The sequence below is a fragment of the Rhodococcus sp. G6(2025) genome (genome assembly GCF_058628105.1).
This window is the reverse complement of record NZ_CP179750.1, coordinates 2955048-3409984: the sequence shown is the minus strand read 5'-3', so window position 1 is coordinate 3409984 and position 454937 is coordinate 2955048. Positions and strand designations below refer to the sequence as shown.

At 68.1% G+C, this 454937-nt stretch carries 434 protein-coding genes, 4 tRNA genes, 1 other RNA gene and 4 pseudogenes (1 of these 443 only partly in view); 149 read left to right on the top strand and 294 right to left on the bottom strand.

Features of this window, described 5'->3' with window-relative positions:
- Positions 1-13 precede the first annotated feature (13 nt).
- Entirely contained in the window at positions 14-1684 is a 1671-nt protein-coding gene (gene ptsP, locus ACLIVD_RS15590; protein ID WP_491932664.1) for a phosphoenolpyruvate--protein phosphotransferase, read from the bottom strand.
- Between the two features lie 197 nt (positions 1685-1881).
- On the opposite strand from ptsP, the gene ACLIVD_RS15585 reads away from it, so the two are divergent.
- The 4 genes from ACLIVD_RS15585 to ACLIVD_RS15570 are packed head-to-tail and all read left to right on the top strand — an operon-like array spanning position 1882 to position 6058.
- A complete protein-coding gene (locus ACLIVD_RS15585; RefSeq protein WP_105414635.1) occupies positions 1882-2649 on the top strand; it encodes a DeoR/GlpR family DNA-binding transcription regulator in 768 nt (255 codons plus the stop codon).
- On the top strand, positions 2646-3626 hold the full coding sequence (gene pfkB / locus ACLIVD_RS15580) for a 1-phosphofructokinase (protein WP_491932663.1): 981 nt from the start codon (positions 2646-2648) through the stop codon (positions 3624-3626). The genes ACLIVD_RS15585 and pfkB overlap by 4 nt, the downstream gene beginning before the upstream one ends.
- A 16-nt stretch (positions 3627-3642) precedes the next feature.
- Positions 3643-5751, top strand: a complete 2109-nt coding sequence (locus tag ACLIVD_RS15575) for a PTS fructose transporter subunit IIABC (protein WP_317567488.1) — start codon at positions 3643-3645, stop codon at positions 5749-5751.
- Between the two features lie 49 nt (positions 5752-5800).
- Entirely contained in the window at positions 5801-6058 is a 258-nt protein-coding gene (locus ACLIVD_RS15570) for an HPr family phosphocarrier protein (protein ID WP_005261132.1), read from the top strand.
- Between the two features lie 14 nt (positions 6059-6072).
- Here the strand turns inward: ACLIVD_RS15570 and ACLIVD_RS15565 are convergent, their stop codons facing one another.
- The 7 genes from ACLIVD_RS15565 to ACLIVD_RS15535 all read right to left on the bottom strand — a co-directional run bounded on the left by ACLIVD_RS15565 (position 6073) and on the right by ACLIVD_RS15535 (position 13568).
- On the bottom strand, positions 6073-7395 hold the full coding sequence (locus ACLIVD_RS15565) for an alpha/beta hydrolase (protein WP_317567528.1): 1323 nt from the start codon (positions 7393-7395) through the stop codon (positions 6073-6075).
- Positions 7396-7463: 68 nt separating this feature from the next.
- Entirely contained in the window at positions 7464-8594 is a 1131-nt protein-coding gene (locus tag ACLIVD_RS15560) for a hypothetical protein (RefSeq protein WP_317567489.1), read from the bottom strand.
- Positions 8587-10041: a GTPase HflX gene (gene hflX, locus ACLIVD_RS15555; protein WP_011598570.1), complete on the bottom strand. Its 1455-nt coding sequence runs from the start codon at positions 10039-10041 to the stop codon at positions 8587-8589. The genes ACLIVD_RS15560 and hflX overlap by 8 nt, the downstream gene beginning before the upstream one ends.
- Positions 10042-10099: 58 nt before the next feature.
- The gene (dapF, locus tag ACLIVD_RS15550; RefSeq protein ID WP_317567490.1) at positions 10100-10969 is read right to left on the bottom strand and encodes a diaminopimelate epimerase; all 870 of its coding nucleotides are present in this window, start codon (positions 10967-10969) and stop codon (positions 10100-10102) included.
- A 108-nt stretch (positions 10970-11077) separates the two neighbouring features.
- Complete coding sequence (locus ACLIVD_RS15545; RefSeq protein WP_317567491.1) at positions 11078-11929, bottom strand: TrmH family RNA methyltransferase; 852 nt, start codon at positions 11927-11929, stop codon at positions 11078-11080.
- On the bottom strand, positions 11926-12855 hold the full coding sequence (miaA, locus tag ACLIVD_RS15540; RefSeq protein ID WP_317567492.1) for a tRNA (adenosine(37)-N6)-dimethylallyltransferase MiaA: 930 nt from the start codon (positions 12853-12855) through the stop codon (positions 11926-11928). The genes ACLIVD_RS15545 and miaA overlap by 4 nt, the downstream gene beginning before the upstream one ends.
- Complete coding sequence (locus tag ACLIVD_RS15535) at positions 12852-13568, bottom strand: class III extradiol dioxygenase subunit B-like domain-containing protein (RefSeq protein ID WP_283353127.1); 717 nt, start codon at positions 13566-13568, stop codon at positions 12852-12854. Before ACLIVD_RS15535 ends, miaA begins: the two co-directional genes overlap by 4 nt.
- Positions 13569-13771: 203 nt before the next feature.
- Between ACLIVD_RS15535 and ACLIVD_RS15530 the strand changes: the two genes are divergently transcribed.
- A complete protein-coding gene (locus ACLIVD_RS15530; protein WP_283353126.1) occupies positions 13772-15157 on the top strand; it encodes a DUF349 domain-containing protein in 1386 nt (461 codons plus the stop codon).
- A 6-nt stretch (positions 15158-15163) separates the two neighbouring features.
- Here the strand turns inward: ACLIVD_RS15530 and ACLIVD_RS15525 are convergent, their stop codons facing one another.
- Positions 15164-15784 (bottom strand): Rv2732c family membrane protein, encoded by a 621-nt coding sequence (locus tag ACLIVD_RS15525; RefSeq protein ID WP_105414551.1) that lies wholly within the window; start codon positions 15782-15784, stop codon positions 15164-15166.
- Positions 15781-17298 carry a tRNA (N6-isopentenyl adenosine(37)-C2)-methylthiotransferase MiaB gene (gene miaB, locus ACLIVD_RS15520; protein WP_317567493.1) on the bottom strand — a complete coding sequence of 506 codons (1518 nt, stop codon included), beginning with the start codon at positions 17296-17298 and terminating at the stop codon, positions 15781-15783. The genes ACLIVD_RS15525 and miaB overlap by 4 nt, the downstream gene beginning before the upstream one ends.
- Before the next feature lie 210 nt (positions 17299-17508).
- On the opposite strand from miaB, the gene ACLIVD_RS15515 reads away from it, so the two are divergent.
- The 4 genes from ACLIVD_RS15515 (at position 17509) to ACLIVD_RS15500 (ending at position 20821) form a co-directional block, all read left to right on the top strand.
- On the top strand, positions 17509-18237 hold the full coding sequence (locus tag ACLIVD_RS15515) for an amino acid ABC transporter ATP-binding protein (protein ID WP_011598564.1): 729 nt from the start codon (positions 17509-17511) through the stop codon (positions 18235-18237).
- Between the two features lie 81 nt (positions 18238-18318).
- Positions 18319-19152, top strand: coding sequence for a glutamate ABC transporter substrate-binding protein (locus tag ACLIVD_RS15510; protein WP_105414549.1), 834 nt, complete (start codon positions 18319-18321; stop codon positions 19150-19152).
- A 92-nt stretch (positions 19153-19244) separates the two neighbouring features.
- On the top strand, positions 19245-19925 hold the full coding sequence (locus tag ACLIVD_RS15505; protein WP_005261143.1) for an amino acid ABC transporter permease: 681 nt from the start codon (positions 19245-19247) through the stop codon (positions 19923-19925).
- Complete coding sequence (locus ACLIVD_RS15500) at positions 19922-20821, top strand: amino acid ABC transporter permease (RefSeq protein ID WP_009480022.1); 900 nt, start codon at positions 19922-19924, stop codon at positions 20819-20821. Before ACLIVD_RS15505 ends, ACLIVD_RS15500 begins: the two co-directional genes overlap by 4 nt.
- A gap of 151 nt (positions 20822-20972) precedes the next feature.
- On the opposite strand, the gene recX is transcribed toward ACLIVD_RS15500, so the two are convergent.
- The 13 genes from recX to pgsA all read right to left on the bottom strand — a co-directional run bounded on the left by recX (position 20973) and on the right by pgsA (position 31090).
- Positions 20973-21488 carry a recombination regulator RecX gene (gene recX / locus ACLIVD_RS15495; protein ID WP_317567494.1) on the bottom strand — a complete coding sequence of 172 codons (516 nt, stop codon included), beginning with the start codon at positions 21486-21488 and terminating at the stop codon, positions 20973-20975.
- 9 nt (positions 21489-21497) lie between these two features.
- A complete protein-coding gene (recA, locus tag ACLIVD_RS15490) occupies positions 21498-22541 on the bottom strand; it encodes a recombinase RecA (protein ID WP_005240749.1) in 1044 nt (347 codons plus the stop codon).
- Between the two features lie 145 nt (positions 22542-22686).
- Positions 22687-22881 carry a DUF3046 domain-containing protein gene (locus tag ACLIVD_RS15485; protein WP_005240748.1) on the bottom strand — a complete coding sequence of 65 codons (195 nt, stop codon included), beginning with the start codon at positions 22879-22881 and terminating at the stop codon, positions 22687-22689.
- A gap of 33 nt (positions 22882-22914) precedes the next feature.
- Positions 22915-24063: a glycosyltransferase gene (locus ACLIVD_RS15480; protein WP_283331939.1), complete on the bottom strand. Its 1149-nt coding sequence runs from the start codon at positions 24061-24063 to the stop codon at positions 22915-22917.
- A gap of 27 nt (positions 24064-24090) precedes the next feature.
- The gene (locus ACLIVD_RS15475; protein WP_280783275.1) at positions 24091-25635 is read right to left on the bottom strand and encodes a glycerol-3-phosphate dehydrogenase/oxidase; all 1545 of its coding nucleotides are present in this window, start codon (positions 25633-25635) and stop codon (positions 24091-24093) included.
- Positions 25632-26264, bottom strand: coding sequence for a TetR/AcrR family transcriptional regulator (locus ACLIVD_RS15470; protein ID WP_317567495.1), 633 nt, complete (start codon positions 26262-26264; stop codon positions 25632-25634). Before ACLIVD_RS15470 ends, ACLIVD_RS15475 begins: the two co-directional genes overlap by 4 nt.
- 270 nt (positions 26265-26534) lie before the next feature.
- On the bottom strand, positions 26535-27251 hold the full coding sequence (locus ACLIVD_RS15465) for a PIG-L deacetylase family protein (protein ID WP_317567496.1): 717 nt from the start codon (positions 27249-27251) through the stop codon (positions 26535-26537).
- Between the two features lie 16 nt (positions 27252-27267).
- Positions 27268-27444 (bottom strand): hypothetical protein, encoded by a 177-nt coding sequence (locus ACLIVD_RS15460; RefSeq protein ID WP_007296377.1) that lies wholly within the window; start codon positions 27442-27444, stop codon positions 27268-27270.
- A 198-nt stretch (positions 27445-27642) separates the two neighbouring features.
- Complete coding sequence (gene pspM, locus ACLIVD_RS15455) at positions 27643-28473, bottom strand: phage shock envelope stress response protein PspM (protein ID WP_241961905.1); 831 nt, start codon at positions 28471-28473, stop codon at positions 27643-27645.
- A 15-nt stretch (positions 28474-28488) separates the two neighbouring features.
- Positions 28489-29316: a PspA/IM30 family protein gene (locus tag ACLIVD_RS15450; RefSeq protein ID WP_105414541.1), complete on the bottom strand. Its 828-nt coding sequence runs from the start codon at positions 29314-29316 to the stop codon at positions 28489-28491.
- Positions 29317-29472: 156 nt separating this feature from the next.
- Positions 29473-29859: a helix-turn-helix domain-containing protein gene (locus ACLIVD_RS15445; RefSeq protein ID WP_005240740.1), complete on the bottom strand. Its 387-nt coding sequence runs from the start codon at positions 29857-29859 to the stop codon at positions 29473-29475.
- A gap of 71 nt (positions 29860-29930) precedes the next feature.
- On the bottom strand, positions 29931-30431 hold the full coding sequence (locus tag ACLIVD_RS15440) for a CinA family protein (protein ID WP_105414540.1): 501 nt from the start codon (positions 30429-30431) through the stop codon (positions 29931-29933).
- Complete coding sequence (pgsA, locus tag ACLIVD_RS15435) at positions 30428-31090, bottom strand: CDP-diacylglycerol--glycerol-3-phosphate 3-phosphatidyltransferase (RefSeq protein ID WP_283353119.1); 663 nt, start codon at positions 31088-31090, stop codon at positions 30428-30430. Before pgsA ends, ACLIVD_RS15440 begins: the two co-directional genes overlap by 4 nt.
- Before the next feature lie 117 nt (positions 31091-31207).
- Between pgsA and ACLIVD_RS15430 the strand changes: the two genes are divergently transcribed.
- Positions 31208-31732 carry an amino-acid N-acetyltransferase gene (locus ACLIVD_RS15430; protein WP_005240737.1) on the top strand — a complete coding sequence of 175 codons (525 nt, stop codon included), beginning with the start codon at positions 31208-31210 and terminating at the stop codon, positions 31730-31732.
- A gap of 73 nt (positions 31733-31805) precedes the next feature.
- Positions 31806-32090 (top strand): YciI family protein, encoded by a 285-nt coding sequence (locus ACLIVD_RS15425; RefSeq protein WP_105414538.1) that lies wholly within the window; start codon positions 31806-31808, stop codon positions 32088-32090.
- A gap of 42 nt (positions 32091-32132) precedes the next feature.
- Here the strand turns inward: ACLIVD_RS15425 and ACLIVD_RS15420 are convergent, their stop codons facing one another.
- From ACLIVD_RS15420 to thyX, 6 genes are all read right to left on the bottom strand, one after another.
- Positions 32133-33116 carry a TerC family protein gene (locus ACLIVD_RS15420; RefSeq protein WP_283331944.1) on the bottom strand — a complete coding sequence of 328 codons (984 nt, stop codon included), beginning with the start codon at positions 33114-33116 and terminating at the stop codon, positions 32133-32135.
- Positions 33117-33324: 208 nt separating this feature from the next.
- Positions 33325-35955, bottom strand: a complete 2631-nt coding sequence (locus tag ACLIVD_RS15415) for a DNA translocase FtsK (RefSeq protein WP_283331945.1) — start codon at positions 35953-35955, stop codon at positions 33325-33327.
- 80 nt (positions 35956-36035) lie between these two features.
- Positions 36036-36659: a TIGR03085 family metal-binding protein gene (locus ACLIVD_RS15410; RefSeq protein WP_283331946.1), complete on the bottom strand. Its 624-nt coding sequence runs from the start codon at positions 36657-36659 to the stop codon at positions 36036-36038.
- 25 nt (positions 36660-36684) lie between these two features.
- On the bottom strand, positions 36685-38697 hold the full coding sequence (locus tag ACLIVD_RS15405) for a ribonuclease J (RefSeq protein WP_491932659.1): 2013 nt from the start codon (positions 38695-38697) through the stop codon (positions 36685-36687).
- On the bottom strand, positions 38694-39602 hold the full coding sequence (gene dapA, locus ACLIVD_RS15400) for a 4-hydroxy-tetrahydrodipicolinate synthase (protein ID WP_005261164.1): 909 nt from the start codon (positions 39600-39602) through the stop codon (positions 38694-38696). Before dapA ends, ACLIVD_RS15405 begins: the two co-directional genes overlap by 4 nt.
- A gap of 43 nt (positions 39603-39645) precedes the next feature.
- Positions 39646-40398, bottom strand: coding sequence for an FAD-dependent thymidylate synthase (gene thyX, locus ACLIVD_RS15395; protein ID WP_283331948.1), 753 nt, complete (start codon positions 40396-40398; stop codon positions 39646-39648).
- A 193-nt stretch (positions 40399-40591) separates the two neighbouring features.
- On the opposite strand from thyX, the gene ACLIVD_RS15390 reads away from it, so the two are divergent.
- The 3 genes from ACLIVD_RS15390 to ACLIVD_RS15380 all read left to right on the top strand — a co-directional run bounded on the left by ACLIVD_RS15390 (position 40592) and on the right by ACLIVD_RS15380 (position 42445).
- Entirely contained in the window at positions 40592-41404 is an 813-nt protein-coding gene (locus ACLIVD_RS15390; RefSeq protein WP_491932658.1) for a tyrosine-protein phosphatase, read from the top strand.
- Between the two features lie 27 nt (positions 41405-41431).
- Positions 41432-41908 carry a toxin-antitoxin system HicB family antitoxin gene (locus tag ACLIVD_RS15385; protein ID WP_283331949.1) on the top strand — a complete coding sequence of 159 codons (477 nt, stop codon included), beginning with the start codon at positions 41432-41434 and terminating at the stop codon, positions 41906-41908.
- 102 nt (positions 41909-42010) lie between these two features.
- Positions 42011-42445 (top strand): SRPBCC family protein, encoded by a 435-nt coding sequence (locus ACLIVD_RS15380; RefSeq protein WP_005240727.1) that lies wholly within the window; start codon positions 42011-42013, stop codon positions 42443-42445.
- A 4-nt stretch (positions 42446-42449) separates the two neighbouring features.
- Here ACLIVD_RS15380 and ACLIVD_RS15375 read toward each other — a convergent pair whose 3' ends face one another.
- From ACLIVD_RS15375 to ACLIVD_RS15355, 5 genes are all read right to left on the bottom strand, one after another.
- Entirely contained in the window at positions 42450-43682 is a 1233-nt protein-coding gene (locus ACLIVD_RS15375; RefSeq protein WP_283331950.1) for a winged helix-turn-helix domain-containing protein, read from the bottom strand.
- Positions 43683-43728: 46 nt separating this feature from the next.
- The gene (locus ACLIVD_RS15370; protein WP_009479998.1) at positions 43729-44187 is read right to left on the bottom strand and encodes a flavodoxin family protein; all 459 of its coding nucleotides are present in this window, start codon (positions 44185-44187) and stop codon (positions 43729-43731) included.
- A gap of 29 nt (positions 44188-44216) precedes the next feature.
- Positions 44217-44696 (bottom strand): hypothetical protein, encoded by a 480-nt coding sequence (locus tag ACLIVD_RS15365; RefSeq protein ID WP_280783263.1) that lies wholly within the window; start codon positions 44694-44696, stop codon positions 44217-44219.
- Positions 44693-45451, bottom strand: a complete 759-nt coding sequence (gene dapB, locus ACLIVD_RS15360) for a 4-hydroxy-tetrahydrodipicolinate reductase (RefSeq protein WP_061701336.1) — start codon at positions 45449-45451, stop codon at positions 44693-44695. The genes ACLIVD_RS15365 and dapB overlap by 4 nt, the downstream gene beginning before the upstream one ends.
- A gap of 103 nt (positions 45452-45554) precedes the next feature.
- Positions 45555-46172, bottom strand: a complete 618-nt coding sequence (locus ACLIVD_RS15355) for a TIGR03086 family metal-binding protein (protein ID WP_280783261.1) — start codon at positions 46170-46172, stop codon at positions 45555-45557.
- Positions 46173-46261: 89 nt separating this feature from the next.
- Here ACLIVD_RS15355 and ACLIVD_RS15350 point away from each other — a divergent pair, with 89 nt between their 5' ends.
- Positions 46262-46747, top strand: coding sequence for a MarR family winged helix-turn-helix transcriptional regulator (locus ACLIVD_RS15350; RefSeq protein ID WP_280783260.1), 486 nt, complete (start codon positions 46262-46264; stop codon positions 46745-46747).
- 22 nt (positions 46748-46769) lie between these two features.
- On the opposite strand, the gene ACLIVD_RS15345 is transcribed toward ACLIVD_RS15350, so the two are convergent.
- From ACLIVD_RS15345 to ACLIVD_RS15330, 4 genes are all read right to left on the bottom strand, one after another.
- Positions 46770-47210: a YdeI/OmpD-associated family protein gene (locus ACLIVD_RS15345; protein WP_317567501.1), complete on the bottom strand. Its 441-nt coding sequence runs from the start codon at positions 47208-47210 to the stop codon at positions 46770-46772.
- A 33-nt stretch (positions 47211-47243) separates the two neighbouring features.
- Positions 47244-48350 carry a zinc-binding dehydrogenase gene (locus ACLIVD_RS15340; RefSeq protein WP_491932656.1) on the bottom strand — a complete coding sequence of 369 codons (1107 nt, stop codon included), beginning with the start codon at positions 48348-48350 and terminating at the stop codon, positions 47244-47246.
- Positions 48351-48384: 34 nt separating this feature from the next.
- A complete protein-coding gene (locus ACLIVD_RS15335) occupies positions 48385-49731 on the bottom strand; it encodes a M16 family metallopeptidase (RefSeq protein ID WP_283331952.1) in 1347 nt (448 codons plus the stop codon).
- Between the two features lie 229 nt (positions 49732-49960).
- Positions 49961-50644 (bottom strand): HemK2/MTQ2 family protein methyltransferase, encoded by a 684-nt coding sequence (locus tag ACLIVD_RS15330; protein WP_491932655.1) that lies wholly within the window; start codon positions 50642-50644, stop codon positions 49961-49963.
- Between the two features lie 156 nt (positions 50645-50800).
- Between ACLIVD_RS15330 and ACLIVD_RS15325 the strand changes: the two genes are divergently transcribed.
- Positions 50801-51196 carry an SRPBCC family protein gene (locus tag ACLIVD_RS15325; RefSeq protein WP_280783255.1) on the top strand — a complete coding sequence of 132 codons (396 nt, stop codon included), beginning with the start codon at positions 50801-50803 and terminating at the stop codon, positions 51194-51196.
- Here ACLIVD_RS15325 and ACLIVD_RS15320 read toward each other — a convergent pair.
- From ACLIVD_RS15320 to ACLIVD_RS15305, 4 genes are all read right to left on the bottom strand, one after another.
- A complete protein-coding gene (locus ACLIVD_RS15320; protein WP_283353111.1) occupies positions 51193-52449 on the bottom strand; it encodes a serine hydrolase domain-containing protein in 1257 nt (418 codons plus the stop codon). The two genes, ACLIVD_RS15325 and ACLIVD_RS15320, sit on opposite strands and share 4 nt — an antisense overlap.
- A 64-nt stretch (positions 52450-52513) precedes the next feature.
- A complete protein-coding gene (locus ACLIVD_RS15315; RefSeq protein ID WP_105414522.1) occupies positions 52514-53071 on the bottom strand; it encodes a DinB family protein in 558 nt (185 codons plus the stop codon).
- A 67-nt stretch (positions 53072-53138) separates the two neighbouring features.
- On the bottom strand, positions 53139-53744 hold the full coding sequence (locus ACLIVD_RS15310; RefSeq protein ID WP_283331972.1) for a YdeI/OmpD-associated family protein: 606 nt from the start codon (positions 53742-53744) through the stop codon (positions 53139-53141).
- Positions 53744-54160: a VOC family protein gene (locus ACLIVD_RS15305; RefSeq protein WP_491932654.1), complete on the bottom strand. Its 417-nt coding sequence runs from the start codon at positions 54158-54160 to the stop codon at positions 53744-53746. The genes ACLIVD_RS15310 and ACLIVD_RS15305 overlap by 1 nt, the downstream gene beginning before the upstream one ends.
- 89 nt (positions 54161-54249) lie before the next feature.
- On the opposite strand from ACLIVD_RS15305, the gene ACLIVD_RS15300 reads away from it, so the two are divergent.
- Positions 54250-55212: a helix-turn-helix transcriptional regulator gene (locus tag ACLIVD_RS15300; RefSeq protein WP_271209931.1), complete on the top strand. Its 963-nt coding sequence runs from the start codon at positions 54250-54252 to the stop codon at positions 55210-55212.
- A 7-nt stretch (positions 55213-55219) separates the two neighbouring features.
- Here the strand turns inward: ACLIVD_RS15300 and ACLIVD_RS15295 are convergent, their stop codons facing one another.
- From ACLIVD_RS15295 to ACLIVD_RS15280, 4 genes are all read right to left on the bottom strand, one after another.
- Positions 55220-55516 (bottom strand): MTH1187 family thiamine-binding protein, encoded by a 297-nt coding sequence (locus ACLIVD_RS15295; RefSeq protein ID WP_009479982.1) that lies wholly within the window; start codon positions 55514-55516, stop codon positions 55220-55222.
- 892 nt (positions 55517-56408) lie between these two features.
- Positions 56409-57497, bottom strand: coding sequence for a DUF2332 domain-containing protein (locus ACLIVD_RS15290; RefSeq protein WP_491932653.1), 1089 nt, complete (start codon positions 57495-57497; stop codon positions 56409-56411).
- A gap of 49 nt (positions 57498-57546) precedes the next feature.
- Positions 57547-58740, bottom strand: coding sequence for a hemerythrin domain-containing protein (locus tag ACLIVD_RS15285; RefSeq protein ID WP_491932652.1), 1194 nt, complete (start codon positions 58738-58740; stop codon positions 57547-57549).
- 29 nt (positions 58741-58769) lie between these two features.
- Positions 58770-59429, bottom strand: coding sequence for a TetR/AcrR family transcriptional regulator (locus tag ACLIVD_RS15280; protein ID WP_105414516.1), 660 nt, complete (start codon positions 59427-59429; stop codon positions 58770-58772).
- A gap of 35 nt (positions 59430-59464) precedes the next feature.
- On the opposite strand from ACLIVD_RS15280, the pseudogene ACLIVD_RS15275 reads away from it, so the two are divergent.
- Positions 59465-60357 (top strand): annotated as a pseudogene (locus ACLIVD_RS15275) (class I SAM-dependent methyltransferase).
- On the opposite strand, the gene ACLIVD_RS15270 reads toward ACLIVD_RS15275, so the two are convergent.
- On the bottom strand, positions 60323-60529 hold the full coding sequence (locus tag ACLIVD_RS15270) for a hypothetical protein (RefSeq protein WP_105414514.1): 207 nt from the start codon (positions 60527-60529) through the stop codon (positions 60323-60325). The pseudogene ACLIVD_RS15275 and the gene ACLIVD_RS15270 sit on opposite strands and share 35 nt — an antisense overlap.
- Before the next feature lie 1852 nt (positions 60530-62381).
- Between ACLIVD_RS15270 and pabB the strand changes: the two genes are divergently transcribed.
- The 3 genes from pabB to ACLIVD_RS15255 all read left to right on the top strand — a co-directional run bounded on the left by pabB (position 62382) and on the right by ACLIVD_RS15255 (position 74302).
- Complete coding sequence (gene pabB / locus ACLIVD_RS15265; RefSeq protein WP_491932651.1) at positions 62382-65264, top strand: aminodeoxychorismate synthase component I; 2883 nt, start codon at positions 62382-62384, stop codon at positions 65262-65264.
- Position 65265: 1 nt separating this feature from the next.
- Entirely contained in the window at positions 65266-73905 is an 8640-nt protein-coding gene (locus ACLIVD_RS15260; protein ID WP_491932650.1) for an amino acid adenylation domain-containing protein, read from the top strand.
- A gap of 217 nt (positions 73906-74122) precedes the next feature.
- Positions 74123-74302: a hypothetical protein gene (locus ACLIVD_RS15255; RefSeq protein ID WP_491932982.1), complete on the top strand. Its 180-nt coding sequence runs from the start codon at positions 74123-74125 to the stop codon at positions 74300-74302.
- A gap of 69 nt (positions 74303-74371) precedes the next feature.
- On the opposite strand, the gene ACLIVD_RS15250 is transcribed toward ACLIVD_RS15255, so the two are convergent.
- Complete coding sequence (locus ACLIVD_RS15250) at positions 74372-74995, bottom strand: maleylpyruvate isomerase family mycothiol-dependent enzyme (protein WP_491932649.1); 624 nt, start codon at positions 74993-74995, stop codon at positions 74372-74374.
- Between the two features lie 105 nt (positions 74996-75100).
- Positions 75101-75420, bottom strand: a pseudogene (locus ACLIVD_RS15245) (SRPBCC family protein); the annotation flags it as partial.
- Positions 75421-75647: 227 nt separating this feature from the next.
- Between ACLIVD_RS15245 and ACLIVD_RS15240 the strand changes: the two are divergent.
- Positions 75648-76409, top strand: coding sequence for a class I SAM-dependent methyltransferase (locus ACLIVD_RS15240; RefSeq protein WP_491932648.1), 762 nt, complete (start codon positions 75648-75650; stop codon positions 76407-76409).
- Between the two features lie 291 nt (positions 76410-76700).
- Here ACLIVD_RS15240 and ACLIVD_RS15235 read toward each other — a convergent pair whose 3' ends face one another.
- Complete coding sequence (locus ACLIVD_RS15235; protein ID WP_491932647.1) at positions 76701-78002, bottom strand: MFS transporter; 1302 nt, start codon at positions 78000-78002, stop codon at positions 76701-76703.
- Positions 78003-78013: 11 nt separating this feature from the next.
- Here ACLIVD_RS15235 and ACLIVD_RS15230 point away from each other — a divergent pair, with 11 nt between their 5' ends.
- Genes ACLIVD_RS15230 through ACLIVD_RS15220 form a run of 3 tightly spaced genes read left to right on the top strand, consistent with a single transcriptional unit; the run spans position 78014 to position 80140 of the window.
- The gene (locus ACLIVD_RS15230; RefSeq protein ID WP_491932645.1) at positions 78014-78928 is read left to right on the top strand and encodes a LysR family transcriptional regulator; all 915 of its coding nucleotides are present in this window, start codon (positions 78014-78016) and stop codon (positions 78926-78928) included.
- Positions 78925-79686, top strand: a complete 762-nt coding sequence (locus ACLIVD_RS15225) for a 2-phosphosulfolactate phosphatase (RefSeq protein WP_283334744.1) — start codon at positions 78925-78927, stop codon at positions 79684-79686. Before ACLIVD_RS15230 ends, ACLIVD_RS15225 begins: the two co-directional genes overlap by 4 nt.
- A 10-nt stretch (positions 79687-79696) precedes the next feature.
- Complete coding sequence (locus ACLIVD_RS15220) at positions 79697-80140, top strand: protein phosphatase (protein ID WP_280784650.1); 444 nt, start codon at positions 79697-79699, stop codon at positions 80138-80140.
- A 75-nt stretch (positions 80141-80215) separates the two neighbouring features.
- Here the strand turns inward: ACLIVD_RS15220 and ACLIVD_RS15215 are convergent, their stop codons facing one another.
- From ACLIVD_RS15215 to ACLIVD_RS15205, 3 genes are all read right to left on the bottom strand, one after another.
- Entirely contained in the window at positions 80216-82489 is a 2274-nt protein-coding gene (locus ACLIVD_RS15215) for a polyribonucleotide nucleotidyltransferase (protein ID WP_005240683.1), read from the bottom strand.
- A gap of 312 nt (positions 82490-82801) precedes the next feature.
- The gene (gene rpsO / locus ACLIVD_RS15210) at positions 82802-83071 is read right to left on the bottom strand and encodes a 30S ribosomal protein S15 (protein WP_005240682.1); all 270 of its coding nucleotides are present in this window, start codon (positions 83069-83071) and stop codon (positions 82802-82804) included.
- A 110-nt stretch (positions 83072-83181) separates the two neighbouring features.
- Positions 83182-84156, bottom strand: coding sequence for a bifunctional riboflavin kinase/FAD synthetase (locus ACLIVD_RS15205; protein ID WP_025432373.1), 975 nt, complete (start codon positions 84154-84156; stop codon positions 83182-83184).
- 176 nt (positions 84157-84332) lie between these two features.
- Here ACLIVD_RS15205 and ACLIVD_RS15200 point away from each other — a divergent pair, with 176 nt between their 5' ends.
- A complete protein-coding gene (locus ACLIVD_RS15200; RefSeq protein WP_280784649.1) occupies positions 84333-85046 on the top strand; it encodes a metal-dependent transcriptional regulator in 714 nt (237 codons plus the stop codon).
- A gap of 4 nt (positions 85047-85050) precedes the next feature.
- On the opposite strand, the gene truB is transcribed toward ACLIVD_RS15200, so the two are convergent.
- The 11 genes from truB to rimP form a co-directional block, all read right to left on the bottom strand.
- Positions 85051-85968, bottom strand: coding sequence for a tRNA pseudouridine(55) synthase TruB (gene truB / locus ACLIVD_RS15195; RefSeq protein WP_133986559.1), 918 nt, complete (start codon positions 85966-85968; stop codon positions 85051-85053).
- 62 nt (positions 85969-86030) lie between these two features.
- Positions 86031-86714 (bottom strand): 4'-phosphopantetheinyl transferase Npt, encoded by a 684-nt coding sequence (gene npt / locus ACLIVD_RS15190; RefSeq protein WP_283334745.1) that lies wholly within the window; start codon positions 86712-86714, stop codon positions 86031-86033.
- Entirely contained in the window at positions 86711-87640 is a 930-nt protein-coding gene (locus ACLIVD_RS15185) for a metallophosphoesterase family protein (protein ID WP_280784646.1), read from the bottom strand. Before ACLIVD_RS15185 ends, npt begins: the two co-directional genes overlap by 4 nt.
- Position 87641: 1 nt before the next feature.
- Complete coding sequence (locus ACLIVD_RS15180) at positions 87642-89030, bottom strand: MATE family efflux transporter (protein ID WP_283334746.1); 1389 nt, start codon at positions 89028-89030, stop codon at positions 87642-87644.
- 12 nt (positions 89031-89042) lie between these two features.
- Positions 89043-90044, bottom strand: coding sequence for a DHH family phosphoesterase (locus tag ACLIVD_RS15175; RefSeq protein WP_280784644.1), 1002 nt, complete (start codon positions 90042-90044; stop codon positions 89043-89045).
- Positions 90045-90055: 11 nt separating this feature from the next.
- Entirely contained in the window at positions 90056-90544 is a 489-nt protein-coding gene (rbfA, locus tag ACLIVD_RS15170; protein WP_105419283.1) for a 30S ribosome-binding factor RbfA, read from the bottom strand.
- Positions 90545-90658: 114 nt separating this feature from the next.
- Positions 90659-90949 carry a DUF503 domain-containing protein gene (locus tag ACLIVD_RS15165; protein WP_005240674.1) on the bottom strand — a complete coding sequence of 97 codons (291 nt, stop codon included), beginning with the start codon at positions 90947-90949 and terminating at the stop codon, positions 90659-90661.
- Positions 90950-91050: 101 nt separating this feature from the next.
- Positions 91051-93984 (bottom strand): translation initiation factor IF-2, encoded by a 2934-nt coding sequence (infB, locus tag ACLIVD_RS15160; protein WP_283334747.1) that lies wholly within the window; start codon positions 93982-93984, stop codon positions 91051-91053.
- 105 nt (positions 93985-94089) lie between these two features.
- Positions 94090-94443 carry a YlxR family protein gene (locus ACLIVD_RS15155; RefSeq protein ID WP_280784643.1) on the bottom strand — a complete coding sequence of 118 codons (354 nt, stop codon included), beginning with the start codon at positions 94441-94443 and terminating at the stop codon, positions 94090-94092.
- A gap of 44 nt (positions 94444-94487) precedes the next feature.
- Complete coding sequence (nusA, locus tag ACLIVD_RS15150; protein ID WP_105419289.1) at positions 94488-95519, bottom strand: transcription termination factor NusA; 1032 nt, start codon at positions 95517-95519, stop codon at positions 94488-94490.
- On the bottom strand, positions 95516-96088 hold the full coding sequence (gene rimP / locus ACLIVD_RS15145) for a ribosome maturation factor RimP (RefSeq protein WP_105419291.1): 573 nt from the start codon (positions 96086-96088) through the stop codon (positions 95516-95518). The genes nusA and rimP overlap by 4 nt, the downstream gene beginning before the upstream one ends.
- 196 nt (positions 96089-96284) lie before the next feature.
- Between rimP and ACLIVD_RS15140 the strand changes: the two genes are divergently transcribed.
- From ACLIVD_RS15140 to ACLIVD_RS15125, 4 genes are all read left to right on the top strand, one after another.
- A complete protein-coding gene (locus ACLIVD_RS15140; RefSeq protein ID WP_105419410.1) occupies positions 96285-96812 on the top strand; it encodes a hypothetical protein in 528 nt (175 codons plus the stop codon).
- Positions 96809-97252: a ferritin-like domain-containing protein gene (locus tag ACLIVD_RS15135; protein ID WP_317571350.1), complete on the top strand. Its 444-nt coding sequence runs from the start codon at positions 96809-96811 to the stop codon at positions 97250-97252. Before ACLIVD_RS15140 ends, ACLIVD_RS15135 begins: the two co-directional genes overlap by 4 nt.
- 101 nt (positions 97253-97353) lie before the next feature.
- On the top strand, positions 97354-97839 hold the full coding sequence (locus ACLIVD_RS15130; RefSeq protein ID WP_283334750.1) for a nuclear transport factor 2 family protein: 486 nt from the start codon (positions 97354-97356) through the stop codon (positions 97837-97839).
- Positions 97836-98663 (top strand): SDR family NAD(P)-dependent oxidoreductase, encoded by an 828-nt coding sequence (locus tag ACLIVD_RS15125; protein ID WP_283334751.1) that lies wholly within the window; start codon positions 97836-97838, stop codon positions 98661-98663. The genes ACLIVD_RS15130 and ACLIVD_RS15125 overlap by 4 nt, the downstream gene beginning before the upstream one ends.
- A 17-nt stretch (positions 98664-98680) precedes the next feature.
- On the opposite strand, the gene ACLIVD_RS15120 is transcribed toward ACLIVD_RS15125, so the two are convergent.
- Complete coding sequence (locus ACLIVD_RS15120; protein WP_317571351.1) at positions 98681-99529, bottom strand: ABC-2 transporter permease; 849 nt, start codon at positions 99527-99529, stop codon at positions 98681-98683.
- On the bottom strand, positions 99526-100461 hold the full coding sequence (locus ACLIVD_RS15115; RefSeq protein WP_283334753.1) for an ABC transporter ATP-binding protein: 936 nt from the start codon (positions 100459-100461) through the stop codon (positions 99526-99528). Before ACLIVD_RS15115 ends, ACLIVD_RS15120 begins: the two co-directional genes overlap by 4 nt.
- 109 nt (positions 100462-100570) lie before the next feature.
- Between ACLIVD_RS15115 and ACLIVD_RS15110 the strand changes: the two genes are divergently transcribed.
- On the top strand, positions 100571-101752 hold the full coding sequence (locus ACLIVD_RS15110; protein WP_283334754.1) for a sensor histidine kinase: 1182 nt from the start codon (positions 100571-100573) through the stop codon (positions 101750-101752).
- Positions 101749-102417 (top strand): response regulator transcription factor, encoded by a 669-nt coding sequence (locus ACLIVD_RS15105; protein ID WP_280784636.1) that lies wholly within the window; start codon positions 101749-101751, stop codon positions 102415-102417. The genes ACLIVD_RS15110 and ACLIVD_RS15105 overlap by 4 nt, the downstream gene beginning before the upstream one ends.
- Positions 102418-102429: 12 nt before the next feature.
- Here ACLIVD_RS15105 and ACLIVD_RS15100 read toward each other — a convergent pair whose 3' ends face one another.
- Positions 102430-103875, bottom strand: coding sequence for a DHA2 family efflux MFS transporter permease subunit (locus tag ACLIVD_RS15100; RefSeq protein ID WP_283334755.1), 1446 nt, complete (start codon positions 103873-103875; stop codon positions 102430-102432).
- A 103-nt stretch (positions 103876-103978) separates the two neighbouring features.
- Here ACLIVD_RS15100 and ACLIVD_RS15095 point away from each other — a divergent pair, with 103 nt between their 5' ends.
- Positions 103979-104578, top strand: a complete 600-nt coding sequence (locus ACLIVD_RS15095) for a TetR/AcrR family transcriptional regulator (RefSeq protein WP_283334756.1) — start codon at positions 103979-103981, stop codon at positions 104576-104578.
- A gap of 57 nt (positions 104579-104635) precedes the next feature.
- A complete protein-coding gene (locus tag ACLIVD_RS15090; RefSeq protein WP_011598466.1) occupies positions 104636-105283 on the top strand; it encodes an FHA domain-containing protein in 648 nt (215 codons plus the stop codon).
- Here ACLIVD_RS15090 and ACLIVD_RS15085 read toward each other — a convergent pair whose 3' ends face one another.
- The 6 genes from ACLIVD_RS15085 to ACLIVD_RS15060 form a co-directional block, all read right to left on the bottom strand.
- Positions 105284-106246: an alpha/beta fold hydrolase gene (locus tag ACLIVD_RS15085; RefSeq protein ID WP_280784633.1), complete on the bottom strand. Its 963-nt coding sequence runs from the start codon at positions 106244-106246 to the stop codon at positions 105284-105286. It lies immediately after the preceding gene.
- A gap of 218 nt (positions 106247-106464) precedes the next feature.
- Positions 106465-106923 (bottom strand): Hsp20/alpha crystallin family protein, encoded by a 459-nt coding sequence (locus ACLIVD_RS15080; RefSeq protein ID WP_280784632.1) that lies wholly within the window; start codon positions 106921-106923, stop codon positions 106465-106467.
- Between the two features lie 267 nt (positions 106924-107190).
- The gene (locus tag ACLIVD_RS15075) at positions 107191-107484 is read right to left on the bottom strand and encodes a hypothetical protein (protein ID WP_105419310.1); all 294 of its coding nucleotides are present in this window, start codon (positions 107482-107484) and stop codon (positions 107191-107193) included.
- A 129-nt stretch (positions 107485-107613) separates the two neighbouring features.
- Complete coding sequence (locus ACLIVD_RS15070; RefSeq protein ID WP_105419312.1) at positions 107614-108027, bottom strand: hypothetical protein; 414 nt, start codon at positions 108025-108027, stop codon at positions 107614-107616.
- A gap of 136 nt (positions 108028-108163) precedes the next feature.
- Positions 108164-109894, bottom strand: coding sequence for an acyl-CoA dehydrogenase family protein (locus tag ACLIVD_RS15065; RefSeq protein ID WP_491932643.1), 1731 nt, complete (start codon positions 109892-109894; stop codon positions 108164-108166).
- 68 nt (positions 109895-109962) lie between these two features.
- Positions 109963-111708 (bottom strand): proline--tRNA ligase, encoded by a 1746-nt coding sequence (locus tag ACLIVD_RS15060; protein ID WP_491932641.1) that lies wholly within the window; start codon positions 111706-111708, stop codon positions 109963-109965.
- Between the two features lie 56 nt (positions 111709-111764).
- On the opposite strand from ACLIVD_RS15060, the gene yaaA reads away from it, so the two are divergent.
- Positions 111765-112508, top strand: a complete 744-nt coding sequence (gene yaaA, locus ACLIVD_RS15055; protein WP_283334759.1) for a peroxide stress protein YaaA — start codon at positions 111765-111767, stop codon at positions 112506-112508.
- A gap of 50 nt (positions 112509-112558) precedes the next feature.
- On the opposite strand, the gene ACLIVD_RS15050 is transcribed toward yaaA, so the two are convergent.
- The 4 genes from ACLIVD_RS15050 to ACLIVD_RS15035 are packed head-to-tail and all read right to left on the bottom strand — an operon-like array spanning position 112559 to position 116028.
- Positions 112559-112945, bottom strand: a complete 387-nt coding sequence (locus tag ACLIVD_RS15050; protein WP_037245669.1) for a universal stress protein — start codon at positions 112943-112945, stop codon at positions 112559-112561.
- Positions 112942-114501 carry a tripartite tricarboxylate transporter permease gene (locus ACLIVD_RS15045; protein WP_280784628.1) on the bottom strand — a complete coding sequence of 520 codons (1560 nt, stop codon included), beginning with the start codon at positions 114499-114501 and terminating at the stop codon, positions 112942-112944. The genes ACLIVD_RS15050 and ACLIVD_RS15045 overlap by 4 nt, the downstream gene beginning before the upstream one ends.
- A 1-nt stretch (position 114502) precedes the next feature.
- Entirely contained in the window at positions 114503-115042 is a 540-nt protein-coding gene (locus tag ACLIVD_RS15040) for a tripartite tricarboxylate transporter TctB family protein (RefSeq protein WP_280784627.1), read from the bottom strand.
- Positions 115039-116028 carry a Bug family tripartite tricarboxylate transporter substrate binding protein gene (locus ACLIVD_RS15035; RefSeq protein WP_491932640.1) on the bottom strand — a complete coding sequence of 330 codons (990 nt, stop codon included), beginning with the start codon at positions 116026-116028 and terminating at the stop codon, positions 115039-115041. The genes ACLIVD_RS15040 and ACLIVD_RS15035 overlap by 4 nt, the downstream gene beginning before the upstream one ends.
- Positions 116029-116095: 67 nt before the next feature.
- Between ACLIVD_RS15035 and ACLIVD_RS15030 the strand changes: the two genes are divergently transcribed.
- Positions 116096-117712: a sensor histidine kinase gene (locus ACLIVD_RS15030; RefSeq protein ID WP_491932639.1), complete on the top strand. Its 1617-nt coding sequence runs from the start codon at positions 116096-116098 to the stop codon at positions 117710-117712.
- 30 nt (positions 117713-117742) lie between these two features.
- A complete protein-coding gene (locus ACLIVD_RS15025) occupies positions 117743-118417 on the top strand; it encodes a response regulator (protein WP_025432363.1) in 675 nt (224 codons plus the stop codon).
- A 9-nt stretch (positions 118418-118426) separates the two neighbouring features.
- Here the strand turns inward: ACLIVD_RS15025 and ACLIVD_RS15020 are convergent, their stop codons facing one another.
- The 10 genes from ACLIVD_RS15020 to mqo all read right to left on the bottom strand — a co-directional run bounded on the left by ACLIVD_RS15020 (position 118427) and on the right by mqo (position 129144).
- Positions 118427-119194: a trypsin-like serine peptidase gene (locus tag ACLIVD_RS15020; protein WP_280784624.1), complete on the bottom strand. Its 768-nt coding sequence runs from the start codon at positions 119192-119194 to the stop codon at positions 118427-118429.
- 60 nt (positions 119195-119254) lie between these two features.
- On the bottom strand, positions 119255-119626 hold the full coding sequence (locus ACLIVD_RS15015) for a glyoxalase superfamily protein (RefSeq protein WP_105419330.1): 372 nt from the start codon (positions 119624-119626) through the stop codon (positions 119255-119257).
- A 56-nt stretch (positions 119627-119682) separates the two neighbouring features.
- Entirely contained in the window at positions 119683-121116 is a 1434-nt protein-coding gene (locus ACLIVD_RS15010) for an MFS transporter (protein ID WP_491932882.1), read from the bottom strand.
- A gap of 101 nt (positions 121117-121217) precedes the next feature.
- Positions 121218-122444: a uroporphyrinogen-III C-methyltransferase gene (gene cobA, locus ACLIVD_RS15005; RefSeq protein WP_491932637.1), complete on the bottom strand. Its 1227-nt coding sequence runs from the start codon at positions 122442-122444 to the stop codon at positions 121218-121220.
- Between the two features lie 47 nt (positions 122445-122491).
- On the bottom strand, positions 122492-122872 hold the full coding sequence (locus tag ACLIVD_RS15000; RefSeq protein WP_477954266.1) for a cobalamin biosynthesis protein: 381 nt from the start codon (positions 122870-122872) through the stop codon (positions 122492-122494).
- The gene (locus ACLIVD_RS14995; RefSeq protein WP_491932636.1) at positions 122865-124265 is read right to left on the bottom strand and encodes a cobyrinic acid a,c-diamide synthase CobB; all 1401 of its coding nucleotides are present in this window, start codon (positions 124263-124265) and stop codon (positions 122865-122867) included. Before ACLIVD_RS14995 ends, ACLIVD_RS15000 begins: the two co-directional genes overlap by 8 nt.
- Positions 124259-124873, bottom strand: a complete 615-nt coding sequence (cobO, locus tag ACLIVD_RS14990) for a cob(I)yrinic acid a,c-diamide adenosyltransferase (RefSeq protein ID WP_009479778.1) — start codon at positions 124871-124873, stop codon at positions 124259-124261. The genes ACLIVD_RS14995 and cobO overlap by 7 nt, the downstream gene beginning before the upstream one ends.
- 36 nt (positions 124874-124909) lie before the next feature.
- Positions 124910-126823, bottom strand: a complete 1914-nt coding sequence (locus tag ACLIVD_RS14985; protein WP_491932635.1) for a magnesium chelatase subunit D family protein — start codon at positions 126821-126823, stop codon at positions 124910-124912.
- A 211-nt stretch (positions 126824-127034) separates the two neighbouring features.
- Positions 127035-127535 (bottom strand): GNAT family N-acetyltransferase, encoded by a 501-nt coding sequence (locus tag ACLIVD_RS14980; RefSeq protein ID WP_491932634.1) that lies wholly within the window; start codon positions 127533-127535, stop codon positions 127035-127037.
- A gap of 64 nt (positions 127536-127599) precedes the next feature.
- A complete protein-coding gene (gene mqo, locus ACLIVD_RS14975) occupies positions 127600-129144 on the bottom strand; it encodes a malate dehydrogenase (quinone) (protein WP_491932632.1) in 1545 nt (514 codons plus the stop codon).
- 121 nt (positions 129145-129265) lie between these two features.
- Here mqo and ACLIVD_RS14970 point away from each other — a divergent pair, with 121 nt between their 5' ends.
- Genes ACLIVD_RS14970 through ACLIVD_RS14960 form a run of 3 tightly spaced genes read left to right on the top strand, consistent with a single transcriptional unit; the run spans position 129266 to position 131984 of the window.
- Positions 129266-130276, top strand: a complete 1011-nt coding sequence (locus ACLIVD_RS14970; protein WP_491932631.1) for an alpha/beta hydrolase — start codon at positions 129266-129268, stop codon at positions 130274-130276.
- Positions 130273-131658, top strand: coding sequence for a mycothione reductase (mtr, locus tag ACLIVD_RS14965; protein ID WP_491932630.1), 1386 nt, complete (start codon positions 130273-130275; stop codon positions 131656-131658). The genes ACLIVD_RS14970 and mtr overlap by 4 nt, the downstream gene beginning before the upstream one ends.
- The gene (locus tag ACLIVD_RS14960; RefSeq protein WP_280784616.1) at positions 131655-131984 is read left to right on the top strand and encodes a YnfA family protein; all 330 of its coding nucleotides are present in this window, start codon (positions 131655-131657) and stop codon (positions 131982-131984) included. Before mtr ends, ACLIVD_RS14960 begins: the two co-directional genes overlap by 4 nt.
- A gap of 30 nt (positions 131985-132014) precedes the next feature.
- Here the strand turns inward: ACLIVD_RS14960 and ACLIVD_RS14955 are convergent, their stop codons facing one another.
- Positions 132015-132581, bottom strand: a complete 567-nt coding sequence (locus tag ACLIVD_RS14955) for an alpha/beta fold hydrolase (protein ID WP_011598449.1) — start codon at positions 132579-132581, stop codon at positions 132015-132017.
- A 103-nt stretch (positions 132582-132684) separates the two neighbouring features.
- Here ACLIVD_RS14955 and ACLIVD_RS14950 point away from each other — a divergent pair, with 103 nt between their 5' ends.
- Genes ACLIVD_RS14950 through ACLIVD_RS14940 form a run of 3 tightly spaced genes read left to right on the top strand, consistent with a single transcriptional unit; the run spans position 132685 to position 134644 of the window.
- On the top strand, positions 132685-133047 hold the full coding sequence (locus ACLIVD_RS14950; RefSeq protein ID WP_005259287.1) for a GntR family transcriptional regulator: 363 nt from the start codon (positions 132685-132687) through the stop codon (positions 133045-133047).
- Positions 133044-133949: an ABC transporter ATP-binding protein gene (locus tag ACLIVD_RS14945; RefSeq protein ID WP_491932629.1), complete on the top strand. Its 906-nt coding sequence runs from the start codon at positions 133044-133046 to the stop codon at positions 133947-133949. The genes ACLIVD_RS14950 and ACLIVD_RS14945 overlap by 4 nt, the downstream gene beginning before the upstream one ends.
- Positions 133946-134644: an ABC transporter permease gene (locus ACLIVD_RS14940; protein WP_283334773.1), complete on the top strand. Its 699-nt coding sequence runs from the start codon at positions 133946-133948 to the stop codon at positions 134642-134644. Before ACLIVD_RS14945 ends, ACLIVD_RS14940 begins: the two co-directional genes overlap by 4 nt.
- Here ACLIVD_RS14940 and ACLIVD_RS14935 read toward each other — a convergent pair.
- The 4 genes from ACLIVD_RS14935 to ACLIVD_RS14920 all read right to left on the bottom strand — a co-directional run bounded on the left by ACLIVD_RS14935 (position 134641) and on the right by ACLIVD_RS14920 (position 137980).
- Positions 134641-136179: a cobyric acid synthase gene (locus ACLIVD_RS14935; RefSeq protein ID WP_283334774.1), complete on the bottom strand. Its 1539-nt coding sequence runs from the start codon at positions 136177-136179 to the stop codon at positions 134641-134643. The genes ACLIVD_RS14940 and ACLIVD_RS14935 overlap by 4 nt on opposite strands.
- Positions 136176-137033, bottom strand: a complete 858-nt coding sequence (gene map / locus ACLIVD_RS14930; RefSeq protein WP_283353839.1) for a type I methionyl aminopeptidase — start codon at positions 137031-137033, stop codon at positions 136176-136178. Before map ends, ACLIVD_RS14935 begins: the two co-directional genes overlap by 4 nt.
- Before the next feature lie 61 nt (positions 137034-137094).
- Complete coding sequence (locus ACLIVD_RS14925) at positions 137095-137802, bottom strand: GntR family transcriptional regulator (protein WP_105419360.1); 708 nt, start codon at positions 137800-137802, stop codon at positions 137095-137097.
- Between the two features lie 43 nt (positions 137803-137845).
- Positions 137846-137980 carry a hypothetical protein gene (locus tag ACLIVD_RS14920; protein ID WP_283353838.1) on the bottom strand — a complete coding sequence of 45 codons (135 nt, stop codon included), beginning with the start codon at positions 137978-137980 and terminating at the stop codon, positions 137846-137848.
- Between the two features lie 128 nt (positions 137981-138108).
- Between ACLIVD_RS14920 and ACLIVD_RS14915 the strand changes: the two genes are divergently transcribed.
- Genes ACLIVD_RS14915 through ACLIVD_RS14900 form a run of 4 tightly spaced genes read left to right on the top strand, consistent with a single transcriptional unit; the run spans position 138109 to position 141980 of the window.
- Complete coding sequence (locus tag ACLIVD_RS14915) at positions 138109-139146, top strand: 2-aminoethylphosphonate ABC transporter substrate-binding protein (protein ID WP_477954283.1); 1038 nt, start codon at positions 138109-138111, stop codon at positions 139144-139146.
- Between the two features lie 2 nt (positions 139147-139148).
- Complete coding sequence (locus tag ACLIVD_RS14910) at positions 139149-140318, top strand: ABC transporter ATP-binding protein (RefSeq protein ID WP_317571365.1); 1170 nt, start codon at positions 139149-139151, stop codon at positions 140316-140318.
- Complete coding sequence (locus ACLIVD_RS14905; protein ID WP_317571366.1) at positions 140315-141220, top strand: 2-aminoethylphosphonate ABC transporter permease subunit; 906 nt, start codon at positions 140315-140317, stop codon at positions 141218-141220. The genes ACLIVD_RS14910 and ACLIVD_RS14905 overlap by 4 nt, the downstream gene beginning before the upstream one ends.
- Positions 141195-141980 (top strand): ABC transporter permease, encoded by a 786-nt coding sequence (locus tag ACLIVD_RS14900; RefSeq protein WP_491932628.1) that lies wholly within the window; start codon positions 141195-141197, stop codon positions 141978-141980. Before ACLIVD_RS14905 ends, ACLIVD_RS14900 begins: the two co-directional genes overlap by 26 nt.
- 62 nt (positions 141981-142042) lie before the next feature.
- Here ACLIVD_RS14900 and ACLIVD_RS14895 read toward each other — a convergent pair whose 3' ends face one another.
- Entirely contained in the window at positions 142043-143665 is a 1623-nt protein-coding gene (locus ACLIVD_RS14895) for an AMP-binding protein (RefSeq protein WP_491932627.1), read from the bottom strand.
- 109 nt (positions 143666-143774) lie between these two features.
- Here ACLIVD_RS14895 and ACLIVD_RS14890 point away from each other — a divergent pair, with 109 nt between their 5' ends.
- Both ACLIVD_RS14890 and ACLIVD_RS14885 read left to right on the top strand, forming a co-directional pair.
- Entirely contained in the window at positions 143775-144650 is an 876-nt protein-coding gene (locus ACLIVD_RS14890) for a helix-turn-helix transcriptional regulator (protein ID WP_418340933.1), read from the top strand.
- 54 nt (positions 144651-144704) lie between these two features.
- Complete coding sequence (locus ACLIVD_RS14885; RefSeq protein ID WP_280781767.1) at positions 144705-146126, top strand: APC family permease; 1422 nt, start codon at positions 144705-144707, stop codon at positions 146124-146126.
- A gap of 16 nt (positions 146127-146142) precedes the next feature.
- Here the strand turns inward: ACLIVD_RS14885 and ACLIVD_RS14880 are convergent, their stop codons facing one another.
- From ACLIVD_RS14880 to dxr, 8 genes are all read right to left on the bottom strand, one after another.
- Entirely contained in the window at positions 146143-146571 is a 429-nt protein-coding gene (locus tag ACLIVD_RS14880) for an AraC family transcriptional regulator (protein WP_280781766.1), read from the bottom strand.
- Positions 146568-147065: a GyrI-like domain-containing protein gene (locus ACLIVD_RS14875; protein ID WP_491932626.1), complete on the bottom strand. Its 498-nt coding sequence runs from the start codon at positions 147063-147065 to the stop codon at positions 146568-146570. The genes ACLIVD_RS14880 and ACLIVD_RS14875 overlap by 4 nt, the downstream gene beginning before the upstream one ends.
- A 1-nt stretch (position 147066) precedes the next feature.
- A complete protein-coding gene (locus tag ACLIVD_RS14870) occupies positions 147067-147372 on the bottom strand; it encodes a hypothetical protein (protein WP_105419381.1) in 306 nt (101 codons plus the stop codon).
- A 157-nt stretch (positions 147373-147529) separates the two neighbouring features.
- On the bottom strand, positions 147530-149344 hold the full coding sequence (locus ACLIVD_RS14865) for a penicillin-binding transpeptidase domain-containing protein (RefSeq protein ID WP_491932881.1): 1815 nt from the start codon (positions 149342-149344) through the stop codon (positions 147530-147532).
- Positions 149345-149397: 53 nt separating this feature from the next.
- Positions 149398-150234, bottom strand: coding sequence for a GNAT family N-acetyltransferase (locus ACLIVD_RS14860; RefSeq protein WP_491932625.1), 837 nt, complete (start codon positions 150232-150234; stop codon positions 149398-149400).
- 94 nt (positions 150235-150328) lie between these two features.
- The gene (ispG, locus tag ACLIVD_RS14855) at positions 150329-151486 is read right to left on the bottom strand and encodes a flavodoxin-dependent (E)-4-hydroxy-3-methylbut-2-enyl-diphosphate synthase (RefSeq protein ID WP_491932624.1); all 1158 of its coding nucleotides are present in this window, start codon (positions 151484-151486) and stop codon (positions 150329-150331) included.
- A 41-nt stretch (positions 151487-151527) separates the two neighbouring features.
- Positions 151528-152748 (bottom strand): M50 family metallopeptidase, encoded by a 1221-nt coding sequence (locus tag ACLIVD_RS14850; RefSeq protein ID WP_105419387.1) that lies wholly within the window; start codon positions 152746-152748, stop codon positions 151528-151530.
- Positions 152749-152754: 6 nt separating this feature from the next.
- Positions 152755-153951, bottom strand: a complete 1197-nt coding sequence (gene dxr, locus ACLIVD_RS14845; RefSeq protein ID WP_491932623.1) for a 1-deoxy-D-xylulose-5-phosphate reductoisomerase — start codon at positions 153949-153951, stop codon at positions 152755-152757.
- An 81-nt stretch (positions 153952-154032) separates the two neighbouring features.
- Between dxr and ACLIVD_RS14840 the strand changes: the two genes are divergently transcribed.
- Complete coding sequence (locus ACLIVD_RS14840) at positions 154033-154302, top strand: DUF2631 domain-containing protein (protein ID WP_491932622.1); 270 nt, start codon at positions 154033-154035, stop codon at positions 154300-154302.
- An 80-nt stretch (positions 154303-154382) separates the two neighbouring features.
- On the opposite strand, the gene rlmN is transcribed toward ACLIVD_RS14840, so the two are convergent.
- Complete coding sequence (gene rlmN / locus ACLIVD_RS14835) at positions 154383-155492, bottom strand: dual-specificity RNA methyltransferase RlmN (RefSeq protein WP_005240549.1); 1110 nt, start codon at positions 155490-155492, stop codon at positions 154383-154385.
- A 114-nt stretch (positions 155493-155606) separates the two neighbouring features.
- Here rlmN and ACLIVD_RS14830 point away from each other — a divergent pair, with 114 nt between their 5' ends.
- The gene (locus ACLIVD_RS14830; protein WP_317568920.1) at positions 155607-156020 is read left to right on the top strand and encodes a LapA family protein; all 414 of its coding nucleotides are present in this window, start codon (positions 155607-155609) and stop codon (positions 156018-156020) included.
- 83 nt (positions 156021-156103) lie between these two features.
- A complete protein-coding gene (locus ACLIVD_RS14825; protein WP_280781761.1) occupies positions 156104-156955 on the top strand; it encodes an HpcH/HpaI aldolase/citrate lyase family protein in 852 nt (283 codons plus the stop codon).
- 10 nt (positions 156956-156965) lie between these two features.
- Here ACLIVD_RS14825 and ACLIVD_RS14820 read toward each other — a convergent pair whose 3' ends face one another.
- The 6 genes from ACLIVD_RS14820 to rpsB form a co-directional block, all read right to left on the bottom strand.
- Entirely contained in the window at positions 156966-157667 is a 702-nt protein-coding gene (locus tag ACLIVD_RS14820; protein ID WP_280781760.1) for a class I SAM-dependent methyltransferase, read from the bottom strand.
- Between the two features lie 10 nt (positions 157668-157677).
- Positions 157678-158604, bottom strand: a complete 927-nt coding sequence (locus ACLIVD_RS14815; RefSeq protein WP_283334786.1) for a phosphatidate cytidylyltransferase — start codon at positions 158602-158604, stop codon at positions 157678-157680.
- Positions 158605-158632: 28 nt separating this feature from the next.
- Complete coding sequence (frr, locus tag ACLIVD_RS14810; RefSeq protein ID WP_005240537.1) at positions 158633-159190, bottom strand: ribosome recycling factor; 558 nt, start codon at positions 159188-159190, stop codon at positions 158633-158635.
- An 81-nt stretch (positions 159191-159271) separates the two neighbouring features.
- Positions 159272-160000, bottom strand: coding sequence for a UMP kinase (pyrH, locus tag ACLIVD_RS14805; RefSeq protein ID WP_005240535.1), 729 nt, complete (start codon positions 159998-160000; stop codon positions 159272-159274).
- A 174-nt stretch (positions 160001-160174) separates the two neighbouring features.
- Complete coding sequence (gene tsf / locus ACLIVD_RS14800; RefSeq protein WP_105419397.1) at positions 160175-161002, bottom strand: translation elongation factor Ts; 828 nt, start codon at positions 161000-161002, stop codon at positions 160175-160177.
- A 112-nt stretch (positions 161003-161114) separates the two neighbouring features.
- Positions 161115-161999, bottom strand: coding sequence for a 30S ribosomal protein S2 (gene rpsB / locus ACLIVD_RS14795; protein WP_005259344.1), 885 nt, complete (start codon positions 161997-161999; stop codon positions 161115-161117).
- A gap of 319 nt (positions 162000-162318) precedes the next feature.
- On the opposite strand from rpsB, the gene ACLIVD_RS14790 reads away from it, so the two are divergent.
- Positions 162319-162861, top strand: a complete 543-nt coding sequence (locus ACLIVD_RS14790) for a murein hydrolase activator EnvC family protein (RefSeq protein WP_283334788.1) — start codon at positions 162319-162321, stop codon at positions 162859-162861.
- Here the strand turns inward: ACLIVD_RS14790 and ACLIVD_RS14785 are convergent.
- Positions 162858-163883, bottom strand: coding sequence for a MinD/ParA family ATP-binding protein (locus tag ACLIVD_RS14785; RefSeq protein ID WP_283334841.1), 1026 nt, complete (start codon positions 163881-163883; stop codon positions 162858-162860). The genes ACLIVD_RS14790 and ACLIVD_RS14785 overlap by 4 nt on opposite strands.
- 125 nt (positions 163884-164008) lie before the next feature.
- A complete protein-coding gene (locus ACLIVD_RS14780; RefSeq protein ID WP_317568922.1) occupies positions 164009-164935 on the bottom strand; it encodes a tyrosine recombinase XerC in 927 nt (308 codons plus the stop codon).
- Positions 164936-165020: 85 nt separating this feature from the next.
- Here ACLIVD_RS14780 and ACLIVD_RS14775 point away from each other — a divergent pair, with 85 nt between their 5' ends.
- The gene (locus ACLIVD_RS14775) at positions 165021-166190 is read left to right on the top strand and encodes a multidrug effflux MFS transporter (RefSeq protein ID WP_317568989.1); all 1170 of its coding nucleotides are present in this window, start codon (positions 165021-165023) and stop codon (positions 166188-166190) included.
- A gap of 18 nt (positions 166191-166208) precedes the next feature.
- Here the strand turns inward: ACLIVD_RS14775 and ACLIVD_RS14770 are convergent, their stop codons facing one another.
- From ACLIVD_RS14770 to ACLIVD_RS14740, 7 genes are all read right to left on the bottom strand, one after another.
- Positions 166209-166988 carry a siderophore-interacting protein gene (locus tag ACLIVD_RS14770; protein ID WP_317568923.1) on the bottom strand — a complete coding sequence of 260 codons (780 nt, stop codon included), beginning with the start codon at positions 166986-166988 and terminating at the stop codon, positions 166209-166211.
- A 72-nt stretch (positions 166989-167060) separates the two neighbouring features.
- A complete protein-coding gene (locus tag ACLIVD_RS14765; RefSeq protein WP_317568924.1) occupies positions 167061-168608 on the bottom strand; it encodes an acyl-CoA carboxylase subunit beta in 1548 nt (515 codons plus the stop codon).
- A gap of 488 nt (positions 168609-169096) precedes the next feature.
- A complete protein-coding gene (gene dprA / locus ACLIVD_RS14760) occupies positions 169097-170191 on the bottom strand; it encodes a DNA-processing protein DprA (RefSeq protein ID WP_283334792.1) in 1095 nt (364 codons plus the stop codon).
- A 56-nt stretch (positions 170192-170247) separates the two neighbouring features.
- Positions 170248-171756, bottom strand: a complete 1509-nt coding sequence (locus ACLIVD_RS14755) for a YifB family Mg chelatase-like AAA ATPase (RefSeq protein ID WP_283334793.1) — start codon at positions 171754-171756, stop codon at positions 170248-170250.
- A complete protein-coding gene (locus ACLIVD_RS14750; protein WP_005259362.1) occupies positions 171756-172112 on the bottom strand; it encodes a YraN family protein in 357 nt (118 codons plus the stop codon). The genes ACLIVD_RS14755 and ACLIVD_RS14750 overlap by 1 nt, the downstream gene beginning before the upstream one ends.
- A gap of 210 nt (positions 172113-172322) precedes the next feature.
- Complete coding sequence (locus tag ACLIVD_RS14745; protein ID WP_317568925.1) at positions 172323-173195, bottom strand: LLM class F420-dependent oxidoreductase; 873 nt, start codon at positions 173193-173195, stop codon at positions 172323-172325.
- 53 nt (positions 173196-173248) lie between these two features.
- Entirely contained in the window at positions 173249-174151 is a 903-nt protein-coding gene (locus ACLIVD_RS14740; RefSeq protein ID WP_283334795.1) for an Lrp/AsnC family transcriptional regulator, read from the bottom strand.
- A gap of 223 nt (positions 174152-174374) precedes the next feature.
- Between ACLIVD_RS14740 and ACLIVD_RS14735 the strand changes: the two genes are divergently transcribed.
- Positions 174375-176093 (top strand): amidohydrolase, encoded by a 1719-nt coding sequence (locus ACLIVD_RS14735; protein WP_491932621.1) that lies wholly within the window; start codon positions 174375-174377, stop codon positions 176091-176093.
- Positions 176090-177433 carry an MFS transporter gene (locus tag ACLIVD_RS14730; RefSeq protein WP_317568927.1) on the top strand — a complete coding sequence of 448 codons (1344 nt, stop codon included), beginning with the start codon at positions 176090-176092 and terminating at the stop codon, positions 177431-177433. The genes ACLIVD_RS14735 and ACLIVD_RS14730 overlap by 4 nt, the downstream gene beginning before the upstream one ends.
- 56 nt (positions 177434-177489) lie before the next feature.
- Here ACLIVD_RS14730 and ACLIVD_RS14725 read toward each other — a convergent pair whose 3' ends face one another.
- From ACLIVD_RS14725 to ACLIVD_RS14695, 7 genes are all read right to left on the bottom strand, one after another.
- A complete protein-coding gene (locus ACLIVD_RS14725; protein ID WP_283354793.1) occupies positions 177490-178533 on the bottom strand; it encodes a patatin-like phospholipase family protein in 1044 nt (347 codons plus the stop codon).
- Positions 178534-178567: 34 nt separating this feature from the next.
- Positions 178568-178885 carry a DUF2469 domain-containing protein gene (locus tag ACLIVD_RS14720; protein ID WP_005240496.1) on the bottom strand — a complete coding sequence of 106 codons (318 nt, stop codon included), beginning with the start codon at positions 178883-178885 and terminating at the stop codon, positions 178568-178570.
- A 37-nt stretch (positions 178886-178922) separates the two neighbouring features.
- Entirely contained in the window at positions 178923-179603 is a 681-nt protein-coding gene (locus ACLIVD_RS14715; RefSeq protein WP_317568929.1) for a ribonuclease HII, read from the bottom strand.
- Positions 179600-180382 (bottom strand): signal peptidase I, encoded by a 783-nt coding sequence (gene lepB / locus ACLIVD_RS14710; protein WP_280781782.1) that lies wholly within the window; start codon positions 180380-180382, stop codon positions 179600-179602. The genes ACLIVD_RS14715 and lepB overlap by 4 nt, the downstream gene beginning before the upstream one ends.
- 81 nt (positions 180383-180463) lie before the next feature.
- On the bottom strand, positions 180464-180805 hold the full coding sequence (rplS, locus tag ACLIVD_RS14705; RefSeq protein WP_005240490.1) for a 50S ribosomal protein L19: 342 nt from the start codon (positions 180803-180805) through the stop codon (positions 180464-180466).
- 94 nt (positions 180806-180899) lie between these two features.
- Complete coding sequence (locus ACLIVD_RS14700) at positions 180900-181805, bottom strand: hypothetical protein (RefSeq protein WP_280781781.1); 906 nt, start codon at positions 181803-181805, stop codon at positions 180900-180902.
- A gap of 74 nt (positions 181806-181879) precedes the next feature.
- Positions 181880-184216 (bottom strand): Tex family protein, encoded by a 2337-nt coding sequence (locus tag ACLIVD_RS14695; protein WP_317568930.1) that lies wholly within the window; start codon positions 184214-184216, stop codon positions 181880-181882.
- Positions 184217-184291: 75 nt separating this feature from the next.
- Here ACLIVD_RS14695 and ACLIVD_RS14690 point away from each other — a divergent pair, with 75 nt between their 5' ends.
- A complete protein-coding gene (locus ACLIVD_RS14690) occupies positions 184292-185326 on the top strand; it encodes a serine hydrolase (protein ID WP_317568931.1) in 1035 nt (344 codons plus the stop codon).
- A gap of 25 nt (positions 185327-185351) precedes the next feature.
- Here the strand turns inward: ACLIVD_RS14690 and trmD are convergent, their stop codons facing one another.
- From trmD to ACLIVD_RS14620, 14 genes are all read right to left on the bottom strand, one after another.
- Positions 185352-186044 carry a tRNA (guanosine(37)-N1)-methyltransferase TrmD gene (trmD, locus tag ACLIVD_RS14685; protein ID WP_317568932.1) on the bottom strand — a complete coding sequence of 231 codons (693 nt, stop codon included), beginning with the start codon at positions 186042-186044 and terminating at the stop codon, positions 185352-185354.
- Positions 186045-186054: 10 nt separating this feature from the next.
- The gene (gene rimM, locus ACLIVD_RS14680) at positions 186055-186606 is read right to left on the bottom strand and encodes a ribosome maturation factor RimM (protein WP_317568933.1); all 552 of its coding nucleotides are present in this window, start codon (positions 186604-186606) and stop codon (positions 186055-186057) included.
- Between the two features lie 13 nt (positions 186607-186619).
- Positions 186620-186862, bottom strand: coding sequence for an RNA-binding protein (locus ACLIVD_RS14675; protein ID WP_005240479.1), 243 nt, complete (start codon positions 186860-186862; stop codon positions 186620-186622).
- Positions 186859-187320 carry a 30S ribosomal protein S16 gene (gene rpsP / locus ACLIVD_RS14670; protein WP_005240477.1) on the bottom strand — a complete coding sequence of 154 codons (462 nt, stop codon included), beginning with the start codon at positions 187318-187320 and terminating at the stop codon, positions 186859-186861. The genes ACLIVD_RS14675 and rpsP overlap by 4 nt, the downstream gene beginning before the upstream one ends.
- 179 nt (positions 187321-187499) lie before the next feature.
- On the bottom strand, positions 187500-188585 hold the full coding sequence (locus ACLIVD_RS14665; protein WP_283334802.1) for an amidohydrolase family protein: 1086 nt from the start codon (positions 188583-188585) through the stop codon (positions 187500-187502).
- A 3-nt stretch (positions 188586-188588) separates the two neighbouring features.
- Positions 188589-190175 carry a signal recognition particle protein gene (gene ffh, locus ACLIVD_RS14660; RefSeq protein WP_005564859.1) on the bottom strand — a complete coding sequence of 529 codons (1587 nt, stop codon included), beginning with the start codon at positions 190173-190175 and terminating at the stop codon, positions 188589-188591.
- Positions 190176-190251: 76 nt separating this feature from the next.
- Positions 190252-192804, bottom strand: a complete 2553-nt coding sequence (locus ACLIVD_RS14655; protein WP_283334804.1) for a [protein-PII] uridylyltransferase — start codon at positions 192802-192804, stop codon at positions 190252-190254.
- Positions 192794-193132: a P-II family nitrogen regulator gene (locus ACLIVD_RS14650; RefSeq protein WP_005240467.1), complete on the bottom strand. Its 339-nt coding sequence runs from the start codon at positions 193130-193132 to the stop codon at positions 192794-192796. The genes ACLIVD_RS14655 and ACLIVD_RS14650 overlap by 11 nt, the downstream gene beginning before the upstream one ends.
- Positions 193133-193136: 4 nt before the next feature.
- The gene (locus ACLIVD_RS14645; protein ID WP_371113085.1) at positions 193137-194456 is read right to left on the bottom strand and encodes an ammonium transporter; all 1320 of its coding nucleotides are present in this window, start codon (positions 194454-194456) and stop codon (positions 193137-193139) included.
- A 258-nt stretch (positions 194457-194714) separates the two neighbouring features.
- Positions 194715-196124 (bottom strand): signal recognition particle-docking protein FtsY, encoded by a 1410-nt coding sequence (ftsY, locus tag ACLIVD_RS14640; protein ID WP_280781741.1) that lies wholly within the window; start codon positions 196122-196124, stop codon positions 194715-194717.
- Positions 196125-196190: 66 nt separating this feature from the next.
- Positions 196191-199796, bottom strand: coding sequence for a chromosome segregation protein SMC (smc, locus tag ACLIVD_RS14635; protein ID WP_491932620.1), 3606 nt, complete (start codon positions 199794-199796; stop codon positions 196191-196193).
- Positions 199797-199818: 22 nt separating this feature from the next.
- Positions 199819-200088, bottom strand: a complete 270-nt coding sequence (locus ACLIVD_RS14630) for an acylphosphatase (RefSeq protein WP_011598391.1) — start codon at positions 200086-200088, stop codon at positions 199819-199821.
- A 5-nt stretch (positions 200089-200093) separates the two neighbouring features.
- Positions 200094-201023: an NHL repeat-containing protein gene (locus ACLIVD_RS14625; protein WP_491932880.1), complete on the bottom strand. Its 930-nt coding sequence runs from the start codon at positions 201021-201023 to the stop codon at positions 200094-200096.
- Positions 201023-201463 carry an OsmC family protein gene (locus ACLIVD_RS14620; RefSeq protein WP_491932619.1) on the bottom strand — a complete coding sequence of 147 codons (441 nt, stop codon included), beginning with the start codon at positions 201461-201463 and terminating at the stop codon, positions 201023-201025. Before ACLIVD_RS14620 ends, ACLIVD_RS14625 begins: the two co-directional genes overlap by 1 nt.
- Before the next feature lie 146 nt (positions 201464-201609).
- On the opposite strand from ACLIVD_RS14620, the gene ACLIVD_RS14615 reads away from it, so the two are divergent.
- The gene (locus ACLIVD_RS14615; protein ID WP_280781739.1) at positions 201610-202314 is read left to right on the top strand and encodes a pyridoxamine 5'-phosphate oxidase family protein; all 705 of its coding nucleotides are present in this window, start codon (positions 201610-201612) and stop codon (positions 202312-202314) included.
- On the opposite strand, the gene mutM is transcribed toward ACLIVD_RS14615, so the two are convergent.
- From mutM to ACLIVD_RS14565, 10 genes are all read right to left on the bottom strand, one after another.
- Positions 202256-203134 carry a bifunctional DNA-formamidopyrimidine glycosylase/DNA-(apurinic or apyrimidinic site) lyase gene (mutM, locus tag ACLIVD_RS14610; RefSeq protein ID WP_283334807.1) on the bottom strand — a complete coding sequence of 293 codons (879 nt, stop codon included), beginning with the start codon at positions 203132-203134 and terminating at the stop codon, positions 202256-202258. The two genes, ACLIVD_RS14615 and mutM, sit on opposite strands and share 59 nt — an antisense overlap.
- The gene (gene rnc / locus ACLIVD_RS14605) at positions 203127-203885 is read right to left on the bottom strand and encodes a ribonuclease III (RefSeq protein ID WP_491932618.1); all 759 of its coding nucleotides are present in this window, start codon (positions 203883-203885) and stop codon (positions 203127-203129) included. The genes mutM and rnc overlap by 8 nt, the downstream gene beginning before the upstream one ends.
- Before the next feature lie 19 nt (positions 203886-203904).
- Positions 203905-204087 carry a 50S ribosomal protein L32 gene (rpmF, locus tag ACLIVD_RS14600; RefSeq protein ID WP_005240446.1) on the bottom strand — a complete coding sequence of 61 codons (183 nt, stop codon included), beginning with the start codon at positions 204085-204087 and terminating at the stop codon, positions 203905-203907.
- A gap of 2 nt (positions 204088-204089) precedes the next feature.
- Positions 204090-204650: a YceD family protein gene (locus ACLIVD_RS14595; protein WP_491932617.1), complete on the bottom strand. Its 561-nt coding sequence runs from the start codon at positions 204648-204650 to the stop codon at positions 204090-204092.
- 158 nt (positions 204651-204808) lie between these two features.
- Positions 204809-205582 carry a DivIVA domain-containing protein gene (locus tag ACLIVD_RS14590; protein ID WP_105413040.1) on the bottom strand — a complete coding sequence of 258 codons (774 nt, stop codon included), beginning with the start codon at positions 205580-205582 and terminating at the stop codon, positions 204809-204811.
- Positions 205583-205690: 108 nt separating this feature from the next.
- Positions 205691-206185, bottom strand: coding sequence for a pantetheine-phosphate adenylyltransferase (coaD, locus tag ACLIVD_RS14585; RefSeq protein ID WP_005240440.1), 495 nt, complete (start codon positions 206183-206185; stop codon positions 205691-205693).
- Positions 206182-206748: a 16S rRNA (guanine(966)-N(2))-methyltransferase RsmD gene (gene rsmD, locus ACLIVD_RS14580; RefSeq protein ID WP_491932616.1), complete on the bottom strand. Its 567-nt coding sequence runs from the start codon at positions 206746-206748 to the stop codon at positions 206182-206184. The genes coaD and rsmD overlap by 4 nt, the downstream gene beginning before the upstream one ends.
- Positions 206745-210149, bottom strand: coding sequence for a pyruvate carboxylase (locus ACLIVD_RS14575; protein WP_280781737.1), 3405 nt, complete (start codon positions 210147-210149; stop codon positions 206745-206747). Before ACLIVD_RS14575 ends, rsmD begins: the two co-directional genes overlap by 4 nt.
- A gap of 155 nt (positions 210150-210304) precedes the next feature.
- Positions 210305-212563, bottom strand: a complete 2259-nt coding sequence (gene recG / locus ACLIVD_RS14570; protein ID WP_283334810.1) for an ATP-dependent DNA helicase RecG — start codon at positions 212561-212563, stop codon at positions 210305-210307.
- Positions 212564-212571: 8 nt separating this feature from the next.
- Positions 212572-214260, bottom strand: a complete 1689-nt coding sequence (locus ACLIVD_RS14565) for a DAK2 domain-containing protein (protein WP_283334845.1) — start codon at positions 214258-214260, stop codon at positions 212572-212574.
- 235 nt (positions 214261-214495) lie between these two features.
- On the opposite strand from ACLIVD_RS14565, the gene rpmB reads away from it, so the two are divergent.
- Complete coding sequence (gene rpmB, locus ACLIVD_RS14560) at positions 214496-214687, top strand: 50S ribosomal protein L28 (RefSeq protein ID WP_005240429.1); 192 nt, start codon at positions 214496-214498, stop codon at positions 214685-214687.
- 148 nt (positions 214688-214835) lie between these two features.
- A complete protein-coding gene (locus ACLIVD_RS14555) occupies positions 214836-215624 on the top strand; it encodes an enoyl-CoA hydratase/isomerase family protein (protein ID WP_280781735.1) in 789 nt (262 codons plus the stop codon).
- A gap of 45 nt (positions 215625-215669) precedes the next feature.
- Here the strand turns inward: ACLIVD_RS14555 and ACLIVD_RS14550 are convergent, their stop codons facing one another.
- Genes ACLIVD_RS14550 through ACLIVD_RS14540 form a run of 3 tightly spaced genes read right to left on the bottom strand, consistent with a single transcriptional unit; the run spans position 215670 to position 217786 of the window.
- On the bottom strand, positions 215670-216344 hold the full coding sequence (locus ACLIVD_RS14550) for a uracil-DNA glycosylase (protein ID WP_317568936.1): 675 nt from the start codon (positions 216342-216344) through the stop codon (positions 215670-215672).
- Complete coding sequence (locus ACLIVD_RS14545; RefSeq protein ID WP_037245490.1) at positions 216344-216865, bottom strand: gamma carbonic anhydrase family protein; 522 nt, start codon at positions 216863-216865, stop codon at positions 216344-216346. The genes ACLIVD_RS14550 and ACLIVD_RS14545 overlap by 1 nt, the downstream gene beginning before the upstream one ends.
- A gap of 9 nt (positions 216866-216874) precedes the next feature.
- Positions 216875-217786 (bottom strand): thiamine-phosphate kinase, encoded by a 912-nt coding sequence (locus tag ACLIVD_RS14540; protein WP_411194597.1) that lies wholly within the window; start codon positions 217784-217786, stop codon positions 216875-216877.
- 246 nt (positions 217787-218032) lie between these two features.
- Here ACLIVD_RS14540 and ACLIVD_RS14535 point away from each other — a divergent pair, with 246 nt between their 5' ends.
- Both ACLIVD_RS14535 and ACLIVD_RS14530 read left to right on the top strand, forming a co-directional pair.
- Positions 218033-218266 (top strand): Lrp/AsnC ligand binding domain-containing protein, encoded by a 234-nt coding sequence (locus tag ACLIVD_RS14535; protein ID WP_105413047.1) that lies wholly within the window; start codon positions 218033-218035, stop codon positions 218264-218266.
- 2 nt (positions 218267-218268) lie between these two features.
- The gene (locus ACLIVD_RS14530; RefSeq protein WP_491932615.1) at positions 218269-218865 is read left to right on the top strand and encodes a DUF3515 domain-containing protein; all 597 of its coding nucleotides are present in this window, start codon (positions 218269-218271) and stop codon (positions 218863-218865) included.
- A gap of 19 nt (positions 218866-218884) precedes the next feature.
- Here ACLIVD_RS14530 and ACLIVD_RS14525 read toward each other — a convergent pair whose 3' ends face one another.
- From ACLIVD_RS14525 to ACLIVD_RS14515, 3 genes are all read right to left on the bottom strand, one after another.
- Positions 218885-219991, bottom strand: coding sequence for a D-alanine--D-alanine ligase family protein (locus ACLIVD_RS14525; protein ID WP_105413049.1), 1107 nt, complete (start codon positions 219989-219991; stop codon positions 218885-218887).
- A 95-nt stretch (positions 219992-220086) separates the two neighbouring features.
- The gene (locus ACLIVD_RS14520; RefSeq protein ID WP_477954781.1) at positions 220087-221211 is read right to left on the bottom strand and encodes a cystathionine gamma-lyase; all 1125 of its coding nucleotides are present in this window, start codon (positions 221209-221211) and stop codon (positions 220087-220089) included.
- A 4-nt stretch (positions 221212-221215) separates the two neighbouring features.
- On the bottom strand, positions 221216-222214 hold the full coding sequence (locus ACLIVD_RS14515) for an NAD(P)H-dependent glycerol-3-phosphate dehydrogenase (RefSeq protein WP_009479691.1): 999 nt from the start codon (positions 222212-222214) through the stop codon (positions 221216-221218).
- A 149-nt stretch (positions 222215-222363) separates the two neighbouring features.
- On the opposite strand from ACLIVD_RS14515, the gene cofC reads away from it, so the two are divergent.
- The 3 genes from cofC (at position 222364) to ACLIVD_RS14500 (ending at position 226329) form a co-directional block, all read left to right on the top strand.
- A complete protein-coding gene (cofC, locus tag ACLIVD_RS14510) occupies positions 222364-223086 on the top strand; it encodes a 2-phospho-L-lactate guanylyltransferase (protein ID WP_280781732.1) in 723 nt (240 codons plus the stop codon).
- A 68-nt stretch (positions 223087-223154) separates the two neighbouring features.
- The gene (locus ACLIVD_RS14505; protein WP_283334815.1) at positions 223155-225359 is read left to right on the top strand and encodes an RNA degradosome polyphosphate kinase; all 2205 of its coding nucleotides are present in this window, start codon (positions 223155-223157) and stop codon (positions 225357-225359) included.
- A gap of 34 nt (positions 225360-225393) precedes the next feature.
- Positions 225394-226329: an NUDIX hydrolase gene (locus tag ACLIVD_RS14500; RefSeq protein ID WP_283334816.1), complete on the top strand. Its 936-nt coding sequence runs from the start codon at positions 225394-225396 to the stop codon at positions 226327-226329.
- Between the two features lie 102 nt (positions 226330-226431).
- On the opposite strand, the gene ACLIVD_RS14495 is transcribed toward ACLIVD_RS14500, so the two are convergent.
- The 3 genes from ACLIVD_RS14495 to leuC all read right to left on the bottom strand — a co-directional run bounded on the left by ACLIVD_RS14495 (position 226432) and on the right by leuC (position 229342).
- Positions 226432-227127 carry an HU family DNA-binding protein gene (locus tag ACLIVD_RS14495; protein WP_491932614.1) on the bottom strand — a complete coding sequence of 232 codons (696 nt, stop codon included), beginning with the start codon at positions 227125-227127 and terminating at the stop codon, positions 226432-226434.
- A gap of 157 nt (positions 227128-227284) precedes the next feature.
- Positions 227285-227893: a 3-isopropylmalate dehydratase small subunit gene (gene leuD, locus ACLIVD_RS14490; protein ID WP_005240402.1), complete on the bottom strand. Its 609-nt coding sequence runs from the start codon at positions 227891-227893 to the stop codon at positions 227285-227287.
- Between the two features lie 27 nt (positions 227894-227920).
- Positions 227921-229342 carry a 3-isopropylmalate dehydratase large subunit gene (gene leuC / locus ACLIVD_RS14485; protein ID WP_280781728.1) on the bottom strand — a complete coding sequence of 474 codons (1422 nt, stop codon included), beginning with the start codon at positions 229340-229342 and terminating at the stop codon, positions 227921-227923.
- Between the two features lie 138 nt (positions 229343-229480).
- Here leuC and ACLIVD_RS14480 point away from each other — a divergent pair, with 138 nt between their 5' ends.
- From ACLIVD_RS14480 to ACLIVD_RS14470, 3 genes are all read left to right on the top strand, one after another.
- A complete protein-coding gene (locus ACLIVD_RS14480; protein ID WP_005240398.1) occupies positions 229481-230182 on the top strand; it encodes an IclR family transcriptional regulator in 702 nt (233 codons plus the stop codon).
- Positions 230183-230220: 38 nt separating this feature from the next.
- Positions 230221-230739 (top strand): pyridoxamine 5'-phosphate oxidase family protein, encoded by a 519-nt coding sequence (locus tag ACLIVD_RS14475; protein WP_491932613.1) that lies wholly within the window; start codon positions 230221-230223, stop codon positions 230737-230739.
- A gap of 82 nt (positions 230740-230821) precedes the next feature.
- Complete coding sequence (locus ACLIVD_RS14470; RefSeq protein WP_005240394.1) at positions 230822-230989, top strand: DUF5302 domain-containing protein; 168 nt, start codon at positions 230822-230824, stop codon at positions 230987-230989.
- 61 nt (positions 230990-231050) lie between these two features.
- On the opposite strand, the gene ACLIVD_RS14465 is transcribed toward ACLIVD_RS14470, so the two are convergent.
- From ACLIVD_RS14465 to ACLIVD_RS14450, 4 genes are all read right to left on the bottom strand, one after another.
- A tRNA-Glu gene (locus tag ACLIVD_RS14465) sits at positions 231051-231123 on the bottom strand.
- Between the two features lie 76 nt (positions 231124-231199).
- Positions 231200-231271 (bottom strand) — tRNA-Gln (locus tag ACLIVD_RS14460).
- Between the two features lie 142 nt (positions 231272-231413).
- Positions 231414-232889, bottom strand: a complete 1476-nt coding sequence (gltX, locus tag ACLIVD_RS14455; protein WP_491932612.1) for a glutamate--tRNA ligase — start codon at positions 232887-232889, stop codon at positions 231414-231416.
- A 73-nt stretch (positions 232890-232962) separates the two neighbouring features.
- Positions 232963-233736: a fumarylacetoacetate hydrolase family protein gene (locus ACLIVD_RS14450; protein WP_280781725.1), complete on the bottom strand. Its 774-nt coding sequence runs from the start codon at positions 233734-233736 to the stop codon at positions 232963-232965.
- Positions 233737-233851: 115 nt separating this feature from the next.
- Here ACLIVD_RS14450 and ACLIVD_RS14445 point away from each other — a divergent pair, with 115 nt between their 5' ends.
- Positions 233852-235096 carry an MFS transporter gene (locus ACLIVD_RS14445; RefSeq protein ID WP_283354243.1) on the top strand — a complete coding sequence of 415 codons (1245 nt, stop codon included), beginning with the start codon at positions 233852-233854 and terminating at the stop codon, positions 235094-235096.
- Here the strand turns inward: ACLIVD_RS14445 and ACLIVD_RS14440 are convergent.
- From ACLIVD_RS14440 to ACLIVD_RS14420, 5 genes are all read right to left on the bottom strand, one after another.
- On the bottom strand, positions 235093-236103 hold the full coding sequence (locus tag ACLIVD_RS14440; protein ID WP_005573989.1) for a 3-isopropylmalate dehydrogenase: 1011 nt from the start codon (positions 236101-236103) through the stop codon (positions 235093-235095). The two genes, ACLIVD_RS14445 and ACLIVD_RS14440, sit on opposite strands and share 4 nt — an antisense overlap.
- Before the next feature lie 71 nt (positions 236104-236174).
- Positions 236175-237770 (bottom strand): phosphoglycerate dehydrogenase, encoded by a 1596-nt coding sequence (serA, locus tag ACLIVD_RS14435; protein ID WP_005240386.1) that lies wholly within the window; start codon positions 237768-237770, stop codon positions 236175-236177.
- A 224-nt stretch (positions 237771-237994) separates the two neighbouring features.
- Positions 237995-238996: a ketol-acid reductoisomerase gene (gene ilvC, locus ACLIVD_RS14430; RefSeq protein WP_061700158.1), complete on the bottom strand. Its 1002-nt coding sequence runs from the start codon at positions 238994-238996 to the stop codon at positions 237995-237997.
- Between the two features lie 49 nt (positions 238997-239045).
- Positions 239046-239549, bottom strand: coding sequence for an acetolactate synthase small subunit (ilvN, locus tag ACLIVD_RS14425; RefSeq protein ID WP_105413058.1), 504 nt, complete (start codon positions 239547-239549; stop codon positions 239046-239048).
- Positions 239546-241489 (bottom strand): acetolactate synthase large subunit, encoded by a 1944-nt coding sequence (locus tag ACLIVD_RS14420; protein WP_280781723.1) that lies wholly within the window; start codon positions 241487-241489, stop codon positions 239546-239548. Before ACLIVD_RS14420 ends, ilvN begins: the two co-directional genes overlap by 4 nt.
- Before the next feature lie 267 nt (positions 241490-241756).
- Here ACLIVD_RS14420 and ACLIVD_RS14415 point away from each other — a divergent pair, with 267 nt between their 5' ends.
- From ACLIVD_RS14415 to ACLIVD_RS14405, 3 genes are all read left to right on the top strand, one after another.
- A complete protein-coding gene (locus tag ACLIVD_RS14415) occupies positions 241757-242254 on the top strand; it encodes a PH domain-containing protein (protein ID WP_491932879.1) in 498 nt (165 codons plus the stop codon).
- A gap of 52 nt (positions 242255-242306) precedes the next feature.
- Positions 242307-244151 (top strand): dihydroxy-acid dehydratase, encoded by a 1845-nt coding sequence (gene ilvD / locus ACLIVD_RS14410; RefSeq protein WP_283334822.1) that lies wholly within the window; start codon positions 242307-242309, stop codon positions 244149-244151.
- A 323-nt stretch (positions 244152-244474) separates the two neighbouring features.
- On the top strand, positions 244475-246010 hold the full coding sequence (locus ACLIVD_RS14405) for an amino acid permease (protein WP_005240375.1): 1536 nt from the start codon (positions 244475-244477) through the stop codon (positions 246008-246010).
- Between the two features lie 70 nt (positions 246011-246080).
- Here ACLIVD_RS14405 and ACLIVD_RS14400 read toward each other — a convergent pair whose 3' ends face one another.
- Positions 246081-246950, bottom strand: a complete 870-nt coding sequence (locus tag ACLIVD_RS14400; protein ID WP_491932878.1) for a DoxX family protein — start codon at positions 246948-246950, stop codon at positions 246081-246083.
- Positions 246951-247048: 98 nt separating this feature from the next.
- On the opposite strand from ACLIVD_RS14400, the gene ACLIVD_RS14395 reads away from it, so the two are divergent.
- Positions 247049-248197, top strand: coding sequence for a PQQ-dependent sugar dehydrogenase (locus tag ACLIVD_RS14395; RefSeq protein ID WP_491932611.1), 1149 nt, complete (start codon positions 247049-247051; stop codon positions 248195-248197).
- A 75-nt stretch (positions 248198-248272) separates the two neighbouring features.
- On the opposite strand, the gene gatB is transcribed toward ACLIVD_RS14395, so the two are convergent.
- The 4 genes from gatB to ACLIVD_RS14375 form a co-directional block, all read right to left on the bottom strand.
- The gene (gene gatB / locus ACLIVD_RS14390; protein ID WP_283334824.1) at positions 248273-249784 is read right to left on the bottom strand and encodes an Asp-tRNA(Asn)/Glu-tRNA(Gln) amidotransferase subunit GatB; all 1512 of its coding nucleotides are present in this window, start codon (positions 249782-249784) and stop codon (positions 248273-248275) included.
- Positions 249785-249826: 42 nt separating this feature from the next.
- Positions 249827-250858, bottom strand: a complete 1032-nt coding sequence (locus ACLIVD_RS14385; RefSeq protein WP_009479670.1) for an ATP-dependent 6-phosphofructokinase — start codon at positions 250856-250858, stop codon at positions 249827-249829.
- A 96-nt stretch (positions 250859-250954) separates the two neighbouring features.
- A complete protein-coding gene (locus ACLIVD_RS14380) occupies positions 250955-251617 on the bottom strand; it encodes a response regulator (protein ID WP_005240363.1) in 663 nt (220 codons plus the stop codon).
- Positions 251618-251626: 9 nt separating this feature from the next.
- Complete coding sequence (locus ACLIVD_RS14375) at positions 251627-252823, bottom strand: sensor histidine kinase (RefSeq protein WP_491932610.1); 1197 nt, start codon at positions 252821-252823, stop codon at positions 251627-251629.
- Between the two features lie 139 nt (positions 252824-252962).
- Here ACLIVD_RS14375 and ACLIVD_RS14370 point away from each other — a divergent pair, with 139 nt between their 5' ends.
- Together ACLIVD_RS14370 and ACLIVD_RS14365 are read left to right on the top strand one after the other, a co-directional pair.
- On the top strand, positions 252963-253604 hold the full coding sequence (locus ACLIVD_RS14370) for a hypothetical protein (protein ID WP_283334826.1): 642 nt from the start codon (positions 252963-252965) through the stop codon (positions 253602-253604).
- Positions 253601-255052, top strand: coding sequence for an alpha/beta-hydrolase family protein (locus ACLIVD_RS14365; protein ID WP_283334827.1), 1452 nt, complete (start codon positions 253601-253603; stop codon positions 255050-255052). The genes ACLIVD_RS14370 and ACLIVD_RS14365 overlap by 4 nt, the downstream gene beginning before the upstream one ends.
- On the opposite strand, the gene gatA is transcribed toward ACLIVD_RS14365, so the two are convergent.
- From gatA to ACLIVD_RS14350, 3 genes are read right to left on the bottom strand one after another with little or no spacing between them, the layout of a single operon-like run.
- Positions 255049-256530: an Asp-tRNA(Asn)/Glu-tRNA(Gln) amidotransferase subunit GatA gene (gatA, locus tag ACLIVD_RS14360; protein WP_105413070.1), complete on the bottom strand. Its 1482-nt coding sequence runs from the start codon at positions 256528-256530 to the stop codon at positions 255049-255051. The genes ACLIVD_RS14365 and gatA overlap by 4 nt on opposite strands.
- Complete coding sequence (gatC, locus tag ACLIVD_RS14355; protein WP_283334828.1) at positions 256527-256826, bottom strand: Asp-tRNA(Asn)/Glu-tRNA(Gln) amidotransferase subunit GatC; 300 nt, start codon at positions 256824-256826, stop codon at positions 256527-256529. The genes gatA and gatC overlap by 4 nt, the downstream gene beginning before the upstream one ends.
- Positions 256827-256886: 60 nt before the next feature.
- Positions 256887-257444, bottom strand: coding sequence for an antibiotic biosynthesis monooxygenase (locus ACLIVD_RS14350; RefSeq protein ID WP_112299403.1), 558 nt, complete (start codon positions 257442-257444; stop codon positions 256887-256889).
- Between the two features lie 204 nt (positions 257445-257648).
- Between ACLIVD_RS14350 and ACLIVD_RS14345 the strand changes: the two genes are divergently transcribed.
- On the top strand, positions 257649-258299 hold the full coding sequence (locus ACLIVD_RS14345; RefSeq protein WP_025432327.1) for an ACT domain-containing protein: 651 nt from the start codon (positions 257649-257651) through the stop codon (positions 258297-258299).
- A 37-nt stretch (positions 258300-258336) separates the two neighbouring features.
- Here ACLIVD_RS14345 and ACLIVD_RS14340 read toward each other — a convergent pair whose 3' ends face one another.
- The 9 genes from ACLIVD_RS14340 to ACLIVD_RS14300 form a co-directional block, all read right to left on the bottom strand.
- Positions 258337-258825 carry a GNAT family N-acetyltransferase gene (locus ACLIVD_RS14340; RefSeq protein WP_491932609.1) on the bottom strand — a complete coding sequence of 163 codons (489 nt, stop codon included), beginning with the start codon at positions 258823-258825 and terminating at the stop codon, positions 258337-258339.
- Positions 258826-258882: 57 nt separating this feature from the next.
- The gene (ligA, locus tag ACLIVD_RS14335; RefSeq protein WP_283334829.1) at positions 258883-260973 is read right to left on the bottom strand and encodes an NAD-dependent DNA ligase LigA; all 2091 of its coding nucleotides are present in this window, start codon (positions 260971-260973) and stop codon (positions 258883-258885) included.
- Positions 260974-261014: 41 nt separating this feature from the next.
- Positions 261015-262037 carry a methionine synthase gene (locus ACLIVD_RS14330; RefSeq protein ID WP_280781715.1) on the bottom strand — a complete coding sequence of 341 codons (1023 nt, stop codon included), beginning with the start codon at positions 262035-262037 and terminating at the stop codon, positions 261015-261017.
- The gene (mnmA, locus tag ACLIVD_RS14325) at positions 262034-263128 is read right to left on the bottom strand and encodes a tRNA 2-thiouridine(34) synthase MnmA (protein ID WP_016883114.1); all 1095 of its coding nucleotides are present in this window, start codon (positions 263126-263128) and stop codon (positions 262034-262036) included. The genes ACLIVD_RS14330 and mnmA overlap by 4 nt, the downstream gene beginning before the upstream one ends.
- Complete coding sequence (locus ACLIVD_RS14320) at positions 263128-264348, bottom strand: cysteine desulfurase family protein (RefSeq protein ID WP_283334830.1); 1221 nt, start codon at positions 264346-264348, stop codon at positions 263128-263130. The genes mnmA and ACLIVD_RS14320 overlap by 1 nt, the downstream gene beginning before the upstream one ends.
- A gap of 17 nt (positions 264349-264365) precedes the next feature.
- Positions 264366-265289, bottom strand: a complete 924-nt coding sequence (locus ACLIVD_RS14315) for a lysophospholipid acyltransferase family protein (RefSeq protein ID WP_491932608.1) — start codon at positions 265287-265289, stop codon at positions 264366-264368.
- A complete protein-coding gene (locus tag ACLIVD_RS14310) occupies positions 265286-266119 on the bottom strand; it encodes a GNAT family N-acetyltransferase (RefSeq protein ID WP_011598359.1) in 834 nt (277 codons plus the stop codon). The genes ACLIVD_RS14315 and ACLIVD_RS14310 overlap by 4 nt, the downstream gene beginning before the upstream one ends.
- Before the next feature lie 134 nt (positions 266120-266253).
- Positions 266254-267210 carry an electron transfer flavoprotein subunit alpha/FixB family protein gene (locus ACLIVD_RS14305; protein ID WP_491932607.1) on the bottom strand — a complete coding sequence of 319 codons (957 nt, stop codon included), beginning with the start codon at positions 267208-267210 and terminating at the stop codon, positions 266254-266256.
- A gap of 46 nt (positions 267211-267256) precedes the next feature.
- Positions 267257-268057 carry an electron transfer flavoprotein subunit beta/FixA family protein gene (locus ACLIVD_RS14300; RefSeq protein WP_005259535.1) on the bottom strand — a complete coding sequence of 267 codons (801 nt, stop codon included), beginning with the start codon at positions 268055-268057 and terminating at the stop codon, positions 267257-267259.
- 241 nt (positions 268058-268298) lie between these two features.
- Between ACLIVD_RS14300 and ACLIVD_RS14295 the strand changes: the two genes are divergently transcribed.
- Genes ACLIVD_RS14295 through ACLIVD_RS14285 form a run of 3 tightly spaced genes read left to right on the top strand, consistent with a single transcriptional unit; the run spans position 268299 to position 271962 of the window.
- A complete protein-coding gene (locus ACLIVD_RS14295; protein WP_283354671.1) occupies positions 268299-269126 on the top strand; it encodes a class I SAM-dependent methyltransferase in 828 nt (275 codons plus the stop codon).
- Complete coding sequence (locus ACLIVD_RS14290; RefSeq protein ID WP_283334834.1) at positions 269123-270721, top strand: glycoside hydrolase family 57 protein; 1599 nt, start codon at positions 269123-269125, stop codon at positions 270719-270721. Before ACLIVD_RS14295 ends, ACLIVD_RS14290 begins: the two co-directional genes overlap by 4 nt.
- Positions 270718-271962, top strand: a complete 1245-nt coding sequence (locus ACLIVD_RS14285) for a glycosyltransferase family 4 protein (RefSeq protein WP_283334835.1) — start codon at positions 270718-270720, stop codon at positions 271960-271962. Before ACLIVD_RS14290 ends, ACLIVD_RS14285 begins: the two co-directional genes overlap by 4 nt.
- Positions 271963-271970: 8 nt before the next feature.
- Here ACLIVD_RS14285 and ACLIVD_RS14280 read toward each other — a convergent pair whose 3' ends face one another.
- Both ACLIVD_RS14280 and ACLIVD_RS14275 read right to left on the bottom strand, forming a co-directional pair.
- Positions 271971-272228 carry a DUF3253 domain-containing protein gene (locus ACLIVD_RS14280; protein WP_283334836.1) on the bottom strand — a complete coding sequence of 86 codons (258 nt, stop codon included), beginning with the start codon at positions 272226-272228 and terminating at the stop codon, positions 271971-271973.
- Between the two features lie 25 nt (positions 272229-272253).
- The gene (locus tag ACLIVD_RS14275; protein WP_009479650.1) at positions 272254-272997 is read right to left on the bottom strand and encodes an acyltransferase; all 744 of its coding nucleotides are present in this window, start codon (positions 272995-272997) and stop codon (positions 272254-272256) included.
- 139 nt (positions 272998-273136) lie between these two features.
- Here ACLIVD_RS14275 and ACLIVD_RS14270 point away from each other — a divergent pair, with 139 nt between their 5' ends.
- On the top strand, positions 273137-274444 hold the full coding sequence (locus ACLIVD_RS14270; RefSeq protein WP_283334838.1) for an outer membrane protein assembly factor BamB family protein: 1308 nt from the start codon (positions 273137-273139) through the stop codon (positions 274442-274444).
- A 113-nt stretch (positions 274445-274557) separates the two neighbouring features.
- Here ACLIVD_RS14270 and ACLIVD_RS14265 read toward each other — a convergent pair whose 3' ends face one another.
- The 6 genes from ACLIVD_RS14265 to ACLIVD_RS14240 form a co-directional block, all read right to left on the bottom strand.
- Positions 274558-276189, bottom strand: coding sequence for a transposase (locus tag ACLIVD_RS14265; RefSeq protein ID WP_491932876.1), 1632 nt, complete (start codon positions 276187-276189; stop codon positions 274558-274560).
- A 90-nt stretch (positions 276190-276279) separates the two neighbouring features.
- Positions 276280-277437, bottom strand: a complete 1158-nt coding sequence (locus ACLIVD_RS14260; RefSeq protein WP_280781705.1) for a THUMP-like domain-containing protein — start codon at positions 277435-277437, stop codon at positions 276280-276282.
- Position 277438: 1 nt separating this feature from the next.
- Positions 277439-278410: a class I SAM-dependent methyltransferase gene (locus ACLIVD_RS14255; RefSeq protein WP_105413082.1), complete on the bottom strand. Its 972-nt coding sequence runs from the start codon at positions 278408-278410 to the stop codon at positions 277439-277441.
- Positions 278411-278465: 55 nt separating this feature from the next.
- The gene (locus ACLIVD_RS14250) at positions 278466-279245 is read right to left on the bottom strand and encodes an enoyl-CoA hydratase/isomerase family protein (RefSeq protein ID WP_283335268.1); all 780 of its coding nucleotides are present in this window, start codon (positions 279243-279245) and stop codon (positions 278466-278468) included.
- A 57-nt stretch (positions 279246-279302) separates the two neighbouring features.
- Positions 279303-280145 carry an NUDIX hydrolase gene (locus ACLIVD_RS14245; protein ID WP_283354674.1) on the bottom strand — a complete coding sequence of 281 codons (843 nt, stop codon included), beginning with the start codon at positions 280143-280145 and terminating at the stop codon, positions 279303-279305.
- Between the two features lie 65 nt (positions 280146-280210).
- Positions 280211-281035, bottom strand: a complete 825-nt coding sequence (locus ACLIVD_RS14240; RefSeq protein WP_491932606.1) for an ABC transporter ATP-binding protein — start codon at positions 281033-281035, stop codon at positions 280211-280213.
- A gap of 83 nt (positions 281036-281118) precedes the next feature.
- Here ACLIVD_RS14240 and glgX point away from each other — a divergent pair.
- Positions 281119-283083 (top strand): annotated as a pseudogene (gene glgX / locus ACLIVD_RS14235) (glycogen debranching protein GlgX); the annotation flags it as partial.
- A 17-nt stretch (positions 283084-283100) separates the two neighbouring features.
- Here glgX and yczE read toward each other — a convergent pair.
- The 4 genes from yczE to ctaD all read right to left on the bottom strand — a co-directional run bounded on the left by yczE (position 283101) and on the right by ctaD (position 287770).
- Positions 283101-283802, bottom strand: coding sequence for a membrane protein YczE (gene yczE / locus ACLIVD_RS14230; protein WP_283354675.1), 702 nt, complete (start codon positions 283800-283802; stop codon positions 283101-283103).
- Positions 283803-283878: 76 nt separating this feature from the next.
- Positions 283879-284658, bottom strand: coding sequence for an aminoacyl-tRNA hydrolase (locus ACLIVD_RS14225; RefSeq protein ID WP_283354676.1), 780 nt, complete (start codon positions 284656-284658; stop codon positions 283879-283881).
- Positions 284655-285875, bottom strand: a complete 1221-nt coding sequence (gene serB / locus ACLIVD_RS14220; RefSeq protein ID WP_105413087.1) for a phosphoserine phosphatase SerB — start codon at positions 285873-285875, stop codon at positions 284655-284657. The genes ACLIVD_RS14225 and serB overlap by 4 nt, the downstream gene beginning before the upstream one ends.
- A gap of 104 nt (positions 285876-285979) precedes the next feature.
- Positions 285980-287770 (bottom strand): aa3-type cytochrome oxidase subunit I, encoded by a 1791-nt coding sequence (gene ctaD, locus ACLIVD_RS14215; RefSeq protein ID WP_011598346.1) that lies wholly within the window; start codon positions 287768-287770, stop codon positions 285980-285982.
- 304 nt (positions 287771-288074) lie between these two features.
- On the opposite strand from ctaD, the gene ACLIVD_RS14210 reads away from it, so the two are divergent.
- The 3 genes from ACLIVD_RS14210 to ACLIVD_RS14200 are packed head-to-tail and all read left to right on the top strand — an operon-like array spanning position 288075 to position 290667.
- On the top strand, positions 288075-289082 hold the full coding sequence (locus tag ACLIVD_RS14210; RefSeq protein ID WP_105413088.1) for an ABC transporter substrate-binding protein: 1008 nt from the start codon (positions 288075-288077) through the stop codon (positions 289080-289082).
- 35 nt (positions 289083-289117) lie between these two features.
- On the top strand, positions 289118-290185 hold the full coding sequence (locus ACLIVD_RS14205) for an iron-siderophore ABC transporter substrate-binding protein (protein ID WP_491932605.1): 1068 nt from the start codon (positions 289118-289120) through the stop codon (positions 290183-290185).
- Between the two features lie 8 nt (positions 290186-290193).
- A complete protein-coding gene (locus tag ACLIVD_RS14200; RefSeq protein WP_491932604.1) occupies positions 290194-290667 on the top strand; it encodes an NUDIX hydrolase in 474 nt (157 codons plus the stop codon).
- Positions 290668-290742: 75 nt separating this feature from the next.
- On the opposite strand, the gene nrdF is transcribed toward ACLIVD_RS14200, so the two are convergent.
- From nrdF to ACLIVD_RS14180, 4 genes are all read right to left on the bottom strand, one after another.
- Positions 290743-291708 carry a class 1b ribonucleoside-diphosphate reductase subunit beta gene (gene nrdF / locus ACLIVD_RS14195; protein WP_005240291.1) on the bottom strand — a complete coding sequence of 322 codons (966 nt, stop codon included), beginning with the start codon at positions 291706-291708 and terminating at the stop codon, positions 290743-290745.
- A 77-nt stretch (positions 291709-291785) separates the two neighbouring features.
- A complete protein-coding gene (nrdE, locus tag ACLIVD_RS14190) occupies positions 291786-293969 on the bottom strand; it encodes a class 1b ribonucleoside-diphosphate reductase subunit alpha (RefSeq protein ID WP_005240290.1) in 2184 nt (727 codons plus the stop codon).
- A complete protein-coding gene (gene nrdI / locus ACLIVD_RS14185; RefSeq protein WP_005259574.1) occupies positions 293927-294403 on the bottom strand; it encodes a class Ib ribonucleoside-diphosphate reductase assembly flavoprotein NrdI in 477 nt (158 codons plus the stop codon). Before nrdI ends, nrdE begins: the two co-directional genes overlap by 43 nt.
- Positions 294404-294491: 88 nt before the next feature.
- On the bottom strand, positions 294492-294725 hold the full coding sequence (locus ACLIVD_RS14180) for a redoxin NrdH (RefSeq protein WP_005240286.1): 234 nt from the start codon (positions 294723-294725) through the stop codon (positions 294492-294494).
- 1041 nt (positions 294726-295766) lie between these two features.
- On the opposite strand from ACLIVD_RS14180, the gene ACLIVD_RS14175 reads away from it, so the two are divergent.
- Together ACLIVD_RS14175 and ACLIVD_RS14170 are read left to right on the top strand one after the other, a co-directional pair.
- Positions 295767-297572 carry a zinc ribbon domain-containing protein gene (locus ACLIVD_RS14175; protein ID WP_283335262.1) on the top strand — a complete coding sequence of 602 codons (1806 nt, stop codon included), beginning with the start codon at positions 295767-295769 and terminating at the stop codon, positions 297570-297572.
- Positions 297573-297789: 217 nt separating this feature from the next.
- Positions 297790-298623: a siderophore-interacting protein gene (locus ACLIVD_RS14170; protein WP_418340894.1), complete on the top strand. Its 834-nt coding sequence runs from the start codon at positions 297790-297792 to the stop codon at positions 298621-298623.
- A 29-nt stretch (positions 298624-298652) separates the two neighbouring features.
- Here the strand turns inward: ACLIVD_RS14170 and ACLIVD_RS14165 are convergent, their stop codons facing one another.
- Entirely contained in the window at positions 298653-299216 is a 564-nt protein-coding gene (locus ACLIVD_RS14165; RefSeq protein ID WP_280781694.1) for an NAD(P)H-dependent oxidoreductase, read from the bottom strand.
- 101 nt (positions 299217-299317) lie between these two features.
- On the opposite strand from ACLIVD_RS14165, the gene ACLIVD_RS14160 reads away from it, so the two are divergent.
- Positions 299318-299917: a TetR/AcrR family transcriptional regulator gene (locus ACLIVD_RS14160; protein ID WP_280781693.1), complete on the top strand. Its 600-nt coding sequence runs from the start codon at positions 299318-299320 to the stop codon at positions 299915-299917.
- Positions 299918-299951: 34 nt separating this feature from the next.
- Positions 299952-300722, top strand: coding sequence for an META domain-containing protein (locus ACLIVD_RS14155; protein WP_491932603.1), 771 nt, complete (start codon positions 299952-299954; stop codon positions 300720-300722).
- On the opposite strand, the gene ACLIVD_RS14150 is transcribed toward ACLIVD_RS14155, so the two are convergent.
- Positions 300719-301270, bottom strand: coding sequence for a nucleosidase (locus tag ACLIVD_RS14150; RefSeq protein ID WP_491932602.1), 552 nt, complete (start codon positions 301268-301270; stop codon positions 300719-300721). The genes ACLIVD_RS14155 and ACLIVD_RS14150 overlap by 4 nt on opposite strands.
- 50 nt (positions 301271-301320) lie before the next feature.
- Here ACLIVD_RS14150 and nadE point away from each other — a divergent pair, with 50 nt between their 5' ends.
- Together nadE and ACLIVD_RS14140 are read left to right on the top strand one after the other, a co-directional pair.
- Entirely contained in the window at positions 301321-302160 is an 840-nt protein-coding gene (gene nadE, locus ACLIVD_RS14145; protein WP_491932601.1) for an NAD(+) synthase, read from the top strand.
- 4 nt (positions 302161-302164) lie between these two features.
- Positions 302165-302950, top strand: coding sequence for an SDR family oxidoreductase (locus tag ACLIVD_RS14140; protein WP_491932600.1), 786 nt, complete (start codon positions 302165-302167; stop codon positions 302948-302950).
- Here the strand turns inward: ACLIVD_RS14140 and ACLIVD_RS14135 are convergent.
- Both ACLIVD_RS14135 and moaA read right to left on the bottom strand, forming a co-directional pair.
- A complete protein-coding gene (locus ACLIVD_RS14135; RefSeq protein ID WP_280781690.1) occupies positions 302947-303204 on the bottom strand; it encodes a MoaD/ThiS family protein in 258 nt (85 codons plus the stop codon). The genes ACLIVD_RS14140 and ACLIVD_RS14135 overlap by 4 nt on opposite strands.
- Complete coding sequence (gene moaA / locus ACLIVD_RS14130) at positions 303197-304252, bottom strand: GTP 3',8-cyclase MoaA (protein WP_043782234.1); 1056 nt, start codon at positions 304250-304252, stop codon at positions 303197-303199. The genes ACLIVD_RS14135 and moaA overlap by 8 nt, the downstream gene beginning before the upstream one ends.
- 122 nt (positions 304253-304374) lie before the next feature.
- Between moaA and ACLIVD_RS14125 the strand changes: the two genes are divergently transcribed.
- The 4 genes from ACLIVD_RS14125 (at position 304375) to ACLIVD_RS14110 (ending at position 308613) form a co-directional block, all read left to right on the top strand.
- Positions 304375-305559: a molybdopterin molybdotransferase MoeA gene (locus tag ACLIVD_RS14125; RefSeq protein WP_280781689.1), complete on the top strand. Its 1185-nt coding sequence runs from the start codon at positions 304375-304377 to the stop codon at positions 305557-305559.
- Complete coding sequence (gene moaCB, locus ACLIVD_RS14120; RefSeq protein ID WP_280781688.1) at positions 305556-306530, top strand: bifunctional molybdenum cofactor biosynthesis protein MoaC/MoaB; 975 nt, start codon at positions 305556-305558, stop codon at positions 306528-306530. The genes ACLIVD_RS14125 and moaCB overlap by 4 nt, the downstream gene beginning before the upstream one ends.
- Positions 306523-306936: a molybdenum cofactor biosynthesis protein MoaE gene (locus ACLIVD_RS14115; protein WP_280781687.1), complete on the top strand. Its 414-nt coding sequence runs from the start codon at positions 306523-306525 to the stop codon at positions 306934-306936. Before moaCB ends, ACLIVD_RS14115 begins: the two co-directional genes overlap by 8 nt.
- A gap of 252 nt (positions 306937-307188) precedes the next feature.
- A complete protein-coding gene (locus tag ACLIVD_RS14110) occupies positions 307189-308613 on the top strand; it encodes a DEAD/DEAH box helicase (RefSeq protein WP_198601971.1) in 1425 nt (474 codons plus the stop codon).
- Here the strand turns inward: ACLIVD_RS14110 and bluB are convergent.
- The 3 genes from bluB to ACLIVD_RS14095 are packed head-to-tail and all read right to left on the bottom strand — an operon-like array spanning position 308610 to position 311197.
- Positions 308610-309269 (bottom strand): 5,6-dimethylbenzimidazole synthase, encoded by a 660-nt coding sequence (gene bluB, locus ACLIVD_RS14105; protein ID WP_283335253.1) that lies wholly within the window; start codon positions 309267-309269, stop codon positions 308610-308612. The two genes, ACLIVD_RS14110 and bluB, sit on opposite strands and share 4 nt — an antisense overlap.
- The gene (locus tag ACLIVD_RS14100) at positions 309266-310303 is read right to left on the bottom strand and encodes a CobW family GTP-binding protein (RefSeq protein WP_280781685.1); all 1038 of its coding nucleotides are present in this window, start codon (positions 310301-310303) and stop codon (positions 309266-309268) included. Before ACLIVD_RS14100 ends, bluB begins: the two co-directional genes overlap by 4 nt.
- Before the next feature lie 45 nt (positions 310304-310348).
- The gene (locus ACLIVD_RS14095; protein ID WP_283354536.1) at positions 310349-311197 is read right to left on the bottom strand and encodes an alpha/beta fold hydrolase; all 849 of its coding nucleotides are present in this window, start codon (positions 311195-311197) and stop codon (positions 310349-310351) included.
- A gap of 63 nt (positions 311198-311260) precedes the next feature.
- On the opposite strand from ACLIVD_RS14095, the gene ACLIVD_RS14090 reads away from it, so the two are divergent.
- Positions 311261-311785, top strand: coding sequence for a MarR family winged helix-turn-helix transcriptional regulator (locus ACLIVD_RS14090; protein ID WP_280781683.1), 525 nt, complete (start codon positions 311261-311263; stop codon positions 311783-311785).
- Here ACLIVD_RS14090 and ACLIVD_RS14085 read toward each other — a convergent pair.
- Entirely contained in the window at positions 311725-312210 is a 486-nt protein-coding gene (locus ACLIVD_RS14085) for an acyltransferase (RefSeq protein WP_317568964.1), read from the bottom strand. The genes ACLIVD_RS14090 and ACLIVD_RS14085 overlap by 61 nt on opposite strands.
- Positions 312211-312337: 127 nt before the next feature.
- On the opposite strand from ACLIVD_RS14085, the gene ACLIVD_RS14080 reads away from it, so the two are divergent.
- Complete coding sequence (locus ACLIVD_RS14080) at positions 312338-312739, top strand: PAS domain S-box protein (RefSeq protein WP_241961798.1); 402 nt, start codon at positions 312338-312340, stop codon at positions 312737-312739.
- Positions 312740-313018: 279 nt separating this feature from the next.
- Here the strand turns inward: ACLIVD_RS14080 and ACLIVD_RS14075 are convergent, their stop codons facing one another.
- The 16 genes from ACLIVD_RS14075 to prfB form a co-directional block, all read right to left on the bottom strand.
- Positions 313019-313228 (bottom strand): hypothetical protein, encoded by a 210-nt coding sequence (locus tag ACLIVD_RS14075; RefSeq protein ID WP_011598322.1) that lies wholly within the window; start codon positions 313226-313228, stop codon positions 313019-313021.
- Between the two features lie 87 nt (positions 313229-313315).
- A tRNA-Ala gene (locus tag ACLIVD_RS14070) sits at positions 313316-313388 on the bottom strand.
- Positions 313389-313550: 162 nt separating this feature from the next.
- Entirely contained in the window at positions 313551-314282 is a 732-nt protein-coding gene (locus ACLIVD_RS14065) for a DsbA family protein (protein WP_491932599.1), read from the bottom strand.
- Positions 314283-314323: 41 nt separating this feature from the next.
- Positions 314324-314812, bottom strand: coding sequence for a MauE/DoxX family redox-associated membrane protein (locus ACLIVD_RS14060; RefSeq protein ID WP_280781679.1), 489 nt, complete (start codon positions 314810-314812; stop codon positions 314324-314326).
- 26 nt (positions 314813-314838) lie between these two features.
- Positions 314839-316065, bottom strand: a complete 1227-nt coding sequence (locus tag ACLIVD_RS14055) for an MFS transporter (protein WP_491932598.1) — start codon at positions 316063-316065, stop codon at positions 314839-314841.
- A 59-nt stretch (positions 316066-316124) separates the two neighbouring features.
- Positions 316125-317756 (bottom strand): phosphoglucomutase (alpha-D-glucose-1,6-bisphosphate-dependent), encoded by a 1632-nt coding sequence (gene pgm / locus ACLIVD_RS14050; RefSeq protein WP_283335246.1) that lies wholly within the window; start codon positions 317754-317756, stop codon positions 316125-316127.
- 74 nt (positions 317757-317830) lie between these two features.
- Positions 317831-318175: a fluoride efflux transporter CrcB gene (gene crcB, locus ACLIVD_RS14045; protein ID WP_280781676.1), complete on the bottom strand. Its 345-nt coding sequence runs from the start codon at positions 318173-318175 to the stop codon at positions 317831-317833.
- Complete coding sequence (locus ACLIVD_RS14040) at positions 318172-318546, bottom strand: fluoride efflux transporter FluC (protein WP_037245290.1); 375 nt, start codon at positions 318544-318546, stop codon at positions 318172-318174. Before ACLIVD_RS14040 ends, crcB begins: the two co-directional genes overlap by 4 nt.
- 86 nt (positions 318547-318632) lie before the next feature.
- Positions 318633-319004, bottom strand: a transfer-messenger RNA (tmRNA) gene (ssrA, locus tag ACLIVD_RS14035).
- A 95-nt stretch (positions 319005-319099) separates the two neighbouring features.
- Entirely contained in the window at positions 319100-319966 is an 867-nt protein-coding gene (locus tag ACLIVD_RS14030) for an EamA family transporter (RefSeq protein ID WP_489686853.1), read from the bottom strand.
- Positions 319963-320436, bottom strand: a complete 474-nt coding sequence (smpB, locus tag ACLIVD_RS14025) for an SsrA-binding protein SmpB (protein ID WP_005240226.1) — start codon at positions 320434-320436, stop codon at positions 319963-319965. The genes ACLIVD_RS14030 and smpB overlap by 4 nt, the downstream gene beginning before the upstream one ends.
- Positions 320437-320512: 76 nt before the next feature.
- Entirely contained in the window at positions 320513-321418 is a 906-nt protein-coding gene (gene ftsX, locus ACLIVD_RS14020; RefSeq protein ID WP_009479608.1) for a permease-like cell division protein FtsX, read from the bottom strand.
- A 66-nt stretch (positions 321419-321484) separates the two neighbouring features.
- Positions 321485-322174 carry a cell division ATP-binding protein FtsE gene (ftsE, locus tag ACLIVD_RS14015; protein ID WP_005240222.1) on the bottom strand — a complete coding sequence of 230 codons (690 nt, stop codon included), beginning with the start codon at positions 322172-322174 and terminating at the stop codon, positions 321485-321487.
- Between the two features lie 55 nt (positions 322175-322229).
- Complete coding sequence (locus ACLIVD_RS14010) at positions 322230-322691, bottom strand: Rv3103c transmembrane domain-containing protein (RefSeq protein WP_105413116.1); 462 nt, start codon at positions 322689-322691, stop codon at positions 322230-322232.
- Positions 322688-323584, bottom strand: coding sequence for a mechanosensitive ion channel family protein (locus ACLIVD_RS14005; RefSeq protein WP_005240218.1), 897 nt, complete (start codon positions 323582-323584; stop codon positions 322688-322690). The genes ACLIVD_RS14010 and ACLIVD_RS14005 overlap by 4 nt, the downstream gene beginning before the upstream one ends.
- A gap of 5 nt (positions 323585-323589) precedes the next feature.
- Positions 323590-324696 carry a peptide chain release factor 2 gene (gene prfB / locus ACLIVD_RS14000; RefSeq protein ID WP_280781675.1) on the bottom strand — a complete coding sequence of 369 codons (1107 nt, stop codon included), beginning with the start codon at positions 324694-324696 and terminating at the stop codon, positions 323590-323592.
- A gap of 165 nt (positions 324697-324861) precedes the next feature.
- On the opposite strand from prfB, the gene ACLIVD_RS13995 reads away from it, so the two are divergent.
- The 3 genes from ACLIVD_RS13995 (at position 324862) to ACLIVD_RS13985 (ending at position 327875) form a co-directional block, all read left to right on the top strand.
- Positions 324862-325356: a beta-class carbonic anhydrase gene (locus ACLIVD_RS13995; protein WP_037245277.1), complete on the top strand. Its 495-nt coding sequence runs from the start codon at positions 324862-324864 to the stop codon at positions 325354-325356.
- 49 nt (positions 325357-325405) lie between these two features.
- Entirely contained in the window at positions 325406-326194 is a 789-nt protein-coding gene (gene hisN / locus ACLIVD_RS13990) for a histidinol-phosphatase (RefSeq protein ID WP_283335245.1), read from the top strand.
- A gap of 166 nt (positions 326195-326360) precedes the next feature.
- Entirely contained in the window at positions 326361-327875 is a 1515-nt protein-coding gene (locus ACLIVD_RS13985) for a multicopper oxidase family protein (protein WP_283335244.1), read from the top strand.
- Here the strand turns inward: ACLIVD_RS13985 and ACLIVD_RS13980 are convergent.
- Together ACLIVD_RS13980 and ACLIVD_RS13975 are read right to left on the bottom strand one after the other, a co-directional pair.
- The gene (locus ACLIVD_RS13980; RefSeq protein ID WP_283335243.1) at positions 327872-328507 is read right to left on the bottom strand and encodes a response regulator transcription factor; all 636 of its coding nucleotides are present in this window, start codon (positions 328505-328507) and stop codon (positions 327872-327874) included. The genes ACLIVD_RS13985 and ACLIVD_RS13980 overlap by 4 nt on opposite strands.
- Positions 328504-329733 (bottom strand): sensor histidine kinase, encoded by a 1230-nt coding sequence (locus ACLIVD_RS13975; protein ID WP_280781774.1) that lies wholly within the window; start codon positions 329731-329733, stop codon positions 328504-328506. Before ACLIVD_RS13975 ends, ACLIVD_RS13980 begins: the two co-directional genes overlap by 4 nt.
- Positions 329734-329863: 130 nt before the next feature.
- Here ACLIVD_RS13975 and ACLIVD_RS13970 point away from each other — a divergent pair, with 130 nt between their 5' ends.
- From ACLIVD_RS13970 to ACLIVD_RS13960, 3 genes are all read left to right on the top strand, one after another.
- Positions 329864-331276, top strand: a complete 1413-nt coding sequence (locus tag ACLIVD_RS13970) for an acyl-CoA dehydrogenase family protein (RefSeq protein ID WP_037245266.1) — start codon at positions 329864-329866, stop codon at positions 331274-331276.
- 29 nt (positions 331277-331305) lie between these two features.
- The gene (locus ACLIVD_RS13965) at positions 331306-332511 is read left to right on the top strand and encodes an acyl-CoA dehydrogenase family protein (protein WP_283335242.1); all 1206 of its coding nucleotides are present in this window, start codon (positions 331306-331308) and stop codon (positions 332509-332511) included.
- A gap of 164 nt (positions 332512-332675) precedes the next feature.
- Positions 332676-334310, top strand: a complete 1635-nt coding sequence (locus ACLIVD_RS13960; RefSeq protein WP_283335241.1) for an acyl-CoA synthetase — start codon at positions 332676-332678, stop codon at positions 334308-334310.
- Positions 334311-334781: 471 nt separating this feature from the next.
- Here the strand turns inward: ACLIVD_RS13960 and ACLIVD_RS13955 are convergent.
- Positions 334782-334858, bottom strand: a tRNA-Met gene (locus ACLIVD_RS13955).
- 442 nt (positions 334859-335300) lie between these two features.
- On the opposite strand from ACLIVD_RS13955, the pseudogene ACLIVD_RS13950 reads away from it, so the two are divergent.
- Positions 335301-335630, top strand: a pseudogene (locus ACLIVD_RS13950) (transglycosylase family protein); the annotation flags it as partial.
- A 480-nt stretch (positions 335631-336110) separates the two neighbouring features.
- Positions 336111-336665, top strand: a complete 555-nt coding sequence (locus ACLIVD_RS13945) for a transglycosylase family protein (protein ID WP_280781668.1) — start codon at positions 336111-336113, stop codon at positions 336663-336665.
- A 76-nt stretch (positions 336666-336741) separates the two neighbouring features.
- On the opposite strand, the gene ACLIVD_RS13940 is transcribed toward ACLIVD_RS13945, so the two are convergent.
- Complete coding sequence (locus ACLIVD_RS13940; protein ID WP_283335240.1) at positions 336742-339720, bottom strand: UPF0182 family protein; 2979 nt, start codon at positions 339718-339720, stop codon at positions 336742-336744.
- A gap of 154 nt (positions 339721-339874) precedes the next feature.
- Between ACLIVD_RS13940 and ACLIVD_RS13935 the strand changes: the two genes are divergently transcribed.
- A complete protein-coding gene (locus tag ACLIVD_RS13935; protein ID WP_005240184.1) occupies positions 339875-340486 on the top strand; it encodes a PPA1309 family protein in 612 nt (203 codons plus the stop codon).
- A gap of 4 nt (positions 340487-340490) precedes the next feature.
- On the opposite strand, the gene ACLIVD_RS13930 is transcribed toward ACLIVD_RS13935, so the two are convergent.
- Positions 340491-341513: a YlbL family protein gene (locus ACLIVD_RS13930; RefSeq protein ID WP_280781667.1), complete on the bottom strand. Its 1023-nt coding sequence runs from the start codon at positions 341511-341513 to the stop codon at positions 340491-340493.
- A 114-nt stretch (positions 341514-341627) separates the two neighbouring features.
- On the opposite strand from ACLIVD_RS13930, the gene ACLIVD_RS13925 reads away from it, so the two are divergent.
- The 3 genes from ACLIVD_RS13925 (at position 341628) to ACLIVD_RS13915 (ending at position 345420) form a co-directional block, all read left to right on the top strand.
- The gene (locus ACLIVD_RS13925) at positions 341628-343055 is read left to right on the top strand and encodes a zinc-dependent metalloprotease (RefSeq protein WP_491932597.1); all 1428 of its coding nucleotides are present in this window, start codon (positions 341628-341630) and stop codon (positions 343053-343055) included.
- Between the two features lie 119 nt (positions 343056-343174).
- Positions 343175-344068 (top strand): hypothetical protein, encoded by an 894-nt coding sequence (locus ACLIVD_RS13920; RefSeq protein ID WP_491932596.1) that lies wholly within the window; start codon positions 343175-343177, stop codon positions 344066-344068.
- Positions 344065-345420: an ABC1 kinase family protein gene (locus ACLIVD_RS13915; RefSeq protein ID WP_280781664.1), complete on the top strand. Its 1356-nt coding sequence runs from the start codon at positions 344065-344067 to the stop codon at positions 345418-345420. The genes ACLIVD_RS13920 and ACLIVD_RS13915 overlap by 4 nt, the downstream gene beginning before the upstream one ends.
- 87 nt (positions 345421-345507) lie before the next feature.
- Here the strand turns inward: ACLIVD_RS13915 and ACLIVD_RS13910 are convergent, their stop codons facing one another.
- Together ACLIVD_RS13910 and ACLIVD_RS13905 are read right to left on the bottom strand one after the other, a co-directional pair.
- Positions 345508-345849, bottom strand: coding sequence for a WhiB family transcriptional regulator (locus ACLIVD_RS13910; protein WP_016883149.1), 342 nt, complete (start codon positions 345847-345849; stop codon positions 345508-345510).
- Positions 345850-346300: 451 nt separating this feature from the next.
- Complete coding sequence (locus ACLIVD_RS13905) at positions 346301-348439, bottom strand: ATP-dependent DNA helicase UvrD2 (protein WP_105413133.1); 2139 nt, start codon at positions 348437-348439, stop codon at positions 346301-346303.
- An 80-nt stretch (positions 348440-348519) separates the two neighbouring features.
- Here ACLIVD_RS13905 and ACLIVD_RS13900 point away from each other — a divergent pair, with 80 nt between their 5' ends.
- Entirely contained in the window at positions 348520-348774 is a 255-nt protein-coding gene (locus ACLIVD_RS13900; RefSeq protein WP_105413134.1) for a mycoredoxin, read from the top strand.
- On the opposite strand, the gene nudC is transcribed toward ACLIVD_RS13900, so the two are convergent.
- Entirely contained in the window at positions 348771-349682 is a 912-nt protein-coding gene (gene nudC, locus ACLIVD_RS13895; RefSeq protein WP_283335239.1) for an NAD(+) diphosphatase, read from the bottom strand. The two genes, ACLIVD_RS13900 and nudC, sit on opposite strands and share 4 nt — an antisense overlap.
- Before the next feature lie 20 nt (positions 349683-349702).
- Complete coding sequence (locus tag ACLIVD_RS13890) at positions 349703-350770, bottom strand: potassium channel family protein (RefSeq protein WP_009479578.1); 1068 nt, start codon at positions 350768-350770, stop codon at positions 349703-349705.
- Positions 350771-350891: 121 nt separating this feature from the next.
- Between ACLIVD_RS13890 and ACLIVD_RS13885 the strand changes: the two genes are divergently transcribed.
- Complete coding sequence (locus ACLIVD_RS13885; RefSeq protein WP_280781662.1) at positions 350892-351290, top strand: DoxX family protein; 399 nt, start codon at positions 350892-350894, stop codon at positions 351288-351290.
- Here ACLIVD_RS13885 and ACLIVD_RS13880 read toward each other — a convergent pair.
- On the bottom strand, positions 351256-354603 hold the full coding sequence (locus ACLIVD_RS13880; RefSeq protein WP_283353750.1) for an ATP-dependent helicase: 3348 nt from the start codon (positions 354601-354603) through the stop codon (positions 351256-351258). The genes ACLIVD_RS13885 and ACLIVD_RS13880 overlap by 35 nt on opposite strands.
- Positions 354600-357896 (bottom strand): ATP-dependent helicase, encoded by a 3297-nt coding sequence (locus ACLIVD_RS13875; RefSeq protein WP_491932595.1) that lies wholly within the window; start codon positions 357894-357896, stop codon positions 354600-354602. The genes ACLIVD_RS13880 and ACLIVD_RS13875 overlap by 4 nt, the downstream gene beginning before the upstream one ends.
- A 56-nt stretch (positions 357897-357952) precedes the next feature.
- Between ACLIVD_RS13875 and ACLIVD_RS13870 the strand changes: the two genes are divergently transcribed.
- Complete coding sequence (locus ACLIVD_RS13870) at positions 357953-358738, top strand: alpha/beta fold hydrolase (protein ID WP_283335274.1); 786 nt, start codon at positions 357953-357955, stop codon at positions 358736-358738.
- Positions 358738-359046 (top strand): MGMT family protein, encoded by a 309-nt coding sequence (locus tag ACLIVD_RS13865; protein WP_009479577.1) that lies wholly within the window; start codon positions 358738-358740, stop codon positions 359044-359046. The genes ACLIVD_RS13870 and ACLIVD_RS13865 overlap by 1 nt, the downstream gene beginning before the upstream one ends.
- Positions 359047-359059: 13 nt before the next feature.
- Here the strand turns inward: ACLIVD_RS13865 and ACLIVD_RS13860 are convergent, their stop codons facing one another.
- Together ACLIVD_RS13860 and yczR are read right to left on the bottom strand one after the other, a co-directional pair.
- Positions 359060-360325, bottom strand: coding sequence for a lipase family protein (locus tag ACLIVD_RS13860; RefSeq protein ID WP_491932594.1), 1266 nt, complete (start codon positions 360323-360325; stop codon positions 359060-359062).
- Positions 360326-360463: 138 nt separating this feature from the next.
- Positions 360464-361909, bottom strand: a complete 1446-nt coding sequence (yczR, locus tag ACLIVD_RS13855; protein WP_283335233.1) for a MocR-like transcription factor YczR — start codon at positions 361907-361909, stop codon at positions 360464-360466.
- A 61-nt stretch (positions 361910-361970) separates the two neighbouring features.
- Here yczR and ACLIVD_RS13850 point away from each other — a divergent pair, with 61 nt between their 5' ends.
- Both ACLIVD_RS13850 and ACLIVD_RS13845 read left to right on the top strand, forming a co-directional pair.
- Positions 361971-362096, top strand: coding sequence for a hypothetical protein (locus ACLIVD_RS13850; RefSeq protein WP_274542819.1), 126 nt, complete (start codon positions 361971-361973; stop codon positions 362094-362096).
- Between the two features lie 22 nt (positions 362097-362118).
- Positions 362119-363867 (top strand): NTP transferase domain-containing protein, encoded by a 1749-nt coding sequence (locus ACLIVD_RS13845; RefSeq protein WP_491932593.1) that lies wholly within the window; start codon positions 362119-362121, stop codon positions 363865-363867.
- 4 nt (positions 363868-363871) lie between these two features.
- On the opposite strand, the gene ACLIVD_RS13840 is transcribed toward ACLIVD_RS13845, so the two are convergent.
- From ACLIVD_RS13840 to ACLIVD_RS13815, 6 genes are all read right to left on the bottom strand, one after another.
- A complete protein-coding gene (locus ACLIVD_RS13840) occupies positions 363872-364576 on the bottom strand; it encodes a sirohydrochlorin chelatase (protein ID WP_418342076.1) in 705 nt (234 codons plus the stop codon).
- On the bottom strand, positions 364573-365730 hold the full coding sequence (locus tag ACLIVD_RS13835) for a uroporphyrinogen-III synthase (RefSeq protein ID WP_105413145.1): 1158 nt from the start codon (positions 365728-365730) through the stop codon (positions 364573-364575). Before ACLIVD_RS13835 ends, ACLIVD_RS13840 begins: the two co-directional genes overlap by 4 nt.
- Positions 365727-366128: a nitrite reductase small subunit NirD gene (nirD, locus tag ACLIVD_RS13830; protein ID WP_283335228.1), complete on the bottom strand. Its 402-nt coding sequence runs from the start codon at positions 366126-366128 to the stop codon at positions 365727-365729. Before nirD ends, ACLIVD_RS13835 begins: the two co-directional genes overlap by 4 nt.
- Before the next feature lie 81 nt (positions 366129-366209).
- Positions 366210-368720 carry a nitrite reductase large subunit NirB gene (nirB, locus tag ACLIVD_RS13825; protein WP_418342074.1) on the bottom strand — a complete coding sequence of 837 codons (2511 nt, stop codon included), beginning with the start codon at positions 368718-368720 and terminating at the stop codon, positions 366210-366212.
- A 52-nt stretch (positions 368721-368772) separates the two neighbouring features.
- On the bottom strand, positions 368773-370182 hold the full coding sequence (locus ACLIVD_RS13820; RefSeq protein WP_283335227.1) for an MFS transporter: 1410 nt from the start codon (positions 370180-370182) through the stop codon (positions 368773-368775).
- A gap of 131 nt (positions 370183-370313) precedes the next feature.
- Entirely contained in the window at positions 370314-371564 is a 1251-nt protein-coding gene (locus ACLIVD_RS13815; protein ID WP_280781652.1) for a CynX/NimT family MFS transporter, read from the bottom strand.
- 11 nt (positions 371565-371575) lie between these two features.
- On the opposite strand from ACLIVD_RS13815, the gene ACLIVD_RS13810 reads away from it, so the two are divergent.
- A complete protein-coding gene (locus ACLIVD_RS13810) occupies positions 371576-372241 on the top strand; it encodes a FadR/GntR family transcriptional regulator (RefSeq protein ID WP_280781651.1) in 666 nt (221 codons plus the stop codon).
- On the opposite strand, the gene ACLIVD_RS13805 is transcribed toward ACLIVD_RS13810, so the two are convergent.
- From ACLIVD_RS13805 to ACLIVD_RS13795, 3 genes are all read right to left on the bottom strand, one after another.
- Entirely contained in the window at positions 372238-373092 is an 855-nt protein-coding gene (locus tag ACLIVD_RS13805) for a TIGR02569 family protein (RefSeq protein WP_280781650.1), read from the bottom strand. The genes ACLIVD_RS13810 and ACLIVD_RS13805 overlap by 4 nt on opposite strands.
- 82 nt (positions 373093-373174) lie before the next feature.
- Positions 373175-374359: an adenylyltransferase/sulfurtransferase MoeZ gene (gene moeZ, locus ACLIVD_RS13800; RefSeq protein WP_016883159.1), complete on the bottom strand. Its 1185-nt coding sequence runs from the start codon at positions 374357-374359 to the stop codon at positions 373175-373177.
- A 133-nt stretch (positions 374360-374492) separates the two neighbouring features.
- Positions 374493-375626, bottom strand: a complete 1134-nt coding sequence (locus tag ACLIVD_RS13795) for a DUF3152 domain-containing protein (protein WP_280781649.1) — start codon at positions 375624-375626, stop codon at positions 374493-374495.
- Between the two features lie 224 nt (positions 375627-375850).
- Between ACLIVD_RS13795 and fasR the strand changes: the two genes are divergently transcribed.
- Positions 375851-376522 (top strand): HTH-type transcriptional activator FasR, encoded by a 672-nt coding sequence (fasR, locus tag ACLIVD_RS13790; RefSeq protein WP_009479561.1) that lies wholly within the window; start codon positions 375851-375853, stop codon positions 376520-376522.
- Positions 376523-376579: 57 nt separating this feature from the next.
- Here fasR and ACLIVD_RS13785 read toward each other — a convergent pair whose 3' ends face one another.
- Positions 376580-376810 (bottom strand): DUF3107 domain-containing protein, encoded by a 231-nt coding sequence (locus tag ACLIVD_RS13785; RefSeq protein WP_005259708.1) that lies wholly within the window; start codon positions 376808-376810, stop codon positions 376580-376582.
- 112 nt (positions 376811-376922) lie between these two features.
- Positions 376923-377603 carry a ferritin-like fold-containing protein gene (locus ACLIVD_RS13780; RefSeq protein WP_009479559.1) on the bottom strand — a complete coding sequence of 227 codons (681 nt, stop codon included), beginning with the start codon at positions 377601-377603 and terminating at the stop codon, positions 376923-376925.
- A 322-nt stretch (positions 377604-377925) separates the two neighbouring features.
- Here ACLIVD_RS13780 and ACLIVD_RS13775 point away from each other — a divergent pair, with 322 nt between their 5' ends.
- Positions 377926-379569 (top strand): DEAD/DEAH box helicase, encoded by a 1644-nt coding sequence (locus ACLIVD_RS13775; RefSeq protein ID WP_491932875.1) that lies wholly within the window; start codon positions 377926-377928, stop codon positions 379567-379569.
- A 9-nt stretch (positions 379570-379578) separates the two neighbouring features.
- Positions 379579-380793 (top strand): Rv3212 family protein, encoded by a 1215-nt coding sequence (locus ACLIVD_RS13770; protein WP_477953825.1) that lies wholly within the window; start codon positions 379579-379581, stop codon positions 380791-380793.
- A 9-nt stretch (positions 380794-380802) separates the two neighbouring features.
- Here the strand turns inward: ACLIVD_RS13770 and ACLIVD_RS13765 are convergent, their stop codons facing one another.
- Both ACLIVD_RS13765 and ACLIVD_RS13760 read right to left on the bottom strand, forming a co-directional pair.
- A complete protein-coding gene (locus ACLIVD_RS13765; RefSeq protein ID WP_280781646.1) occupies positions 380803-381216 on the bottom strand; it encodes a VOC family protein in 414 nt (137 codons plus the stop codon).
- Positions 381217-381270: 54 nt separating this feature from the next.
- Positions 381271-382257 (bottom strand): GlxA family transcriptional regulator, encoded by a 987-nt coding sequence (locus tag ACLIVD_RS13760; RefSeq protein ID WP_491932592.1) that lies wholly within the window; start codon positions 382255-382257, stop codon positions 381271-381273.
- A gap of 99 nt (positions 382258-382356) precedes the next feature.
- Here ACLIVD_RS13760 and ACLIVD_RS13755 point away from each other — a divergent pair, with 99 nt between their 5' ends.
- Both ACLIVD_RS13755 and ACLIVD_RS13750 read left to right on the top strand, forming a co-directional pair.
- Positions 382357-383187, top strand: a complete 831-nt coding sequence (locus ACLIVD_RS13755) for an NAD(P)H-dependent oxidoreductase (protein ID WP_418342069.1) — start codon at positions 382357-382359, stop codon at positions 383185-383187.
- Between the two features lie 8 nt (positions 383188-383195).
- Complete coding sequence (locus ACLIVD_RS13750) at positions 383196-384026, top strand: SDR family oxidoreductase (protein ID WP_280781643.1); 831 nt, start codon at positions 383196-383198, stop codon at positions 384024-384026.
- On the opposite strand, the gene ACLIVD_RS13745 is transcribed toward ACLIVD_RS13750, so the two are convergent.
- A complete protein-coding gene (locus tag ACLIVD_RS13745) occupies positions 383998-384795 on the bottom strand; it encodes a ParA family protein (RefSeq protein ID WP_105413157.1) in 798 nt (265 codons plus the stop codon). The two genes, ACLIVD_RS13750 and ACLIVD_RS13745, sit on opposite strands and share 29 nt — an antisense overlap.
- 69 nt (positions 384796-384864) lie before the next feature.
- Here ACLIVD_RS13745 and ACLIVD_RS13740 point away from each other — a divergent pair, with 69 nt between their 5' ends.
- Together ACLIVD_RS13740 and ACLIVD_RS13735 are read left to right on the top strand one after the other, a co-directional pair.
- Positions 384865-385479: an acid phosphatase gene (locus ACLIVD_RS13740; RefSeq protein WP_283335223.1), complete on the top strand. Its 615-nt coding sequence runs from the start codon at positions 384865-384867 to the stop codon at positions 385477-385479.
- Positions 385476-385955, top strand: coding sequence for a GNAT family N-acetyltransferase (locus tag ACLIVD_RS13735; protein ID WP_280781641.1), 480 nt, complete (start codon positions 385476-385478; stop codon positions 385953-385955). Before ACLIVD_RS13740 ends, ACLIVD_RS13735 begins: the two co-directional genes overlap by 4 nt.
- Here ACLIVD_RS13735 and ACLIVD_RS13730 read toward each other — a convergent pair.
- Positions 385952-386389: a hypothetical protein gene (locus ACLIVD_RS13730; RefSeq protein WP_005240102.1), complete on the bottom strand. Its 438-nt coding sequence runs from the start codon at positions 386387-386389 to the stop codon at positions 385952-385954. The genes ACLIVD_RS13735 and ACLIVD_RS13730 overlap by 4 nt on opposite strands.
- A 76-nt stretch (positions 386390-386465) precedes the next feature.
- On the opposite strand from ACLIVD_RS13730, the gene ACLIVD_RS13725 reads away from it, so the two are divergent.
- Both ACLIVD_RS13725 and ACLIVD_RS13720 read left to right on the top strand, forming a co-directional pair.
- A complete protein-coding gene (locus tag ACLIVD_RS13725) occupies positions 386466-387422 on the top strand; it encodes a diacylglycerol/lipid kinase family protein (RefSeq protein WP_105413159.1) in 957 nt (318 codons plus the stop codon).
- 239 nt (positions 387423-387661) lie between these two features.
- Complete coding sequence (locus tag ACLIVD_RS13720) at positions 387662-387916, top strand: WhiB family transcriptional regulator (RefSeq protein ID WP_005240099.1); 255 nt, start codon at positions 387662-387664, stop codon at positions 387914-387916.
- Between the two features lie 60 nt (positions 387917-387976).
- Here ACLIVD_RS13720 and ACLIVD_RS13715 read toward each other — a convergent pair whose 3' ends face one another.
- Positions 387977-389479, bottom strand: coding sequence for a sensor histidine kinase (locus ACLIVD_RS13715; protein WP_280781639.1), 1503 nt, complete (start codon positions 389477-389479; stop codon positions 387977-387979).
- A 17-nt stretch (positions 389480-389496) separates the two neighbouring features.
- Positions 389497-389712 (bottom strand): biotin/lipoyl-binding carrier protein, encoded by a 216-nt coding sequence (locus ACLIVD_RS13710; protein ID WP_005240095.1) that lies wholly within the window; start codon positions 389710-389712, stop codon positions 389497-389499.
- Positions 389713-389806: 94 nt separating this feature from the next.
- On the opposite strand from ACLIVD_RS13710, the gene ACLIVD_RS13705 reads away from it, so the two are divergent.
- A complete protein-coding gene (locus tag ACLIVD_RS13705) occupies positions 389807-389881 on the top strand; it encodes a 50S ribosomal protein bL37 (protein WP_022597109.1) in 75 nt (24 codons plus the stop codon).
- Positions 389882-389951: 70 nt separating this feature from the next.
- Here the strand turns inward: ACLIVD_RS13705 and rsrA are convergent, their stop codons facing one another.
- Together rsrA and ACLIVD_RS13695 are read right to left on the bottom strand one after the other, a co-directional pair.
- On the bottom strand, positions 389952-390233 hold the full coding sequence (gene rsrA, locus ACLIVD_RS13700) for a mycothiol system anti-sigma-R factor (protein WP_005240092.1): 282 nt from the start codon (positions 390231-390233) through the stop codon (positions 389952-389954).
- A complete protein-coding gene (locus tag ACLIVD_RS13695; RefSeq protein ID WP_280781772.1) occupies positions 390230-390967 on the bottom strand; it encodes a sigma-70 family RNA polymerase sigma factor in 738 nt (245 codons plus the stop codon). The genes rsrA and ACLIVD_RS13695 overlap by 4 nt, the downstream gene beginning before the upstream one ends.
- Positions 390968-391065: 98 nt before the next feature.
- Between ACLIVD_RS13695 and ybaK the strand changes: the two genes are divergently transcribed.
- Positions 391066-391560 (top strand): Cys-tRNA(Pro) deacylase, encoded by a 495-nt coding sequence (ybaK, locus tag ACLIVD_RS13690; RefSeq protein ID WP_491932591.1) that lies wholly within the window; start codon positions 391066-391068, stop codon positions 391558-391560.
- Here the strand turns inward: ybaK and ACLIVD_RS13685 are convergent.
- The gene (locus ACLIVD_RS13685) at positions 391547-392314 is read right to left on the bottom strand and encodes an SOS response-associated peptidase (RefSeq protein ID WP_283335220.1); all 768 of its coding nucleotides are present in this window, start codon (positions 392312-392314) and stop codon (positions 391547-391549) included. The two genes, ybaK and ACLIVD_RS13685, sit on opposite strands and share 14 nt — an antisense overlap.
- A 78-nt stretch (positions 392315-392392) precedes the next feature.
- Here ACLIVD_RS13685 and aroA point away from each other — a divergent pair, with 78 nt between their 5' ends.
- Both aroA and rsgA read left to right on the top strand, forming a co-directional pair.
- On the top strand, positions 392393-393709 hold the full coding sequence (gene aroA / locus ACLIVD_RS13680) for a 3-phosphoshikimate 1-carboxyvinyltransferase (protein WP_283335219.1): 1317 nt from the start codon (positions 392393-392395) through the stop codon (positions 393707-393709).
- A complete protein-coding gene (gene rsgA, locus ACLIVD_RS13675) occupies positions 393655-394695 on the top strand; it encodes a ribosome small subunit-dependent GTPase A (protein WP_280781635.1) in 1041 nt (346 codons plus the stop codon). Before aroA ends, rsgA begins: the two co-directional genes overlap by 55 nt.
- Before the next feature lie 42 nt (positions 394696-394737).
- Here the strand turns inward: rsgA and ACLIVD_RS13670 are convergent, their stop codons facing one another.
- The 6 genes from ACLIVD_RS13670 to ACLIVD_RS13645 form a co-directional block, all read right to left on the bottom strand.
- The gene (locus ACLIVD_RS13670; protein WP_105413163.1) at positions 394738-395976 is read right to left on the bottom strand and encodes a fatty acid desaturase family protein; all 1239 of its coding nucleotides are present in this window, start codon (positions 395974-395976) and stop codon (positions 394738-394740) included.
- 111 nt (positions 395977-396087) lie between these two features.
- Positions 396088-397344: a fatty acid desaturase family protein gene (locus ACLIVD_RS13665; protein ID WP_491932590.1), complete on the bottom strand. Its 1257-nt coding sequence runs from the start codon at positions 397342-397344 to the stop codon at positions 396088-396090.
- 62 nt (positions 397345-397406) lie between these two features.
- A complete protein-coding gene (locus ACLIVD_RS13660; RefSeq protein ID WP_105413165.1) occupies positions 397407-398522 on the bottom strand; it encodes a ferredoxin reductase in 1116 nt (371 codons plus the stop codon).
- A 91-nt stretch (positions 398523-398613) separates the two neighbouring features.
- Complete coding sequence (locus tag ACLIVD_RS13655; RefSeq protein ID WP_020476818.1) at positions 398614-399126, bottom strand: DUF6912 family protein; 513 nt, start codon at positions 399124-399126, stop codon at positions 398614-398616.
- A gap of 30 nt (positions 399127-399156) precedes the next feature.
- Complete coding sequence (locus tag ACLIVD_RS13650) at positions 399157-400581, bottom strand: WS/DGAT/MGAT family O-acyltransferase (protein ID WP_280781633.1); 1425 nt, start codon at positions 400579-400581, stop codon at positions 399157-399159.
- Positions 400575-401012, bottom strand: a complete 438-nt coding sequence (locus ACLIVD_RS13645) for an HAD-IA family hydrolase (RefSeq protein WP_037204691.1) — start codon at positions 401010-401012, stop codon at positions 400575-400577. The genes ACLIVD_RS13650 and ACLIVD_RS13645 overlap by 7 nt, the downstream gene beginning before the upstream one ends.
- Before the next feature lie 105 nt (positions 401013-401117).
- Between ACLIVD_RS13645 and ACLIVD_RS13640 the strand changes: the two genes are divergently transcribed.
- Entirely contained in the window at positions 401118-401642 is a 525-nt protein-coding gene (locus ACLIVD_RS13640) for an Rv3235 family protein (protein ID WP_491932589.1), read from the top strand.
- Between the two features lie 16 nt (positions 401643-401658).
- On the opposite strand, the gene secA is transcribed toward ACLIVD_RS13640, so the two are convergent.
- The 15 genes from secA to ACLIVD_RS13565 all read right to left on the bottom strand — a co-directional run bounded on the left by secA (position 401659) and on the right by ACLIVD_RS13565 (position 420357).
- Positions 401659-404529, bottom strand: a complete 2871-nt coding sequence (secA, locus tag ACLIVD_RS13635; protein WP_061041175.1) for a preprotein translocase subunit SecA — start codon at positions 404527-404529, stop codon at positions 401659-401661.
- Between the two features lie 151 nt (positions 404530-404680).
- Entirely contained in the window at positions 404681-405358 is a 678-nt protein-coding gene (gene hpf / locus ACLIVD_RS13630) for a ribosome hibernation-promoting factor, HPF/YfiA family (RefSeq protein ID WP_005259747.1), read from the bottom strand.
- Between the two features lie 171 nt (positions 405359-405529).
- Complete coding sequence (locus ACLIVD_RS13625) at positions 405530-406228, bottom strand: ComF family protein (RefSeq protein ID WP_283335215.1); 699 nt, start codon at positions 406226-406228, stop codon at positions 405530-405532.
- Positions 406229-406259: 31 nt separating this feature from the next.
- Entirely contained in the window at positions 406260-408053 is a 1794-nt protein-coding gene (lpqB, locus tag ACLIVD_RS13620; protein WP_283335214.1) for an MtrAB system accessory lipoprotein LpqB, read from the bottom strand.
- A complete protein-coding gene (gene mtrB, locus ACLIVD_RS13615; protein WP_283353761.1) occupies positions 408050-409822 on the bottom strand; it encodes an MtrAB system histidine kinase MtrB in 1773 nt (590 codons plus the stop codon). Before mtrB ends, lpqB begins: the two co-directional genes overlap by 4 nt.
- Positions 409819-410496 (bottom strand): MtrAB system response regulator MtrA, encoded by a 678-nt coding sequence (mtrA, locus tag ACLIVD_RS13610; RefSeq protein ID WP_005240059.1) that lies wholly within the window; start codon positions 410494-410496, stop codon positions 409819-409821. Before mtrA ends, mtrB begins: the two co-directional genes overlap by 4 nt.
- Before the next feature lie 45 nt (positions 410497-410541).
- The gene (locus ACLIVD_RS13605) at positions 410542-411225 is read right to left on the bottom strand and encodes a dTMP kinase (protein ID WP_283335213.1); all 684 of its coding nucleotides are present in this window, start codon (positions 411223-411225) and stop codon (positions 410542-410544) included.
- 56 nt (positions 411226-411281) lie between these two features.
- Entirely contained in the window at positions 411282-412766 is a 1485-nt protein-coding gene (ahcY, locus tag ACLIVD_RS13600) for an adenosylhomocysteinase (RefSeq protein ID WP_105413171.1), read from the bottom strand.
- Between the two features lie 90 nt (positions 412767-412856).
- Entirely contained in the window at positions 412857-413477 is a 621-nt protein-coding gene (locus ACLIVD_RS13595) for a TetR/AcrR family transcriptional regulator (RefSeq protein WP_491932588.1), read from the bottom strand.
- Between the two features lie 84 nt (positions 413478-413561).
- On the bottom strand, positions 413562-415070 hold the full coding sequence (locus ACLIVD_RS13590; RefSeq protein ID WP_105413173.1) for an amino acid permease: 1509 nt from the start codon (positions 415068-415070) through the stop codon (positions 413562-413564).
- 28 nt (positions 415071-415098) lie between these two features.
- Positions 415099-416025: a cation diffusion facilitator family transporter gene (locus ACLIVD_RS13585; RefSeq protein WP_491932587.1), complete on the bottom strand. Its 927-nt coding sequence runs from the start codon at positions 416023-416025 to the stop codon at positions 415099-415101.
- 75 nt (positions 416026-416100) lie between these two features.
- Positions 416101-417333, bottom strand: a complete 1233-nt coding sequence (gene manA, locus ACLIVD_RS13580; RefSeq protein ID WP_491932586.1) for a mannose-6-phosphate isomerase, class I — start codon at positions 417331-417333, stop codon at positions 416101-416103.
- Positions 417333-418412 (bottom strand): tobH protein, encoded by a 1080-nt coding sequence (locus ACLIVD_RS13575; RefSeq protein WP_491932585.1) that lies wholly within the window; start codon positions 418410-418412, stop codon positions 417333-417335. The genes manA and ACLIVD_RS13575 overlap by 1 nt, the downstream gene beginning before the upstream one ends.
- A 77-nt stretch (positions 418413-418489) precedes the next feature.
- Positions 418490-419857, bottom strand: a complete 1368-nt coding sequence (locus ACLIVD_RS13570; RefSeq protein WP_283335208.1) for a phosphomannomutase/phosphoglucomutase — start codon at positions 419855-419857, stop codon at positions 418490-418492.
- 104 nt (positions 419858-419961) lie between these two features.
- The gene (locus ACLIVD_RS13565; protein ID WP_280781622.1) at positions 419962-420357 is read right to left on the bottom strand and encodes a DUF3499 domain-containing protein; all 396 of its coding nucleotides are present in this window, start codon (positions 420355-420357) and stop codon (positions 419962-419964) included.
- Positions 420358-420437: 80 nt separating this feature from the next.
- Between ACLIVD_RS13565 and ACLIVD_RS13560 the strand changes: the two genes are divergently transcribed.
- Positions 420438-420929, top strand: coding sequence for a metallopeptidase family protein (locus tag ACLIVD_RS13560; protein ID WP_029539455.1), 492 nt, complete (start codon positions 420438-420440; stop codon positions 420927-420929).
- A gap of 1 nt (position 420930) precedes the next feature.
- On the opposite strand, the gene ACLIVD_RS13555 is transcribed toward ACLIVD_RS13560, so the two are convergent.
- Complete coding sequence (locus ACLIVD_RS13555) at positions 420931-421191, bottom strand: WhiB family transcriptional regulator (protein ID WP_166680705.1); 261 nt, start codon at positions 421189-421191, stop codon at positions 420931-420933.
- A gap of 467 nt (positions 421192-421658) precedes the next feature.
- Here ACLIVD_RS13555 and cofD point away from each other — a divergent pair, with 467 nt between their 5' ends.
- From cofD to ACLIVD_RS13540, 3 genes are read left to right on the top strand one after another with little or no spacing between them, the layout of a single operon-like run.
- Positions 421659-422624: a 2-phospho-L-lactate transferase gene (cofD, locus tag ACLIVD_RS13550; RefSeq protein WP_283335207.1), complete on the top strand. Its 966-nt coding sequence runs from the start codon at positions 421659-421661 to the stop codon at positions 422622-422624.
- Positions 422621-423985: a coenzyme F420-0:L-glutamate ligase gene (locus tag ACLIVD_RS13545; protein WP_491932584.1), complete on the top strand. Its 1365-nt coding sequence runs from the start codon at positions 422621-422623 to the stop codon at positions 423983-423985. The genes cofD and ACLIVD_RS13545 overlap by 4 nt, the downstream gene beginning before the upstream one ends.
- Positions 423986-423995: 10 nt before the next feature.
- On the top strand, positions 423996-424544 hold the full coding sequence (locus ACLIVD_RS13540; RefSeq protein WP_491932583.1) for an NUDIX hydrolase: 549 nt from the start codon (positions 423996-423998) through the stop codon (positions 424542-424544).
- A 444-nt stretch (positions 424545-424988) separates the two neighbouring features.
- On the opposite strand, the gene manB is transcribed toward ACLIVD_RS13540, so the two are convergent.
- The 3 genes from manB to rfbD are packed head-to-tail and all read right to left on the bottom strand — an operon-like array spanning position 424989 to position 427840.
- Positions 424989-426068 carry a mannose-1-phosphate guanylyltransferase gene (manB, locus tag ACLIVD_RS13535; RefSeq protein ID WP_491932582.1) on the bottom strand — a complete coding sequence of 360 codons (1080 nt, stop codon included), beginning with the start codon at positions 426066-426068 and terminating at the stop codon, positions 424989-424991.
- The gene (locus ACLIVD_RS13530) at positions 426058-426957 is read right to left on the bottom strand and encodes a glycosyltransferase family 2 protein (protein ID WP_491932581.1); all 900 of its coding nucleotides are present in this window, start codon (positions 426955-426957) and stop codon (positions 426058-426060) included. Before ACLIVD_RS13530 ends, manB begins: the two co-directional genes overlap by 11 nt.
- Before the next feature lie 34 nt (positions 426958-426991).
- Positions 426992-427840, bottom strand: a complete 849-nt coding sequence (gene rfbD / locus ACLIVD_RS13525; RefSeq protein ID WP_491932580.1) for a dTDP-4-dehydrorhamnose reductase — start codon at positions 427838-427840, stop codon at positions 426992-426994.
- 68 nt (positions 427841-427908) lie between these two features.
- On the opposite strand from rfbD, the gene ACLIVD_RS13520 reads away from it, so the two are divergent.
- The gene (locus ACLIVD_RS13520) at positions 427909-429438 is read left to right on the top strand and encodes an LCP family protein (protein WP_491932579.1); all 1530 of its coding nucleotides are present in this window, start codon (positions 427909-427911) and stop codon (positions 429436-429438) included.
- Positions 429439-429461: 23 nt separating this feature from the next.
- Positions 429462-430181, top strand: coding sequence for a TIGR03089 family protein (locus tag ACLIVD_RS13515; RefSeq protein ID WP_005563294.1), 720 nt, complete (start codon positions 429462-429464; stop codon positions 430179-430181).
- Here ACLIVD_RS13515 and ACLIVD_RS13510 read toward each other — a convergent pair.
- Genes ACLIVD_RS13510 through ACLIVD_RS13500 form a run of 3 tightly spaced genes read right to left on the bottom strand, consistent with a single transcriptional unit; the run spans position 430166 to position 432330 of the window.
- The gene (locus ACLIVD_RS13510; RefSeq protein WP_280785200.1) at positions 430166-430522 is read right to left on the bottom strand and encodes a hypothetical protein; all 357 of its coding nucleotides are present in this window, start codon (positions 430520-430522) and stop codon (positions 430166-430168) included. The genes ACLIVD_RS13515 and ACLIVD_RS13510 overlap by 16 nt on opposite strands.
- Positions 430523-430559: 37 nt before the next feature.
- Positions 430560-431087, bottom strand: a complete 528-nt coding sequence (gene purE / locus ACLIVD_RS13505; RefSeq protein WP_164065886.1) for a 5-(carboxyamino)imidazole ribonucleotide mutase — start codon at positions 431085-431087, stop codon at positions 430560-430562.
- Complete coding sequence (locus ACLIVD_RS13500; protein ID WP_317568981.1) at positions 431071-432330, bottom strand: 5-(carboxyamino)imidazole ribonucleotide synthase; 1260 nt, start codon at positions 432328-432330, stop codon at positions 431071-431073. Before ACLIVD_RS13500 ends, purE begins: the two co-directional genes overlap by 17 nt.
- 130 nt (positions 432331-432460) lie before the next feature.
- Here ACLIVD_RS13500 and ACLIVD_RS13495 point away from each other — a divergent pair, with 130 nt between their 5' ends.
- Positions 432461-433006, top strand: coding sequence for a GtrA family protein (locus ACLIVD_RS13495; protein WP_164065884.1), 546 nt, complete (start codon positions 432461-432463; stop codon positions 433004-433006).
- A 3-nt stretch (positions 433007-433009) separates the two neighbouring features.
- Here ACLIVD_RS13495 and ACLIVD_RS13490 read toward each other — a convergent pair whose 3' ends face one another.
- The 5 genes from ACLIVD_RS13490 to ACLIVD_RS13470 are packed head-to-tail and all read right to left on the bottom strand — an operon-like array spanning position 433010 to position 437068.
- Complete coding sequence (locus tag ACLIVD_RS13490; RefSeq protein ID WP_317568982.1) at positions 433010-434344, bottom strand: HAMP domain-containing sensor histidine kinase; 1335 nt, start codon at positions 434342-434344, stop codon at positions 433010-433012.
- Positions 434345-434352: 8 nt separating this feature from the next.
- Positions 434353-435033, bottom strand: coding sequence for a response regulator transcription factor (locus tag ACLIVD_RS13485; protein ID WP_025432276.1), 681 nt, complete (start codon positions 435031-435033; stop codon positions 434353-434355).
- 39 nt (positions 435034-435072) lie between these two features.
- Positions 435073-435630 (bottom strand): PH domain-containing protein, encoded by a 558-nt coding sequence (locus ACLIVD_RS13480; protein WP_105413190.1) that lies wholly within the window; start codon positions 435628-435630, stop codon positions 435073-435075.
- A gap of 15 nt (positions 435631-435645) precedes the next feature.
- Positions 435646-436203 (bottom strand): HdeD family acid-resistance protein, encoded by a 558-nt coding sequence (locus tag ACLIVD_RS13475; protein ID WP_280785193.1) that lies wholly within the window; start codon positions 436201-436203, stop codon positions 435646-435648.
- Between the two features lie 16 nt (positions 436204-436219).
- Positions 436220-437068: a biotin--[acetyl-CoA-carboxylase] ligase gene (locus ACLIVD_RS13470; protein WP_317568983.1), complete on the bottom strand. Its 849-nt coding sequence runs from the start codon at positions 437066-437068 to the stop codon at positions 436220-436222.
- 116 nt (positions 437069-437184) lie between these two features.
- On the opposite strand from ACLIVD_RS13470, the gene ACLIVD_RS13465 reads away from it, so the two are divergent.
- Genes ACLIVD_RS13465 through ACLIVD_RS13455 form a run of 3 tightly spaced genes read left to right on the top strand, consistent with a single transcriptional unit; the run spans position 437185 to position 439839 of the window.
- Positions 437185-438825 carry an acyl-CoA carboxylase subunit beta gene (locus tag ACLIVD_RS13465; RefSeq protein ID WP_182623944.1) on the top strand — a complete coding sequence of 547 codons (1641 nt, stop codon included), beginning with the start codon at positions 437185-437187 and terminating at the stop codon, positions 438823-438825.
- Complete coding sequence (locus tag ACLIVD_RS13460; RefSeq protein WP_491932578.1) at positions 438822-439184, top strand: acyl-CoA carboxylase subunit epsilon; 363 nt, start codon at positions 438822-438824, stop codon at positions 439182-439184. The genes ACLIVD_RS13465 and ACLIVD_RS13460 overlap by 4 nt, the downstream gene beginning before the upstream one ends.
- 10 nt (positions 439185-439194) lie before the next feature.
- A complete protein-coding gene (locus tag ACLIVD_RS13455) occupies positions 439195-439839 on the top strand; it encodes a Maf family protein (protein ID WP_280785218.1) in 645 nt (214 codons plus the stop codon).
- On the opposite strand, the gene ACLIVD_RS13450 is transcribed toward ACLIVD_RS13455, so the two are convergent.
- A complete protein-coding gene (locus ACLIVD_RS13450; RefSeq protein ID WP_491932577.1) occupies positions 439822-441540 on the bottom strand; it encodes an MFS transporter in 1719 nt (572 codons plus the stop codon). The genes ACLIVD_RS13455 and ACLIVD_RS13450 overlap by 18 nt on opposite strands.
- A 248-nt stretch (positions 441541-441788) precedes the next feature.
- Here ACLIVD_RS13450 and ACLIVD_RS13445 point away from each other — a divergent pair, with 248 nt between their 5' ends.
- Together ACLIVD_RS13445 and ACLIVD_RS13440 are read left to right on the top strand one after the other, a co-directional pair.
- Positions 441789-443306 carry a condensation domain-containing protein gene (locus tag ACLIVD_RS13445; RefSeq protein WP_283353771.1) on the top strand — a complete coding sequence of 506 codons (1518 nt, stop codon included), beginning with the start codon at positions 441789-441791 and terminating at the stop codon, positions 443304-443306.
- The gene (locus ACLIVD_RS13440) at positions 443306-444748 is read left to right on the top strand and encodes a condensation domain-containing protein (protein ID WP_317568984.1); all 1443 of its coding nucleotides are present in this window, start codon (positions 443306-443308) and stop codon (positions 444746-444748) included. Before ACLIVD_RS13445 ends, ACLIVD_RS13440 begins: the two co-directional genes overlap by 1 nt.
- On the opposite strand, the gene ACLIVD_RS13435 is transcribed toward ACLIVD_RS13440, so the two are convergent.
- Positions 444708-445124 carry a group III truncated hemoglobin gene (locus tag ACLIVD_RS13435; RefSeq protein ID WP_317568985.1) on the bottom strand — a complete coding sequence of 139 codons (417 nt, stop codon included), beginning with the start codon at positions 445122-445124 and terminating at the stop codon, positions 444708-444710. The two genes, ACLIVD_RS13440 and ACLIVD_RS13435, sit on opposite strands and share 41 nt — an antisense overlap.
- A 148-nt stretch (positions 445125-445272) precedes the next feature.
- On the opposite strand from ACLIVD_RS13435, the gene ACLIVD_RS13430 reads away from it, so the two are divergent.
- The 7 genes from ACLIVD_RS13430 to ACLIVD_RS13400 all read left to right on the top strand — a co-directional run bounded on the left by ACLIVD_RS13430 (position 445273) and on the right by ACLIVD_RS13400 (position 451059).
- On the top strand, positions 445273-446172 hold the full coding sequence (locus ACLIVD_RS13430) for a sulfurtransferase (protein ID WP_283353774.1): 900 nt from the start codon (positions 445273-445275) through the stop codon (positions 446170-446172).
- Complete coding sequence (locus ACLIVD_RS13425) at positions 446169-446585, top strand: SufE family protein (RefSeq protein ID WP_009479492.1); 417 nt, start codon at positions 446169-446171, stop codon at positions 446583-446585. The genes ACLIVD_RS13430 and ACLIVD_RS13425 overlap by 4 nt, the downstream gene beginning before the upstream one ends.
- A 21-nt stretch (positions 446586-446606) precedes the next feature.
- Positions 446607-447983 (top strand): condensation domain-containing protein, encoded by a 1377-nt coding sequence (locus ACLIVD_RS13420; protein WP_283335192.1) that lies wholly within the window; start codon positions 446607-446609, stop codon positions 447981-447983.
- Between the two features lie 131 nt (positions 447984-448114).
- A complete protein-coding gene (locus ACLIVD_RS13415) occupies positions 448115-449905 on the top strand; it encodes an acetyl/propionyl/methylcrotonyl-CoA carboxylase subunit alpha (protein WP_491932576.1) in 1791 nt (596 codons plus the stop codon).
- A 68-nt stretch (positions 449906-449973) separates the two neighbouring features.
- Entirely contained in the window at positions 449974-450384 is a 411-nt protein-coding gene (locus ACLIVD_RS13410) for a DUF1707 SHOCT-like domain-containing protein (protein WP_105424003.1), read from the top strand.
- 1 nt (position 450385) lies between these two features.
- Positions 450386-450724 carry a hypothetical protein gene (locus ACLIVD_RS13405; RefSeq protein ID WP_105424002.1) on the top strand — a complete coding sequence of 113 codons (339 nt, stop codon included), beginning with the start codon at positions 450386-450388 and terminating at the stop codon, positions 450722-450724.
- A gap of 2 nt (positions 450725-450726) precedes the next feature.
- Entirely contained in the window at positions 450727-451059 is a 333-nt protein-coding gene (locus tag ACLIVD_RS13400) for a VanZ family protein (protein WP_491932874.1), read from the top strand.
- Here the strand turns inward: ACLIVD_RS13400 and ACLIVD_RS13395 are convergent.
- From ACLIVD_RS13395 to ACLIVD_RS13385, 3 genes are all read right to left on the bottom strand, one after another.
- Positions 451023-451811 carry a tyrosine-protein phosphatase gene (locus tag ACLIVD_RS13395; protein ID WP_491932575.1) on the bottom strand — a complete coding sequence of 263 codons (789 nt, stop codon included), beginning with the start codon at positions 451809-451811 and terminating at the stop codon, positions 451023-451025. The two genes, ACLIVD_RS13400 and ACLIVD_RS13395, sit on opposite strands and share 37 nt — an antisense overlap.
- Positions 451808-453151 (bottom strand): L-lysine 6-transaminase, encoded by a 1344-nt coding sequence (lat, locus tag ACLIVD_RS13390; RefSeq protein ID WP_491932574.1) that lies wholly within the window; start codon positions 453149-453151, stop codon positions 451808-451810. Before lat ends, ACLIVD_RS13395 begins: the two co-directional genes overlap by 4 nt.
- A 65-nt stretch (positions 453152-453216) precedes the next feature.
- Positions 453217-453681 carry an Lrp/AsnC family transcriptional regulator gene (locus ACLIVD_RS13385; protein ID WP_011598229.1) on the bottom strand — a complete coding sequence of 155 codons (465 nt, stop codon included), beginning with the start codon at positions 453679-453681 and terminating at the stop codon, positions 453217-453219.
- Positions 453682-453892: 211 nt separating this feature from the next.
- On the opposite strand from ACLIVD_RS13385, the gene amaB reads away from it, so the two are divergent.
- Positions 453893-454937, top strand: the 5' portion of a protein-coding gene (gene amaB / locus ACLIVD_RS13380; RefSeq protein ID WP_280782723.1) for an L-piperidine-6-carboxylate dehydrogenase. Its footprint extends 473 nt past the window's final position; the window shows 1045 of its 1518 coding nt (coding positions 1-1045); its start codon is at positions 453893-453895; the stop codon falls past the right edge of the window.

Here is a 454937-nt window from a genome sequence, read left to right as displayed (position 1 = left end):
CAGCACACCGGGGCTACGCGCCCAGCACCCGGACCGCCGCGGCACGCGCCTCCGCAGGATCGCTCGTGGCGAGCACGTCTTCGGCGGCACGACGGCAGTCGTCCAGCGAGACCGATCCCACCTTCGCACCCACACCGGACACGGCGGCACCCGCGCAGGACAGCGACGTGACCCCGAGTCCGATCAGCACGCAGGCGAGCAGCGGGTCGGCGGCCGCCTCGCCGCAGACGCCGACCGGTTTGCCTGCCGCGATGCCCGCCGCGGCCGTGCGGGCGACGAGCGCGAGGACCGCCGGCTGCCAGGGATCGGTGAGCGATGCCAGGTCGGAGGACATCCGGTCGGCGGCCATCGTGTACTGCGCGAGGTCGTTCGTGCCGATGGACAGGAAGTCGACGTGGCGCAGAAGACGGTCGGCCAGGAGCGCGGCGGCCGGTACCTCGACCATCACGCCGGGCACGAGTCCGCGAGCCCGGACCTCCGCCGCGAAGGATTCGGCCTCGGCGGGAGTCGAGATCATCGGCGCCATCACCCACGGCTGCGACTGCGTCTGCTTCGCCGCGGCGGCGACGGAGTCGAGTTGCCTGCTGAGGATGCCCGGATTCTGTTCGGCGATCCGGATTCCGCGGACCCCGAGTGCCGGGTTCGCCTCTTCGGCGTGGTTGGCGAAGCGCAGCGGCTTGTCCGAACCCGCGTCGAGCGTCCGGATCACCACTTTCCGGCCGGCGAACGCGTCGAGCACCTCGCCGTAGATCTCGGCCTGCTCGTCGACGCCGGGCTCGGAATCGCGGTCCAGGAAGCACAACTCGGTGCGGAAAAGTCCGACGCCCTCGGCGGCGGTCGTGGCGGCCGACCGCGCACCGGCCCCGTCCTGAACATTGGCCAGAATCGACACGGAATGTCCGTCGCTCGTGCGGCCGGGCCCCTCCCACGACTGGATGCGGATCCGTTCGGCGCGGCCGTGTTCCACGGCGGCGCGGGCCTCCACGGGGTCCGGTTCGACGACGAGTTCGCCGGCCGAGCCGTCGAGGAGGACGGGGGTGCCCGCGACGACGGATTCGAGGTCACGCACCGCGACCACACACGGAATGCCCAGCTGCCGCGAGATGATCGCGGTGTGGCTGGTGGGGCCGCCGAGGACGGTCACGAGTCCGACGATCAGCTCGGGATCGAGACCGGCGGTGTCGGCGGGCGCGAGGTCCTGGGCACACAGGATCGACGGTGTCGTGGGCACGGGGATGCCGGGTTCGGGCAGACCGAGGAGTTCGGACACCACGCGGTCCCGGATGTCGCGCAGGTCGGTCACCCGTTCGGCCATCAGCCCGCCCATCTTGGTGAACAGGGTTGCGAACTGCTCGGTGGCCTCGGCCGCCGCTTCCTCGGCCGGGGTTCCACCGGCGATCAGCTTCTGCGCTGCACCGAGCCAGCCGCGGTCGGCGGCCATCGCCGCGTTCGCCTGCAGCACCTCTGCCGCGGCGCCGGACACGCTCGCCGCGCGGTCGCGGAGTCGTTGCGACACCACGGCGGCCGCTTCCTCGAATCGGACCTTCTCCGCGTCGCGCGACACCTCGTCGATCCGGGCCGAACCGGGCGCGACCTCCGGCCGCGGAGCCGGCCAGATCACCGGCGCGTAGGCAATGCCCGGTACCACCGGTGTACCTCGCACGATTTCACGGTTTTCGGTCATCGGGTCCTCCTGGCCGGTTCGTTCTGTCTTCGCACAGTCGGAAATGCGAATCGACTATGTGACGGAGATTACTCTCAACTCTTGACATGTCAACACACTCGGGCGTAAAACAACATGACACAACATTTCGTGTGATGCAGACCATAACGGATCGCGTCACCGAATACTTCATCGACGAGAACAGGAACGGGGTCACGGTGTATCCGGAAGAACGCCAGCAAGCGGTCACCACGCTGATCTCGCAGCGGGGACGCATGTCGGTCGCGGACCTCTCCGACACGTTCGGCGTCACCACCGAGACCGTGCGACGTGACCTCGCGCTACTCGAGCGTCTCGGCCACGTCCGCCGCGTGCACGGCGGCGCGGTGCCCGCGGGGTCCCTCACCGTCACCGAGCCCGGCATGACGGAGCGCGATCACACCCGCGCCGAGCAGAAGGACCGCATCGCCAAGCGCGCCGCCACCTACCTGCCGCCGTCCGGTGGCAGCGTGCTGTTCGACGCGGGAACCACGACGGGGCGCATCATCCCGGAACTCCCGTCCGATCTGGACCTCACCGTGATCACCAACTCGGTGCCGATCGCCGCCCGGCTCGCGGGACTCAATTCGGTGACGCTCCACATGCTGGGCGGCCGGGTGCGCGGCATCACGCAGGCCGCCGTCGGCGAGGAGGCGCTGCGCATCCTCGATGTCCTCCGCGTCGACGTCGCGTTCATCGGCACCAACGCGCTCAGCGTCGGCCACGGCCTGTCCACACCGGACACCGAGGAGGCCGCGGTCAAGCGCGCGATGGTCCGGTGCGCCAACCACGTCGTCGTGGTCGCCGACTCGTCGAAGGTCGGCCGCGAGCACCTCGTGAGCTTCGCCCCCATCCACAGCGTCGACATCCTCGTCACCGACGCCGACATCAGTTCCGCAGACCGAGCCCACTTCCACGACCAGGGAATCGAGGTGGTGATCGCATGATCGTCACGCTGACCGCCAATCCGAGCATCGACCGCACCGTCAACCTGGTGGGGCGCCTCGAACGAGGAACCGTCCTGCGCGCGGCCGCCACCCACAGCGACCCCGGCGGCAAAGGCGTCAACGTCGCCCGCGCACTCACCTCGGCCGGTGTCGCCGCGGTCGCCGTACTCCCCGGCAACGAGGGCGATCCCCTGCTCACCGCCCTGTCCGAGCACGGGATCGAGCACGTGACCGTGGCGACGTCCGGTCCGGCGCGCACCAACATCACCATCACCGAACCGGACGGCACCACCACCAAGGTCAACGAACCCGGCGTCGCGATGTCGGCCGAGTCCCTCGCCGATCTGCAGTCGGAGATCATCGAGCGCGGGTCCCGGGCCGAATGGGTGGTGCTGTCCGGGTCGCTTCCCCCGGGCATTCCCACCGACTGGTACGCCACGCTCGTCGAGGCTTTGCGCTCGGCGCCGTGCAGGGTCGCCGTCGACACGTCGGACGCCCCGCTGCTCGCGCTCGCGGACCGGTTCCCCGCGGCCGCTCCCGACCTCGTGAAACCGAACAGCGAGGAACTCGCGCAGCTCACGGGCGCCGACGGGCAGCTGCTCGAGGCGTCCGCGCTGCGCGGGGACCCGACGGCCACCGCCCATGCCGGCAGGCAACTCGTGGACCGCGGGGTCGAAGCCGTCCTCGCCACGCTCGGCGCCGCGGGTGCGGTTCTCGTGACCGAGGCCGGCGCCTGGTGGGCCACGCCACCACCGATCGTCGCCCGCAGCACCGTCGGCGCCGGCGACTCGTCGCTGGCGGGTTACCTGTCAGCGCACATGTCCGGTGCAACGCCCGCGGACTGCCTCCGATCCGCCGTCGCCTACGGCAGCGCAGCGGCAGCCCTCCCCGGCACCACCCTGCCGACCCCCGAACACGTCGACATCGACGCCGTCACCGTCACCGCCCTCAGCTCCCCCGCCCCCGATCCGGCCTGAACCAGAAGGAAACACCATGTCTCACTCGACACCCGACCGCGATTCGGGGCCGCAGATCATCAGCGAAGATCTGATCTCCCTGGACACCGACCTCGGAGCCTCCAAGGAGGACGTGATCTCCGCGCTCTCCCGGCGTCTGGCCGACGCCGGTCGCGCCACCGAAGCGGACGCTCTCCGCGACGCCGCACTGGCGCGTGAATCACAGTCGGCTACAGGACTTCCCGGTGGGATCGCGATCCCCCACTGCCGTTCCGAAGCTGTTGTGGCGGCGTCCCTCGGATTCGCCCGGCTCGCCCCGAAGGTCGACTTCGGCGCCCCCGACGGACCCGCAGATCTGGTGTTCCTCATCGCCGCACCCGAAGGTGCGGGCGCGGAGCACATGAAGCTGCTCTCCTCGCTCGCGCGGGCACTGGTGCGTCCCGCCTTCGTCGGCGCCCTGCGTGATGCGAAGACCCCCGCCGAGATCGTCACCCTGGTGAACGACGTCCTGGCACCCGCACCCGCCGCCACACCGGCTGCCGCGGCCCCCGCCACACCGGCTGCCGCTGCGGCAGCCCCCGCGGCGGCTGCCGCGGCCCCGGCTCCGAGGCCCGAACCGGTCACCCCGGAGAAGGAACCCGAGCCCGAAGAGGCACCGAAGCACATCGTCGCGGTCACGGCCTGCCCCACCGGCATCGCCCACACGTACATGGCGGCCGACTCCCTCGTCGCCGCCGGCGAACGCGCAGGCGTCGTCGTCCACGTGGAGACGCAGGGTTCGAGCGGAAGCACACCGCTGGCACCGGGAGTGATCGCGGGCGCGTCCGCCGTCATCTTCGCCACCGATGTCGGGGTGAAGGGCAAGGAACGCTTCGCTGGCAAGCCGGTGGTGGCGTCGGGAGTCAAGCGCGCCATCAACGAGCCCGACACCATGATCACCGAGGCACTGCGCGCGGGCATGAACCCGTCCGCGGCCACCGTGGACGCGGGTAGTGCCGGCAGCGCGGCGGACGAGCCGGCCGGATCGATCGGCTGGGGCACCCACCTGCGTCAGGTGCTGCTCACCGGTGTCAGTTACATGATCCCCTTCGTCGCCGCCGGCGGTCTGCTGATCGCCCTCGGCTTCCTGCTCGGCGGCTACGAGATCTCCGGTCCCGCGGAGGACATCGTCCTCAGCAACTCCCTCGGCCAACTCCCCGACGGTGGCCTGGCGACGTACCTGGGCGCGGTGCTGTTCCAACTGGGTTCGCTGGCATTCAGCTTCCTCGTGCCCGCTCTGGCCGGTTACATCGCCTTCGCCATCGCCGACCGGCCTGGTCTGGCGCCGGGCTTCACCGCGGGTGCCGTCGCGGTCTTCGTCGGCGCCGGATTCATCGGAGGCCTCGTCGGTGGTCTGATCGCCGGTGTGGTCGCGCTGTGGATCAGCCGGATCCCGGTTCCCCAATGGTTGCGCGGCCTGATGCCGGTGGTGATCATTCCGCTGTTCGCGACCCTGATCGTCGGCGCCCTCATGTTCCTGGTCCTGGGCCGTCCGCTCGCCGCGATCACGTCGGGCCTGACGAACTGGCTCAACGGTCTGTCCGGCAGCTCCGTCATCTTCCTCGGCATCATCCTCGGCCTGATGATGTGCTTCGACCTCGGTGGCCCGGTGAACAAGGCGGCGTACGCGTTCGCGGTGGCCGGCCTCAACGTCAACGATCCCGCCTCGCTGCGGATCATGGCTGCCGTCATGGCTGCGGGCATGGTCCCGCCGCTGGCGATGGCTCTCGCGTCGACCGTCCTGCGTCCCAGCCTGTTCAGCGAGGCGGAACGCGAGAACGGCAAGGCGGCCTGGCTTCTCGGCTCGGCGTTCATCTCCGAAGGTGCCATTCCGTTCGCCGCCGCCGACCCGCTGCGCGTCATTCCCTCGATGATGGCCGGCGGCGCCGTCACCGGCGCCCTGATCATGGCGTTCGACGTCACCCTCAGCGCACCGCACGGCGGAATCTTCGTCTTCTTCGCCATCGGCAACCTGCTGTGGTTCCTGGTGGCGCTGGCCGCCGGTGTCGTCGTCGCCGCACTGTGCGTCGTCGGCGCCAAAGAATTCATCAAGCCCGGCGCGTCCGACGCCGAACTCGACCCCGACGTTGCGACCGTCGCAGCGTAAGAGAAACAGATCGCCCCGCATCAACCCCACCGACAGAGGAGAGAGTCCCATGCCCAGCACCACAGTCGCCGTCGGTTCGTCCATCGGCCTGCACGCCCGTCCCGCCGCCGTCATCGCCGAAGCGGTTGCCGCCGCCGGTGTGCCCGTCACGCTGGCCGTGGCGGACGGCGAACCCGTGGACGCCGGCTCCGCACTGCTCATCATGACGCTCGGCGCCACCAAGGGCACCGACGTCACGGTCACCAGCGACGACGCCGACGCCGTCGAGAAGGTGGCCCAGCTGGTGGCGGCCGACCTCGACGCCTGACCGGTATCCGGCCGTCAGCCGGTGACGCCCAGCTGACGGCCGGTCCAGTCCATCTCCCGTTCGAGCGCCGCACTCCAGGTGGCCCCTTCGTGGCCACCGGGGAGGTCGTAGTACCGCACGTGCAGACCGGCCGCCCGCGCGGCAGCGAACATCCGCTGCTGCTGCGGGCGGTATTCGTCGTCCGCCGCCCCGGCGACGAACACCCCGGTCAATTCCGGGAACTGCCGCGTCCTCAGCACGTCGACCGGATTGACCGCCGCGAACGCCCGCTCGTCGCCGGCGAACGTCGCCGCGACCGTCCCCGCGTGATCGCCCAGCGAGGGCTCGTCCTGGCCTAGGAAGTCGAGAAACGTCGGGTAGATCGCCGGATAGTTCACGGCCAGCTGAATCGAACAGGTTCCCCCGTAGGAGAATCCGCCGATCGCCCACTGCGCAGGATCGTGCGACACCTGCAGAGACTTCTCGATCCAGGCGGGGACGTCACGAGCGACGTAGGTGGCGGCGTTCCCCAGCGCCGAATCCAGGCAGAGCGGATTCGCGTCCTGCGACCCCAGTGCGTCGACCACCACGACGACCGGTGCGAGGCCGTCGTGCCGCGCGGCGTACGCATCCACCGTGGACCCCAGTCGTCCGCTGCTGAACCAGTCCTGGGGGCGCCCCGGCTGTCCCGCGATCATGACCATGACGGGGAGCACGGCGCGGGGTGAGGTCAGGTACGCCGGCGGCAGATACAGCACGGCCGGCCGGGCCGGGAATCCGGATTCGGTGCCGGGGATCTCCACTTCCGTCACCACACCGGAGCCGGGTGTGCGCACCGGACGTGTCCACACCGAGTCCACCGGGGTCCCGGACTGCACGGCGCTCTCGAACCCGGGGACGTCTCCGAACGACACCGGCTCGACGACCGTCGGCGGGCGGTGTCCCACCAGCGAACCGACGGTCGGGAAGACGCCGACCTCCGCGTTGACCTGCCCCACCGCCGCGGCCGCGACCACGGCACCTGCCGCCCCGACCGCCGCGGCGCGGAGGACACCGGGTTTCCGGAGCAGGATGGTGGCTGCGAGTACGAGGGTGCCGACTGCGAGCCAGATCCATGCGTAACCCGCCGGCGGTATCTGATTGGGAAGCGGCCGGTACCTCGCCCACACCGCTCCCCCGATCACCGCGGTCACGGGCACCGCGACCGCGGCGGCGCGGAGGATCGGCGCCCTTGCGGAACGCGACGCCGCGAGCATCACGACGACGCCCACCACCACGGCAACGGTCGATGCGGCCTGGGCGCGACCGTGCTCGAGCGACAGGTGGGCGATACGCGACAACAACTCGTGGGCCTGCACCCCGCCAGTATTCACACCGCGTCGGTCATCGAAAGAATCAGGCTCGCAACATTTCTCGCAAAACAGACCTATCGGGCACGGCGGCGGATCACGAAGCCGGCGACGACCACGAGCACGACCGCGCCGCCGGCGACGCCGATTCCCCACACCGTTCCCGGCGACTGCGCCGACGCCTCGTCGGCGGCTGTCTGCGCGCGGGCCTGCTCCTGCACCCTCGACACCGCCCCGGGCAACGCCTGAATCGGCGGAACGGGCCCCTCCCGCGCCTCGGAGGCGATCAGCAGGTCGCCGTTCTCGGTGAACGCGATCGACTCCCCCTGCGGCTGCTGCGGCACGTGTGCGCGCACCACGGGCCCCGCGGCGAACGCGGCGGCCAGGTCGCCGTCCGGGGCCGAGAACAGGAACACGTCGGAGTAGCTGCGGACGGCGGCCACGGTTCCGTCGGCGGACACGGCGCCGCCGGTGAACATCGTCGAATGCAGGGCCGGCGCCGTGGTGCCGCTCCCGGTGGTGGCGTCGTCGGCGCCGTTCGTCTCCGCGACGTCCAGCGTCCCCACCTTCTCGAGCGGGGTCGGGCCGGGGCTCGCGAGGTCACCCACGACGGCGCCCCCGGCAGGCCGGTACACGTTGCCCGCCCCGAACACTTCCTTCGTGACGATCAGCGGGGTGCCGTCGCGCTGGACGAGAACGGTCTCCGCGTCGTGCGGGCCGTCCGGATACGTCAGCCGATGCAGTTCTCCCGCACCGGTGTCGCGGTCCATCGCGATCAGGGCCACCGTGTCGCGGCGGCGTCCGTTGTCGCCGGTGTCGGCGAGCCACAGCCGGCCGTCGGGGCCGGACGCCATGTCCTCGACGTCGTACGGATCGACCGGCAGCGGAAGCCACCGCTGCACGGCGCAGTTCCCGTCCATCACCGCGACCGCGCGGTCGGAACCGCTGTCACCGACCGCATAGAGCAGTCCCCCGGCCGACACGAGCCCCGACAACTCTTCCAGCGAGGCCTCGTCCGGGGTTCCGGCCGCCGAATCGTCGGGAGTGCAGAGCGGAGTGAACTCCGACGCATCGACCGCCGTCTGATCGCGGAAGAACGGCTCGGCCGATCCGGTGCCCGCCGCCGCGAGCGGTGTGCACGCAGCAAGGACTGCAACCGCGACTCGGAGCGACCACCGTGAGCGCGACCACCGTGAACGGTCAGGCACTGCCGTTGTACTGAACCAGTGCCGACGCCAGCGCTTCGGGCACCCGCGCATGGACGCGCGTGCCGTCCTCCTCGTGGGACGAGTCGAGGATCTGTCCGTCCGAGTGGATCCGGGCCATCAGATCTCCCCGGTTGTACGGGAGGAGCACGCTGACCTCGATCTCCGGGCGGATCAGGACGTCGCTGAGATGCGCGCGCAACTCGGCGATGCCTTCCCCGGTCCGGGCGGAGACGAACGATGCGCCGGGCAACAGGCCGCGCAACTGGGTCAACGTGACCGGGTCGGCCGCGTCGATCTTGTTCACCACGATGAGCTCCGGCGGCGCTGCGGCGTCGTTCTCCCGGATCACCTCGGTGATCACCTCGTGGACGGCCCTGATCTGATCCGTGGGCAGCGGATCGGAGCCGTCGACGACGTGCAACAGCAGATCCGCGTCCGTGACTTCCTCCAGCGTCGAGCGGAACGCCTCGATCAGCTGCGTCGGCAGGTGCCGCACGAACCCGACGGTGTCGGTGAGGACGTACTCGCGGCCGTCGTCCAGCGCCGCCCGCCGGGTGGTGGGATCCAGGGTGGCGAACAGCGCGTTCTGCACCAGCACCCCGGACCCGGTCAGCGCGTTGAGCAGGCTCGACTTGCCTGCGTTGGTGTAGCCGACGATCGCGATGGACGGGGTCTCGCTGCGCAGACGCCTGGTGCGTTTGGTGTCGCGGGCGGCCTTCATGCCCTTGATCTCGCGGCGCAGCTTCGCCATCCGCTCCCGGATTCGCCGGCGGTCCGTCTCGATCTTGGTCTCACCGGGACCACGCAGACCCACGCCGCCGTTGCTGCCGGCGCGACCACCCGCCTGCCGGGACATCGATTCACCCCAGCCACGCAGTCGGGGCAGCATGTATTCCATCTGGGCCAGCGCCACCTGAGCCTTGCCCTCCCTGGACGTCGCATGCTGAGCGAAGATGTCGAGGATGAGGGCCGTCCGGTCGATGACCTTGACCTTGACGACCTTCTCCAGCGCGGTCAACTGCGCGGGAGTGAGTTCACCGTCGCAGATGACGGTGTCGGCGCCGGTCGAGAGGACGACCTCACGGAGTTCCTCGGCCTTACCGGAGCCGATGTAGGTGGCAGCGTCGGGTTTGTCCCGCCGCTGGACGAGGCCCTCGAGGACCTCGGACCCGGCGGTCTCGGCCAGCGCCGCGAGCTCGGCCATGCTGGATTCGGCCTGCGCCGCGGTTCCCTGCGTCCAGACACCGACGAGCACCACCCGTTCGAGGCGCAGCTGTCGGTATTCGACCTCGGTGACGTCTGTGAGCTCGGTGGAGAGCCCGGCAACTCGGCGCAGCGCGCTGCGGTCCTCGAGTTGCATCTCGCCGACCGAGGGGCGCCCGTCGTCGTAGGCGAACTCAGTGGAGTCGGAGATCGGCGATTCTTCTGTGCGATGTGTTTTCGTCATACACCCTCATGATCCCACGGAATGTCGAGGGTGTGCACGTGCATTTCGCGCAGGGCGATCAGGCGAGGCCGTTCCACCAGCCGTCGTCGAGGTTCCCGGACGCCACCAGGACGGACGGTCCACGCAACGTCGCCCGACCGCCGGACACCGCGACAGTGACCTGACCACCGGGAATACGGACGTTCACCTCACCGGAGTCGGCCCCCTCGAAGCGCAGCGCGGCGGTGGCCGCGGCCACCGTGCCGGTGCCGCACGACCGGGTTTCGCCGACCCCGCGCTCGTGCACCCGCATGTCCACGGCACCGGAATCGATGCGGGTGAGGATCTCCACGTTGACACCGTGCGGGAAGAAGCCGGGATCGAACCCGGGTGCAGCCGTCAGGTCGAGGGCCGCCAGGGACGCCGCCGTGAGGTGCGCATCGACACACGCCAGGTGCGGGTTGCCGACGTCGATGCCGATCCCGTTGAACACCTTGCCGTCGATGGTCGCGGCACTGGTTCCCAGATCGCGCACCACACCCATGTCGACGGTGACCTCACCGAAGGCGCCGTCGGCCGAGTGCACGATCACCGGTTTGCCGCCGGCCCGGCTGCCCACCACGAACTCGTCGCGGGACTCGAGCCCCGCCGCCCGGAGGTAGTGGGCGAAGACGCGGACGCCGTTGCCACACATCTCCGCGATCGACCCGTCGGCGTTGCGGTAGTCCATGAACCAGTCGTCCTCCGACGTGCCGTCGGGGAGTTCGGCGAGCACACCGGCGCCGGCCAGCGCACCGGCCTTCGCGACGCGCAGGATTCCGTCGGCGCCGAGCCCGCGCCTGCGATCGCACAACGCCGCCACCCGCGGGGCCGACAGGTCGATGCGGACATCGGGATCCGGGAGGACCACGAAGTCGTTCTCGGTGCCGTGCCCCTTGCTGAAATCCATGCGCACCACTCTAACCAACGGTCGAGCAGGTGCTGTTCATCTGTGCGACCGCGGTGCGGTTCATTTACGCGACCGCGGTGCGGTTCATTTACGCGACCGCGGTGCGGTTCATTTGCGCTGCCGGGCGATTTCGTAGAGGGCGACGGCGCCGGCGGAGGGGGCGCCGAGGGAACTCGCGGCGCCTCCGATCGGGATGTTGACCACCGTGTCGCAGGCGTCGCGCCACGCGGCGCTCATCCCGCGGGTCTCGTTGCCGATCACGAGCACGGTGCCGCCGCCGAAGTCGTGGGCGTCGATGGTGACGGAGCCGGTCTCGTCGGTGCCGACGATGTGCAGGTCGGTTCCGGACGCACGCCGGGCGTCGCGGAAGGCGAGGATCTCCTCGACGGACGAGACCGTGACGACGGGCATCGCAAAGAGGGATCCGGTGGAGGCGCGGACACTCCGGGGGTCGAATGGATCTGCGCCGTGGCCGACGACGACGACCGCGTCGGCGCCGAACGCGTTGGCGGAACGGACGAGGGTGCCCAGATTTCCGGGTGAGGCGGGCCGGTCGAACACGACGATCAGGGGGACGGACTGCAGTCGCAGGTCCTTCAGTCGCGGGGTTCGTGTCTTCGCAATGGCGATCAGTTCCGGCGCGGTGGTGGTGGTCTTCTCGCCCAGTTCGGCCATCAGTTCGGCACTGACACCGATCTGTTCGACGGACCGGGTCTCGAGCAGTTCCCGCGCCCAGTCGGACAGTGGCGGGCCGTCGATGCGGTGCAGCAGCGATTCGATCGGCCAGTCGTGTTCCAGCGCCAGGTTGAGGGGGCGGACGCCCTGGATCAGGAAGCGTCCCGCCTTCGTTCGTTTGGCGCGGTTGGTGAGGTAGGACTGCCACTGCTGGAAACGGGCGTTGCGGGTGGTCACCAGCAGGGACGGGGCCGGACGGTTGCGTCCGGACGGTGCGCGGCTCATCGTTCTCCCAGTGTTCGGGTCTCGCCGAGGGTGCGGATCGTGGTGTCCGCGAGGTCGGGGTCGCTTCCGTCGACCCAGTGGATGCGGGTGTCGCGGCGGAACCACGACCGTTGCCTGCGCACGTAGCGCCGGGTGCCGATGAACGTGCGTTCCTGTGCCTCGTCGAGGTCGTATTCGCCGTCGAGCCACGCGAGGACCTGCGCATAGCCGATGGCCCGGGGGGCGGTGACGCCCTCGCGCAGTCCCAGGTCTATGAGCCCGCGGACCTCGTCGACGAGCCCGCGTTCGAACATGAGCCGGGTGCGGAGCCGGATCCGGTCGTCGAGTTCGGCGGTGTCCCGGTCGACACCGACGATGTGTGTGCCCCAGCGCGGCTCGCCGATGCGAGGGGCCGACGCCGCGAACGGTTTCCCGGTGATCTCGACGACTTCGAGGGCACGGACCAGGCGTCTGCCGTCGGTGGGGAGGATCGACGCCGCGGCCTCGGGGTCCACCCGGCCGAGTTCGGCGTGGACGGCCGCGACGCCCTTCTCGGCGAGGACTGCTTCCCACCGCGCCCGCACCGACGCATCGGTGGCGGGGAAGCTCCACTCGTCGAGCAGCGACTGCACGTACATCATCGATCCGCCGACGATGACCGGCACGGCGCCGCGCGCGGCGATCGCCTCCACATCACGGACCGCCGCCTGCTGATAGTTCGCGACGGTGGCCGTCTCCGTCACGTCGAGCACGTCGAGTTGGTGGTGCGGGATTCCGCGGCGCTCGGCCGGGGCGAGTTTCGCGGTGCCGATGTCCATGCCCCGGTACAGCTGCATCGCGTCGATGTTGACGATTTCGCCGCCGAGACGTTCGGCCAGGTCCAGTGCGAGATCCGACTTTCCGGTGGCGGTCGGTCCGACGACGGCGATCGGCACGGGTGACGTCACGGACGCCACTCCCCCACGTGGTAGCCGACTCCGTAGGGTGCTGCGCTGTACAGCGTCCGGCAGGATGCGGGCGGCGCGGCGAACACGCCGGCGAGCACCTGCCACGGGACGCGCCCGCCGATGCCGAGGGACTCGCACTCCGCGGGTTCGAGGGCCAGCAGCGCGTCGCGGTCGCCGGTGTCGAGCGCCGCGTCGATCCTGGCCTGCACGCCTTCCGCGCGCGGGTCGAACGCTCCCGGCGCCTTCGCCGTGAGGGTGTTCGCCCCGTCCGCGACGATCACCAGCCCCCGCGGCTCCGGTTCCCGGTCGAGAAGCGTGCGCAGTTCCGCGCCGTACGCGGCGCACTGTTCCGGGGACAGGTCGGCTGAGAGGATCCGCGCGTCGACGACGGCGTCCGGCGCGCACGTCCCCCGAATCCACCCGGCCGTCAGCGCCGCGAGCGGCAGGTCGGGGTCGGGATCGCCTGCCGGACCGGGCCGCAGCGCGACCCGCACGTCGACGCCGTAGCCGCGATAGGTGCCCTGGGCGTCGGCCCGCACCTCCACCGCGGCCGGTGCCGCTCCGACCGCCACCCACTCGGTGGCGAGCGCGGACAACGCCTTCGCCGCCGTCTGGACCGCGTCCCGCAACGGCGCCGTCTCCGCAGCGGCCGCCCCGGTCAGTTCGGGTACCAGGAGCGGTGGGGACGGCACGAGGATTGCGGCGGTGAACACACAGTCACGCTAGTCGACCGTCCGAGGGGACCCGACATCCGATTCTGGTGCTGCCGTCAATCGGTACCAACGCGGACCGTCCGACCTGATTCAATAGTCCACAGGGCCCGTACCGGGTTGAATGGAGCCAGCACCCGTCCCGGGTCGTATGGAGCCAGTATTGCGTTCAGGCAGCCGTGACGCGCGGCAGAGATGAGGAACCGATGACCGACAGCAGCGACGCGAAGCCCGCCGTGGAGCCTGCCGCTCAGCAGCACGACACACCGAAGTCCAGCGTCCCGAAGCCCGGTGCCGCCGCGAAACCGGGTGCGCCCAAGCCCCACCCCACACCGACACACGCCCTCTCCGCCCCCGCCGTCGCCGCCCCCGCCCACAGTGACCCGAGCAAGTTCGGCCGCGTGGACGACGACGGCACCGCCTGGGTGAAGACCGCGGACGGCGAACGGCAGATCGGGTCGTGGCAGGCCGGAGACGCGGCGGAGGGTCTGGCGCACTTCGGAAGGCGCTTCGACGATCTGGCAACGGAAGTGGCACTCCTCGAGGCCCGGCTCAGCTCCGGTGCGGGCGACGCGAAGAAGACCAAGGCGGCCGCGCTCGCGCTCGCCGAATCCCTCCCGACCGCCGCGGTGATCGGTGACATCGATTCACTCGCGGCGCGGCTCGACGTCATCATCGCCGGATCCGACGAGGCTGCGGCCCACGCCAAGCACGAGAAGGAACTGTCGCGGCAGGCTCACACCGAACGCAAGGAAGCACTGGCCGCCGAGGCGGAACAGATCGGTGCCGAATCCACGCAGTGGAAGGCCGCCGGCGACCGGTTGCGCGAGATCCTGGACGAGTGGAAGACGATCCGCGGGATCGACCGGAAGGTCGACGACGCCCTGTGGAAGCGGTACTCGAAGGCGCGGGAGGCGTTTAACCGTCGCCGCGGCGCCCATTTCGCCGAACTCGATCGCGAGCGCGCCGCCGCCAAGACCAAGAAGGAAGAGCTCGTCATACGGGCCGAGGCGCTGTCCGACTCCACTGACTGGGGCCCCACGGCCGGAGCTTTCCGTGACCTGCTCGCCGAGTGGAAGGCCGCCGGCCGCGCACCGCGGGAAGCCGACGACAACCTGTGGAAGCGCTTCAAGGGCGCTCAGGACGTGTTCTTCGCCGCCCGCAACGCCGCGTCCTCCGAACGCGACGCCGAGTTCGAGGAGAACGCGGTCGCCAAGGAAGAGTTGCTGAAGAACGCCGGCCACATCGATCCGGCCAAGGACATCGACGCGGCGAGGGCGGCGCTCCGCGACCTGCAGGAGAAGTGGGACGCCATCGGGAAGGTGCCCCGCGAGCGGATGCACGACCTCGAGGGCAAGCTGCGGGCCATCGAGAAGCGTGTCCGCGACGCCGCCGACGAGGAATGGCGCCGCACCGACCCGGAGGCCCTCGCCCGGGCCGCGCAGTTCCGGGAGCGGGTCACGCAGTTCGAGGAACAGGCCGCCAAGGCGACCGCGGCGGGCAAGACGAAGGACGCCGAGAGCGCCCTCGCGCAGGCCAAGCAGTGGCGCGAATGGGCCGAGGCGGCGGAGGGCGCCGTCAGCGGGCAGTAGGTCCGATCAGCCGACGTTCCAGTCGCCGCGTCGCTCCGCTTCGGCGGCAGCGGCGCGGCGTTCCTCTTCCGCGGCCAGTTGCAGGGCGGTCCGGCTCCAGACCACCTTCAACCAGTGGAACGTGAGCACGATGACGGTGAGCCAGCCGATGATCAGGCCGATCCCCGGTCCGGCCGCCTCGACCCCGGGCGCCGGTGTCTGCCGCGACCAGATGGCGAGCATGCCGAACACGATGGACACGGCGGTCCCGGCGAGGGCCACCCACGCGAGGGCCCAGCGGCGGGTGACGAGCGCCAGCATCGACACGACGACCCCGAACACCACCTCGAACCACACGAACAGCCGCGACGGCAGGGCGATCGTCTCCGCGCGGGCGTCGTCCCCGTACACCAGTACCTCCCAGCCGTTGGCGATGCCGGAGTGCGGCAACGTCAGCGAGCCGAGGAGCACGACCACCGCAACCGCGACGACGAGCGCACGCGCGCCGGGATCGATCTCGCCGGCCACCTTCTTCTCGGCGGCGTCGAAATCCTTCAGGTAACTCTCGATCGGCTCGTTCTCGGCGCCCGAACCGTTGTCGCCGGTCCGGTTTCCGTCGTGCCGTTTGTCGTCGAACGGGGAGGTCATGCGTTGCATCCCATCTGGGCGGGTAGTGGTGCGGGCGCACCGATCTGCGGCAGTCCGAGTCCAACGCCGATCGGCGGGGTCTTCGGGGTCACGCCCTTCTCGAAGGAGTCGCCCGCGCGGGTGCGGCGGTGGGTCAGGACCGGGGTGTCGGCGACGAGGTGGTGCGGGGCGGCGGCACTGACGACGACGGTGACGACGTCGCCGGGCCGGACGGTCCCGTCGAGGTTGCCCTCGGGCCGGAAGTGGACGAGCCGGCCGTCGCGGGCGCGCCCGCTCATCCGGGCGGTCTCCGCATTCTTGCGACCCTCCCCGGCGGCGACGAGCAGTTCCACCTCGGCGCCGACGAGCTTCTGGTTCTCCTCGAGGGTGATCTGTTCCTGCAACGCGATGAGACGTTCGTACCGTTCCTGGACGACAACCTTGGGCAGCTGCTCGTCCATCTCCGCGGCCGGGGTGCCCGGCCGCTTGGAGTACTGGAACGTGTAGGCGCTGGTGAAGCGCGCCTGCCGGACGACGTCGAGTGTGTCCTGGAAGTCTTCCTCGGTCTCACCCGGGAAGCCCACGATGATGTCGGTGGTGATGGCCGCGTGCGGCATCGCGGTGCGCACCTTGTCGATGATTCCCAGGAACCGCGACTTCCGGTAGGAGCGGCGCATCGCCTTCAGCACGCGGTCCGAGCCGGACTGCAGCGGCATGTGCAGCTGGGGACACACGTTGGGGGTCTCGGCCATCGCCTCGATGACGTCGTCGGTGAACTCGGCCGGGTGCGGAGACGTGAAGCGCACTCGCTCGAGACCGTCGATCTCTCCGCATGCGCGCAGCAGCGCGGCGAACGCGCCGCGGTCGCGGGGCTGGTCCGGATCCGCGAACGACACGCCGTACGCGTTGACGTTCTGCCCGAGCAGGGTGACCTCGACGACGCCCTCGTTCACCAGAGCCTGCACCTCGGCCAGGATGTCGCCGGGGCGCCGGTCGACCTCCTTGCCGCGCAGCGCGGGCACGATGCAGAACGTGCAGGTGTTGTTGCATCCCACCGAGATGGACACCCAGCCGGCGTACGCCGACTCCCGCTTGGCGGGCAGCGTCGACGGGAATGCCTCCAGCGCGTCGAGGATCTCGACCTCGGCCCGCTGGTTGTGGCGGGCCCGGTCCAGCAACGCGGGGAGCGAACCGAGGTTGTGGGTGCCGAACACGACGTCCACCCACGGCGCCTTCTTCACGACGACGTCGCGGTCCTTCTGCGCCAGACACCCGCCGACCGCGATCTGCATGTCGGGGTTCTGTTCCTTCGCAGGCGCGAGGTGGCTCAGGTTGCCGTACAACTTGTTGTCGGCGTTCTCCCGCACCGCGCAGGTGTTGAAGACGACGAGGTCGGGTGCCTGCCCCGCGGCCGCCTTCGTGTAGCCGGCGTCCTCGAGGAGCCCCGACAACCGCTCGGAGTCGTGCACGTTCATCTGGCAGCCGTACGTGCGCACCTCGTAGCTGCGGTGAGGGGTCTGGTCGATCGTGTCCACGTATGCCAGGGTACGGCCCGCGCCAAATCGCCTCGTCGCGGCCGGTGTGCGCCCGGACACACGCCCGAAGCCGGACAGTAAAGTTTCCGTGACATCCCGAGGATTCTCGGAGCAAATGGCAGGTGCTCCCGCTCCCAACACATAGGGTCATCGACTATGACGCAAGCCGACGACGCGACGCCGACACCCTCCACGGGCGCGGCCCCGTCCATGATCTCGATGAAATCGGTGAACAAACACTTCGGCGCCCTCCACGTCCTCCAGGAGATCGACCTCGAAGTCCCTCGCGGACAGGTCGTGATCGTGCTCGGACCGTCCGGCTCGGGTAAGTCGACGCTGTGCCGCACCATCAACCGCCTCGAGCCCATCGACTCCGGTGAGATCGCGGTGGACGGCAAGGTACTTCCGGCCGAGGGCAAGGCTCTGGCGGCGCTGCGCGCCGACGTGGGCATGGTGTTCCAGTCGTTCAACCTGTTCGCCCACAAGACGATCCTCGACAACGTGATGCTCGCACCGGTCAAGGTGCGGAAGAAGAGCAGCGCCGACGCGAAGGCGAAGGCCTACGAACTTCTCGAGCGGGTCGGCATCGCCAACCAGGCGGACAAGTACCCGGCGCAGTTGTCGGGCGGTCAGCAGCAGCGAGTCGCGATCGCACGTGCACTTGCCATGAACCCCAAGGTCATGCTGTTCGACGAGCCGACGTCCGCACTCGACCCGGAAATGGTCAACGAGGTCCTGGACGTCATGACCTCGCTGGCCAAGGAAGGCATGACCATGCTCGTGGTGACCCACGAGATGGGCTTCGCCCGCAAGGTCGGCCACCGGGTTCTCTTCATGGCCGACGGCCAGATCGTCGAGGACGCCGAGCCCGCCACGTTCTTCACCGCTCCCAAATCCGAGCGCGCGAAGGACTTTCTCGGCAAGATTCTCAGCCACTGACTCGAAAGGGCGCCGCTGCGGTGCTCTCTCGGTCGACCGTGCTCGACACGCAACACCCGTCATTTCAATTGGAGGAACTCGATGAGGATCAATCGCTCGATTCGCGTGGGAATCGGCGTCATGGCGCTCGCCGTCGTCGCATCTGCCTGTGGCGGAGGTGAAGAGAAGAGCGCCTCCCAGAGCGCGTCGGAGGGCAAGCTCACGGTCGGAATCAAGTACGACCAGCCCGGCCTCGGATTGCGCAACCCCGACGGGTCCTTCAGCGGCTTCGACGTCGAGGTGGCCGAATACGTGGCCGGCAAGCTGGGTGTCGCGCCCGAGAACATCGAGTTCAAGGAGTCCCCGTCGGCTCAGCGCGAGACGCTGATCGAGAACGGTGAGGTCGACTACATCGTCGCCACCTACTCGATCACCGACGCCCGCAAGGAGAAGGTCGACTTCGCCGGGCCGTACTTCATCGCCGGACAGTCGCTCCTGGTGAAGTCCGACAACACCGACATCACCGGCCCCGATTCGCTCAACGGCGGGAAGAAGCTGTGCTCCGTGACCGGGTCCACCCCGGCGCAGAAGGTCAAGGACACGTACGCGCAGGACGTGCAGCTGCAGGAGTTCGACACGTACTCCGCCTGCGTCGAGGCGCTGCGTAACGGTGCGGTCGACGCCGTCACCACCGACGACATCATCCTCGCCGGCTATGCGGCGCAATACCCGGGCGAGCTGAAGGTGGTCGGCGAGCCGTTCACCGAAGAGCGCTACGGCATCGGACTGGCCAAGGGTGACGACGAGACCCGCGCCAAGATCAACGACGCCATCGACGCGATGATCGCGGACGGCTCGTGGGCGCGCGCGTTCAACGAGACCGTCGGCGCGTCGGGTTACCCGATCCCCGCCCCGCCGACCGTCGATCGGTACTGAGCAACTCACTCATCCGGGTCGGACGACTTCCCATTCGTGGAGTCGTCCGGCCCGGTTCGACACCAACCACCGGTGACCTGGGGAGACGGTAAGTGGACCTACTGAGCAAATACAGCGATCAGCTGATCGACGCATTCTGGACGACGGTGCAACTCACCGCGTTCTCGGCTGTCGGTGCTCTGATACTCGGCACCATCCTCGCGGCGATGCGGGTGTCACCGATCCCGGTCGCGCGTGGCGTCGGCACGGCGTACGTGACGATCTTCCGCAACACTCCCCTGACGCTCATCATCATCTTCTGCTCCTTCGGGCTCTTCCAGACGATGGGCGTCAAGCTCGCCCCCGAGCAGTCGCCGACGTTCTTCGAGGAGAACAACTTCCGGCTCGCCGTGCTCGGCCTCAGCGTCTACACCGCGGCCTTCGTCTGTGAGTCGCTGCGGTCCGGTATCAACACGGTGCACGTCGGCCAGGCGGAGGCGGGCCGGTCACTCGGCCTCACGTTCTCGCAGAATCTGCGGTTGATCGTGTTGCCGCAGGCATTCCGCGCGGTCACCGCCCCACTCGGCAGTGTGCTGATCGCCTTGACCAAGAACACGACGATCGCCTCGGTGATCGGCGTGGCGGAGGCGTCGCTGCTGATGAAGGAAATGATCGAGAACGAGGCCGCCATCTTCGTCGTCGGTGGCATCTTCGCGCTCGGCTTCGTGATCCTGACCCTGCCGATGGGGCTTCTCTTCGGATACCTGAGCAAGCGATTCGAGGTTGCACGATGAGCAATTCCGCCACCGTCCTCTACGACGCACCGGGCCCGAAGGCGAAGAACATCTATCGCCTGATCTCGGTCGTGGTCGCTGTCGCACTGCTGGGAATCGGCTACCTCGTCTACGCTGCGCTCGACGACAAAGGTCAGCTGACAGCGGCGAAATGGGATCCGTTCCTCGAATCGACGTCGTGGACGACGTATCTGATCCCCGGCATCCGCGGCACCCTCGTGGCGGCCGCCGTATCGATCCTGTTAGCACTGATCCTCGGCGCGATCCTCGGCATCGGACGCCTGTCGGACCACCGGCCGGTGCGATGGGTGGCCGGCGGGATCGTCGAATTGTTCCGCGCCATCCCCGTGCTGATCCTGATGATCTTCTCGTACCAGCTGTTCGCCGAGTACGAGGTCTTCAAGTCGAAATACCTTGCACTCGCCGCGGTCATCGTGGGCCTCACGCTGTACAACGGCTCGGTGATCGCCGAAATCGTCAGGGCAGGTATCAACTCGCTCCCCAAGGGGCAGAGCGAGGCCGCCATGGCACTGGGTATGCGCAAGGGCCAGGTCATGCGGACCATCCTGCTTCCGCAGGCCGTCACGGCGATGCTGCCCGCGATCATCTCGCAGATGGTGGTGGCGTTGAAGGACTCCGCGCTCGGTTACCTCATCGGCTACGTCGAAGTGGTGCGGTCCGGCCAGCAGCTCGGTGCGTTCTACGGCAACTACCTGCCCGCCCTGATCGTGGTGGCGATCATCATGATCATCCTCAACTACACGCTCACCGTGGTGGCGACCAAGGTGGAGAAGCGACTACGGGCCAGCAAGAAGGGCGGAGGCCCCGGGGGGGCCGTTCCTGAGCTTCCGGCGGTGTCGGTTCCGGGTATGGACATCACCGACAAGCGGTTGTGATCTGACGCGGGTGTGACGTGACACTGCGGTCGGACGCGAACTCTGTTCCCGTCCGACCGCAGTGTTGTCGTCTCGTCAGTGTTGTCGTCTCGTCAGTGTTGTCGTCTCGTCAGTGTTGTCGACGTCTCGTCAGTGTTGTTGTCGTCTCGGGTCAGGTCTCGTCGAACAGGCCGTCGGTTTCCGCACCGGCGCGATCGAGTTGTTCCTTGACCACCTCGAACGCCAGGCCCTGGGGAAAACCGCGGCGCGCGAGCATCGACACCAGCCGGCGGACCGCCCGGTCCCGATCGTCCGCGGGCACCGTCCGCAGTTTCTTCGCGACCAGTTCGGTGGCTCGCGCTCGTTCGTCTTCGCTGTCGATCTGAGCGAGCGCCTCGGTGGCGTCTTCCTGACCGATGCCCTTGCGGCGCAGTTCCAGTGCGAGCGCACGTTTCCCCTTGCCGGAGTACGTGTGCCGCGAATGCACCCACTGCTGGGCGAAGTCGGCGTCGTTGACGAGTCCGACCTCGGTGAGGCGATCCAGCACACGCTCAGCGATCTCGGCCGAGTAGCCCTTCTTCGCCAGACGCTCCGATAACTCCGCTCGACTCCGGGCACGGTCCGTCAAGAGACGCAGGCACAAATCCTTGGCCTGCGTCTCCGTTCCACCTTCGCCCGTCGGACGCACGGCGGCGCCTTAGAATTCGACCGGGGCGGCGTCATCCGTAGCAGCAGTGACGTCGGCGCCGATTCCGAGCTTTTCCTTGATCTTCTTCTCGATCTCGTCCCGGATGTCGGTGTTCTCCAACAGGAACTTGCGGGCGTTCTCCTTGCCCTGTCCCAGCTGGTCGCCTTCGTAGGTGTACCAGGAGCCCGACTTGCGGATGAACCCGTGTTCGACACCCATGTCGATCAGCGAGCCTTCCTTGCTGATTCCCAGTCCGTAGAGGATGTCGAACTCGGCCTGCTTGAACGGCGGCGCGACCTTGTTCTTGACCACCTTGACGCGGGTACGGTTACCCACTGCGTCGGTGCCGTCCTTCAGGGTCTCGATCCGCCGCACGTCGAGGCGCACCGACGAGTAGAACTTCAATGCCTTACCACCGGTGGTGGTTTCGGGGGAACCGAACATGACGCCGATCTTCTCGCGCAGCTGGTTGATGAAGATCGCGGTGGTGCCGGAATTGCTGAGCGCACCGGTCATCTTACGGAGCGCCTGGCTCATCAGACGGGCCTGCAGACCCACGTGGCTGTCGCCCATCTCACCCTCGATCTCGGCGCGCGGGACCAGAGCGGCCACGGAGTCGACCACGAGGATGTCGAGGGCGCCGGAGCGGATCAGCATGTCTGCGATCTCGAGCGCCTGCTCACCGGTGTCGGGCTGCGACACCAGCAGCGCATCGGTGTCGACGCCGAGCTTCTGGGCGTAGTCGGGGTCGAGCGCGTGCTCGGCGTCGATGAACGCGGCGATGCCGCCCGCCGCCTGTGCGTTGGCGACAGCGTGCAGAGCCACGGTGGTCTTACCCGAGGACTCCGGGCCGTAGATCTCGACGACACGGCCACGGGGCAGCCCGCCGATGCCGAGGGCGACGTCCAGCGCGATGGAGCCGGTCGGGATGACGGCGATGGGCTGACGGACACCTTCGCCCAGGCGCATCACCGAGCCCTTGCCGAAGTTCTTGTCGATCTGCGCCAGCGCGAGGTCGAGCGCCTTGTCTCGATCGTGTGCCTGTGGTGCCATCGTCGTCCCCATTCCTCGAGTCTCATCAGTGATCTGCGGTCAGGTTAGATCCGGGTACCGACAAGAACCGTGACCACCGAACATCTCCAGCATAGGGGAACGTGTGTTCGATATGTGCGGTCGGTCCGTTCGACACGCCGGATTTCTACCGGCGCTGCGGCGGGACGTCGAACTCCACGCAGAGTTCACGCCACACCTCGCGGGGTTCCCGGCCGTCCTCGATGGCTTCGGCGGCGGTCTTGCCCCCGAGACTGAGCAGCACGTGGTCGACGAGTAGTGCGTCGCCGCGCATCTGCCCGAACTCTTCGCGGACGAGTTGGTGAAATTCGGTCAGTCGCACACATCCACGCTAGCCGAACCTCGCGCCGCCCTCTTACCGCAGCGCGTCGCGGCACACCGCCACCGGATCGGCGACGTCCGCGATGCTCCGCGCGGCCCGCCGCGCGGCGTCCGTGTGGGCACCGTTCGAGAGCACCTGTTCGACCGCCGCGCGGAGTGCTTCGGCGCTCGGGGGACGCACCACGACGGCGCTCCCCTGCCGCGCGGCCCGGTTCGCGAGCTCCCACTGATCGCCGCCGCCGGGAACCACCACCGCCGGAACCCCTGCGAGCAGGGCCTTCGCCAGCATTCCGTGTCCGCCACCGCAGACGACGGCCGAGGCCTCGCGCAACATCGCGTCCTGACGGCCGAGACCTGCCCTCGCCCAGGGCGGAACCGTGGCCGGCGATCCGTCCAGTATCGACGCGATCACACGGACACCGGCCCCGTCGAGCCCCGCCAGCGTCGTCTCGAGCATGCCCTCCGCGCCGGTGAACGCGGTCGACGGAGCCACCATGATCAGGGGATCTGTGCCGTCCGGCGCCTCGATCACCTCGTTCGTCGGTTCCCACAGCAGCGGTCCGACCACGTGCGCCTCGGCGGGCCAGTCCGGCCTCGGCACCTCGAGCGCGGGGAGCGTCGCGATCAGCCGGCGCACCGGTCCCGGGTCCTTCGCAGGCAGTCCGACACCGACCCTGGCCTCGGAGCGTTGCCGCACACCCTGCCGGATCGACCGCGCCGTCGCGGTGCGCATGAGCGTGTCACGGAGCCTGCCCCGAATTCCCACGCCCGGAGCCAATCCACTTCCGATGGGCGGCAACCCCTTGGACGCGGCGTACAGCGGATGCGGGGACAGCTCGACCCACGGGATCCCCAGCCGCTCCGCGGCCATACCCCCGCCGGCGGTGAGGATGTCCGAGACGACGAGGTCGGGTCCCATCGCGCGCAGGTCGGGGAGCAACTCGGTGGAGATGTGCGCGGCGCGGGCGTGAATGCGCGCTCCCGCATCGAGGTCGTCGTCCGTCGGGCGGGGCGCGAGACCTTTCAGCAACTCGGCAGGCACACCGGCCGCCCGTGCGGACTCGACCCACCGTGAGCCTGTGAACAGGACGGGATCGTCTCCGGCCTCGATGAAAGCGAGGCACAATGCAAGGGCGGGAAAGGCATGTCCGGGATCAGGCCCGGCGACCACGGCGACTCGCACGAACCACAGGGTGTCACACGGCCGGCGTCACCGTTTCTCGAACACTGCTTCGGCGGCACCGCGAGCCCGGGCACGGTCGGCGGGCACGAGTCCGATCCGGGTGCGCCGGTCGAGCAGGTCGTCGACGTCGAGTGCCCCCTCGTGGGTCACCGCGAACTCGAACTCGGCGCGGCTCACGTCGACACCCTCGGCGATCGGCGCCAGCAGTTCGGGGTCGGCGGCGGCGATCAGCGTCGCCTCCGTTCCGTAGCGGGCGAGCAGCGCCGGTGGGACCGAGACCTTCCGCAGCGCTTCGGGTGTCGCGGCACCGACGAGCGGCAGGGCCCGTGTCCGGCACGGGCCCGCGTCCAGTCCTGCCACCTCGACCGCGGCGTCGACGGCATCCTCCGCCATCTTGCGGTAGGTGGTCAGCTTGCCGCCGACCACACTGACGAGACCCGTGTCCGAGCGCAGGATGGCGTGGTTGCGCGAGAGGTCCGCGGTGGATCCGTCCCCGGTGTCGAGGAGCGGTCGCAGTCCGGCGAAGGTCCCCAGGACGTCCGAGCGCTGCAACGGAACCTCGAGCGCGGTGTTGACCGTGTCGAGAAGGAAGTCGATCTCCTGCTCCGACGCCACCGGAACGTCCGGAACAGGTCCCGGCGCGGCCTCGTCGGTCAAGCCGAGGTACACGCGGCCGAGCTGTGCGGGCAGCGCGAAGACGAAGCGATTGGTCTCACCGGGGATCGGAACCGTGAGCGCCGCGGTCGGGTTCCCGAGCCGCTCGGCCGGGAGCACCAGATGCGTGCCGCGACTGGGCCGCAACGTGATCGCGGGATCGATCTCACCCGACCACACGCCCGCCGCGTTGACCACGGCGCGCGCCCTGATCGATTGTTCCGAGCCGGTCAGCTCGTCGCGCAGGGTCGCGGACGTCCCGGTGACGTCGTACGCGCCCGTCCGGGTGAGCACCTTCGCACCGTGGAGCGCGGCGGTGCGCGCGAGGGACACCACGAGTCTGGCGTCGTCGATGAGCTGGCCGTCGTATGCCATCAGGCCGCCGCGCAGGCCTTCCCGCCGAACCGCGGGGGCGAGTTCGACCACCCGGTCGGCCCGGACCGTCCGTGATCGCGGCAGGACCGACGACGGTGTGCGAGCACTTGCACGCAGCAGGTCGCCGGCCAGGAATCCCGTGCGGACGAGGGACTTGCCGAACAGCGTCGTCGAATCGAGGACGGGCACGAGCTGCGGGAGAGCCCGGACGAGGTGGGGCGCGGTGCGGGTCATGAGGATTCCGCGTTCGACCGCGCTCTCGCGAGCGATACCGACGTTGCCCGATGCCAGGTACCGCAGCCCGCCGTGGGCGAGTTTCGAACTCCACCGGCTGGTCCCGAACGCGAGGTCCCGCTTCTCCACGAGCACGACGTCGAGGCCGCGTGACGCCGCGTCGAGCGCGACACCGACGCCGGTCACTCCGCCGCCGATCACCAGCACGTCGACGACGGCACCGTCCGACAGCTGGTCGAGTTCGCGCGTTCTTCGCGTGGCGTTCAGAGCCGACGAGCGGCTCACGGGCGGCGTGTTCGGGTGGTTCACCGGTCTCCTCGATCTGTCGGGTGGGTGTCGGCGGCGTCCGGTGCCAGATAGGCGCCGACAGCGTGCCGGAGTTGCTCCGTCAGGGCGTCGCCGGGAAGTTCCTCGGCCACCATCACGGCCGACTGGACGGCGGACTGTGCGATGAGCAGCACCATCGTGGCGATCTGACGGCTGTCCCCCGCGCGGATCGAGCCTTGGTCCTGACCCGTCGACACCGCGAACGCGACCTGGTCGATGATCGCCCGCTGGCTCGTACCGAGCCGCTCGAGGACGTAGGTGGTGAACAGTTCCTGATCCGACCGCAGGATCTTCACGAACAGCGGATGGTCGCGAACCTCGGTGGACACGTGGACCACGGCGTCGACCAGCTGGCGGTGGACCGATTCCTCGGCGGAGAATTCGGGCATCACCGCAGCGATCTCACGGGTCATGAGATCGGCGACCACAGCCCTGGTGTCCGACCAGCGGCGATAGACGGTCGGCCTGCTGACGCCGGCGCGCCGGGCGACCTCCGCCAGCGTGGTGCGGCGCAGTCCGAAATCGAGGATGCACGAGCGTGCGGCGTCGAGAATGGAGTCCTCGACGCTCGCGGAGGTGTCGTCACGCGGCGAAGAATTACGAATAGACATTGTGTGTAACACCGTAACGCATGAATCCCCCGCCGGCACCGAACCGGCACTCGAATCACACACGCAGGGCGTTCGCTGCCCCACCTCCCCGACGTCGGGGATTCGCGGGGCGCAGGTGCGACCGGGCGGTGAGGCGGCAGGAAGGGCCGACGCGTCGGACAAAGGCCGAGGTAACCACTCACTGATTCGGGAAATTTTATTGTTCCGTCCGAGTCCGATTCCAGACCGGCAGTGCCAGGGGCACCGGCACGATCGTGCTCGCTCGCGGATTCAGCCGAAGTAATAGAGCTCGAATCCCACGGCGCGCTCGGCGGCGAATCCCGGTCGCGGCCCGGTCACCATCTCGACCTGTGCCCTCGCCTGCCGCCCCACCGGTACGTCGCTCAGCGCCTCGAGGTAGCGGACGTGCTCGGCGAGCGAGAGCACCGCCCGATCCACCGTGTGAGTGACGTCCACCGCGTGCGTGGGTGTCATCGTGTTGACGGCGACCCAGCGGACACCGCGCCACGGCGGCAGCCCCGACTCCCCCAGCTCGGGAAAGATCCACTCGTTCGCGGCATCCGCGGTGGCGTCGAGAACGGAACGGCCGAGTGCGCGGTGGTCCGCACTGTTCAGCTGCCCGGGCCCCCAGGTGTCCGCGAAGTTGGCCGTCACCACGAGATCCGGGCGATGACGACGGATCGCCGTCGCGAGATCGCGGCGGAGTGCGAGACTCTCCACGAGAGTGCCGTCGGGGTACCCGAGGAACTCGACGTCGGTCACTCCCACCACGGCCGCGGAACGTCGCTCCTCCGCCTCCCGCAGCGGGCCCGACTCCGTGGGGTGCAGGCCCGCGATCCCCGCCTCCCCGCTGGTGGCGAGCACGTAGCGGATGTCCTTGCCCTGCTCGGTCCAGCGCGCTACAGCCGCCGCTGCGCCGTATTCGATGTCGTCGGGGTGCGCGACGACGACGAGCCCACGATGCCAGTCCTCGGGTACCGGTTCCATGGGTAGAGCATGCCTGTCAGCTCCGCGTGATGTCCGATTTCTCGCCCGATCCGGACATCGCCTTGATCAACAGGTACACGCCGAACACCACGGCGCTGACCACGAGAATCCAGAACAGACCCTTGACGAGGGCACCGACGACCGCCAATGCAATCCAGATCGCCGCGACCGCCAGAACAATCTTCCAGAACATGATTTCCTCCACTCACGTCTCCCCGATCGATTTCTGCGCCCGACATCTGGTCGACCCCACTTATCGGGTACGCACACCAGCGTGGCACGGCGGAGCGGGTAAATCACCAGGTCAGCGTAAAGATCAGGGAAAGATCAGGGTTCTCCCCCACACGATGTCCCATAAGTCAGAAGTCCTCGGTCGGGTCGATCGACGACATCAGCGGTAGCGGCGAACGATGTCGTCGATCTCGCCGAGAGCCGCCGCGAGGCCGGCGAGCTTTTCCGTCGCCGACACCAGTTCAGCACGCTCGTACGCCAGTTCGCCGACGGCACTCGTCGTTCCGGGAACGGCGACCTCAGCGGCCGCGGCCACCAGTTCTTCGAACTGGTCGACGCCGTCGTCGAGTTGCGCGGCGGCGGAGGCGATCGCCCGGTCAAGCGGTGCGGCCGCGGCCCGGCTCCCCCGCGCGGCGTCCTCCATGGACGTGATGTCGAGGGCGACCGCCTGGAGGGCTGCGGCCGCCGAGCGGGCCGTGGAATGGGTGTCCTCGATGTCCTCGCCGCTGATGCTCCCGGACCGGGACAGCACGCCGAGGATGCCGTGCAGTGCCCGTTCGCTGTGCACGAGTCGCTCCATCGGTTCCCGGGCGGCCGAGGAGGGCCCCGGAAGCACCCGACGGGCAGGCAGGCCCGGTGGCAACGTCACGGCGTCGAGCTTGCGGTAACGGCTGACTGCCAGCACCGCGGGGACCGCGAACACGACTGCGCCGCCACCAGCCATCAGCATCGACCACTCCGGTGCCGCCATCAGGGCGAGACCCGCGGCGCCGGTGGCCGAGGATCCGGACACGATGCCGTAGCGCTTCGCGCGGCGCCGGGCGCGCCGCTTCTTCCGCAGCAGCCGTTCCCGGGGGTCACGCCACCTCTGCGCCGCGTCCGCGACGGACTCACCGGCGTCGCGCAGCGCGCCCTGGATCCCCGCGAGCCCGGACACGACAGTGGCCGACCGGACTGCGCGTCCAGGTCGGCCACGTCGGGTGGAACTCATGCGAATACTGTTCGGCTACTGTGCGGCGCCGGTCTGGCCCGCTGCCGGCGGCTGCTTGTCGAGGTTCGGGCTGGCGGGGGTCGCCGGAGCGTTGGCGGCACCGCCGGACGGCAGGGCGTCGCCCTTCATCGAGGCCCGGATCTGCTCGAGCCTGCTGTGTCCGGCCATCTGGATGCTCGCCTGCTGGACTTCCATCATGCGGCCCGATACCGAGTTCTGTGCCAGCTCCGCGGAACCGAGGGCGTCGGCGTAGCGGCGCTCGATCTTGTCGCGCACGGCGTCGAGGCTGGGCGTGTTGCCCGGAGCCGAGAGGGTGCTGTCCATCGAGCGCAGCGACTCGCTGACGCGTTCCTGCATCTTGGCCTGCTCCAGCTGGCTGAGCAGCTTGGTGCGCTCCGCGACCTTGGCCTGCAAAGCCATCGCGTTCTGCTCCACGGCCTTCTTCGCCTGTGCGGCGGCCTGCAGGGACTGGTCGTGCAGCGCCTTCAGGTCCTCGACCCCCTGCTCGGCGGTGACGAGCTGGGCGGCGAACGCCTCGGCGGCGTTGGTGTACTGGATGGCCTTCTCGGTGTCGCCCGCGGTCTGGGCCTGGTCGGCCAGGTTGACGGCCTGACGGGCGTTGGCGTTGAGCTTCTCCACCTCGTCGAGCTGGCGGCTGAGCTTCATCTCGAGCTGGCGCTGGTTGCCGATGACAGACGCGGCCTGCTGCGACAGAGCCTGGTGCTGACGCTGCGCATCCTCGATCGCCTGCTGAATCTGAACCTTGGGGTCAGCCTTCTCATCGATCTTGGAATTGAAGAGCGCCATCAGGTACTTCCATCCCTTGACGAAAGGATTAGCCATGGGTTGATCCTGCCTCCATCTGTTGCGCCGCGCGATGCGCGACCCGATACGCGACCGTCACGCACCGGAACAAGGGCTGCGCCCCGACTGCCTGTCTGACCAACCGCCCACGAGATCGGCGGTCAACTGAAATCTATCGGTTCGGCACGGGTGTTGCTACGCGGCGGCCAGCGCCTGCGCGGGCGCGGGGATGACCACCCGGGTGTCGCGGGCGATGGTCGTCGAACCCGGTCGTGCGCTCGCGGCGGGAGCCTCGGCGGGCGCGGATTCGACCGCATGCCGCTCGGTGTCCGCACGCTTGGCCGAAGAACCGTCGGACAGCGATTCGCTGACGTCGACGAGCACATCGGAGAGTGGAACCTCCAGCGCGTCGCAGATCGCCGCCAGGAGCTCACTCGAGGCTTCCTTGCGCCCTCGTTCGACCTCGGACAAGTACCCGAGGCTCACACGAGCACTGTTGGAGACCTCACGCAGGGTCCGGCTCTGCGAAACGCGCGTACGCCGAAGACTGTCACCGATTGCCTCACGCAATAGCAGCGCCATCTCGCTCCTCCTTCATCCGTCACCTGTCTCGCCTATCTCAACGCGCGAACAGGACCGATTGGTTCCCGACCTTAGCCTGCGGATGTTTCCTGCACACGATCGAGGAGTCCCGACACGGCGGCGGAAACCGCAGATTTGCGAATCTGCCACCGGTCACCGGTCAATCCGAGCTCGCGGACGGCCGAGCCGGACGCCCCGGAAATGCTCAGGAACACGGTGCCGACCGGGTGTCCGTCCTGCATGTCGGGGCCGGCGACACCGGTCAGGCCGACGCCCCAGTCGGCGCCGCAGCGGGCGCGTGCCCCCTCCGCGAGTGCGCGTGCCGTGGACGCCGCCACGGGCCCGTCCGCCGCCAGTCGGGTGGGATCGACCCCGGCGAGGGTGGCCTTCAAGTCGGTGGCGTAGACGACGAGCCCGCCGCGGAGGACGTTGCTGGCGCCGGGCACTCCCGCGATCGTCGCGGTGAGCAGTCCCGCGGTGAGCGATTCCGCGGTGGCCACCGTCTCACCGCGGGCGGTGAGCACGGCGACCAGGTCACCGGCCCGCGTGCCGTCCACCAGCGGGTCGGTCACGCCCCGGTGCTCGCGTTCGCCTCGACCTTGTGCACCCCGGCCCGCAGACGGACGGCCTGCACGACGTAGTCCAGCCCGGTCACCACCGTCAGCAACACGGCAGCACCCATGAGAATCCAGCCGGCGACCTCGAACCCTTCGGGCAGCGGCAGCAGGTAATAGCCGATCGCGATCGTCTGCACGAGAGTCTTGAGCTTGCCTCCCCTGCCTGCCGGAATGACGGCATGGCGCAGGACCGCGAACCGAAGCAGCGTGATGCCCAGTTCCCGGACGGCGATCACCGCCGTCACCCACCAGGGCAGGTCTCCGAGAATCGACAGGCCCACGAGGGCCGCTCCGATCAGCGCCTTGTCCGCGATGGGATCGGCGAGCTTGCCGAAATCGGTGACGAGGCCGTACTTGCGGGCGAGTTGCCCGTCGATCCGGTCGGTGATGGCCGCGACCGCGAACACACCGGTGGCGATCAGGCGCCACGTCGTCGAGTGTCCGTCGCCGACGAACAGCACAACCAAGAAGACCGGGACCAGCAGGATCCGGAGAATCGTCAGGATGTTCGCGATGTTCAGAAGCGGTACGGTCGTCTCACTCGCGGGTTCCACCGACGGATCCGGGGCCGCCGGTTTGTCGGCGGCCGTCCTACCCTCGCGCTGCGTGCTCATCGCAGCACCGCAGCGTCGAACTGCACCCCGGGACGCAGCGGGGAGTGGGGAGGATTCGTAGGTCGTACCGGCACGTGCCTAAGAATATCGGTACGGCCGTTGGCTAATGTTCACGACATGACTTCTCGGACGCCGGACACCGCCGACAATCAGCTGATCGTGCGGCGAGCACGAACCTCCGACGTACCCGAGATCAAGCGCCTGATCGACATCTACTCCGGCAAGATCCTGCTCGAGAAGAACCTCGTGACCCTGTACGAATCCGTCCAGGAGTTCTGGGTGGCCGAACGCGACGGCAACGTGATCGGTTGTGGCGCAATGCACGTGCTGTGGGCCGACCTCGGCGAGGTACGCACGATCGCGGTCGATCCGTCGGCCAAGGGCCAGGGTGCGGGACACCACGTGGTGGCCAAGTTGATCGAGGTCGCGCGGGAACTCGAACTCGAGCGGCTCTTCGTTCTCACGTTCGAGGTCGACTTCTTCGGCAAGCACGGATTCGTCGAAATCGACGGCACACCCGTGACCGCCGAGGTCTACGCCGAGATGTGCCGCTCGTACGACACCGGTGTCGCCGAATTCCTCGATCTGAGCTACGTCAAGCCGAACACCCTCGGCAATACCCGAATGCTTCTCACCCTCTGAAATCCCAGTGCGTGAGACAGAAGTGCCCTGATCCCATTTTTGTTCGACGAACCCGTCCCGAGAGAGCGAGAACATGTCCCTGTTCGTAGTGGAGTACACATATTCGGCCGACACCGTCGCAGGACGCGACGAGCATCGCCCCGCCCACCGCGAGTGGCTCGGTGAGCTCGCCGAGCGGAAGACCGTCGTGTCGTCCGGCCCGTTCGCCGACGGCAGCGGCGCATTCATCATCGTCGACGCCGCCGACGCGGAGACTGTGGAACTGCTCTTCACCCACGACCCGTTCGCCCGCAACGGACTCGTGGCGGACTCGCGGATCGTGGAATGGGTTCCGGTACTCGGCGAATTCAGTTCCTGACTCGCCGAGCACCGGACACCTCGAGTACGACGCCCGGCGGAACTACTGCGCCGGCGTCGTGTTCCGCGTCTTGAGAAGGCTGGCGACGGTGGTCACTGCCAGCACACCGATGATCACGGCGAGCGAGAACACCGTGGACACCTCCGGTACGGCCACGTGCTCGCCGCCGTTGATGAAGCCCAGCGTGTTCTCGTGCAGGGCGTGCAGCACGAGTTTGACGCCGATGAACGCGAGAATGATCGACAGGCCGTACGACAGGTACACCAGGCGGTCCAGCAGGCCGCCGATGAGGAAGTACAGCTGACGCAGACCCATCAACGCGAACGCGTTGGCCGTGAAGACCAGGTACGGCTCCTGGGTGAGCCCGTAGATCGCGGGAATCGAGTCGAGCGCGAACAGCACGTCGGTGAATCCGATGGCGACCAGCGCGAGCAGTAGCGGCGTCACGACGCGCTTGCCGTTGATCCGCGTGACGAGCTTGTCGCCGTCGTAGGTGTCCGTGGTGGGGAGGATCTTCTTCGCGACGGCGACGATCTTGCTGTCGCGCTCCTCCTCCACCTCTTTCTCGTGCCCGTGATCACGCACCAGCGTGTACGCGGTGTAGATGAGGAACGCACCGAACAGGTAGAACACCCAGCTGTAGGCGTTGATCGCCGCGGCACCGACGCCGATGAAGATGCCGCGCATCACCAGCGCCATCACGATGCCGATCAGCAGTACCTTCTGCTGGTATTCCCGCGGCACCGCGAATGTTCCCATGATGATGACGAACACGAAGAGGTTGTCGACCGACAACGCCTTCTCGGTGACGTAACCGGCGAAATACTCGCCGCCGTACTGACTTCCCCACAACCACATCACGACCAGGCCGAACAGGATCGCGATACCGATGTAGACCGACGACCAGAACGCCGACTCACGGAACGTGGGGGCGTGCGGTGTGCGCACGTGCGCGAAGAAGTCGAAGACGAACAGTCCGAGAATCACCACACAGGTGATGACCCAGACCAGCGGTGACACATGCATGAACACAGACCTCCGGTAGACCTAGCGGGTACCGGAGGTCTCTCCCGCCGCCGGAATCTTGTGTCCGAGCGACTGACAGCCCCGGATCGGCAACGGTGCCGATCGTGTTGACGATGCTGTCACAGAGGTGGGGATACTCCCCTCCAATTCGGTGACCATTCAACCACACTGCGCGAGAATCGCCCATTTCGGACACGCGCACCGCGCCCTACTCCTGATCGGACGGCGCCTCGTTCGGATCGCCGCCGCGGATCGACCACAACAGACCGTCGAGTTCCTCGGGCTTGATGAGCACGTCACGGGCTTTCGAGCCCTCACTGGGGCCCACCACTCCCCTGGTCTCCATCAGGTCCATCAGGCGGCCGGCCTTGGCGAAACCGACACGCAGCTTGCGCTGCAGCATCGACGTGGACCCGAACTGGCTGGAGACGACGAGTTCCACCGCCTGCAGCAGCACGTCCATGTCGTCGCCGATGTCGGGATCGACATCCTTCTTCTCCCCGACCTTGGCGGCGGTGACGCCGTCGGTGTACTCCGGCTCCGCCTGGTTCTTGCTGAAATCGACGACCGCGGAGATCTCTTCGTCGGTGATGAACGCGCCCTGCAGGCGGGTCGGCTTACCTGCGCCCATCGGCAGGAACAGCCCGTCACCCATACCGATCAGCTTCTCGGCGCCGGGCTGGTCCAGGATGACCCGGGAGTCGGTCAGGGACGAGGTCGCGAAGGCGAGTCGTGACGGCACATTGGTCTTGATCAGACCGGTCACGACGTCCACCGACGGCCTCTGTGTGGCCAGCACGAGGTGGATACCGGCGGCGCGCGCCTTCTGGGTGATCCGCACGATCGCGTCCTCGACGTCGCGCGGCGCGGTCATCATGAGGTCCGCGAGTTCGTCGACGATGGCGAGGATGTACGGATACGGCCGGTAGACCCGTTCGCTGCCGAGCGGCGCGGTGATCTCACCCGACTTCACCTTGGAGTTGAAGTCGTCGATGTGGCGGACCCGGTTGGCCTGCATGTCCTGGTAGCGCTGTTCCATCTCCTCCACCAGCCAGGCCAGCGCGGCCGCGGCCTTCTTCGGCTGGGTGATGATGGGCGTGATGAGGTGCGGTATGCCCTCGTAGGGCGTCAACTCCACCATCTTGGGGTCGATGAGGATCATCCGCACTTCGTCGGGTGTCGCACGGGACAGCAGCGACACCAGCATCGAGTTCACGAAGCTCGACTTACCGGAACCCGTGGAACCGGCCACGAGCAGGTGCGGCATCTTCGCGAGGTTGGCGCTGACGAAGTTGCCCTCGATGTCCTTGCCGAGACCGATCACCAGCGGGTGGTGGTCCTTGCGGGTGCTCGGGGCGGTGAGCACGTCGGCGAGGCGCACCATCTCGCGGTCGGAGTTGGGGACCTCGATGCCGACCGCGGACTTGCCGGGGATCGGCGCGAGCAGGCGCACGTTGTCGGTGGCGACGGCGTACGCGATGTTGCGGGCGAGCGCGGTGATCTTCTCGACCTTCACACCCGGTCCGAGCTCCACCTCGTAGCGGGTGACGGTCGGGCCGCGGGTGAATCCGGTGACGGCCGCATCGATCTTGAACTGCTCGAGGACCTCGGTGATCGCCTCGATCATCGCGTCGTTGGCGGAACTGCGCTTCTTCGGCGGATCGCCCTCGATGAGCAGCGACGTCGGGGGCAGCGTGTAATCGCCCTCGACCACCCGGTCGGTCACGAACTTGTCGACGTCGGGCAGCGGCTCCGGTTCGGGCTCCGGCTTGGGGGCGACGACCGGCTTGGCCTTGGCACGCGCCGGTTTCGGCGCCGGCGCAGGCGCCGGGACGGGTTCCGTGGCGGGCTCGGTCTCCCACAGCCCGAGCACCTCCGTCTTCGCGGTATCGCTGACGTCGTACTCGTCGGTGGGGTAGTTGTCGGCCGGGGCACCCCGGCCCCCGGTCTTGTAGTCGTCGACCGGGTAGCCGTCGGCGTCGAAGAGCGTGGGGTCGTATTCGCCGTCTTCGTAGTACTCGCTGTCGTAGTCGGCGTAGTGGTCGCGGCCGAACGACGTGCCGAAGTACGACTGCAGCTTGCCGGGCACCTCGCGGACCGTGGTTCCGGTCAGCAACAGGACACCGAACAGTGCCGCCATCAGCAGTAGCGGAGCGGCGAGCCACACGGTCAGGCCGTCCGTCAGTGGGCCTCCCGCCGCGTACCCGACGAAACCGGCGCCGCGGGCCCTGCCCTCGGCGTCGGTGGGCGAACCGGTCGCGATGTGCCAGAGCCCGAGAGCGGGCAGACCGACCAGCAGCGACCCCAGGACCAGTCTCGGCCGGATCTCGGGTTTCGGCTCGGTCCGCATCAGGATCACCGCGACGGCGACGCCGATCAGGGGCAGGACCCCGGACGCCCCACCAAACACGGCACGGACTCCGGTCTCGATCCACTCGCCCACCGGACCGCCCGCGGAGAACCAGATTCCGCCGGCGACCACGACGCTGATCGCGATCAATCCGAGCGCGATGCCGTCGCGCCGGTGGCCCTGTTCGATCTCGGCAGCCTTGCCGACCGTGCGGGTGGTGGCCCCGACGCCCTTGGCCATCAGCGACCAGCCGGCACCGATCCCCCTGCCCACCGACTTGAGGGGACCGGACGTGGACGGCTTCTTCGCGGCGGGCCTCCGGGCGCCGCCGCGGGAGCCGCCACCCCGCGGCGAGGTGGGTTTGCGCGGAGTGCTGACCGTCCGGGTCGTGCGGGACTTCGGCTTGGACGTGGTCGAGCCGCCTCGCACGCCCGTCCTCGCCGTGGACGTCGTCGTGCTCGAACCGCGGGCGCTCGCCTTACCTGCCATGGCTCCCAGATTAGTCGCTACGGCACCTTCCGGACCATCCGCAACACCCGTAACACAGGGACACCTGCGGCGAAATGCCCTCAGAACCCTCGGTCGAGGGAGGTCACGGCCTCGATGTCGGCAGTCTCACCATCGGCCTCGATCCGTACCTGATCCCGGCCGAACGCGTGCAGGGCGAGTTCCGACGGTTCACCGCGCAGGATCACCCGGCCGGCGCCGGCCTTGCGCACGGTGGCCTGCTCTCCGGACGGCCGCTCGAGCACCACCGTCACCGGGGAGTGCCGGTAGCCGAGCTTTCCGACCTTGCGGGCGAGACCCCACAGCGCGTCCTGGCGCTTGTCCGGCAGGACCCGCGGTTCCCATCCGTCGTGGGCGCGGCGCACGTCCTCGTGATGGACGAACATCTCCCCCAGGTTCACCTGCGCGTCCACCCAGTACATCGGCGACCACATCGGCGGACCCGACCGGACCTCGTCCAGCAGGCGGCTCCACGGACGTTTCGCCGTCTCGTTCTGGACGTGTTCCGTGTAGCCGGCGAGCCGACCCACGACGATGCCGGGGGCAGCGTCGAGGCGTCGTTCGCGCACGATCAGGTGGGCAGCCAGGTCCCGGTTGGTCCACGTCCCGCAGAGGGTCGGGGCGTCGGGACCGAATTCGGCCATCGAGTCGACGAGGGCGAGGCGTTCATCTCGGGCGAAGGTCACCCGACCGAATCTACCTGCCGGAGAACTACTTGCCCTCGGCCGACGGCACCGCGATGACGGTCGGGACGATCATCGGCCGGCGACGGTACTTGTCCGCCACCCATTTGCCGACGACGCGCCGGATCGCCTGGGCGATGCGGTGAGCGTCGTTGATGCCCTCGGTGGCCAATCGCAGGAGTTCCGCCTCGACCAGCTGAGCCGCATCCTTGAGGGCCGTGGGGTCGTCGGAGAATCCGCGCCCGGACACCTCGGGGGTGCTGACCGCACGACCCGTGTGGTCGTCGATGACGACGTTGATGGCGATGAATCCACCCTCACCGAGGACCAGCCGGTCCGACAGCGTGGAGTCGCCGACGTCACCGACGGACAGTCCGTCGACGTAGACGTGCCCGACGGGAACCTGCCCGACGATCTCGGCGAGACCGTCGACCATGTCGACCACCACGCCGTCCTCGGCGAGCACGATCCGGTCCTCCGGCACGCCGGTGGCCTTCGCGAGGGCGGCGTTGGCGCGCAGGTGACGCCATTCGCCGTGAACCGGCATGGCGTTGGTGGGCCGGACCGCGTTGTACAGGTACAGGAGCTCGCCCGCCGACGCGTGACCGGAGACGTGCACCTTCGCGCTCTGCTGGGTGACGACGGTGGCGCCGCGCTTGGCGAGTCCGTTGACGACGGCGAACACGGAGTTCTCGTTGCCCGGGATCAGCGAGGACGCCAGCACGACGAGATCGTTCGCCCGGATGTTGATCTGCCGGTGCTCACCGCGGGCCATCCGCGACAACGCCGACAGCGGTTCACCCTGCGAGCCGGTGGAGATGAGAACGAGCCGATCGTCGGGCAAGTTGGCCGCGGTGTCGATGTCGACCACCAGGCCGTCCGGCACGGTCAGGTATCCGAGATCCTGCGCGATCTGCATGTTGCGGACCATCGACCGGCCCACGAACGCGACCCGCCGGTTGTACCGGTGGGCGACGTCGACCACCTGCTGGATGCGGTGTACGTGGCTGGCGAAGGAGGCCACGATCACGCGCTGTTTAGCCTTGCCGATGACGTTGTCGAGCACTCCCCCGATCTCACGTTCGGGGGTGACGAAGCCTGGCACCTCGGCGTTGGTGGAGTCGACGAGGAACAGGTCGACACCCTCGTCCCCGAGCCGAGAGAAGCCGGCGAGGTCGGTGAGCCTGCCGTCGAGCGGCAGCTGGTCGAGCTTGATGTCACCGGTGTGCAGCACGACTCCGGCGTCGGTCCGGATCGCGACGGCGATGGCGTCGGGGATCGAGTGGTTGACGGCGAAGTACTCACACTCGAACGGACCGTGATCGGTGCGCTGCCCCTCGACGACCTCGACGAGGTTGGGGCGCTGGCGGTGCTCACGGCACTTGGCCGCGACGAGCGCCAGCGTGAACCGCGAACCCACCACGGGCAGATCCGGCCGCAGGCGCAGCAGGAACGGGATGGCGCCGATGTGGTCCTCGTGGCCGTGCGTGAGGACCACGGCCTCGACGTCGTCCATCCGGTCCTCGATGTGCCGGAAGTCCGGGAGGATCAGGTCGACACCCGGCTGCTGGTCTTCCGGGAACAACACACCGCAGTCGACGATGAGCAGCTTGCCCTGGTGCTCGAAGACGGTCATGTTGCGACCGATCTCGCCGATACCGCCGAGCGCCACCACCCGCAGACCCTTGAACGGAGCCTTCGGCGGTGCACCGAGCCGGGCTGTCGGATCGACCGACGCCGGCCGCGTGTCCTGACGCTTGTTGCCGCCGCCGCGCCTGCCGGAGCGGGACGACGACTTGTTGGCGGCGCCGCCCTTCGTGGAGGAGGTCTTCACGGGCGCGGACTTGGCCTGCTCCGACTTCGGAGCCGACGGCTGGTCGGCGACGACGGGCGCCGACTTCGGCGGCTCGGCGACAACCGGCGGCTCGGCGACAACCGGAGGCTCGGTGGCCGGGGGCGCCGACTTCGGCGGCTCGCTTGCGGTGGGGGAAGGGGGACCGGCCTGGCGGCTGGCACTGCGACGACGAGGCGGTCGGGTCACGCGAGCACCCCCGCAGCGTGCAGATCGGCGGCCAACAGGTCGAGCTGATCGTGGGTGGGTGCCACCTGCGGCAACCGGGGTTCGCCGACGTCCAGGCCGATCAGGCGCAGACCCGCCTTCGACGCGCTGACGCCGCCGAGACGCGCCACCGAGCGGATGACCGGGATCAGGCTGAGGTTGATCGCGCGGGCGCGGGCGATGTCACCGGCCGCGAACGCCGTGTGCAGTTCGCGCAACCGGCCGGGCACGAGGTGCCCGATGACGCTGACGAATCCCGTCGCGCCCACCGACAGCCACGGCAGGTTGAGTGGATCGTCACCCGAGTAGAACTGGAGGTCCGTCGTGCCGATCAGCTCGGCGCCTGCGTTGAGGTCGCCCTTGGCGTCCTTGACCGCGACGATGCGCGGGTTCTCGGCGAGGCGCCGGATGGTCTCGGTCTCGATGGGGACCACGGAGCGGGGTGGAATGTCGTAGAGCATGACCGGAAGGTCGGTGGCGTTGGCGACGGCGGTGAAATGGGCGAACAGTCCGGCTTGCGGCGGACGCGAGTAGTAGGGGGTGACGACGAGGAGGCCCTGCGCGCCCGCGCGGGCGGCGTCTCGGGCGAGTTCGACGCTGTGCGCGGTGTCGTTGCTGCCCGCGCCGGCGATGATCTTCGCGCGGTTGCCCACCGCGTCGATCACTGCCCGGAGCAGCTCGAGCTTCTCGTTCTCGGTGGTCGTCGGCGACTCACCGGTCGTCCCGGCGAGGACGAGGGAGTCGCATCCGTTGTCGACGAGGTACGCCGCGAGGCGGACACCGGCGTCGACGTCCAGCTTTCCGTCCGAGGTGAACGGCGTCACCATCGCTGTGGACACGGTGCCGAACGGACGCTCGACGGGAGAAGCGGAATCACCGTAGGTCATGGTCAGAAGGCTACCCGGTGACCCAGGTACTTTTGCACACCCGTCACGCGTCGGCGGAAAACGTGCTCCGTGCCACCTCCGTGCCGTCGCCCCAGACCAGTACCTCGAAGTCGCCGAAGACATTCGGCGCGGCCGCCTGCAGCTGCCTCAGGCACTCGACCGCGACGCGGCGAATCTCCACGTCGGCGTGCTCGGTGGCGCGCATCGAGACGAAGTGCCGCCACGCCCGGTAATTGCCGGTGACCACCACGCGGGTCTCCGTGGCGTTGGGCAGGACGGCCCTCGCGGCCTGCCTCGCCTGCTTGTTGCGCAGCGGCACGCTGGAGGTGTCCGCCAGTTTCGTTTCGAGGGCCGCGAGGAGTTCGCCGTACGCCGCCCGGCTCGCGTCGGTGGCCTTCGCGAACAGCTCCTCGAGTTCCGGGTCGCCCGCGATCGCGGGAGGGACGACGACATTGCCGTCGTTCTCCCGCACGAAGCGCTGCGACAGCTGCGAGTAGGAGAAGTGGCGGTGCCGGATCAACTCGTGGGTGCAGGACCGGGAGATGCCGGTGATGTAGAAGCTGACGGTGCCGTGTTCGAGGACCGACTCGTGCCCGACCTCGAGCAGATGGCGCAGATATCCGGCGTTCGTCGCGGTGCGGGGGTTGGGTTTGGACCAGCTCTGGTAGCACGCCCGTCCCGCGAACTCTGCCAGCGCTTCGCCGCCGTCGGCGTCGGTCTCCCACGGAATGTCCGCCGGCGGAAAGAACTCCGTCTTCGCGACGAGTTGCACCCTGAGCGGCACGGTCTGCGGCACTGCGCTGTTCCTCCTACCGAACTCCCTGGTCGGGAGTCCCTCCTGAATGCATCGACCCTAGTCGCAGCGTTGATCGGGGGCTCGGCGTGCCCCGTTCCGGCAACGGCCCGGTTCCCGTGTGTTCACCCGCGCGTGTCAGTCTCGTCTCGCCCACACTGTCGGTGGTGCCGCAGATTCGCGAGGGAGACTTCCTGTGCAGTACCGGACAGGCCGCGCTCGCCGCGCCGTCGTGATCGCAGTTCTCGGGACAGCGGTTCTCGGGGCCGCTCCCCCGGCGTTCGCCGGACCGCCCGCGACGGGACCGTCGGTTGCCGAGAGTCCGGCACAACACACGGCCGTGCAGCGCTCGCTCGGGCTCGAGGGCGTCCGAAACGCCCGTGACATCGGTGGATACCCGACGGCAGACGGCGCCGTCGTCCGCTCCGGTCTGGTGTTCCGCACGGACGCGCTGGACAGGCTGACCCTGCGCGACCTCGCGCAACTCGAAGCTTCGAACGTCACGATCGCCGACGACCTCCGCACGACGTACGAGCGGACGCTCGCACCGGATCGGCTTCCGGCCGGCGCAGCCGGGAACTGGTACGACGTGCTCGGGCAGTCACCGATCACCACTCTGGTCGACATGCCCGCCGCCTACCGCGCCTTCGTGACGGGACCGGGTGCGAACGAGGCGTTCTCGGCGGTTCTGCACGACATCGCGGCGTCCGACGGCGCCGTGATCTACCACTGCAGCGCTGGCAAGGACCGCACCGGGTGGACGACGGCCGTACTGCTCACCCTCCTCGGGGTCCCGCGCGAGGCTGTGACCGCGGACTATCTGCTCAGCAACACCTACCGCGGAGCCGATCCGGAGCATCCTGGACTGGACGGCGTCGACCAGGCGTGGCTCGACATCGCGTTCGACACGGCCGTCGCCACCTACGGCAGCTTCGACGCCTACGTGTCGGAGGGGCTGAAGTTGTCCGAGGGCGACATCGCCCGGCTGAAGTCACGACTGCTTGACTGACGTCAAGTATGACGCCATGATGGCGTCATGGACCTCGGCAACTACGTCTCCCGGCTGCAAGACGACCTGAACGCGGCAGCCGCACTCGGCGACGAGCAGACGCGGGCGACCGCGTCGGCGCTCGCCGCCGCGATTGAACCCGCCGCCCGGCTCCTTCTGCTCTCGGCGCTCACCGATTTCGCGGGTGAAGTGTCGTCCGAGCTGGGCAATCGCAGCGTCGGTGTGCGTCTGAACGGCAGCGAGGTGGCGGTCGACGTGCATCGCACCCCCACCGCGCCGGGGCCGGACGGGGACGGGACCACGACTGCCGAGGACCTGGGTGCCGCCTTCGATGACGTCACCGGTGACATCAGCCGCGTCACTCTGCGTCTGATGGATCAGATCAAGTCGAAGGCCGAGGAGGCCGCCTCCCAGAACGGGGTGTCGCTCAATTCCTGGGTGTCGCAGGCGGTCCAGGGCGCGCTCAAGGACCAGATGCGCCGCAGCGGGAGAGACAATTTCTGAGCACCGGCGTACTCACTCCACGCGCCCGTCGGCGGCGGTGATGTAATTACGTCGCATCAGCCACACGGTGAGAGTCGCCACGGGCTCGAAGGAGCGAAGAACATGGCCGTTTCCGGCGTCAAGGAATTCGAGATCAAGGCCGATCCGGCCACGGTGATGGCCGCGATCGCTGCGGTGGATCGCCTGCCCGAGTGGTCCTCGGCCCACAAGTCGGTCACCATCGAGAGCACACACGACGACGGCCGCCCCCATCGAGTCCGGATGAGCGTCTCCATCCTCGGGATCAGCGACGAGCAGGTCGTCGACTACACGTTCGAGGGCGACGACACGGTGTCGTGGCACCTCGTCGAGAGCGGCCAGCAGAATGCCCAGGACGGCTCGTACGTCCTCACCGAGTCCGGCGCAGGCACCAAGGTCACATTCGAGTTGACGGTCGACCCGAAGATCCCGCTGCCCGGGTTCCTCGTGAAGAAGGCGCAGAAGACGGCACTCGAGACCGCGAGCAAGGGTCTGACGAAGTTCGTCGAGAGCCTGTAGTTCCTCACTCTCCTCGCGGCCGCACCGCCGCGGCCGCGAGGAGGGCACCGAGGTTGCCGCGATCGTCCACCCGGACGTCGTCCAGACCCAACCACGTTGCCATTCTTCGCAGTTCCGGGAGCAGCGCCTCCACCACATGCCCCGGATTCCGGTCGGGTTCCACGAACGCGGATCGCACCTCGAGCGTTCCCGACGCACGGTCGGCCTTGAGATCGACCCTCGCGACCAGTTCACCGTTCAGCAGGAACGGAAAGACGTAGTACCCGTGGACACGTTTGTGCGCGGGGGTATAGATCTCGAGGCGGTACCGGAAGTCGAATATCCGCTCGGTCCGGGGACGGCAGAAGACCAGCGGATCGAACGGGCACAACAGCGCCGCACCCTCCACCTTCCGGGGAACCCGGACGTCGCGGTGAACGAGTGCCGGCGCATCCCAGCCGCGGACTCCCACCCGTTCCAGGATCCCGTCCTCGACGAGTTCCTCGATGGCCGAGGCGGTCTGCGCCGGCGACAGTCGGTAATAGTCACGGAGGTCGGGTTCGGTGGCCACACCGAGGGCCCGCGCGGACCGCTGCACGAGGCCACGGACGGCATCGTCCTCCGAGACTTCCTCGGCGAGTATCGCTTTCGGCAGCACACGTTCGCTCAGGTCGTAGTGACGGGTGAAGGCGACCCGCTTGTCCACCGCCAGTGCGCCGGACGCGAACAGTTGCTCGCACACCACTTTGGTGTCGCTGCGATCCCACCACGGCCCCTTGCGGTCCGGCTTGTCGACCTCGAGGTGTTTTTCCACGTCGCTCGCGCTGCACGCACCGACGGCGCCGATCACGTCGAGCACGTCGGCGGCGAGCGTGGGATTGCGATCGAGCACGCGAGATTCGCCGGACCAGCGACCGTGCCGGTACCGGTGCATCCGCCAGCGCATCAGCGGCCAGTCCTCGACGGGGATGAACGCTGCCTCGTGGGCCCAGTACTCCGCCAGCATCCGGGGTGCGCGGGCGGAATGCGACCACGCCGCCGAATCGACCAGCCCGCGGTCGTAGACACCGAGACGGCTGAACAGCGGGACGTAGTGGGCGCGCACCGCCACCGACACCGAGTCGATCTGGAACAGCCGCACTCGGTCGAGGACCGAACGGACGTGCCTGCGTGTCGGCGCCCCAGCCGGTTTCCGGTCGGCGAACCCCTGCGCCCAGAGCGCCGATCTCCGGGCCGCGGCTGCGGTCATCTCACGCATGCCCGCAGCCTGCCATCAACCACCGACACGTTGCCGGCCGCGACCGTCAGGCGTCCTCGGCCAGCGTCACCGCGACCGTCGCGCCGAGTTCGTAGCACCGCTCCCGTGCGCTCGCGTCGAGCGATCCGGTCAGTTCCAGGATCTCGGCCACCTGCGTGAGTGCCAACCCGGTCACGATCTTCTGCACCGATGTCACGGCCCCGGCGGTGTCGTTGTTGCCGTGGACCCAGAGCCCGTAGGGGCGGCCGGCGACCGCGTCGAGGCACGGGTAATAGACGGTGTCGAAGAAATGCTTCAGCGCACCGGACATGTACCCGAAGTTGGCGGACGTCCCGAACAGGAACCCGTCTGCTGCCAGGACGTCGGGCACGGTCGCGCCGAGAGCGGGGATCGACTTCACCTCGACGCCGTCGATGTCGGGGTCCCGCGCGCCTTTCAGCACGGCTTCGAGGCACTCACGGGTCACCGGCGACGGCGTGTGGTGGACGACGAGTAGTGACTTCACAGTCGTCAGCGTACGACCGGGCCCGTTTCCTACCGGCCGGGCTCGCCTTCCCGTTCGACGCGTTCGAGTTCCACGGCCCGTTTCATCGTCTCCCGGGCCCTGCCGCGGTCGCCGGCGTAGTCGTAGGCGCGGGCGAGGCGGTACGAGTTCCGCCAATTGTCCGGGTCTGCTTCCCATTCGGATTTGACCTGCTGGAACAGTGCGTCGGCGGCATCCCGGTCGATGCGGCCCGAGGGGCGCTTCGGCAGATCGGTGACATCCAGTTCGAGCCCCTCGTCGGCGATGCGGCGGGACAGATGCTGATGCTGGAATCCGGCGCGCAGCGTGGCGTAGACGATCCAGGCGCCCAGGAACGGCAGGATCAGGACGCCGACACCCAGGCCGATCGCGGCCGCTCCGCCGTCCTGGATCAGCTCGATCCCGCGTTGGCCGAGAAGGACGAAGTAGAACGCCAGCGCCGCGACCAGCAGTCCGATCGTGACGACGGTCTTGGTCGAGCCGTCCTTCACAGGTCGAGAAGGGGGTCGATACCGACGGTCAGGCCGGGACGGGAGCCGATCTCCCGTACCCCGAGCAGGACGCCGGGGGCGAAGGAATTGCGATCGATCGAGTCGTGCCGGATGGTCAGCGTCTCGCCCTGTGTGCCGAGGATGACCTCCTGATGGGCGACGAGACCTGCCAGCCGCACGGAATGCACCCGCACGCCGTCCACGTCGGCGCCGCGGGCACCGTCCAGTTCGGTGGTCGTGGCGTCGGGGCTCGGTCCCACGCCCGCCTTGCGGCGTGCCTCCGAGATGAGCGCGGCGGTCCGGTAGGCGGTGCCGGACGGCGCGTCCGCCTTGTTGGGGTGATGCAACTCGATGACCTCGACGGAATCGAAGAATCGTGCCGCCGCCTCGGCGAAACGCATGGAGAGAACGGCACCGATCGCGAAGTTCGGGGCGATCAGGACCCCGACCTCGGGCCGCTCCGACACCCACGACCGCACCGTGTCGAGCCGGGCGTCGTCGAAGCCCGTCGTGCCCACGACGGCATGAATACCGTTGGACACGAGGAACTTCAGGTTGTCCATCACCACGTCGGGGTGGGTGAAGTCGACGACGACCTGCGTGCCGGCCTCGACGAACGTCTCCAGCCGGTCGCCGTGATCGACCTCCGCGACGAGTTCGAGGTCCGGTGCCTGCTCCACCGCCTCGCAGATCGCTCGGCCGACCTTGCCCTTGGCCCCGAGAACCCCGACCCTGATGGGTGCTGCTGCGCTCACTTCTCCACGCTCCGTCCAGTCACAACGATTCGCCCGAAAGCCTACGCAATCGCCGGGTGCCGGCCGGTGTGCAGGGGCGGGGCGGGAGACCTGCGTCTCGTCGTCAGACGCGGCCGGCCTCGTACTCGGGGTGCCAGTGCGGTGATCGGCCGAGCAGCGACAGCACGGTGTCGAAATCGGCGGAGTCGGGGTCGGTCGGCAGGCCGGGCGCGAACGCGGCTCCCTCGCGCATCCGGTCTGCCCCGTCCGGGACGAGTCGTGCGATCGGGAGAACCGCAGCCACCATGCCGGATTCGGGCGCGAAGTCGAGCCCGAGTGACCGGGCGACGTCCCACGAGTGCACGACGTAGTCGAGGAAGTGGAACCCGACGGCCGTGGATGCGGGGAACGGGAACTCGGTGCTGATCTCCGGTAACCAGAACTGTCGCTCCCCGACGCCATCCCTTGTGAAGGCCTCGATGACGGTGTGGGCCGCCGAGCGGTACGCGCCAACGGGATCCGCCGACGTGTGCGGCTGCCAGTTCGACGGGTCGGGACCGCCGCCCGCGGCCGCTGCGGCGAATCCCAGGTGCTGCACGGTCATATGGGCCAGCAGTTCCCCGAGAGTCCACTGCGCACACGGGGTCGCGCGCTGCAGATCGTCGCGGGTCACCTGCGACACGAACTCCACACTCGATTGCACGGCGCGGACATCCCAGCGCCGGACCTCGTCCACATCCATCGTCGACACCTCGTCCTCGACCCGAATTGATACGCGTCCGCTTATCATCTACCTCAGCCTATGATTGGTCAAGGTGTATTTTCTGCGATATGCCCAGCCTCGACCCGACCAGCGGACAGCACGAACGCACTCGCCCCGACCTCGCGGCGATGACGACCGCTCTGAACCGTTCGCTGGTGGCGGCAGAACTCCCCGTGCTCGCGGAGCACGGACTCACCATGTGGGGATACGTCGTGCTCCTGGCACTCGACGAGCACCCGCTGCGCACCCAGGCCGCGCTCGCGGAAGCAATCGGCGCCGACAAGACCAGGATCATCGGCGTGCTGGACGACCTGCAGGTCCGTGGTCTGATCGACCGTCAGCGCGATCCCGCGGACCGCCGGGCCCGCCTGCTGTCGCTGACCCCGGACGGGCACGACGTGCGCGACTCGGCGCAGGCGGCGATCCGGCGAGGCGAGGAGCGGCTCCTGGCCAGGTTGCCGGAGCGCGACCGCAAGGGATTCGTGTCCGCGCTGATCGCGCTGTCGACTCTGCCGGTCGAGGACATCACCGGGCGCCCGGCCGACTCCGCCTGACGGAAATTGCTGCCGGTTGGCCTCAGCCCTGCCGCAGCGCGTCCACGGCCTTGCCGATCCGGCGTTGCCGGGTCTCGTCCGTCTTGGCACCCTCTATCGAGAGCACGTGGCGCCGCTGGTTGCTGTACGACAGTGCGTCGAACGCCGTTCTCGCGTCCGGTTGCCGGTCGAGCGCGTCGGCGAAGTCGGGCGGAACCGTCACGACCCTGGGTTCGGTGTCGAGTTCGACGTCGACGTCCACCTCGTCGCCTGCCGCGGCGCCCGCACCTGCCCTGTTCTCGGCACTGAGCGGAATCATGAACGCGCCACCCATCGGCGCGACCGTGGTGCGGTAGGTGTGACCGCCGATCGTGACTCGGACCGCGGGACGCCTACCCGATCCCAGTTCCGCGACGACGTCCTCGGGGATCCGGAAACCGGTCGCGGTCTTGCCGCCCAGCTCGATGGTGGTGCGAAACCTCATGGGCAGAATTCTGCCCGCGACCGGCCCGCCGGGTCAGTCGAACACGATGATCTGCCGGATCGCCTTGCCGTCGGCGAGTTCGTCCATGCCGCGGTTGATGTCGTCGAGCGTGATGCGGGAGGAGATGAGCTTCTCCACCGGAAGCTTCCCGGCGCGCCAGAGGTCCTCGTAGATCGGGATGTCCCGCGACGGCACCGCCGACCCGAGGTAGCTGCCGATGATGGTGCGGGCCTCGGCCACCAGGGTGAGCGGGGAGATCGACGACCGCGCGTCGGGGGACGGCAAACCGACGGTGATCGTCTTGCCACCGGGAGCGGTCGCGCGCACAGCCGACTCGAATGCGCGCGCGTTGCCGGCCGCCTCGATGACGATGGGTGCCCGGACACCGGCTTCCTCGAGCTCCGCCGGGGTGTAGACGGCCGTCGCGCCGAGTTCGCGTGCGGTCTGCAGCTTCTCGGGAACGGCATCGACGCCGATGACCTCGCCGGCACCCCGGGAGACCGCCGTCAGGATCGCGGCCATCCCCACTCCACCGAGCCCGACGACCATCACGGCCTGGCCGGGTTGCGGATCGCCCGCGTTGAGGACGGCACCGCCGCCGGTGAGGACGGCGCATCCGAGCACGGCCGCCACATCGGCGGGGACGTCGTCGCCGACGGGAACGACCGAGCGGCGGTTGACGACCGCGTGCGTTGCGAATCCGGACACCCCGAGGTGGTGGTGCACGGTGTCGCCGCCGCGGTGCAGTCGCGCTCCCCCGCCGAGCAGGGTTCCGTCGTTGTTGGCACCGGTGCCGGGCACGCACGGCATCCGGCCGTCGGTGGCGCAGCCCTCGCACTCCCCGCAGCGAGGGAGGAACGTCATCACGACGCGCTGTCCGACCGTGACGTCGTCGACTCCGGCTCCGAGTTGCGTGATCCGCCCCGCAGCCTCGTGCCCGAGCAGCATCGGGACCGGGCGCACCCGGTTGCCGTCGACGACGGACAGGTCGGAATGGCATAGGCCCGCCGCCTCGATCCGGACGAGGATCTCGCCCTCACCGGGCTCGTCGAGGTCGAGTTCGGAGATCGAGATCGGCGCCGACTCGGCGAACGGGCGGGTTCTCCCGATCTCCTCGAGTACCGCTCCACGGATCTTCATCTCGGGCTTCTCCTCTGGTTTCGGCGAATCCTCGTTACCGCACGATGCCGCGCACCGAGGCCGGCAGGTCACGCTTGCGACGATACGGTCCGACGACGGCGGCGCCGAACGGGCGTTGCAGCAGCACTCGCGCGACGTCGCGCACCTCGTCGGTGGTGACTGCGTCGATCTTGCTCAGGGTTTCGGTGATGCTGCGGTGATTGCCGTAGTTGAGCTCACTTCGGCCGATGCGGTGCATCCGGGATCCCGAATCCTCCAGTCCCAGAACAAGTCCGCCCCGCAGCGATCCCTTGGCGCGGGCGCACTCGGCGTCGGTGATGCCCTCGGCGGCCACGTTCGACAGCACCTCCCGGATCACCGTGGTGACCTCGCCGAGGTTCTCGGGCTGGCACCCGGCGTAGATCGAGAACGCACCGGTATCGGAGAACGTGTCGATGCCCGAGTACACCGAATACGCCAGGCCGCGGATCTCCCGCACCTCCTGGAAGAGCCGGGAACTGAGACCGCCACCGACCGCGGCGTTGAGCACCGACAGCGCCCAGCGGTGTGACTCGTGCCGCCCGAACGCGCGCACCCCGAGGGAGAGGTGGACCTGTTCGCTGTCCCTGTTGGTCAGGCTGAGGGTCGGCCCCGTCCGCAGGCGCAGGGTGCCTGCGCGTCGCGGGGCGGGTTCGGACGCCGAGTCGAGGTGCCCGGCGAACGCGCGCCGGACCAGCTCGACCGTCGGTTCGTGCTCCACGTTGCCGGCGACGGCCACCACCATGCGCGGTGGCGTGTAGCGCCGCACGTGGAAGGAGTGGAGTTGGGTGCGGGTCATCGATTCGATGGATTCGACGCTGCCGATGACGGGCCTGCCGACGGGATGGTCGCCGTAGAGCGCGGTCAGGAACGCGTCGCCGAGGAGGTCTTCCGGGTCGTCGTCGCGCATCGAGATCTCTTCGAGGACCACCTGGCGTTCCACGTCGACGTCGGCGGACCGGCAGCGGCCCCGCAGGACGACGTCACTGACGAGGTCGATCGCGAGGGGCAGGTCGTCGTCGAGCACGTGCGCGTAGAAGCAGGTGTGTTCCTTGGACGTGAACGCGTTGAGCTCCCCGCCGACGCCGTCCATCACCTGCGCGATGTCGAGGGCGCTGCGCGACGGCGTGGCCTTGAACAGGAGGTGCTCGAGGAAGTGCGCGGCCCCGGCGACGGTGGGCTGCTCGTCGCGTGATCCGACACCCACCCAGACGCCGACGGACGCGGATCGGACACCGGGAACGTATTCGGTGACCACCCGGAGCCCGCCGGGGAGCACGGTGCGCCGGACGCCGGCATCCGGCTCGTGGAGGGTCGGCGCTTGGGTCAGTGCGGCAGTGCGGCTGCGATCGATCTTGGCCATGTAGTGGTTCAGCAGTCCTCGAAAGCTGGGCGTCGTCGAACGGCAAACTTTACACGCGGCACCCGGCCGTCCCTCACCAGCCTCGGCGATGTGGTTGTGAGCCCGATCAGCTCGCTGTTCCTGAGGACGGCCACGGCGCGAACAACACGATCCTCGGCAATTGTGTCCCGGTTGCGACGAACCACGTGAACCACTCACCAGTGCCGTGGCAAGAACAGTTCGATGCCGGTCAGAGTCCGGGTCGGCGTGGGGGGTCGCAAGACCGGAGGTCGGTCGCCGTGAGCACCGCGATGCGCTCGGTGCGCTGGCCCGGCCGGATCATCTCCCGCGCCTCCAGCATCCTCGTGCGGGACGAGAGGGCGGGACCGAACGGCACGTCCTCCGACGCGACCACGTCCACCCGCAGTCCCCGCTCCTCCAGCATCGCCCGTGTCTTGTCCACCCCGTTGAGCGTCGACTGGACGAGGAGCAGGGTGCCGCCGGGAGCGAGAAGGTCGGGGGTTTCGCTGCAGATCCGATCGAGCACGGCGCGCCCGTCGACGCCCGCATCCCAGGCCCGCGCGAGTACCCGGCCCGGTCTGCCGTCGTTCGTCGCAGGCGCGTAGGGCGGGTTGGCCACGACCACCTCGAAGCGAAGAGTCCGGACGGAGTCCACCAGGTCGCCCCGCACGACGCGGATCGTCCGGCGGTGCAGTTTGGCGTTGAGCCAGGTACTGATCGCGGCCCGGCGCGACACGTCGACCGCCGTCACCCACCCCGCCCCCGCCGCGCAGGCCTCGACGCTCAACACCCCCGTGCCACAGCAGAGATCGAGCACCCGCGAGCCCGGTCCGAGATCCCGGGCCGCCAGCACCTCGGCGAGCAGCCAGGTGTCACGCTGGGGCCCATACACCCCGGGTAGACGAACGAGCATGATCGGCTCCCTCCCTCGCCGTTCCCTCCCAGCGTGGCCAGTACCCCGAGTTACATGCAACTCGACACGGGCCAATTCACCCGGTGTTCACCTCCGACCACTTCCCGAGCCGCATCTGCGGTGTCTGCCGGGGTCGAAACCGGGTATTCCTCCCCCGTGCCGCATTCCTTCTCAGCTGATTCCGACGCCTCGGTGGACGTCGCGTGGGCGCTCGTCTCCCGGCCCTCGCGCTGGCCCGAGTGGGCGCCACACCTCCGCGGCGCGTGGGGTCTCGGGTCCCCCGAGGTTCAGGCCGGCCGGCGCGGAGCGGCGCGACTGCTCTGGATCGTGCCTGTTCCCGCATCGATCTCGGCCAAGACACCGGGACGTTCCTGGACCTGGCGGGTGGGACCGATGACGCTCGATCACGCCGTCGAGCCCCACGGTGCCGGCTCGCGGATCACGATGACGATGTCCGCTCCCGGACCTCTCGACTCCGCACTCGCGGTCACCTACGGCCCGGTGGTGCGTACTCTCGTCCGTCGCCTCGCCCGCGTCGCGGGTGAACGCTAGCCGACCGCCATCGGCGGCGCGTCGGTCGGAGCGAGTTGTGCGCCGATCTTCCGGAACAGCCTGTCGGCCTCGTTCTTGTAGGCCCCCGTGTCGTCGAAGGCGGCCGGCTCGTACGTGACGGCGACGGCGACGGCGATCTTCTGCGAAGGCAGATAGGCCTCGACCGCCGCGGATCCGCTGAACAGCGGGTTCTGCATCAGCCAGTTGCCCACGATCGGCAGTCCGAGCCCGTAGGTGTAGTCCTCCGACTGCGGGAAGCAGGTGGTGCAGCCGGGCAGCGCGGTCGTCTTGCCGCGCAGGTCCGTCGACACCATGGCCTCGTAGGATTCGGCCGACAGTAGTTCACCCGTGCCGATGGCGACGGCCGTGTCGTGGAGGTCGTAGATGTTCGTGGTCTGGACGGCGCCGTGGGTGATGGTCCAGGACGGATTCCAATACGTGGATTCCTCGTAGAACGGTGCACCGGGCGGGATCTGCAGGGCCTCGCGCCGCTCGGACGAGAACGCGTGCAGGACGGGTTCGGGGATCGCCGCCGTCCCCGGATCCGTGGTGTCGTCGAGGCCGAGCGGACCGAGCACCTTGTCCTGCATGAGGTCTGTCATCGGCTGACCGGTGATCTTCTCGAGAGCCAACCCGAGGATGACGTAGTTGGTGTGGGCGTAGTTCCAGTTGGTCCCGGGTTCGTAGAGCAGAGGCTTGGGCGTGGCGAATGCCAGGAGTTCCTCAGGCGTCCAGTTACGGAATGGCGCCGCGTAGAGGGCGCGGTCGAATTCGGTGTTGCCGATGACGTAGTCGACGTAGCCCGAGGTCATCTGGGCGAGCTGGCGGAGGGTCACGCGGTCGGCGTGCGGAATGTCGGGCAGCCACTTCGACACCGTGTCGTCGAGACTCACCTTCTTCTCGTCGACGAGCTGGAGCAGCAGCGTGGACACGTAGGAGATGGCGACCGCGCCGTTGCGGAAGTGCATGTCGGTGGTGGCGGGCACTCCGGTCATCGACTCGCCGAGCGCCTGGGTGACGATCTCCTTGCCGTCGACGGTGACACGCACGATCACCGCCTTCAGGTGACTCTCCGCCATGGTGTCGCGCACGATCTTCATCACGGCGTCGGCCTGCGCCGGATCGGCCGACGAGACGGCAGAACCGTTGCTCGCGTCCGCGGAGGAGGAATCGGGGGACGAGGTGTTCGCAGTGCACGCGGCCAGGAGAGCGAGGACGCACGTCAACAGGAGAACCCGCCGAGTCGGTGGCATACCCGAGCTTGGCAGATCCGGTCGGCCCCGGGAGTGAAACCCGTGGAGCCGGCCGGGATTCCGGTCAGGAAATCGGGCGGCGCAGATAGAGATCGCGCAACAGCGCCACCTCGGCGCCGTGATGGATGACCTCCCGGTTGATGTGCAACACCAACGCCGCCATCGGATAGTCCGCGAACGCTCCCTCGCTGGCGCCGCACGGCCGGGCGAACCCCTCGACGCCGAGGCTCCGGACACCTGCAGACCAGGCCGCATAGTTCTCGTCGAGTTGCGCGAGCGCCTCCGCCGCGGTGCCGGCGTACTCGAACGTCTGATAGTCGACGGGCGGCCCGCCGAAGTGACTGGCGATCCGCATCCCGAAGACGCCGACGACGAGATGCCCGAGCCGCCACGCGATGGTGGTGACCGGTGGCGGGTCCGGTTCGGGAAAGGCGAAGTCGATGGTGAACGCGCCACTTCCGGCCTGGACCGGCGCCTGCGACTGCCCGCGCGGGCGCACACTCCAGCCGTCCGGCGCGGGTTCCCAGAAATACTCCTCGTCGGACAGTCCCTCCAGCCGGGGACGCAACTGCTGCTCCCAGTGCCAGCCGAGCTGGTCGGCGAGTTCGCGCGGCCAGTCCATGTCGTGTCTCCCCTCGTCCTGTCTCCGATTCTCCCTGTCTCCGATCGGGACACCGGTCTCGAGACGGCTACCGCACACCGTCCGGGACCCGGACCCCCGGATGATTGGCCCGGAGGTTCATCGCCGCCAGCGTGACCGTCCGCTCGATCCGCCGCTGCCTCGTGTCCGGCTTCCTGGCTGACGCTATCCACTCCAGGATCAACCGGGTCGAAGACGGCGGAAACTTGTCGAAGTTCGCGCGCGCGGCGTCGTGTCGCCCAAACGCTTCCTGCAGATCGCCAGGGATGGTCGCGCTGTCCCCGTTCGCCGTGTTCTCCCAGGTCCCCTTGGCCTTGGCCAGATCGATGGCGGCGTAACCGTGCTCGGTCATCAGTCCCTGCTCGATCATCTCCGCCGCGCGCTGCCGGTTCACCCGGCTCCAGGTGCTGCGCGGGGTCCGCGGCGTGAAACGCAGTGCAGAACTGTCGGCGTCACGTCTGCGGTGCAGGCCGTCGATCCACCCGAAGCACAGGGCCTGCTCGATCGCCTCGTGGTAGCGCACGCTCGGCGTTCCGCTGTCCTTGTGGTGGATGATCAGCCAGACCTCCGTCTCGGACCGGCAGTTCTCCGAAAGCCAGGCACGCCACTGCGCGGTTGTGCGAGCGACGACGGTGTTCACGTCGTGGGTGTCCATCACGCGCCTGCCTTCGCAGCCAGAATGTCCAGGTAGTGCTGGTTGAACATCACGCCGAGGATGTTTCCGAACGGGTCGGCCACGGATGCGGTGACGAATCGGGGCCCGTGTTCGATCGGCTTTCCGTGCAGGGTGGCACCTAGCGACAGCAGCCGCTCGACGCTCGCGTCCAGATCGTCGACGTGCCAGTAGGTCATCGTGTTCTCGACACCGCGTGACCGGTCGGGCGTCGCGAATCGGCTGTCGATGATGCCGAGTTCGTGCTGGTAGTCGCCGAGCCGGAACTCGATGTAGGCGGGTGCCCCCGCCACCGCGCGCACGAAATACGGCTCGACTCCGAGCAGTTCGGTGTACCAGGCCTGGGCGGCCGTGAGGTCGTCGGCGTAGAAGTTGACGGTGGTGAGTCCTCGCAACATGGGTGATTCCCTTCCTCGGTCGGTGACAACATTCATCCTCCAACCCAAAGTGCTCACCAATTGAGCACTTTCTGCGGGAAACTGAGGACATGCGCGCTGACCGACTCGTCGCCACCCTCCTGCTGATGCAGTCCCGGGGTCGAGTGACCGCCGCCGAGGTGGCGGACGAACTGGAGGTGTCCGTCGCGACTGCTCGCCGCGACCTGGAAGCGCTGTCCGCTGCGGGGATCCCGGTGTACCCGCAGTCCGGGCGTGGCGGCGGGTGGTCGCTCGTGGGTGGCGCTCGCACCGACCTCAGCGGGTTGTCCGCGACGGAGGCGCAGGCGCTGTTCCTTCTGGTCGGCCCCGCGGCCGCCGTCTCGGGCGAGGCCAAGGCCGCGCTGCGCAAACTCGTGCGGGCGCTGCCGCAGACCTTCCGGGCCGATGCCGAGGCCGCCGCCACTGCCTCCATGATCGATCCCACCCGGTGGGGCGAACGCGATCGCCGCAGGCCCGAGATGGTCGACCTGCTGCAGGCCGCCGTGATCCGGCGCCGGAAAGTGCGCCTGACGTACACGAACAGCGCCCGACAACGGTCCGAGCGGCTCGTCGACCCGTGGGGTCTCGTCGACAAGGACGACATCTGGTATCTCCTGGCCGGGACCGAACGGGGACAGCGGACCTTCCGGGTCGACCGGATCGTCCACGCCGAATCGACGGAGCAGCCCGCCGAGCGCCCCGACGACTTCACACTCGCCGCGGCGTGGGAAGAGGTGGTCGGCGAGGTGGAACAGCGGCGTTCGACGACGTGGGCGACCGTGCTCATCGACGCCAGGTTCGTGCCGATCCTGCGCGATCACTTCGGGCGGCACTGCCACCGCGACGGTGAGGACGACGACGGTCGCGCCCGGGTCCGTCTCGCCGCACCGACCCCGTTGGACATCGCCCGGAACCTCGCCGGCTGGGGCTCGATGGTCGAGGTGCTCGAACCTCGATCGGTCCGGGCCGAGCTGGCCCGGATCGGCACGGAACTCGCCCACCACTATGCCGGCGAACATGGTGAGGGCGGATGACCGAGCCTCAGTCGGTCAGGTAGCGCTCCACCGTCTCGACCTTCGCTCGCAGCTGATCGCTTCGACCCGGCCGGATATCCGCTTTGAGAACCAGACTGACCCGCGGAAACTGTTCCAGCAGAACGTCCGTTGCACGCTTCACGACGGCCATTACCTCGTCCCACTCACCCTCGACGGTGGTGAACATCGACGTGGTCTCGTTGGACAGTCCGGATTCGCGGACCACCCGCACGGCCGCGGCGACCGCGGCACCGACGCTGTCGGAGTCCCCGCCCATCGGGCTGACGCTGAATGCCACCAGCATGTGCTCTCCTTCTCCGGGAATAGACGACCATCATCGAATCACCTCGTCCAGGCTTCCGCTGCACCCCGATCGCCCGCCCGAACAGGTCGTACCACAAACACACGTCGGGCGGCGTCCCTGATCAGGGGGCGCCGCCCGCGAGCACGAACGTCTGGTTACCAAGCTGCATGGTTGCGCGGGGTGAAATGTGGCCTCGGCGTCAGACATCCCCCCGCCTGACGCAAGCCCACCGCGCTGAGCCCAGATAGTGGGCTGTGCTTGTGCGTGGGTGCCTACAACTCGTGCTGGGCGCCACGACCGAGAGGTGGAATCTTCTCTTCCGGTCCGACCTTGGTCTGCCGTGGCTCCGTACCTCAGGTCTACCCCGTATGTCCGGATAAGGCAACGAACGTGGGCCAGGGCGCGCCGGCTGATGCTTCCCACTCGCCCGATACCCGAGCTGCACAGGTCACCGACCCGGTCCGCCGGGTACGACAGACCTCACTGCCGAGGCGTACAAAGGAAATACACCCGTGAGGCTCGGCGATGGTGAGACAAGCCGCCATCCGCGTGATCTACGTGACAGGAAGAGCGATCTCCTCCAGCCACCCGCACAGAGAGGACATCGCATGGGAGTTCCGTGGGCATCACGGGCACGATCGGATGCGTACTGGGAGCAACAAGTCTCCGGCGAAGCGCGCAGCTGCGACAGCGGCGAAACCACAAAATCCGCATCCTCCGACACCCGCCCGACCCTGGCCGACCACAGCCTGACTCACCGCAACACTGACGCAACCGACGCCCCACCTGCAGATCACAGCGAGTGAATTCGCCGGCCTCGGGAGAAAACGACCCACACCCGACAATCCCGCACAGCGGCAACATCATTCAGTTTCAAGGGATGTCCGGTTCGTCAGGAGTCTGCCAGCCACGCCAGCACGCGGCCCCGCGACCAACAGCGGCCGATAGCCTCGGCGGGCCGAGCCGACCGGTCGAACACGGCCAGGCCGATGAGGCTGTGCCCAGAGGCGTGGCGATCGCCGAGCGTGGGTATCGTCGGTGCGACTCCGACTCCCTCCACTGACACCCACGCCACCGGCCGGCCGGCTGCCGCTTCGTCGAGGCGGTCCAGGAAGCGCAGGCGACTCTCGCCCCGGAAGCGCGACAGCGCCCACGTCGTGGTGACGACAGGCAGGGCGTCCGCGGGCACCCGGGCGACGGCGTCGGGCATCACCTCGACGGCGTCGCCTTGCAGCAGCAGCGGAGGGGCCGTCGCCGCCAACGCCATCTCCGCGTCGAGCCTCGCGATCCGCTCGGGCTGATCCGGCCCCAGGCAGGCGCGCAACCATCGGGCCTCGTCCGCGTCGGTCACGTCGACGGGATCGAGGTCGACGCCGATCCGGGTGACGACCTCGGGCATCACTCGCGCCGGGACGGGCCGGTCTCCCACGATCGAAGCCGACAGCTGCACGGGAGAGGACGGGTCGCCCAACGACTGTCCGTTGCTGTACGTGATGCCCACACGGTCGACATTGAGGTTGAGCCCAGCCGAACAGCCCACGTCGATCAGCCCCACCGCATTCGCGCCGAACCGGCGCGCCGCCTCGGCAATGGCCGGATACAGCACGGTGGAGCGTCCGGTCTCGTCGGGCCGCGTCTTCCGGCGCACGGCGAGAGCCACGACCGAGTCGGTCATCCGCAGCAGGGTGTCGACCGCCGCGTCGGCAGCAGCGTCGCCGTCCGTAGCGGCATAGGCCGAGGCAAGCCCCGGAGCGCGACCGGCGAGGGCGAGGTCGTGCAGCGCGGCGAGAATCACCGTGGGGTGTCGCTTGCGCGCCGGGGCCGCCTCGATGGCGCGCAGCGCCTCGTCGGACTCACTCAGTGCGACGGCGACGCGCCCGTACAGCGGTGACCTTTCGGCGGCATCGACCTCACCGAAGTGTCGGTACACCTGAGCGAGTGTGCGGGCCCTACCCACGAATGCAGCGCTTCCTGCGGTCACCTGACATCGACGCTGATTCTAATGGCGAGCACTCCAACGTGACAGGAGATCACGCCGTTCGGGGCAGCGGCGACCCGGTAAGCGCACCGGCGCGCGCCTGCCGCCGCAGCGCCTCCAGATTCTCCCGCATCTGCGGCCGCATGTCCCGGTGCTGTGGCTGCAGGCGTGAGTAGAGCGAGAGCAGCGGGCGGTACGGCAGTACGTCGATCCGATACGAATGCGTCACCCGGGTCCCGTCGCCATCCGCTCGGAAGATGTATGACCACGTGGTCGAGTCGTGGTACAGCGGGTTGCGCCGATCCGACACCGTGCGGAATGCGAACATCCTGCCCGGCTCGGCGGCGGTCACCTCGCAGACCCGGGACCAGCGCATGTGATGTGCACGGTTGTGCCCCCGGAATCGGGCGCCCACGGTCCCCGGCGGCCGTCCCGGTAGCCACGCGCAGCTGCGGCACTCGGGGCTGCGTTCGCTGACTCGGGTGACGTCGGCGACCGCGTCGTACAGCTGCCGAGCCGGGGCGTCGATCCACAATTCTGCCGAGCCGTCGGTGCGGGGTGGCTGGTGGAGCCGGGGGCTCACGTCGAGGTCGGCGCCCCACCGGGCGGCGCACGCCCGCCGATATGGTCGTTTGAACGCATGGATCAGCATGAACCGGGTGGCCGGATCGACTTTGCGGACGGTCACGTCGTAGTCTTCCCGGTCGACACCGTCGACGATCCAGTGAGCTTCGATGCCCAGCGCCCGCTTGGTCTTCGAGGCGATGAACACCTGCTGCTCCACGTCGTCCCACTGACGACGGGTCAGGGTGCGGGCGACGATCGGCATCATCTCGTCCTCTTCGCGCTGCAGATGCGGCAGCAGAACCTGTTCGAGAACGGTGAGGGAACGCGAAAGGTCTTCTCGGGCAGCCGGATGCGCACGGTATTCGGCTGCCGCGGCGGCGACCCGCTCCATCTCGGGGCCGATTCGCGCATGGTCGGCGTCCATCACGTCGAGCAGTGCTCCGGCGGCCGGGTTCAACTCGCGGACCAGCGGCCACAGCCCACGGTCCTCGCCGCTGTGGTGCAGGTGCAGGAAATGCATCATCCACACGAGGTGATCGGCGAGTGCGACCCGCTGGGTCCGCGCGGGCGGAGGTGTTGTGCGCAGCACCTGAGAGGCGCGGGCGATATCGCGGCGCAGTGCGCTGTGAACGATGCGCATGATACGAGTGTCGGCAGGAGGCAGAGTGTCGGTTGTCATGACCTACTCCAAACAAAAGCGCCCGTGTGTCACACCGGGCGGTCGAGGATTTCTTCGATGCGGTCGATCAACCATGACTCGTAACGGTCGCGACTCCAACCGCATTCGTCCACGAGCAGGGCGTAGACCTGGTCGCCGGTCTGGACCCACAGTTCGTCGACCTGACCAGCATCGGCGTGATGGCCCGTGATGAGGTGTGCGACGTCGGCGACCGAACGCCTGCGCTGCCCCTCCAGGTCGGCTGCCACCGCTGCGAGCGTGGCATCCGCCGTCGCCCCCTGACGGATCGCCACGGCCAGGCGGTAGATGCGCTCGTTGATCCTGGCGATCATGCGCGATCCCATCTCGATGCGGTCGCCGGTCGTGCGCCCCGTACCGATCGCCGTGTAGACGGGCCGGTCGGCCAACGGCACCTGTGCGTCGTCGCCGACGATGGCGACCTCGAGCGCCGCCTTCAACAGGTGGGCTTTGGATCCGAACGTCGTGTAGACCGTTTCGACGGAGACCGCCGAGGCCCGCGCGACATCCCTCATGCCGGTGCCGACCCAGCCGTGCTCGGCGAACAGCCGGGTGGCGGCCTGCAGTACGACCGCCCGCGTCTGAGCTGCCTGCATCCGACGCAGCGGAGAGCGGTAACGGCGGGTCCCGGATCCGCCCGGCTCCGCCGAGTCGTAGTCGACCGTCGCCATACCCCCAATTCTAGAACGCGCAGGTTTTCAATACAATGCTGTTCCAGCGATTTCCGGGAGGTCCCGCCCGAGTCCGGACACGTTCGCCGAGATGGGACTGGCGAAGTGTCTCAGTCCGCTGGAATTGCGAGATGCCCGGGCGGAACCAGAGTTGCCGCGACGGTGGGGGCGCAGCGGCCACTCCGATCCGCAATGATCAGATCGAGGCAACCTTCAACGACTACGACACGTACGCGTCGGCGTATGACGCCGGTATCGAGAACAACGTGTACAACGCCCTGCACGAACGACCCGCGACATTGGCGCTGGTCGGCGACGTCGGAGGCCGGAAAGTACTGGATGCGGGGTGCGGCAGCGGTGCGCTCTCACGCGCACTCGCCGCCGCTGGTGCTGCCGTCACCGGCGTCGATCTCAGCACGGGTCTGCTCGCGATCGCCCGGACGCGCCTCGGCCCGACGTGCCGTTGATCCGGGCGGACCTCAACCAGCAGTTGCCCATCCGGTCATCGACCTTCGATGTCGTCGTCGCCTCGTTGGTCATGCACTACGTCCACGATTGGTCGAGACCGTTGACCGAGTGTCGCCGGGTACTCGTGCCAGGCGGGTGCGGCGTCATCTCGACCCATCACCCGTTCGTCGACTTCAGGCTTGCCGGGGAGGGCGACTATCTCGGAACGTACGATTTCACCGAAGAATGGGTGAAGTCCGGCGAGACCTTCCACATGAAGTTCTGGCACAGGCCGCTGCACGCCATGTTCGACGCATTCACCGCAGCAGGATTCACCGTCGAACGCGTTTCGGAGCCACGACCCTGTGCGGCGGTGCGCGCTCGCTCCCCCGAGCACTTCGATCGGCTCAGCCGTGAGGCACCGTTCATCTTCTTTACGCTGCGCGTCAGGGAAAGTGCATCAGCTTCCTGGCGAGGGTGAAGAGACGGCGGGCGAGCCTCACCACGGGCAAGCCCAGAGGAAGCAGGATGACCGTCACACAGAGCACCCCACCGACCAGCCACACGACCGCCGCGACAATGCCCAGCACCGTGCCGAGCACAGCCGTGAGAATGCCCAGCACCACGTCGAGCAGGCCCCGCAATAATCGCATGACAACCTCCTGACCTCCTGGTTCCAGTCTGCGCGTCGACGAGCCGAAGCGCACCTCTCGAAGCCGCCCGTCAGGGAAGGGAATGCCGCTGCACCGCGAACGGTTGACACACTCGACGGTGTTCGACCCAATGCCCCGGGTGTCACATTGAAAAATTGTCGCTTCGAGCGACCACTTGCCGAGAGGCGCACTGGCGGGCACCGTCACCCCCCGACCGGGTCAGACCTACATTGCGTAGCGCGCCTGGGAAGGAAGCGAAGCCGCTGACACCGTCAGGTGCCGGCGGCTTCTTGCCTGCGCAGACGAATGTGGGCCACTAGCGTGACTGCATGGCACTCATCGGGATCGAACGGCTGCGCTAGATGTAGTTCCCAGGGAGGTTGTGAACGGCGTGGCAGGTAGGCGAGGGCCTCGGGTATCGGTGTGGTCACCGCCCTCGCCCGACTCGTCGTCGACGAACATCGGCCGCTGCGCCGTGCCTCCGAACGGTTCCAGGGCTCACCGGCAACAGCCAAGAAATGGGCCGACCGCTATCGAGACGCTCGCGCAACGCCGAGAACGGAAGCTGTTGGGACAGTTCACGTTCAGATAGGTAGTTGACGTACCAATCGTTATCGGCAAATTATGGGAGATACTACATCTCGCCTCTCAACGGTCTCGAGAGTTGCACCGGGCGGGCGCCACAACTCGACCGCGCTCGAGGCAGTCCCGGGCTGGTCTCACACGCCTGGACAGGCAACACCCCCCGGTTATCAGTGAGCGTCGCGGAAAGCTTGCTCGATGTCCGCGGGTGCGCGGACTGCGACTTGGCGGTTCTTTTTGCTCGGGCTGCGCGGCCTCCTCACTCTCGTCGGGTCTGGTCTCTCTCCTCGTTCTGCTCCCCTCCCTCGTCCTCGGGTAGCTATGCGTCTTCCCACTCCTGTTCGCCCTCTGCAGGCTCGTCACCTCGAGGGGCGCTTCCTCACCCACTCCCCCACCAGGTCCACGCCGCTCGACTGGAGCGGGCGAAGACCGCGTACACCGTCCGGACCTGAGGGAACTCGATCGGCAGTTGCCGCCAGGCGATACCACCGCGCACGAGGTACAGAAAACTTCATGCCGATGCAATCCCCGGCGCGCCGTCCCCAACCGGCGAAACGGGGAAACGCGCGCCATCGTCGCGGTCGGCCGTTCCATCCTCGTGATCATTACACCCGACACATCAACCCTGAGATCAAGAGACGCAATCACTTTCGTGGGCTAGAGGCTCCAGGCCACACTGTCACACTCCGTGAATAGAACCGACCATTTGCTCTGTGGATTACTACCGGATGGGTGCCCTTGTATCCACAGACTTTCGTGACTTAAGGTGGAGTGCGCGCATCGCGCGGCGTGTCGGGGCCTGGGCGGGTTGCGTTGATAGACAGGCTAAATAGCCCTCCTAAGGATTGATCATGTCCACCAGGCCCACCGTGTCGACGGTACAAGGACCCAGTTGTCCCCCGGCCGGCTCGTCACCAAGAATGCACGAGCGGGCATCGCCGGCACTCAGGCGCAGCTGGTCAGTTTTCCTCAGGTCGGCGGAGCCTCCCAAACGGGGCCGACACGTCGAGAGGACTTGGTGGCAACCATCCGCACCATCGCCGGCACGGGCGGACTTCATGGCTCGGCGCCTCGTCCCACAGCGTCGGCCGATTCGCCGCCCCCAGTCAATGAACCACACCAGCTTTCCCCGTGCTGGAGGAGGACGCCACGGGTGGTGCGCGCTCAGACGAAAGCTCCTGCAATAAGTTCGAGGGACCTCTTCACGTCGATGCACCGGCGAGTGACACCGAAGTGTCGCATCCCTCACACGCCGAGAACCGGGCAAACGATGTTTACCAAGACGTTGTTGATCGACAACTACGACTCCTTCACCTACAACCTCTACAGCTTTCTCAGCGAGGTCAACGGGTGCCCGCCGACGGTGGTGCGCAACGACGTCGACTGGCGTGCGATCGAACTGACCGAGTTCGACAATATCGTGATCTCTCCGGGGCCCGGTCGTCCAGCAAGCGAACGCGACTTCGGCATCAGCTCGCGGGCCATTCTGCAGGGTGGGCTTCCGACACTAGGAGTGTGCCTCGGCCATCAGGGTTTATGCCAACTGTTCGGTGCGCATGTCGTCTTGGCACCAGAGCCGCGGCACGGTCGCAACTCAGAGGTATTCCACGAGGGAAGAGAATTGTTCGCGGGCCTCCCCTCGCCCCTGTCGGTCGTCCGGTACCACTCTCTCGCCGTCGACGATCTCCCTGACGAGCTGGAGCCAACTGCGTGGACATCCGACGGAATTCTCATGGGGGTAAGGCACCGCCAGCGCCCGCTGTGGGGGGTGCAATTTCATCCGGAGTCGGTCTGCACCGACCATGGACATGAACTCCTCGCCAACTTCCGTGACCTCACTCCGACCCGCCGGAAGGGATCCGCCCCGAAGCCTCGACGTCGGCCGCGGACCTTGTCGCCGTACGTGGTGGAAACACGACGGATAGATCGGCGAGTCGACCCACAGACGGTGTATGAGCGCCTGTTCGCAGACGGCCCCAACAGTTTTTGGCTCGACGGCAGCTCCACAGTGGAGTCGGACGCCCGCTTCACCATCATGGGCGACGCCTCTGGCCCACGCGCCGAGTACATCACGTACGACGTCGCGGACGGCACCGTCCTGGTGCACCGTTCCGGCGTTCCGGCCGGCAAACGACGCGTGCGATTCTTCGACTATCTCGACGAACAGTTGCGGGCCCGCGCTGTGCCGCCATCGCCGGACCTGCCGTTCTCGTTCAATCTGGGTTACGTGGGCTACCTGGGCTACGAGTTGAAGGCCGAAGCCGACGGCAATGCGCAACACTCCGCGGACACACCGGACGCTGCCCTGGTCTTCGCCGACCGCGCAGTCGTGATCGACCACGTCGACGGCAGCTGCTACCTGCTGGCGCTCAGCGAGCAGGCCCACGAACCCGAAACCCGCGACTGGATGCGCCGTACGGCCCAGGTAATCAACCGATTGCTCGTCACGACCGACGATGCGCTTCCCGCGCGGCCGCTCATCAGGTCGGCCGCAGACCCGCGCATGACGCTGCGCCACAACCGTGAAACCTACCTCGACAAGATCCGTACCTGTTTGGAGAACATTCGCGTCGGCGAAACGTACGAAGTGTGCTTGACGAACCACGCCCAGATCGATGTCGAGATAGACCCCGTCGAAACCTTCGCCTACCTCCGATCGATCACTCCAGTGCCCTACGCAGCACTCCTGAGGTTCGAGGCAGCGGACATACTCAGCGCCTCCCCCGAGAGGTTTCTGCGCGTGGACGCCGACCGGGTAGTGGAGTCCAAGCCGATCAAGGGCACCCGGCCGCGGGGAACAACCGCTGCGACGGACGACGCGCTCCGCCAGGACCTGCTGACGAGCGAGAAGGACCGGGCCGAGAACCTCATGATCGTCGACCTCGTGCGCAACGATCTCTCACGGGTCTGCATCCCCGGTTCGGTGCACGTACCGCGATTGTTCGACGTCGAAACCTACGCACCGGTCCACCAACTCGTGTCGACGGTGCGGGGGACGCTGCGCAGCGACGCGACTGCAGTCGGGTGCGTGCGCGCCTGCTTCCCGGGTGGCTCGATGACCGGAGCACCGAAGATTCGCACCATGGAAATCATCGATCGGCTGGAGGAGGGGCCGCGAGGCGTGTACTCGGGCGCCCTCGGCTGGCTGTCCATCAACGGCACCGCCGACCTCAGCATCGTCATCCGAACCATGGTGTCCCGGCACGGGACAGTGAGCTTCGGGATCGGGGGCGCCATCGTCGCATTATCCGACCCCGACGAAGAGTTCACCGAGACCCTGGTCAAGGCGGCCGCCATGCGCAGGGCCCTCACGATCAGCGCCGGCAGATCCCCCGCCCTCGCCCACAGCGTCGGTCCGCAGACCTCGAGTGACGCCATCGATCGAGCCAGGCGACGACCCTCGCGGGCCGAACTGGGCGGTGTAGAAGTGTGGGTCTGCCCCGGTGTGCCGGCACCCAGGGCCAACACCGAACTTGTACTTGCCGAGGCCCTCGCCGATATTTCACATGTCACGACTCCAGTGGTCGTGGATCTGTGCACCGGTTCGGGAGCAATCGCCCTGGCAATCGCGCATGCCCGAGCCGATGCCGGTGTACATGCCGTGGATGCGGATCCGACAGCCCTGAACGTGGCGCGACGCAACATCGAACGTCAGATCCGCCTCGGCGAGAGCCCGATCGTGCTTCACGAAACCGCCGTCTCCACGCCCAATCTGCTGTCCGGCCTTGCCGGAACGGCCGATCTGGTCCTCGCCCGTCCACCGTGCATTCCCGACGACGAAGACCTTCCCTCACAGTGCGGCGAGTACCGCCGACGGGCCTTGGTCAGCCGCACAGATGGTCTGAAGCTCGCCCGGCAAACGATTGTTGCGGCGGCACGGCTCCTGCACGCGGGCGGCAGCCTCGTCGTGGAGCACCGCCCCGACCGCTACACGACAGTGCTCGCACTACTCGACGAGAACAAGTTCTTCGCCAACGTGGCAACACACTTCGATCAGGCGGGAGAAGCGGCCTACACCACGTGCGCGCGGACATCCATGCAACTCCAGCACGCCGAGGTCGGGCCCGAGCCCAACCCTTGCACGCCTCCTGGTGCGAAGAGCAGATCGGAGAAGAGTCGTGGACGCCGTCCCGCCACCGATTCCAGGAATTGAAATGCGCTCGGGAGCCCTTCCGTCCGAGGCATGCCGTTTATCGGCCGCACAAAAGGGAATCTGGTTCGCCCAGCAACTGGCCGGCGAGCTCCCGATCACGATCGCGCAATACGTCGAGGTCTTCGGCGAGTTGGATATCGATTTGCTCGAGGCGACCAGTCGCGTGGCGGCCAGGGAGTTCGGTTCCGGGTTCTTACGCCTGGTCGATCACGACGGTGAGCTGTATCAACTGGTCGACGATTCTTCCGACAGCGGAATCCGGCGAATCGACTTTCGCGCGGAGGACGACCCGAGCGTCGCCGCGCAGCAGTGGATGCGCAGCGAGTTCAGCACCCCGATAGACCTCCTCCACGATGCGCTCGCAGTCTCGGCGATCCTCCGAGTCGGCGACCGGCACTACTACTGGTACTCACGCGTTCACCACATCGCCCTCGACGGTTACGGCGCCATGACGCTGATGCAGCGTATTGCCGAGTTGTATACGGCCGCAGTTGCCGGTGGCGAGGCCCCGCCGCTCCGCGTGCTGGACCTCGCACAGATCGTCGAAATCGATGCTGCCTACCGGAACTCGGATCGCTTCGAGGCGGATCGGCGGTACTGGGCGGAACGGACCTCGGGACTGCCGGAACCTGCGAGCCTGGCGGGGCGGTCGGCGCCCGTCGAGGCGCATCCGCGAGTGGCCAGCGCGGCCTTGTCACACGACGTAGCCTCAATGCTCGATTCGGTCGCAACGAAGCACAACTCGAGTGCGGCAACGGTCTTGGTCGCTGCTCTTGCCGGCTTCCTGTGCCGGATGACAGGCAGATCGGACATCGTTCTCAGTCTGCCGGTTTCGGCCCGAACGACCGCACCGCTGCGACGCTCAGGTGGGATGTTGGCCAATGTCGTGCCGCTACAACTCGAGGTGGGCGCGGACGTGACGATCGAGGCGCTGATCCACTCCGCCCAGCTCGAGTTGACCGGGGCGCTGCGGCGGCAGCGGTACCGCCGTGAGGACATCTGCCGTGATCTCGGCAGGGACATCAGCCGCAATCGCTCGTTTGGTCCGACTCTCAACATCATGCCGGCCGACCGAGAGATCCGGCTGGGCCCGCACCTCGGCCGACTGCACGTGTTGACCTCCGGGCTCGTCGACGATCTTTTCGTCAACATCTACCCGAGCGTGGGCGGCACCACGACGCACATCGACTTCCAAGCCAACCCGAGCCTGTACGACGACGACATTCTCAAATGTCATCACGACCGCTTGTTGTCCTTTCTCGACCGCTTCCTTTCTGCCGATGCGGGGAGTCGGGTCGGTGACCTCGACCTCCTCGACGCCGACGAAAAACGGAACCTGCTCGACCGCACCGGCGGCCCCGAACACCCCGCAACGACACTGCCACAACTGCTCACCACCGCCGCAGCACACAACCGCACCGCACCAGCGGTGACATACGAAGACCACCACCTGTCCTACGAACAACTCGACACCGCATCCTCCCAACTGGCACGGATCCTGATCGCCGAAGGCATCGGCACCGAAGACACCGTCGCCATCGCACTCCCCCGCTCCCTCGAAGCGACCCTCGCAATCTGGGCGACCACCAAAACCGGCGCCGCGTTCCTCCCGATCGACCCGAACTACCCGAAAGACCGCATCACCCACATGCTCTCGGACTCCCGAGCCGCACTCGGAGTAACCACCACCGAGCACGCCACCACCCTGCCCAAACCACTGCCCTGGCTCCTCATCGACACCCCCGACCTCGAAACCCGCTGCAACACCATGGATTCAGGTCCGATCACCGACACCGACCGACTCCGACCCCTACACACCACCAACACCGCCTACCTGCTCTACACCTCCGGCTCCACCGGCACCCCCAAAGGCGTCGTCGTCACCCACCAAGGGCTGGCCAACCTCGCCGCCGAACAACGCGAACGATTCACCATCACCCCCGACTCCCGCACCCTGGCCGTGGCATCCCCGAGCTTCGACGCCTCGGTCTTCGAACTACTCCTCGCCACCGGAACCGGCGCCACCATGGTCATCGCCCCACCCACCGTCTTCGGCGGCGACGAACTCACCCACCTCCTCCACACCACCCACGTCACCCACGCCGTGATCACACCGGCCGCACTGGCCACCATCGACCCCACCCACCTCCACACCCTGCACACCGTCCTCTCCGCCGGCGAGGCCTGCACCCCCGACCTGCCCACCCGCTGGGCCACACCCACCGACACCTCCCCCACCCACACACCCCGCCGCTTCTTCAACGGCTACGGCCCCACCGAAACAACCGTGATGAGCAACTGCAGCGGACCACTGCCACCCGGCGGCCCGATCACCATCGGCGGCCCGATCCGCGGCACCCACGCCTACGTCCTCGACGACCGACTCCGCCCCGTCCCCACCGGCGTGACCGCAGAACTGCACCTCGCCGGAATCCAGCTGGCCCGCGGATACCACAACCGGCCCGCACTGACCGCCGAACGGTTCGTCGCCAACCCCTACGGCCCACCCGGCCAACGCATGTACCGCACCGGCGACCTCGTCCGCTGGCACCCCGACGGCAACCTCGAATACCTCGGCCGCCGCGACCTCCAAGTCAAAATCCGCGGCCACCGCATCGAACTCGGCGAAATCGAAGCCACCCTCACCACCCACCCCGACATCACCCACGCCGCAGTGACAGTCCACCACGACCACCACACCGGCGACCAACTCGTCGGCTACGTCGTCCCCCGCAACCACACCCCCCTCGACCCCACCACGATCCACACCTTCGCCGCCGACCACCTCCCCGACTACATGGTGCCCACCCCCATCACCATCCTCGACGCACTACCCCTGACCACCAACGGCAAGATCGACCGGCGAGCACTCCCCGCACCAACACCGTCGAACCGGCAGTTCCGACCACCGGTCACCCCCACCGAACAGACCATCGCCGACGTCTTCGCCGACGTCCTCGGCGTCGACCGCGTCGGGGTTGACGAGTCGTTCTTCGCTCTCGGTGGCGACAGCATCGTCGCGATTCAGTTGGTCTCGCGCGCGAAAGCCCGGGGCGTGGTGTTCTCCTCACGCGATGTATTCGAGCGCAGGACCGTTGGCGGCTTGGCTGCAGTCGCGCAGTGTCCCGAGGACTCCGGACTGCCGGTGGCCCTCGAGGAGTTGCCGGGCGGCGGCATCGGGTGGATGCCGCTGACCCCGGTCGCGGCGGCGCTGATCGAGCGGGGTGGTGGCTTCGGTCGATTCTCGCAACACATGTGGGTGGAGTTGCCGCCCGGAATTGAGCGCGGTGGGTTGGTGGCGACGGTCGAGGCCGTGCTCGAGCACCACGACATTTTCCGCTCTCGACTTGTCGGCGACGAACGCGGGTGGGGTCTGGAAGTCGGTGGGTCGGATGCCGTCGATGTGGACGGCCTTGTTCATTGGGTGGAGGTCACCGCCGATCTCGACGAGCAAGCCGCGGCGGCGTTGGCGGCGGCGCAATTGGATGCGGCGTTGGGGCGGTTGGCGCCGACGACGGGCGTGATGGTGCAGTTCGTGTGGCTCGATTTCCGGTCCGGATGCAGCACCGCGCAGCGGCCGGGCCGGCTGCTGATCGTCGCGCACCACCTGGTGATCGACGGGGTGTCGTGGCGGATACTCCTGCCGGACTTGGCCTCCGCGTGGGCGCAGGTGTCCGCTGGGCACACTCCGGTGTTGGATCCCGTCGGAACGTCGATGCGTCGGTGGGCGCACGCGTTGGTCGAGGAGGCATCGGCCCCGGCGCGGCTGGCGGAGTTACCGATGTGGCAGGCACTGCTGCAAGCCCCCGACCCGGTAGTGGGCCTCCGCCCGTTCAACGCGGCTGTCGATGTGGGATCCACCCTCGACCGGGTCGAGGTGAGAGTACCGGCACCGGTGACGGCATCACTCCTGACGACCTTGCCGACACTGTTCCACGGCGGCGTCGAGGACGGACTGCTGGCGGCATTGGCATTGGCCGTCTGCCGGTGGCGGCGCACGCGACAGGTCTTCGAATCCTCGACGCTGATCCACCTCGAGGGACACGGCCGTCAGGAGCAGATTGCCGCGGGAGCGGATCTGTCTCGAACGGTGGGATGGTTCACCACCGTGTTTCCGGTGCGTCTGGATATCGGGGCCGCCGACCTCGACGACGCCTTCGCCGGTGGCGCCGGCGCCGGTGTGGTGGTCAAGTCGATCAAGGAGCAGCTGAGGTCGCTACCGGACAGGGGAATCGGCTACGGGCTGCTGCGCTACCTGAATCGGGACACAGCCGAGCAGTTGCGGTCACTGCCGGTCGGCCAGATCAGCTTCAACTACCTCGGCCGGGTGTCCGGCGGTGGTGTGCCGAACGAGATGCCGCGGGCGGAGTGGGCACCGTGCGGCCATCTCGGCGACATCGCCGCTCCGGGAGATGCCGACATGCCGGCGAACGGCGTCGTCGACATCAATGCGATCGTCACCGACGGCAGCGAGGGTCCGGTGCTGGGCGCCACGTTCACGTTCCCGACCGGTGCAATCGGGCGGACCGATGTGCAGGACTTGGCGGAGGAATGGTGTGCTGCGCTCGCCGCGCTCGCCACCCATGCGCAGACCCCCGACGCCGGCGGGCTGACACCGTCGGATCTACCGTTGATCACCGCACGCCAACCGGACATCGACCGCTGGGAAGCGGCGTATCCGGCGGTCACGGACGTGTGGCCCCTGACGCCGCTGCAGTCGGGTCTGCTGTTCCACGCGCTGTTGGCCGCGTCGTCGGTCGACGTGTACTCGATGCAGGTCGTGTTCACCCTCACCGGCCGGGTGGACGCCACCCGGCTGCACACGGCGTCACAGGCGGTACTGAATCGGCACCCGAACCTGCGGGTGGCGTTCGTCGAGGGAGCCGACGGCATACCCGTGCAGCTGGTCCTCGACAAGGTGCCGGTGCCATGGTCCGAGGTCGATCTCCGCGAAATCGACGACACCACTCGCCCGGACGCGTTGACGCGACTGCTGGCCGACGATCAGGCCACGCACTTCGACATGACCGCACCACCGTTGATCCGGTTCACACTGGTCACCGTCGCCGAGGACCGGTACGAGCTGGTCGTCGCCAACCACCACATCCTGCTCGACGGCTGGTCGATGCCACTGCTGATGACGGACATGCTCGCACTCTATGCCGCCGGCGACCAGGCATCGGCGTTGCCTCCCGCCCGTCCGTATCGCAATTATCTCGAATGGCGCGCCGAACAGGACCAGGCGACGTCGCGGCAGGTCTGGGCGGCGGCACTCGAGGGTGTCGAGGGCCCGACCCTGCTCGCCCCCGCCGACCCGGGCCGAGAGATCTCCTCGCGGGCGGGTGAAGTAACCACCGATCTCGGCGAACACAAAACACGTGCCCTGTCCGAGTTGGCCGCCCGACTCGATGTCACCGTCAACACGGTCATGCAGGCGGCCTGGGGAATTCTGCTGATGCGGATGACCGGCCGCGACGACACAGTCTTCGGCAGCACCGTGTCAGGACGGCCACCCCAGCTCGCAGGCGTGGAATCGATGATCGGACTGTTCATCAACACGGTACCGATCAGGGTGCGCGCAGACCCGGACCAGTCGATCACCCAACTACTGACGCGGATGCACCGTGAACAGGCCGACCTGCTCGACCACCTCTACCTCGGACTCACCGACATTCAGCACGCCGCCGGAACAACCGACGCCCTCTTCGACACGCTGACGGTGTTCGAGTCGTACCCCGTCGAGCAGACCACACTTACCGAACAGGCCGACGCACTCGACGGCATAACCCTCGCCGGCGTCAGGGCCAACGACAACACCCACTACCCCCTCGCCCTGAAAATCACCGACGACACCCACATCCGACTAACCCTGACCTACCTCCACGACCTGTTCGACGAACCATACGTCCAAGCCCTGCTCAACCGATACCTGCATGTCCTCGAAGCCATCATCGCCGATCCCGACAGCCCGGTCGGCGACCTCGACATCCTCGACCCCGACGAAAAACAGCTGATCCTCGAGGACTGGAACCACACCGATCATGCGACAACCACCGACACACTGGTGTCGATGTTCGGTGCGCAGGTCACGCGCACACCCGACGCGCCCGCGGTGGTGGACGGAAACCGAACACTGTCCTACGCCGAGTTCGATGCACGCGTCAACCGCCTCGCCCGACACCTGATCACCCAGGGCGTGGGCCCGGAAACCATCGTGGCACTACGGATGCGCCGCTCCCTCGACTTCGTCGTCGGCGTCTACGCCACCCTCACCGCCGGTGCAGCTTATCTGCCCATCGACCCCCACCACCCAGCCGAGCGCACACACTTCATACTCGCAGTGGCGCAACCCACCTGCATGCTGACCACCACCCACGACGACCAAGACGATCCGCCCGACCCGGTACCGGTCCTCCACCTCGACACCATCGATCTGTCACCGCTGTCCGCGATGCCGGTGACCGACGCGGACCGCCGCGCACCGCTACGCCCGCAGAACACGGCCTACGTGATGTTCACCTCGGGATCGACCGGCCGCCCGAAGGGGGTGACCGTGGCGCACAGCGCGATCGTCAACGAGGCTCAGTGGGTGGTCGAGGCGTTCGATTACCGTGCCGGTGACCGACTTCTGCAGAGCAACGCGGTGACCTTCGACGCGTCGACCCCCGATCTCTTCGCACCGCTGCAGGTCGGGGGCTGCGTGGTCTTGGCAGGGCCCGACGGCCAACGCGACCCCGACTACCTCGCCGAACTCATCCGGGCACAGAAGGTCACTCACGTGGCGTCGGTGCCGACGGTACTGACCGCCCTGATGGCCGGCCGATCACCCGACGTCCTCCGCGGCGTGCGGGTGGTCTACCTCGGCGGTGAAACGCTGTCCGGGCAGACGGTCGCGCGGTTGGCGGAGTTCGGTCCGGCGACGGTATGGAACCAGTACGGGCCCACCGAAACCACCGTCAGCGTCATCTGCCACCGCTGCACCCAACACGAAGAGTCGGTGGTGCCCATCGGCACACCCCAGATCAACTGCCACGCCTACGTGCTGGACCACCGCTTGCATCCGGTACCGGTGGCGGTGGTGGGCGAGTTGTATGTGGCCGGGATCCAGCTGGCCCGCGGATACCACAACCGACCCGCACTGACCGCCGAACGGTTCGTCGCCAACCCCTACGGCCCACCCGGCCAACGCATGTACCGCACCGGCGACCTCGTCCGCTGGCACCCCGACGGCAACCTCGAATACCTCGGCCGCCGCGACCTCCAAGTCAAAATCCGCGGCCACCGCATCGAACTCGGCGAAATCGAAGCCACCCTCACCACCCACCCCGACATCACCCACGCCGCAGTGACAGTCCACCACGACCACCACACCGGCGACCAACTCGTCGGCTACGTCGTCCCCCGCAACCACACCCCCCTCGACCCCACCACGATCCACACCTTCGCCGCCGACCACCTCCCCGACTACATGGTGCCCACCCCCATCACCATCCTCGACGCACTACCCCTGACCACCAACGGCAAGATCGACCGACGAGCACTCCCCGCACCAACACCGTCGAAGCGGCAGTTCCGACCACCGGTCACCCCCACCGAACACACCATCGCCGACGTCTTCACCGACGTCCTCGGCCACGACCGAATCGGACTCGACGACGACTTCTTCACCCTGGGCGGCAACTCGCTGCTCGCCATCCAGGTCAGTGCGCGGCTGCGAGAGGCTCTCGACGTCGAGATGCCAGTGGCATGGCTCTTCACTGGCGCCACGGTGGAAGCGATCGCCAGTAGAGTCGAGGCGGTCTCCGACGGGTCGACACCTATTGCGCCGACCGGACCTTCGGCATTCGACGTCCTGTTTCCGATCACATCGGCTGGAGATTCCGACCCGATCTTTTGCATACACCCGGCTAGCGGATTGGCCTGGTGCTACGCAGGTTTGGCTCGATACACCGAACCGAGACAGCGAATCTACGGGCTGCAATCCCCCGAACTCGTCGAAGACGACCCGCATCCCCGTTCCATCGAACAGTTGGCGGAGCACTACGTCCGGGAGATCCAGGCCGTGCAACCAGACGGGCCGTATCACCTGCTCGGCTGGTCCTTGGGCGGAGTTATTGCCCACGCCGTAGCCACACGATTTCGCCTTCTCGGGAAGAAGGTCTCGATGCTGGCGATGCTGGACAGCCGGTTCCGCGAAGCGGAATCGACTGCAAACCAGGAATTCACTGTTGAAGACATCCTGGTCGAGCTAGCCGATCTGTTTGGATTCGGTGCCGAAGACTTCGATGCCGCGGGGAAAACCATGTCGGCTGAACAAGCGACCGAACTGATTCATCTGCGAACCGGAGCATTCGAGTTTCTCCAGCCATCACACGTGAAGCGGATCGTCGAATCCTTCAATGACGCGCCACGGTTGGTCGCCGACTACCACCCCGCCGTGTTCGACGGAGACATGGTCTTCTTCGCCGCCGCAGCTGGCGAGATGACCCGAGAGGTTGCCGAAAGTTGCTGGCAACCATACATAACTGGTTCAATCGACTACTATCCCATCGATGCCACGCATATTCGTATGACCACGCCGCGAGCGTTGGCGGACATTGCACGAGTTCTCAACACCTACCTCGTCGACGCTGTCAGTTAGCGGCGCCTCCCTGTGTCAAACGAACTACTCGATGGTGCAACGAACGCATGAAATCGCCATCTCGCGATCCAGCCGGACAAGGCGCAGCTGATTCCGTCCACCGCGACGGCGCGGTTGCTGCCCGAGCGCTATTTAACGCTGTGTCGCTCATCGTTCCCGAGGGCGACACGGCTCCGCCGATCCAGGCCGGCGGGACACGCTGGCGAACACACTCGGCGTGCAGTTCATCAACCCGAAAGGTCGCTACCTGCCCAACCAGGACGAGCCGCGCCTGCTCGACAATCGCGGACCGGCCTGCTGCGACGTCACCGGGGTCCACGATCAGGTCCCGGGATACGGAGCCCAGATCACGCCCGCAAGTTACGCGGGATCGAAGATGCAGGCGCCCCGACCATGAGGGGAACCGAAGTGGCCTGCGAGTGACGACGCTCCTGGGACCGTCGCCCAGTTTCCGGACGGTAGATCGTCAGATCGCCGCCGCGAGGACCTCCACGCCCGGTCCGTCGAGGTCGTCGAGCGCCACCCTCCGACCGGAGACGGCCAGGAGAAGCGAAAGGGCGGTGCCGCTCACCTCGGGGCCGTCGCCGATCGACACGTCGGCGTCCGCTGCCGTCAGCCGGACACGGGACACAAGCTCTTTGGCGCCGCCGAAGGACGCCGGGGTGCGCGTCTGCAGGCGGAGCGATCTGTCGACGGCCTCCGCCGGGTAGGAGCGGGTGAGTCCCAAGGGCCGACGGATGTCCTCACCGTGGACGATCTCCTCGACGAGCCTGCTGTCGAGGGGTGACGGAGGCGTCGACGTGCGCGACGCTGCCCGACGAAGCCGCTCCAATGTCTCCTGCGGTGAGGCGCCACGCTCGCGTTCCACGCCGCGTGCGTTCTGGCGGTCGAAGTCGAATCGCGCCCGGGCGAGGCCGAGCATGAAACCGAGGCGCGTCGTCCGAGCCGTGTCGACCAGGTGGGCGACCACGTCGTGCACCGTCCAGTCGCCGCAGAGCGACGGCTCGTCCCACCGTGCCGCGTCGAGACTCCCGAGGTCGTCGATCAGCGCCGCACGCTCCGCGTGCACCATCGACCAGACATATTCCACAGCTCGCTCCTTCGGTCGGCCACATCGTATGCACGGTAAGACTCGTCGAGACACGGAATCTCATCGCAGCTCGGGGAACGACCGAATGAGAGCCGACCCACATGGTCAGCTGTCGATGGTGAGCACGTCTGCGAGGTTATCCAAACTTGCCCGCACCGTGCGTGAGTACGCCTTCGCGACTATCGGGTCGGCCAGCTTGCCGAAGATTCCTCCGAGGCCACTTTCGCTGTCGGTCCGATAGGTGAACAGGGTGCCGCCGTCGACTTCCTCGAGCCTCGTCGTCGCGGTGAAGCCGACCTTGCTCTCCACCGACGTGGACGTGGCCACCTTCAACGGCTCGTACTCGACGAATTCGGTCACCGGTCGAGCCGCCTACCCAGAATGCGGGTTACCCCGCGCCACCGGGTGCCCACCCCGAGTTGGCCTCGTCACGCTCCTTGCTCGGTCGGGCCACGATGGAGACCGGTCTGTTTGATTCTCCCGCTATACCTGGTCGCTATCACTGATGGTTAGCGCGTCAAAGCGCTGGTAGCGGTGTAGACACGACAAGACCGCGAAGCGCCGGCGAATCCGGGGCTGGATCGATCCGCCGAGGAGCAGAGATGATCGAATCATGACAACGGATCGCCGTACGCTTCGGAACACCTTCGAGTTGGCCGCCGAGAAGTACCACGCCGCTCGGCCCAGCTATCCGTCAGCGCTCTACGACGAACTCGTCCTCACGTCCGGACTGCGCCCAGGTGACTCGCTATTGGAGATCGGAGGAGGTACGGGCAAGGCCACCGTCGAGCTCGCGCGGAGGGGCTTCACCATCACGTCGGTCGAACTCGGGCATGACCTGGCAGCGATCGCACGTGAGAATGTAGCGGCGTTCCCCAACGCCGAGGTGGTCTGCGCCGATTTCGAGCAATGGAGGCCTGCGCCAGGCGTGACCTACGACTTAGTATTCGCGGCAACCTCCTGGCACTGGATCGATCCCTCGACGCGATACATCAAGGCGGCCAGCCTCATTCGCCCCGAAGGACATCTGGCTTTTTGGGGTGCACAACACGTGTTCCCGGAAGGTGGGGACCCGATCTTTCGTGACATTCAGCCCGTCTACGAGGAGATCGGCGAAGGTCTCCCGGATACCGCGACGTGGGCGCGCCCGGGTGAGCTGGCCGATCATCGGGCCGAATTCGAGGAGAGCGGGTTCTTCGACAGCGTCGTGGTGCGTCACTTCGACTGGGAAGTCAGCTACGACGTGGACGGCTATCTCGACCTTCTCGACACCTTCTCCGGACACATCGCCATGGCGAAATGGCAACGGGAACGGCTGCACAGCGAGATTCGTCGTCGAGTTGCCGAGCGGCCCGAACACCGCATCCGGCGGCACTTCGGCGCGGTCCTGCACATTGCCCGCCGTCGCAGCTGATCTTCACGCATTTCGCGCCAGACGGCCGAACGACCCGACCGACTCTCCGGTCAAGCCCGGGGCGCATCACAGGCTTCGGTGTGGCCGTCCAACGCACATAGGCGAAGGCGGCTTGGTTCCGCACCTCCGAACAGTGCGACTGCCAACCCCAGAACACCTCCACTGCCGGCCAACACCGCACCGAGTAGGAACATTCCACTCATCAGACCCTCCCCTCTGTCCTGTCCCCATTACAGCAGGCCCCCACCCGGACAGGGGCTCCGGCCTGCCGGAGAGATCCCAACTCCCGCTTCAGCAGGACTCGACGGCGACGACGCGACGTGCGGTTGTCGATGGGAGGAGCGCGAGGACGAGGGCCAGCACCGTCAGGACGAGGACCAGGACGGCCACGTAAAACCAGTGTCCGTTCGCCCAGGCGATTCCTCCGACCCAGCCGAACAGGCTGGAGCCGGCGTAGTAGGAGACGTTGTACAGCGCCGTCGCCTGTGCGCGACCCGTTGTCGCGTGGGCGCCGACCATGCCGGATGCGACGGCATGGCCGACGAAGAGTCCGCCGGTGATCGCGGCCACGCCGAGGAGGATCAGGACCAGCGATCCGGCGACGCTGAGCATCGTCCCACCTGCCATGAAGGCACAGGCCGACACGAGCACGGTTCGGTGACCGAACCGGCCAACCACCCAGCCGGCGGCGCGAGAGCCCGCCGTGCCCGCCAGATAGGCGAGAAAGATCAGCGACACCACCGTGGGCGCGAGGTGGTACGGAGCGGCCTCGAGGCGGAAGGGGAGGTAGTTGAAGACGGCCACCATGCCGCCGACGAGTAGCGCACCGATGCCGAACAATGCCAGGAGGCGGGTATCCCGCAGGTGGATGGCAAGGATCCCGGTGGACGGGACGGCCACTCGCCGCCCCCGTCCGGCGGGAAGCAACGCGATCAGGATGGTCATCAGGATCGCCAGACCTACGCCGAGGATCGCCAGGGCCGGACGCCACCCGAGGTGATCGGCGACCGGGACGACCAGAAGTCGACCGCTCAAACCACCCAATGATGTTGCTGCCACGTAGGAACCGGCCAATGCCGCGGTCCGCGCCGGCGCGGCGACCTCGTGGAGCAGTGTCATCGCCAGCGCCGGCAGTCCCCCGAGCGCCACCCCTTGGACGAATCGTCCCGCCACCAGCGCGTCGAACGTCGGGAGCCAGGGGACGGCCACGGCGAGCAGTCCCGCGGTTGCCGCCGCGTACCGCATCGCGGTGGGGCGCCCCACCCGATCCGAGAACCGGGCCCACGGCAGAACCGACAACGCCAGCCCGAGCGTGGCCGCCGAGACCAGGAGAGAAGCCTGCGCCGGGCTCACGGACGCGTCGTGCCCGATCTGCGTGAGGAGCCCTTGAGGCGCGTACATCAGGGCAAAGGTCGCCACACCGGCACACCACAGCGCAGCCGAGAGTCGGCGGTCCGGATTGCCCGTCGGCGGCGTGGGCTGCAGGGCAGTCGCTGCGCGGGTCTCCTTCTCCGTGAGGTGTGTGGCGGGCATGGAGTCGACGTTAGATCCGAAGAACTGATGAATCCAATGCAGAACCATCCATCGACTCATACAGTTGAGTCATGAATAGCGAGACCGTCAAGGCGCTGTTGCCGCACCTCCCCGTCCTCGTCGCCCTCGGCGAAGTCGAACATGTGACTGTCGCTGCCGCGATGCTCGGGATGCCCCAGCCCACGGTCAGCCGGATAATCCGCCGACTCGAAAAGCAACTCGACATCTCGCTCCTGGAACCGGACGGCCGCGGCGTGCGCCTGACCGATGCCGGCCGGACACTGGTGCCTTACGCACAGCGCGCACTCGAGGCGGTGGTGGACGGCCTCGACGCCGTGCAGTCCGAAGACCGACAGGCGCGGGCCACCGTTCGCGTCGCCTTTCAGATGTCGCTCGGCGAGCACCTCGTGCCCGAGTTGATTCGCACCGTCCGCGCGACGGATCCGACGATCCGGTTCGTCCTCAGTCAGGGCGCGCGCCGCACGTGCCTGGACACCCTCCTCAACCGTGAGGCCGATATCGCGCTCGTCTCCCGTCTCACCCCACCGCCCGAGGGCCTGACGGTCACGCCGCTGTTCGAACAGCCGCTCGTCGTCCTGGTGCCCTCCGAACACCCGCGGGCCGCATCGACCTCGACGACGATCCGTGACCTCGCCTCCGAGCCGATCGTCACTCTCAAGCCGGGCTACGGACTCCGGGGATCGCTCGACGACCTGTTCGCCCGAGCCGGTGCCCTACCCACGATCGCGTTCGAAGGAGAGGACGTGCACACCGTGCACGGCCTGGTCGCATCCGGCTTGGGCGTGGGCATCGTGCCGGCCACGGATACTCCCCCACCCGGGTGCGCGCAGATTCGCCTCGACGATCCCCGAGCCTTCCGCGACATCGGTGCCGCGCGCCTACCCGGTCCCCCGAGCGTCGCGGTCACCACGGTTATCGCTGCCCTCATAACGCTCACGTCGACGGAGAGCGGGGAGACCCCGTGAACCGCGAACATCTCCAACACGATTACGGCCTCCGTTTCGACTGGGGCCTGCCGGGGGCGAAAGCCGTCGGCGCCGACGCCGACGTCGCGGTCGTAGTGGACGTCCTGTCGTTCACCACCACACTCACCGTTGCGGTCGACGCCGGCATCGACGTCCTGCCCTACCGGTGGAACGACGATTCTTCCGAACGCTACGCCCGTGACTCGGACGCGGTCCTCGCCGTCGGACGCAGCCGGGCGGCGAACGGGCAGATCAGCTTGTCGCCGAATACGATTCGACGGACCGCGGCGCCGCGCAGGTTGGTGCTTCCCTCGCCGAACGGATCGACCATCAGCTTCGAGCTCGGCACCGGAACCGGCGTGTGCGTCGGGGCGTCCCTACGGAATGCGACCGCTGTTGCAGACTGGATCGCCCGGCACTGCACGTCGACGTCGGTGGTGTCGGTGATCGCCGCCGGGGAGAAATGGCCGGGCGGCGAACTCCGGCCGGCGATCGAGGATCTGTGGGGCGCGGGCGCCGTGCTGTCCGCTCTGACGGCGATCGGTCGGGGCGCTGACGCGTCGCCGGAAGCCCTGGCGGCCATGACCGCCTGGCGCGGTGTCGCGGACACCCTCCCGCAGTCCCTCGCGGCGTGTGCGTCGGGACGGGAGTTGCGTGCCTCGGGATACCCGCAGGACGTCGTAATCGCCGCCGAGGTGGACCGGAGCACCGCCGTCCCGGTCCTCGAAGATCGCGTCTTCCGAGCGGCTGCGCAATAGAGTGAGCGCCATGTTCGATACCTGGGACGCCGACGCTCCTGGAGTCCTCCGCCTGCCGTCCGGGCGGCTGGTCCGCGGCCGGGGGCTGAGGCGACCACTCCCCGACGGTCCCCTCCCCGATTTCGCCGTCTACCTGCTGGGGCGGACGCCGCCGCCGGTGCAGTGGGACTCACGGTGGGTCCGCTGGCCCGACTTCGCGTTGCCGCGGGACCGCGACGACACCCTCGATGCGCTGGGTGAGGTGTGGCGCCGCGCCGCGACGGAACGGGTGGAGTTGGCATGCGGGGGCGGTCGCGGCCGGACGGGCACAGCCCTCGCCTGCATCGCCGTGCTCGACGGGGTCCCGGCGCGGGACGCCGTCGCGTACGTCCGGCAGCACTACCACCGTCACGCGGTCGAGACACCGTGGCAGCGGCGGTATGTCGGACGGTTCACCGCGGCACCGTCCTCCTGACGCACCCGACACGAAGACGCCGACGGCCCCGCACGAGATTCGTGCGGGGCCGCCGGCGTGGTGACCGGGAGAAGGCTACTTCTCGGCAGCCGCCTCTTCGCTCTGCTCGGCCGGAGCCGCAGCGCCGTCTTCTTCGACGGGGATAAGCGAGATCTTGCCGCGGTTGTCGATGTCGGCAATCTCGACACGCAACTTCGAGCCGACGCTCACGACGTCCTCGACCTTGGCAATGCGCTTGCCGCTGCCCAGCTTCGAGATGTGCACCAATCCGTCGCGGCCGGGAAGGAGCGACACGAACGCACCGAAGGCGGTGGTCTTGACGACCGTGCCCAGGAAGCGCTCGCCGACCTTCGGCAGCTGCGGGTTGGCGATGGCGTTGATCATGTCGATCGCGGCCTGCGCGGACGGGCCGTCCGTCGCACCGACGAACACGGTGCCGTCATCTTCGATGGAGATGTTGGCGCCGGTCTGCTCGGTGATGGAGTTGATCATCTTGCCCTTGGGGCCGATGACCTCACCAATCTTGTCGACGGGGACCTTGATGGCCGTGACGCGCGGGGCGAACGGGCTCATCTCGTCGGGGGTGTCGATGGCCTCGGCCATGACCTCGAGGATCGTCGCCCGCGCATCCTTGGCCTGCGACAGCGCGCCGGCGAGGACCTTGGACGGGATGCCGTCGAGCTTCGTGTCGAGCTGCAGGGCCGTGACGAAGTCCTTCGTGCCCGCGACCTTGAAGTCCATGTCGCCGAACGCGTCCTCGGCACCGAGGATGTCGGTGAGCGCGACGTAGCGGGTCTCACCGTCGACCTGGTCGGAGACGAGGCCCATGGCGATACCGGCGACCGGAGCCTTCAGAGGCACACCGGCGTTGAGCAGCGCGAGCGTCGACGCGCACACGGAACCCATCGAGGTGGAGCCGTTGGAGCTGAGCGCCTCCGAGACCTGACGGATGGCGTACGGGAATTCCTCGACGCTGGGCAGCACGGGCATGAGTGCCCGCTCCGCCAGCGCGCCGTGACCGATCTCGCGGCGCTTCGGGGAACCGACGCGTCCCGTCTCACCGGTGGAGTACGGCGGGAAGTTGTAGTGGTGCATGTACCGCTTGGTCGTCTCGGGTCCGAGCGAATCGACCTGCTGCGCCATCTTCACCATGTCGAGGGTGGTGACACCCAGGATCTGGGTCTCGCCGCGCTCGAACAGAGCGGAACCGTGGGCACGCGGAACGATGGCGACCTCGGCCGACAGCGAACGGATGTCCGTGATGCCACGGCCGTCGATGCGGAACTGGTCGCGCAGGATGCGCTGACGGACCAGCTTCTTCGTCAGCGAACGGAATGCCGCGCCGAGTTCCTTCTCGCGACCCTCGAAGTTCGGGGCGACCTGCTCGAGGACCTCGACCTTGACCTCGTCGGTCTTGTCGTCGCGCTCCTGCTTGCCCGCGATGGTCAGTGCCGCGCTGAGCTTCTCCGCTGCGGCGGCCTCGACGGCTGCGAACACGTCGTCCTGGTACGCCGGGAAGACGGGGAAGTCACCGGTGGGCTTGGAGGCCTTGGCCGCGAGCTGCTGCTGCGCGGTGCAGAGGCGGGCGATGAACGGCTTGGCGGCCTCGAGGCCCTCGGCCACGATCGCCTCGGTGGGAGCCTGTGCGCCACCGTCGATCAGGGAGATCACGTTGTCGGTGGCTTCGGCCTCGACCATCATGATCGCGACGTCGGCGTCGTCACCGCTGCCGGAGACGATGCGACCCGCGACGACCATGTCGAAGACGGCGTTCTCGAGCTGCTCGACGGTGGGGAATGCGACCCACTGGCCGGCCTTGTTCTCGTCCGAGGTGATGAGCGCGACGCGCACACCGCCGACGGGTCCGGAGAACGGCAGTCCGGCGATCTGGGTGGAAGCAGACGCGGCGTTGATCGCGACCACGTCGTACAGGTCCTGCGGGTTCAGGCTCATCACCGTGACGACGACCTGGATCTCGTTGCGCAGACCGTCGACGAACGACGGGCGCAGCGGGCGGTCGATCAGGCGGCAGGTCAGGATCGCGTCCGTGGAGGGACGGCCCTCACGACGGAAGAACGAGCCGGGGATACGGCCCGCCGCGTACATGCGCTCCTCGACGTCCACCGTCAGGGGGAAGAAGTCGAAGTGCTCCTTGGGGTGCTTGCTGGCGCTCGTCGCGGACAGCAGCATCGTCTCGTCGTCCAGGTAGGCGACGACGGCGCCGGCGGCCTGCTGCGCGAGGCGACCGGTCTCGAAACGAATGGTGCGGGTTCCGAAGGACCCGTTGTCGATCACGGCGGTGGATTCGAACACGCCCTCATCGACCTCTACTGCGGAATTCTCTGTCATCTCTTCTTTTCACTTCCCTCTCGTCTTCGCCGTACCCGCGGGGGCGTTCTCACCCTCCTGGCGAGAACTGCGCACCTGAGGGACATCCCCCTCTCGAGTTCTCGGGATGTCGCTGTGCGGAGGCGGCCGTCGATCGAAGTCCCCCGGACCGTGTCCGGAAGACCACTACCGAAGACCGACACCACATTCTCGGGTGCATACGGTAGTGCTGCCCTCGGCAGCTAACGCCGATAGCCAGCGAGGCCCAGTCTAAGCAAGGCCCCGCCGGCTACCGGAGTGATTTGCGATCGAAATGACCGCTGTGTACGAAACTCAGCGACGCAGGCCGAGACGCTCGATCAGCGAGCGGTAACGCTCGATGTCGACCTTCTGGACGTACTTGAGCAGACGACGACGGCGTCCGACCAGCAGCAGGAGGCCGCGGCGGGAGTGGTGGTCGTGCTTGTGCATCTTGAGGTGTTCGGTGAGATCGACGATGCGCTTGGTGAGCATGGCCACCTGCGCCTCCGGCGAACCGGTGTCGGTCTCGTGCAGGCCGTACTCGCTCAGAACCTGCTTCTTTTCTTCGGTGGTCAATGCCACTGGTTCACTCCTGGTGATGACGTTCGCGTGCAAGGATCGAAACTCGGCGCGGCCACCGCGAACCGCAGCGCACGCCAGCGGTCTACTTTACCAGCTGAAATGGGACGGCTTTACCGCACGTCCTCCGACGCCGCCAGGATCGCACGCGCACGCTCGGCGTCCTTGCCCATCGCGACGATCAGGTCGTCGACCGAATCGAATTTTTCCATCCCGCGGAGCCGCTCCACCAGATCGACGGCCACGTGCTGGCCGTACAGGTCGGCTTCCCGGTCGAGGACGAAGGCCTCCACGGTGCGCGTCCGCCCGGAGAACGTGGGATTGGTGCCCACCGACACGGCGGCCATGTACCGCTCGCCGGAGGTGACCGTGCCCAGGTCGACTCCGTGTCCGAGCACGGTGAACCAGGCGGCGTACACGCCGTCCGCGGGAATCGCGGCATACATGGGCGGCGCGACGTTCGCCGTCGGATAGCCGAGCTGCCGTCCACGGCCGTCGCCGTGGACGACGACACCCTCGACGCGGTGCGGACGGCCGAGGGCCTCCGTCGCGGCGGCCATGTCGCCGGCGTCCACGCACGACCGGATGTAGGTGGACGAGAACGTGACCGCGTGCTCCGCGAGCAACGTCACACCGTCGACGGCGAACCCGAACCGGTCTCCGATCTGACGCAGCAGGTCGACGTTGCCCGCAGCCTTCTTGCCGAACGTGAAGTTCTCACCGACGACGACATCCGCCACGTGCAGGCGCTCCACGAGGATCTCGTGGGCGTACCGCTCCGGCGTCAACTTCATGAATTCGGCGGTGAACGGCATGACGCAGAACACGTCGATCCCCAGCTCCTCCGCGAGCTCCGCCCGGCGGGCGAGCGTCGTGAGCTGGGCGGGATGACTGCCCGGACGAACCACTTCCATCGGATGAGGATCGAAAGTCATGAGCACGCTGGGTATTCCACGCGTGCGGGCAGCCGCCACCGCTCGACTGATCAGTTGGGCGTGACCTCGGTGCACGCCATCGAATACGCCGATCGTGAGAACACAACGACCCCAGTCGGCAGGAACCTCGTCGAGACCACGCCATCTCAGCACGAGTGGCAGCCTACGGTGCCGCGCGCCGATGTTCATCTCCGGACCGGGTGTCCGGCCGCCCCGCGCGCCGGCGAAGCGCCACGACCTCGCGGTTCGTGGTCACCCGGGCCGTCCCCCGGCGACGGATCAGGTGTGTCGATGTGTCTCGCCGGTAAGACTTGCCTAAGCTCGTTGGCGTGGCCGTGAACAAGAATGACCAGAGCGTGACCGAGGACTCGACCTCCGAGACCGGGGCTCTCTCGGCAGTGGCGCAGGACTACCTCAAGGTCATCTGGACCGTTCAGGAGTGGTCGCAGGAGCGGGTGTCCACGAAATTGCTCTCCGAGAAGATCGGGGTGTCGGCGTCCACCGTGTCGGAGGCCATCCGGAAACTGTCCGACCAGGGTCTCGTCGATCACGCCCGATACGGGTCCATCGCCCTCACCGAGGCGGGGCGCGTCGCCGCCGTCGGAATGGTCCGCAGGCACCGCCTCATCGAGACGTACCTGGTGCACGAACTGGGATACGGCTGGGACGAGGTGCACGACGAGGCGGAGGTACTCGAACACGCCGTCTCGGATCTGATGATCTCCCGGATGGACGCCAAGCTCGGCCATCCCGAGCGCGATCCGCACGGCGATCCGATTCCCGCGGTCGACGGCTCGGTGCCCACTCCTCCGGCACGCCAGCTCAGCGACTTCGTCAACGGCGAGAGCGGCCGCATCGCCCGGATCTCGGACTCCGACCCGGCGATGCTGCGGTACTTCGACTCGGTCGGGGTGGCACTGGACGTCACGATCACCGTGCTGGAGCGACGCGACTACGCCGGAACCGTCTCGATCCGGCTCGGCACGCACGACGACTCCATCGAGCTCGGAAACCCCGCCGCCCAGGCCATCTGGCTGGTGTGAACCGCTACCTCAGGGTCGCGGGGCGGACCACCATCACCGAGCTGGCCCGCCGTCCACGTTCCTGGAGCAGCGCGATCGTGTGCCCGCTCGGATCGATGGCAGCGTAGACGCCCTTGATACCGATCGGCTCGAGCCACCGGCCCTGACTGATCGATTCGGCCTCGTCCGCATCGATCTGCCGGTGCGGGAACGCGGTCTGCGCGGCGGCATCGATGTCGAGACTGACCCCCGGCTCCTCGGCCAGCTGTTCCAGCGTGCGCGCGTGCTCGAGCGTGAACGGTCCCACCCGGGTCCGTCGCAGCGAGGTGAGATGTCCGCCTACGCCGATCAGCGCGATCCCCAGATCACGCGCGAGGGCCCGGACGTACGTGCCGGAGGAACATTCCACCTCGACGTCGAGGTCGACGAACGTGCCCTCGGTTCGCCTCGCGACGACCTCGAACCGGGACACCGTGACCGAGCGGGGAGCGAGTTCGAACTCCTCGCCCGCACGGATCAGTGCGTGCGCCCGCCTGCCGTCAACCTTGATGGCGCTGACGCTCGACGGGATCTGCTGGATGTCTCCGGTGAGGGTGTGCACCTGCGCGGCGATCTCCTCGTCCGTCACGCCGGACGCATCGGCCGACGCCACGACCTCGCCCTCGGCGTCGTCGGTCGTGGTGGCCTGACCCAGCCTGATCGTGGCCGTGTACGCCTTGGTGGTCAGTGCGAGGAGCCCCAGCAGCTTCGTTGCCCGCTCCACACCGAGCACCAGCACCCCGGTGGCCATCGGGTCGAGAGTGCCCGCGTGCCCGACCTTCCGGGTGCCGAGCAGCTTGCGGCACCGGGCCACCACGTCGTGGCTGGTGACGCCCGCATCCTTGTCGACGATGAGCAGTCCGGCGCCGACGAGACCGGAAGAGGGCTTTTCACGTGCAGACACGAGGCCCGATTCTGCCAGCCGTCGTCACCGCACCGAAATCAGTGCACCGCACAGTACCGAAATCAGTGCACCGCAATGGCGGTGATGATCAGGCCGTCGGACACCATCCACCGTCCGTCGAACGACGCCAGCGGTGGGCCGTCGACCGTCTCTCCGGAGATCAGGAGATCCGAATGGAACGTGCCCGTGCCGTCCCCGGACGCCTCGAACGTGATGTGCGCGTCCTCGAACCCCAGCCACCGGGCGGTGAGCGGGAACCACGCCTTGTACGTCGCCTCCTTGGCGCAGAACAGCAGCCTGTCCCGGTGCACGGGACCGCCGGTGGCGGAGCGCCACAGCCCGGAGTCCGCCGCGCCCGACAGCCAGTCCCGTTCGGCGGGCAGACTCACCGCGTCCAGCACACCGTCGGGGAGCGCCTCGTGCGGTTCGGCGTCGATCCCCACGGACCGCACCTGCATGGCGTAGCCGAGCACCGCGCCGCGGTAACCGTCGCAGTGGGTGAGGCTTCCGACCACGCCGCGCGGCCACACGGGGGACCCCTTGTCGCCCCGCAGAACAGGGGCCTGGTCCACGCCCAGCTTCGTCATCGCCAGGCGGGCGCAATGACGTGCGGTGGTGAATTCGCGGCGCCGCTTCTCCACCGCCCTGCCGATGAGCGCCTCCTCCTGCGGGTGCGGACGCAGGCCCGGCGGATCGTCGAACAGTTCCGACGACACCACTCCGGCAGGCAGAATTCTCTCGATCACAGGGCCCCCCTCGCCCGCATCTTCTCCACTTCGGCTTCCTGTTCGGGGGTCACCTTGAAGTGGCCGCCCCACTTGTTCAGTGTTCCCGGCGGGTACTCCGGCACCGGGAGGATCTGCCGCAGGAGGCGGTCCGGGAGTCCCCGCCGCTGCCACTCCCGCGGGTAGCCCAGCGACACCTCTTCGAACCGCACCCCGTCGTAATAGGTGGTGCGCGGAATGTGCAGATGCCCGTACACGGCGCAGACTGCGTTGTACCGGGTGTGCCAGTCCGCGGTCAGTTCGGTACCGCACCACAGGGAGAACTCCGGGTACCACAGCACCTGCGTCGGTTGACGCACCAACGGGAAGTGGTTGATCAGCACGGTGCGGGTGCCCGTGGGCAGGGCGTCCAACCGGGCCTTCGTCGCCTCGACGCGGCTGCGACACCAGGCATCCCGGGTTCCGTACGGTTCGCTCGACAGCAGGAACTCGTCCGTGGCCACCACGTTCTTCTCGCGCGCGATCGCGAGACCTTCCTCCTTGGTGGTGGCACCGTCGGGCAGGAACGTGTAGTCGTACAGCAGGAACATCGGGACCAGGGTGATCGGGCCGTCCTCGGCCTCCCACACCGGGAACGGGTCCTCGGGGGTGATGACGCCGATCTCCCGGCACATGGTGACCAGGTAGTCGTAGCGGGCGGCGCCGTGGATCTGCACCGGGTCCTTCGCCGTCGTCCACAGTTCGTGGTTGCCGGGAACCCAGATGACCTCGGCGAAACGACTGCGCAGGAGTTTCAGCGCCCACCGGATGTCGTCGGTCTTCTCCGAGACGTCGCCCGCGACGATCAGCCAGTCCTCGGGCGAGTCGGGATAGATGTCCTCGGTGATCGGGCGGTTTCCCCGGTGCCCCACATGGACGTCGCTCACCGCCATCAGTTTGGGTGCCACGTCAACCACCTTTCCGATCGTGTTCCGCCGCCGGATCGCTGTCCGATCCGTGTCGTGTCTGCAGGTCGGACCCGACCACTGCCCAGCGGCCCGTTCCGACGCGCCACACGACCGCGAGCATCCGAAGAAATATGAACACCGTGAGACCCGTCCAGATTCCCGCCAGGCCCCAGTCGTGCAGCATCGACAGCCAGATCAGTGGGAGGAATCCGACCAACGCGCAGAACAGCGTGGCATTCCGGAGGAAGGCGACGTCACCGGCCCCGAGCAGCACCCCGTCGAGGGCGAACACCACTCCGGCGACCGGCATGATCGCGACGAAGAACCACCACGCCACCGCCATCTCGTCGAGCACGGCCTGATCGGAGGTGAACAGTTCGGGGATCACCCCGTGGCCGAGGGCGAAGATCAGGGCGAGCCCTGTCGCGAAGATCGTGGACCATCGGGTGATGCGCCACGACAGTCGCGTGGCGCCCTTGGCGTGTCCGGCGCCCAGCGCGGCACCGACCAGCGCCTGTGCGGCGATCGCCAGGGAGTCGAGGGTGAGGGCGACGAGGTTCCACAGCTGCAGCACCACCTGGTGCGCGGCGACCGCCGCGGCACCGAACCGGGACGCGACTGCGGCAGCCGAGAGGAAACACGCCTGGAAGGCCAGGCTCCGCAGGATCAGATCCCGGCCGAGCACCATCTGAGCGCGCATGACGTGCCACCGCGGACGCAACGGCACCCGCTCGACCACCAGCGCTCCGACGAACAGGCTCGCGGACACCGCCTGACCGATCACGTTCGCGACCGCCGAACCCTCGAGTTCCAGCCGCGGCGCGCCCCACAATCCGTGCACCAGCACCGGGCAGGCCACGGCCGACACGGCGAGACCGGCGATCACGAAACGGAGGGGCCGCACCGTGTTCTGCACGCCGCGCATCCACCCGTTGCCCGCCATCGCGACGAGAATCAGCGGGGCCCCGAACACCGCGATCCGCAGCCAGCTCTCGGCGGCCGCCGCGATGTCGGAGCCGCCGGCGATCGCCGAGGTGACCGGCCGCGCGAACAGGTGGGCCAGCGCGATCACGAGCGCGCCGATGCCCAGTGCCAGCCACGTGGCCTGCACGCCCTCCCGGACCGCGCCGCGCTCGTCGCCGGCACCGTGCATGCGGGACGCACGCGCCGTCGTGCCGTAGGACAGGAACGTCAGCTGCGTGCTGACCTGGGCGAGGATGAGACCGCCGACGGCGAGGCCCGCGAGCGCCAGGGCGCCCAGCCGACCGACGACGGCGATGTCGAAGAGCAGATAGATCGGTTCGGCAGCGAGGACACCGAGCGCGGGCAGCGCCAGCCCGAACACCGTCCGGGCGGTCGCGTCGCCCGTGACTTCCGAGACGTCAGCCAACGAATTCGGACCTCAGCCGAGCGACTCGACGAGCGAGGTCACGATCTCGTCCGCAGAGCACTCGGCCGTGTAACCGGCGGCGAACCGATGACCGCCGCCGCCGAGATACCCGGCGACGACCGACACGTCCACGTCGGACTTCGATCGCAGCGACACCGACCAGGTGCCGTCCACCGCCTCCTTGAGGACGGCGGCGACCTCGGCCTCGGACGTCGTCCGGACGATATCGATGACGCTTTCGATCTCCTCCGAGCGGAGATCTCCGATGTAGGCCCGCCGGATGACCGCGTACACCAGTCCACGCCCTCCCGCTGCGTCGGGGACGAGCGTCGCCGATCCGAGCACCGAGGACAGCATGGGCAGCCAGCCGAACGGGTGAGTGTCGAGCAGGCGCCGCGCGATGCGGGCTCCGTCGATTCCGGTGGCGAGCAGCCTCTCGGCCAGCGTGTGGGTGCCGGGCTGCACCCAGCGGAACGAACCGGTATCGGTCACGAGTCCCGCATACAGGCAGTGCGCGAGATCGGCGTCGATGTCCACACCCCACAGGTCGAACATCTGTGCCACGACAGCGGTCGTCGACTCCGCGGACTCGTCGATCAGGTTCATGCGACCGAAGCGGGTGTTGGACCGGTGGTGATCGATGACGAGGGTGTCGCCCGCGTTCGCGAGCCGGTCGGCGAGCTTCCCCAGACGCCCGGCACTGCCGCAGTCGACGGTCACGAGCAGGTCGACGTTGCGGCGCACCTGATCCGCCGGCACCAGCAGGTGGGTGCCCGGCAGTTCGCGCATCGACTCCGGTAGTTCGTCGGGCGCGCCGAACGCGACCTGTACCGGAATCCCTTTGCGCTCGAGCACCAACGCCAGGGCGAGCCCACTGCCGATCGTGTCGGCATCGGGTTGGACGTGACACAGAATCGTCACCGACGTCGCGTTCTCGAGAACGGCGACCGCCTGCGGCAGAAACACCTCGTGACGATCGAGATCAGACAGGGACGTCTCCTGAGTGTGGGTCATGTCGGTTCGTGTCAGTCCGCCTGGCGGGAACCGGAGGGCTCGTCGACTTCCGCGTCGTCCGCGTCCTCGGCTCGGGGCTCCTTGTACGGGTCGGGGTCACCGGCCGGGGACGCACCGGCCGCGACACGCGCGACCTCGTCGTCGGCGGCGCGTGCGCGGGCGAGGAGTTCCTCCATGTGCCGCGCGGTGTCGGGGACCGTGTCCGCGACGAACGTCAGCGTCGGAGTGAACCGGACTCCGGTGCCTGCGCCCACCTTCGAGCGCAGAACGCCCTTCGCCTTCTCCAACCCCGCGGCTGCGGCGGCGAGGTCCGGTTCGGACTCGAGGTCGGCACCCATCACGGTGTAGTACACGGTGGCGTCGTGGAGGTCGGCCGTCACCTTGGTATCGGTGATCGTGACGAACGCCAGGCGAGGGTCCTTGATTTCGTGGTCGATCGCCGTCGCGACGATCGTGCCGATGCGCTTGGCGAGTTTGCGTGCCCGGGCGGGATCCACCATGACAATCAGACTCCTCTCCCTGGCCGCTGGATAAGTTGTGAAGTTGCGTGTGTAGCTGTAGTTCATTCTGCACGCCGGGCCGCGGATGCGGCGGGGCGGGCAGGGCACTCCGAGTCAGTCCTCGGGGCCGAAAATCCGTCGCCGGACCGCAAGGAGTTGCAGTTCCGGCAGCTCGGCGACGTGCCGTTCGCACGTGTCGAGTACCTCGTGTACGTGATCGACCGCCGAACTCGCCATCGTGACACCGAGCATCGACCGGCGGTACCGATCCTGTTCCCCGGTCTCCGCCGCCGAGACGCCGTAGCGTCGCAGCTCCGCCAGAACCGGTTTGACCATTGCACGCTTCTCTTTCAGAGATCGCACGTCACCGAGCAAGATGTCGAGCTCGAGCGCACCGACGTACAAACTTTCCTCCTTCGGGGAGACGTGCGCTCCCCCGGCCGAGTCGATCGGCCGGAGAAGCGCACGCCGGATGACGCTGCTGCGTCACCCCAAACGGATGGCGACTAGTCGCGCGGCTTTTCCCGAAGCTCGTAGGCCTCGATGACGTCACCGACCTTGATGTCGGAGTAGGTGAGCGTTAAACCGCACTCGTAACCCTCGCGTACCTCGACAGCGTCCTCCTTCTCCCGCTTCAGCGAGGAGATGGTGACGGTCTCGGCGACAACCGTGTTGTCACGCAGCAGCCGGGCCTTCGCATTGCGACGGATGGTACCCGAGGTGACGAGGCAACCGGCAATGTTGCCGACCTTGGACGAACGGAACATCGCGCGGATCTCCGCCTTGCCCAGCTCGACCTCTTCGTAGATCGGCTTGAGCATGCCCTTGAGAGCCTTCTCGACCTCGTCGATGGCCTGGTAGATCACCGAGTAGTACCGGATGTCGACGCCCTCGCGGTTCGCCAACTCGGTCGCCTTGCCCTCGGCGCGGACGTTGAACCCGATGATGATCGCGTTCGACGCGGCGGCCAGGTTGACGTTGGTCTCGGTGACGCCACCGACACCACGGTCGATGACCCGCAACTGCACCTCGTCGTCGATCTCGATGCCGTGCAGGGCCTCTTCCAAGGCCTCCACGGTTCCCGAGTTGTCGCCCTTGAGGATGAGGTTGAGCTGCGACGTCTCCTTGAGAGCCGAATCCAGGTCCTCGAGGCTGATGCGCTTGCGGCTCTTCGCGGCCAGCGCGTTGCGCTTACGCGCATTGCGCCGGTCGGCGATCTGACGGGCGATGCGGTCCTCGTCGACCACGAGCAGGTTGTCGCCTGCACCGGGGACCGACGTGAAGCCGACCACCTGGACGGGACGCGAGGGCAGGGCCTCGAGCACGTCGTCGCCGTGCTCGTCGACCATGCGGCGCACACGTCCGTATGCGTCGCCGGCCACGATCGAGTCGCCGACCCGCAGCGTTCCGCGCTGGATGAGCACGGTAGCGACGGGGCCGCGTCCACGGTCGAGGTGCGCCTCGATGGCGACACCCTGAGCGTCCATGTCCGGGTTGGCCCGCAGGTCCAGGGCAGCGTCCGCCGTCAATAGCACGGCTTCGAGCAGTGCGTCGATGTTGGTGCCCTGCTTCGCCGAGATGTCGACGAACATGGTGTCTCCGCCGTATTCCTCGGCGACCAGTCCGTACTCGGTGAGCTGCTGCCGGATCTTGTCCGGGTTCGCGCCTTCCTTGTCGATCTTGTTCACCGCGACCACGATCGGCACGTCGGCCGCCTGGGCGTGGTTGATCGCTTCCACCGTCTGCGGCATGACGCCGTCGTCGGCGGCGACGACCAGGATCGCGAGGTCGGTGGCCTTGGCACCACGGGCACGCATGGCCGTGAAGGCCTCGTGACCGGGGGTGTCGATGAACGTCACGAGACGCTCGTTGCCGTCGAGCTCGGTCAGCACCTGGTAGGCACCGATGTGCTGCGTGATGCCGCCGGCCTCGCCCTCACGGACGTTGGCCTTACGGATCGTGTCGAGCAGTCGGGTCTTACCGTGGTCGACGTGGCCCATGACGGTGACCACCGGCGGACGGGACTCGAGGTCCTCTTCGCCACCTTCGTCTTCGCCGTAGGTGAGGTCGAAGCTGTCGAGCAGCTCGCGGTCCTCGTCCTCGGGGCTGACGACCTGGACGACATAGTTCATCTCGCCGCCGAGCAGTTCCAGCGTCTCGTCGTTGACCGACTGGGTCGCCGTCACCATCTCGCCGAGGTTGAACAGTGCCTGCACCAACGCTGCGGGGTTCGCGTCGATCTTCTCAGCGAAGTCCGACAGGGATGCACCGCGGGCGAGGCGAATGGTCTCGCCGTTGCCACGGGGCAACCGCACGCCGCCGACGGCGGGCGCCTGCATCGAATCGTATTCCTGGCGCTTCTGACGCTTCGACTTGCGACCACGACGCGGGGCACCACCGGGGCGACCGAACGCACCTGCTGCCGCACCGCGCTGACCGGGGCGTCCACCGCCGCCGGGACGACCGCGGAAACCACCTGCGGGTGCTCCGCCACCGGGCGCGCCTGCGCCGGCACCGGGGGCTCCGCCACCGCGGTATCCACCGCCGCCGCCACCGGGACGACCGCCGGGGGCTCCGCCGGGACGGCCGGGACGACCGCCGGGAGCGGGACGTGCCGAACGTGCAGGCATCGCGCCCGGGTTCGGGCGAGGAGGCATCGAGCCGGGGCTGGGACGGGGACCGCCCTGACCGGGAGCCGGACGGGGACCGCCCTGACCCGGTGCCGGACGAGGTCCACCCTGACCGGGAGCCGGACGGGGACCGCCCTGACCGGGAGCCGGACGAGGTCCACCCTGTCCGGGAGCCGGACGGGGTGCACCCGGACGCGGTGCGCCGGGAGCGGGGCGGGGTGCCGGACGCTCGGCGGGAGCCGAGGAGTACGGGTTGTTACCGACACGCGGGGGCTTCGGGCCGGGACGGGGTCCGCCGGGCTTGGCGCCCGTGGACGGAGCCGCGGGTGCACTGGCAGCCGGGGCTGCGGGAGCGGCCGGAGCTGCGGGTGCGGCCGGAGCCGGGGTGGGCCGACCGGGCTTGGGAGCATTGGTCGCCGGGGCAGCCGGGGTGGCTGCGCTTGCCGCGGGGGCGGCCGGAGCCGGGGCCTGCGCCTCGGGGGTAGCCGCGGGGGCTGCCGCAGCGGGTGCGGCCGGAGCCGGAGCCGGAGCCGGGGCTGCCGGCTTCGGGCCGGGACGGGGACCGCCCGGCTTCGCTGCGGTCGCCGGGGCGCTCGGCGCGGGTGCGCCGGGCTTGGCAGCCGGACGGGCTGCGGAATCGGCGGACTTCGCCGACGGGAAGGATTCCCGCAGACGCCTGGCGACGGGCGCCTCCACCGTGGAGGACGCCGACTTCACGAACTCGCCCTGCTCCTTGAGCGTTGCGAGTAGTTCTTTACTTGTGACACCGAGTTCTTTAGCCAACTCGTGCACGCGGGCCTTGCCTGCCACTGCTCTCCTCACTGATGAGGTCGAGCAGGAGGCTCCCCTGAGAGGGGCCCGCACGACCTCGGGTTATCTCCGATGGACGATCATCGCTGGTGCTTCACGGTGTGCTCATGAGTGCTTGTGCCTGTTCTGTTCGAGAGGTACTGCTCTGGGTGGGTGCCCTGCTCGTACCCAGTGGTCGACTTCTGACGTGTCGACACTTCCGGACACTCGCAGTGCTCTGCCGAATGCTCGGCGTCGTTCCGCGAGACTCAGGCAAGCCTCGACGGGGTGCAGCCACGCACCTCGACCGGGAAGCCTGCGCCTCGGGTCCGGGGCGAGAACATGACCTTGCGGCCCGCTCTCACTAACCACAACCCTGAGCAGATCGACAGCCAGCGCGCGCTCCCTACATCCTATGCATGTTCGGACCGGTGAACCGGTAGGAACGCGCGCAGAATCGGGATGCTCATGCTGAACCATTGACCACTCTACCGCCGACTCGCCCCGATCTCCGCATTCCCGGCTCAACGACTGGTCGCGGCGGGTCCGCCTGCCGACTCGGGGGCGGGTGCGGCGTCACTGCGGATGTCGATTCGCCACCCGGTCAAGCGCGCAGCAAGACGGGCATTTTGCCCTTCCTTGCCGATGGCGAGGGACAGCTGGAAGTCGGGGACGACGACACGCGCGGCCCGCGCCTCGGGGTCCACGACAGTGACGGAGACCACTTTCGACGGCGAGAGCGCGTTGCCGACGAACCGGGCCGGGTCTTCGTCGAAGTCGATGATGTCGATCTTCTCGCCGGCCAGTTCGCTCATCACGTTGCGCACCCGCTGGCCCATCGGCCCGATGCACGCGCCCTTGGCGTTCAATCCCTGCACCCGCGACTGGACGGCGATCTTCGACCGGTGCCCGGCCTCCCGGGCGACGGCGATGATCTCGACCGAACCGTCCGCGATTTCCGGAACCTCGAGCGCGAACAGCTTGCGGACGAGGTTCGGGTGGGTGCGCGACAGCGTGATCTGAGGTCCGCGCTGCCCACGGGCCACACCGACGACGTAGCACTTGAGCCGCTCGCCGTGCTCGTAGTTCTCGCCGGGCACCTGCTCGGCGGGCGGGATCAGGCCCTCGGCGCCGCTGGCCTCGCTGCCGATCCGCACGACGACCATGCCGCGGGAGTTCGCGCGGGTGTCGCGCTGGATCACGCCGCCGACGATCTCACCCTCGTGGGTGGAGTACTCGCCGAAGCTCCGCTCGTGCTCGGCGTCCCGCAGCCGCTGGAGGATGACCTGGCGGGCGGTGGTCGCGGCGATCCGGCCGAAACCTTCCGGGGTGTCGTCCCATTCCTCGCCGACCATATTGCCGTCGGCGTCGACGTCGTGCGCCATCACCCGCACGATGCCGCTCTTGGTGTCGACGTCGATCCGCGCGTGCTGCTGATGCCCCTCGGTGTGCCGATAGGCGGTGAGCAACGCGGTCTGAATGGTCGAGATGACAGTCTCGATCGAGATGCCCTTGTCGGCCTCGATGGCGCGCAACGCCGCAATGTCGATATTCACTTGTCCAACCCCTCTACTACTTCTTCATCTTCCGACGCGTCTGCGTCCGCGGGTGCCACGCGACCTTCGGGAATCCCGCCGGCGAGTTCCAGCTCCCTCGGGTCGGGTTTCGAGAATTCCACCTGCACAACAGCTTTCTGAATGTCCGGGAGCGCGACGCGCCGAACCTCCGGGCCGGTGCGCGAGCCGATCACCACCGCGACCGAGTCGCCGTCGAGGACGCCGATCCGACCCACGACGGTCTCGTGCGCGAGATCGATACGCGCCTTGCGGCCGCGTGCCCGGCGCCAGTGCCGCTCGTGCGTGAGCGGCCGGCCGATACCGGGAGACGTGACCTCGAGCGTGTACGGCGACTCCCCGAAATCGGACACCGAATCGAAGACCTCGGAGATCTCGTGGCTCAGGTTCGCGACCGCGTCGAGTTCGAGTCCGGCGTCACTGTCCACCATGATCCGGACTGCGCTGTGCCGACCCGCGAGGGTGACTGCAACGTCCTCCAAGTCGTAGCCCTGGCGTTGCACCAGATCGGAGATGAGCTCCGTCACCCTCTCCTTGGATGGAACCGGCATCGGGGAAGCTCCTCGTTTCAGTTGTCGCTCGTCGTGTTCGTGGTCTGGCAGGTCATCGTGCTGCGCACGCAGCACCGCGAACCCGCCGGGACGGGTTCGAGCATCTAAGAGTAACGCCGATTCGAGGCATCCGTGACCAGCCCCGGTGCTCGATTCCCGGGATCGCGGCCCGACCTGGCACCATGGACCGGTGCTCATGCCCACCGTCTCCCGGCCCCCGACATCCGGTCCGGCCGTGTCCCGGCGCACCGCTCTCCGGTTCGCAGCAGCCTCGGCGTTCGGCGTCGCGAGCGTCTCCCTGCTGGCGGGGTGCGCCGACGACGCGGACTCCGACACCGAGGTCGATTCACTCGTCGCACAGTCGCGTCTGGCTCGTCGTGACGCCGCCGGCGCGGCGGCTACGATCGCGCTGCTCCCCGATCGCGGTGCGGCACTCGAACTCGTCCGCGCCCAGCGCACCGCACACGCCGACGCACTGGACGCCGAAATCGCTAGGGCTGCAGGAACTTACCCGGACGGTACCGCACCGACCACGTCCGCTCCCCCGTCGACGACACCGACCGCTCCGGCGCCGCCGCCCGGTCTCGATCAATTGCGGGCCGACCTGGCCGAGTCGCAGCGCAGCGCAGCCGATTCGGCGCGCACACTGACCGCCTACCGGGCGGGGCTCTGCGCGTCGATCAGCGCCGCGTGCGGAACGTATCTGGCGGTGGTGCTGCCGTGACGACACCCACCGAAGCCGAGGGTAAGAGCCTCGCCGACGCGCTGACCGCCGAACATTCCGCGGTGTTCGCCTACGGAGTGGTCGCCGCATTCTCGAATCCCACCCGGGCCACCCAGGTGGCCACCGCCGCCGCGGCCCACCGGGCGCGCCGGGACGGGCTCCTGGACACGCTGACCGCGGCAGGGCTGACGGCCCCGCCCGCCGAGGCGGGCTACACCCTGCCGTTCCCGGTCACCGATCCGATCACGGCCGCGCAGCTGGCGGCCCAGGTCGAGGCCGACACCGCCGTCGCGTGGCGGGCCGTCGTCGAACACGGTGAGACGGAGGACACCCGCACGCTCGGCGTCACCGCGCTGACCGAGGCGGCCGTCCGGGAGGCCACCTGGCGCGTGGCGCTCGGGACCGATCCGGTGACCGACCCGTTCCCCGGCGGATCCTGACGACGCGCAGGTTCCCGCCCACCGGGATTCTGCATCCACGCGGCGCGTTCCCGGCCTAGCGTCTCTCCCGACACGGTGAACGGCAACGGGAGGACGGCGGCGTGGACGAACGCTCGGTGGAGCAGCGTCTGGCGGACCTGGAGCGGATCGACGCGATCAAGGCGCTCAAGTACCGCTACTGGCGAGCGTGCGACGGCAAGGATCCGGACGCGTTCCGTGCCTGCTTCGTCTCGACCGGGGCGTCGATCGACTTCGGTCCGCTCGGCCGGTTCGACGACGCCGACCGGCTCACGGACATCTTCCGCAGGATCGCGCTCCACGAAGTGGACGGCAAGCACGTGATCCTCGACATGCACCACGGCTTCCATCCGGACATCGTGATGCACAGCAACACCGAGGCGTCGGGCGCGTGGACGCTGAAGTTCCGCCAGGTCGATCTGCTGAAGGGGACGGAGACCGTGTCCTCCGGCGAGTACGACGACGCTTACCGTCTCGAGGACGGCGGCTGGCGAATGTCACGATGCCACTTCACCACTCGATGGTCGATCACCCGCCCGCTCACCCAGGACACGGTGGTCGTCCAGTGAGCGCCGGGGTAGCCCTGGTCACCGGGGGGAGCCGCGGCGTCGGCAAGGGTGTGGCGACGGCGCTGGGAGCCGCCGGGTGGACCGTCTACGTCACCGGGCGCGGCCCGGTGACGGACGACAGCCCGCTGTCGGTGTCGGCGCGAACGGTCACCGGTGCCGGTGGGACCGGCATCGCGGTGGCCTGCGATCACCGCGAAGACGCAGATGTGCGTGCGCTGTTCGCCCGGATCTCGGAGGAGCAGGCCGGCCGACTCGACCTGCTGGTCAACAACGTGTGGGCGGCGCCCAAGGGATTCGGCGGGTTCAGCACGCCGTTCTGGGAGCGGCCGCTGGACGACTGGGACTCGCTGATCGGTGTCGGACTGCGCGCCCATTACGTCGCGTCCGTGGAGGCTGCGCGGATGATGGTGCCCCGCCGCTCCGGGTTGATCGCGAACATCTCGTCGTTCGGGACCCGCGGGCATCTGCACTCGGTGCTGTACGGCATGTCCAAGGCCGGGCTGGACAAGATGGCCAGCGACATGGCGGCGGAGCTGGCTCCGCACGACGTGCGCGCGGTCTCGCTGTGGCCGGGCATCGTCCGGACGGAGATGATCGTTGCCAGCGGCCTCGAGACCATCGCCGGCTTTCCCGTCGCGGACGCCGAGTCCCCCGAGTTCATCGGCGAGGTGATCTGCGCCCTGACCGCGGACCCGACCCTTCCTCAGCGCAGCGGCCACACCTTCGTCACGGCGGAGCTGGCCGTCGAATACGGCATCACCGACACCCAGGGCCGGACCCCTCCCTCACACCGGGAACCGTTCGGCGGCGGCCCGCTGTTCTGAGCCGCCGCCTCGCGCGGTCAGTTCACGTCGCGCCGGCGGACGAGCCAGACCGTTCCCAGCGCGGACGCGGCGACGTACCCGGCCAGGAGAACCACGGACGTGCCTCCGTCGAGGATGTTCAGGACACCGGGGGTGGTGTCACCGCCGAAGTCTCGGAGCGATCCGGCGAGCGAGCCCGCGGCGGTGCCGGGCAGGAAGTCCGTCACCACCGACACGGGGTCGAGGACGGCCGCGACCCCGCGGAGGAGGTTTTCGACCACCAGCACCCACACCAGTCCGAGACCGACCGACAACGCCGGCCCCCGTGCGAGAGCGCCGACGAGGACACCGGCGGCGGTCCACATCCCGAGGATGAGCACCCCGGAGGCGAGCGCCTTCAGCATCGCATCCGCGGCAGGAAGACTCGCCGACTCCGATTCGACCACGGCGATGACCGAGGCCACCCCGAGATCGACGGCCGCCACCGTGAGAACGAGTCCGATCACCACGATCAGCAGAGCGAGCAGGGTTCCGGTGAGCGCGGCCGATCGTGGAGGTCCCTGGGTGAATACGGTCTTCCACGTCCCCCACCCGTAGCCGCTGCCGATGGTGAGGGCGCCGAGGATGAGCATCAGTGCGCCCCCGAACATGGCCATGCCCTGGGTGAACACCTGGGGCACCGCCGAGGGCAGCATCTGCGCGAGCAGCACGTCCGGGGGTGCGGACGACGCCATGTCGGTGGTGCCGCCGGTCGCGAACGTAATGTAGTTGAACAGATAGACGAAGACCAGGTTGAGCACGATCCACGCGGCGAGCGGCACCCACATCGACGGCCATTTCCGTAGTCGCAGAAGCTCGGCCCGCGTGCTGGCGATCACTGCGTTCATGACGCTCTCCTCGCATCGTTGCTCGTGTGGTCGCCGGCGGTGACGTCCGACGTCAGGTCGAAGAAGACGTCCTCGAGCGATCGTTCCCGCCGGGCCAGTTCGTGCACGTCGATTCCCGCGTCGACGAGAACACGGGCCACCTTCGGCGCCAGGTCCGGCGACACCGCAAGTGTGAGGGCGTCGCCCACCGTGTCGACGACGTCGTGTCCCAGTAGTTCCGCGAGCACCGCTGCCGCTCGTTCCCTCGGATCGGCTCGCACCAGCAGGCTGGTGTCTCCCCGTAGTTCGGCCACGGTGGACTGTGCGATCAACTCCCCGCGCGAGATCACCCCGACGCGGTCGCAGATCTCCTGGACCTCGCTGAGCATGTGGCTGGAGAGCAGCACCGAATGCCCGGAGTGCGCGAGTTCGACTATCAGTTCCCGCATCTCGGCCATGCCGGCCGGGTCGAGACCGTTGGTGGGTTCGTCGAGGATCAGCAGATCGGGTTCGCCGAGGAGTGCGGCCGCGACACCGAGCCGCTGCTTCATCCCGAGCGAGTAGGTGCGGAAACGGTCGTGTCCCCGCTCGCGCAGCCCCACCCGGTGCAGCGCGGATTCCGCCGCGTCGTCCGGCAGTCGGCGGTATCTGCTCAGCACCCGCAGGTTGTCGCGACCGGACAGGTAGGGGAAGAAGCCGGGTCCCTCGATCAGGACGCCGGTGCGCACCGCCACCGCGCTGTCCCCGGGTGGACGCCCGAAGAGTGTCGCGCTCCCGGAGGTCGGCCGGACCAGACCGGTGAGCATGCGCAGCGTGGTGGTCTTGCCTGCGCCGTTCGGTCCGAGGAACCCGTACACCTCCCCTGCCCGCACGGTCAGGCTGACGGCGTCGACCGCCGTGTGTTCGCCGTAGCGTTTGGTCAACCTGTCGGTGACCACGATGTCGGAAGTCATGCCTCCAGCGTCGGCTCGGCGCGAGTCGCGCACATCCGTCTGCGCGCGTCTTCTCGTGTACGCGTCGCGGACGATGACAGGCTCGCCGGATCGGGTCTACGTTCGGGTGGTGCGCACTGACCGGAGGGACACGTCGATCGCCCCGCGGGACCTCCTGATCGCCCTGGGCGTCGCGATCGTGCAGGTGGTCGGCAGTATCGGCGCCAACCACAACCAGTCGTGGGCGGAGCCGTTGGACGCCGCCGGCTTCGTGTTGCTGGTGTGCGGTCCGGTCGCGCTGGTCTTCCGGCGACGGCGTCCTGTCGCGGTCCTGTTCGTCGTCCTGGCCGTCACGGTCCTCTACGTCGCGCGGGGATACGGGTACGGCCCGGTCTTCCTGTCGCTCGTCGTCGCGTTTCTCGGCGCCGCGACGGCCGGATCCCGATGGCTCACCTATCCGGTTCTCGCGATCGGCTACGCCCTGATCGTCTTCGCCGTGCCCGCCGTGTCGTCTGCCGAGGCGCCGTCACTCGCCGCCCTCACCGGCATCGCCGCGTGGCTGCTGGTGCTCCTCGCCGCCGCCGAGATCATCCGTCAGCGCCGCGGGACGCTCGACGCCCGCAGGCAACGCGCCGAGGCGGCGAGGCGCAGCGTCCTGGACGAGCAGCGTCGACGGGCCAGCGAGGAGCGGCTCGCGATCGCCCGCGAACTGCACGACGTTCTGGCACACAGCCTCTCGATGATCAACGTGCAGGCGTCGGTCGCACTCGAGCTGTGGGACAGCAGACCTGAACAGTCGCAGGAGGCGCTGTCCGCGATCAAGGTCGCGAGCCGCGACGCGATCGGCGACGTCCATGCGCTGCTGGCATCGCTGCGGGGCGGCGAGGACCACCCGCCGATCGCGCCCACCGCCGGGCTCGGGGACCTGGACGGTGTGGTCGAGCGCGCCCGTGCCGCGGGCCTCGCGGTGACGACCGTCGTCGAAGGCGCACCGAGGCCGCTGCCGGCCGTGGTCGACGTGGCTGCGGCGCGGATCGTCCAGGAGTCGCTGACCAACGTGGCCCGCCATTCCGGGAGCTCGTCGGCCGACGTGACCGTGTCGTACGCGCCCACGTTCGTCCGCGTCCGGATCGACGACGACGGCCGGGGTCCCGTCGGCACGGCCACCGGTGGCGGCGGGAACGGCATCCCCGGCATGCGGGAACGCGCACGCGCTCTGGGTGGTGAGCTGACCGCCGGGATCGGACCGGTCGGCGGCTTCCGGGTGCAGGCGACGCTCCCCTTCGGCGGGGACACGGCGGGCCGGACATGACGATTCGCGTGCTCGTCGCCGACGACCAGGCCCTCGTGCGGGCGGGGTTCGCCGCCCTGCTCGACGCGCAGGCCGATGTCACCGTGGCCGGTCAGGCCGAGAACGGTGAGCAGGCGGTGAGCCTGACTCGCTCGCTGGTCCCCGATGTCGTCCTCATGGACATCCGGATGCCGGTGCTCGACGGGCTGGAGGCGACCCGGCGTATCGCCGCCGATCCCGCGCTGTCCGGCGTGCGGGTGGTGGTGCTCACCACGTTCGAACTGGACGAGTACGTGTTCGAGGCGATGCGCGCGGGAGCAACGGGTTTCCTCGTCAAACACACCGAACCCGCCGAACTGGTGCGGGCGGTCCGCGTGGTGGCGGGCGGGGACGCCCTGCTGTCACCGTCGGTGACGCGGAAGCTGGTCGCGGAGTTCGCGACCCACGCCAAACGGCCGCCGCAGCGCACCCGTCTCGACGACCTGACCGACCGCGAACGCGAGGTGATGATCCTGATCGCAGAGGGACTCACCAACGCCGAGATCGGCTCACGGTTGTTCCTGAGCCCCGCCACCGCCCGCACCCACGTCAGCCGAATTCTGTTGAAACTCGGCGCCCGCGACCGCACGCAACTGGTGGTCATGGCGTACGAGTGGGGGCTGGTCCGGCCGGGCTGGCAGGACTGACCCCCACCACGGTCACGTCGACGCCAGGACGGCCTTGGATCGTCCCGGCATGAGGGCCGCGGCGACGACCGCGACCGCCACGAATCCGGCTCCCACGTACAGAGCGGGTGCGAGGGCGTCGACGTATCCCGTCGGTGTCAGGCTGCCGCCCGCACCGAGGAACACCGCGGTCAGCAGAGCGATCCCCAGCGCGACTCCGATCTCACGGAGTGTCGCGTTGGTCGAACTAGCCGTGCCGTGGTCGGCCTCGGGCATGTCGGCGAGGACGGCGGTCGCGTTGGGGGCGAACGTCAGACCCATCCCTGCGCCCGCCATCACGAACGCCGGAATCATGCTGCCGTACGTGGCGCCGGGGACGACGAGCGACGCCATCCACAGCAGCGACAACCCCTGCAGGACCAGTCCGGTGACGAGGAGGGTCCGGACACCCAGCCGTGGCGCAAGCAGGCCTGCGATCGGCGCCACCAGCATGGGTGCGGCGGTCCACGGCAAGGTTCGCAGGCCGGCCTCGAACGGGGAGTACCCCATGACGATCTGGAGGTACTGCGACAGGAGGAAGACGGCGCCCATCATTCCCAGCGTGAACGTCAGCCCGATGACGTTGGCCAGGGAGAACTGCCGGGACCGGAACAGTCGCAGCGGCATCACGGGGAAGGGTGTGCGCAACTCGCGCACCACGAACGCCGCGAGCAACACCGCCGATGCGACGAGAGCACCGAGCACCGTGGCGCTGGTCCAGCCGTCGTCGTTGCCGTGCACGATGCCCCAGACTCCGAGGAACACGGCGGCTCCGGCCAGGACGACGCCGAGCGGATCCAGCGGCTGCCGCTTTCCCTTCGACTCGCCGAGCGCGTACAGCGCCAACGGAATCGCGACCGCTGCGACAGGAACGTTGATCCAGAACACGGCCTGCCACGACACCCCGTCGACGACGGCGCCGCCGACCACGGGGCCGAGGGCGACGCCCAGTCCGGAGACGCCGCCCCAGATCCCGATGGCGAGGGCGCGCTTGGCGAGCGGCACGGCACCGGCCAGCAGGGTGAGGGAGAGCGGCATGATCGCGGCCGCGCCGACGCCCTGGACGGCGCGCGCGGCGATCAGCATCTCGGAGGTGGTCGACAGCGCCGATGCAATCGAGGCCAGCGCGAAGAGCACTATGCCCCAGAGGAATACACGGCGACGGCCGAGGCGGTCCCCCAGCGCCGACAGCGTCAGCATCAACGTCGCGAAGGCGAGTGTGTACGCGTTCATGAACCACTGCAACTGCCCCACCGACGCCCCGAGGTCGCGCTGGATCACCGGCAGGGCGCTGGTCATCACCAGATTGTCGAGTGTGGCCATGAACATCGGTATCGAGGCGGCGACGATCGCCAGCCATACCGGCACCAGCCGGCCGTGGCCCCGTCCCGAGGGAGGCGCCGCCGATTGGTGTTCCAGGCGTTCGGAGAGTGTCGTCATGACGGGTCCTCGTATCCGAGTCGTGAGTACGGGAAGAAGGAAGTTGTAAGCATCAGATGATTACTTATTTCGAAGACTAGTAATCGACTGATAACATGTCAACATGGCATCGCCCGTGAAACAGACCCGCATGAGCGCGACCGAACGTCGCGAACTCGTCCTGGCCGCCGCCTCCCGCGCGTTCGCCAGGGACGGCTATCACGGCACCAGCACCGACGCCGTCGCACGCGAGGCGGGCGTGTCCCAGCCCTACGTGGTGCGCATGTTCGGTTCGAAGTCGCGGCTGTTCGCCGACGTCTTCGACCGCGCGATGCGTCGGATCATGGACACCTTCGAGCCGTACTTCGACGATGTCGCCGCCGCCCCGGAGAACGACGAGCCGTGGCTCCCGATGGGCATCGCGTACGCCGAACTGCTCGAGGACCGCGACCTCCTGCTCGTGATGATGCACGGCTTCACCTCCGGCGCGAACCCGGAGATCGGCGCGCTGGCCCGCGACTGGATGTCCCGGCTCTACACGCAGATCCGCACGCGCACCGGGTGCAGCCCGGAACGGGCGCGCATCTTCATCGCCAACGGAATGCTCCTCAACACCCTGCTCGCCATGCAGGTACCCGAGCATGCCGGGCAGGATCCGGCGCTCGAGGAGCTCGCCGTGTGCGCGTTCGGCAGCACCCTGGACGCCGCGGGCTCCGAGAACTGATCCGTGATCGGCGATTTCCGCTCTTGATCTTGCTCAGAGGACACGCGGCGGGGCACGATGGAAGCGTGCCGAAGGGGTGTCGCCGTGGACCGAGCCGTTGAGTCTCGACTGAGTTATTCCGACCGGGAGGGTCACCACCACACCGTGGACCTCTCCCCCACTTCCGCGCGCGTCACGATCGGACGGTCGCCCGGTTCCGATCTGCTCCTCACCGAGGACGACGAGGTCTCACGTCTCCATGCCGTCCTCGAATGCGTCGGCTCGCACTGGACCATCCTCGACGACGGGCTCTCCCGCAACGGCACCTTCGTCAACGGCGAGCGTCTCGCGGGGCGTCGGCGGCTCCGCCAGGGCGACAGCATCCGCATCGGGGGAACGAAGATCCGGTACCTGGAATTCGGCGGCTCTCTCGACGAGGCCACCCGGATGGGCACCGACATGCCCGATGTCCGGTCCCTCACCGACACCCAGCGGGCGGTCCTCACGGCACTGTGCCGGCCGTACAAGCACGGCGCCGCGTTCGCGAATCCGGCGTCGAATCAGCAGATCGCCCAGGAACTGTTTCTCAGTGTCGACGCTATCAAGACTCACCTCCGGGCGTTGTTCGCGAAGTTCGGCGTCGGCGATCTCCCGCAGAATCAGAAGCGGGTCAGCCTGGCCGAACGGGCCATGCGCAGCGGCATCATCAACGAGCGCGATCTCTGATCAGCCGACGGCCATCAGTTCGCGGTCGAAAGCGGCAGTCTCACCGTGTGCGATTCGCTCGACGAGGCCGATGATCGCGAGTGCGACGTCGGCGGCACGTTCGAGGATCACCGAGTGGCCGGCCCCGTCGACGCTCACGAGTTCCGAGGCGGGGAGCTTCGAGGCCATCGCGACGGAATGCTGGAGCGGGGTGAGCATGTCCACCGAGCCGCACAGGATCAGCGACGGAATGTGAGCCAGCGCGGCGAGGGAATGCCGCTCGTCGAACCCGAGCAGGGATTCGAGGAAGCTCGACATGGTGACGACGGACGTGGTGTTGGCCATGGCCGCGACCAGCGCCGCCAGGCGAGGATCGACGACCCGGTTGCGGGCGCCTGCCGCACGGGCGATCGCCGTGCAGACGGTGCGTCCCACGCGCTTCGATCCGTGCACGACCCGGGGTGCCCGGCGCACCGCGGTGCGGAACAGCGACACCGCGGGGCTCCGCAGGTGCCGTCCGAGACCGGCCTCGGCGAGATCGCACGCCGCGGTGGAGATCAGGGCCATGCCGACGATCCGCGAACCGATCGTGTGCGGGTTCTGCCGGGTGTAGGACAGCGCGGTCATTCCGCCCATCGAGTGCCCGACGAGGACGACCGGGCCATGCGGTGCGACGGCATCGAGCACGGAGCCGAGGTCGCGGCCGAGCTGATCGATCGTGTAGGTGGCTGCCGGCGCCTCCCCGGACTCGCCGTGTCCGCGGTGATCGTAGAAGACCATGCGAACGTCGTTGCGCCAGAAGCGGACCAGCTGCTTGCGCAGCGCCCACCAGGACTCGGTGCGCAGGCAGTGACCGTGAACGAACACCACTGTGGTGGCTGCGTCGGGCGAACCGAACTCGCGAACCGCGAGTGCGATCCCGTCGTCGGTCCTGACCGTGAGGCGCCGGCCCTCGTGCTCGTGTGCAACCGGGGTGTTCGTCATGATGGCCTCCTCGGTTTCTTCGCTCGCGGCTGGTGAAGCGTTACGTTCTTGCTTGTTCTCTCTACTGTGCCGCGCACGGTCCGACCCGACCAGGACCCCCAGTGGTGGCCGGTGCACCCGGAGGTGTTGCCCTTTCCACCCCTGGGGTGGGTGGACGTGGGCACGCCGAAGCCCCCTCGTCGAGGGGGCTTCGACACAGCAGATGTTCCGCTGCAGCGTCAGTCCGTCTCGCTCGCGGGACCCGCCTCGATCGTGCGATGCTCGCCGGTTCCGAGGCTGGAGACCTCGATCCGCCGCGGCTTCGCCCGTTCGGCGAGCGGGATGGTCACGCTCAGGACACCGTTCTCGTAGGACGCCGAGATGCGGTCCGGGTCGACGCCGTCGCCGAGCGACAGCTGGCGCCGGAACGTTCCGCTGAACCGCTCGGACGCGATCCACTGCACGTTCTCCTCGGACGGCGCGCTGCGATGAGCCGTCAGGGTGAGCGTGCCGTTGTCGACACTGACGTCGACGGAACCCGGATCGACGCCCGGCAGGTCGGCGTGCAGGACGTAGTGGTCGTCGACCTTGTACAGATCCATCGGCATGAATCGCGGGACCCGTGCGGTTCCGGTTTCCGTGCCGAGCAGACTCTTGGTCATGGATTCGAGGTCGTTGAAAGGATCGAAGCGAAGCACAGCAACACACCTCCCACATCACTCGAGGCGCCCGCCACCCCGACGGGCAGCCAGATTCACTGTGCATCGCTAATTTAGCACTCGGCACCCGAGAGTGCCAGTTCGAGAGGACCCCGGATTCTTCGCCTCGTGAGTTCCGGTTCCGGGGTCCTCGCCGCGACGAATCGACCTGTCCGGTCCGCTCGCGACTGGAGGGTATTCTCTACTGCCAGTTCAGAATGCGGCGCCCGGGCCGGCGCTACCAGGCACCCTGGGGTGCGAATCCCGTCACCCCCAGAGTTGCCCCTGGCCGCCGCCGAAGTCGTAGCCGCCGACATTCGCTCCGCCTGGGCCGGCCTTGATGCCGTCCACGGCGATCGGCCCGACATGCGGGCCGCCGATGTCGACATTGCCGCCCTGGGCGTTCTGTCCGGGGGCAACGGTACTGACGGAAGGGTCATCGGACGGGACGTCCGGGGCCGCCGACGCGATGCCGGCGCCCGCCGCGAGGACGAAGAACGCGGCCGCGACGGTGGCACCCGTGCGTGTGAGGACAGTGGAGAAGCCGAAGGACGTCGACATGGGAAGAACCTTTCACAGTGCGTGGTGCCGGGGAGGCGGGAAGGCGGTACAGGTGTGGCGCCGAGGGGCCGGCACCTGGCGGTGACGGCCCCTCGGGCTGTTCAGCAAGATCGAGCGATCACGACTCGGTCACCAGCAGAAGACGAATCCGCAGTTCTCGGTGTTTTCCGTGGTCGTCGTGTCGCCCGCACCTGCGCCTCCGTTTGCGGCGCCACCATTCGCATCCCCGGCGTTCCCTCCGTTGGCATCCCCGGCGTTGCCACCGTTGCCACCATTGCCGCCGTTGCCCGCGTTCTGGGGTCCGGTGGTCGTGCCCGGGCTGCCGATAACCGGACCGCCGAGGACGACGTTCCCACCGGAACCGTTGCCGCCGGCGCCGCCGGCGCCGCCCTGAGAGGTGCCACCGTTACCGCCCTGCGAGGTGCCGCCCGGCGCCGTGCCGCCGTTGCCACCCGGATCAGCCGAGGCGATTCCCGCTCCGGCTGTGAGGGCGAAGCCCGCGATGGCGAGAGCGGAAAGGGTGCGCTTGAGGGTGTGTGCCATGTGTGGATCTTTCTGTGGGGGTGGGGTTTTGCTTGCCACATAAGAATGCGCCGATCGCACCCACCGGAACAGGTACCCCAGGGGGCGCAACCGGCACCCCGAGGGATGACGCCACCCCACCCTCGTAGAGCCCTGTCTACGGCCGCATTTCGTAGGCGCCGTCGTAGTTCTCCACCTGTGCCCACACCCGCGCGAACCGCTCCGCGTCCACCACGGGACGGCGAATCGCACCGAGTGCCCACTTCTGCTGCGCCTCGGTGGCGGACGATTTACCGTGCAGCGCAACGGCATACCCGGAGAAATCGCGGATCTGGAAGTCGAAGATCTGGTCGATCAGATCACGGTCGATACCGGCGATCGCGGCCTGCTCGAGAATCAGGTGCCCGTAGACCACGAGCGAGAACAGGTGCCCGAGGTCGAGCAGGAAGTCGAGATCCTTCTGCTGGGCCGCGTCGGGCGGGGCGGTGGTGAGCAGTTCCCTCAGCGCGGTCGCCTGCTCGTGGAACCGGGACACGTTGGGGACGTCCGAGTGCGCCTCGTAGGTCTTCGTCCAGTCGTGGAACTGAATCCTGCCGGCGCCGCGGGTCGGGCCCTGCGCCCAGAAGAAGGCATCGTCGGCGGCGTCGAGCCGGGTGCCGATCTCCGGGTACTCGGCCGGGTTGAGCAGGTAGTTCGGCATGAACTTGAGGATGAGGCCGACGTTGACGTGCACCGTGCCCTCGAGCTTCGGCAGAGTGCCGATCAACTGGGCGGCCTCGCGGAAGTAGGTGTTCTTCTCGTAGCCCTTCGCCGCGATCACGTCGTGCAGGAGCGCGATCACCTTCTCCCCTTCGGAGGTGACCTTCGCCTTCGTCATCGGATTGAACAGCAGGTACCGGCGGTCGTCGAGACTCGCGCTGCGGAAGTAGTCGACGGAGCGCGCGCTGAACAGCTTCATCGCGATCAGCCGGCTGTAGGCGTCGACGAAGTTTCCGCGCACGTGCGCGAAGTCGGTGACGGGGTTGCCGTACAGAATCCTGTTGTGCGCGTGAGTGATCGACTCGTAGAACGCGTGCTCGGAGATCCCGATGGATCCTGTGCACAGGTTGAACTTGCCGACGTTGACCGTGTTGAGCGCCGCCTCGAACGCAGCCACCCCCGTATGGAGAATGTCCTCTTCCCGCACCGGGTAGTCCTTGAGCCGGAACGTGCTGACGTACATCTGGCCGTGCACCACATTACCCTGCAGGTGGTATGCCGGGTGGCGGCTGTCCGCGACGAAGAAGACGTACCCGTCGCTGCCCTCCACATCGGTGCGCCTGCCGAACACCGACACCATGCCCGCTACGTTGCCGTTGCCGATGTAGTACTTGTCGCCGCTCGCGGTGAACGCGAGATCCGGGTCGTTGTCGGCGGGGGTCAGCAGCATGTCCGTCGAGTAGACGTCCGCGCCGTGTTCCTTCTCCGACAGACCGAACGCCAGCACCCCGCCGTCGTCGAGGAGCTCCGCGGCCCGTTCCTTTGCGGCGCGGTTCCCGCTCATCCAGATGGGGCCGAGACCCAGGATGGTCACCTGCCACGCGTACCAGTACGCCAGACCGTAGAAACCGAAGATCTCACTGAGGGCGGCGTTGCGTGCGGCATCCCAGCGCTTGTCCGGATCGCCGCCCGCCAGGTCGGCGGGGGTGAGGAACTTCGCGAACAGCTTCTCCCGTTTCACGAACTCCAGGAAGTCGTCGGGCCACACGGCCTCGAGATCGTCCTCGAGCAGCCGCTTCTTGCCCCGCGACTCGAACCACTCGATCAGCGCCCGCAGCAGTCTGCGCGTCTCCGGATCGAAATGCTCGGGATCGTAGGAGGTCGGATCGAACAGCAGGGAATTCGTCACAGCAGGCCTTTCGTCCGGACGTGTCAGGCCAAGCTAACAGTCCGGACGAAAGGCGTGGGGCGGTTTGATCAGCCCCTGACGGTCTCGACGATCTCGCTCAGCGCGGACTCGGCGGCCACCTCGCGGCTCTCGCCGGTGAAGCGGTCGCGGACCTCCACCTTGCCCTCGCCCCAGCCGCGGCCGACGACCACGACGAGCGGGACACCGAGCAGTTCGGAGTCCTTGAACTTCACGCCGGGCGACGCCTTGCGATCGTCGAGGATCACCTCGAGACCGGCCTTGTCGAGTTCGGCGGCGAGCCCCTCGGCGCCTTCCCGGGCCGTCTCGTCCTTGTTGGCGATCACCACGTGCACGTCGGCGGGCGACACCTCGGCCGGCCAGCGGAGGCCCTTCTCGTCGTGGTGCTGTTCCGCGATCACGGCGACGAGGCGGGAGACGCCCACGCCGTAGGAGCCCATGGTCGGGCGGACGGGCTTGCCGTTCTCGCCGAGCACGTCCACGGAGAACACGTCGGTGTACTTGCGGCCGAGCTGGAAGACGTGACCGATCTCGATGCCGCGGGCCGCGACGAGCGCACCGGCGCCGTCGGGGGACGGGTCGCCGTCGCGGACCTCGGCGGCCTCGATGGTGCCGTCCGGGGTGAAGTCGCGGCCCGCGACGAGCCCCACCACGTGCTTGCCCTTCTCGTCGGCTCCGGTGATCCAGCTGGTGCCGTCGACGATGCGCGGGTCGACGAGGAAACGAACGCCGTTGGCTTGCAGCGCCTTCGGTCCGATATAGCCCTTGACCAGGAAGGGGTTGGCCGCGAAGTCGGCCTCGGTGAGCAGCTCGAACTCCGCGGGCTCGAGGGAGGCACCGAGACGCTTGTCGTCCACCTCACGGTCGCCGGGAACACCGATGCCGAGCAGTTCCCACTTGCCACCGGGCTGCCGGGTCTTGACCAGGATGTTCTTCAGGGTGTCCGCGGCGGTGACGGTCCAGCCCAGGTCGGCGCCGTTGGCCCAGTCGACGAGCGTCGCAATCGTGGGGGTGTCCGGGGTGTCGTGCACCTTCGCGGCGGGCAGACCGTCGAACGGCACCGGCTCGGGAGCCAGCGTCTTCACGGCCTCGACGTTGGCGGCGTAGCCCGACTCGAGGCAGCGGACGTAGGTGTCCTCACCGATCTCGCTCTCGGCGAGGAACTCCTCCGACGCGCTGCCACCCATCGCACCGGACGTCGCCGACACGATCACGTACTTCACGCCGAGCCGGCTGAAGATCCGCTCGTAGGCGTCGCGGTGCGCCCGGTACGACTCGGTGAGTCCTTCGTCGGTGAGGTCGAAGGAGTACGAGTCCTTCATGACGAACTCGCGGCCGCGGAGAATGCCGGCCCGCGGGCGCTCCTCGTCGCGGTACTTGGTCTGCACCTGGTACAGGGTGACCGGGAAATCCTTGTACGAGTTGTACTCGCCCTTGACGGTGAGCGCGAACAGTTCCTCGTGGGTGGGGCCGAGCAGGTAGTCGCCGCCCTTGCGGTCCTTCAGGCGGAACAGTCCGTCGCCGTACTCGGTCCAGCGGTTGGACGCCTCGTACGGTTCGCGCGGCAGGAGCGCGGGCAGGGAGATCTCCTGGGCACCGATGCCGTTCATCTCTTCCCGCACCACCCGCTCGACCTCACGCAGCACGCGCAGACCCAGCGGCAACCACGAGTAGACGCCGGGCGCGATGCGACGCACGTAACCGGCGCGGACGAGCAGCTTGTGGCTGGGGACCTCGGCGTCGGCGGGGTCGTCGCGCAGAGTGCGGAGGAACAGGTGGGACAGGCGGGTAATCACGGGATATCAGAATAGTCGGCTGGGACAGGGCCGGGCGCGTCGGTAGGGTTTCGTGCGTGCTGGTGCTACTTCCTCCCTCCGAAACCAAGTCCGACGGCGGCGCCGACGCGCCCCTCGACCTGGCCGAGCTGTCGATGCCGCAGCTCACCGAAACCCGCGAAGTGCTGGTCCAGGCGCTGGTCGCGCTGGCGGCGGACGGGGAGGCGTCGCAGCTCGCGCTCGGCCTCGGCCCCACCCAGGCCGACGAGATCGAGCGGAACGCCAAACTGTGGGTTTCCCCCACCCGGCCCGCACTCGAGCGCTACACCGGTGTGCTGTTCGACGCGCTCGACGCGAAGTCGTTCACCAAGGCCCAGAAGTCCAAGGCGCTGTCGCGGCTGGCGATGGGGTCCGCGCTGTTCGGTGCGGTGCGCGCGGGTGATCTGATCCCCGCCTACCGGCTGTCGGGCGGATCGAAGCTTCCCGGGATGGGCACTCTCCGGGCATTGTGGAAGCCGGAACTGAGCCGGGCGATCGCCGCGGAAGCGGACGGTCTCGTCGTCGACCTGCGGTCGGGGACGTACCAGCAACTCGGACCGATCCCCGAGGCCGTGATCGCCACCGTCCTCACCGAGAAGCCGGACGGCACCCGCACCGTCGTCAGTCATTTCAACAAGCACCACAAGGGTCTGCTGGCACGTGCGCTCACCGTCTCCCGCGCCGAACCCCAGGACGTGCGCGGGGTGGCACGGGTGGCGGCGAAGGCCGGCCTGCGCGTCGAGGTGGCGTCGGACCGCGAGCTGATCATCCTCACCGACTGACCTGTGAGTACTTATCAACCGCCCGCGGTTGATAAGTACTCACAGGGGCTTTATTCGGGCTTGACGGCCAGGACCGGTTTGCGGCAGGACAGCAGCAGGCGCTGGGCGGTGCTGCCCATCAGGAGCTTCCCGACCGGGGTGCGGTCGCGGATGCCGATCACGAGCAGTTCCGCGCTGGGCGCCGTCATGGCCTCGAGAATCACGTCGACGGTCTCGTCTCCCACGATCTGCCGGACCTCGTGGTCGACCCCGCTCGCGGCCAGCTTGCCTTCGAGTTCCTGGAGGTGCGCGTTGTCGGCGAACGACTGGTCGGCGAGGGAGTCGCCCTTCGAGGTGTTGATCACGAGCAGCGACGTCCCGCGCAGCTGCGCCTCCGCGACGCCGTGTTCGAGGGCGGCCCCTCCGAACTGATCGGGGGTGTATCCGACGACGATCATGCGTGTGCCTTCTCTCTGGTGTCGGTGGAGTCGCCACCGGCCGGTCCGTCGGGGAAATCGGGCGACGCGACGGGGTAGTGCGCGCGGACGACCTTGGCGACGAGGGGTGCGATGAGGAGCACTGCGATCACGATATAGACGATGATCGCGACGGGCTCGGTGAACAGGCTGCCCCAGTCACCGCCACCGAGCTGCAGGCTCTGCCGCAGTTGCCGTTCGATGCGCGGTCCGAGGATGACGCCGATGATCAACGGCAGCACCGGCAGCCCGAACCTCCGCATCATCAGACCCATCAGCCCGAACGTCAGCAGCAGCGCGAGGTCGAGCCACTGGAGGTTGACGGCGAACGCGCCCAGCGCGGCGAAGAACAGGATGCCCGCGTAGAGGTAGGGCCGCGGTGTGCGGAGCAGCTTCGCCCACAGCGGTGCGAGCGGAAGATTGAGCACCAGGAGCAGGAAGTTGCCGATGAACAGGCTCGCGATCAGCGTCCAGATCAGCAGCGGTTCCTTCTCGAACAGTGTCGGGCCCGGCTGGATTCCGTACGACACGAAGGCCGTCAGCATGACCGCGGCCGTGGCGTTGGTCGGCAGACCCAGCGACAGCATCGGCACGAGTGTGCCCGCCGCCGACGCGTTGTTGGCCGCCTCCGGCCCGGCGACACCTTCGATGGCGCCCTTGCCGAATTCGTCCTTGTGCTTCGACAGTTTCTTCTCGGTGATGTAGGAGAGGAAGGTGGGCAGTTCGGCGCCGCCTGCGGGTAGTGCGCCGAACGGGAACCCGTAGGCGGTACCCCGCAACCACGGTTTCCACGAACGCTTCCAGTCCTTCTTGCCCATCCACGGCCTGCCGACGGGAATGACCTCGGCCGGCTTGCGGCGGAGGTGAGCGGCCACCCAGAGCGCCTCACCGAGTGCGAACACGGCGACCGCGACGACGACGATGTCGATCCCGTCGGACAGCTGCGGGATGCCGAACGTGGCACGCGGCTGGCCGGTGAGGAAGTCGATGCCGACCAATCCGATCGCGAGACCGAGCAGCAGCGAGATGCATCCGCGGAGCTTCGAGGTTCCGAGGACGGCCGTGACGGCCACGAGGGCGAGCAGCATGATCGCGAGGTAGGACGGGGCTCCGAGGGTGACCGCGAAACTCGACACCATGGGCGCGAACAGCACCAGGAGCATCGTGCCGATCGACCCGGCGACGAACGACCCGATCGCGGCGGTCGCCAGGGCCTGCGCGGCCCTGCCGGCTTTCGCCATCTTGTTGCCCTCGATCGCCGTGATCACCGACGACGACTCCCCCGGTGTGTTCAGCAGGATCGACGTCGTCGACCCGCCGTACATGCCGCCGTAGTAGATGCCGGCGAACATGATGAACGCGGCGCTCGGGCTGACGTTGTAGGTGACGGGCAGCAGGAGGGCCACGGTCATGGCCGGTCCGATGCCCGGGAGGACGCCGACCGCCGTGCCGAGGAGGACGCCGATGCACGCATACAGCAGATTCATGGGGGTGGCTGCTTGCTCGAACCCCTGCAGCAGCCAGTTCAAATTGTCCATGTCAGAGAATTCCGTCCAGAATGCCTGCGGGCAGCGGTATTCCGAGCCCGACGTAGAACGCGTAGAAGCTGCCGAATCCGAGCACGGCCCCGATCGCGATGTTCCGCACCCAGTGCCGGCTGCCCAGAATGGTTGCGGCCCCGGCGAACAGGACGGTGCCGATGATCGCCCAGCCCAGGAAGTCGACGAGCGCGATGGTCACCACGAACAACCCGACGAGCAGTCCCACCGTCTTCCAGTCACCCGGCGAGTCCGGATCGACGTCCTCGCCGCTGTCGGCTTCCCCGGTGGAGCCCCTCAGGATCGCGACGGCCAGCACCACGGCGAAGACCAGCAGTCCACCGCCGATGACGAGCGGGAACAGTCGCGGGCCCACCGGGTCGACCTTCGCGAAACCTTCGCTCAGCGACAGTGCGTCGACGATGAGGAAGACCCCGACCACGGCCATCACCGCGCAGACGATGAACTGTGCGTAGTCCCGCCGCTTCGGCGCCGGGGCCGTGTCCGCGGAGACGGCGGACGGTTCTGCGGGCGCGGTCATGTCAGCCCCAATTCGGCCAGGGTGGACGAGACCCGCTCGTCCTGGTCCCGGAGGAACTGCTCGAACTCCGGTCCCGTCGTGAAGGCGTCACTCCAACCGTTCTTCACCAGGGCCTCCTTCCATTCCGGTGTGTCGTGCAACTTTTGGAGCGCCTCGACCATGTCGGCCTTGGCGCCGTCGGACAGTCCGGGCGGCGCCAAGATTCCCCGCCAGTTGGTGAAGGTCAGGTCCACGCCGGCCTCCGTGAGCGTCGGCGCGTCGATACCCTCGACCCGCTCGTTCCCCGACACCGCGAGGACCCGGACCTGGCCGGCCTCGATCTGGTCGACGTACTCGCCGAGTCCCGACGTGCCTGCGGTGATCTTCTGGCCGAGAAGGGCCGTCAGCAGGTCGCCGCCGCCGTCGTAGGACACGTAGTTCACCGCGTTCGGGTCCACTCCCACCGCGCGCGCCGTCTCCATCGGAAACAGGTGGTCCGGGCCGCCGGGCGAGGAACCGCCGCCGATGGTGATCGACGCCGGGTCGGCGCGCCATGCGGCCACGAAGTCGTCGATGGTCTGCAGCGGCGAATCCGCGGGCACGAGGATGCCCTCCTGCTCCTCGACCACCTTGGCCAGCGCGGTGGCCTCGGAGACGCGTGCGGTGGATCCGTTGGTGTAGCCGGCGCCGACGACACCCAGGCCCATCATCATCATGAGGTCGTCGTTGCCGGCCTCGTTCATCAGCCTGGCCATTGCGACCGTTCCACCTGCGCCGATCACGTTGAAGACCTCGACGCGGCCGGTGATGCCCTCGTCTTCCATGATCTTCACCGCGGTCCGCGCCGTGAGGTCGTAGCCGCCGCCCGGACTGTTCGGAACCATCATCCGCACTCTGTGCAGGCCCTCGTCCTCGCCGCGGGTGATCCCGCAGCCGGCCACGAGGAGGCCTACGAGCGCGAGCAGGAGCAGCGCGCGTACCCTGCTCCCGCTACCTGTTCTCGACATCGTTCCTCATTTCGCCATGAATGTGATCTTCCGCAATACTGAACCTCAGGGGTGATGTACGTCACCTATGCGAACGAAACGGAACTTAAGTTCATTGTGGTCACCACTTCATCCCCGCGTGCGTAGCCTCGCGGGCCAGGTCCTGCTCCTCCAGCTCGTCGTCGTCGGCGTCGTGCTGCTCGCGGTTGCCGCCGTGTCGGTCCACCAGTCGACCGTGGAGTTCCGCGACCTCCAGGGGCAGCGCATGATCGCGGTGGCCGAGAACGTGGCGTCGACGCCGGTGGTGCGCGACCAGCTGTCGGACCGCTCGGTCGAGCGCGTGCTGGCGCCGGAGGTCGATCGCGCCGTCAACCTGTCGGGCGCCACACTCGCCGAGATCGTCGCGCCGAACGGGGCGGTGACCGTGTCGTCCGATCCGACGCGGCTCGGGGCGCCCGCGGAACTCGGCGCCAGCGATGTGATGACCGGGCGGGCCTGGTCGGGCGACGTGGACGTCGACGGACGCCGCGCCATCGTCGGTCACGTCCCGATCCTGTCCGCCACCGGGGACGTCCTCGCGGTCGTGACCGTCAGCGACGACTACCCGTCCGTCTGGGACCTGCTCAGCAGCGCGGGGGCGCGCCTGCTGTTGTATCTCGGAATCGGCGCCGGTCTCGGGCTTCTCGGCTCGTGGCTGCTGTCCCGCCGGATCAAGACCCACACCCGTGGACTCGAAATCGCCGAGATCGCAAGCCTTGCCGACCATCGCGAGGCCCTCTTGCACAGCATCCGCGAGGGTGTGGTCGCGGTGAACCCCGACGGGGTGATCACCGTGCTCAACGACAGCGCCCAGGAACTGCTCGACCTCACCGACGACGCCGTCGGCCGGCACGTCGACGACGTCGCGCTCGACCCCGCCGTCCGGCAGTACCTCCTCAACGGGGAGGACGGCCGCGACGTGGTGTTGTCGACGTCGTCGCGCATGCTCGCGCTGAGCCGGCGCGCGGCCACCAGCCAGGGGCACAAGATCGGCACCGTCACCACGATGCGCGACAGCACCGAACTGGCATCCATGCAGAGCCAGCTGTCCTCGCACAAGAGTGTCACAGACACCCTGCGGGCGCAGACGCACGAGTTCGCCAACCAGCTGCACACGATCTCGGGTCTGACGCAGCTCGGTGATTACGACGCCGTCACCGACTTCGTCGGCACCCTCACCCGCCGCCGAGCGGAGATCAGTGATGCTGTCACGCAACGCATCTCGGATCCGGCTGTCGCCGCGCTGCTGATCGCGAAGACGTCGCTCGCCGCCGAGACCGGGGTGTCGCTGACATTGGAACCCGACTCGCACCTACACGCCCTCGACCCCGAACTCGCCACCGACGTGATCACCGTCCTCGGCAACCTCATCGACAATGCCGTCGACGTGTCCGAGGGCGGCCGGGACGCGCGGATCTCGATCCGGATCACCGACGACGACGGCATCCTCATCGAGGTCGCCGATTCCGGCCCCGGAGTTCCCGAGACGATGCGGGAGGAGATCTTCTCGCGCGGTGTCACCTCGAAGCCGGGCACCCCCGGTGGCCGCGGAATCGGGCTCGCCCTGGTGCGTCTCGTCAGCTCCCAGCACGGCGGGTCCGCGGCCGTCTCGGACGCACCCGGCACCGGCGGTGCCTTGTTCACCGTCCACGTGCCGCGTAGCTAGACTCTCCGATCATGACGGGACGGCGTGGCGATGTATGAGGTCCTGGTCGTCGACGACGACTTCATGGTCGCGGAGATCCACCGCCGATTCGTCGACAAGACACCGGGGTTCACCACCGTCGGGGTGGCGCGGACCGCCGCCGAGGCCCTCGAATCGGTGCGGACCGCACACCCCGACCTCGTGCTCCTCGACGTGTACCTGCCGGACATGTCCGGCCTCGACGTCCTGCAACGACTGCGTGCGGAGGGCAACGCCGTCGGCGTCATCATGATCACCGCCGCCAGGGAGATCGACACCGTCAGCCGCGCACTGCACGGCGGCGCCTCCGATTATCTGGTCAAACCGTTCGACTACACGCAGCTGCAGGAGAAACTCGAGAACTTCCGCCGCCGTGCCCGGGCCCTCGAATCACAGTCCGGCGCAGACCAATCCCTGATCGACTCCCTGTTCGGCGGCAAGGGCAAGAATCCGGAACCGAGCCGGCTCCCGAAGGGGCTCAGCGCCGAAACCGGGCGCCTGGTGCTCGACATCCTGCGGTCGAAGGGCGAGCTGTCGTCGACCGAATGCGCCGAACTCGCCGGACTGTCCCGGGTCAGTGTGCGCCGTTACCTCGAGCACTACCTGTCCGAGGGACTGCTGGAGGTCCGGCTCGAATACGGGGGCGCCGGCAGGCCCGTCCGCCGGTACCGGCCTGCCCCGCGCTGACCCGGTTCGTCAGGATCGGGTGCAGGCGCCGGCGAGGGCGAACGGTGTCGAGTCGCCGGCATCACGGCGCTCCGCGCGGTCCAGCAGGGCGAGCGTTCCGGAACCGAACGTCGGCGAGTAGGACACCGAGTCGGTGCACCCGCCGTGGTCGAGGCCTCCGACGAGGGCGACGACCCGCGAACCCACGACCCACGGGCCTCCACTCGTTCCCTCGCCGAGACCGTCGCAGACCACCGTCGGATAGCTGTCCGTCGACGTGGTCGCGGCGGTGCACGACACCGGACCGTCCCCGAGGGTCGGATAGCCGGTCACCGCCACGGTGGTCGCGGGTTCCGGCGCGGACGCCAACTCGAATCCCCCACCGACCACCGATTCGACGGCCGCCGGCACGGTGGTTCCGCTCGGGGCCACCCGGAGCACGGCGTAGTCGTGCTCCGGGTCCTGCGACTCCAGCCATGCGGGGTCGACGTAGATCTGGGACACCGTCCACAGTCCGAACGGGGCCACGCCGCGGTCGAATCCGGGTGCGAACGACAGCGCGCCGCCGGACCCCGCGATGCAGTGCGCGGCGGTGAGGACGAGGTCGCCGTCCGCGCTGTCCAGAACCGATCCGGTGCAGACGTGGATGGGCGTGCCGGCCAGGAACAGCGGACCGACGCGAGGATCCGGTGCGTCGGATGCAGGCGCGGCGGCGGCCGATCCCCCGGCTACGCAGGCAGCGAGGAGCAGGCCCACCGCGGCTGCCCCCGTGACGGACGTGCGGGAGGGCGTGACCACAGGACAATCATGCCCCGCTCGTCGCGCGAGGGCAGGCCGATTTCCGCTACCCGCCGCGCGTCAGCTGCGCGGCGGAAGCTGCTGCAGCGCCCACTCGTTGCCGTCGGGGTCGGCAAAGTACACGAAGCGCCCCCACGCCAGGTCCTGTACGTCGCTGACGGGAACGCCGCGGGCGGACAGCTCGGCGTGGGCGGCGTCGGCGTCGTCGATGACGATCTGCAACCCGTGCACCGAGCCGGGCGGCGTGTCGACCAGGCCCTCGCCGACAGCGATCGAGCACGCCGACCCGGGCGGCGTCAGCTGGACGAACCGAACGTTCTCGTTCACGCGGTGGTCGTGGTCGACGACGAAGCCGACCTGGTCGGCGTAGAACGCCTTGGCCCGGTCCACGTCGGACACCGGCAGAATGATCAGCTCGATTTTGTAGTCCATGACCGGATGCTATAGACGGACTCCGACAACCGGGCCGAAACCGGACCGGACCGCGTTCACCCCTGCTGCGCGGCCTTCTCGGCGGCCTGCGCCTGCGCGACCTGTTGCGGGGTGAAGCGGATGAACAGCGCGGCCAGTCCCGCGATGAGGGCGCAGCCGGCACTGCCGACGAGGGCGAACGTGTACCCGTTGCCGAGCGCCTCGAGTTGCGTCGGATTCATGTCGGCGACCTTGCCGGAGATGCCGCCGAGGGACAGCGTGCGTGAGGTGGCCATCGCCCCGATGACGGCGAGGGCGAGGGGTCCGCCGAGGGTCTGCGCCACCTGGGCGATGGCGGCGAGCGGACCGATCTCCGTCTCCGACACACCGGCGATGGCGCACAGCGGGAGCGGGACGACGGCGAGTCCGACACCGAATCCGATACCGATGACCGGCACGAACAGGTTGCCGAGATAGGTGGCGGAACTGTCGAGAGTCGAGCCGTACAGCAGCCCGACCACCATGATCGCGGCGCCGGCGACCACGAGCCACCGGGGCTGGATCCGCACGGCGAGCTTGGACGCCACCGCGGCCGCGCCGCCGAGGCCGAACGCGAACGGGATGAACGCGAGGCCGGCCTCGAGGGGGCTGTAGCCGAGGATGTCCTGGACGAACAACGCGACGAACGCGGCGACCGTGAACATCACGGCACCGGCGAAGAAGATCGCGACGAGCGTCGCCACCCGGTTCTTGTCGCGGAAGAGGGAGAACGGCAGCAGCGGGTTGTCTGCGGTCCGTTCGACGTACAGGAATGCGCAGAACAGCAGCAGACCGGCGACGAGCGCACCGATCACGTACGGGCTCCCCCACCCGAGTTCCGGACCCTCGGTGAGCGCGAACACGACGCCCGTCGCCGCGACCGTGGCGAGGACCGCCCCGGGAACGTCGAGGGCCAGGCGCTCGCCCGCGGTCTCCTTCAATGCGACGAACGCGCACCCCACGATGACGACGCCGATGGGCACGTTGATGAGGAAGATCAGTCGCCACGACACCTCGGTGAGGGCGCCGCCGATGATCAGGCCGGCGATCGACCCGATGCCCGTCATGGCCGCGAAGATCGCGATGGCCTGGTTACGCGCAGGGCCGGCGGCGAACGTGGTCGCGACCAGAGCCAGCGCCGTCGGGGACGCCACCGCGGCGCCGACACCCTGAAGGAACCGGGCGGCGATCAGCATGAACTCGCCCACCGCGAGACCGCACAGCAGCGAGGCGACGGTGAACAGGGCGACACCGCCGACGAACATCTTCTTCCGGCCGAACGCGTCGCCGAGCCGTCCGCCGAGGAGCATGAGGCCACCGAACGCCAGCGCGTACGACGTCAGCACCCAGTTGCGGCCGCTGTCGCTGAGACCGAGATCGGCTTGCAGCGGCGCGAGCGCCAGGTTGGCGACGGTGCCGTCGAGGACCACCATCATCTGCAGCCCGCTGAGCACGATGATCGCAAGCCCCATCACGCGGGTGGCAGCGGGCGGATTCACCGTGGCTCTCGCCGCAGACTTGTTCGACGCCGACGCGCCTTCGGGTACTCGGGATTCAGACACGAGGGTTCACGTTACCCAGCGTCCACAGAAAACCCGGCCACCGGCCCGATGACCACGATGGCAGGCGGCCGGATCTGCTCTTCCTTCACCCGGGCGGCGACGGTCTGGAGATCGGCCCGCACCGTGCGCTGCGTGCGCAGCGTGCCCTCCTGGATGACCGTGACCGGTGTGTCCACCGGACGCCCACCCTCCATGAGGACCGTCGCGAACGCCTCGATGCGCTCGACGGCCATCAGCAACACGATCGTGCCCTTCAACCGGGCGAGTGCCGGCCAGTCGACGAGGGAATCCGGGTGGTCGGGGGCGACGTGACCGCTGACGACGACGAACTCGTGGGTGACGCCTCGATGAGTGACCGGGATGCCGGCGGCCGACGGCACCGAGATGGCACTGGTGATGCCGGGGACGACCGTGACGGGAACACCCGCCGCGGCGCACGCCTCGAGTTCCTCGTAGCCGCGGCCGAACACGTACGGGTCGCCGCCCTTGAGCCGCACCACGAACTTGCCTGCCTTGGCTCCGTCGATGAGGGCGGCGTTGATCGCCTCCTGCGCCATCGCACGGCCGTAGGGGATCTTCGCGGCGTCGATGACCTCGACGTCGGAGCCCAGTTCGGCGAGCAGTTCCGGCGGGGCGAGGCGGTCGGCGACCACGATGTCGGCGCGGGCGAGCAGTCGCCGGCCGCGGACGGTGATGAGGTCGGGGTCGCCCGGGCCGCCGCCCACCAGTGCGACACCGGCCGCCGGGTGGTCGGCGGTGTCGGCGACCGCACCGGATTGCAGGCCCTCGACGAGGGCGGTGCGCACTGCGGCGGAACGGCGGTGGTCGCCGCCCGCCAGCACGCCGATGCTCATCCCGTCGTAGCTTGCGCTCGCGGGTGTGACGGCGGTGCCGTAGCGGGCGTTGTCGGCTCGGACGCAGAAGACACGATTCCGCTCGGCCTCGGCGACGATCGCCGCGTTGGTGTCCGGTTCGTCTGTGCACGCGATGGCGTACCAGGCGTCGGCGAGGTCGCCGTCCCGGTATTCGCGAAGGTCCAGTGTGATCTGTCCCGCGGTGGCCATTCCCTCGACCGCCGGCGTGACCGCGCGGCTGATCAGGTGCACCCGCGCACCCGATGCGATCAGGAGCCCGAGCCTGCGCTGTGCCACTGTTCCGCCACCGACCACGACCACACGACGATCGGCCAAATTGAGTCCGACCAGGTAGTTGGTCTCGTCTCCGGTGGCAGCAGTCACGCGCTCTCCCCGTTTCTCCTGAAAATCCTGCACGTCTCGTCTCGAACCTACGAAACTTTACGGGCTGCCGCGACGACGACGCCATTCGCGGACCACTTGGTCACGATCAAGGGCCCGCCGCCCGCTCCGAGCACCGCCGCCGCTTCTGCGACGCTCGGCGATCCCGTCGCCGAGTGCACGCGGTCCGACGGGTTCGCCACCTCGACGGCGGCCAGTTCCCCCGCGGCGAATCCGCGGACGGCGACACCCAACGCTGCTGCCGCATCCCGGACAGCCGGCTCCGCGGCCTTCCGGTCGAGGGTGCACAGGCAGTCCAGTGTCGCGTCCGGACCCGGGTTCGCGGACGTCAGCACGTGCCGGACGGCGGCGAGGATGTCCGTGCTCCTCGCTGCCGCGCGGAATCCGACGCCGACGCAGACGTCACCCATGCGCGGCGAAGGTGCGGGCCGCGGCCACGAAACGGGTGATCGCCTCCGGGTGACCCGCAGGGTGCGTGTGCAGGTACGAGGCGTGCACGCCGCCGCGGACGAAACCCTCGCGCGCAGGGTCGCCGTCCCAGGGCCGCCAGCCCCAGGCCGGCGCGAAGCCGTCCGCCTCGGCCGCAGCGAGCGACGTGCGATGGAACTCGTGGCCGACCACCCGCTCACCCGCCGCGAAGAGGATGGAGTCCGTCACCGCCACCGCCTCGCGGTACCCGAGCGTGAGACGGGACCCGAACGAGGCGTCGACCCCGACCACGGAGGCCATCGCGTGCCCGTCGAGACTGCGGGCGAGGTAGAGCAGACCGGCGCACTCCGCATGGATCGGCGCCCCCGCCGTGGCGAGTTCGCGGATCTGCGTCAGGAGCGCGGAGTTTTCCGCGAGCGCGACGGCGTGCTCCTCGGGGAAGCCACCGGGCAGCACCACACCGCTCGTACCGGGCGGCAACGCGTCGTGCAGGGGGTCGAACGTGATCACGTCCGCACCGGCGGCGCCGAGGAGTTCGCGGTGTTCGGCGTACCCGAACGTGAACGCCCGGCCCCCGGCGATCGCCACGACCGGGCGCGGGCCGGGGAGAATCGGCCCGACCTCGGCGGCGGGGTCCCACACCGGCCCGTCTACCGCCGACGACGCGAGCGCGCGGATGGCAGGCAGGTCGAGGTGGCGGGCGGCCAATCGGGTCATCGCGTCGACGGCGGCCACCGCGTCGGCCCCGTGCTCCGCCGCCGGGATCAGCCCGAGGTGGCGGGACGGGACCTCCAGTTCGGCCATCCGCGGCACGGCACCGAGCACGGGGAGCCCGACGCGCTCGCATGCCTGTCGCAGCACCTGTTCGTGCCGCGGGCTTCCCACCCGGTTGAGAATCACACCGCCGATGCGGACCCCGGTGTCGTAGGTGGAGAAGCCGTGCAGGACCGCGGCCAGGCTCTGGCTGTGCCCGCGGGCGTCGACCACGAGCACGACCGGGGCGCCGAGCAGTGCCGCCACCTGGGCCGTCGATCCCTCGGCCGACGGTTCCTGCGACGCGGCGTCGATCTTGCCGTCGAACAGGCCCATGACGCCCTCGACGACCGCGAGGTCGCATCCCGAACTGCCGTGCCGGTACAGCGGGGCGATCCGCTGCGCGCCCACCATGACCGGGTCGAGATTGCGTCCCGGACGTCCGGCCGCGAGCCCGTGATATCCGGGGTCGATGTAGTCGGGGCCGACCTTGAACGGTGCCACCGTGCAGCCCGACTCACGGAGCGCTCCCACCAAACCGGTTGCGACAGTGGTTTTTCCGCTGCCCGATGCGGGAGCGGCGATGACCACCGCCGGCGCCGCGGGGAGCGTGGTCACCACTCGATGCCCCGCTGGCCCTTCCGGCCGGCGTCCATCGGGTGCTTGATCTTGGTCATCTCCGTCACCAGATCCGCGGCGTCGATCAGTGCCTGCGGGGCGTCGCGGCCCGTGATCACCACGTGCTGGTTGCCGGGCCGGTTCTGCAGGACCTCGACCACCTCGTCGACGTCCACCCACCCCCACTTCAGGGGATAGGTGAACTCGTCCAGCACGTAGAACCGGTGTTCCTCGGCCCCCAGCCGGCGGGCGATCTCGCGCCATCCTTCGGCGGCCGCGGCGGCGTGGTCTTCCTCGCTGCCGTGCTTGCGCGTCCACGACCAGCCCTCGCCCATCTTGTGCCACTGCACCGACCCACCGACACCGGTGTCCTCGTGCAGCTGGCCGAGGGCGCGGAAGGCTGCCTCCTCCCCCACCTTCCACTTGGCGCTCTTGACGAACTGGAACACCCCGACGTCGAATCCCTGATTCCAGGCACGCAGCGCCATGCCGAATGCCGCCGTCGACTTCCCCTTGCCCGGTCCGGTGTGGACCGCGAGCACGGGAGCGTTGCGTCGTTGACGTGTGGTGAGGCCGTCGTTCGGAACGTTCTCGGGAACACCCTTGGGCATGTGTCTTCTCTCTCCCCTACCGAAGCCGCGTCCGGATCACGCCGCGGCGCGGACGACGCCCGCGACCTGCTGCGCGGACAATTCACCGAGGCGCACGTAGCCGCCCCGCAGCCGGCGGGCCAGCTCCGCGGCCAGCCCGAGCCGGACCACGCCGGTCTCGCAGTCGACGACCACCGACGCGACCGAGCTGTCGGCGAGCAGTCCCGCGGCCACCTTGGCCCGGTGCAGTGCGTCCTTGCCGCCCGTCGCCCGCCCGTCGGTCAGTGCGACGACGAGGGCGCGGCGCTGCGGATCGCGGAGACGTTCCCGCAGCACGACCTCACGCGCGCGCAGGAATCCTTCTGCCAGTGGGGATTTGCCGCCCGTCTTCATTCCGCGCAGGCGACGGACGGCGATGTCCACCGAGGACGTGGGCGGCAGAACCAGTTCCGCGGCTCGTCCACGAACCGTGATCACCGCCACCTTGTCGCGGCGCTGGTAGGCGTCGCGCAGCAGTGAGACGACGGCACCGGTCACGGCGGACAATCGGTCACGGGCCGCCATCGACCCGGACGCGTCCACGACGAACACCACGAGGTTGCCCTCGCGGCCCTCGCGAATCGCCCCGCGCAGATCGGCGGAGTCCAGGATCATCCGGCCGGCGCTCCGGCCGCGGGCAACCTGCCGCTCAGCGGCGGCGAAGAGCGTGCCCACCAGGTGGAGTCCGTGCCCCTGTTCGGCGGTGGAGCGCACCGCGCGACCGCGGGACGAGCGCGAACGGGAACGCCGGCCCGGCGCGCCCTCGCCGACTCCGGGTACCTCGAGGAGCTTGGTGGTGAACTGGGTGCCGGTCGGTCCCGCCGGGCGTTCCGGGGGTGCCGGAGCGCCGCCTCCGGGCCCGTCGGGATCGTCGGGCCCCTCGGGGTCGGTGTCCCCGCCGTCCGGTCCGGGCGGGGTGCCGGGCGGAGTTCCCGGCTCCTGCTCCGGCGGTTCCTCGGCACCGGACCTGGCGTCTTCGTCGGCCTGACGGAGAGCGTCGTCGAGCTGCTGTTCATCGAGGCCGGGTTCGTCGAACGGATCCCGGCGGCGGCGGTGCGGCAAGGTCAGCTCGGCGGCGACCCGCACGTCCTCCGCCGTGACGGCGCCTGCGCCCCGCCATGCGGCGTGCGCGGTCGCGGTCCGGGCGAGGACGAGATCGGCGCGCATGCCGTCCACGTCGAACGACGCACAGAGAGAAGAGATTCGGCGCAACTCGACGTCGTCGAGCTCGACGGAGTCGAGCCGGTCGCGGGCCTCGAGGATGGCGGCCGCCAGGGCGGCGTCCTGCTCGGCGTAGCGCTCGGCGAACCGTGCCGGGTCACGCTCGAAGTCGAGGCGCCGCCGGACCACCTCCATGCGCACGTCCACCTCCCGCGACGCGGCGACGTCGACGGCCAGCCCGAACCGGTCGAGGAGCTGCGGCCGGAGCTCGCCCTCCTCCGGGTTCATCGTGCCGACCAGCACGAATCGGGCGGCGTGCGAGTGCGAGATGCCGTCACGCTCGATGTGAACGCGGCCCATCGCCGCCGCGTCGAGGAGCACGTCGACCAGATGGTCGTGCAGAAGATTGACCTCGTCGACGTACAGGACACCCTGATGGGCGGCCGACAGCAGCCCGGGTTGGAACGCGCGCTCACCGTCGCGCAGGACCTTCTCGAGATCGAGGGAACCGACGACGCGGTCCTCCGTGGCTCCGACCGGCAGTTCGATCAGTCGCGCCGGGCGCGTCCCGTTCTCGTCGTGCACCGCGGGCAGCAGTGCGGTGAGAGCACGGACCACCGTCGACTTGGCCGTCCCCTTCTCACCGCGGACGAGAACACCGCCGATACCGGGGTGGACCGCGCAGAGGATGAGGGCGAGGCGCAACCGGTCCTGACCGACCACCGCACTGAACGGGAATCCCCACGAAAAGTCGGGTCGAACCTGGTCCACTTCACGATCCGTACGCACGCTGCATCCCTTCACGTCCCGGTTTCCTCGCCGAGAGCTTTGGCCGGTACGAACGCCGCGGCAATCTGGCTGGGAGACCGGATCGGCAACCAGGGTGGTGGCAGCCGGTCAGAGATCCGTCACAGTGGCGGGACCGCGCCTGATTCGAACAGGACTTCCCCGCGGACATTCACCTGACGACCCTAGTCGGCGCTCACTGCGCGGCGCTCGACGGGGCCGCCTCCGCCGCCTCGTACGCAGCGCCGCCGCCGCGCCGCATGGGGACGTGCGGGATGCCGTCCTCGACGAACTCTTCGCCGTCCGGCTTGAAACCGTGCTTGGCGTACATGTCCACCAGATACGTCTGCGCGTTGATGCGGCACGGCGCGTCGCCGACCTCGGCGAGCGCGGCGCGCAGCAGACGCGTCGTGTGCCCCTGCCCGCGCGCCGGCCGCGACGTGCACAGCCGACCGATGCGGAACGACGTGGTGCCGTCGGCGTGCTCCTCGAGGAGGCGGAGAGTGCAGACCACCTGACCGTCCTGCTCCAGCCAGAAGTGGCGGGTCTCGGCCAGCAGATCACGGCCGTCGAGTTCCGGGTACGGGCACGCCTGCTCGACGACGAAGACCTCTACGCGAAGCTTGAGCAACTCGTAGAGCGTCTTGTTGTCGAGATCGAGTGCCCACGAACGCTTGAGTGCTGCAGTTGCCGTCATGACAGGCAACTATCGCACAGCACCGGCAAGTGTGCGCGCCCGCGAACCCGGGCCGGTCGGTGCGTCAGACCGCGACCGACGCGTCCTCCACCTTGCTGGTGTCGAGCTGGAGCACCTTCGACGTCCAGTCCCACACCTGCGAGAACAGCGCGGTGTCGTCGGAGAGCTTCACGCCCAGCGACGGCACCATTTCCTGGAGCTTCGGCTTCCACGACTCGTACTGGGTCGGGAAGCAGCGCTGCAGCACGTCGAGCATGGCGGGCACCGCGGTCGACGCACCCGGCGACGCGCCGAGCAGGCCCGCGATGGTGCCGTCAGCGGCGTTGACGACGGCGGTGCCGAACTCGAGAACGCCGCCCTTGCCCTTGGCTCGACGGATGACCTGGACGCGCTGGCCCGCGGTGATCAGTTCCCAGTCCTTGCCGAGCGCCTTCGGGACGAACTCCCGCAGGGTCTCGATCCGGCCGGCCTCGGACATCGCGAGCTCACTGATCAGGTACTTGACGAGACCGAGTTCGCTGACGCCGACACCGAGCATCGAGAGCAGGTTGTTCGGCTTGACCGAGCTGGGCAGGTCGGTGACGCGGCCCTGCTTGAGGAACTTGGGCGACCAGCCGGCGTACGGCCCGAACAGCAGTCCGGGCTTGTTGCCGATCACGCGGGTGTCGAGGTGCGGAACCGACATGGGCGGCGCGCCGACGGCGGCCTTGCCGTAGACCTTGGCGCGGTGCTGGTCGATGAGCTCCGGGTTGGTGCAGCGCAGGAACGCGCCGCTGACGGGGAACCCGCCGAAGCCCTTGGCCTCCTCGATGCCGGACTTCTGCAGCAGGTGCAGCGCACCGCCACCGGCGCCGACGAACACGAACTTGGCGCGCACGACCTTCTTCACACCGTTGCGGCGGTTGGTGACCTTGACCACCCAGCTGCCGTCGGACTGCTTGGTGAGGTCGGTGACCTCGTGCCCGAAGTGGACGACGCCGCCGGATGCGCCGACGTAACCGAGGAGCTGCTTGGTCAGGGCGCCGAAGTCGACGTCGGTGCCGTCCTGGGTCCAGTTGAGTGCGACGGGATCGCTGAAGTCGCGGCCCTTCGCCATCAACGGCAGGCGACGGGTGAACTCGTCGGGTGCGTCGATGTACTCCATGCCCGCGAACAGGGGGTGACCGGCGAGGGCGTCGTAGCGGGCCCGCAGGTACTTCGCGTTGGCCTCGCCGTGCACGAAGCTCACGTGCGGGATGGGGTTGATGAACTCCTTGGGGTGCGTGAGCACACCGCTCTCGACACCGTGCGCCCAGAACTGCCGCGACACCTGGAACTGCTCGTTCACGTTGACGGCCTTCGTGATGTCCACGGTGCCGTCGGCGTTCTGCGGGGTGTAATTGAGCTCACACAGCGCGGAGTGGCCGGTGCCCGCGTTGTTCCACGGGTCGCTGCTCTCGGCGGCTACTGCGTCGAGCCGCTCGAATGTGGTGATCGACCAATCGGGCTGCACCTGACGCAGGATCGCTCCCAGCGTCGCGCTCATGATGCCCGCGCCAACCAGCACTACATCCGTTTTCGTCTCTACCGCATTCTGATCTGACACTGGAGTATCGACTTCCTTGTCCATAGCCGTACGCGCATACGCCTGCCGTGTTCGCCGGATAGGTTACCCGCGCGTATGAGCGAGAATCACCTGCCCCAATTGTGCGCCTCCCCGCGCCCCCGAATCGCACATTAGATTGTGATCTGTGACTACATGGGCTCCCGACGTTCTCGGCGACGGATATCAGCAGCTGACCATTCCTCTCGGCACCGACCCGGACCGCGAGGGCGAGGTGAAGGCGACGCTGATCCGCTACCAGCCCGCGCAGGAGACGAAGAAGACCGGCCGCGCCGTGCTCTACGTTCACGGATTCACCGACTACTTCTTCCAGAAGCACTTGGCCGAGCACTTCGCCGAACAGGGTTACGCGTTCTTCGCGCTCGACCTGCGCAAGTGCGGCCGCTCGCTCGAACCCGGCCAGACGCCGCACTTCGTCTCCGATCTGACGCTGTACGACGCCGAGCTGAACGAGGCGTTGCGCCAGGTCAGGGAACAGACCGGTGACGGGGAGGTCCTGCTGGTCGCGCATTCGACGGGCGGTCTGGTTCTGCCGCTGTGGCTGCACCGCCTGCAGCGCAAGCCGGGCGGCACCGCGGCACTCGGCATCAGCGGGGTCATCCTCAACAGCCCGTGGTTCGACCTGCAGGGTCCGTCGTATCTGCGGAACGTGGGGACGGTGGCCGTCGATGCGCTCGGGCGCGTCAAACGCAAGTCGATCATCCCGAAGACCGGGCTCGACACGTACGGCGTGAGCCTGCACGTGGAGGGCAACGGCATCTGGAATTACAACCTCGACTGGAAGCCGCTGAGCGGTTTTCCGGTGACGTTCGGGTGGTTGCGCGCGGTACGCCGCGGCCATGCCCAGTTGCACCGCGGTCTCGACATCGGGGTTCCGGCCCTGATCCTCCGGTCCAAGGCGTCGTACTTCGCGCCGCGGTACGACCCCAGGGTGGACACGGCCGACGCCGTCCTCGACGTCCGGCAGATCGCCCGCTGGGCGGGGTGCCTCGGTGACCGCACCACGATCGTGCCCATCGCGGGCGCCCGGCACGACGTGTTCCTGTCCGCCGACAAGCCCCGGGCGGAGGCGTTCGCCGAAGTGGACCTCTGGCTCGACTGGTTGCACGGCCACAACGCTGCGGAGGCCAACCGATGACACATTTCGATCTGGCGATCATCGGTTCGGGGTCCGGAAACTCGTTGCCCGACGAACGCTTCGCCGACAAGACGGTCGCGATCCTGGAGGAGGGCATCTTCGGCGGGACGTGCCTGAACGTGGGTTGCATCCCGACGAAGATGTTCGTCTACGCCGCGGAGGTGGCCCGCACGGTCGGCAATTCCGCGAAGTACGGCGTCGACGCAGAGCTCGAGGGGGTGCGCTGGCCGGACATCGTCAAACGGGTCTTCGGCCGAATCGACCCGATCTCGGCAGGCGGGGAGCGCTACCGCGCCGAGGACAGCCCGAACACCACGCTGTTCCGCGGGCACGCGACGTTCGTGGGCCCACGGACCCTCGACACCGGTACCGGGGAGGTCGTCACGGCCGACCAGGTGGTGATCGCGGCCGGGTCCCGGCCGATCATTCCCTACGTGGTCCGGGAATCCGGTGTGCGGTACTACACGAACGACGACATCATGCGGTTGCCGGAGCTGCCCGAGCGCATGGTGATCATCGGTGCGGGATACATCGCCGCCGAGTTCGCGCACGTGTTCTCCGCGCTCGGCACCCGGGTGTCGCTGATCGCGCGCAGCTCCCACCTGCTGCGGCACCTCGACGAGGACGTTTCGCGCCGGTTCACGGATCTCGCCCAGAAGAAATGGGACGTGCACCGCGGCAGCGCCGTCGCGGCCGTGCGCCGCGACGGTGACGGCGTCGCGGTCGAACTCGAGGACGGCACCGTCGTCTCGGGTGACGTTCTCCTGGTGGCGACCGGGCGGCAGTCGAACGGCGACGCCATCGGGGCCGCCGCCGGTGGCATCGACCTCGACGACGAGGGACGCGTCGTGGTCGACGACTACCAACGGACCAGTGCCGAAGGCGTTTTCGCGCTCGGTGACGTCTCCTCGCCGTACCAGCTCAAGCACGTCGCCAACCACGAGGCGCGAGTGGTTCAGCACAATCTCCTGCAGGACGCGTGGAAGGACACGTCGGGTCTGCGCGCCGCGGACCACCGGTTCGTACCCGCCGCCGTGTTCACCGACCCGCAGATCGCGCACGTCGGGCTGACCGAGGCCGAGGCCCGGGAGGCGGGCTGGGACATCACGGTGAAGGTGCAGGCGTACGGCGACGTCGCCTACGGGTGGGCGATGGAGGACGACGAGGGGCTGTGCAAGGTCATCGCCGAACGCGGCACCGGGCGTCTGCTCGGTGCGCACGTGATCGGCGCCCAGGCACCCACGGTGATCCAGCCGCTGATCCAGGCGATGAGCTTCGGGCTGACGGCGCAGCAGATGGGGCGGGGACAGTACTGGATCCACCCGGCGCTGCCCGAGGTCGTCGAGAACGCTCTCCTCGGCCTCGAGCTGCCGCCCGAGTGACGGTCGCCAAGTCCGTCGCGCTGTTCGCCGTCGCGGCGCTGTTCGAGATCGGCGGCGCGTGGCTGGTGTGGCAGGGCGTCCGCGCGCACCGGGGCTGGATCTGGATCGGCGCCGGTGTGGCGGCGCTCGGTGCGTACGGGTTCGTCGCGACGATGCAGCCGGACGCCCACTTCGGCCGCATCCTCGCCGCGTACGGCGGGGTGTTCGTCGCGGGCTCGCTGATCTGGGGCATGGTGGCGGACGGTTTCCGCCCGGACCGCTGGGACGTCTCGGGCGCCCTGATCTGCCTGCTGGGCATGGCCGTCATCATGTACGCCCCACGCTGAGCACGGTTGCGCTCGGCGTGGGGCCGGGATCTACCAGGGGCTGGTACGGAGGACGATCTCGGTGGCCAGCTCCGCCGCCGCCGCGGCCGGGACGTTGGTGACGTCGTCGAGTTGTACGACGCGGAAGTCGGAGTAGACGAAGCGGCCGCTCGCGTCCGCCTCGGCACGCCGGTCGGGGCTGCCGACCATCACGGTCGTGGGGAGTTCGACCGGCGGGCAGTCGGATCCGCGCACCGCACCGGCGGAGTCGGGTGCCGCCGGATGCCCCCGGTCGGCCACCACGAGGCTGGCGAAGCGTCCGAACTGGCGAGCCGCCAGCGACCACGCCAGTTCGGCTCCTTCGCGGCTGCCGACGAGGTTGACCCACCCGACCTTCAGTTCGTCGAGCAGAGCCATGATCGTCGTCTCGTCGAGACCGGTGATGTCCTCGGGCACGATCGTGCGCAGATCGGAATTGTGCAGGCGCTCGCAGACGCCGTCGTAGACATCCGGTCCGTCGCCGGCCCCCGGCAGTAGGAGAACGGTGTGTTTGCTCTCCGGTCCGTCGATGCGGACCGTGCAGGTTCCATTTCCCACCGCCACGTGCGTCAGTTCCATGGGCTAAAAACTACGCGATCGGGGACGTCTTGCGCTCGGACCTCCCTGGTTCTATGGTTCATTACATGAGCAATGAACCGATCAACCGACGAGGCGGGCGTCGATGATCGACAACGGCAGACCGCTGTTCCAGCAGATCGCAGAACTCATCGAGAACTCGATCATCGACGGAACCCTTCCCGAGGAAGGCCAGGTGCCGTCCACCAACGAACTCGCCGCGTTCCACCGGATAAACCCGGCGACCGCAGCCAAGGGGCTGAATCAGCTCGTCGCCGACGGGATCCTCTACAAGAAGAGGGGAATCGGAATGTTCGTCACCTCCGGCGCCCGGAACGCGCTGCGCTTCCGGCGACGCGAACGGTTCGCGCGCCAGTTCATCGACCCGCTCGTCACCGAGGCGGACAAACTCGGCGTCAGCATCGCCGAACTCAAGACCATGCTCGACCAACGGGAGGGAGCACGATGATCGGCACAGCATTCGACACGAAGACGGTCGCCTCGGCGCGGGGCCTCGGCAAGCGATTCGGCGACTTCGTCGCACTCGACGGGATCGACTTCTCCCTGCAGGAGAACAAGATCTACGGCCTCCTCGGCCGCAACGGCGCCGGCAAGACCACGCTCATGCAGATCCTCACCGGCCAGGAGTTCCAGACTTCGGGCACGGTCGAGATCTTCGGTCAGGCTCCGCACGAGAATTCCCGGGCACTCACCGACGTGTGCTTCGTCAAGGAGAGCCAGAAATACCCGGACGAATTCAAGGTCGGGCACGTCCTCGCGACCGCACGGCACCTGCTCCCCCACTGGAACGAGGAGTTCGCACAGACACTGCTGGAGGATTTCGACCTTCCGTTGTGCCGCAAGGTGAAGAAGCTGTCGCGGGGCATGACGTCCGCGCTCGGCGTGACGGTCGGTCTCGCCTCCCGCGCACCGCTCACCCTGTTCGACGAGCCGTATCTCGGCCTCGACGCGGTGGCACGGCACCTCTTCTACGACCGGCTTCTCGCCGACTACGCCGAACACCCGCGCACGGTCGTGCTCTCCACACACCTCATCGACGAGGTCAGCGACCTGATCGAACACGTGATCCTGATCGACAAGGGACGGATCATCCTCGACGAGGACACCGACGCGCTGCGCGAAGGCGCCGTCGTCGTCTCCGGCCTGGCTTCGCTCGTCGCCGACTTCACCTCGAACAAGACTGTCCTGCACCGTGAATCGCTGGGTAATCACGAACGGGCAACCGTGCAGACCACCCTGTCGGATTCCGAACGGGACCGGGCGGTCGACGAAGGCCTGCATTTCGAGCCGCTCAGCCTTCAGCAACTCGTGGTCCGCAGCACCACGGCCACCAAGGAGGACGCACGATGACGAACCGGGTCCTGACCGTCTCCCGCATCCACACCGTCGCCTGGCCCCTGCTCGTCGCGTGGCCACTGGGCGTGCTGGTCGCGTCGTTCACGATCGGTGCGGCCATCTTCGCGATGGTGGGCGACACCGGCAGCGACACCAACTTCACCGGCGGCGTCTTCTCGCTGTTCGGGTTCGCTCTCGCGTTCTACCTGCAGGCCATGACACAGACGTTCCCGTTCGCACTGGGGATGAGCGTCACCCGACGCGACTATTTCGCGGCCACCCTGATCGTCGCCGCCGTCCAGGTCTTCGTGTTCGGGGTAATGCTCTACGGACTGTCGCTGATCGAGGAGGCCACCGGCGGCTGGGGTGTGGGGATGCGGATGTTCGCGATACCCAACTACTTCACGTCCGACCCGGTCATACAACTGGCCGCCTACTTCGCCTTCCTGTCACTGACCGCGGCGGCCGGAATGTTCCTGGGCGCACTGCATCACCGGTGGCGGGTGGTGGGGCTCTTCACGCTCGGCGTCGGCACTCTCCTCGCCGCAGGCGCCGCCGCGTTCGTGATCACGTGGCAGAAGTGGTGGCCGGACATCGGCCACTGGTTCGCCGCCGCGCCCCGGTCGGTGCCGATGGTGTGGCTGCCGGCACTGGCCGCGGCCGCGGGGATCATCGCGGCGTGGGCGCTCGTCCGCCGCGCGACGGCCTAACGCACCAGGGTCGACGCGATGGCCGGAAGGCCTTCCGGGGCACCTGCGCCGAGGAGGTCCTCCAGGGCACGGAGATCGAGGTTCTGCTCCACCAGATCCGCCAGCAGATCGAGTTGAGCGGTCCGGATCGCGGCGACATCCGTGTCGGGTGCGGTGACGAAACCGGTTCTCCCCGCGTGATCGGCCACGTCGTCCAGCAGGAGCCGGCGGAAACGGTCGGTCTCCAGCAGTCCGTGCCAGTGCGTGCCGTACACGGCGCCGCGGATACTGCCTTCCGCGGCGCCGCTGCTCGCGTGGAGCAGGGGCTCGTCGCCGTTGCGCCGCACCCGGCCGTGATGGATCTCATACCCGGACACCGGAACTCCGTGGGCGTTGCCGCGCACCTGCGCGAGCACCTTGTCCGGGGCGAACTCCACCTCGAGGTCGAGCAGTCCGAGACCGGGCACCGCACCCCGGCCGGATTCGACGTCGTCGACGATCACGGACCCGAGCATCTGGTAGCCGCCACACACGCCGAGCACCGGACCGCCGCGTTTCGCGTGCGCGGCGATCGCATCCGCGATGCCGTTGCGGCGCAACCACTCCAGATCCGACACGGTCGACTTGCTGCCGGGCAGGACGATCAGGTCGGCGTCCTCCAGCCGCGACGGATCGGTGACCCAGCGCACCGACACCCCGGGTTCGCACGCGAGCGCCTCGACGTCCGTCGAATTGGAGATGCGGGGCAGGCGGATCGCGGCCACCCGCAGCCAGTCGTCGCCGATCGGTGGCGCCGGACGTCCGACCGGGGCGTCCCCCACCACACCGAGCGAATCCTCCGCGTCGAGCCACAGGTCCTCGGCGAAGGGAATCACCCCGAGCGTCGGGCGTCCCGTCACGGCCGTCAACTGCTCGAGGCCCGGCCCCAGCAACGACACGTCGCCGCGGAACTTGTTGATCACGAATCCCGCGATCAACGCCTGGTCGTCCGGTTCGAGGACCGCCACGGTGCCGAACAGGTGGGCGAGCACTCCACCGCGGTCGATGTCGCCGACGACGATCACCGGCAGGCCCGCGGCCCGGGCGAGCCCCATGTTGGCGAGGTCGGTGGCTCGCAGGTTGATCTCGGCGGGTGAGCCCGCTCCCTCACAGATCACGACGTCGTAGTCGGCGCGCAGCGACGCCAGTTCCTCGGCGACCACCGCACGCAGGTGCTGCCGGTGCTCGATGTAGTCGCGGGCTCCGACGGACGTGACCGCGCGGCCGCGCACCACCAATTGCGACGTGCGGTCGCTCCCCGGTTTCAGCAGTACGGGGTTGAAGCGGACACTCGGCTCGAGTCCGCAGGCCGCGGCCTGCAGCGCCTGCGCCCGGCCGATCTCGCCGCCGTCCAGCGTGACGACGGAGTTGTTCGACATGTTCTGCGCCTTGAACGGCGCCACCCGGACACCTCGCCGCGCGAGCATCCGGCACAGTCCCGCGACGAGCACACTCTTGCCCGCGTCGGACGTGGTGCCGGCGACGAGCAGGGCGCCCTTCCACCGGCTCTCACTCAAGGCAGGGTGAGGATCTCGTTGCCGGTCTCGGTGACCACGATGGTGTGCTCGAACTGAGCCGTCCACTTGCGATCCTTGGTGACGACGGTCCAGTCGTCGTCCCAGATCTCCCAGCCGATGTCGCCGAGGTTGATCATCGGTTCGATCGTGAACACCATGCCGGGTTCGATGACCGTGTCCACGGAGGGCTCGTCGTAGTGGAGGACGACGAGGCCGTTGTGGAAGGTGGTGCCGATGCCGTGTCCGGTGAAGTCGCGGACCACGCCGTAGCCGAAGCGGTGCGCGTACGACTCGATGACGCGGCCGATGACGTTGAGCGCACGGCCGGGCTTGACGGCTTTGATGGCGCGCATCGTCGCCTCGTGGGTCCGCTCCACCAGCAACCGGTTCTCCTCGGCGACGTCCCCGGCGAGGAACGTGGCGTTGGTGTCCCCGTGCACGCCGCCGATGTACGCGGTGACGTCGATGTTGACGATGTCGCCGTCCTGGATCACCGTCGAGTCGGGGATGCCGTGGCAGATCACCTCGTTCAGCGACGTGCAGCACGACTTGGGGAAACTCTTGTATCCGAGCGTCGACGGGTAGGCGCCGTGATCGATCATGTACTCGTGCGCGATGCGGTCGAGCTCGTCGGTGGTGACACCCGGCGCCACCGCCTTACCGGCCTCCTGCAGGGCCTGCGCCGCGATCTTGCTCGCCACCCGCATGGCCTCGATGGTCTCCGGGGTCTGCACCCACGGCTCGTTGCCTTCCTTCGCCGTGGGCTTCCACGCATACTCGGGACGCTCGATCCCCGCCGGTACGGCGAGGACGGGCGACACGGTTCCGGGGCTCAGTGCTGTGCGGACAGACATGGGTACCAGGTTAGCCCCGTGCACGACCCGGACGCCCCCGGACCCGTCGTGCGCGTCGACATCACTCCCGCAGTGTGGTGAGAAAGGCGATCCGGTCGCCGCGGTAGAGGGAACGCACCCGTTCGATCGGGACGCCGTCGGTGTCGAGCGAGACACGATGGAGCCGCAGCATCGGCATCGCGGTGGTCGAGTCGAGCAGCGCGGCCTCCCGCGGGGAGGCCAGCACCGTCTCGATCCGCTCGGTCGCCGACGCGAACACCACGCCGGTCTCGCGGATCGCCGCGTACAGCGAGGTGCCCGGGTCGAACCTGCGCGCCATCTCCCCGAACCGTTCGGCGGGCAGATGGGTGCTTTCGAGCCCGATCTTCTCGTCGTCCGCGAGCAGGACGCGTTCGAGGTGGATCACCGGCGCCCCGAACGCGAGACCGAGCGCCTCGGCGAGGTCCGCGTCGGCACCGAGCTCCTCGAACGTCACCAGTTCGCGCCCGGGCACCCGGCCCTGACTGAGCGCACCCTCGGTGTAGGACCGCAACGACAGCGGCTGCACGAGCTTCGGGCTGGCGACGACGGTGCCGCGGCCGCGACGTTCGACGCGACCCTCGACCAGCAGTTCGTGGATGGCCTGCCGCACCGTCTCGCGGGACACCGTGAACCGCAGGGCCAGTTCCCGCTCCGCAGGGACCGCGTCCCCCACCTCGAGTTCGGCGAGGATCGACTCGAGTTCGGTGCGGACCCGGTAGTACTTGGGGACGTTCCGCGTTTCCGTCATGGTGTGGGTATCACCGTGTCTCGTACTGTGCGCGCGACGGCAATCACGTCGTCGACCCTCTGAATTGCGGTGTGAGCCAGTCGCACCCCTCGCCGTCGTAGACGCAGCACAGCGACCGCAGCGCCACCGTAGTGTCGATCAACGCGGACTCCCCGGACGCGCCGCTGTCGTCGTTCATGCGGCCGAGCGTACCCGAAAAATGGTCTATACCAATTGTTCACCTGCCGTTCTTCTCGCAGTGGCCCACTGGTCTAGACCAAACGGCAAGCTCCGTTTCGCAATCCCCCTCATCGTTAGGAACCCGTCATGCGTCTTCGCCCCCGGATCGCCGCTGCCGCCCTGGCCGCGACCGTCCTCACCCTCGGAACCGCCTGCGGCGGAACCGGCACCGCCGCCGGTTCGGGCACCGACACCGTCACCGTCTACAGCGCCGACGGGCTCTCCGGTTGGTACAAATCGCGTTTCGACGCCTTCACCGCACAGACCGGGATCGCGGTGAACCTCGTCGAGGCCGGATCCGGCGAAGTCGTCTCTCGCCTCGAGAAGGAACAGTCGAACCCGCAGGCCGACGTCGTCGTCACGCTGCCGCCGTTCATCCAGAAGGCCGACTCCCAGGGACTGCTCGTTCCGAGCGGTGTCGACGCCTCCGCGGTTCCCGCGGCGGAGAAGGACGCGGCCGGTCACTTCGTTCCCGTCGTCGAGAACTACCTGTCCTTCATCGCCAACCCGGCGGCCTCGCCTGCTCCCCGGACCTGGGACGACCTGCTGTCCGACCAGTTCAAGGGCAAGATCCAGTACTCGACCCCCGGCCAGGCCGGCGACGGCACCGCGGTGCTGCTGCTCCTGCAGCACCTGAGGGGCAAGGACGGCGCACTCGACTATCTCACCAAGCTTCAGGTCAACAACGTGGGACCGTCGTCCTCGACCGGCAAGCTGCAGCCGAAGGTCAGCAACGGCGAACTGCTCGTCGCCAACGGTGACGTCCAGATGAACCTCACGTCCATCGCCGAGGACGGTTCGACATTCGACCTCTTCTTCCCCGCCGCCGCCGACGGCACCCGCACCACCGTCGCCCTGCCGTACGTGATGGGTCTGACGAAGGGCGCGCCCCGCAGCGAGCAGGGCAGACAATTGATGGAGTTCCTGCTGTCCGAGGAGTCGCAGAAGACGGTCGCCGACGACGCGCTCGGCATGTCGGTCCGCGAAGACGTGCGCGCCACCGCGGGCGAGAGCGCCCCGGCGCGAGCACTGCAGGGGGTGCAGGTGTGGTCGCCGAACTGGAACGACGTACTCACCGAACTCGATTCGGACATCGCGGCGTACCAGAAGGCCACCGGGAGCTGATCGTGTCGGGAACTCCAGCCAGGCGGGCACAGCCGTCGCACACCACTGCGGTCCGCGGAGTCACCGACTTCTCCGCGCCGGCCATCACGTTCGACCGCGTCACCGTCGGCTACGGCCGCGGCAAGGGCGTGACTCACGCCCTGATCGACTTCAACCTGCGCGTCGGCCGCGGTGAGACGGTGGCCCTGCTCGGCCCGAGCGGCTCCGGAAAGTCGACCGCACTGAAGGCACTCGCGGGATTCGTCCGCCCCACTTCGGGTTCCGTGCGGCTCGGATCCCGCGACGTCACCGACCTACCACCCGCGAAACGGGGAATCGGCGTCGTCGTGCAGTCCTACGCGCTGTTTCCGCACATGCGGGTGGCCGACAACGTCGCGTTCGGCCTCCGCTCCCAACGGGTGCCGCGCGCGCAGATCGGCGCGCGGGTGGCCGAGGCACTCGACATGGTCGGCATGTCCGCCTACGGCAAGCGCCTGCCCCGCGAACTGTCGGGCGGACAGCAGCAGCGGATCGCGATCGCGCGGGCCCTCGCGATCCGGCCCTCGGTTCTGCTGCTCGACGAACCGCTCGCCGCGCTGGACGCCCAACTGCGCGAGAGCATGCTCGGTGAGCTCGCGGGGCTGCGGGCGGCCCTGCCCGACACTGCGATGCTCTACGTCACGCACGATCAGAGCGAGGCGCTGGCACTGGCGGACCGGATCGCCGTCATGCGGAACTCCCGGCTCGCCGACATCGACACCGCCGAGAATCTCTGGAAGCGGCCGCCGAGCAGTTTCACCGCGGAATTCCTCGGCGGCGCCAACCTGCTGCCGTGCACCGTCACCCGGGTGATCGGGACGTCGGCGCTCGTGTCGATCGGCGGCGTTCCCGTCACTGCAACCGCGCCACAACCCGACATCGGGCACGTGGAGTGGGAGTCGGACCTGCCCGCGTTCCTGTGTGTCCGCCCGCACGCGGTGACGCTGACGGCGCCCGGCGCGCGGGGTTCGTTCTCGGCGCGGATCGTCTCGACGGTGTGGCGGGGATCGACCACGCGGATCACGCTCGCCGTCGACGATTTCGAGGGAGTGCAGGTGGACGCGGACGTGTCCGGTCACGACCAGCGTGGTCCGGGCACCGTCGTCGGCGTGCAGTTCCCGTCCGACGGCAGCGTCCTGGTACCGGCGACATGACCGCGACCCTCGAGCGTCCGCCCGCCGCGACGGCACCGCTCTCCCGCGAGCCGTTCCGGTGGCGAGGCATCGCGTGGACGCTCCCACCCCTGCTGCTCGTACTCGGATTCGCCGTCTACCCGATGGCGCGGGTGCTCACCGAATCCCTCGACTCCGAGACCGGTTCGGGTCTGGACAACTGGTCCAGGGTGCTCGGCTCGGAACTGTTCCGCACAGCCCTGTGGCGGACGGTGCAGATCGCCGCCCTCTCCACCCTCGGCTGCGTGATCCTCGGCACGTTCCTCGCGCTCGTCCTGGCGTTCGTCCCGTTCACGGGATCGAAGGTCGTGGGACGGCTGATCGACGCGGTGCTGTCGCTGCCGTCGTTCCTGATCACGCTGGCGTTCACGTTCCTCTACGGCACCGCCGGGGCAGTGAACGCGCTGATCGCGCGGATCACCGGCGACGCCGACGGACCGCTGAACTTCCTCGGCACCCCACTCGGGGTGATCGCCGCGGAGGTCACGTTCTTCACGCCGTTCGTCGTCCGCCCCCTGCTCGCCGCGTTCACCCAGATCCCCCGCGAACAACTCGACGTCGCCGCCAGTCTCGGGGCGTCGCCGCTGCGGGTGCTCCGGACCGTGGTGATGCCCGAGGCGTGGCCCGCACTGCTGGCGGGTGGATCGCTGGTGCTACTGCTCACCCTCAACGAGTTCGGCATCGTCCTGTTCACGGGCGCCAAGGACGTGGTGACGCTGCCCGTCCTGATCTACACGCGCGGCATCGTCACTTTCGACCTGCCGGGCGCGGCCGTGATCGCCACCGTCCAGGTGGCGCTGTCGCTGACCCTGTACTGCACATACCGATTCGTGTTCGCCACGCTGACGGGAGGCAGCCGTGCTGCTGTGGACGAGAAGGTCTAGAGCCCTGACTCTGGGCGTGTTCGCGGTCGTCGTGACCGTCGTGTTCGTGGCTCCGATCGCCACCGTGATCGCGGCCGCGCTGGCCGGGTCCTGGACGGGCCCACTGCCGTCGGACCTCGGCGGCCGGAACTTCGCGAAGGCACTGTCCGACGAGAACCTCGCCAGTCTCACCGTCAGCCTGCAGACGGCGTTCGTCGCGGGCGCACTGGCACTGGTGGTCGGGACGTGGGCGGCACTGGCAGCGCGTGAGGCGCCGACGTGGTTGTGCCGCATCACCGACGCCGTCTTCCACCTGCCGATCGCGATCCCGTCCGTGGCGATCGGACTGGGTCTGCTGATCGCGTTCAACTCACGGCCGCTCCTGCTCGGCGGAACGAAGTGGATCGTCATCCTGGCGCACACGATCCTCGTGCTGGCGTTCACGTTCAGCACCGTCTCGGCGGCTCTGGACCGCCTCGATCCCGCCTACCGGCAGGCCGCCGAATCCCTCGGCGCCGGTCCCACCCGGGTCCTGCTGCGGATCACGCTGCCGCTCCTGCTGCCTGCGCTCGGCGCCGCCGCGGGCCTGTCGATCGCGCTGTCGATGGGCGAACTGGGCGCCACCGTGATGGTGTATCCGGCGACCTGGAAGACGTTGCCGGTGAGCATCTTCGGGCTCACCGATCGCGGTCAGGTCTTTCTCGCCGCGGCCGACACCACGCTGCTGCTCGCGGTCACCCTCCTCGCGTTGCTGGTCGTCGGCCGCATCCGCGGGCGCTGACGCACCCGTGCGCCTTTCTGGTAGCTGGAGCTACCAGAAAGGCGCACGGGCGGCGGAGCCGCCTACTTCTGGCGGAGCAGGTACCGCTGCACCTTGCCGCTGGGGGTCTTGGGCAGGTTGGGGACGAAGTGCACGGTGCGCGGGTAGGCGTGCGCCGCGAACTTCTTCTTCACCAGCGTCTGCAGTTCGACCTCCAGTTCGTCGGTCCCGTCGACGCCTTCGCGCAGGACCACGAACGCCTCGAGCACCTCACCGCGCAACTCGTCGGGCATCCCGACGACCGCAGCCTCGACGACCTCGTCGTGCATCACGAGCACACTCTCGACGTCGAAGGGCCCGATCCGGTAGCCGGCCATGATGATCACGTCGTCGTCGCGGGCGGAGAAGAAGAAGAAGCCGTCCTCGTCGGTCTGCCCGGCGTCGCCGGTGAGATACCAGCGACCGTCGGCGGTGAACCGCTGCGCGGTCTTCTCCGGGGCGTCGACGTAGCCGGCGAACCACATCAGTGGGCTGCCCAGCGTGTCGATCGCGACCCGACCCGGGGTGCGCGGCGGCGCGATCGCGTCGGAGTCGTCCTCGAGGACGGCGCACGCCCACCCCGGCAGCGGTTTGCCCATGGACCCGTCGCGCACCTCGTCCCGCAGTCCGTCGGCCCAGGAGTTGGCGATGAACATGCCGTGCTCGGTCTGGCCGTAGTGGTCGCGCACGAACACGTTCAGGTTGGCCTCGGCCCACGAGATCACGTCGGGGGTGAGCGGTTCACCCGCCGACGACGCGCGCCGCAGTGTCACCGTCTCGGGGATCGGCGTGGGGTCGGCCCGCAGGCTGCGGTAGACCGTGGGCGCGGCGGCGAAGTTGGTGACGCCGAAGCGCTCCATCACCTGCCAGGTGAGGGGCGCGGAGAACCCGGCGTGCAGCAGGATGCTGCGGATGCCCGCGGCGAGGGGCCCGAGCAGGGCGTAGTACAGGCCGTACGCCCAGCCGGGGTCGGCGGCGTTCCAGAACACGTCGTCCTTGCGGACGTCGAGGCCGAACTCCTGGTAGGCGTGGAACGACGCGAGGGCCCGCAGCCGCACCGGCACCCCCTTCGGTGTGCCGGTCGTGCCGCTGGTGAACAACTGGACGAGGGGGCCGTCGCCGCCGACCGTGACGGCCGCACCCTTCGCATCCGCGGGGTCGTGCGACTCCACGAGCGTCGCGAAGTCGAGCGCATCGGTGCCGGCCCCGCCCACGACGACGACCTGCCAGGACGCGTCCGCGGGGATGTCCTCCCCTGGAGTCAGCTTGTCGAGCTGGTTGGCGTCGGAGACCACGACCTTCGCCCCGCTCGCGCCCAGCCGGAACGCGATCGCGGGCGGCGCGAACGCGGTGAACAGGGGAACGTGGACGGCACCCCGGCGCCAGATGCCGAGCAGCGCGACGACCAGTTCGGCCGACTTGCCCATCAGCGTCGCGACGTGGTCGCCCGGCTCGACGCCGAGGTCGGCGAGTGCGGCGGCGAATCGCGTGGACTGCTCGCGCAGGTAGCCGTAGGTGAGGTCCGTCGACGACAGATCCGATTCGACGACGGTGAATGCCACGTCGTCGGCGGGGTGTCGATCACACAGCAGTTCCGCGGCGGACGCCGTCGGCGTGTCGTACTGGTCCAGCAGCTCACGCACGCGTGCGGTGGGATCGGTGGTCATGCGGTACTCCTTGTGCTCTCATGGCCTGTGACAGATGATCGGGCCGTCGCCCGAACTCACTACGGTTATGATCTAGCTCACAGACCGCTGTGACTACCCCCGGAAAGGGGTGACCGACTTGGTTGCTCGTGCACCGTCGCTGCTGCGCCCTCGGGACGGGGACGCACTTCGGGGTGAGCTGCGCTCCATCGCAGCTCACGGTGTCGCGCCGGTCCTGTTCGGCGGCGAGGTCCAGGACGGCACACTGCACCTCAGCGAGTTCGTCGGCACCCGCACCAACAACCTCAAGGGCCTCGCAATCCCCTCGCGTTCCGGTCTCGGTGGCCGCGTCGTCGCCCAGCGCACACCGGTGGCGGTCAACGACTACGGCCGCTCCTCGACCATTACCCACCACTACGACCGGCCCGTCCTCAGTGAGGGACTCCGGTCCATCCTCGCGGTGCCGGTCATGGTGCGGGGCAGTTCGCGCGCGGTGCTCTACGCCGCCATCCGCGACTGCGCACCGATCGGCGACCGCACCGCCGACATCGTCGTCGCGGCGTCCCGGCGCCTCGGCACCGAGATCGCCATCCGGGACGAGGTCGATCGCCGCCTCGAGATGATGAAGACGCTCGACGTCAGCGGCGCCGGCGGCGCCACCACCGAGGAACTCCGCAACATCCACGCGGAGCTGCGGAGTGTCGCACAGACCGTCGCCGACACGTCGTTGCAGGCCCGTCTCCGCGGGCTGTCGCAGCGACTGGCGGGCATTCTGCGTCCGGACGCCGACAGCGCGGACGAGGACCCCGGCGTCCGCCTCACCCCACGCGAGATCGACGTCCTGTCTCACGTGGCCCTGGGATGCACCAACAGTGAAGCAGCACAGCGCCTCTCGGTGGGACCGGAGACGGTGAAGAGTTACCTGCGCAGTGCCATGAGCAAGCTCGACGCACGGTCGCGGCACGAGGCGGTGGTCACCGCGCGCAGGCTCGGGCTGCTCCCCTAGCGAACACAGTCTCCTCGAACGAGGGACGCAGGCGGTAGCGAAAGGCGGTGGATCATGGGATCGACAGCGGACGCCACGAGTTCGAACGCACCGGATTCGAATTCGCCCGAACAGCCGAGCCTCAAGCGGGTGATGGGCCCGGGGCTGCTCCTGCTGTTCATCGTCGGAGACATCCTCGGCACCGGCATCTACGCGCTCACCGGAAAGGTGGCCAATCAGGTCGGGGGCGCGGTGTGGCTGCCGTTCCTGGTGGCGTTCGTCGTCGCGATCATCACCGCATTCAGTTATCTGGAGCTGGTCACCAAGTTCCCGAAGGCCGCGGGCGCCGCGCTGTACACGCACAAGGCGTTCGGGGTGCACTTCCTCACGTACATGGTCGCGTTCGCGGTGATGTGCTCGGGAATCACGTCCGCGTCGACGGCGTCGCGGGCGTTCGCCGCCAATTTCGTCGAGGCGTTCGACCTCGACTTCTCCACCGGGATCGGCATCACTCTGCTCGGTCTCGGCTTCATGACGCTGGTGGGTCTCGTCAACTTCCGCGGAGTCAGCGAGAGCGTCAAGACCAACGTCGTCCTCACCTGCGTCGAGCTGTCCGGTCTCCTGATCATCATCATGATCGGGCTGTGGGCCCTCGGCGTCGGAGACGGCGACTTCTCCCGGGTGGCCACGTTCGACACCGGCGACCGATCCGCACTCGGCGCGGTCGTCGCGGGCACCGCCCTCGCCTTCTTCGCGATGGTCGGGTTCGAGGACTCGGTCAACATGGCCGAGGAATGCAAGGAACCGAGCCGCATCTTCCCCAAGGTCCTGCTGACCGGCCTGATCATCACCGGCTGCATCTACGTGTTCGTGTCGATCACCGCGATCGCTCTCGTGCCCGTGAGCGAACTCGGCGAGGGTGACACCCCGCTGCTGAAGGTCGTTCAGGCCGGGGCGCCCGGGTTCCCGATCGGGATCTTCGCATTCATCACCATGTTCGCCGTCGCCAACACGGCGCTGATCAACATGCTGATGGCGAGCCGGTTGCTGTACGGCATGAGCCGCGAGGGCGTCCTGCCTCCCCCACTCGGCAAGGTTCACGCCACGCGGCGCACACCGTACGTTGCCATCGTCTTCACCACGATCCTCGCCTTCGGCCTCATCACGTTCGTCGGTGAAGTCCCCGAACTCGGCGGCACCACCGCGCTGCTGCTGCTGGGCGTGTTCACCATCGTCAACATCACCGTGCTCGTCTTGCGCAAGCAGCCGGTGGAGCACAAGCATTTCCGGGTGCCGACCATCTTTCCGATCATCGGCGCCCTCACGTGTGGCTTCCTGGTCACTCCTTTCGCCGACCGTCCCGCGGTGCAGTACCAGATCGCGGGCGTTCTCCTCGGAATCGGTGTCGTGCTGTGGGCCGGGACCGTCCTCGTGAACAAGAGGCTCGGCAAGAGCGGGCCCCAGATCGACCCCGAGAAACTCGCCGAGCACGAGTGACCCGCCCGGTCGCCGCTCAGTACAACGAGAGGAACAGTTCGACGGACCCGTCCGGATGATGCACCTCGAAGTCCTCCGCGAAGGCGCGTTCGATCCGGCCGCGCGCCGCCGCGTAGTCGGCGACGCTCCACGTCTCGGCGAGCGCCTCCGGTTCCGATTCGTCCTCGCAACAGAATCGGGCGAAATAGCCGGAACGCACGCCGACCAGGACGTCGCCGGGTTCCATCTTGTCGGTCGAATCGCACGGGTATCCGACGACGACCGTGAACGTGCGCGGCGGCGGGGACGCCGCGTAGACGACGAAGATCTCGGAGATCCCCCGATCCCTGATCCGCTCCACCGTGTAGTCGACGAGTTCCCGGCCCGGCCCGGGACGTCCGGGTTTGCCTTCGGGAATGGTCAGGCCCACAAACGATTCGGCCTGCCTCTTGACGATCTCGATCATCGCTTCTCACCCATCACACTCGACCCCGCCGCACTCGACGGCGCCCCGGACTCGTCCACGTGGATCGGAATGTACAGATCCACGGCGTAGGCGTGGGGGTACGCTTCGAGGTCCCCGGTGTACGTCCGCTCGATGTCGCCGTTCGTCTCCGCCTCGCTGACCTGCGCCCACAGCCGCAGCATCACGTCGGGAAACATTCCCCGCGAAGAGAATTTGGCGTACGTGCCGGGCGGTATCCGCGAAATGACGTGACCCCGAGTGGCGTCGTCCACCGTCGCGCATTCGTACCCGACGATCTGGGTGTAATACGACTCGACGTCGGGAGCGAAGTCGATGTAGGTGGACGCGAGCGGTCCCCCGACCTCGTGGTGGAGCACGCGCGTCCATGCACGGTCCAGGCGGGGGTCGCTCAGTTTCCCCAACGCCCGCTGGGGGCTTCGCACGGGCAGACCGGCCACCAGGGTCTCGCCGCGTTCGATGATCTCGAACCCCATGTCAGATCGCATCCTCGAGAACGTGTGCGTCGCGAACGCCGACGCAGGGCACCCCTCGAGCCCGCGCCAGCTGCATCGCCATCGCATCGGATGGCGAACAGAGTCCGTCCAGGACGTCCTCGGTCGCGATCGCGCAGACGACGTCACCCTCACATTCGCTGATCGATTCCATTCCACGGTCGGAAGCCCACTGCCGCAACGCAACCCACCGCGTAAGCTCCGTACCGGCGCCCGGGCGCCCGACGAACAACACCCTCCGGGTGCCGTTCGCTGTCTCCACGCGGTTCACTTCTGCACTGATGGTCATGGTCCGACTTCCTGTCCACGTTGGCTTTTCGATCCCGGCTGTGCGGGTTCTTCCGTCTGCAACCAACTATGGACCGCCCCGGGGGCAGCGTCTGTCCACCGATCAGCCCCTGAACAGGATGAATTCCGCGTCCCCCGATCGGTGGACAGCGTCGGTGTCAGTACCCCTCGGGCAGCGCGGCGAACATGTCGCGGGTGACGGCGACGGCGTTGTCGGAACTGCCGCCGCGCACCACCAGCGTCGCGAACGCGAGGTCGCCGCGGTAGCCGACGAACCAGGCGTGCGAACCGCCCTCGACCTCCGCCTCACCCGTCTTGCCGTACACCTCGCCCTGGTCTTCGATCCGCTCCGCGGTACCGCTCGTCACCACGAGACGCATCATCCCGCGCAGCCCGTCGACCATCTCCGGGCTGATCTGAGGATGCTCGCCGTCGATCGTGGTTTCCCGTCCGGCGATCAACCGCGGCACGGGCGTCGAACCGTGCGCGATGGTCGCGGCGGCCAACGCCATTCCGAACGGGCTGACCACCACCTTGCCCTGCCCGAACCCGTCCTCGGTTCGCTGCACCAGATCCTCGGCCGGCGGCACCGAACCCGAGTCGGTCGGCAGGCCCACCACTTCGTAGTCGGGCCCGATTCCGTACTGCGACGCCGCGACCGTCAGTGCGTCGGGACGCATCTCGCTGGCGAGTTTCGCGAACGACGTATTGCAGGAGCGGGCGAACGCCGTGGCCATCGGCACGGTGCCGAGCGCGAATTCGTTGTAGTTCGGGACGCTGCGCTCACCGATCTCGATGCGTCCCGGACACGGCACCATCGTGTCGGGTGTCGCGATCCCCGACGAGATCGCGGCGCCGGCGGTGACGATCTTGAACGTCGAACCGGGCGGATACAGGCCGGTGAGCGCGACCGGACCGTCCCTGTCCGCGGCCTTGTTCTGTGCGACGGCCAGGACGTCGCCGGTCGACGGCTGGATGACGACCATCATCGTCTGGTCGGTGCGAGCATTGACGGCGTTCTGCGCGGCGATCTGGATGGGACGGTCGAGGCTGATCGAGAACGACGGGGAGGTCTGCGGCGCCGTCTCGGTGAGCACGTCCGTGTCCACGCCGTTCTGGTTGACCGTCACCACACTCCAGCCGGCCTTGCCGTCGACCTCGTCGATCACGGTCTTCTTCACCTGACCGACCAGATCGGGTGCGAAGTTCCGGTCGGTGGCCACGAGATCCGCCTCGTCGGACACGCTCACACCGGGAATGGCGCCGAGCACGCCGGCGACCTGTTCGTAGTCGTCCGACCGCAGCCTGGTGACGAGGTAGTCGCCCTTCACCGCCGTCGCCGATTCGGCGATCGACTGCGCAGTGAGCGTGTTGTCGAACGTGGCGAGCGCCGACGCCAGGGACTGTGCACTGCCGATCACGTTGCCCGACTGCGCCGCATCGAACTTCACGCGGTACACCACTCCGGGCACGAGGACGTCCGACCCGGAATGCTCGTTGACCCGGGCCCGCGGGGCGGCAGTGGACCGCAGCGACATCGTCTGCCGATCACCCAGCCGGGGATGGACGTTGGTGGAACTCCACCGCACGGCCCAGTCGCCGCCGCGCCGCCCCATCTGGAGTTCACCCGAATACGTCCACACCCGGTCCTTCGGCAGATGCCACTCGTACGTGTACCCGACGGTGGCCGTGTCACCGCTGACGTGGACATCCGTCGTCCGGGCGTCGAGAGACTCGGCCTGCAGCGACGTCCACGCGGACTCGAGGGCCTGGCGGGCGACGTCGGGCCGGTCCGACAGATCGGCGGCCTCCTCCGAGTCCTGCTCGGCGAAGGCCGTCAGAAACGCCTGCGCGGCCGGTTCCGGACCGTCCGGTCTCGGCGTGCACGCCGTGAGACCCACCGTCAGCACAGCGGCGCCGCAGAGGGCGATCGACTGGACGACGCGTAAGCGAGAATGTGGCCGCAGGTTCATCGCCGCCCATGGTATGTCGGCGGACACCGCCGACACGGTAGGCGGACAGCGAGTCAGTCCAGGAGAATTGTGGCGAACGTCGCGACCTGGCTGAAGCCGATGCGCGCGTACGCACTGCGGGCCACCGTGTTGAAGCTGTTGACGTAGAGGCTGGCGATGCGGCTCTCGGCGATGACGGCCTCCGCGACCGTCGCGGTACCCGCCGCCCCGAACCCATGCCCGCGATACATCGGATGCACCCAGACGCCCTGGATCTGCCCCACCCGCGAGGACACCGATCCGACCTCGGCCTTGAACACCACCTGACCGTCGTCGAATCTGGCCCACGCCCGGCCGGCGGCGATGAGATTGGCGACGCGGCGCCGGTACCCTCGTCCGCCGTCGTTGGCGCGGGGATCGATGCCGACCTCTTCGATGAACATCGCGACCGCGGCAGGCAGGTACTGCTCGAGTTCGTGCATCCGCACCTGCCGGACCAAGGGATCCGGGCGGCACTGCGGGGTACTCGCCAGCGCCAGCAGCGGCTGGTCGGGCCGGACCTCGCGGGCAGGCCCCCAATCCATCTCGAGCATCTCCCACAGCGGCAACGTCAGTTCGGCCCGGCCGACCAGCGACGAACACATGCGCGGGGTGCGACAGGCCCGGTCGGCGAACGCCCGCATGTCGTCGACGCTGCCGCGCAGCGGCACGAAATTCGCGCCCGAGAAGCACAACGATTCGAGCGGCCCGCCCCGACTCCACAACTCTCCGTGGATCATCCGGGGATCGACGCCGCCCTCTTCTACACGAGCGGCAACCATACAGGCGGCGACAGGATCGGCGTCGAGAACGCGGAGCACGTGTGCTGCGTCCCGACTGCTCAACTGTTTGGCACCGAGGAGCTTGAGCATCTACCCAACCTTGTCAGCTAGTGGACCTGCCCACCAGATTGCCATGAACTCGCCGGAAACGGGAGACGTTTCGTTGCCCGCTGCCTGCGCCGACTCAGCTGACCGTCACGACGGGTGATCCGGACGTCGCATCACCCTCTATCTCCTCAGCGATCCGCATCGCTTCCTCGATGAGGGTTTCGACGATCTGCGCCTCCGGCACGGTCTTGATGACCTTGCCCTTGACGAAGATCTGCCCCTTGCCGTTGCCGGACGCGACACCCAGGTCGGCCTCGCGGGCCTCACCGGGACCGTTGACGACGCACCCCATGACGGCCACGCGCAGCGGGATCTCCATGCCCTCGAGACCGGCGGTGACCTCGTCGGCCAGCGTGTACACGTCGACCTGCGCGCGCCCACACGACGGGCAGGACACGATCTCGAGCTTCCGGGGCCGCAGGTTCAGCGACTGCAGGATCTGCGTGCCGACCTTGATCTCCTCGGCGGGCGGGGCGGACAGCGACACCCGGATGGTGTCGCCGATGCCGTCGGCCAGCAGCGCACCGAACGCCACCGCCGACTTGATCGTGCCCTGGAACGCCGGACCGGCCTCGGTCACCCCGAGATGCAGCGGGTAGTTGCACTGCGCCGCCAGCTGCCGGTAGGCCTCGACCATGATCACCGGGTCGTTGTGCTTCACCGAGATCTTGATGTCACCGAACCCGTGTTCCTCGAACAGTCCCGCCTCCCACAGGGCGGACTCGACGAGCGCCTCCGGCGTGGCCTTGCCGTACTTCTGCATCAGCCGCGGGTCGAGGGAACCGGCGTTGACGCCGATGCGGATCGGGATACCGGCGTCACCCGCGGCCTTCGCGACCTCCTTGACGCGTCCGTCGAACTCCTTGATGTTGCCGGGGTTCACGCGGACGGCCGCGCAGCCCGCCTCGATGGCGGCGAAGATGTACCGGGGCTGGAAGTGGATGTCGGCGATGACCGGGATCTGGCTCTTCTTCGCGATGATCGCGAGGGCGTCGGCGTCCTCCTGCCGCGGGCAGGCGACGCGGACGATGTCGCAGCCGGACGCCGTGAGTTCGGCGATCTGCTGCAGGGTGGCGTTGACGTCGTGGGTCTTGGTGGTGCACATCGACTGCACGGATACCGGGTAGTCGCTGCCGACACCGACAGTCCCGACCTGGAGCTGGCGAGTCTTGCGGCGGGGTGCGAGAACGGCGGCCGGGCCTTCGGGCATACCCAATCCGACAGGGCTGGTCACGTGGGTGCCTTCTTTCGTAGCTTCAAGTCCGAGTTTAGCGATCACTGGAAGAGCTTGATCGGGTTGACGATGTCGGCGGTCAGGGTGAGGAGCATGTATGCGCCGCCTATGACGATCACCACATAGGTGACGGGCAGAAGTTTCATGTAGTCGACGGGTCCCCCGCTGGGCAGTCCGCGCCTGCTGCGGAACCAGTCCCGGACCCGCTCGTACACGGTGACCGCCATGTGTCCGCCGTCGAGTGGCAGCAGCGGCAGGAGGTTGAACATCCCGAGGAAGAAGTTCAGGCTCGCGAGCAGCAGCACGAACGCTTCCCAGATGCCCTGTTCGGCGATCTGGCCGCCGATGACGCTGGCGCCGTACACGGAGATCGGGGTCTCCGGGTCGCGTTCTCCCCCCGTCACCGCGTGCCACAGGTCGACGGCCTTGCTCGGCATCTGCACCAGCCGCTCGGCGGTCATGACGAACATGTCGCCGGTGAACTCGAACGAGGCGGGCACCGCCGAGAGGGCCGAGTGCTCGACGACGCTCGGTGTCGCGCCGATACCGATCGCGCCGACGGTCGCCTCGTGAGGTTCGGTCTCCCCCTCCTCCTGGACCCAGCGCTGCACCTGCTGGACCGGGACGACGATCGTCTGCTCTTCGCCGTCCCGCTCGATCGTGAAGTCCACCGGACCGGACAGCGATCGCGTGGCGGCGGCGACGTCGGCGAACGTGGGCGTGTCCTTGCCGTCGACCGCGGTGACGACGTCGCCGGTCCTGATGCCCGCCTGCTCGGCGGGGCCGGGACCGGTGCATTCGGACAGGGCGTAGTCGGGGCCGGGCCCCTGGGTGGGCGCCGCGCACCCGACCGAGCCGACGACCGCGTCGGTGGACCGGTTGAGGTCGGGCAGCCCCCAGCCGACGGCGAGGACGTAGACCAGCACGAGGCCGAGGACGAAGTTCATGCCGATGCCGCCGGACATCACCGCGAGGCGCTTCCAGGTCGGCTTCTTGTACATGGCCCGGTCTTCTTCGTCCGGTTCGAGCTCGTCCAGCGCCGTCATCCCGGCGATGTCGCAGAACCCGCCGAGTGGGAGCGCCTTGAGCCCGTACTCGGTCTCACCGCGTCGGAAGGAGAAGATCTTGGGTCCGAAACCGATGAAGTACCGGCGGACCTTCATGCCGGTGGCCTGCGCCACCCACATGTGCCCCGCTTCGTGAAGTGCGATCGACAGCGCGATCCCGAGGGCGAAGAGAACAACGCCCACTGCGAACACCATGCAGTTCTAGCCTTCCTGCTTCACGAGCTGACGTGCTCGCTCACGTGCCCAGCCGTCGGCGGCCAGTACGTCTTCCACGGTAGCCGGTGGCGCCGACCACTCGTCCGCCTCGGACAGCACGGAGGCGACGGTGCGGACGATGCGCGGGAACCGGATGATCCCGTCCAAGAATGCCTGAGCCGCGACTTCGTTCGCAGCGTTGTAGACCGCGGTGAGGCATCCCCCACCTTTGCCTGCCTCGCGGGCGAGGTCGACGGCGGGGAAAACCTGCGAGTCGAGCGGCTCGAAGTCCCAGGTGGACGCCGTGCTGAAGTCGCAGGCCGCGGCGGCGCCCGCGATCCGGTGCGGCCAGCCGAGCGCCAGGGCGATCGGAAGTTTCATGTCGGGTGGGCTGGCCTGCGCCAGCGTCGACCCGTCGGTGAACGTGACCATCGAGTGCACGATGGACTGCGGGTGAACGGTGACGTCGATCCGGTCGTAGTCGACGCCGAACAGCAGGTGGGTCTCGATCAGTTCGAGCCCCTTGTTGACGAGTGTCGCGGAGTTCAGCGTGTTCATCGGCCCCATCGACCACGTGGGGTGGGCACCGGCCTGCTCGGGTGTCACCGATTCGAGCCGATCGGACGTCCAGCCACGGAACGGTCCGCCCGAGGCGGTGAGAACCAGCCGGTCCACCTCGTCCGCGCTGCCGCCCCGCAGGCACTGGGCCAGCGCGGAGTGCTCGGAGTCCACCGGCACGATCTGTCCCGGAGCCGCCGCCGCGGTGACGAGGGGCCCGCCGGCGACGAGCGACTCCTTGTTGGCGAGGGCGAGCCGCGCACCGGACTCGAGCGCGGCCAGGGTCGGCTCCAGTCCCAGCGAACCGACGAGTGCGTTGAGCACGACGTCCGCTTCGGTGGTCCGCACGAGTTCGGTGACGGCCTCCGGTCCGCTCAGCACGCCGGGCCGATCCAGCGATGCGGCCGCCGACGGATCCGCGACTGCGACGGAGGACACACCCGTCTCACGAATCTGCCGGTCCAGCAGTTCGACGTTTCCGCCACCGGCCGCGAGTCCCACCACCGTGAACTTGTCCGGGTTGGCGGCCACCACCTCCAACGCCTGGGTACCGATCGAACCTGTGCTGCCGAGCAGCAGGACGCGAGTGGGCCTGTTTTCATCCACCCACCCATTGTTCCTGATGAAATGCGGACCGCCCGCCATGGATGGCCCCGCTACATACGACGGGCAGTCGTATGTCACGATATGTCGAGTAGCGCAACCGAATCTGCAGGAGGATCGATCGTGGCCGGTACCCAGTTGGAGCCCTCGTCCAGCGACCCCATCGTGGCCGCACACGTCGACACCGTGGAGGTCCCGTCGGCAGCGTGGGGCTGGAGCGGTGAGGCGCCGAAGACGTTCCGGTTCTTCGGATGGTTCTTCGCCGTGTTCCTGCTGCTCATGATCATCGGCAACCACACCGGCCTGGTCGAGGACCTGTGGCTGATCGGCTGCGCGGCCCTGATGGTCGCGATCCTCGTTCGCGACATCGTCCTGCGGCGTAAGCCCCGGTAACACCGAACCACGAACGAACCCCTCGCCCCGATTACTCGGGAACGAGGGGTTTTCGTCGTTTCGGCCTGTTCGGTGGGAGCTCAGTTCTCGGCGGCGAGCTGCCCGCAGGCGGCGGCGATCTCCTGGCCGCGGGTGTCCCGGACCGTGCAGGACACACCCTGCGCCAGCACGCGCCGGACGAATTCCTTCTCCACCGGCTTCGGGCTCGCATCCCATTCACTGCCCGGCGTGGGGTTCAGCGGGATCAGATTCACGTGCACCAGCGGCCCGAGCGCCTTGCGCAGCTTCTTGCCCAGCAGGTCGGCGCGCCACGGCTGATCGTTGACGTCCCGGATCAGCGCGTACTCGATCGAGACGCGGCGGCCGGACTTGTCCGCGTAGTAGCGGGCGGCGTCGAGCACCTCCGCGACCGACCAGCGGTTGTTCACGGGGACCAGGGTGTCGCGCAGTTCGTCGTCCGGGGTGTGCAGAGACACGGCCAGCGTGACGCTGAGGTCCTCGTCGGCGAGCTTGCGGATCGCGGGCGCCAGACCCACCGTCGATACCGTCACGGAGCGTTGCGACAACCCGAGGCCGTCGGGGGCGGGCGAGGTGATGCGACGGACGGCGGCGACCACTCGCTTGTAGTTGGCGAGCGGCTCCCCCATTCCCATGAAGACGACGTTCGACAACCGGCCAGGACCGCCGTGGACGTCGCCGTCGCGTAGCGCGGCCGCGGCGGCACGCACCTGGTCGACGATCTCGGCGGTCGACAGGTTGCGTTGCAGCCCGCCCTGACCGGTCGCGCAGAACGGGCACGCCATTCCGCAGCCCGCCTGGCTGGAGATGCAGAGCGTCGCGCGGTCGGGGTAGCGCATGAGGACGCTTTCGAGCAGCGTCCCGTCATTCGCCTTCCAGAGCGTCTTGCGGGTGTCGCCGCCGTCGCAGGCCAGGTGCTTGACCGGGGTCAGCAGCGTCGGGAACAGGGCCGCGCCCACCTGCTCGCGCACGGCGGCGGGAAGATCGGTCATCTTCTCCGGATCCGCCTCGAGCCGCGCGTAGTACTGCCTGGCCAGCTGATCGGCCCGGAACCCGGGCAGACCCAGCTCCTTGACGGCCTCCCGCCGCTCGGCGGAGTCGAGGTCCGCGAGATGCTTGGGCGGCATCCCACGCCGGGGCGCGGTGAAAACGAGGGGAAGCGAGACAGCCATAGTTTCTCCATTGTCCCATTGATTCGGGGGTCGTTGTCGTGCGGATGCCTGATCGACGTCGTTTCGCCGCCCGATGCGCATGCGGAACCCGCCCAGGTGGGTAAAGATCAACTTATGTCGACAACACCGGACGACCCCTCGAACTTCCCTCCGGACGTCCCAGTCGGCCGCGGCCCCGGCACCGGTCCGGTGCCCACCGACCCGCCGCACCCCGACACGACACCGGCCGGCACCGAGCATCCCGACGTCGCACGCCGGAAGGGCATCACGCACACCCGGGTGGGCGCCACGTGGACCGGTCTGGTGATCGGAATCGTCGTTCTGGTACTGCTTCTCGTGTTCATCCTGCAGAATCTCGACAGCGTGACCCTCGAAATGTTCGTCTGGGAATTCACCCTCCCACTGGGGGTCACACTGCTGTTCGCGGCGATCGCCGGCGCGGTGATCATGGCCCTCGCGGGCGGTGTCCGCATCATCCAGATCCGCCGGGCCGCGAACCGGCAGCGACGCCTGAACAGTAATTTCTAACTGAACAATAGTTACGCAAGTGGATTACACAGACGCTGAGCGAGCAGAATTACTGTCGTGGATATCACCGGAACGGCACGACTGTGAAGGCCGACATGGAGACGACTGTGGCACCGCGAATCGCGGCTGAACAAGCACGATCCTGGCTGCTGGTTCCCGCCGGCAAACCCGAGGGTTTCGAGGCGGCCCATGCCAGCGCCGCCGACGCCGTGATCCTCGACCTCGAGGACGCCGTCACACCCGACCGCAAACCCCGGGCCCGCGCCGACGTCGTCGCCTGGCTCGGCGAGCACCGGCGCGCGTGGGTGCGAATCAACGACGCGACCACACCCTACTGGGCGGACGACCTGGCAGCGCTGAACGGTGTTCCCGGGCTCGAGGGCGTCATGCTCGCCAAGACCGAGAGTGGAATGCAGGTCGACGCCACCGCCGAGCGGCTCCCGGAGGGCACGAAGGTGCTCGCCCTCGTCGAATCCGCGATGGGGCTCGAGGCCGCACCCGAGATCGCCCGGACGGAGGCCACCTTCCGGCTCGCGTTCGGCAGCGGCGACTTCCGCCGCGACACCGGGATGGACGATTCGCCGCTGGCGATGGCCTACCCCCGCTCCCGGCTGACGGTCGCCAGCCGGGCAGCCCGGATCGCACCGCCGATCGACGGCCCCACCCTCGGCACCGACGTCGACGCCCTGGTCCGGGCCTCGGCGCTGACCTTGTCGATGGGCATGACCGGGAAGCTGTGCATGACCATCGCGCAGACGGCGCCGGTCAACGACGCACTCAGCCCGTCCCCGGACGAGGCCGAATGGGCGCTCGACGTGATCGCGGACCTCGGCGAGGACGGCTCCCGGGTGCGGGACGGCAGCGACCTCCCCAAGCTGGCGAAGGCCAAGAAGATCAACGCGCTCGCGAAGCTCTTCCACATCGCACCGCGGTAAACGACGCCGGTCAGAGAATCTGCAGCCCGGCGGGCTTTCGGCGGACGTGCACGCGGTAACGCACGTCGAGAGCCACGCCGGGTGTCTGCGCGAACGCCTTCGATGCCGTCTTCTTGGTGAACTCGATACCGAGGACTCCGCGCAGCAATTCCCGATCCGGGAATCGCCATCGCGTCTCCACGCGCACCATGTCGAACCCCTGCGCCGCGAAGAAGGCCTCGACGGTCTCCGGGTTGTACTGCGGCAGGTCGGCCCGCATCCATTCGCCGTAGGGATGGGCCGTGGCGTCCAGGTCGACCACCACGAGCGCGCCGCCCGGGCGCAGCACCCGCATCGCCTCACAGATTCCGCGGCCACAGCCGGGGCCGAAGAAATAGGCGGTCCGTGCGTGCACGACGTCCACGCTCGCGTCGCCGAGGGGTATGCCTTCGGCCGAGCCCTCGATCACGCGGACGTTCGGCAGGTGCCCCACCCGTGTGCGCGCACGTTCGAGTAACGGCGGATGCGGTTCGATTCCGTAGACCGTGGCCGCGGACTCGGCGAAGACCGGGAGGTGGAAGCCGGACCCGCAGCCCACGTCGGCGACGGTGCCGCCCGTCCAGTCCACGGCCCCACGCAGGTGACGGAAGATCGCCCCGTCCACGTCCTGGGCGCGGTTCTCTACCTCGTACCACTCCGGCCAGTGCCAGATGTTCGGGCTGGGGATGGTCACGGCAGGGCGGTCAGACGAGAACCGTGAGCACCAGCCACGTCACGAACGCCGACGGCAGCAGGGAATCGAGACGGTCCATGATCCCGCCGTGACCGGGGAGCAGGGTGCCCATGTCCTTGATGCGAAGCTCTCGCTTGACCTGGGATTCGATGAGATCGCCGAGCGTGGCGGTTACCACCAGCACCACACCGAGGAGCACGCCGATCATCGAGTTCTCGTCGAGGATCAACGTGACCGTGAGCAGGCTGCCGATGACACAGAACAGCAGCGAACCGACGAACCCTTCCCACGACTTCTTGGGGCTGATCGCCGGCACCATCGGATGCTTGCCGAACAGCACACCCGCCGCGTAGCCGCCCACATCGGAGCAGACCACGCCGATCATCAGGCACAACACCCGCCCGGCGCCGTCGTCCTGCAACACCATCAGCACAGCGAACGACGCCAGCAGCGGAATCCAGGAGGCGACGAACACGGTGATCGCGGTGTCCCGGAGGAAATTCTGGGGTGTCGCCTTCAGCCCGTGGTCGAACAGACGCCAGACCATGCAGACCAGCACCGTCCCCGCGAAGGCGCTGAGCACCCCGACCGGGCCGAACGGCCACCCCAGCCACAGGATCGCCTGGCCGCCGGCGAGCAGCGGGATCCGGGGGGCGCTGATCCCGGCCTCCCGAAGGCGCTTGGTGACCTCCCAGGTGGCGACCGCCATCGCGACGGCCACCACGGCGATCCATACCAGCGGCACGTAGACGAGGATCAGGATCAGCGCGACGCCGAGACCGACGCCCACGCCGATCGCGGCAGGAAGGTTACGCCCGGCCTTCGACTTCCCGGCCGGGGCCGCCTCCGGCGCCGGCGCACCCTCGGAGACCGGTTCCGAGGGGTCGCCCTCCGAGATGGGTCCCCCTGGGGTCCCGTGTTCTGCTGGCACGGTCACTGTCCCCGATCCACTCCTCGTCTCGTGACTAAACTTCCAGTAACTCGGCTTCCTTGTGCTTCACCAGTTCGTCGACCTGCGCGACGTACCGGGCGGTCGTCTTGTCGAGTTCCTTCTCGGCCCGACCGACCTCGTCCTCGCCGGCCTCGCCGTCCTTCTGGATCCGGGACAGCTCGTCCATCGCCTTGCGCCGCACGTTGCGCACGGACACCTTGGCGTCCTCGCCCTTGGACTTGGCCTGCTTGACCAGTTCGCGGCGGCGTTCCTCGGTGAGCTGGGGAACGGAGATGCGGATCAGGTTTCCGTCGTTGGACGGGTTCACGCCCAGGTCGGAGTTCCGGATCGCCGTCTCGATGGCCCCGAGCTGCGAGGCCTCGTACGGCTTGACGACGACCAGTCGCGCTTCCGGCACGTTGATACTGGCGAGCTGCGTGATCGGGGTGAACGCGCCGTAGTAGTCGATTCCGATGCGATTGAACATGCCAGGATTCGCGCGGCCCGTGCGGATCGATCCGAGATCGTCCTTGGCCACCGTGACAGCCTTCTCCATCTTCTCCTCGGCTTCGAAGAGAGCTTCATCAATCACGGCTGTTCCTCCATGTCGTTCTGCATCGATTCGTCACTGCCTCTGTTTCGAGAAAACCCGGTGTCGAGCGTGTCACTCGCGTCATGACTTGACGAGCGTTCCGATCTTCTCACCGGACACTGCCCGAGCGATATTCCCCTCGGTCAGCAGATTGAACACCATGATCGGCATCTCGTTGTCCATACAGAGACTGAACGCGGTCGCGTCGGCGACCTTGAGTCCCTGTTCGATGACCTCACGGTGCGTGATCTGCGTGTACATCGTCGCGGTCGGGTCGAGGTTCGGGTCCGCGGTGAACACGCCGTCGACGGCCTTGGCCATCAAGACGACCTCGGCGCCGATCTCGAGTGCGCGCTGCGCCGCGGTCGTGTCGGTCGAGAAGTAGGGCATGCCCATGCCGGCGCCGAAGATCACGACGCGGCCCTTCTCGAGGTGCCGCTGAGCGCGCAGCGGAATGTAAGGCTCCGCCACCTGCCCCATCGTGATCGCCGTCTGCACGCGGCTGTCGATGCCCTCTTTCTCCAGGAAGTCCTGCAGAGCAAGGCAATTCATCACGGTGCCGAGCATGCCCATGTAGTCGGAACGCGCGCGGTCCAGACCTCGCTGCTGCAGTTCCGCACCACGGAAGAAGTTGCCGCCGCCGATGACCACCGCCACCTGCACCCCGGACCGCACGACCTCGGCGATCTGTTCCGCAACCTTGGTCACCACGTCGGGGTCGAGGCCGACCTTGCCACCACCGAACATTTCTCCGCCGAGTTTGAGAAGGACTCGATGGAATCCCGTACGTTCGTTGGCTGGTTCGGACATTGCTCTCCTCAGTTCCACAGCACTCGTCGATTTCGACAGCGGCCGAGCACACCCACGCGCCTACTCGACCCATTCAGACGGCCATCTTCATCCTGCCTCATCAGGACGGTGGCGGTATACGTAGGCCCCGCCGGGCGAGCGCACTCGTCCGACGGGGCCATACGACTCACACGACTAGCTCGAAGCACCGACCTCGAAGCGAACGAAGCGCTTGATGGTGACGCCGGCCTCGTCGAGGATCGCCTTGACGGACTTCTTGGAGTCCTGCACCGAGGACTGCTCGGTCAGCACGACGTCCTTGAAGTAGCCGTTGACGCGGCCTTCGATGATCTTCGGCAGAGCCTGCTCCGGCTTGCCCTCGGCGCGAGCGGTCTCCTCGGCGATGTGACGCTCGTTGGCGACGATGTCCTCGGGGACCTCGTCACGCGTGACGTACTTGGCCTTGAGCGCCGCGACCTGCATGGCGGCACCGCGAGCGGCCTCCGCAGCAGCGTCACCCTCACCGGTGTACTCGACGAGGACGCCGACGGCGGGCGGCAGGTCGGCGCTGCGCTTGTGCAGGTAGACCGCGACCGGCCCGTCGAACGAGGCGATCTTGCTCAGGACGAGCTTCTCGCCGATCTTCGCGGACTGCTCCTGGATGACGGTGTCGACCGTCTTGCCGTCGAGGTCGAGCTCCTTGAGCGCGTCGACGTCGGCGGGCTTCGCTGCCGCGGCGACCGTGACGATCGACTCGGCGAGCTTCAGGAAGTCTTCGTTCTTCGCGACGAAGTCCGTCTCGCAGTCGAGCTCGAGCAGGACGCCGTCCTTGGAAACGACCAGGCCCTCGGCCGTGGTGCGCTCGGCACGCTTGCCCACGTCCTTGGCGCCCTTGATGCGCAGCTGCTCCACAGCCTTGTCGAAGTCACCCTCGGCCTCAGCGAGAGCGTTCTTGCAGGCCATCATTCCGGAGCCGGTGAGCTCGCGGAGCCGCTTGACGTCAGCGGCGGTGTAGTTCGCCATGGTGAGCGAGCCTCCTCATATGTCTGTCGGGACGTAAGTCAGGGTAGTACTCGGACCAGACCGTGAAACGGCCCTGACCAAAAGATCTCTGGTCAGGGCCGTGTGCATCGGATCAGGCCTCGGTGGAGGGTGCCTCTGCTGCGGGGGCCTCGGCAGCCGGAGCCGCCTGTGCCTCAGCTGCGGGAGCGGCCTCTGCGGCGGGCGCTGCCTCGGCGGCGGGCGCGGCCTGCGAGAGCAGTTCCTGCTCCCACTCGGCGAGGGGTTCGCCGGCGCCGGCCTCGGGCTTCGCGTCCTTGTCGGCGCTCAGTCCGGCACGGGCCTGCACGCCCTCGGCCACTGCGGATGCGACGACCTTGGTGAGCAGGGCGGCGCTGCGGATGGCGTCGTCGTTGCCCGGGATCGGGTAGTCGACGAGGTCGGGGTCGCAGTTGGTGTCCAGGATCGCGATGACCGGGATGTTCAGCTTGCGAGCCTCGGCAACGGCCAGGTGCTCCTTGTTGGTGTCGACGACCCACACCGCGGAGGGGACCTTGGCCATGTCGCGGATACCACCGAGGGTGCGGTCCAGCTTGGTCATCTCACGCGTGAGCATGAGGATTTCCTTCTTGGTGCGACCCTCGAAGCCACCGGTCTGCTCCATTGCCTCGAGCTCCTTGAGGCGGAGAAGACGCTTGTGGACGGTGGTGAAGTTGGTGAGCATGCCGCCGAGCCAACGCTGGTTGACGTAGGGCATCCCGACGCGAGTGGCCTCGGCCGCGATGGATTCCTGGGCCTGCTTCTTGGTGCCGACGAAGAGGACGGTGCCGCCGTGGGCAACGGTCTCCTTGACGAACTCGTACGCCTTGTCGATGTACGTCAGCGTCTGCTGCAAGTCGATGATGTAGATGCCGTTGCGGTCGGTGAAGATGAAACGCTTCATCTTCGGGTTCCAACGACGGGTCTGGTGACCGAAGTGCGTGCCGCTGTCGAGCAGCTGCTTCATTGTTACGACAGCCATGGCTGTGTATCTCTCTTTCATTGCCGGTTGATGCAGAGCATCACGAGACGCTCCACCCTGGCGCCCGCAAGACCATCGGACTCACACCGAGATGCGAGACCAGCCGATGGCCGATAACCTGCGCGGGCGCGCGAAGTCGGACTGTGGGAGCACAGACCGCTCGATCAGTGTACGGCCTCCACGCCGAACGCCCTAACCGCCCCTGCCACACCGCGGCCGCGCGTGCAAGGGTTTCGCAGGATCTGTGGACAAAACGTAGTCGATCCACATTCTCGTCCGCTGCCCGTTCGTCGGCCCGGACGTGCGGGATCGTCCATCCATGACGACATTCGGGGCGATCGTGCGGGCACTCACGGCGGCGGCCACGGCGGCCACGCTGCTGACCGGCGCGGCGCTCGTCGCCCCGCCCGCCGATGCCGCGCCGACCGGTGAATTCGACTGGCCGCTGCACCCACGACCGCGGGTGGTCCGGGCGTTCGACAATCCCGAGCGCGACTGGCTTCCCGGCCATCGCGGCGTGGATCTTGGCGGCGTGCCCGACGAGGCCGTTCTGTCCGCAGGCGCGGGTGTGGTGGTGTTCGCCGGCACGGTGGCCGGCAAGCCCGTCGTCTCCGTGGACCACCCAGGTGGCCTCCGCACGACGTACGAGCCGGTGACCGCCCGGGTCACCCCCGGGCAGCGCGTGGGCCGCGGCACCGTCCTCGGCACGCTCGAACCCCGGCACCCGGGCTGCATCGCCCCTGTCGCAGCGTGCCTGCACTGGGGTCTTCGCCGCGACCGTGAGTACCTCGACCCGCTCGGGCTCGTCCGCGTGGCGCCGGTGCGGCTGCTACCCGTCGGGCCCCGTGATCGCGGCGGCTAGCGCCACTCCGCGACCGCGTGCCTGCCTGCCGACTCCGGGAAGTCGTCCGCGACCATCGCGGCGAGTTCGACGAACGCCTTCCGCGTCGCCGGACGCAGCAGGTCCAGATCCACCACCGAGCCCTCGGCGAGGTGCTCGTCGAACGGCACCACCTTCACGGCCCGGCACCGGAGCAGGAAGTGATTGGTCAGTTCCGTCATATCGATCGTGCTCGAGCCGGGCCGGGCGGCGCTGATCACGACGACCGTCCGCGAGACCAGGTGCCCGTAACCGTGGTGCTGCAACCAGTCCAGCGTGGCGGCGGCACTGCGGGCGCCGTCGATGGCCGGCGAGCTCACCAGAACGAGGGAATTGGCGAGTTGCAGAACGCCGTTCATTGCCGAATGCATGATGCCGGTGCCGCAGTCGGTGAGGATGATGTTGTAGTACACCTGCAGGATGTCGATCACCCGCCGGTAGTCGTCCTCGCTGAACGCCTCGGAAATCGCCGGGTCCTGTTCGCTCGCGAGCACCTCGAGACGGCTCGGCGCCTGCGACGTGTGGGCCCGCACATCCGAGTAACGCCGGATGGTCGACTCCGCCGCGATGAGATCACGGACGGTCGAATGCGTCTGCAGGGGCACACGTTGCGCGAGCGTCCCGAAGTCGGGGTTGGCGTCGACGGCGATCACGCAGTCGCCGCGCAATGACGCGAACGTCGATCCCAGCCCGATCGTGGTCGTCGTCTTGCCGACGCCGCCCTTCAAGGACAGGAAGGCAATTCGATAGTCCCCCTGGATCGGCTGCCGGATGCGGTCGAGCAGTGCCGCCTCGCGCGCCTCCCCTGCCGACTCCCCCGGATTCACCGATCCCCCGGTGAGCCGGTGCAGTCCGCGCCGCCACCCTCGGCTCGGCGCCTTGCGCGCCCGCGCGAGGAGAGCATCCGCCACCAGATCCTGACTGGTCACCTGATGCCGGCTCGGCTCCGGGGCGGGACCGTCCCAGGACTGCTGCCCCCACGGATCGGCGGCGGTGTCACCCACCGGGGCGCCGCCACCGTCGGTCAGCCAGGACGGTTGCGGTCGAGCCAAGTCTTCTCGGTCCACTATTTCCCCCGGGATAGTGCAGAAACAACTGCAGATTCGTGGCGCGACGCTACCAAACCGGGTCAGGCGCGGGGATGCGCCTGATCGTGCACCGCACGGAGTCTCGCCACGGACACATGGGTGTAGAGCTGGGTGGTCGCGAGGCTGGCGTGCCCGAGGAGTTCCTGGACGACGCGCAGGTCGGCGCCGCCTTCGAGGAGGTGTGTGGCCGCCGTGTGGCGCAGTCCGTGCGGGCTCAGGTTCGGTGCGCCGGGGACCGCGGACAGGACCTCGTGGACGACGCTGCGCGCCTGCCGCTGGTCCAGACGCTTCCCTCGTTTGCCCAGGAGAAGCGCCTGCCCGGAGCTGTCCGTCGCGACCGCGGGCCTGCCGACGTGCAACCAGAGGTCCACGGCGTCGGCGGCCGGCTTCCCGTACGGCACGGAGCGCTCCTTGTCTCCCTTGCCGATCACGCGCAGCAGCCGCCGTTCGCGATCCACCGAGCCGAGGTCGAGGCCGCACAGCTCCCCCACCCGTATTCCCGTCGCATAGAGCAGTTCCACGATGAGACGGTCGCGCAGGGCGATCGGATCGTTCTGCTGCGCGCCCGATTCGGCGGCATCCATCGCATCGACCGCCTGCGACTGCCGCAGCACCGGGGGCAGCGTCCGGTGGGCCTTCGCGGCACCCAGCCGGGCGCCGGGATCGGTGGCGATGCGCCGGGTCCGCAGCAGCCAGGCTGTGAAGTTGCGCACCGACGACGTCCGCCGGGCAAGGGTCGTCCGGGCGATGCCGGCCGCGGACTGGCCGGCGAGCCACGACCGCAGCACCTGGATGTCGAGCTCGCCGAGGTGCGCCTCCGGTGACGTCGACAACCAGTGCTGCAGCAGCGACTTCGCGTCCGCGACGTATGCCTTCACGGTGTGCTGCGATCGGCCGCGTTCGAGCCCGAGATGGCGCGCGTACTCCTCGAGTACCAGCTCCAACGGTGCCGGCAGGTCGCTGCTCATAGAGGCAACAGTCGACTCGGGCGGGAGATAAATCAAGCAGCCGCGCCGCTAGAGTTCTTTTGTGCAGCGAACGATCTCCATCCCCATGTTGTGTGTCCTGGCGTTACTGTCCGCGATCGCCCCGCTGGCCACCGACATGTATCTCCCCGGTCTCCCCCTGATGACGGAGAGCCTGAACACGTCGGCGCCGAGCGTGCAGCTGACGTTGACCACGTTCATGGCCGGGCTCGGAATCGGGCAGCTCGTCGTCGGACCGCTGTCGGACGGCCTCGGACGCCGGCGTCTGCTGATCGGCGCCACCGTCGTCACCACCCTCGCCGCGATGGCGTGCGCTCTCGCGCCCACCGTCGAAACCCTCATCGCTGCACGACTTTTCCAGGGACTCAGCGGTGGCGCGGCAATCGTGCTCGCACGCGCCTGCATCGCCGACCGGGCCCGCGGAGACAACGCCGCCCGGCTCTTCAGCATCATGATGATCATCGGCGGGGTCGCGCCGGTCGTCGCACCGCTGATGGGCGGCGCCCTGCTCGGACCGGTCGGCTGGCGAGGGATCTTCTGGGTGCTGACCGCCGCCGGTGTGGTGATGTTCGCGGGAGTGCTGGTCCTCGTCCCGGAGACGCTTCCCGAGGAGAACCGGCACGGCGGCGGACTCAGGGCACTGGTCCGGAACCTGCGTTATGTCGTCGGCAACCGTGTCTACCTGGGTTACGCGTTCACGTTCATGTTCGGGTTCGTCGCACTCTTCTCGTACATCTCCGCATCCCCGTTCGTCGTGCAGAACGTCCTCGGGCTCAGCCCGGGGCAGTTCTCCATGGTGTTCGCGGTGAACGCGGCGGGCATGGTGAGCGCCGCGATCGTGAACACACGGCTCGTGGGCACATTCCATGCCCGGCAACTGCTGGGGTTCGGGGTCACGCTGCTCCTGGCAGCGGGCGTCGTGTTGCTTCTCGCCGCGGTGCTGATCGATTCGCCGCCGTGGTGGGCGATCCTGATTCCGTTGTTCGTCTCGGTGTCGAGCATCGGTTTCGTGATGGGCAATGCGACGGCGCTGGCTCAGGGCGAGGTGACCAAGGCGTCCGGCACCGGGTCCGCGCTCCTCGGCGCCGGCCAGTTCGGCCTCGCCGCGGTGGTCTCGCCGCTCGTCGGCATCGCCGGCCCCGACACCGCAGTGCCGATGGCCGTCGCGATCCCGACCGCGGGCGCCGTGGCGATGCTGTCGCTGCTGGTGCTGACGCGGCGGACGCACATCTCGTAGCGCGTCCGCCGCACCGGGTCAGCGGGAAGCGCCCTCGCTCGCGGCGAGCTCGGACTTCCACACGCGAAAGCCCTCCTCGGTGCGACCGCGACGCCAGTAGCCGGAAATCGACGCGGCAGACGCGGGGACGCCTCGTTCCTTGCGCACGTAGGAGCGCAGGTTGTGCATGACCGCCTGAGCCTCTCCGTGAATGAAGACCTGCGCCGTGCCGGGCAGCCACGCGGCGTCGCGCACTGCCGCGACGAGGGGTGCGTTGTCCCCGGACGCCTCTTCGCCGATCCGGTCCGACGTGTCGCCGCGGTGGATCCACGTGACGTCGACGCCGGCGGGCGAGTCGAACGCGATTTCGTCCTCCGGGCCGGCGACCTCGATGATCACCCGTCCGACCGCCGACGCGTCCAGCTTCTCGACGGACGCCGAGATGGCGGGAATTGCGGTCTCGTCGCCGGCGAGCAGGTACCAGTCGGCGGCCGGGTCCGGCGCGAACGCGCCGCCGGGTCCGCGCAGCCGGAGGACGTCTCCGGCCGCCGCGGACGCCGCCCACGGTCCGGCGACGCCGGCGTCGCCGTGCACCACGAAGTCGATGGCGATCTCTCGCTTCACCGGATCCACCGACCGGATCGTGTACGTGCGCAGGACGGGCTCGTCGGGGCTCCCGAATTCGAGTTTCGCGTACGCATCGGTGAAGGCATTCGGAACGAAGCTGTCGAATCCCGGGTCGCCGAAAAATACCCGCACCATGTGCGGGGTCAGCCACTCGGTCCGAAGCACGGTCAGTGTCGCAGTCGGTTTTGCCACGGGCATCTCTCCAATGAACTCAAGTTGGTTAGCGTTACCTAACTACGATACAGGAGTGACTGCCGACGGCGGTCAGAGCGGAATCAGGTGGTGCTTCTGCTCGCCGCGGGCGGAGCGCTTGTCGCGGAGCAACGTCAGCGCCCGCCGGATCTCGAGCCGGGTGGCGGACGGTTCGATCACCGCGTCGATGTAGCCGCGCTCGGCGGCCGAATACGGTGTCGCGACGTTCTCGTTGTAGGCGTCGACGAGTTGCTGCCGCATCGCGTCCTGTTCGTCGCCGGCAGCTTCGAGTTCGCGGTGGTAGAGGAGACTGATCGCGGCCTCGGCGCCCATGACCGCGATGCGTGCGGTCGGCCATGCGAAGTTCACGTCGGCACCGAGTTGCTTGCACCCCATCACCGCGTATCCGCCGCCGTAGGACTTGCGGACCACGACAGTCACTTTGGGCACGGTGGCCGCCGCGAACGCCTGCAGGAAACGTCCGCCGCTGCGGAGCACGCCGTTCCGCTCCTGTTCCAGCCCGGGTAGGAAGCCCGGCGTGTCGACGACGAACACGAGCGGAATCTCGTAGGCGTCGCAGATCCGCACGAAGCGGGCCGCCTTGTCGGCGCCGACCCGATCCAGTGCTCCACTGAGGAATTGCGGCTGGTTGGCCACGACTCCGACGGATCGTCCGTCCACCCGGGAGAATCCGGTGATCACGTTCGGTGCCGTTTGCGCGGCGAGTTCGTGGAAGTCGCCGTCGTCGAAGATGTTCAGCAGCAGGTCGTGCATGTCGTAGGCGGCGTTGTCGGCGTCCGGCATGAACTCGTTCAACGCCAGATCGTTGTCGGTGGTCTCGGGTTCGAGTCCCGGGTTCACGATCGGCGCCTGTTCGTGCCTGCTGGACGGGAGGAAGCCGAGATAATCACGCACCCAGGCGAACGCCGCTTCCTCGCTCGGCGCGACGTGGTGGACGTTCCCGTTCTCGGCCTGGGCGCGGGCGCCGCCGAGTTCGTCGAGGGTGACGTCCTCGCCGGTGACGGATTTGATGACTCCGGGACCGGTGACGAACATGTACGCCTGCTCGTCCACGGCGACAACGAGGTCTGTGTTGATCGGCGCGTACGCGGCGCCGCCCGCGCATTTGCCGAGGAGGATCGAAACCTGCGGGCATACTCCCGACAGCGGGATCTGGCGGCGGCCCATTTCGGCGTACCAGGCGAGCGACGTGACGGCGTCCTGTACGCGTGCGCCTCCGGAGTCGTTGATGCCGACGCAGGGGCAGCCGATCCGTCCCGCGAATTCCATGATCGATGCGACCTTGCGACCGAACATCTCCCCCACGCTGCCACCGAACACGGTGTGGTCGTGCGAGAACACCGCCACCGGACGTCCGTCGACGGTTCCGTGGCCGGTGACGACGCCGTCACCGTAGGGGTTGTCGGGGGCTCCCGGGTTCCTCGCCATCTGTCCGATCTCGATGAAACTGCCGGAATCGAGCAGCATCCGGATCCGTTCGCGGGGTCCGGAGAGACCTTTCTCCTTGCGCCGCTCGATCGCCCTCGGGCTCCCCGGATTCAGCGATTGCTCGAGCCGATCCTCGAGATCAGCGAGCAGTTCCGCCGTGGTCCTGGTCATGTGAGATTCCTCCTCGAGACGCACCCGCGAGCGGACTGCACTCCCGGGGCGCCGGTAGTTGCCTCATCGGACACCGGATGTGCACCGACCGGGCGCCGTGGGTGAGACGACTGGACTCCAAGTACCCACGACGGGCGCAACTACCCCTCCGGCACAACGTTGGGTGGAGTGGGAACCGTCGCGAGCGCTTCGAGGACTTCACAGACTTGATCGCCCCGGGGCGCGATGTCGGTCCAGGGCGTGCCCTCGGGTTATCGGCGAACAGCTCCGCTACGAGCCGGAGGCGATCAACAAGCTCAACACCTGCGCGACGAAGTTCCGCCACAAGTCCTCGGCTGACCCCATATCTCACTCCTTCGTGCGGTTGTGAGGTGCGATACGAAGTTTCTACCCCAATGCGTCGTCGATCAGTCGCTTCGACTCGCACTTTGGGCAACCGAGCACGATGAAGCACGCGCCGAGCGGGCTCTCGACTGGCTCGCCTCGTCTCACTTCTGCCGCGACCACCCCGTGTCGTCGGAGCCGACGAAGCCCTCCATCTCCAAGAGCGGCAGCACGGCCCGAACCTGCTCCACCGCGACCCCGGACAGTTCGGACAACTCCCGGACCCCACGCGCCCCGACCGCAGGCAACGCCTCGTACACCAGCAGGGCATCCCCCGACAGCGCATCCAGATCGCGGACCACGTCGAGGCCTTCCCGCAGCCCGATCGGTCCGGCCTCCTCCACCACGTCACCGGCATTCGCGACCAACCGCGCCTCCCCCTCCCGAATCATCCGGTTGCACCCCGTCGACGACGCCGACGTCACCGGACCCGGCACGGCCATCACTGGACGCCCCAGTTTGCGCGCCCAACTCGCCGTGTTCCGCGCACCGCTGCGCCATCCCGCCTCCACCACGACCACCCCGTCGGACAGGCTCGCCACCAAACGATTCCGCGCCAGAAACCGATGCTTCGCGGGTGTCGTGCCCGGCGCGTACTCACTGATCACCGCACCGTTCTGCGCGATCTGCCGCAACATGCGTGCATGCCCCGCCGGATACGCGCGATCCACACCACACGCCAGCACCGCCACCGTCAGGCCCCCGACACCCAGCGCTGCCCGATGCGCGGCACCATCGACCCCGAACGCCGCACCCGACACGATCGTCCACCCGTCGACGGCGAGATCACCGGAAATCTCGGCAGTCACGTGTTCGCCGTAACCACTCGCCGCCCGCGTCCCCACGATCGAGATCGCCCGATCGGTCAGTTCGGTCACCGGCCGCGAACCGAGCACCCACAAGGCCAACGGCGGGCCCTCGTCCCTCGACCGGGACAAATTCCCGAAGCCGAGGAGCCGCCACTGCGGCCACTCGTCGTCGTCCGGCGTCACGAGCCGGCCACCCATCCCCGCCACCAGTTCCAGATCGTGCGCGGCGGTATCCACATGCGCCCGGGCAACGGTCCGCTCCCCTAGCATCTCCGACAGGTCCCGCTCCCGCACGGCCCGCGCAGCCTCCTCCGGACCTACCTTCTCCACGAGCCGCGACAGCGCCGGGCACGGCCCCTGCACTACCTTCGACAGATACGCCCACGCCAATCGCCGCGGATCCTGGACACCATTCAGATCGCTTGCACCACTTCGACTTTCCACTGTCACTGAAAGCTCCGATCACGAAACCCCAACGCGGTGACCACCTGCTCCGGGCCCGGCATGTCGAGTCCCGCCAGATCGCTCACGGTCCAGGCCACCCGCAACGCCCGATCGGCGCCCCGGGCCGTGATCAGTCCCTTCCGTAGCGCACGCTCCACCGGCGCCAGCGCGGGCCGCGCCAACCGGAACTTCTGCCGCAGGGCCGGTCCGGGCACCTCAGCGTTGGTGCGCCAGCCGTAGTCGCTCCACCGCTCGCCGGCGGCGGCCCGCGCCTCGGCAACCCGTTGGCGGACGTCCTCGGTGCTCTCCCCGACGTCGTCGATGAACGCCCCGGTCGCGACGGCCTGCATCCGCACTCGCAGATCCACCCGATCCATCAGCGGTCCCGACAGTTTCCCGAGGTAGCGTCGCCGAGCGGTCGGTGCGCACACGCAGTCGGCTTCCCGCGCGGGCGCGCACGGGCACGGATTGGCCGCGAGAATCAGCTGGAAGCGCGCCGGATAGCGGGCGACCCCGTCCCGGCGCGCGATTCGCACCTCCCCGTCCTCGAGCGGGGTCCGCAGGGCTTCGAGGACCTTGGTTCCGATCTCGGCGCACTCGTCGAGAAACAGCACCCCTCGGTGGGCGCGACTGACGGCGCCGGGCTTCGCGACACCGCTTCCACCGCCGACGAGTGCGCTCACGGACGCCGTGTGGTGGGGTGCGATGAACGGCGGCACGTCGATGAGGGGACGCTCGGGCGGCAGAAGCCCGGCCACGGAGTGGATTGCCGTCACCTCGAGCGATTCGCTCTCGGTGAGCGGCGGCAGAACCCCGGGAAGTCGCTGCGCCAGCATCGTCTTCCCCACGCCGGGTGGACCGGTGAGCATCAGGTGGTGCGCTCCCGCCGCCGCCACCTCGATGGCCCAGCGCGCCTCTACCTGACCCACCACCTCGCTCAGATCGGCGCGCACCGGTTGCGCAACCCACTGCGCCGGCTCCGGATACTCGAGATCCCGCTCCTCCCGCAGCCACGCGATCGCCGCCCGCAGGTCGTGCGCGCCGAGCACCTCGACACCACCGACCAGCCCTGCCTCGGGCAGCGACTGCACCGGAACCACTACCGTTGCCCACCCCGCATTCTTCGCCGCGAGCACCGCGGGCAGGATCCCGCGCACCGACCGGAGCCGCCCGTCCAGCGCCAGTTCTCCGAGCAGAACGGTCTCGCGCAGCCGCTGCCGCTTCACCTGCTTGGCCGCGTCCAGGACGGCAGCGACGAGCGCGAGATCGTAGACCGACCCGACCTTCGGCAGCGTCGCCGGCGACAGCGCGAGGATCACCTTCGAATCCGGCCACTCCTCGCCCGAGTTCGCCACCGCGGCCCTGATCCGGTCCCGAGCCTCCTGCAGCGCGGTGTCCGGCAGCCCGACCAGATGCACCGCGGGGAGGCCGCGGCCGATGTCGGCCTCGATCTCGACCAGTTGACCGTCGACCCCGGTCACGGCCACCGAATGTGCTCGCCCCAGCGCCATCAGAACGCATCCCGGACATGCTCGATCTGGGGCTGCGGACCGTGCCCGATCATGATCGCGACCACGTCGAACCGCACCCGCGACCAGTGCCGGCCCGAGTCCCGCAGCCACTCGACGGCCAGCAGGCGGATCCTGCGCTGTTTCGAGAACGTCACCGCCTCGGCGGGACTGCCGTATCCCAGGCCGCGCCGTGTCTTCACCTCGACGAAGACGAGCCAGTCTCCCTCTGCTGCAATGAGATCGACTTCGCCGTATCGGGATCGCCAGTTTCGGTCGACGATCTCCATGCCCGCTTCGGTGAGATACCGGGCGGCCAGATCCTCCCCATGTGCACCAAGCGCGAGATTGTGCGCCACAGCAGCCTCCACCCCGTCCCCCGGCGGCCCACCGATGCGAACCGCGTCTCTCGCATCACCGTGCCCGACCCGCATTCCGGGAAGAGGTGCCCGAACTGGCCGAACGAATTGGGCTGTGGATGAAGTGCACGTTGTGGACAACTCGGCACTGTGCGGGAGGTGTTTCACCCAAAGTCCCAGGTCAGGCCTGTCAAGCCGGTAATCGAACGGTCAGCCGACAGCGGGCATCCATCGGCGCGCGAGCGATGCCACCCAGTCGGCGGCCTCACCGGGATCCCCGGGTGGCGACTCGACGAGGACGAGTTCGTCGACTCCCGCGTCGGCCAGCGCGTCGACGTCGGACGGGTCCACTTTCCGCAGGGCGACGGCCAGGCGCAACTCCTCCGTGTCGCGCCCCGCGCCCCGGCACAGTGCGTGGATCGTCCGGATCCGTTCGGTGACGGCGTCGATGCCGTCCAAATTGAACCCGTACCAGCCGTCACCCCACGCCGCGACCCGGCGGAGTGCCGCGTCACTGTTGCCGCCGAGCACGACCGGAATCCGGCGATCGCGCACGGGTTTCGGATTGACCCGCACCGAATCGACGCGGACGAACTCACCCTCGAACGTCGCGACGTCGTCACGCCACAGCGTGCGCATCGCCGCGACGTATTCGGCGGCGCGCTCGCCACGTCCCTCGAACGGAATGCCGAGCGCAGCGAATTCCTCCCGGGACCAGCCGATGCCGACGCCGAGCGTCAGCCGGCCACCACTCATCAGATCCAACGTCGCGGCCTGCTTGGCCATGAGGACAGGATTGTGTTCGGGCAGTAGCAGCACCCCGGTGGCCACGCCGATCGTGTGGGTGGCAGCGGCGGCGAAGCTCAGCCCGATCATCGGGTCGAGCCAATCCGCGACGGCGGGGACCGCGATCCGGCCGTCGTCCGCGTACGGATACCGCGACTCCGACCGGTCCACCATCACGACGTGCTCGCCTGCCCACAGCGTGGCGAATCCGCTGTTCTCGGCGGCACCCGCGACCGAGTCGATCACCGCGCGACGAGCGCCGGTGCCGATCCCGAGTGCGTGCAACCCGAGGCGCATCGGCCGATCGTCTCACAGTTGCCCGGCCGAAGTGACTCGCTTCCGGGATGCTCCTAGCCGCGGACGTCGAGGCTACGGGCGTAGTGCTCCTTGAACACCTCGAGATGCGTCCAGGTCTCCAGGGCCATCACACCGTCGATCGTCCGGATGTGCTCGGCAAGAGAGTAGAGGTCACCCGACGAATCGGCGGCGACCGTGCCGATCAGGTCGAATCTGCCGAGTGTCCGCGCCAGGAACTCGATACCCGGCAGGTCCTCGATCTGCGCGCACGCCTCCCGATCCCGCGATCCGAGGCTGACACCGATGCCCATGGCGAGGGTTCTGCCGCCACCGCGGCGCCTCACGACGGCTCCGACGCGCAACGCGGTGCTGTCGATCAGATGGTTCACGCGATTCCGCGCCGCGCTCGGTGAGAGCCCGGTGCGTTCGGCCAGTTCCAGAAACGGCATCCGCCCGTTCCGTTCCAGTAGCTCGATGAGCGCGACGTCTTTCGCGTCCAGTCGAACGTCGGCCCGTAATGCGCTCTTGGGCATGAAAATTCCCTTGATGACATCGGCGTAGAAGAGCGTGTTGACGGTGCGGACACCGGGTTCCGCACGGATCGCGGCGATGGCGTCGTAGAGGTCCCGCTGGCTGGGGACGCGCAGTTCGGCGATGATGTTGTACTGCCCGCTCACAGCGGAAATGTAGACGGCCGCCTCCGACGCGCAGAGCACCTCGGCCACGGGACCCACCGGCCCCGACACGGCGACGGACAGGTGTGCCATCGCCTTGAGGCCCAGCAACTCGGGGTGGGCGACGGCAACGACGCTCACCGTGCCGGTGTCGAGGAGCATCTGGACGCGCGTGGACACCGCGGCGCGTGGTGCTCCGACGGTCGCGGCGAGCTCCCGATAGGTTGCGCGACCGTTCGACTGCAACGCCGCGATGAGCTTGGAATCCAGTTCGACAGTCATGATGCCCGGAGATTTCTCGATTTCTTTCTGCACTTACGACAGAGAAGAAGAATCGCACATACCTCCAGATTCTGCGAATCGGTGCAAATCTGCTCCAGATATCGAACACATTCGCCGTCGACTGCTCGGTCCTAAACTTTGATGTATTGCGCAGCCGCTGGTCAGGGCGTAATTTTCCCTCCCAACCGGAACGTGACCCACACCACCATCTCGAAGGATCCCCATGCGCAAGCTGTTCCACCACGAGGCGTCCCCCCTCGACGCCACCGCCACCGTCTTCACCGGCGGCACGCTCCGCACCGTGGACGCAGACACCGAGGGCGCCGAGGCCTTCCTCGTCTACGGCAATCGCTTCGCCGCGGTCGGCACCGTTGCGGAATGTCGTGAGGAAGCGCGGAGGATCGGCACCCGGACGACGGACGTCATCGATCTCGCCGGGGCGACCGTCGTACCCGGGTTCGTCGATCCGCACGCCCACCCCCTGATGTACGGCCAGATGCTCAGCTGGGTGGACTGCGGCCCCGAGAAGGCACGCACCATTCCCGAGATCGTCGCGCTGCTGCAGGAGGCATCGGGGAATCAGCCTGCCGGGATCCCGGTGCGCGGGTACGGCTACGAGCACCGCAACCTCGTCGAGGGCCGTCATCCCACGAAGGAGGAACTCGATCAGGTCGGTACCGACCGCGAGGTCTACCTGATGAACGCCAGCGGTCACGGCGGCGTTGTCAACACGTTCACCCTCGAACTCCACGGCGTCACCCGCGAGACCCCGAATCCGCCCGGCGGCGAGTTCTTCCGCGACGCGGACGGCGAGCTGACCGGCGAACTGTCCGATGCCGCCTGCAACATCCTCACCGGCGTGAACGGCGTCAAGGTCGGTCATCACGGCCCGAATTTTCACCTCGAGGACGAACCCGAGGAGCATCTGCGACAGCTCTCCGTGGCGCAGGAGAAGTTCCTCGAGGGCGGCGTGACCACGATCGGCGACTGCCAGGTGACGCGGCGCGAGTTCGACATGTACCTGCGCCTGGCGGAGCAGGGCCGGCTCGAGACCCGGGTGAGCATGTACCTGCTCAGCCACCTGCTCGATCACGCGCTCGACACCGGGCTGCACGGTGCGTTCGGCAACTCACGTCTCGCGTTCGGCGGGATCAAGTTCTACGCCGACGGCACTCTCGGCGGTTGGACCGCCTACTTCCCTGATGGGTACGTGGGCGACCCATGCCGGACCGGGCAGCTCTATCACGAGCCCGCCGACTATGCGGCGCTGATCGCGAAGGCACACACCGTCGGCCTGCAGACCGCGACGCATGCGCAGTCGCCGACCGCCATCGACATGGTCCTCGACGCGATCGAGGCCGCGCAGAAGGCGCATCCCGACGCCGATGCCCGTCATCGCATCGAGCACTGCGGGTTGCCGACCCCCGAGCAGATCACGCGGATGCACGCACTCGGGGTGTACCCCGTCAACCAGCCGCAGCACTACTACAACTGGGGCGAGGGCGTGACCGCGGCCATCGGCACGCCGGGTGAGCGTTTCAATCCCCTCGGGGAATTCGTCGAAGCCGGCGTGCCGGTCACGATCAGTTCCGACGCACCCGTCGCCGAGCCCAAACCACTCGAGGCGATCCAGGCCGCCGTCACCCGCATCACCCGGCAGGGACATCAGCTCGGCTCGAACGCGTTGCGGCTGACCGCTGCCCAGGCGCTCACCGCGCACACGCTGAACGGGGCCCGCGCGCTCGGAAGGGAATCCGAACTCGGCAGCATCTCCCCCGGCAAGCGCGCCGATTTCGTGGTCCTCGGCTCCGACCCTCTCACCGTCGACCCGCACACCATTGCCGACATCGAGGTTCGTGAAACGTGGATCGACGGCGAATTGGCGCATTCCACCCGCAGCGACCTATTCTCGACCACTGCAACCACCGAGGATCAGTCATGAGTCACGACACCCAGATCGCCAAGGCCCGCAGGGCGGGTTTCGCGGCCTTCGTCGGCACCACCATCGAGTGGTACGACTTCTACGTGTACGCCACGGCGGCGGCCCTGGTGTTCGGTGAGATCTTCTTCCCCTCCGACACCGACCGCCTGACCGGCATCGCCGCCGCGTTCGCCACCTACGCGGTGGGCTTCTTCGCCCGCCCGCTCGGCGGCATCGTCTTCGGACATGTCGGCGATCGGGTCGGCCGGCGGACGGCGCTCGTCGTGACGCTCACCCTGATGGGCGCGGGCACGTTCCTGATCGGCGCCCTGCCGACGTACGCGCAGATCGGGTTCTGGGCGCCGCTGCTGCTCGTGATGCTGCGCTTCGTGCAGGGCTTCGCGGTGGGCGGCGAATGGGGTGGCGCCGTGCTGATGGCGGTCGAACACGCGCCCGAGGACAAGAAGACGTTCTACGGCGGATTCGCACAGCTGGGTAACCCCGCAGGCGCGCTGCTCGCCACCGGGTTCTTCAGTGTCCTCTCGACCTTCGGCGACGACGCCCTGCGGGACTGGGCGTGGCGGCTGCCGTTCCTGTGCTCGGCGCTGCTGATCGGCGTGGGTCTGCTGGTGCGACTGAAGGTGGAGGAATCTCCCGTCTTCGAGTCCGAGGTGCAGACGGCGACCGAACCCGAAGCGCTGCCGCTGAAGTACGCCATCGTCACCAACTGGCGCCCGATCCTGCTCGGCATGGGCATCCTGCCCGTCGCGGTGGGTGGCTACTACCTCGTGACGACGTTCATCACGGCGTACGCCACCGACCCGGACGTCGGGCTGTCCGAGACACTCGTCCTCAACGCGCTCAGCGTGGCCGCGGTGGTGGAATTGATCGCCACGCTCGGGGTGGCGTGGCTCGGCGACAAGGTCGGCCGGATCCGCGTGGTGATCTACGGACTGCTGGCCGTCGCGGTGCTCGCCGCACCACAGTTCCTGGTCCTCAAATCCGGGTCGGTGATCCTGATCTTCCTGACCTTCGCCGTCATGCGGCTCGTCCTGGCCGCGACGTACGGCCCGATCGCGGCGGTGCTGTCGCAGATGTTCCGGCCGCAGGCCCGGTACACCAGCATCTCCCTCGCCTACCAGGGCGCGGGCGCGATCTTCGGTGGGCTGTCCCCGTTGGTGTCCACGCTCATGTTCCAGGCAACCGGCAGTGTGTGGCCGGTGATCGGCCTCCTGATCGGAATGTGCGCGGTCAGCATTCTCTGCCTGCTCGTGGCGCCGCAGCACGTCGATCACGTCGACGGCGAGTCCGACGAATCGGTGGGCGACCTGGGCGCCGCCCGGGCTCCGGCCTCGAGCTGACATCCCCGCGACGGGAAAGGCCGGTGGTGCGTGTGCAGCACCGGCCCTTCCACCTGTCAGGTGGGCTCGCCGTCCGAATCTGCCGGAGACACAGCGGCTGCCGGCGAGACGAGACCGGCGTCGTCGAGCGCACGCCCGGTGAGAACCCGACCCAGTTCGATCATCTCGGCGGCACGATGGAAGTCGAGACTGCGGCACGCGTTCCGGGGCACCCGAACGTGCACGTCCGGTGGATACGCGGCGAGCTGATAGCGAGCCAACGTCGCCTGCATCACGTCGAGCGAACGGTTCATCACCGCGAACCGGCTGAACTTCGGGACGGCCACGGCGTCGCCCTCGACCACGGTCTGATCGCCGATCACCTGGCCGTCCTGCTCGTCCGACGGATCCGGGTCGGTCTGCGCAGCGCCGAACCGCCCCACGACCGACCGCACGATGTCCAGGTCACGCAGCTGCGCGGCGCTCCGGCGGAAGCGCGCCACCCATTCGTCCACCGGCCGCGAATCCGCGCTGACGTTCTCCGGTGACAGCGAGCGCCCGTCCCGATCCTCGGCGCTCAGGCTGATTCCGACGGTCAGGTCGGCGCTCACGGAGACGAGCGGCGCCATCGGCAAAGGGTCGAGCACCCCACCGTCGGCGAGGACTCGGCCGTTGAGCACATACGGCGTGATGACGCCGGGGATTGCGATCGACGCACGGATCGCCGCGTCGACGGGCCCTCGCTGGAACCACACCGACCGGCCCGCAGCGAGATCGGTGGCCACGGCCGTATACGGAATCGGAAGGTCTTCGATGCGGATCTCGCCGAGTATCTCCCTGACCCGTTGCAGGATCTTCTCGGCGTGGATGGCTCCGGGTGCGGACACCGACAGGTCGAGAAGACGCACGACGTCGAGCTGGGTCAGGCCGATCGCCCACCGGGTGAAGTCGTCGAGCTTGCCCGCTGCGTGGAGTCCACCCACCAGGGCACCCATCGACGAGCCTGCGACACCGACGATCTCGAATCCGCGCTCCTCGAGTACCTGGATCGCTCCGATGTGGGCGTATCCCCGCGCACCGCCGCTACCCAGAGCCAGCGCGACGCGCCTCGGTCCGGTCATCGGATGATCGTACGCGGACGAGGACTCCGGATCGTCAGGACAGACCGTTGTCGGGGAGCCGCAGGTCCGGCTTGTCGAGCTCCTCGATGTTCACGTCCTTGAACGTGATGACGCGGACATACTTCACGAAACGCGCGGGGCGGTACATGTCCCACACCCACGCATCGGACATCCGCAGCTCGAAGTAGATCTCTCCGTCCGCGTTGTGCGGCAGCAACTCCACCGAGTTGGCCAGATAGAACCGGCGCTCCGTCTCCACGACATAGGAGAACTGACCGACGATGTCCCGGTACTCGCGGTAGAGCGACAGCTCCATCTCGGTTTCGTACTTCTCGAGATCCTCGGCACTCATCGGTCTCGGAGTCCTCCTGCTCTGGTGTGAATTGTCATCATCTCGCACTTCCGGAACTGTTATCCACTCGGTGTATCAGCGCGGCGACGTTCGACCACGAGCGGCGGTGCTCCGGGCACGGGCCCAGCTTCTCGAGAGCCGCCAGGTGCGCGGGCGTGTTGTACCCCTTGTGGATCGCGAAACCGTAACCGGGATGTGCCTCGTCCATCGCGACCATCACCCGGTCACGAGAGACCTTGGCCAGCACGCTCGCCGCCGCGATGCATGCCGCCGCGGCGTCGCCGCCGATCACCGGCAGCGACGGGGCCGGCAGGCCCGGGACGCGGAAGCCGTCGGTGAGAACGTAACCCGGGGTGGTCGAGAGCCCGGCGACGGCACGTCGCATGCCCTCGATGTTGGCTACGTGCACACCCATCCGGTCGACTTCCTCGGCCGGAAAAGATACGACGCTCCACGCCACCGCGAGCCGGGTGATGGCCGGGAACAGCTCTTCACGCGTGCGTTCGGTGAGCTTCTTCGAATCGTCGAGGCGCGCCAGCGCCGGATACGGCTTCGGCGCGAGCACGCAGGCCGCCACGACGAGCGGCCCCGCACACGCGCCCCGGCCTGCCTCGTCGACACCGGCCACCGGCCCGAGGCCGCTACGGACCAGGGCCGACTCCATTGTCCGCAGACCGGACGACCTGCGAATGACGGTGCGTGGAGGCCAGGAAGTCACTTGCCCTGGATATCGGGTGAACTGATCGTGCCCATCCGCGACGGCGGCAACGCGATGAAGACGGCCTTACCGATCACGTTGTCGAGCGGGATGGTGCCTTGCATGTCGTCGCCCACGTGGTACCGCGAGTCCGCGGAGTTGCTGCGATTGTCGCCCATCACCCACAGGTGCCCGTCGGGCACGGTGACCGGACCGAAGCAGCGCGCCGACTTCAGTGCTGTGTCGCAGGCCTGGGAGCCGGGGACGAACGGGAAATCCATGACGACGTAGGGCTCGTCGAGCGGCTTGCCGTCGACCAGGATCCGGCCCTGGTCGTCGCAGCATTCGACGGTCTGACCGCCGGTGGCGATCACACGCTTGACGAGGTCGTTCTCGTCCGGGGGGACGAGTCCGACGAGGGAACCGAGTTCCTGCGCACCGCGGATCACCACGTTGGAGGACCGGGTGGAGACGAAATCCTGTGACCACGAATCGGGGCCGCGGAACACGATGACGTCACCCGGTTGCGCTTCACCGAAGCGGTAACCGATCTTCTCGACCACGATGCGGTCGCCGGTGCAGCCCGCGCACCCGTGCAGCGTCGGTTCCATCGATTCGGACGGAATGAGATACACCCGGGCGACGAACGTCTGCAACAGGAAACTCAGAACGAGCGCGACCAGAATCAGGATCGGCAACTCGCGGAGGAAGGAGCGGGGCTTCTTCTCGGGCTCCGCCGTTCCGCCGTTCACGGCGGAGGTGGCGGCCGAATCGCCGGTGGTCTCGGATTCCGACGACAATGCCCGCTCCTTCGAAGAATCTGTCACGAAATCAGATTAGCCCGGCACTGCGAGTACGCAGTGCCGGGCTCATCGGAAAGGTCAGCGCTTTTCCTTGATCTTGGCGGCCTTGCCACGCAGATCGCGAAGGTAGTACAGCTTGGCGCGACGGACGTCACCGCGGGTGACGACCTCGATCTGCGCCAGGTTGGGGCTGTGTACCGGGAAGGTGCGCTCGACGCCGACACCGAAGGAGACCTTGCGGACGGTGAAGGTCTCGCGGACGCCGCCGCCCTGACGGCGGATCACGACGCCCTTGAAGACCTGCACGCGCTCCTTCGAGCCTTCGATGACCTTGACGTGCACGTTGAGGGTGTCGCCGGGACGGAACTCGGGAATGTCGTCGCGGAGGGACTTCTTGTCCAGGAAATCGAGAGTGTTCATCGGTGTTCCATCCTTGCGTTTTCGCAGGAGCAGAGGAACCGAGCGGCACCCGGACGTTCGAAGAACACCGGTGCTCGTCTGGTTCGTGCCCAGATCAAGTACTGCTGCCTGGTCCAGGCAACCCGTCCATTGTGCCAGACGCCACCGGGTGAAGAGAAATCGGCGGCGGCGCCGCGTGCACCACGTGGTCGAGTTCGACCTCCGCCGCCACCCTGGCATGCTCCGCGGCTTCCTTCACGTGTACCGCGCTGGGAGTTCCCGCGATGAAGTCCTGCACGAAGATCTTGGCGCGGATGACCGGCCGACGCCACTTCCGCTCCCGTTCGAGTGCGCGGAGCATCCGCTTCGGCTTGGAGGTGTAGCGCCACCGGGCCCACGGTGCGCTCGGCCGGCTCAATCGGAGCGCCCCGATCAGCAGGATCGGAAAGATGAACAGGCCGAGCAACCCCGTCCAGATCTTGCCCTTCAGCAGCACCACCGCCGCGATGAGCAGGTTGATCACGGACGACAACCCGATTGCGACCCGCACCCACGGATCCGGCGAGTCCCGGAAGTCGGTGACGTTGATCAGTTCGAGCGGCCGGAGTCCGAGCAGCAGCAGACCCGTCACCGCGATCGCCACGAACACGGCATCGACCGACGTCCGGCCCTCATCCGCCCAGTACACGTCCTGCAGGTAGAAGATCAGCGCGAACTCGTCCAGCACCAGCGCGGCGCCGATCCCGAAGAACGTGGCGAGGACGGCGCCGGTGGTCTGGGTGCCGTCCTCGTACACGGCGATGAGGGACACTCCCGACACGAGCATCGTCACGACGCCGAACACCACGTGGTGGACGTGATGCCCGCCGGGTTTCACGTTGCCCGGCCACCACGACACCTCGGCGCGGATCATCCGCACGCTCAACCGGATGAACAGGAACGCCGCGAGAAACCCGAGCAGGAAAAAGAGCAGAGGCAGGCGCCCGTGCCCGACGATTTCCCGATCCAGCCATTCGTACATCGGCATCCACTATCCCAGTAAAGAACTGGTCACTCCATCGAAAAGTGGTGGCTCGTGTCGGGATGGTGACCTCTCTACTTGCCGAACCCCGCCTTCCGCAGCGCGTCGGCCATCGAACCGCCGGGCGCCGGGCGGGAGTCACGCCCGCGATCGCGTCCACCCTGCTGCTGCGGCTTGCCGCCGCGCCGATCCTGCGGCTGCCCGCCGCCCCGCCGGTCCTGCCGCTGCGCGCCTCCGCCGCGGGGACCGTCGTTCTTGCGGCCGGCCCCGACCTCGTCGTCGAGCCGCAGTGTCAGGCCGATGCGCTGACGCGCCTCGTCCACCTCGAGGACCTTCACCTTCACGACGTCACCCGACTTGACGACGTCCCGCGGGTCCTTGACGAAGTTGTGGGACATCGCGGACACGTGAACGAGGCCGTCCTGGTGAACGCCGATGTCGACGAACGCGCCGAACGCCGCGACGTTGGTGACGACGCCCTCGAGCGTCATCCCCGGCTTCAGGTGCGACACCTTCTCGATGCCGGCGGCGAACGTGGCCGTCTTGAACTCCGGGCGGGGGTCGCGGCCGGGCTTCTCGAGCTCACCGATGATGTCGGTGACCGTGGGCAGACCGAACCGGTCGTCGACGAAGTCCGCCGGGTTCAGGCTGCGGAGCGCGGACGTGTTGCCGATGATCTCGCGCACGCCGGTGCCGCTGGCGCCGACGATCTTCCGCACCACCGGGTAGGCCTCGGGGTGGACGCTGGACGCGTCGAGGGGGTCGTCCCCGTTGGGGATGCGCAGGAAGCCGGCGCACTGTTCGAACGCCTTCGGACCGAGCCGCGCGACGTCCTTGAGTCCCTTGCGGCTGCGGAACGGGCCGTTCTGGTCCCGGTGCGCGACGATGCTCTCTGCGAGCGAACCGGCGATACCGGACACGCGGGACAGCAGCGGCACCGACGCGGTGTTCACGTCGACGCCGACCGCGTTCACCGCGTCCTCGACGACGGCACCGAGCGACCGCGCGAGCAGCGTCTCCGACACATCGTGCTGGTACTGCCCGACGCCGATCGACTTCGGGTCGATCTTCACCAGTTCCGCGAGGGGGTCCTGCAGACGTCGCGCGATGGAGACTGCTCCGCGGATCGATACGTCGAGGTCGGGCAGCTCCGCCGAGGCGTACGCGGACGCCGAGTACACGGACGCGCCGGCCTCGGACACCACGATCTTCGTCAGGTTGGTGGCACCCGACTTGGCGATCAGCTCGGTCGCGAGCGCATCCGTCTCGCGGGAGGCGGTGCCGTTCCCGATGGCGACGAGTTCCACGCCGTGTTTGGCGACGAGACCGGCGAGAGTGGCCAGGGAGGCGTCCCACTTGTTCTGGGGCTGATGCGGATAGATCGTGTCGTGGGCCACGACCTTGCCGGTGGCGTCCACGACCGCGACTTTCGTCCCGGTCCGGAAGCCGGGGTCGAGGCCCATCGTGGCGCGGGTACCGGCAGGCGCTGCCAGCAGCAGGTCGCGCAGGTTGTTGGCGAACACGTCGACGGCGTCCTTCTCCGCCGACTGCCGCAGGCGCATCCGGGTGTCGATGCCCAGCGTGACGATCATCTTGGTGCGCCACGCCCACCGCACGGTGTCGAGCAGCCACCGGTCGGCGGGCCTGCCGCGGTCGGCGATGCCGAACCGGCCGGCGATCCGGCCCTCGTAGACGGTGGGCTCGCCGGGGACGGGCTCCTCCGTGTCGGGTGCCAGGGTGAGTGTGAGCACCTCTTCCTTCTCGCCGCGCAACACTGCCAGGATCCGGTGGGACGGGAGCTTGCCGAACGGCTCGGAGAACTCGAAGTAGTCGGCGAACTTCGCACCCTCGGTCTCCTTGCCCTTACGGACCGCGGACACCAGCTGCCCGCGGGTCCACATCAGCTCGCGGAGCTCACCGACCAGGTCTGCGTCTTCGGCGAAACGCTCGACGAGGATCGCGCGCGCACCCTCGAGCTGTTCGGCCGTGTAGGACGCCGGATCAGTGGAGGGATCGGTGATCAGTGCGTCGGCGACGGGTTCGTGACCGGCCTCGCGGGCGATCTGCGCCTTGGTGCGCCGCTTCGGCTTGAACGGCAGGTAGATGTCCTCGAGGCGCGCCTTCGTGTCGGCGGTCATGATCTGCCCACGCAGCTGGTCGTCGAGCTTGCCCTGCGAGTCGATCGACTCGAGCACGGCGACCCGGCGCTCGTCCAGTTCCCGCAGGTAGCGCAGGCGTTCCTCGAGTTGGCGGAGCTGAGCGTCGTCGAGCGTTCCGGTGACTTCCTTGCGGTACCGGGCGATGAAGGGCACGGTGGCTCCACCGTCGAGGAGGTCCACGGCGGCCGCGACCTGTCCCTCCCGGACGTCGAGTTCCTCGGCAATGCGCTGGTTCACGGTCTTGAGAGTCACGGAAATGGACCCTACCGCTACTCTGAGACAATATCGTCGGCGGTGAGGCCGTCACGGAAATCTCGGGAGAATTTCATGTCCAGGCTGATCCGATGCCTGACGGTCATGGTCTTCGTGCTGGTTGCGCCGGCCTGCACCATCCCGACCGAGACGAACTCCGTGGTCGACATCCCGGCGACGTCACCGGCCGTCGCGACCCCCGACCTCCTCCCGGCCGACGACCCGCCGGCGGGGGACGGCGTGACCGTGAGCCCGGAGCCGTTCCCCTCCGCGCGAGTTCCCGTTTCCGCACCCCTCGCCGAACGCATCTCGGCGGCGGTCGCGACGGCGTCCGCCGAACGCGGCGCCGACATGTCGATCGCTGTTCTGGACCGCGCCACCGGCAGCTATCTGGAGGGTGCCGCCGCCGAACCCGTCGAAACGGCGTCGTTGGCCAAGCTGTTCATCGCCGCCCAGATGTATCACCTCGACGCGCTCGGTGAGCGGCCGCTGTCCGACTTCGACCGTGTCCTCCTGAAGCGGATGCTCGAATCGTCCGACGACGACGCGGCCAACACTCTCTGGGACGATCTCGGCGGCTCGGACGTCGTCGTCGACGTCGCCGGGCGGTACGGACTCGCCGCGACCACCCCACCCTGGGACGGATTGTGGTGGAACACCGAGACGACCGCCGCCGACCTCGTGACGTTCTATGCCGGGCTTCTCGACGATCGCGACGGCCTGGGCGCGGATCGCATCGCCGAATTCGTCGGCTACCTGCGCTCGTCGACACCCGCGGGGATCGACGGTTACGACCAGCGGTTCGGCATCCCCGACGGGTTGCCCGGCGAGAACGTCGTCGGGGTGAAGCAGGGTTGGATGTGCTGTGTGGGAGATCGGTGGATCCACGTGTCGACCGGCCTGATCGGTGACGACAACCGCTACATCGTGGCCGTCGCGTCGCGGGAGGACATCCGGTACGAGGACGACGAGGAGTCGTACCCGGACACCGCGATCACGGATGTCACCGAGGATTCCAGCGCCCGGCATGCACGGGACACGATGACCGGATTCGTGAAGTCGCTGTTCCCCACCGGTGTCGTCGACGACTGGGCGCAGCCCCAGGGTTAGAGCTGCGGCAGGCCCGGAAGCCGGTTCAGGGCAACAGGTCCGGGCGGCGTTCGGCGGTGCGTTGCAGCGACTGCTCCCGCCGCCACGCAGCCACCTTCGCGTGATCACCCGACAGCAGGACCGGCGGGACGTCGAGTCCGCGCCACGTCGCCGGCCGCGTGTAGCTGGGACCTTCGAGGAGGCCGTCGGAGAACGAATCTTCTTGGTGCGACTGCTGATTGCCGAGGACTCCGGGAATCAGGCGCACGAACGCCTCGGTCATCACCAGCACGGCCGCCTCGCCCCCGATGAGGACGTAGTCGCCGATGCTCACCTCTTCGACGCGCACCCGGCGGGCGGCGTCGTCGAACACGCGCTGATCGATGCCTTCGTACCGTCCGCAGGCGAAGACGATGTGCTTCTCCCCCGCCCAGCGCTCGGCGGTGGCCTGCGTGAAAGGAACACCGGCCGGTGTGGGGACGACCAGCAGCGTGTCCGAGTCGCCGTCGCCCGCGGCGAGGACGTCGTCGAGGGCGGGACCCCACACGGTGGGTTTCATGACCATCCCCGGCCCGCCGCCGTACGGCGAATCGTCGACGGCCTTGTGGACGTCGTGCGTCCAGTCCCGCAGATCGTGCACGTCGACGGAGATGAGGCCTTTGTCGATGGCCTTGCCGAGCAACGCCGCTCGAAGCGGTTCGAGGTACTCGGGGAAGATGGTGACCACGTCGAGACGCATGGCTACCGACTCACTTCCCGTCGGCGGAGTCACCGAAGTCGGGATCGAGTAACCCTTCCGGCGGATCGATCTCGACGATGCCGTCGGCGACGGACACCGACGTGACGATCGCGGCCACGAACGGGACGAGAAGTTCGCCGGACTGTTCGCCGGCCCGGCGGACCGAGAGCAATTCGCCTGCCGCGGAATGCAATACCTCGATGACGGTTCCCACCTCGGTGCCGTCCGCGAGGCGCACCGACAGTCCCTCGAGTTCGTGATCGTAGAACTCGTCGGGGTCGTCGGACGGCTCGAGTTCGGCGCTGTCGATGACGAACAGGGTGCCCCGCAGGGCATCCGCCGCGGTGCGGTCCGACACACCCTCGAGGCGCAGCAGAAGCCGCCCGGAATGGTCCCGGGCGGCTTCCACCGTGTATGTGCTCACAGTCTGCTCGCGCGGCTTGTGTCCCCGCAGCACGGCACCGACGGCGAATCGATCGTCGGGTTCGTCGGTGCGAACCTCGACCACGATCTCACCCTTGATGCCGTGCGACTTGGCGACACGGCCGACGACGAGCTCCACTGCTGTAAGGCCTCTACTGATCGGTGTCGACGACGTCGACACGGATCCCGCGGCCACCGATACCGGAGACCAGCGTCCGCAGAGCGGTCGCGGTGCGACCACCACGGCCGATGACCTTGCCGAGATCGTCAGGGTTGACGTGCACCTCGACAGTGCGCCCCCGACGCCCGGTGATCAGCTCGACACGAACGTCGTCGGGGTTGGCGACGATGCCACGAACGAGGTGCTCCACGGCATCGGCGACGACGGCACTCACTTGTCAGCAGCCTCGGACTCTGCAGCAGCCTCGGCGGGAGCGTCGGCAGCAGCCTCGGCGTCCTCGGCCTTCGCCTTCTTCTTCTTGGGCGTGATGGCCTCGCCGACGGGCTCGTTCTCGGCCTGCGCGAGCGCAGCCTGGAACAGCTCCAGCTTGGAGGGCTTGGCTTCCTTGACGCGGAGGGTGCCCTCGGCGCCCGGCAGGCCCTTGAACTTCTGCCAGTCACCGGTGATCTTGAGGATGGCCTCGACGGGCTCGGTGGGCTGGGCGCCGACGCCGAGCCAGTACTGAGCGCGCTCGGAATCGACCTCGATCAGCGAGGGCTCTTCCTTGGGGTGGTACTTGCCGATGGTCTCGATCGCACGGCCGTTGCGGCGGGTGCGGGAGTCGGCGACGACGATGCGGTACTGCGGGTTCCGGATCTTGCCGAGCCGGGTGAGCTTGATCTTGACAGCCACTGCTGTACTTCTCCTTCAGTGCGCACACGAGTGTGCTCACGTGTCACGTGCAATTCGGCGACGCGCAGGAATAGCGCGCCCGGTTTTGCCTCTAACCTGTGACCGCCGCGCGGTGCGTGACCGGATGCGACGAACAGCGGTTCATTCTGCCAGACGAACACCGTCAGGGGGAAACCAGGTCATCGGGTCTTGACGACGGTGCCCCGCAGCACCACGACGTCGGGCGCGGCGAGGGCGTCGCTGCTCGCGCGCGGATCGTTCCGGAAGACCAGCAGATCCGCGGGCGCACCCGCTTCCACTCCCGGATGTCCGAGCCACGCGCGCGCGTCCCAGCATGCGGCGCCGAGGGCCTCGGACGGGGTCAGTCCGACCGCCTTCAGTTCCTCGACCTCGTCGGCGATGCGTCCGTGGACGATCGATCCGCCGGCGTCGGTGCCGGCGTAGATCGGGATCCCCGCGTCGTGAGCGGCACCGATGGTGTCCTTCACCCGCGAGTGCAGGTCACGCATGTGCGCGGCGTAGATCGGGAACCGCGAGGCGGACTCGGCGATGTCCGGGAACGTCGCGATGTTGATCAGCGTCGGGACGAGGGCGGTTCCGTGCGAGACCATCAGCTCGATCGTCTCGTCGGTGAGCCCGGTGCCGTGCTCGATGCAGTCGATTCCGGCGTTGATCAGACCCGGAAGCGCATCCTCGGCGAAGACGTGCGCGGTGACGCGAGCCCCTTCGCGGTGTGCGGCCGCGATCGCTTCGACGAGGATGTCGTCGCTCCACAACGGCGCCAGGTCGCCCGCGGAGCGGTCGATCCAGTCGCCGACGAGCTTGACCCACCCGTCACCGGCCCGGGCCTGGCGCACCACCTCGTCCGGCAGTTGCGACTCGTCCTCCAGATCGACCGGCAGTCCGCGAATGTAGCGCTTGGGGGCTGCGATGTGCTGCCCGGCGCGGATGATCCTCGGCAGGTCGGGACGATCGTCGACGAACCGGGTGTCGACCGGCGAACCCGCGTCGCGGATCAGCAGGACCCCACAGTCACGCTCGGTCTCCGCCTGCGCGATCAACCCCTCGACGCTCTCGCCACCGCCGCCGCCGAACCGGATGCCGACGTGGCAGTGGGCGTCGACGAGACCGGGCACGATCCATCCCGATTCGCAGACGGTCTCGGCACCGGGAACCGGTTCCGTCGAGATCACACCGCCGTCGACCCAGAACTCGACCGGCTGTTCGTCGGGCAGACCGGTGCCCCGGAAGTGCAGTGCGGCCATCGGCTACTTCTTCGGCAGCTTCAGCTGGGACAGGTCGATGCCCTCGAGCCCGGGCGGCAATTCGTCGAGGCCCTTCGGCATGTTCGACAGATCGGGCATCCCCGCGGGGAGACCGCCGGGCGGCATTCCCGGGAACCCGCCGGGCAGGCCGCCGGGGAATCCTCCGCGCACCTTCGGCGGCGTCGGGCCCTTGCCACCCTTCTTGCCCTTCTTGCCCTTCTTGCTGCGCTGCTGCTTCCGCGAGCCGGGCATGCCCATTCGCCCGGCCATCGCGGCCATCATCTTGCGGGCCTCGAAGAAACGGTCGACGAGCTGGTTGACGTCGGAGACCTTGACGCCCGAACCGTTGGCGATCCGCAGCCTGCGGGACGCGTTGATGATCTTGGGATCGTCGCGCTCGGCGGGGGTCATGCCGCGGATGATGGCCTGCACCCGGTCGAGCTGTTTCTCGTCGACGTTCGCGAGAGCGTCCTTCATCTGTCCGGCACCCGGGAGCATGCCCAGGAGGTTGCCGATGGGGCCCATCTTGCGGACGGCCATCATCTGCTCGAGGAAGTCCTCCAGCGTGAGCTGTCCCGAGCCGATCTTCTGTGCGGTGGCCTCGGCCTGCTCGGCGTCGAAGTGCTGCTCGGCCGCCTCGATCAGGCTGAGGACGTCACCCATGCCGAGGATGCGGCTGGCCATGCGATCGGGATGGAAGACGTCGAAGTCCTCGAGCTTCTCACCCGTGGACGCGAACAGAATGGGCTGCCCGGTGACCTCGCGGACGCTGAGCGCCGCACCACCGCGGGCGTCACCGTCGAGCTTCGTGAGCACGACACCGGTGAATCCGACACCCTCACGGAACGCCTCGGCCGTGCTGACCGCGTCCTGACCGATCATCGCGTCGAGAACGAAGATCGTCTCGTCCGGGTTCACGGCGTCGCGGATACCCGCCGCCTGCGCCATCAGGTCGGCGTCGATACCCAGGCGGCCCGCGGTGTCGACGATCACCACGTCGAACTGCTTGTTGCGGGCTTCCTCGACACCTGCCCGGGCCACCTCGATCGGGTCGGCCGCGGTGATGCCCAGCTCGTTGTCGCCGCCGCCGATGGACGTGCCGGGGTGCGGTGCGAACACCGTAGCGCCCGCCCTCTCGCCGACGATCTGCAGCTGGGTGACGGCGCCGGGACGCTGCAGGTCGCAGGCGACGAGCAGCGGGGTGTGCCCCTGGTCGCGCAGCCACTTCGCGAGCTTGCCGGCGAGCGTCGTCTTACCGGAACCCTGCAGACCGGCGAGCATGATGACCGTCGGCGGCGTCTTGGCGAACACCAGACGGCGGGTCTCGCCACCGAGGATCCCGACGAGTTCCTCATTGACGATCTTGACGACCTGCTGCGCCGGGTTCAGCGCCGCCGACACCTCGACGCCCTTGGCGCGTTCCTTGATCTTGGCGATGAACGCGCGGACGACCGGCAGCGCGACGTCTGCCTCGAGCAGGGCCAACCGGATCTCACGACAGGTGGCATCGATGTCGGCTCCGGAAAGGCGACCCTTGCCACGCAGATCCTTGAGGGTTCCGGTCAACCTGTCGGAAAGGGATTCGAACACCGAGTGCGCTCCTGAAGTCATACGAGTATGCGGTGGATATTCTCGGGCACCAGCCTAGCCGCTCACGTCCTGCCGTTCATTCTCCCCCGCTGCCCTCCTGCTTCTTCGGCTTCGTGAGCGGAACGACGCCGAGGATCGCGCTCTCGACCTGTTCCCTGCTCGCCCGGGTGTCCCCGCCGCCGAGATCGAGGCAGAACGAGTCGATCACCGAAGAACCCAGGGTGGTCACCCGCGCCCAGCGGACGTCCGCGCCGCACGTGTCGAACGCGTCGGCGAGCCGGGACAGCAGCCCCAGCCGGTCCTCGGCCCTCAGCTCGAGGATGACCTCGCCGGGCGATGCGGTGTCGAACCAGATGACCCGCGGCGGCGCCTGCGCGTACTGCACCGGAACCGCGGCTTCGCCCCGTTCCTCCACAGCGGCGACGCGCTGGCTCTCGCGAGCCTCCTCTTCCTTGGCCGTGAGCATCTCCAGCAGGTTCAGCTCCCCCGCCAGCGCGCGGATCAGCTCCTGCCGCAGCAGACCCGCTTGCGGCGGCGCCCCGAATCTCGGGGACACGACGAACGAGTTGACCGCCGACCCCTCGGCGCTGCCCAGGGACGCGGAGTAGACCCGCAGGGAGTGCAGCGCGAGCACGCCCGCCGCCTTCGACAGCAGACCCCGCTGATCGGGTGCGATGACCGTCACCACATACGTGTGGGGACTGTCGGCGGGAACCAGCGCGACGTGCACGCCACCCGACGCGGCCAGAGCCACGTGTTCCGGATCGAGCGGATCGGGTGCGGGAAGCACCTCTCCCGCCATGACCAGACGGCAGCGGCGCACGAGTTCCCCGATCAGCGACGACTTCCAGTCGCCCCACACACCGGGACCCGTCGCCAGCGAATCGGCCTCCGCCAGCGCATGCAGCAACTCCAGCAGGACGCCGTCGCCGCCGATCGCTTCCACGACCCGCTCGACTGTCTCGGGATCGTCGAGGTCGCGCCGGGTCGCGGTGTGCGGCAGCAGCAGGTGGTGGCGCACGATCGCCGTCAGCAGCGCGACGTCCGACGGCCACAATCCGAGGCGCTTACCGATCTGGGTGGCCAGTTCCGCGCCGACCACGCTGTGGTCGCCGCCGCGGCCCTTGCCGATGTCGTGCAGCAACGCGCCGAGCATCAGCAGGTCCGGGCGGGCCACACGGGTGGTGAACCCGCTGGCATAGGCAGCGGTCTCGACGAGATGACGGTCCACCGTCCACGTGTGCACCGCGTCCCGCGGCGGCAGGTCCCGGACGGCACCCCACTCGGGAAGAAGCCTGCCCCACAGGCCGGTCCGATCGAGAGCTTCGATCGCCGCGACGGCACGGCTACCCGAGCCCAGCATCACCAGCAGATCGTTCAGCGCCTCCTTCGGCCACGGCTCGCGCAGCTCGGGAGCGTTGTCGGCCAGGCGATTCAGAGTGGACGCCGACATCGGCATCCCCGTCGTCGCCGACGCCGACGCGACCCGCAGCACGAGGCCGGGATCCTTCGCCGGCCGGGCGTCGCGCGCCAGCACCACTTCACCGGCGTGCTCGACGACACCCTCGTCGAGGGGCCGTCGCACCGGTGGTCGGCGCAACCGCGCCAGACCGCGCCGCGGCAGGGCGTGCCCGGCCGTCCGCACACCGACGTCGACGGAATAGCTGATGGTGCGTGCGGCATCGCTGAGCATGCGCGCGAGGTCGAATCGATCGCCGATCCGCAGTGCGGCGCCGATCTCGTCGGCGTCCTGCGCCCGCAGCTGATCGCGGGAGCGGCCCGCGACCCGGTGCAGTTCGGTGCGGACGTCGAGGAGCCGGCGATGTGCGAGTGCCAGTCCCCCGCCGGGCGACTCGGGACCGAGCCCGGGCATGCCGTCGGTGAGCTGCGCGATGGACAGCGCGTTGAGCAACTGTACGTCCCGCAGTCCACCGCGACCGCTCTTCAGGTCGGGCTCTGCGCGGTGGGCGATCTCGCCGCTGCGTTCCCAGCGCGACCGCGTCTGCTCGATGAGTCCGTCGAAACGGTTGCGGATGTCGGTGCGCCACTGCCTGCGGACGCCGCTGATGAGCAGATTGGTCAGCTCGACGTCGCCGACGATATGACGCGCCTCGAGCATTCCCAGAGCCGCGGTGATGTCCGTGTCCGCCACCTGTAGTGCCTGAGGGATGGTGCGGACGCTGTGGTCGAGCTTGATGTGCGCGTCCCACAACGGATACCAGAGTTGGTCGGCGACCTGCGCGACGACTGCCGGATCCATGTCGTCGTGAAGCAGGAGGAGGTCGAGATCCGAATACGGCAGAAGTTCCCGCCGTCCGAGCCCACCGACAGCGACGAGTGCGAAACCGCTGTCGGGCTTGATGCCCAGCTCGGCACCCTTTGTGGTCAACCAGAACTCGTGCAGGTCGACGAGCGCGTGACGGAGCGCTGCGGCGTCGAGCCGACGCCCGTGTCCTGCGGGATTCCTTGCGCCGGGGCCGGTCTCGGAGCCGCCGGTGAGCAGTTGCCTGCGTGCGCGGGCCAGGTCCGCTGCTTCGTCCGATCCGCCTGACGCAACCGGCCCTGGTTCCGTCGCCTTGGCGACGGGACCAGGGCCGGTCTTACCGGACCCGTTGGGGTCAGAGCGCATCCGCGCCGCGTTCCCCGGTGCGCACCCGGATGACCGACTCGACCGGCGAGACCCAGACCTTGCCGTCACCGATCTTGCCGGTGCGTGCCGCTTCGACGATCACCTCGACGACCTTGTCCACAGCAGCGTCGTCCACGACGACCTCGACCCGGACCTTCGGAACGAAATCGACCGAGTACTCGGCACCTCGGTAGACCTCGGTGTGGCCCTTCTGCCGGCCGTACCCCTGGACCTCGCTGACGGTCATGCCCAGGACGCCCGCCTGCTCGAGTCCCGTCTTGACGTCCTCCAGAGTGAACGGCTTGACAATTGCTGTGATCAGCTTCATTTCCTCATCCCTCCTTGCCGGATACACGAGCAGTCGCCGAGTTTCCGCCGAGAGCGGCGAAATCGTAGCCAGTTTCTGCGTGTTCCGACTCGTCCACTCCAAGTGATTCACCCTCGTCGCTGAGCCGCAGACCGATCGTGAACTTCACGATCAACGCGACGACGGCCGTACCGACGAGCGAGTAAAGCAGTACTGCTCCGGCGCCCACTGCCTGACGCCAGAGTTGGTCGAGGCCTCCACCATAGAACAGTCCGACAACACCCGCGGGCGCCTCAGCCGTTGCGACCAGGCCGACCATCAGCGTTCCGACGATGCCGCCGACGAGGTGGACACCGACGACGTCGAGCGAGTCGTCGAACCCGAAGCGGAACTTGAGTCCGACCGCGAGCGCGCAGAGTGCGCCCGCGACGACGCCGATGGCGAGCGCGCCGAGGACGTTCACCGAGGAACAGGAAGGCGTGATGGCAACCAGGCCGGCCACGATTCCGGACGCCGCACCGAGTGTGGTGGCGTGGCCGTCGCGAATCCGCTCGACCAGGAGCCAGGCGAGCATGGCCGCGCACGTTCCGATGACGGTGGTGATGAAGGTTGCTCCGGCGATGCCGTTGGAACCGACGGCCGAACCGGCGTTGAAACCGAACCAGCCGAACCAGAGGAGGCCGGCGCCGAGCATCACGAAGGGCAGGTTGTGCGGACGGAACGGGGTGCCCGGCCATCCCTTGCGCTTGCCGAGGATGATCGCGAGGACGAGGCCGGCGGCGCCGGCGTTGATGTGGACGGCGGTACCACCCGCGAAGTCGACCGCGGCGAGCTTGTTGGCGATCCAGCCACCGGTCTCGGCGGTGACGCCGTCGAAGGCGAAGACCCAGTGCGCCACGGGGAAGTACACGACCGTCGCCCAGAGGCCGGCGAACAGCAGCCAGGAACCGAAGCGCAGGCGATCCGCCACGGCACCCGAGATGAGGGCCACGGTGATGATCGCGAACATGGCCTGGAACGCGACGAAGACCGTCGCGGGGATGGTGCCGACGAGCGGGATCGCGGAATCGGCGATCACCGAACCGGCATCGTCGGTCTCGGCGAGGTACGACCCGCCGATCAGTCCTTTGAGCCCGAAGTACTGGAACGGATCACCGACAAGGTTTCCCTTGTCCTCACCGAAGGCCATGGAGTAGCCGTAGAGAACCCACAGGATGCCGACGACACCCATCGCGCTGATGCTCATCATGAGCATGTTCAGCACGCTCTTGGCCCGCACCATGCCGCCGTAGAAGAACGCAAGACCCGGAGTCATGAGCAACACGAGCGCGGCGCTGGTCAGCATCCACGCTGTGTCCCCGGTGTCCGGTGCACCGATAGTGGGGAAATCCACCTTGAGCCTCCTCCTTCTCTGCCCAGCCGGTAGCGGCTGACGACCTGAGAAGAAGGGTGCTCAGTTGGTGTTTCGGCTGTGCCACTGCACTGTTTCGCGCGCGTGAACGCATCGGCCTATTTTGTTGCGTGCAGGTTTCGCCAGGCGATTTGCGGTCGGTTTCAGCCCGCCTGAGCGGTCCGGGAGCCCGAGACGACCCGGATCGCTGCGTCAGCCGAGCAACGCGTCGACGAAGGCACCCGGCTCGAACGGCGCCAGATCGTCGGCGCCCTCACCGAGTCCGACGAGCTTCACGGGAACCCCGAGTTCGTGCTGAACCTGGAACACGATGCCGCCTTTGGCGGTGCCGTCGAGCTTGGTGAGCACCACACCGGTGATGTCGACGACCTCGGCGAACACCCGCGCCTGCGCGAGGCCGTTCTGGCCGATGGTCGCGTCCAGGACGAGGAGGACGTCGTCCACCGACGCCTTCTTCTCGATGACCCGCTTCACCTTGCCCAGCTCGTCCATCAATCCGGTCTTCGTGTGGAGCCGGCCGGCCGTGTCGATCAGCACGACGTCGACGCCGTTGTCGATTCCCTTGGCCACGGCATCGAACGCAACGGCCGCCGGATCTGCGGCTTCCTTCCCGCGCACCACCTCGGCGCCCACCCGCTCGGCCCACGTCTGCAGCTGGTCCGCGGCGGCAGCACGGAACGTGTCGGCGGCACCGAGCAGGACACGCCTGCCGTCGGCCACGAGAACACGCGCGAGCTTGCCGGTGGTCGTCGTCTTGCCGGTGCCGTTCACACCGACGACCAGCAGGACCGCCGGGTGGTCGTCGTGCGGCAGGGCACGGATCGAGCGATCGAGTTCCGGCCGGAGTTCGGCGACCAGGACTTCGCGGAGGAGCGCACGGGCATCGGCCTCGGTGCGGACGCTGCGCGACGCCATCTGCTCACGCAGCGAGGTGACGATCTTCGTGGTGGTCGCCGAGCCGAGGTCGGCGATGAGGAGCGTGTCCTCCACCTCTTCCCAGGAGTCCTCGTCGAGATCGCCGCCGCCGAGCAGTCCGAGCAGGCTCTTGCCCACGGCGGACTGGGAACGGGACAACCGCCCACGCAGACGGTCGAGCCGCCCCTCCGTGGGAGCGATGACGTCGAGCACCGGCGCGGCGGGGGCCGGTGCGGCTTCGGCTTCGGGTTCGGGCGCGGGCGCGACCTCGGGTTCCGGTTCGACCTCGGGTGCGACGACCGGTTCGTACGTGACCGGCTCCGGCGGGACCGTCGGCTTCTCCGGGGCCTTCTCCGGCTCGGGCGCCTTCTCCGGTGCCGGGGGTGCGACGACCTCGGGTTCGGGTACGACGATCTCGGGTTCGGGCACCGGCTTCGGCAGAACCGGCTCGGGCGCAGGCGGACGTGGCGGCGCCGTCGCCGTCGACCCCTGGCTGAAGTTGAACCCGCCGTCCGCGCGGTAACTGCCCGAACGGTCCTTCTCCGCCGTGGTGACCTGCGGGGTGTCCGGCGCCTTCAGGGAGATTCGGCGACGCCGATACAGCAGGGACCCGACGACGAGAACGACGAGAAGTACGGCCAGTGCGGCCGCGATGGCAATCCAAGCTCCGGTAGTCACGCCGCCCATTGTTTCAGGCTCCGGATTTCGTTGCTCACTGCCTTCCCACGCGCACAGTCCCGGCTCGGACCGGAATCAGGCGTCCGCGGCCGCCATGTCCTGGCCACGGAGCCGCTGGGAGATGACGGTGGTGATGCCGTCGCCGCGCATGCTGACGCCGTAGAGCGCGTCGGCCACCTCCATCGTCGGCTTCTGGTGGGTGATGACGATCAGCTGCGACTTCTCCCGCAACTGCTCGAACAATCCGATCAGACGACGCAGGTTCGTGTCGTCCAGTGCGGCCTCCACCTCGTCCATCACATAGAAGGGGGACGGCCTGGCCCGGAAGATCGCCACGAGCATCGCCACCGCCGTCAGCGACTTCTCGCCACCGGACAGCAACGACAGCCGTTTGACCTTCTTGCCGGGCGGCCGGGCCTCCACCTCGATGCCGGTGGTCAGCATGTCCGACGGGTCGGTGAGCACCAACCTGCCTTCACCGCCGGGGAACAGTTTCGCGAACACCTGCACGAATTCGCGTTCGACGTCCGAGTAGGCCTCGGTGAATACCTGCAGGATACGGGCATCGACGTCGGCCACGACCCCGAGGAGATCCTTGCGGGCGGTCTTCACGTCCTCGAGCTGTGTCGAGAGGAAGTTGTAGCGCTCCTCGAGCGCGGCGAACTCCTCGAGTGCCAGCGGGTTGACCTTGCCGAGCGTCGCCAGGTCCTTCTCGGCACGTTTCGCGCGACGCTCCTGTGTGGCGCGGTCGTACGGAATCGGTGCGGGCATCGTGACCTGCTCGCCGCGCTCCTTCGCCTGCTCGTACTCCTCCATCTCGAGTGCGGACGGCGGCAGCGCGACGTCGGGGCCGTATTCGGCGATCAGATCGTCCAGGCCGATGCCGTGCTGTTCGAGGATCGCCTCCTCGAGTTGCTCGATGCGCAGCGCGGCCTGGGCGCGAGCCACCTCGTCGCGGTGCACGGTGTCGGTGAGCGACGCCAGCTGTCCGCTCAGCTGACGCACCCTTTCCTTCACCTGTTCGAGTTGGGTGGTCCGCTCGGTGCGGGCCCGCGCGAGTTCGTCGCGGTGCGCCATCGCGGCGTCGACGACGTCACCGAGGTGCTCGGCGACCCGCTGCCCGGACTCGGCGACCGCCGCCGCAACCGCGGCCGCGTTCTGGCGCGCCTTCATCGCACGTTCGGCCCGGGCACGCGCGTCGCGTTCCACCTGTGCGGCGCGGCGCAGGGAATCCGCCTTGCCGCGCACCGATTCGGCACGCTCCTCGGCCGTGCGCACCGACAGTCGGGCTTCCACCTCCACGGCACGCATTTCGGCCAGCGCCGCGGCCGCCATCTCACGATCGATGCTCGTCGTGTCGGATCCACCCGTGTCGGCGCCGGAGGACGACCCGTCCTGTTCCGCCAGGCGCAGCCGTTCCTCGAGTTCGGCGAGCGCGGTCAGCGTGTCCTCGCGACCGCTCTCGGCCTTGTCCCGCTGCGCCATGAGCCGATCGGATTCGGCGTGCGCGGCCCGCGCGGCCTGGCCGAGGCGGCCGAGGCGCTCGTAGATGGCGGACATCGCGGCGTCGGATTCGTTCAGCGCGGCCAGTGCCTGCTCGGCGTTCTCCTGACGGTCGGCCTGTTCCGCGACCGCGCCGGACAGTGCCGCGGACAGTTCCTCGGCGCGACGTTCGGCGCGGGCCAGATCCTGCACCGAGTTGTCGATGGCGGCCTGGACCTCGAGGGTGCTCGGCTGACGGTCCGAGCCGCCGCTCATCCAGCCCGTTCCGAGGAGATCTCCGTCTCGGGTGACGGCGCGCACGTCGGGCCTGCGCCGGACGGTCTCGACGGCGTCGTCGAGGGAATCGACCACGACCACTCCGCCCAGGAGCGCTGCGAGCCCGGTCCGCAGTTCGGCGGGGCAGTCGATGACGTCGACGGCCCACCGGGCGCCGGAGTCCAGGTGCCCGCCGTCACCTGCGACGTGATCGGTGCCGATGAACAGGGACGCCCGTCCGCTGTCCGTTTCCTTCAGCGCGCCGACGGCGCCGCGGGCGGCGTCGAGGGATTCGGCGACGACGGCGTCCGCGGCGGGGCCCATGGCCGCGGCGACAGCACCCTCGTATCCCTTCTCGACGGTGATGAGTCCACCGATCGGTCCCCGGATGCCGTGCTGCGCCCGATTCTCGACGAGCCAGCCGGCGCCGTCCTTGCGTTCGAGGCCCATCGACAGCGCGTCGATCCGGGCACGCAGGGATGCCACTTCCTGTCCGGCGGCGCGCTCCTCGGCCTGGAGTTCCGTGACGCGTTCGGTGATCAGGCGCAGTGCCTCGACGGCACGCTCGTGGTGGGAATCCAGTCCGAGCTCGCCGGCGTCGAGGTCACCGATCTCGTCCTGGACCACCTCGAATTCGGACTGTGCCGCGTCGCCGCGCTGCCGGGCCTCTTCGATTGCGACGGTCAGCCGGGACACTTCGGCGTCGACGGAGTCGGCGCGGGTGCGCAGCGTGTCGACCTGCCCGGACAACCGGGCCAGGCCTTCACGGCGGTCGGCGATCGCCCGGACCGCCGCCATGTGAGCGCGTTCGGCCTCGGCGGCGGTCTCCTCCCCCAGTGTCAGCTGCTCCTTGGCCGCGTCCAGCGCCGCGCGCGCCATCTCGACGGCTTCGACGAGCTCCATTTCCTCCGCGGCGATCCGGTCGGCGCGGGCCTCCATCTCGTCCGGATCCTGACCGCGGTTCGCGGAGGGCTCGGAGTCGAGGTGGCGCGCCCGTTCGCGGGCGATGCGGATGGTCGCGTTGACGCGCTCCGCGAGTGCCGACAGCTGGAACCACGTCTGCGCGGCCGCTTCCGCACCCGGTGTGAGCCTCGACAGTTCCTGTTCGTGCCGTCCCAGCTCCAGATTGGCCTCGTCGAGCGCCTCGGTGACCTGGTCGTGCTGCTCACGCGCGACCTTCTCGTCCTGAGCCTGGTTGGCCAGCTCCTCGCGCCGCGTGACCAGGTCGTCCGCGGCGAGCCGCAGCTTCGCGTCGCGGAGGTCGGCCTGCACGGTCTGGGCGCGGCGCGCCACCTCGGCCTGCCTGCCGAGCGGTTTGAGCTGGCGCCGCAGTTCCGCCGTGAGGTCGTTCAGGCGCGCCAGATTGGCCTGCATGGCGTCGAGTTTGCGGACCGCTTTTTCCTTGCGCTTGCGGTGCTTGAGAACGCCGGCTGCTTCCTCGATGAATGCGCGCCGATCCTCCGGTCGGGATTCGAGGATGGCGGCGAGGCGGCCCTGACCGACGATCACGTGCATCTCCCGGCCGATGCCGGAGTCGCTGAGCAGTTCCTGCACGTCCATGAGCCGGCACGAGCTGCCGTTGATCTCGTATTCTCCGGCGCCGTCGCGGAACATGCGCCGGGTGATCGACACCTCGGAGTAGTCGATCGGCAGGGCGCCGTCGGAGTTGTCGATGGTCAGCGTGACCTCGGCGCGCCCGAGGGGCGCCCGCCCGGCGGTGCCGGCGAAGATGACGTCTTCCATCTTGCCGCCGCGCAGTGCCTTCGCCCCCTGCTCGCCCATCACCCAGGTGAGCGCGTCGACGACGTTGGATTTACCCGACCCGTTGGGCCCTACGACACAGGTGATTCCCGGCTCGAATCGCAGAGTCGTTGCGGACGCAAAGGATTTGAATCCCTTCAGCGTCAGACTCTTCAGATGCATGACGGAGAACTTTACCTGCGGTTCACCGTTCCACGAACCCGGTGAGGTCGCCGCGGGCGGAATCCCATTGCTCCACGACGAGATCCACCGCGCCCGGTGTGTCTCCCGACCGCAGCAGCGTCAGCAGGGTTTCCAGCTTGTCCCGAGGCCCCTCGGCGATGACGAGCACGCGGCCGTCCTTCTGGTTGGCCGCGTATCCGACGAGGCCGAGTTCCAGCGCGCGGGCGCGGGTCCACCACCGGAATCCCACACCCTGCACGAATCCGTGCACCCACGCGGTCATTCTCTCCATGTCCGTCACGACCGTTCGAGCTTGTAGATCTTCCCGGTGAAGCTGGTGGCATAGAGCGCGTCAGGATCCCAGCCCGGTCCGGCGCCGAACCGCACCGAGGACACGAGCGGCAGTCCGGACGCCAGGGCGCAGCTCTCCCCCGTCGTGGGATCGACCCGCACCACCTTGCCGCCGCCGTTGTAGGCGACGTAGACGATGCCGTCCGGTCCGGCGGTGAGGTCGTCGGCCGCGTTGAGGGGCCCGGAGCCGGGCAGCGCGACGGAGACAACGGGTCCGCCGAGGTCGTCTTCGCGGAGGATGCGCAGCGTGGTGGTCGTGTCGAACGTCGTCACCGTGTAGACGTTGCCGTCGTGCGCGGAGAGACCGTCGACGGTGCCGAGATCGGTGCGGACGACCTCCGGTGTGTGGGGATCCGCCGCGGGGACGCGCGTCAGTCCCGCCCCGGAGCCCAGATTCCGGGTGGTGAGGATGTCTCCGTTGCCCAGCCGGACCAGCCCGTTCGGCATGACCAGTCCCTCGGCCACGGTGCGTGTGTCACCCGTGTCGAGGTTCACGACGTCGACCGTGCCGCTCGCCGAGCCGGTGACCCCGGCGGCGAAGGAGTTCCCCGTGGCGAAGTACGCGTCGGCGCCGTCCACGGCGATTCCACCGGGCGACTCGACCTCGGGCACGACCGGGGTGACAGTGCCGTCGGGGGCGACCCCGTCGAGGGCTCCGCCGCCCACCAGGCCTGTCCGCGACACCAGCATGGTGCCCGCGCCGTCGAAGGCCAGGTTCTCGAGAACACCCGCCCCGGACGTCACCTCCGACACCGACCACGGGGTGCACGCACCGCCGGAGGGCGAGAACGCGGGCCCGGCGGCCGCGGGTGCGACCACGAGCAGACCCGCGCAGAGCGCCGTCCCGCCCGCGAGTGCGGCCAGCTCACGACGCATCATGCTTCCCTCTGGACGGTCAACGTCACTTTCGTCCCGGCCTTCAGCGTCCGCCCGACCGTGCAGACCTTGTCGACCGACCGTTCCACGAGCGCCACCAGACGCTCCTGCGCGTCGGCGTCGAGCTCGCTGAGGTCCAGCTCCAGCACCTCGTCCAGCTGCGGGTACACCTCCTTCTCCCGGTCGGCGGCACCGGACACCCGGATGGTGGCGTCGTAGTTGTCGCCCAGTCGCCGCGACAGCGGGAAGTCCGAGCTCATTCCACTGCACGCGGCGAGTGCGATCTTCAGGAGTTCCCCGGGGGTGAACACGCCCTCCACGCCCTCGGAGCCGATCAGGACCTCGGCGCCGCGCGAGCTGCGGCCCGTGTATCGCCGGGTGCCCGTCCGCTCGACCCACAGTGAGGTGGGCGCCGTCGTGTCGGAAGTCTGTTCTGCCATGGGTCAATCCTGCCATCGATCGACGCAACGCCAGGTAGGTGGGTGGGCGGCAGTGGTTTCCACACAATTGTGAACGAGGATTCTCAGCAGAGGGAACCGGTGGGCCGTAGGGTGAACCGACCAATGACGCCGAGACGTAGCGGGGAATGCAGATGGGCCAGATCGGTAGTGCGGGAGAGCGCGGGCTTCAGTCCGAGTACGGCACCGAGGATCGTGCCGCCAAGTTCTACTCGGATCAGATGCTGGACCATCTCAATCCGACGATGATCGAGTTCGTCGGCCGCCAGGAGATCGCCTTCATCGCCACCGCCGACGCGTCCGGCGAATGCGACAACAGTCTGCGCGCCGGGACACCGGGATTCATGCACGTCATCGACTCGAAGACCCTCGCGTATCCGGAGTACCGCGGCAACGGCGTCATGGCGAGCCTCGGCAACATCCGGGAAAACCCGCACGTCGGAATCATTCTCGTGGACTTCGTGCAGGACCTCATCGGACTGCACGTGAACGGCTCGGCCCGGATCGTCGAAGACCCGGTCCTGCGCTCCGAGATCGCAGATCTGCCTGCGGACCACACGAACGGCCGGATCCCGGAACGCTGGGTGGTCGTGGACGTCGAGGAGGCATACATCCACTGTCGCAAGCACATTCCGAGAATGGCACCGGTCCCCCGCCACCGCGAGTGGGGCACCGACGACGTGAAACGCAAGGGCGGCGACTACTTCGACGCCAAGGCGACACCGCGCCACGACACCGACGGTCAGCTCTCCGAGGAGCCCGCGACCGCCGAACTCACACAGACGATTTCGCCGGGCTTCTCCGTGGTGCCGGCTGGCACTTCGGGCAACTGAACGACGAGCGGTTCATGAATTTCTCTCGCCTGATCGCGGTGCCGCACCGCGGGCACGGGCGATCCTCCTGACCGTAGGCGGACAGCGAACGGTCGAAATAGCCCGACTCGCCGTTGACGTTCACGTAGAGCGCGTCGAAGGACGTGCCGCCCTGGGTGAGTGCCTCACGCATGACCTCCTGGGCGGCCGTGAGCACTTCACGGACCTTGGGACCACTCAGCCTGTCGGTGAGCCGATTTCCGTGGATCTGTGCGCGCCACAGCGCCTCGTCCGCATAGATGTTGCCGATGCCGGAGACGACGGTCTGGTCCAGAAGCGCACGTTTGATCTCGGTGTGCTTGCCGCGCACGACCTTGACGGTGGCTGCGAGGTCGAAACGCGGATCCAGTGGGTCACGGGCGATGTGCGCCACCGAGTCCGGCACGAGCGAGCCGTCGACGTCGACGAGCGGCGCCAGCGCCCAGCCCCCGAACGTCCGCTGGTCGACGAACCGGAGGTCGAGACCGGAATCGAGCCGGGCCCGGATCCGCAAATGCTTCTCGGTCGGCAATTCCGGTGGCTGCACGAGCATTTGACCACTCATGCCGAGATGCACCACGAGAGCGACCGTGCTGGGTTCGAGGACCAGCCACAGATACTTTCCACGACGGTCGGCGCTCGCGATACGTTCGCCGGTGAGCTGTCCGGCGAGGTCGGCGGCGCCGGGCAGATGACGCCTGATCGCACGTGGGTGCAGGATGTCGACGGAATCGATCGACGCCCCCACGATGTGGCGTTCGAGTCCGCGCCGGACCACCTCGACTTCGGGTAGTTCAGGCACTGACGTCGTCGGCCGCTACGTCGGGGCCTGCGTCGGACAACGCATTCCACGCCGTGCTCGCAGCCTTCTGCTCGGCCTCTTTCTTGGAGCGGCCGATACCGACGCCGAGGGGCTTGCCGCCGACGATCACGGTGGCGGTGAATTCCTTGTCGTGGTCCGGGCCGGTCGCGGTGATCTCGTACGCCGGGACACCGACGCCACGCTCCGCCGTCAACTCCTGCAGACTCGTCTTCCAGTCCAGACCCGCGCCGAGGCGAGGGGCTCGCTGGAGAAGGTCGCTGAAGAGGTCGAGTACGACGCGTCGCGCCGTGTCGATGCCGTGCTCGAGGTGGATGGCGCCGAGAATCGACTCCATGCCGTCCGCCAGGATGCTCGGCTTGTCACGGCCACCGGTCATCTCCTCGCCCTTACCGAGCAGAAGATGGGCACCGAGGCCGCCCTCACCGAGTGTGCGGGCCACCTCCGCGAGCGCGTGCATGTTGACGATGCTCGCCCGGATCTTCGCGAGGTCGCCCTCGGACTTGTCCGGATGCGCAAGGTACAGCTTCTCGGTGACGGTGACTCCGAGCACGGAGTCACCGAGGAATTCGAGACGCTCGTTCGTGGGCAGACCACCGTTCTCGTACGCATACGAGCGGTGCGTCAACGCCAGGGTGAGCAGTGCAGGCTCGATTTCTACGCCGAGGGCGGCGAGGAGGGAAGCATGATCCTCCTCGCCGCCGGCGGGTGTATTACTGATGTCGCTCGTCACAACGCCTCTCCGCGGAGAACTAGACGGCGGCAGTGACCTGGCGGCCCTTGTATGTGCCACACGACGGGCACGCGACGTGGGGCAGCGTCTTCTCGCCGCAGCCACGGTTGGGGCAGGTGACGAGGGTAGGCACAGTGGTCTTCCACTGGCTGCGACGCGACCTCGTGTTGGATCGCGACATTCTGCGCTTGGGGACAGCCACTTCTACTTCTCCTCGGCTTCGGTGTTCACAAGATTCTTGCTGGGTTCTGATTCCACGCCAAATTTGGCTGCAAGACCAGCCCAGCGAGGATCAAGTATGTCATGCCCATGGCCAGATTCGGCAATCGCCAGGCGAACGCCACATTCTGGGCACAATCCTTGGCAGTCGTCACTGCAGAGCGGCTGCAACGGCAGTGCGAGGCCGACGGCGTCGATCACGACGGGTTCGAGGTCGATCTCGTCGTCGACGACGTGATAGACCTCCCCCTCCTCCGTGGTCTCTTCCGTGGCACTGTCCGGGTAAGCGAACAGCTCCGTGAGAGTCAGGTCCACCGTGTCCGAGAACGGCTCGAGACATCTCGAGCACTCCCCCACGGTGTCGGCTCGCAACGAACCGGTGACCAGAACCCCCTCGGATACGGCCTGCAACCGGAGATCGAGATCGATCTCCGATCCTTCCTCGATGGCGATCAGGTCGAGACCGATGCGCTGTGGCGCCGTCACCACCCGTTCCACGGTGCGCATCGAACCGGGACGACGGCCGAGTTTGACCGTGTCCAGCACGAAGTCCGCGTCCCGTCGGGAACGCGATGAGCTGTGGCGATGGGATGACAACAAACTTCACTTTCGAGAAAAGGGAAACGACAAAGGGCAACCACTCCACGATACGCAATCTGCGCGGTGGAGCCAAATTCGGTCGAGGGCGCCGGCCGGGCGGTGGCTCAGCGGCGACGCTCGGCCCGGCGGTCGTCGACGTCGTAGTCCGAGGCGTAATCGGGGACACCTGAACCGGTCCGCAACTGCTGACGTCCCCGGCCCACGGACCGGACGGTGCCGTTCAGGAAGTCCTCGAATTCCGCGAGCTTCGTGTCGACGTACAGATCGCAGTCCGAGCGGAGACGATCCGATTCGGCGTGCGCGGAGTCGATCACCCGGGCCGACTCGGCGTGCGCCGCCTGGACGACCTCCGTCTGCGAGACGAGGCGCGCCTGCTCGGCCGTGCCCTCCGCGACGGACCTCTCGTAGGACGCCTTGCCCGACTCGATCATCCGATCGGCTTCGGACCGCGCACGACCCGTCAGTGCGTCGTATTCGCGCTGGCCTTCCGCGACGGACGACTCGGCCTCGGCGCGCGCGTCGGTGACCAATTGCTCGGCGTGCGCGCGGGCCTCGGCGACCATCCGGTCGGCCTGCGCCTTCGCGTCCGCCAGAATGCGGTCGGCGTCGTCTCGCGCGTTCTCGATGGTGGAGTTCGCCTCGGCGTTGGCGCTGGAGATGGTCTTCTCCGCGTTGGACCGCGCGTCCCCCACCAGTTTGTCCTTGTGGTCCAGGACGTCCTGGGCGTCGTCGAGTTCACCGGGAATGGCATCGCGCACGTCGTCGAGCAGTTCGAGGACGTCGCCGCGCGGAACCACGCAGCCGGCGGTCATCGGTACGCCGCGTGCCTCTTCGACAATTGCGACAAGTTCGTCGAGCGCCTCGAATACCCGGTACACAAGCAACCCCAATCATCCATGACCCTCAGCAGGTCGGCGCAGCCTTCTTCGTGCAAGTCTGCCCGACCGGACGCCGCGGGTGTGTCGTGGCAGCCGGTGTGTCGGGTATCAGCTGCTCTCGGCGGCGCGCTCGGCGATCCTTGCGAGAAGACGGGCGTGCACCTTCTCGGGCAGCATGTCGGAGACGTCGCCGCCGAACGTGGCCACTTCCTTCACGAGCGAACTCGACAGGTAGCTGTAGGTGGGGTTGGTCGGGATGAAGAGGGTGTCGACGCCACTGAGCTTCTGGTTCATCTGCGCCATCTGCAGCTCGTAGTCGAAGTCGTTGGCGCCGCGCAGGCCCTTGACGATCGCTGTGATCCCTTGCTGCTTGGCGTAATCCACGAGCAGGCCGTGCCACGAGGACACCCGCACGTTGGGCAGCTCACTGGTCGAGTCTTCGAGCATCTCGATGCGCTCCTCGACGGTGAACAGGCCACGCTTGCTCTTGTTGACCATGACCGTCACGATGACCTCGTCGAACTGCGCGGCAGCTCTGCCGATCACGTCAAGGTGGCCATTGGTCACGGGGTCGAAGGATCCGGGGCAGACAGCGCCAGTCATGAGTCCAGACCGTAGCAGGTCGCCAATTCGATTCTCGCCTCGCCGTACTTCTTCGCTTTGACGGGCGCGAAGCCCTCGGGCCACGCCGTGTCGGGTGACCTCGACGACCTCTCGAGCACCACGATCGAACCGTCGCCGACCCAGCCGTTGACCCGGAGGTGGCCGAGCACCGTCTGTACCGCCTCGTCGTCGACGGCGTACGGCGGATCCGCCATCACCAGGTCGTACGGCCGGTCGGCGGTGCCCGCGAGCACCGCGGCCACCGGAGCCCCGCGCACTTCCGCGCCCGGCAGACCGACCGTCGTCACGTTGTGCTTGATGATGCCCGCCGCTTTCGAGTCGGACTCGACGAGGACGACGCGGTCCGCACCCCGGGAGAGCGCCTCCAGGCCGAGCGCCCCCGACCCCGCGTAGAGGTCGAGGACGGACGCGCCTTCGAGGTCCATCCGGCTGTGCAGTGCGCTGAACAATGCCTCGCGGACCCGGTCCGAGGTGGGGCGGGTCCCGCTCGGCGGGACCCGCAGGCGTCGACCGCCCGCGAGTCCCGCGATGATCCGAGTCACTCGCTCGCGGACTCCCCTGTCGACACGACGGCGAGGAGGTCGCCGCCCTCCACCTGCTGGACCGATCCGATGGCCAGCCGGGAGACCGTGCCACTTCGCGGGGCGGTGATGGCCGCTTCCATCTTCATGGCCTCGATGGTCGCGATCGTGTCGCCGGCGGCGATGTGCTGACCCTCGGTCACGGCGAGGGTCACCACACCGGCGAACGGCGCCGGCACGTGGCCGGGGTTGTTCTTGTCGGCCTTCTCCGCGGCCGGGAGCTCACTGGAGATGGACCGGTCACGCACCGACACCGGACGCAGCTGCCCGTTGAGGATGCACATGACGGTGCGGTATCCCCGCTCGTCGGGTTCGGAGATGGCCTCGAGCCCGATGATCAGCTCGACACCCTGTGCGAGGCGGACCCGGTGCTCGTCGCCGCGGCGCAGGCCGTAGAAGAACTGGTTCGCCGAGAGCTGCGACGTGTCGCCGTACTTGTCCCGGTGCTCGAGGAATTCCTTCGTCGGGCCGGGGAACAGCAACCGGTTGAGCGTCGCCCGTCGTTCCGCGGACGTGCCGGAGAGTGCCTTCTCGTCGTCCGCGGACAGAGCCACCTCGGGCTTGGCGGCTCCGCGACCTTCGAGGGCCCGGGTGCGGAACGGTTCGGGCCAGCCGCCGGGCGGGGTGCCCAGTTCGCCGCGCAGGAACCCGACCACCGAATCGGGGATGTCGAACTTCGCCGGGTTCTCCTTGAATTCCTCGGTGGACGCTCCGGATCCGACGAGGTGCAGGGCGAGGTCGCCGACCACCTTCGACGACGGGGTGACCTTGACCAGGCGGCCGAGCATCCGGTCGGCGGCCGCGTACTTGGCCTCGACCTCCTCGAACTTGTCACCGAGACCGAGCGCCACGGCCTGGGTGCGCAGGTTCGACAGCTGACCGCCGGGGATCTCGTGCGTGTAGACACGTCCGGTCGGGGCAGGCAGCCCGGACTCGAACGGCTTGTACACCTTGCGCAGCGCCTCCCAGTACGGCTCGAGGTCGCACACGGCCTGCAGGTCCAGGCCGGTGTCGTGCTCGGAGTGCGCGGCCGCGGCCACGATCGCCGACAACGCAGGCTGGCTGGTGGTGCCCGCCATCGCGGCCGAGGCACCGTCGACCGCATCCGCGCCTGCCTGCCATGCGGCCAGGTACGTCGCGAGCTGACCACCCGGGGTGTCGTGGGTGTGCACGTGCACGGGCAGGTCGAAGTTCTTGCGTAGCGCCGTCACCAGGGTGGTGGCGGCGGGGGCGCGGAGCAGTCCGGCCATGTCCTTGATCGCGATGATGTGCGCACCGGCCTCGACGATCTCCTCCGCCAGGCGCAGGTAGTAGTCGAGGGTGTACAGCTTCTCGTTCGGGTTCGACAGGTCGCCGGTGTAGGACAGGGCGACCTCGGCGAGTGCGGTGCCGGTCTCGCGGACGGCGTCGATGGCCGGCCGCATCTGGTCGACGTTGTTGAGGGCGTCGAAGATGCGGAAGATGTCGATGCCGCTGTTGGTGGCCTCCTCGACGAACGCCCGCGTCACCTTCTCCGGGTACGGGGTGTAGCCGACGGTGTTCCGTCCGCGCAGCAGCATCTGCAAACAGATGTTCGGCACGGCCTCGCGCAGAGCGGCCAGCCGGTACCAGGGGTCCTCGTGCAGGAACCGCAGCGCCACGTCGTAGGTCGCACCGCCCCACGCCTCAATGGACAGCAGCTCGGGGGTCAGCCGGGCGACGTGCCCGGCGACGTCGAGCAGACCGCTGGTCCGCACGCGGGTCGCGAGGAGTGACTGGTGTGCGTCACGGAACGTGGTCTCGGTGACGGCGAGGGCCTTCTGCTCCCGCAGCGCCTTGGCGAATCCCTCCGGCCCGAGGGCGAGCAGCTTCTGACGGCTGCCGTCCGGCGGCGGGGTGGACAGGTCGATCTGGGGCAGCTTGTCGCGCGGGTACACCGCCGACGGCCGCTCGCCGTGCGGCTTGTTGACCGTCACGTCGGCGAGGTAGGTGAGGATCTTGGTGCCACGGTCGGCGGAGCTGCGCAGCGTGAGCAGCTGGGGGCGCTCCTCGATGAAGGACGTGGTGACCCGGCCGGCCTTGAAATCGGGGTCGTCGAGCACCGCCTGCAGGAACGGGATGTTCGTCGACACACCGCGGATGCGGAACTCGGTGACCGCGCGGCGGGCCCGGGCGACGGCGGTTTCGAAGTCGCGGCCGCGGCAGGTGAGCTTGACGAGCATCGAATCGAAGTACGCGGAGACCTCTGCCCCGACCGACGTTCCGCCGTCGAGGCGGATACCGGCACCACCCGGGGTGCGGTAGCCGGTGATCCGACCGGTGTCCGGGCGGAATCCGTTGGCGGGGTCCTCGGTGGTGATGCGGCACTGCAGCGCCGCGCCGCGCAGCGTGATCTTGTCCTGGCTCAGGCCCAGGTCCGCGAGGGTCTCCCCCGACGCGATCCGCAGCTGCGACTGCACGAGGTCGACGTCCGTGACCTCTTCGGTGACGGTGTGCTCGACCTGGATGCGAGGGTTCATCTCGATGAAGACGTGGTTGCCGCGGGTGTCGAGGAGGAATTCGACGGTGCCCGCACAGGAGTAGTTGATCTCCTTCGCGAACGCCACCGCGTCCGCGCAGATCTTCGCCCGCAGCTCTTCCGAGAGGTTCGGGGCAGGCGCGAGCTCGATCACCTTCTGGTGGCGGCGCTGCAGCGAGCAGTCCCGCTCGAACAGGTGGATGACGTTGCCCTGACCGTCGGCCAGGATCTGGACCTCGATGTGACGCGGGTCGACGACGGCCTGTTCGAGGAATACCGTCGGGTCGCCGAAGGCCGACTCGGCCTCACGGGCGGCGGCCTCGATGGACTCCTTGAGCTGAGCCCGCTCGGCGACGCGGCGCATGCCGCGGCCACCGCCGCCGGCAACGGCCTTCACGAACAGCGGGAACTGCATGGTCTCGGCCGCGGCCAGCAGCTCGTCCACATCGGCGGACGGCTCCGACGACGCCAGCACCGGCAGACCGGCGGCCTTCGCCGCGGCGATCGCACGCGCCTTGTTGCCGGTGAGCTCGAGCACCTCGGCGGAGGGACCCACGAACGTGATGCCCGCCTCGGCGCACGCGGCGGCGAGATCCGGGTTCTCGGAAAGGAAGCCGTAGCCGGGGTAGATGGCGTCGGCGCCTGCCTGCTTGGCCGCGGAGACGATCTCGTCGACGGAGAGGTACGCCCGAACCGGGTGTCCCTCCTCGCCGATCTGATAACTCTCATCAGCCTTCAGACGGTGGATCGAGTTCCGATCCTCGTACGGGAACACCGCAACCGTTCCAGCACCTAGTTCGTAGGCGGCACGGAAAGCGCGGATCGCAATTTCGCCACGGTTGGCGACCAGGACTTTGGAGAACATTGGAGCAAACTACCCCGCCGCGGACGGCCGCGGAGAAGTGGCATCCCACATTTCAGGATCCTACACAAACTTCACAAAGACCCCCCTGACGTGTGCGAATTCTGCAACAGACCCGAAACAGACGAGCGAAGATTTACGTGAAGCGAAGTAAGTTCTCACGTTTTCTCCAGATACTCGATGCGGTCCGCGTCGAGCGCCGAGGTCACCATCGCCGACAGCCCGGGATGGTTTTCGAGGCGCGGATCGTCCGCGATGACCGAACGCGCGAACTCGGACGCCGCAGCGATGACGTCCTCGTGGCCGAGCAGCGACAACAGCCGCAACGTGGACGTCGTTCCCGACTGCGCCGCACCGAGAATGTCGCCCTCGCGGCGGGTGGCGAGGTCGAGTTGCGCAAGTTCGAAACCGTCGTTGGTCGACGCCACGTTCGACAATCGCTCGTAGGCGGGACCGCCCGGATTCATCTCGGTGACGAGAATGCACAGGCCCTGGTGTTTGCCACGGCCGACGCGTCCGCGCAGCTGGTGGAGCTGACTCACACCGAAACGGTCCGCGTCGACGATCACCATGATCGTCGCGTTCGGGACGTCGACGCCGACCTCGACGACCGTGGTGCACACCAGGACGTCGATGTCGCCGGCCGTGAAGTCGCGCATCACCGCGTCCTTCTCGTCCGCGGGAAGCCGGCCGTGCAGCAGACCCACCCGCAGGTCCGGCATGATGCTGCCACTCAACTCCTCGTACACCTCGACGGCAGACTTCGTCTCGGGTGCCTTCTCGTCGAACGCGTCCTCGCCGTCGCCCTTCTCGCCGTCGCCGATGCGCGAGCACACGACGTACGCCTGCCTCCCCTCGGCCACGTCCTCGCGGATCCGTTCCCACGCGCGCGCGACCCACTGCGGCTTCTGGGACGCGGGTACCACACTGCTCTTGATCGGCGACCTGCCCTTCGGCAGCTGCCGCAGCGTCGACACCTCCAGATCGCCGAGCACCGTCATCGCGATGGTGCGGGGAATCGGCGTCGCCGTCATCACCAGCAGGTGCGGGCTCAGACCCTCCCGCGCCCGCGACCGCAGCCGATCGCGCTGCTCGACACCGAACCGGTGCTGCTCGTCGACCACCACCATCCCGAGGTTGAAGAACTCGACGTTGTCCTGGATGAGGGCGTGGGTGCCGATGACGATCCCGGCGTCGCCGGTGATCGCCTCGTTCAGAGCCGTGCGTTTGGCGGCGACCGGCATCGACCCCGTCAGCAGCGCCACCCGTGTGGCCTTCTCGTGCGCCCCGAGTTCCCCGGCGGTCGCGAGGGAGCCGAGCATCGCCCGCAGCGACCGGGCGTGCTGCGTCGCGAGCACCTCGGTCGGGGCGAGCAGGGCGCACTGGTAGCCGGCGTCGACCACCTGGAGCATGGCGCGCAGGGCCACGATCGTCTTACCGGAACCCACCTCCCCCTGCAGCAGCCTGCTCATCGGGTGCGGCTGCGCCAAATCGGCGGAGATCTCGTCGGCGACCGTGTGCTGACCCTCGGTGAGCTGGAAGGGAAGCATCTTCTCGAACACGTCGGCAATCCCGCCGGGCACCGGCAGGCACTCGGGCGCGACTCGCTCGGCGTTGTCGTGGCGGCGACGGGCGAGAACCAGCTGCAGCGCCGTCGCCTCGTCGAACCGGAGACGGTCGTGGGCGTTCTCCACGTCCTCACGCGTGTCGGGCAGGTGGACCGACCGGAGGGCTTCGTCGAGGCCGATCAGCTCGCGTTCGGCCCGGATGTTCTCCGGCAGGGGGTCGTCGACGTGATCGAGCTGGTCCAGGATCTGGCGGACACATTTCATGATCGTCCAGCTCTCGACGTCCCGGGTGGCCGGATAGAGCGGGATCAGCGCCCGGTCGAACACGGACATGTCGACCCCGGCACCGGCTTCCTGCGACGCCCGGGCGATTCCCGCGAGATCCCCGGCACCGCGGATCCGGCCGACGTTCACGACGGGGTCCTCGCTGCCGGCCCGCGGCTCGGGAAGGATGAGGTAGCTCGGGTGGGTGAGGCTCCACTTCTGGCGGAAGTACTTGACCGTTCCCGAGAACATCGCGCGCACACCGGGCTTGATCACGTGCTTGACCTTCTGCGGGCTGAAGAAGGTGACGTCCACGTTCTGGGTGTCGGTGGACAGGACCACCTTGAGCATGCTGCCCGGCCGGTTCTTCATCTTCACGACGGCCGCGGACGTGACCCGGGCGATGATCGTGATGTGCTCGCCCTCCGGCGGGTCCTTCTCCGCGAGCTCACGGCCCTGCGAGGCGTACCGGTGCGGGTAGTGCCGCAGCAGGTCCTCGACCGTGCGGATGTCGAACGCCTCCTCGAGCGCGTCGGCGGTCTTCTTTCCCAGCAGATGATCGAGCCGGTCGGACAATGTGGCCATCGAATTCCTCATTCCACCCCGAGTTGCAACAGATCTCCAGGTTGTCCACCGTGGTAGATCATCACCTCGACGCCGGGGTGCCGCTGCGAGATGTGATCGGCCAGTTCCGTGTCCAGCCCGTCCGGCGCCTCCGACCCCATCAGGAGCGTCACCAGTTCGCCACCCGCGCCGAGGACGAGGTCGACGAGTCGCCGTCCGGCCGCGACCGCGTCCGGTTCGATGACGATCACCTCGTGACCCATCAGTCCGATGCCGTCTCCCGGTTCGCACGTGCCCACATAGGTGAGGGCCCGTTCCCTGGCGATGCGCAGCGATCCCCAGCGGGTCGCTGCGGCGGCCTCCGACATCGCGAAGGCGTCGTCCACCGCCTCACGCTCGGGGTCGTGCACCGCCAGGGACGCGAGTCCCTGCACCATCGCGGACGTCGCGAGCAGCAGGACTTCGTGCCGGGCGTCCCTTGCCGCGGCACTGACCGCGACGAGTTCCTGGGCCGTCAGCGCACCGTTGGGGAGGACGAGCACCTCGGTGCGTCCCATCTGCCTGATGATGCCGAGGAGCTGGGCCCGGGTGACGGGGGCGTCGTCGCATCGGAGGACTGTCGCGCCTTCGCTGGCGAACAGTTCGGCGGCGCCGTCGCCGGCCACGACGGCGACGATTCCCCGCTCCCCCTGATCCGGCCGGGTCCGGACCGGGGGAAAGAGCAACCCCTGGTCCCGCGCATCCACGAGGAAGCTGCTGACCCGGATTCCGTGGATGCGTCCCGCCGACAGTCCGGCCTCCACTGCTGCGCCCGCGTCCGTGCAGTGCACGTGGACCGACCAGCCTCCGCCGCCGTCGCCGACGATCACGATCGAGTCCCCGAGGGCGTTCAGCGTGGTGCGCAACTCCGCGATGCGGTCCTCGTCGGACTCCGCGACCAGGTACATCACCTCGAAGTCCTGATCCGAACCCTCGTCGCATTCGGGTCCGGGTCCCGGATGCGCGTGCGGGCGCTGCGACGCGGGCGGCGCGGAAACAGGGACGAGCTCTGCGCGATGCGTGGACGGGGTGCGGCGCGGAACGTGGAGCGCGATCGGTGCGCGATCGGGCGGTGCCCCCGTCACCGCTGTGACGAGAGCGTCGAGGATCACGACGAGGCCGAGTCCTCCCGCATCGACGACGCCTGCGGTGCCGAGCACCTCGAGTTGCGACGGCGTCCTGGTGAGCGCGGACGCCGCCGCGTCCGCGGCTGCGCGGGCCGTGACTGCGATCGGCGCCTCGTCCGGAAACTCCGCCGCGGCGTCGGCGGCACAGCGCAACACGGTGACGATGGTCCCCTCCACGAGGTAGCTCACCGCGTCCGTCACCAGGTTGGTGGCCATCAGCAGCCCGGTCCGGACCGTCCTTGTGTCGACGGCGGGGGTGACGGCTGCTTCCGCAATCCCTCGCAGCACCTGGGACAAGATCACGCCGGAGTTCCCGCGCGCGCCGGCGACCGCGCCCCGAGCCAGGGCGATGGCCACCTGCCGGACGTCCTTGGTGCCGCTGCCCGCGTACTCGTCGATCGCACCCAGCGCCGCACGCATCGTGAACAGCAGATTGGTACCCGTGTCGGAGTCCGGGATCGGAAAGACGTTGAGGCTGTTGATCTCCTCGCACCGCTTTTCCAGACCCGCGACGGCGGTCCGCGCCCACGATTCGAGGACTCGCCCGTCCATCGGGAGCTCAGGGGCCACTGTCGTCCTCTCCGGCCAGGGAATGGGAAGGTGCCGTCAGACTAGTCGGGGGACGATGATCGGGCCCGCGGTCCGAGCCCTTCGGGACCGGGTTTGGCCAATCCGCACTCGAGCGGCTACTCTTGCACGGTTGCCTCGTACAGGGCGCGCTTGCTGTGCCCTGTCTCTACGAGGCCAGCAAATTTCACAGTTCACTATCTTGAAGGAGTTCGCGACTATGGCTGCCGTCTGCGACGTATGCGCCAAGGGGCCCGGCTTCGGTAAGTCGGTCTCGCACTCGCACCGGCGTACCAACCGTCGCTGGAACCCGAACATTCAGACTGTTCGTGCCGAGGTTGCCCCCGGAAACACCCGGAAGGTCAACGTCTGCACCTCCTGCCTGAAGGCTGGAAAGGTTGCTCGGGGCTGACCCGACGCTGCGTGCGATGTCACTGCGCCCCCGACACTTCGGTGTCGGGGGCGCAGTTTTTTGTGTCGCCACACCCGTCCGATTCGGCATCGTCGCAGCGCATCGGGGCACGTCGGGCACCGGCAGGGGCCCAACGTAAGGTGCAACGGTGACTTCTCTCGATGGACTCAGCAAAGTACAGCTCGAAGACGGCGTCCTGCGCATCACGATCGCGACGGCGGAGAACGGCACCTCACTGGACGGCGAGGGCATGGTGCAGGGTGCCCGGGCACTCGAAGCGGTCGGTGACCGAATCGGCAGCGTCCTTCTCGTCGGGGAGGGCCCGAACTTCTGTGCGGGCGGCAACGTCCACGCCTTCGCCTCCGCGCCGGTGCGAAGCGAATACGTCGCCGAGGTGGCGCGCGTGTTCCACGAATTCGTTCGTGCGCTCGACGCCGTGACCGTTCCGGTGATCGCCGGTGTTCACGGGTGGGCGGCGGGCGCCGGCATGAGCCTTGTCTGCCTCACGGACGTCGCCATCGGCGGCCCGGGGACCAAGCTGCGCCCGGCCTACCCGTCCATCGGCTTCACCCCGGACGGCGGCATGTCCTGGACCCTCCCGCGCATCGTCGGCGACGCCCGCGCGCGCGAGATCCTGATCACCGATGCCGTTCTCAGCGGCGACGAGGCCGTCCGCCTTGGCATCCTCAGCCGCCTCGTCGGCGACGACGTCGTCCAGGACGAGGCCCTTCGACTCGCCCGCACCCTCGCTGCCGGCCCGACGCCGTCCTACTCGGGGATCAAGACGCTCGTGCGCGCCTCCCGATATCGCTCGCTCGCCGAGCAACTCGACGCGGAGGCCGCGTCGATCGCCACCGCGGCCGACAGCCCGGTGGGACGCGAGGGCGTCGACGCCTTCGTCGAGAAACGGCGTGCCGATTTCTCGTCTGTGCAGTAGAGGAACGTGCCGCCTTCTCGTCTGTGCAGTAGGGGAATTCGCCGTTTACGGCAGCTGCCAGTTCACCGGTTCGGCGCCCAGGCCGTCGAGGAGTTCGTTCGCGCGGCTGAACGGCCGCGAACCGAAGAATCCGCGCGACGCGGACAGCGGTGAGGGGTGCGCCGATTCGATCGTCGGCACGTCGCCGAGCATCGGTTTCAACGTGGACGCGTCCCGGCCCCACAGAATTGCGACGAGGGCTTCGGGGCGCGCCACGAGAGCGCGAATGGCCTGCTCGGTCACCGCCTCCCAGCCCTTCTTCCGGTGCGACGCCGGGAGTCCGGGCTGCACGGTGAGGACCCTGTTCAGCAGAAGCACTCCCTGACGTGACCACGGGGTGAGGTCCCCGGTGGTGGGCGTCTCGTAGCCGAGGTCCTTGCTGTATTCGGTGAAGATGTTGCCGAGGCTGCGTGGCACGGGGCGCACATCCGGAGCCACCGAGAAGCTGAGACCGACCGCGTGACCGGGTGTGGGATACGGGTCCTGACCCACGATCAGGACCTTGACCTCGGAGAATGGGTGGGTGAACGCTCTCAGGACGTTCTCTCCGGCGGGAAGGTAGTCACGCCCGTCGGCGATTTCCGCGCGCAGGAACTCGCCCATCTCCGTGATCCGTCCGGACACCGGTTCGAGTGCGTCTGCCCATCCGGCCTCGACGAGGTCCGCCAGCGGCGCCGCCATCAGTCGAGCCTGCGCAGCGAGTCGCGGTAGTAGGCCGCGTTCGCGGCGTACATCTTCACGTTCATCTCGAGGTGCCCCTCGGGAACCTCGTAGCCCTGCCGGATCTTCGCGGGGACGCCGAGCGCCATGCTCCGCGGCGGAACCTCGAACTTGAACGGAACGACGGCGCCGGCTCCGACGACCGAACCGGCACCGATGACCGAACCGTTGAGAACGATCGATCCGGAGGCGATCAGGCAGTGGTCGCCGATCGTGGATCCCTCGATGTGCGCCGCGTGACCGACGACGCACCCCGAGCCGATGACGGTGGGATCGATCATCGTGCAATGGATCACGGTGCCGTCCTGGATGTTCGTGTCGGCGCCGACGGTGATGGTGCCGTAGTCGGCGCGGAGCACGGCCTGCGGCCACACCGAGGTGCCTGCCGCCAGGGTCACATTCCCGATCACCACGGCGTCGGGATGGACGTAGGCGTCCGGATGGATGTCGGGTTCGCGGTCCCCGAGCGCGTAGATAGCCATGCGTGCAACCTATACCGAGAAACTCTGCCAGCCGCCGGCCCCCGGCCAGGTCTCGCCGTCCACCGAGATGCCGGACCCGTCGTGCACCGCGCCGATCCCGGTCCACCCCGCCGGGAGCGGGACGCCGGCAGGGAAGGTGGCGGCGAAACCGTGGTCCTCTCCCCCGGTGAGCACCCATTCCCAGTGGTCGACGCCGAGAGCCTTCGCTGCCGCCACCAGTTCGGGTGAGACAGCCAGGTCGGATCGGGTGAGGGACATTCCGACGCCGGAGGCGTCACAGATGTGACCGAGATCGGCGAGGAGTCCGTCGGAGATGTCGGTCATTGCGTGGGCGCCCCCGTCCGCGGCGGCCCAGGCGGCGGAATACGGCGGGGTGGGGACCCGATGCGCGGCGAGCAGGTCCGGGAAATCCGAGGACCCGCCGAGCAGCAGCGCGAGACCGGCCGCCGACCGGCCGAGTTCGCCGGCCACCGCGACGACGTCGCCGGGCCGCGCGCCCGACCGCCGGATCGGGCTCCTGCCACCCAGATCACCGAGGACGGTGACGGAAATCACGATCTGCCCGGCCTGCACGAGATCACCGCCCACGACGCCGGCCCCGAGTTCCTCGGCGCTTTCCCCGATCGCCGCCGAGATGCCGTCCGCCACGTCGATCGACGTGTCCGGCGGGAGACCGAGGGAGACGAGGAAGGCGGTGGGCCGCGCCCCCATCGCCGCGACGTCGGCCGCATTCTGCGCCACCGCCTTGTGGCCCACGTCGCGTGGTGACGACCAGTCGAGCCGAAAATGCCTGTCCTGCACCAGCATGTCGGCGGACACCGCCACCCGGCCGTCGTCCGCCCGGACGAGGGCAGCGTCGTCGCCGGGGCCGATCAGCGTGGACGGCGGCTGCACCCGGCCGTCCACCGCTCGGCCGATCACGGCGAACTCGCCGACGTCGGCGACGGTGAGGGGCGGGTTCGGGTCCGGGGAATCCGTCGGTGTGATGGTGTGCCTCCAGTGTCGGGTGGCCCGTGCAGCGGCTGTGGGTCCGGTCGACGGAATGTGCGACTGCGGTACCTTTTAGCTGTTGCCGGAACTTCTCGGCACGTGACCGATCAGCGCGCCGAAGCACCCGCGACTCTACCGAGATCATGCGGCGCGGAGCAGGGAAGGGCCGGAGCGAGAGTGCAAGCGTTCATCCTGATCCAGACCGAAGTCGGCAAGGCTGCGGCGATCGCGACCGAGATCGCGAAGATCACCGGAGTCCGGACCGCCGAGGACGTGGTCGGACCGTATGACGTCATCGTGCGGGTGTCCGCTGACGAGGTCGCTCCCGTCGTCGAGGAGATCCGTCAGGTCTCCGGCATCACCCGCACCCTCACCTGCGACGTCCCCGAAAAGTCTGCGAACAAGAACTGAGCATGTCCGACCTCGAACCCGAACAGAGCACACCTGCCGGCAACTCCGACCCGGTCCCCGCGGAGCGGCGCAATCCCGCGCTCATCGCGACGGCCGTGGCGCTTCCCGTGGCCCTGGTCATCGGCATCGTCGTCGCGGCGGTGTTCGCCGGGCGGAACCCGGTGAAGGAACCGGTGTCGCTGGGGCCGGTGCCCGCGCCCGCATCCGGCTCCGCGGAGTGCGCCACCCTGATGGCGGGCCTCCCCGACGCGCTGGGCGACTACACGCGCGCCGAACTCACCGAGCCCGCACCCGAGGCGACTGCCGTGTGGCAGCCGGCCGAGGGTGAACCACTCGTCCTGCGTTGCGGTCTGGACCGTCCCGCGGAGTTCGATCAGGCTTCGGCGCTGCAGGTGATCGACGGAGTTCAGTGGTTCGAGATCTCGGGTGCGAGCGCCGGAATCGACGCGAGCAGCTATTTCGCGGTCGACCGCGGCGTGTACATCGGACTCACGGTTCCCACCGGGGTGGGACCGACGCCGCTTCAGGACATTTCCGGCGCGGTGTCGCAGGCATTGCCGCAGAAGCCGCTCGATCCGGCGCCCGTGGCGAATCCCTGAGCGCCGGACCTCGGTTTCTCTAGCGCAGGCCGATGCCGCGCGCGAGGGCCGTGTCGACCAGGGTCGAGACGAGGGTGCCGTAGTCGACACCAACCGCACCCCACATGCGCGGGTACATCGAGATCGACGTGAATCCCGGCATCGTGTTGATCTCGTTGATGACCGGGCCGTCCTCGGTCACGAAGAAGTCGACCCGCGCGAGACCCTGGCAGTCGAGCGCGGAGAACGCGCGCACCGCGAGTTCGCGGATCTCTTCGCTGACCGCTTCGTCGAGTTTCGCGGGCACGTCGAACTCGCACACGTCGTCGAGGTATTTGCTGTCGAAGTCGTAGAACGCCTCGTCGTCGCCTGCGCCTTCCGGCATCCGGATCTCGGCGATGACGCTGGCCCGCACGTCGCCGTCCGGGAACTCGAGGACTCCGCACTCGACCTCGCGGCCGACGATCCCCGATTCGACGATCACCTTCGGGTCGTGCAGGCGGGCGTGGGCGATGGCGTCGTCGAGCGCGGCCCACTCGGCCACCCGGGTGATACCGATCGACGATCCGCCGCGGGCCGGCTTCACGAACACCGGGAGGTGGAGGCGGGACTTCTGTTCGTCGGTCAGTGTGGCGGTGCCCGGACGCAGGACGACCTGGAACCCGATGGGCAGGCCTTCCGCGGCGAGCAGCTTCTTCGTGAATTCCTTGTCCATACCGGCGGCGCTGGCGAGTACGCCGGGACCGACGTACGGGACACCTGCGAGTTCGAGCAGGCCCTGGATCGTGCCGTCCTCGCCGTAGGCGCCGTGCAGGACGGGGAAGACGACGTCGACCGAGGCCAGGATCTTGCCCGCTTCGCCGTCGTCGAGTGCGACGAGGTCGCCGGACCGCGTCGGGTCGGCGGTGAGGGCCAGTGCGGACCCGTCGGCGTCGACGCTGGGCAGTGCCCTGCCGCGGATGGACAGCGTTTCGGGGTCGGTGGAGCCGAGGACCCACGAGCCCTCGGTGGTGATGCCGATCGGCACTACCTCGTACCGTTCCGGGTCGAGATTCCTCAGGACGCTTCCGGCCGACACACAGGACACGGAATGCTCGTTGCTGCGGCCACCGAAGATGACGGCTACCCGGGTACGCGGTTTACTCACGACACAGACCGTACCGTCGTCGCGACACGCTCACCGCACCCACCTCTCCTCATATTTCCTTCGCCGACCTCACGACACGGTGGGCGGCCCCGCACTCACAACGCGGACAGCGCTCTCTCGAGATCGGCGACGAGGTCTTCGGTGTCCTCGATTCCGCACGAGATCCGCACGAACCCCTCGGGTACGGGGTCTCCCCACCGGGCCCGGCGGTCGGCGCTGGTGTGGATGCCGCCGAAGCTCGTCGCAGGCACGAGGAGCTCACTTCCGGCCACGAGTCGGTGGAACTGTTCGGCGGAGTCCACCTCGAAGCTCACCAGCCCGCCGAATCGACGCATCTGACCGGCGGCGACGGCGTGCGCAGGATCTCCGGGCAGACCCGGATAACGGACGCGGTGGGCCGCCGGGTGTGACTCGAGCAGGACCGCGAGGGCCAGGGCGTTGGCGCATTGACGCTCGAATCGCAGACCGGCCGTCCCGAGACTCCGGTGGGCGAGCCACGTCTCGAACGGCCCCAGCACCGTGCCCGACAGGGCCCTCTCGCGTTCCATCCCGGCCAGGAAGTCGGCGTCCGACGCGGCGATGTACCCCATGAGGAGATCACTGTGACCGCTCAAAGTCTTTGTGCCGCTGGCGACTACCACGTCGGCTCCGAGTTCGAGCGGTTGCTGGCCGAGCGGCGTTGCGGTCGTGTTGTCCACCACGAGAACAGCGCCCGCGTTCGCGCACTGCTCGGACACGGCGCGCAGATCCACCACGTCGAGCGAGGGGTTGGCCGGAGTCTCGGCCACCACCACCGTCGTCCCCTCGGCGGACGCCAACAGTGCGGCGGCCGCCTCGCCGGCCATCTCGGCGGTCCTCAGTTCGTGCACGGTGATGCCCATCGGCTCCAGGCGCTCCCGCGCGTACGCGCGCACCTGGTAGTAGCCGTCAGACGGAACGACCACCGTGTCGCCGGCGGTGAGCAGACTCCTCAGCACGACGGTGACCGCCGACATCCCGGAGCCGACGACGAGCGCGCCCGCGGCGCCCTCGAGCGTCGCCAGCGCCGATTCGAGGTCGCGCCAGCCCGGATTGGAGGCACGCGCATAGGTGTCGGACTCGGTTCCCTCGTCCGCGCTCAGCTGATACGGCGCTGCGAAAACCGGCCCCCTCAGCATCGGCGATCCGGGAACATTTTCTGCGGCAACAGCTTTGACGCAGCGGGTGGAATCACCACTCACGAGCTCACTCCGGCTTCGTGCGACGGCCGAGCAGCTGACCGATCGCGTCCTGCACCACGACGCCCTCGTGGCACACCCGGTGCACGGCATCGGTGAGCGGCATCTCGACGTCGTAACTGGCCGCGAGAGCCCGCACGGACGAGCACGATTTCACACCCTCGGCGACCTGACCGTGAGTGGCCGCCTGGGCACTCTCGATCGAACCACCCTGACCGAGGCGTTCACCGAAGGACCGATTGCGCGACAGGGGCGACGTGCACGTCGCAACCAGATCGCCCACTCCCGCGAGACCCGCGAGGGTGGCAGGTTTCGCACCGAGGGCCACTCCCAGCCGGATGATCTCGGCGAGACCGCGAGTGATGATGCTCGCAATCGTGTTCTCTCCCAGACCGATTCCCGATGCCATACCGCAGGCGAGGGCGATGACGTTCTTGCAGGCGCCACCGATCTCGCACCCGATGACGTCCGAATTCGTGTACGGACGGAAGTATCCGGTGGCCGAGGCCTTCTGCAGTTCCAGTGCCCGCGTCGAATCCGTGCACGCGACGACCGTCGCCGCCGGTTGACCGATCGCGATCTCCCGGGCCAGATTGGGCCCGGACAGCACGGCGACACGTCCCGGGTCTGCGCCGGTGACCTGGATGATCACCTGACTCATCCGCATGAGGGTGCCGGTTTCGATGCCCTTGGCGAGGCTCAGCAGGGTGGCGTCCTCGGGGATCATCGGACTCCAGACCTGCAGATTGTCGCGCAGGGACTGCGACGGCACCGCGAGGACGACGATGTCGGCGCCATCGAGTGCGGCCCGCGCGTCGTCGGTGGCGGTCAACGACGGAGGCAGGGCGATGCCCGGCAAGTAGTCCGCGTTCTCGTGCCGCGACACGATCGATTCGGCGACCTCAGCGCGTCGCGCCCACATGGTGACGTCGGTCCCGGCATCGGCCAGGACCTTCGCAAATGCAGTCCCCCATGAACCCGCTCCCAGTACCGCAGCCTTGCTCACACAGCCCCCTCGTCGTTCGTTACCCGATGCGTCGCCCACAGTATTGCCGATGCCGAGGTCGAGCGCCGCCCCGCTACCGAACTCGTTCGCTGCTCAGCGGCGACCGGGCGTCCGGAGCACCGCCCCGCGCGGGCTGGCAAGATATCCGCATGAGCACAGCGACCCGATCCGTGGCGCCGCGCGCGCACGTACTCGTCGCCGTGAAGGAACTCCACGCGGCCAAGACGCGGCTGTCGGGCGTCTTCGACACGGCCGACCGCACCGGACTGGTCCTGTCGATGCTGCGCGACACCCTGGCCGTCGTCAGCGACGTCGCGACGGTCGTCGGTGTCACCGTGGTCACGCCGGATCCCGCGGTGGCGCGGCTCGCGCGCAGTGTCGGCGCGCACGTCTACGCGGACCCCGCACCCGTTTCCGCCGAGGATCGGCCGGACGAGGGCGGCACCGAGCACAGCCTCAATGCGGCGCTGTCGGCGGCGGCCGAGCACGTCCGCCGCAACGAGCGCGGAGTCGACGTCGTCGCACTGCAGGCCGACCTTCCGTCTCTGCGCGGAGGCGAATTCGGTGAAGCACTCGCCGCAGCGAGAACCGGTGGCAGGTCGGTCGTCGTCGATCATCACGGCACCGGAACCGCCGCACTGTTCTCCTGCGACCCGGAGATTCCGCTCGATCCCCGGTTCGGACCGGGCTCGGCGAAGCGGCATCTCGAGTCCGGGGCGCGGCCCCTCGACGGGCACTGGCCCGGTCTGCGAACCGACGTCGACACCGCCGACGATCTCGATGCCGCGCAGGCTCTCGGCGTCGGACCTGCGACGCGTGCCGCCCTCGACGCTCTCGAACACACCGCCCCCTCGCGCTGCGGAAACGAGTAGGTCGCGCACGCCGTGTGAATTTGCCCCATCGATTGTCGGCGGCCGAATTCTCGAGGGATGATCGTGGGGTGAGTAACCGAGAAGCACTCGACCAGCAGACCGACGTCGACGGAAAGAACGGAACCCGCGACGACATCGTCACGGCCAATCCCACGAACGTTCCGATGGCGCCACCCGCTGCGACGAGTGCCCTCACGAGCGCGCTGACCGACGGACTCCCCGAAGATCGTTACCTGAACCGCGAACTCAGTTGGCTCGATTTCAATGCCCGGGTTCTCGCCCTCGCCGAGGACACGTCGCTGCCGTTGCTCGAGCGCGCCAAGTTCCTCGCCATCTTCGCGTCCAATCTCGACGAGTTCTTCATGGTCCGCGTGGCCGGACTCAAGCGCCGCGACGAGACCGGGCTGTCCGTGCGGTCCGCCGACGGTCTCTCCCCCCGCGAACAGCTCTCGCTGATCGCAACCCGGACCCAGGAGATCTCGGAGAAGGCCGCACGGGTCTTCCTCGACTCCGTTCGTCCCGCGCTTGCCGCCGAAGGGATCTCCATCATCGGATGGGACGATCTCACCGACGACGACCGCGAGCGCCTGTCGGTGCATTTCCAGGACCAGATCTTCCCCGTGCTCACTCCGCTCGCAGTCGACCACGCCCACCCGTTCCCGTACATCAGCGGTCTGAGTCTCAACCTCGCGGTGACGGTGAAGGATGCGGTGACCGGTGGCGAACACTTTGCGAGGGTCAAGGTTCCGGACAACGTAGGCAGGTTCGTCCGCGTCCGCCGCGACGAAACGCCCTCCTCCATCGACGCGTTCCTGCCCCTGGAAGATCTGATCTCCGCTCACCTCGACATGCTGTTCCCGGGCATGGAGATCGTGGAGCACCATGCATTCCGGATCACGCGCAACGCCGATTTCGAGGTCGAAGAAGACCGCGACGAAGATCTCCTACAGGCCCTCGAGCGTGAGTTGGCCCGCCGCCGCTTCGGTTCACCGGTGCGACTCGAGGTCGCGGACGACATGACCGAGCACATGCTCGAACTTCTCCTGCGCGAACTCGACGTCGATCCCGGCGACGTCATCCAGGTACCCGGACTGCTGGATCTGTCGTGCCTCTGGCAGGTGTATGCGGTCGACCGGCCCGCCCTCAAGGACGCACCGTTCGTCCCGGCAACGCATCCGGCGTTCGGCGAGAGAGAAACACCCAAGAGCGTCTTCTCCACCCTCCGCGACGGCGACGTCCTGGTCCACCACCCGTACGACTCTTTCTCCACGAGCGTCCAGCGCTTCATCGAACAGGCCGCGGCCGACCCCCAGGTTCTGGCGATCAAGCAGACGCTCTACCGCACTTCGGGCGACTCCCCCATCGTCGACGCATTGATCACCGCCGCCGAGGCGGGCAAACAGGTTGTGGCACTGGTCGAGATCAAGGCGCGATTCGACGAGCAGGCGAACATCAAGTGGGCCCGCAAGCTCGAACACGCGGGTGTGCACGTGGTGTACGGACTCGTCGGGCTCAAGACGCACTGCAAGACGTGTCTCGTGGTCCGTCGCGAAGGGTCCACCATCCGGCGTTACTGCCACATCGGTACCGGCAACTACAACCCGAAGACCGCCCGGCTGTACGAAGACATCGGCCTCCTCACCGCCGCACCCGAGATCGGCGCAGACCTCACCGACCTGTTCAATTCCCTCACCGGCTACTCGCGGAAGACGCAGTACCGCAACCTGCTCGTCGCGCCGTACGGTGTGCGCCGGGGAATCATCGAGCGGATCGACGGTGAGATCGCGCACAAACTGCGGGGTGAGGACTCCGGAATCCTGCTGAAGGCCAACGCCTTGGTCGACGAACAGGTGATCGACTCGCTCTACCGCGCGTCCCGGGCCGGTGTGCCCGTCGAAATCGTCGTGCGTGGCATCTGCGCCCTCAAACCCGGAGTCCCCGGGCTGAGTGAGAACATCCACGTCCGGTCGATTCTCGGACGATTCCTCGAGCATTCCCGGGTGTTCCATTTCCGCGGCGCCGACGAATACTGGATCGGCAGCGCAGACATGATGCACCGCAACCTCGACCGACGCGTCGAGGTCATGGCGCAGGTGAAAGACCCTCGACTCACCGCTCAGATAGCCGAGATCGTCGATTCCGCGCTCGATCCCGTCACGCGGTGCTGGGTGCTCGGGTCCGACGGCCGGTGGGTTCCGTCGCCTGCCCACGGCGAGGAGGTTCGCGACCACCAGGAGGCCATGATGCGCAAACGAATGGGCACCGGATCCTGATCGCGGCGAGTCCGCGGCAGAAGGAAGGAACTCGGTGAGCAGTTCACCCGGCAAACCGGTCAAAGCCAATATCTTCGCTGCGGGGGCAGTGCTGTGGCGCAAGTCTCCCCGCAATCCCGACGAGATCGAGATCGCGCTCATTCACCGGCCCAAATACGAGGACTGGTCATTTCCGAAGGGAAAGCTCGACCCCGGAGAGACCGCAGTGGTGGCCGCATTGCGTGAGGTGGAAGAAGAGACGGGTATTCGCGGGCGCCTCGGCCGGCATCTGGGCGCGTTGACATATCCGATTCCGGGCCATCGCCGATTGAAACGAGTCGAATACTGGGCGGCAGAAGCCCGCGCCGGTGAATTCGTCTCCAACAGTGAAGTGGACGAGATGCGGTGGCTTCCCGTCTCCGAGGTGGCCGATCAGCTGTCGTATCCCATGGATCGCAAGATGCTCCGCCGATTCACGGCTCAGCCACCCGACACCGCGACCGTGCTCCTGGTCCGGCACGCCAAGGCTGGAAGCCGGAAGCGATACAAGGGCGACGACACCACCCGGCCCCTGGATGCGAACGGCCTACTCCAGGCCGAGACGCTCGTCCCGCAGCTCGAAGCGTTCGGGGCCACCGACATCACGTCGGCCGACCGGACGCGGTGCACACAGACGGTCGAGCCGCTGGCGCGCGCGCTGGACACGACCGTCCGGTTGGATCCGCTGCTGTCCGAGGAGAGTTACACCGCCGACCCGGTGGCCACCCGCACGCGGGTCCGCAAGATCGCCGCTCTCGGCGGAGTTCAGGTGATCTGCAGTCAGGGAGGCGTCATTCCCGATCTGCTCGACTGGTGGGCGGAGAACGACGGCATCACACTTCCCCCGGCGCGGAACAGGAAGGCGAGCACCTGGGTGCTCTCGCTGTCCGGCGGCAAACTCATCGCCGCCGACCACATCGACAGTCCCCTGCCTCCCACTCGGAAGGACTGAGCCCCACCGGCCGGAGTCACCGAGAGGCAAAGGAAACACGGACAGGCGCCAACCCCCAGGGTCGGCGCCTGTCTGTGTTCGGGCAGTCCCGTGTGCGCTGTATTACTTGGCGCGCTTCGCGGGAGCCTTCTTTGCTGCGGTCTTCTTGGCTGCCGTGGTCTTGGCCGGAGCCTTCTTGGCTGCAGTCTTCTTGGCTGCGGTCTTGGCCGGAGCCACCTTCTTCGCGACGGTCTTCTTGGCTGCCGTGGTCTTGGCCGGAGCCTTCTTGGCTGCAGTCTTCTTCGCGGCCGTGGTCTTGGCCGGAGCCACCTTCTTCGCGACGGTCTTCTTCGCGGCCGTAGTCTTGGCCGGAGCCTTCTTGGCTGCAGTCTTCTTCGCGGCCGTGGTCTTGGCCGGAGCTGCCTTCTTGGCTGCAGTCTTCTTGGCAGCCGTCTTCTTGGCAGCAGCCTTCTTGGCAGCAGCCTTGGTGGCGGGCGCCGCTGCGCCGCGCTTGACTGCCGGACCGGTGGCCGGAAGCTTCTGGCCGCCAGCGATAACCGCCTTGAACTGAGCGCCCGGACGGAACGCCGGCACCGACGTCGGCTTGACCTTGACGGTCTCACCCGTGCGCGGGTTGCGTGCGACACGTGCCGCGCGACGACGCTGCTCGAAGACACCGAAACCGGTGATGGTCACGCTGTCGCCGCGGTGCACTGCCCGGACGATCGTGTCCACGACATGCTCGACAGCTTCCGTTGCCGTGCGCCTGTCCGTGCCCAGTTTCTCGGTCAGAACATCGATGAGCTCTGCCTTATTCATTGAAATTCCTCCGCGAACTAATGGTCCATCATCGGACCGACTACGAACTACGGTAAACCTGAATACCGCAGGAGTCTATGTGCCACGCCAATTCTCATACAACGCGGCACCATTCTCAGGAACTTATTATCTGGCAGACAGGCTCCGATTCCAACTTTCAGTCGGCCGGAGTGGGCTCCGGAAGAGTCGCAGGTTTCCAAGAAGGCCTTGACTTTTCGAACTCGGAAATGGCTTCTACCTGCCGTAATGTCAATCCGATGTCGTCCAGACCCTCGATCAGACGCCACCGTGTGTAGTCATCAATCGCAAAGGGCACCACGGTGGTTCCGGCCGTCACAGTCTTGTTCTCGAGGTCGACAATCAATTCGAGACCGGGTTGCTCGTCGAGCAGTTTCCAGAGCAGTTCGACGTCCGACTGGGCCACCTGAGCGGCCAGCAGACCGGCCTTGCCGGCGTTGCCGCGGAAGATGTCGGCGAAGCGAGAGGCGATCACGACCCGAAATCCGAAGTCGGATAGCGCCCACACGGCGTGCTCCCGGGAGGAGCCCGTGCCGAAATCGGGCCCGGCCACGAGAACACTGCCCTTGTCGTACGGGGCGACGTTCAGAACGAAGTTCGGATCGTTCCGCCACGCGGCGAACAGGCCGTCCTCGAAACCGGTGCGGGTCACTCGTTTCAGGTAGACCGCCGGAATGATCTGGTCCGTGTCCACGTTGGATCGCCGCAGCGGAACGCCGATACCTTTGTGTGTGCTAAAGGATTCCATCGAAAAATCTCCTAAATTCCTTGGGTCCTAGGCCAGATCTGTCGGCGCGGACAGTGTTCCCCGGACCGCGGTCGCGGCGGCGACCAGCGGCGAAACCAGGTGAGTCCGGCCGCCCTTGCCTTGACGGCCTTCGAAATTGCGGTTGGACGTGGAGGCCGAACGCTCGCCGGGCGCGAGCTGATCCGGGTTCATACCGAGGCACATCGAGCACCCCGCCTGCCGCCATTCGGCGCCAGCGGCGGTGAAGATCTCGCCGAGACCCTCCTTTTCGGCCTGCGCGCGAACACGCATCGAGCCCGGCACGATCAGCATCCGGACCCCGTCGGCGACGTGGCGGCCACGCAACACATCGGCCACGGCGCGCAGATCCTCGATCCGGCCGTTGGTGCACGAACCCACGAAAACTGTGTCGATCGCCACCTCACGCAACGGAGTTCCGGCTTCGAGACCCATGTAGGTCAACGCCTTCTCCGCGGCGTGACGCGCACTCTCGTCCACGATGTCGGCAGGATTCGGCACGGCCTCGCCGAGCGGCAGTCCCTGCCCCGGGTTGGTGCCCCAGGTCACGAACGGCGTCAGGGAACTCGCGTCGATGTGGACCTCGTTGTCGAAAACCGCACCCTCGTCGGTCTTCAACTGCTCCCAGGCCTCGACCGCGGCGTCCCAGTCGGCGCCCTTCGGCGCATGGGGACGTCCCTTGATGAATTCGTAGGTGATCTCGTCGGGGGCGATCATGCCTGCCCGCGCACCCGCCTCGATGGACATGTTGCAGACGGTCATCCGCGCTTCCATCGACATCTTCCGGATCGCTTCGCCGCGGTACTCCAGGACGTAGCCCTGGCCGCCGCCCGTTCCGATCTTCGCGATGACAGCCAAAATGAGATCTTTACTCGTCACGCCGTCGGGCAATTCGCCGTCCACGGTGATCGCCATCGTCCGGAAAGGACGCAACGACAACGTCTGCGTCGCCATGACGTGTTCGACCTCACTGGTGCCGATACCCATCGCGAGCGCGCCGAAGGCGCCGTGGGTGGACGTGTGGCTGTCACCGCACACCACGGTCATGCCGGGCTGGGTGAGGCCCAGCTGCGGGCCGACCACGTGGACGATGCCCTGGTCGATGTTTCCCATCGGGTGCAGCCGGACACCGAATTCCTCACAGTTGCGCCGCAGCGTGTCCACCTGAGTCTTGGAGACGGGGTCTGCGATCGGCTTGTCGATGTCGACGGTGGGGACGTTGTGGTCCTCGGTGGCGATCGTCAGGTCGGGTCGGCGCAGTGGGCGCCCCGCCAGCCGGAGTCCGTCGAATGCCTGCGGACTCGTCACTTCGTGAACGAGATGCAGGTCGATGTAGATGAGGTCGGGGTTGTCTCCCTCACCCCGGACCACGACGTGGTCTTCCCACACCTTCTCTGCCAGGGTGCGTGCTTTCTCCGCCATCTTCTCCACCTCTGTGTGTCTTCTCGCACCGCGGGCTTCGGGCCGGTCCGCCGTGCGCTTGATGTCGTTACCCTCTTCCCGGACACGCACTCGACGTGAGACGAAGGTGCGCTATGATCCCAGTATGCGAGAAAGTGGTATCGACCTATGAGACAGCATAGCGGCATCGGAGTCCTTGACAAAGCGGTGGGCGTGCTGCATGCCGTGGCCGAGAAGCCCTGCAGCCTCACTGAACTGTGCTCGCGCACCGGACTCCCCCGCGCCACCGCCCACCGGCTGGCCGTCGGGCTCGAGGTCCACCGCCTCCTGACCCGCGACTCCGACGGGCTGTGGTGCCCCGGTCCCGGCCTCGCCGAACTCGCTGCAACGGCTAACGATCCACTCGTTTCGGCGGCGGCCCTCGTCCTTCCGCGGCTGCGCGAGATCACCGGGGAGAGCGTGCAGCTGTACCGCAGGGAAGGCACTCAGCGCATCTGCGTGGCGGCGATGGAGCCGCCCACAGGTCTCCGCGACACCGTTCTCGTCGGGGCACGACTGCCGATGAGCGCCGGCTCGGGCGCCAAGGTCCTTCTCGCCTGGGCCGACCCACAGACCCAGCGCGCGATTCTTCCCGACGCGGCGTTCGGCGAACGCGTGCTGCTCGAGGTCCGCAGGCGCGGCTGGGCACAGAGCGCCGCCGAGCGGGAACCCGGTGTCGCCAGTGTCGCCGCACCCGTGCGGGATGCCGGCGGCGCTGTCATCGCAGCAATTTCGGTGTCCGGCCCCATCGACAGGATGGGCAGGCGTCCCGGCGCTCGCTGGGCGGCCGACCTTCTCGCCGCCGCCGAGGCGTTGCACAAGAGGCTCTGATCGACCACGACCGACGTTCACCGCGATAGGAGAAGCCGATGGGGAAGAACCAACGATCGCAGATCACGATGACGGATTCGGAGATCGCCGAATTCGTGAATCGGAGCCGGATCGCCACGCTCGCAACGGTGGCAGCGGACGGCCGAGCCCACCTCGTCGCCATGTGGTACGCCGTGATCGACGGCGAGATCTGGTTCGAGACGAAGTCGAAATCGCAGAAAGCGGTCAACCTGCGCCGTGACGACCGCGTCACCGTCCTGATCGAGGACGGCCAGACGTACGACACCCTGCGCGGAATCTCCATCGAGGGCCGGGCGGAGATCGTGGAGGACCCGGACGCGATGTTCGCGGTCGGCGTCAGCGTGTGGGAACGGTACACCGGGCCCTACACCGACGATCTGCGTCCCGCTATCGATCAGCTGCTGCACAAGCGGGTTGTCGTGCGGATCGTTCCCGAGCGCATCAGAAGCTGGGATCATGCCAAGCTCGGCTTGCCCGCGATGCCGGTGGGCGGGACCACGTCCGCGTACCTGGAGACGGCCGACCGCCGCGCCTGACGTCGCGCAGAAAAAACGGGAGCATTCTCGGTGCCCTCGGCGTAGCTTCACAGAGTGAACCGACTACCCGAGGGAGTTCACCATGACCGACGCCAGTAACGAGGACACGAAAAAGAAATTCCGCGAAGCACTCGAGCGGAAGAATCATCAGGCCGGACTGTCCACCGATCACAAGGACGGACATTCCAAGGCGCACGAGGCCCATGGGCCCGCCGACCACAAACGCGAATTCCGCCGCAAGACGGGATAAACGACACATCGTCCGGATAAAAAGAAACACCCTCCAATTTCTTGGAGGGTGTTTCAATTTGTAGCCCCGACGGGATTCGAACCCGCGCTACCGCCTTGAGAGGGCGGCGTCCTAGGCCGCTAGACGACGGGGCCAGGAACCTTGTTTTGCTTTGGAAGCTCAGCAAGCATAGCTTCCAGAAGTTCGGAGTCAAAATCGGCCGAACTTCCGCTGGGGTACCAGGACTCGAACCTAGAATGGCGGTACCAGAAACCGCTGTGTTGCCAATTACACCATACCCCAATGGCCGTTCTCGAACCGCTGAGCTTCTGGGCTCTGCGGCCCGCCTCGGGCCGAAGAAGAGATTACCAGCCTACTGCCGGGATTTACCAAATCGTATGGTCAGAGGCTGTTTTTGCACCCTTTTCGGCCCGAGAGCGGCGTTCTAGCCGGCGATGCCGGCCCGCGCAGAGCGCAGCCGGGACAGCGAGACGTCGCGTCCGAGCAGTTCCATCGATTCGTAGAGCGGCGGGCTGATGTGCGAGCCCGTGACGGCCACCCGCACCGGAGCGAACGCCTTACGTGGCTTGAGGCCCAATTCGTCCACGAGAGCGGTCTTGAGGGCCTCTTCCAGTGAGGCCGCATCCCATGCCTCGACTGCGTCCAGCGACGCGAGGGCGGCGTCGAGAACCGGTGCGGAGTCGGCGCCCAGGTTCTTGGCAGCGGCGGCTGGGTCGATCGCGAAGTCGGCCTCGTCGACGAACAGGAACTTCAGCAGTTCCCAGGCGTCGGACAGGACCACGATGCGCGTCTGGACCAGGTCGGCGGCGGTCGCGAAGACGGACTCGTCCACGGTCTCCCCGAGATGGCCGTGGAGCGTCAGGAACGCACGCAGGCGCGCGGCGAAATCAGCGGGCTCGAGCAGCCGGATGTGCTCGGCGTTGATCGCGTCGGCCTTTTTCTGGTCGAACCGGGCGGGATTGGAATTGACCTTGGAGATATCGAAGGCGGCGACCATCTCGTCCAGCGAGAACACGTCGTGGTCGTCGGAAATGCCCCAGCCCAGCAGCGCCAGGTAATTCAACAATCCCTCGGGGACGAAACCGCGGTCGCGATGAATGAAGAGATTCGACTCGGGATCACGCTTGGACAGTTTCTTGTTGCCCTGACCCATGACGAACGGCAGATGCCCGAACTTCGGAGTGAAATCTGCGACGCCGATCCGCTGCATCGCCTCGTAGAGGGCGAGCTGCCGCGGCGTCGACGACAGCAGGTCCTCGCCGCGCAGGACGTGTGTGATCTTCATCAACGCGTCGTCGACCGGGTTGACCAACGTGTACAGCGGAATCCCGTTGCCGCGGGTGAGGGCGAAGTCGGGAACGGTTCCGGCCTTGAACGTCGTCTCGCCGCGCACGAGGTCGTCCCACGTCAGGTCGTGGTCCGGCATCCGGAGCCGGACCACGGGTTTGCGGCCCTCGTCGAGGAACGCCTGCCTCTGCTCCGGTGTCAGATCACGATCGAAGTTGTCGTAGCCGAGCTTGGGATCGCGGCCGGCCGCCTTGTGCCGCTGCTCGACCTCCTCGGGCGTCGAGAACGACTCGTACGCCTCGCCCGCCGCGAGCAGTTTCGCGACGACGTCCAGATGCAGGTCCCGTCGCTGGGACTGACGGTAGGGCTCGTACGGTCCCCCGACCTCCGGGCCCTCGTCCCAGTTCAGTCCGAGCCAGCGCAGCGCGTCCAGGATCGCCTGGTACGACTCCTCGCTGTCACGGGCAGCATCGGTGTCCTCGATGCGGAACACGAACGACCCACCGTTATGACGGGCGAACGCCCAGTTGAACAGGGCGGTTCGGACGAGCCCCACATGCGGGGTTCCGGTGGGCGACGGGCAGAAACGGACGCGAACTTCGCTTGTGGTCATGGCTCACTTGGGTCGACGCTGGGAAAACGGACTCCTACAGGCTAGTCCGCTCCCGATGTCGACACGAGAGCCGTCAGCGCTTGGCGGTCACCGGGTTGGTGAGGGTGCCGATGCCACCGATGGTCACGCTCACACTCTGGCCGTCCACGATCGGCCCGACGCCTTCCGGGGTGCCTGTGAGGATGACGTCGCCCGGGAGCAGCGTCATGACGGCCGACACCCATTCGATGATCTTCGGAATGTCGTGCAGCAGAAGCGAAGTGTTGCTCCGCTGCTTCACCACTCCGTCCACCTCGGTGGTGATGTCGACGTCGGAGGCGTCGAGCCGGGTCTCGATCCACGGCCCGAGTGGGCAGAACGTGTCGTGGCCCTTCGCTCTCGTCCACTGCCCGTCGTGGCGCTGGTGGTCGCGGGCCGTCACGTCGTTGGCGGCCGTGTACCCGAGCACCACGTCGAGAGCCTTGGCAGCGGGCACGTCCTTGCAGGGGCGTCCGATAACGACCGCGAGTTCTCCTTCGTAATGAACTTCATTGGAGGACTTCGGCAGGACGATTGCGGCGTCGGGGCCCACGATCGAGGTGTTGGGCTTGAGGAAGATCACAGGATCGGCCGGCGCCTCTCCTCCCATTTCGGCGGCGTGGGCGGCGTAGTTCTTTCCGATCGCGACGACCTTGCTGGCGAGGATCGGTGCCAGCAGTCGCACGTCGGCGAGCGGCCAGCTCCGGCCGGTGAAAGTGGGGGTGCCGAACGGGTGCTCGGCGATCTCCTTCGCGATCCGGGACTCCTCGTCCCCCTCGATACTGACGAACGCAACACCATCGGGACTTGCCACTCGACCAAGACGCATGACGGCGAGTCTATCGGCCCGGGTGCACCGCCGTGCCGGGACGCCGCGGGACGGGAGGTATAGACTCCGCATGTTCCCCAATATATGAGACTTCAATCCTAGATATTGAGATGACATGACAGCATCGCTCGACACGCCGTCCGCCGTCGGAACTGCCCGCAGATGGTGGATGCTCACCCTCGGGATGTTCGCCCAGGCCGCCCAGGCGGTCTTCGTCAACGGCGTCGCCTTCCTGATCCCCGAACTCCAGGAGAATCACGGGCTCAGCCTCGCCCGTACCGGACTCCTCGTCGCCGCACCCACCCTCGGAGTCATGCTGACGCTGATCGCGTGGGGCGCCCTCGCCGATCGCTACGGCGAACGCCGAGTGCTGGCCGCCGGGATGGCGGCCACGGCGGCCGCGGGAATCGGCGCGGCCCTGTCCGGATCACTCACGGCCACCGCGGCCTTCCTGCTGCTCGGCGGCATGGCGGCCGCCTCGGCGAATGCCGCGAGCGGACGCGTCGTCGTCGGATGGTTCCCGCCCGAGCGCCGCGGACTGGCGATGGGTATCCGGCAGATGTCGCTGCCGCTCGGCATTGCCTGCGCTGCGCTGACGCTGCCCTCGGTCGCACACGACCACGGCATCGGATGGGCGCTCGCGCTGCCCGCCATCCTGTGCGCGACCGCCGCGCTGGCCTGTGCACTCTGGGTTGTCGATCCGCCCAGGCCGAGCCGAAGCGCCGCGGCAAATCTCGGCATGCTCGCGAATCCGTACCGCGACAGCGGAACTCTGTGGCGCATCCACGCCGTCTCGGTGCTGCTCGTCGTGCCCCAGTACACGGTGTGGACGTACGCGCTCGTGTGGCTGATCTCCGAAAGGCATTGGGAAGCAACGGCGGCAGGCCTGATCGTGACAGTCGCCCAGATCCTCGGCGCGTTCGGCCGGATGGGGGTCGGTTTCTGGTCCGACGTGGTGGGCAGTCGTATGCGTCCGCTTCGCTGGGTCGCCGTCGCCGGCGGAGTGTCCATGGCGGCGCTCGCCGTGACGGATGCAATGGATACGCCGGTGGCGATCGTGGCGCTGCTCGCGGCGTCCGTCGCGACGGTGGCACCGAACGGCCTCGCCTTCACCGCGGTCGCCGAGATCGCGGGCCCGTTCTGGGGCGGACGCGCGCTCGGTGTCCAGAACACCGGTCAGTTCGTCGCGGCCTCGCTCGTTCCCCCGGTGTTCGGCGCACTGATCGGAATCGTCGGCTTCCCGGTGACTTTCGCCATAGCCGCGGCATTTCCGGCCGCCTCGATACCACTGATCCCCGTGGCCCGGTCCGAAGATCGGGCCACGGGGATCGAGGGAGACAAGATCGAATCGCGGTCCTAGAGGGCGGCAGCGATCCGGTCGCCGACCTCCGACGTGACGACCTTCGAGTCGCCGCGGGACGCCAGATCGGCCTCGACGGCGGCCTCGATGCGCGCGGCATCGCCGTCCCGGCCGACGTGACGCAGCAGCAGCGCCGCGGACAGGATGGCCGCCGTGGGATCCGCGATCCCCTGGCCGGCGATGTCCGGGGCGCTGCCGTGCACCGGCTCGAACATCGACGGGTTCGTCCCCGACGCGTCGATGTTCCCCGACGCCGCCAGTCCGATGCCTCCCGTGACCGCACCCGCGAGGTCGGTGATGATGTCGCCGAACAGGTTGTCCGTGACAATCACGTCGAATCGCGACGGATCGGTGACCATGTAGATGGTGGCCGCGTCGATGTGGCAGTACGCCGTCTCCACGTCCGGGTATTCGGCCGACACCGTCTCCACGGCACGCGTCCAGATCGCACCGGCGTTGGAGAGGACGTTCGTCTTGTGGATCAGGGTGACGTGCTTACGCCGGGTCTGCGCGAGCGCGAACGCGTACCGCACAACCCGCTCGGCACCGAACCACGTGTTGATCGACACCTCGGTCGCGATCTCGTGCGGGGTGCCGACGCGGATCGCGCCACCGTTGCCGGTGTACGGACCCTCGGTGCCCTCGCGCACGACCACGAAGTCGATGTCCGGCTGCGCCGCGAGCGGCGACTTCGATCCCGGATACAGCTGGGACGGACGCAGATTCACGTGATGATCCAACGCGAATCGCATGTTCAGCAGCAGCCCCCGCTCGAGCACACCCGGCGTCACCGACGGGTCGCCGATGGCGCCCAGCAGAATCGCGTCGTGCTCGCGGATCGCCGCGAGATCGGCATCCGGGAGCAGTTCCCCGGTGGCGTTGTATCGACGGGCACCGAGGTCGTACTCGGTGGTCTCGAGATCGGGTACGAGCTTCCGCAGCACCTTCAGTGCCTCGGCCGTGACCTCGACACCGATGCCGTCACCCGGAATGACCGCAAGCTTCATGAACGCCTCACTTCACATAGAGCTGTGCGCGTGCCACGACAACAGGGGTCGTGACACGCGCACAGTGGGGATTAGGCCAGGTTGACGAGCTCGATCTTGGTGGCGCCGACAGCGGTCGAGATCGCGTCCCGCACCTCGCTCGGCACCTCCCGGTCGACGCGGAGGAGGATGGTCGCACCCTCGCCCTCGGCGTCCTGGCTGAGCTGCGCAGCCTGGATGTCGATGCCGGCGTTGCCGAGCTGCGTGCCGATCTTGCCCAGCGCGCCGGGCTGATCGGTGTAGTTCACCACCAGGTTGAGACCCTCGGCGCGCAGTTCGAAGTTGCGGCCGTTGATGTTGACGATCTTCTCGACCTGCTGCGGGCCGGTCAGCGTGCCCGAGACGTTGATGACGCTGCCGTCGCCGAACACGGCGCGCAGGTCCACCACGCTGCGGTGGTTGGGGCTTTCGGCGGCCTTGGTGACCTCGGCCGTGACGCCGCGCTCTTCCGCGAGTGCGGGAGCGTTGACGAACGTGACCGCGTCCTCGATGACGGCGGAGAACACACCGCGCAGAGCCGAGAGCGCGAGCACCTCGACGTCCTCGGAGGCCAGCTCGCCGCGCACGTCGACGGAGAGGTTGACGGGCAGTTCACCCGACAGGGCCCCGATGAGCACACCCTGCTTGCGGACGATCTCGAGCCACGGGGCAACTTCCTCGCCCACGGCGCCACCCGACACGTTGACCGCGTCGGGAACGAAATCGCCTGCGAGAGCGAGCAGTACGGACTTCGCAACGTCGGTTCCGGCGCGGTCCTGAGCCTCGCTCGTGGAGGCACCGAGGTGCGGCGTCACGACGACCTCGGGCAGGTCGAACAACGGGCTGTCGGTGCAGGGCTCGGTCTCGAACACGTCGAGGCCCGCGGCGCGGACGTGACCCGACTTGATGGCCTCGGCCAGCGCTGCCTCGTCGATCAGACCGCCACGGGCGGCGTTGACGATGACGACGCCCTTCTTGGTCTTCGCCAGGTTCTCGGTGCCGAGCAGTCCCTTGGTCTCGGGAGTCTTGGGGAGGTGCACGGAGATGAGGTCGGCGCGCTCGAGCAACTCGTCGAGGGTGACGAGCTCGATGCCGAGCTGCGCGGCACGGGCGGCCGACACGTAGGGGTCGTACGCGATGACGTGCGTCTCGAACGCGGCGAGACGCTGCGCGAACAGCTGGCCGATGCGGCCGAGGCCGACGACGCCGACGGTCTTGCCGAAGATCTCGACACCGTTGAACTTGCTGCGCTTCCATTCGCGGTCGCGCAGGGTGGCGTCGGCCGCGGGGATCTGGCGCGCGGTGGCGAGCATCAGCGCGACTGCGTGCTCGGCGGCCGTGTGGATGTTGGACGTCGGCGCGTTGACGACCATGACACCACGCTCGGTGGCGGCGGGCACGTCGACGTTGTCGAGACCGACGCCGGCCCGGGCGACGATCTTGAGCTTGGTACCGGCCGCCAGGACCTCGGCGTCCACGGTGGTGGCGGAACGGACGAGGATCGCGTCGGCCTCGGGCACCGCCGCGAGCAGGGCCGGGCGATCAGGTCCGTCGACCCATCGCACCTCCACACCGTCGCCCAATGCCTCGACGGTGGACGGCGCGAGCTTGTCGGCGATCAGAACTACAGGACGGCCTGGCTGGCTCACGTGCAAACTCCCTGAATAGGTGGGTGTGGGGGTGTTTTAACCACACACAGCTTAGTCCGCCCTCACAGGGAAACCGCATCCTGGTCCGCGATACCACATAGTGGACGCCTGCAACAACGGAATCGGACACGAAACAACACCGGCCCAATGTCATATCGGGGGCCTCTGACGAGACCGATGCGACATCGGGCCGGCGGTTCGGTGGAACTGTAAAGCAGTGAAACCTAGGCGGTTTCGGTGATCGGGCGGTCGACCCAGCTCATCAGGTCGCGCAGCTTCTTGCCGGTGACCTCGATGGGGTGCTCGGCGTTGGCCTTGCGCAGGCCCTCGAGTTCGGTGTTGCCGTTCTCGACGTTGGCGACGAGGCGGCGAGTGAACTCACCCGACTGGATGTCGGCCAGGATCGCCTTCATGCGCTCCTTGGTGCCGGCGTCGATGACGCGCGGGCCGGAGAGGTAGCCACCGAACTCCGCGGTGTCGGACACCGAGTAGTTCATGCGGGCGATGCCACCCTCGTACATGAGGTCGACGATGAGCTTGAGCTCGTGCAGCACCTCGAAGTACGCCATCTCGGGCGCGTAGCCGGCCTCGACCATGACCTCGAAACCGGTCTTGACCAGTTCCTCGGTGCCGCCGCAGAGCACGGCCTGCTCGCCGAAGAGGTCCGTCTCGGTCTCTTCCTTGAACGTGGTCTTGATGACGCCGGCGCGGGTGCCGCCGATGCCCTTGGCGTAGGACAGCGCGAGGGCCTGGCCCTCACCCTTCGGGTCCTGGTCGATCGCGATGAGCGCGGGAACACCCTTGCCGTCGACGAACTGACGACGCACCAGGTGGCCGGGGCCTTTGGGGGCGACCATGCCGACGGTGACGAACTCCGGAGCCTTGATCAGGTCGAAGTGGATGTTGAGGCCGTGTCCGAAGAACAGCGCGTCGCCGTCCTTCAGGTTGGGCTCGATGTCGTTCGTGAAGATCGACGCCTGCGCGGTGTCGGGTGCGAGCACCATGATCACGTCGGCCCACTCGGAGACCTCGGCGGGGGTACCGACGGTCAGGCCCTGCTCCTCGGCCTTCGCGCGGGACTTCGAGCCTTCCTTCAGGCCGATACGCACATCGACGCCCGAGTCGCGCAGGCTCAGCGAGTGCGCGTGGCCCTGGCTTCCGTAACCGATCACAGCGACCTTACGGCCCTGGATGATCGACAGATCGGCATCGTCGTCGTAGAACATCTCGACTGCCACAGTTCAACCTCTTTCTTGGATTTGCGTATCTAAAGTACTAGCGAGTGGCCGTGATGGACTTCGGCCCCCGTCCCACGGCCACGACCCCGGACTGCACGATCTCCCGGATACCGTACGGATCGAGCATCCGCAGCAGCGCATCCAGCTTGGATCGCGTTCCAGTCGCCTCGATCGTGACCGACTCCGGGGAGACGTCGATCACCTTGGCGCGGAACAGATTCACCGTCTCGATCACCTGCGTGCGCACGCTGGCGTCGGCTCGCACCTTGATGAGCACCAGCTCGCGGGCGACGGAGGCCTCACCGTCCTGCTCGACGATCTTGATGACGTTGATGAGCTTGTTGAGCTGCTTGGTCACCTGCTCGAGCGGGAACTCGTCGACGGTCACGACGATGGTCATGCGGGAGATCTCGGGGATCTCGGTGCCACCGACGGCGAGCGACTCGATGTTGAACCCACGACGCGAGAACAGCGCGGCCACCCTGGCCAGCACGCCCGGCTTGTCCTCGACGAGAACACTGAGGGTGTGGCTGGTGCTCACTGATCTTCCTCCCCGGCCGCTGCGGCCGTGCCCGAACGCTGCTCGCGCTCCATGGCCTCGTGGATGACGGCCGGCTCGGCGGCCGCCTCGTCGTCGTCGAACAGCGGACGGATGCCCCGCGCCGCCATGATCTCGTCGTTGCTGGTGCCCGCGGCGACCATCGGCCACACCTGGGCGTCGGCGCCGACGATGAAGTCGATCACCACCGGCTTGTCGTTGATGGCCTGCGCCTCGCGAATCGCCGCCTCGACGTCCTCTTCGCGCTCGACGCGAATGCCGTGGCAGCCCAACGCCTCCGCCAGCTTGACGAAGTCGGGGATGCGGATCGCGCCGTGCGTGCCGAGGTTGGTGTTGGAGTAGCGCTCGTCGTAGAACAGCGTCTGCCACTGGCGCACCATGCCGAGGTTGCCGTTGTTGATGAGCGCAACCTTGATCGGGATGCCCTCGAGCGCGCAGGTGGCGAGTTCCTGATTGGTCATCTGGAAGCAGCCGTCACCGTCGATGGCCCACACCTCGGTGTCGGGCATGCCCATCTTGGCGCCCATCGCGGCGGGGACGGCGTAGCCCATCGTGCCGAGACCGCCGGAGTTCAGCCAGGTGCGCGGCTTCTCGTAGTTGACGAACTGCGCGGCCCACATCTGGTGCTGTCCGACGCCGGCGCAGTAGATCGCGTCGGGACCGGCGAGCTTGCCGACCGCCTGGATCACGTACTCCGGGGACAGCGCGCCGTCGGTGGGACGGTCGTAGCTGAGCGGGTACGTGCGACGGATTCCGTCGAGGTACGCCCACCACTCGGTGAGATCCAGTGTGGTTCCGGTGGCCAGGTCGGCCTTGATCGCCTCGATCAGTTCGACGATGACCTCTTTGCAGTCGCCGACGATCGGGACGTCCGCGTACCGGTTCTTGCCGATCTCCGCCGGGTCGATGTCGGCGTGGATGACCTTGGCGTCGGGGGCGAACGAATCGAGCTGACCGGTGACGCGGTCGTCGAAGCGCGCGCCGAGCGTGATCAGCAGGTCGCTGCGCTGCAGTGCCGCCACCGCCGCGACGGTGCCGTGCATGCCGGGCATGCCGCAGTTCAGCGTGTGGCTGTCCGGGAACGCGCCACGCGCCATGAGGGTGGTGACCACCGGAATGCCGGTGAGCTCGGCCAGTTCGAGCAGTTCCGGAGACGATTCCGACTTGATGACGCCGCCACCGACGTACAGCACCGGGTGCTTCGCGTCGGCGATCAGGCGGGCCGCCTCGCGGACCTGCTTGCCGTGCGGCTTGGTGACGGGACGGTACCCGGGCAGCCGCATCTCCGGCGGCCACGAGAACGTGGTCTGCGCCTGGAGGACGTCCTTCGGGATGTCGACGAGCACCGCGCCGGGACGACCGCTGGAGGCGAGGTAGAAGGCCTCCGCGATGATCCGGGGGATGTCGACGCCGTCGGTGATGAGGAAGTTGTGCTTGGTGATCGGCATCGTGATGCCGGAGATGTCGGCTTCCTGGAACGCGTCCGTGCCGATGAGACTCCGGCCGACCTGACCGGTGATGGCCACGACCGGAACGGAGTCCATCTGCGCGTCGGCGAGCGGCGTCACGAGGTTGGTCGCACCGGGACCGGACGTCGCCATACAGACACCGACCTTGCCGGTCGCCTGGGCGTACCCGGTCGCGGCGTGGCCTGCCCCCTGCTCGTGACGAACGAGCACGTGCCGGACCTTCTTCGAGTCGAAGAGCGGGTCGTAGACAGGCAGAACGGCACCACCCGGAATGCCGAATACCGTGTCGACCTCGAGCTCCTCGAGGGCTCGGACCACGGACTGGGCGCCGCTGACCCGCTCGGGGGCGAGTTGGCGGCGGCTACCGGTCTGAGTCGCGGCGGCCGCGGTCGTCGGGCTTGCTGCCCCCGACTTGCGCGGCGTGGGTTGAGGCCGTGCGGTTGGTGCGCTCACTGGGAAATCCTCTGATTCTGGCTCCGGGCAACAAAAAACCCCCGTCAGCTGATGCTGTACGAGGGTGGCGCGTCGTTATCTGGCGAGTTGAAGGAATCGACTCAGGCGACGACGCGCCGGCCGATTACGAGCAACTCATTCTGTTTCACGCGCTCGACGGTAGGCGCGCTAATAGTGAACAGTCAACTTGGTGAGTCGGCCGTCCCAGAATATGAGATACATCGGCTGCGGTGCGAAGATGTAGAGGTGTCAACTCCGCAGCAGCCCGTGCCACCAGAATCATCATCCCACACGACGAACCCGCCCAAGCAGGTCATCCGGATTTCTCCCCTGGCCTATCTGGGATGCGCCTTCCTCCTGTTCGCCGTGTCGTTCCCCATCTTCGGCTGGCCCGCCGCCTTCGGTTGGCTCGTGATCGCCCCGATCGTCGCGGTGGCCTGGGTCGCGCGGGTGCGCACCACCGTCACGCCCGACGGACTCGAAGTGCGCCGGCTGTTCGGCGGCCGGTCGCTGGGGTGGTCCGAGATCACGGGATTCCGCTTCCCCAAGCGCGGCTGGGCCCGGGCGACCCTGACCGACGGGGGCGAGGTGACCCTTCCCGTCGTCACGTTCGACCGGCTTCCCGATATCGCCGAGGCGAGCGGCGGCCGCATCACCGACCCCTACGCGGCAGCCGCCGCGGCGGACGAAGCAGCCCACCACGCCGACGCGGAATCGAACGGCGAGCAGCCGGTGAAGAACCGGCCGGACACAGACGGGGATTAGTGCGCGAGTAGCGTTTGTCAGTACTTCCGTACGCTGACTAAGGAATACGCTCATGCCCCCGCTGAGGTCCCGAACCACCACCGCAGGACGAAATGCCGCAGGCGCCCGCGCACTGTGGCGCGCCACCGGAATGACCGACTCCGACTTCGGGAAGCCGATCGTCGCGATCGCGAACTCGTACACGCAGTTCGTTCCCGGGCACGTCCACCTGAAGAACGTCGGCGACATCGTCGCCGACGCCGTCCGCGCCGCCGGTGGTGTACCTCGCGAGTTCCACACGATCGCCGTCGACGACGGCATCGCGATGGGACACGGCGGCATGCTGTATTCCCTTCCTAGCCGCGAGATCATCGCCGACTCCGTCGAGTACATGGTAAACGCGCACACCGCCGACGCGCTCGTCTGCATCTCCAACTGTGACAAGATCACTCCCGGAATGCTCAATGCCGCACTGCGTTTGAACGTCCCGACCGTGTTCGTGTCGGGCGGTCCAATGGAGGCTGGCAAGGCGGTGGTGGTGAACGGTGTCGCCCAGGCACCGACCGACCTCATCACGGCGATCTCGGCGAGCGCCAACGACGAAGTCGACGACGAAGGACTGTCCGAGGTCGAGCGCAGCGCCTGCCCGACGTGCGGGTCGTGCTCGGGCATGTTCACCGCGAACTCGATGAACTGCCTCACCGAGGCGCTCGGTCTGGCGTTGCCGGGCAACGGTTCCACGCTGGCCACCCACGAGGCCCGTCGCGCGCTGTTCACCCGCGCGGGCACCACCGTCGTCGAAGCCGCCCTGCGGTACTACCGGGACGAGGACGACTCCGTCCTCCCCCGCAACATCGCGACGCCCGCCGCATTCCGCAACGCGATGGCACTGGACGTCGCAATGGGCGGTTCCACCAACACGGTCCTGCACACCCTCGCGGCCGCGCAGGAGGGTGAGGTCTACGACTTCGACCTCGACAAGATCGACGAGATCAGCCGCAAGGTGCCGTGCCTGTCGAAGGTCTCCCCCAACTCGGACTACCACATGGAGGACGTGCACCGGGCGGGCGGAATCCCCGCCATCCTCGGCGAACTCCGCCGGGCCGGCCTGCTCGAGAGCGACGTGTCGACGGTGCACACCGAGAGCTTCGACGAGTGGCTCGACACGTGGGACATCCGGTCCGGCAAGGCATCCGACGAGGCCGTCGAACTCTTCCACGCCGCACCGGGCGGTGTCCGCACCACCGAACCGTTCTCGACGAACAACCGCTGGTCGTCGCTCGACACGGACGCCGCCAACGGCTGCATCCGCGACTTCGAGCACAAGCACACGGTCGAGGGCGGCCTGGCAGTGCTGCGCGGCAACATCGCCGTCGACGGCGCCGTCATCAAGACGGCGGGCATCGACGAAGACCTGTTCCACTTCCAGGGGCCCGCGCGCGTCGTGGAGTCGCAGGAAGAGGCGGTGTCGGTGATCCTCGGCAAGAAGATCCAGCCCGGTGAGGTCCTCGTCGTGCGTTACGAGGGTCCCGCAGGCGGCCCGGGCATGCAGGAGATGCTGCACCCCACCGCATTCCTCAAGGGCTCCGGCCTCGGGAAGAAGTGTGCGCTGATCACCGACGGCCGATTCTCCGGCGGTTCCTCGGGACTGTCCATCGGCCACATCTCCCCCGAGGCCGCCAGCGGCGGCGCCATCGGCCTGGTGGAGGACGGCGACCAGATCCTCATCGACATCGCGACCCGCACGCTGAAACTCCTCGTCGACGACGCGGTGCTCGCCGAGCGCCGGGCGAAGATGGAGTCGTCCGAGCGTCCGTGGCAGCCGGTGAACCGCGAACGCACCGTCACCACCGCCCTGCGGGCGTACGCCGCGCTGGCCACGTCCGCCGACAAGGGCGCGGTCCGTCAGGTCCCCTGACACACCCGCACCGCGCACCGAACGGACACGAAGCCGGGTGCCGCAGCAGGAGCTTCCTGCCGCGGCACCCGGCTTCCGTCGTCGGTGCGACGACGGATTCCGTCTCGGATGTGACCGCGCTCACGGGTGATCAACTCGCTCAGACGGCGACACCCGAGAACAGGTTCTACTGATCGAATTGATCAGTTGAGCCCGGGCTTCTTGCACACGGCGCTCAGTAGTGGTTCCCTCAGTTGGCCGTTGAGACCTACATCACAATCGGCAGCACCACCGGAACATCTCCGGCCCACGAGGCCATCGGGAATACAACCAAGGAGCGACACATGCCAGGAGTCGGCATTTGGCGAACGAAATCCGTTGAGCAATCGATAGCGGACACCGACGAACCCGACACCCGGCTGCGGAGGGAACTCACCGCGAAGGACCTCACCGTCTTCGGTGTCGCCGTCGTGATCGGCGCCGGTATCTTCACGCTCACCGCCCGGACTGCAGGCAACGTCGCCGGGCCGTCCATCTCGCTCGCCTTCGTCCTCGCCGCCATCGCGTGCGGCCTGGCCGCCCTCTGCTACGCCGAGTTCGCATCCACCGTCCCCGTCGCGGGCAGTGCGTACACGTTCTCCTACGCCACCTTCGGCGAGTTCGTCGCCTGGATCATCGGCTGGGACCTCATCCTCGAATTCGCCCTCGCGGCGGCCGTCGTCTCCAAGGGCTGGTCGCTGTATCTGGGTAACGTCCTCGGGTTCAGCGGATCCACCACAGCCCATCTCGGTCCCATCGACTTCGACTGGGGCTCGCTGATCATCGTCGGCGGCATCACGATCGTGCTCGCCATCGGGACCAAGGTGTCCTCGCGCGTGTCCGCCGTCATCACGGCCATCAAGATCGCCGTCGTCCTCCTCGTCATCGCCGTCGGCGTCTTCTACATCAAGAAGGAGAACTACGCCCCGTACATTCCGCCCGCCGAGAGCAACGAGAGCGCCGCGCAGGGTGTGCACCAGACCCTCTTCTCCTTCCTCTCCGGAGCGGACGGCAGCAGCTACGGCTGGTACGGCCTCCTCGCCGCAGCGAGCCTCGTCTTCTTCGCCTTCATCGGATTCGACGTCGTCGCCACCACCGCCGAAGAGACCAAGAACCCGCAGAAGGCGCTCCCCCGCGGCATTCTCGGCTCGCTCGCCATCGTCACCGTGCTCTACGTCGCCGTCACCCTCGTGCTCACCGGCATGGTGAAGTACACCGACCTCAAGACCGGTAGCCCGCTCGTCGGCGACAGCAGCGCCACCCTCGCGACCGCCTTCGAGGCACACGGAATCACCTGGGCCCAGACCGCGATCAACTTCGGCGGGCTCGCGGGCCTCACCACCGTCGTGATGGTGATGATGCTCGGCCAGACCCGCGTCCTGTTCGCCATGTCCCGCGACGGACTCGTGCCCCGCGGTCTCGCCAAGACCGGCAAGAACGGCAGCCCGGTCCGCATCACCCTGTTCGTCGGCGCCGTGGTCGCGCTCCTCGCCGCCTTCTTCCCGATGGGCACGCTCGAGGAGATGGTGAACATCGGCACCCTCTTCGCGTTCGTCCTCGTCTGCATCGGCGTCATCATCCTCCGCCGTACGCGTCCCGACCTGCCCCGCGGATTCCGCGTTCCGCTGGTCCCGCTCGTCCCCATCCTCGCCGTCCTGGCCTGCGGATGGCTGATGCTGAACCTGTCGGTCGAGACCTGGATCCGGTTCCTCGTCTGGATGGCCCTCGGCGTCGTCGTCTACCTCGCCTACGGCCGGCGCAAGTCGGTCCTCGGACAGAAGCTCGCCGCCCAGGCCGGCCCGCCCGAGGAGGAGAACATCCCGGAACTCGTCCAACGCTGATCTCGAACGAAAACGACTGCGCCGCACTCCCGATCCGGGGGTGCGGCGCAGTCGTGTATGCACGAGACGCTCAGATGAGCGGGTTGGCACCGTTCAGGAAGATCCACACGCAGACACCGGCGGCGACGCCCAGGATCAGCGCCGCGAACGACCCGATGAACGGGCGCGTCGCCCAGCCCCGGCGGCCGTCGAGCGAGATGCGTCCCGGCCCGGTGAGAATGATCACGCCGGCGCACACACCCAGCAGCGTCTCGTACTCGGTGCCCGCGGGCGCGAAGTACTCGAGCCCCGGTTCCGCGATCTGCCGGAACGCCCACGCATTGATCATCACGGCCAGCACCGAGGCCGCGGCGAGCGGGGTGACGAGACCGAGGATGAGCAGTGCACCGCCCGCGACCTCACCGATGGCACCCAGAATCGCGAGCAGTTTCGCTTGCTGGAACCCCGAGTTCACGAGTACCTCTTCGAACCCGTCGAGTCCCGGACCGTTCCACATCCCCGTCAGCTTCTGCAGACCGTGCACGAGTGCCGTTCCGCCGACCGCGAGTCGCAGGGCCAGCAGTCCGAGGTCCAGGGTGCCGCGGCCGATCTTCACGTCGCCCTCGCCGATCCGGTCGGTCGACGGATCGCCCGCTGTCGCCCCGAGGGACGCGCCGGAACCCGCGCCGATCACCTGGGTCGGATGGTCCGACATGTCGGACGCCCCCGACTGCCGGTACGCGGGGATCTGCTCGGTGGGGAGTCCCCCGCCGCGCGCATCGCCGTAGTCGAGTTCGTCGTCGGTGTGCGGCAGACGCTGCCCCGCGGAACCGGATGTCGGCGTGGCCGACGGAAAGCGCTCGGTGGGAAGGTCGTAAGGGCTCGAGACCTTGCCGTAGCCGGGTGAGGCGCTCTGGTCGGCAGCACCCTGGTCCGACGACTCGCTGGGGTCTTTCCGCATGTCAGTCACACCGTCAAGCCTAGGTCGACCGGCCGGACATCGCTGGTAGGCGGAACCGGCGTGGCGGCGACCTCGCACTCTTCCGTAACGTCTCCATCATGATGGTGGGTGGGCGGCGCCGCACGGCGTCCCGCAAGATGGCGATGTCCGCACTGTGCGTGACGGCGGTCCTCGCCGCCGGATGCGCGAAATTCGACGACTCCGCGTCCTCCCCCTTCACACCCGAGCCGACCGGTGCGTCGGGTGCCGAGGTGGAACCGGAGAACCCGCCGCCGTCCACGACGACCACCCCGCCGCCGAGCGGTCCGCTGGGACCGTGCCAGGATCCGGACCCCAGCGTGATCGCCACCTGCCTCGACACCACCGGCGGACTCGTCGTCCTCCCCGACGGGGCCACCGCCCTCGTCGCCGAGCGCCGGACCGGACGCATCCTGCAGGTCGCCCAGGGGCAGACCCCCAAGGAGATCGCGCACGTCGACGTCGACGGCACCACCGACGGTGGACTCCTCGACATCGCGCTGTCGCCGAGTTTCGTCGAGGACAACCTCATCTACGCGTACGTCACGACCCCGACCGACAACCGGGTGGTGCGGATCGCACCGGGAGACTCCGCCAAGGAGGTTCTCGGCGGGATTCCGCGCGGCGACGCGGGCAATGCGGGTTCGCTCGAATTCTCGGGCGACGAGCTGATGGTCCTGACCGGCAACGCGGGCAACGCCGCCGCGGCCGCCGATCCGGCGTCCCTCGCCGGGAAACTGCTGAAGGTCACCGCCCTGTCACCCGCGCCGGCGCCGGCGCAGCCGCGCCCTCAGGTGGTGCTGTCGGGCATCGGGACCGCCGGTGGCGTGTGCGTCGACCCGGGTGTGGCCGTGTGGGTCACCGATCGCACCCCCCTGGAGGATCGGCTGCTGCGGGTCAGCGCCGACGGAGCCGTGTCGTCGCCGGTATGGACGTGGCCGGAGCGGCCCGGCGTCGGCGGCTGCGTCGCCGCCGGTGACGTCGTGGCGGTGTCACTGAGCACCGCGAAGGCGATGTCCGCACTCGCTGCCGACCCCGGCACGGGAGCGGTCACCACCGCCCCCGGTGTCATCGTCCAGGACCGGTACGGCCAACTCGGCGGCGCCGCGCTCGGACCCGACGGTCTCATCTGGGTGAGCACCGTCAACAAGACCGGCGGTCAGCCCGGACCCAACGACGACCGCGTGATCAAGATGCCCCTGCCGTCCGGTGGCGGCGGATTCGACTGACGGCCCGCCCCGTCGAAACGAACGGGACGCTCGTTCGGTTGATCCGAACGAGCGTCCCGTTGGTGCAGAAGGGGTTCAGCCGCAGGCCTCGATGACCAGTTCCTTGACGCGGGCCGGGTCGGCCTGACCACGCGTGGCCTTCATCACGTCGCCGACGATCTTGCCCGCGGCCGCGACCTTGCCGCCGCGAATCTTCTCGGCGATGTCGGGGTTCGCGGCCAGAGCCTCGTCGACGGCCGCCTTCAGCTTCGTGTCGTCGCGTTCGACGACCAGCTCGGGGTGGTTCGCGACGACCTGCTCGGGGTCGCCCTCCCCCTCGAGCACGTGGTCGACCACCTGGCGGGCCACCTTGTTGTTGAGCTTCCCGCTGTCGATCAGCGCGACCACCTGCGCGACCTGAGCCGGCGTGATCGGCAGCTCGGCGAGTTCCACCCCGCGGGTGTTCGCCTGCTGCGCCAGGTACGACACCCACCAGGACCGTGCGGCCTCCGGGGAGGCGCCGGCCTCGACGGTGGCGATGACGAGGTCGAGGGCGCCCGCGTTGACGAGGTCGCGCATGACCTCGTCGGACACACCCCAGTCGGCCTGGATCCGGGCGCGGCGGACCCACGGCAGCTCGGGCAGGGTGCCACGCAGCTCCTCGATCCATTCCGCGCTGGGCGCGACCGGCTCGAGATCGGGCTCCGGGAAGTAGCGGTAGTCCTCGGCGGTTTCCTTGCGGCGGCCCGGTGACGTGGTCCCGTCGGCCTCCTGGAAGTGCCGGGTCTCCTGGATCACCTCACCGCCGGCCTCCAGCACCGCGGCCTGCCGGCGCATCTCGTACCGGACCGCCACCTCGACACTCTTGAGGGAGTTGACGTTCTTCGTCTCGGTACGGGTGCCGAGTTCGGTCGCCCCGATCGGCATCAGCGACACGTTGGCGTCGCAGCGCATCGAACCCTGGTCCATGCGGACGTCGGAGACGTCCAGCGACTTCAGCAGGTCGCGGAGCGCAGTGACGTACGCGCGGGCCACCTCGGGAGCGCGGGCACCGGCGCCGCTGATGGTCTTGGTGACGATCTCGACGAGCGGGACCCCGGCGCGGTTGTAGTCGAGCAGCGAGTGGCTGGCGCCGTGGATGCGCCCGGTCGCACCGCCGACGTGCAGCGACTTTCCGGTGTCCTCTTCCATGTGCGCGCGCTCGATCTCCACGCGCCACGTGGTGCCGTCGTCGAGGACGACGTCGAGGTAGCCGTCGGTGGCGATCGGCTCGTCGTATTGGGAGATCTGGTAGTTCTTCGGCTGATCCGGGTAGAAGTAGTTCTTCCGCGCGAACCTGCCCCAGGGTGTGATCGAACAGTTCAGTGCGAGTCCGATCCGGATCGCGGACTCGACCGCCGCCTCGTTCACCACGGGCAGCGACCCGGGCAGACCGAGGCACACCGGGCACACCTGCGTGTTCGGCTCGGCGCCGAACTCGGTGGGGCACGGGCAGAACATCTTCGTTTCGGTGCCGAGCTCTACGTGCACCTCCATGCCGAGAACAGGCTCGTACTTGGCGAGCACTTCGTCGTAGTCGAGGAGGTCCGGAGCGTCGACAGCAGTCATGCCACAGAGTTTATGCGTCCGGTGGTTCGCCGGAAAACGCGGTCAGCCGAAAAATGCGGCCGCCTCCTCGTACCGTTCCCGCGGCACCGTCTTGAGGCGCCGGGTCGCCTCCTCGAGGGGCACGAGGTCGATCGACGTGCCGTGCAGAGCCACCATGTTGCCGAAGTCGCCGCGGTGGACGGCATCGGTGGCGTGCACCCCGAAGCGGGTGGCGAGCACCCGGTCGTACGGCGTCGGGGTGCCGCCCCGCTGCACGTGCCCGAGCACCGTCGTCCGCACCTCCTTGCCGATGCGGCGGACGATCTCGTCGCCGAGCTGCTGCGCGACACCGGTGAAACGTTTGTGACCGAACTCGTCGATACCGCCCTCCCGCAGACTCATCGACTCCGGAGTCGGAGTGGCGCCTTCGGCGACGACGCAGATGAAATGCGAATCGCCGCGCTGGAAACGCTTCTTCACGAGGGAGCAGACTTCGCCGACGTCGAACGGGACCTCGGGAACGAGAGTGAGATGCGCACCGGTCGCGAGCCCCGAGTGCAACGCGATCCAGCCCGCATGCCGGCCCATCACCTCGACGAGCATCACCCGCTGGTGGGATTCGGCGGTGGTGTGCAGCCGGTCGATCGCATCGGTCGCGATGGACAGCGCGGTATCGAAACCGAACGTCACGTCGGTGCAGTCGATGTCGTTGTCGATCGTCTTCGGAACCCCGATCACGGGCACCCCGCTCTCGGCGAGCCAGCTCGCGGCCGTGAGCGTGCCCTCCCCGCCGATCGGGATGAGCGCGTCGATCCCGTTGTCGTCGAGAGTCTGCCGGATCTGGTCGAGGCCGGCCTTCAACTTGTCGGGGTTGACCCGCGCGGTGCCGAGGATGGTGCCGCCCCGGGTGAGGATGCGATCGATCCGGTCGTCGTTGGACAGCACGACCTTGCGATCCTCGAGCAGGCCGCGCCAGCCGTCACGGAATCCCACCACCGAGCTGCCGTATCGGCCGGCGGCGGTCCGAACCACCGCCCTGATCACCGCATTCAGTCCGGGGCAGTCTCCGCCTCCGGTGAGCATTCCGATCCGCATCCAAGCACCCCTCGTCGTCTCGTGTGGTGATGGTGGTTCTCATCACCCATCTTGCCGCTCGAACCGTGTTCAGGCACCTCGGACCGGCAGGTTCCCTCAGCCCGGCGTGACGAGACCGCTCTCGTACGCCAGGACCACTGCCTGTGCGCGGTCGCGCAGATCCAGCTTGGACAGCACCTTGCCGACGTGCGTCTTGACGGTCTGCTCGGCGACGAACAGGCGCTCCGCGATCTCGGTGTTGGACATGCCGCGGGCGATGAGTTCGAGTACCTCGCGTTCGCGGGGCGTCAGCGCCGACAACGCGGCCGGTTTACGGCGCGCCGTGCTGCGGCGGCTGGTCACGTCGGCGATGAGACGCCGGGTGACGGTCGGCGCGAGCAGTGCCTCGCCGTCCGCGACCACCCGCACCGCACGGATGAGTTCCTCCGCGGGCGCGTCCTTGAGCATGAAGCCGCTGGCCCCGATGCTCAGCGCCTCGTACACGTAGTCGTCGACGTCGAACGTGGTGAGCATGAGCACGCGCACCGGCGGATCGAAACCGGCCGACAGGATGACGCGGGCCGCGTCGAGTCCGTTCATCTCCGGCATACGGACGTCCATCAGGACCACGTCGGGTCGCAGACGCCGGACCTCGCTCACCGCCACCGCCCCGTCCGGAGCGTCACCGATGACACTGATGTCGGGCTGTGAGGCGAGCAGGGCTCCGAAGCCCTGCCGGACCATAGCCTGGTCGTCGGCGATGAATACGGTGATGGCCACCCAGCCAGCCTAGGCGGAGGCGACCGGGAACTCGGCGTGGACCTCGAATCCGCCGTTGTCGTGCAAGTGGGTGGTGAGTACGCCCCCGACAGCCTGCGCACGCTCACGCATACCGATGATGCCGTTGCCACCGGTCGACTCGTGCCTGGTCAGTGCGGAGACGAGACTCCGCCTCGGCGGCCCGTTCACGATCGACACCGACGCGATCGGCGACTCGTACGCGATCTTCACCTCCACCGCGGCGCCCGCCGCGTGGCGGGCCGTGTTGGCGAGGGATTCCTGCAGAATGCGGTACATCACGAGCCCGACCGACTCCGACACGAGCGTCGGGTCGCCGTCGACGTGCCAGGAGACGGGAATGCCGGCCCTGCGGCTGCCCTCGAGCAGCTCGCTGATCTGCTGAACCCCGGGCTGGGGCGCGTGCTCGGCCAGCTGGCCGTCGCTGCGCAGCACTCCGAGCAGTCCGCGCACCTCGTTCAGCGCGCCACGGCCGGCGGCTCCGATCGATTCGAACTCGGCCCGCGTCTCGTCGGACATGTCGGCGATGCGGTACGGCGCGCTCTGCGCCTGCACCACGACCATCGACATGTGGTGCGCGACGACGTCGTGCAGGTCCCGGGCGATGCGCGCCTTCTCCTCGAGGACCGTCCGGCGAGTGCGCTCGAGCTCGCTCAGCTCCTCCTGCTGTGCGAGTTGCCTGCGCGAGAGCACCAGCCACCGGATCAGCAGGCCGAAGACGACGATCGCGGTCAGGCCCACCGCCCACCCGCGGCCGTTGGTGCCCGGGGTGTCGGCGAGGAAAAGCAGGACGGTGGAGATCCATGCCACACCGACGACCGGAATCGCGGCCCGCATGCTGACGGCGGCCAGCAGGGCGAGCATCACGAGGATGTGGACCACCTGCCACGGGTAGTCGTAGCCGCCCTGCAGTGCGAAGACGCGCGGAATCACCAGCGCCGAGATCGCGGAGACGGCCCAGGCCAGTGCCGGATTCGACCGGATGAGCAGGAACGGGAACGTCGCGAGCGCCGCCACGAACGGCTGGATGGGAGGACTGACCTGGTGGGTCAGCTGCAGCGTCGGCCACGCCACGGCGAACAGGATCGCCGTGACCACGACGATTACCACGTTCAGCCACTGACCTTCGGCGGCTCTCCGGATGCGCGTCTTCGTCTTCACACTGTCGACAGTAGAAACCCTGGTCACGGAGTGTCCTCATACCCCGGGCCCATGTCGGCGTAGCCCCGGAGTATGAGATCGGGGCGCCCTCGCACCACGAAGCCAGGAATCGAACCGGTCTCCGGGGTGATGTGGCTGCGCAACACGAATTCATAACGTTCTCGTCATGCGAAAGACGGGGACACGGAGAACGACTTGGGCCGCGGTGGCGTGCGCCGCAACCGCACTACTGACCACGACAGGATTCGCAGGCACCGGCGCGGCGAGCACACCCCGGCACGAGAACGCCGCCGCCTCCGCCGCGGTGCACACCCTCACCGCACCGGCCGAGATCTCCGAGGACTCCATTCCCGCGGACTTCGCCGAAGTGATGGGGTACACGCCGGTGCCGATCGACGGGATGCTCGCCAATCCCGGCGGGGACTGCTCGTCCCCCGTGCCGCTGCCCCTCGAGTTCGACACGTCGTGCAAGGCCCACGACCTCGGCTACGACCTTCTGCGGTACGCGTCACGGTCCGGCGAGGACCTGGGTCCCTGGGCGCGGCAGAGCCTCGACGCGCAGCTGGATCAGCGCATGCACGCGGCGTGCGACACCCGCGCCGACGAGCAGGCACGGGCGCAGTGCTTCGTGATGGCGAACGTCGCGACCACCTTCGTCACCGGAAACAGCTGGCGCCAGGCCTATTCGGCACCGGTCACCGAATCCGGACTCCCGTACGCACTGGCCGGCGGTGTCGGGGCCGCGCTCCTCGCAGGCGGGGCCTGGTCGATCCGCCGCCGCCCGCATCCGGTCGGAGCCGTCGCATGATCATCACCGCTCTGTCCGGTCCCGGACGGAGCACGGTGCACAGTCGTTCGCGCACGAAGCCGAATGCCCTGCGCCGCACACTGGTCACGACGATCCCGGTCTCCGCTCTCCCCCGCGCCTCCTCCACGATCGTCGTCACCGCCGTCACACTCGCCTCTCTCGCTCCCTCACTGCTCCCCCGGAGTGCGCTGACGCAGGCCCTGTTCACCGGCGTCCTCGCCGCGATCGGTTTCGGTTTCGTCGTCCTCGCCCGCCGCCTGCGGTACCTCGTCACCCGTTCGCGCAGCAACCACCCTCCGCGGGACTCGGTGCGTCTGCTGGTGCTGATCGGCGCCATGATCGTCGTGACCTTGGCGATCGTGCTCGCCGACCACTGGCAGGATTCGCTGCGCGCCGCCATGGCCATGCCGGGCATCGGGCCGGACCACTGGATGAAGGCGATCATCGTGGCGGCGCTGACGTTCCTGCTGTTCGCCGGCATCGGCAGCGTCGTCGGCACGGTCGCCCGCCGTCTCGGCTGGATCGGCAGCGCCACCACCGCCGTCGTTCTCGCGACCGCACTGCAACTGGTCGCCGGACCGGCATTGTGGGGAATGATGTCGCGTTCCTACAGCGACTCCAACGCGCTCGTCGACGTGTCCCTGCACCGGCCGATGTCCGCCGAACTGTCCGGCAGCCCGGACTCCGCGATCAGCTGGGAGTCGCTCGGGCGCCAGGGACGACGGTTCGTGGCGGCGGGCGAGCAGTCGGCCGCCATCCGCACCTATGTGGGGATGGATTCGGCGCCGGACGTCGAATCGCGTGCGGCACTGGCAGTTTCGGAACTCGAGCGGGCCGGCGGATTCACCCGGTCCGCCATCGTCGTCACGGTGCCCACCGGCTCGGGGTGGATCGACGAGAACGCCGCCGAGGGATTCGAGGAACGCTTCGCCGACGACGTCGCCATCGTCGGCATGCAGTACTCGTACCTGCCGAGCTGGATCACGTTCGTGTTCGGGCGTTCCGCCGCAGACGAATCGGCGGCCGCGTTGTTCGATGCCGTCGCCGAGCGGATCGCCGACCTCCCCGACCTCCTGCGCCCGGCGCTGTACGTCTACGGTCAGAGCCTCGGATCCGTCGGCGGCAGTGCAATTTTCACCGACGCCGACCCACTGCGCGAGCGAGTCTGCGGCGCACTGTGGGCCGGCCCGCCCGCCGGCTCGGTTCTGACGGACGGGGCGACGGTGTTGGCGAACACATCCGACCCGGTGGTGTGGTGGTCCCCCGACCTGGTCCTGCACCGACCCGACCTCTCGCTCGCAGTACGCGATGCGCCGGTACCCCAATGGATTCCGGGCATCACGTTCCTGCAGACGAGTGTCGACCTGGTGTCCGCGCTGAACTTCGCAGCCGGCCACGGACACCGCTACGGCAGTGAGCAGGGCACCGCCCTGCCCGACTGCTCCTAGTTCGGCGAGCCGATCGGACCGCGTGCGGCCTCGTAGGCGGCACCGACGCGGTACAGCCGCTCGTCGGCCAGCGCGGGTGCCATGATCTGCAGCCCCACCGGCAGTCCGTCGTCCGCGGACAGTCCCGACGGAACCGACATCGCGCAGTGCCCCGCCAGGTTGGTGGGCAGCGTGCACAGGTCCGAGAGGTACATCGCGAGCGGGTCGCCGACCTTCTCGCCCAGCTTCCACGGGGTGAACGGGCTGGTGGGCGACACCAGGACGTCCACCTTCTCGTACGCCTTCTCGAAGTCCCTGGCGATGAGCGTCCGCACCTTGAGCGCCTGACCGTAGTAGGCGTCGTAGTAGCCGGACGACAGCGCGTAGGTACCGATCATGATGCGGCGCTTGACCTCCGGGCCGAAACCGGCGGCGCGCGTCGCGGCCATCACCTGGTCGGCGCTCATGTCACCCTCGTCGATGCGCAGGCCGTACCGCATCGCGTCGAAGCGTGCGAGGTTCGACGACACCTCGCTCGGCAGGATCAAGTAGTACGACGCGAGCGCGTACTCGAAGTTGGGGCACGACACCTCGACGACCTCGGCACCGAGTTCCGTGAGTTGCGCGACGGCGGCATCGAAAGACGAGATGACCCCGGGCTGGTAGCTGTCGGAATGCAGTTCCTTGACCACACCCACCTTCACGCCCTTCAGGTTGCCACCGGCACCCTCACGCGCAGCCGCCACCACGGGACGCACGGGCGCGTCGATCGACGTGGAGTCCCGCGGGTCGTGCCCGGCGATGACCTCGTGCAGCAGCGCCGTGTCGAGGACCGTGCGGCCGCAGGGACCACCCTGGTCGAGCGAGGACGCGCAGGCCACGAGGCCGAAACGGGAGACCGTGCCGTACGTCGGCTTGGTGCCGACCGTCGCCGTGACGGCGGCGGGCTGACGGATCGAGCCGCCGGTGTCGGTGCCGATCGCGAGCGGGGCCTGCCGGGACGCGAGGGCCGCGGCACTGCCGCCGCCCGAACCGCCCGGGATGCGCGTGGTGTCCCACGGGTTGCGGGTGGGGCCGTAGGCGGAGTTCTCGGTGGACGAACCCATCGCGAACTCGTCGAGGTTGGTCTTTCCCAGGATCGGGATGCCGGCCTCGCGCAGTTTCTTCGTGAGCGTCGCGTCGTACGGTGCGATCCAACCTTCGAGGATCTTCGACGCGCACGTGGTGGGCATGTCGGTGGTGGTGAAGATGTCCTTGAGCGCCAACGGAACTCCCGCGAGCGGGGAGGCGGGTGCATTGCCTGCGGCGAGGCTGCTGTCCACTTCCTTCGCCGACACGAGGGCCTGCTCGCCTGCCACGTGCAGGAAGGCGTTCAGGTCACCGTCGACCGCGGCGATGCGGTCGAGATGCGCCTGGGTGACCTCGACGGACGACACCTCACGGCTGTGGATCTTCGACGCGAGATCTGCGGCGTCGAGAGTGGTCAGTTCGGCGCTCATTCGCCCTCTCCAAGGATCTGCGGGACAGCGAAGCGACCCTGCTCGACAGCCGGTGCGGCGGACAGCGCCTGCTCGGGAGTCAAGCCGGGAACGATCACGTCGGGACGGGTCACGTTGGTGACCGCGTTCGGGTTCGCCATCGGCGGAACATCCTCGGCGGGCACCTCGGTGACCACCTTCACGTGGCTGAGAATCGAGTCCAGCTGACCGGCGAACTCGTCGAGCTCGGCATCGGTCAGGGCGAGTCGAGACAGCCGCGCGAGGTGCGCGACCTCGTCACGGGAGATGGCAGGCACCGCGGGGCCCCTTTCGGTTCGGACGTACACAAGTGGGTCCCAGCCTAGAGCGTGGCCCGATCAGCCGTGCAGCCAGCGCCGCAACCTGCCCGTCAGGAACGGCAGAACCACGAAGACCATCACCGGAGTCGTGACCACCGACGCCACCACGGTGCGCGTCACCACGTCCAGGGCCGAGAGCCGAGGAGTGACGAACAACGCGATGAGAAGTGAGATCGGGAAGAAACCGAGCCAGATGGTGACCGCCTGCTTCCACCGCGGCGGTGGCGGCGTGACCCGAACGGCGTGCGTGAGCGTCGACTGCGGTTCGAACCAGCCCTCCACCCCGGTCAGCCGGTGCGTGACCGTGTCCTGCGCGAGACCAGTTCCCCTGCCCACCCACACCTTCCTGGCGGGCGACGTCGTCCACGCGTCGAGAGTGTCCTCGTCCGCGAACCGGTACACCACGTGGTACTGCTCGGGGTCGGTCGCCGCGCGCAGCCATCCCCCGCCGAGGAACCCCGGGAACGTGCCCGCCATTGCCATCCCGGCGTCCGTCCAGCGCAGGAATTCCTGTTCCCGGCCCGCCGCCACCCGCCGCGAGACGGACGTCGTCACTCCCGTTGCCGTGATGTTCATGCACCCATGTTTGGGCTGTCGTGTTTCGCGGACGAGGCGAATCCGTATCGGCAGTGTCACGAATCGAGCGCGACCTGCACGTCCCCGTCCCGTCCCCGGCGAAGCCGCAGGGGGGACCGCATACTCGGGAACGAAAGTGCAAGGATGGTGAGCGACGGGGGTCGCAGGTACTCCCGCGTCTATCTCGTGGTGAAAGGGACGCACGTGTCGTATCTGCTTCGCGTCCAGCTCCCCGACCGTCCCGGTAGCCTCGGCTCTCTCGCCGTCGCCCTGGGCTCGGTGGGTGCTGACATTCTGTCGCTCGACGTGGTGGAACGGGGTGCCGGATTCGCCATCGACGACCTCGTGGTCGATGTCGAGCCGGGATCGCTCCCCGACACCCTCATCACGGCCGCCGAGAACCTGCCCGGCGTCACCGTCGACTCCATCCGGCCGTACGCCGGAATCCTCGACACCCACCGCGAGCTCGAGCTCATCGACCAGGTCGCCACCGCGGCGGACGATCGACTGCAGGTCCTCGTCGACGGGGCGCCGCGCGTGCTCCGGGTCGGCTGGTCCGTGGTCGCCGACCTCGGCCCGCACGGCGCATACCGTGTGGTCGGCAGCTCGGGAGCTCCCGAGACCCATGCCACCGAGATCCCGTGGATGCCGCTGGAGAAGCCCACCGCGCTCGACGGCGAGGGTGACTGGGTGCCGCAGGTGTGGCGCGACATGAACACCACACTCGCGGCGGCTCCCCTCGGGACCACCGGCCGTGTGCTGATGCTCGGCCGTCCCGGCGGCCCGGAGTTCCGTCCGTCCGAGATCGCCCGGCTGGGTTACCTCGCCGGCATCATCGCGACGGTTCTGAGCTGACCACCGTCCCGGGCCGGGAGGTCCGGGGGTGGTCGCCTCAGACGAGCTCGCGGACCAGGACGGTCAGCTCGACACCCGGCACGGGCGCCCAATTGCGTTCGGGCACAGGCACGAAACCGTTGCGGTCGTAGATGCGGCGGGCATCTTCCATGTCCGGCCGGGTGGACATCACGACCGCGCGGTCCCCGCGGTCGTACGCCGTGTCCAGGACGTGCCGCACGAGCGCCGACCCGACCCCGGAACCGCGGGCGTCGGGTGTCACGGCGAGCATCCGGAATTCGAGCTCACCCGGCTGCGCGACATCGGCGTACGGGGAGGCCGGATCCGCGATCGTGACAGAACCCACGATCTGGCCCTCCTTCACGGCCACCCGCACATCCGCCTTCTCCGCCCGCTCGGCGGTGTCGCGCAACCGGTTCGTGTACGGATCGTGCGCCTCCACGAATCCGCCGCCCACGTAGGCGATCACCGTGAGGTCACCAACGGCCTCGTAGTCGTCCGGCGTCGCATTCCGAATCTCGATCATGTCCAGAACTATGACAGGACTGCTCACGCCGCCCAAAATGCGAGCGTGAGGTTCCGATCACACCCCGGAATCCGCGACCGCGTCCGGACCACCCTCCAGCAGTCGGCGGAACCCGTCCTCGTCGAGGACCGGCACTCCGAGTTCGACGGCCTTGTCGTGCTTCGAGCCCGGCGATTCGCCGACCACCACGAATGCCGTCTTCTTCGACACCGAACCCGCGGCCTTACCACCTCGGACGAGGATCGCCTCCTTCGCCTGGTCGCGCGAGAACGTCTCCAGGGACCCCGTGACGACGATCGACAGTCCCTCGAGGTGGCGCGGAATCGATTCGTCGCGTTCGTCTTCCATGCGAACCCCGGCCGCCGACCACTTCTCCACGATCTGCAGGTGCCAGTCGACGCCGAACCACTCGGCGACAGCCGCGGCGATGGTGCCGCCGACCCCGTCCACCGCCGCGAGTTCCTCGACGGAGCTCTCCCGGATCCGCGCGAGCGACCCGAACTCACCGGCCAGCGCACGCGCCGCCGTGGGACCGACGTGGCGAATGGACAGCGCGACCAGCACCCTCCACAGCGGCTTGTCCTTGGCGGAATCGAGGTTGTCGAGCAACCGGCGGCCGTTGGCCGACAGGCCGCCGGCCTTGGTCCGGAAGAGCGACGTCTTGAGCAGATCGTCCTCGGTGAGCGAGAACAGGTCGCCCTCGTCGCCGATCGCCTTGGCTTCGAGCAGGCTCGTGGCGGCCTCGTAGCCGAGAACCTCGATGTCGAATGCGCCGCGGCCCGCCACGTGGAACACGCGTTCCCGGAGTTGCGCGGGGCAGTACTGCTGGTTGGGGCAGCGAATGTCCGCGTCGCCCTCCTTGGCGGGGGCCAGCGGTGTGTCGCACTCCGGGCAGTGGGTGGGCATCACGAACTCGTACTCGTCGCCCGTCCGGGCGTCGACCACGGGTCCGAGGACCTCGGGGATGACGTCGCCGGCCTTGCGCAGTACGACCGTGTCGCCGATGAGCACGCCCTTGCGTTTGACCTCGGACCCGTTGTGCAGGGTGGCGAGGGAGACCGTGGAGCCGGCGACCGTGACCGGTTCCATATAGGCGAACGGGGTGACCCGGCCGGTGCGACCGACGTTGACCCGGATGTCGAGGAGCTTGGTGGTGGCCTCTTCCGGCGGGTACTTGTAGGCGATCGCCCAGCGCGGCGCCCGCGACGTGGACCCCAGCCGGCGTTGCAGCGACGTCTCGTCGACCTTGACCACCAGACCGTCGATCTCGTGCTCCACGTCGTGCCGGTGCTCGCCCCAGTACTGCACCCTGTCCACGACGGCGTCCGCGCCCGTGACGCGGGCGGTGTGGGTCGACACCGGCAGGCCCCACGCCGCCAGAGCCGTGTACGCGTCGTACTGGGAGACCGGCTCGAATCCTTCGCTCCGGCCGAGTCCGTGGCAGATCATCCCGAGGCGCCTGCGGGCCGTGACGGCCGGATTCTTCTGCCGCAGCGACCCAGCCGCGGAATTTCGGGGATTCGCGAACGGCGCCTTGCCTTCCTCGACGAGCGCCGCGTTGAGTGCGGCGAAGTCCTCGAGCCGGAAGAACACCTCGCCGCGCACCTCCAGGAGTGCCGGGACCGGGTATTCGTCTGTGCCGGTGAGCTTTTCCGGAATGTCGTCGATGGTCCGCGCATTGAGCGTCACTTCTTCACCGGTCCGGCCGTCGCCGCGGGTGGCGGCCCGCACGAGTCGGCCGTTCTCGTAGACCAGGTTCAGCGCGACCCCGTCGATCTTCACCTCGCACAGATAGTGCAGGTCGGGCCCGGTCTCCTGCTCCACCCGGCTGATCCAGGTGCGCAGTTCGTCGGTGGCGAAGACGTTGTCGAGGCTGAGCATCCGCTCGAGATGATCGGCGGAGGCGAAGTCGGTGGCGAAACCGCCGCCGACGAGTTGTGTCGGCGAATCGGGCGTCCGCAGATCGGGGTACTGGTTTTCGAGGTCGTTCAGCTCGCCCAGCAGCACGTCGAACTCGCCGTCGGAGATGATGGGCGCGTCGCGGACGTAATAGCGGAACTGGTGCTGCCGCACTTCCTCGGCCAGCTCGTTCCAATGCTCCCGGACGTGTCCGGGGGCCGGTGTCGGGGCTTCGGTCGATTCACTCACTACCGAAGATTAACCGGTCCGGCCGACACCGAATGCCGGACTCAGAGTGATTCGGGGTCGTCGGTGAACGCGCTACTCACCTCGGCGCACAACTTCAGGGCGTCCCGGCTCCAGGACGCGTCGGCGCCCGCGAGCCCGCAGGCGGGCGTCACGGCGACCTGGGTCCGTAGCGTCGTGCGCGCGAACCCGAGCCGGTCGATCAGCGTCACCGCAGGTCGAGCCAGGTCGCGCCACGTGGCAGGCACGGTGGGAGCGGTGGTCGGGACGAGGCCCAGTGCGAGCTCCTTGCCCGCGTCGAGCAACTCGCCGATGCCGTCCAGGTCCGTCGACGCCAGCTGTGACACGTCCAGACCCACCGCGCGGGCACTGCTGCGCCGCAGAAGGTCGGTGGGCAGATCCGCGGAGCAGCAATGCACCATGGTCACCGCGCCGCAGCCGGCGAGGGCGGCCTCCAGCACGGCGAGAGCCTCCGGTTCCGGCATCGCCCGCACGGTCTCGAGCCGCGAGCGACCGGACAGTGTCCCCGCCAGCACGGCGGGCAGACGCGGCTCGTCGAACTGGACCAACACCTGCGCGCCGAGACGTCGGGTGACCTCCGCGGCGTGCCGCGCGAGCCCCTCGCCCAGCGATTCGGCGAAGTCGCGCACCGCACCGGGGTCGGTGAGCACGCGCCGGCCGGTGCCGAGTTCCACCTCGGCCGCCAGCGTGAGTGGGCCCACCGACTGCACCTTCACCACGTGGTCGGCGCCGACGAGGCCCGCACTCTCCCACGCCTCCTCGAGCGCATCGAGATCCTGGTTCAGGAGGTCGGTCGCCCGCTTGGCGACCGAGCCGCGACGCTGCACCACACGGTAAGCCGTCGTGGACACGTCCAGCTGCAGATCCACGAGCAGAGCGCTGGCGCGGCCGATCATGTCGGCGCCGAGCCCGCGGGCGGGCAACTCGACCAGGTGCGGGAGCCGGCCGAGTTCGCCGAGAACGATCGTGGCGGCTTCACGCGGATCGGTACCCGGCCACGAGCCGACGCCGGTGACGGCACCGGCCAGTGAGATATCCTGCGTCACTGCGTGTTCGGACGTGCGTCGGTACCCGAGATGGTTCCGCTGCCCAGCACGATGTCGCCTGCCGGATCGGTCCGGTACAGGACGACGGCCTGCCCCTTCGCGACACCGGTGAGCGGCTCCCGCAGGGAGATCGCGATGCCGCCGTCGACCGCTTCGGCGACGGCCTCGGCGAGACCGCCGTGGGCCCGGACCTGGACGGTGCACTCGACCGGTCCGACCGGCGTGCTCCCGGACGTCCACACGGCGCGGTCCGCCGTGATCGCGTGCACCTCGAGGTTGCGTGCGGAACCGACACGGACGGTGCCGGTGTCGGGTTCGATCGACGTCACGTACCGCGGTTGCCCGTCGGCTGCGGGACCCTGGACGCCGAGACCCTTCCGCTGACCGATCGTGAAACCGTGCACACCTTCGTGTTCCGCGAGCACCTCACCCGAATCGGCGTCGACCACACTGCCCGGGCGGACACCGATGCGGGCGCCGAGGAATGCGCGGGTGTCGCCGGACGGGATGAAGCAGATGTCGTGGCTGTCGGGCTTGTTCGCCACGGCGAGGCCGCGTTCGGCGGCCTCCTCCCGGATCCGGTCCTTCGGAGTGTCACCCACCGGGAACATCGCCCGCGACAGCTGCTCGGCGGTGAGCACACCGAGCACGTACGACTGATCCTTGTCCGCGTCGACGGCACGGCGCAGCACGCCGTTCTCGAGTTGCGCGTAATGGCCGGTGGCCACCGCGTCGAACCCGAGGGCGATCGCACGGTCCGCGAGCGCCGCGAACTTGATCTTCTCGTTGCACCGCAGGCACGGGTTGGGGGTCTCCCCCGCGGCATACGACGCCACGAAGTCGTCGATCACGTCTTCCTTGAAGCGGTCGGCGAAATCCCAGACGTAGAACGGGATTCCGAGCACGTCCGCGGCACGCCGGGCATCACCGGCGTCCTCCTTGGAGCAGCAGCCCCGGGATCCGGTCCGCAGCGTGCCCGGCTCGGCGGACAGCGCGAGATGCACGCCCACCACGTCGTGTCCGGCTGCGACCGCCCGTGCCGCCGCCACCGCGGAATCCACGCCGCCACTCATGGCCGCCAGTACTCGCATCAACGATCCCCTCCACGCGCTCCGACACCGGCGAGCCCGGCGGCGCGGGCCCGCTCCACAACTTGCGGCAGTGCCGCGATGACTGCATCCACGTCCGCCACCGTCGACGTGTGCCCGAACGAGAAGCGCAACGATCCCCGCGCGGTCGCGGAATCCACGCCCATCGCGGTCAGGACGTGGCTCGGACGAGCGACCCCGGCGGTACACGCCGAGCCCGTGGAACACTCGATCCCGGCGGCGTCGAGCAGCATCAGCAGTGAATCGCCCTCGCAGCCGGGGAACGTGAAGTGGGCGTTGCCCGGCAGTCGTGCGCTGCCCACCGGCCCGTTCAGCACGGCGTCGGGAAGGATCTCGCCGACGCGCTCGATCAGGCGGTCGCGCAGGACGGTCAGTTCCGTCGCGCGGGCGTCGAGGTCGGCGGTCGTGTCGCGCAGCGCCGCCGCCATACCGACGACACCCGCCGTGTCCGGGGTGCCCGAACGCAGGTCTCGTTCGTGGCCCCCGCCGTGCAGCAGCGGCACGCACGGCACCTGCCGTCCGAGCAGCAGCGCACCGACGCCCTGCGGTCCGCCGACCTTGTGCGCGGCGATGCTCAGCGCGGACAGCCCGCTCGCAGCGAAGTCCACGGGGATGTGCGTGACGGCCTGGACGGCGTCGCTGTGCATCGGCACACCGAACTCGGCCGCCACCGCGGCGAGTTCGGTGATCGGCATGATCGTGCCGACCTCGTTGTTGGCCCACATGATCGTGACCAGGGCCGTCTCGTCCGCGTGGACGGCGAGTTCGTCGCGCAGCGCCTGCGGGGACACCCGGCCCAGTTCGTCGACGGGCAGCCACGTGACCTGGGCACCCTCGTGCTTCTCGAGCCACTCCACCGCGTCGAGAACCGCATGGTGCTCCACGGAACTGGCGAGAATCCGCACCCGGCCGGGGTCGGCGTCGCGCCGGGCCCAGAAGATGCCCTTGACGGCGAGGTTGTCGCTCTCGGTGCCACCGGAGGTGAAGATGACCTCGGACGGCCTGGCACCGAGGTCGGCGGCGATGGACTCGCGGGCCTCCTCGATGCGACGGCGGGCGGCGCGCCCGGAACCGTGCAGCGAGGACGCATTGCCCACGGTCCTGAAGATGTCGGTCATCGCCCGGACGGCCGCGGGCACCATGGGAGTGGTGGCTGCGTGGTCCAGGTAGACGGGGTGATCGGCACTGCGGGCAGAGGTCATGACGTGACCAGGATAGCTCAGGCGACGAGACGCTCCGCCGCCTCGATGCCCGCGGCCGCCGTCCCGGCCACACCCTGCAGCGGATCGAGGATGTCGTGCGCTGCGAGATCGATCCGTTCGTCGCCCCGCGCGGCGCGCTCGCACCGGGCAGCCAGATCGCGGCGGCACTCCCCCGGATACTCGATCGGCGCCAGCCGCACCTCCGCGGTGACCCCCTTCTGTCGGATGATGCGCCGGATCGACTGACCGATCGTCTCCTCGCCCACGAAACACGGCCCGGTCGTCAGCTCCCCGCCCCGGCCGGTGTACCGCAGCGAGATCGGCTGAACCGGGCATTCCGCGTCGATCGCCGCCTGGAACAGCGCGGGCCGGAACCCGCCGTACGCCCGTCCGCACCACGTGGTGCCCTCCGGGAACGCCACGACTCGTTCGCCGGCGCGCAGCCTGCCCGCCGTCGTCGCCACCGTCGCCGGGAGCGCCCGCAGGCTCTGCCGCTCGATCGGAACCACCCTCATCCGCCGCGCGAGCGACCCCAGCACCGGCCAGTCCAGCAGATCCCCGCGGGCGACGAAGTTCGCCGGCGCGAGCGCGCTGAGCACCAGCACGTCGGTCCACGACACGTGGCCGGCCACCACCAGGATCCCGCCGGTGTGGCGCCGCTTTCCGCGATGATCGACGACGACGAGGCGAATTCCCACGCAGCGCAACAGGATCGCCGCATACCGCCGCTGCAGACCGGTTCGCCACGACCGGGGCAGCAACCATCCCGCGGTCAGGAGCGGCGCGGTCGCCAGGGCCGACACCACGAGGCACCACCGAACGACCACGGTCGGCATCGACACCCCGTTCACCTCCGCGGGCAGACACCCCGCGCCGCACGGACTCGACGGCATCCACGAGTGAACGGTCACCTCGGTCGGCTCGGACAGGGCCGTGCTCATGCCTGTGCCCCCGCCTCGAGAGTGGCCGACGCCGACCGCAGGCGTTCGAGGTACCGCTCGTTGGCGCCGTGCAGTCCCTGCAGGGCGACGAAATCGGCCACACCGAACTCCGGATCGTGCGCGGGCTCACCGCACACCTTGGCCCCGAGGCGCAGGTAGCCCCGGAGCAGCGGCGGCAGGGTCGGGCGGGCGGGCGGCGCGATCTCGTCGAGCGACCGCCCGTCGACGCGCACCGGGTTCCTGGGCACGGCCCGCGCGGCCGGGTCGTTGCCGTACTTGCGGAGCAGCAGGTCGCGCACCCCGCGGACGTTGGAACCGGCCACCGCGTCCGGATGCTCCCGCATCGGCACGGAGACACATCCCATGACCCACTCGTATCCGGTGAGCTGCAGGTAGTGGAGGATGCCTGCCCACATCAGGCTCAGCACCGAACCGGAGCGGTGGTCGGGGTCGACGCACGCCCGGCCCATCTCGACGATGCGGTTGCCGACGGGGTCCAGAGCGGAGATGTCGAATTCGGTGGCGGTGTAATAGCCGCCGGCCTGGGCGGCGGCGTCGGGCGGGAGCATGCGGTAGCAGCCGACGAACTCGCCGGTCGCCTCGTGGCGGACGAGGAGGTGGTCGCAGAAGTCGTCGAACCGGTCGGCGTCGAGGGCGTCCGCGTGCGCGGGGACGGAGAATCCGGGTTCGGAGGCGAACACGCGGTAGCGCAGCCTTTGGGCCGCAACGCGGTGTTCACGGTCGGACGAGACGACCAGGGAGTATCGGGGCGCGGTTACAACAGAATCGGCGGTCTCACTCGGTGCGCGGAGAACTGACGAAGTTGTCATGGCGCAGGTTTACCGAGCAGGGGCGGCGTGAGGGCATCGCCCGGGTGTCGTGTCGATGCAGCCCGGATGAACGACGGAAGATACGACGGCGGCCCCGCTCCCTGGAAGGGAACGGGGCCGCCGTCGGCCGAAAATCAGCCCTTGTGGGCCTTGACAGCCTCGGTGAGCTGCGGAGCGACGTTGAACAGGTCGCCGACGATGCCGTAGTCCGCGATCTCGAAGATCGGGGCTTCCTCGTCCTTGTTCACGGCGACGATGGTCTTCGACGTCTGCATACCGGCGCGGTGCTGGATCGCACCGGAGATGCCGAGCGCGATGTACAGCTGCGGGGAGACCGTCTTACCGGTCTGACCGACCTGGAACTGTCCCGGGTAGTAGCCCGAGTCGACCGCGGCACGCGAGGCACCGACAGCGGCACCCAGCGAGTCGGCGAGTTCCTCGACGACGGTGAACTTGTCGGCGCTGCCGACACCGCGGCCACCGGAGACGACGACGGTCGCCTCGGTGAGCTCGGGGCGGTCGCCACCGACGATCGGATCACGCGAGGTGATCTTGACGGCGCCCTCTTCCTGGGCCGGGACCTCGACGGAGACCTTCTCGCCTGCGCCCGCTTCGGGCTTCGCCTCGATGGCACCCGGGCGGACCGAGATGACCGGGACGTCGCCGTTGGCCTTGGCGTCGACGGTGAACGCGCCACCGAAGATGGAGTGCACGGCACTGCCGTCGGACTTCACGTCGACGACGTCGACGAGCAGGCCGGAGCCGATGCGGGCAGCAAGACGTCCGGAGACCTCCTTGCCCTCGACGCTGGCGGCGGTGATGACCGCAGCCGGCGCGGCCGACTCGACGAGCGACGCGAGCACGTCGACCTTCGGGGTGACGAGGTAGCCGTCGATGTCGTCCGACTCGGCGACGTAGATCTTGGCCGCGCCCGCGGCGGTGAGGCCCTCGGCCAGCTTGTCGGCGGTGCCGGCGGGACCGGTGACCACTGCGGCCGGCTCACCGAGCGCGCGAGCGGCGGTGATGAGTTCGGTGGTGACCTTCTTCAGCGCACCCTCTGCGTGCTCGACGAGCACCAGTACTTCTGCCATGTCTAACTCTCCCTGTATGTGTCTGCTGGTCTGTAGAGGGGCGCGATCAGATGATCTTCTGGCCCACGAGGTAGGCAGCGATCTTGCTGCCGCCGTCGCCCTCGTCGACGATGCGCTCACCAGCGGTACGCGGGGGCTTGGGGGTGGAGGCGGTGACGGTGGTGCCCGCGTTGGCGACACCGACGGTCTCCGGGTCGACACCGAGGTCGGCCAGCGTGTAGACGAGAACTTCCTTCTTCTTCGCGGCCATGATGCCCTTGAAGGAGGGGAAGCGGGGCTCGTTGATCTTCTCGGTGACGCTGACGATGGCCGGCAGGCTCGCCTCGAGGCCGAAGACGCCCTCGTCGGTCTCGCGCTCTCCGGTGACGGTGCCGTCGGCGACCGTGAGCTTGCGAAGCTGCGTGAGCTGCGGGATGCCCAGGTACTCGGCGATGATGGCCGGAACGGCGCCGACGCGGCCGTCGGTGGCCTCGTTACCGGCGATGATCAGGTCGGCAGGCTCTTCGTTCTCGAACGTGATCTGTCCCAGCGCCGCGGCCAGGGTCCACGCGGTCTGCACCGCGTCGGAGCCGTGGAGGGCCGGGTCGTTGATGTGCACTGCCTTGTCGGCGCCCATGGAGAGGGCCTTGCGGATGGCGTCGGTGGCGCGATCCGGACCTGCGGAGAGGACGGTCACCTCGCCGCCCTGAGCCTCCTTGATCAGGAGCGCTTCCTCGACGGCGCGCTCGTTGATCTCGTCGAGCACTGCATCGGCGGCCTCGCGGTCAAGCGTGTAGTCACCGTCGGTCAGCTTGCGCTCGGACCACGTGTCGGGGACCTGCTTGATCAAAACAACAATGTTCGTCATGGGTCTTCGTCGACCTCCTGTGTGTTCTTGCGTGGTTATCGCGAGTTGCTCCGCATGGGCCGAGCTCTCGTTGTCGATATTTCGTCGCACGATGGCTCTGCGACAGATTACCCCACGTTAAGTTACCCGTCGGTAACTTGCGTGAAAGTCTCGTTCACCATAACGGCCGAAAGTGCATTTCATCCCTGTGATGTAGACCACCTGGACGAGCGACCTTGCCGGTGGCACTAACCTCGCAGCGGTGAGCGAATCATTTGTCGGCGACCGCGAGGACGCACCGCTGCCCCCGCTCGGTCACGAGCAATTGCCATCGACCGGAGACGAGCAACTGCCCCTCACGGGCGAGCGGACCGTGCCCGGGATCCCCGAGGAGAACTACTGGTTCCGGCGTCACGAGGTGGTCTACCGCGACCTCCTCCCCCGCTGCGCGGGACGCCGGGTACTCGAGGCCGGATCCGGAGAAGGCTACGGCGCCAACATGATTGCCGATGTGGCACGGACCGTCACCGGACTCGACTACGACATCTCCGCGGTCGAGCACGTGCGTGCGCGGTACCCCCGCGTCGAGATGCTGCACGGCAACCTCGCGGAGCTTCCCCTCGGCGACGAATCCGTCGACACCGTCGTCAATTTCCAGGTGATCGAACACCTCTGGGACCAGGCCCAATTCCTGCGCGAGTGCTTCCGGGTTCTGACGCCCGGCGGGGAACTGCTCGTCAGCACCCCCAACCGCATCACGTTCTCGCCGGGCCGCGACACACCCCTCAATCCGTTCCACACGCGTGAACTCGACGCGGCCGAGTTGACCGAGCTCCTGGAAGAGGCCGGCTTCAGGGTCGCCCTCATGACCGGCGTCCATCACGGCGACCGGCTGAAATCCCTCGACGCGAAGCACGGCGGCTCGTTCATCGGCGCGCAGATCGACCGCGCACTCGCCGGCGAACCCTGGCCCGACGAACTGACCCGCGACGTCGAGGGCATCACCGTCGACGATTTCGCCCTGCACGAGGGCGACATCGACGACAGCCTCGACCTGGTGGCCGTCGCGGTGAAGGATCCTGTTCGGTGACCGAATCCGACAACCGCACCGGAGCGGGCGACGCGACGGAACCGGGCATGTTCTGCCTGGTCCTGCACTCCCACCTGCCCTGGCTCGCCAACCACGGCCGGTGGCCGGTGGGCGAGGAGTGGCTGTACCAGTCGTGGGCGGCGTCGTACCTCCCTCTCACCGCGATGTTGCGGCGGCTGTCCGACGAGGGTCGCTCGCATCTACTGACCCTCGGCATCACCCCCGTTCTCGCAGCTCAGCTCGATGATCCGCACAGTCTGGCGGGAATGCACCACTGGCTCGGGAACTGGCAGATCCGCGCGCACGAGGCGGCAGGAATGCCCGACGACGCGCACCGCGATCTCGGTGCCCGCGAGCACCGCGCGTCCGCCGCCGCACTCGCCGACTTCGAGCTGCGCTGGCGGCACGGCGGCTCACCGGTCCTGCGCGACCTTCTCGATCGCGAGGCGTTCGAACTGCTCGGCGGGCCGCTGGCCCACCCGTTCCAGCCGCTGCTCGACCCGCGGTTGCGTGCCTTCTCCCTCCGCGAGGGGCTCGCCGACGCCGCCGCGCGGTGGAACTGCACACCGACAGGTATCTGGGGGCCCGAATGCGGGTACACCCCCGGCATGGAGACCGGATACGCCGCGGCGGGCGTCACTCATTTCATGGTCGACGGCCCCGCCCTGCGCGGCGACACGTCGCTCGGCAGGCCGGTCCGTGAGTCCGATGTGGTCGCGTTCGGACGCGACCTGCAGGTGAGTTACCGGGTGTGGTCGCCCAAGTCGGGCTATCCCGGGCACGGCGCTTACCGCGATTTCCACACATACGACCACGCCACGGGCCTCAAACCGGCCCGCGTCACCGGCCGCACCGTCGACTCGGCCGACAAGGCGCCGTACGACCCGGCTCTCGCGACGGCCGCGGTCGATCGGCACGCGGCCGACTTCGTCGCCACCGTCCGCACGCGGCTGCGCGACGAGTCCGAGCGCATCGGACGGCCCGCGCTCGTCGTCGCCGCGTTCGACACCGAATTGTTCGGGCACTGGTGGCACGAGGGCCCCGAGTGGCTCGAGAAGGTGCTGCGCGCGCTACCCGAGGCCGGAATTCGGGTCGGCACCCTCGACGACGCCCGCAGGCAGGGTTACGTCGGCGAACCCGTCCAGCTCGAGAACTCGTCGTGGGGATCCGGCAAGGATTGGCGGGTGTGGGCCGGCGATCAGGTCTCGGACCTGGTGCAACTCAACTTCGAGGTGGTTGCGACCGCCCTCGACACCGTGGACAAGACCCACGACGCCGACACCGCCCCCGGACGCCCCGCGCTCCGGAACCGCGTGAACGATCAGATCCTGCGGGAGGCACTCATGACGGTGTCGAGCGACTGGGCGTTCATGGTCAGTAAGGATTCGGCCGCCGGATATGCCCGCGACCGGGCACACAAGCACGCACACGCCACCCGCGAGATCGCCGCCGCGGTCTCCGCGGGCAAGGACGCGGCCGCGAACCGGCTCGCAGAGGGATGGAACCGCGCCGACGGCCTGTTCCCCGGGCTCGACGCGCGGCGTCTGCCCGGCAGGGACACCCGGCTGACGGGCACCGAGGGAGGGGCGTCGTGAAGATCCTGATCGTGTCGTGGGAATACCCACCCGTCGTGGTCGGCGGTCTCGGCCGCCACGTCCACCACCTGGCCACCGAACTCGCGGCGGCCGGACACGAAGTGGTGGTGCTGTCGCGGCGGCCGTCGGGCACCGACGCCTCCACCCATCCCACTGTCACCCACATCGAGGGCGGCGTCCTGGTGGTCGCCGTCGCCGAGGACCCCGCGCACTTCGTCTTCGGCGAGGACATGCTGGCGTGGACACTCGCGATGGGGCACGCGATGGTGCGAGCCGGTGTCGCCCTCCACAAACCGGGGGTCGGGGAGGGCTGGCAGCCGGACGTGGTGCACGCACACGACTGGCTCGTGGCGCATCCGGCCATCGCGTTGGCCGAATTCTACGACGTCCCTTTGGTTTCCACGCTCCACGCCACCGAGGCCGGGCGGCACAGCGGCTGGGTGTCCGGCCGGATCAACCGCCAGGTGCATTCGGTGGAATGGTGGCTGGCCAACGAATCCGATGCGCTCATCACCTGTTCCGCGTCGATGCAGGACGAAGTGACTACCCTCTACGGTCCGCAGCTCCCGCCGATCACGGTGATCCGCAACGGAATCGACCTCACCACCTGGAGCTTCCGCGAGCGCGCGCCGCGGTCCGGACCGCCGAAACTACTGTTCGTCGGCCGCCTCGAATACGAGAAGGGTGTGCAGGACGCCATCGCCGCGCTCCCCCGCATCCGCCGCAGCCACCCCGGGACCACGCTGTCGATCGCCGGTGAGGGCACCCAGTTCACCTGGCTCTACCAGCAGGCCCGCACCCATCGCGTCGCCCGTGCCGTGAACTTCCTCGGCAACCTCGACCACATCGAACTGCTCGGGTGGCTGCACGGCGCCGACGCCATCGTCCTGCCCAGCCGGTACGAGCCGTTCGGGATCATCGCACTCGAGGCCGCCGCCTCCGGCACCCCGCTCGTGGCGTCCACCGCCGGCGGCCTCGGTGAAGCGGTCGTCGACGGCGAGACCGGCATGTCGTTCCAGCCGGGCGACGTCGCCGGGCTCACGTCCGCGGTCCGGGAGGTCCTCGACGACCCGGCCGGCGCCCAGCAGCGCGCGGTGGCCGCCCGCGACCGTCTCACCGCGGATTTCGACTGGCACAAGGTGGCCGAGGACACCGTCCACGTCTACGCGGGCGCCAAGCGTCGCGTGCGGCACCCGTTGGCGAGGCCGGAGATTCCCGAGCGTCCGCTGCCCGGTCGCTGACGTGGCCCTCACTCCGTGCGGGCCCACCGGATCCGGATCGGCCCCCGTGCCGATCGCGGATCCACCACGGCACCTTTCCGGGTGACCTCGACCTCCCCGGCGTCGGCCAGGCGCCGGGCGGCCTCCCGCACCGGTTCCATCAGGGGCCGCCAGTCGTCCGGGGCGACGGCGCGCGCGACGTCCGACGGGCAGATGCTCGCACTGTCGGCTCGGGCATCGAGGAGCGCCCGGATGCGCTCCTCGAGTTCCCTGTCCGACACGGCCATGACGCCGACTATGCCACCGGGGCGGTCAGTTCTCCTGCGCCGCCTTCTTCCGGGCGATGTCCTCGAGGGCGGCGATGTACTTCGCGCGTTCGGACGCGCCCGCCTCCCACTCGGCCTTGCGGTTCTTCACGGCCTTGGCCGGCGAACCGACGGCGATGCTGAAGTCCGGGATGTCACCCTTCACGACGGCATGCGCGCCGAGGACACAGCCTCGCCCCACCCGCGTGTTGCGGAGAACCGTGACCTTGGCCGCCACCCACGTGTCGGGTCCGATGCGGACCGGGCCCTTCACGATGCCCTGATCCTTGATCGGAACGTTCACGTCGTCCATGCGGTGATCGAAGTCGGTGATGTAGCACCAGTCCGCCACGAGCGTCGACGCGCCGATCTCGATGTCGAGGTACGTGTTGACGACGTTGTCCTTGCCGAAGACCACCTTGTCGCCGATGCGCAGCGAACCCTCGTGGCAGCGGATCGCATTGCCGTCGCCGATGTGTACCCAGCGGCCGATCTCGAGCCGCGACAGGTCGGGGGTCGAATGGATCTCCACCCGCTTGCCGAGGAACACCATGCCACGCAGGATCACGTGCGGGTTGGCCAGCTTGAACTTCGCGAGCCGGTAGTACCGCACCAGGTACCACGGCGTGTACGCCTTGTTCGCCAGCACCCAGCGCAGCGAGTCGCGTGTCAGGAAGCGGGCCTGCTCGCTGTCGCTCCGCCGGGATCCTCGCCACCTCGTACGCAACGGTGCGCCCCACATGCTCGTCATAGCCTGTCAGCCTACGTTCACGGCTCGCGCCCTCGTTCGGGTGTGTCCGGACTCCGACACCCGCATCGGGGTGTGCCGATCGGTGCAGCCTCGGCGGGATAGTCTCTGGGCCGAGCGTTATCGAAGACGAGGAGAAGTAATGCGGCGGGTCCTACGTTCGTCAGTACTGGCGCTGGCGACGATCTCGGCTGTCGTCCTCAGCGGCTGCAGCAGCGGAACGCAGGTCGACGACATCTTCTCCGCGGGCGGGTGGCCCGGCATGCACGCCGACGCCCGCAACAGCGACACCAGCCCCGTCACCGGTTCCCGCGACCTCTCCTTCGCCTGGTCGCGTCCGCTCGGCGGTCCGGTGGCGAATTACGCATCGGTGGCCGCCAGCGGCCAGATCTTCATCACGGCCCGCACCGAGAAGGGCTGCAACCTCTTCTCCTACCAGATGGACAGCGGCCGCAAACGCTGGTGCCGTCAGCTCGCGCCGGGTGTCGTGGCCTCCACGCCGATCGTCGACGGCGCCGCCAACGTGTACGTGGGCGAGAACGGTGCCATCAACTCGTTCAACGAGTACGGCCAGCTGCGTTGGCGCACACCGGTGGTCGGGACGCCGCTGTCGGCGCAGTTCACCGGCGACGGCAATCTCCTCTTCATCACCCAGCTCGGCCAGATCAACGTCGTGAACACGCAGACCGGTCAGAAGGTCGTGGCGCCGTACGACCTCGTCCCACCGCCGTCCGTCGCCGAGGGCGCGAACGTCGACATCCTGCCCGACGACAAGGGTCTCAGCGGCTGCTTCTTCGGCGCACCCGACTGCCCGGTCGCGAACATGCCGGCGATCGACCTCGAGTCCGGCAAGTTCTACTTCACGTTCTTTGCGCCCGGCGCTCCCGCGGCGGAACTCGTCTCGATGAAGTACTCCGGCGGCGACAACCCCGCCATCACCCAGGAATGGTCCAGCGATGCGCTGCCGGGCGGTAGCGCGTCCAGCCCCGACTTGTCGGCCGACGGCTCCGTCGTCTACACCAACGACAACTGGGGCACGTTGTGGGCGATCGATTCCGCGACCGGTGATGCGAAGTGGAGCTACGACATCGGGTACGCCGCTGCCGGTAGCCCGTCGACGTCCGCGGACGGTCTGATCATCCCCGCCGGCGGACTCGACGGTCACCTCCTGGCGTTGCAGGACAAGGGCGATCACGCCGAACTGGTCTGGGAGCGGAAGGATCTGCTGCAGCTGGGCGTCCCGGCGCAGACAGCCGGGTCGACCGGTTACGCGGTGGTCCGCGAGGGTACGGACGGGCTGGCGATGCTCACGTTCGACACCGGGACCGGCGAAACCCTCGACCAGGAGACCCTGCCCGGGGCGAAGGGCTTCACGGTCGGCACGTCCGTCGGGCCGAAGGGTGAAGTCCTGACGCCGACACTGCTCGGGGAGCTGTTCGTCCTCCGCTGACCCGTGAGTACTTGTCAACGTCCGGGGGGCTGTTGCGGAATTGAGTGAGGGCGGTCCGGGTGCGGGTGTCTCGTGCCGAGGTGGGTGCCGGTGCGGGGGTGGCCCCCGCCGGGTCAGGGGGTGGCCGGGAGCGGGGTGCCGCCGGTCAGGTGGGTGAGGATCTTGCCGAGGTTGTGCACGGCGGCGTGGAACGCCCATTCGCTGCGGGCGCGGTCGAGGCCGCGGCTGGTGAAGCGGCGGAATCCGAGGTTGTGTTTGGCGTGCCCGAACACGGTTTCGGCGATGGGTGAGCGTTTGCGGTAGGTGGCGATACCGGCCTCGGTGCGCAGCCGGTGGGTCATGGCCTGGATCGGATCCGCTTGCGGCGGTGGCGGTCCGGTGACCGGATCAGCGGTGGCGGCGGCCTCGAGGTGACGGGATTTGCCGGTGGCGATCAACCGGTCCGGGCCCGGCGCGGTGAGGTTCTCGCGGGAGCAGTAGCCGGCGTCGAAGAGCATCACCCCGATCAGCTCCTCCGGGCTCGTGCCGGTCGGTTCCTTCCCACGTCGGGTGGTGTCGATCAGGTGCGCGGCCGCCCCGGCCTTGTCGACCATCTCGGGGAAATAGTCGTAGTCCGCCGGGCCGGTCCCGACCCCGGTGGCCAGGATCAACCCGTCCTCGCTGGTGAAGGCCTGACAGTTGTAGCCCTGCACCCAGCCGCCGCCGCGCAGCGGCTGCAACCGCGAATCGGGATCGGTGGTGTTGCGGCGCCGCTGCCCGGCGGCGGCGGTGCGCTCACCCTGTTTGCGGAGGGCGGTGTCGAGTTCGGTGCGCCGGCGCCGGACCAGGTGGTGCTTCTCGACCGGTTTCGGTGCGAACCGGGTGCCCCCGCCCCCGGCCTCGGTGCCACCCTGGAACCGCTCGATCACCGCGTGCTGGGCGGCGACCGCCTCGGCCAGACGCCGCTCGGCGGCGGCGACCTCGGCCCCGACCGGCACCCGGCCCATCACCGTCTGGCCCGCGTCGAGCCGGGCCAGATAGTCCTGCGCCTTCTGGTCCCGCTCGCACCGTTCGGCGTCCTTCTCCGCGTCGAGCTGGGCCAATGCCTCGGCGATCCGGGCCGAGCGGGTGCTGGGATCGGCCAACTCCGCCGGCACCTGTCCCGGGCCCGGATCGTCCTCGCCGTAGAGGTCGTCATCGGCGTCATCGGTGGCGGCGTGCGCGGCCACCGCGGCGGCGGCGATCCGCGCGGCCTCGGCCTCGGCTGCCCGGCGCAGCCCGTCCTCGGTGCGGTTGGCGTCCTTCGATGCGTTCGAGGCGATCTTCACCCCGTCCAACGCGATCGTCTCGAGTCGGCCCAGACCCAACCGTGCGGCCAGGATCAGGACCTGCGTGAACAGGGCCTCGCAGGCGGTGTGGTTGTCCTTGCGGAACCGTGAGATCGTCACGTGATCGGGGGTGTCGCCGGCGCAGATCACCCGGTAGGACACCACCTCCGAGCAGGCCCGCTCGATCTGCCGCGACGACCGCACCCCCCGCGACCACGCCCAGATCAGCAGGGTCACCAGCATGTCCGGGTCGTACCCGGCGCGCCCGGCACCCCCGGTGCGGCGAGAGCCGTGAAAAGCGCTGGTGTCGAGATGGGTGTCGACGATCTCGATCACCGTCCACACCGGATGCGTGGGCGGCACCCACTCCCGCATGTCCGGTGGCAACAAAAACTGCTGATCACGATTCACCGGTCGATACCCCTTGGCCACCAACACATTATCCAAGAAACATCAGGTCGGGGCGCCGCGGCACGCGGAGACCCCGACCCGGAAATTTGAAACAGCCCCCCGGCGGTTGAGAAGTACTCACGGGCGCGAAGCGCAGATGAACGCGACGCCTGCGCGGCCGATCCGCGTGATCACCACACTGAGCGAACGAGTTCCGCGCAACTTCAACTTCGGACGCAGGACCGCGGGATCGACGTCGACGCCGCGCACGAGGATTTCCGCCACCCCGCAGTCGTGGCGCGCCAGGTCCTGCCGCAGCGACTTCTCCGAATACTTCACCTGCTCGAGAATGCGGAAGCCCCGCACACCGTCCGGAACCGAATCGCCGGTGAGATAGGCGATCCGGGGATCCAGCTGCCACAGTCCGTGCCGGGCCGCGTAGTGCCGCACCAGGCCGGCACGCACGACGGCCCCGTCGGGGTCGACGATCCATTCCCCCGGCGCGCGTTCGGGGATGTCGTCGTCCTCGGCGTCCGTCACCGTCCACGCGCTGCCGTCGGAGCCGAGGACGCTCGCCCGGCGGGTGATACCGGCTCCGGACAGTCCCGGCGACCACAGGCACGCCTCCCGCACGCCGCCGTCGAGCGACACCACCTCCACCTCGCCGTCCCAGCCGAGCCGGTCGAAATCAAGTCCGGGAGCGCATTTCACCGCGAGATCCCGTCCGCGGTACGCGTCGATCAGATCCGGCAGCGGCGGCTCCAGCGCGGCCGGGTCGTGTGTTCGCCTGCCGCCGGACCGTCGCGCCGGATCCGCGAGCACGACGGTGCCGCGGGTGCACGGGACGAGCGCATCGGCGCGGACGACGGCCGCCGCGGGAACGTTGTGCTGCGCCATCAGGAGCCGGACCGGGTCGAGGTCGCTGCCGATCACCGTCGCGGCCGTCCCGACCACCGCGTCCAGTTCGGCGCCGATGGAGCACGTGACGTCGTGGACGTCCCGGTCCTTCAGCCGGATCGCACGATGCGCGGCGACCGCACGCGGCGTCGCCTGTTGCAGAGCGTCGTCCGTGAAGAACCAGTTTTCGGTGCCGGGAAGTTTGGCGGCTGCCTTCCGCCGCAACAGCACGGTCTCCACCAGCAATGCGACGTGTGAGCCGAAACGCGTACGCGCCCGGCCGATGTCGGCCAGGCGCGTAGACGTGGTCAATGCGAAGCCGTCCACTTCCGCGAGAGCGGCTGCCCCGTCCGGGCTCTGCAGGAACTCCACGTCCCCGGGAGTGAACGCATAGCCCAATTCAGTTGCCGGGCTTCACGCCGGTGATCATGACGTTGTAGAAGAATCCCCGCGGCACCACGTGCCGGAGAACCTTCTCGTCGACCCAGCTGAGCGTTTTCCATCCGGTGAACGCGAAACGCCCCCAGCCCCAGCCCAGCTTCTCCGGGGGTACGGCGGCCTCGAACGTGCGGACGGGCCAGCCGAGCAGAGCGGCGGCGAATTCCTCGGTGGCCGCGTGAACCTGCTCGGCGCCTGCCGACTTCGCGATCTTCTCGAGGTCGCCCGGATCGAACGTGTGGAGGTCGACGACGGCCTCGAGCGCAGCCGCGCGGGAGGACTCGTCCAGTTCCGCCTGCGGGCGACGCCAGTCGGCGAGGAACGGCAACTTGGTGACCCGGGTGGTAACCTCCCACGTCGCGCGACCCAGCCAGCGGGCGTAGAAGTTGCCGATCGTGGTCGGCTCACCGGCGAAGACGAAACGCCCGCCCGGCTTCAGGACGCGCAGAACCTCGCGCAGCGACTGCTCCACGTCCGGGATGTGATGCAGGACCGCATGTCCCACGACGAGATCGAACGTGTCGTCCTCGTACGGGATGGTTTCGGCGTCGGCGACGCGGCCGTCGACGGACAATCCCAGGCCCTCGGCGTTGCGGAGGGCGACCTTCACCATGCCGGGCGACAGGTCGGTGACCGAACCGGTCTTCGCGACTCCACCCTGCATCAGGTTGAGGAGGAAGAATCCGGTGCCGCAGCCCAGTTCGAGCGCCCGCTCGTAGGGCAGCGGCTGATCGCCCGCGACGGCGTCGAAACGTCCGCGCGCGTAGTCGATGCACCGCTCGTCGTACGAGATCGACCACTTCTCGTCGTACGTCTCGGCTTCCCAGTCGTGGTAGAGCACCTGGGCGAGTTTGGTGTCCTTCAGCGCAGCCTCTACCTCTTCGGCGGTGGCGTGCGGATGAGGAGCTGGGTCGTCATGGGCGCTTGCAGTCATGCGGCAAATCCTACTCGCTGGTAAGAGTGAACAGGTTCTAGTTTCGGGCTCCAGACTACTCGCCCGTGAACCGAGCCTTACCTGGACCGTTCTCGATGAACGATTCCATCCCGATCGTGCGGTCCTGGGTGGCGAACAGCGAGGTGAACAGCTGACGCTCCACCGCGAGCCCTGTCGTGAGGTCGACGTCCAGCCCACGGTCGACGGCGGCCTTCGCCGCGGCGAGGGCGCGGCCCGCCCCCTTCGTGAACTGCGACGCCCACGTGCGGGCCGCCTCGTACACGTCGTCCGGCGCCACGACCTCGTCGACCAGCCCGATCGACAGGGCCTCCTCGGCGTCGACGAACCGGCCGGTGAACAGCAGATCCTTGGCCTTGGACGGTCCGATCAGCCGGGCGAGACGCTGGGTGCCGCCGCCGCCGGGAATGATGCCGAGCAGGATCTCCGGTACACCGAGCTTGGCATTGTCGCCCGCGATGCGCCGGTCCGCCGACAACGCGACCTCCAGGCCGCCGCCGAGCGCATACCCCGTGATGGCGGCGACGGTGGGCTTCGGGATCTCGGAGACCGCCGCGAGGTCGGACTGCAGGTCGCCGATCACGTCGGACATCTGCCCGAAGTTCATCTCGGACATTTCCTTCACGTCCGCGCCCGCGGCGAAGACCTTCTCGCCGCCGTAGACGATGACGGCCTTCACGTCGGCGTTGACGGTCGCCTCCCGCGCCGCTGCCCGCAACTCCTGCTGAACCTGACGGTTCAGGGCGTTCATCGGGGGGCGCGCGAGCCGGATCGTGCCGATGCCTTCGGATACCTCGAGAGTGACAAACTCAGCCATGGGGCAAAAGGCTACTTGTCTGCCTCCGACCCGGTTTCGCGGCCCGCCGCATCGCGATCAGTCGCGGGACGTCCACGGATGCGGACCGGCTTCGTAGTAGCCGTCCTGTCCCGGGAACTCCACGCGGAGTTGCTCCTCGTCCGTGATGAGGGTCGGCAGGATCACCGGGATCTCCGGTTCCGCGGCCAGCACGTCCGCGACCGAGCCGAACGCGCTGAGCGCCGTGAGCTGACTCCACGTCGGCGGCAGCAGGATGCTTCCGCCGCCCTGCCAGTGCGCGAGCGCCGCGGCCGGACTCTGCCACTGCACGTCCTCGGCCTCGGACGTCGCACCGTCCGCGATCTGGCCGTGCGGTGCGGCGGCGACGAAGAACCGCGTGTCGTAGCGGCGGCCCTCGCCGACCGGGGTGATCCAGTTGGCCCAGGGCCGCAGCAGATCGGCGCGCAGGACGAGGTTCTCGCGCTTCAGGAAGTCGCTGAACGACAGTTCGCGTTTCTCGAGTTGTGTGCGGGACTGCGCGTAACGGGACGTGTCCGCGACGACCGTGTCCGCGCTCGGTCCCGCGAGGAGCACGCCGCATTCCTCGAACGTCTCGCGCACCGCCGCGCACACGAGTGCCTTCGCGCGCGCGGCGTCGGTGGAGAACCGCTCGGCCCACCAGTCGACGGACGGTCCCGCCCAGTCGACCTCGGCGGCGGCGTCCGACGGGTCGACGCCGCCGCCGGGGAACACCGTCATGCCGCCGGCGAACGCCATCCCCTTCACCCGGCGGAGGAGGAACACCTCGATTCCGGGCGACGCGGCGTCTGCCGCGGCGTCACGGATGAGGATGACCGTGGACGCGTCCTTGGGTGCCACGTCGGTACTGTCGCGGGGCGCCTGCTCTTGCTTCGAGACCATGTCTCGGAACCTACGCCGCCGGGTGACGGGGGTCGCAGTCGGTCCCCCGGTGTGACGGCCGGTCCTCAGCCCCGCCGGTGCGCGCCGGGGACGCGGGTCCGCCGCGCGAAGAACCGGCCGTCGACCTTGTCCAGGCTGATGGACTGGCTGAACGCCTCGCTGAGGTTCTCTGCCGTGATGACCCGATCGAGGAGCCCCTGCGAGACCACCTCCCCCTCCTTGAGGAGCAGTGCATGAGTGAATCCCGGCGGGATCTCCTCGACGTGGTGGGTGATGAGGACCGTCGCGGGGGCGTCGGGGTCGGCGGCGAGGTCGGTGAGGCGCGCGACGAGTTCCTCGCGTCCACCGAGGTCGAGACCGGCGGCGGGCTCGTCGAGCAGCAGCAGTTCCGGGTCGGTCATCAGCGCACGGGCGATGAGGACGCGTTTGCGCTCACCCTCGGACAGGGTGCCGTACGTGCGCTTGGCGAGGTGCTCGGCGCCGAGGCTCTCGAGCATCTCGACGGCACGGTCGGTGTCCATGTCGTCGTAGCGCTCACGCCAGCGCCCGAGCACCGCGTAGCCGGCGGAGACGACGAGATCGGTCACAACCTCCTCGGACGGCACCCGGTTGGCGAGCGCCGAGGAGGACAGTCCGATTCGCGGTCGCAGTTCGTTGATGTCGACGCGGCCGAGCCTTTCACCGAGAAGGTAGGCGCTTCCGCTCGTGGGATGCAGTTCGGCGGCCGCGATCCGGAGCAACGACGTCTTGCCTGCCCCGTTCGGTCCGAGGACGACCCATCGTTCGTCGAGTTCCACCTTCCAGGTGACCGGGCCCACCAGAGTGTTGCCCCCGCGGCGGAGGAGAACGTCGTCGAATTCGATGAGGAGATCAGGATCAGGTTCATGCACGCACCCATCTTCCCGCACATCTTCCGGGCATTCACGGCAGGATCAGTTGCGTGTCGCCTCACATCGATTCGCACCCCGGCGAGATGTCGTCGCTCCCGCCGAGTCTGCGGCTGCCCGGATCACCGTTTCCCCTGGGAGCGAAAGTGCGTGGCACCGGAACGCAGTTCGCGGTTCACGCTCCCGACGCCGAACTGGTACAGGTGTGCCTGATTTCTGAGGATGGCGACGAGACGCGGATCGATCTGGTCCAGCGAACGTACGGCATCTGGCACGGCATCGTCGAGGGGGTCGGTGCGGGACAACGCTACGGCTACCGCGCGCACGGACGCTGGGACCCAGGACGCGGCGTGCGCCTCAATCCCGCCAAGCTGCTTCTGGATCCGTGGGCGACCCGCATCACGGGCAGACTCGGCGACCACGACGCACTCGTCTCCCACGACGGCGACCCGTTCGGCGGCCCGTCGCGCGTCGACAGCCTGGGCCACACACCGTTGTCGGTGGTCACGGCCGACCACGCCCGCACGAGCGGACCGCGGATCGAAAGGCCGTGGGAGGAAACCGTTGTCTACGAACTTCACGTGGGATCGTTCACCGCACGGCACCCCGACGTGCCGCCGCAGTACCGCGGAACGTATCTGGGTCTCGCCGAACCCGCCGTCGTCGGCCATCTCGTCCGCCTCGGCGTGACCGCGGTCGAACTGCTTCCCGTCCAGGCGTACGTCTCCGAGGCCACCGTGCGCGCGCGGGGCATGCGCAACCACTGGGGATACTCCACCGCGGCGTTCTTCGCCCCCCACCCGGGCTATGCGGTGGTGCCGGGTGAGGAGATCACCGAGTTCCACACGATGGTCGACGCGCTGCACGCCGCGGGGATCGAGGTCATCCTCGACGTGGTGTACAACCACACCTGCGAGCAGGGCGTCGACGGCATCAGCCTCAGTTGGCGCGGCCTCGACGCCCCCGGCTACTACCTCCTCGACTCCGACGGCCGCGACATCGATATCACCGGTTGCGGGAACACCGTCGATGCACAGTCGCCCATCGTCGTCCGGATGATCGGCGACAGCCTGCGCTACTGGGCGCACGAGATGGGGGTCGACGGATTCCGGTTCGACCTCGCGTCCGCTCTCGGCCGTCCCGGCGGCGGCCGATTCGATTCCCGCGCTTCGATCTTCTCCGCGATCACGGCGGATCCCGTTCTCTCCCGGTGCAAACTGATCGCCGAACCGTGGGATGCCACGTCGGACGGATACCGGGTCGGGCACTTCGGCGTCCAGTGGTCGGAATGGAACGACAAGTACCGCAATACCGTTCGACGGTTCTGGAACGGCGGCACCGGCGTGCGCGACCTCGCCTCCCGGGTGGCCGGTTCCGAAGACGTGTTCGGAAACCGGCGGCCGTGGGCGTCCGTCAATTTCGTGACCGCGCATGACGGGTTCACCGCCGCGGACCTCGTGTCGTACGTCCGCAAGCACAACGAGGCCAACGGCGAGGACAACCGGGACGGCGCCGATCACAACGACTCCGTCGACCACGGCGTCGAAGGCCCCACCGACGATCCGTCGATCATCGAGACGCGGTCCCGGCACGTCCGTGCGCTCCTGGCCACGCTCGCGCTGTCGACCGGCACGCCGATGTTCACGGCCGGCGACGAATTCGGTCACACCCTCGGCGGCAACAACAACGCGTACTGCGTCCCCGAGGACACCCCGCGTGAAGACTCCTGGCCGCTCGACTGGAGCTCCGGGGACACGACCCTCACCGCGTTCGTCACCCGCGCCCTCGACCTGCGACGCGCCTCCCCCGCCCTGCGCCAGCCGGAATTCTTCGAGGGCAGGCGCACACCCACCGGCCATCCCGACCTCGTGTGGTTCGGCGCCGACGGCGCGGAGATGGACGACCCCGCGTGGTACGACGACTCCAGGCGCACCCTCCAGGCGTGGATCGACGGATCCGACATCCGCTCCCACACCGAAGACGGGCACCAGCTCACCGACGACAGTTGGCTTCTCGTCTTCCACTCGGGCGGACCCGCTGTGATCACTTTGGGCTGCCCCGAATGGTTCTACGGGACGGTGCTCGCCGAATTCGACTCGACATCGCCCGACGGCGCACCCGCGCCGGGCGGCCCGATCTCGGGAGACTCCACGATCGCACTGTCCGGTCCGACGCTGCTCGTCTTCCGTGCGGTCGGGTAGATGCCGCCGAAGCGCATCATCAGCTGGATGAGCGGGCCGATGCCCAGCGCGTAGACGACGGTGCCCACCCCGACGGTGCCGCCGAGCAACCAGCCGGTGGCCAGCACGGTCACCTCGATCGACGTGCGGATCACCCGCACCGACAGCCCGGTCCGCGCGACCAGACCGGTCATGAGACCGTCCCTCGGTCCGGGACCCATCCCCGCACCGATGTACAGCACGGTGGCGAGCGCGTTGAGGACCACGCCGCCGAGCATCACCACGATGCGCACGACAAGGGAGTCGGCGGGTTCGAGGAACGCGAGCGACGTGTCCACCGAGACGGCGATGACCACGACGTTGGCGATCGTGCCGAATCCCGGTTTCTGACGGATCGGGATCCACAGTGCGAGCACCACGACACCGGTCAGCGCGGTCACCGCACCGAAACTGAGTGGTGTGCGATCCGCGACCCCCTGATGGAACACATCCCAGGGGTCGAGGCCGAGGCCGGTGGTGATCATCATGGCCATCGAGAAGCCGTACAGCCACAGTCCGGCGAGCAATGCGATCAGGCGTCGAGCGAGCATGACCGTCAGTGTTCCGGGAAATCCTGCCGCATCCCATAGCCACGACACAGGCACTGGACCGACGATGCGTCGACGCTCAGGGGCAGGCGATCACGGTCATCGATCCGGGAGCCACCTCGGTGAAACCGGCGTCCCGCACCGCGACCGCCCTGCCCCGCACCACCTCGATGGTCAGGTCTTCCCACAGTCCGACGTCGGCATCCCGCACGGCGCAGCGGTAGCCGGTGGCCGCCCACGCGCGTGCCTGCTCGGTGGTCATTGCACCGGCGAGCAGCATCGACGCGTGACCCACCTGCGCCGCGGCCTTCCCCACCGTCATGTCCAGGGCGGAGTTGATCCACAGCACCGGAATCCCGTCCGGGATCTCCCCGGGGTCGTCGTGGTCGAGATCGGTGCCGCCGATCTGCAACTTCCGGATGCGGGGGTCGAGTGCGCCGACGGCGACGGGCACGAGTGCGCGCGCCTGGGCACCGTCGACGTCGACGGTGATTCCGTCGACCTCCTGCGCCGCACGCCACCCCGCTCCCCGCGCACGCCGCGACACCTTGCGGATCCGGGACCCGATCCAGGCGAGGTAATCCTCCTGCCACGGTCCGGGCGCGCCGGTGTCGTCGGGGCCGACGCGAGAGTCGAGGCACAACGCCACCGCCGCGGTCGCGGCAGCTTCGAGCAGGGCGCTACGCGGCGGGGGGTCGGCCTTGGGAATGTGCAGCACGATCGGCATGGCGAGAACCTGCGCCGGGTCGTCCGGATCCGGCCGGCCGCCGTATCCGGCCGCGAGGACGGCGTGACGCGCCGCCCACAGGGCGTCGTCACCGGTTTCCCCGGCAACCGCGTCGCGGCACGATTCCGTCACGACAGCGGGACTCGTCGGACCACGCCGTCCACTGCGTCGGCGGCCTCGACCTCGTCGCGGGTGACCCCGAGAATGAACAACACGGCGTCGAGGAAGGGGTGCGACAAAGCGGTGTCCGCGACCTCCCGCAGAGCGGGCTTGGCGTTGAACGCGATGCCCAGCCCTGCCGCGTTGAGCATGTCGATGTCGTTGGCGCCGTCGCCGACCGCCACCGTCTGTTCCATCGGGACGCCGACCTGTCCGGCGAACTTCCGCAGCGCGGTCGCCTTCGCGGCCCGGTCCACGATGTCTCCGATCACCCGGCCGGTGAGCTTGCCGTCCACGATCTCGAGCGTGTTGGCCTGCACGAAGTCCAGTTCCAGTTCGTGGGCCAGGCCCTCGATGACCTGCCGGAAACCTCCGGACACCACGCCGCAGTGGAAGCCGAGCCTGCGGAGCGTCCGGATGGTGGTGCGAGCGCCCGGTGTCAGTTCCAAGTTTTCCGCGACGTCGTCGATCACGGAGGCGTCGAGGCCGGCGAGGGTCGCGACCCGCTGATGCAGGGATTCGGTGAAGTCGATTTCGCCGCGCATCGCCGATTCGGTGACGGCGCGCACCTCGTCCTCGACGCCCGCGCGGGCGGCGAGCATCTCGATGACCTCGCCCTGGACGAGGGTCGAATCGACGTCGAACACGATGAGCCGTTTGGCGCGACGAGCCAGTCCCCCGCGCTCGACGGCGATGTCGACGTTCTCGCGCACGGCCACTTCAGCCAGCACGGTGCGCAGACTCTTGTCCGCCTCCGCGGTTCCGGGAGCACTCACAAGCAGTTCGAGGCCCGTCACCGGGTAGTCGGCGACGCCGCGGATCGAGTCGATGTTGACCCCGAGGGTCGCCATCTCCCGCGCCACCGAACGCAGTGCGCGAGCCGACACCGGACTACCGAGCACGACCACGGCGTGGGTGGACAGCGACTGCCTGCCGGGATCGGCACCGATCTCGACGTCCACCGACATCCCGACGGTGGCCATCGCCTCTTCGAGTTCCTCCTGCAGCGCTTCCCCGTTCTCGGGGCAGGCCACCAGGACACCGAGGGTCAGTCGCCCACGAATCACCACCTGCTCCACGTCGAGAAGGCTCACGTCGTGGCGGGAGAGCGACCCGAAGAGCACCGAGGTGACGCCGGGTCGGTCGGGGCCCGTCACGGTCACCAGAACAGTGGTGTCAGCTGCACCCACCGATGTACTCCGATCATGTTGCTCGCGCGGCTTGTCCGGCACCCATTGTGCCAACTGAAAGGCCCCGCCCGGTGTGGGGGCGGGGCCTTTCCGAAACTGATGTGTCAGCGGCCGGTGTCGGTTCCGGGGTCGCCTTCGTCGCCGACGGTCAGCGGCTCGTGGCGTTCCTTCTCGAGCACGGTGCTGGCGTGCTTGCCACCGTGGCCCGGTCCGACGTGCGCCTCGGCCTTCATCCGCTCGACCATGTGCGGGTAGTGCAGCTCGAACGCGGGACGCTCGGAGCGGATGCGCGGCAGTTCGGTGAAGTTGTGCCGCGGCGGCGGGCAACTGGTGGCCCACTCGAGGGAGTTGCCGTAACCCCACGGGTCGTCGACGGTCACGACCTCGCCGTACCGGTAGCTCTTGAAGACGTTCCAGATGAACGGCAGCGTCGAGGCACCCAGGACGAACGCGAAGATCGTCGAGAAGGTGTTCAGGAACGTGAAGCCGTCCGAGGGCAGGTAGTCGGCGTAGCGACGCGGCATACCTTCGTTACCCAGCCAGTGCTGGACGAGGAACGTGCCGTGGAAGCCGATGAACGTGGTCCAGAAGTGCCACTTGCCGAGACGCTCGTCCATCATGCGTCCGGTCATCTTCGGGAACCAGAAGTAGATGCCGGCGTACGTGGCGAACACGACGGTGCCGAAGACCACGTAGTGGAAGTGGGCGACCACGAAGTAGGTGTCCGTGACGTGGAAGTCGAGCGGCGGGCTCGCGAGGATGACGCCGGACAGACCACCGAAGAGGAACGTGATCAGGAAGCCGATGGAGAACAGCATCGGCGACTCGAACGTCAACTGCCCCTTCCACATGGTTCCGATCCAGTTGAAGATCTTCACACCCGTAGGAACGGCGATCAGGAACGTCATGAACGAGAAGTACGGGAGCAGCACGGCGCCGGTGGCGTACATGTGGTGCGCCCACACCGCGATGGAGAGCGCGGCGATCGCCAGGGTCGCGTAGACCAGGCCGCTGTAACCGAACACGGGCTTACGGCTGAAGACCGGGAAGATCTCCGAGACGATGCCGAAGAACGGCAGCGCGATGATGTACACCTCGGGGTGACCGAAGAACCAGAACAGGTGCTGCCACAGCAGTACGCCGCCGGTGGCCGGGTCGAAGATGTGGCCACCGAGGTGACGGTCCACGAACAGGCCCATGAACGCAGCGGTCAGCAGCGGGAACGCCAGCAGAATCAGAATGCTGGTGATGAAGATGTTCCACGTGAAGATCGGCATGCGGAACATGGTCATGCCGGGTGCACGCAGGCAGATGACGGTGGTGATCATGTTGACACCACCGAGGATGGTGCCGAGGCCGGCGACCGCGAGGCCCATGACCCAGAGGTCGGCGCCGACGCCCGGGGAGTGCAGCGCACTCGTCAGGGGCGTGTAGGCGGTCCAGCCGAAGTCTGCGGCACCGCCGGGGGTGATGAAGCCTGCGGTCGTGATGATCGCGCCGAACACGTACAGCCAGTAGCTGAACGCGTTGAGTCGCGGGAACGCCACGTCGGGGGCACCGATCTGCAGCGGCAGGATGTAGTTGGCGAACCCGAACACGATCGGCGTCGCGTACAGCAGCAGCATGATCGTGCCGTGCATCGTGAACAGCTGGTTGAACTGCTCGTTCGACAAGAACTGCATACCGGGCACAGCGAGCTCGGCGCGCATCATCAGGGCCATGAGACCACCGATGAGGAAGAACGCGATCGAGGTCGTCAAGTACATGATTCCGAGCACCTTGGGGTCGGTGGTCGTAATCATTTTGAAGATGAACGAGCCCTTGGGTCCCTGCCGCGGCGGGTAAGGCCTGGCTGCAGCTATCGCGGGGACTGGCTGGGGCGCTACGGCAGTCACTGATCCTCCTGAATGCGCGTCCGTCCCCGGGCTGCGAGGCGAACGGTCTCTGGCTTGCGCTCATCGAATCGTAGACCGTGCCCTGAGCGGCCTCCGACTGGGTCCTACCCACTGTCGTACTTACCCGGACTCAGAGCAAATTGTGGCGGATGCGACCTGCGGTTTGTCGCGCCGGGGAGTGCTCACTGTCACGCGGTCCGGCGTGTCGCACGCGACCGGTCGTCGCGTGCGACACGAAGGCTCCGACACGCCGAAACCCCGGTGTTAAGGTTTCGCTCACCTAACTTTCGATCAGGAGCTTCATGTGAACGTTCTCTCCCGACGCCGGGTAGTCGCCGGCGCGGTCGCACTGGCCGCTGCAGCCACTTTCTCGATCACGTCCTGCTCCAGCAGCGACGACTCCGCCGCCGCGTCCGGCACCACGTCGTCGACCGGGCAGTTCCCCCGCACCGTCGACCATTTCCGCGGCAGCACCGAGATCCCGGCCGAACCGCAGCGCATCGTGGCACTCGACAACAGTTTCACCGACGCCGTCCTCCTCCTCGAGGCGCCACTCGTCGGATACGTCGACTACCGCGAACCCGGCCTGCCCGACTACCTCGGCGCCTCGCGGGACGAGTTCGCGGCCGAAGCCGAGTCGGTGGGCAAGGTCAGCACCGCGAGCCTCGAGCAGATCGCCGCGCTGCAACCCGACCTGATCATCTCCGCCGAGGTGCGCGACGGAAAGAACTACGAGCAACTGTCCGCGATCGCGCCGACCATCTTCACCGAGACGACCGGGCCCACCTGGAAGGACAACATCCGTCTCGTCGGCAAGGCACTGGGTAAGGAAGAACTCGCGGAGCAGAAGATCGGCGCCTACGAGGAGCGGGCCGCGGCCGTCGGCGCGGAGATCAATGACACGGCGTCGAATCCGGTGATCTCGGTCGTCCGGTTCGCGGGCGAGCCGACGGCACGCCTCTACCGCACCACCTCGTTCAGCGGGATCGTCCTCTCGGACGCCGGGCTCGCTCGTCCGCAGAGCCAGGGCCCCGATCCGGCCGACCCCGACAACATCATGCAAGCCATCAGCCCCGAGCTGATCAGCGAGGCGGAGGGCGACGCCATCTTCGTCAGCACCTGGCAGGACCCGGCCGGCAAGAGCGCCGAAGCGGCGAAGCCGTTCCTGGAGAGCCCGCTGTGGCAGACGCTGAAGGGACGCAAGATCGACGTCGACGACGCCCGCTGGATGTCGCCGGTCAGCATCCAGGGCGCGCACCTCATCCTCGACGACCTGTCGGACACGTTCGGGGTTGACAAGCACAGCGGCTAACCTGAACGCGCCCGCACACACAGGAAGTCGCCGAATTGTCCCCTCGTAGGTTTTCCGCCCGCCGCGCGTCCACCGGTCTCGTCGCCGCCGTCGCTGTGCTCGCAGTCGCCGGCTGCTCTCAACCGTCCGACGACGATCCCGCAGCGTCCATCGTCCGGACCACCACGCAGATCGCCGGAGCCGGTGTGGTCGGCATCGAGCGGGACACCACGACCGCCTGCGCCGGGCCGGCCCCTGTCGACGCCGCACTCGCGGCCGGCTCGACGCACCGGGTGGTCCACACGAAAGGCGAGAGCGACGTTCCGTCGGATCCGCAGCGGATCGTGGTGCTCGACAGCGCCGCACTGGACGCGGTGTGCGCACTCGGTCTGTGGAAGAACGTGGTCGGCGCGGCGACCGTCGACGGGGACTCACCTCAGCCCGGCTACCTCGGCACGGGCATCTCCGAGATCCCGGGCGTCGGATCCGTCGACGCCCCGGACGTGAACAAGATCGCGCAGGCGGACCCGGACCTGATCCTCGGATCGAGTCCGGCGTCCGACCAGCTGTACGGCGCGCTCTCCCCCATTGCGCCCACCGTGTTCGTCGGCTCCGACCCCGTGTACTGGAAAGCCCAGTTCCTCCTCGCCGGCAACGCCCTGGGCCGGGCCGATGCGGCGACGGCCGCGCTCGAGCAGTACCAGCAGGACGCCAGGCAACTCGGCGTCGACATCGACGCAGCGCAGACACAAGCGTCCGTCGTCCGCTTCGACGCCGACAGCATGGAGGTCGAGGGTCCGGCCACGTTCGCCGGCCAGGTCCTCACCGACGCCGGAGTGCGGCGGCCCGCCTATCAGAACCTCGACGGCGCAGTCACCGAACCGATCACCGAATCCGACATCGACCAGGCCGAGGGCGACCTCATCTACGCCGTCCTGGACGGCGAGGGGGGCACCGCGCACGCGGAGGACATCATGTCCGGTGAGGCATGGGAAGACCTCGAGGCGGCCTCCGACAAGCGGGTCTTCGCCGTGGAGGGCGACGTGTGGGGCGGAAACGGTGTCGTCGCCGCACGCGCGATGCTCACCGACCTGCGGAACACGCTGAACGGCTACGTCGGCTAGGAGGCCCGGTGCCCGTCCCCGAGTTCGTCACCGCCCTGCGCGGCCACGTCGGCACTGCGCCGCTGTGGCTGTCCGGGGTGACTGTCGTGGTGCGCGACGCCGACGGCCGGGTGCTGCTGACGCGGCGCGTCGACAACGGAAAATGGGCCGTCGTGTCCGGCATCCTCGAACCCGGGGAGGAACCCGGACCCGCGGCGCTGCGTGAGGTGCGCGAGGAAACCGGCGTGGACGCGGAACTGGTCCGGATCACGAGCGTCGACGTCACCGATCCGATCACCTACCCCAACGGCGACGTCGCGCAGTATCTCGACGTGTGCTTCCTCGCGCGGTACGTCGGCGGGCAGGCGACCGTGTCGGACGACGAGAACCACGACGTCGGCTGGTTCTCCCCCGACGCGCTGCCGCCGGATCTGACCCCGTCGTCGCGACTGCGGCTCGACAAGGCGCTGCAGGACGAGCCCGAGGCGTGGTTCCGCCGCTGAACGCAGTTCGCCCGATGTCACACCGGTGCAGTCGAACTGAACCGGTGTGACATCGGGCGACAGGCCTGGGTCGCTCTAGAAGTCCCAGTCCTCGTCTTCGGTGTTGACGGCCTTGCCGATGACGTAGGAGCTGCCCGAGCCGGAGAAGAAGTCGTGGTTCTCGTCCGCGTTGGGTGAGAGCGCCGACAGGATCGCCGGGTTGACGTCCGTCTCGTCCTTCGGGAACAGACCCTCGTAGCCGAGGTTCATCAGCGCCTTGTTGGCGTTGTACCGCAGGAACTTCTTGACGTCTTCGGTGAGGCCCACCTCGTCGTAGAGGTCCTGGGTGTAGTCGACCTCGTTGTCGTAGAGCTCGAAGAGCAACTCGAACGTGTAGTTCTTGAGGTCGTCGCGCTCGGCCTCGGTGAGCTGCTCGAGACCCTTCTGGTATTTGTAGCCGATGTAGTACCCGTGCACGGCCTCGTCACGGATGATGAGGCGGATGAGGTCGGCGGTGTTGGTGAGCTTCGCCCGCGACGACCAGTACATCGGCAGGTAGAAGCCGGAGTAGAACAGGAAGCTCTCGAGCAGGGTGGAGGCCACCTTGCGCTTGAGCGGCTCGTCGCCCTGGTAGTAGTCCATGACGATCTCGGCCTTGCGCTGCAGGTTCGGGTTCTCCTCGGACCAGCGGAAGGCGTCGTCGATGTCGCGGGTGGAGCACAGCGTCGAGAAGATCGAGCTGTAGCTCTTGGCGTGCACCGACTCCATGAACGCGATGTTGGTGTACACCGCTTCTTCGTGCGGGGTGATGGCGTCGGGGATGAGGCTGACGGCGCCCACGGTGCCCTGAATGGTGTCGAGGAGCGTCAGCCCCGTGAACACCCGCATCGTGAGCTGCTTCTCCTGCGGCGTGAGCGTCCCCCACGACGGGATGTCGTTGGACACCGGCACCTTTTCGGGCAGCCAGAAGTTGCCGACGAGACGGTCCCACACCTCGGCGTCCTTCTCGTCCTGGACGCGGTTCCAGTTGATCGCGGATACGCGACTCACCAGCTTGACCATTGATTCCTCACTTCGTTCGGCTGTGAGTACTTGTCAACCGCCGGCGGTTGACAAGTACTCACGGGCGGCGGAGCCGCCTACAGCATGCAGGAAACGCAACCTTCGACCTCGGTACCCTCCAGAGCCATCTGACGCAGCCGGATGTAGTACAGCGTCTTGATGCCCTTGCGCCACGCGTAGATCTGGGCCTTGTTGATGTCGCGGGTGGTGGCGGTGTCCTTGAAGAACAGCGTCAGCGACAGCCCCTGGTCGACGTGCTGCGTCGCGGCGGCATAGGTGTCGACGATCTTCTCGTACCCGATCTCGTAGGCATCCTGGTAGTACTCCAGGTTGTCGTTGGTCAGGTAGGGCGCCGGGTAGTAGACGCGGCCGATCTTGCCTTCCTTGCGGATCTCGATCTTCGACGCCACCGGGTGGATGGAGCTGGTGGAGTAGTTGATGTACGAGATCGAGCCCGTCGGCGGGACGGCCTGCAGGTTCTGGTTGTAGATGCCGTACTTCTGCACGGACGCCTTCAGCTCGCGCCAGTCGTCCTGCGTCGGGATGTGCACACCGGACTCGGCGAACAGCTGACGCACCCGCTCCGTCTTCGGCTCCCACACCTGATCGGTGTACTTGTCGAAGTACTCGCCGGACGCGTACTTGGACTGCGGGAAGCCCTTGAAGTGGGTGCCCCGCTCGATGGCGATCCGGTTGGACGCCCGCACCGCGTGGAACACGACGGTGTAGAAGTAGATGTTCGTGAAGTCGATGCCCTCGTCGGAGCCGTAGAAGATCCGCTCACGGGCCAGGTACCCGTGCAGGTTCATCTGCCCGAGGCCGATGGCGTGAGAGTCGTTGTTGCCCTGCTCGATCGACGGCACCGAGTAGATGTGCGTCTGATCGGACACCGCGGTGAGGGCGCGGATCGACACCTCGATGGTGCGTGCGAAGTCGGGCGAGTCCATGGTCTTCGCGATGTTCAGCGAACCGAGGTTGCAGGAGATGTCCTTGCCGACCTCGCTGTAGGAGAGGTCGTCGTTGAACAGCGACGGCGTCGAGACCTGCAGGATCTCCGAGCACAGGTTGGAGTGGGTGATCTTGCCCTCGATGGGGTTGGCCCGGTTCACCGTGTCCTCGAACATGATGTAGGGGTAGCCCGACTCGAACTGCAGCTCTGCGATGGTCTGGAAGAACTCGCGCGCCTTGATCTTCGACTTGCGGATCCGTTTGTCGTCGACCATCTCGTAGTACTTCTCGGTGACGTTGACGTCCGCGAACGGGACACCGTAGATGCGCTCGACGTCGTACGGCGAGAAGAGGTACATGTCCTCGTTCTTCTTCGCCAGCTCGAACGTGATGTCCGGGATGACCACACCCAGCGACAGCGTCTTGATGCGGATCTTCTCGTCGGCGTTCTCCCGCTTGGTGTCGAGGAAGCGGTAGATGTCCGGGTGGTGCGCGTGCAGGTACACCGCGCCCGCACCCTGTCGCGCGCCGAGCTGGTTGGCGTACGAGAAGGAATCCTCGAGCAGTTTCATGATCGGGATCACACCGGAGCTCTGGTTCTCGATCTTCTTGATCGGGGCACCGTGCTCGCGAACATTGCTGAGCAGCAACGCAACTCCGCCGCCGCGCTTGGACAGCTGCAGGGCGGAGTTGATGGAGCGGCCGATCGACTCCATGTTGTCCTCGATACGCAGCAGGAAGCAGGACACGGGCTCGCCGCGCTGCTTCTTGCCGGAGTTGAGGAACGTGGGGGTGGCGGGCTGGAACCGGCCGGCGATGATCTCGTCGACGAGCTTGGTCGCCAGCTCTTCGTCGCCGGCGGCGAGCGTGAGCGCGACCATGCAGACACGGTCCTCGAACCGCTCCAGGTAGCGCTTGCCGTCGAACGTCTTCAGCGTGTACGAGGTGTAGTACTTGAACGCGCCCAGGAACGTCGGGAAGCGGAACTTCTTGGCGTAGGCGTGATCGATCAGCGACTTCACGAACGCGCGCGAGTACTGGTCGAGGACCTCGGGCTCGTAGTAGTTCTCCTCCACGAGGTAGTCGAGTTTCTCGTCCAGGTTGTGGAAGAAGACGGTGTTCTGGTTGACGTGCTGCAGGAAGTACTGGCGGGCGGCGGCGACGTCCTTGTCGAACTGGATCTCACCGTTGGGGCCGTACAGGTTGAGCATTGCGTTGAGTGCGTGGTAATCGAGACCGTTCGTCGAGTCTCCACCGCGCGCGTCGCGCTCTACGCTCCCCGCGTCGATGGTGTCTGTGATGGTCGGCGCCACTTCTCGTGCTCCTCGTCGTCTAAGTGATCCCAGAATTCACCCAGACCGGCCCTGACCCGCTCGACGTCCTCGGCTGTGCCCATGAGTTCGAAGCGGTAGAGGTAGGGAACGTGGCATTTCTGAGAAATGATGTTTCCTGCAAAGCAATAGGATTCACCGAAATTGGTGTTTCCTGCCGCGATCACTGCTCGGATCAGCGACCTGTTGTGTGTGTTGTTGAGAAATCGGATGACCGGCTTCGGGACGTAACTGGTGTCGCGGCCCATGGCCGTCGTTCCCCCGCCGTAGGTGGGGACGATCAGCACGTAGGGTTCGCGAACCTCGAAGGTTCCCTCGCGGTCATGAATGGGTATGCGCGTCGCAGGCAGCCCGAGCCGCTGGACGAATCGGTGCGTGTTCTCCGAGGCGCTGGAGAAGTACACCAGCGATGTCATCGGTTTCCACCATCTGGACTAGTACTACCGTTTACTGCCGCCCGGGAATCGGTTCGATCTCCGCCTCGGGCGGTGCGATCGCCTCGCTTCAAGCAGCGTTTGCCGAGAGGGTCTTGATGCGGTCGGGGCGGAAGCCCGACCAGTGCTCGTCACCGGCCACGATCACGGGCGCCTGCAGGTATCCCAGTGCCATGACGTAGTCCCGGGCTTCGGGGTCTTCGGTGATGTCGACGACGGAGTATTCGATACCCGCCTTGTCGAGGGCCCGGTAGGTGGCATTGCACTGAACGCAAGCGGGCTTGGTGTAGACGGTGATGCTCATGAAGTCCCTCTTTCCACTGCCGAATGGAGCTGACGAAGTGTGTGTTCAGCGCACTGAGACTTCCCCTGATCGAGATGGCGGTGACCCCCGATGGAGATGCTCACCGAGTCGGTTCTCGTTGTGGTCTCTCAGTGCTCAAGACACTACACCTAGTGGCCGACAGAAACACTTAACCCGAGATGTTGTGAGTCACATTGATGAAATTCCCAGGTCGCCATCCCGCGGACCATAAATTTCGTGCTCGCTCTGGCGTGTCGCACATCACATCGTCGGTGTGACGCGGGACTCCCCTCTCATCGCGCTCCTGCACTGGAGGCTTTTAACTGTTGCCGATATATCTAATCTAATCGATAGGTTCTGACACTGTCTGCCGGTGTGAATTGGTTAGGCGACTTGGGATGTCGGTGGTTGGGTGCGCAAGGCGGCAGGGAGGGCCGGTGGCCTTCTGGGCGCACCGGTTCGGATCACCGAATCTTTTGACCGCGCGGACCTCGACTCCTATCAGTGCAGGCCGCCCGGATGGGGGTGTGCGGGCCCGGGTCGGCGGGGGCAGCGGGCGGGGTTGGGCCGGATGCTCGACAACGCGGCCGAGGGTCGGTTCACGGCGGTGCGGGTGGTGTGGCGAGATCGATTGGCCCAGTTCGCCGGTGGGCTGGATCGGGCGGTACTTGTCGGAGGCCGGCGTTACAGTCGAGGTCTTACGAGACAGGAGCGACAGATCGCTGGTGGGAGGGTTGATGGATGACGTCAGGGCGGTGCCGGCATCGTTGTCCGGCCGGTTCTCTGGGCGCTGTGGTCGAAACAGAATCAACGACGGGGTCTCCCGCTCGACCGTCTTGCTACGTTGCACGCGCGCCCGCTGGCCGCTCGATTACGATCAGGCAGCCACGACGCCGCGGCACGGTTGGGAATGGGTTAACCGGTGAGCATCTCGGGCGTTCGCGGGTTCTTGTCACCGGCGGTGCCGGCGGACGGCTGGTGCATCATGGTCCGCGCGTGTCGGAATGTGAAGGTGCTGACCGATCCCGAATTGTGCCGGGTATGACCGGGCCGGGATCGACTGTGCCGCGGCAGTTCGCGTTCACCACCCGCGCGTACTTGGCGGTCGACGATGCGACCGAGGAGCCGATCGGACTCGACGATGTCGATATCCGGGTGGGGTGGCTCCTCGATCTGGTCGCCGCGGCCGGCGGCGAGTTGGTGTCTCGGCTGTGGCAGCCGGCGACGTTCGACGTGCTCGCCGCCGGTCGTGACCGCCAGGACCGCAGGCTGCCGGCGCAGGGGCATGTCACCGCGGCGCGTCTCGGCTGGAACCCGATCTATCCGGACGGGGTCTACGTGCCGTCGCGGGTCACGCGGGTGGTGACCGCGCAGGTAACGGCGACCCTGCGGACCCTGGCCTACCGAGATACCGCGATCGCGGCACTGTCGGCCCGATTCGACCCGGACACCGGTCGTCTGACCGCACCCACCGAGCCGGGCGACTATGTGCCCTCGGGTTACGCGCGAGGCGTGCGGCGACAGCTCCTCGCACACGCCCGCCGCACCGACAGGGCACCGGCCGGCCGGTTGCGGATCACCGACCTGCAGGGACCACCGCTTGCGAGCGCGATGGCCCAGCTCTCCGCCGCCGACCGGCAGCTCGCACGGATCACCGCGACAGTCCGTGAGCTGGTGTTGACGGTGAAGCTGCCCACCAGCCCCGCCCCGGTGGGGCGGGCGCAGTGGCGGCGGGTCCGGCTCACCGCAACTATCCCCGCGCACCTGCATGACAGAACTGTCATCGACTGGCATCTGCCGACCCTGGTCCTCGACCACCGGGGTCTGTTGTGGCGGTGCGCGGCGACCGAACTCGTCCCTGCGAACGACCTGGCCTCGGCCGCCGTCGCGGTCGGGGTGGACTGGTCCCCGCGCACCCTCGGTGCCGCCGCCATCACCGCGGACCACCCGGAGGGGCTGGTGTCGGATTACCGGGGCTGGACCTACGACGACCGGGGCCTCGGCGTCAAACTGGCGCGCCTGCAGGCCGAGGGGCAGCTGCTGCACGCCAAGGCGGCCCGGTTGACGCAATTGGCCGCCGCCGCCCCACCGGAGGTCCGCGCCGAGTTGGAGGCGAAGATCGCCGTCCTGAACAAGCATCGCGAGGCGGTGGGTGTCAAGAGAGGGAGGATCAACCGGGAACTCGCCTTCCACTTCGCCCGCCAGGTCACCGAGTACGCCGCCGCGGCGGACGCGGAGATGATCGCGGTGGAGGATCTCAGCACCCTCGAGACCCGCGGACACGGACGGGTCAACAACAATCGGGCCGCGCAGTCCGCCCGCCGCCAAGCCGTCGCCGCCCTCGCGCACACCGCCGCGGGTGCCGGGATCACGGTGGTTTCGGTGCCGGCCCGGGGATCGTCCGCATTGTGTCCGGGCTGCGACGAACCGCTTGCCCGCCCCGGCGGCTACCACGACGCGTGGTGCCCGGGCTGCCGGGTCGGCGGCAACCGCGACCACATCGCCGGGGTGAACCTGGCCAAACGCGCACTGCTCGGTAAAGGCAAAGTCACTCGTCGGCGTGGGCAGTTGCCCGCGGTCCGGGGCGCCGAGCATGCGCCGGTGCGCAAGTGTCGCGACAAGAACACTCCGACACCGAGCACGCCGCGGCATCGCCGGGTCCGCCGCAGCCTGCCCACCGTGACACCGTGGATGGGGGTGACTCCGAAACGGCATGTTCCTGCGCCACAAGCGTCGGTGTGGGACACGGTTCAACCCACACCACCGCACGGTGATACGGGTAGCCGTGACACACGTACATCTCAGACGCCCGCCACACGAGTGGCGGATGGTATGAGGTCTACGTAGACGCTCCGGGAGCTTACGTCCTTCGGGAGAGCACCGCCCGCACCGGCCGGAGACGACTCCGCCGGACCATGGCGGCACCCTCCGAGCGCAGCCCTCGCCCCACCCGGAGACACCGCTCCCCGACCGCCCGCGGCCGGGCACACCGGGGCGTCGCACACGACGTGCTCCCCATGCTTGCCGACCGGTAACTGCCTGCCGGCCCCGGTACCGTGAGCGCATGTCCGACGACTCCCTGGACCACCTCCCCTGGTCGGCATCCGTGGCGCGCACGACGCGGGTGACGCCGAACATGCAGAGGATCACCCTCGCGGGCGGAGATCTCGGTCGATTCGAGTCCAGCGGGCGGCCGGACGAGCGCCTGCTCCTGGCCTTCCCACCCGACGGCGCGGAGAAGCGCAGCTACACCGTCCGCCGCTGGGATCCGGACGCCCTGGAGATGGACATCGATTTCGCCGTCCACGCGGGCGGAACCGCGGCGCACTGGGCCGCTCGCGCGCGCCCCGGTGAGACGCTCGGGTTCTCCACCGCCTCGGGGTGGTACGCGCCGCCCGCCGATTCCGAGTGGCAACTCCTCCTCGCCGACATGACGGCACTGCCCGCCGTCGGCCGGATACTCGAGGAATTGCCCGGCTCGCCGCGGGTGCACGTCATCGCGGAGGTCACGACCCCCGAGGACCGGCAGCAGTTCGCCACCGATGCCGCGCTGACCATGACGTGGCTGGACGGGAGCGGAAACGGCGCCGGCGACAGTCTGCTCGCCGAGGCGGCCCGCGACTGGCCGCGCCCGGATGCACCGGGATACGTGTGGTTCGCGGGCGAGGCGAAGGTGTCGCGGGTGGTGCGGCGCTGGTTACGACATGACCTGGGCTGGCATGCGGACCGCTACGACGTCATCGGTTACTGGCGCGACAACAAGGAGGAGTGGGTCACCCGGTACGAGACGGTGCGCGAACAGATAGAAGCCGCCAGGGACTCTGCCCTGGCGGCCGGTGAAGACTTCGACTCGGTGCGCGACGCCGTCGACGCAGCCCTGGATCGGACCGGGCTGTAGCGACGACGGCGCCGCGCGCGAGCGGATCGTCAGGCGTCGACGAGCTGCTTCGTGGCGTCGACGAGGCTGGCGACGACGTCGGCAACCTGCTGCGCGACCTCGGCGTTCTCGCGCGGGTGCCGGTCACCGAACTTGTCGATGGTGCCGCCGATGGCGAGGGTGACGTCCTCGAGGACCTTGCCGCCTGCGATGCGGACGGCCTTGCGGGTGTCCTCGTGCGCCCACTGTGCACCGTTGCCGCTGGGTGAGGCGCTGATGACGGCGACGGGCTTGTCCTTGACGGCGCCGGTGCCGTACGGCCGGGAGATCCAGTCGATGGCGTTCTTGAGGACGGCGGGGATGGTGCCGTTGTACTCGGGCGTGAGGAGCAGGAGCGCGTCGGCGCGGCCGGCGGCCTCACGCAGCGCCTCGACGGCGGGGATGGAACCGGCGACGTCGATGTCCTCGTTGTAGAAGGGGACGTCTCCGAGGCCGTCGAACACGGTCACCTCGGCACCGTCGGGCGCCACGGCGATCGCGGTCTCGGCGAGCTGACGGTTGACCGAGGCGGCGCGGAGGCTGCCGACGAGAACGAGAACGTTGGTCTGTGACATGTCAATAATCCTTCGATGGTGCGTAGGGCGACTCGTGAACATGTATAGCAACTAAACGGACCGCGGTCCACTTATGTTCCCGTCACGGTAGGATGCGAGGCGTGACCAGTCCCCTGCTGCCCCAGATCGGGGTCGATCCCCCGGAACGCGGAGACGCCGCACGTAATCGGCGTCGTCTGCTCGACGCGGCTGCGCTGCTGGTCGCGGAGCGCGGCGTCGACGCCGTCACGATGGACGCGGTCGCCTGCAAGGCCGGTGTGGGCAAGGGCACAGTGTTCCGCCGGTTCGGCAGCCGGTCGGGCCTCATGCACGCACTCCTCGACCACACCGAACGGGAACTCCAGCAGTCGTTCATGTTCGGTCCACCGCCGCTCGGACCGGGCGCCGACCCGATCGACCGACTGATCGCCTTCGGGCACGCCCGCATCGCGATCGTCGAGGTACAGGGTGAGGTCCAGCGCGCGGCCGAGAATTCCCTCGAGTTCCGTTTCGCCGCACCCGCCCGGGCGGTCTCCGTGCGCCACGTCGTGTCCCTGCTCCGCGCGGCCGGGGTGCAGGGCGACCACGAACTGCTCGCCTGCTCATTGCTCGCACCCCTCGAAGCCACGCTGGTACTGCACGAATTGCGCGACCTCGGGATGTCCGTGGAGCGGCTCGGCGCCGCCTGGGAGGACCTGATCCGGCGCGTCACCCGATGTTGATCCCGGATCCGGACAATTTGTCTAACCTCGGGGAATGCGCACCACCGCGACCGTTCTCGGCCTCCTGACGTTCGCCTCGCTCACCGCCTGCGCCGGGGACGCGCAGCCCGGCCCGCCGGATCCGGCGGGCCGCACCTACGTCTCCACCTCCGTCGAGGGCGACCCCATTCCCGGCGGTGGGCCGCTCGTGCTCGGCTTCACCGACCCCGGACGCCTCTCCGTCGAGGCCGGATGCAATCAGGGCAGCGCCGACGTGGACCTGTCCGGCGGGAAGGTCGTGGCAGGACCGCTCGCGATGACGTTGATGGCGTGTCCGGGCGAGGCCGCCGGCGCGGACGCCTGGGTGGCGGCGCTGCTGGACGCGCAACCGAACTGGACCCTCGGCGGCGACACGCTCACCCTCACCACCCCCACCGGTTCGGTGACGCTGACCGACGAGAAGGTCGTCCGGCCGGATCGGCCCGTCGTCGGGACCACCTGGACGGTCACCGCGCTGATCAGTCCGGACGCGGTCACGACGACGGAGGCATTGGAAAGGACGGCACCCCAGTTGCTCATCGCCGGCGACGGTTCGGCGTCCGGCTTCACCGGCTGCAACCGCATGACCGGGACCGCGGACGTGCAGCGGAGTTCGATCTCGTTCGGGCCCTGGGCCACCACCCGGATGGCGTGCCCCCCGGATGTGTCCGAGGTCGAACGTGCCGTTCTCGCCGCGTTGACCGGGGAGACGGGCTACAGCGTCCATTCGGACTCGCTGCGACTGGTCAACAGCGACGGGATCGGGCTGACACTGCGGGCGAGCTAGAGAGCCGCCAGCCAGCGACCGAGTTCCCGGGCGCTCGCATCGATCCGGGCGGGCCAGTCCAGTGCCGAGTCGTCGGCCGTGTCGCTGACGTGCTTGACCAGCCGGCACCGGGCGCCGCCGCGAGCGCTGGCATAGGCGACGGCGAAACCCTCCATGTCGACGAGGTCGGCCCTGCGGGCGAGCACGTCGCGCACGCCGGCGTCGGACACGAACAGATCGCCGGTCGCGAGCACCGAACCGTCGCCGTCCGGCAGGGCGAGGAGATCGGCCACCTCGTGGCCGAGTGCCCGGATGGCGTCGCCACTGATGTCGTGGTTGAGGACCGTCGACGGCGTGAACAGGCCACTGTGATGCGCGTGCAACGCACCGGCGGTGCCGATGTTGACGACGAGCGGCTTGTCCGTTCGCGGGTAGTCGGCGAGTGCGGACGCCACGGCCACGGCGGCGCTCACCTTGCCGATCCCGGTGATCAGGACCTCGAACTCGGGCGGGACGTGCACCGCCTCCGCCTTGGTCGCGCTGACCACCAGAACGTCCGATCTACTCATGCGCGGAACCGTACCCTGCGCTCGTCAGGGGCACTCGCTAGAGTTCTGTCATGGCGAATCTACGTGCGCAGATCCTCGAGGAACTCGGTGCCCGGCCCACCATCGATGCGGCCGACGAGATCCGCAAACGTGTTCAGTTCCTGAAGGACTACCTGCTGTCGACCCCGGCCAAAGGATTCGTCCTGGGTATCAGCGGCGGTCAGGACAGCACCCTCACCGGACGCCTCGCGCAGCTCGCGGCGAGCGAACTGCGCGACGAGGGCCACGACGCCGAGTTCGTCGCCGTGCGGCTGCCCTACGGCACCCAGGCGGACGAGTCCGACGCGCAGATCTCCCTCGACTTCATCAAGCCCGACCGGTCGGTAATCGTCAACGTGAAGCCCGGCGCGGACGCCACCGCGAAGGAGTCGTCCGAGGCGCTCCGCGACATCATCGGCGACGGCGGCGAACTCCGCGACTTCGTCCGCGGAAACATCAAGGCCCGCGAACGCATGGTGATCCAGTACTCGATCGCCGGCCAGCTCGGGTATCTCGTCGTCGGCACCGACCATGCCGCGGAGGCGATCACCGGCTTCTTCACCAAGTTCGGCGACGGCGGCGTGGACGTCACCCCGTTGACCGGGTTGTCCAAGCGTCAGGGCGCCGCACTCCTGCGCGAACTCGGCGCACCCGAGAGCACGTGGAAGAAGGTCCCCACCGCCGACCTCGAGGACGATCGGCCCGCCCTCCCGGACGAGGAAGCGCTGGGAGTCACGTACGCCCAGATCGACGACTACCTCGAAGGCAAGGACGTGCCGGACGCCGTCGCGCAGAAGCTGGAGACGATGTTCCTGAACACCCGCCACAAGCGCACGGTCCCGGTGACCCCGCTCGACACGTGGTGGCGGTGACCCGATGGTCCAGGCGCTCGTCGCGGGCGGTACCGGCACTGCGGGCCGGCAGGTGGTCAAGGAGTTCCTCGCGCGCGGTCACTCCGTCCGGGTCCTGACCCGGCACGGCGGTGCGCCGGGCAGCGAGATCGCCCATTTCCACGGTGATCTCGTCACCGGTGAGGGCCTCGCCGAAGCACTCGACGGGGTCGACGTCGTGGTGGACACCACCGACGGCAAGACCCGCGGCACCCGGGCCGTGCTGGAGAAAGGCGCCGAGAACCTCCTCGCGACCGCGGACGGCGCGGGAGTCGGGCGCGCCGTGCTGCTCTCCATCGTCAACGTCGACCGCAGCGAATTCCCCTATTACCAGGCGAAGCGGAAGCAGGAACGGGTCTACGAGAGCGCCGCGATGGAGACGTCGATCGTGCGGGCGACCCAGTTCCACGACTTCATTCCCATGATCGCGAAGCCGGCGAGCCGGGCCGGGTTGATCCCCGCGTTCTCCAAGACGAGCTTCCAGACCATCGACACCAGGGATGTCGCGACCGCGCTGGTCGACGCCGCCCTGGCCGCCGAACCGGCGCCGGAGGGGACTATCACGATCGGTGGACCGGAGGTTCGCACCGCCCGCGATCTGACGGCGGCGTGGAAGAAGGCCACCGGGACGCACGGGTTCGTCGTGACCGTGCCTCTTCCGGGCGCGATGGGCCAGTTCTTTCGGGAGGGATCGAACCTGGTGCCCGACAATCGGTTCGGAACGATCACGTTCGACCGGTGGCTGGCCGACTCCGTGAACGCGGCCCGCTAGCCGCCGGCGAACGGCGGCAGCACGTCCACCTGCGTACCGGCGGTGCGGGTCAGGTCGCGCGTCAGCTCGGAGTCCACCAGGAACGCGGAGACCGACAGCACCCGCTGCATCTCGGGTCCGTACTTGGCGAGGAGATGGTCTTTCACCTGGCCGAGGTCGGCGCCGACCGGGAGGTCGAGAGTTTCCTTGGTGCAGCCCGCCGCGTCGGCGGCGGCCGCGAAGTACCGAACGGAAATGCCTGTCACGTCAACCACCGATTGCTCCCATGCTCCGTTGCGGCGGGGCGAAGCCGTCCGCGTTGATTCCGTGGCCTGCCCACTTGTTCCACATCGCGCCGCGCCACAACTGCGCCAGTTCCTCGTCGCCCGCACCCGACCGCAGGGCCGCCCGCAGGTCGATCTCCTGGTCGCTGAACAGGCACGACCGTACCGTTCCCTCGGCCGTGAGGCGGGTGCGGTCGCAGTCCGAGCAGAACGAGCGCGTGACGGACGCGATGATCCCGACCGTGGCCGGTCCGCCGTCGACGAGCCACTCCTCGGCGGGCGCCGACGGATCTTCCCTCCCGTGTTCGGTGAGGGTGAATCGTTCGCCGAGGACGGCCAGCAAGCGGTCGGCGGCGACCATGTTCTCGCGTGCCCACTCGTGATCGGCGTCGAGCGGCATCTCCTCGATGAACCGCAGCGCGACGCCCTCGCTCAGGCACCACTCCAGGAGATCGGCCGCTCCACTGAGCGTTTCGGGCATGAGCACCGCATTGATCTTCAGCGGCGCCAGTCCGGCCCGGGCGGCGGCGCGGATACCGGCGATCACCGACGGCAGCCGGTCGCGCCGCGTCAGTCTCGCGAAGTGCTCACGATCGACCGAATCGAGGGAGACGTTGACCCGCGTCAGTCCGGCGCGGGCGAGCCCAGCCGCGCGGTGCTCGAGACCGACCGCGTTGGTGGTCATCGCCAACGGGATCCCCGGTGCCCGCTCGGCGCACCCGGCGATCATCTGCTCGAGATCCACCCGCATCAGCGGCTCGCCCCCGGTGAACCGCACCTCGCGCACACCGAGCCGGTGGACGGCGATATCGACGAGCCGGACGATCTCGTTCGCGGTGAGGAGGTTCTCCGCCGGAATGGCGGGCAGGCCTTCCTCGGGCATGCAGTACGTGCAGCGCAGCGAACACTTCTCGGTGATGGACACCCGCAGGTCACGCGCGACCCGGCCGAACCGGTCGACCAGCTGGTCGACGTCGGGTCTCCCGTCGAGCGAGACCGACGACCGGACAGTCGGGATACCCATCGCCACGGCCGTCATCGAGTTGCCTTTCGCTGCATCTGTCCAGTATGCCGCGAGGGGGTGACCGTTGTCCGGCGCGGTGCCCTCGTCGCTCCGTTGGCGGGGTGCCTAGGATTGGTGACCATGGCCGGAGGAACATCGTGACCGCACGCTCTGTGGAGCAGCACGCCCAGCACGTCGCCGAACTCCTCGCGACGCTCCAGGAGCGCCCGGCCGAGGAGATTCCGCTCGGCGAGGCGCTCGGGCGCGCCCTCGCCGCCGACGTCCACTCCCCCGTCGACCTGCCGTTGTTCCGGAATTCGCAGATGGACGGATACGCGGTCGACGCCGCATCCGTCGCGTCGGTCCCGGCTGTGCTGCCGGTGCTGGGCGTGATCGCCGCGGGACCGGCCGGCGCCACCACCCACACACCCGGGACCGCCTACCGGATCATGACCGGTGCGCCGATCCCCGACGGCGCCGACGCCGTCGTCCCGGTGGAGGACACGGAGACCACGGACGGACAGGTCCGCATCGAACGCTCGCGCACCGCGGGCGAATTCGTGCGCGAGCGCGGCAGCGACGTCCAGGAGGGCACGCTCCTGCTGCCCGTCGGCAGTGTTCTCGCCGCCCGGCACATCGCCGTCCTCGCCGCCGTCGGCCTGCAGCGCGTCCCGGTGCGTCCGCGTCCCCGCGTCGCCGTGATCACCACAGGCGCCGAACTGGTGGACGCCGGGACCACACTGCACCCCGGAGAGATCTACGACTCCAACGGAATCGCCCTCGCGTCGAGCGCCAGGGCCAACGGCGCCGAGGTCGTCTCGATCACCCGCAGCGGCGACGACCCGGCCGAGTTCCGGACCCTGCTCGCGGAGGCGACCACCACCGCCGATCTCGTCCTCACCTCCGGCGGGGTGTCGATGGGCGACTTCGAGGTGGTCAAGGAGACGCTCTCGCCGCTCGGCGCACAGTTCGGTCACGTCGCGATGCAACCGGGCGGCCCGCAGGGCACCGCCGTCGTGGACGGTACGCCCGTCCTCAACTTTCCCGGTAACCCGGTGAGCACCCTCGTCTCGTTCGAGGTGTTCGCGCGTCCCGAGATCCGGCGCGCGGCCGGGCTCCCTCCGACCGAACCCGAGGAGCTGCCGCTTGCCGCGGCCGTCACCTCCATTCCCGGCAAGCGGCAATTCCTCCGCGCACGCCGCACCGACGCCGGGGTCGAACTCGTGTCCGGCCCCGGTTCCCATCTCGTCGCCGCGATGGCATGGGCGGACGTCCTCCTCGACGTTCCCGCCGACGTCACCGCGCTCGACGCCGGACAACTCGTGAAGGTGATCCCCCTATGAGCGACCTGACGCACCTCGACAGCGAGGGCCGCGCCCGCATGGTCGATGTGAGCGCGAAAGCGGACACGACCCGAATTGCAGTCGCTGCCGGGCAGTTGGTCACCACACCCGCGGTGATCGAACTGGTCCGGGCCGACGATCTGCCCAAGGCGGACGTTCTCGCGACGGCCAGGATCGCCGGGATCTCGGGGGCGAAGAAAACGTCCGAGCTGATTCCGCTGTGCCATCAGCTCGCGCTCTCGTCGGTGAAGCTGGAGTTCGGGTTCACGGGCGATGCCATCACGATCGAGGCCACCGCGAAGACGAAGGGCCCGACGGGCGTCGAGATGGAGGCCCTCACCGCCGTGGCGGTGGCCGGATTGACGTTGCACGACATGGTGAAAGCCGTCGACCCTGCCGCGACACTGGACGGTGTCCGGTTGCTCACCAAGGACGGCGGCAAACGCGGACACTGGACGCGTGAGCAGCAGAGCACCGGAATCCCCACGGTGACATCGCGATCCGCGGCCGTTCTGGTCGCCTCGACCGGCGGCGCGAAGGGCACTCGGGAAGACACGACCGGCCCGGTGATCGCCGCGTGGCTCGAGGACCGTGGCTTCACCACGCGGGGTCCGCTGGTCTACGCGGACGCCGACATCGCCGCCGGCCTCGCCGACGCACTGTCCGGCAATCCGGCGCTGATCATCAGCACCGGCGGTACCGGCGTCTCCCCCACGGATGCCACCCCGGAGGCCACCCGTGCGGTGCTCGACCGAGAACTCCCCGGTGTGGCCGACGCCATCCGGAACCGCGGGACGGCGGTGACCCCGCACGCCTCGCTGAGCCGCGGACTCGCCGGTGTGGCGAACGGCACAGTGGTGGTGAATCTGCCCGGCTCGCCGGGTGGCGTCAAGGACGGATTGTCCGTCCTCGATCCCATCGTCGACCACCTCCTCGCTCAGGTCGCAGGCGGAGGTGCGCACGATGAGTGACATCCTCGCCCAGATCTCGGATCAGCCCCTCGATCCCGCCGTCGTCGACGCCGCCGTGGCCGGGCCCGAGCACGGCGCCGTCGTGGTGTTCACCGGCGTCGTCCGTAATCACGATGGCGGACAATCCGTTTCGGCTCTCGAGTACCAGTCGCACCCGGACGCCGAGCGCTTCCTCCGTACCGTTTGCGAGGAGGTCGCGGCGTCCACCGGACTGCCCGTGGCGGCCGTCCACCGGGTCGGGTCCCTCACCGTCGGCGACCTCGCGGTGGTCGCCGCAGTCGCCGCACCACACCGCGCCGAGGCGTTCGCCGCGTGCGCCGAACTGGTCGAACGGATCAAGCACGAAGTACCCATCTGGAAGCGGCAGAATTTCGCCGACGGGGCCTCGGAATGGGTCGGTTTGTGAGTCCTCGGTCGGACCGTTCGGCTGCCACCGGGTAGAGTGGCGATCACTAGGTGACCACGACGGTCATCGAGCGTCGTAGAACGCATTCAGTTCGGTCACCCGAATCCTGTTGGATGTGCACCACCGCATCCGCTCTTCTTACGGCGAAGAAGCTTGCCGACCGGCAACGCCGCCAACCTGTGCTCGAGCTCCGACGGAGACCTTCCGTATCGGCCCTCCGGGCACAACCCTGTGCCCGAAAGGCCTGACCACTTGTCTGACACACATACTCCCGACACGACGTTCGCTGCGCTCGGCGTCCGCGAACCACTGGTGAAAGCACTCGCCGACAAGGGGATCACCTCCCCGTTCCCCATCCAGGTCGACACCCTCCCCGACACGCTGTCGGGCCGCGACGTGCTCGGCCGGGGCAAGACGGGCAGCGGTAAGACGCTCGCCTTCTCCATCCCGATGGTGTCCCGCCTCGCGGGTGAACTGTCGGGTGGAAAGCGTCGCCCGGGTCGCCCGGTGGGCCTGATCCTGGCCCCCACCCGCGAGCTCGCCACGCAGATCACCGCAGCCCTCGAGCCCCTCGCCGCCGCCTACGACCTGCGGGTCACCACCATCTTCGGTGGTGTCTCCCAGAACCGTCAGGTGAGCGCGCTCAAGGCCGGCGTCGACATCGTCGTCGCGTGCCCCGGACGGCTCGAAGACCTGATGAAGCAGAAGTTCGTGAGCCTCGACGCCGTCGAAATCACCGTGCTCGACGAGGCCGACCACATGGCCGACCTCGGCTTCCTGCCCGTCGTCACCCGCATCCTCACCGCGACCCCCCAGCACGGGCAGCGGCTGCTGTTCTCCGCCACGCTGGACAACGGCGTCGACAAGCTGGTGAAGCGGTTCCTGAAGAACGAGGTCCTGCACTCGGTCGACGAGGCGAACTCGCCCGTCGCCGCCATGACGCACCACGTGTTCGACGTGGACGGCGTCGAATCCAAGCGCAAGCTGGTCGAGCGGCTGGCGTCCGGGACCGGACGCCGGATCCTGTTCATGCGCACCAAGCACCAGGCCCGCAAGCTGGCCCGTCAGCTCACCGAGGCGGGAATCCCCTCGGTCGACCTGCACGGCAACCTGTCGCAGGCGGCCCGTGACCGCAACCTCGCGTCGTTCTCCGCCGGTGAGGCACGCGTGCTGGTGGCCACCGACGTCGCAGCGCGCGGCGTCCACGTCGACGACGTGCAATTGGTCGTCCACGTCGATCCGCCCGCCGAACACAAGGCATACCTGCACCGTTCCGGTCGCACCGCACGCGCGGGCAGCGCCGGCGACGTCGTGACGGTCGTGCTGCCCGAGCAGCGCAAGGACCTCGCCGTCCTGATGCGCAAGGCCGCGATCAAGGTGACCCCCCTCCGCAGCACCGCGGATTCCGCACACGTGCTCGACCTGGTCGGCGACATCGCACCGCACGTCACCCCCGCCCCCAAGGCGGCTGCGCCCGCGTCGAACGGCGGCGGACGCAACCAGCGACCGGGCGGCGCCCAGGGTGGACGCGGCGGCCAGGGCGGTCGCGCACACGGCCAGGGCGGCGGGGCACGTCGCTCCCGCTCCGGCGGTGCCGGACGCCCGCGCGCCGCGTCGTCCACCGGCGGCGGAACCCGCACGGCGTCCGCCGCCGGCTCACGCCGCCGTCAGGGCTAGAACTTCTCGAGGTGGACGGCGTCGGCCAGTGGCCGGCGCCCCCGCCACCCGAAGCGCTCGAGGTCCGGCACCTGCTGGAACTCGGCAACCGTCCCCACGCACAGCCAGGCGATGGGGCGCACCGGCTCGGGGATGCCCAGCAGTTCGGTGAGATACGGCTCGTCGTAGAACGACACCCAGCCGACGCCGACGTTCTCGGCGGCCGCGGCGAGCCACAGATTCTGGATCGCGAGCACCGCGGAGAACAGACCGGTGTCGTCGACCGTGTGCCTGCCGAGGATGTGTTCGCCGCCTCGGCTGCGGTCGTAGGTGACGACGACTCCCATACCGCTCTCGCAGATCCCTTCGATCTTGATGGGATCGAACGTCTTCTTCCGGTCCTCGGGCAGCGAGTCCGCGAAACGCCGCCGGGCGCCGGCCACATGATCGGCGAACGTGGTCAGCGTCTCGGTGTCGCGCACGACAACGAAATCCCACGGCTGCGTGTTGCCCACGCTGGGGGCGCAGTGCGCCGCACCCAGGATGCGGTCGAGCACGTCGGCCGCGATCGGCTCCCCGGTGAACTCGGCCCGCACGTCGCGGCGACGACGGATCGCGTCGTACACGGACAGCGCGGGCTCGGGATTCGTTTCAGGACTACACGCAGACTCGGTCACGCGGTCACGGTATAGCGGTGCACGCCCAGCATCGCGCCGGGGTCCGCCTCGTCCCCCTCCGCCACGACACAGTCCGCGAGCCGGGTCCGCACGTGCTCGGCCTCGATGTCGGCGCCGATGAGCACCAGCTGGGTCGCCCGCTCCTCGCCGGGTTCCCAGCGCGTCGACGTGAATCTGATGTGCGGGCCGACCGTCTGCACCTCGAACTTCCGCGACTGTCCGGGCACCGCGAAGTGCACGAATCCCTTGATCCGGTAGATCCCGACCGGTCGTTTCTCGAGGAACTCCACGAGCCGACGCGGATCGATCGGCTCGTCCGAGGCGAAATCGACTGCCTCGTAGGACGAGTGCAGGTGATCGTGGTCATCGCAGTGGTCGTGCTGGTCCAGCAGGAGTTGGTCGAGGGTCAGCTGCTCCCCCGCCGCCGGTTCACGCCCGGGTTCACGGTCGAACAGCAGGGTGGGCTCGATCCTGCCGTGCGCGGTGGTCAGGACGGGCGCGCGGTCGTTGTAGTCGCGGACCATCGCCTGCACGGCGGCGCGTCGGCCGTCGTCGATGCGGTCCGTCTTGTTCAGGATCACGAGGTCGGCGAGCGTGACGTGCTTGCCGAGGTCCGGGTGCTGCGCCGCCTTGTCCTCGAACTGCTCACCGTCGACCATCACGACGAGGCCGCCGTACACGACGTGCGGGTTGGTGCTGCCGAGAACGAGCCGAATCATGTTGCGCGGCTCGGCAAGTCCGCTCGCCTCGACGATGATCACGTCGATCTGCGACGTGGGATGGGCGAGGCGGTCCAGCATCTCGTCCATGTCGCTGACGTCCACGGCGCAGCACATACAGCCGTTGCTCAGCGACACCATGGAATCGACCTGACCGGCCACCATCATCGAATCGATGTTCACGGCGCCGAAGTCGTTGACGATGACGCCGACCCGGACCCCGCGGTTGTTGCGCAGCACGTGGTTGAGCAGTGTCGTCTTTCCCGAACCGAGGAATCCGGCGACGATGACGACGGGAATCCGCTTCTTCGCCAACGCTGCGACCTCCGTGGGACCTCGACGATCTACCGGGCGCCCATCCTAGCGTCCCGCCCCCGCGGCGAGGATCGCCGCGTCGACGTCGGCTGCGGGCGTCATCGGCAGCGCATGATGTGTGGCGCCGGGAATCGTCGTGACCGTGGCCGACGGGAGCAACCGGCGGACGTTCGCCGCCACCCTCCCCGGATCGTGTGCCCGACTGCCTCCCGCAAGCACCACGGCAGTATGGGCGGTCAGCCTCCCCAGCGCCTCGGCCTTCGGGCGCGGCGGCACCACAAGCGCAGTGCGGCCGAAAGCGGCCGTCCCGAGCGCGCTCACGCCCAGCCACCGCGGGTCGACTCCGGCGCCCGCGGTCTCCCAGCCGATCAGACTCCGCTGCCGCTTCTCCGTCGGCCTGATCAGCACCGGCACCGCGCGGAGCAGGTACCTCGGGCTCATGCCCGCAAAGCAGGACGTCGGGTCGAGCAACACCAGGCTGTCGACGCGACGGGAACCGTGCAGCGCGTAGGCGAGGGCGATCATGGCGCCGTACGAATGACCGACCACCGCGGACGCGTTCACCCCGAGGTGGTCGAGCACCGCGTCCAGCCACTCGAACAGGTTCAGGGGCGTGCGCAGCGGTGCGCCGTCGTTCACACTGCGCCCCACGTCGCCCATGACGTCCACCGCGAACACCCGGTGACTGCGGGCGAGCGCCGCGACGTTCGCGATCCACACGGTCGACGTCGCCCCGCCCCCGGGGAGCAGGAGAAGCGGCGCCCCCGACCCGGGTCCGCACACGTTGACCCGGGTGCTCCCGAACCGTGTCGGGACGTCGACGGGTGTGACGTCCACCGGCCACTCGTCCAGCAGCGCGTCGTACGCGGCGAAGAAGTCGTCGACTGACGTCATCAACCCTCCTCGGTTATCTCGCCAATCGAGATACTAGACAAACGAAGGAAAAGTCGCAGTAGATTGCAGAGCGTGGACCCGGACGAAGGCGCACAGACCGTGCACCGGCTGCGTGCACTCGCAGTCGAACTGAACCTGCTCGGCGCCGAATTCGCGCAACTGCACGGACTGCACACCACCGATCTCCGTGCCCTGATCTGCATCCTCGACGCCGACCGCACGGGACTCGCCGCCACACCCGGATGGCTCGGAAGTCAGCTCGGCATCAACTCCGCCTCGGTCACCGCCCTGCTCGATCGCATGGAGAAGGCAGGCCTGATCCGGCGCGACCGGGACGCCGACGACCGCCGCAGGTCGTTGCTCGCGGTCACACCCCGCGCCGTCGACCTCGGTCAGACGTTCTTCGGGCCGCTCATCGACCGGACGGCCTCCGTCCTCGACGACTTCGACACCGCCGAAAGGGCCACCATTTCACGGTTTCTCGACGGCGTGAACCGTGCGGTCACCGTCGAACGCCAGGCCGGCGCTCAGCGCACGGACGGCGCGGAGTCGAGGTCGCGGACACGACGCGCGGGCGACCCCGCGTAGAGCCCGTTCGGCTCGCAGTCGCGGGTGACCACCGTGCCCGCCCCGATGACACATCCGTCCCCCACCGTCACTCCGGGAAGAATGATCGCGCCCGCGCCGATCCAGCACCCGTCGCCGACCACGATCGGACGGTCGACCACCCGCCCGCCCCGGCCGTCGCTCGGACCGATCTCGTGAGTACTCGTGATGAACTGCGCGCGGTGCCCGACAGCGACCTGCCTGCCGAGCGTGATGGGCGCAGTGCCGTCGAACAGCACTCCGCGGTTGACGAACGTCCCCAGCCCCATCGTGACGTCTTTGCTGCCGAAATAGCAGCCGGAATAGATGCCGGCTCCCCACACTTTCGCGCCCGCCGCCATCAGCAGGAGAACGCGAAGCCACACGGGGACGAACGCGGAGGCCTGGACGATGGTGACGAACCGCATCCCGTCACCCTATCGCCACGGAGCAGGTTCGATACCGGAAGTTGCTTGCCGTTAACTGCGACACCGCCCGAAGATCCGAGGCGCGGCGTACTATGTGGGCGCCATCGAAGATTCCCGAGGGGGGACAGTGAGACAACTGGATAGCGACGGATTCGCTGCACTGATGGAGTCCATCCCCCACGCGATCAGCGTTCACGACCGGGATCGAAACCTCGTGTTCAGCAACCCCGCCTGCGCGGCCCTGATCGGCTACGACACCGACGAATTCGCAGACCTCGAACACGAGCAACTGTTCCACCCCGACGACGCCGAACTGTGGGGCACCATGCTCGCCCGGGTCCTGGGTACGGAAAGCACCAGCGCGACAGCACATCTGCGCATCCGCCACCGCGAAGGCCACTGGATCTGGGTGCGCGTCGCGGCGTCCACGTTCACCGCAGGCGCCGAGAGGTTGGTCGCCCTCGTGCTCCAGGACGAATCCGACACGATCTGGGGCAACCCCACGGCCGCGAGGCAACCGATCCGATAACCGCCCGCTCACCGCCCGTCGCCGGACGCCGTGCCACTACACGGCGGAGTCCGGACGGTCGCGCCGCAGCGCCGGCAGAAATGGGTGCGGTGCCCACCGTTGTTCGACGTCGCGCACCCACACACCTCCCACCCCACCAAGCACGTGTTGGCGGCCAGCGTGTGCCCGTTCGGACAGCGCCCCGGCGCGGTTTCGGTTCTGGCGGCCACACGCCCAACCTACCTCGCGGTCGAACATATGTGCGAGTTCGACCCGGACCGCCGTCGCTACGGTGGGCGGTCACATGTAGTTGCCGGGCGAACCGTCCTCCTGCCCGTCCTCCCGCTCCACCAGGAACCAGCTCCCGGGGGCGTAGATCAGCTCCCGGGCGGCACGGACGATGACGAGCGCCCCGGACTCGTGGATGCTGTAGCTGTCGTCGTCGCCGAAGTCGGTGACGGCGAACTCCGCCAATTGGTCGAATGATCGATGCGTCACAGTGAATGTCATGACGCCAGTGTCCCACCGGGACAAGGGGGATGAATGAGGAAAGCCTCCCACCCGCATTGTCTGCGGATGAGAGGCTTCTCTCGAAAGTGGAGCTAAGGGGACTCGAACCCCTGACCCCCACACTGCCAGTGTGGTGCGCTACCAGCTGCGCCATAGCCCCGTATTCGGTTGTTCTCCACACTCGGAATGACTTCCTCCGTGCTCGAAGAAAGTTACACCATTGCCGACCGGGCCAACAAATCGCCTGGTCAGAGGCGCTTCGCGCCCGTGCGCCTTTCTGGTTGTTCCAGCTACCAAAAAGGCGCACGGGCGGCGGAGCCGCCTACAGCTGCGACACCCAGTTCTCGTTGGAGAGTGCATCGATCACGGTGCCGTCCTTGACCACGGCAGGGGTGCCGGTAGCGCCGCTCGCGGCGAGGGCCTGACGGCCCGCCTCGGCGTGCGTACGGGCCTGCTCGACCTTCGCGCCGGTGGTGATGCACTGGACGGCCTCGTCGGACGCTCCGGCGTCGCCGGCGATCTGCGCGAGCTCCTCGTTGGTGTGATCGGAGCTGCCGTTCTCCTTCGGCTGGTTCGACGGGGAGAACAGCGCCGCGTGGAACGCCGAATACGCCACGGCGTCACCGGTTTCTGCGACGCACTCGGATGCCGCGACGGCGCGGGTGGAGTAGTCACCGCTGGCCGAGAGCTGGTCGAGGAAGTTCAGGACGTGGTAGCGGACCGCCACCTTGCCGTCGTCGATGGCCTGCGCGAGTTCCTGGCCATTCTTGTTCTCGAGTTCGGCACAGTACGGGCACATGGGATCTTCGAAGAGGTCGACCGCGGTGGCCGCGTCGGGGCGGCCGAGAAGTACGACGCCGTCGTCCTGCAGCGCCACCTGGACCTCGGAGTTCTGGACCCCGCCGTAACCGTCGTTGCGCGGCTTGCTGCGGTTGCTCTGCCAGATCACACCACCGATGACCAGTACGGCGATGACCAGTACGGCGAGCCCACCGAGAATGTAGGTGGACCGGCTGGATTCCGGCTGCGGGTTGTACTTGTTCTTCGAGCTCACGTGGATGCAGTCCTTCGACGTCGGATCGATTTACCGAATGCTTACTCTGCCACCGTCTGCTGAGGGGTCACTGAGAAAGTGGTGCGGGAGCCGAGCCCCAGTGCGAACGGGGAACGGGGGAACACGATCAGCCACACGGCCAGTGCGAGGAAGCCCACATCCCGGAGTATTTCCTTGGTGTAGTCCCAGCCGTTCACGTCGGCCGCACCGCCGCCGCCGAAGCATCCGCAGTCGATGGACAGTCCGCGGGCCCACACGGAGACGATCACGCCGATGAGCCCGAGCAGGAGCACGGCGGACACCGCGGCCGTGGCGCGGACGGCGAGCCCGATCAGCAGAAGCAGTCCGAGGGCGATCTCGAAGAACGGCAGCGTGTTCGCGACCGGCCGGACGAGGTCCTCGGGAAGCAGTTGGTAGGCGCGGACCGCGATGATCGTCTGGGCGGGGTCGGCGACTTTGAGTGCGCCGGAGACCAGCCAGACGGCGGCGAGAGACAGCCGGGCGAGAAGGGAGACGACCTTGATCCACACCCGAACGAGGGTACCGAAGACGCCGGTCAGACCGCCTCGACCGACACCTTGGGCGCCGGCTTGTTCGGCACGAGCAGCCAGCCCACTGCGGCGAGGAGCATGACCCCGCCGGTCACGCCGAATGCGACCGCGTACGACAGGTGCTGGGCGAGCAGACCCGCCCCGACCGGTCCGAGGACTCCGCCGACGTCGGCGACCATCTGGAAGGTGGCCAGCACGGGACCGCCGCGGGACTTCGCGCCCACGACGTCGGCGACCGCGGCTTGCTGCGCGGGGCTCATGACTCCGGAACCGATGCCTGCGATGCCGGACAGCACCAGGAACACGAGCAGGTTCTCGCTGAGGCCCATCCCGACGGTGCTGGCGCCGCACACCAGCAGTCCGAGCAGGACGAACAGCTTCCGGCCGTACACGTCGGACAATCGCCCGGACACGATGAGGACGAGCGCATTGCCGACGGCGAAGACGGTGAGGGCGATGCCGGCGAGGGCGGCGTCGCGGTGCAGCGCCTCGACGACGAACAGCGGGACCATCGCCACCCGCACTCCGAAGATCATCCCGCCGAACGCGAAATTCGAGCCGAGGGCGGCGCGGTAGACGGGCTGCCCGAGGGCCTCCCGCAGCGTCATGGTGGCACCGGCGGCGGTGGCGTCAGGCGCCGTCAGGTGCGAACCGCGCAGGCTCACGAAGACGACCGCGGCCGCGATGACGAGGGCGATCGCGTAGATGACGAACGGAACCCGGAGTCCGAATCCGACGAGCAGCCCGCCGACGAGGGGTCCGGAGATCGATCCCATCAGGAAGCTCGTCGCGTACAGCCCGGACACGCGACCGCGGCTGTCCACCGGTGCGATGCGGATCACCAGGCCCATCGCCGACACCGTGAACATCGTCGAGCCGATGCCGCCGAGTGCGCGGAAGACGAGCAACTGCCAGTAGTCCCCGGCGACCGCGCAGGCGGCGGTCGAGGCGGCGACGATCAGGAGTCCGGTGATGTAGACCGGCCGCTCCCCCAGTTTCTGCACGAGCCGGCCGCTGACCGGGGCGAAGACCAGGCGCATGAACGCGAAGGACGAGATCACTACGGTGGCCGCCGTCACACTCACGTCGAAGCTGCGGGCGAACTGCGGGAGGGCGGGTGCGACGATCCCGAATCCGAGTGCGATGACGAAGCTGGCCGAGACCAGCACCCAGATTTCCGAGGGGAGCCGCGGGCTGCGCCCAGCGGGCAGCCCGGCTGCGCGAGTGTTCATAGTTGAATCCGATCGTAGGTGCCCCCGCTTCGGCGGCAGCACCTACCCCGGCCGAAGTTCTACTTCAGGACGTCCGCCACCAGTTCCTTGGCCGCCGCCTGCACCTGCGCGAGATGGTCCGGGCCTTTGAACGATTCGGCGTAGATCTTGTAGACGTCCTCGGTGCCCGACGGCCGCGCCGCGAACCACGCCGACTCGGTGGTGACCTTCAGCCCACCGAGGGCCGCCCCGTTACCCGGGGCACTCGTCAGCGTCGCGGTGATCGGCTCCCCGGCCAGTTCGGTGGCCGACACCTGTTCGGGCGACAGTTTCGCCAGCACCGCCTTCTGCTCCCGGGTGGCGGGGGCATCGATGCGCGCGTAGGCGGGGCTGCCGAACTGCTCTGCGAGTTCCCGGTACCGCACCGACGGTGTCTTGCCGGTCACCGCCGTCATCTCCGAGGCGAGCAGGGCCAGGATGATCCCGTCCTTGTCGGTGGTCCACACCCCGCCGTCGTGACGCAGGAACGACGCTCCCGCACTCTCCTCGCCACCGAAGCCGAGCGAGCCCTCGAGAAGACCGGGGACGAACCACTTGAATCCCACCGGCACTTCCAGCAGTTCGCGGCCGAGGCTTCCGACCACCCGGTCGATCATCGACGAACTGACGAGCGTCTTGCCCACCTTCACCGTCGAACCCCACCCCGTGCGGTGCGAGAACAGGTAGTCGATGGCCACCGCGAGGTAATGGTTGGGATTCATCAGTCCCCCATCGGGAGTGACGATCCCGTGCCGGTCCGCGTCGGCGTCGTTTCCGGTGGAGATGTCGAACCGGTCCTTGGCTCCGATCAGCGAGGCCATGGCGTCGGGCGACGAGCAGTCCATGCGGATCTTGCCGTCGGTGTCGAGGGTCATGAACCGCCACGTGGCGTCGACGAGCGGATTGACGACCTCGAGATCGAGCCGATGGGTGTCGGCGATCGCACCCCAGTAGTCGACGCTCGCTCCGCCCAGCGGGTCGGCGCCGATCCGCACTCCGGTGCTCCGGATGGCGTCGAGATCGAGGACGCTCGGCAGGTCGTCGATGTAGAAGCGGAGGAAGTCGTACCGCTCGGCCCGCTGGATCGCCCGGTCCGCGGACACTCTCCGCACACCCGAGAGGTCCCGGCGGAGTAACTCGTTGGCACGGTCGGCGATGATCGTCGTCGCCTCGGAGCCGGCGGGACCACCGTGCGGAGGGTTGTACTTGAAGCCGCCGTCGCGCGGCGGGTTGTGCGACGGCGTCACGACGATGCCGTCGGCCTGCGACTCCGGGCCGCTGCGGTTGTAGCGGAGAATCGCGTGACTGACCGCGGGGGTCGGGGTGTACCGGTTCCGCGAATCGATCAGCACCGTCACGTCGTTCGCGGCCAGCACCTCGAGAGCCGACGTCCACGCCGGCTCCGACAGGGCGTGGGTGTCGCGCCCGACGAACAGAGGACCGTCGATGCCCTGGGACGCCCGGTACTCGACGATGGCCTGGGTGGTGGCCAGGATGTGTGCCTCGTTGAAGGCATTGTCGAGGCTCGACCCCCGGTGGCCCGATGTCCCGAACACCACCTGCTGCAAGGGATTCTCGGGGTCGGGCACGCCGCTGTAGTACGCGGTCACCAGGTGCGCGATGTCTACGAGATCCTCCGGCAGTGCCACCTGACCCGCTCTGTCGTGCGCCACGAGACCTCCTGGAAATTCATCGGGATCGAACTCGACTACCCATCCATCCTGCACCCTCGCACCGGAGTCTGCCCTCAAGACGTCAATCGGAATCCCAGCCAGGCGGCGGCCAGCCCGGCTGCCACACTCGCGATCACGTAGACGACGGACGGGAGCGCCCGCCGGATCCGCAGCAGCCCCACCGATTCCACCGCGAACGTCGAGTACGTGGTCAGTCCGCCGCAGAAACCCGTGCCCAGCAAGGCGAACGTCTGCTCGGACATCGATGCCCCCGACAGCAGTCCGAGGATCAGGCACCCGGCCACGTTCACGAGGAAGGTGGCCACCGGAAAGCTGCGGTACGAGTCGACGTACCGGCCGGTGAGGTATCGCGTCGCCGCACCGAGCGCGCCGCCGAGGGCCACGAGCAGAACGGTCATGCCGCCGCCTTCCGTGCCAGCCGATGCCGGTGACCGGCGAGCATCCCCAGCCGCGCCGCGAGCAGGGCCGGTATCAGGGTGGCCACCACGTAGAGCGTCGCGGTGACGGCGTCCTCCCGCACCGCGTCGACGGCGAACGTCGAAAACGTGGTGAAACCGCCGAGGACGCCGACGCCCAGGAACAGTCGCCACAACCGGTCCGGTCCGACCGTCTCGGCGAGGTAGCCGAGCAGCAGTGACCCGACCACGTTGATCAGCAGGACGGTCCAGATGCCCGGCCACAGCTCGGCCAACAGGAATCTCGCGGACGCACCGAGCGCACCGCCCAGAGCGACCACGGCCACCGGTTTCGTCAGGGACACGGCACACATCGTGTCACGGCGGCGGGTGGGGGCGTTCGAACTCCGCCGGGCACAAAAAATCCGGGCCGGACACCTGGTGGTGTCCGGCCCGGATCTGGTGGAGCTGCCGGGAATTGAACCCGGGTCCTCCGCAGCAAAGCTAGGGCTTCTCCGTGTGCAGTTTGCTATGTCTCTACTTGGATCTCCCAGTCTCGCAAACAAGCCAGGATGACGATCCCAGTCGCTGTTGGTTGTCCCATTCGACTCCGCGACCGAGTCGAACGGTAAAGCCCTCTAGCTGATGCCAGTACCCGGACCGAGGGCGAACCCGGACTGACAGACACGCAGTCGCTACTTAGGCAGCGAGTGCGTAGTCGCGCTGATTGGAATCGGCGCTTATATGTTTGCAGCGACGCTTACGGTGGTCTCTTGCCTGCACCGACACGCTTCCCCTACCTCAACGTACGCAGTCGAAACCGTTCAGCCCCGTACGTGCCCCACGAGTCTCGCGGGGCCACCTAGTGTAACGCGAACCCGGTCCGGTTTCATCCCGGTTTTCGTCCCGCGTGTCGGTGGCCGTATTTCAGCTGGCCACGGCGATCATTCCGACGGCCGCGAGGGCGAGGAGCATGCCCGCCTGCTGCATTCTGCTCACCCGCTCACCGAGCATCACCATCGCCAGCAGCACGGTGGCGGCGGGGTACAGCGACCCGATCACGCTGACCAGCGACAGCAGCCCACCCTGGAACGCGTACATCATGGCCGCGTTGGCCAGGACGTCGAGGAAACTCACGTACACGGCGAGCTTGAGGGGTTCGCCGTGCGGCAGCACGAAGTGGCCGGCCGACAACGCGACGAGCCACACCACCGCGGTCGCCGCGGCACGGGACACGGCGAGTGCCCACATTCCGCCGTCGTCACCGATCTGGTGCAACGAGACGAAGGAGAGCGCGAACGCGATGCCGGATCCGACAGTCAGCAGCGCGACGGTCCGGGTGAATCGCAGCACCCTGCCCCCGGCCACCTCCCCCGCGGTCTCGTCGGGAGATTCCCGGCTGACGAGGACCACGGCGACGAGGGCCACGGCGATCCCGACGTACGCGACGGGCCCGGGCCGCTCACCGAACGCGAGCCCGATCAGCACCGGAATCCCCGCGACCAGCACGGCCGTCAGCGGCGACACCACCGACATCGGTCCCGACGCCAGCGCGAGGTAGAACCACCAGACCGCCACGCCACCGGCCACTCCCGCCAGGGCTCCCCAGACGAGGGAGGCGGAGGTGAGGGTGCCCCCGGCGAACGGGGCGATCACGAGCACGATCAGCAACGACAGCGGGTACGACACGATGACGACGCGAAGCGCCGCCACCCGGCGGGACGCCACTCCCCCGATGAAATCGCTCACGCCGTAACCGATCGCGGCCACGAGCGCGAGCAGGATCGATGTCAGCGCATGCCCTTGACTCGGCGGCCGAGTTCGCGGGTCACCTCACGCTCGGCGGTCCGCCTGGCCAGATCCTGGCGCTTGTCGTAGTCCTGCTTACCCTTCGCGAGCGCGAGCTCCACCTTGACCTTGCCGTCGGAGAAGTACATCGACAGGGGAACCAGGGTCTGATTTCCCTCCCGCGTCTTGCCGACGAGATGCTCGATCTCCCGCTTGTGCAGCAGCAACTTCCGGGTACGGCGCGGCGCGTGGTTGGTCCACGTGCCCTGCGTGTATTCGGGAATGTGCAGGGAGCGCAGCCAGACCTCGCCGTCGTCGACGGTGGCGAACGCGTCGACCAGGGACGCCTTGCCCTCGCGCAGACTCTTCACCTCGGTACCGACGAGGGCGATCCCGGCCTCGTAGACGTCGAGGATGGTGTAGTTGTGACGCGCCTTGCGATTGGTCGCAATGACCTTGCGGCCCTTTTCCTTCACGTTCCGGGCCTTTCAGTCCGCGATGTCCGAGGTGAACAGTTCGTACCCTCCAGCATAGGAGAAGAGGCAAACCGAATTATTCGCGGACGTACAAGCGCAGGGTCACGTACGCGGTGACCGCCGCCATTCCGACGCCCACGAGCACCAGCACCGGTGAGACGAACAGCACGTCGCTGTTGGAGATCCTGGCCACGATGTTGGCCTCGTACACGTCGGCGAGCACGTCGTCGATGAACATGTTCTTCGCGGTGAACAGGCCGACGATGGCGAGGACGGCACCCACCAGCGCGGCGACCACCGCCTCGAGCAGGAACGGCAACTGCGTGTACCAGCGGGTGGCACCGACCAGCCTCATGATGCCGACCTCGGTGCGCCGGGTGAACGCGGCGATCTGAACCATGTTCGCGATCAGCAGGATTGCCGCGACGGCCTGCACGATCGCGATCGCGAACGCGGCGTTGCGGACACCGTTGAGGACGCTGAAGAGCCGCTCCACCAGCTCGCGCTGGTTGAGGACGCTCTCGACTCCCGGGCGGGTGCCGAACTTCTCGTTGATCACGCCGAACCGCTCGGGGTCGCTGAGCTTGACCTTGAACGAGGCCGGGAAGCTGTCGGGGCTGACGAGTGCGGCGAGCTCGGGCTGATCCTTGAACACCCGCTCCGTCGCGTCCTTCACGGCGTCGTCCCGGTTGAGGTACTCCACCGACACCACTGACGGGGTCTCGTCCAGTTCCGTGCGCAGCGTCTTGCAGATCTCCCCCTCGCAGCCCGGGTCCGACGTGGAGATGTCGTCGGTGAGGAAGATCTGCACCTCGACGCGGTCCAGGAAGATCTGCTGAGTCTTGCCGGCCATCTGCACCACGAGCAACCCGCTGCCGAACAGGCCGAGCGAGATCGCGGTGGTGAGGATCATCGCGATGGTCATGGTGACGTTGCGACGGAGTCCGGTCAGGACCTCACTGAAAATGAAACTGGCACGCATCGGGGAATCAGAGTCCTTCGTAGGAGGCTTGGGGACAGTACTGAGGCTGGAGTGCAGGGAGGGCGGCTAACGCCCCACGCCGTACACACCCCGAGCCTCGTCGCGCACCACTCTGCCGAGGTCCAGCTCCACCACCCGACGGCGCATCGAGTCGACGATGTGGTGGTCGTGGGTGGCCATCACCACCGTCGTTCCGGTGCGGTTGATCCGTTCGAGCAGCAGCATGATGTCCTGGCTCGTCTCCGGGTCGAGGTTTCCGGTGGGCTCGTCGCACAGCAGCACCAGCGGCCGGTTCACGAACGCCCGCGCGATCGCGACGCGCTGCTGCTCACCGCCCGACAGTTCGGTGGGGAGACGGTCCGCCTTCCCGGACAGCCCGACCATCTCGAGCACCTCGGGGACGGTCCGGGAGATCATTGCGCGCGGCTTCCCGATCACCTCGAGCGCAAACGCGACGTTCTCGGACACGGTCTTCTTCTGCAGGAGCCGGAAGTCCTGGAAGACGACGCCCATGCTCTGCCGCAGCTTCGGCACGCGCCGGGCGGAAAGCTTGTTGACGTGGAAGTCCGCGATGTGAATGTCACCCGACGTCGGCGACTCCTCCTTGAGGAGCAGGCGCATGAAAGTCGACTTTCCCGAGCCCGACGGGCCGATGAGGAAGACGAACTCGCCCTTGTCCACCTCGACGCTCACCTTGTCCAGGGCGGGCCTCGTGGAGGTCTTGTACGACTTCGACACATTCTCGACGCTGATCACGAGGAGCCAGTCTAGACGTTATCGAACAGTGACCAAATGAAGCGACGCGCGGACGTCATCGTCCGCTCTGCGGCGTCGCAGACGTCGTCGGGACGGACGACGTGGTCGGCGGTGTGCCCGTCGGCGGAGGCGGGAACGGGTTGGGAATCCCGAACGGCAACGTCGGGGTGGACGTCACCTGGCTGGTCCCGGTGGGCGCCGTCTCCTGCGGGGTCGCCTCGGGTGTCGTCTCGGTGGTCGTGACCGTCTCCGACGTCGACTCGGTCGTCGTCTCGATCTCGGACGTCGGCAGCGTGGTCTCCTGGAGGGGCGCCTGCCGGGTGGGCACGACAGCCGGCGCGACGGGGCCCTGGACCACCTCTTCGGCCGGGTTCAGATACGTGTACAGCGTGTACAGCACGACCCAGAGGATGCACAGCACCAGCGTCGACGTCCGTACCCGTCCGCCGAAGATCTTGGCGGGAAGGAACGACGAGTGCAGAATCCGGTCCAGTCCGCGCCGGGGTTCGTCGGTCATCCCTCGCCCTCCGCTGCCCGGACCGTCTGGAGGTCCGGTTCGACGGTGATCCCCTGCCGTCTCATCGCGGTGGCGATGCGCACGCGCAGCGCGCGACCCACCTGGAACTGCTTACCCGGCAGGGTTCGCGCCACGACGCGAACGCTGACCTCGTCGACCGTCAGACTCTCCACTCCCATCACCGTCGGTTCGTCGAGCAATAGTTTCTTCAGTCCGCGATCCGCGAAGGCCTCGACACCGACCTGGTGCAGCACCTCGTTGACCCGGTTGATGTCCGACGTGGCCGGGACCGGCACGTCGATCACGGCGCGCGCCCAGTCCTTGGACAGGTTGATCGCCTTGACGATCTGGCCGTTGGGAACGGTGATGACCTCACCGTCCGAGTTCCGCATCCGGGTGACCCGGAGCGTGACGTCCTCGATCACGCCCTCGGCGTCTTCCGACGACCCCGTCACCGCGAGTTGCACCGTGTCACCGAAGCCGTACTGGCGTTCGGTGATGATGAAGAAGCCGGCGAGGATGTCCTGCACCACGCGCTGCGCGCCGAAACCGAGTGCCGCACCGAGCACGGTGGCCGGGGCCACCAGGCTGCCGATCGGCAGGCTCAACTGATCCAGCACCTTCATCGTCGCGATGACGTAGATGATGGTGATGATCACCCAGGTGATCACCTGCGCCACCGAGTGCCGGTGTTTGGTCGCCTCGGACCGGACGAGGGCGTCGCCCTGCATGTAGTTGCTGTCGATCCGGTCGGTGACCTTGCTGCCACCCCAATTGACGAATCGCGCCATCAGGATCGCTCCGAGGACGGTGAGCGACACAGCAAGCCCCGTCGACGAGAGCCAGTCGAGCAGGTTCTGGGTGGGAGCGAACATCGCCGCCGTCGCTTCCATAGGTATTAGGACGCCTGATTCTCGCGCATCCGCCACCGGATGCCGGATTCGAGGAAACCGTCGATGTCACCGTCGAGCACCGCCGACGGGTTGTTGACTTCGTACTCGGTGCGCAGATCCTTGACCATCTGGTACGGGTGCAGCACGTAGGACCGCATCTGATTGCCCCAGGAACTGCCGCCGTCGCCCTTGAGCGCGTCCATCTCGGCGCGCTCCTCCTTGCGCTTGACCTCGAGCAGCTTCGCCTGCAGGACGCGCATCGCCGACACCTTGTTCTGCAGCTGCGACTTCTCGTTCTGACAGGTCACGACGATGCCGGTCGGGATGTGTGTCAACCGGACCGCGGAGTCGGTGGTGTTGACGGACTGCCCACCGGGACCCGAGGAGCGGTACACGTCGACGCGGACGTCGTTCTCGTTGACGTCGATGTGGTCGGTGGTCTCGACCACGGGCAGAACCTCGACCTCGGCGAACGACGTCTGCCGGCGACCCTGGTTGTCGAACGGGCTGATCCGGACCAGCCGGTGCGTGCCCATCTCGACGGACAGCGTTCCGTAGCTGTAGGGCGCCTTGACCGCGAACGTCGCGCTCTTGATTCCGGCTTCTTCGGCGTAGGACGTGTCGTAGACCTCGACCCCGTAACCGTGCTTCTCCGCCCAGCGGACGTACATGCGCATCAACATCTCGGCCCAGTCGGCGGCGTCGACGCCACCGGCGCCGGAGCGGATGTTGACCAGCGCGTCACGCTCGTCGTATTCGCCGGAGAGCATCGTCTTGACTTCCATCGCGGCGATGTCCTCGCGCAGGCTGTGCCGCTCGGCGTCCGCGTCCGCGATGGCCTCGGCGCCCTCGTCCTCGGCGAGTTCGTAGAGCACCGGCATGTCGTCGAGCCGCGTCCGCAGTTCCTCGACGCGGCGCAGTTCGGCCTGGGAATGCGAGAGCTGGCTGGTGACCTGCTGGGCGTGCTCCTGGTCGTTCCACAGCTCCGGATCGGCGGCCTGGTGTTCGAGCTCGTCGATGCGGCGGCGCAACTCCTCCACGTCCAGCACCGATTCGACGGTACGGAGGGTGGTGTCGAGCTCGCTGAGGTCTGCGGATACGTCGGGATGCACGGTTCCCAAGGTTACCGGGTGCGCGCCCGGGCCCTCTCACCCCTGCTTCCCAGCCGAAGTCACCCCTTCGGATCACGTCGAATCGAACCCTTGCGCACCCCGGATGCTCCTTGTTGCATGCACGGGTAGGCATATCTTCTTGCCGCCATTCCGGACGGAGTCGAAATGACCGTGACCGACCAGTACCTGAAGAACAACGAGGAGTACGCCGCCGGATTCACCGGGCCACTCCCCCTCCCCCCGAGCAAGCACGTTGCGGTCCTCGCCTGCATGGACGCACGTCTGGACGTCTACCGGATCCTCGGCATCCAGGAGGGGGAATCGCACGTCATCCGCAATGCCGGCGGTGTGGTGACGGACGACGAGATCCGGTCGCTCGCGATCAGCCAGCGACTGCTCGGCACCACCGAGATCATCCTCATCCACCACACGGACTGCGGGATGCTCACGTTCACGGACGACGACTTCAAGAAGTCCATCCAGGACGAGGTCGGTATCAAGCCGGCCTGGTCGGCCGAGGCGTTCTCCGACCTCGACGAGGACGTCCGGCAGTCGCTGCGCCGCATCCAGTCCAGCCCGTTCATCACGGCGACCACGTCCCTCCGCGGGTTCGTCTTCGACGTCGCCACCGGAAAGCTCGCGGAAGTGAAGATCGACTGAGTTCGCGCGGGCGCGGTACGAGTAAGCGGTACGAGTAATCTGGGCGACCGTGACCGACCTCCACGCCGACCTGCAACTCGCCCTCCGAATCGCCGACGAGGCGGACGCGATCACCAGGGCCCGATTCGGGGCGCTCGACCTGTCGGTCGACGACAAACCCGACCTCACGCCGGTCACCGACGCCGACCTGGCCGTGGAACGGGCAGTGCGCGCGACGCTGGACGCCGAGCGACCCGCCGATGCGGTGCTGGGTGAGGAGTTCGGCGGCGACGCGCAGTTCGCGGGACGCCAGTGGGTGGTCGACCCGATCGACGGGACCAAGAACTTCGTCCGCGGCGTCCCGATCTGGGCCACGCTGATCGCGTTGCTCGAGGACGGCGTTCCCACCGTCGGCGTGGTCAGCGCCCCGGCACTCGCGCGCCGGTGGTGGGCCGCGTCGGGCGCGGGCGCCTGGTCGACGTTCGACGGGTCCGAGCCCGCCCGTCTCGCCGTCTCCGCCGTCGACCGACTGGGATCGGCCAGCCTGACGTTCTCGAGCCTGTCGGGATGGAAGGAACTGGGTATCCGCGAACAGTTCCTCTCCCTCACCGACGACGTGTGGCGGGTCCGCGGGTTCGGTGACTTCTTCTCCTACTGCCTGCTCGCCGAGGGCGCCGTCGACATTGCCGCGGAACCCGAGGTGTCGCTGTGGGACCTCGCACCCCTCGACGTTCTGGTGCGCGAGGCCGGCGGCCGCTTCACCAACCTGGCCGGCGCCGACGGCCCGCACGGAGGCAGCGCACTGGCCACCAACACGCTGCTCCACGACGAGGCGCTGTCCCGCCTGCGCTCGAACTGACGCCGGCGATAGCACAGCAAGCAGTTCCTGACAAGACTCCGACGGAGGAGTCCGGCTCCGCCATCCTCGGCCCCGAGGAGGACGGCGCGCCGGTGTCCGTCACGAAGAATTTCTCCTGAGCCAAATTCCCGCCGCGATCCTTGCGGCGACAGGACCCAGGAGAATCGTGACTGCCCTCGCCCGACGTACCTTTCTGATGGGACTGGCGTCCGCGCCGTTCGTCCTGTCTGCTGCCTGCGCCTCCGGAGGATCGGACTCCGCTGCCCCCGTCGACGGGAGATTCGCCCGGCGACTCCCGATTCCGCCGTTGGCCGCGTCCACGGTGGACGATGCGGGCGTCCGGCACTTCACGCTCACCGCACGAGCGGGCACGTCCGAGATCCTGCCCGGTCGCGGGACCCCCACCTGGGGTTACGGCGAATCGATGCTCGGCCCGACCCTCCGCGCCCGACGGGGTGAAGCGGTCGCCTTCGCGATCGACAACGAACTACCCGAGTCGACGTCGGTGCACTGGCACGGCATGCACGTCCCGGCCAGGTGTGACGGCGGACCGCACCAGTCGATCGAACCCGGCGCACGGTGGGAGCCGTCGTGGACGGTGAACCAGCCGGCCGCCACTCTCTGGTACCACCCCCACCCGCACGGCTCCACCGAGAAGCACGTCTACCGCGGCCTCGCCGGACTCTTCCTCATCGACGACGACGCGACCGACGCCCTCGATCTACCGAAAACGTATGGTCTGGACGATATTCCGCTGATCATTCAGGACAGGCGGTTCACCGCGGACGGTGCGCTGGACGAATCGGACCCGACGGACGTCGGCCTGCTCGGCGACACGATCGTCACCAACGGAATCGCCGGTGCGCACCTTCCCGTCGCTACCGGGCTGATTCGATTGCGTGTCCTCAACGGCTCGTCGGGCCGCCTCTACAACCTCGGCTTCTCCGACGACCGCGAGTTCCGCCTGGTCGCGACGGACGGGGGTCTCCTCGGCGAACCGGTGCCCCTTCGCCGGATCCAGGTCAGTCCGGGCGAACGGATCGAACTCGTCGTCGCAGCGGGTGACGGGCGCACCGTGATGCTGCGTTCGCATCCGATAGACGGCCGGGGCGGCGTCGACCGCGGCGACGCCGCCGGGTACGGCCTCGAGGACACGTTCGACATCCTCGAACTGCGGCCGGACCGCCGCCCGCTCCCCTCCCGGCCGATTCCGCCCAGGCTGGTGGCCGTCCCGCGACTCGACCCGGCCACCGCTGCCGCGGAACGGAGTTTCGAACTGCGGTGGTTCATGATCAACGGAGCACGAATGGACATGAACCGCATCGACTTCTCCCCCGCCGTCGGCACCACGGAGGTGTGGACGGTGCGCAACGTCGACAACTGGCCACACAACTTCCATGTTCACGACGTGCAATTCCAGATCGTCGACATCGACGGCTCCCCGCCACCACCGGCGCTGGCCGGCTGGAAGGACACCGTCTACACGCCTCCCGGAACCGAGATCCGGCTGGCGATGCGTTTCATCGACTACACCGACGCGACGTATCCGTACATGTTCCACTGTCACCTTCTGCTCCACGAGGACCGCGGAATGATGGGACAGTTCCTCGTCCTGGAGCCCGGTCAGCGGCCGGATCCGATGACGATGGCGATGCCGTCGAACGACCACCACGGTGGCTAGTACCGGGTGTGGGCGAACACGGCCAGCCGAACCCGGTTGTCGCAGCCCGTCTTCTCCATCAGGTTCGCCACGTGCGTCTTCACCGTCGTGACACCGATGTAGAGGCGGGCCGCGATCTCCTGATTGCCCAGCCCTTCTCCGACCAGGGTCAGCACTTCCCGTTCCCGCCCGGTCAGTGCGATCGACGTCGAGGACTGCCCGTCCGGAGGTGCGATGTCCAGCGCCCGGTCGACGAGGCGGCGGAGCAGCGCGGGTGTGAAGATCGTGTCGCCCGCTGCCGTCCGGCGAATCGCGTTCAGGAGTTCGCCGGGATCGGTGTCCTTGACGAGGAATCCGGCTGCCCCCGCGGCCAGTGCCGGATAGAAGTGGTCGTCGTCGTCGAACGTGGTGAGGACCAGAACCTTCACTGCGGGATGTGAGCTCGCGATCTGCCGGGTCGCCGCGATCCCGTCGAGTCCCGGCATGCGCAGGTCCATCAGGATCACATCGGGTGAGCGCTCCGCCACGAGTCGCACCGCCTCCAGCCCGTTCGACGCCTCACCGACCACGTCGATGTCGTCCGTCGCGTCACACAACATCCGCAGTCCCGCGCGGACGAGCCGCTGGTCGTCGACTATCAGTACCCGTATCACTGGCCCACAACCTCATTCGTGCCGGTGTCGTCGCCGACACGACCGGGTAGCCAGGCGTCGACCACCCACCCGTTCACGGTATCCGTCACTCCGAGGGTGCCGCCCGCGAGTTCCACCCGTTCACCCATACCGATGATGCCGTGACCCTCCGAGCGATCCGCGGGGGTGGTGCGGTGCCCGGTGCTGGTCACCCGCAGGGCAGTTCCGCCGGCGTTCGGTTCGAGTGTCACGGACACGGCGCCACCGGGAGCGGAGTGCCTCATCGCATTCGTCAGCGATTCCTGCACCACCCGCAGGAGAGTCAGCCGGCCGATCGCGTCGAGCCGGGCTATGCCCGGGTCGATCCGCGCCGACACCGGGAAGCCCGCAGCCCTCGTGCGGTCGACCGCAGCGGCGATCTCGATCGACAACGCTTCGGGTTCCACGAGCGCCACGTCGCCCATCGCGGGATCGCGCAAAGCGACGAGCAGCCGCCGGATGTCGGCGAGGGCATCGGATGCGGTGCGGTGCACGTCCTCGAGCACCGAACTCGTGCGGCCGTCCACGTCCGTCAGCACGTGCTGCGCCACCCCGATTCGGAGCACGATCGACGCCATGTGGTGTGCAACGAGATCGTGCAGTTCCCGTGCCAGGGCATTGCGCTCGGCGACCACGGCGCGGGACCGGTCCTCCAGCCGGCGTGATTCGGCTTCGGCGGCGCGCAGGCGGTACGTCGCGGCGAGATCGCGCTGCGCGCGCAGATAGAGACCGAGCAGCAACGGCAGTCCGACGTACGCCACGAGGGACACGACGCTGGCCACCTGCCAGAACGTGCGGTAGGAGTCCGCCCAGAGACCCGCCACCACCGCCGCCGTCCAGCACAGCGTGGCGGCGAGGATCGCCGGCGTTCGCCGGGCGCGCATCGCGACGTCGACCAATGCGACGGCGCCGAGGTAGGGAACCAGTTCGGAGAGCCCCCAGGCGTGCGCCGCGAACATCGGAACCGCGAGCACGGACATGACGATCGAGACCGGCAGCGGCCACCGCCCCCCGGCGGCGAACACGACGGCGGCCGTCATCGCGAGCAGCCAGTAACTCGGGGGTACGCGGTACTCGCCGGGGAACGTGCTCGCCAGCAGCAGCAACGGCACGAGCAGCAGGGGCGCGAGACGTATGAGGGGACGGAGCCGACGAATCGCGGGGATCTCGATCACCGCTTCACCGTAGGTGAAGGGTTTCGCCGCCACCTCCTCCCCGAGCAGGATCCGGACGCTTCCGCGGACGGTCGCAGGCACCCGAACTTACTCGATAGTAGACACCCACCTTACTGCTAAGTAAGATAGATCGTGTCCACGCCCGAACACCGAGAAACAGCTGGTGATCATGAGCAAGCAAGACACTGTTGCCCCCAACGACAGCGCGAAGCGGAAGCCCCGCGACACGTCCGCCGTCGGCCTGAATCCGGTCAAGCGCGACGCCATGGGTGCCGCGATGCGAGTGCTGACCAAGATCACCGGTTCCGATCTGGCCGAGAAGTACAACCTGCGCCAGACGATCGACCGGGTGACCTACGAAGGCACGAAGACCGGCTTCAAGACGCTCGGCGCCGCGACCCGCGGGTTCCAGAAGGTGTCCGGAGGCGGTGCGCCGAAGCGCCTCCCCGACAACCCGACCGCCAAGGCCGGCTATTTCGACCTCACCCCGAGCGACGAGCAGCAGATGATCGTCGAGACCGTGCGTGAGTTCGCGGCCGAGATCCTGCGACCCGCGGGCCACGACGCCGACGCCGCCGCCGCGGCCCCGGCGGATCTCGTCAAGCGCGCCGCCGAACTCGGCATCACCCTCATCAACGTTCCCGAGGAACTCGACGGGGCCGCCAGCGAGCGCGGGGCAGTCACCAACTCCCTCGTCGCCGAGGCTCTCGCCCACGGCGACATGGGACTCGCCCTGCCGATCCTCGCGCCGAGCGGCGTTGCCGTCGCCCTCACCCAGTGGGGCACCGACTCCCAGCAGAAGACCTACCTGCCCTCGTTCACCGGCGAGCAGGTTCCGAACGCCGCCGTGGTCGTCAACGAGCCACGCGCACTGTTCGATCCGTTCGCGTTGCAGACCAAGGCGGTTCGCTCCCCCAGCGGCTACAAGCTCAACGGCGTCAAGAGCCTCGTTCCCGCCGCCGCTTCGTCGGAGCTGTTCATCGTGGCAGCCGAACTCGACGGCAAGCCCTCCTTCTTCATCGTCGAGGCCGACACGAAGGGACTCGTCGTCGAGGCGGACCCGAGCATGGGGCTGCGCGCCGCGGGCCTCGGCCGGCTCAACCTCACCGACGTCGCCGTGCCCGAGTCGGGTCTGCTCGGCGACGCCGACGCCGACGTGCGAAAGGCCGAGTACGCCGACGCCATCCGGCTCGCCCGCCTGGGCTGGGCGTCGCTCGCCGTCGGAACCGGACAGGCCGTTCTCGACTACGTGATCCCCTACGTCAACGAGCGGGTCGCGTTCGGCGAACCGATCAGCAACCGTCAGGCGGTCGCGTTCATGGTCGCGAACATCGGCATCGAACTCGACGGCCTGCGTCTGGTGACGTTGCGCGGCGCCTCGCGCGCCGAGCAGGGGCTCTCCTTCGCCCGCGAATCGGCCCTCGCCCGAAAGCTGGCCTCCGAGAAGGGCATGCAGATCGGCCTCGACGGCGTCCAGCTGCTCGGTGGCCACGGTTACACCAAGGAACATCCCGTGGAGCGCTGGTACCGCGATCTGCGCGCCATCGGCGTCGCCGAGGGCATCGTCCTGATCTGAGCGGCCGGATTCGAACTAAGGAAACTGTCATGATCAACCTCGAACTTCCCAAGAAGCTCAAAGCCTCCGCGAATCAGGCGCACCAGGTCGCCGCGGAAATCTTCCGGCCGATCTCCCGCAAGTACGATCTCGCGGAGCACGCCTACCCCAAGGAACTCGACACCATGGCCGCCATGGTCGAGGGACTCAACGACTCCGGTAAGGGTGCGGCAGGCGCCGCCCTCGGACGGGGAGACGAGCCGAAGGTCATCGGGAACGTCAACGGCGGCAACATGTCGTCGCTGATGAATGTCATCGAAACCTGCTGGGGCGATGTCGGTCTCACACTGGCTATCCCGTACCAGGGCCTCGGCAACTCGGCCATCGCCGCCGTCGCCACCGACGAACAGCTCGAGCGTTTCGGCAAGGTGTGGGCCTCGATGGCCATCACCGAACCCGGCTTCGGTTCCGACTCCGCCGCCGTCACCACCACCGCGGTGCTCGACGGCGACGAGTACGTGCTCAACGGCGAGAAGATCTTCGTCACGGCCGGCGAGCGCTCCACGCACATCGTCGTGTGGGCCACCGTCGACAAGACGAAGGGCCGCGCCGCGATCAAGTCGTTCGTCGTCCCCCGCGACGCCCCCGGCCTGAGCGTCGCCCGCCTCGAGCACAAGCTGGGCATCAAGGCGTCCGACACCGCGGTCCTGCTGCTGCAGGACTGCCGGATCCCCAGGGACAACCTGCTCGGCACGCCGGAGGTCAACGTCGAGAAGGGCTTCGCCGGCGTCATGCAGACGTTCGACAACACCCGTCCGATCGTCGCCGGCATGGCGGTCGGCCTCGGCCGCGCCGCGCTCGAGGAACTGCGCAGCATCCTCTCCGACGCCGGCGTGGAGATCTCCTACGACACCCCCGCGTACAACCAGCACGCGGCGGCCGCCGAGTTCCTGCAGCTCGAGGCCGACTGGGAGGCCGCCTACCTGCTCGCTCTGCGCGCAACGTGGATGGCGGACAACAAGAAGCCGAACTCACTCGAAGCATCCATGTCGAAGGCGAAGGCCGGTCGCACCGGAACCGCCATTTCCCTCAAGGCCGTCGAACTCGCCGGGACCTTGGGCTACTCGGAGCGCCCGCTGCTCGAGAAGTGGGCGCGCGATTCCAAGATCCTCGACATCTTCGAGGGAACGCAGCAGGTCCAGCAGCTGATCGTCGCTCGCCGTCTGCTCGGAAAGTCGTCCGCCGAGCTGAAGTAGCAGCTCGAGGGGGACTTTCATCGAGGGGTGTAGCCCCCGCCGCGCTCCCCTGCGGCGGGGGCTTCTTCGTGCGGGACGTCCGGCTTCGCCGGACCGCGTGGCCGGACCGGCCTCTTCATCTACGCTGAACGGGAAATCCGTCACTGCAGCCGGAGGGGTTCTTGATGCCAGCTCAGCACTTCCTCACCAAGATCACGGACACCGTGGGAGCTGTGCGGGTGATGAACCGCGCAGGCCTCGTTCCCTTTCCCCGCGTCGATCAGGGCGTCCGATCGATCCTGGCCGTGCGGAAGTACGGACCGTTCGCCGGGCCCGTCCACGCGAATGCCGAGGCCGGGCTGGATGCGGTGGCCCTGATCGACGAGCGCGGCCCGCTCACCTACACCGACATCGAGGAGCAGTCCAACGCCCTGGTGCGGGCGTGGCAGGCCGACGGCATCACTCCCGGTTCGGTCATGGGATGCATGTGCCGCAATCATCGGGGCCTGGTCCTGACGATGCTCGCCGCCGCCAAGAACGGCACCAAGCTGGTGCTGATGAACACCGGGTTCGCCCGGCCGCAGCTCGTCGACGTCGCCGCCCGCGAGCAGGTTCAGGCGTTCGTGTACGACGACGAGTTCCACGCGGTCGCCGAGGCCCTCCCCGACGAGGTCATCGCCTATCGCTCCTGGGCGGAGGACGATTCGACGTCCCAGGTCCGCACACTCGACGACGTGATGGAGGGCAGAGACCGCAGTTCGCTGCCCGCGCCGTCCACGCAGGGCGGATTCGTCCTCCTCACCAGCGGCACCACGGGCACACCGAAGGGCGCTCCCCGCGGACACACGTCGCCGCTTGCGTCGGCCCAGTTCCTCGACCGGGTTCCGCTGCGACGCGGGCAGACGATGATGATGGCGGCCCCCGCCTTCCACGGAACGGGAGTCTCCCAGTTCGCGCTCGCGCTGGCGCTCGGCCAGACCGTGGTGATGCATCGCAAGTTCGATCCGGAGAACACGATCCGCCTGGTCGAGAAGCACCGCTGCGACACACTGGTCGTCGTTCCCACCATGCTGCAGCGCATCATCGATCTCGGGCCCGAGACGCTGGCGAAGTACGACACGTCGAGCCTGAAGATCATCTTCGCGGCCGGGTCCGCACTCTCCCCCGACCTATGCAAGCGCACCACCGCCGCCTTCGGCGAGGTGCTCCACAACCTGTACGGCTCGACCGAGGTCGCCGTCGCCACCGTCGCGACTCCGGCCGACCTTGCGCTGGCGCCGGGCACCGCGGGACGGGCACCCGTCACCTGCCACGTGGAACTCTATGACGAGTCGGGTCAACGGATCACCGAACCCGAGACCGTCGGACGGATCTTCGTCGCCAGCGGTCTCAGCTTCTCCGGCTACACCGACGGTCGTGACAAGGAGCGCATCAACGGTCTGCTGTCCACCGGCGACGTCGGCCACTTCGACCGCAACGGCCTCCTCTTCGTGGACGGCCGGGACGACGACATGATCGTCTCCGGCGGCGAGAACGTCTACCCCCTCGAGGTCGAGAACCTGCTCGCCGACCGCGAGGACGTGCTCGAGGCTGCTGTGATCGGTGTCGAGGACTCCGAATTCGGCCATCGCCTCAGGGCTTTCGTGGTACCCGGTCCGGGGTCCGCGAAGGACGCCGACGAGTTGAAGGCCCACGTCAAGTCGAACCTGGCGCGGTACAAGGTGCCCCGCGAGATCGTCTTCATCGAGGAACTCCCCCGCAACGCGACTGGCAAGTTGCTGCGTCGCGTCCTGATCGAGATGGACGTCACGGAGAGCTGATCCCGATCGCGGATCGGGGAACCGGTTCGTGTAGATCTGTTCCGCGGTCAGCGAATCCGGGATCGCGGCACCCCCGACGATCGGTGTCAGTTCGTCGACCGTCCCCTGCACTCGCGGCTGCTCTGCCGAATAGTGTTCTCATGCAGTCACTCCTGGACTGGAAGCACCTCCCTCGATGCCCGCGGCTCGCCGTCACTGCCCGACCGTCGACATCAGTCCCTATCTCGCCGAGAGAGCGCGCGCCCACAACAGCGCCGAATCCGCGGGTGTGGCAGCGGAACTCGACACCGCGTGCCGTGAGGTCGGGTTTGTCCAGATCGTCGCACTCGCAGCCCGTGTCCGAGTCCCTCAGCATGAGCCTCCGGGTGCTGGTGGACGGGCAGTCGCACCGGCGAGGTGGTCCGCCCTCGACGGGGGCGAGCGGAGACAAAAAGAACCGGTGCCCTGGACTCCAGGACACCGGCTCTTCAGTGGTAGCGGGGACAGGATTTGAACCTGCGACCTCTGGGTTATGAGCCCAGCGAGCTACCGAGCTGCTCCACCCCGCGTTGCATGAACGAAGTTACACGAGCGAACGAACGGATTGCAAATCGCCCGGAAAGAGTCCGAGTAGCAACCTTTCGGCACCACTCGAGTCACATCCGTTACCTGAATGTTATGACGCTCGTCACATTTTAGTCGAAATCTGTAACGCTGCCGAAACCTGAAACTTCGGGGACGACCTGGGAAAACACCGTCCGTTCATCCCAGTATTTGGACGCCCGTCACAGAAAATCGACCCGTGACCATTCCGTGATCACCGCGTACGTTCGTTGCCAGCCCGAAACTACCGGGCAACGCCGACCCGCCGCAGCTCGACCTGCCCCCGCGGGATTCGGAATCCCGACACCTCGAGGGGCAGGGACGAGGACAGATCGACCACCGGGTCGGCACACCAGCCGTTACCGCACACCACAACCTCGTCAGCAGGCGCGGAGAGGAAACAACCACATGACCAATTCCAGCATCGTCAAGCGGACCATGGGCGCAATCGCACTCACCGGAGCAGTCATCGGAGTGCCGCTCGGCCTGAGCACCGGCACCGCATCGGCCGCTTCCGGAGACTGGGACGCCGTCGCAGCGTGTGAGAGCAGCGGCAACTGGGGCGCCGACACCGGAAACGGCTTCTCAGGCGGTCTGCAGTTCACCGACAGCACCTGGGCAGCGAACGGTGGCAGCGGCTCGCCGGCCAACGCCTCGCGCGAGGAGCAGATCCGCGTCGCCGAGAACGTCCTGGCGACCCAGGGCCCCGGCGCCTGGCCGGTCTGCGGACAGTACCTCTGATCCGCACCACACACTTGCGAGAGTGCCCCGCGCGCAGCACGACTGCGCGCGGGGCACTCCTGCATCGCACGGCCTCGACATACACCACCAGGACCCATGTTCCTGCCATTTCGACGTGAGCCGCTGCACAAAATCGTGGTGATCCCCGACACATAACAGCGGGGTAACGAATAGACTCCGAAACGATATCGAGGCAGGTTGACCTGCGCAGACAGGGGAAACTCGCCTGCGCCGCCGGACAGCTGTCCACCATTTTCGCCAGGTGAACTGCGGCCGAAGCTCCCGTACGGTCGCTCTCGGCCCGAAACAACCGGGCGAAAGCCGGCCCGCCGCTGCTAGCTCTGCCCCGCGGGTTCGGAATCCCCGAAACCTTCGAGGGGCAGGGACGCGGCACAGAATCGCAGCCCGGCGTGACGACGCAGACGTTGTCACCCGCAGGCCGGCCACGCCAGCAAGCGCGGAGAGGATTGACCCCGCATGACCAATCACAGCATCAGCAAGCGTGCCCTCGGCTGGATCGCCGTCACCGGAGCCGTCGTCGCCGTCCCGCTCGGACTGAGCACCGGCACCGCCTCCGCCGCTTCCCACAACTGGGACGGCGTCGCCCAGTGCGAGAGTGGCGGCAACTGGGGAATCAACACCGGAAACGGCTACTACGGCGGTCTGCAGTTCTCGCAGAGCACCTGGGAGGCCAACGGCGGCACCGGCTCGGCATCGAACGCCAGCAAGGCCGAGCAGGTCCGCGTCGCCGAGAACGTTCTCGCGACCCAGGGCCAGGGTGCATGGCCGGTGTGCGGTCAATACCTGTCCACCGGTGGCGGCGACGTCGCCGAGGCTCCCGCGCCCGCTCCGGAGCCCACCCCGGCTCCCGCCCCCGCGGCTCCGGCTCAGGTCCAGGCACCCGCCCCGGTCGAGCCCGCCGCACAGCAGACGCTCGACGCCGCGCGTCAGGTCGCCGAGCAGAACGGCTACGGACAGCAGTTCCAGCAGCTGGTGGACTCCAACCCGCAGTTGGTCGACGCACTGCGCTGATCTTCCGATCAGATACGACGAGGCCCTGTCATCCGGTTCGGATGACAGGGCCTCGTTCTCTGCGGTTGAAGCGCCTCTACTTCGGGATCGCCTCGTACGCGGCGACCGCCTTCTGGACGCGAGCAAGGGCTGCGCCGTAGGCCGCGAAGTCACCGCTGCGCTGCGCCGACGTCAAGGCGTCGAGCGACGCGTCCAACTCCGCCACGGCCGCCGAGACATCCGTGCCGGACGGCGGTGTCGCCGGGGCGGTCGGCGCCGGTGCCGCACCCTGATCGACCGGCGGCGTGGTGCCGGACTCCGGAGGCGTCCCCTCTTCCGCACTGGGTGCCGTCGCCACCGAGCCTGTGCCGGCACCGAACACCTGGTCGAGCGCCTGCGCCAACGTCGGGGCGTACCCGACGCGCACACTGTTACTCGGCGGCGGCTCGCGGTAGCTCACCAGCACTCGCGACAGCTGCGGGAACGTCGACGTGTTCGGGCCTGTCGAACTTCGCTCCGTATACATCGGTTCGACGTAGAGGATGCCGCCGTCCGCGATCGGCAAGGTCAGCAGGTTGCCGTACTGAATCTTGTTCGATCTCTCGAGCAGGGTTCTCTCCGACGCCACCCGTGGATCCGAGATCATCGAGTTCTGAGTCTGCTGCGGACCCTGGGTCTGCGTGTCCGTCGGCAACTGGAGCACCGTGAACTTGCCGTAATTCTCCGGATCCGATTTCACCGACAGATATGCAGACAAGAACTCGCGACTGTAACCCACCATCGCACTGGTCAGATTGAACGACGGTTTCCCGGTCTCGGGATCACCGACCAGCACGTAGTACGGCGGCTGGTTCGCGCTCGTGTCGATCGTGGGATCGCTCGGCACCGACCAGAACGCGTTGTTGGTGAAGAACTCCTTCGGATCGTCCACGTGGTACTTGGCGAGCATCTCGCGCTGCACCTTGAACAGGTCCTCGGGATAGCGGAAGTGCGCACGCAGTTCATCCGGAATCGAATCCGCCGGCTGGACCGCATCCGGGAACACACCCATCCACGCATCGAGCACCGGATCGTTCTGATCCACCTGGTAGAGCTTCACGGTGCCGTCGTACGCGTCGACGGTGGCCTTCACCGAGTTGCGGATGTAGGACACCTCCTTACGGGGCAGCAGGCGGCCGGTGTTCTGGTCGATGCTGTCCTCGACGAGTCCGTCGAGCGAACTGCGCTGGGCGTACGGGTAGTCCTGCAACGTGGTGTAGGCGTCCACGATCCAGACGACCTTGCCGTCGACGACGGCCGGGTACGAGTCGCCGTCCGCGGTCAGCCACGGGGCGACGTGCGTGACCCGGTCCCGCGGGTCCCGGTTGTAGATGATCTTGGAATCCGACCCGATGGCACCGGAGAACAGGATGTTGCGCTCGGTGTACTTGGCCGCGAACGCCAGCCGGTTGAACCAGTTGCCGATCGGCACACCACCGGAACCGGTGTACGTGTAGCGCGAGGTGTCGGTGTCGTACTCGCGCGGGTCCGAACCCTCGGATCCGCCGACGATCGCGTAGTCGGCGTCCGTGTCGGCGATGACCTCGCCGTAGTAGATGCGCGGCTGCTCGACCGGAATGACCTGATTACCCGCCTCCTGCGAGGCGATATCGCTGACCATGTAGACGGGGTAACCGCTGTTGCTGTTGGCGGCTTCCTCCGCGGACTCGCCGGCAGCGGCGTTCACCCGATTCGCGGGAGCTGCGACCAGTCCGTTGCCGTGCGTATAGACGGTGTGCTTGTTGATCCAGTCCGTCTGGTTACCCGTCAGGCTCTTGGACGACAACTCGCGGGCCGCGACGATGTAGTCACGCAACTGCCCGTCGATGTCGTACCGGTCGATGTCGAGCGTCGGCGGGAAACCGTAGAAGTTCTTCAACTGCTGCTGCTGGGTGAACGTCCGCGACAGGATGTTCGGATCGAGCAGTCGCGTGTTCTCGATGGTCATGACGTCGGCGGGCACGTCCCGCGGCGGCTTCGTGCCGTACCCCTGATAGTCCTGGTACTCGACCTTGTCGTCGGTGATGCCGTACGCCTGCCGCGTGGCGGCGATGTTCCGCTCGATGTACGCGCTCTCCTTGTCGGCGGCGTTGGGACGCACCGAGAACTGCTCGACCACGAGCGGCCACACCGCGCCGACCAGGATCGAGGAGAGCACGAGAAGCGCTGTCGCCATCGCGGGAATCCGCAGATCGCGCAGGAAGATCGCCGCGAAGAACGCACCCGCGCAGATGACCGCGATGGCCAGCAGGATCAGCTTCGCCTGCAGCACCGCATTCATGTCCGTGTAGCTACCACCGGTGAACGTGGGTTCCTTGCGGCTGCTCGACAGCAGCGAGTAACGGTCGAACCAGTACGCGACGGCCTTGAGGAGAATGAACGTTCCCGCGAGCACCGCCAACTGGACTCGCGCCGCATTGGTCAGTGCCCCGCCCCGGCCCGCCAGCTTCAGCCCGCCGAAGATGTAGTGCGTCACCAGGCTCGCGAAGAACGCCAGCAGAACCGCGACGAACAGCCAGTTGAGGACGAAACGGTAGAACGGCAGATCGAAGGTGTAGAAGCCGACGTCGAGGCCGAACTCGGGATCGGCGACGCCGAACGCGCCGCCGTTGACGAACAGCTGCACCGTCACCCAGCTGGACTGGGCGATCAGCCCGGCGAGCAGTCCCACCGCGATCGGAATGGCCAGGCCGAACAGGCGCAGCCGAGTCATCACCGTGGTGCGGTACCGCGCCACGGGATCGTTGGGACCCGACACCGGGACGAACACCGGCCGCGAACGGTAGGCGAGCAGCAGTGCCAGCCAGACGATTCCGCCGACCACGACACCGACTACGAGGAAGAGGAGCAGGCGGGTGATCAGGACCGTGGTGAAGACACCACGGAATCCGACCTCACCGAACCACAACCAGTCCGTGTAGGTACTGATGAGCCGAGGGCCCACCAGCAACAGGGCCGCGACGACAAGCGCCAGCACCAGCAGCACTCGGCTGCGTTTGGACAACGACGGTAAACCTGCGGGGGGCCGCATGCCCACGTGCCACACTCCAAGAATACGGCGACGCTGTCGCGCCGCGATCAACTGCACCGTTCGTTCGTCCACACCCGAACCGCACGGGCGTGACCGTTTCGTCCCACTCTACGTAACAACCGAGAGATGCGGCCGTCGGTCCTGTTCCGGGGGTGCGAAGATGGGTCTCGTGAGTGAAGAGAATGTGAACAGAGAGACGGACGCCCTCGCCCGCTGTGTGCGCGAGGTGGTCGAATTCGTCGATGCCGGAGGGTGGGATCAGCCGCCCCAGATGTTCGCACTCGTCCCGACCGAACTGCTCGCGGCCGCCGAACCGAGCCTGCTCGACCAACTCGCCGACGGCGCGGAATTGACCCCGGTGGAACAGGATCCGTTCCCCGACGACATCGACGGCGGGTCGCGCGCACTCGACGAGTTCCTCGCCACCACCAGCTGGCCGGAGTCCGTGGTGGGGTGCGCCCTCGTTCAGGAGATCGTCGTTCTACCGCCCGAGGCGGAGTCCGACCTCGACGACGCGCTCGTCCCCCTGCTGTCCGATCGAGACGCCGCCGACGACGCGGCGCGGGCCGCGGCCGAGTCGCATCCCGACCGCCGGTCCGCCCGGTTGATCGCCGCCGTGCTGCGCGACGGACCGTCGTTGTGTCTGATGCAGTTGCGCCCCGACGAGGACGCCGACCCGTACGCCGGCATCGAACTGCTCACCTACGAGGATCTGGCACCGAATCTCATCAGCGCGTTGTACGCCACCCTCGACGCGACCGAGGAGGACTGACCGCTCAGCAGTGCGGCGCGTCGGCTCCGGCATCGATCGCCTCGAGCGCGTCGACGGCTCCGCCGAGGTTCTCGACCTTCACCAGCCGGAGCCCGTCGGGCGCACCCTGGCGTGCCTCGTCGCAGTTCTTCGCCGGCACGAGGAACGTCTCGGCGCCCGCCTCCTCCGCGGCGATCAGCTTGTACTTGATGCCGCCGATGGGACCGACGTCGCCGTCGGAGTCGATCGTGCCGGTGCCGGCGACGAACTTGCCGCCGTTGAGTTCGCCCGGGCTGAGTTTGTCGATCACGGCGAGGGTGAACATGAGCCCCGCCGAGGGGCCGCCCACGTCGGCGAGGTTGAAGTCGATCGTGAACGGGACGTCCGGGATCTCCTCGGGAGTGATCCCCAGGTAGCCCTTGGACTCGTCGTCCGGGCGTGCGCCGAGCACTACCCGCACCGTCGTCTCGGCGCCGTCGCGCCGGATCACGATCGGCACCTCCGTCTTCGGGGGCACATCGGCCACCGCCTCCTGCACACCACCGACAGTGGACACCGGCTTTCCGTCGACACTCACCAGCACGTCGCCCTCGCGCAGCAGTCCCTGGGAGGGGCCGTCCTCACCGACCTTGGCGATCCGCAGGTCCACCGGCTTGCCCAGGAAGTGGAGTGCCGCGAGTTCGGCGCTGTCCTCCGACTGCTGGAAGTCGGCGTCGTTCTCCTGTTTGACCTCGTCCTTCGACTTGTCCGGCGGGTACACCTCTTCGCGGGGGACGATGCCCTGACGCCCACTGGCCCACAATCCGAACGCTTCGAACACGTTGAGCCCGTCGCGCACGGCGACCGTCGTCATGTTGAGGTGGCCGGTGGTGTCGTCGACCTCCGTCCCCTCGATGGCGACGACTTCCTCACCACCCACTTCGCCGAGTGTGTTGAACGTGGGTCCAGGCCCGAGGGCCACGTACGGCACCGTGATCACCGTGCCGAGAATTCCGAGTACCACGATCGGGGCCAGCGCAGCCAGAAGCGTCACGATCCGTCGATTCACCTGGACCAGCGTAGAGCGCGAACCCTCGGACACGGCTGTCGGCCGTCCCGCGTGTTCGCCGTCAGCGTGACGAGGTGGACAGCCACGGAACCACGCGCCTTGTACCGTTGAGTCATGAGCAATCCGCCCTTCGGCTTCTCCAAACCCGACGACGATCCCGATCGTGACAAGAACACGGGGGATCAGAACGGGCCCGACCGCGACAAGAACGCGGGCGGTTCCGACGACTTCGGTTTCGGGGCGGGTGGTTTTCCCGCCGGGGGCTTCGACCCGGCCTCCCTCGGCCAGATGCTGACCCAGTTCGGCCAGATGCTGAGCGGGATGGGCACGTCGATGGGCTCCGGTGAGCAGGCCGGCCCGGTCAACTACGAGATCGCGAAGAAACTCGCGCGCCAGCAGATGGGGTCCGTCGCTCCCATCACCCAGGGCAACTCCGAGGCGATCGCCGATGCCTCACGGCTCGCGGAACTGTGGCTCGATGCCGCGACGACGCTGCCCGCCGGCGCAACGAAGACCGTCGCGTGGACGCCCAACGACTGGCTCGACAACACCCTCGACACCTGGAAGCGGCTGTGCGACCCCGTCGCGGAGAAGGTATCCGGCATGTGGGTGCAGGGGCTGCCCGAGGAAGCGCAGCAGATGGCCGGCCCAATGATCGGCATGATGAGCCAGATGGGTGGCCTCGCATTCGGCTCCCAGCTCGGCCAGGCTCTGGGCCAGTTGTCGAAGGAGGTGCTCACCTCCACCGACATCGGCCTCCCCCTCGGCCCGGCGGGCACGGGCGCACTGCTTCCCGCCGCGGTGGAGCGGTTCAGCAAGGGGCTCGAACAGCCCGACCGCGAGATCCTCGTCTTCCTCGCCGCGCGGGAGGCCGCCTACCAGCGCCTGTACAGCCACGTCCCGTGGCTGCGTCAGCGTCTTCTCGCCACCGTCGAGGAATACGCCCGCGGCATCACGATGGACTTCTCGGCCATCGAGGACATGGCGAAGGGACTCGACCCGTCCGCGCTGACCGATCCGTCGCAGCTCGAGAACATCCTGCAGCAGGGCGCGTTCGAACCGCAGACCACACCCGAGCAGAAGCAGGCCCTCGAGCGACTCGAGACGCTGCTCGCCCTCATCGAGGGCTGGGTCGAGGTCGTCGTCGCGTCGGCGCTGAACGACCGACTCCCCGGCGTCGCGGCCCTCAGCGAGACGCTGCGCCGCAGGCGTGCGACCGGCGGACCCGCCGAGCAGACGTTCGCGACGCTCGTCGGACTCGAACTGCGTCCCCGCAAGGTCCGGGAGGCCGCGCAGTTGTGGACTCGCCTGACGTCCGAGTCGACCGTCGATGCCCGTGACGGTGTGTGGGCCCACCCCGACCTGTTGCCCGACTCGTCCGATCTCGACAGCCCGGATGCGTTCGTCGAACGTGTGCTCGGCGGCGGCGACGGCGGCGACTTCGACAATCCGATGGCGCAGCTGGAGGCAACCGAGGCGCGCGAGCGGGCCGAGGAAGCCGAACGCGGCAAGTCCGGCAAGGACGACGAGTCCGAGTCCTGACCTCCTGATCCCACCAATCTTGCGATAGCGGGAAGTCCACAGGTCGAGGCATGTTTCGGCCTGTGGACAACCCGCGTTTTCGGCGCTGACGCCCGGTCGTGGCCTGCGATCCTCAGCGGGTGACCATCCAGCCCACACCCCACGTCGGTGTCACCCTCGATCCCCGGATCGCCGTACTCGTCCGCCCCGACGGGCGGGTGCAGTTCGGCTGGGATCCCGAGCGCGCGCTCGTACTCGCCCCGCCGCCCGGGGTCCGGACCGAGCAACTCCTGGCCGTCGTCCGACTGCTCGACGGCAAGAACTCGCGGCCGCACATCCTGTGGACCGCCGTCGGATACGGCCTGGCGCCCACGGACGTGTCGAAACTGCTCGGCGACCTCGACCGGGCCGGTCTGATCGATGTCGCAGGCACGTCCCCCGCCGCGGACACGATCCCGATTCGCGTGCACGGGCGCGGCCCGCTGTCGGATGCGGTGTCGGCCGGGCTCACGGACGGCGGCATCCGGGTCTCCCGCTCCTTCCGCTATTCCGCCGACAGCGACGTCCGGCGATGGAACGCCCTGTTCGTCGTACTCGCGGACGATCTGGTGGCGGAACCGCGGCTCGTCGCGGATCTGGTCCAGAACGGGATACCGCACCTGCAGGTCCGGCTGCGTGACGGCCGCGGTGTGGTCGGCCCACTGGTGCTCCCGGGCCACACCAGTTGCCTGCGGTGCGCCGACCTCCTCCGCGCCGCGTACGACGAGGACTGGCCGCACCTGTCCGCTCAGCTCCTCGGGACGGTCGGGCACGCGAGCCCCGCCGTGATCATGGCCACGGCAGCAGTCGCCCTCGGCCAGCTCGAGGCCGTCTTGGCTGCTCCACGAGGCGCGCCGCCCAGCAGCCTCGACGCGACGCTCGAGATCGATCTCGGCGCGCACCGGCTGGTGACCCGGCGCTGGCCACGGCAGGCGAGCTGCAGCTGCACGTATCTGGCACCCGCCGTGGGCGAATCGAACCGGCTTCGGTCATGATGCATGATGGTGGGGTGTCCGACATCCCCCGCAGGAGTTCCGCCCGCACCGCCAAGCTCGCGAGCATCCCGTTGGGGATCGCGGGGCGTGCCGCGATGGGCTTCGGCCGGAAGCTGACCGGCGGTGACAAGGACGAGATCGACGCCCAGCTGAGCGCGAAGGCCGCCGAGCAATTGTTCGCGGTCCTCGGCGAACTCAAGGGCGGTGCCATGAAACTGGGGCAGGCGCTCAGCGTCATGGAGGCGGCGATCCCCGAAGAGTTCGCGGAACCCTACCGTGAATCGCTGAACAAGCTGCAGGCGCAGGCGCCTCCCCTGCCCGCGCGGGCCGTCCACAGAATGCTCGACCAACAGCTGGGCACCAAGTGGCGTGACCGGTTCCAGTCGTTCGACGACACCCCGACCGCATCGGCCAGCATCGGCCAGGTACACCGCGCGGTGTGGGCCGACGGTCGCGACGTGGCCGTCAAGGTTCAGTACCCCGGCGCCGACGAGGCGCTGCGCGCCGACCTGAAGACGCTCGGCCGGTTCGCGGGACTGTTCGCCTCGGTCATGCCCGGCGTCGACGTGCGCCCGGTCATCGACGAGTTCACGGCCCGCACCGAGGAAGAACTCGACTACCGGATCGAGGCGAACAATCAGCGCCGCTTCGCCAAGGTGTACGACGGGGATCCGCAGTTCGCGATTCCGCACGTGGTCGCCAGTGCCCCCAAGGTCGTGGTCACCGAGTGGATGTCGGCGAAGCCGCTGTCGGCCATCATCGCCGACGGCACCCCCGAGGAACGCAACACCGCGGGTGCACTGCTCGCGGAGTTCCACTTCGCCTCCCCCACCCGCGTCGGCCTGCTCCACTGCGACCCGCATCCGGGTAACTTCATGCTGCACAGCGACGGCCGTCTCGGTGTCATCGATTTCGGTGCCGCGGCACCGTTTCCGCACGGTCTTCCCCCGGTGCTCGGGTCCATGGTCCGGCTGGCGCTCCACGAGCAGTTCGACGAACTGACGGAGTTGCTGCACGCCAACGGATTCGTTCTGCCCGGCCGGACGGTCACCGACAAGGAGATCGCGGACTACCTGCGTCCCGTCACCGACCCGATCCGCACCGAATCATTCCACTTCACCCGCGCCTGGCTGCAGAAGGCCGCGGGTTCCGCGACCGACTTCAACAGTGCACAGTTCCGGACGGCCCGGGCACTGAATCTGCCGGCGGAGTACCTGATGATCTTCCGGGTTCTCGTCGGCTCGGTGGGAATCTGCGCTCAGCTGGACGCGTACGCGCCGTACATGGAGATCCTCACGCGGTGGCTCCCCGGCTTCGCCGAGCCTGCCCCCGAGGACGAAGACACCGTCTGACCCCGAAAACACAGAACGGGCGTTCGCCCGGACCACTCGTGTGAGTGGCCGGGCGAACGCCCGAATTCTCCCGCCCCGTACCGGTTTCTACGCACAGACCAGAGTCTGAGTCTTGCGCGGACGTCCCCGGGGACGCTTGCGGGCGATCACGACACCCTGGTCGAAGATCTCCCCACCCCACACGCCCCACGGCTCACCCCGATCGAGGGCCGCGTCGAGGCAGCGGGAGCGGATCGGGCAGGACGCGCACAGCGCCTTCGCCTGTTCCAGCTCGGTGGGAGAATCCGCAAACCACAGGTCGGGATCATCGACCCGGCAGGGCAGGTCACCACGTGCGGACACTATCTGAACAAATCCGCTTGTGGCGGTTGAGGTTTCGGATACCCCTCGGCATGTCACGGTAGACACGTCCTTCTCCTCTGCTCTCATTGCGACGGTCAATCTCTTCGGTTCGATGAAGTGGGTGCGAACCAGAGCCGAGGCTGCGAGCGGGAAAGGTGCTCGAACTACAAAGGCCACGGTCCGCGATGCGGGTCCGTGGCCTTGGAAAGACGGTGGGAGTTGATCTACCGAGGAATTCCTCGACAACTCCGATACACGGACTCGACTGCTGCTGCGGGACGACGACGGGCTGCCGACCAGACAATCGCCGGTGCCGTTTCCGCCGCGTTCATGCCGAACAGTGCGGAGGCAGCAGCGACTGCCGTCTCATGTGCTTGGAACTTCGTCATTTCACTGCCACCTCCATTTCTTCTCGATCCGATGTGAACCACACGGGTCTCCCCGCGCACTGAAACCACAGTAGGCAATTCTCCAGAACCGCACAACCTATTTTTGACCTGCAGTGATGCGCGCTACTCCCGCACCGCGCGGGAGTCGTTCAGGGACTACCGCTTCCCTTGATCACACCGAGGACGTCCTCACCGAACTGCTCGAGCTTCTTCGCACCGATCCCGGGGATCGCGACGAGCCCGCGATCGTCCTGCGGCCGCTGCTCGGCGAGAGCCGTCAACGTGTTGTCGCTGAACACCACGTACGCCGGAACCTTCAGCTCCCGCGACTTCTCGAGCCGCCACGACCGCAGCGATTCGAGCAGTTCCACGTCGACATTGGACGGGCACCCCTCGCAGCGACCGAGCATGGTCGCGGTCGTCCCGATCAGCTGTTTTCCGCACAGCCGGCACCGTGGACGCTTCTTGGTGCTCTTGGCGGGCGCCGCGATCCGCGAGGCAGGTGAATCCTCGGGGATGAGGCCGTGCAGGAACCGCGAACGGCGCCGCGACTTGCGGCCGCCCTCGTTCCGGGACAGTGCCCACGACATCTGCAGGTGCTCCCGGGCGCGGGTCACCCCGACATACAGCAACCGGCGCTCCTCCTCGACGGCCGCCTCGTCCGGTGCCGAGTTGGAGTCGCCGAGCACGTGCTGGATGGGCAGCGTTCCGTCGGTCAGCCCGACGAGGAACACGGCGTCCCATTCGAGCCCCTTGGCGGCGTGCAGGGACGCGAGTGTCACACCCTGCACGACGGGTGGATGCCGTGCCTCGGCGCGCAGGCTCAGTTCGCGCAACAGCGCGTCCAGGGTCAACTCCGGGTCCTGGGTCAGCTGCTCCTCGGTGAGCGCGACCAGCGCCGACAGCGACGACCACCGTTCGCGAGCCTGCGCACCCGCCGGTTCCGCGTCGGTCAGCCCCAGCGGAGCGAGGACCGCGCGGACGAGCGTGACCAGGTCGGCGCCGACCGCATCCGGCAGGTCGTCGCGGCCCGCGGCCTGCCGTAGTGCCGCCACGGCCTGACGGACCTCGGTGCGCGTGAAGAAGCCCTCACCGCCCCGGACCTGGTACGGGATGTCGAGTTTCGTCAGCGCCTGCTCGTGCACCTCGGACTGGGCGTTGATCCGGTACAGGACCGCGATCTCCGCGGCCGGAGTGCCGGACGCGATGAGCCGCTTGATCGTGCGCGCCACCCCGGCGGCCTCGGCCGGCTCGTCGTCGAACTCGACGAAACTCGGCTCCGGTCCGGAGTCGCGTTGGCCGATCAGCTGCAGACGGGTGCCCGCGATCCTGCCGCGCGCCGCTCCGATCACCCGGTTCGCCATCGACACGACCTCGGGGGTCGAACGGTAGTCGCGCTCGAGGCGCACGACGGTGGCCTCGGGGAACCGGCGCGAGAAGTCGAGCAGGTAATTGGGTGTGGCGCCGGTGAACGAGTAGATGGTCTGGTTGGCGTCACCGACGACGGTGAGGTCGTCCCGCTCCCCGAGCCAGGCGTCGAGGACACGCTGCTGTAGCGGGGTGACGTCCTGGTACTCGTCCACGACGAAGCACCGGTATCGGTCGCGGAACTCCTCGGCGACAGCCGAATGCTCCTCGAGCGCTGCCGCCGTGTGGAGCAGGAGATCGTCGAAGTCGAGGAGCATCCCGTCCTGGCCGCGGGCCTTGAGCTGCTCGTAGCCGTGATAGACCTCGGCGACCTTCGCGGCGTCGACCGGCGCCTCCCGGCGTAACTTGGCCACCGCACGCGGGTAGTCCTCCGGCGCGATCAGCGAGGCCTTGGCCCACTCGATCTCGCTCGCCAGGTCGCGGACGCTCTCCGTGCTGGTGGACAACCCGACCCGTCCGGCGGCGGACGACACGACCGCGAACTTGCGGTCCAGCAGCCGCCACTCCGTGTCGCCGATCACCTGCGGCCAGAAGTACCTGAGCTGCCGGAGTGCGGCGGCGTGGAACGTGCGCGCCTGGACCTGCGCTCCCCCGTCGCCGATCCCCAGGCTGCGCAGCCGGCCGCGCATCTCGCCTGCCGCGCGAGCGGTGAACGTGACCGCCAGCACCTGTCCCGCGGCGACGTGCCCACTGGCCACGAGGTGCGCGATACGCCGGGTGATGGTCCGGGTCTTCCCTGTTCCGGCCCCCGCCAGCACACACACCGGGCCCCGGGGAGCGAGTACCGCTGCGGACTGTTCGGGATCGAGACCGGTACTCGTCACCTCTGCTGCGCCGGCTGCTGACATGGCGTCCATCATGACAGGGGCAACCGACACGGCGCGAAGCGGACGAACACCGCAGTGGGAACACACGACGGAGTCGTGGTGTTATATCCGCCGTGACTGCTACCGACACCCCGGCCCTGACCATCTACTCCACCACCTGGTGCGGCTACTGCCGGCGCCTGAAGACGCAGCTGGACGAATCCGGCATCGGCTACATGGAGATCGACATCGAGGACGACCCGGCGTCGGCGGAGTTCGTCGGCAGCGTCAACGGCGGCAACCACGTCGTCCCCACCGTCAAGTTCGCCGACGGCAGCACCGCGACCAACCCGTCGTTGGCGCAGGTCAAGAAGCTCCTCGGCGTCTAGGACTCCGTCGCTGCTCCCGCCCAGGACTCGATGATTCCGCGAGCGATGGAAATCGAGCCCGGGAGCAGCAGCGGGGCGTCGGTGTCCGACGCCCAGTCGCCGAGTTCGAGTGCCGTGCGCACCTCGTCCCGAGTGAACCACCGGGCCTCGGCGATCTCGCCGTCCGCGAACGTCAGCGGGGCGTCGGGATCGCCGACGGCCGCGAACCCGATCATCACCGAACGGGGAAACGGCCACGGCTGGCTGCCCAGGTAACGCACGTCACGGACGTCGACACCCACTTCTTCCTTGATCTCCCGGACCACGCACGTCTCGAGCGACTCACCGGCCTCGACGAATCCGGCCAGGATCGAGAACCGCCGCGCCGGCCACGTGGGCTGCCGGGCCAGCAGGACGCGGTCTCCGCCGTCGTGCACGAGGCAGATGACCGCCGGATCGGTGCGGGGAAATTCTTCGTGCCCGGTGCTCGTCGAGATCCGCGACCACCCCGACGTCGTCGGCTCGGACGGCGCGCCGTCGAGCGCGCTGAAGCCTGCGCTGTCGTGCCAGTTGAGCATCGCGAGGGCCCCGGTGAGTACGCCGGCGTCCGCGTCGTCCAGCGTCCCGCCCAGCATCCGGAGATCCGCCAGTTCGCCGGTCAGCGCCTGCACCCGCACCGCCCACACGTGCCGGTCCTTGCGGATGCCGAGGAAGACCGCCCCGCGTTGCGGTTCGGGGCCGAGTTCGGTGGCCTCCGCGAAGACGAGGCCGTCGTCCCCCACCCGCACCTGTCCGCGGTGATTGACGCGCAGCAGCAGTGCATCCCGCCAGCCCGCTCGCAGCGCGTCCGTGTCCGAACGCAATTCCTCGGCCCGCCCGACGGCGGAGCGGGACAGGAGCGGGGTGTCGTTCAGCCGGAATTCAGTCACGCCGTCGACACTACTGCCGGTCAGTTGGCGACCCGACGGATGTACAGCAGTCGGTCGTTCTCCTCGATCGAATCGACCTCCGGTGAGCCGACCCGGATCAGCCGCCCGTCCCGCACCACGCCGAGCACGATGTCCGCGAGGTGACGCGGGGAGCCGCCGATCTCGTCCCGCTCCACGGGGCGCTCCGCGATCGCGAAACCGGCCTCCGGAGTCAGGAGGTCCTCCATCATCTCGACGACGCTCGGCGTCTTCGTGGCGATGCCGAGGAGCCGGCCCGCGGTCTCGGAGGACACGACGACCGAATCGGCGCCGGACTGCCGGAGCAGATGCGTGTTCTCGGATTCGCGGATCGCCGCGACGATCTTCGCCTTCGGTGCGATCTCGCGCGCCGTCAGCGTCACCAGCACCGCGGTGTCGTCACGGTTGGCCGCGACGATGATCGCCGACGCGTTCTGCGCGCCCGCCAACCGCAGCACGTCCGATTTGGTGGCGGACCCGTGGACCGTGACCAGCCCCTTGCTGGCCGCCGAGTCGAGCACCGCGTGATCGGTGTCGACCACCACGATCTCCGACGGCGGAACGTCGTCGCCGAGCATCGCGTCGATCGCGGTGCGTCCCTTGGTTCCGTAGCCGATCACCACGGTGTGATTGCGCACGTGCTGCCTCCAACGCTGGATTTTGAACGCCTGCCGGGAGCTCTGCGTGAGCGCGGAGAGAGTCGTACCGACGAGGACGATGAGGAAGAAGATTCGAAGAGGCGTGATCAGGAGAACGTTGACGAGCCTCGCGGACGGGGTGAACGGCGTGATGTCGCCGTAGCCCGTCGTGGACAGCGACACCGTCGCGTAGTAGATGCAGTCGAGAAGCGACAATTCGTTGTCCTGCGCGTCGCGGTAGCCCGCCCGGTCGATGTAGACGATGAGAACCGCCAACATCAACGCCGCCAGGGCGATACCCACGCGGCGGTAGATCGCCCGCGCCGGACTGGTCTGCAGCTCCGGAATCCGGAGCACCCCCACCAACGCGAAGTCAGGCCGGTCGGTCAGGGTGTCCGACCTGGTCAATCTCTCACGCAGCCTACCGGCCATATGTTCGTCCCCACGTTGCACTGAACTCCGACATCGGCTGGCAGCCTAACCCCGATTGCCCCGTCGGTGACACGTCGGAGCCTCGTTGTCGCGAACCGAGTGGTTCGGGCAAGCTGACGTAATGCAACGAGAGAGCCACACACCACGACCGAGCCAGAAGCCCGCACTCCGCCTTGCTGCGCTGCTGCTCGGCGCCGGCACGATGCACTTCGTCGCCCCCAAGTTCTTCGACTCCACGATCCCCACCCAACTTCCGGGCGAGGCCCGCACCTACACGTACGTGTCGGGGGTCGCCGAGCTCGCCATCGGCACCGCGCTCGCCGTGCCGCGAACCCGCAGGCTCGGTGGCGGCCTCGCTGCTCTCCTGTTCGTCGCCGTCTTCCCCGCCAACGTCAACATGGCAGTGGACTGGCTGAAGAGCTCCAAGACGACGAATGCGCAGAAAGCCGGTGTGCTGCTGCGTCTTCCGCTGCAGATCCCGTTGGTCACCGAGTCGCTGAAGGCTCGACGTCAGGCCTGATCTCTTCGTCGGGAGAACCGGCGGAACGGAGCAGACGGGCAAGCGCGTCGGCGTCGGGCAGGTGGTCCGGCGCGATCGTCCGCCCTGTCCGCACGTAGTGGAACGCGGCGCGAACCCGCTCGATCGGAACGTCCATCAGTTCGGCCCACGCCAGCCGGTACGCGGCCAGCTGCATCACGACGGCCTTCTCGTTGGCCGCGCTCGGCTCGGCGCCGGTCTTCCAGTCGATCACCGTCCACCCGCCGTCGGGGTCGGTGAACACCGCGTCGATCCGGCCGCGCAGCACCGTGCCCGCCACCGAAGTCTCGAACGGCACCTCGACCTCGGTCGGGTTGCGGTCCGCCCAGGACGAGCGCAGAAACGCATCCTGCAGGGTCGCGAGGTCGGTGTCGGGGCCCGCATCCGTGTCGGCGGCACCGGGCAGCTCGTCGAGGTCGAGCAGCCGGGTGGCCCCGAAGCGGCGCTCCACCCAGGCGTGAAACGCGGTACCGCGCCGCGCGAGCGGATTCGGCGGGAACGGCAGCGGACGCCGCAGCCGGGCGGCCAGGGCGTCCGGGTCGGCTTCCAACTCGACGAGCTGGCTCACCGACAACTGACCGGGCAACACCACCTCGGTGCGCGCGTTCGCCCGCGCCTCCCGCTCCGCGAGAAGCGCGTCGACGTCGGCTGCCCAGTTCTCGGGATCGTCGTCCTCGCCTGCCGGTGCCGGCTCGCCGGCACTCGTCAGCGCCGCGACGACCAGCGCCGCGCCCCGCTCGACCGACTCCCGGCGGAGCCCGAGCGGATCCCGCGGCCACACAGCCGACTTGGGGGTACTCGTCAGCGGGTTCTGCTCGTCGGGTTCGGGTGCGGGCGCCCAGATGTCGACGATCCCGATTCCCTCGTGCTCCTCGTCGGTCACCGTGTCGCGCAGTTCGGTGAGGAACTCCGACGGACCCTTGGGCTCGGTTCCGGATTCTGCCCAGTGGTGACCCGACGCGAACAGCACCCGTTCGGTGCGGGTGAGTGCGACGTAGAACAGCCGGCGGTCCTCGTCGAGTTTGCGCGACGCCAGCGCCGCCTTGTGCGCCTTCACGGCCTCCTCGAGGTCTTTCCGGTCGTACAGGTTCTCGAGCTCGAGAACGGGCACGCCGTCGGCCGACTCCCCCGGCCGCGCACGGTCTCCGCGCAACGACGGCGGCAGTTCACCGACGGCACCGAGCCAGGACCCGGACGCCGTCCGCGACGGAAAGACGCCCGCAGTGAGGTGCGGTACCGCCACCACTTCCCACTCCAGCCCCTTCGCGGAGTGCACCGTCAGCACCTGGACGCGGTGCGGGTCCACCTCGACTTCGCCCGGCGCCAAACCTTTTTCGACCGATTCGGCGGCCGACAGGAACGCGAGCAGTCCGGTGACGGTGGCCGACGTGCGGCTCGCGTACCCGGCGACGACGTCGGCGAAGGCGTCGAGATGTTCACGGCCGGCACTGCCCCGCGCCGACCGACGCGTCCGGGCCTGCGCCTCGATGCCGATACCCAGAGCCCGTTCCACCTCGGCCACCAGCTCGGTGAGTGGCTGCCCGATCCGCTCACGCAGAGACGCCAACTCCGCCGCGACGGCGGTGATCCGGGCGAAGCCGACCTGCGAATAGCGTTCGGCGGGGCCGGGATCCGCGAGGGCGTCCGCCAGCCCGGCCTGCTCCGCGTGTTCACCGGGCAACGCCTGGCCGACGGCGTCGGCCAGAGCGGACGAATCGGTGACGGCGCCGGTGGTGCCGTAGCCGGTTCCGATGGCCAGTTCGGATGCTCGCCGCGACAGCGCCGTCAGGTCGGCGGCCCCGATCTGCCATCTCGCCCCGGTCAGCATCCGCACGGCGGCACTGCCCGCCATCGGGTCGGCGACCACCCGGAGCATCGCGATCACGTCGGCCACCTCGGGGGTGTGGAGCAGTCCGCCGAGCCCGACCACTTCGACCGGAAGCCCCCGGGAACGCAGGACTTCCGCGATCGGTGCGGCGTCCGCGTTGCGGCGGATCAGCACCGCGGCGGTCGGCGGATCCTCGCCCCGGCTCGTGGCGTCCGCGTACTGTTCGGCGATGCGGTCGGCCACCCATTCGCGCTCCTGCACGACGTCACCGGTGAGGGCCAGCCGCACATCACCCGGGACGGCCTGTGGTCGTGCCCGCAGCGTGCTGACCGACACGCCCCGCTCGCGCAGGGACGCCGAAGCCATGTTGGCCAGCGCCAGGGCCTCCGGCGGGTTACGCCAGCTCGTGAGCAGTTCCAGGGTCGGCGCCGGATCTCCGTTCGCCAGCGGGAAATCCGTCGCGAAGCGGGGCAGGTTGGCCGCCGAGGCACCACGCCAGCCGTAGATGGACTGCATGGGGTCGCCCACCGCGGTGAGCGCGAGTTCGCCGTCGAGGCCACCGCCGAACAGGGACGACAGCAGCACCCGCTGCGAGTGTCCCGTGTCCTGGTACTCGTCGAGCAGCACCACCCGGAAGCGGGTGCGCTCGGCGAGTCCCACCTCGGGATGGTCCGCGGCGACCCGTGCCGCCAGCGACATCTGGCTGCCGAAGTCGAGCGCACCTTCCCGGCGCAGAGTGTCCGCGAGACGGTGCACCAGTGGAAGGAGTTCCACCCGCCGGTGCTGGGTGTCGAGGATGTCGAGCAGTTCCTTTCCGGGGCCGCCGCGCTGCCGCGGTCCGGCGGGCAGGGTGTGGACGAGCTTGTCGAGCTCGGTGTGGGCCTCCCGCAGATCGTCCGGTTCGACGAGATGCTCGGCCAGTTGCCCGGACAGCGCGAGCACGGCTTCGGTGACGGACGCCGGATTCCGGTCGGTGTCGAGGTCGCCGTCCCACGAGCTGACCACCCGGTGCGCCAGCTGCCACAGTTCCGTCTCCGACAGGAGCGTCGCCGAGGGTTCGATGGGCAGCAGGAGCCCGTGCTCGGACAGCAGTCGCCCGGCGTAGGAGTGGTAGGTGCTGACTTCCGGTTCGCCCGCGAGGATCCGCGACCGCAGGTCGCCGCCCGGGTCGACCCTGCGGAGCAGGTCCGAACCTGCAAGCCGGGCAAGGCGTTTCCTGATCCGGGCGGTCAGCTGCTGCGCCGCCTTGCGGGTGAACGTCAGCCCCAGCACCGCCTCGGGGTCGACGACACCGTTGGCCACCAGCCACACGACGCGGGCCGCCATCGTCTCGGTTTTGCCCGCGCCTGCCCCCGCGACGACGAGAGTCGGGCCGAGGGGGGCCGCGATGACGGCAGCCTGCTCCGGGGTCGGTGGATGCTGCCCCAGGCCGACGGCGAGTTCCACCGGGTCGATACGGATGGTCATTCCGACGTCACCTGCCGTCCCTCGTCGTGCGCGGGGCAACTCGTGCGCACCGGGCAGTGCCGGCAACCGTCGTTGACGCGGGCGAGGAACTCCGGCCCCTTGGTGGCCGCCGCTGCCGCGTGGATGACCGCGAGCCACACCTCGAGGTCCTCGTCCTCCAGCGGTGCCTGCACCCGCTGGGTCGCGCCTTCCTTTTTGTGCGGTTTGGCGACGAAGACCAGCCGCGCCCCACCGGGTTTCGACGCCGGCTCCCCGTCGATCGCGCCGACCGCCGCCGCCACCTGGTACGCCGCCAGCTGGGCGTGCTGCTGGGCGTCGTCCTTGGTGACGGGTGAGCGGGCGGTCTTCACGTCGACGATGACGGGCCTGCCCTCGGCATCACGCTCGAGCCGATCGATCCGCCCCCGCAGCCGGATCGTCGGGGAACCCTCTTCCCGCGGTTCCAGGACGCCGTCGACTGCCACCTCGACACCGACCTCGGTGAGTTCGGACCGGGTGTTACCGAGCCAGGCGGTGAACGTGGCGAGCATGTCCCGGGTGCGGTCGAGTTCGCGCCTCGAGTACCACTGTGACCCCAGATCGATCGACTCCCAGGCATTCTCGAGCGCGCGTGCCACCTGATCGGGCGGGATCCGCCCGGCGAGCGCCTGCACCAGCGTGTGCACGAGCGTTCCGGCGATGGCGTGAGTGTTGTCGCCGTCCGTCCCGCCGTGGCGTTCGAGCAGCCACCGCAGCGGGCACGTGTTGAGCAGGTCGATGGTGGACGGCGACAACGACACCGGGCCGTCCTCCTCGTTCCACAACGCCACGCCGGTGCTCGGCGCGGCGGTGCCGTACCACTGGTCCGGGTGTGCACCGCGCACTCCGGCGTCGGCGAGCCGGGCGAGTTGGCGCGCCGCGCGTTCCTGCCGGGCGGGGTCGGATTCCGCGACGTCCGGATCGCAGACCACGCTGCGCAATTCGGCGACCAGGGCGGGGAGAGCGAGGACCCGGGTCGCGGGATCCTCCGCCTGCACGACCGCCTCCTCGACGTCCGAATCCTGGTCTCCGGCGAGCAGTTCGTCGACGAAACGGGAGTGGACGAGGTCGGCGTCGCCGCTGGCCGAGTCGACCGCGGTGACGAGCAGACTCCGCCGCGCCCGGCTGCACGCCACCAGGAACAGCCTGCGTTCCTCGGCCAGGAGCGGTGCGGTGCGCGACATCCGGTCGGCGGCCGTCTCGCTGCCGTCGGACACTCCGGCGGTCAGATCGATCAGCGCCTCGGTGCCGAGCAGGCTTCCGCGGGCCCGCAGACTGGGCCACAGCCCTTCCTGCACACCGGCGACCGCGACGACGTCCCATTCGCGGCCGGCAGCCGAGTGGGCGCTGAGCACCGAGACGGCGTCGACCGGGACTGCGGAGACGTTCCGTGTGGTGGGAATGGCCTGCCCGGTGAGGTAGTCGACGAACCCGGCGAGCTGTGCGCGCGGGAGGCGGTCGACGTAACTCGCCGCGGCGTCGAACAGGGCGACCACGGCGTCGAGGTCGCGGTCGGCCTGTGCGCCGATCGGACCCCCGCGGGCGGAGGCCGCCGACCAGCGGCGTTCGAGTCCGGTGGCCTGCCATGCCGCCCACAGCACGTCCTCGATGCCGCGCCCGCGGTCCAGGGGAACCTTCGCCTTGCGCAGCACGGACAGCACCCGGTTCAGGGATGCCGCTTCGACGTCGGTCAGCTTGGCCGTGACCCTGCGGGTGCTGTCGGTCTCGCCCACCAGCACGAGACGGAGGAGCTCCGCCGAGTCGCGGTCGCCGCCGGACGCCAGCTCGGCGCGCCGCAGACCACGGCGAAGACGCCGGAGCGCCACGGGTTCTGCGCCGCCGACCGGGCCGGCGAGCAGGGCGAGCGCGTCCTCGCCCGTGAATTCCTGACCCGACAGGGCCCGCAGCACCAGCATCAGTCCCGACACCCCGTGCTGACGGGCCAGCGGCAGCTCGGACGCTGCGGTGGTGACGGGCACACCCGCACCCAGCAGGGCGCGGCGCAGCGGCGCCAGGGCGCGCGGAACCGAGCGCACGATCACCGCCATCTCCGACCACGGCACCCCGTCGAGGAGGTGGGCGCGACGCAGGGTGTCGGCGATGAGCGCGGCCTCTTTCGCCGCCGTGCTCAGCACCCGGACCGACGTCCGGCCACCGTCCTGCGCTGGGCTCCAGATCCGATGCGGCAGGTGTCCCGGAAGCCGGGACGTGATCCGGGCCGCCGTGGTCGCGACCTCCGCCGAACTGCGAAAGTTGACCGGCAGCAACACCTGCCGGGGATCGCCCTTGTCGGCCAGCTCGGCGAGGAATGTCGGGTCGGCTCCGCGAAAGCCGTAGATCGACTGGTCCGGGTCGCCGGCGACGACCGTGGTGCGGGTACCGGTGCCGAGGAGCCGGACGAGTTCCGCGGCCTGCGGATCGAGGTGCTGGGCGTCGTCGACGAGCAGGTGCCGCACCCGGGCCCGCTCGGTGCGCAGCAGGTCGGGGTCGGTGGCGAACGCGGTGAGGGCCGCGCCGATGAGTTCGGCGGCGTCGAGTGCGGGCGCCGTGGCCTCGGGGGCCTCGACACCGACGGCTCCGCGCAGCAGCATGCCGTGCTCGTACCGGGCGGCGAACATCCCCGCCGCCACCCACTCGGGACGGGAGTGCCGCTGGCCGAGCTTGATCAGGTCTTCCGGGCCGAGACCGCGCTCGCTCGAGCGCAGCATGAGGTCGCGTAGTTCGACGGCGAAGCCGCCCAGCGCCAGTGCGGGACGCAGACGTTCGGGCCACATCTCGCCGCCGTCCGCGATGTCGCCGTGCAGCATCTCGCGCAGCACCGCGTCCTGTTCGGCGCCGGTGATAAGCCGCGGGGGTGGATTTCCGTGGGCGGCGGCCTGCAGTCTCAGCACCGCGAAGGCGTAGGAGTGGACGGTGCGGACGAGCGGTTCGCGCGTGGCGCGGGGGCCGTGATGTTCGTCGTGGCCGATGAGGGCGGCGGTGACCTCTTCGCGCACCCGCCCCGCCGCTCGCTTCGACTGCGTCAGGACGAGCACCGACTCCGGGTCCTCGCCGCCGGCGATCCGGTCCACCGCGACGTCGACGAGAAGCGAGGTCTTGCCCGTTCCCGGGCCGCCGAGCACCTGCCAGGGATTCCAGCCCAGGCCGAGGGGCGGTGCGGTGAGGACCCGCTGCGTGGCGTCGTCCCACACCCGGGCCTCGCGGACCGGGTTCTGGCGGTGCACGAGCCGGGCACGGGGAACCGACGTCCTGGTGCGCACCGCCGATTCCGTCATGGATGGCATTCCACCAGAACGGTCCGACATCCCGTGCGGCGACCCGATCCGGCATCATGGGTCACGTGTCAGCACTGAATACGTACCTGTTCGGCGCCGAGGACGGCACGGAGATCCTCGCCCTGCACGGACTCACCGGTCACGGCAGACGGTGGGAGGCGCTGGCCACCGACCACCTGCCGGACGCCCGCTGGATCTCCCCCGACCTGCTCGGCCACGGCCGCTCCACGTGGTCGCCGCCGTGGAATCTCGAGGCCCACGTCAGGAGTCTCGTCGACACGCTCGACGCACACGCCCGGGGACCCGTGCTGGTCGTGGGTCACTCGTTCGGGTGTGCCCTGGCACTGCACCTGTCGCGGGCCGTCCCCGACCGCGTCCGGGGACTCGTGCTGCTCGATCCCGCGATCGGGCTCGATGCCGAGCTGATGCAATCGGTGGCGGATCTCACCATCTCCTCCCCCGACTACACCGACGTCGCGGAGGCCCGGTCCGAGAAGGTGCACGGCTCGTGGGGCGAAGTGGCCCGCGACGTCCTCGAGAACGAGATCGCCGAACACCTGGTGCCGCTGGCGAACGGCCGGGTCAACTGGCGGCTGTCCACCCCCGCCGTCGTCACGGCCTGGGGCGAGCTCGCACGCGAGGCCGTCCTGCCGCCCGCGCACCTGCCGACCGTCCTCGTGCAGGCGTCGAAGGTGCAGCCGCCGTACGTCACACCCGAGTTCCGCAAGGCTCTCACCGACCATCTGGGCGACAACCTCACCGCCGTCGACCTCGACTGCGATCACATGGTGCCGCAGGCCCGGCCCGACGAGGTCGCCGAGCTCGTCCGCACACTCCTCTGATGGTCGCGACGACGGAGGAACAGGTCGAGGCGGTCCGCGCGCTGGTCGCGTCGATTCCACCCGGCCGGGTGGCCACGTACGGCGACATCGCCTCGGCGGCAGGGCTGTCCAGTGCGCGGACGGTCGGCTGGATCATGCGCACCGACTCCGCCGACCTCCCCTGGCACCGGGTGCTGGGCGCGTCGGGACGACCGGCGCCGCACCTCGCGCACCGGCAGATCGCGAAGCTCGAACTCGAGGGTGTTCCCATCCGGGACGGCCGCGTGGATCTCGCGGCGGCCCGGCACCGGTTCGATCGGTCCGGCTGACGTCCCGCCCGCCTCAGCAGGTGCTCGGCGCGGGATCACCGCGGAACCGGGCGTCCATCCAGTCCAGCCCCTGCGGCAGTCCCAGCGCCGCCGCCGACAGGTGGTCGGGGGTCGGAGTGAGCAGCGTCTGCACCGGTGTGCCCGCGTCGCAGTACCGCCGCAGGGTGGTGTCGATCGAATCGACCGGGATCAGTGCGTCCGTCGGGCTGTGCCATTCGAAGACCGGCGTGGTGGGCACGCCCGCATACAGCTCCAGACTGTTCTCCTCCATCACCTTCCACGCTTCCGGATCGTCCATGAAGTTCTTGTTGTCGGTCATCTGTGACGCGCTGCGCCCGAGTCCGAACAGCATGATCTCGTTGGTGCATCCGTTGCCGATCATCTGCTTCATCCAGCGGCCCTGATCGTTGAGCTGGCCGCTGACGTCGATGCGGTCCGGGTATTCGCGTTCCAGGCCCAGTGCGGCGGCCATCGCGAGACCGAACGCGGGGTGCGGGTTGGTGCCGAGTGCCTCCGCCATCTTCACCAGGTTCATCGGGGTTCCGCCCTCGGCGGCGCCGACGATGTTCAGTTCGGGGGCGTAGCTCGGCGCCAGCGCCGCCGCCCAGGCCGTGGCCATGCCGCCGCCGGAGTATCCGCCCAGTCCGACCTTGCTGTTCTGCACCTGCAGTTCCGGGACCCGTTGCACGGCGCGGATGCCATCGAGGGTGATCTGGCCACCGAGCTTCGCTGCGCCGTACGCCATCCTCGGTCCGAGATGGTCGGGCAGCGCCACTGCCCACCCGCGCGCGAGTGCGATGTTGAGTCCCGCAGCCTCGCGGATCTGGTGCAGGGGGTCGGTGGTGTAGAGCTCGGTGACGATCTTGCACTTGTTGCCCAGCGAATTGATGATGTGCTGGTACGACACCAGCGGTCCGTCCGGGACGTGGTTCGGGGGCAGCACGTACGTGGTGTTCGCCGCGATCGGCTTGCCCTCGGAGTCGGTTGTCCGGAACAGCAGCTCCCACATCGCGCTGCCGGGGAAGTAGTACGACGGCGGCAGCTGCCGGATCTTCAGGACCTCGCCCGGTGCATGGTCGGCGACGTCCGCGGGCTGGAGGTAGAAGGGGTCGGGGTCGGCGACGGGGAAGATCGCGTCGGCAGCGGGTGCGGACAGCAAGGGGGGCAACGGCAACGGTGGTTGCGCCGAGGAGGTGCCTGCGCCCACGAGGGCGGCAGTCAGCGCGAGGACCGAGCCGAGTACAGCGGCGCCGAAGGATCTGCGGAACAACGAGCCCATGACATACCCCAATTCAGCGAGCGGTCGACGGCATCACTATGCCAGAGCGTCGATAAAGATCAGCCCCTTTCCCGGTACCGAACTGGTCTCTGACCGATACTTCGATTCACAGGTACTTTCACGCCGGACACCCGCGCGTCACACGACGAGCGTCGGCGCCGCGGACATCGACGCGTCGCCGGACACGACCAGGGTGGCAAGGATATTCACGGCTGCGGTCAGCTCGGACACCGGCCGCGTGAAGGGCAACCGCTGGTGGTCGTCGAATAGATGGCCGGTACCGAACCGGGGCCCGGGAGCCAGGAGCAAGCCCCTCGACCGGGCCGCGGCGACGAGTTCCGTCGAACTCGTTCCGGCCGGGAGCGCGCACCACAGGGACAGCCCCCCGGCGGGCAGCACGTAGTTCCACCCGGGCAACCGATCGTCGACAGCCGCCGCGAGCGCGTCCCGCTGCACCCGGAGGTCCCGGCGCCGCTGCGCGACCAGACGGTCGTGCCGGGCGAACAAGCGGACGGCCGCAAGCTGATCCAGCACCGAGACCGACAATTGCCTGCGTGCCATGATCTTGGCCATCTGTGCGGTGCGGGCGGCCTCGGCACGCACCCAGCCGATGCGGATACCTCCCCACACGGTTTTGCTGAGGCTGCCGATCGCCACAGCCGCCGATTCCGGGACCGGGACGCCGAACGGCTCGTGGTCGTCCGAACCGTCCAGCACGAGTTCCGCCGCCACCTCGTCCACGACGGTCACCACGCCGTGGCGCGCCAGGGTCGCGGCCAGTCGCCGCCTGCCCTCGGGGGTCGCCCTGGCTCCCGAGGGATTGGAGAAGTCCGGCATCAGGTACGCCACCGTCGGGGCGCTCTGCCGCGCGGCCCGGTCGACCTCGGCGACGAACGCGTCCGGGTCGGTCGCATCGATCGCCACCGGAACGGGTCGGCCGCCGGCCGCCTGCACGGACTCGACCGCCCCGGGATAGGTCGGGTGTTCGACCAGGACGCGGTCGCCCGCCTCGACCAGAGCCTCGAAGACCACTTCGGTGGCATCACCTGCGCCACCCGTGACGAGGATCTGATCCGGGGTGGTCGGGCGACCCCTGCGGGTGTAGTGGCCTGCTATCGCCGCCCGGAGCGTCGTCAGTCCGCCGGGGTGGTATCCGTGCTGGGACATGAAGCGGGGCAACTCGTCGACGGCGTCCAGGTAGGCCTCCCTGAGTTCGGGGGCCGCCGCCGGCGCGGCATTGACGAGGTCGATGACACCGTCCACCGGCGCGCCCACCATGCTTCCCCACGCCGGCGGTCCCGACGGCATCGCCACGAAGGTTCCCGATCCGTGTCGCGCCGACGCCCAACCGGACTCGCGGAGTTCGCGATACGCGGCACTGACCGTCACCCGGCTGAGCCGGAGCTCCTCCGCGAGGGCCCGTTCGGCGGGCAGCCGGACTCCCACGGCCATCGACCCGTCCGCCACTCTCTCGCGGAGGGCGTCGGCGAGCCCGCGGTACAGCGGTTGCCCGCCGGTGGGCGCCGCACCGAGCAGCACCGCCAACTCGGTTGCCGAGACGCTTCGGACTGGTTCGACACTCATACAGGCCACTTTCCCACAGAGGACTGGAATTCGCGGTCCACATTGCCCCGACAATCGATACATGCTGGTAATTGGAATCCTCTTGGCCCTCAGCCTGGCGTCGGTGGCCTGGCTCTGCGTCAGCACGGCGCGCGGCGGACGGTCCGGGCTCGCCGGACCTCCGCGCAGCCACCTGCACAGCGACTGAGGATGTGCGGCAGCATGAGGGAATGAACTCTGCCGCACCCGTTCACGCGATCGTCCTCGCCGGTGGACGAGCCACTCGGATGGGCGGCGTCGACAAGCCGGCCGTGGTGGTCGGCGGACGCCGGATGCTCGACACCGCCCTCGACGCCGTCGACGACTGTGAGCGCATCGTCGTCGTGGGACCTCGGCGCGCCGACCTCGATTCGACGGTGCTCCAGACGCAGGAGACGCCGCCGGGCGCCGGGCCGGTCGCGGGGGTGGCCGCCGGACTCGCCGTGCTCGACGCCGAACCGGACGACCGGGTGATTCTGCTCGCGTCGGATCTGCCGTTCGCGGAACCCACGATGGTGGAGGCCCTCGCCGCCGCCGTGCAGGACGCCGACACCGTGTTCGCGGTCGACGAGTCGGGCCGCCTGCAGTTCCTGTTGTCCGCGTGGCGTGTCGGTGCGTTGACCGACCGTGTGCGCGCGCTCGGGTCGGCGGTCAATCAGCCGATGAAGGCGCTCGTTCCGGACGCGTTCGCGACGGTTCTGTTCCGCGGCGTCACCGATTGCGACACACCGGACGACGTCGAGCGGGCCCGGAGCAGGGCCGCGGCGGCGCCGGTCACGATCGCCGAGGCCCGGGAGGCGATCCTGACGGTCGTCCCCCCGCTCCCACCGCGGTCCGCGGCGCTCGGCACGGCGCTCGGCGCCACCCTCGCCGAGCCGCTGCTCGCCGCCGAAGCTCTCCCGCGCATCGCCGTCTCCGCCATGGACGGATACGCCGTCGCGGGCGACGGTCCGTGGGTGCTGCGCGACGACATCCGGTACGCGGGGAGCTCCGAGGAACTCGAGCTGGCGGACGGCGAGGCGGCCCGGATCGCGACGGGTGCGCACCTCCCCAGCGGCGCCACCGCCGTCGTGCGGGACGAATTCGCCGTGGCGACAGACACCTCCGTGGGGCCGCGACTGTCCCGCCGGGAGGACGCCCCCGTGCGCGACGACGCGCGGCGGCGTGGCGAGGACTGGCACGAGGGGTACCGGCTCGCGGCGGAGGGCACGGCCGTCACGCCCGCCCTCGTCTCCGCCGCCGCGAGCGCGGAGGTGACCACCGCGGGGGTCCGCGGACCAGTCCGCGCGCACGTGGTGGTGACAGGAGACGAGATCCGGCGGGACGGTCCGCTACGACACGGGCAGACGCGGGATGCTCTGGGACCCGTTCTCCCCCAGTTCCTCTCGTGGTGCGGCATCCGGACGGTCGCGGACGCCCACCTGCGGGACACGTCCGACAGCTTCGACGAACTGTTCCGGGAAGTCCGCCAGCCCGATCTGATCGTGATCGTCGGGGCCACCGGCGGCGGCGCGGCCGACCAGTTGCGTGCGGCGCTCGACCGGGCGGAGGCCCGGGTCGTGGTGGGGCGGGTGCGGTGCCGCCCGGGCGGTTCGCAGGTGACCGCGCTGCTGCCCGACGGGCGGGTGGTACTCGGGCTGCCCGGGAATCCGTACGCCGCGGTCGTGACGCTCCTGACCACGGTTCCGTCCATCACGGCCGCACTCACGGGCCGCACCCCGGCACCGCGTCAGCTGGCGCGTATCGCGAATGCGTCCGAGGTTAGTGGCGACGCCACCCGGATCCTGCCCGCGGTCCCGCAACCGGACGGCACGTGGCGCGTCGACCCCGGAATCCGCACCGCGCATCTCGCGGGCCTGATCGACCGCGAAGCACTGGCGCTGGTACCGGCGGGCGCGGCCGACGGTGATCTGGCCGAACTGGTGCCGCTACCGCGCTGACGGGTCAGCGCTGGAACGACAGGGTGCGCAACGCGGCCGGAATTCCGCTTCGGTAGCGCTCCGCCACGAGGTCGACGATGGCCGGATCGACACCGAGCGGCTCGGCCACTCCGTCCGCACCGGCATCGGCGAGGCGCGCGTGGAACAGTCCGTGGGCCAGGAGATACGACGCGACGAACACGCGCTTCTCGCCGCTCGCACGCAATCCGGCCACCACGTCGGGGACCCGCGGCTGCGCTGTCGCCACGTAGCCGATCCGGACCCGCGACGCGACGAGCTCCGACAGCAACGCCGCGGCGCGCCGGACGTCGCGCAGGGCCCGCGGGTCGGACGAGCCGGCCGCGGCGAGCACGACCGCGTCGCCGGGCCGCCAGCCCGCGTCGACGAGGCGCCGCAGCAGGACCTCCGCGAGAACGGGGTCCGGTCCCAGCGCCCGGGTCACGGCCACCGAGGGGTGACCGCTGTCCGCGACTTCCCGCGGAACGTCGGTGTGGACGTGGTAGCCGGACGCGAGGAACGCCGGGACCACGACGGCGGGCCCGGTGATGTCGCGGAGCACCTCGGCCGGTGAGGGCCCGAGAACGTCCACGAAGGACACCCGGGTGGGTCCGACCTGCTCGGCGACGGCGTCGGCGAGCGCGGCGATCATCTCCACGCCCCGGGGACTCCGCGTGCCGTGTGCCACCAGTACCAGTGCTGTCTCGTTCATTGCTGTCCCTCCTCACGTGAATCGACGCAGTCGACGGGGTCGAGAGCGAGGCGGTATCCCCGCTTGACCACCGTCTGGACGGCTTTCGGTGCACCCAGGGACGCCCGCAGCCTCGCCACGGCGGTCTCCACGGCGTGGGTGTCGCCACCACCACCGGGCAGCGCCGCGAGCAGTTCGTCCCGGGGTACGACCCGGCCGGGCCGGGCGCCGAGCGTGCGCATCAGCGACATCGCGGCGGGGGGCAGCTGCCGCACCTCGCCGTCGACGACGACGCAGCCGCCGCGGATGCTCAGTTCGTGTCCGGCGGTCTGGATCTTGTTCGCCCGCCTCGGCAGTTCGTCGGCGATGTGCCGCGCGAGGGCACCCAGCCGCGAGCGCGCCGGCGTCGTCGTCGGCACCTCGAGTTCGCGCAGCGGTCCCGCGGTCACCGGCCCCACGCAGGCCGCGAGGACTCGGTGCCGGAACGAGTGCAGCACCATCTCGATCATTCCGGTCTCCTTGGCGCGGGTCAGCAGCGAGGCGACCGCCGGTGCGCTGGTGAAGCTGACCGCGTCGAGGCCGCCGGAGGCGATCAGTTCGATCATCCGGTCCATCGGGGCCTGGTCCTCGAGCGGTGTCCACCGGTAGACGGGGACGGCGATCACGTCGGCGCCCGCGCAGCGGAGCACCTCGCAGAAGTCCGCGACGGGCTCCCATTCCGTGGTGGCACCGTGCAGCTGGACCGCGATGCGCTTGCCTTCGACGCCCTCACCGAGCAGGTGATCGAGCACCTCGGCCGACGACTCCGAGGCGGGTGACCACTCTTCCCGCAGGTCCGCGGCCCGGATCGCGCCCTTCGCCTTGGGTCCGCGGGCCAGCAGGCGGCTCGACGCCAGTGCGCGGCCCAGCTCCTCCGCTTCACCCCAGCCGTCCGCGGCCTCCATCCAGCCGCGGAACCCGATCCCCGTCGTCGCGACGACGATCTCCGGCGGGTTGTCGATGATCTGGCGCGTGACGCGCTCGAGTTCCGTGTCGTCGGCCAGCGGGATGATGCGGATGGCCGGGGCGTGCACCACGGTGGCACCGCGCCGCGTCAGCAGCGTGGCGAATTCTTCCGCACGCCGGGACGCCGTGATCCCGATCGTGAATCCGCACAGCGGCGTGTCGTCGTTCACGCGTTCGTGCTGTGAACCTGGACGACGCCGGCCCACACCCGCACGTCGTACACGGGCAACCACACCGACTCGTCGTCGAGGCAGCGACCGTCGACCAGCGAGAACACCTGCTTGAGCAGCGGCGACGCCACGGTGGGCTCGCCGGCCCGGTCACCAACGAGGCCGCGGGACATCACGGCCGCGCGCCCGAACGGGTCGATGTTGCCCACGGCGCGCAGCGTTCCGTCCTCGAGCAGGAACAGTGCCACCTGCTCCCCGCCTCGCAGCAGTACCGCCACCCCGAGACCGGGAATCAGCTGGCTGAGCGGGCACGCGGACGTCCATTCGAGACGGCCTGACTGGACGCTTTCACGCCTGATTCCACTGGCACTGTGCACGTTCATGTCGACGACGGTCATCACAGTCCTCCTTCGGGCTGGTGTGTATCCGTGCTTGGATACATCGTTCGGGGTCGGTGTTTCCGCAGCGTTAAGCGGGGATTACTCCGGTGTAGAAGCTGCGAATTTCGGCATTCCCATCAACACGGGGACCTTCCGGACGCCCGTGTCGTCGAACGAGACGGTCGGATCGGCTTCCTCGGGCGCATTGACGAACGACACGAACCGCGACAGCTTCTCCGGGTCCTCGAGCACGCCCGCCCACTCGTCCTTGTATCCCAGAACGTGCTTCGCCATGGCCGCCTCGAGGTCGGCGGCGATGCCCAGGCTGTCCTCGCACACCACTGCCTTGAGGTGGTCGAGCCCGCCTTCGAGGGAGTCGACCCACGGCGCGGTGCGCTGAAGACGATCCGCGGTGCGGATGTAGAACATGAGGTACCGGTCGATGTAGCGGACCAGGGTCTCGTCGTCGAGCCCACCGGCGAGCAGCTGGGCGTGCTTCGGGGACTGGCCGCCGTTGCCGCCGACGTACAGGTTCCAGCCGTTCTCGGTGGCGATGACGCCGACGTCCTTGCCGCGTGCCTCGGCGCATTCGCGGGCGCAACCCGAGACACCGAACTTGAGCTTGTGCGGGGACCGCAGGCCCCGGTACCGGTTCTCCAGGTCGACCGCCATGCCGACGGAGTCCTGCACGCCGTATCGGCACCAGGTGGATCCGACGCAGCTCTTCACGGTGCGCAGCGACTTGCCGTAGGCCTGACCGGACTCCATGCCCGCGTCGACGAGTCGCTTCCAGATCGCGGGTAGCTGTTCGACGCGGGCGCCGAACAGGTCGATGCGCTGACCGCCGGTGACCTTGGTGTAGAGGCCGAAGTCGCGGGCCACCTCGCCGATGACGATGAGCTGTTCGGGCGTGCATTCGCCGCCGGGCATCCGCGGCACCACCGAGTAGGTGCCGTTCTTCTGGATGTTGGCGAGGAAGTGGTCGTTCGTGTCCTGCAGGCCCGCCTGGTTGCGGTGCAGGATGTGATCCGAGTCGGTGGACGCCAGGATCGATGCGACGACGGGCTTGCAGATGTCGCAGCCCGACCCCTTCCCGTACTTCGAGATGAGCGCGGAGAACGTGCGCGTGTCGGTGGCCTGCACGATCTCGAACAGTTCGGCGCGGGACTGCTCGAAGTGCTCGCACAGCGCCTTGGACATCACCACGCCGGACGACGCGAGGAGCTGCTTGATCGTCGGCAGGCAGCCGCCGCACGTCGTTCCGGCGTTGGTGCAGCTCTTGACCTGCGCGATGTCGCAGGCACCGTCGGCGATGGCCCCGCAGATGGAACCCTTGGTGACGCCGTTGCAGGAGCACACCTCGGCGTCGTCGGGCAGGGAGCCGGCGCCGGGCTTCTCCCCCGCCGGCGAGATGAGCGAGGCCGGATCGCCCGGCAGTTCACGGCCGACGAGCGGGCGCAGCGACGCGTATGCGGACGCGTCGCCGACGAGGATGCCGCCGAGCAGCGTCTTCGCGTCGTCGGACACCACCAGCTTGGCGTAGGTGCCCTTGGCGGCGTCGCTGAGGACCACCTCCAGGGCGCCGGGGGTCTGAGCGTGCGCGTCGCCGAAGCTGGCGACGTCCACACCCATCAGCTTGAGCTTGGTGGACAGGTCGGCGCCCGGGAACTCCGCCGCCCCGCCGAGCAACCGGTCCGCGACGATCTCCGCGGTGGTGTAGCCGGGTGCGACGAGGCCGTAGCACCGTCCCTCCACCGCGGCGCACTCGCCGACCGCGTAGATGTTCTCGTCCGACGTGCGGCAGCCGAGGTCCGTGATAATCCCGCCCCGCTCGCCGACCTCGAGTCCGGCGTCGCGGGCCAGCTGGTCCTGCGGCCGCACACCCGCGGAGAACACCAGCAGCGCGGCCTCGATCACCGAACCGTCGGACAGTTCGACGCTGATCCCGTCCGGACCCTCGGTGATGCCTGCGGTGCCGACACCCGTGTGGACGGTGAGACCCAGGTCGGTGACCAGGTTGGCGAGCAGCGCTCCACCACCCTCGTCCACCTGCAGGGGCATCAGCCGGGGTGCGAACTCGACGACGTGCGGTGTCATGCCCATCAATTTGAGGGCGTTCGCGGCCTCGAGTCCGAGCAGACCACCGCCGACGACGACACCGACGGCGCCGGGACCGGCCGCGTCGGCCCGCTTCCGGATGCCGTCGAGGTCGTCGAGCGTGCGGTAGACGAAGCACTCCGGCCGGTCGTGCCCGGGGATCGGCGGCACGAACGGGTACGAACCGGTGGCCATCACGAGAGCGTCGTACGCGACGACCTCGCCCGAATCGGTGGTGACCTTGCGGGACTCCCGATCGATGGTCGCGGCCCGGCGGCCGATCCGGAGATCGACGAGAGCGTCGTCCGGGTAGTCGTTGCCCGCGAGCGCAAGCTCCTTGTGGTCCCACGCCCCCACGTAGGAGGACAGTCCCACCCGGTCGTACGCGGGGAGGGGCTCCTCGCAGAGCACCGTCACCGACCAGTCGTCCGACTCGTCGCGCGCACGCAACGCCTCGACGAATCGATGTCCGACCATTCCGTGTCCGATGACCACTGCTGACTTGCGGCTCATGCCGTCGCTCCTTCTAGCTGAATTACTCGAGTTCATGCGGTACTGCGTGAGGTCACGCCGAGACCGACACCTTTTCGTCGTCGCCGGAGACGGTGAGCCCACGGGTGACGGACGGGCGGCGCAGGAAGACGAACCAGGTGACGAAGATGCAGGCGATGTAGAAGGCGAGGAACACCCAGAACGCCATGGTCGCCGACTTCGCGGTGCCCCCGTAGGACGCGCGCAGCACCAGGTTGATGCCGACGCCGCCGAGGCCACCGATGGCGCCTGCGAACCCGATGAGCGCGCCGGACATCGCCCGCGACCACGCCGCCTTGGCGTCCCGGCTCAATCCCTCGAGTCCCTGCGCCTTGGCCTCGAAGATCGACGGAATCATCTTGTAGACCGAGCCGTTGCCGATGCCCGCCAGCAGGATGAGGGTGATGAAGCCGAACACGAACGCCACCAGCACTCCGGCCGTGGCCGCGCCGGGCGTGCCGTCGTCGATGGTCCCCGCGGTGACCAGCACTGCGGCGGCGAGCGCCATGGCGACGAACGTGTACAGCGTGATCTTGCCGCCGCCGATGCGGTCGGCGAGCTTGCCGCCCATCGGCCGCGCGATGGAGCCGAGCAGCGGTCCGATGAAGGCGATCTGGGCGGCGTGCAGCGCGGCCGCGGCGGGGGTGGCGCCGCCGGCGAGGAAGTTGATCTGCAGCACCTGGCCGAACGCGAAGCTGAAGCCGATGAACGAGCCGAACGTGCCGATGTAGAGGAAGCTGATGACCCACGAGTCGGAGAACTTCAGCGCCTTGGCCATCGACCGGAGATCGGACTTCTGGTTGCCGAGGTTGTCCATGAACAGGGCGGCGCCGACCGCGGCGACGGCGATGAAGACCAGGTAGACGGCGCAGACGATCCACGGCTCCGTGTTACCCAGGGTGGCGATCACGAGCAGGCCGATCACCTGGATCATCGGGACGCCGATGTTGCCGCCGCCTGCGTTGAGGCCGAGCGCCCAGCCCTTGAGGCGCTGCGGGTAGAACGCGTTGATGTTGGTCATCGACGAGGCGAAGTTGCCGCCGCCGACGCCGGCGAGGGCTGCCACGAGGATGAACGTCGTGTACGACGCGCCGGGGTTCATCATCAGGTACAGCGTGAACAGCGTCGGCACGAGCAGGACGAGGGCGCTGAAGACGGTCCAGTTGCGGCCGCCGAAGCGGGCCGTCGCCACCGTGTACGGGATCCGCAGAATCGAGCCGACGAGGGTCGGGACCGCGACGAGGAAGAACTTGCCCGCCGCGTCGATGCCGTAGATGTCGGTCGGCATGAACAGGACCATGACGGACCAGATCGACCAGACGGAGAAGCCGACGTGCTCAGCGACTACCGACCAGATCAGGTTCCGCTTGGCGATGTCCTTGCCGCCCGCCTCCCAGGCGTCGACGTCTTCCGCGTCCCAGTGCTCGATGTAGTGCTTCTTCACCCGGGCCTCCTCGTTGTGTGGGAGACCCAAAGGTAGAAAACCGGTGTTGCGGCGGTGCTGCGGTCGGTGACCGCAACGTCAACTGATCCTCACTTTTCAGCTGGGCCGATGTGAGGTTTCCTGCATGTTTCCTAGACGTGTCGAAGAGCGTCCTGCGGCTCCGAATCGACGTGCCAGCTGTCCTCGAGCATGCGCGGCTTGCATGCCTGGAACGCTGCGATGAGGAGGATCACCACGCCGCACGTCAAGAAACCGAACGACAGGGTCCACCCGCCGGAGGCATCGTGGAACACGCCGAACAGTAACGGACCGAGGCACGCGACGGCGTAACCCACACCCTGGGTGAAACCGGACAGCGTCGCCGAGCCGAGATGGCTGCGCGTGCGGAGATTGATCAGTGTCAGCGACATCGGGAACGTGCTGGGCCCGAGCCCGAGCAGCACGATCCACAGGATCGGCGCGCTCATCGGGGCGAGCAGGAGTCCGCTGAAGGAGACGAGGTAGCAGACCGCGCACCCGATCACGATCGGGAACGGGTTGCGCATACGCGCGCACAGCGTGGGGGCGCCGAACGCCGCGACGAGTCCCATGAACGAGAACAGTCCCACCATGGCACCGCCGAACGCCTCACTCGCGCCGGCGTCGGACAGGATGTCGGGAATCCAGGTGAACATCGAGTACGTGATCATCGACGTCATCCCGAACATGCCGGCCATTCCCCAGCCGACGGGCGATCGCCAGGCCTTCCCGTGGGGACGCTCGGCCGGAACGTCCGCCGGCGGCTGCGCCGTCACGACCACGGCGCGACGTCGTTCGCGGGCGAGGAGGAAGATCCACGGGACCGCCGCGGCGAAGCCGAGGAGCGCCCACACGCCGATCGAGAACCGCCAGCCGAATGCCTCGGCGAGCGGGACGGCCACGAAGGCGGGCGCGATGGTGCCGAGCTGCACGCCGACGATGTACACCGAGCTCATCACGGCCAGCCGGTCGGAGAAGTAACGCTTGACGAGCGGCGGAATCACCACGTTGCCGATTCCCATGCCTGCCAGCGCGAGCGCCGACAGTGCCAGCAGTGACCAGGTGTCGCTCATCAGGGCTCTCGTGAGCATGCCGACCGCGGCCATCAGCATCGCGACGAGGGCGGTCCGTTCCAGGCCCCACCGCTTGGCGATGAGCGGCGTCCCCAGTCCGAACAGCGCGAACATCGCCGTCGGCACCATTCCGAACACCCCGACGACCGTCGGCGAGAATCCGATGTCCTCCCGGATCTGCGAGGCAAGCGGGGTGAACGAGGTGACCGCCAGCCTCAGCACGAGAGCAGACATGGCGATCGCACAGAAGACGAGGAGGCGGCCGCGTAGAAGAGTCACAAGAGAAATCATAGGATGACAGGATGACCTTTGGAAAACCAGTGCGCCGCTCGAGTCTGATCTCACAGGTCACCGAGCAGCTGCGCGACGAGATCTGCAGTGGTCGGTGGGCGGTCGGCGCGAAGATCCCCACCGAGACCGCGCTGTCCGAACTCACCGGAACGGGACGCAACACTGTCCGCGAGGCGGTGCAGGCCCTCGTCCACACCGGCCTGCTCGAACGGCGGCAGGGATCCGGCACGTACGTCGTCGCCACCTCTGACGTCGGGGGCACACTCGGCAAGTACTTCGCCGGCGCACACGAGCGCGACGTCACGGAACTGCGGCAGGCGCTCGACGTCACCGCCGCCGCGCTCGCCGCCCGGCGCCGCACCCCGGACGACGTCGCACGCCTGCAGAGCCTCCTCGACGAGCGCTCCCGGTGCTGGGCCGAATCCGACACGGAGGCCGCCGTCGCGGCGGACGTGAGCCTGCACCGCGCGATCGTCGAAGCGAGCCACAACGCCGTGTACCTGGAGTTCTACGACTCGCTTCTGCCCTCGATCGCCCAGACCGTCGACCGGCACGTCCACGCGACCGGTGTCGGGTTCCACGACGAGCACGGGCGTCTGATCCAGGCGGTGGTCGACGGGGACGAGGCTGCCGCGACCACGGCCGCCCGCGATCTGTTCGCGGAGCTGCTCACCTAGAGCAGGAGGCGTACCACGTCGGCCGTGCGGGCAAGTCCGGGAAACGCCTCCGCGGTCGAGCGTGGGTGCAGCACGTGGACGGCGAGCCTGAACAGCACCGCACGCAGGAGCATTTGCGGCCATTCGGGCAGATCTTCCCAACGGCCGATGAGGGCCTCGTCGGCTCCACCCCAGGAAATGGCATCCACCACGGCCACCGCCGCCGCCCACGACGCGGGACGCCAGTACGGAGTGATGTCGGTGATCCCGGGCGCGAGGGCACCGGCGAACAGGACGGTGCCGAACAGGTCTCCGTGCACCAGCTGGTCCGGGCCCGTGACGGGCTTGCGCAGCGTCGCGAGTCCGGTGATCAGTTCCAGGCTCTTGCGACCGTCGGGGGACGGCGTCTCGAGCTGTTCCGCACCCTTCGCGCTGCGCAGCGGGATCTTCTCCCAGGCGGCGCGATCCGCAGCCACGAACACGTCGACCTCGGCCCACGGCGCAACCGGGGGCTGCACGAGGAACCGGGGACGGTCGAGCTGCGAGGTGGCGGCGTGAAGCCGCCCCGACATCGACACGACCTCGTCGTGACGCGGTTCGGGCGTGCCCTCGATGAACGTGTCGGCCCGCCACCCGGACACCACATACCGGCCGTCGGTGGACCGCACAGGACGCGCGAGCCGCACCCCGTCCACCTCCAGCGTCTCGCGGATCTTGGCGGACCACGCGGCGCGCGCGTGGTCGGCGACGGCTGACAGGACTACGTCTCCACAGAGCCACCCGCCGTCCCAGTCCGCACCGAGTGGGATGGGCTCGACTTCCCGGAGGCCGAACGTGGAGCACACGTGTTGAGGGGGTTGGCCTGTGCTCACGGACTCAACGCTACCGCCGGGTGGGCCGGTGACACTGCAAGGCGCGCTGGCCCGGGCACGGGCAATCACGCCACGACGAAGGTCAGTAGACGGGCAGGCTGGTGTCCACCTGTTTCGCCCACGCGATCACGCCGCCCTGCAGATGTGTGGCGTCGGAGAAGCCGGCCTTCTTCAGCGCGGCCAGCGCTTCCGCCGAGCGGACGCCGGTCTTGCAGTGCAGCACGATCGGCTTGTTCTGCGGAAGCTCCGACAGCGCCTCCCCCGACAGGATCCGGTCCTTGGGGATCAGCACGGCACCGGGCAGGTGGACGATGTCCCACTCGACCGGCTCGCGCACGTCGATCAGTTCGATCTCCTTGCCGGAGTCGAGGAGATCACGCAGCTCCGTGGCCGTGATGGTCGAACCGGCCGCCGCCGCCTGACCCTCGTCGGACACCACGCCGCAGAACGCGTCGTAGTCGATCAGTTCGGTGACCGGGGTCCGCGCCGGATCCCGGCGCAACGTGATGGTGCGGTAGGTCATGTCCAGTGCGTCGTAGACCATCAGCCGTCCGAGCAGCGACTCCCCGATGCCGGTGATCAACTTGACCGCCTCGGTGGCCATGATCGAACCGATCGACGCGCAGAGCACACCGAGCACACCGCCCTCGGCGCACGACGGCACCATGCCCGGCGGGGGCGCCTCCGGGTACAGGTCCCGGTAGTTGAGTCCGCGACCGTTCGGCGCATCCTCCCAGAACACGGACGCCTGGCCCTCGAATCGGTAGATCGAGCCCCACACGTACGGCTTGTGCGCGAGGACGGCGGCGTCGTTGACGAGATACCGGGTGGCGAAGTTGTCGGTGCCGTCGAGGATCAGGTCGTACTGCTCGAACAGTTCCACGGCGTTGTCGGGCTCGAGCCGGAACTCGTGCAACCGGACGTCGACGTTGTCGTTGATCTCGCGGATCGAGTCGCGCGCACTCTCGGCCTTCGGACGGCCCACGTCGGACCGGCCGTGGATCACCTGCCGCTGCAGGTTCGACATGTCGACCTCGTCGAACTCGACGATGCCGAGCGTCCCCACACCCGCCGCCGCCAGGTACAGCAGGGCGGGTGACCCGAGGCCGCCCGCGCCGATGACGAGGACCTTCGCGTTCTTCAGACGTTTCTGCCCCGCCATACCGACATCCGGGATGATCAGGTGCCTGCTGTACCGCGCCACCTCGTCGCGGGAAAGTTCGGCGTCCGGTTCCACCAGCGGCGGCAGTGCCTCGGTGGTCTTCACAGAACGGTCAAGCGACACGGCCCACTCCTGACGTTGCGCGACAGCTTCCGATGCGTCGGACAGCATTGACTTCAACGCTCCGACAGGGTCCATTCTTCCCCTCCCGCCGGCAGTCGCGCGGGGCGGCCCCTGCTCACGCCCTCGGGAACGGCCACGGATTGAAATGGCAGGTCAGACCGTTCATCGGGACGATACCCTCGGGGTCGAGCTGCGCGATGTCGTTGTTGGCCGTGCCGAACGTCTGCTGCATCATCACCGGCGCGAGGCCGCCCTCGGTCTCGCACGGCTGGTGGTCCTGGTAGCCGATGGCGTGCCCGACCTCGTGGTTGATCTGGTACTGCCGGTACGACCCGATGTCGCCCTGGAACGCGATGGCTCCCCGCACCCAGCGCGGCTCGTTGAGGACGACGCGATCGATGCCGGGGTTGTAGCAGGACACCTCCAGCTGGATGTCGTAGCCGCACGCCTCACGGATGGTCATCTGCGACGTCAGCGACACCCGGAAGTCGGGGTCGCCCTGGTCGACGCGGCGGAACGCGAACCGCGGGTCCTTCGTCCAGCTCTTCGGATTCGACAGCGTCTGGTCGACCATCCGGCCGAACGACTCGTCGCCGCCGAACCCGGACGTGTCGACCCCGTCCTCGATCTCGACGCTGTACGTGAATTCGCGTTCGGTGCCCTGCCCGATCTTGGTTCCGCTTCCGGGAACCACGTGCCAGGTGCCTGCGCCGACCGCCGTGAACGGACCTCCCTCGGGCAGCGCGCCCGAGGGAAGTTCGGCGGCGAAGTTACCGTCGGCCTCCGGCGGGATCCCGATGACGCTCGAACCGTCGGTGTCGCGGGACAGGGTGCCGAATCCGGGGGTGTCGGTCTCGGCCGTCGTCTCGCTGCCGCCGCCGGTGTCCCGGACCGCGTCGACCACCACGAGAACGGTGACCACCAGCAGGATCGGGATCGCGTAGGCCCGCCAGCCGTAGGTGGAGACGAACCGGCCGATGCGGCTCTGCTTCCGCGCCTGCCGCTCGGGGCGCGGGTTCCGGGGCCTGCCGACGTCGCGGCTGGTCGGGTCCCATTGCGCACGGAGCGGTTGATGCGACTGTGGTGCCGACTGCGAAGTGTGGGGACGGACGTCACGCTGGTCGATGCTGCGCGATCGTCGCTCCCCGTCCTCGGAGCTCTGGGGAGCCCGGCCGCGAACACGCGGTCCTCCTCGGTCAGTCACGCAGCCCAGAATCTCACAGTCCGGCACCGCCTCGTCCCAGCGCACCGTCCGCAGGTCATTCGGCGTGTCACGCAGAGGCGATCCGCAACGTCGCGGCTACCCGGGCGACCAGGCGCACCCGACCGCCGCAGGGTCCCAGTTACCGGTCAGGCAATATCCTTGACCGGGCGAGTCCAGCGAGTCCACCATGAACGGTTCACTACGCGCGGGTATCGTTCACACAGTTACACAGAATGTGACGCGGAATACTTGTGCAGATTGGAAGCGCTATGACTGAACTCGCGGATCGGACGAACTCCGATCGCGATGCCACCCCCGGAAAGGGCACCGGGGCCCGTCGCAGCACGCGACTCCCCCGTGACGCCCGGCGACTGCAGCTACTCGCCGCAGCCAGCGAGGTCTTCGTCACACGCGGATACCACGCTGCCGGTATGGACGAGATCGCCGAGTGCGCCGGTGTGAGCAAGCCCGTCCTCTACCAGCACTTCCCCGGCAAGCTCGAGCTGTACGTGGCGGTGTTGCAGAGCTATGTCGACAGCCTGATCTCCGGCGTCCGGCAGGCACTGCGCTCGACCACGGACAACAAGCAGCGTGTCCGCGCCGCGGTGCAGGCGTTCTTCGACTTCGTCGACAACGACTCGCAGGGTTTCCGGCTCGTGTTCGAGTCGGACCTCATGGGTGAGCCCCAGGTGCAGAGCCGCGTCGAGCAGGCCACCGAGGCGTGCGTGGACGCCGTGTTCGACCTCGTCAGCCACGACTCCGGTCTCGATCCCTACCGCGCCCGCATCCTCGCTGTCGGCCTCGTCGGCGCCAGCCAGTTCACCGCGCGGTACTGGCTCGAGGCGTCGCGCCCGATCCCGAAGGAAGAAGCGGTCGACACGACGGTCACGCTCGCGTGGGGCGGTCTGTCCCGCGTGCCGCTGCATCCCGAACAGCGCTGACACCGTGCACGAGAAAGGGCCCGCAGTCGAGTCGACTGCGGGCCCTTTCTCGTGTGTTCACTTGGTCGGAGCGAATCCGACCTTGCGGATATCGGACGGGCCGATCTCCACGTAGGCGATCTTGCTGGACTGCACGAGGTACTTGCGTCCCTTGTCGTCCTGCAGAGACAAGATCCCGTCGCCACCGGTGAGGGCGTCCGAGACCAATGTCTCGACCTCGTCCGGGGTCTGCTCGCTGCTGACGATGAGCTCACGCGGGCTGTCGATTACACCGATCTTGACCTCCACGGTCAACCTCCGAACTCTCCGAGAAACATCAGCTGTCCTGGCAAGGCTAATGCAGTGGCCGCCGCCGGTGCGCGTCCGTGGGCTGTGCCCTGAGCGAACATGCCGTCACACCTCACACAAGCCCGAGCACGGCCATGCGTTCGGCGTGCATCTCCTGCATGCGGTCGAACAGTGCGACGACGCCGTTGAGGTCGCCGGACGCGGAGATGACGAGTTCGGTGAGCGCCTCCCGCTGCGCGAGGACGAACTGTGCCTGGGTGATGGCCTCGCCGAGCAGTCGCCTGCCCCAGAGCATGAGGCGGTCCTTGTCGCGGTTGCTGGCCTTGATCGCCTGCTGCACCTCGTGGACGACGAACTCCGAGTGGCCGGTCTGCGAGAGCACCTCCTCGACCGTCCGCGAGACCTCGGCGGGCAGCGAGTGCCCGATCTCGCGGTAGAAGTCGGCGGCGATCCCGTCACCGACGTAGGCCTTCACCAATGCCTCGAGCCACGTCGACGGTGTGGTGGACGCGTGGTAGTTGTTCAGGGGGCGGACGAACGGATCCATCGCCTCGAAGATGTCGAACCCACGCGCGGTCAGCGCCTTCTCGAGCATCTCGAAGTGGCCCATCTCGGCGGCGGCCATGCTTGCGAGCGCCACTTTGCCCTGCAGGGTCCGCGCCATCTGCGCGTCCTCGGACAGCCGGTAGAACGCGGAGATCTCGCCGTACGCGAGGACCGCGAAGAGTTCACTGACGCCGGGGTGATCAGCGGGAATGGTGGAATCAGAGGATGCAGGCGTGTTGGGCTCCATGGCGCCACAGCCTAGTGGGTCACCCAGTGATGTTTGCCATGCGTAACCGGTTGTGGGGCGTTCTCCGGCTACAATGATCATGGGCAACCGCTCGTCACCACGTTCGCCTCCACGGAGAACGCGGTTTGAGTGATGATCGATCACGATCCGATCAGCGGTTCCCACCGATAATGTGCGCGCACCTGATCGACGGTCCCAGCCGCGCCTCGCCGAAATCTTCGATTTCAGCGCTGAGGCAGTGGCAGGATCGACTCGGAAGAGGACATCGACGAGCGTCGACTGGGAAATCGGGCCGACCAGCGGCCTGGCCCTTACCTCGTGCGTGCGTGCAGCTACGAGGAAGGCCAGTCCCCTGAGCAAGATCACTGTCGACCATGAAGACGACGCAACCGAGACCACGCTGTCGGCGCAACTCGACTCCACGCACGTCGCCCCCACTTTCGCCGAGCTCGGAGTGCGTGACGAGATCGTCCGCGCTCTCGACGAGATCGGCATCGAGCGGACGTTCGCGATCCAGGAGCTGACGCTCCCCCTCGCCCTCGCCGGCGACGACCTGATCGGTCAGGCCCGCACGGGCATGGGCAAGACGTTCGGTTTCGGCGTCCCGCTGCTCCACCGCATCTCCAGTGGCACCACCGGGACGGCCGCACTCGACGGCACTCCCCGCGCGCTGGTCATCGTCCCCACCCGCGAGCTGTGCATCCAGGTCACCAAGGACCTCGAGGGCGCAGCGAAGTATCTGAAGGGCGAGAAGAACAAGCTCGAGGTCCTCGCCATCTACGGTGGCCGCCCGTACGAGACGCAGATCGCGACGCTCCAGAAGGGCGCCGACGTCGTCGTGGGCACCCCGGGTCGTCTGCTCGACCTCGCCAACCAGGGTCATCTGATCCTGGGCAAGGTCGAGGTCCTCGTTCTCGACGAGGCCGACGAGATGCTCGACCTGGGCTTCCTGCCCGACATCGAGCGCATCCTCGGAATGGTGCCGGACAAGCGCCAGACGATGCTGTTCTCGGCGACCATGCCGGGTCCGATCATCACGCTCGCCCGCACGTTCCTCACCCAGCCGACGCACATCCGCGCCGAGCAGGCCGACGACTCGGCGGTGCACGACCGGACCAGCCAGCACATCTACCGGGCGCACGCGCTCGACAAGGCGGAGATGGTGGCCCGCGTGCTGCAGGCCGACGGCCGCGGCGCGACGATGATCTTCACCCGCACCAAGCGCACCGCCCAGAAGGTCGCCGACGATCTCGCCGAGCGGGGTTTCTCCGTCGGCTCCGTCCACGGCGACCTCAATCAGTTTGCTCGCGAGAAGGCGCTGAAGGCGTTCCGCACGGGCAAGATCGACGTGCTGGTCGCAACGGACGTCGCGGCCCGCGGCATCGATATCGACGATGTCACCCACGTCATCAACTACCAGTGCCCCGAGGACGAGAAGACGTACGTCCACCGGATCGGCCGCACCGGGCGGGCGGGCCGCACCGGCATCGCCGTGACGCTGGTGGACTGGGACGACATCCCCCGCTGGCAGCTCATCGACAAGGCTCTCGGCCTCGGCATCCCCGATCCGGCGGAGACGTACTCCAGCTCCCCGCACCTGTTCGAGGAGCTGTCGATCCCGGCCGGCGCGACCGGCACGATCAAGCGCCCCCGGGTGGAGAAGCCCGAGAAGGTCGCATCCGAGCGGAGCGAGAACACGGGCGCCGAGCGGAGCGAGAGCTCCGATATCGAGCAGGGCGAGAAGGCCGAGCGCACGGAGCGTCCGGCACGCACCCGCACCCGCCGCCGCACCCGTGGTGGCCGCCCCGCGGACTCCGTGGGCCCCAAGTCCGTGTCGCCGGAGCCGACGGCACCCGAATCCGCCGCTTCGAGCGGGGACACCGACGGCGAGGGTGCCTCCAAGCCCCGCCGGCGTCGTCGCCGCCGGACCACGAAGGTCGGCGCCGCCGCGACGAACGCGGAGTAAACAACCACCGTGCTCGCACCTGAGCGGCGCTCGCGCGCCGATCTCGTCGTCGCTGCCGGAATCGCCGTCGCGGTCGTGGTCGCCCTCACCGTGGTGTGGTTCCGTAGCGATGCCCGGGGCACCACCTCGGTCACCGCCGCCGAGCCGCCGCCTGCGCTCGTCACGGCCCTGACGGTTCCTGAGACGCTGAGCCCGATCTGGGACTCCGCCAGTTCCGCCACCTCCGCGCCCCTCGTCGTCGCTGGTGCGGTCGTCACCGCCGACGGTGGGGACGTCGTGGGACGGGACCGGATGTCGGGTACCGAGCTGTGGCGGTACGAGCGCGATCTCGACCTGTGCGGTGTGACGGCGTCGTGGGAGAAGGTCGTGGCCGTCTACCGCGACGACCGCGGCTGCTCCCAGGCCACCGAACTCGACGGCGGTACCGGTGAGCGTCTGGCCCAGCGGAGCAGCGACGCCGATTCCGAGGTGACGCTGAAGGCCGACGGTACGTATGTGGCATCTCTCGGCGACCGCCGGCTGGAATTGTGGCGCTCCGACCTCGTCCGCACCGTCGAGTACGGCCGGGTGGACGCGCCCGTGAACCCCAGGAGGCAGCCACGCAGCGGATGCACGCTGATCGACGTCGGTTCGAGTAGCAGCAGGCTGTCCGTTCTCGAGCGCTGTCCCGGCGAGGTAGCCGATCGTCTGACGGTCATGAACCCGTCGCCGAAGGACAATCAGGAACCCGAGGAGTACGGGTCGAGCGTCCTGGCGGGGGTGGATGCCGGCGTCGAGGGCGCTCGCATCCTCGGGGTGTCCGGCGAGACCACGGCCGTCTACCTCCCCGCCGGCCCGTCGTACGGACCGCGGATCGGCCTGTTCGACGGCACCGGCAACGCCGTGTCCGAATACGCGCTCACCGCCCGGGTCGGCCCGGACCCCGTCACGTCGACAGGCAGTTCGGCGGTCACCTGGTGGACCGGTTCGGACGTGGTGTCACTCGGCGCCTCCGATCTCGTACCGCGCTGGATCTTCCCGGGCGCTCTCGGCCCGGGAGCGGTGATGGCCGGAAACCTGCTGGTTCCGGTGGAATCCGGCATCGCCGTGCTCGACTTGTCGACCGGCGCGTTGCTTCGCACGATCCCGGTTGCGCGTGACGCCGCGGCGGGGCCGATCCTCACGACGGTGGCCGGCGACGTCGTCCTCGAACAGCGCGGCGATGCTGTCGTGGCGCTGCGCTGAGATCGCCCGTCACGCCGGTTCGGCGAACACCACGAGATAGCCGTCGAGGTCGCGGATCCAGATCTCGCGATGTCCCGCATTGGGATTGACGTGCACGTCCGTGACCACGTCGGCACCCGCCTCCCGCACCCTCGCAACGGTGCCGTCGAAGTCGGGGGTCTCGAACCAGATCGCCACCCCGTTTCCCCGCGGGAGCGAAGGATCGCCGAGGGGGCCGTGGTGGTGGCCCTCGTCGAGCCGGTGCAGTTGCAGGATCATGTGCCCGTCGACGAGGAGTTGCTCGTAGTCCCGTCCACCGTGGCCGCTGCGCGCGTCCAGGACCTTCCGGTACCACTCGCCTGCGCGTTCGACGTCGTCGACGGCGAGAAGCGGCTGAGCCCGCATCGTCAGAGTGTTGTTTCGAGGCGTGTCCGAGACTGTCATGGCCTCGACGTTAGCGCCGCGCACTCCCCCGCACTTGGACGAATGAGCATGCCGTCAACGGAAAGTGGCGCGGTACGCGGACGGTGAGACGCCGACCGTGCGCGAGAGGTGTTGTCGCAGCGACGTCGCGGTGCCGAATCCCGCGGCCGCCGCCACGTCGTCCACCGGCAGGTCGGTGTTCTCGAGCAGTTCGCGGGCGCGGATGATCCGCTGTTCGAGAACCCACTGCGTCGGCGACATCCCCGTCTCGGCCCGGAATCGCCGGGTGAACGTGCGCACGCTCATCGACTCCCACGCGGCCAGCTCCCGCAGCGACAGCGGTTGATCGAGATGCAACAGCGCCCGCGCCCGCGCTCGCGCCGTGGACGCACCGTCGGCGTCCGGGACGGGCTCGGTGATGAACTGCGCCTGACCACCGCTGCGATGAGGCGGCACGACCGTTCCCCGCGCCACCTCGTTGGCCACCGACGCACCGTGGTCGAGACGAATCATGTACAGGCACAGATCGATTCCGGACGCGACGCCGGCGGCGGTGAGCACGCCGCCGTCGTGCGTGTAGAGCACGCCGGGGTCCAGGTGCACGTCCGGGTAACGCCGCCGGAACGCGTCCGCCGACTTCCAGTGCGTCGTGGCACGCCGGTTCTCGAGAAGCCCTGCCGCGGCGAGGACGAACGAGCCCGTGCAGATCGATGCCACCCGCGTGCCCGGGCGAATGTGCGCGAGGGCGTCCGCGAGGTGGCGGGGCAGGCGCCCGTCCTCCGGCGGGTCGTAGTCCTGATCGGACGCCGGGATCACGACGGTGTCGGCCGTGCCGAGAAGTGCCGGGCCGTGCTCGACGGTGATCGTCACGTCGGTGTCGGTACGGACGGCGCCGGGTGTGAGGGTGCACGTGAGGACCTCGTACAGCGGTTCGCCCTCCCGCGATCGCGCCTCACCGAACAATCGGTGGACGATTCCGAACTCGATCGGGAGCAGACCGTCGCGCACGAACACGACCACGCGATGGCGACGCACGGTCCGCTTACCTCTCGAATCGGACATGGCCCGATTATTTCACATATCGTCCCACCGGCCACTGTCGCGGCCACCGCCGCGCGTCCATGATCGGAGAGGTCAGGACGACCGAGCGGAAGGCGAACCATGAAGATCCTGTGGGTATCGGCACATCCCGAACCGAAGTCCCTGAACGCGGCACTCCGCAGCGACGCCCTCTCGGCACTGCGCGGCGCCGACCACGACATCCGGACCTCGGACCTGTACGCGATGCGATGGAACCCGGTGGTGACGGCAGACGATTTCGGACACGACCCCCACCACCGCCTCCTCGTCGGCGCGCGGTCGGGTCAGGCCCTGACCGAGGGCACCCTGGCCCCCGACATCCGCGCCGAGCAGCGCAAACTCGCGTGGGCCGACGCGGTGATCGTGCAGTTCCCGCTGTGGTGGTACGGCATGCCCGCGATCCTCAAGGGCTGGTTCGACCGGGTCTTCGTCGAGGGGTACGGCTACGGACTGCGCCGCGAGGACGGCTCCACCCGGCGGTACGGCGACGGAACCCTGGCCGGCAAGCGGGCGATGACGGTCGTCAGTTTCGGCGGCAGCGCCGACAGCGCGGGCGCACGTGGGATCAACGGCCAGATGGACGAACTCCTGTTCCCGATCCACCACGGAATCTTCTGGTACACGGGGATGTCCGTACTGCCCCCGGTCCTGATCGACAGCGCGGACCGGTTGCCCGCCGAGCACTACCCGGGTGTCGCGGCCCGGTTGATCGATCGCCTGTCCGGCCTGTTCACCGACGCGCCGTTGCCTTTCCGCTCCCAGAACGGCGGCGACTACGACGCCCGGTTCGTGCTGCACGAGGACCGGGCGCCCGGCGTCACGGGACTGCGCGCCCACTACGCCGACGCGGAGTCCGGCACGCGTGAATCGGAGTCCGAAGTCCGCACCACCGCGATCTGTAACGTGTTCTAATTCACGGCATGGCAACCTACGTGATCACCGGCGCCGCCTCGGGCATCGGGGCGGCGAGCCGCCGCACGCTCGAGTCCGGCGGTCATACCGTCATCGGAGTCGACCTCGCACACACCGACGTGACCGCCGACCTGTCGACCCCCGGCGGACGAACCGCGGCGGCCGACGCCGTGTCCGAGGCAAGCGGCGGAGTCGTGGACGGTCTCGTCTGTTGCGCAGGACTCGGCTCGCTGTCGCACGTCCCGGGCGGCAGGCTCGTCGCGGTCAACTACTTCGGGGCCGTGGAACTCGTGACGGCCCTGAAGCCCGCCCTCGAGCGCGCGGACGGCGCCTCGGTGGTGGTGATCTCGTCGAGCAGCACCACCACACAGCCGGGGATTCCCGAGAATCTGGTGACCGCGTGCCTCGACGGCGACGAGGCGGAGGCGGTGCGCATCGGCGACCAGGTGACCGCCATCCCGGCATACCCCGCGTCCAAGCTCGCATTGGCCTGGTGGATTCGGCGCGAAGCGGTACGGCCCGAGTGGATCGGCAACGGCATACGACTCAACGCGATCGCGCCGGGCATGATCGACACACCGATGACCAGCGGGGACGACCTCGACCCCGAACTGGCGAAGGCGCTGGACTTCTATCCGGTGCCGCTGGGCAGGCGCGGACGCCCGGACGAGATCGCCGCGCTCGTCGAGTTCCTGCTCGGACCGGGGTCGACACTGTTCTGCGGCAGCATCGTCTTCGCCGACGGGGGCACGGACGCCCAGTTACGCCAACAGGATTGGCCTGCCGCGTGGAATCCGACGCCGGAAGAACTTACTCGGCACTTCCAGGCGAAAACGTAGCCAGCTCGGATCCCGCCCAGTGCTTGGCGAGGTTCTCGGCCAGGTCCCGGTACGCCTGGGCACCCTTGTTCTTGCGCCCCGCCAGCACCGTGGCACCCGACGCCGTCGCCTCCGCGAATCGCACCGTCCGCGGGATCGGCGGCGCGAGGACCGGCAGGTTGTAGCGGTCGGACACGTCGGAGAGCACGTCCCGGCTGTGCGTCGTGCGGGCGTCGTACAGCGTCGGCAGCGCTCCGAGCAGCACCAGGTCGGGGTTGGTGATCTGCTGCACCTCGGTGACCGTCCGCAGCAACTGCCCCACACCGCGGTGGGCGAGCGTCTCGCACTGCAACGGCACCAGTACCGACTGCGCCGCCGTGAGCCCGTTGAGCGTGAGCACACCGAGCGACGGCGGGCAGTCGAGGATGATCGTGTCGTAGTCGTCCAGCAACGGCGCCAGAGCGCGCTTGAGGGCGAACTCACGACCGGGACGCATGAGCAGCAACGCTTCCGCGCCCGCGAGGTCGATCGTCGCGGGCAGAAGGGCGACACCGTCCTCGGTGTCGATCACGGCCTCCTGCGCCGCCAGATCACCCGTCAGCACCTCGTGGACGGAGGCGTCCAGGCGGTCCGGGTTGTGCCCGAGGGAGAACGTCAGACATCCCTGCGGGTCGAGATCCACCACCAGGACCTTCTGGCCCAGCCCGACGAGGGCTGCGCCGAGAGAAGCGACCGTGGTGGTCTTCGCGACCCCACCCTTCTGATTTGCCACTGCTAGAACCGTTGTCACGGCTCGATCCTTACCTACTTCGTCCCCGGAGGCGAGCCATACACGCAGATTGACTGACATGATGGATGGATGCCACCCAGTGATTCGCCGCGCGGCCGTCGGATCGTCCTCCTCCGACACGGCGAAACGGAATGGGCCCGTTGGGGTAAACACACCGGTCGGACCGACGTCCACCTCACCGAACTGGGTGAAGCCCAGGCGCGGCGGGTGGGTCCGGCGATGGACGCCCTCGAACTGCGCGACCCCCTCGTCATCGTCAGCCCGCGGCAACGCGCCCGGGAGACGGCGGAGCTGGCGGGATTGAAGATCCAGCGCACCTGGGACGCGCTCGCCGAATGGGATTACGGGATCTACGAGGGCATGACGACCCCCGAGATCAGGCAGCAGGTGCCGGACTGGACCGTGTGGACGCACCCGTGCCCTCGCGGCGAACAGGCCGAGCAGGTGCACACCCGGTGCGACCTCGTACTGTCTGTCGCTCATTCGCAACTCGTCGACCGTGACGTGATCCTCGTCGGGCACGGTCACTTCTCGCGCGGGCTCATCGCCCGCTGGGCGGAGCTTCCCATCAGTGAGGGGCGCCGGTTCGCGATGTCGCCGGGCGCGTACTCCGTCCTCGGCTTCGAGCACGGGGCGCAACAGGTGGTCAGCCACAACGTGACAAGCGAGGAAGGTGCCCGATGATCAGACGCGCAGTACCCGAGGACGTCTCCGCGATCACCGCCATGATCTACGAACTCGCCGAACACCAGCGGGCCCGTGACGAGTGCACCGTCACCGCCGACCAGATCGACGACGCCCTGTTCGGTCCGCAGCCGTCGACCTTCGCCCACGTCGCGACGAACGACGACGACCGGGTCGTCGGGATCGCGGTGTGGTTCCGGAACTTCTCCACCTGGGACGGAACGCACGGCATCTACCTCGAGGACCTGTTCGTCAGCCCGTCGGAGCGCGGTTCCGGGCACGGCAAGGCCCTGCTCGCCACACTCGCGAAGGAGTGCGTCGACAACGGCTACACGCGACTGTCGTGGTCGGTGGTCAACTGGAACAAGCCGTCGATCGCGTTCTACGAGTCGCTGGACGCGCACCCGCAGGACGAATGGACCACGTACCGGCTGACCGGGGATCCGCTCGGCCGCCTCGCGTCCGAGGTGAGCTAGCGGTCCGATGGGTTGTCGGCGTCGGCCTCCTGGCCGTACTCGGCAGCCATCCACTTCGACGTGGGACTGCTGAACAGGCACCCGAGGGCCGCCACGACGACGACGCCGAGCAGCACACCGAAGAACGGCTGGTGCGAATCGGTGAGCAGCGACCACGCCACCGGGAGCAGGAGAAGTTGGGCGACGATCGCGATCGCCCGCCCCCAGCGCCGGCCGAAGATCAGCGCGAGCCCGGCGGCGAGCACGGCGCCCCCGAGAATCGCGAACCAGGCCGCGGTGCCGTATCCGCTGCTGACGCTCTGGTCGTGCCCGAGCAGTCCCCGGATGACCAGCACCACGGCGACACCGACCGCCACCGCGCCCTCGAGCGACACCAGGGCGCCCGCCGCGCGGACCGTGGTGGGCGTGGACTTGCTGAGAGACGGCTTCGGCACGTCGGCCAGCCTAGAACACCCCGTCGCCGGCGGCCTCGGATGGTGACACGTCCCGCCCCCGCTAGGCTTGGGCCCCGTGCGCGCGCTGCTGATCGTCAACCCCAATGCCACATCGACGACTCCGGCCGGGCGTGATCTCCTCGCCCACGCGCTGTCGAGCCGGGTGCGGTTGACGGTCGCGCACACGACACACCGCGGTCACGCCGCCGAACTTGCGCAGCAGGCCTGTGTGGACGGGATGGGCCTGATCATCGTCCACGGCGGAGACGGCACCGTGAACGAGGTGGTCAACGGACTGCTCGGCACCCCGGTACCGAAGTCGATGAGCGCGGTGACGGTGGGGCCGATTCCCCCGATCGCCGTCGTCCCCGGTGGGTCGGCGAACGTGTTCGCCCGCTCGCTCGGCATCGCGCCCGACCCGGTGGACGCCACCAACCAGCTCATCGATCTCCTCGCCCGCAGGCAGCGGCGCCGGATCGGGCTCGCGCACTGCGACAACCGCTGGTTCACGTTCAACGCCGGTCTCGGCTGGGACGCCCAGGTGTGTGAGGCGGTCGACATGCACCGCAAGAACGGGCGGCCGGCCACACCGGCGCAGTATGTCCGCGCGGCGGTGCGGGTGTTCTTCCGGTCGAAATACGCGGAGCCGACGCTCACCGTCGAGGTTCCCGATCACGATCCGGTCGAGGGCGTTCACTACGCATTCGTGTCGAACGCGAGTCCCTGGACGTATCTGAACAAGCGGGAAGTGCACACGAATCCCGACACCACCTACGACACCGGCCTCGGCGTCTTCGCGATGCGGTCCACCGCGATCCTCACCACGCTGCGGGTGGCCCGCCAGCTGCTGACCCCCGGAACCCGTCCGAAGGCGAAGAAGCTGGTCCGGGTCGACGACGTGCCGTCCGTGCGGATCTCCGCGTCGGAACCCATCGGACTGCAGATGGACGGCGACTACATCGGACTGCGCAAAGTCGTCGAGTTCGTGTCGGTGCCCGAGGCGCTGGATGTGGTCGCGCCGGCGCGACCCTGAGCAATTCTCGAGAATCGCCGTTTTCACCTAGCGGGAAGTGCCTGCACCGGGTACAAAGGACGGCGCACCTCGAAGGGCAGCCTAAGTACGTGAGCTCCCCCACGGTGCGGCGGTTTTCTATTGACATCCCGCCAGTTCGTGAAAGCATTCACAAGCAACAGTGCGGAAACATTCTCTACGCACACATGAACTCATGAAGACGAAACGGTGCATTTAGCACCCAGTTAAGGAGCAGAAGGATGGACTGGCGCCACAAGGCAATCTGTCGCGACGAAGACCCCGAGTTGTTCTTCCCTGTGGGCAACAGCGGTCCGGCTCTCGCGCAGATTGCTGATGCCAAGGTTGTCTGCAACCGCTGCCCGGTGACCGCCGAATGCCTCTCGTGGGCACTCGAGTCGGGCCAGGACGCCGGTGTGTGGGGCGGCATGAGCGAAGACGAGCGACGCGCACTCAAGCGCCGCAACGCTCGGACGCGTGCCCGCACCACCGTCTGATACTTCAGAAGGAGACGGGCCCGGCACCACATGGTGCCGGGCCTTTTGCTTGCCCCCCGATCAGTACCGCGGCCCACGACGGCCCAGCGGTACGCGTAACACGGCATCCGTTCCACCCTCCGGCCCGGGATGCAGCCCGAGGGAGCCGTTCAGCTCGGCGGCCACCAGAGTCCGGACGATCTGCAGACCGAGACGGTCGGACCGCTCGAGGCTGAAACCGGGCGGCAATCCCCTGCCGTCGTCGTGGATCACGACGTCCAGCCACCGCGCAGAACGCTCGGCCCTCATGGTGACCGTGCCCGGAGCGCCGGGTTCGAAGGCGTGCTCGATCGCGTTCTGCACGAGTTCGGTCAGCACCATCACCAGCGGCGTGGCCCGCTCCGCGGAGAACACCCCGAAGCTGCCCTCCCGGCGGACCTTGATCGGCGTACTCACCGTCGCCACGTCGGACAGGATCGGCACCAGACGGTCGACGACCTCGTCGAGGTTCACTTCCTCGTCCACCGACATCGACAACGTGTCGTGCACGAGGGCTATCGACGTGACGCGGCGCACCGATTCGCTCAGCGCCTGCCGGGCTTCCTCGTTGTTGGTGCGGCGGGCCTGCAGTCGCAGGAGCGCCGCCACGGTCTGCAGATTGTTCTTCACCCGGTGATGGATCTCGCGGATCGTCGCGTCCTTGCTGAGCAGCGCGCGATCCCGCCTCTTCACCTCGGTGACGTCCCGCACGACGACGGCGGCGCCGACGCGCTTCCCGCCGGGTTTGAGGACCAGCGCCCGGAGCAGGACGGTCGCTCCCCTGGCCTCGATCTCCATGCGGCGGCCCGGCTTGTCGGCGATGGTGTCGCGGATGTACCCGGCGACCTCCTGCGACTCGAACGGATCCGTCACGAGCGACCGCGTGGTGGCGGCCAGGTTCTGGCCGATCAGGTCCGAGCTGAGACCCATCCGGTGATAGGCCGACAGCGCATTGGGACTCGCGTAGACCACGCTGCCGTCGGTGTCGAGGCGGATGAAGCCGTCGCCGGCGCGGGGACTCGAGTTGGTGTCCGACCGGGCCTCCCGGATCGGGAAGGTGCCGTCGCTGATCATCTGGCACAGATCATCGGCGCAGTCGAGATACGCGACCTCGAGCGGGCTCTGCGCCCGCTGGTGCGACAGGTTGGTGTCCCGGCTCAGGACCGCGATCACTTCGCCGTTCCACCGCACCGGGACCGCTTCCCCGCGCGGCGGCAGACCGGCGTGCCCGCCGCCGTCCTCGGGGCGCACGACGCGGCCCTCGAGCAGCGCCTGCAGCACCTGAGGGTGTTCCGACTCCGACACGACCGTCCCGACGACATCCTCCGGGAAGGCGGTCGACGCGGTGGTGGGCCTGCAGTGCGCGACGCAGATCACGGTGCCGGTCGAGTTGGTGGCCGCGGAATCCGTTCCGACCCAGAGCAGAACGTCCGCGAAGGAGAGGTCGGCGAGCAACTGCCACTCACCGACGACTCGCTGGAGGTGATCGACGGCCTCGCCGGGCAGGTCGGTGTGTTCGGCGAGCAGGTCACTCAGTGTGGACATCGTCGGTGGGTGTCAGCTCAGGAGATCACTGCGATCAGGTCGCCCTGCTGGATCACGTCGCCGACCTTGACGTCCACGGAGGTGACCGTGCCGGGCTCTTCGGCGATGACGGGGATCTCCATCTTCATCGACTCGAGGATGACGAGGGTGTCGCCCTCCTTCACCTCGTCACCCGCGCTCACCACAACCTGATACACCGTCGAAACCATTTCGGCGCGCACGTCTTCTGCCATTGTGATCCTTCACTCCCGGGTGTCGAGAAAGCCCTGTTGCAAGGACACCCAACCACACGTGGAAGACTGTGGTGAAAAGAAGGGAGATCTACTCATGGGTAAGCGTGGTCGTAAGAAGCGCAGTCGCAAGGGCAACGCCGCAAACCACGGCAAGCGTCCCAACGCCTGACGCGCCGTAGAACGCACCAGGGGCCGGAAAGCAGCGATGCTTTCCGGCCCCTGATTGCTGTTCTGACGAGTTATGCGTCGGGTTCGGTATTCGTAATGAGGATCGTCCGCCGCAACTCGATGGAGAGCCTCTGACGGAGGCTTTCCGGTGCGTGCTCCCCGCCGCACTTTCGGTTCACGAGGGACTTCACCTTCTCCTCGATGCCGTACGCCTCGAGGCACGACCCACACTCGTCGAGGTGCCTCTGCAGCCGCGCCCGCGACGCCTCATCGCATTCACGGTCCAGCATCAGCCAGACGTCCGCGATGACGGCGGAGCAGTCGAGCTGCTCGAATTCGTCCTGCTCGCTCACCGAGAAACCTCCTGCTCCGCGCTCACTGCACTGTCGCCGGGCACGTCGTCGGTGCCCCCACGGTTGAATCCACGTTCGCGTGCGACGTCGGCGAGCAGACCTCGGAGCTGCTTGCGCCCACGGTGCAGTCGCGACATCACGGTCCCGATCGGGGTGCCCATGATCTCGGCGATCTCCTTGTAGGGGAACCCCTCGACGTCGGCGTAGTAGACGGCCATCCGGAACTCCTCCGGCAGGGCCTGGAGTGCTTCCTTGATGTCGTCGTCGGGCAACGCGTCCAGAGCCTCGACCTCGGCGGACCGCAGACCGGTCGACGAATGTTCCGCCGTCGCCGCCAGCTGCCAGTCGGTGATCTCGTCGGTGGGGTACTGCGCGGGCTGGCGCTGCTTCTTGCGGTACGAGTTGATGTACGTGTTCGTGAGAATCCGGTACAGCCACGCCTTGAGGTTGGTGCCCTCGCGGAACGAACGGAACGCCGTGTAGGCCTTCACGTACGTCTCCTGCACGAGGTCCTCGGCGTCCGCCGGGTTTCTGGTCATCCTCAGAGCAGCGCCGTACAGCTGATCCAGAAGTGGGAGCGCGTCCCTTTCGAAACGCGCGATCAACTCGTCCTGTGGCTCGGCCTGGTCTGCCGTCGGACGGTCATGTTCCTGCACGCTGATCCCTTCGGTCGCCGTGGGCGTCAACGTTACCGCCAACTGCAGACGCGACGTGGGCTCCATCACCGAGGACATCACGATACGGACCACTCCCTTCGATGCACTGTTGTTCTGCAGGTACCAACACACCTCTCGTCCGGTGTGTTCCCGACCGCGTGGCAGAGTGTCTGTCCATGGCCGGAACTGCCACTCCCGCGACGAAGCTGCTCGTGAAACACCGCGTCGACCACACCGTGCACTGCTACGCGCACGATGCGCGGGCGGAGTCGTACGGTTCGGAGGCCGTCGACGCCCTGGGCGAGACGGTCGGCGTCACCGCCCATCAGGTGTTCAAGACGCTGGTGATCAAACTCGACACCGGCAAGCTGGCTGTGGCGGTCGTGCCGGTGCCGGAGAAATTGTCGCTGAAGGCGGCGGCCGCGGCGCTGGGCGCGGGCAAGGCCGTGATGGCGGACCGTACCGAGGCGGAGCGCTCCACCGGGTACGTCTTCGGGGGCATCTCACCGCTCGGACAGCGCAAGGCACTCCCGACGGTCGTCGACGCGTCGGCGCTCGACTGGGACCGGGTGCTGTGCAGCGCCGGCAGGCGCGGACTCGAGATCGAACTCGCCCCCGCCGACCTGGTGCGGCTCAGCGGAGCCGTCACCGCTGCGGTCACAGCAGGCTGATCTGCTCCCCCACCTGCGCCTCGTCACGACCGGTTGCATCGGGGTCGAGGAGTTCCGGTCCGTTGTTCTTCACGCTGTTGACCAGCGTGGACACCCGCCGGACGGTGATGTCGGCGATGGCGTCGGGTGACACCTCGAGCAGATCCGTCGACGCGGGATGCTCGGGATCGAGCCACGCGGACCAGCGCTCGCGGGGCATCACCAGCGGCATCCGGTCGTGCACGTTCTCGAGCTGGGCGGCTGAGTCGACCGTGATGATGCTGCAGCTCAGGACCGGGGGCGACTCCGCGACCGCAGGATCGTGCCAGACCGACCACAGTCCGGCCATGTACAGGCGCGAGCCGTCCTCCGGCGACATGTAGTACGGAATCTTCTTCATCTTCTTCGCCTTACCTGACTTCTTCCCGGCGGCCGCCGCATCGACCTCGGTCTGCCACTCGTACCAGCCGTCCATCGGAACGAGGCAGCGCTTGTATGCGAACGCGTTCCGGAAGGCCGGTTTGTTGTCGACCGAATCCGCTCGCGCGTTGAACAGCACCGGCCCTTTGCCGAGCTCCTTCGTCCACGACGGCACGAGCCCCCACCGCATCCGCCGGATCCGCCGGGCGTCGTGGCGATCGACCACTGTCAGGACCTGCGTGGTGGGCGCCACGTTGAAGTCGGGCGGACTCTCCTCCTCGCCCGCCTCGTTGATCGCATCGAGGTCGGCCGCGAGTGTCGCCGGATTCGCAGTGGTCGCATACCTGCCGCACATGCCCACCAGAGTGGCACGAACCACCGACACCCGCGACACGCCGCCCAGCCCGCCCGGCGACCCGCCCGATAGGCGAAGATGGAGACCGTGAGCCTGAGCCTGTGGAACGCCCCCCGTGCCGAAGCGCCCGTCGTCGCGACGGTCGCCCTTCCCGGATCGAAGTCGATCACCAATCGCGCGCTGATCCTCGCCGCACTCGCGGACGGTCCGTCCACCCTCACCGGGGCACTGCGCAGCCGGGACACCGACCTCATGATCGATGCCCTCCGCACGCTCGGCATCAGCATCGAGACGGTCGATGCCGACACGACGCTGCGGGTCACCCCCGCACAGCTCCAGGGTGGTGCGGTCGACTGCGGCCTGGCCGGGACCGTCATGCGGTTCCTTCCTCCGGTCGCGGCGCTCGCGAGCGGAACGGTTCACTTCGACGGGGACGAGCAGGCGCGGACCCGGCCCCTCGACACGATCCTCGACGCGCTGCGCGGTCTCGGCGCGGACATCGACGGCGACTCCCTCCCGTTCACGGTCCGCGGTGCGGGCTCGCTGCGCGGTGGGCGGGTCACCATCGACGCGTCCGGCTCGTCACAGTTCGTCTCCGGGCTGCTGCTGTCGGCGGCCGCGTTCGACGAGGGCGTCACCGTGCATCACGACGGCAAGACGGTCCCGTCCATGCCGCACATCGACATGACGGTCGAGATGCTGCGCAAGTCGGGCGTCGAGGTCACGACCCCGGCGACGGGCGGGGAGGCCGACACGTGGCGGGTGAGCCCCGGCGTCGTCCGGGCCGTCGACCGGGCGATCGAACCCGACCTGTCCAATGCCACCGCCTTCCTGGCCGCCGCCGCCGTCACCGGCGGCGAGGTGACCGTTCCCCTGTGGCCGAGCAGGACGACGCAACCCGGCGACGCGATCCGGGAGATCCTCCTGGCGATGGGCGCGGACGTCCGGCTGGACGGCGCGGACCTCACCGTCCGCGGTCCGCAGCAGCTGACCGGCATCGACATCGACTTGCACGACGTGGGCGAACTCACCCCGACCGTCGCGGCGCTCGCCGCACTCGCGGACGGTCCGTCGCACCTGCGGGGCATCGCGCACCTGCGCGGCCACGAGACCGACCGGCTGGCCGCACTCGCACACGAGATCAACTCGCTGGGCGGAAACGTCACCGAGACCGAGGACGGCCTCACGATCGTCCCGGCAGCCCTGCACGGTGGAACGTGGCGCTCCTACGCCGACCATCGGATGGCGACCGCGGGCGCCATCGTCGGACTGCGGGTCGACGGCATCCAGATCGAGGACGTCGGCACCACCGCCAAGACCCTGCCCGGCTTCGAGAACCTGTGGGCCACAATGCTGTCCGCAGCCGCGGGCACCGAGCGGAAGGCGAGCTTCTGAGTCGCAGGCAGTACGACGAGTCCGACGTCCGGGTGCGCCCGGGCCGAGGAACGCGCCCGCGCACGAAGACCCGGCCGGAGCACCTCGCCGCGGAGTCGGCGATGGTCGTCTCGGTCGACCGCGGCCGGTGGGGTTGCGTGCTGGGCGGCGACCCCGAGCGTCCCCTCGTCACCATGCGCGCCCGGGAACTGGGTCGCACGCCCATCGTGGTGGGCGACGAGGTGAGCGTCGTCGGTGACCTGTCCGGCAAGCCCGACACCCTGGCGCGGATCGTGCGGGTCGCCGAACGCTCCACGGTGCTGCGACGCACCGCCGACGACACCGATCCGTACGAGCGGATCGTCGTGGCCAACGCCCAGCAGCTGCTGATCGTCGTGGCGCTCGCGGACCCGCCGCCACGGACGGGATTCGTCGAACGTGCGCTCGTCGCCGCGTACGCGGGCGGGTTGAGTCCCATCGTGTGCCTGACGAAGAGCGATCTCGAGCCGCCCGAGGAGTTCGCGAGCGCGTTCGCCGACCTCGACGTTCCCGTCGTGGTGGCCGGTCGCGACGATCCGGTCGACGAGGTGCTGTCGATGCTGTCGGGCCGGCTCACCGCGCTGATCGGCCATTCGGGGGTCGGGAAGTCGACTCTCGTCAACCGCCTAGTGCCCGACGCCGATCGGGCCGTGGGCGTGGTCTCGGGCGTCGGCAAGGGCAGGCACACGTCCACGCAATCGGTCGCACTGCCGCTTCCGACGGGCGGCTGGGCGATCGACACTCCCGGCATCCGGTCGTTCGGACTGGCCCACATCTCCCCGGAGAACGTGGTGGCCGCGTTTTCCGATCTGGCCGCGGCCATCGAGGACTGCCCGAGAGGGTGTACCCACCTCGGCCCGCCCGCGGACCCGGAATGCGCGCTCGACCAGCTGGAGGGCAAGGCCGCCAAACGCGTCGACGCGGTCCGTCACCTCCTCACGGCCATCGCGTCCAACGAAGCCTGGTGAGGGACGAACCGCGTCTGTAGCGGAACTTTCCAGCGGAACTTTCTAGCGGGACAGCAGCGCGCGGAGACCGCGGCGCTTGCGGGTGCGCTTGATCGCGGTACTCAGCCCCTGACGGCGGCCGGTCACGGGATCAATTGTCGCCGTGGTGTTTCCACCGAACTTGCGCTCCGATGCCGTCTCCGGTGCGTCGTCCGCGGTCGCCTTGAGATACTTGTTCGGCAGCGACAGCTTGGCGATGGTGCGCCACGACTTCCCGTACTGCACGAGGAAGGGCCCGGTCGTGTACGGCAGGTCGTACTTGTCGCACAGTTCCCGCACCCGCACAGCGATCTCCGCGTAGCGGTTGCTCGGCAGGTCGGGGAACAGGTGGTGCTCGATCTGGTAGCTGAGGTTGCCGGACATGAAGTCCATCAGCTTGCCGCCCTCGATGTTCGCGCTACCGAGCATCTGCCGCAGGTACCACTGGGGCTGCGTTTCCTTGTCGATGTCCGCCTTGGTGAACTTCTCGGCGCCGTCCGGGAAGTGCCCGCAGAAGATGATCGCGTTGGTCCACACGTTGCGGATCATGTTCGCGGCGATGTTGGCGGTGAGCGTGCTCTTCCACGCGGGACCCGTGACCGCGGGGTGGATGACGTAGTCCTTGAGGATCTGCTTGCCGACCTTCTCGCCGACCTCGCGGAGCTTGCGCTGGGTCTCCTCGCTCGGCACGCGCCCCTTGGCGACCTTGCCGAGTTCGAGATGCTGCGCCGCGATTCCGTACTCGAAGAACAGCGCGAGCAGCGTGTTGTAGAGGAGATTGCCGGTGTTGAACGGCTTCCACCGCTGGTCGCGCGTGACGCGCAGCAGTCCGTATCCCACGTCGTCGTCCATGCCGAGGACGTTGGTGTACTTGTGGTGAATGTAGTTGTGCGTCTGCTTCCAGTGAGCGGACGGACCCGTCACGTCCCACTCCCACGAGGTGGAGTGGATCTCGGGATCGTTCATCCAGTCCCACTGGCCGTGCATCACGTTGTGGCCGAGTTCCATGTTCTCGATGATCTTCGACAGCGAAAGCATGGCCGTGCCCGCCAGCCAAGCGGGACGCCGCTTGCTCGCGAAGAGAACGGCTCGGCCACCGATTTCGAGGGAACGCTGCAGTCTGATCGTGTTTCGCACGTACCGCGCGTCACGCTCCCCGCGGGACTCTTCGATATCGCGCCGGATCGCATCGAGCTCGCGTCCGAGCGACTCGATGTCGGCTTCGGTGAGATGTGCGTATTCCTTGACGTCTGCAATCGCCATGGGGGACCTCCTCCTGGCTGGGTCGACAGTTCACACCCGTGGGCGCTGACTCGACCTACCGTACCGTAAGTTACGACACCGTAGGTTACCTGAGTGTAGGTGTGAGTGAAATCACCGTCGGCGTCGCGGAATCCTGGCCTCCGCGCGGGCGCGCAACGCCGACAGCAGACCCCGCCGCTGCCCCGTGACGGGATCCGTACGCAACGTCTCGACCATGGCGGCACCCGCATCACGGGCGTCACGGAACTTGCGTTCGGAGGACGTCTCCGGGGCGTCGTCCGCCGTCGCCCGCAGGAACCGGTCGGGCAGCGCGAGTTTGTGGATCGTGCGCAGAGCCAGCAGGTACTGCTTGGCGAGCGAACCCGTGGTGTACGGCAGGTCGTACTTCTCGCACAGCGCCCGGACCTTCACCGCGATCTCCGGGTACCGGTTGCTCGGCAGGTCCGGGAACAGGTGATGCTCGATCTGGTAGCTGAGGTTCCCGCTCATGAAACCCATGACCTTGCCGGAATCGAAATTCGCGCTGCCGAGCATCTGCCGGAGATACCACTCGTGCCGGGTCTCGTTCTCGTATTCGTCCACCGTGAACTTCTCGGCACCGTCCGGGAAGTGCCCGCAGAAGATCACCACATAGGCCCACAGATTCCGCACGAGATTGGCGGTGGCATTGGCCGTGAGCGTCGACTTCCACGCCGGCCCCGCGAGCACCGGGAACAGGAGGAAGTCCTTGCCGACCTGGCGGAAGATCTTGCGACCGAAATCCTTGTTGGCCTGGGAATTGAGCTGCCCCTTCTCCGCGCCCTCGAGCTCGGCGGCGAACGTGAGGTCGTGGAGCGCAATCCCCCACTCGAACGTGGCGGCCAGGACGATGTTGGCGAAGGGCTGCAGCAGATTGATCGGCCGCCACTCCTCGTCGCGGGTCATCCTGAGGATGCCGAACCCCACATCGGAATCCATTCCCACGATGTTGGTGAACGTGTGGTGGGAGTAGTTGTGCGCCCGCTTCCAATGCTCCGAGGGGCCCGTCTGATCCCACTCCCACGACATGGAGTGGATCTCCGGATCGTTCATCCAGTCCCACTGGCCGTGCATCACGTTGTGGCCGAGTTCCATGTTCTCGATGATCTTCGAGAGGGAGAGCATCGCGGTGCCCGCGAGCCACGCCGGGCGGTAGCGGCTTCCGAACAACGCAAGCCGGCCACCGAGCTCCAACAGCCGTTGCGCCCTGATGGCCCGGCGGATGTAGCGGGCGTCGCGAACGCCCCGCGAATCCTCCACGTCGAGCCGGATCGCATCCAACTCACGCCCGAGCGATTCGATGTCCGCTTCGGTCAGATGCGCGAACTCTTTGATGTCGGTGATCGCCACCGTGCTCCTCCGTCTGGTGAGAGTCCGAGAATAGCGGAGTCAGGTGAACAACACGCTCACGCTTACGCGTCGAGCGTGCAGTCCCCTGCCGCCGCGGAGATACAGGTCTGGACTCGGTCACCTTCGGCGTGCTGCTTGCCCGACCTCAGGTCGATGGCATGCCCGGCGAGAATCGGCACGACACAGGTCTGGCAGATACCCATCCGGCAGCCGAACGGCATCAGTGCCCCGACCTTCTCACCGGCCTCGAGGAGAGTGGTCGCACCGTCGATCGACACGGTCTTGTCGGCCTTGGCGAACGTCACGGTCCCGCCCTCGCCGGACGTGTCCGCGCGGGAGACGGCGAACCGCTCGAGGTGCAACTTGTTCTCGATGCCCTCGTCGCGCCACAGCGTCTCGATCTCGTCGAGCATCGGCAGCGGGCCGCAGGCCCACGTCTGCCGTTCACGCCAGTCCGGGCACACCTCGTCGAGCGAGGACAACGCGAACTTGCCCTGACTGCGGGTGAGCTGGATCTTGCACCGGAAGTCGTCGTGCTCCTCGTGGAGCTGGGTGAGCTCGTCGGCGAACATCACGTCGGCGTCGGTGGGCGCCGAGTGGACGTGGAAGACGTCGGGAAGCTGACCGCGCCGGTTCATCGTGCGCAGCATCGCCATCACGGGCGTGATGCCACTGCCCGCGGTGAGGAACAGGATCCGCTCCGGCGGCGGGTCGGGCAGCGCGAAGTTGCCCGTGGGGGTCGCGAGCCGCACGATCGTCCCCGAGGGCACACCGTTGACGAGGTGACTCGACAGGAATCCCTCGGGCATTGCCTTGACGGCGATGGAGATGAGCTTGTCGTCCCAGTTCGGCGGCGAGGTGAGCGAGTACGAGCGCCAGTGCCAGCGTCCGTCGATGTGCAGACCGATCCCGATGTACTGGCCGGGCTCGTAGTCGAAATCGAATCCCCAGCCCGGCTTGATGACGATCGTGGCCGAGTCCGCGGTCTCCGCGCGCACCTCCACGATCTGTCCACGCAGTTCGCGAGCCGACCACAGCGGGTTGGCCAGGTGCAGGTAGTCGTCGGGCAGCAACGGCGTCGTGAGCCGTGCCGCCGCGCCACGCAACCAATTGAGCTTGGACCGCTTGGCGGGCACGACCGCTGCTGCGGGCGCCTCGATCCAATCCTTCAGACCCATCCGACCTCCACCTTTTCCGTCATGACCTACGCTACCGTAGGTTATCAAGTTACGGTACCGTAGGTTACCCCAAGGTAAGAGGACGTACCGGTCAGAGTAGTTCGAGCAGGAACGGAAGCTCCTGAGTGGCGTACCACGCCAGCACATGATCCTCCGCGTCACCGAGAACGAACTCTGCGTCGGGGTCCCCGAGATCCGCCTCGTCGATCGCCGACACGGCCCGCTCGATGTCCGGCTCCGCCTCAGCCAGATCCACGTGCACGGACGCGACCGTGCCGATCGTCACCGGACCGGGCAACCGGACCACGGCGTCGTCGAGGTCCGGCCGCGGCGTCACGTCGTCCACGTCCGCGGCGACCACGGCGCGACGGAACCGAACCCCGTCGCTCCCGCTCTCCCCCACCCGGCCCGCGATCAGTCGCAGCGAGGCCCGGGCGGCCTCGGCCATCGCGACCTCGGCCAGTTCCTCGTCGTCGCCCGACGAGTACGCCTCGCGGAGCGTGGGGGTGACGGCGAACGCGGTACGGCTCATCGGATCGAACTCCCGGTCGGTGACGAGCCGCTGGAGGATCTCGATCGTCGCGGGAACGTATACCCTCGTCATGCGGCACCCGTCATTCGCACCGCGGACTTCTCACCGGCTGGCATCCAACAACTCCTCGAGAGATTCGTACAGCAGCGCCGCCACCACGTCCACGTCGGCCATGGCGTCACGGTCTGCATTCAAACCGTAGTAGACGTTGCCGTCGTAGGACGTCAGGCCGATGCTCAAAGTCTGGTTTTTCAGCAGCGGCGACACCGGATACATCTCGAGCATCCGCGCTCCCCCGACGTACAGCGGCAGCTGCGGACCCGGCGCGTTGGTGATCATCAGATTGAACATTCGCTGCGAGAAACTGCTCGCGACACGGGCACTCATCGCGTGCAGCGTGGCCGGCGCGAATCCCGACAAACGCACCAGGGTCTCCGCGGTGACCCGCTGGCTCTGCTTGGCGTGCGCCTCCATCGCATGCGCCACGTGCGACAGCCGCACCACGGCATTCGGTTCCCCGACCGGCAGGTCGATGAGGAACGACGACACCATGCTCCGCGGATCCGCCCACTCGTCGCGGCGTGACGCCTCGTCGTCGGCCTCGGGATCCGTCGCGTACACGGACATCGGGACCATGGCCCGGACCGTGGTCGACTCGGCCACCGGCTCGCCGCGGGAGAGCAGCCAGTACCGCATCGCACCCGACACGACCGCGAGGATGACGTCGTTGACCTCACACCCGTACTGCGCGCGGATCTTCCGGTAGTCACCCAGTTCGGTCTTGACCACCGCGAAGCGCCGATTGCGGGAAATGGTCGCGTTCAGCGGACTCGCCGGCGCCACCTGCGTGGCGGTGCGCACGACGGCGGCCACCTTGCCGACGGCGCGCACTGTCTCGCCGAGCGCAGACGCCATGTCACCCAACGTCATCCGCAGCGCCGCCAGCCCTTCGCCCGGCCGCGCCACCATCTCCGCCAGCGCCCCGGCGATGAGGGTGGACTCACTGGGGGCGGGGCTCGGCATCCACAGTTCCTCGGCCATGGGCCGCCGGGTCTTCGCCGGGTCCAGGATCACCTGGCCGATCTCGAGCGCCGTCTCGCCGTCGACCAGCGAGGAATGGGACTTCGTGAAGATGGCGAAGCGATTGTTCGACAACCCCTCCACCAGGTACATCTCCCACAGCGGTCGCGTGTTGTCGAGCGGCCGCGACGTGAGCCGCGCGACCAGATCGTGCAACTGGGCATCCGATCCCGGCTTCGGCAGCGCCGACCGCCGGACGTGGTACTCGATGTCGAAGTCCTGGTCGTCCACCCACACCGGCCGCGACAGTCCCAGCGCCACCTCCCGCACCTTCTGCCGGTAGCGGGGCACCAGGCTCAGCCGTTCCTCGACGAGGCTCAGTAATTCCTCGTAGGACAACCCGTTTCGCGGCTTGCGGAAGATCGCGAGCGACCCCACGTGCATCGGCGTGCTGCTCGCCTCGAGAAAGTAGAACGACGCGTCCTGCGTAGTCAGTCTCGTCACCATGTCGGCGCCTGTCCCCCTTGCATCCCGTCTCGATCGACCTCGAGAAGTATCGCTATCTCGTCCGCGGTGGCGCCGCCGTCGACGTGGTGGATACCCACCATCCCGACGGCCACCGCACCCCGGACATTGACCGACAGGTCGTCGACGAAGATACAGTCCCCCGGGGCCAGACCGAGCGCGTCGGCCGTCAGCCGGTAGATCCGCGGATCAGGTTTGGCCACACCGACATCCCCGGACAGCACGACCTGATCGACCAGCCGGCCGTCACCGAGTTCCCGCAGCCACTGCGCGCCGGGACCACCGGGATCGTTACTGAGGATCGCGGTCCGCACCCCACGAGTCCGGGCACCGGCGAGGACGGACGACAGGCCGTCCATGTCCGAACCGGGACCCGCGAGAACGCCTCCGAAGTCCAATATCAATCCCCGCACGTCCCCACCCTAGGGTCCGCTCACCGGTTCGGCGACACGACGACGGGATCCGTGCGAGTATGACCGCTACGACGGCCGTCTCATGCCGAAACCGGGGGGTAAGAAATGAGTGAGTCCTACACGTTCCTGTCACGGGTGCCGCGCTTCGAGCCGGCCGCCGGTGACGTTCCCGCACCACCTCTGCCGGGGCGTTCGGCGGTGCCGTCGGGCGGGCGGCACGCGGCCGGGCGCGGCAGGCACCGCTCGTCGCCCCACTCGGGGGCGTCGCCACGCACCGCCGCGACGCGGCCGGGAACGCTGCCTCTTCCGTCGCCGGACGTCCAGCGATTCACCGAGCAGGCGTTCCGGCTGGTCCTCGAAGTGCTGGATCGGCGCCGCAACGTGCGGCAACTGCGGCCGCTGGTGACGCCGTCGCTCGTCGACGTCGTGCGCACGCTCGCGCTGTCGGAGTCGCCTGCCCGGCGACTCGGTGTCGCGACGCTCGTCCGCGTGCACCTGCGCGCGGTGGAGCCGTGCGCGTTCGAGGCCTTCGGCACCTACGGCCGGGGACCGCGGATCTTCGTGATCGCAGCCCGTGTCGAACAGCAGTCCGACACGGGCTGGACCGTCACCTCGCTGGTGATCGGCTGATCGTCTTCTTCTGCGGTCAGCGCTTGCGCTTGGTCCGCGGAGCCTTCTTGCCCTTGGACTGCGACCGCGCGGCCTCCCGCCGCTGACGACGGGTTCCGGCGTCGGCGGCATCGTCCGATTCGGCGGCTCCGCGGCGGCTGAGCTGGGCGTTGCCGTCCTCGGCAGGCCCGGAGTACGTGAGCCCGCGGGGCTCGCCATCATCCAGTCCCTTCGCGCGGAGGGCGGACGGTGCCGCTGTGCCCTGCGCCTGCTGCGCCGCCTCCTGGGTGGGCAGTGGCCGCGGCGCTGCCGGCGCGGGCGAGGCCGACGCCGTCGCCGCTGCGGAAGCCGCGGTGACGCTGACGCCCGGGGCCTGTGCCGCCTGCGGGGCGGCCGCCTCGACCTGAAGGTTGAACAGGAATCCGACCGACTCCTCCTTCAGGCCCTCGAGCATGCCGCCGAACATGTCGAAGCCTTCGCGCTGGTACTCGACGAGCGGATCACGCTGGGCCATCGCCCGCAGGCCGATACCTTCCTTGAGGTAGTCCATCTCGTAGAGGTGTTCGCGCCACTTGCGGTCGAGCACGCTCAGCAGGACGCGGCGCTCCAGTTCGCGCATCGATCCCTCGCCGGCGACGCCGTCGATCTCGGCCTCGCGCCGGGCGTAGGCGTCGTGTGCGTCCTTCAGCAGGGTCTCGCGCAGCTCGTCGGCGGTGATGTCGTTGGTCTCACCGTCGTCGCCGTCGCCGACCAGTTCCTTGTAGTCGAGGCCGACCGGGTACAGCGTCTTGAGGGCCGTCCACAGTTGTTCGAGATCCCAGTCCTCGACGTATCCCTCGGCGGTGGCGCCGTCGACGTAGGCGGTGACCACGTCGGTGATCATCTTCTCGACCTGGCCCTCCATGTCCTTGCCTTCGAGGATCTGGCGGCGCTCGTTGTAGATGACGGTGCGCTGCTGGTTCATCACCTCGTCGTACTTGAGGACGTTCTTGCGGATCTCGAAGTTCTGCTGCTCGACCTGCGTCTGAGCGCTCTTGATGGCCTTCGAGACCATCTTCGCCTCGATGGGAACGTCGTCGGGCAGGTTGAGCCGGGTCATGATCGACTCGAGCGCCGCGCCGTTGAACCGTCGCATCAACTCGTCGCCGAGCGACAGGTAGAACCGTGACTCACCCGGATCGCCCTGACGGCCGGAGCGGCCGCGCAACTGGTTGTCGATACGCCGGGACTCGTGCCGCTCGGTGCCGAGGACATAGAGTCCGCCCGCCTCACGAACCTTGTCCGCGTCGGCCTTGACCTCGGCCTTGACCTGGTCGAGGACGTCGTCCCACGCCGCCTCGTAGTCGTCGGGCGTGTGGACGGGGTCGAGCCCCTGCTTGCGGAGCGCGATGTCCGCGATGATGTCGGGGTTGCCGCCCAGCACGACGTCGGTACCGCGACCGGCCATGTTGGTCGCCACGGTGACGGCGCCCGACCTGCCGGCCTCGGCGATGATCTGGGCTTCCTGCTCGTGGAACTTCGCGTTCAGCACGTTGTGCGCCACGCCGCGCTTGGTGAACTGCTTCGACAGGTACTCGGACCGCTCGACGCTGGTGGTGCCGATCAGGACCGGCTGGCCCTTCTCGTGCCGCTCCACCACGTCGTCGACGACGGCGTCGAACTTGGCTTCCTCGGTCTTGTAGATCAGGTCGCCGTTGTCGACGCGGACCATCGGCCGGTTGGTGGGAATCGGGATGACGCCGAGGTTGTAGATCTGGTGCAGCTCGGCGGCCTCGGTCTCGGCCGTACCCGTCATGCCCGACAGCTTGTCGTAGAGACGGAAGTAGTTCTGGAGTGTGATCGTGGCGAGGGTCTGGTTCTCGGCCTTGATCTCGACCTTCTCCTTGGCCTCGATCGCCTGGTGCATGCCCTCGTTGTACCGGCGGCCGACGAGGACGCGGCCGGTGAACTCGTCGACGATGATCACTTCGCCGTCGCGGACGATGTAGTCCTTGTCCTTGGTGTAGAGCTCCTTGGCCTTGATGGCGTTGTTCAGGTAGCTCACGAGCGGCGAGTTGGCGGCCTCGTACAGGTTGTCGATGCCGAGCTGGTCCTCGACGAGCTCGACGCCGGCCTCGTGGACGCCGATGGTGCGTTTGCGGATGTCGACCTCGTAGTGCACGTCACGCTTGAGCAGCGGCGCGATGCGCGCGAATTCCGCGTACCACTTGCTCGAGGCGTCCGCGGGGCCGGAGATGATGAGGGGGGTCCGGGCCTCGTCGATGAGGATGGAGTCGACCTCGTCGACGACGGCGAAGCTGTGACCGCGCTGGACGAGATCGTCCAGGGAGTGCGTCATGTTGTCGCGCAGGTAGTCGAACCCGAACTCGTTGTTGGTGCCGTATGTGATGTCGGCCGCATAGGCTGCGCGACGCTCGGCGGGCGACATGCCGGACAGGATCACGCTGGTGTCGAGGCCGAGGAAGCGGTGGACACGGCCCATCCACTCGGAGTCGCGCTTGGCGAGGTAGTCGTTGACCGTGACGACGTGCACGCCGTCTCCGGCGATCGCATTGAGGTACGCGGGCAACACGCAGGTCAGGGTCTTGCCCTCACCCGTCTTCATCTCGGCGATGTTGCCGAAGTGGAGGGCGGCGCCGCCCATGATCTGCACGTGGAAGTGCCGCTGGTCGATGACCCGCCAGGACGCCTCGCGGGCGACCGCGAACGCCTCGGGCAGCAGCTCGTCGAGCGTCTCGCCGTCGCGGTAGCGGGCGCGGAACTCCTCGGTCTTCGCGCGGAGTTGCTCGTCGGTCAGGTCTTCGACCTCGGGCGACAGCGAGGAAACGTGGTCGGCGATGTGCTTGAGCCGCTTGACCATGCGACCTTCACCAACACGGAGCAGCTTCGATAGCGACAGCGACGGCACAGTCTTGTTCGTCCTCAATCTTCGGCAGTGGATGGGTGACACACAAAATCCGGCCGGAGGTCCGAGAACCCCGGCCGGATTCCATGGTAGGCGCTTCCGCGATCGGACGAGTAGACCGACCGCTCGGATCGTCAGGCGGAACGGGAGTACATCACGCCAGACGGATCAATCCGTAGTCGAACGCGTGCCGCCGGTAGACGACGGTCGCCTTGTCCGACTCCTTGTCGTGGAACAGGAAGAAATCGTGTCCTACCAGCTCCATCTCGTACAAAGCATCGTCGACGGTCATCGGCGTGGCCTTGTGTTCCTTGGTACGCACGACATGACCCGGTGTGTGCTCGTCCGGCATCTGACCGTCCAGGGAGATGTCGGGACTGATGCCGAGACTGTCGTCCTCGGCGAGTGCGGCGGTGGCCTCCGCCACCGACACCGGGGTCTTTTCCCCGTAGTGGACCTTTTTGCGGTCCTTGGTGCGGCGGAGCCTGCTCTCGAGCTTGGCGGTCACCGACTCGAATGCTGCATAGAAGCTGTCGGCGCATGCCTCGGCTCGGGCTACCGGCCCCTTGCCTCGGGCAGTGATCTCGACGCGCTGGCAGTTTTTCCTCTGGCGTCGATTGGGTTCGTGGTGAAGTTCGACATCGAACAGAAATATGGAGGGATCGAAGCGCTCGAGGCGCGACAGCTTCTCGGAGACGTACACGCGGAAGTGGTCGGGTACCTCGACGTTGCGTCCCTTGACGACGATCTCGGCGTTGGGGGTATCCGTCTTCTCTTGTGCATCCGTTGTGCGGTCGTCGACGAAAACCGAGGCTTGCGAAGGGGTCGTCACTCGTACCTCCCGATTACGGCCCCGCCCCTTGATGGGCGGCGGCGAGTTTGAGCAATGCCGGAAGGGGGTCCGCCCGGCACCAGGTTCGAAGTTCCACCTCCTACCTGTGTTTTCGGGTGTGTCCGCGACGCTAGTACGTAACGCGCGCGAGTGCCACTGTTCGGCAGAATTTCATCCGACACCCGCCACGACGACCACCGCGCTCACTCGGATACCCACTCGCGACAGCACCCGGACCGACTCGGCGGCGGTCGCCCCGGTGGTCGACACGTCGTCCAGCAGTACCACCGATACCCGTTGCAGTGCATCCGATTCCGACAATCGATGCCGTGCGAATCCGCGACCGCTGCGCGTCAACCGGACGCCACCCTCGAGGTTTACTCGACGTTGATCTGCGCTCAGTCCGACCGAATCGCGCACGGCGTGTCGCATCACGAGCGCGGGGCACACGCGTCTGCCTCCCACCGCGGCGACGGCGATCCGGGTGACGGGGTCGCCGCCGCGTGCACGGGCGGCCCGGGGACGCGTCGGAGCCGGCACCAGAACCACCGGGGCCACGTCCGGCGGGTCGAGTTCACCCCACTGCTGCAGACGGCCCAGAGCGCCCGCGACGGCGGATCCGAGGGGCGCAGCGAGATCACGCCGCCCGCGTTCCTTCGCGGCGATCACGGCCCGACGTCGGGCACCCGAGTACGGCCCGAGGGCCCACACCCCGACCCCGGGATCCACGCGGGGCCGGAGCAGCACGGGATCGTCGGCCAACTCCGTGGCGCAGCGGGCACACCACTGCGTGCCCGGCACACCGCACCCGCCGCATTCGGCGGGCAGGATCAGGTCGAGCAGACTCCGGAGGCCGGGCAGGGCGCGCATGCGGGCAGTATCGGCGACCGCACCGACAGCCTCAGCCCGGCAGGACCGGGATCGCCTTCACACCCGTCAACCCGGGGACCTCCCGCCAGTACCGGTCGCCCGCCGGATCGTTGTTGTTCAACTGGAACACCGCGCGGGAGTCGGCGACGAACTCCGTGGTCGTGGACGCGTCCACGGCCACCACCGGCGCGGTCAGGTTGCGGCTCGGCAGCGCGTCCATCCGCGAGCCGTCGACGGCCACCTGCACCACTGGGATGTCCGAGGCCGCGCGCGCGACGACGATCGTGTCGCTCGTGCTCCAGTCCAGCGACAGCGCCGGGCTGCCCAGACCGATCGCGACCGCACGGGGATTCGTCAACGCGTACTCACCGCCCGGCATCTGGGTGACGATCGCGAGGTAGACCTTGCCGTCGACGATCAGCGCCGCGCGCACCCCGTCGCGGGACAGCCGCAACTCGGTGATCGTGGCACCCAGCGCGGTGACGGCGCCGGCATCGACGTTGACCACCGACGTCCGGCCGGTTCCGGGCTCGCGCAACACCCGAATCACCGTGTTGCCGTTGACCGCTGCCCAGATCGCCGAATTGTCGGGTGCCCATGTCGGGCGGGTGATCGCGCCGCCTTCGAGCACCGACGCGGCACCGTCCTCGTATGCGCCGACCATCAGCGAACTCGCGGGTTCCGGGGCGGGACGCCCGGTGTCCGCGACCGCGGCGACCAGCTTTCCGTCCTGCGACAGCGCGAGCGAACGCATGTTGCGGGCCGAACCGAAGTACCCGGGCACCGGGGTGACGCCGGTCTCGGTGACGCTCACCATCGACCCCTCACGCAGCGCGTGCAGCCCCACGGTGGCACTCGAGGTCGCGAACGGATTCATCGACGCGACGTCCGCGGTGGTCCACCCGTTCGGGAACCGCTCGTCGAAGGGCTCGCCGTCGGCGAGCAGCACATACGGGCCCGAGATCTCCGCGTTGGCCAGCGTCCAGATCACCTGCGCCGCGAACAGCTGCTTCGCCTGCGCGTCCATGGGCGGCACGCCGGCGAAATCGATCCGGATGCCGCCGAGCCCCACCCCCACCTGCGCGGTGCGGCCGTCGGCCTTCGTGATCGGGCCCCGCACGGACACGCCGTCACCGAGCTCGTTGCGCACGGCCGGGGCGAGGGCGGCCTTCGGCCCGTCGATCAGCAGGCCGATCAGCTGCGACGCCATCTGGTCCTGGGCGCCCGACACCCAGCGCGGATCCGGCACGACCGTCGTCCCGGCCGGATCCAGGAAGTACAGCGATTTGCGCTGATAGGTGTTCAGGAACTGTGCCCGGTCCAGGATCACGCCGGCGGGGAGCTCGGAGATCCTCCACTCCCCGTCGAGTAGCTCGAGGCTGATCTTCGTCTCGAAGCTTCCCTCCTCCGCCACGTACAGTCCGCCGGGCTCGAGCTGCCCCACCTTGTTGGCGCGGATCGTGTACGTCGCCTTGTCGGCGGACCGGGTCTCCGGCAGCACGTCGACCTTGTCGACGATGGTCGCGCTGGCCGCGTCGTCCCAGCTGCCGGACACCCCGGCGGTGAGGAATTGGCGGGCCGCCAGATGCCGGTCGGTCGGGTCCGTGCTGGCCTTGAAGAAGTCGCGGAGCAGCAGGTCGGGTTCACGCCCCGGCGCGGGGGCCGCGACACTCGATCCCGGCGAGTCACGGTTGATCGTGCCGATCGCCTGCGGTGTGGAGGAATCCGGGAGGCTCGCGCACCCACTGACCGTCACGAGCACCGCCAGGACGATCGCTCCGCACACCGACCGCGACAGCAGGACGGATCGCCGGCCGGGCGTCACAGGTCCTGCTCCGGAAGGTGCGAACCGTCTCGGTCACCGACGTGCGCTCGCTCGCGCTTCCGGGGAACCGTGCGGGACTCGTCGGCCACCGTCTCCGGGCTCTCGTTGCGCACCGGCAACGTGGTGTCGCCCGGGACGGGCTGCCCTTGAACGTATTTCGCGGTTCCCGGTTTCAACGGCAGCGGGCTCGACACGACCTTGCGGCCCCGCACCCGCGGCAGCGTCAGTCGGAAGCAGGCGCCTTGGCCGGGTTCGCCCCACGCCTCGAGCCTGCCGTCGTGGAGATTCGCGTCCTCCACACTGATCGCGAGTCCGAGGCCGGTACCGCCCGACCGTCGCACACGCGACGGGTCGGACCGCCAGAACCTGTTGAACACCAGCTTCTCCTCGCCCGGCCGCAGCCCCACGCCCTGGTCGCGCACGATGAACGCCGCAGCGCTGTCGTCGGCGCGCAGGCGCAGCAGCACCGGTTTGCCTTCTCCGTGATCGATCGCGTTCGCGAGGAGGTTCCGCAGAATGCGTTCCACGCGACGCGGGTCCACCTCGGCCATGACTGCCTGATCGGGCAGGTCAACGATCAGTTCGGTCCCGCTCTCGCGCGCGAGGTGACGGACCGTCGAGATCGCCGCACGCGCACACATCCGGACGTCGAGTTGCTCGGCGGCCAGTTCCGCGACACCGGCGTCGTGCCTGCTGATCTCGAGGAGGTCGGCCAGCAACCCCTCGAACCGGTCGAGTTCGGCGACCAGCAATTCCGACGACCGCCGGAGCACGGGGTCGAGGTCGTCGCTGCCGTCGTGGATGAGGTCGGCCGCCATGCGCACGGTCGTCAGCGGGGTCCGCAGCTCGTGGCTCACGTCGGAGGTGAATCTCTTCTGGAGATTTCCGAACTCCTCGAGCTGGGTGATCTGTTTCGAGAGGCTCTCGGCCATCTCGTTGAACGACATCGCCAGCCGGGCCATGTCGTCCTCGCCGCGCACCGGCATGCGTTCCTTCAGCCGGCCGTCGGCGAAGCGCACCGCGATCCGGGACGCCGACCGGATGGGCAGAACCACCTGCCGGGCGACGAGAAGCGCGATGGCCGCGAGCAGCACGGCGAGCACCGCACCACCCACCAGCAGCGTGCCGCGAACCAGCGACAGGCTGCGGTCCTCACTGGCCAGCGGGAACACGAGGTACAGCTCGAGCGTGGAGATCGCGGACGCGGTCGGGCTCCCGACGATCAGCGCCGGCCCCGAATAGCCTTCGGGATCGTTCACGGTGGCGAACTGATAGGCAACCTGACCGGCCTGGACGAACGCCCGCAACGATTCCGGGATCTGGTCCGCCGGACCGCTGGACGTCGGGGCCCGGGGGCCGTCACCGGGCACGATCAGCACGGGATCGAACGTTCCCGCCGACCCCGACGCCTGACCGGCGTCGGGCTCCCGGTTCGTCAGCGCGGCCCGGGCACCGTCGAGCTGGGTGGTGGGCGAACTACTGTCGTCCGCGCCGGCCAACTGCCCCTCGACCGTGCTGCGGGCACGGTCCATCTCCTCGGTCGCCGCGTTGATCTTCGTTTCGAGCAGACGGTCGGTGATCTGACTCGTCAGCACGACGCCGAGCACGACGATGACGATGAGCGACAACGTCAACGTCGAGACGACGACCCTCAGCTGCAGCGAACGACGCCACGTGTGCGCGAGGGTATTGCTCAGTGAGTGACCCCACCGAAGGATCGGCGAAACGCGTCGGTTGACACGACGCCGCCATCGGGAAACACCTGTCACGGCGGTCCGGCCTTGTAGCCGACCCCCCTGACCGTCAAAACCACTTCGGGATTTTCGGGATCAGTCTCGACCTTGGCCCGCAGACGCTGAACGTGCACGTTGACCAGTCGGGTGTCGGCTGCATGTCGGTAACCCCACACCTGCTCGAGCAGGACCTCACGGGTGAACACCTGTCGCGGCTTGCGCGCCAGAGCCACCAGGAGGTCGAACTCGAGAGGGGTGAGGGAGATCAGTTCTTCGCCCCGGCTCACCTTGTGGGCGGGGACGTCGATGACGATGTCGGCGATGCTTAGCAGCTCGGCCGGCTCGTCCTCGGTCCGGCGAAGCCGTGCCCGAACCCGCGCCACCAGCTCCTTCGGCTTGAACGGCTTCATGATGTAGTCGTCCGCGCCGGATTCCAATCCGAGGACCACGTCGACGGTGTCCGTCTTCGCGGTCAGCATCACGATGGGCACACCGGAATCGGCCCGCAGGACGCGGCACACGTCGATGCCGTTCATGCCGGGCAGCATCAGGTCGAGCAGCACGAGGTCCGGGCGTGTCTCCCGGACCGCGGTGAGCGCCTGGGTCCCGTCCCCCACCACATACGGATCGAATCCTTCGCCGCGGAGGACGATCGTGAGCATCTCCGCGAGCGCAGTGTCGTCGTCGACAACCAGAATCCTTGGCTTCATGTCCCTATCGTTGCATCTTCGGAGGCCGTAACAGCCCGTTCGCCGTTACGGCGTGCCGTGTTCTTTCTCGTCACGGCGTGCCGTGTCGTCACTCAAGAGTGCCAGGTTTTCGGCGAGCGTGACCGGATCGGTGTCCGGGGTGAGCACCCACCACGGCGAAATCCAGTCCTTCACGGCCAGCTCGCGGTACACCTCGCCGGTGCGTTCCTGCAGTCCACGGTCGCGTTCGTAGGCGTCCAGCGACCGGCTCGCATCCGCCGATTCGCGGCCGCGGGCGCGTTGCGCGGCGAGTGCCACGGGGACGTCGAGATACAGCTGCAGGTCGGGCCGAGGCAGCCCCAGCCGCTCGAATTCGAGGTTCTGCACCCAGCCCACGAACTCCCCATCCGCCCCCTGATGCAACCGAGCTGCGCCGTACGCGGCGTTGGACGCCACATAGCGGTCGAGGATCACCAGGTCGTGTCCGGCGAGCAGCTCTCCGAGCTCTCCGACGGCACCGGACCGGTCCAGCGCGAACAACACGGCCATCGCGTGCACGGAGTCGCTGAGGTCGCCGTGCGCGCCCTTGAGCGCCTCGGACGCCAGATCCGCGTGCACGGACCTGCCGTACCGCGGAAAGTCGAGGGTGCCGACCGTCAGGCCCTGTTCGGTGAGGCGTGCCACCACTGCGCCGACGAGTGTTCGCTTGCCGGCGCCGTCCAGGCCTTCGAGCGCAATCAGTTTTCCCACGAGGAAGAAGGCTATCCCCCGGCCCGCCCGCGACGGGCCGGGGGACGCCGCAGCCTCTAGTAGCGGTAGTGCTCGGGCTTGAACGGGCCCTCGACGTCGACGCCGATGTACTCCGCCTGCTCCTTCGTGAGCTTGGTGAGCGTGCCACCGAGCGCCTCGACGTGGATCTTCGCGACCTTCTCGTCGAGGTGCTTCGGGAGGCGGTACACCTCGTTGTCGTACTCCTCCGGCTTCGTCCACAGTTCGATCTGCGCGATCACCTGGTTGGAGAAGCTGTTGCTCATCACGAACGAGGGGTGGCCGGTGGCGTTGCCGAGGTTCAGCAGGCGGCCCTCGGACAGCACGATGATCGAGTGGCCGTCCTTGAACCGGAACTCGTCCACCTGCGGCTTGATGTTGATGCGGGTGACCTCACCGGAACGCTCGAGGCCCGCCATGTCGATCTCGTTGTCGAAGTGGCCGATGTTGCCCAGGATGGCCTGGTGCTTCATCTGCTTCATGTGCTCGAACGTGATGATGTCTTTGTTGCCCGTGGACGTGATGACGATGTCGGCCCAGCCGATGGCCTGCTCGACCGTCTTCACCTCGAAGCCGTCCATCAGCGCCTGGAGGGCGTTGATGGGGTCGACCTCGGTGACCGCGACGCGGGCACCCTGTCCGCGCAGAGCCTCCGCGCACCCCTTGCCGACGTCGCCGTAACCGCAGACGAGCGCGGCCTTGCCGCCGATCAGCACGTCGGTGCCGCGGTTGATACCGTCGAGCAGCGAGTGCCGGGTGCCGTACTTGTTGTCGAACTTGCTCTTGGTGACCGAGTCGTTGACGTTGATGGCCGGGAACGTGAGTTCACCGGCGGCCGCGACCTGGTAGAGACGCAGGACACCGGTCGTGGTCTCCTCGGTGACGCCCTGTACCGACTCCGCAACCTTGGTCCACTTGGTCTTGTCCGCTTCGAGGGACTGACGCAGCAGGGCGAGGAACACCTTGTACTCGTCGGAATCCTGCTCGTCGTCGGTGGGCGGCACGACGCCGGCCTTCTCGAACTGCGCGCCCTTGAGGACGAGCATCGTGGCGTCGCCGCCGTCGTCGAGGATCATGTTCGCGGGCTTGTCGGCGTCCGGCCAGGTGAGCATCTGCTCGGCGGCCCACCAGTACTCCTCGAGCGTCTCGCCCTTCCACGCGAAGACCGGGGTGCCCTGCGGCTCCTCGGGCGTGCCGTGCGGGCCGACGACGATCGCGGCGGCGGCGTGATCCTGCGTCGAGAAGATGTTGCACGAGGCCCAGCGGACCTCCGCGCCCAGAGCGACGAGCGTCTCGATGAGGACGGCCGTCTGGATGGTCATGTGCAGCGAACCGGAAATGCGAGCGCCCTTGAGCGGCAGCACCTCTGCGTACTCGCGGCGAAGCGCCATCAGTCCCGGCATCTCGTGCTCGGCGAGCCGGATCTCCTTGCGGCCGAACTCGGCGAGCGAAAGGTCCGCCACCTTGAAATCGATCCCGTTTCGGCTCTCGGCCACGGGCGTGGTTGAAACTGAGGTCGTCATCTGCCTCTCCTGTTTGACTGCTGTTTCGGTCAAGGCTATCGGTACTGCGGCCCGAGGGTCACACTCACGTGAGGCTGCGCCACGGGGCGATCACTCCCGATCGGCCCCGTCGACCGCCTCGTCCACGAAAGGCCCCAGAAGAGCACCCAGATCCTCGGCGACGTTGGCCTCGGATTCGGGTGGCATCGAGATGTAGCTCATAGCGAGGCGCACGATGGCGCGGCTGAGAATCCCCGCGTCCGACGGGCTCGCCCGCACCCAGCACCGCTGGAAGACGTCGGCGAGCCGCGTGGACGCCCGCTCGATGATCGGCGCGCTCTCGGTCGTGATCAGACGCAGCAGATCGGGCTTGGTCTCGCCGCGCAGAAGTGACTGTACGAGCGGGTCGGACAGGCTGGCCGCGAAGAACGCGGTGAACCCGGAGAGCAGCGCGGCCCGACCTTCCCCGACGTTCGCCACGAGCGCCTCGTCGACGGCGTCGACCAGTTCGTCGGCCAGCCGGATGGCGTACGCCTCCGCCAGCCCCTGCCGGGACTTGAACTCGTTGTAGAGCGTCTGCCTGCTCACCCCGGCGCCGGCCGCGACATCCGACATCGTGATGTCCGACCAGTCCTTCTCGAACAGGAGATCCCGCATCGCATCGAGCACCGACTGACGCAGCAGCAGGCGCGCAGCCTCCTGATAGGGCACCCGGACACGCGACGAAGTCATGGCCAAGACATTAGTGCCCGCCACCTCCGGGGTACTCGCCCGGTACTGCCGCTCCGGCACCCGGACGTCGAAACCCGTTGCGTGTCAGACCTCGCCGCGGCTTCGTCTCTCCATCATCGAGTGGCGGCGGCTGTAGGCGAAGTAGATGATCACGCCGAGCGCCATCCACACGATGAACCGGATCCACGTCTCGACGGACAGATTCACCATCAGCCACAGGCAGGCGAGGACGGCGAGGACGGGCACCCACGGGACCAGTGGGACACGGAATCCGCGGGGCAGGTCCGGTCGCGTCCGGCGCAGCACGATCACGCCGACCGACACGAGGACGAACGCGAACAGCGTTCCGATGTTGACCATCTCCTCGAGGGTGCCGATCGGGAAGATCCCCGCGAGCACCGCCACCACGACTCCGACGAGCACGGTGATCCGAACGGGTGTGCCGTGCTTGCCGGTCGGCGCGAGCCGCCTCGGCATCAGTCCGTCCCGGGACATGGCGAACAGCACCCGGGTCTGCCCGAGCATCAACACCATCACCACGGTGGTCAGGCCCGCGAGCGCACCGAACGAGATCAGGTTCTTCGCCCACGTGATCCCGTGGATGCCGAACGCGGTCGCCAGATTGGAACTGTCCCCGGCCAATTCGTGGTAGTCCACCATGCCGGTGAGCACCAGTGTCACCGCCACGTACAGGACTGTCACGATCAGCAGCGATCCCAGAATTCCGCGGGGCAGCGCCTTCTGCGGATCCTTCGTCTCCTCGGCGGTGGTGGCGACGATGTCGAAACCGATGAACGCGAAGAACACCAGGCTCGCCGCTGCCAGCAGTCCGTACCAGCCGAACGTGCTACCGCCGGCGCCCGTGACGTAGGAGAACAGGGACTGGTGGATGCCCTCGCCCGTGCTGCCCGCCTCGGACGGGGGAATGTACGGCGAGTAGTTGTCGGTGTCGATGTAGAACGCGCCGACGACCACCACCACGAGCACCACGGCCACCTTGATCGAGGTGATCACGAGGGAGACCCGCGACGACAGCTTGGTGCCCGTCGCCAGTACGACGGTGATGATCGCGACGATGAGTACCGCACCCCAGTCGAACGTGACCGAGCCGATCTGCGCCACCGGCGTGTGGTTGCCGATCACCTCACCGAGATAGAGCGACCAGCCCTTCGCCACGACCGACGCGGCGAGCGCGAATTCGAGGATGAGGTCCCAGCCGATGATCCACGCGATCAGTTCACCGAACGTCGCGTAGGAGAACGTGTACGCGCTGCCCGCGACCGGAACGGTCGAGGCGAACTCGGCGTAGCAGAGCGCGGCGAGCCCGCACGCGATGGCGGCGATCACGAACGCCGCCGACACCGAGGGCCCGGCGACGTTGCCTGCGGTGCGCGCGGTGAGCGTGAAGATGCCGGCACCGATGACGACGGCGACACCGAAGACGGTCAGGTCCCACGCCGTCAGATCCTTGCGGAGTTTGGTTTCCGGTTCGTCCGTGTCTCGGATCGACTGCTCGATCGACTTGGTGCGGAACAACCCGGTCGGCCTGCCGCCGAGGTGCGGTTCTCCACTGTCTTTGTCCTGGATGGCCACATCAGCCTCCTCAATCGAAAGTTGCCGTTCAGCCTATGCCTTCGGTTGCCCGGAACAGGTCGGGTTCGATGTAGATGCGGCGAGCCGCGGGGACGGCGCCACGCACTCGCGCCTCGGCCTCGTCGATGGCGTCGGCGACCGCACTGATGTCCGATCCTGCGGCCACGGCCACTTTCGCGGCCACGAGGATTTCCTCGGGTCCGAGGTACTGCGTCTTGCAATGGATGATGCGCTCGATCTTCTCCCCGTCGACGAGAGCGGCGAGAATGCGCGACTCCTCTTCGGCGGTCGCTCCTTCACCGATCAGCAGGCTCTGCATCTCGACGATGAGGATGATCGCGATGATTCCGAGCAGGGCGCCGATGCAGAGGGTGCCGACACCGTCCCACACCGGATCCCTGGTGAGCATCGTCAGTCCGACACCACCGAGCGCGAGAACCAGACCGACCAGTGCGCCGGTGTCCTCGAGCAGCACGACGGGAAGCTCCGGGCTGCGCGACGTGCGAATGAATCCCCACCAGCTCGCCTTTCCCTTGAGGGGGCGCGACTCCCGCATGGCCGTGAGGAAGCTGAATGTCTCGAGTCCGATGGCGATCACCAGGATGACCACCGCCACGAGGGGCGACGTGAGTTCCTCGGGATGCTGGATCTTGTGGATGCCCTCGTAGATCGCGAACAGCGAACCGAGGCTGAACAACACGAGCGCGACGACGAACGAGTAGAAGTAGCGGCTACGCCCGTACCCGAACTGGTGCAGGTCGTCGGCGGCGCGTTCGGCCTTCTTCTGACCGAGCAGGAGCAGGCCCTGGTTGGAGGTGTCGGCCACCGAGTGCACGGATTCCGCCAGCATGGATGACGAGCCGGTGATCAGGAAGCCGGCGAACTTGGCCACCGCGATACCGGCATTGGCGCCGAGCGCGGCGAGAATCGCCTTCTTCCCCCCATGAGCCGACAACTGACTTCTCCTCTCGGTCGCACACGACCCTCGCGACGGGCCGCGGAGCCCTTCCCGGATCAGGGCGGGTACAGGCTACGCGATCGGCGGGCCGACCCTCGCACTGAACAACTGGGCGCACTCGGTGCCCGCGGTCACCACCACTTCGGGGTCCTCGGCCGCGATCCAGACGGCGTTGCCCTGGGACAGTTCGAGGGCATCGGTTCCGCACCGCAACTCCACCGAACCCGAGGTGCACAGCAGAATGTGCGGTCCCTCCGAGTCGAGCCGGTGCTCCGTGGGGCCGTCCGGTGACAGGTCGATCCGCGCGAGAACGAATTCCGGCGCCGGCGTGGAGTACACGAATTCGCCACTGCCCAGGCGCTCTTGCGCCTCCAGTATCGGAATGTCGACGGTGTCGAAGTCGAGGACGCGCAGCAACTCCGGAACGTCCACGTGCTTGGGCGTGAGTCCCCCGCGCAGCACGTTGTCGGAGTTGGCCATGATCTCGACGGCCATCCCGTGCAGGTAGGCGTGGAGGTTGCCCGCGGCGAGGTACAGGCCCTGCCCCGGTTCGAGGGTGACCCGGTTCAGGAGGAGCGCGGCCAGCACACCCGCGTCTCCCGGGTACACCTCACTCAATTCGAGGGCCGTGCGGATCTCCGCCGCGAACTCGCCGTCCCTGGTGTTCGACAGATAGGCGACGCATCCGTCGAGCACCCTCGGCATCAGCGCGCCGAGCACGGGTTGCGGCAACGTGATCCACGTGGTGAACAGCGCGCGGAGACCGTCCGAGTCGGGTTGTCCGGCAATCAGGCCGACGTAGGGCTGCAGCTCCGGAACCGCGATCGCCTCGAGCAGCTTGACCGTCCGCTGGGGGTCCCGGAAACCGGCGAGCGCGTGGAACCGGCTGAGGGCCACGACGAGTTCGGGTTTGTGGCTGGCGTCCTTGTAGTTGCGCACCGAGGACTCGAGCGGGATTCCCGCTTCGTTCTCCCGGGCGAATCCCTCCCACGCCTGCTCGGCGCTCGGATGGGCCTGCAACGACAGTGGTTCCTCCGACGCGAGCAACTTCAACAGGAACGGGAGGCGATCGCCGAACGTCTCCACACTCCGCTTGCCGAGCTGACGTTCGGGTTCCGAGTGCACCAGGTCCAGAAGGGACCGGGGCCCCTCCTCGGTGAGAACGCGGGCGGGATCACCCGGGTGCGCGCCCAACCACAGTTCCGCCTCCGGATGCGCCGTGGGAACCGGAAGTCCACGCAGCTGCGCGATGGCTGTGCGCGATCCCCACGCGTAGGACCGCAGCGCACCTTCGAGTCGGTGCACTAGATACCGCCGATCAACTGGAGATACGCGGCAGTCATGTCGAGCCTGCCGACGAGAACCGCCGCCTGTTCCAGCTCGGGACGCTGCGACGGAACCTGACCCTCGTCCGAGGACGCGACGACGAGGTCGACGTCGCCCAGGGCGGCGATCCTGCGTTCGACGAGCATCCGATCGGCGTCGGCGGACAACACGAACGTGCGCACCGGGCTCGCCGACGGTGGACCGTCCAACTCGGGATCGTGGAATATCGAGTCGTGCGCGGAGAGCGCCTGGTCGACACGGAACGTGCCCGCCGCGCTCAGAACGTCCGGAAGTTCCGACGCGGTCGCCACACGACCCGCGTGCAGCAGCGCCTCGGCGCCGTGCCGGGCCAGTTCCACAGTGCTCTCCGTGTGACCCGTCAGCACGATGCGGCGTCCCTGCATGCGGGAGGCCAACGATTTCGCGGGATTGTGGAACACCTCGCTGTTCGGCCTGTCACGCAGCGCCTCACCGTCGACGGCGTCGGCGATCTGCTCGAGGTCGGGAACCTCGTCGCCCCAGCGTTCCGAACCGACCACGCGGAGGACGGCCAGCAGTACGGCGAAGTACCGCAGCAGACCGTGCCGGGTGAGTGCCCGCACCCGCGGCGCGAACATGACGACGCGTCCGGCCGCCGCGGCCTGCAAGGGTCCCTCGTCCGGCGCCGCCACCACGACTTCGGCGCCGCGGCGCACCGCTGCGTCGATGGCCTGCACGAGCCGGGGGTCGCCTGCGTCGTCGCCGGCCACCACCACCACGTCCAGCGGGCCCACCCACACGGGGGTCCGGGTGGCGCGCACCAGCGGGAAACCGATCCGTTCGGCGAGGACCGCCGTCAGGATCGCCGCCCCGCGGCTGGCGCGCCCCGCGCCGGTCACCACCACCACGCTGCGCGGACGCAGCCCCTGCAGTCGTTCGAGAGCCCCCTCCTCGACCGCGGACCGGGTGGCCCGGATCTGGGCACCCCCCATGGCGGCGGAACGCAACACACCCTCGGTGTCCGCCGCGACCAGTGCGTCCCCGTCGTCCAGATCGAACAGGGGCGTCGGCGCTGTCATGACACCGCACCCCCTTTCTTCATCAGTGCAAGCCACATTCGCAACACGAGCAGAACCTGTAGTTCCAACTATGGCAGTCAGGCTCGGACGATGCCCAGTATCTCGGTAACGAGTGCATCTACCTCGGCCGCCGTCGCCGCCTCCACGTTCAGTCGCAGGAGCGGCTCGGTGTTGGAGGCCCGCAAGTTGAACCACGCGCCGTCCGCCAGTTCGACCGTGACACCGTCGAGCCGGTCCACGACCGTGGTGCGGTCCGCGAACGCCGACAGCACCGCGTCGGTCCGTTCGGCGGCGTCCGCGACGGTCGAGTTGATCTCCCCCGACGCCGCGTACCGCTCGTACTTCGCCATCAGCTCGGACAGCGGACGATCCTGCTCCCCCAGCGCCGCGAGAACGTGCAGTCCGGCGAGCATCCCGGAGTCGGCGCCCCAGAAGTCGCGGAAGTAGTAGTGCGCGGAGTGCTCGCCGCCGAAGATCGCGCCCGTCTCGGCCATCTGCTGCTTGATGAACGAATGCCCCACCCGGGTGCGGACCGGGTGTCCGCCCAGCTCCGTCACCAGCTCCGGCACCGCGCGGGACGTGATGAGGTTGTGGATGACGGTCGCGCCGGGCTCCTTGGCCAGCTCCCGCTCCGCGACCAGGGCGGTGACGGCGGACGGCGACACCGGGTTGCCGAGCTCGTCGACCACGAAGCAGCGGTCCGCGTCGCCGTCGAAGGCCAGACCGATGTCGGCACCGGTCTCACGGACGTACCGTTGCAGATCCACGAGGTTCGCCGGGTCGAGCGGATTCGCCTCGTGGTTCGGGAACGTGCCGTCGAGCTCGAAGTACAGCGGCTCCAGCTTCACCGGCATCGGCTCGAACACCGCGGGAACGGTGTGCCCACCCATGCCGTTGCCCGCGTCGACCGCCACCGTCAGCGGGCGGAGGTCGGAGAGGTTCACCAGTCCGCGGACGAAACTCGCGTACTGCTCGAGCACGTCCTCCTCGGACACCGTGCCGGGAGCGCCGTCGAACGCGGGGACCCCGTCGACGACCTCGGCCGCGATCGTGGAAAGGCCCGTCTCCTGCCCCACCGGCTTCGCGCCTGCGCGGCACAGCTTGATGCCGTTGTACTTCGCCGGGTTGTGGCTCGCCGTGAACATCGCACCCGGGCAGTCGAACAGCCCCGACGCGAAATACAGCTGATCGGTGGACGCGAGACCGATGAGGACGACGTCCAGGCCCTGGGCGGTGACGCCGTCGGCGAATGCGCGGGCCAGGTCCGGGGAAGACGCGCGCATGTCGTAGCCGATCACGACCTTCGTGGCGCCGTCCTCGCGAACGAGTCGTGCGAATGCGCCACCCACGTCCTGCACGAACGCGGCGTCGATGTGTTCACCGACGACACCCCGCACGTCGTAAGCCTTGATCACGGCATGTACGGACTCGGCTGATCGCGCCACTTCTTGTTTCTCCTTTACGAGCACCAGTGCTGGCGCAAGCCTAATGCCTGCCCGTCGCGGGCACGGCACGCCGCGGGCCGCAGGCCCCGAAGCAGGCGGGGACGTCAGTTGGAAGGGTCGGGAAGTACCCGCAGATGGCCGCGACGACCGGTGCGTGCCGGGCCGGGCTGGGTGCCGGTCTCCGCGCGATCCTCGGTGGACAGGGTCCGTTCGGACCGCCCGCGATCGCCGAGGCCCGCCTCCCGCACGGCCTCCGCCAGCGCGGTCAGGTCGTCCTCGTCCGGGGTGCTCGACGAGAACCCACCTTCGTACCGAACCAGTTCCCAGCCCTTGGGTGCGGTAATCCTCGACGCGTGCGTTTCGCACAGATCCCACGAGTGCGGTTCGTCGACCGTGGCGAGCGGGCCGACGACGGCGGTGGAGTCGGAGTAGACGTACGTGAGCGTCGCGACAGCGGGGTTCTTGCACCCGGGGCGGCAGCATCGACGCAGAGATCTCACAGCTAGGGAGCCTAGCCCCACGAAGGCCCGGCACCTACTCGGACACACCGAGAGTGTGCGGCTGTCGTAATGTCCACACCATGTCCAGAGCACGACGCAGGCGTCCCGTGACCACCCGATCCGTCGACCGACGGGGACGGGGAATCCGCGGGTCCGTGTTCCCTCCGGACGCGCCGGCACGACGGAGCCGCGCAGAGAAGTTCGATCTGGTGGTGCTCGAGGCGTTCGCGCCGATCGACGCGCGCTGGCGCGAACGCCTGACGAAGCTGGACATCGCCGTCGACGAGGTCCCGAAAATTCATGCGCTCGACCCGGATTCGGTCAACTGGCCCGCCGAGGTCGTGGCGGACGGGCCCGTGCCACTGTCCCGACTGATCCCGGCCGGCATCGACCGGCACGGATCCACGACGCGGGCGCGAGTCGTCCTGTTCCGGCGACCGCTCGAACAGCGCGCCAAGGACCCGGACGACCTCACCGACCTGGTGCACGACGTGCTCGTACAGCAGGTGAGTACGTACCTCGGAGTCGAACCCGAGGTCATCGACCCGGATTTGCCGGGCGACGAAGACTGAACTAGACGATCCCCCGCTTCAGGCGCCGGCGCTCACGCTCCGACAGACCACCCCAGATACCGAACCGCTCGTCGTTGGCCAGTGCGTAGTCGAGGCATTCGTCCCGCACCTCACAGCCCAGGCAGATGCGCTTCGCTTCCCTGGTGGAGCCTCCCTTTTCGGGGAAGAAGGCCTCAGGGTCGGTCTGCGCACAGAGCGCGCGTTCCTGCCACTGATCCTCGATGGTCTCGAACAATTCGTCGAAACCGGTCACCAGACTCAACGCCGGGCGGGGGCCCGTCGTCTCGACTTCCTGTGCGACGAGTTCCGGCACAGGAATTTCTTTCACACTGCCTTCTTGCACACAGACTTCTTGAACACAGACGCCGTCCGCTGCGCCTGCTTCGGAATTGGTCTGCGGTTCGTCGCTTACTGTGCTCCAGCGAGTCTCCGACTCGATCTGCTCATTGGGCATCGTTCCGCCTCCTCACCTGTGATAGCGCAGAAAATTTCGATCGATCATGTACCCCGAACCGAACACCCCTGCCACCCGTTCGAACAACCGTTCGAATTGATCCCCGCTGCAAGTGATTCCACGCCCACAACGTCGGAATGACATATTTGTGATTAGACACGCCCAGCGTGTCGCGGTCAAGCTAACCGTCGAAAGTCGATTACTATTTCGCGCTCTCGATTCGCTCCGGGGAAGCAGCACACAGGAGGCGGGCGGCCACCGCCTAGGCTTGCACCGTGAACGTGACTGTATTGGTTGGCGGGGTGGGTGGGGCCCGGTTCCTGCAAGGTGTGCGGAGACTTCTGGGGGCCGATTCGGGCCATGTCGTTACGGCGGTGGTCAATGTCGGTGACGATGTGTGGATGCACGGGCTGCGGATCTGCCCGGACCTGGATACCTGCATGTATACCCTCGGCGGCGGTATCGACACCGAGCGTGGGTGGGGGCATGCCGGGGAAACCTGGAACGCGAAGGAAGAACTCGCCGCCTATGGTGCGAAACCGGATTGGTTCGGGCTCGGGGACCGGGACATCGCCACGCATCTGATCCGCACCCAGATGCTGCGGACGGGGTATCCGTTGTCGGCGGTGACCGAGGCGTTGTGCAACCGGTGGCAACCGGGTGTGACCTTGCTGCCGGTGACCGATGATCGTAGTGAAACTCACGTCGTGATCACCGATCCCGAGGACGGGGAGCAGCGGGCGATCCACTTCCAGGAGTGGTGGGTGCGGTACCGCGCCCAGGTGCCGACGCACAGCTTCGCGCACATCGGCGCCGAGCAGGCCGCCCCGGCGCCGGGGGTGCTCGAGGCGATCGAGGCCGCCGACATCGTGTTGCTGGCACCGTCGAATCCGGTGGTCAGTGTGGGGGCGATCCTGGCGGTGCCCGGGATCCGGGGTGGTCTGCGCACCACCGCGGCGAAGGTGGTCGGGATCTCGCCGATCGTCGGCGGAAAACCGTTGCGGGGCATGGCCGACGAATGCCTCGACGTGATCGGGGTGGACACCTCGGCGGAGGCGATCGGCCGGTGGTACGGGGCACGGTCCGGGACCGGGATCCTCGACGGCTGGCTGGTCCACGACACCGACACCGCCGAGATCCCCGGTGTGGAGGTGGCCCGGGTGCCGCTGATCATGACCGACCCCGACGCCACCGCGGCGATGGTGCGGGCGGCGCTGGACGTGGCGGGGGTGACGTTGTGAGCGACCCTGCGGGTGCGTCCGGGCTCGATCACGCCCCGGGCGGGGCGATCGAGATCCGCCCGGTGACCGGTCTGCCCGAGTTCCGGCCCGGCGACGACCTCGCGGCGGCGATCGTCGCGGCCGCACCGTGGCTCGCCGAAGGGGACGTGCTGGTGGTCACCAGCAAGGTGTTCTCGAAGGTCGAGGGCCGGATCGTGTCCTCGCCCACCGACCCGGAGGAACGCGACGCCGCCCGACGGCGCCTCGTCGAGCAGGAAGCGGTGCGGATCGTGGCCCGCAAGGGCCGGACCCTGATCACCGAGAACCGGCTCGGGATCGTGCAGGCCGCGTCGGGGATCGACGGCTCGAACGTCGAGGGCTCCGAACTCGCACTGCTGCCGGAGGATCCCGACGCCAGCGCCCGCACCCTGCGCGATGCGATCGAGGTGGCGCTGGGGGTGCGGGTGGCGGTGGTGGTCACCGACACCATGGGCCGGGCGTGGCGCAACGGTCAGATCGACGCCGCGATCGGCGCGGTCGGGCTGCCGGTGCTGCACGGCTACGCCGGGTCCCGCGACAGTCAGGGCAACGAACTGGTGGTCACGGAGGTGGCGGTCGCCGACGAGATCGCCGCCGCGGGGGATCTGGTCAAGGGCAAACTCGGTGGGGTACCTGTCGCGGTCGTGCGGGGCCTGGATCTGGTCGACGACGGTTCGCGGGCACAGGATCTGATCCGCCGCGGCGCCGAGGACCTGTTCTGGCTCGGCACCGCCGAGTCCGTCGAACGGGGCCGGGCGGAGGCGGTGCTGCTGCGCCGCTCGGTCCGCCACTTCGCGACCGACCCGGTCGACCCGGATGCGGTGCGGGCATCGATCGCGGACGCCCTGACCGCACCCGCACCGCACCACACCCGACCGGTCCGCTTCGTCTGGGTCCGCACCCGCGCGGCCCGCGACGCACTGCTGACCCGGATGCGGCAGCAGTGGCGCACCGACCTGGCCGCCGACGGGATGAGCGCCGACGCGGTCGACGCGCGAGTGGCCCGCGGCAACATCCTGTTCGACGCACCGGAGGTGATCATCCCGTTCTGCGTCCCCGACGGCGCCCACCACTACCCCGACCAGCGTCGGCAGGCGGCGGAGTCGACGATGTTCACCGTCGCGGTCGGAGCCGCGGTGCAGGCACTGCTGGTGTCGTTGGCGACCAAGGGAATCGGCAGCTGCTGGATCGGGTCGACGATCTTCGCCGCCGACACCGTCCGCAGCACCCTCGACTTGCCCGCCGACTGGCAACCCCTCGGCGCGATCGCCGTCGGCCACCCCCTCGAACCACTGACCCCCCGACACGCCGCCGACCCCGGCGACGCCCTGATCGAGAGATGACCCACGCGCAATGAGCGCCGAATCACTACACCGCACCGCGACCGCCGCACTCGAGGGCTGGAAAACGCTCGACGAGAACGACGAATCGTTGCGCCACACCATGCTCGCGTTCCTCGCGTCGGCGCCGCTGGGGTGCCTGCGGGAGCACGCACCCGGACACATCACGGCGTCCTCCCTCGTCCTGGACGAGGGGGGATGTCACGTGCTTCTGACCCTGCATCCCCGGGTCGGCCGGTGGATCCAATTGGGCGGGCACTGCGAGCCTTCCGACGAGACCGTCGTCGACGCCGCGCTGCGGGAGGCGTGCGAGGAATCGGGAATTCCCGACCTCCGGATCGATCCCGTCCTGCTGTCGGCGCACACCCACCCGATCACGTGCTCACTCGGACAGCCCACCCGGCACCTGGATCTCCGGTTCGTCGTCCGCGCGCGTCCCGACGCCCACATCGTGCGTAGCTCCGAATCGACGGACCTCCGCTGGTGGCCGGTGGACGCACTGCCGCCGAACGCGGAGAAGCCCACGATCGACCAGCTCGTGCACCTGGCCGGACTGCGCTAGCGGAGCGGCGCCAGCGTCGGGCGTTTCGCCGAGATACGGTCGCCGGAGGATGTTCCCCAGATCGCCGGGTCGGCGTAGCCGAGATCTCCCGAACGGGCCGCAAGTTGCTCGGCAATCCGATCCGATCACCCGCGTATCCGTTGGGACGCCTCGGGTCCGGATCGCCGCGGGGCGCGAACCTCGAGGCCTGCTACCCGTGCGGGCACGTCGACAAGGCGAACCGGATCACACAGGATCGGTTTGTGTGCCGGGTGTGGACATGTCGATCAGGCAGATCACAATGCCGCGTTGAACATCGCCTACCTGGGGTACGTGAAGTACATGACCACGACGCACGGCTATTGGGCCGCCTAATCAACCGGCCTACAGTCGGCGCGCACCCGACGGCCAGTCGGGGACGCGACTGGCAAACCCGGCCCTTCAGGGCAGGGGTACGTTGATCTCTCACACGTCCGTGCTGAACCGGACCCCGCCGTCGGGCAACGTCACGCCCGGCCACACCCGGGCGCCGCGCAGGAGTTCGCACCGGGCGCCGATGTCGGCTCCGTCACCGATCACCGCGTCACGCACCAGAGCCCGCGGCCCGATGCGTGCGCCGAAACCGATGATGGACCGTTCGACGGTCGCTCCGGCCTCGACCACGGCGCCGTCGAACAGCACCGCGCCGTCGAGTCGCGCGCCCGCACCCACCTCGGCGCCGCGGCCGACGACGGTCCCGCCGATCAGCAGCGCGCCCGGGGCGACACCCGCACCCGGGTGGACGAGCGACTCGCCGCGCGGTCCGTCGAGCGCAGGCGACGGTGCGATGCCGCGCACCAGGTCCGCGGAACCGCGCACGAAGTCCTCGGGGGTGCCCATGTCGCGCCAGTACGAGGAGTCGACGTGACCGTAGATGCGGGCGTTCTCGGCCAGCAGGGACGGGAACACCTCGCGTTCCACCGACACCGGACGACCCTCGGGGATCCGTTCGATGATCTCGCGCTTGAAGACGTAACAGCCGGCGTTGATCTGGTCGGTCGGCGGGTCCTGCGTCTTCTCGAGAAACGCGGTGACCCGGCCGTCGGCGTCGGTGGGCACGCAGCCGAACGCCCGCGGATCCCCCACCCGCACGAGGTGCAGGGTGACGTCGGCGTCCCGGTTCCGGTGGGTGTCGAGGATCGCGCCCAGGTCGGTGCCGCCGAGAACGTCGCCGTTGAAGACCATGGCGTGGTCACCGCGCAGCTTCGGCAGAACGTTGCGGATGCCGCCACCGGTGCCGAGTGGTTCGGTCTCGGTGACGTAGTCGATCTCGAGACCGAGCTTGGAACCGTCGCCGAAGTACTCCTCGAAGACCTCCGCCTTGAAAGACGTCCCGAGGACCACGTGCGTGATCCCGGCCGCCCCGATCCGCGCGAGGAGATGCTGGAGGAACGGCAGACCCGCCGTCGGCAGCATGGGTTTGGGCGCCGACAACGTCAGCGGGCGGAGCCTCGTTCCCTGACCGCCGACCAGCACCACTGCGTCGGTCGTCTTCTCAATTGCCATGAGTCGTTCCCCCCTCGTTCTGGTTCGTGCGTCGTTCCCGGACTGCGGCAGCCACGGCGATCTTCGACCGCACTGCCAATCCTCCCCGAAGTGCCCACCGAAGCGGCGCCTGCCACCAGTGGGGATGACGATCGGCCTGGAACCGGTACGCGCTCTGATGGTGAGCGGGCAGCATCAGTTCCGGATGCTTGCCCGCGGCGTGCCCCTTCGCGTGGGTGACCTCGGCGGAAGGCACGTACACGTTCAGCCATCCGGCCTTGCCCAGGCGGTCGCCGAGGTCGACGTCCTCCATGTACATGAAGTAGCGGGAATCGAAGCCGTTGATCGAGTCGAAGGCCGCGCGCCGCATGAGCAGGCACGAACCGGACAACCAGCCGACCGACCGCTCGCTGACCGTCTCGTTTTCCTGGCGGTAGCCGGCAGTCCACGGGTTGGACGGCCACACCGTGCCCAGAATCGCGTGCCCGGCACCCGACACGAGGTCGGGCACCTGGCGTGCCGACGGGTAGATGCTCCCGTCGGGTTCCAGGACGAGAGGTCCGAGCGCCCCGGCACGCGGCCAGCGCTCGGCGGCCGCGAGAAGTACGTCGATCGATCCGGGCGCCCAGCGAACATCCGGATTGGCGATGACGACGAACTCGATCTCGTCGTCGATCTCCGCCACAGCCCTGTTGATGGCACCGCCGTAGCCGATGTTCCCGCCGGTGCGCAGCATGCGCACGTGCTCGTGCGCCGCGTCCGCGGCCTCGGGGGCGCCGTCCGTCGATCCGTTGTCGGCCATCACGACCTGCGGATCTTCTTTCGTCGCCTCGGCGAGAGTGCCCAGGAATTGCTCCAGATGCTCACCTGGCGAAAAGGTCACCGTCACCACGGCCAGCTTCGAACTCACGCGGGCAAGCGTAGCCGCTGGGAGAGGGTCCGCCTCACACCGCTGCACGCACAGCCGCATGCAGCGCGTCCCGCCACGGCCGCAACGGGGTCAGCCCGGCGGCGGCCCACGCACTTCCGGACAGCACCGAGAACGCCGGTCGCGGGGCGGGCCGCACGAACTGGGCACTCGTGCACGGCCGGACTCGATCCGGGTCCGCGCCTGCTTCCTCGAACACTGCGCGCGCGAGGTCGAACCAACTCGCCCGGCCCGAATTGGTGGCGTGCAGGACCGGCGCGTCGACGTCGCTGCGCCCCGCGAGTTCGAGCAGCGCATCGGCCAGGTCGCCGGCGAATGTGGGCGAGCCCACCTGATCGTCCACGACGTCGACCGTGTCACGTTCGCGCTCGAGCCGGAGCATGGTGGAGACGAAGTCAGAGCCGATCCCCGTGTAGACCCATGCGGTGCGCACGATGTGGGCGGACGGAAGCGCTGCGTGGACGGCGCGTTCGCCGGCGAGTTTGGTGCGTCCGTAGGCGGTTGCCGGACCCGTCGGGGCGTCCACCTCGTACGGTGTGTCGCCCTGCCCGGCAAAGACGTAGTCGGTGGAGACGTGGATCAGCCGGGCACCCACCCGGGCGCACGCCGCCGCCAGGTTCCCAGGCCCGGTCTCGTTCACCGCCCGGGCGGTGTCCTCGTCCGATTCCGCAGCGTCGACCGCCGTGTACGCCGCGCAGTTGATCACCACCGATCCGCCTTCGACCTGCTCGTTCACCGCGCCGGGGTCGGTGATGTCGAGTTCGTCGGACCCCACCCCCCGGGCCGGAATACCGGTCGCCGCGGCTCGTCGGAGGAGGTGTCCACCCAGCTGTCCCCGGGCGCCGGTCACAAGGATCTTCGTCACGGGGGTCAGTCTGGCACGCCGATCGACGCCTCCCTGCTCCCGGCGCGGCGACCAGTAGCCTGGTTTCCGTGTCACACGAGCAACCCGCACCAGACGCACCCCCGAGCACGGCTCGGCGGCCGATTCACATCGCTGTGGCGGTGCTGTCGGTGCTCGCCCTCGTCGTGACGGGATTCGCCTGGCGGAGTATCGACTCGCTGCGCAACAATCTGGCAACCGCGGGCGGTCTGGGACTCGGCGGAAGCGCCGACGGCGCCGTCGACATCCTCATGGTCGGCACCGACAGCCGCACCGACGCCCACGGCAACCCGCTGTCCCAGGAGGAACTCGACTCACTTCGGGCCGGCGAGGAAGTGGCGTCCAACACCGACACCATCGTCCTCATCCGCGTTCCCAACGACGGGAGTTCCGCCACCGCCATCTCGATCCCCCGCGATTCCTACGTCGACGTGCCGGGCATCGGCATGTCGAAGATCAACGCCGCGTATGGCGCCACCAAGGAGACCGAGCGGCTCAAACTCGTCGAGGACGGCGCCACCGACAAGGAAGCCGAGGAGGAGTCGACGAAGGCCGGCCGCGAGGCGCTCATCCAATCGGTGGCCGATCTCACCGGGATCACCGTCGACCACTACGCCGAGGTCGGGCTGCTCGGGTTCGTCCTCCTCACCAACGCTGTCGGCGGCGTCGACGTCTGCCTCAACGAACCGGTGGACGAGGACATGTCCGGCGCGCACTTCCCCGCCGGTGAGCAGACGTTGAAGGGTGCGGACGCACTGAGCTTCGTCCGCCAGCGCCACGACCTGCCCCGCGGCGACCTCGACCGCATCGTGCGTCAGCAAGTGTTCATGGCATCGCTCGTCGGCAAGGTGCTGTCCGCGAAGACACTCAGCGATCCCGGCAAGCTGAACGAACTCAGCGGCGCCGTGCAACGCTCGGTGGTGCTCGACGAAGACTGGGACATCATCGAATTCGCCACCCAACTGCAGGACCTCGCCGGCGGCAAGGTGCAGTTCGAGACGATTCCGGTCGCGGATCTCAACGGCATGACCGACTACGGCGAGTCCATCGTCGAGGTCAAGCCGAAGGACGTGAAGAAGTACGTGGCCGGTCTCGTCGGCGAGGAACCCACCGACTCGGAAGACACCACCACGTCCGAGACGCCCAAGATCGACGCCTCGACCGTCACCGTCGACGTGGCAAATGCAAGCGACGTCGGAGGCCTCGCGAACGGCGTCGCCGACGCTCTCACGTCGCTCGGCTACGGCCAGGGCGAGGTCGGCAACTACACAGGTCAGTCGGTGAGCGAGACCACCGTCTTCGCGCACTCCGCGGACGACGACAGCGCCAAGGCGGTCGCCGCAGCACTCGGCGGACTCCCCACCGACACCGACGCATCACTGCCCGAAGGCTCGGTGCGGGTGGTGCTGTCGAGTGACTACCAGGGCCCGACGTCCGCCGAGACCACCGGCACCACCACGTCGTCCGAGTCCTCGGAGACAGGCCTCGAGCCCGCGACCACAGCAGGAACGACCCCCACCCCGGCACCGCCCGGCCCACCCATCGATGCCGGCTCGTCGGGCCCGCGTTGCGTGAACTAGAAAACGAGAGACGGATCGTGTCCATGAACCATGCGTCCCGCACGCTGACCGACGCCCTGCTCGACCCCATCCTGAAGAACGACCCGGCCGGCCCGCGCGTCACGTTCTACGACGATGCGACCGGCGAACGGGTCGAACTCTCGGCCCTCACCCTCGCCAACTGGGCGGCCAAGACCGCAAACCTGCTGCGTGACGAATTCGGCGTCGAGCCCGGCGCCCGCGTCGCGGTGCTCCTTCCCGCGCACTGGCAGACCGCCGCGGTTCTGCTCGGTGCATGGTGGGCCGGCGCCGAGGTCGTCCTCGAAGCCGACGCGGACGCCGAGATCGCACTCGTCTCGGCCCAGCACCTGGGCGACGTCGAGGACGTACCCGAGGTCGCGGCGCTGTCGCTGGACGCGTTCGGCAGGCCCGTCCCCGACCTCCCCGTCGGCATTACCGACTACGCCACCTCCGTGCGCGTCCACGGCGACCAGTTCCGGCCGACGGTCGCCGGACCCGCACTGGCCGGCAAGAGCGTCGACGACGTCCTCGCCGCAGCGCTCGCCTCCGCCGAATCCCAGGGAATCACCGGTACCGACCGGGTGCTGTCCGAAGAGGCGTGGGACTCCCCCGACGCCCTGATCGACGGTCTGGTGGCCGTCTTCGCAGCCGGAGCGTCACTCGTGCAGGTCACCAACGCCGACGACGCAGCCCGGTCGAGGCGCGTCGACACCGAGAAGATCACCCGTCAGCTCTCCCGGTAGCCGCCGTCCGCGAGGCCCGCGGCGATCTCGAACCTGTTCCGGGAACCGCGGTGCCGCAACTCCTCGAACAGATACCGCAGCGCGAAGGTCCACCCGTACGTAGCCCATTGGTCGGCGTGGACCGCTTCGTGTCGCATCAGCGATCTCGCCGGTTCCGGGCCGGTGAGGAATGCGCCGCCGATCGTCGTCCCGCCGCGCGCGTATCCACCCCGCATCCGGCTGCACACGAAGATGCCGAACTCGGCGTCGAACGCGATGCGGGCGCCCCACAGCCGGGCATACACCAACGCCAGCCGTGTGATCGCCGCGGACTGCGAGCTCCCCCGCGACGCTCGGATCATCGGCACACCGCGGCTGCGTTTCACAGGCGCAGGATACTCAGCCCAGCAGCTTGTCGCGGAGTGCCTTGTCCTTGTCCAGGACCATCTTCTCGAGCCCGTCCTGGAACGCGACCATCCGCTGTTGCAGGGCGGGGTCGGAGGCGCCGAGGATGCGGACGGCGAGCAGGCCCGCGTTGCGGGCGCCGCCGATGGACACGGTCGCGACGGGGACGCCTGCGGGCATCTGCACGATCGAGAGCAGCGAGTCCATGCCGTCGAGGTATTTCAGCGGGACGGGCACACCGATGACGGGCAGTGGGGTGGCCGACGCGACCATGCCCGGCAGGTGGGCGGCACCCCCGGCGCCGGCGATGATCACCTGGATGCCACGGCCGGCCGCGTCCTTCGCGTAGTCGAGCATGCGCTGCGGTGTGCGGTGCGCGGAGACGACACCGACCTCGAAGCGCACCCCGAACTCGGCGAGCGCCTCGGCGGCGGCCTCCATGGTGGGCCAGTCGGAGTCGCTGCCCATGATGAGCCCGACCTGTGCGCCCTGCCGTGCTGCCGTGTCACTCACCGTGTACATCCCATCCGTCGGTCCATTCAGCGTGCGAGAGCCAGTGCGCGGCGCGCTCGGCGCGCTCGCGCACCCGCGCCACGTATTCGGGGTCGTCGATCGAGCCGGGTCCGCCGACGATGTTCACGTGGCCGATCTTCCGGTCCTCACGTTCGCCCTTGCCGTACAGGTGGATCTTCGCGTCGGGCATCCGGGCGAAGAGGTGGTGGACGCGTTCGTCCATGCTCATCTCGGGGGCCGTCGGTGCACCGAGCACGTTCGCCATCACCGTGATCGGTGCGAGCGGTGCGGTGTCGCCGAGCGGGTAGTCGAGGACGGCGCGCAGATGCTGCTCGAACTGTGAGGTGCGGGCACCGTCCATGGTCCAGTGGCCGGAGTTGTGCGGGCGCATCGCGAGTTCGTTGACGACGAGCGCGCCGTCGGTCGTCTCGAACAGTTCGACGGCCATCGCGCCGACCACACCGAGTTCGGACGCGATGCGGAGCGCCAGTTCCTCGGCGGCCTCGGCGACCGAGTCGGGCAGAGCTGGGGCGGGGGCGAGGACCACGGCGCACTGTCCGTGGCGTTGCACCGTCTCCACGACGGGCCACGTGGCGCCCTGGCCGAACGGTGACCGCGCCACCATCGCGGACAGCTCACGCCGCATCTCGACCTTCTCCTCGACGATGAGGGAGACACCCTTGTCGAGTTGCCGGGTGACGATGCGCTCGGCCTCGTCGGAATCGTCGGTGATCCACACGCCGCGACCGTCGTATCCGCCTCGGACGGCCTTGATCACGACAGGCCACCCGTGTTCGGCGCCGAATTTGACGACGTCCTCGGCCCAGGTCACCTCGGCGTAAGCCGGGACCGGTGCGCCGAGTTCGGCGAGCTTGCGGCGCATCGCCAGCTTGTCCTGCGCGTAGATGAGCGCCGTCGGCGGCGGCTGCACGTTGACGCCCTCGGCGACCAGGACGTCGAGGTGCTCGGTGGGCACGTGCTCGTGGTCGAAGGTCAGCGCGTGCGACCCGACCGCGGCCCTGCGGAGCGCGTCGAGGTCGGTGTGGCTGCCGAGGACGACGTCGGGGCTCACCTGGGCTGCGGGTTCGTCGGCGGTGCCGGAGAGCACCCGCAGGGTCTGGCCGAGCGCAATCGCGGCCTGGTGGGTCATCCGCGCGAGTTGGCCGCCACCGATCATCGTCACGACGGGTTGCCCGGCGGTCAGATCGCGGGGTGTCGTGGGACGCGGTGTGGAGTCAGAGTTGCCGGTCACGGGTCACTAGTTTGTCATGTCCGGCGCGGGGTTCCGCCGCCGAGGTGCCGGTGGGCAGTTTCTGTGATTCTCCTGATGATCTCGCCGTCAATTGGTGGTATCCGGTCCGACTTTCGTAAACTCATCCGTTGTGTCATTTGTCGACGGCGTCCTAGCACGCGTTCCCCAGCCTTTTCGGGCTCTCGCGTTGCGGCATCACGAACTGATCAAGTTCGCGATTGTGGGCGGCACCACCATGATCTTCGACCTCGCGATCTTCTATTCGCTGAGCCTGACGATCCTCGAAGAGAAGCCCGTTGTCGCAAAAATTCTGTCCGGAATTCTCGCGACGGTCCTGAGTTACATTCTCAACCGCGAATGGTCGTTCAAGAACCGTGGCGGGCGTGAACGTCACCACGAGGCCCTGCTGTTCTTCACGATCAGCGGGATCGGCGTCCTCCTCGCCGCGGCGCCCCTGTGGATCGCCAACAACGTGTTCGACATCCGCGCCGACCAGGAGAACCTGACCACGCTGGTGGTCGTCGACTTCGTGCTCAACTACATCATCGGAAACCTGCTGCAGATGGTGTTCCGCTTCTGGGCACTCCGCCGGTTCGCCTTCCCCGACGAGAACGTGCACATCATCGATCCGGACCTCGTCGACGAGGCCGTCGAGGAAGAGTTCGGCCACTCCTGATCATCAGCGCGGTTCCCGGATCCCGGTGACCCGCGTCGGCACGTGCTCGCGCGCGAGGGGAACGAAGATCGCGAACAGCGCCGGACGGCGTCGCTGCAGTTCCAGCCGGCCGCCGTCCGCCTCGATGAGTGCACGGGCCAGCGCCAGGCCCACACCGGTCGAACCGGCCCCCGAGAATCCGCGGTCGAAGATGTGTGGCGCGAGGTCGTTGCTGACCCCGACTCCCTCGTCCGACACCTCGACGCACACCATGGTCTCGCGGGGCGACGTCTCCTCGCCGGGCGTCCTGAGATTCTGCCCCTGGATAAGACGCACCGCGACGGTGCACGTTCCCGCCCCGTGCATGAGCGCGTTGTCGACGAGCACCGCGACGGCCTCGCGGAGCCGGGAACCGGTGGTCGACGCCATCACGTTCGTGTCCCCGCGCAGCAGCAACTCGCGGTCGACGTCTTCGAACGGCCGCTTCCAGTCCGCGATGACCACGCTGAGCTCCCGGATCACCGACACGTGGGTCTCGGTACCACTGCTACGTGACGAGCGGACCAGTTCGTCGATCGCAACGGTCAATCGGTCCACCTGCGCCATCGCCTCGTCGGCCTCGACCACGACCGCGGGGTCCGAGTGCACGGACAGCTCGTCGAGCCGGAGACGGACGGCCGTGAGTCGGCTGCGGAGCTGATGGGAGACGTCCGCGACGAGCGCGTGCTCGCGCTGCAGCCGTCCCGCGATCTCGACGGTCGCGGAGTCCAGGACGTCGGAGACACGGTCGAGTTCGGGGATGCCGTGACGTCGGGGGTCGGGCCGGAAATCGCCCTCCGCGAGCCGGGCCGCCCGGTTGGCGACATCCCGCAGTGGGTCGGCGAGCCGCTTCGCCGTGACGTAGGCGACCACGGTGCCCGCGGCGATGGACACGAGCACCAGCAGCGCGACGGCACCGACCGCCTGCCGTTGCTGGGTGCGCATCTCGTCGGACGGCACCTCGAGACGCAGCGAACCGGATGTGCCCATCGCGAGAGATTCCACGAGGGGCGACTGCACGGACGATTCGCCGATGTCCACTCGCGCTGCGCCGTCGTCGGTGGTCGGATAGACCACCACCAGGCGGCCCCCGGCGGGCGTCAGCAGACGCAGGGAGTTCGTGTCGAGATCACCCTCGACGACGCCGTTGACGCCCTCCTGGGTGATGATCTCCGTCGCCATCCGATCGAGCCGGACCTGGAGATCGCTCCGGTTGAAATCCTCGACCCACAACCACGCCGTGTAGATGAGCGGCACACCGAGCAGCAGTGCCGTCAGGATCACGACTGCGAGGATCGACTGGAGAATTCTGCGGCGCACTACCCCGCCTAGTCGGTGTTGATGCGGAAGCCGACGCCGCGGACCGTCGCGATGCGACGCTCGGCGGCGGGGCCCTCGTCACCGATCTTTCGGCGAAGCCACGACATGTGCATGTCGAGTGTCTTCGAGCCGCGCAGTTCCACGTCGCCCCAGACCTCCGCGAGGATGGTGTCGCGGGACACCACCTGCCCGGCGTGCTCGAGCAGCACCCGGAGAAGCTCGTACTCCTTGTTGGCGAGGGCGATCTCGGTGCCGTTCACGAGCACCCTCCGGGCCGCCGGTTCGAGCCGGATGCCGCCGACCTCGACGACGGAATCCTCGCCGCCACCGCGACGGCGCAGCAGGGCGCGCACCCGTGCCATCAATTCCGCCAACCGGAACGGCTTGCCCACGTAGTCGTCGGCGCCCGCGTCGAGTCCGACGACGAAGTCGACCTCGTCGGTGCGTGCGGTGAGCATGAGCACCGCCAGTTCCGAACTGTGGGCGCGTACCTGCCTGCACACCTCGAGTCCGTCCATCCCCGGGAGTCCGAGGTCCAGGATCAACAGGTCGTACGCTCCGTCGAGCGCCTGCTCCAGCGCTGCCGGGCCGGTCTGCTCGATGGTGACGTCGTATCCCTCCCGGCCCAGTGCCCGCGACAGCGGGGCGGCAATGGCTTCGTCATCTTCGGCAAGCAATACAGCAGTCACCTCCACAGCGTACGGACGTGCGCAGACGGCCGTGACCGGTTACCAGCCTTTGCCGGTGTCGGCGTCGCCGCGCGGGTCGTCACGCTCCCGTTCGCGGTGGAGATCCATCGCGTCGAACACCTGGTGATAGAGCAGCGAGTGGACGCGCTGCACGTCGGGGATGTCGTCGAATTCCAGTGGATCGTCCGAGGACGACACGATGACCAGCGTGCCGGTGCGGAGCATCCGGTCGAGGAGGCCGTGCCGGAACTGGACGTTGCTGATGCGCCCCATCGGAATGTCGATCCCGGTGTGGGTCATCACACCCTGGCGGATGAGAACACGCCGGTCGGTGACGATGAAGTGGGTGAACTTCCAACTGAGAAACGGCGCGACACAGCGCCATACGACGAGCCCCAGCCACACCACGAGGACGACGACGAGCACGACGTTCAGCGCGGAGCCGTCCAGCTTGTTCTCGGCGAATCCCGCCGCGAAACCTGCCACGGCCGTCGCCAGCAGAAACGTGACGGCGGGGAGCAGCAGCATCTTCCAGTGTGGATGACGGTGAAGCAGCAGTTCCTCGTCCTCGGCGAGGGCGTCCTCCGGATATCCCATGCGAAGAGTGTGCCTCTATCGCATGCGGCTGAGCACTATCGGGGTGATGACGATGATGATGCCGTACAGCACCATCCACACTCCGACCACGATCACGAACACCTCGAGCGACAGTTCGGGCTGCAGGAGGACGAAGCCCCCGGCGATGACGCTGATCACGCCGAGCACGATGGTCAGCCCGCGATCCGCGACCGAACCCGAGGCGCCTTCCACGATTTCGAGGACACCTCGGAACACCCACCACGCACCGACGACGAGCGCGATGATCACGACGGTCTGGAGGGGGCTCCTCAGCACGAGGAACGCCAGAAGTATTGCCAGGGCGCCGGATACGCCCACCAGGGTCCGTGCAGCTCCCCCGGCCTCGACGTCGGCGAACGCCCGGATGATCTGGACGATCCCGAAGCCGAAGAACTGGATGGCGATCAGGACGGCCAGCACCGTGAGCGTCACGTGCGGCCATACGAGCACCGCGATGCCGAGACCCAGGGTGAGCAGACCGAGCACCACCGTGAGACCGGTCAACGTGCGCCGGGCTGCGGTGACGGAGGACTCCGGAATTGAGGTACTCATGTACCACAGTGTGGCACTACTCGGTGCGCACCGGGCGTAAATGTGTGATGTCACCTGCGGCGACGGCGATCGTGCCGGGCTGGCCGTCGGGGGCGATCACGACCCGGCCCTCCGCGTCGACGTCCGTTGCGATGCCGATGAGTTCACGCCCGCCGGGCAGTTCGGCGCGCACTCGCTGGCCGAGCGTGCCGCAGCGGGCACGGTAGGCCTCGGCGAGTTCCGTGACGTCCCAGTTGGAGTCGTGCCATTGCTGCCAGCGATCGGCGATGGCGCGCAGCACCGCCCGCACGAGGGTGTCGCGGTCACTGACCTCGGCGCCCTCGAGGACGAGCGACGTCGCATGCTCGACGGGCAGTTCGTCTCTCGTGAGGCTCACGTTGAGACCGATCCCGACGACCACCGCCGGATCCGGTGCCGTGGCGGACACCTCGGCGAGGATGCCGGCGACCTTGCGGCCGTCGATGAGCACATCGTTGGGCCACTTGAGTTCCGCGGGAACCTTGGCGGCGGCGCGGAGCGCGTCGACGACGGCGACACCGGTCAGCAGGGGCAGCCACCCCATGTCCTGGACGCTCATCCCCGGCATCGTCAGCAACAGGGAGACCGCGATCTGCGCCTGCGGCGGACTCACCCAGGCGCGTGAGTGGCGGCCCCGGCCGCTGCCCTGGAATTCGGCGAGCAGCACGTGCCGGTCACAGTTCGACGTCGCGGCCCGCGCGAGAAGATCGGCGTTGGTGGACCCGGTCTCCTGCACCACGTCGAGCCGCGCCCAGAACCTGCGGGTGTCGCTGTCGTCGTCACCGCGGACGAGCGCCGCGCGCAGATTGTCGGCGTTGAGAGGGGGTCGGTTCAGGTCGGTCCACATCACCACAGCCTAGGACGAGCTGGAAAAGGTACTGGTCAGTAGCCGGGTCCGGGCAACCCGCCGCCTGACCACCTCCCTTGGCAGAAGCTCGCCGGCTCTCGTTAAGCTGACCTGTCATGACCACTGTTCAGGAGCCGAGCGCGGCGGAGTCGGCGAGTACGCCCGATATTCACACGACGGCGGGAAAGCTCGCCGACCTGCGTAATCGTCAGGCCGAGGCGCAGCACCCGAGCGGTGAAGCCGCGGTCGAGAAAGTCCACGCCAAGGGCAAGCTCACCGCCCGCGAACGCATCACCGCGTTATTGGACGACGGCAGCTTCGTCGAACTCGACGCCCTCGCCCGGCACCGCTCGGTGAACTTCGGCCTCGCCGACAACCGCCCCGTCGGCGATGGCGTCGTCACCGGCTACGGCACCGTCGACGGCCGCGACGTCTGCGTGTTCTCCCAGGACGCCACCGTCTTCGGCGGCTCCCTCGGCGAAATCTACGGCGAAAAAATCGTCAAGGTCATGGACCTCGCCCTCAAGACCGGGCGCCCCCTGATCGGCATCAACGAAGGCGCCGGCGCCCGCATCCAGGAAGGCGTCGTCTCCCTCGGCCTCTACGGCGAAATCTTCCACCGCAACGTCCAGGCCTCCGGTGTCATCCCGCAGATCTCCCTGATCATGGGCCCCGCCGCCGGCGGCCACGTCTACTCCCCCGCCCTGACCGACTTCGTCGTCATGGTCGACCAGACCTCCCAGATGTTCGTCACCGGCCCCGACGTCATCAAAACCGTCACCGGCGAAGACGTCACCATGGAAGATTTGGGCGGCGCGCACACCCACATGGTCAAATCCGGCGTCGCCCACTACGTCGCCTCCGGCGAACAAGACGCCCTCGACTACGTCAAGGACCTGCTGTCCTACCTGCCGTCGAACAATCAGGCCGCGGCCCCCCGGATGCTGCCCACCGACCCGATCACCGGCTCCATCGACGACTCGCTGACCGCCGAGGACCTCGAACTCGACACCCTCATCCCGGACTCGGCGAACCAGCCCTACGACATGCACGAGGTCATCCGCCGCATCCTCGACGACGACGAATTCCTCGAGGTCCAGGCCGAACGCGCCGGCAACATCGTCGTCGGCTTCGGCCGCGTCGACGGCCGCAGCGTCGGGATCGTCGCCAACCAGCCCACCGTCTTCGCCGGCTGCCTCGACATCGACGCCTCCGAAAAAGCCGCCCGCTTCGTGCGCACCTGCGACGCGTTCAACGTCCCCATCATCACCCTCGTCGACGTCCCCGGCTTCCTGCCCGGCACCGACCAGGAATACAACGGCATCATCCGCCGCGGCGCGAAACTGCTCTACGCCTACGGCGAGGCCACCGTCGGGAAGATCACCGTCATCACCCGCAAGGCCTACGGCGGCGCCTACGACGTGATGGGCTCCAAGCACATGGGCGCCGACGTCAACCTCGCCTGGCCCACCGCCCAGATCGCCGTCATGGGCGCCTCCGGCGCCGTCGGGTTCGTCTACCGCAAACGCCTCCTCGAGGCCGCCAAGAACGGCGACGACGTCGACGCCCTGCGCCTGCAACTGCAACAGGAATACGAAGACACCCTCGTCAACCCGTACGTCGCCGCCGAACGCGGCTACGTCGACGCCGTCATCCCCCCGTCCCACACCCGCGGACAGATCGTGGCCGCCCTGCGCCTCCTCGAACGCAAAATGGTCACCCTCCCGCCCAAGAAGCATGGGAACATCCCCCTATGACCGCTATCACCGACGACGACGTGCGCACCGAGACAGGTTCGGACGCGACGGCGTCAGTCAACGGTTCCGCAGCGGACACCACGCTCGCGAAGGGTGCGGCCACCGACCTGCCGGGTGACACGGACGGCACCGCCGCCGACGCGGCCCGTCAGCCTTTCCTGAAGGTGGTCAAGGGCTCACCGTCCGACGAGGAGATCGCTGCGCTCGTCGCGGTGCTGTCCGCGGTCGCCGCCGCCGGCAGCGGTGAACCGGATTCGCACGTACCGCCCGAGTCCTGGGGCGCTCCCACGCGGATGCACCGGAATGTCGCCCCGTTCTCGCCGTACGCGTTCCCGAACGTGTCCGCGTACCGGCGTTGATCAGGATCCGGTGACATCCTTCGTTCTCGCCTCGGCTTCCCCGGCGCGGCTGGCTGTTCTGCGCAGCGCCGGGGTGGAACCGGTCGTGCGAGTCTCCGGAGTCGACGAGGATGCCGTCATCGCGGCACTCGGTGCCGACGCAGCCCCCGAGCACGTCGTCACCGAACTGGCCCGCGCCAAGGCGAGCGACGTCCTCCCTGTTCTCGCACGGGACGGGATCTCGGACGCCGTCGTCGTCGGATGCGACTCCATGTTGCTGATCGACGGGTCCCTGCAAGGCAAACCCGGAACCGTCGACGTCGCCCGCGCGCGGTGGTCGTCGATGGCCGGCCGTAGCGCGACCCTGCTCACCGGGCACAGCGTCCTGCGGATCGCGGAGGGCGCGGTGGTGGGTGACGCACACGATCACAGCGCCACCGTCGTCCATTTCGCGAGCCCGCCGGACGCCGATCTGGAGGCCTACCTCGCGACCGGGGAACCACTGCAGGTCGCGGGCGCGTTCACACTGGACAGCCTCGGGGGCTGGTTCGTGGACCGCATCGAGGGCGACCCGTCCAGCGTGATCGGGATCGGTCTGCCGCTCGTCCGGAGGTTGCTCGCGGAGGTCGGGGTCGGCGTCGCCGAGTTGTGGGCGTCGTCAGGCCGCGTCGACTGACTGTTCGTCGACCGACAGATTCCGGCGCGGAAGCGTCAACGACGCCACACCGATAGCCGCCGCCACCGCCGCGATGATCCAGAGGATGCGGCGCTCTGCCTGGAGAAACGCCTCGCCTGCCGCTGATCGGGTCGACTCCCGTGCGGCTACCACCGCGGAGTCGGCGATCTGCTGCTGAGCGGCGCCGAGCGCCGCACCCCCGGACGCCGGCGAACGGCATTCGTCGGGCACCTTCATCGGGGACGTGGACCCGAGTTGCTCCGTCGCGCAGCGCACGAACGTGTCCTCGGCCCGCGGGATCAGCGCCGGCGGCACCCCGGCCTCGGCGAGTTGCGCGGTCAACGCGGGCCGCTCGGCTTGCACCGCGTCCGCCGACTGCGTCGCGACGAGGTTGAAGAACACGACGCCGATCACCGCGAGGCCGATCGAACTACCCACCTGCTGCACGGTCGGGAGCAGCCCCGACACCGACCCGGCGTTCTGCGGTTGCACGGTCGCGAGGATCGCCGTCTGGAGCGGTGCCACGAACAGCCCGAGCCCGGCTCCCCCGATGAACAGCGGACCGGCCAGCGCCGACCACCGCGGATCGGTGCCCTCGTGCTGCAGTTGCGCCGCCAGCACGATGAGGGAGCCGGCGAAGAGCAGCATCCCGAGAGGCAGGACGAGGTTGCCGATGCGCCGATACACGGCACCGGAGGCCAGCGCGGCGAGCCCGGTCCCCAGCGCCCACGGCAGCGTCATCACCCCGGCCCTGAGCGGTGAGAACCCGAACCCGAACTGCAGGGTGAGGGAGATGGTGAAGATCAACGACGTGAGCGTCCCGAAGAACACGAACGCGATGGCCGCGCCGAGCGAGAACGCGCGGTCGGTGAACAGTTCGAGGCGCAGGACCGGGTCGCCGCCGCGGCGCCCGAGCCGCCACTCGTGGACGACGAACGCGATCAGGACCGGCACCGAACACAGCAGCATCACCACGAGCGACGTCGGCCAGCCGCGTTCCCGGCCCTCCGCGAGCGGAAAGATCAGGAGGAACAGCCCGAGCGCCGACAGCATGGCGCCGCCCACGTCGAGCCGGCGGATTCCGTCGGGCTTCGCGTCGACGAGATAGAAGTAGCCGAGGACCAGGGCCGCGAGCCCGATCGGGAGATTGACGAAGAAGATCAGCCGCCAACCCCAGTCGAAGAGATCCCACTGGATGAGAAGTCCGCCGACGAGCGGACCGCAGATCGTGGCGAGCCCGATGGTCGCGCCGTAGATTCCGAACACGCGCGGGTGCGAGCGTTTCGGAAACAGTCCCGAGATGATGGCGAACGTCTGAGCCGACATCGACCCCGCCGCGAGGCCCTGCAACGCCCGCGACACGACGAGAGCGGTCGGCGACTGGGCCAGTCCGCAGAGCAGAGAGGCAACGATGAAGACGGCCAGTGCGGTGAGGAAGACCCGTCGTCGGCCGAGCAGATCCCCCAGCCGCGCCGCTGTGATCAGCGAACATGCGAACGAGAGCGTGTAGACGCTCACCATCAGCAGCTGCGCCGACACCGAGGCGCCGAGATCGACCGCGATGCTCGGAAGCGCGACGTTGACGATGGTCGCGTCCAGGAGTTGCATGAACACGGCGGCGAGACTGGTGGCCAGACCCAGCCACGGGACCCAGCGACCGAGTTCGCCTCGATAGAGTGCGTCACGCTGAGTCACAGGCATCCGGACAGGCTAGCGGCTCGAACCTCACGGAATGCTGTGAGGTTGTTCAAAGGTTGCTGGATGCTACGCGAAGAACTTGCAGCGTGGAACCCTTTTGCCTGACACTTGACTGGACCGGGACCGACCTGTAATCAGTCTCATACTTCTCTACCTCTCGCGGTAAGGCACTCGGTGCCGCATCCTGTTGCGAGAAAGTCCGTGCCCCACCCGACCGAACTCGCAACTCGAATCCGACCAGGAGCCGCTCGATGGACTTGAACTTGATCACCCACTGGAAGCCAGAACCTGGGCGGGTCGTCGAGTGGAAAGTCACGGACGCGAGCGCACGAGCGGCTGCCGAAGCGCCGGTGGATCCGGCACTGCCGACCACCATGCAGGAGCGGCACCTGCGGCGGGCCCGGCTGGCGGCGAACAACGGCGAGACGCAGTCCCCGTGGATCGGCATCGCCTTCGACTTCCCCGGCCGCCTCGACACCGCCGCGATGACACGAACCCTGGAGCGCTACGTCCTGCGGCACGACACGTTGCACAGCTGGTTCTCGTTCGAGAACGCGGACGCCGACCCCACGGACACCACCAATGCCGTCCGACGGCACGTCGTGCCCGCCGGCTCCATCGCGCTCACGGCGCACGAGGGCGAGACGCTCACCACCCCCGAGCAGGTCCGCGACCACGTCGCCGCGCGCTTCGCGAACGATACGAGCGCGCTGGCCTGGCCCGCATTCGTGTTCGGGGTGGTCGAGCACTACGACACCGGGGCTCCCGGGCGCGAGGACAGCTTCACCCTGATCCACGCCGTCGATCACGCGCACACCGACATGCAGTCGATGATCCTCACGTTCGCCGAGACCCGGACCATCTATCAGGCCGAACTCGACGGCGTGGAGCCCGACCTGCCAGACCCGGGCAGTTACGTGGAATACAGCCGGCGGGAACGAGAGAAGGCGGCGACGCTGACCCTCGCCTCCCCCGAGGTCCACGGCTGGATCGGTCACCTCACCCGAAACGGCGGAACGTTCCCGAGCTTTCCCCTCGACCTCGGCGCTTCCGACGAACCCAAACCGGCCATCGGCAGCCGGTTCGACCTCGCCGACGCCGACGAGTGCGAGCGGTTCGGTGCCGTGTGCAAGGCCCACGGTTCCAACTTCATCGGCGGCGTGTTCGCGGCCCTCGCCATCACCGAACACGAACTGGTCGGGCGCGACCGCTACATGGCGCTGTCGCCGCTCACCACCCGCAACGACCCGCAGTTCTATTGGTCCCAGGGGTGGTTCATCAATCTCATTCCGGTCGGGTTCGCCCTCGAGGACGCCACGACGTTCACGGGCCTTGCCCAGCGCGCGCAGGACGCCTACCGGTCCGGCAAGGCGCTCGGCGAGGTGTCCGTGCAGCAGGTGATCGACACCGTGCTCGCTCAGGCCGGCCCCGAGGCGATGTCGCAACACGCCACCACACTCGCACCGCCGCCGATCGTGTCGTACATCGACGGCAGGCGGTTGCCGCAGACCGAGAGTTTCACGTCGACCCGGGCGACCGGCATCGTCGGGGGCAAGGCCACGCAGATCGCGTCGATCTGGGTGAACCGCATGCTCGAGGGCACGTGGATGGCCGTCTCGCACCCCGATACCGACGAGGCGCACCGGTCCGTGACCGCATACGCGGAGCGGTTGTCGGCCATCATGAAAACCGTTGCCCGCGAGGGCGATTACACGGTGACATCGTTCGCGCCTGCGGCGGACTCCGCGACTGCCGCAGGGGTGGAGTAGTGCACGTCACGTCGATCGACCGGTACATGCTCGAACCCGGCCTGGTGACGGAATGGTCCGTCGCGCCGGGCAAGGTCTCCCCGTCCGCGGTGCCGCCGTCGTACAACCAGCAATTCCATCTCGACACCGCCCGCACCCACGGCGTCGGCCGAAGCGTCTGGATGGCAGCAGCTTTCGACCTTCCCGGGCGACTCGACCGGGATGCTCTCGCGCAGGCACTGGTGCACTTCATCCGGCGGCACGACACGCTGCAGACCGGCTTCGACGTGAGCCCGGACGCGATGGCGCGCGTGGATCTCGACCCCGAGGACATCACCGTCGTCGCGTCCGAGTCCTCGGTGACGACGTCGCCACACGAGCTCCGGGACCATCTGCGGTACCGGTTCACCGAGGCGTGCGACCCGCTGACGTTCCCCGCGTACCTGTTCGCCACCATCGAACGCGACTCGCACTACACCGTGGTCAGTGCGTTCGATCACACTCTCGTCGACGGATACTCGCTCGTCATCGCCCTGGGCGAACTCCGGCAGATCTACCAGCGACTCACCGGGCTCGGCGGCTCGGCCGAACTCACGGAAGCGGACCTGACGAAGGAACTCGGCGATCCCGGGAGCTTCCTGCGGTACTGCGAACTCGAGGCCGAGACGCCCGTCACCGAAATCGGCGACCCCCGGGTGCGCGAATGGGCACGCTTCTACGAACGCTGCGGCGGCACCGCGCCCAGTTTCCCGCTCGATCTGGGTGTCGAGGCGGGCAGGCCCGCACCACAGGGGGCGGACGTCCGCCCCCTCCTCGACGCCGCCGACACCGAGCGGTTCGAGGAAATCTGCCTGGACTCGGGGGGAAGCCTGTTCACCGGGACGCTCACCGCGATGGGCATGGCAGTGCACTCGATCAACGGCATCTCCCGGATGCCGTTGCAGTTTCCGCTGCACATTCGCCAGGACCCGGAGTGGGCCAATGCGATCGGGTGGCTCACGACGAGCGCGCCGCTGACGGTCGAACTGACCCCGGACTGCGACTTCCAGTCCTCCTTGGCGCACACGCACGCCTCGTTCCGCACAGCCCTGACGCTCAAGGGTGTGACGATGGCCCAGGTGCGGGAGGCGCTCGGTGACGGATACCGCCGCACCCGCACCGATGTGTTCATGGTCTCGTACATCGACTACCGCAGACTGCCCGGCACCGACGATCACGACGAGCTGAACGCACACCACATCAGCAACGTGACGGTCGCGGACGACGCGCAGTTCTGGATCTCCCGCACGCAGCGGGGTCTCGCGCTGCGGTCGCGGTTCCCGGAGACGTCGACGGCACGCCGGGCGGTCACGGAATTCCTGGTGCGGTTGCGGGAGATCATGCACGACATCTGCGAAAACGGCGTCACTCCCATCGCGGAGCTCACCAGCCAGCTGAACCTGGAAGGCACTCCCGTCGTCTGACCGCCGGAGGCTCGAACAGTCGTCGCCGCATCGCGTCGGCGATCTTGGCTGCCTCGCCCTTGGCCCGCCCCGCGACGTCGCCTGCGAACAACTCGTCGACGCTGGACGCCCACAGTTCGACCCAGCGGTCGAAATGCCGGTCGGTGAATCCGTGCCGGCCGTGCAGCGCCCGGTGCACGGCGAACGCGCTGCCGCGGTAGACGCCGGTGCGCAGCAGGATCGTCTCCCAGAAGTCGCACATGACGGGCAGGTGGTCGTCGATGCCGATCACCGCGAGCGTCTCGAAGGCCGGTTCGAGGACCGGGTCGGCGAATGCCCGGCCGTAGAAGTGCCGGAGCAGCAGTTCCAGGTCGGCGCGCGTCGAGATGTCGGGCATGAGGCCTCCGTTCGGGTGCGAATCTACGCGCCCGCTGCGGCCTCCCTCACCGTCCACGGAAGGTAAGTGTGAACGCCGGTCGGAAGAACTTCCGGCGTCCGCCTAGAATTGACGCCGTCCCCGTCGCATCTGCCCCAGGAGCCCACCCGTGCCCGTAGCGCCAGATCCCACCCAGTCCTTCGCCGAGTACGCCAATCCCGGTCGGCTCGTGTCGACGGAGTGGCTGTCCGCGAAACTGGGCACACCCGGCCTCAAGGTGGTGGAGTCGGACGAAGACGTGCTCCTCTACGACGTCGGCCACATCCCCGGCGCCGTCAAGGTCGACTGGCACCTCGATCTCAACGATCCGGTGACCCGTGACTACATCGACGGCGAGCAGTTCGCCGACCTGATGAGCCGCAAGGGCATCAGCCGCGACGACACCGTCGTGATCTACGGCGACAAGAGCAACTGGTGGGCGGCGTACGCCCTCTGGGTGTTCACGCTGTTCGGACACGAGGACGTCCGCCTCCTCGACGGCGGCCGCGACGCGTGGATCGCCGAGAACCGGGACACCGCGTTCGACGTCCCCGAGACCTCCCCCACCGACTACCCGGTGGTCGAGCGCAACGACGCCCCGATCCGCGCGTTCAAGGACGACGTCCTCGATCACCTCGGCAAGGGTCCGCTGATCGACGTGCGGTCGCCCCAGGAGTACACCGGCGAACGCACCCACATGCCCGACTACCCCGAAGAGGGCGCGCTGCGCGGCGGCCACATCCCGAGCGCGCTGAGCATTCCGTGGGCCAAGGCCGCAGCCCCCGACAGCCGTTTCCGCTCGCGCGGTGAACTGAACGAGATCTACGGCGGTGTGTCCGCCGACGACGACATCGTGGCGTACTGCCGCATCGGTGAGCGCTCCAGCCACACCTGGTTCGTCCTCACCCACCTGCTCGGTTACCCCAGCGTCCGCAACTACGACGGTTCGTGGACGGAGTGGGGCAACATGGTTCGCGTTCCGATCGTCAGGGGTGAAGAGCCGGGAGACGTGCCCGGCGCATCGTCATGACCGAACTACCCGATTCGCTTGCCGAGATCGTCGACGACTTCGCTGCCGTCGACGGCTCGGACAAGCTGCAGTTGCTGCTCGAGTTCAGCCGCGAACTGGCGCCTCTGCCTGCCGAACTCGAGCAGGACGCGATGGAACCGGTGCCCGAGTGCCAGTCTCCGCTGTTCCTGTCGGTCGACGACTCCGATCCGGAACACGTGCGGCTGCATTTCAGCGCGCCCGCGGAAGCGCCGACGACGCGGGGTTTCGCGTCGATCCTGCACCAGGGCCTCGACGGGCACAGTGCCGCCACCATCCTCGGCGTTCCGGACGATTTCTATTCCGCGCTCGGGCTCGCCGACGCCGTCAGTCCCCTGCGACTGCGCGGCATGTCCGCGATGCTCGCGCGAATCAAGCGGCATCTTCGCGGCTAGGCAGGATCTGAACACACACTGATGGAATTCACCGAACTTGCCGACTACCCCGTTCCGGTGGGCGCGCTCACCGAATGGTTACCGTGCGCCCGCTCGGAATGGGTGGACGACCCCCGCCCGGCCTCGTACATCCACGAGGCGCACCTGCGCCGGTGCTCCGACTCCGGTGGTCGCGAATCCTGGCTGGGCACCGCATTCGAGATCCACGGCACACTGAACGTCACCGCTTTCCGGTCGGCGCTGGAGAAGTGGACCGATCGTCACGAGGTGCTGCGCTCCCACACGGCGTTCGACGCGGAGACCGAGCGCGTACGTCGGCGCACCGTGCCGCAGGGCGGGCTGCACGTCGGGGTCGTCAGCCACGGGTACGACGCCGCCGGCGGCGACAACTTCGCGCACCTGCAGCAACTGTTCGACGAGTACGCCTCGCCGCACAGTTGGCCGTCGTACGTCTTCGCGACGCTCGAAACCGTCCAACGCGATCGATTCACGGTGTTCTTCGCGGCAGACCACTCGATCATCGACGGGTTCTCCATCGTGCTCGTCGCCCACGAGTTGACCGCCCTGTACGAGGAGGCACTGTCCGGCCGCACGGCCAACCTGTTCCCCGTCGGCAGCTACATCGACTTCGGCCGTGAGGAGCGTGAGAGCTCCACCGACGCCGAGGTCAAACGGGAGGCGCTCGACGTGTGGCGGTCGGCCCTCGAGGGACCGGGCCTCCCCGAGTTCCCGCTCGAGGTCGGCCCGCGCACCTCGTACGCCCAGCAGAACCTGTCTGCCTGGATTCTCGATGCCGACCAGGCTGCGGCGTTCAACTCGGCGTGCCGCGAAGCAGAGGTGGGGTTCTTCCCCGGCCTGCTCGCGTGCCTGGGGATGGCCGGGTCGGAAGTGGCGGGGCATCAACGCTTTCGGACGGTCACTCCGGTCCACACCCGGCATTCCCCGCAGTGGGCCTCCGCGCTGGGATGGTTCGTGGGTCTGAGCCCGATCGACTTCGAGGTGACGTCGGACGACTTCGCCGCCGTCGCCCGCGAGGCCGCCGAGAGCGTGGCCCGGACGAAGCCGATCTCGGTGGTCCCGTTCGACCGGATCGAGAAGGAACTCGACATCCCCATCCGGCCGCGCTTCGTCGTCTCCTACATGGACGTCCGGTTCGTGCCCGAAGCGGGCCGCTGGCACGAGCGCAACGCCCGGGCCCTGCGGAGCAGGCAGTACACCCACGACGTGTACGCGTGGATCAATCGCACCCCCCGAGGCGTCAATCTGGCGGTCCGATATCCGGGCAACGACATCGCTGCCGCGAGCGTCCACACGTGGGTCGGGAGCCTCCGCCGGCAACTGGAACAGGTTTCAACCAGCTACCCATCGGTAGGGCTGCGAAGCGTCGGACAGCCCTGACCGGAAATTTCGGTCCGGTGACAACACGAATCGGTTCGGTGCCTAGACTCCGAAGTGATGCCGTAAACGACCGCTGGTGACACCCACGGGAGCCACCGCGGAGACAGACCATGCGAACCACAGGAGGCTCAGTGCCCAGTCATGCCAGCGCGCACATCACGAAGGTGCTCGTCGCGAACCGCGGTGAGATTGCAGTGCGGGTGATCCGGGCCGCAGCCGATGCCGGCCTGGCCAGCGTCGCCGTCTACGCCGAACCCGACGCCGACGCCCCGTTCGTGCGCCTGGCCGACGAAGCATTCGCCCTCGGCGGGCAGACCTCCGCCGAGTCCTACCTGGTGTTCGACAAAATTTTGGACGCCGCCGCCAAGTCCGGCGCCGACGCCATCCACCCCGGCTACGGCTTCCTCTCCGAAAACGCCGACTTCGCGCAGGCCGTGATCGACGCCGGCCTGATCTGGATCGGCCCCTCCCCGCAATCGATCCGCGACCTCGGCGACAAGGTCACCGCCCGCCACATCGCCGAAAAAGCCAAGGCCCCGATGGCCGCCGGCACCAAGGACCCCGTCAAAAACGCCGACGAGGTCGTCGCCTTCGCCAAGGAATACGGGGTCCCCGTCGCCATCAAGGCCGCGTTCGGCGGCGGCGGGCGCGGCATGAAGGTCGCCCACACCATCGAGGAAATCCCCGAACTGTTCGACTCCGCCACCCGCGAGGCCGTCGCCGCGTTCGGCCGCGGCGAATGCTTCGTCGAACAGTATCTGGACAAGGCCCGCCACGTCGAAGCCCAGGTCATCGCCGACCAGCACGGCAACGTCATCGTCGCCGGCACCCGCGACTGCTCCCTGCAACGCCGCTTCCAGAAACTCGTCGAGGAGGCCCCCGCCCCGTTCCTCACCGACGACCAACGCCACCGCATCCACACCTCCGCCAAGGCCATCTGCAAAGAGGCCGGCTACTACGGCGCCGGCACCGTCGAATACCTCGTCCAGGGCGACACCGTCTCCTTCCTCGAGGTCAACACCCGCCTGCAGGTCGAACACCCCGTCACCGAGGAAACCGCCGGCATCGACCTGGTCCTGCAACAGTTCAAGATCGCCAACGGCGAACACCTCGACCTCACCGAGGACCCCACCCCCCGCGGCCACGCCTTCGAATTCCGCATCAACGGCGAGGACGCCGGCCGCGGCTTCCTGCCCGCCCCCGGCCCGGTCACCAAGTTCGTGCCCCCCACCGGCCCCGGCGTCCGGATGGACTCCGGCGTCGAAACCGGCTCGGTGATCGGCGGCCAGTTCGACTCCATGCTCGCCAAACTCATCGTCACCGGCGCCACCCGCGACGAGGCCCTGGCCCGCGCCCGCCGCGCCCTCGCCGAATTCCAGGTCGAAGGCCTGGCCACGGTCATCCCGTTCCACCGGGCCATCGTCTCCGACCCCGCCTTCATCGGCGACGGCACCTCATTCGACGTCTACACCAAGTGGATCGAAACCGAATGGGACAACCAGATCGAACCGTTCACCGGCACCCAGCCGATCGACGAGGACGAGACCGGGCCCCGGCAGAACGTCGTCGTCGAGGTCGGCGGCCGCCGCGTCGAGGTGTCCCTGCCCGGACAATTCACCCTCGGCACCGGCGCCGGTGCCACGGCCGGGGCGGTCCGCAAGAAGCCCAAGGCCCGCACCCGCGGCGGCGCCCACGGCGGCGCCGCCTCCGGTGACGCCGTCACCGCCCCCATGCAGGGCACCGTCGTCAAGGTCGCCGTCGAAGAAGGCCAACAAGTCGCCGAGGGCGACCTCATCGCCGTCCTCGAGGCCATGAAGATGGAAAACCCCGTCAACGCCCACAAGGCCGGCGTCGTCACCGGCCTCGCCGTCGAACCCGGCGCCGCCATCACCCAGGGCACCGTCCTCGCCGAACTGAAATAGGCGCCTGCACCACTCGTGAGTCCTTCTCGGCCCCCGGGGTCGAGAAGGACTCACAGTAGTCTGTACGCATGTCTGACGTTCCCGAGATCCGCATCGGCACTGCCGAACGCGAGCAGGCCCTGAACGTGTTGAGCGAACATTTCGCGGCGGGCCGTCTGACGGTCCCCGAATTCGACGAGCGCAGTCTCGCGGTCACGAATGCCACCACCCGCGGCGAGCTCGATCGAGTGTTCACCGACCTCCCCGCGACCGCGGTCGGCACGCCCGCCAAAGCCGAATCGGCCGGTGCCGACAACGACCAGAACTGGCGTCGCATCGTGATGTCGGTGATCCCGCTCGTCGCTCTCGTGCTGTTCTTCGTCGTTCCTGTCGACAACAGCTGGCTGTTCTTCCTGATGATCCCTGCCGCCGGCGCCATCCTGTTCGGCACCCGCGACGACCGCCACGGCCGGGATCGCCGCCGAGACCGGGACCGCTGACGTGGAACCTGTCGAGGTCAATGCGGGTGGCTGGTACCTGCGCGCGCTGCGGGCGGACGAACGGGTCGACGATCGTCCGGCGCTCGCGGACGGTGGAATCGCCGAACCCGAGTACGTCGCCCGCCGCACCGCGCAGTGGCTGAGCGACGAGCACTATTCGTGGGCGATCTGCCAGCCCAACACCGGCGAACTGCTCGCCGAGGTGGGGCTCACTCCGTCCGGGGACTCCGCGACCCTCACCGGCTGGGCGAGGACCGGCCACGAGGACGCGCTCGCGAGCGGATCGGATGCGGTGCAACGGTTTGCGGAGGGCGCGTTGGGGTTGACGGTCCAGCGGTGAGTATGCGATCCGTTCCGGTGGCAGCCCTCACCGTGCTGGCACTGGTCATGCTGTTGTCCCCTGCGTCCGCGACGCCGTCGGGTCCCGAGCATGCCGACAAGGTGGTGCACGCCGTGCTGTTCGCGGCGCTGGCGGCCGCCTCCCGGTATGCGCTCCTGACGCCACCGATCACCGTGCTCTGGCTCGCGGCGTTCGCGGTGATCACCGAGATTCTGCAGGGCGTGCTTCCGATCGGCCGGCACGGATCGGTCTGGGATCTCTGCGCCGACATGGTCGGTGTGGCGCTCGGCTTGTCCGCTCAGTCCGCGATCATGCGCTCCCGCAGCAGGGTCTGAACCCCGGCGTCGAGGCCGAGTCCGTCGGAGAAGTACCGCTCGACGGTCCCGTACTGCTCCCCCATGACGGCCAGGGACACCTCCAGATACTGCTCGCGGACTCCGAGCACGGGCTCGAGCAACGCCGGATCTCCACCCGCGTCGACGAACTTCTCGAACACGCCCGCGAACGACGGAAGCAGGAGTTCGTTGGTCAGCAGGTAGTCGTGGAACACGTCTTCCTCGCTGACTCCGAGGAGCAGCAGCAGTGCCGCCGTGGCCCATCCTGTCCGGTCCTTGCCGGTGGTGCAGTGCACGAGGGCAGGCGTGTTGTCGTTCGAGGCCAGGCCGCCGAACAACTCCCGGAACGAGGAGACCGCGCTCGGCATCACGACGAAGTCGCGGTAGCTGCCCTCGAAGTATTCGATCGCGCGCCCGCCGCCGAGTTCCCGTTCGGCGATCATCGGGTCGGCGATCACCTGGAGCATCTGCGCGGGAATCGACCGGATCCCCTTGTCGGCCAGGACGTCCAACGCGACGGCGCGGGCCCCGTCCGGGAGTGTGTCGGGTGCCGCGTCACGCTCGTCCGCGGTGCGCAGGTCGTACACCGTCCGGATCCCGAGGCCGTCGAGCAGCGGCATGTCCGTGTCCGTGACCCGGCTGAGATCGGTCGAACGGAAGTACACGCCGGTGCGTACTTTCGCGCCGCCCCGGGTTCGGTAGCCACCGACGTCTCGCAGATTGGGCACGGACGTGAGCGGTATCGGCGTCATGCGTCGACGGTACCGCCCAGCACTCGGGCCAGTGCATCCACGGCGGCGTCGAGTTCGGCGGTCGTCACCGTCAGAGGTGGGCGGAACCTGATCCCGCGCTTGCCGGTCGGCAGGATCAGCACCCGCTCCCGGTCCCGGAGGTCGGCGACGACGCGGTCCCGCCGCTGCGGGGTGGAGAGCGTGATGGCGCACATGAGGCCGCGTCCCCGCGGCTCGGTCACCTCGGCGTTCGCGCGTGCGAGTTCCCGCAGTCGTTCGAGGAGATGCGCCCCGGTCATCCGGGCTCGGTCGACGAGCCTGTCCTCCTCTACGATCTCGAGGATCCGGCGGGACCGCACCATGTCGGTGAGGTTGCCACCCCAGGTGGAGTTGATCCGGGAGCTCACGGCGAACACGTTGTCGGGGATGTCGTCCACCCGGCCGCCGGCCATGATGCCGCAGACCTGAGTCTTCTTGCCGAACGCGACGACGTCCGGGTGCACTCCCAACTGCTGGTACGCCCAGGCGGTGCCGGTGAGACCGCACCCGGTCTGCACCTCGTCGAATACGAAGAGGGCGTCGTTCTCCCGGCAGAGCGCCTCCATCGCCTGGAAGAACTCCGGGCGGAAGTGGTGGTCGCCGCCCTCACCCTGGATCGGTTCGGCGATGAAACACACCACGTCCGAGGGGTTCTCGGCGAACGCGTGCCGCGCCTGGTCCAGCGCGTGGCGCTCGGCTTCCACGACGTCCCGCCCGTCCGCGAGGTATGGGGAGTCGATGCGCGGCCAGTCGAACTTGGGGTACCGCGCCACCTTGCCGGGCTCGGTGTTGGTCAGCGACATGGTGTATCCACTGCGCCCGTGGAACGCCTCGGTCAGATGGAGCACCTTCGTGCCGAGCGCCGGGTCGAGGCCTCGGCTCTCGTTGAGCCTGCTCTTCCAGTCGAACGCCACCTTCAGAGCGTTCTCGACGGCGAGTGCGCCACCGTCGATGAAGAAGAGATGCGGCAGTGCGGGATCGCCCAGCACCCGGGCGAACGTCTCGACGAACCGTGCCATCGGGACGGTATAGATGTCGGAGTTGCTCGGTTTGTTGATCGCCGCCGCTGCCAGTTCCCGGCGAAAGGCGTCGTCCTCGGCCAGCGCCGGATGGTTCATCCCCAGCGCCGACGAGGCGAAGAATCCGAACATGTCCAGATAGCTGGTGCCGTCCCGCTGGTCGACGAGATGCGTACCGCGTGAGCGTTCCAGGTCGAGCACCAGGTCGAAACCGTCGACCAGAATGCGCTCGCGCAGCACGTCGTGCACCTGGCTCGCCGGCAGCTCGCCCCCATCTCCGGTAAATCGAATCGCTGTGCTCATACCGAGAGATTACGTCAAAATTCCTGTGAACCGGCGACGATTCAGCAACATATCCGGAACAGAGCTCACCTGTCGTAAAATGTTTGCAAGATGATGGTGCTGCGCGTGTGTACGTTGGCGGTGGCACGGATCTCCTGCAGCAGGTGTTCCAGCTCCCGCGGGGAGGCGACGCGCACCAGCAGCACGTAGCTCTCCTCCCCCGCGACCGAGTGACACGCTTCGATCGCGGGGAGGTTCCGCAACCGGGCGGGGGCATCGTCGGGCTGGGACGGATCGAGAGGGGTGATCGCGACGAATGCGGACAGACCGTGCCCGAGCGCATCCGGATCGATCTTCGCGGTATACCCGCGGATCACTTTGCGGGCCTCGAGCCTGCGCACCCTGGACTGCACGGCGGAGATCGACAGCCCCGCCTTCTCGGCGAGTGTCGCCAGAGTCGCCCGGCCGTCGGCCACCAACTCCTGCATCAGTACCCGATCGATGTCGTCGAGAGGAGTATGGGGTGCGTCGCTACGAAAAGAATCCACCACCAGCGCAGGCTAGCCCAGCGGAGGTGCCTCATGGTCGAAACGTCAGAGCTCCGCGCCCGCGTTGCCCGGGCGCGGAAGCCGAACGCGAGACGAGGGCGCCGGCGTACTTCACCCACCGACCGCGGCTCGCCGAGACACTCGGCCGGCCCGTGCACGACCCGTTCACGCTCCACCGACAGCAGCAGGATCGAATCCGAGAGAGGACAGCATCGTGAACCTTCCCGCCCCCGAGGAGTTGTGCCGACGCGCCGAGGAAGCACTGATCCGGTGCGGCGCCGAGATCACCGACGCCGGTGGACCGCTCGTCGCGCGCACCCCGATCACCGGGACCGAACTGCGCACGGTGACCGCGAGCAGCGCGGACGACGTGGACCGGGCGATCACCGCGGCGCACGAGGCCTTTCTCGAGTGGCGTACCGTCCCCGCACCCCAGCGCGGCGCGGTGGTGCGTCGCCTGGGTCAGCTTCTCACGGAACACAAGACGGATCTGGCGGAACTCGTCACCCTCGAGGCGGGCAAGATTCCGTCCGAGGCGCAGGGCGAAGTGCAGGAGATGATCGACATCTGCGAATTCGCGGTCGGTCTGTCACGCCAGTTGTACGGCAGGACGATGGCGTCGGAACGTCCGGGACACCGGCTGATGGAGACGTGGCACCCGCTGGGAGTCGTCGGGGTGATCTCCGCGTTCAACTTCCCCGTGGCCGTGTGGTCGTGGAACACCGCCGTCGCGCTGGTCTGCGGCGACACGGTGGTGTGGAAGCCGTCGGACCGGACTCCGCTCACCGCAATCGCCTGCGATGCACTGCTGGCGCGCGCCGCCCGCGACGTCGGTGCACCCGCGGGGATCCATGCCCTGGTCCAGGGCGCGGGGGACGTCGGTGAGCGTCTCGTCGACGACGCACGCGTGGCTCTGGTCAGCGCCACCGGGTCGGTGCGGATGGGTCGCGCCGTGGGTCCGCGCGTCGCCGCGCGGTTCGGCAAATGCCTGCTCGAACTGGGCGGCAACAACGCAGCGGTGGTGGCCCCGTCCGCCGATCTCGACCTTGCCGTGCGGGGAATCGTCTTCTCCGCCGCGGGCACCGCGGGCCAGCGCTGCACGTCACTGCGCCGGCTGATCGTGCACTCGTCCGTCGCCGACGAACTGGTGCAGCGCATCTCTTCGGCGTACGGCCAGTTGAAGGTCGGGAATCCGTTCGACGACGGCGTCCTCGTCGGTCCGCTGGTGAACGGCTCCGCGTTCGAGGCCATGCAGACCG

What these genes read in the sequence shown, in the direction of transcription:
- ptsP (WP_491932664.1), bottom strand. Translation starts at nt 1,684, where the DNA reads ATGACCGAAAACCGTGAAATCGTGCGAGGTACACCGGTGGTACCGGGC.
- pfkB (WP_491932663.1), top strand. Translation starts at nt 2,646, where the DNA reads ATGATCGTCACGCTGACCGCCAATCCGAGCATCGACCGCACCGTCAAC.
- ACLIVD_RS15575 (WP_317567488.1), top strand. Translation starts at nt 3,643, where the DNA reads ATGTCTCACTCGACACCCGACCGCGATTCGGGGCCGCAGATCATCAGC.
- ACLIVD_RS15570 (WP_005261132.1), top strand. Translation starts at nt 5,801, where the DNA reads ATGCCCAGCACCACAGTCGCCGTCGGTTCGTCCATCGGCCTGCACGCC.
- hflX (WP_011598570.1), bottom strand. Translation starts at nt 10,041, where the DNA reads ATGACGAAAACACATCGCACAGAAGAATCGCCGATCTCCGACTCCACT.
- dapF (WP_317567490.1), bottom strand. Translation starts at nt 10,969, where the DNA reads ATGGATTTCAGCAAGGGGCACGGCACCGAGAACGACTTCGTGGTCCTC.
- ACLIVD_RS15545 (WP_317567491.1), bottom strand. Translation starts at nt 11,929, where the DNA reads ATGAGCCGCGCACCGTCCGGACGCAACCGTCCGGCCCCGTCCCTGCTG.
- ACLIVD_RS15530 (WP_283353126.1), top strand. Translation starts at nt 13,772, where the DNA reads ATGACCGACAGCAGCGACGCGAAGCCCGCCGTGGAGCCTGCCGCTCAG.
- ACLIVD_RS15525 (WP_105414551.1), bottom strand. Translation starts at nt 15,784, where the DNA reads ATGACCTCCCCGTTCGACGACAAACGGCACGACGGAAACCGGACCGGC.
- ACLIVD_RS15515 (WP_011598564.1), top strand. Translation starts at nt 17,509, where the DNA reads ATGATCTCGATGAAATCGGTGAACAAACACTTCGGCGCCCTCCACGTC.
- ACLIVD_RS15510 (WP_105414549.1), top strand. Translation starts at nt 18,319, where the DNA reads ATGAGGATCAATCGCTCGATTCGCGTGGGAATCGGCGTCATGGCGCTC.
- ACLIVD_RS15500 (WP_009480022.1), top strand. Translation starts at nt 19,922, where the DNA reads ATGAGCAATTCCGCCACCGTCCTCTACGACGCACCGGGCCCGAAGGCG.
- recA (WP_005240749.1), bottom strand. Translation starts at nt 22,541, where the DNA reads ATGGCACCACAGGCACACGATCGAGACAAGGCGCTCGACCTCGCGCTG.
- ACLIVD_RS15470 (WP_317567495.1), bottom strand. Translation starts at nt 26,264, where the DNA reads ATGTCTATTCGTAATTCTTCGCCGCGTGACGACACCTCCGCGAGCGTC.
- ACLIVD_RS15465 (WP_317567496.1), bottom strand. Translation starts at nt 27,251, where the DNA reads ATGGAACCGGTACCCGAGGACTGGCATCGTGGGCTCGTCGTCGTCGCG.
- ACLIVD_RS15460 (WP_007296377.1), bottom strand. Translation starts at nt 27,444, where the DNA reads ATGTTCTGGAAGATTGTTCTGGCGGTCGCGGCGATCTGGATTGCATTG.
- pspM (WP_241961905.1), bottom strand. Translation starts at nt 28,473, where the DNA reads ATGAGTTCCACCCGACGTGGCCGACCTGGACGCGCAGTCCGGTCGGCC.
- ACLIVD_RS15450 (WP_105414541.1), bottom strand. Translation starts at nt 29,316, where the DNA reads ATGGCTAATCCTTTCGTCAAGGGATGGAAGTACCTGATGGCGCTCTTC.
- ACLIVD_RS15445 (WP_005240740.1), bottom strand. Translation starts at nt 29,859, where the DNA reads ATGGCGCTGCTATTGCGTGAGGCAATCGGTGACAGTCTTCGGCGTACG.
- pgsA (WP_283353119.1), bottom strand. Translation starts at nt 31,090, where the DNA reads ATGAGCACGCAGCGCGAGGGTAGGACGGCCGCCGACAAACCGGCGGCC.
- ACLIVD_RS15430 (WP_005240737.1), top strand. Translation starts at nt 31,208, where the DNA reads ATGACTTCTCGGACGCCGGACACCGCCGACAATCAGCTGATCGTGCGG.
- ACLIVD_RS15425 (WP_105414538.1), top strand. Translation starts at nt 31,806, where the DNA reads ATGTCCCTGTTCGTAGTGGAGTACACATATTCGGCCGACACCGTCGCA.
- ACLIVD_RS15420 (WP_283331944.1), bottom strand. Translation starts at nt 33,116, where the DNA reads ATGCATGTGTCACCGCTGGTCTGGGTCATCACCTGTGTGGTGATTCTC.
- ACLIVD_RS15415 (WP_283331945.1), bottom strand. Translation starts at nt 35,955, where the DNA reads ATGGCAGGTAAGGCGAGCGCCCGCGGTTCGAGCACGACGACGTCCACG.
- dapA (WP_005261164.1), bottom strand. Translation starts at nt 39,602, where the DNA reads ATGACCTACGGTGATTCCGCTTCTCCCGTCGAGCGTCCGTTCGGCACC.
- ACLIVD_RS15385 (WP_283331949.1), top strand. Translation starts at nt 41,432, where the DNA reads ATGGACCTCGGCAACTACGTCTCCCGGCTGCAAGACGACCTGAACGCG.
- ACLIVD_RS15380 (WP_005240727.1), top strand. Translation starts at nt 42,011, where the DNA reads ATGGCCGTTTCCGGCGTCAAGGAATTCGAGATCAAGGCCGATCCGGCC.
- ACLIVD_RS15375 (WP_283331950.1), bottom strand. Translation starts at nt 43,682, where the DNA reads ATGCGTGAGATGACCGCAGCCGCGGCCCGGAGATCGGCGCTCTGGGCG.
- ACLIVD_RS15355 (WP_280783261.1), bottom strand. Translation starts at nt 46,172, where the DNA reads ATGGATGTGGACGAGGTCCGGCGCTGGGATGTCCGCGCCGTGCAATCG.
- ACLIVD_RS15350 (WP_280783260.1), top strand. Translation starts at nt 46,262, where the DNA reads ATGCCCAGCCTCGACCCGACCAGCGGACAGCACGAACGCACTCGCCCC.
- ACLIVD_RS15345 (WP_317567501.1), bottom strand. Translation starts at nt 47,210, where the DNA reads ATGAGGTTTCGCACCACCATCGAGCTGGGCGGCAAGACCGCGACCGGT.
- ACLIVD_RS15340 (WP_491932656.1), bottom strand. Translation starts at nt 48,350, where the DNA reads ATGAAGATCCGTGGAGCGGTACTCGAGGAGATCGGGAGAACCCGCCCG.
- ACLIVD_RS15335 (WP_283331952.1), bottom strand. Translation starts at nt 49,731, where the DNA reads ATGGCCAAGATCGATCGCAGCCGCACTGCCGCACTGACCCAAGCGCCG.
- ACLIVD_RS15330 (WP_491932655.1), bottom strand. Translation starts at nt 50,644, where the DNA reads ATGCTCGTTCGTCTACCCGGGGTGTATGGGCCCCAGCGTGACACCTGG.
- ACLIVD_RS15320 (WP_283353111.1), bottom strand. Translation starts at nt 52,449, where the DNA reads ATGCCACCGACTCGGCGGGTTCTCCTGTTGACGTGCGTCCTCGCTCTC.
- ACLIVD_RS15315 (WP_105414522.1), bottom strand. Translation starts at nt 53,071, where the DNA reads ATGGACTGGCCGCGCGAACTCGCCGACCAGCTCGGCTGGCACTGGGAG.
- ACLIVD_RS15310 (WP_283331972.1), bottom strand. Translation starts at nt 53,744, where the DNA reads ATGGACACCCACGACGTGAACACCGTCGTCGCTCGCACAACCGCGCAG.
- ACLIVD_RS15305 (WP_491932654.1), bottom strand. Translation starts at nt 54,160, where the DNA reads ATGTTGCGAGGACTCACCACCGTCAACTTCTACGCCGACGACCTCACG.
- ACLIVD_RS15300 (WP_271209931.1), top strand. Translation starts at nt 54,250, where the DNA reads ATGCGCGCTGACCGACTCGTCGCCACCCTCCTGCTGATGCAGTCCCGG.
- ACLIVD_RS15295 (WP_009479982.1), bottom strand. Translation starts at nt 55,516, where the DNA reads ATGCTGGTGGCATTCAGCGTCAGCCCGATGGGCGGGGACTCCGACAGC.
- ACLIVD_RS15285 (WP_491932652.1), bottom strand. Translation starts at nt 58,740, where the DNA reads ATGACAACCGACACTCTGCCTCCTGCCGACACTCGTATCATGCGCATC.
- ACLIVD_RS15280 (WP_105414516.1), bottom strand. Translation starts at nt 59,429, where the DNA reads ATGGCGACGGTCGACTACGACTCGGCGGAGCCGGGCGGATCCGGGACC.
- ACLIVD_RS15270 (WP_105414514.1), bottom strand. Translation starts at nt 60,529, where the DNA reads ATGCGATTATTGCGGGGCCTGCTCGACGTGGTGCTGGGCATTCTCACG.
- pabB (WP_491932651.1), top strand. Translation starts at nt 62,382, where the DNA reads ATGTTTACCAAGACGTTGTTGATCGACAACTACGACTCCTTCACCTAC.
- ACLIVD_RS15260 (WP_491932650.1), top strand. Translation starts at nt 65,266, where the DNA reads ATGCGCTCGGGAGCCCTTCCGTCCGAGGCATGCCGTTTATCGGCCGCA.
- ACLIVD_RS15235 (WP_491932647.1), bottom strand. Translation starts at nt 78,002, where the DNA reads ATGAGTCGATGGATGGTTCTGCATTGGATTCATCAGTTCTTCGGATCT.
- ACLIVD_RS15230 (WP_491932645.1), top strand. Translation starts at nt 78,014, where the DNA reads ATGAATAGCGAGACCGTCAAGGCGCTGTTGCCGCACCTCCCCGTCCTC.
- ACLIVD_RS15220 (WP_280784650.1), top strand. Translation starts at nt 79,697, where the DNA reads ATGTTCGATACCTGGGACGCCGACGCTCCTGGAGTCCTCCGCCTGCCG.
- ACLIVD_RS15215 (WP_005240683.1), bottom strand. Translation starts at nt 82,489, where the DNA reads ATGACAGAGAATTCCGCAGTAGAGGTCGATGAGGGCGTGTTCGAATCC.
- ACLIVD_RS15175 (WP_280784644.1), bottom strand. Translation starts at nt 90,044, where the DNA reads ATGACCCACACTCAGGAGACGTCCCTGTCTGATCTCGATCGTCACGAG.
- rbfA (WP_105419283.1), bottom strand. Translation starts at nt 90,544, where the DNA reads ATGGTGGATCCCGCCCGGGCACGCAAACTCGCCAAGCGCATCGGCACG.
- ACLIVD_RS15155 (WP_280784643.1), bottom strand. Translation starts at nt 94,443, where the DNA reads ATGGTTCAGCATGAGCATCCCGATTCTGCGCGCGTTCCTACCGGTTCA.
- rimP (WP_105419291.1), bottom strand. Translation starts at nt 96,088, where the DNA reads ATGCCGGTTCCATCCAAGGAGAGGGTGACGGAGCTCATCTCCGATCTG.
- ACLIVD_RS15140 (WP_105419410.1), top strand. Translation starts at nt 96,285, where the DNA reads ATGCCCACCGTCTCCCGGCCCCCGACATCCGGTCCGGCCGTGTCCCGG.
- ACLIVD_RS15120 (WP_317571351.1), bottom strand. Translation starts at nt 99,529, where the DNA reads ATGAACGCAGTGATCGCCAGCACGCGGGCCGAGCTTCTGCGACTACGG.
- ACLIVD_RS15115 (WP_283334753.1), bottom strand. Translation starts at nt 100,461, where the DNA reads ATGACTTCCGACATCGTGGTCACCGACAGGTTGACCAAACGCTACGGC.
- ACLIVD_RS15105 (WP_280784636.1), top strand. Translation starts at nt 101,749, where the DNA reads ATGACGATTCGCGTGCTCGTCGCCGACGACCAGGCCCTCGTGCGGGCG.
- ACLIVD_RS15100 (WP_283334755.1), bottom strand. Translation starts at nt 103,875, where the DNA reads ATGACGACACTCTCCGAACGCCTGGAACACCAATCGGCGGCGCCTCCC.
- ACLIVD_RS15095 (WP_283334756.1), top strand. Translation starts at nt 103,979, where the DNA reads ATGGCATCGCCCGTGAAACAGACCCGCATGAGCGCGACCGAACGTCGC.
- ACLIVD_RS15090 (WP_011598466.1), top strand. Translation starts at nt 104,636, where the DNA reads ATGGAAGCGTGCCGAAGGGGTGTCGCCGTGGACCGAGCCGTTGAGTCT.
- ACLIVD_RS15085 (WP_280784633.1), bottom strand. Translation starts at nt 106,246, where the DNA reads ATGACGAACACCCCGGTTGCACACGAGCACGAGGGCCGGCGCCTCACG.
- ACLIVD_RS15075 (WP_105419310.1), bottom strand. Translation starts at nt 107,484, where the DNA reads ATGTCGACGTCCTTCGGCTTCTCCACTGTCCTCACACGCACGGGTGCC.
- ACLIVD_RS15070 (WP_105419312.1), bottom strand. Translation starts at nt 108,027, where the DNA reads ATGGCACACACCCTCAAGCGCACCCTTTCCGCTCTCGCCATCGCGGGC.
- ACLIVD_RS15050 (WP_037245669.1), bottom strand. Translation starts at nt 112,945, where the DNA reads ATGATCGTCGTCGGATACACCCCCGATCAGTTCGGAGGGGCCGCCCTC.
- ACLIVD_RS15045 (WP_280784628.1), bottom strand. Translation starts at nt 114,501, where the DNA reads ATGGACAATTTGAACTGGCTGCTGCAGGGGTTCGAGCAAGCAGCCACC.
- ACLIVD_RS15040 (WP_280784627.1), bottom strand. Translation starts at nt 115,042, where the DNA reads ATGACCGCGCCCGCAGAACCGTCCGCCGTCTCCGCGGACACGGCCCCG.
- ACLIVD_RS15035 (WP_491932640.1), bottom strand. Translation starts at nt 116,028, where the DNA reads ATGTCGAGAACAGGTAGCGGGAGCAGGGTACGCGCGCTGCTCCTGCTC.
- ACLIVD_RS15030 (WP_491932639.1), top strand. Translation starts at nt 116,096, where the DNA reads ATGCGAACGAAACGGAACTTAAGTTCATTGTGGTCACCACTTCATCCC.
- ACLIVD_RS15025 (WP_025432363.1), top strand. Translation starts at nt 117,743, where the DNA reads ATGTATGAGGTCCTGGTCGTCGACGACGACTTCATGGTCGCGGAGATC.
- ACLIVD_RS15015 (WP_105419330.1), bottom strand. Translation starts at nt 119,626, where the DNA reads ATGGACTACAAAATCGAGCTGATCATTCTGCCGGTGTCCGACGTGGAC.
- ACLIVD_RS15010 (WP_491932882.1), bottom strand. Translation starts at nt 121,116, where the DNA reads ATGGGGCTTGCGATCATCGTGCTCAGCGGGCTGCAGATGATGGTGGTC.
- ACLIVD_RS15000 (WP_477954266.1), bottom strand. Translation starts at nt 122,872, where the DNA reads ATGGGTGACGTCTGCGTCGGCGTCGGATTCCGCGCGGCAGCGAGGAGC.
- cobO (WP_009479778.1), bottom strand. Translation starts at nt 124,873, where the DNA reads ATGCCCAAGGGTGTTCCCGAGAACGTTCCGAACGACGGCCTCACCACA.
- ACLIVD_RS14980 (WP_491932634.1), bottom strand. Translation starts at nt 127,535, where the DNA reads ATGACGGCAACTGCAGCACTCAAGCGTTCGTGGGCACTCGATCTCGAC.
- mqo (WP_491932632.1), bottom strand. Translation starts at nt 129,144, where the DNA reads ATGGACAAGGAAGTCGATACTCCAGTGTCAGATCAGAATGCGGTAGAG.
- mtr (WP_491932630.1), top strand. Translation starts at nt 130,273, where the DNA reads ATGACACATTTCGATCTGGCGATCATCGGTTCGGGGTCCGGAAACTCG.
- ACLIVD_RS14955 (WP_011598449.1), bottom strand. Translation starts at nt 132,581, where the DNA reads ATGGAACTGACGCACGTGGCGGTGGGAAATGGAACCTGCACGGTCCGC.
- ACLIVD_RS14950 (WP_005259287.1), top strand. Translation starts at nt 132,685, where the DNA reads ATGATCGACAACGGCAGACCGCTGTTCCAGCAGATCGCAGAACTCATC.
- ACLIVD_RS14945 (WP_491932629.1), top strand. Translation starts at nt 133,044, where the DNA reads ATGATCGGCACAGCATTCGACACGAAGACGGTCGCCTCGGCGCGGGGC.
- ACLIVD_RS14940 (WP_283334773.1), top strand. Translation starts at nt 133,946, where the DNA reads ATGACGAACCGGGTCCTGACCGTCTCCCGCATCCACACCGTCGCCTGG.
- map (WP_283353839.1), bottom strand. Translation starts at nt 137,033, where the DNA reads ATGTCTGTCCGCACAGCACTGAGCCCCGGAACCGTGTCGCCCGTCCTC.
- ACLIVD_RS14925 (WP_105419360.1), bottom strand. Translation starts at nt 137,802, where the DNA reads ATGACGGAAACGCGGAACGTCCCCAAGTACTACCGGGTCCGCACCGAA.
- ACLIVD_RS14920 (WP_283353838.1), bottom strand. Translation starts at nt 137,980, where the DNA reads ATGAACGACGACAGCGGCGCGTCCGGGGAGTCCGCGTTGATCGACACT.
- ACLIVD_RS14915 (WP_477954283.1), top strand. Translation starts at nt 138,109, where the DNA reads ATGCGTCTTCGCCCCCGGATCGCCGCTGCCGCCCTGGCCGCGACCGTC.
- ACLIVD_RS14905 (WP_317571366.1), top strand. Translation starts at nt 140,315, where the DNA reads ATGACCGCGACCCTCGAGCGTCCGCCCGCCGCGACGGCACCGCTCTCC.
- ACLIVD_RS14895 (WP_491932627.1), bottom strand. Translation starts at nt 143,665, where the DNA reads ATGACCACCGATCCCACCGCACGCGTGCGTGAGCTGCTGGACCAGTAC.
- ACLIVD_RS14885 (WP_280781767.1), top strand. Translation starts at nt 144,705, where the DNA reads ATGGGATCGACAGCGGACGCCACGAGTTCGAACGCACCGGATTCGAAT.
- ACLIVD_RS14880 (WP_280781766.1), bottom strand. Translation starts at nt 146,571, where the DNA reads ATGATCGAGATCGTCAAGAGGCAGGCCGAATCGTTTGTGGGCCTGACC.
- ACLIVD_RS14875 (WP_491932626.1), bottom strand. Translation starts at nt 147,065, where the DNA reads ATGGGGTTCGAGATCATCGAACGCGGCGAGACCCTGGTGGCCGGTCTG.
- ACLIVD_RS14870 (WP_105419381.1), bottom strand. Translation starts at nt 147,372, where the DNA reads ATGACCATCAGTGCAGAAGTGAACCGCGTGGAGACAGCGAACGGCACC.
- ACLIVD_RS14865 (WP_491932881.1), bottom strand. Translation starts at nt 149,344, where the DNA reads ATGAACCTGCGGCCACATTCTCGCTTACGCGTCGTCCAGTCGATCGCC.
- ACLIVD_RS14860 (WP_491932625.1), bottom strand. Translation starts at nt 150,234, where the DNA reads ATGCTCAAGCTCCTCGGTGCCAAACAGTTGAGCAGTCGGGACGCAGCA.
- ACLIVD_RS14850 (WP_105419387.1), bottom strand. Translation starts at nt 152,748, where the DNA reads ATGGTGTTCGCAGTGGGCGTTGTTCTCTTCGCCCTCGGGATCGCGCTG.
- dxr (WP_491932623.1), bottom strand. Translation starts at nt 153,951, where the DNA reads ATGGCGGGCGGTCCGCATTTCATCAGGAACAATGGGTGGGTGGATGAA.
- rlmN (WP_005240549.1), bottom strand. Translation starts at nt 155,492, where the DNA reads ATGGCTGTCTCGCTTCCCCTCGTTTTCACCGCGCCCCGGCGTGGGATG.
- ACLIVD_RS14830 (WP_317568920.1), top strand. Translation starts at nt 155,607, where the DNA reads ATGTCGACAACACCGGACGACCCCTCGAACTTCCCTCCGGACGTCCCA.
- pyrH (WP_005240535.1), bottom strand. Translation starts at nt 160,000, where the DNA reads ATGTCCGAACCAGCCAACGAACGTACGGGATTCCATCGAGTCCTTCTC.
- tsf (WP_105419397.1), bottom strand. Translation starts at nt 161,002, where the DNA reads ATGGCGAACTACACCGCCGCTGACGTCAAGCGGCTCCGCGAGCTCACC.
- rpsB (WP_005259344.1), bottom strand. Translation starts at nt 161,999, where the DNA reads ATGGCTGTCGTAACAATGAAGCAGCTGCTCGACAGCGGCACGCACTTC.
- ACLIVD_RS14790 (WP_283334788.1), top strand. Translation starts at nt 162,319, where the DNA reads ATGACGACATTCGGGGCGATCGTGCGGGCACTCACGGCGGCGGCCACG.
- ACLIVD_RS14780 (WP_317568922.1), bottom strand. Translation starts at nt 164,935, where the DNA reads ATGAGCAGCGACCTGCCGGCACCGTTGGAGCTGGTACTCGAGGAGTAC.
- ACLIVD_RS14775 (WP_317568989.1), top strand. Translation starts at nt 165,021, where the DNA reads ATGTTGTGTGTCCTGGCGTTACTGTCCGCGATCGCCCCGCTGGCCACC.
- ACLIVD_RS14765 (WP_317568924.1), bottom strand. Translation starts at nt 168,608, where the DNA reads ATGACCAGGACCACGGCGGAACTGCTCGCTGATCTCGAGGATCGGCTC.
- ACLIVD_RS14755 (WP_283334793.1), bottom strand. Translation starts at nt 171,756, where the DNA reads ATGGCGCTGGGGCGAGCACATTCGGTGGCCGTGACCGGGGTCGACGGT.
- ACLIVD_RS14745 (WP_317568925.1), bottom strand. Translation starts at nt 173,195, where the DNA reads ATGCGCCTCGGGTTGCACGCACTCGGGATCGGCACCGGCGCTCGTCGC.
- ACLIVD_RS14740 (WP_283334795.1), bottom strand. Translation starts at nt 174,151, where the DNA reads ATGACTGTCGAACTGGATTCCAAGCTCATCGCGGCGTTGCAGTCGAAC.
- ACLIVD_RS14735 (WP_491932621.1), top strand. Translation starts at nt 174,375, where the DNA reads ATGCGCAAGCTGTTCCACCACGAGGCGTCCCCCCTCGACGCCACCGCC.
- ACLIVD_RS14730 (WP_317568927.1), top strand. Translation starts at nt 176,090, where the DNA reads ATGAGTCACGACACCCAGATCGCCAAGGCCCGCAGGGCGGGTTTCGCG.
- ACLIVD_RS14725 (WP_283354793.1), bottom strand. Translation starts at nt 178,533, where the DNA reads ATGACCGGACCGAGGCGCGTCGCGCTGGCTCTGGGTAGCGGCGGTGCG.
- ACLIVD_RS14720 (WP_005240496.1), bottom strand. Translation starts at nt 178,885, where the DNA reads ATGAGTGCCGAGGATCTCGAGAAGTACGAAACCGAGATGGAGCTGTCG.
- rplS (WP_005240490.1), bottom strand. Translation starts at nt 180,805, where the DNA reads ATGAACACTCTCGATTTCCTGGACAAGAAGTCCCTCCGCGACGACATT.
- ACLIVD_RS14700 (WP_280781781.1), bottom strand. Translation starts at nt 181,805, where the DNA reads ATGTACGAATGGCTGGATCGGGAAATCGTCGGGCACGGGCGCCTGCCT.
- ACLIVD_RS14690 (WP_317568931.1), top strand. Translation starts at nt 184,292, where the DNA reads ATGTCCAGGCTGATCCGATGCCTGACGGTCATGGTCTTCGTGCTGGTT.
- trmD (WP_317568932.1), bottom strand. Translation starts at nt 186,044, where the DNA reads ATGCGTCTCGACGTGGTCACCATCTTCCCCGAGTACCTCGAACCGCTT.
- ACLIVD_RS14665 (WP_283334802.1), bottom strand. Translation starts at nt 188,585, where the DNA reads ATGGCCGCACTGCACTTCCGGGGCACCGGTCTGCCCGACGAACAGCCG.
- ACLIVD_RS14655 (WP_283334804.1), bottom strand. Translation starts at nt 192,804, where the DNA reads ATGCGCTCTGACCCCAACGGGTCCGGTAAGACCGGCCCTGGTCCCGTC.
- ACLIVD_RS14650 (WP_005240467.1), bottom strand. Translation starts at nt 193,132, where the DNA reads ATGAAGCTGATCACAGCAATTGTCAAGCCGTTCACTCTGGAGGACGTC.
- ACLIVD_RS14645 (WP_371113085.1), bottom strand. Translation starts at nt 194,456, where the DNA reads ATGCTGACCAGCGCCGCGCTCGTGTTGCTCATGACTCCGGGTCTTGCG.
- ftsY (WP_280781741.1), bottom strand. Translation starts at nt 196,124, where the DNA reads ATGGGCGGCGTGACTACCGGAGCTTGGATTGCCATCGCGGCCGCACTG.
- smc (WP_491932620.1), bottom strand. Translation starts at nt 199,796, where the DNA reads ATGCATCTGAAGAGTCTGACGCTGAAGGGATTCAAATCCTTTGCGTCC.
- ACLIVD_RS14630 (WP_011598391.1), bottom strand. Translation starts at nt 200,088, where the DNA reads ATGGAGAGAATGACCGCGTGGGTGCACGGATTCGTGCAGGGTGTGGGA.
- ACLIVD_RS14625 (WP_491932880.1), bottom strand. Translation starts at nt 201,023, where the DNA reads ATGCGTCGTGAGCTGGCCGCACTCGCGGGCGGGACGGCGCTCTGCGCG.
- ACLIVD_RS14620 (WP_491932619.1), bottom strand. Translation starts at nt 201,463, where the DNA reads ATGGCAGAACAGACTTCCGACACGACGGCGCCCACCTCACTGTGGGTC.
- ACLIVD_RS14615 (WP_280781739.1), top strand. Translation starts at nt 201,610, where the DNA reads ATGCAGATGGGCCAGATCGGTAGTGCGGGAGAGCGCGGGCTTCAGTCC.
- coaD (WP_005240440.1), bottom strand. Translation starts at nt 206,185, where the DNA reads ATGACTGGCGCTGTCTGCCCCGGATCCTTCGACCCCGTGACCAATGGC.
- ACLIVD_RS14575 (WP_280781737.1), bottom strand. Translation starts at nt 210,149, where the DNA reads ATGTTCTCCAAAGTCCTGGTCGCCAACCGTGGCGAAATTGCGATCCGC.
- recG (WP_283334810.1), bottom strand. Translation starts at nt 212,563, where the DNA reads ATGGCCACATTGTCCGACCGGCTCGATCATCTGCTGGGAAAGAAGACC.
- ACLIVD_RS14565 (WP_283334845.1), bottom strand. Translation starts at nt 214,260, where the DNA reads ATGGACGGGCGAGTCCTCGAATCGTGGGCGCGGACCGCCGTCGCGGGT.
- rpmB (WP_005240429.1), top strand. Translation starts at nt 214,496, where the DNA reads ATGGCTGCCGTCTGCGACGTATGCGCCAAGGGGCCCGGCTTCGGTAAG.
- ACLIVD_RS14550 (WP_317568936.1), bottom strand. Translation starts at nt 216,344, where the DNA reads ATGGCGGCGCCGCTGGCGGACCTCGTCGAGGCCGGATGGGCAGACGCA.
- ACLIVD_RS14545 (WP_037245490.1), bottom strand. Translation starts at nt 216,865, where the DNA reads ATGGCTATCTACGCGCTCGGGGACCGCGAACCCGACATCCATCCGGAC.
- ACLIVD_RS14530 (WP_491932615.1), top strand. Translation starts at nt 218,269, where the DNA reads ATGTCCGACCTCGAACCCGAACAGAGCACACCTGCCGGCAACTCCGAC.
- cofC (WP_280781732.1), top strand. Translation starts at nt 222,364, where the DNA reads ATGAGCACAGCGACCCGATCCGTGGCGCCGCGCGCGCACGTACTCGTC.
- ACLIVD_RS14495 (WP_491932614.1), bottom strand. Translation starts at nt 227,127, where the DNA reads ATGAATAAGGCAGAGCTCATCGATGTTCTGACCGAGAAACTGGGCACG.
- leuD (WP_005240402.1), bottom strand. Translation starts at nt 227,893, where the DNA reads ATGGAATCCTTTAGCACACACAAAGGTATCGGCGTTCCGCTGCGGCGA.
- ACLIVD_RS14480 (WP_005240398.1), top strand. Translation starts at nt 229,481, where the DNA reads ATGAGACAGCATAGCGGCATCGGAGTCCTTGACAAAGCGGTGGGCGTG.
- ACLIVD_RS14475 (WP_491932613.1), top strand. Translation starts at nt 230,221, where the DNA reads ATGGGGAAGAACCAACGATCGCAGATCACGATGACGGATTCGGAGATC.
- ACLIVD_RS14470 (WP_005240394.1), top strand. Translation starts at nt 230,822, where the DNA reads ATGACCGACGCCAGTAACGAGGACACGAAAAAGAAATTCCGCGAAGCA.
- gltX (WP_491932612.1), bottom strand. Translation starts at nt 232,889, where the DNA reads ATGACCACAAGCGAAGTTCGCGTCCGTTTCTGCCCGTCGCCCACCGGA.
- ACLIVD_RS14450 (WP_280781725.1), bottom strand. Translation starts at nt 233,736, where the DNA reads ATGCGTCTTGGTCGAGTGGCAAGTCCCGATGGTGTTGCGTTCGTCAGT.
- ACLIVD_RS14445 (WP_283354243.1), top strand. Translation starts at nt 233,852, where the DNA reads ATGACAGCATCGCTCGACACGCCGTCCGCCGTCGGAACTGCCCGCAGA.
- ACLIVD_RS14440 (WP_005573989.1), bottom strand. Translation starts at nt 236,103, where the DNA reads ATGAAGCTTGCGGTCATTCCGGGTGACGGCATCGGTGTCGAGGTCACG.
- ilvC (WP_061700158.1), bottom strand. Translation starts at nt 238,996, where the DNA reads ATGTTCTACGACGACGATGCCGATCTGTCGATCATCCAGGGCCGTAAG.
- ilvD (WP_283334822.1), top strand. Translation starts at nt 242,307, where the DNA reads ATGCCCCCGCTGAGGTCCCGAACCACCACCGCAGGACGAAATGCCGCA.
- ACLIVD_RS14405 (WP_005240375.1), top strand. Translation starts at nt 244,475, where the DNA reads ATGCCAGGAGTCGGCATTTGGCGAACGAAATCCGTTGAGCAATCGATA.
- ACLIVD_RS14400 (WP_491932878.1), bottom strand. Translation starts at nt 246,950, where the DNA reads ATGCGGAAAGACCCCAGCGAGTCGTCGGACCAGGGTGCTGCCGACCAG.
- ACLIVD_RS14395 (WP_491932611.1), top strand. Translation starts at nt 247,049, where the DNA reads ATGATGGTGGGTGGGCGGCGCCGCACGGCGTCCCGCAAGATGGCGATG.
- gatB (WP_283334824.1), bottom strand. Translation starts at nt 249,784, where the DNA reads ATGACTGCTGTCGACGCTCCGGACCTCCTCGACTACGACGAAGTGCTC.
- ACLIVD_RS14385 (WP_009479670.1), bottom strand. Translation starts at nt 250,858, where the DNA reads ATGCGGATCGGAATGCTCACCGGAGGCGGAGACTGCCCCGGACTGAAT.
- ACLIVD_RS14370 (WP_283334826.1), top strand. Translation starts at nt 252,963, where the DNA reads ATGCGAAAGACGGGGACACGGAGAACGACTTGGGCCGCGGTGGCGTGC.
- ACLIVD_RS14365 (WP_283334827.1), top strand. Translation starts at nt 253,601, where the DNA reads ATGATCATCACCGCTCTGTCCGGTCCCGGACGGAGCACGGTGCACAGT.
- gatA (WP_105413070.1), bottom strand. Translation starts at nt 256,530, where the DNA reads ATGAGCGCCGAACTGACCACTCTCGACGCCGCAGATCTCGCGTCGAAG.
- ACLIVD_RS14350 (WP_112299403.1), bottom strand. Translation starts at nt 257,444, where the DNA reads ATGAACATCACGGCAACGGGAGTGACGACGTCCGTCTCGCGGCGGGTG.
- ACLIVD_RS14340 (WP_491932609.1), bottom strand. Translation starts at nt 258,825, where the DNA reads ATGATCGAGATTCGGAATGCGACGCCGGACGACTACGAGGCCGTTGGT.
- mnmA (WP_016883114.1), bottom strand. Translation starts at nt 263,128, where the DNA reads ATGCGAGTACTGGCGGCCATGAGTGGCGGCGTGGATTCCGCGGTGGCG.
- ACLIVD_RS14320 (WP_283334830.1), bottom strand. Translation starts at nt 264,348, where the DNA reads ATGACCTCTGCCCGCAGTGCCGATCACCCCGTCTACCTGGACCACGCA.
- ACLIVD_RS14315 (WP_491932608.1), bottom strand. Translation starts at nt 265,289, where the DNA reads ATGAGCACGGCCCTGTCCGAGCCGACCGAGGTGACCGTTCACTCGTGG.
- ACLIVD_RS14310 (WP_011598359.1), bottom strand. Translation starts at nt 266,119, where the DNA reads ATGACAACTTCGTCAGTTCTCCGCGCACCGAGTGAGACCGCCGATTCT.
- ACLIVD_RS14305 (WP_491932607.1), bottom strand. Translation starts at nt 267,210, where the DNA reads ATGGCAGAAGTACTGGTGCTCGTCGAGCACGCAGAGGGTGCGCTGAAG.
- ACLIVD_RS14300 (WP_005259535.1), bottom strand. Translation starts at nt 268,057, where the DNA reads ATGACGAACATTGTTGTTTTGATCAAGCAGGTCCCCGACACGTGGTCC.
- ACLIVD_RS14280 (WP_283334836.1), bottom strand. Translation starts at nt 272,228, where the DNA reads ATGGCCGTGTCGGACAGGGAACTCGAGGAGCGCATCCGGGCGCTCCTC.
- ACLIVD_RS14275 (WP_009479650.1), bottom strand. Translation starts at nt 272,997, where the DNA reads ATGACGAGCATGTGGGGCGCACCGTTGCGTACGAGGTGGCGAGGATCC.
- ACLIVD_RS14270 (WP_283334838.1), top strand. Translation starts at nt 273,137, where the DNA reads ATGCGGCGGGTCCTACGTTCGTCAGTACTGGCGCTGGCGACGATCTCG.
- ACLIVD_RS14255 (WP_105413082.1), bottom strand. Translation starts at nt 278,410, where the DNA reads ATGACTGCAAGCGCCCATGACGACCCAGCTCCTCATCCGCACGCCACC.
- ACLIVD_RS14250 (WP_283335268.1), bottom strand. Translation starts at nt 279,245, where the DNA reads ATGGCTGAGTTTGTCACTCTCGAGGTATCCGAAGGCATCGGCACGATC.
- ACLIVD_RS14245 (WP_283354674.1), bottom strand. Translation starts at nt 280,145, where the DNA reads ATGGTCTCGAAGCAAGAGCAGGCGCCCCGCGACAGTACCGACGTGGCA.
- yczE (WP_283354675.1), bottom strand. Translation starts at nt 283,802, where the DNA reads ATGCTCGCTCGACGCCTGATCGCATTGCTCGCCGGACTGTGGCTGTAC.
- nrdF (WP_005240291.1), bottom strand. Translation starts at nt 291,708, where the DNA reads ATGGTCAAGCTGGTGAGTCGCGTATCCGCGATCAACTGGAACCGCGTC.
- nrdI (WP_005259574.1), bottom strand. Translation starts at nt 294,403, where the DNA reads ATGACATCGCTGGTGTACTTCTCCAGCGCCTCGGAGAACACGCACCGA.
- ACLIVD_RS14180 (WP_005240286.1), bottom strand. Translation starts at nt 294,725, where the DNA reads ATGAGCATCACCGTCTACACCAAGCCCGCTTGCGTTCAGTGCAATGCC.
- ACLIVD_RS14175 (WP_283335262.1), top strand. Translation starts at nt 295,767, where the DNA reads ATGACCGGGCCGGGATCGACTGTGCCGCGGCAGTTCGCGTTCACCACC.
- ACLIVD_RS14170 (WP_418340894.1), top strand. Translation starts at nt 297,790, where the DNA reads ATGTCCGACGACTCCCTGGACCACCTCCCCTGGTCGGCATCCGTGGCG.
- ACLIVD_RS14165 (WP_280781694.1), bottom strand. Translation starts at nt 299,216, where the DNA reads ATGTCACAGACCAACGTTCTCGTTCTCGTCGGCAGCCTCCGCGCCGCC.
- ACLIVD_RS14155 (WP_491932603.1), top strand. Translation starts at nt 299,952, where the DNA reads ATGCGCACCACCGCGACCGTTCTCGGCCTCCTGACGTTCGCCTCGCTC.
- ACLIVD_RS14150 (WP_491932602.1), bottom strand. Translation starts at nt 301,270, where the DNA reads ATGAGTAGATCGGACGTTCTGGTGGTCAGCGCGACCAAGGCGGAGGCG.
- nadE (WP_491932601.1), top strand. Translation starts at nt 301,321, where the DNA reads ATGGCGAATCTACGTGCGCAGATCCTCGAGGAACTCGGTGCCCGGCCC.
- ACLIVD_RS14140 (WP_491932600.1), top strand. Translation starts at nt 302,165, where the DNA reads ATGGTCCAGGCGCTCGTCGCGGGCGGTACCGGCACTGCGGGCCGGCAG.
- moaA (WP_043782234.1), bottom strand. Translation starts at nt 304,252, where the DNA reads ATGACGGCCGTGGCGATGGGTATCCCGACTGTCCGGTCGTCGGTCTCG.
- moaCB (WP_280781688.1), top strand. Translation starts at nt 305,556, where the DNA reads ATGAGCGACCTGACGCACCTCGACAGCGAGGGCCGCGCCCGCATGGTC.
- ACLIVD_RS14115 (WP_280781687.1), top strand. Translation starts at nt 306,523, where the DNA reads ATGAGTGACATCCTCGCCCAGATCTCGGATCAGCCCCTCGATCCCGCC.
- ACLIVD_RS14095 (WP_283354536.1), bottom strand. Translation starts at nt 311,197, where the DNA reads ATGACGTCAGTCGACGACTTCTTCGCCGCGTACGACGCGCTGCTGGAC.
- ACLIVD_RS14085 (WP_317568964.1), bottom strand. Translation starts at nt 312,210, where the DNA reads ATGCGGTTCGTCACCATCGTCCAGGCCTCCGCGTTCGTCCCCGTGTGG.
- ACLIVD_RS14075 (WP_011598322.1), bottom strand. Translation starts at nt 313,228, where the DNA reads ATGACATTCACTGTGACGCATCGATCATTCGACCAATTGGCGGAGTTC.
- ACLIVD_RS14055 (WP_491932598.1), bottom strand. Translation starts at nt 316,065, where the DNA reads ATGAACACTCGCGCAGCCGGGCTGCCCGCTGGGCGCAGCCCGCGGCTC.
- crcB (WP_280781676.1), bottom strand. Translation starts at nt 318,175, where the DNA reads ATGACCGTTCTGCTCGTGGCCCTCGGCGGCGCGCTCGGTGCGGCGACG.
- ACLIVD_RS14040 (WP_037245290.1), bottom strand. Translation starts at nt 318,546, where the DNA reads ATGTGTGCCGTGTCCCTGACGAAACCGGTGGCCGTGGTCGCTCTGGGC.
- ftsX (WP_009479608.1), bottom strand. Translation starts at nt 321,418, where the DNA reads ATGCGTGCCAGTTTCATTTTCAGTGAGGTCCTGACCGGACTCCGTCGC.
- ACLIVD_RS14010 (WP_105413116.1), bottom strand. Translation starts at nt 322,691, where the DNA reads ATGACCGACGAACCCCGGCGCGGACTGGACCGGATTCTGCACTCGTCG.
- ACLIVD_RS14005 (WP_005240218.1), bottom strand. Translation starts at nt 323,584, where the DNA reads ATGGAAGCGACGGCGGCGATGTTCGCTCCCACCCAGAACCTGCTCGAC.
- ACLIVD_RS13995 (WP_037245277.1), top strand. Translation starts at nt 324,862, where the DNA reads ATGACCGTGACCGACCAGTACCTGAAGAACAACGAGGAGTACGCCGCC.
- ACLIVD_RS13965 (WP_283335242.1), top strand. Translation starts at nt 331,306, where the DNA reads ATGATCAACCTCGAACTTCCCAAGAAGCTCAAAGCCTCCGCGAATCAG.
- ACLIVD_RS13960 (WP_283335241.1), top strand. Translation starts at nt 332,676, where the DNA reads ATGCCAGCTCAGCACTTCCTCACCAAGATCACGGACACCGTGGGAGCT.
- ACLIVD_RS13945 (WP_280781668.1), top strand. Translation starts at nt 336,111, where the DNA reads ATGACCAATCACAGCATCAGCAAGCGTGCCCTCGGCTGGATCGCCGTC.
- ACLIVD_RS13935 (WP_005240184.1), top strand. Translation starts at nt 339,875, where the DNA reads ATGGGTCTCGTGAGTGAAGAGAATGTGAACAGAGAGACGGACGCCCTC.
- ACLIVD_RS13925 (WP_491932597.1), top strand. Translation starts at nt 341,628, where the DNA reads ATGAGCAATCCGCCCTTCGGCTTCTCCAAACCCGACGACGATCCCGAT.
- ACLIVD_RS13915 (WP_280781664.1), top strand. Translation starts at nt 344,065, where the DNA reads ATGATGCATGATGGTGGGGTGTCCGACATCCCCCGCAGGAGTTCCGCC.
- ACLIVD_RS13910 (WP_016883149.1), bottom strand. Translation starts at nt 345,849, where the DNA reads ATGAGAGCAGAGGAGAAGGACGTGTCTACCGTGACATGCCGAGGGGTA.
- ACLIVD_RS13905 (WP_105413133.1), bottom strand. Translation starts at nt 348,439, where the DNA reads ATGATGGACGCCATGTCAGCAGCCGGCGCAGCAGAGGTGACGAGTACC.
- ACLIVD_RS13890 (WP_009479578.1), bottom strand. Translation starts at nt 350,770, where the DNA reads ATGGCCGGTAGGCTGCGTGAGAGATTGACCAGGTCGGACACCCTGACC.
- ACLIVD_RS13885 (WP_280781662.1), top strand. Translation starts at nt 350,892, where the DNA reads ATGCAACGAGAGAGCCACACACCACGACCGAGCCAGAAGCCCGCACTC.
- ACLIVD_RS13880 (WP_283353750.1), bottom strand. Translation starts at nt 354,603, where the DNA reads ATGACCATCCGTATCGACCCGGTGGAACTCGCCGTCGGCCTGGGGCAG.
- ACLIVD_RS13875 (WP_491932595.1), bottom strand. Translation starts at nt 357,896, where the DNA reads ATGACGGAATCGGCGGTGCGCACCAGGACGTCGGTTCCCCGTGCCCGG.
- ACLIVD_RS13870 (WP_283335274.1), top strand. Translation starts at nt 357,953, where the DNA reads ATGGGTCACGTGTCAGCACTGAATACGTACCTGTTCGGCGCCGAGGAC.
- ACLIVD_RS13865 (WP_009479577.1), top strand. Translation starts at nt 358,738, where the DNA reads ATGGTCGCGACGACGGAGGAACAGGTCGAGGCGGTCCGCGCGCTGGTC.
- ACLIVD_RS13860 (WP_491932594.1), bottom strand. Translation starts at nt 360,325, where the DNA reads ATGGGCTCGTTGTTCCGCAGATCCTTCGGCGCCGCTGTACTCGGCTCG.
- yczR (WP_283335233.1), bottom strand. Translation starts at nt 361,909, where the DNA reads ATGAGTGTCGAACCAGTCCGAAGCGTCTCGGCAACCGAGTTGGCGGTG.
- ACLIVD_RS13850 (WP_274542819.1), top strand. Translation starts at nt 361,971, where the DNA reads ATGCTGGTAATTGGAATCCTCTTGGCCCTCAGCCTGGCGTCGGTGGCC.
- ACLIVD_RS13845 (WP_491932593.1), top strand. Translation starts at nt 362,119, where the DNA reads ATGAACTCTGCCGCACCCGTTCACGCGATCGTCCTCGCCGGTGGACGA.
- ACLIVD_RS13840 (WP_418342076.1), bottom strand. Translation starts at nt 364,576, where the DNA reads ATGAACGAGACAGCACTGGTACTGGTGGCACACGGCACGCGGAGTCCC.
- nirD (WP_283335228.1), bottom strand. Translation starts at nt 366,128, where the DNA reads ATGACCGTCGTCGACATGAACGTGCACAGTGCCAGTGGAATCAGGCGT.
- nirB (WP_418342074.1), bottom strand. Translation starts at nt 368,720, where the DNA reads ATGAGCCGCAAGTCAGCAGTGGTCATCGGACACGGAATGGTCGGACAT.
- ACLIVD_RS13815 (WP_280781652.1), bottom strand. Translation starts at nt 371,564, where the DNA reads ATGATTTCTCTTGTGACTCTTCTACGCGGCCGCCTCCTCGTCTTCTGT.
- ACLIVD_RS13810 (WP_280781651.1), top strand. Translation starts at nt 371,576, where the DNA reads ATGACCTTTGGAAAACCAGTGCGCCGCTCGAGTCTGATCTCACAGGTC.
- fasR (WP_009479561.1), top strand. Translation starts at nt 375,851, where the DNA reads ATGACTGAACTCGCGGATCGGACGAACTCCGATCGCGATGCCACCCCC.
- ACLIVD_RS13780 (WP_009479559.1), bottom strand. Translation starts at nt 377,603, where the DNA reads ATGGAGCCCAACACGCCTGCATCCTCTGATTCCACCATTCCCGCTGAT.
- ACLIVD_RS13765 (WP_280781646.1), bottom strand. Translation starts at nt 381,216, where the DNA reads ATGACAGTCTCGGACACGCCTCGAAACAACACTCTGACGATGCGGGCT.
- ACLIVD_RS13760 (WP_491932592.1), bottom strand. Translation starts at nt 382,257, where the DNA reads ATGTCCGATTCGAGAGGTAAGCGGACCGTGCGTCGCCATCGCGTGGTC.
- ACLIVD_RS13755 (WP_418342069.1), top strand. Translation starts at nt 382,357, where the DNA reads ATGAAGATCCTGTGGGTATCGGCACATCCCGAACCGAAGTCCCTGAAC.
- ACLIVD_RS13750 (WP_280781643.1), top strand. Translation starts at nt 383,196, where the DNA reads ATGGCAACCTACGTGATCACCGGCGCCGCCTCGGGCATCGGGGCGGCG.
- ACLIVD_RS13740 (WP_283335223.1), top strand. Translation starts at nt 384,865, where the DNA reads ATGCCACCCAGTGATTCGCCGCGCGGCCGTCGGATCGTCCTCCTCCGA.
- ACLIVD_RS13735 (WP_280781641.1), top strand. Translation starts at nt 385,476, where the DNA reads ATGATCAGACGCGCAGTACCCGAGGACGTCTCCGCGATCACCGCCATG.
- ACLIVD_RS13720 (WP_005240099.1), top strand. Translation starts at nt 387,662, where the DNA reads ATGGACTGGCGCCACAAGGCAATCTGTCGCGACGAAGACCCCGAGTTG.
- ACLIVD_RS13715 (WP_280781639.1), bottom strand. Translation starts at nt 389,479, where the DNA reads ATGTCCACACTGAGTGACCTGCTCGCCGAACACACCGACCTGCCCGGC.
- ACLIVD_RS13710 (WP_005240095.1), bottom strand. Translation starts at nt 389,712, where the DNA reads ATGGCAGAAGACGTGCGCGCCGAAATGGTTTCGACGGTGTATCAGGTT.
- ACLIVD_RS13695 (WP_280781772.1), bottom strand. Translation starts at nt 390,967, where the DNA reads ATGTCCTCGGTGATGGAGCCCACGTCGCGTCTGCAGTTGGCGGTAACG.
- ybaK (WP_491932591.1), top strand. Translation starts at nt 391,066, where the DNA reads ATGGCCGGAACTGCCACTCCCGCGACGAAGCTGCTCGTGAAACACCGC.
- ACLIVD_RS13685 (WP_283335220.1), bottom strand. Translation starts at nt 392,314, where the DNA reads ATGTGCGGCAGGTATGCGACCACTGCGAATCCGGCGACACTCGCGGCC.
- aroA (WP_283335219.1), top strand. Translation starts at nt 392,393, where the DNA reads ATGGAGACCGTGAGCCTGAGCCTGTGGAACGCCCCCCGTGCCGAAGCG.
- ACLIVD_RS13670 (WP_105413163.1), bottom strand. Translation starts at nt 395,976, where the DNA reads ATGGCGATTGCAGACGTCAAGGAATACGCACATCTCACCGAAGCCGAC.
- ACLIVD_RS13660 (WP_105413165.1), bottom strand. Translation starts at nt 398,522, where the DNA reads ATGGGTCTGAAGGATTGGATCGAGGCGCCCGCAGCAGCGGTCGTGCCC.
- ACLIVD_RS13655 (WP_020476818.1), bottom strand. Translation starts at nt 399,126, where the DNA reads ATGACGAGGGTATACGTTCCCGCGACGATCGAGATCCTCCAGCGGCTC.
- ACLIVD_RS13650 (WP_280781633.1), bottom strand. Translation starts at nt 400,581, where the DNA reads ATGGTGACGAGACTGACTACGCAGGACGCGTCGTTCTACTTTCTCGAG.
- ACLIVD_RS13640 (WP_491932589.1), top strand. Translation starts at nt 401,118, where the DNA reads ATGAGTGAGTCCTACACGTTCCTGTCACGGGTGCCGCGCTTCGAGCCG.
- ACLIVD_RS13625 (WP_283335215.1), bottom strand. Translation starts at nt 406,228, where the DNA reads ATGCGCGCCCTGCCCGGCCTCCGGAGTCTGCTCGACCTGATCCTGCCC.
- mtrA (WP_005240059.1), bottom strand. Translation starts at nt 410,496, where the DNA reads ATGAAGCCAAGGATTCTGGTTGTCGACGACGACACTGCGCTCGCGGAG.
- ahcY (WP_105413171.1), bottom strand. Translation starts at nt 412,766, where the DNA reads ATGACGACCTCAGTTTCAACCACGCCCGTGGCCGAGAGCCGAAACGGG.
- ACLIVD_RS13595 (WP_491932588.1), bottom strand. Translation starts at nt 413,477, where the DNA reads ATGACTTCGTCGCGTGTCCGGGTGCCCTATCAGGAGGCTGCGCGCCTG.
- ACLIVD_RS13575 (WP_491932585.1), bottom strand. Translation starts at nt 418,412, where the DNA reads ATGACAGCGCCGACGCCCCTGTTCGATCTGGACGACGGGGACGCACTG.
- ACLIVD_RS13560 (WP_029539455.1), top strand. Translation starts at nt 420,438, where the DNA reads ATGTCCAGAGCACGACGCAGGCGTCCCGTGACCACCCGATCCGTCGAC.
- ACLIVD_RS13540 (WP_491932583.1), top strand. Translation starts at nt 423,996, where the DNA reads ATGAGCGCCGAATCACTACACCGCACCGCGACCGCCGCACTCGAGGGC.
- manB (WP_491932582.1), bottom strand. Translation starts at nt 426,068, where the DNA reads ATGGCAATTGAGAAGACGACCGACGCAGTGGTGCTGGTCGGCGGTCAG.
- ACLIVD_RS13515 (WP_005563294.1), top strand. Translation starts at nt 429,462, where the DNA reads ATGAACCATGCGTCCCGCACGCTGACCGACGCCCTGCTCGACCCCATC.
- ACLIVD_RS13510 (WP_280785200.1), bottom strand. Translation starts at nt 430,522, where the DNA reads ATGATCCGAGCGTCGCGGGGGAGCTCGCAGTCCGCGGCGATCACACGG.
- purE (WP_164065886.1), bottom strand. Translation starts at nt 431,087, where the DNA reads ATGTACACGGTGAGTGACACGGCAGCACGGCAGGGCGCACAGGTCGGG.
- ACLIVD_RS13480 (WP_105413190.1), bottom strand. Translation starts at nt 435,630, where the DNA reads ATGGGATATCCGGAGGACGCCCTCGCCGAGGACGAGGAACTGCTGCTT.
- ACLIVD_RS13475 (WP_280785193.1), bottom strand. Translation starts at nt 436,203, where the DNA reads ATGAGTACCTCAATTCCGGAGTCCTCCGTCACCGCAGCCCGGCGCACG.
- ACLIVD_RS13470 (WP_317568983.1), bottom strand. Translation starts at nt 437,068, where the DNA reads ATGTGGACCGACCTGAACCGACCCCCTCTCAACGCCGACAATCTGCGC.
- ACLIVD_RS13465 (WP_182623944.1), top strand. Translation starts at nt 437,185, where the DNA reads ATGACCACTGTTCAGGAGCCGAGCGCGGCGGAGTCGGCGAGTACGCCC.
- ACLIVD_RS13460 (WP_491932578.1), top strand. Translation starts at nt 438,822, where the DNA reads ATGACCGCTATCACCGACGACGACGTGCGCACCGAGACAGGTTCGGAC.
- ACLIVD_RS13450 (WP_491932577.1), bottom strand. Translation starts at nt 441,540, where the DNA reads ATGCCTGTGACTCAGCGTGACGCACTCTATCGAGGCGAACTCGGTCGC.
- ACLIVD_RS13445 (WP_283353771.1), top strand. Translation starts at nt 441,789, where the DNA reads ATGGACTTGAACTTGATCACCCACTGGAAGCCAGAACCTGGGCGGGTC.
- ACLIVD_RS13435 (WP_317568985.1), bottom strand. Translation starts at nt 445,124, where the DNA reads ATGCCCGACATCTCGACGCGCGCCGACCTGGAACTGCTGCTCCGGCAC.
- ACLIVD_RS13425 (WP_009479492.1), top strand. Translation starts at nt 446,169, where the DNA reads ATGACCGAACTACCCGATTCGCTTGCCGAGATCGTCGACGACTTCGCT.
- ACLIVD_RS13420 (WP_283335192.1), top strand. Translation starts at nt 446,607, where the DNA reads ATGGAATTCACCGAACTTGCCGACTACCCCGTTCCGGTGGGCGCGCTC.
- ACLIVD_RS13410 (WP_105424003.1), top strand. Translation starts at nt 449,974, where the DNA reads ATGTCTGACGTTCCCGAGATCCGCATCGGCACTGCCGAACGCGAGCAG.
- ACLIVD_RS13400 (WP_491932874.1), top strand. Translation starts at nt 450,727, where the DNA reads ATGCGATCCGTTCCGGTGGCAGCCCTCACCGTGCTGGCACTGGTCATG.
- ACLIVD_RS13395 (WP_491932575.1), bottom strand. Translation starts at nt 451,811, where the DNA reads ATGACGCCGATACCGCTCACGTCCGTGCCCAATCTGCGAGACGTCGGT.
- lat (WP_491932574.1), bottom strand. Translation starts at nt 453,151, where the DNA reads ATGAGCACAGCGATTCGATTTACCGGAGATGGGGGCGAGCTGCCGGCG.